This is a genomic window from Pseudoalteromonas sp. MM1, assembly GCF_030296835.1.
Taxonomy (GTDB): domain Bacteria; phylum Pseudomonadota; class Gammaproteobacteria; order Enterobacterales; family Alteromonadaceae; genus Pseudoalteromonas.
Genome location: NZ_AP027922.1, coordinates 2,825,904 through 3,287,276 on the forward strand (window position 1 = coordinate 2,825,904; position 461,373 = coordinate 3,287,276).

395 protein-coding genes, 2 tRNA genes, 1 other RNA gene and 1 pseudogene (2 of these 399 running past the window's edge) are annotated in these 461,373 nt (G+C 40.8%); 172 read left to right on the forward strand and 227 right to left on the reverse strand.

The features are described from left to right. Together argS and prfC are read right to left on the reverse strand one after the other, a co-directional pair. A protein-coding gene (gene argS, locus QUE46_RS12810) for an arginine--tRNA ligase (protein ID WP_286245076.1) crosses the window boundary here: on the reverse strand, positions 1–394 show its start. 1,349 nt of this gene lie to the left of the window's left edge; only the first 394 of its 1,743 coding nucleotides appear in the window; the start codon lies at positions 392–394; the stop codon falls past the left edge of the window. A gap of 62 nt (positions 395–456) precedes the next feature. Continuing rightward, the gene (prfC, locus tag QUE46_RS12815) at positions 457–2,046 is read right to left on the reverse strand and encodes a peptide chain release factor 3 (RefSeq protein ID WP_286245077.1); all 1,590 of its coding nucleotides are present in this window, start codon (positions 2,044–2,046) and stop codon (positions 457–459) included. 507 nt (positions 2,047–2,553) lie between these two features. Between prfC and QUE46_RS12820 the strand changes: the two genes are divergently transcribed. Beyond that, positions 2,554–5,226 (forward strand): ATP-binding protein, encoded by a 2,673-nt coding sequence (locus QUE46_RS12820; RefSeq protein WP_286245078.1) that lies wholly within the window; start codon positions 2,554–2,556, stop codon positions 5,224–5,226. 3 nt (positions 5,227–5,229) lie between these two features. Here the strand turns inward: QUE46_RS12820 and rimI are convergent, their stop codons facing one another. The 3 genes from rimI to QUE46_RS12835 all read right to left on the reverse strand — a co-directional run bounded on the left by rimI (position 5,230) and on the right by QUE46_RS12835 (position 6,130). Next, positions 5,230–5,697, reverse strand: a complete 468-nt coding sequence (rimI, locus tag QUE46_RS12825) for a ribosomal protein S18-alanine N-acetyltransferase (RefSeq protein WP_286245079.1) — start codon at positions 5,695–5,697, stop codon at positions 5,230–5,232. Then, positions 5,684–5,989, reverse strand: a complete 306-nt coding sequence (locus tag QUE46_RS12830; RefSeq protein WP_286245080.1) for a hypothetical protein — start codon at positions 5,987–5,989, stop codon at positions 5,684–5,686. The genes rimI and QUE46_RS12830 overlap by 14 nt, the downstream gene beginning before the upstream one ends. A gap of 64 nt (positions 5,990–6,053) precedes the next feature. After that, positions 6,054–6,130, reverse strand: a tRNA-Trp gene (locus tag QUE46_RS12835). A 448-nt stretch (positions 6,131–6,578) separates the two neighbouring features. On the opposite strand from QUE46_RS12835, the gene QUE46_RS12840 reads away from it, so the two are divergent. After that, the gene (locus tag QUE46_RS12840) at positions 6,579–8,168 is read left to right on the forward strand and encodes a BCCT family transporter (RefSeq protein ID WP_286245081.1); all 1,590 of its coding nucleotides are present in this window, start codon (positions 6,579–6,581) and stop codon (positions 8,166–8,168) included. Positions 8,169–8,271: 103 nt separating this feature from the next. On the opposite strand, the gene guaA is transcribed toward QUE46_RS12840, so the two are convergent. Beyond that, positions 8,272–9,849, reverse strand: coding sequence for a glutamine-hydrolyzing GMP synthase (gene guaA / locus QUE46_RS12845; protein ID WP_286245082.1), 1,578 nt, complete (start codon positions 9,847–9,849; stop codon positions 8,272–8,274). 96 nt (positions 9,850–9,945) lie between these two features. After that, on the reverse strand, positions 9,946–11,415 hold the full coding sequence (gene guaB / locus QUE46_RS12850) for an IMP dehydrogenase (protein ID WP_286245083.1): 1,470 nt from the start codon (positions 11,413–11,415) through the stop codon (positions 9,946–9,948). 146 nt (positions 11,416–11,561) lie between these two features. On the opposite strand from guaB, the gene xseA reads away from it, so the two are divergent. Beyond that, positions 11,562–12,893, forward strand: coding sequence for an exodeoxyribonuclease VII large subunit (xseA, locus tag QUE46_RS12855; RefSeq protein WP_286245084.1), 1,332 nt, complete (start codon positions 11,562–11,564; stop codon positions 12,891–12,893). A 9-nt stretch (positions 12,894–12,902) separates the two neighbouring features. Here the strand turns inward: xseA and QUE46_RS12860 are convergent, their stop codons facing one another. Beyond that, on the reverse strand, positions 12,903–13,580 hold the full coding sequence (locus tag QUE46_RS12860) for a hypothetical protein (RefSeq protein WP_286245085.1): 678 nt from the start codon (positions 13,578–13,580) through the stop codon (positions 12,903–12,905). A gap of 39 nt (positions 13,581–13,619) precedes the next feature. After that, a complete protein-coding gene (gene cysE, locus QUE46_RS12865; protein ID WP_286245086.1) occupies positions 13,620–14,438 on the reverse strand; it encodes a serine O-acetyltransferase in 819 nt (272 codons plus the stop codon). Positions 14,439–14,774: 336 nt separating this feature from the next. On the opposite strand from cysE, the gene QUE46_RS12870 reads away from it, so the two are divergent. Together QUE46_RS12870 and QUE46_RS12875 are read left to right on the forward strand one after the other, a co-directional pair. Next, positions 14,775–15,182, forward strand: a complete 408-nt coding sequence (locus QUE46_RS12870; RefSeq protein ID WP_286245087.1) for a hypothetical protein — start codon at positions 14,775–14,777, stop codon at positions 15,180–15,182. 1 nt (position 15,183) lies between these two features. After that, entirely contained in the window at positions 15,184–15,498 is a 315-nt protein-coding gene (locus tag QUE46_RS12875) for a helix-turn-helix transcriptional regulator (RefSeq protein ID WP_286245088.1), read from the forward strand. Between the two features lie 79 nt (positions 15,499–15,577). Here QUE46_RS12875 and QUE46_RS12880 read toward each other — a convergent pair whose 3' ends face one another. Then, positions 15,578–18,457, reverse strand: coding sequence for a pitrilysin family protein (locus QUE46_RS12880; protein ID WP_286245089.1), 2,880 nt, complete (start codon positions 18,455–18,457; stop codon positions 15,578–15,580). Positions 18,458–18,716: 259 nt separating this feature from the next. Here QUE46_RS12880 and QUE46_RS12885 point away from each other — a divergent pair, with 259 nt between their 5' ends. From QUE46_RS12885 to QUE46_RS12895, 3 genes are all read left to right on the forward strand, one after another. Further along, positions 18,717–19,673 carry a methylenetetrahydrofolate reductase gene (locus tag QUE46_RS12885; RefSeq protein ID WP_286245090.1) on the forward strand — a complete coding sequence of 319 codons (957 nt, stop codon included), beginning with the start codon at positions 18,717–18,719 and terminating at the stop codon, positions 19,671–19,673. Between the two features lie 254 nt (positions 19,674–19,927). Continuing rightward, positions 19,928–20,425: a hypothetical protein gene (locus QUE46_RS12890; RefSeq protein ID WP_286245091.1), complete on the forward strand. Its 498-nt coding sequence runs from the start codon at positions 19,928–19,930 to the stop codon at positions 20,423–20,425. After that, positions 20,422–21,090, forward strand: coding sequence for a hypothetical protein (locus QUE46_RS12895; protein WP_286245092.1), 669 nt, complete (start codon positions 20,422–20,424; stop codon positions 21,088–21,090). Before QUE46_RS12890 ends, QUE46_RS12895 begins: the two co-directional genes overlap by 4 nt. Before the next feature lie 344 nt (positions 21,091–21,434). Here QUE46_RS12895 and QUE46_RS12900 read toward each other — a convergent pair whose 3' ends face one another. The 3 genes from QUE46_RS12900 to QUE46_RS12910 all read right to left on the reverse strand — a co-directional run bounded on the left by QUE46_RS12900 (position 21,435) and on the right by QUE46_RS12910 (position 24,581). Beyond that, entirely contained in the window at positions 21,435–22,418 is a 984-nt protein-coding gene (locus tag QUE46_RS12900; protein ID WP_286245093.1) for a sensor domain-containing diguanylate cyclase, read from the reverse strand. 55 nt (positions 22,419–22,473) lie between these two features. Beyond that, positions 22,474–23,724 (reverse strand): DEAD/DEAH box helicase, encoded by a 1,251-nt coding sequence (locus QUE46_RS12905; RefSeq protein WP_286245094.1) that lies wholly within the window; start codon positions 23,722–23,724, stop codon positions 22,474–22,476. A gap of 155 nt (positions 23,725–23,879) precedes the next feature. Beyond that, positions 23,880–24,581: a DUF3581 domain-containing protein gene (locus QUE46_RS12910; RefSeq protein ID WP_286245095.1), complete on the reverse strand. Its 702-nt coding sequence runs from the start codon at positions 24,579–24,581 to the stop codon at positions 23,880–23,882. Between the two features lie 167 nt (positions 24,582–24,748). Here QUE46_RS12910 and QUE46_RS12915 point away from each other — a divergent pair, with 167 nt between their 5' ends. Next, on the forward strand, positions 24,749–25,144 hold the full coding sequence (locus tag QUE46_RS12915) for a hypothetical protein (RefSeq protein WP_286245096.1): 396 nt from the start codon (positions 24,749–24,751) through the stop codon (positions 25,142–25,144). A gap of 4 nt (positions 25,145–25,148) precedes the next feature. Here QUE46_RS12915 and QUE46_RS12920 read toward each other — a convergent pair whose 3' ends face one another. The 5 genes from QUE46_RS12920 to proB all read right to left on the reverse strand — a co-directional run bounded on the left by QUE46_RS12920 (position 25,149) and on the right by proB (position 29,769). After that, positions 25,149–25,448 carry a 2OG-Fe(II) oxygenase gene (locus QUE46_RS12920; RefSeq protein WP_286245097.1) on the reverse strand — a complete coding sequence of 100 codons (300 nt, stop codon included), beginning with the start codon at positions 25,446–25,448 and terminating at the stop codon, positions 25,149–25,151. Between the two features lie 161 nt (positions 25,449–25,609). Further along, the gene (gene gltX / locus QUE46_RS12925) at positions 25,610–27,094 is read right to left on the reverse strand and encodes a glutamate--tRNA ligase (protein ID WP_286245098.1); all 1,485 of its coding nucleotides are present in this window, start codon (positions 27,092–27,094) and stop codon (positions 25,610–25,612) included. A gap of 45 nt (positions 27,095–27,139) precedes the next feature. Further along, entirely contained in the window at positions 27,140–27,499 is a 360-nt protein-coding gene (locus QUE46_RS12930) for a glutaredoxin domain-containing protein (RefSeq protein WP_004586118.1), read from the reverse strand. 55 nt (positions 27,500–27,554) lie between these two features. Then, positions 27,555–28,529 (reverse strand): GGDEF domain-containing protein, encoded by a 975-nt coding sequence (locus tag QUE46_RS12935; protein WP_286245099.1) that lies wholly within the window; start codon positions 28,527–28,529, stop codon positions 27,555–27,557. A gap of 136 nt (positions 28,530–28,665) precedes the next feature. Then, the gene (proB, locus tag QUE46_RS12940; RefSeq protein ID WP_286245100.1) at positions 28,666–29,769 is read right to left on the reverse strand and encodes a glutamate 5-kinase; all 1,104 of its coding nucleotides are present in this window, start codon (positions 29,767–29,769) and stop codon (positions 28,666–28,668) included. A gap of 117 nt (positions 29,770–29,886) precedes the next feature. Between proB and QUE46_RS12945 the strand changes: the two genes are divergently transcribed. After that, entirely contained in the window at positions 29,887–30,852 is a 966-nt protein-coding gene (locus QUE46_RS12945) for a DMT family transporter (RefSeq protein ID WP_286245101.1), read from the forward strand. Here QUE46_RS12945 and QUE46_RS12950 read toward each other — a convergent pair. From QUE46_RS12950 to pdsO, 3 genes are read right to left on the reverse strand one after another with little or no spacing between them, the layout of a single operon-like run. Then, positions 30,741–31,340: a class GN sortase gene (locus QUE46_RS12950; RefSeq protein WP_286245102.1), complete on the reverse strand. Its 600-nt coding sequence runs from the start codon at positions 31,338–31,340 to the stop codon at positions 30,741–30,743. The two genes, QUE46_RS12945 and QUE46_RS12950, sit on opposite strands and share 112 nt — an antisense overlap. Further along, positions 31,337–33,340, reverse strand: a complete 2,004-nt coding sequence (locus tag QUE46_RS12955; protein ID WP_286245103.1) for a marine proteobacterial sortase target protein — start codon at positions 33,338–33,340, stop codon at positions 31,337–31,339. Before QUE46_RS12955 ends, QUE46_RS12950 begins: the two co-directional genes overlap by 4 nt. Before the next feature lie 46 nt (positions 33,341–33,386). Continuing rightward, on the reverse strand, positions 33,387–34,118 hold the full coding sequence (gene pdsO / locus QUE46_RS12960; RefSeq protein WP_286245104.1) for a sortase-associated OmpA-like protein PdsO: 732 nt from the start codon (positions 34,116–34,118) through the stop codon (positions 33,387–33,389). Positions 34,119–34,318: 200 nt separating this feature from the next. On the opposite strand from pdsO, the gene pdsR reads away from it, so the two are divergent. The 3 genes from pdsR to QUE46_RS12975 all read left to right on the forward strand — a co-directional run bounded on the left by pdsR (position 34,319) and on the right by QUE46_RS12975 (position 37,432). Then, positions 34,319–35,008: a proteobacterial dedicated sortase system response regulator gene (pdsR, locus tag QUE46_RS12965; RefSeq protein WP_286245105.1), complete on the forward strand. Its 690-nt coding sequence runs from the start codon at positions 34,319–34,321 to the stop codon at positions 35,006–35,008. Next, positions 35,008–37,143, forward strand: a complete 2,136-nt coding sequence (pdsS, locus tag QUE46_RS12970; RefSeq protein ID WP_286245106.1) for a proteobacterial dedicated sortase system histidine kinase — start codon at positions 35,008–35,010, stop codon at positions 37,141–37,143. Before pdsR ends, pdsS begins: the two co-directional genes overlap by 1 nt. 124 nt (positions 37,144–37,267) lie before the next feature. Continuing rightward, complete coding sequence (locus QUE46_RS12975; protein ID WP_286245107.1) at positions 37,268–37,432, forward strand: hypothetical protein; 165 nt, start codon at positions 37,268–37,270, stop codon at positions 37,430–37,432. A gap of 8 nt (positions 37,433–37,440) precedes the next feature. Here the strand turns inward: QUE46_RS12975 and QUE46_RS12980 are convergent, their stop codons facing one another. After that, positions 37,441–38,691, reverse strand: a complete 1,251-nt coding sequence (locus tag QUE46_RS12980; protein WP_286245108.1) for a multifunctional CCA addition/repair protein — start codon at positions 38,689–38,691, stop codon at positions 37,441–37,443. 124 nt (positions 38,692–38,815) lie between these two features. On the opposite strand from QUE46_RS12980, the gene QUE46_RS12985 reads away from it, so the two are divergent. Then, positions 38,816–39,043, forward strand: a complete 228-nt coding sequence (locus tag QUE46_RS12985; protein ID WP_286245109.1) for a hypothetical protein — start codon at positions 38,816–38,818, stop codon at positions 39,041–39,043. Here the strand turns inward: QUE46_RS12985 and QUE46_RS12990 are convergent, their stop codons facing one another. From QUE46_RS12990 to QUE46_RS13005, 4 genes are read right to left on the reverse strand one after another with little or no spacing between them, the layout of a single operon-like run. Beyond that, positions 39,044–39,544, reverse strand: a complete 501-nt coding sequence (locus QUE46_RS12990; protein WP_286245110.1) for a DUF1543 domain-containing protein — start codon at positions 39,542–39,544, stop codon at positions 39,044–39,046. 20 nt (positions 39,545–39,564) lie between these two features. After that, positions 39,565–40,914: a sigma 54-interacting transcriptional regulator gene (locus tag QUE46_RS12995; RefSeq protein ID WP_286245111.1), complete on the reverse strand. Its 1,350-nt coding sequence runs from the start codon at positions 40,912–40,914 to the stop codon at positions 39,565–39,567. A 2-nt stretch (positions 40,915–40,916) separates the two neighbouring features. Continuing rightward, the gene (locus tag QUE46_RS13000) at positions 40,917–41,438 is read right to left on the reverse strand and encodes a hypothetical protein (RefSeq protein WP_286245112.1); all 522 of its coding nucleotides are present in this window, start codon (positions 41,436–41,438) and stop codon (positions 40,917–40,919) included. A gap of 4 nt (positions 41,439–41,442) precedes the next feature. Further along, entirely contained in the window at positions 41,443–42,894 is a 1,452-nt protein-coding gene (locus tag QUE46_RS13005) for a HAMP domain-containing sensor histidine kinase (protein WP_286245113.1), read from the reverse strand. 301 nt (positions 42,895–43,195) lie between these two features. Between QUE46_RS13005 and QUE46_RS13010 the strand changes: the two genes are divergently transcribed. The 6 genes from QUE46_RS13010 (at position 43,196) to QUE46_RS13035 (ending at position 46,906) form a co-directional block, all read left to right on the forward strand. After that, the gene (locus QUE46_RS13010) at positions 43,196–43,429 is read left to right on the forward strand and encodes a calcium dependent protein (RefSeq protein ID WP_004586103.1); all 234 of its coding nucleotides are present in this window, start codon (positions 43,196–43,198) and stop codon (positions 43,427–43,429) included. 24 nt (positions 43,430–43,453) lie between these two features. Then, positions 43,454–43,681, forward strand: coding sequence for a hypothetical protein (locus QUE46_RS13015; protein ID WP_286245114.1), 228 nt, complete (start codon positions 43,454–43,456; stop codon positions 43,679–43,681). Positions 43,682–43,838: 157 nt separating this feature from the next. Further along, a complete protein-coding gene (locus QUE46_RS13020) occupies positions 43,839–44,075 on the forward strand; it encodes an EF-hand domain-containing protein (protein ID WP_286245115.1) in 237 nt (78 codons plus the stop codon). An 8-nt stretch (positions 44,076–44,083) separates the two neighbouring features. Further along, positions 44,084–44,320, forward strand: coding sequence for an EF-hand domain-containing protein (locus tag QUE46_RS13025; protein ID WP_286245116.1), 237 nt, complete (start codon positions 44,084–44,086; stop codon positions 44,318–44,320). A gap of 132 nt (positions 44,321–44,452) precedes the next feature. Beyond that, positions 44,453–46,108, forward strand: coding sequence for an amidohydrolase (locus tag QUE46_RS13030; protein WP_286245117.1), 1,656 nt, complete (start codon positions 44,453–44,455; stop codon positions 46,106–46,108). Positions 46,109–46,228: 120 nt separating this feature from the next. Further along, a complete protein-coding gene (locus tag QUE46_RS13035) occupies positions 46,229–46,906 on the forward strand; it encodes a FlgO family outer membrane protein (RefSeq protein ID WP_286245118.1) in 678 nt (225 codons plus the stop codon). 50 nt (positions 46,907–46,956) lie between these two features. On the opposite strand, the gene QUE46_RS13040 is transcribed toward QUE46_RS13035, so the two are convergent. Beyond that, the gene (locus QUE46_RS13040) at positions 46,957–47,187 is read right to left on the reverse strand and encodes a uroporphyrinogen decarboxylase (RefSeq protein WP_286245119.1); all 231 of its coding nucleotides are present in this window, start codon (positions 47,185–47,187) and stop codon (positions 46,957–46,959) included. A gap of 277 nt (positions 47,188–47,464) precedes the next feature. On the opposite strand from QUE46_RS13040, the gene QUE46_RS13045 reads away from it, so the two are divergent. After that, positions 47,465–48,121 carry a Crp/Fnr family transcriptional regulator gene (locus QUE46_RS13045; protein WP_004586096.1) on the forward strand — a complete coding sequence of 219 codons (657 nt, stop codon included), beginning with the start codon at positions 47,465–47,467 and terminating at the stop codon, positions 48,119–48,121. Between the two features lie 150 nt (positions 48,122–48,271). Here the strand turns inward: QUE46_RS13045 and QUE46_RS13050 are convergent, their stop codons facing one another. Next, complete coding sequence (locus tag QUE46_RS13050) at positions 48,272–48,838, reverse strand: phosphoribosyltransferase (RefSeq protein ID WP_004586095.1); 567 nt, start codon at positions 48,836–48,838, stop codon at positions 48,272–48,274. 182 nt (positions 48,839–49,020) lie between these two features. Then, on the reverse strand, positions 49,021–50,316 hold the full coding sequence (pepB, locus tag QUE46_RS13055) for an aminopeptidase PepB (protein ID WP_286245120.1): 1,296 nt from the start codon (positions 50,314–50,316) through the stop codon (positions 49,021–49,023). Between the two features lie 120 nt (positions 50,317–50,436). Here pepB and sfsA point away from each other — a divergent pair, with 120 nt between their 5' ends. From sfsA to QUE46_RS13095, 8 genes are all read left to right on the forward strand, one after another. After that, the gene (sfsA, locus tag QUE46_RS13060) at positions 50,437–51,153 is read left to right on the forward strand and encodes a DNA/RNA nuclease SfsA (RefSeq protein ID WP_286245121.1); all 717 of its coding nucleotides are present in this window, start codon (positions 50,437–50,439) and stop codon (positions 51,151–51,153) included. A 226-nt stretch (positions 51,154–51,379) separates the two neighbouring features. Beyond that, entirely contained in the window at positions 51,380–51,823 is a 444-nt protein-coding gene (gene dksA / locus QUE46_RS13065) for an RNA polymerase-binding protein DksA (protein ID WP_286245122.1), read from the forward strand. A gap of 16 nt (positions 51,824–51,839) precedes the next feature. Beyond that, complete coding sequence (gluQRS, locus tag QUE46_RS13070) at positions 51,840–52,784, forward strand: tRNA glutamyl-Q(34) synthetase GluQRS (RefSeq protein WP_286245123.1); 945 nt, start codon at positions 51,840–51,842, stop codon at positions 52,782–52,784. 234 nt (positions 52,785–53,018) lie between these two features. Further along, positions 53,019–54,350: a polynucleotide adenylyltransferase PcnB gene (pcnB, locus tag QUE46_RS13075; RefSeq protein ID WP_286245124.1), complete on the forward strand. Its 1,332-nt coding sequence runs from the start codon at positions 53,019–53,021 to the stop codon at positions 54,348–54,350. Between the two features lie 4 nt (positions 54,351–54,354). After that, the gene (gene folK / locus QUE46_RS13080; RefSeq protein WP_286245125.1) at positions 54,355–54,840 is read left to right on the forward strand and encodes a 2-amino-4-hydroxy-6-hydroxymethyldihydropteridine diphosphokinase; all 486 of its coding nucleotides are present in this window, start codon (positions 54,355–54,357) and stop codon (positions 54,838–54,840) included. A gap of 30 nt (positions 54,841–54,870) precedes the next feature. Further along, entirely contained in the window at positions 54,871–55,665 is a 795-nt protein-coding gene (gene panB, locus QUE46_RS13085) for a 3-methyl-2-oxobutanoate hydroxymethyltransferase (RefSeq protein ID WP_286245126.1), read from the forward strand. Further along, positions 55,665–56,513, forward strand: a complete 849-nt coding sequence (panC, locus tag QUE46_RS13090) for a pantoate--beta-alanine ligase (RefSeq protein ID WP_286245127.1) — start codon at positions 55,665–55,667, stop codon at positions 56,511–56,513. The genes panB and panC overlap by 1 nt, the downstream gene beginning before the upstream one ends. A gap of 30 nt (positions 56,514–56,543) precedes the next feature. Next, positions 56,544–56,780 (forward strand): hypothetical protein, encoded by a 237-nt coding sequence (locus tag QUE46_RS13095; protein ID WP_024033192.1) that lies wholly within the window; start codon positions 56,544–56,546, stop codon positions 56,778–56,780. Between the two features lie 92 nt (positions 56,781–56,872). On the opposite strand, the gene QUE46_RS13100 is transcribed toward QUE46_RS13095, so the two are convergent. The 6 genes from QUE46_RS13100 to epd form a co-directional block, all read right to left on the reverse strand. Beyond that, the gene (locus tag QUE46_RS13100; RefSeq protein ID WP_286245128.1) at positions 56,873–57,838 is read right to left on the reverse strand and encodes a PstS family phosphate ABC transporter substrate-binding protein; all 966 of its coding nucleotides are present in this window, start codon (positions 57,836–57,838) and stop codon (positions 56,873–56,875) included. Between the two features lie 115 nt (positions 57,839–57,953). After that, positions 57,954–59,261: a phosphate regulon sensor histidine kinase PhoR gene (phoR, locus tag QUE46_RS13105; RefSeq protein ID WP_286245129.1), complete on the reverse strand. Its 1,308-nt coding sequence runs from the start codon at positions 59,259–59,261 to the stop codon at positions 57,954–57,956. A gap of 58 nt (positions 59,262–59,319) precedes the next feature. Next, positions 59,320–60,009: a phosphate regulon transcriptional regulator PhoB gene (gene phoB, locus QUE46_RS13110; protein ID WP_004586083.1), complete on the reverse strand. Its 690-nt coding sequence runs from the start codon at positions 60,007–60,009 to the stop codon at positions 59,320–59,322. 634 nt (positions 60,010–60,643) lie between these two features. Continuing rightward, positions 60,644–61,708, reverse strand: a complete 1,065-nt coding sequence (gene fba, locus QUE46_RS13115) for a class II fructose-bisphosphate aldolase (RefSeq protein ID WP_004586082.1) — start codon at positions 61,706–61,708, stop codon at positions 60,644–60,646. 206 nt (positions 61,709–61,914) lie between these two features. After that, positions 61,915–63,087, reverse strand: coding sequence for a phosphoglycerate kinase (locus QUE46_RS13120; protein ID WP_286245130.1), 1,173 nt, complete (start codon positions 63,085–63,087; stop codon positions 61,915–61,917). 63 nt (positions 63,088–63,150) lie between these two features. Further along, positions 63,151–64,161 (reverse strand): erythrose-4-phosphate dehydrogenase, encoded by a 1,011-nt coding sequence (gene epd / locus QUE46_RS13125; RefSeq protein WP_286245131.1) that lies wholly within the window; start codon positions 64,159–64,161, stop codon positions 63,151–63,153. A 341-nt stretch (positions 64,162–64,502) separates the two neighbouring features. Between epd and QUE46_RS13130 the strand changes: the two genes are divergently transcribed. Next, positions 64,503–65,159: a response regulator transcription factor gene (locus QUE46_RS13130; protein WP_286245132.1), complete on the forward strand. Its 657-nt coding sequence runs from the start codon at positions 64,503–64,505 to the stop codon at positions 65,157–65,159. Here the strand turns inward: QUE46_RS13130 and QUE46_RS13135 are convergent. Beyond that, positions 65,156–68,695, reverse strand: a complete 3,540-nt coding sequence (locus QUE46_RS13135; protein ID WP_286245133.1) for a PAS domain-containing hybrid sensor histidine kinase/response regulator — start codon at positions 68,693–68,695, stop codon at positions 65,156–65,158. The genes QUE46_RS13130 and QUE46_RS13135 overlap by 4 nt on opposite strands. Positions 68,696–68,906: 211 nt before the next feature. Between QUE46_RS13135 and QUE46_RS13140 the strand changes: the two genes are divergently transcribed. From QUE46_RS13140 to QUE46_RS13180, 9 genes are all read left to right on the forward strand, one after another. Then, positions 68,907–69,947: a DcaP family trimeric outer membrane transporter gene (locus tag QUE46_RS13140; protein WP_286245134.1), complete on the forward strand. Its 1,041-nt coding sequence runs from the start codon at positions 68,907–68,909 to the stop codon at positions 69,945–69,947. Positions 69,948–70,071: 124 nt separating this feature from the next. Further along, positions 70,072–70,890 (forward strand): ABC transporter ATP-binding protein, encoded by an 819-nt coding sequence (locus QUE46_RS13145; protein WP_286245135.1) that lies wholly within the window; start codon positions 70,072–70,074, stop codon positions 70,888–70,890. Beyond that, on the forward strand, positions 70,890–72,860 hold the full coding sequence (locus tag QUE46_RS13150; protein ID WP_286245136.1) for a long-chain fatty acid--CoA ligase: 1,971 nt from the start codon (positions 70,890–70,892) through the stop codon (positions 72,858–72,860). Before QUE46_RS13145 ends, QUE46_RS13150 begins: the two co-directional genes overlap by 1 nt. Next, complete coding sequence (locus tag QUE46_RS13155) at positions 72,857–73,750, forward strand: branched-chain amino acid ABC transporter permease (RefSeq protein ID WP_006791860.1); 894 nt, start codon at positions 72,857–72,859, stop codon at positions 73,748–73,750. Before QUE46_RS13150 ends, QUE46_RS13155 begins: the two co-directional genes overlap by 4 nt. Before the next feature lie 78 nt (positions 73,751–73,828). Then, positions 73,829–74,902, forward strand: coding sequence for a branched-chain amino acid ABC transporter permease (locus QUE46_RS13160; RefSeq protein ID WP_089348523.1), 1,074 nt, complete (start codon positions 73,829–73,831; stop codon positions 74,900–74,902). Between the two features lie 62 nt (positions 74,903–74,964). After that, positions 74,965–76,212, forward strand: coding sequence for an ABC transporter substrate-binding protein (locus QUE46_RS13165; protein WP_286245137.1), 1,248 nt, complete (start codon positions 74,965–74,967; stop codon positions 76,210–76,212). A 117-nt stretch (positions 76,213–76,329) separates the two neighbouring features. Further along, the gene (locus tag QUE46_RS13170; RefSeq protein ID WP_033018992.1) at positions 76,330–77,112 is read left to right on the forward strand and encodes an ATP-binding cassette domain-containing protein; all 783 of its coding nucleotides are present in this window, start codon (positions 76,330–76,332) and stop codon (positions 77,110–77,112) included. Positions 77,113–77,162: 50 nt separating this feature from the next. Continuing rightward, positions 77,163–78,410: a phenylacetate--CoA ligase family protein gene (locus QUE46_RS13175; protein WP_286245138.1), complete on the forward strand. Its 1,248-nt coding sequence runs from the start codon at positions 77,163–77,165 to the stop codon at positions 78,408–78,410. Positions 78,411–78,493: 83 nt separating this feature from the next. Next, positions 78,494–78,970 (forward strand): PaaI family thioesterase, encoded by a 477-nt coding sequence (locus QUE46_RS13180; protein ID WP_286245139.1) that lies wholly within the window; start codon positions 78,494–78,496, stop codon positions 78,968–78,970. A gap of 87 nt (positions 78,971–79,057) precedes the next feature. On the opposite strand, the gene QUE46_RS13185 is transcribed toward QUE46_RS13180, so the two are convergent. The 6 genes from QUE46_RS13185 to QUE46_RS13210 form a co-directional block, all read right to left on the reverse strand. Next, on the reverse strand, positions 79,058–79,717 hold the full coding sequence (locus tag QUE46_RS13185) for a peroxiredoxin-like family protein (protein WP_286245140.1): 660 nt from the start codon (positions 79,715–79,717) through the stop codon (positions 79,058–79,060). Positions 79,718–79,795: 78 nt separating this feature from the next. Continuing rightward, positions 79,796–80,524, reverse strand: a complete 729-nt coding sequence (locus QUE46_RS13190) for an SIMPL domain-containing protein (protein ID WP_286245141.1) — start codon at positions 80,522–80,524, stop codon at positions 79,796–79,798. A 138-nt stretch (positions 80,525–80,662) separates the two neighbouring features. After that, positions 80,663–81,286, reverse strand: a complete 624-nt coding sequence (locus QUE46_RS13195; RefSeq protein WP_286245142.1) for a 3'-5' exonuclease — start codon at positions 81,284–81,286, stop codon at positions 80,663–80,665. Positions 81,287–81,301: 15 nt separating this feature from the next. Then, positions 81,302–83,140: a DUF294 nucleotidyltransferase-like domain-containing protein gene (locus QUE46_RS13200; RefSeq protein WP_286245143.1), complete on the reverse strand. Its 1,839-nt coding sequence runs from the start codon at positions 83,138–83,140 to the stop codon at positions 81,302–81,304. Between the two features lie 113 nt (positions 83,141–83,253). After that, a complete protein-coding gene (locus QUE46_RS13205) occupies positions 83,254–84,978 on the reverse strand; it encodes a sodium:solute symporter family protein (RefSeq protein WP_286245144.1) in 1,725 nt (574 codons plus the stop codon). 10 nt (positions 84,979–84,988) lie between these two features. Further along, complete coding sequence (locus QUE46_RS13210) at positions 84,989–85,252, reverse strand: DUF4212 domain-containing protein (protein ID WP_004586074.1); 264 nt, start codon at positions 85,250–85,252, stop codon at positions 84,989–84,991. A 392-nt stretch (positions 85,253–85,644) separates the two neighbouring features. On the opposite strand from QUE46_RS13210, the gene QUE46_RS13215 reads away from it, so the two are divergent. Next, positions 85,645–89,085 carry a PAS-domain containing protein gene (locus tag QUE46_RS13215; RefSeq protein WP_286245145.1) on the forward strand — a complete coding sequence of 1,147 codons (3,441 nt, stop codon included), beginning with the start codon at positions 85,645–85,647 and terminating at the stop codon, positions 89,083–89,085. 59 nt (positions 89,086–89,144) lie between these two features. On the opposite strand, the gene QUE46_RS13220 is transcribed toward QUE46_RS13215, so the two are convergent. The 9 genes from QUE46_RS13220 to QUE46_RS13260 all read right to left on the reverse strand — a co-directional run bounded on the left by QUE46_RS13220 (position 89,145) and on the right by QUE46_RS13260 (position 120,808). Beyond that, a complete protein-coding gene (locus QUE46_RS13220; RefSeq protein WP_286245146.1) occupies positions 89,145–91,841 on the reverse strand; it encodes a DUF2339 domain-containing protein in 2,697 nt (898 codons plus the stop codon). A gap of 129 nt (positions 91,842–91,970) precedes the next feature. Next, on the reverse strand, positions 91,971–93,332 hold the full coding sequence (locus QUE46_RS13225) for a hypothetical protein (protein ID WP_286245147.1): 1,362 nt from the start codon (positions 93,330–93,332) through the stop codon (positions 91,971–91,973). Between the two features lie 143 nt (positions 93,333–93,475). Further along, entirely contained in the window at positions 93,476–94,399 is a 924-nt protein-coding gene (locus QUE46_RS13230; RefSeq protein ID WP_286245148.1) for a GGDEF domain-containing protein, read from the reverse strand. A 222-nt stretch (positions 94,400–94,621) separates the two neighbouring features. Beyond that, positions 94,622–95,206, reverse strand: a complete 585-nt coding sequence (locus tag QUE46_RS13235) for a YqaA family protein (RefSeq protein ID WP_286245149.1) — start codon at positions 95,204–95,206, stop codon at positions 94,622–94,624. Between the two features lie 153 nt (positions 95,207–95,359). Beyond that, complete coding sequence (locus tag QUE46_RS13240) at positions 95,360–95,938, reverse strand: OmpA family protein (RefSeq protein ID WP_286245150.1); 579 nt, start codon at positions 95,936–95,938, stop codon at positions 95,360–95,362. 2 nt (positions 95,939–95,940) lie between these two features. After that, positions 95,941–97,242: a TolC family outer membrane protein gene (locus QUE46_RS13245; RefSeq protein ID WP_286245151.1), complete on the reverse strand. Its 1,302-nt coding sequence runs from the start codon at positions 97,240–97,242 to the stop codon at positions 95,941–95,943. A gap of 12 nt (positions 97,243–97,254) precedes the next feature. Beyond that, positions 97,255–98,562, reverse strand: a complete 1,308-nt coding sequence (locus tag QUE46_RS13250) for an HlyD family type I secretion periplasmic adaptor subunit (RefSeq protein WP_286245152.1) — start codon at positions 98,560–98,562, stop codon at positions 97,255–97,257. After that, on the reverse strand, positions 98,562–100,682 hold the full coding sequence (locus QUE46_RS13255) for an ATP-binding cassette domain-containing protein (protein WP_286245153.1): 2,121 nt from the start codon (positions 100,680–100,682) through the stop codon (positions 98,562–98,564). The genes QUE46_RS13250 and QUE46_RS13255 overlap by 1 nt, the downstream gene beginning before the upstream one ends. After that, positions 100,679–120,808 (reverse strand): Ig-like domain-containing protein, encoded by a 20,130-nt coding sequence (locus QUE46_RS13260; RefSeq protein ID WP_286245154.1) that lies wholly within the window; start codon positions 120,806–120,808, stop codon positions 100,679–100,681. Before QUE46_RS13260 ends, QUE46_RS13255 begins: the two co-directional genes overlap by 4 nt. Positions 120,809–121,152: 344 nt before the next feature. Between QUE46_RS13260 and QUE46_RS13265 the strand changes: the two genes are divergently transcribed. Then, positions 121,153–122,388, forward strand: coding sequence for a TMEM143 family protein (locus QUE46_RS13265; RefSeq protein WP_286245155.1), 1,236 nt, complete (start codon positions 121,153–121,155; stop codon positions 122,386–122,388). Between the two features lie 78 nt (positions 122,389–122,466). Here QUE46_RS13265 and QUE46_RS13270 read toward each other — a convergent pair whose 3' ends face one another. From QUE46_RS13270 to QUE46_RS13290, 5 genes are all read right to left on the reverse strand, one after another. Then, positions 122,467–125,604: an efflux RND transporter permease subunit gene (locus QUE46_RS13270; protein WP_286245156.1), complete on the reverse strand. Its 3,138-nt coding sequence runs from the start codon at positions 125,602–125,604 to the stop codon at positions 122,467–122,469. An 8-nt stretch (positions 125,605–125,612) separates the two neighbouring features. Next, complete coding sequence (locus QUE46_RS13275) at positions 125,613–126,860, reverse strand: efflux RND transporter periplasmic adaptor subunit (RefSeq protein WP_286245157.1); 1,248 nt, start codon at positions 126,858–126,860, stop codon at positions 125,613–125,615. Next, positions 126,857–128,119: a TolC family protein gene (locus QUE46_RS13280; protein WP_286245158.1), complete on the reverse strand. Its 1,263-nt coding sequence runs from the start codon at positions 128,117–128,119 to the stop codon at positions 126,857–126,859. Before QUE46_RS13280 ends, QUE46_RS13275 begins: the two co-directional genes overlap by 4 nt. 147 nt (positions 128,120–128,266) lie before the next feature. Next, entirely contained in the window at positions 128,267–128,575 is a 309-nt protein-coding gene (locus QUE46_RS13285; RefSeq protein ID WP_089348541.1) for a hypothetical protein, read from the reverse strand. 80 nt (positions 128,576–128,655) lie between these two features. After that, positions 128,656–129,474 (reverse strand): AraC family transcriptional regulator, encoded by an 819-nt coding sequence (locus tag QUE46_RS13290; RefSeq protein ID WP_286245159.1) that lies wholly within the window; start codon positions 129,472–129,474, stop codon positions 128,656–128,658. Positions 129,475–129,586: 112 nt separating this feature from the next. Here QUE46_RS13290 and QUE46_RS13295 point away from each other — a divergent pair, with 112 nt between their 5' ends. Next, complete coding sequence (locus QUE46_RS13295) at positions 129,587–132,682, forward strand: beta-galactosidase (RefSeq protein WP_286245160.1); 3,096 nt, start codon at positions 129,587–129,589, stop codon at positions 132,680–132,682. 69 nt (positions 132,683–132,751) lie between these two features. Here QUE46_RS13295 and QUE46_RS13300 read toward each other — a convergent pair whose 3' ends face one another. Next, a complete protein-coding gene (locus QUE46_RS13300; RefSeq protein WP_286245161.1) occupies positions 132,752–133,198 on the reverse strand; it encodes a DoxX family protein in 447 nt (148 codons plus the stop codon). A 280-nt stretch (positions 133,199–133,478) separates the two neighbouring features. On the opposite strand from QUE46_RS13300, the gene QUE46_RS13305 reads away from it, so the two are divergent. Further along, positions 133,479–135,086, forward strand: a complete 1,608-nt coding sequence (locus QUE46_RS13305; protein ID WP_286245162.1) for a diguanylate cyclase — start codon at positions 133,479–133,481, stop codon at positions 135,084–135,086. Between the two features lie 25 nt (positions 135,087–135,111). Here the strand turns inward: QUE46_RS13305 and QUE46_RS13310 are convergent, their stop codons facing one another. Both QUE46_RS13310 and QUE46_RS13315 read right to left on the reverse strand, forming a co-directional pair. Further along, positions 135,112–135,897, reverse strand: a complete 786-nt coding sequence (locus QUE46_RS13310; protein ID WP_286245163.1) for a hypothetical protein — start codon at positions 135,895–135,897, stop codon at positions 135,112–135,114. 153 nt (positions 135,898–136,050) lie between these two features. Beyond that, a complete protein-coding gene (locus tag QUE46_RS13315; protein ID WP_286245164.1) occupies positions 136,051–136,470 on the reverse strand; it encodes a VOC family protein in 420 nt (139 codons plus the stop codon). Positions 136,471–136,707: 237 nt separating this feature from the next. On the opposite strand from QUE46_RS13315, the gene QUE46_RS13320 reads away from it, so the two are divergent. Continuing rightward, positions 136,708–137,013: a hypothetical protein gene (locus QUE46_RS13320; protein ID WP_286247766.1), complete on the forward strand. Its 306-nt coding sequence runs from the start codon at positions 136,708–136,710 to the stop codon at positions 137,011–137,013. Further along, a complete protein-coding gene (locus QUE46_RS13325; protein ID WP_286245165.1) occupies positions 137,010–137,393 on the forward strand; it encodes a hypothetical protein in 384 nt (127 codons plus the stop codon). Before QUE46_RS13320 ends, QUE46_RS13325 begins: the two co-directional genes overlap by 4 nt. Here QUE46_RS13325 and QUE46_RS13330 read toward each other — a convergent pair. Next, positions 137,390–138,208, reverse strand: a complete 819-nt coding sequence (locus tag QUE46_RS13330; protein ID WP_286245166.1) for a sterol desaturase family protein — start codon at positions 138,206–138,208, stop codon at positions 137,390–137,392. The genes QUE46_RS13325 and QUE46_RS13330 overlap by 4 nt on opposite strands. Then, on the reverse strand, positions 138,205–138,651 hold the full coding sequence (locus QUE46_RS13335) for an SRPBCC family protein (protein WP_286245167.1): 447 nt from the start codon (positions 138,649–138,651) through the stop codon (positions 138,205–138,207). Before QUE46_RS13335 ends, QUE46_RS13330 begins: the two co-directional genes overlap by 4 nt. 97 nt (positions 138,652–138,748) lie before the next feature. On the opposite strand from QUE46_RS13335, the gene QUE46_RS13340 reads away from it, so the two are divergent. From QUE46_RS13340 to QUE46_RS13355, 4 genes are all read left to right on the forward strand, one after another. Next, positions 138,749–139,744: an AraC family transcriptional regulator gene (locus QUE46_RS13340; protein ID WP_286245168.1), complete on the forward strand. Its 996-nt coding sequence runs from the start codon at positions 138,749–138,751 to the stop codon at positions 139,742–139,744. A 94-nt stretch (positions 139,745–139,838) separates the two neighbouring features. Further along, positions 139,839–140,609, forward strand: a complete 771-nt coding sequence (locus QUE46_RS13345; RefSeq protein ID WP_286247768.1) for an ABC transporter substrate-binding protein — start codon at positions 139,839–139,841, stop codon at positions 140,607–140,609. 46 nt (positions 140,610–140,655) lie between these two features. Next, positions 140,656–141,624, forward strand: coding sequence for an alpha/beta fold hydrolase (locus QUE46_RS13350; protein ID WP_286245169.1), 969 nt, complete (start codon positions 140,656–140,658; stop codon positions 141,622–141,624). Between the two features lie 110 nt (positions 141,625–141,734). After that, positions 141,735–142,823, forward strand: coding sequence for a polysaccharide lyase family 7 protein (locus QUE46_RS13355; protein WP_286245170.1), 1,089 nt, complete (start codon positions 141,735–141,737; stop codon positions 142,821–142,823). Here QUE46_RS13355 and QUE46_RS13360 read toward each other — a convergent pair. Then, on the reverse strand, positions 142,813–143,217 hold the full coding sequence (locus tag QUE46_RS13360) for an NUDIX hydrolase (RefSeq protein ID WP_286245171.1): 405 nt from the start codon (positions 143,215–143,217) through the stop codon (positions 142,813–142,815). The two genes, QUE46_RS13355 and QUE46_RS13360, sit on opposite strands and share 11 nt — an antisense overlap. A 184-nt stretch (positions 143,218–143,401) precedes the next feature. On the opposite strand from QUE46_RS13360, the gene QUE46_RS13365 reads away from it, so the two are divergent. The 3 genes from QUE46_RS13365 to QUE46_RS13375 all read left to right on the forward strand — a co-directional run bounded on the left by QUE46_RS13365 (position 143,402) and on the right by QUE46_RS13375 (position 147,315). Continuing rightward, positions 143,402–145,285, forward strand: coding sequence for an AMP-binding protein (locus QUE46_RS13365; protein WP_286245172.1), 1,884 nt, complete (start codon positions 143,402–143,404; stop codon positions 145,283–145,285). A gap of 117 nt (positions 145,286–145,402) precedes the next feature. After that, positions 145,403–146,260, forward strand: a complete 858-nt coding sequence (locus QUE46_RS13370) for an MBL fold metallo-hydrolase (protein ID WP_286245173.1) — start codon at positions 145,403–145,405, stop codon at positions 146,258–146,260. Positions 146,261–146,367: 107 nt separating this feature from the next. Next, positions 146,368–147,315 (forward strand): alpha/beta hydrolase, encoded by a 948-nt coding sequence (locus tag QUE46_RS13375; protein ID WP_286245174.1) that lies wholly within the window; start codon positions 146,368–146,370, stop codon positions 147,313–147,315. A 182-nt stretch (positions 147,316–147,497) separates the two neighbouring features. Here the strand turns inward: QUE46_RS13375 and QUE46_RS13380 are convergent, their stop codons facing one another. From QUE46_RS13380 to QUE46_RS13410, 7 genes are all read right to left on the reverse strand, one after another. Beyond that, entirely contained in the window at positions 147,498–147,842 is a 345-nt protein-coding gene (locus QUE46_RS13380; RefSeq protein ID WP_055018436.1) for a PDZ domain-containing protein, read from the reverse strand. A gap of 76 nt (positions 147,843–147,918) precedes the next feature. Then, the gene (locus QUE46_RS13385) at positions 147,919–148,377 is read right to left on the reverse strand and encodes a hypothetical protein (protein WP_286245176.1); all 459 of its coding nucleotides are present in this window, start codon (positions 148,375–148,377) and stop codon (positions 147,919–147,921) included. A gap of 210 nt (positions 148,378–148,587) precedes the next feature. Continuing rightward, entirely contained in the window at positions 148,588–149,874 is a 1,287-nt protein-coding gene (locus tag QUE46_RS13390) for a HAMP domain-containing sensor histidine kinase (RefSeq protein WP_286245177.1), read from the reverse strand. Continuing rightward, a complete protein-coding gene (locus tag QUE46_RS13395; RefSeq protein ID WP_286245178.1) occupies positions 149,871–150,554 on the reverse strand; it encodes a response regulator transcription factor in 684 nt (227 codons plus the stop codon). The genes QUE46_RS13390 and QUE46_RS13395 overlap by 4 nt, the downstream gene beginning before the upstream one ends. After that, positions 150,554–153,739 (reverse strand): efflux RND transporter permease subunit, encoded by a 3,186-nt coding sequence (locus tag QUE46_RS13400; protein ID WP_286245179.1) that lies wholly within the window; start codon positions 153,737–153,739, stop codon positions 150,554–150,556. The genes QUE46_RS13395 and QUE46_RS13400 overlap by 1 nt, the downstream gene beginning before the upstream one ends. After that, positions 153,739–154,884 (reverse strand): efflux RND transporter periplasmic adaptor subunit, encoded by a 1,146-nt coding sequence (locus QUE46_RS13405; RefSeq protein WP_286245180.1) that lies wholly within the window; start codon positions 154,882–154,884, stop codon positions 153,739–153,741. The genes QUE46_RS13400 and QUE46_RS13405 overlap by 1 nt, the downstream gene beginning before the upstream one ends. Next, positions 154,881–156,242: a TolC family protein gene (locus tag QUE46_RS13410; RefSeq protein WP_286245181.1), complete on the reverse strand. Its 1,362-nt coding sequence runs from the start codon at positions 156,240–156,242 to the stop codon at positions 154,881–154,883. The genes QUE46_RS13405 and QUE46_RS13410 overlap by 4 nt, the downstream gene beginning before the upstream one ends. Positions 156,243–156,395: 153 nt before the next feature. Here QUE46_RS13410 and QUE46_RS13415 point away from each other — a divergent pair, with 153 nt between their 5' ends. The 4 genes from QUE46_RS13415 to QUE46_RS13430 all read left to right on the forward strand — a co-directional run bounded on the left by QUE46_RS13415 (position 156,396) and on the right by QUE46_RS13430 (position 163,785). After that, positions 156,396–157,088: a hypothetical protein gene (locus tag QUE46_RS13415; protein ID WP_286245182.1), complete on the forward strand. Its 693-nt coding sequence runs from the start codon at positions 156,396–156,398 to the stop codon at positions 157,086–157,088. A gap of 197 nt (positions 157,089–157,285) precedes the next feature. Then, the gene (locus QUE46_RS13420) at positions 157,286–160,030 is read left to right on the forward strand and encodes a cadherin-like domain-containing protein (protein ID WP_286245183.1); all 2,745 of its coding nucleotides are present in this window, start codon (positions 157,286–157,288) and stop codon (positions 160,028–160,030) included. A 16-nt stretch (positions 160,031–160,046) separates the two neighbouring features. Then, positions 160,047–162,725: a porin gene (locus QUE46_RS13425; RefSeq protein ID WP_286245184.1), complete on the forward strand. Its 2,679-nt coding sequence runs from the start codon at positions 160,047–160,049 to the stop codon at positions 162,723–162,725. After that, positions 162,718–163,785, forward strand: coding sequence for a cytochrome-c peroxidase (locus QUE46_RS13430; RefSeq protein WP_286245185.1), 1,068 nt, complete (start codon positions 162,718–162,720; stop codon positions 163,783–163,785). Before QUE46_RS13425 ends, QUE46_RS13430 begins: the two co-directional genes overlap by 8 nt. Before the next feature lie 16 nt (positions 163,786–163,801). On the opposite strand, the gene QUE46_RS13435 is transcribed toward QUE46_RS13430, so the two are convergent. After that, a complete protein-coding gene (locus QUE46_RS13435; RefSeq protein WP_286245186.1) occupies positions 163,802–164,329 on the reverse strand; it encodes an acyloxyacyl hydrolase in 528 nt (175 codons plus the stop codon). A gap of 167 nt (positions 164,330–164,496) precedes the next feature. Next, a complete protein-coding gene (locus QUE46_RS13440; protein ID WP_286245187.1) occupies positions 164,497–165,834 on the reverse strand; it encodes an MATE family efflux transporter in 1,338 nt (445 codons plus the stop codon). A gap of 172 nt (positions 165,835–166,006) precedes the next feature. Between QUE46_RS13440 and QUE46_RS13445 the strand changes: the two genes are divergently transcribed. After that, complete coding sequence (locus QUE46_RS13445) at positions 166,007–166,903, forward strand: LysR family transcriptional regulator (RefSeq protein ID WP_286245188.1); 897 nt, start codon at positions 166,007–166,009, stop codon at positions 166,901–166,903. Between the two features lie 87 nt (positions 166,904–166,990). Here QUE46_RS13445 and QUE46_RS13450 read toward each other — a convergent pair whose 3' ends face one another. The 4 genes from QUE46_RS13450 to QUE46_RS13465 form a co-directional block, all read right to left on the reverse strand. Beyond that, positions 166,991–167,230: a YdcH family protein gene (locus QUE46_RS13450; protein WP_286245189.1), complete on the reverse strand. Its 240-nt coding sequence runs from the start codon at positions 167,228–167,230 to the stop codon at positions 166,991–166,993. A 136-nt stretch (positions 167,231–167,366) separates the two neighbouring features. Then, positions 167,367–169,214, reverse strand: a complete 1,848-nt coding sequence (locus tag QUE46_RS13455; protein ID WP_286245190.1) for a monovalent cation:proton antiporter-2 (CPA2) family protein — start codon at positions 169,212–169,214, stop codon at positions 167,367–167,369. Positions 169,215–169,216: 2 nt separating this feature from the next. Beyond that, positions 169,217–169,825 (reverse strand): NAD(P)H-dependent oxidoreductase, encoded by a 609-nt coding sequence (locus QUE46_RS13460; protein WP_286245191.1) that lies wholly within the window; start codon positions 169,823–169,825, stop codon positions 169,217–169,219. A gap of 94 nt (positions 169,826–169,919) precedes the next feature. Beyond that, entirely contained in the window at positions 169,920–170,765 is an 846-nt protein-coding gene (locus tag QUE46_RS13465; protein ID WP_286245192.1) for an enoyl-CoA hydratase/isomerase family protein, read from the reverse strand. A gap of 347 nt (positions 170,766–171,112) precedes the next feature. On the opposite strand from QUE46_RS13465, the gene QUE46_RS13470 reads away from it, so the two are divergent. Together QUE46_RS13470 and QUE46_RS13475 are read left to right on the forward strand one after the other, a co-directional pair. Beyond that, positions 171,113–172,411, forward strand: a complete 1,299-nt coding sequence (locus QUE46_RS13470; protein WP_286245193.1) for a YHYH protein — start codon at positions 171,113–171,115, stop codon at positions 172,409–172,411. Between the two features lie 390 nt (positions 172,412–172,801). Continuing rightward, positions 172,802–173,569 (forward strand): DUF6515 family protein, encoded by a 768-nt coding sequence (locus QUE46_RS13475; protein ID WP_286245194.1) that lies wholly within the window; start codon positions 172,802–172,804, stop codon positions 173,567–173,569. A gap of 53 nt (positions 173,570–173,622) precedes the next feature. On the opposite strand, the gene QUE46_RS13480 is transcribed toward QUE46_RS13475, so the two are convergent. Continuing rightward, positions 173,623–174,135, reverse strand: a complete 513-nt coding sequence (locus QUE46_RS13480) for a hypothetical protein (protein WP_286245195.1) — start codon at positions 174,133–174,135, stop codon at positions 173,623–173,625. Between the two features lie 17 nt (positions 174,136–174,152). Beyond that, positions 174,153–176,849 carry a DEAD/DEAH box helicase gene (locus QUE46_RS13485; RefSeq protein ID WP_286245196.1) on the reverse strand — a complete coding sequence of 899 codons (2,697 nt, stop codon included), beginning with the start codon at positions 176,847–176,849 and terminating at the stop codon, positions 174,153–174,155. A gap of 257 nt (positions 176,850–177,106) precedes the next feature. On the opposite strand from QUE46_RS13485, the gene QUE46_RS13490 reads away from it, so the two are divergent. Continuing rightward, positions 177,107–178,117 (forward strand): SMI1/KNR4 family protein, encoded by a 1,011-nt coding sequence (locus QUE46_RS13490; RefSeq protein WP_286245197.1) that lies wholly within the window; start codon positions 177,107–177,109, stop codon positions 178,115–178,117. 103 nt (positions 178,118–178,220) lie between these two features. Here the strand turns inward: QUE46_RS13490 and QUE46_RS13495 are convergent, their stop codons facing one another. Further along, complete coding sequence (locus tag QUE46_RS13495) at positions 178,221–178,919, reverse strand: NUDIX domain-containing protein (RefSeq protein WP_286245198.1); 699 nt, start codon at positions 178,917–178,919, stop codon at positions 178,221–178,223. A gap of 186 nt (positions 178,920–179,105) precedes the next feature. Between QUE46_RS13495 and prs the strand changes: the two genes are divergently transcribed. Both prs and QUE46_RS13505 read left to right on the forward strand, forming a co-directional pair. Continuing rightward, the gene (prs, locus tag QUE46_RS13500; RefSeq protein WP_286245199.1) at positions 179,106–179,960 is read left to right on the forward strand and encodes a ribose-phosphate diphosphokinase; all 855 of its coding nucleotides are present in this window, start codon (positions 179,106–179,108) and stop codon (positions 179,958–179,960) included. A 10-nt stretch (positions 179,961–179,970) separates the two neighbouring features. Further along, entirely contained in the window at positions 179,971–181,566 is a 1,596-nt protein-coding gene (locus QUE46_RS13505) for a nicotinate phosphoribosyltransferase (RefSeq protein WP_286245200.1), read from the forward strand. 42 nt (positions 181,567–181,608) lie between these two features. Here QUE46_RS13505 and QUE46_RS13510 read toward each other — a convergent pair whose 3' ends face one another. Then, a complete protein-coding gene (locus tag QUE46_RS13510) occupies positions 181,609–182,082 on the reverse strand; it encodes a VOC family protein (protein WP_286245201.1) in 474 nt (157 codons plus the stop codon). Positions 182,083–182,255: 173 nt separating this feature from the next. Here QUE46_RS13510 and QUE46_RS13515 point away from each other — a divergent pair, with 173 nt between their 5' ends. Beyond that, positions 182,256–183,272, forward strand: coding sequence for a substrate-binding domain-containing protein (locus QUE46_RS13515; RefSeq protein WP_286245202.1), 1,017 nt, complete (start codon positions 182,256–182,258; stop codon positions 183,270–183,272). Positions 183,273–183,332: 60 nt separating this feature from the next. Here the strand turns inward: QUE46_RS13515 and QUE46_RS13520 are convergent, their stop codons facing one another. From QUE46_RS13520 to QUE46_RS13530, 3 genes are all read right to left on the reverse strand, one after another. Continuing rightward, positions 183,333–183,803: a GFA family protein gene (locus QUE46_RS13520; protein WP_286245203.1), complete on the reverse strand. Its 471-nt coding sequence runs from the start codon at positions 183,801–183,803 to the stop codon at positions 183,333–183,335. 105 nt (positions 183,804–183,908) lie between these two features. Then, complete coding sequence (locus QUE46_RS13525; RefSeq protein WP_286245204.1) at positions 183,909–185,981, reverse strand: catalase; 2,073 nt, start codon at positions 185,979–185,981, stop codon at positions 183,909–183,911. 221 nt (positions 185,982–186,202) lie between these two features. Then, a complete protein-coding gene (locus tag QUE46_RS13530) occupies positions 186,203–187,036 on the reverse strand; it encodes a mechanosensitive ion channel family protein (protein ID WP_286245205.1) in 834 nt (277 codons plus the stop codon). Positions 187,037–187,269: 233 nt separating this feature from the next. Between QUE46_RS13530 and QUE46_RS13535 the strand changes: the two genes are divergently transcribed. Together QUE46_RS13535 and QUE46_RS13540 are read left to right on the forward strand one after the other, a co-directional pair. Then, a complete protein-coding gene (locus QUE46_RS13535; protein ID WP_286245206.1) occupies positions 187,270–187,656 on the forward strand; it encodes a hypothetical protein in 387 nt (128 codons plus the stop codon). Positions 187,657–187,914: 258 nt separating this feature from the next. Then, positions 187,915–188,694, forward strand: coding sequence for a DUF2189 domain-containing protein (locus tag QUE46_RS13540; RefSeq protein WP_286245207.1), 780 nt, complete (start codon positions 187,915–187,917; stop codon positions 188,692–188,694). A 67-nt stretch (positions 188,695–188,761) separates the two neighbouring features. On the opposite strand, the gene QUE46_RS13545 is transcribed toward QUE46_RS13540, so the two are convergent. Continuing rightward, positions 188,762–189,541, reverse strand: a complete 780-nt coding sequence (locus QUE46_RS13545) for a nucleoside-binding protein (protein WP_286245208.1) — start codon at positions 189,539–189,541, stop codon at positions 188,762–188,764. A gap of 612 nt (positions 189,542–190,153) precedes the next feature. On the opposite strand from QUE46_RS13545, the gene dps reads away from it, so the two are divergent. Next, the gene (gene dps / locus QUE46_RS13550; protein ID WP_004587573.1) at positions 190,154–190,669 is read left to right on the forward strand and encodes a DNA starvation/stationary phase protection protein Dps; all 516 of its coding nucleotides are present in this window, start codon (positions 190,154–190,156) and stop codon (positions 190,667–190,669) included. Between the two features lie 249 nt (positions 190,670–190,918). Here dps and QUE46_RS13555 read toward each other — a convergent pair whose 3' ends face one another. Continuing rightward, the gene (locus tag QUE46_RS13555; protein ID WP_286245210.1) at positions 190,919–192,286 is read right to left on the reverse strand and encodes an alkaline phosphatase PhoX; all 1,368 of its coding nucleotides are present in this window, start codon (positions 192,284–192,286) and stop codon (positions 190,919–190,921) included. A gap of 206 nt (positions 192,287–192,492) precedes the next feature. Between QUE46_RS13555 and QUE46_RS13560 the strand changes: the two genes are divergently transcribed. Continuing rightward, the gene (locus QUE46_RS13560) at positions 192,493–193,641 is read left to right on the forward strand and encodes a hypothetical protein (RefSeq protein ID WP_286245211.1); all 1,149 of its coding nucleotides are present in this window, start codon (positions 192,493–192,495) and stop codon (positions 193,639–193,641) included. Positions 193,642–193,704: 63 nt separating this feature from the next. On the opposite strand, the gene QUE46_RS13565 is transcribed toward QUE46_RS13560, so the two are convergent. The 3 genes from QUE46_RS13565 to QUE46_RS13575 all read right to left on the reverse strand — a co-directional run bounded on the left by QUE46_RS13565 (position 193,705) and on the right by QUE46_RS13575 (position 196,456). Beyond that, complete coding sequence (locus QUE46_RS13565; protein ID WP_286245213.1) at positions 193,705–194,382, reverse strand: glutathione S-transferase family protein; 678 nt, start codon at positions 194,380–194,382, stop codon at positions 193,705–193,707. 71 nt (positions 194,383–194,453) lie between these two features. Next, positions 194,454–195,095, reverse strand: coding sequence for a hypothetical protein (locus tag QUE46_RS13570; protein WP_286245214.1), 642 nt, complete (start codon positions 195,093–195,095; stop codon positions 194,454–194,456). 539 nt (positions 195,096–195,634) lie between these two features. Then, positions 195,635–196,456, reverse strand: a complete 822-nt coding sequence (locus QUE46_RS13575) for an AraC family transcriptional regulator (protein ID WP_286245215.1) — start codon at positions 196,454–196,456, stop codon at positions 195,635–195,637. 126 nt (positions 196,457–196,582) lie between these two features. On the opposite strand from QUE46_RS13575, the gene QUE46_RS13580 reads away from it, so the two are divergent. Continuing rightward, positions 196,583–197,053, forward strand: a complete 471-nt coding sequence (locus QUE46_RS13580; protein ID WP_286245216.1) for a YHS domain-containing (seleno)protein — start codon at positions 196,583–196,585, stop codon at positions 197,051–197,053. Between the two features lie 112 nt (positions 197,054–197,165). Here QUE46_RS13580 and QUE46_RS13585 read toward each other — a convergent pair whose 3' ends face one another. Together QUE46_RS13585 and QUE46_RS13590 are read right to left on the reverse strand one after the other, a co-directional pair. After that, positions 197,166–197,507 (reverse strand): YajD family HNH nuclease, encoded by a 342-nt coding sequence (locus QUE46_RS13585; protein WP_286245217.1) that lies wholly within the window; start codon positions 197,505–197,507, stop codon positions 197,166–197,168. Between the two features lie 210 nt (positions 197,508–197,717). Next, positions 197,718–198,317 carry an ACP phosphodiesterase gene (locus QUE46_RS13590; RefSeq protein ID WP_286245218.1) on the reverse strand — a complete coding sequence of 200 codons (600 nt, stop codon included), beginning with the start codon at positions 198,315–198,317 and terminating at the stop codon, positions 197,718–197,720. Positions 198,318–198,577: 260 nt separating this feature from the next. On the opposite strand from QUE46_RS13590, the gene QUE46_RS13595 reads away from it, so the two are divergent. After that, positions 198,578–198,961 (forward strand): hypothetical protein, encoded by a 384-nt coding sequence (locus QUE46_RS13595; RefSeq protein ID WP_286245219.1) that lies wholly within the window; start codon positions 198,578–198,580, stop codon positions 198,959–198,961. 318 nt (positions 198,962–199,279) lie between these two features. On the opposite strand, the gene QUE46_RS13600 is transcribed toward QUE46_RS13595, so the two are convergent. The 3 genes from QUE46_RS13600 to QUE46_RS13610 form a co-directional block, all read right to left on the reverse strand. Further along, the gene (locus QUE46_RS13600; RefSeq protein ID WP_286245220.1) at positions 199,280–200,512 is read right to left on the reverse strand and encodes a cytochrome C; all 1,233 of its coding nucleotides are present in this window, start codon (positions 200,510–200,512) and stop codon (positions 199,280–199,282) included. Between the two features lie 311 nt (positions 200,513–200,823). Next, positions 200,824–201,177: a hypothetical protein gene (locus tag QUE46_RS13605; protein ID WP_286245221.1), complete on the reverse strand. Its 354-nt coding sequence runs from the start codon at positions 201,175–201,177 to the stop codon at positions 200,824–200,826. Then, positions 201,177–201,662, reverse strand: a complete 486-nt coding sequence (locus tag QUE46_RS13610) for a type VI secretion system amidase effector protein Tae4 (protein WP_286245223.1) — start codon at positions 201,660–201,662, stop codon at positions 201,177–201,179. Before QUE46_RS13610 ends, QUE46_RS13605 begins: the two co-directional genes overlap by 1 nt. A 406-nt stretch (positions 201,663–202,068) precedes the next feature. On the opposite strand from QUE46_RS13610, the gene QUE46_RS13615 reads away from it, so the two are divergent. Continuing rightward, on the forward strand, positions 202,069–202,377 hold the full coding sequence (locus QUE46_RS13615; RefSeq protein ID WP_286245224.1) for a hypothetical protein: 309 nt from the start codon (positions 202,069–202,071) through the stop codon (positions 202,375–202,377). 301 nt (positions 202,378–202,678) lie between these two features. Here QUE46_RS13615 and QUE46_RS13620 read toward each other — a convergent pair whose 3' ends face one another. Then, entirely contained in the window at positions 202,679–203,683 is a 1,005-nt protein-coding gene (locus QUE46_RS13620) for an AraC family transcriptional regulator (protein ID WP_286245227.1), read from the reverse strand. Between the two features lie 359 nt (positions 203,684–204,042). Here QUE46_RS13620 and QUE46_RS13625 point away from each other — a divergent pair, with 359 nt between their 5' ends. Further along, a complete protein-coding gene (locus tag QUE46_RS13625; protein ID WP_286245228.1) occupies positions 204,043–204,846 on the forward strand; it encodes a DUF2306 domain-containing protein in 804 nt (267 codons plus the stop codon). Positions 204,847–204,888: 42 nt separating this feature from the next. Here the strand turns inward: QUE46_RS13625 and QUE46_RS13630 are convergent, their stop codons facing one another. Continuing rightward, positions 204,889–205,863, reverse strand: coding sequence for a transposase (locus QUE46_RS13630; RefSeq protein WP_286245229.1), 975 nt, complete (start codon positions 205,861–205,863; stop codon positions 204,889–204,891). A gap of 71 nt (positions 205,864–205,934) precedes the next feature. On the opposite strand from QUE46_RS13630, the pseudogene QUE46_RS13635 reads away from it, so the two are divergent. Beyond that, positions 205,935–206,096 (forward strand): annotated as a pseudogene (locus QUE46_RS13635) (IS481 family transposase); the annotation flags it as partial. Positions 206,097–206,155: 59 nt separating this feature from the next. Here the strand turns inward: QUE46_RS13635 and QUE46_RS13640 are convergent. The 6 genes from QUE46_RS13640 to QUE46_RS13665 form a co-directional block, all read right to left on the reverse strand. Next, a complete protein-coding gene (locus QUE46_RS13640) occupies positions 206,156–207,667 on the reverse strand; it encodes a metallophosphoesterase (protein WP_286245230.1) in 1,512 nt (503 codons plus the stop codon). 2 nt (positions 207,668–207,669) lie between these two features. Beyond that, positions 207,670–212,274 (reverse strand): hypothetical protein, encoded by a 4,605-nt coding sequence (locus QUE46_RS13645; RefSeq protein WP_286245231.1) that lies wholly within the window; start codon positions 212,272–212,274, stop codon positions 207,670–207,672. A gap of 380 nt (positions 212,275–212,654) precedes the next feature. After that, a complete protein-coding gene (gcvP, locus tag QUE46_RS13650; RefSeq protein ID WP_286245232.1) occupies positions 212,655–215,546 on the reverse strand; it encodes an aminomethyl-transferring glycine dehydrogenase in 2,892 nt (963 codons plus the stop codon). A 154-nt stretch (positions 215,547–215,700) separates the two neighbouring features. Beyond that, entirely contained in the window at positions 215,701–216,090 is a 390-nt protein-coding gene (gene gcvH / locus QUE46_RS13655; protein ID WP_055017488.1) for a glycine cleavage system protein GcvH, read from the reverse strand. Positions 216,091–216,295: 205 nt separating this feature from the next. After that, positions 216,296–217,378 (reverse strand): glycine cleavage system aminomethyltransferase GcvT, encoded by a 1,083-nt coding sequence (gene gcvT, locus QUE46_RS13660; protein ID WP_286245233.1) that lies wholly within the window; start codon positions 217,376–217,378, stop codon positions 216,296–216,298. Positions 217,379–217,473: 95 nt separating this feature from the next. After that, on the reverse strand, positions 217,474–218,073 hold the full coding sequence (locus tag QUE46_RS13665) for a hypothetical protein (protein WP_286245234.1): 600 nt from the start codon (positions 218,071–218,073) through the stop codon (positions 217,474–217,476). Between the two features lie 126 nt (positions 218,074–218,199). On the opposite strand from QUE46_RS13665, the gene QUE46_RS13670 reads away from it, so the two are divergent. Beyond that, positions 218,200–219,048, forward strand: coding sequence for a LysR family transcriptional regulator (locus QUE46_RS13670; RefSeq protein ID WP_286245235.1), 849 nt, complete (start codon positions 218,200–218,202; stop codon positions 219,046–219,048). 116 nt (positions 219,049–219,164) lie between these two features. Here the strand turns inward: QUE46_RS13670 and rlmB are convergent, their stop codons facing one another. The 5 genes from rlmB to QUE46_RS13695 form a co-directional block, all read right to left on the reverse strand. Continuing rightward, a complete protein-coding gene (gene rlmB / locus QUE46_RS13675) occupies positions 219,165–219,908 on the reverse strand; it encodes a 23S rRNA (guanosine(2251)-2'-O)-methyltransferase RlmB (protein ID WP_273587177.1) in 744 nt (247 codons plus the stop codon). Further along, on the reverse strand, positions 219,905–222,388 hold the full coding sequence (gene rnr / locus QUE46_RS13680; RefSeq protein ID WP_286245236.1) for a ribonuclease R: 2,484 nt from the start codon (positions 222,386–222,388) through the stop codon (positions 219,905–219,907). The genes rlmB and rnr overlap by 4 nt, the downstream gene beginning before the upstream one ends. Positions 222,389–222,534: 146 nt before the next feature. Further along, positions 222,535–223,149, reverse strand: a complete 615-nt coding sequence (locus QUE46_RS13685; RefSeq protein ID WP_286245237.1) for a DNA-binding response regulator — start codon at positions 223,147–223,149, stop codon at positions 222,535–222,537. A 2-nt stretch (positions 223,150–223,151) separates the two neighbouring features. Beyond that, the gene (locus tag QUE46_RS13690) at positions 223,152–224,249 is read right to left on the reverse strand and encodes a sensor histidine kinase (RefSeq protein WP_286245239.1); all 1,098 of its coding nucleotides are present in this window, start codon (positions 224,247–224,249) and stop codon (positions 223,152–223,154) included. Then, positions 224,246–224,416 (reverse strand): hypothetical protein, encoded by a 171-nt coding sequence (locus QUE46_RS13695; protein WP_286245240.1) that lies wholly within the window; start codon positions 224,414–224,416, stop codon positions 224,246–224,248. Before QUE46_RS13695 ends, QUE46_RS13690 begins: the two co-directional genes overlap by 4 nt. Before the next feature lie 158 nt (positions 224,417–224,574). On the opposite strand from QUE46_RS13695, the gene QUE46_RS13700 reads away from it, so the two are divergent. The 4 genes from QUE46_RS13700 (at position 224,575) to queG (ending at position 228,655) form a co-directional block, all read left to right on the forward strand. Further along, positions 224,575–225,441: a DMT family transporter gene (locus QUE46_RS13700; protein ID WP_286245241.1), complete on the forward strand. Its 867-nt coding sequence runs from the start codon at positions 224,575–224,577 to the stop codon at positions 225,439–225,441. Further along, complete coding sequence (locus QUE46_RS13705) at positions 225,438–226,139, forward strand: glycerophosphodiester phosphodiesterase family protein (RefSeq protein WP_286245242.1); 702 nt, start codon at positions 225,438–225,440, stop codon at positions 226,137–226,139. The genes QUE46_RS13700 and QUE46_RS13705 overlap by 4 nt, the downstream gene beginning before the upstream one ends. A gap of 51 nt (positions 226,140–226,190) precedes the next feature. Further along, a complete protein-coding gene (locus QUE46_RS13710) occupies positions 226,191–227,408 on the forward strand; it encodes a methyl-accepting chemotaxis protein (protein WP_286245243.1) in 1,218 nt (405 codons plus the stop codon). Positions 227,409–227,521: 113 nt separating this feature from the next. Beyond that, entirely contained in the window at positions 227,522–228,655 is a 1,134-nt protein-coding gene (gene queG / locus QUE46_RS13715) for a tRNA epoxyqueuosine(34) reductase QueG (RefSeq protein ID WP_286245244.1), read from the forward strand. Between the two features lie 32 nt (positions 228,656–228,687). Here the strand turns inward: queG and QUE46_RS13720 are convergent, their stop codons facing one another. The 3 genes from QUE46_RS13720 to QUE46_RS13730 form a co-directional block, all read right to left on the reverse strand. Further along, complete coding sequence (locus QUE46_RS13720) at positions 228,688–229,815, reverse strand: PleD family two-component system response regulator (RefSeq protein WP_286245245.1); 1,128 nt, start codon at positions 229,813–229,815, stop codon at positions 228,688–228,690. 48 nt (positions 229,816–229,863) lie between these two features. Continuing rightward, the gene (locus tag QUE46_RS13725; RefSeq protein ID WP_286245246.1) at positions 229,864–231,855 is read right to left on the reverse strand and encodes an ATP-binding protein; all 1,992 of its coding nucleotides are present in this window, start codon (positions 231,853–231,855) and stop codon (positions 229,864–229,866) included. Positions 231,856–231,965: 110 nt separating this feature from the next. After that, the gene (locus tag QUE46_RS13730; RefSeq protein ID WP_286245247.1) at positions 231,966–232,457 is read right to left on the reverse strand and encodes a GNAT family N-acetyltransferase; all 492 of its coding nucleotides are present in this window, start codon (positions 232,455–232,457) and stop codon (positions 231,966–231,968) included. Between the two features lie 82 nt (positions 232,458–232,539). Between QUE46_RS13730 and QUE46_RS13735 the strand changes: the two genes are divergently transcribed. From QUE46_RS13735 to QUE46_RS13760, 6 genes are all read left to right on the forward strand, one after another. After that, positions 232,540–233,112: a glutathione peroxidase gene (locus QUE46_RS13735; protein WP_286245248.1), complete on the forward strand. Its 573-nt coding sequence runs from the start codon at positions 232,540–232,542 to the stop codon at positions 233,110–233,112. 79 nt (positions 233,113–233,191) lie between these two features. Beyond that, a complete protein-coding gene (locus QUE46_RS13740) occupies positions 233,192–233,473 on the forward strand; it encodes a peptidylprolyl isomerase (protein WP_004589432.1) in 282 nt (93 codons plus the stop codon). A 55-nt stretch (positions 233,474–233,528) separates the two neighbouring features. Beyond that, positions 233,529–234,107: a glutathione S-transferase family protein gene (locus QUE46_RS13745; protein ID WP_286245249.1), complete on the forward strand. Its 579-nt coding sequence runs from the start codon at positions 233,529–233,531 to the stop codon at positions 234,105–234,107. 17 nt (positions 234,108–234,124) lie between these two features. After that, on the forward strand, positions 234,125–234,475 hold the full coding sequence (locus QUE46_RS13750) for a DUF2750 domain-containing protein (RefSeq protein WP_004589430.1): 351 nt from the start codon (positions 234,125–234,127) through the stop codon (positions 234,473–234,475). A 153-nt stretch (positions 234,476–234,628) separates the two neighbouring features. After that, positions 234,629–235,309 carry a hypothetical protein gene (locus QUE46_RS13755; RefSeq protein ID WP_286245250.1) on the forward strand — a complete coding sequence of 227 codons (681 nt, stop codon included), beginning with the start codon at positions 234,629–234,631 and terminating at the stop codon, positions 235,307–235,309. 148 nt (positions 235,310–235,457) lie between these two features. Continuing rightward, positions 235,458–238,031 carry a M1 family metallopeptidase gene (locus tag QUE46_RS13760; protein ID WP_286245251.1) on the forward strand — a complete coding sequence of 858 codons (2,574 nt, stop codon included), beginning with the start codon at positions 235,458–235,460 and terminating at the stop codon, positions 238,029–238,031. A 65-nt stretch (positions 238,032–238,096) separates the two neighbouring features. On the opposite strand, the gene QUE46_RS13765 is transcribed toward QUE46_RS13760, so the two are convergent. Beyond that, entirely contained in the window at positions 238,097–238,462 is a 366-nt protein-coding gene (locus tag QUE46_RS13765; protein WP_004589427.1) for a hypothetical protein, read from the reverse strand. A 63-nt stretch (positions 238,463–238,525) separates the two neighbouring features. After that, entirely contained in the window at positions 238,526–239,398 is an 873-nt protein-coding gene (locus QUE46_RS13770) for a hypothetical protein (protein ID WP_286245252.1), read from the reverse strand. Between the two features lie 116 nt (positions 239,399–239,514). Between QUE46_RS13770 and QUE46_RS13775 the strand changes: the two genes are divergently transcribed. The 3 genes from QUE46_RS13775 (at position 239,515) to yjjG (ending at position 241,697) form a co-directional block, all read left to right on the forward strand. Further along, the gene (locus tag QUE46_RS13775; RefSeq protein WP_286245253.1) at positions 239,515–240,414 is read left to right on the forward strand and encodes a phosphoribulokinase; all 900 of its coding nucleotides are present in this window, start codon (positions 239,515–239,517) and stop codon (positions 240,412–240,414) included. A 63-nt stretch (positions 240,415–240,477) separates the two neighbouring features. After that, positions 240,478–241,023, forward strand: coding sequence for an inosine/xanthosine triphosphatase (yjjX, locus tag QUE46_RS13780; RefSeq protein ID WP_286245254.1), 546 nt, complete (start codon positions 240,478–240,480; stop codon positions 241,021–241,023). Then, entirely contained in the window at positions 241,023–241,697 is a 675-nt protein-coding gene (yjjG, locus tag QUE46_RS13785; protein ID WP_286245255.1) for a pyrimidine 5'-nucleotidase, read from the forward strand. The genes yjjX and yjjG overlap by 1 nt, the downstream gene beginning before the upstream one ends. 138 nt (positions 241,698–241,835) lie before the next feature. On the opposite strand, the gene lpxC is transcribed toward yjjG, so the two are convergent. From lpxC to mraZ, 16 genes are all read right to left on the reverse strand, one after another. Beyond that, the gene (lpxC, locus tag QUE46_RS13790; RefSeq protein ID WP_004589422.1) at positions 241,836–242,747 is read right to left on the reverse strand and encodes a UDP-3-O-acyl-N-acetylglucosamine deacetylase; all 912 of its coding nucleotides are present in this window, start codon (positions 242,745–242,747) and stop codon (positions 241,836–241,838) included. A gap of 106 nt (positions 242,748–242,853) precedes the next feature. Beyond that, a complete protein-coding gene (gene ftsZ, locus QUE46_RS13795) occupies positions 242,854–244,101 on the reverse strand; it encodes a cell division protein FtsZ (RefSeq protein WP_089348633.1) in 1,248 nt (415 codons plus the stop codon). A 23-nt stretch (positions 244,102–244,124) separates the two neighbouring features. Continuing rightward, a complete protein-coding gene (gene ftsA, locus QUE46_RS13800; protein ID WP_004589420.1) occupies positions 244,125–245,357 on the reverse strand; it encodes a cell division protein FtsA in 1,233 nt (410 codons plus the stop codon). Then, a complete protein-coding gene (locus tag QUE46_RS13805) occupies positions 245,354–246,139 on the reverse strand; it encodes a cell division protein FtsQ/DivIB (RefSeq protein WP_286245257.1) in 786 nt (261 codons plus the stop codon). The genes ftsA and QUE46_RS13805 overlap by 4 nt, the downstream gene beginning before the upstream one ends. Before the next feature lies 1 nt (position 246,140). Beyond that, positions 246,141–247,061: a D-alanine--D-alanine ligase gene (locus tag QUE46_RS13810; protein WP_286245258.1), complete on the reverse strand. Its 921-nt coding sequence runs from the start codon at positions 247,059–247,061 to the stop codon at positions 246,141–246,143. Further along, complete coding sequence (gene murC / locus QUE46_RS13815; RefSeq protein WP_051063459.1) at positions 247,058–248,467, reverse strand: UDP-N-acetylmuramate--L-alanine ligase; 1,410 nt, start codon at positions 248,465–248,467, stop codon at positions 247,058–247,060. The genes QUE46_RS13810 and murC overlap by 4 nt, the downstream gene beginning before the upstream one ends. 42 nt (positions 248,468–248,509) lie before the next feature. Next, on the reverse strand, positions 248,510–249,586 hold the full coding sequence (gene murG, locus QUE46_RS13820) for an undecaprenyldiphospho-muramoylpentapeptide beta-N-acetylglucosaminyltransferase (protein WP_286245259.1): 1,077 nt from the start codon (positions 249,584–249,586) through the stop codon (positions 248,510–248,512). Beyond that, positions 249,583–250,758, reverse strand: a complete 1,176-nt coding sequence (gene ftsW, locus QUE46_RS13825) for a cell division protein FtsW (protein WP_286245260.1) — start codon at positions 250,756–250,758, stop codon at positions 249,583–249,585. The genes murG and ftsW overlap by 4 nt, the downstream gene beginning before the upstream one ends. Next, the gene (gene murD, locus QUE46_RS13830; RefSeq protein ID WP_286245261.1) at positions 250,755–252,089 is read right to left on the reverse strand and encodes a UDP-N-acetylmuramoyl-L-alanine--D-glutamate ligase; all 1,335 of its coding nucleotides are present in this window, start codon (positions 252,087–252,089) and stop codon (positions 250,755–250,757) included. The genes ftsW and murD overlap by 4 nt, the downstream gene beginning before the upstream one ends. After that, positions 252,090–253,172, reverse strand: coding sequence for a phospho-N-acetylmuramoyl-pentapeptide-transferase (gene mraY / locus QUE46_RS13835; protein ID WP_004589413.1), 1,083 nt, complete (start codon positions 253,170–253,172; stop codon positions 252,090–252,092). Further along, complete coding sequence (gene murF, locus QUE46_RS13840; protein WP_286245262.1) at positions 253,172–254,554, reverse strand: UDP-N-acetylmuramoyl-tripeptide--D-alanyl-D-alanine ligase; 1,383 nt, start codon at positions 254,552–254,554, stop codon at positions 253,172–253,174. Before murF ends, mraY begins: the two co-directional genes overlap by 1 nt. Beyond that, the gene (gene murE, locus QUE46_RS13845) at positions 254,551–256,029 is read right to left on the reverse strand and encodes a UDP-N-acetylmuramoyl-L-alanyl-D-glutamate--2,6-diaminopimelate ligase (RefSeq protein ID WP_286245263.1); all 1,479 of its coding nucleotides are present in this window, start codon (positions 256,027–256,029) and stop codon (positions 254,551–254,553) included. The genes murF and murE overlap by 4 nt, the downstream gene beginning before the upstream one ends. After that, the gene (locus QUE46_RS13850) at positions 256,022–257,839 is read right to left on the reverse strand and encodes a penicillin-binding transpeptidase domain-containing protein (protein ID WP_286245264.1); all 1,818 of its coding nucleotides are present in this window, start codon (positions 257,837–257,839) and stop codon (positions 256,022–256,024) included. The genes murE and QUE46_RS13850 overlap by 8 nt, the downstream gene beginning before the upstream one ends. After that, a complete protein-coding gene (gene ftsL / locus QUE46_RS13855; protein WP_055014177.1) occupies positions 257,836–258,162 on the reverse strand; it encodes a cell division protein FtsL in 327 nt (108 codons plus the stop codon). The genes QUE46_RS13850 and ftsL overlap by 4 nt, the downstream gene beginning before the upstream one ends. Then, positions 258,159–259,097 (reverse strand): 16S rRNA (cytosine(1402)-N(4))-methyltransferase RsmH, encoded by a 939-nt coding sequence (rsmH, locus tag QUE46_RS13860; protein ID WP_004589408.1) that lies wholly within the window; start codon positions 259,095–259,097, stop codon positions 258,159–258,161. The genes ftsL and rsmH overlap by 4 nt, the downstream gene beginning before the upstream one ends. A 28-nt stretch (positions 259,098–259,125) precedes the next feature. Beyond that, the gene (gene mraZ, locus QUE46_RS13865) at positions 259,126–259,584 is read right to left on the reverse strand and encodes a division/cell wall cluster transcriptional repressor MraZ (protein WP_286245265.1); all 459 of its coding nucleotides are present in this window, start codon (positions 259,582–259,584) and stop codon (positions 259,126–259,128) included. A 503-nt stretch (positions 259,585–260,087) separates the two neighbouring features. Between mraZ and QUE46_RS13870 the strand changes: the two genes are divergently transcribed. Genes QUE46_RS13870 through QUE46_RS13880 form a run of 3 tightly spaced genes read left to right on the forward strand, consistent with a single transcriptional unit; the run spans position 260,088 to position 261,132 of the window. After that, on the forward strand, positions 260,088–260,426 hold the full coding sequence (locus tag QUE46_RS13870) for a DUF883 domain-containing protein (protein ID WP_286245266.1): 339 nt from the start codon (positions 260,088–260,090) through the stop codon (positions 260,424–260,426). 6 nt (positions 260,427–260,432) lie between these two features. Further along, complete coding sequence (locus QUE46_RS13875) at positions 260,433–260,879, forward strand: hypothetical protein (RefSeq protein ID WP_286245267.1); 447 nt, start codon at positions 260,433–260,435, stop codon at positions 260,877–260,879. 10 nt (positions 260,880–260,889) lie between these two features. After that, positions 260,890–261,132, forward strand: a complete 243-nt coding sequence (locus tag QUE46_RS13880; RefSeq protein ID WP_286245268.1) for a hypothetical protein — start codon at positions 260,890–260,892, stop codon at positions 261,130–261,132. Positions 261,133–261,200: 68 nt separating this feature from the next. Here QUE46_RS13880 and QUE46_RS13885 read toward each other — a convergent pair whose 3' ends face one another. Next, positions 261,201–262,181 carry a glutathione S-transferase family protein gene (locus QUE46_RS13885; protein ID WP_286245269.1) on the reverse strand — a complete coding sequence of 327 codons (981 nt, stop codon included), beginning with the start codon at positions 262,179–262,181 and terminating at the stop codon, positions 261,201–261,203. 21 nt (positions 262,182–262,202) lie between these two features. Continuing rightward, positions 262,203–263,045 (reverse strand): pirin family protein, encoded by an 843-nt coding sequence (locus QUE46_RS13890; protein ID WP_286245270.1) that lies wholly within the window; start codon positions 263,043–263,045, stop codon positions 262,203–262,205. Positions 263,046–263,315: 270 nt separating this feature from the next. Here QUE46_RS13890 and QUE46_RS13895 point away from each other — a divergent pair, with 270 nt between their 5' ends. Both QUE46_RS13895 and QUE46_RS13900 read left to right on the forward strand, forming a co-directional pair. Beyond that, positions 263,316–266,411 carry an EAL domain-containing protein gene (locus tag QUE46_RS13895; protein ID WP_286247770.1) on the forward strand — a complete coding sequence of 1,032 codons (3,096 nt, stop codon included), beginning with the start codon at positions 263,316–263,318 and terminating at the stop codon, positions 266,409–266,411. Positions 266,412–266,484: 73 nt separating this feature from the next. Further along, on the forward strand, positions 266,485–267,375 hold the full coding sequence (locus QUE46_RS13900; protein ID WP_286245272.1) for a LysR family transcriptional regulator: 891 nt from the start codon (positions 266,485–266,487) through the stop codon (positions 267,373–267,375). Here QUE46_RS13900 and QUE46_RS13905 read toward each other — a convergent pair. Then, positions 267,372–268,334, reverse strand: coding sequence for a YihY/virulence factor BrkB family protein (locus tag QUE46_RS13905; RefSeq protein ID WP_286245273.1), 963 nt, complete (start codon positions 268,332–268,334; stop codon positions 267,372–267,374). The two genes, QUE46_RS13900 and QUE46_RS13905, sit on opposite strands and share 4 nt — an antisense overlap. Before the next feature lie 130 nt (positions 268,335–268,464). Between QUE46_RS13905 and QUE46_RS13910 the strand changes: the two genes are divergently transcribed. The 5 genes from QUE46_RS13910 (at position 268,465) to QUE46_RS13930 (ending at position 275,874) form a co-directional block, all read left to right on the forward strand. After that, a complete protein-coding gene (locus tag QUE46_RS13910) occupies positions 268,465–269,535 on the forward strand; it encodes a mechanosensitive ion channel family protein (protein WP_286247771.1) in 1,071 nt (356 codons plus the stop codon). Between the two features lie 520 nt (positions 269,536–270,055). After that, positions 270,056–271,327, forward strand: coding sequence for a dicarboxylate/amino acid:cation symporter (locus QUE46_RS13915; protein WP_286245274.1), 1,272 nt, complete (start codon positions 270,056–270,058; stop codon positions 271,325–271,327). A 33-nt stretch (positions 271,328–271,360) separates the two neighbouring features. Beyond that, on the forward strand, positions 271,361–272,422 hold the full coding sequence (locus QUE46_RS13920) for a putative porin (RefSeq protein WP_286245275.1): 1,062 nt from the start codon (positions 271,361–271,363) through the stop codon (positions 272,420–272,422). A gap of 336 nt (positions 272,423–272,758) precedes the next feature. Then, positions 272,759–274,465, forward strand: coding sequence for a transporter substrate-binding domain-containing protein (locus QUE46_RS13925; protein ID WP_286245276.1), 1,707 nt, complete (start codon positions 272,759–272,761; stop codon positions 274,463–274,465). Further along, positions 274,462–275,874 carry a sigma-54 dependent transcriptional regulator gene (locus tag QUE46_RS13930; protein ID WP_286245277.1) on the forward strand — a complete coding sequence of 471 codons (1,413 nt, stop codon included), beginning with the start codon at positions 274,462–274,464 and terminating at the stop codon, positions 275,872–275,874. The genes QUE46_RS13925 and QUE46_RS13930 overlap by 4 nt, the downstream gene beginning before the upstream one ends. Before the next feature lie 317 nt (positions 275,875–276,191). Here the strand turns inward: QUE46_RS13930 and QUE46_RS13935 are convergent, their stop codons facing one another. The 7 genes from QUE46_RS13935 to rsmI all read right to left on the reverse strand — a co-directional run bounded on the left by QUE46_RS13935 (position 276,192) and on the right by rsmI (position 282,929). Further along, positions 276,192–276,557, reverse strand: a complete 366-nt coding sequence (locus QUE46_RS13935; RefSeq protein WP_286245278.1) for a hypothetical protein — start codon at positions 276,555–276,557, stop codon at positions 276,192–276,194. Between the two features lie 259 nt (positions 276,558–276,816). Then, the gene (locus tag QUE46_RS13940) at positions 276,817–279,333 is read right to left on the reverse strand and encodes a DEAD/DEAH box helicase (RefSeq protein ID WP_286245279.1); all 2,517 of its coding nucleotides are present in this window, start codon (positions 279,331–279,333) and stop codon (positions 276,817–276,819) included. A gap of 10 nt (positions 279,334–279,343) precedes the next feature. After that, positions 279,344–280,258 carry a DUF1837 domain-containing protein gene (locus QUE46_RS13945; RefSeq protein ID WP_286245280.1) on the reverse strand — a complete coding sequence of 305 codons (915 nt, stop codon included), beginning with the start codon at positions 280,256–280,258 and terminating at the stop codon, positions 279,344–279,346. Next, positions 280,248–280,793: a DUF3223 domain-containing protein gene (locus QUE46_RS13950; protein ID WP_286245281.1), complete on the reverse strand. Its 546-nt coding sequence runs from the start codon at positions 280,791–280,793 to the stop codon at positions 280,248–280,250. Before QUE46_RS13950 ends, QUE46_RS13945 begins: the two co-directional genes overlap by 11 nt. Positions 280,794–280,913: 120 nt before the next feature. Then, the gene (locus QUE46_RS13955; RefSeq protein WP_286245282.1) at positions 280,914–281,453 is read right to left on the reverse strand and encodes a tyrosine-type recombinase/integrase; all 540 of its coding nucleotides are present in this window, start codon (positions 281,451–281,453) and stop codon (positions 280,914–280,916) included. A 196-nt stretch (positions 281,454–281,649) separates the two neighbouring features. Then, an RNA gene (gene rnpB / locus QUE46_RS13960) (RNase P RNA component class A) lies at positions 281,650–282,028 on the reverse strand. Between the two features lie 43 nt (positions 282,029–282,071). Further along, the gene (gene rsmI / locus QUE46_RS13965) at positions 282,072–282,929 is read right to left on the reverse strand and encodes a 16S rRNA (cytidine(1402)-2'-O)-methyltransferase (protein WP_055014190.1); all 858 of its coding nucleotides are present in this window, start codon (positions 282,927–282,929) and stop codon (positions 282,072–282,074) included. A gap of 61 nt (positions 282,930–282,990) precedes the next feature. Here rsmI and QUE46_RS13970 point away from each other — a divergent pair, with 61 nt between their 5' ends. The 4 genes from QUE46_RS13970 (at position 282,991) to dolP (ending at position 286,479) form a co-directional block, all read left to right on the forward strand. After that, entirely contained in the window at positions 282,991–284,874 is a 1,884-nt protein-coding gene (locus QUE46_RS13970) for a penicillin-binding protein activator (RefSeq protein WP_286245283.1), read from the forward strand. Between the two features lie 12 nt (positions 284,875–284,886). Next, a complete protein-coding gene (locus QUE46_RS13975; protein WP_286245284.1) occupies positions 284,887–285,258 on the forward strand; it encodes a YraN family protein in 372 nt (123 codons plus the stop codon). A gap of 68 nt (positions 285,259–285,326) precedes the next feature. Next, the gene (locus tag QUE46_RS13980; RefSeq protein ID WP_286245285.1) at positions 285,327–285,920 is read left to right on the forward strand and encodes an SIS domain-containing protein; all 594 of its coding nucleotides are present in this window, start codon (positions 285,327–285,329) and stop codon (positions 285,918–285,920) included. Continuing rightward, entirely contained in the window at positions 285,913–286,479 is a 567-nt protein-coding gene (dolP, locus tag QUE46_RS13985; RefSeq protein ID WP_004589110.1) for a division/outer membrane stress-associated lipid-binding lipoprotein, read from the forward strand. Before QUE46_RS13980 ends, dolP begins: the two co-directional genes overlap by 8 nt. Positions 286,480–286,551: 72 nt before the next feature. On the opposite strand, the gene QUE46_RS13990 is transcribed toward dolP, so the two are convergent. From QUE46_RS13990 to zapE, 8 genes are all read right to left on the reverse strand, one after another. After that, positions 286,552–286,989, reverse strand: coding sequence for a ClpXP protease specificity-enhancing factor (locus QUE46_RS13990; protein WP_286245287.1), 438 nt, complete (start codon positions 286,987–286,989; stop codon positions 286,552–286,554). After that, entirely contained in the window at positions 286,989–287,615 is a 627-nt protein-coding gene (gene sspA / locus QUE46_RS13995; RefSeq protein ID WP_286245290.1) for a stringent starvation protein SspA, read from the reverse strand. Before sspA ends, QUE46_RS13990 begins: the two co-directional genes overlap by 1 nt. 80 nt (positions 287,616–287,695) lie before the next feature. After that, complete coding sequence (locus QUE46_RS14000; RefSeq protein WP_286245291.1) at positions 287,696–288,445, reverse strand: cytochrome c1; 750 nt, start codon at positions 288,443–288,445, stop codon at positions 287,696–287,698. Continuing rightward, the gene (locus QUE46_RS14005) at positions 288,442–289,707 is read right to left on the reverse strand and encodes a cytochrome b N-terminal domain-containing protein (protein ID WP_286245292.1); all 1,266 of its coding nucleotides are present in this window, start codon (positions 289,705–289,707) and stop codon (positions 288,442–288,444) included. Before QUE46_RS14005 ends, QUE46_RS14000 begins: the two co-directional genes overlap by 4 nt. Then, positions 289,707–290,297 carry a ubiquinol-cytochrome c reductase iron-sulfur subunit gene (gene petA, locus QUE46_RS14010; protein ID WP_286245293.1) on the reverse strand — a complete coding sequence of 197 codons (591 nt, stop codon included), beginning with the start codon at positions 290,295–290,297 and terminating at the stop codon, positions 289,707–289,709. The genes QUE46_RS14005 and petA overlap by 1 nt, the downstream gene beginning before the upstream one ends. 555 nt (positions 290,298–290,852) lie before the next feature. Further along, positions 290,853–291,245 carry a 30S ribosomal protein S9 gene (gene rpsI / locus QUE46_RS14015; protein ID WP_024600778.1) on the reverse strand — a complete coding sequence of 131 codons (393 nt, stop codon included), beginning with the start codon at positions 291,243–291,245 and terminating at the stop codon, positions 290,853–290,855. 8 nt (positions 291,246–291,253) lie between these two features. Continuing rightward, positions 291,254–291,682, reverse strand: a complete 429-nt coding sequence (rplM, locus tag QUE46_RS14020; RefSeq protein WP_004589103.1) for a 50S ribosomal protein L13 — start codon at positions 291,680–291,682, stop codon at positions 291,254–291,256. A 285-nt stretch (positions 291,683–291,967) separates the two neighbouring features. Further along, a complete protein-coding gene (gene zapE / locus QUE46_RS14025; protein ID WP_286245294.1) occupies positions 291,968–293,056 on the reverse strand; it encodes a cell division protein ZapE in 1,089 nt (362 codons plus the stop codon). 135 nt (positions 293,057–293,191) lie between these two features. Between zapE and QUE46_RS14030 the strand changes: the two genes are divergently transcribed. From QUE46_RS14030 to QUE46_RS14040, 3 genes are all read left to right on the forward strand, one after another. Beyond that, positions 293,192–293,635, forward strand: coding sequence for a YhcB family protein (locus QUE46_RS14030; protein ID WP_286245295.1), 444 nt, complete (start codon positions 293,192–293,194; stop codon positions 293,633–293,635). A gap of 149 nt (positions 293,636–293,784) precedes the next feature. Next, positions 293,785–295,137, forward strand: a complete 1,353-nt coding sequence (locus QUE46_RS14035) for a Do family serine endopeptidase (RefSeq protein ID WP_286245296.1) — start codon at positions 293,785–293,787, stop codon at positions 295,135–295,137. Positions 295,138–295,237: 100 nt separating this feature from the next. Further along, positions 295,238–296,320 (forward strand): trypsin-like peptidase domain-containing protein, encoded by a 1,083-nt coding sequence (locus tag QUE46_RS14040; protein WP_286245297.1) that lies wholly within the window; start codon positions 295,238–295,240, stop codon positions 296,318–296,320. A 134-nt stretch (positions 296,321–296,454) separates the two neighbouring features. On the opposite strand, the gene murA is transcribed toward QUE46_RS14040, so the two are convergent. From murA to mlaF, 7 genes are read right to left on the reverse strand one after another with little or no spacing between them, the layout of a single operon-like run. Beyond that, positions 296,455–297,714: a UDP-N-acetylglucosamine 1-carboxyvinyltransferase gene (gene murA / locus QUE46_RS14045; RefSeq protein WP_286245298.1), complete on the reverse strand. Its 1,260-nt coding sequence runs from the start codon at positions 297,712–297,714 to the stop codon at positions 296,455–296,457. A gap of 13 nt (positions 297,715–297,727) precedes the next feature. Further along, positions 297,728–297,985 carry a BolA family protein gene (locus tag QUE46_RS14050; protein WP_286245299.1) on the reverse strand — a complete coding sequence of 86 codons (258 nt, stop codon included), beginning with the start codon at positions 297,983–297,985 and terminating at the stop codon, positions 297,728–297,730. A gap of 5 nt (positions 297,986–297,990) precedes the next feature. Next, positions 297,991–298,284 (reverse strand): lipid asymmetry maintenance protein MlaB, encoded by a 294-nt coding sequence (locus QUE46_RS14055; RefSeq protein WP_286245300.1) that lies wholly within the window; start codon positions 298,282–298,284, stop codon positions 297,991–297,993. Beyond that, positions 298,277–298,957, reverse strand: coding sequence for a phospholipid-binding protein MlaC (locus QUE46_RS14060; protein WP_286245301.1), 681 nt, complete (start codon positions 298,955–298,957; stop codon positions 298,277–298,279). Before QUE46_RS14060 ends, QUE46_RS14055 begins: the two co-directional genes overlap by 8 nt. Positions 298,958–298,962: 5 nt before the next feature. Continuing rightward, a complete protein-coding gene (mlaD, locus tag QUE46_RS14065; protein WP_286245302.1) occupies positions 298,963–299,511 on the reverse strand; it encodes an outer membrane lipid asymmetry maintenance protein MlaD in 549 nt (182 codons plus the stop codon). Positions 299,512–299,524: 13 nt separating this feature from the next. Then, on the reverse strand, positions 299,525–300,304 hold the full coding sequence (mlaE, locus tag QUE46_RS14070) for a lipid asymmetry maintenance ABC transporter permease subunit MlaE (RefSeq protein WP_138611926.1): 780 nt from the start codon (positions 300,302–300,304) through the stop codon (positions 299,525–299,527). Next, entirely contained in the window at positions 300,304–301,107 is an 804-nt protein-coding gene (gene mlaF, locus QUE46_RS14075) for a phospholipid ABC transporter ATP-binding protein MlaF (protein WP_082422676.1), read from the reverse strand. Before mlaF ends, mlaE begins: the two co-directional genes overlap by 1 nt. A gap of 254 nt (positions 301,108–301,361) precedes the next feature. Here mlaF and QUE46_RS14080 point away from each other — a divergent pair, with 254 nt between their 5' ends. The 12 genes from QUE46_RS14080 (at position 301,362) to mgtE (ending at position 310,687) form a co-directional block, all read left to right on the forward strand. Further along, positions 301,362–302,330, forward strand: coding sequence for a calcium/sodium antiporter (locus QUE46_RS14080; RefSeq protein ID WP_286245303.1), 969 nt, complete (start codon positions 301,362–301,364; stop codon positions 302,328–302,330). Positions 302,331–302,332: 2 nt separating this feature from the next. Beyond that, positions 302,333–303,304: a KpsF/GutQ family sugar-phosphate isomerase gene (locus tag QUE46_RS14085; protein ID WP_286245304.1), complete on the forward strand. Its 972-nt coding sequence runs from the start codon at positions 302,333–302,335 to the stop codon at positions 303,302–303,304. After that, complete coding sequence (kdsC, locus tag QUE46_RS14090; protein ID WP_286245305.1) at positions 303,305–303,856, forward strand: 3-deoxy-manno-octulosonate-8-phosphatase KdsC; 552 nt, start codon at positions 303,305–303,307, stop codon at positions 303,854–303,856. Beyond that, a complete protein-coding gene (lptC, locus tag QUE46_RS14095; RefSeq protein WP_286245306.1) occupies positions 303,853–304,407 on the forward strand; it encodes an LPS export ABC transporter periplasmic protein LptC in 555 nt (184 codons plus the stop codon). Before kdsC ends, lptC begins: the two co-directional genes overlap by 4 nt. Next, a complete protein-coding gene (gene lptA, locus QUE46_RS14100; protein WP_286245307.1) occupies positions 304,397–304,945 on the forward strand; it encodes a lipopolysaccharide transport periplasmic protein LptA in 549 nt (182 codons plus the stop codon). The genes lptC and lptA overlap by 11 nt, the downstream gene beginning before the upstream one ends. Beyond that, positions 304,942–305,667 (forward strand): LPS export ABC transporter ATP-binding protein, encoded by a 726-nt coding sequence (lptB, locus tag QUE46_RS14105; protein ID WP_004589086.1) that lies wholly within the window; start codon positions 304,942–304,944, stop codon positions 305,665–305,667. Before lptA ends, lptB begins: the two co-directional genes overlap by 4 nt. A gap of 69 nt (positions 305,668–305,736) precedes the next feature. Next, a complete protein-coding gene (locus tag QUE46_RS14110) occupies positions 305,737–307,236 on the forward strand; it encodes an RNA polymerase factor sigma-54 (protein WP_286245308.1) in 1,500 nt (499 codons plus the stop codon). A gap of 27 nt (positions 307,237–307,263) precedes the next feature. Beyond that, on the forward strand, positions 307,264–307,551 hold the full coding sequence (hpf, locus tag QUE46_RS14115) for a ribosome hibernation promoting factor (RefSeq protein WP_004589084.1): 288 nt from the start codon (positions 307,264–307,266) through the stop codon (positions 307,549–307,551). A 4-nt stretch (positions 307,552–307,555) separates the two neighbouring features. Then, positions 307,556–308,008: a PTS IIA-like nitrogen regulatory protein PtsN gene (ptsN, locus tag QUE46_RS14120; RefSeq protein WP_286245309.1), complete on the forward strand. Its 453-nt coding sequence runs from the start codon at positions 307,556–307,558 to the stop codon at positions 308,006–308,008. 19 nt (positions 308,009–308,027) lie between these two features. After that, positions 308,028–308,873, forward strand: a complete 846-nt coding sequence (gene rapZ / locus QUE46_RS14125) for an RNase adapter RapZ (RefSeq protein ID WP_055014215.1) — start codon at positions 308,028–308,030, stop codon at positions 308,871–308,873. A gap of 40 nt (positions 308,874–308,913) precedes the next feature. After that, a complete protein-coding gene (locus QUE46_RS14130) occupies positions 308,914–309,186 on the forward strand; it encodes an HPr family phosphocarrier protein (protein WP_004589081.1) in 273 nt (90 codons plus the stop codon). A gap of 142 nt (positions 309,187–309,328) precedes the next feature. Continuing rightward, positions 309,329–310,687 (forward strand): magnesium transporter, encoded by a 1,359-nt coding sequence (mgtE, locus tag QUE46_RS14135; protein WP_286245310.1) that lies wholly within the window; start codon positions 309,329–309,331, stop codon positions 310,685–310,687. A gap of 46 nt (positions 310,688–310,733) precedes the next feature. Here the strand turns inward: mgtE and QUE46_RS14140 are convergent, their stop codons facing one another. Then, positions 310,734–313,163 (reverse strand): zinc-dependent metalloprotease, encoded by a 2,430-nt coding sequence (locus tag QUE46_RS14140; protein WP_286245311.1) that lies wholly within the window; start codon positions 313,161–313,163, stop codon positions 310,734–310,736. Between the two features lie 155 nt (positions 313,164–313,318). On the opposite strand from QUE46_RS14140, the gene QUE46_RS14145 reads away from it, so the two are divergent. Next, the gene (locus QUE46_RS14145) at positions 313,319–314,287 is read left to right on the forward strand and encodes a class 1 fructose-bisphosphatase (RefSeq protein ID WP_286245312.1); all 969 of its coding nucleotides are present in this window, start codon (positions 313,319–313,321) and stop codon (positions 314,285–314,287) included. A 112-nt stretch (positions 314,288–314,399) separates the two neighbouring features. Here QUE46_RS14145 and QUE46_RS14150 read toward each other — a convergent pair whose 3' ends face one another. Further along, complete coding sequence (locus QUE46_RS14150; protein ID WP_286245313.1) at positions 314,400–314,726, reverse strand: hypothetical protein; 327 nt, start codon at positions 314,724–314,726, stop codon at positions 314,400–314,402. Positions 314,727–314,769: 43 nt separating this feature from the next. Here QUE46_RS14150 and QUE46_RS14155 point away from each other — a divergent pair, with 43 nt between their 5' ends. Further along, positions 314,770–315,120, forward strand: a complete 351-nt coding sequence (locus QUE46_RS14155) for a cysteine-rich CWC family protein (RefSeq protein ID WP_286245314.1) — start codon at positions 314,770–314,772, stop codon at positions 315,118–315,120. Between the two features lie 29 nt (positions 315,121–315,149). Here QUE46_RS14155 and QUE46_RS14160 read toward each other — a convergent pair whose 3' ends face one another. From QUE46_RS14160 to QUE46_RS14185, 6 genes are all read right to left on the reverse strand, one after another. Next, positions 315,150–316,253 (reverse strand): capsular biosynthesis protein, encoded by a 1,104-nt coding sequence (locus QUE46_RS14160; protein WP_286245315.1) that lies wholly within the window; start codon positions 316,251–316,253, stop codon positions 315,150–315,152. Between the two features lie 176 nt (positions 316,254–316,429). Further along, the gene (locus tag QUE46_RS14165) at positions 316,430–316,849 is read right to left on the reverse strand and encodes a group 1 truncated hemoglobin (protein WP_286245316.1); all 420 of its coding nucleotides are present in this window, start codon (positions 316,847–316,849) and stop codon (positions 316,430–316,432) included. Further along, positions 316,849–317,682, reverse strand: a complete 834-nt coding sequence (locus QUE46_RS14170; RefSeq protein ID WP_286245317.1) for a DUF3034 family protein — start codon at positions 317,680–317,682, stop codon at positions 316,849–316,851. The genes QUE46_RS14165 and QUE46_RS14170 overlap by 1 nt, the downstream gene beginning before the upstream one ends. Continuing rightward, entirely contained in the window at positions 317,669–319,984 is a 2,316-nt protein-coding gene (locus QUE46_RS14175; RefSeq protein ID WP_286245318.1) for an EAL domain-containing protein, read from the reverse strand. Before QUE46_RS14175 ends, QUE46_RS14170 begins: the two co-directional genes overlap by 14 nt. Beyond that, entirely contained in the window at positions 319,977–320,636 is a 660-nt protein-coding gene (locus tag QUE46_RS14180; RefSeq protein ID WP_286245319.1) for a methylamine utilization protein, read from the reverse strand. The genes QUE46_RS14175 and QUE46_RS14180 overlap by 8 nt, the downstream gene beginning before the upstream one ends. Positions 320,637–320,758: 122 nt before the next feature. After that, complete coding sequence (locus tag QUE46_RS14185; protein WP_286245320.1) at positions 320,759–321,862, reverse strand: phosphoribosylaminoimidazolesuccinocarboxamide synthase; 1,104 nt, start codon at positions 321,860–321,862, stop codon at positions 320,759–320,761. A 176-nt stretch (positions 321,863–322,038) separates the two neighbouring features. Here QUE46_RS14185 and QUE46_RS14190 point away from each other — a divergent pair, with 176 nt between their 5' ends. From QUE46_RS14190 to QUE46_RS14205, 4 genes are read left to right on the forward strand one after another with little or no spacing between them, the layout of a single operon-like run. After that, the gene (locus QUE46_RS14190) at positions 322,039–323,109 is read left to right on the forward strand and encodes a CDP-glycerol glycerophosphotransferase family protein (RefSeq protein ID WP_286245321.1); all 1,071 of its coding nucleotides are present in this window, start codon (positions 322,039–322,041) and stop codon (positions 323,107–323,109) included. Positions 323,110–323,111: 2 nt separating this feature from the next. Then, the gene (locus QUE46_RS14195; protein WP_286245322.1) at positions 323,112–323,810 is read left to right on the forward strand and encodes an ABC transporter ATP-binding protein; all 699 of its coding nucleotides are present in this window, start codon (positions 323,112–323,114) and stop codon (positions 323,808–323,810) included. Continuing rightward, on the forward strand, positions 323,807–325,093 hold the full coding sequence (locus QUE46_RS14200; protein WP_286245323.1) for an ABC transporter permease: 1,287 nt from the start codon (positions 323,807–323,809) through the stop codon (positions 325,091–325,093). Before QUE46_RS14195 ends, QUE46_RS14200 begins: the two co-directional genes overlap by 4 nt. Before the next feature lie 13 nt (positions 325,094–325,106). Beyond that, entirely contained in the window at positions 325,107–325,607 is a 501-nt protein-coding gene (locus QUE46_RS14205; protein ID WP_286245324.1) for a DUF3299 domain-containing protein, read from the forward strand. A gap of 5 nt (positions 325,608–325,612) precedes the next feature. Here the strand turns inward: QUE46_RS14205 and mutM are convergent, their stop codons facing one another. Together mutM and QUE46_RS14215 are read right to left on the reverse strand one after the other, a co-directional pair. After that, entirely contained in the window at positions 325,613–326,422 is an 810-nt protein-coding gene (mutM, locus tag QUE46_RS14210; protein WP_286245325.1) for a bifunctional DNA-formamidopyrimidine glycosylase/DNA-(apurinic or apyrimidinic site) lyase, read from the reverse strand. Next, the gene (locus tag QUE46_RS14215; RefSeq protein WP_286245326.1) at positions 326,422–326,937 is read right to left on the reverse strand and encodes a hypothetical protein; all 516 of its coding nucleotides are present in this window, start codon (positions 326,935–326,937) and stop codon (positions 326,422–326,424) included. The genes mutM and QUE46_RS14215 overlap by 1 nt, the downstream gene beginning before the upstream one ends. A 118-nt stretch (positions 326,938–327,055) precedes the next feature. On the opposite strand from QUE46_RS14215, the gene QUE46_RS14220 reads away from it, so the two are divergent. Further along, entirely contained in the window at positions 327,056–327,982 is a 927-nt protein-coding gene (locus tag QUE46_RS14220) for a manganese-dependent inorganic pyrophosphatase (protein WP_286245327.1), read from the forward strand. 201 nt (positions 327,983–328,183) lie between these two features. Here QUE46_RS14220 and rpmG read toward each other — a convergent pair whose 3' ends face one another. From rpmG to radC, 3 genes are all read right to left on the reverse strand, one after another. Continuing rightward, positions 328,184–328,339 carry a 50S ribosomal protein L33 gene (gene rpmG / locus QUE46_RS14225; protein ID WP_004587947.1) on the reverse strand — a complete coding sequence of 52 codons (156 nt, stop codon included), beginning with the start codon at positions 328,337–328,339 and terminating at the stop codon, positions 328,184–328,186. Positions 328,340–328,350: 11 nt separating this feature from the next. Next, complete coding sequence (rpmB, locus tag QUE46_RS14230) at positions 328,351–328,587, reverse strand: 50S ribosomal protein L28 (RefSeq protein ID WP_004587946.1); 237 nt, start codon at positions 328,585–328,587, stop codon at positions 328,351–328,353. A gap of 270 nt (positions 328,588–328,857) precedes the next feature. Beyond that, positions 328,858–329,532, reverse strand: coding sequence for a DNA repair protein RadC (radC, locus tag QUE46_RS14235; RefSeq protein WP_286245331.1), 675 nt, complete (start codon positions 329,530–329,532; stop codon positions 328,858–328,860). A gap of 144 nt (positions 329,533–329,676) precedes the next feature. Between radC and coaBC the strand changes: the two genes are divergently transcribed. The 3 genes from coaBC (at position 329,677) to QUE46_RS14250 (ending at position 334,480) form a co-directional block, all read left to right on the forward strand. Continuing rightward, positions 329,677–330,870 carry a bifunctional phosphopantothenoylcysteine decarboxylase/phosphopantothenate--cysteine ligase CoaBC gene (gene coaBC, locus QUE46_RS14240; protein ID WP_286245332.1) on the forward strand — a complete coding sequence of 398 codons (1,194 nt, stop codon included), beginning with the start codon at positions 329,677–329,679 and terminating at the stop codon, positions 330,868–330,870. A 102-nt stretch (positions 330,871–330,972) separates the two neighbouring features. Then, complete coding sequence (gene slmA, locus QUE46_RS14245) at positions 330,973–331,560, forward strand: nucleoid occlusion factor SlmA (protein ID WP_004587943.1); 588 nt, start codon at positions 330,973–330,975, stop codon at positions 331,558–331,560. 160 nt (positions 331,561–331,720) lie between these two features. Beyond that, positions 331,721–334,480, forward strand: coding sequence for a prolyl oligopeptidase family serine peptidase (locus QUE46_RS14250; protein ID WP_286245333.1), 2,760 nt, complete (start codon positions 331,721–331,723; stop codon positions 334,478–334,480). A 69-nt stretch (positions 334,481–334,549) separates the two neighbouring features. Here QUE46_RS14250 and QUE46_RS14255 read toward each other — a convergent pair whose 3' ends face one another. From QUE46_RS14255 to QUE46_RS14270, 4 genes are all read right to left on the reverse strand, one after another. Then, positions 334,550–335,707 (reverse strand): ROK family transcriptional regulator, encoded by a 1,158-nt coding sequence (locus QUE46_RS14255; RefSeq protein ID WP_286245334.1) that lies wholly within the window; start codon positions 335,705–335,707, stop codon positions 334,550–334,552. Positions 335,708–335,780: 73 nt separating this feature from the next. After that, complete coding sequence (locus QUE46_RS14260; protein ID WP_286245335.1) at positions 335,781–337,022, reverse strand: glycerate kinase; 1,242 nt, start codon at positions 337,020–337,022, stop codon at positions 335,781–335,783. Positions 337,023–337,032: 10 nt separating this feature from the next. Continuing rightward, positions 337,033–338,613: a sodium:solute symporter gene (locus tag QUE46_RS14265; protein ID WP_286245336.1), complete on the reverse strand. Its 1,581-nt coding sequence runs from the start codon at positions 338,611–338,613 to the stop codon at positions 337,033–337,035. A 184-nt stretch (positions 338,614–338,797) separates the two neighbouring features. After that, a complete protein-coding gene (locus tag QUE46_RS14270; RefSeq protein ID WP_286245337.1) occupies positions 338,798–341,239 on the reverse strand; it encodes a TonB-dependent siderophore receptor in 2,442 nt (813 codons plus the stop codon). 197 nt (positions 341,240–341,436) lie between these two features. On the opposite strand from QUE46_RS14270, the gene QUE46_RS14275 reads away from it, so the two are divergent. The 4 genes from QUE46_RS14275 (at position 341,437) to QUE46_RS14290 (ending at position 346,431) form a co-directional block, all read left to right on the forward strand. Further along, positions 341,437–342,738, forward strand: coding sequence for a trehalase family glycosidase (locus QUE46_RS14275; protein WP_286245338.1), 1,302 nt, complete (start codon positions 341,437–341,439; stop codon positions 342,736–342,738). A gap of 16 nt (positions 342,739–342,754) precedes the next feature. Further along, complete coding sequence (locus QUE46_RS14280) at positions 342,755–343,732, forward strand: carbohydrate kinase (protein WP_286245339.1); 978 nt, start codon at positions 342,755–342,757, stop codon at positions 343,730–343,732. Next, entirely contained in the window at positions 343,729–344,928 is a 1,200-nt protein-coding gene (locus tag QUE46_RS14285) for an AGE family epimerase/isomerase (RefSeq protein WP_286245340.1), read from the forward strand. Before QUE46_RS14280 ends, QUE46_RS14285 begins: the two co-directional genes overlap by 4 nt. 228 nt (positions 344,929–345,156) lie before the next feature. Beyond that, positions 345,157–346,431: a cytosine permease gene (locus QUE46_RS14290; RefSeq protein WP_286245341.1), complete on the forward strand. Its 1,275-nt coding sequence runs from the start codon at positions 345,157–345,159 to the stop codon at positions 346,429–346,431. Positions 346,432–346,485: 54 nt separating this feature from the next. On the opposite strand, the gene QUE46_RS14295 is transcribed toward QUE46_RS14290, so the two are convergent. Continuing rightward, the gene (locus QUE46_RS14295) at positions 346,486–347,004 is read right to left on the reverse strand and encodes an Lrp/AsnC family transcriptional regulator (protein WP_286245342.1); all 519 of its coding nucleotides are present in this window, start codon (positions 347,002–347,004) and stop codon (positions 346,486–346,488) included. 196 nt (positions 347,005–347,200) lie between these two features. Between QUE46_RS14295 and QUE46_RS14300 the strand changes: the two genes are divergently transcribed. Together QUE46_RS14300 and QUE46_RS14305 are read left to right on the forward strand one after the other, a co-directional pair. Then, positions 347,201–349,345: a TonB-dependent receptor gene (locus QUE46_RS14300; RefSeq protein ID WP_286245343.1), complete on the forward strand. Its 2,145-nt coding sequence runs from the start codon at positions 347,201–347,203 to the stop codon at positions 349,343–349,345. A gap of 111 nt (positions 349,346–349,456) precedes the next feature. After that, on the forward strand, positions 349,457–350,563 hold the full coding sequence (locus tag QUE46_RS14305; RefSeq protein WP_286245344.1) for a DUF917 domain-containing protein: 1,107 nt from the start codon (positions 349,457–349,459) through the stop codon (positions 350,561–350,563). Here the strand turns inward: QUE46_RS14305 and QUE46_RS14310 are convergent. Continuing rightward, complete coding sequence (locus QUE46_RS14310; protein ID WP_286245345.1) at positions 350,560–351,471, reverse strand: tetratricopeptide repeat protein; 912 nt, start codon at positions 351,469–351,471, stop codon at positions 350,560–350,562. The genes QUE46_RS14305 and QUE46_RS14310 overlap by 4 nt on opposite strands. A gap of 78 nt (positions 351,472–351,549) precedes the next feature. Beyond that, positions 351,550–352,734 carry an NAD(P)/FAD-dependent oxidoreductase gene (locus tag QUE46_RS14315; RefSeq protein WP_286245346.1) on the reverse strand — a complete coding sequence of 395 codons (1,185 nt, stop codon included), beginning with the start codon at positions 352,732–352,734 and terminating at the stop codon, positions 351,550–351,552. Between the two features lie 329 nt (positions 352,735–353,063). On the opposite strand from QUE46_RS14315, the gene QUE46_RS14320 reads away from it, so the two are divergent. Further along, a complete protein-coding gene (locus QUE46_RS14320; RefSeq protein WP_286245347.1) occupies positions 353,064–355,190 on the forward strand; it encodes a S8 family peptidase in 2,127 nt (708 codons plus the stop codon). Between the two features lie 45 nt (positions 355,191–355,235). On the opposite strand, the gene QUE46_RS14325 is transcribed toward QUE46_RS14320, so the two are convergent. The 7 genes from QUE46_RS14325 to rplU form a co-directional block, all read right to left on the reverse strand. Then, a complete protein-coding gene (locus QUE46_RS14325) occupies positions 355,236–355,709 on the reverse strand; it encodes a peroxiredoxin (protein ID WP_286245348.1) in 474 nt (157 codons plus the stop codon). Positions 355,710–355,779: 70 nt separating this feature from the next. Beyond that, a complete protein-coding gene (locus QUE46_RS14330) occupies positions 355,780–357,705 on the reverse strand; it encodes a methyl-accepting chemotaxis protein (protein ID WP_286245349.1) in 1,926 nt (641 codons plus the stop codon). 324 nt (positions 357,706–358,029) lie between these two features. Further along, positions 358,030–358,407, reverse strand: coding sequence for a DUF3718 domain-containing protein (locus QUE46_RS14335; RefSeq protein WP_286245350.1), 378 nt, complete (start codon positions 358,405–358,407; stop codon positions 358,030–358,032). A 78-nt stretch (positions 358,408–358,485) separates the two neighbouring features. Further along, a complete protein-coding gene (folA, locus tag QUE46_RS14340) occupies positions 358,486–358,977 on the reverse strand; it encodes a type 3 dihydrofolate reductase (RefSeq protein ID WP_286245351.1) in 492 nt (163 codons plus the stop codon). 73 nt (positions 358,978–359,050) lie between these two features. Then, positions 359,051–360,202 (reverse strand): Obg family GTPase CgtA, encoded by a 1,152-nt coding sequence (gene cgtA / locus QUE46_RS14345; RefSeq protein ID WP_286245352.1) that lies wholly within the window; start codon positions 360,200–360,202, stop codon positions 359,051–359,053. A 136-nt stretch (positions 360,203–360,338) separates the two neighbouring features. After that, positions 360,339–360,596, reverse strand: coding sequence for a 50S ribosomal protein L27 (rpmA, locus tag QUE46_RS14350; RefSeq protein ID WP_004587922.1), 258 nt, complete (start codon positions 360,594–360,596; stop codon positions 360,339–360,341). Positions 360,597–360,612: 16 nt separating this feature from the next. Continuing rightward, positions 360,613–360,924 carry a 50S ribosomal protein L21 gene (gene rplU / locus QUE46_RS14355; protein WP_004587921.1) on the reverse strand — a complete coding sequence of 104 codons (312 nt, stop codon included), beginning with the start codon at positions 360,922–360,924 and terminating at the stop codon, positions 360,613–360,615. A gap of 421 nt (positions 360,925–361,345) precedes the next feature. Between rplU and ispB the strand changes: the two genes are divergently transcribed. Further along, the gene (ispB, locus tag QUE46_RS14360) at positions 361,346–362,317 is read left to right on the forward strand and encodes an octaprenyl diphosphate synthase (protein ID WP_286245353.1); all 972 of its coding nucleotides are present in this window, start codon (positions 361,346–361,348) and stop codon (positions 362,315–362,317) included. A 95-nt stretch (positions 362,318–362,412) separates the two neighbouring features. On the opposite strand, the gene mdh is transcribed toward ispB, so the two are convergent. Continuing rightward, positions 362,413–363,345, reverse strand: coding sequence for a malate dehydrogenase (gene mdh / locus QUE46_RS14365; RefSeq protein ID WP_286245354.1), 933 nt, complete (start codon positions 363,343–363,345; stop codon positions 362,413–362,415). A 225-nt stretch (positions 363,346–363,570) separates the two neighbouring features. Between mdh and argR the strand changes: the two genes are divergently transcribed. Continuing rightward, positions 363,571–364,038, forward strand: a complete 468-nt coding sequence (gene argR, locus QUE46_RS14370; protein ID WP_004587918.1) for a transcriptional regulator ArgR — start codon at positions 363,571–363,573, stop codon at positions 364,036–364,038. On the opposite strand, the gene QUE46_RS14375 is transcribed toward argR, so the two are convergent. The 11 genes from QUE46_RS14375 to ampD form a co-directional block, all read right to left on the reverse strand. Then, positions 364,035–364,934, reverse strand: a complete 900-nt coding sequence (locus QUE46_RS14375) for a Dyp-type peroxidase (protein WP_286245355.1) — start codon at positions 364,932–364,934, stop codon at positions 364,035–364,037. The genes argR and QUE46_RS14375 overlap by 4 nt on opposite strands. 45 nt (positions 364,935–364,979) lie before the next feature. Then, entirely contained in the window at positions 364,980–366,026 is a 1,047-nt protein-coding gene (locus QUE46_RS14380) for an ABC transporter ATP-binding protein (RefSeq protein ID WP_286245356.1), read from the reverse strand. After that, positions 366,027–367,658: an iron ABC transporter permease gene (locus QUE46_RS14385; protein WP_286245357.1), complete on the reverse strand. Its 1,632-nt coding sequence runs from the start codon at positions 367,656–367,658 to the stop codon at positions 366,027–366,029. Next, positions 367,658–368,662 carry a Fe(3+) ABC transporter substrate-binding protein gene (locus tag QUE46_RS14390; RefSeq protein ID WP_286245358.1) on the reverse strand — a complete coding sequence of 335 codons (1,005 nt, stop codon included), beginning with the start codon at positions 368,660–368,662 and terminating at the stop codon, positions 367,658–367,660. Before QUE46_RS14390 ends, QUE46_RS14385 begins: the two co-directional genes overlap by 1 nt. Before the next feature lie 775 nt (positions 368,663–369,437). Next, positions 369,438–370,124 (reverse strand): tRNA-uridine aminocarboxypropyltransferase, encoded by a 687-nt coding sequence (locus tag QUE46_RS14395; protein ID WP_286245359.1) that lies wholly within the window; start codon positions 370,122–370,124, stop codon positions 369,438–369,440. A gap of 365 nt (positions 370,125–370,489) precedes the next feature. Next, complete coding sequence (lpdA, locus tag QUE46_RS14400; RefSeq protein ID WP_286245360.1) at positions 370,490–371,917, reverse strand: dihydrolipoyl dehydrogenase; 1,428 nt, start codon at positions 371,915–371,917, stop codon at positions 370,490–370,492. A 175-nt stretch (positions 371,918–372,092) separates the two neighbouring features. Continuing rightward, a complete protein-coding gene (gene aceF, locus QUE46_RS14405) occupies positions 372,093–373,964 on the reverse strand; it encodes a pyruvate dehydrogenase complex dihydrolipoyllysine-residue acetyltransferase (RefSeq protein ID WP_286245361.1) in 1,872 nt (623 codons plus the stop codon). Positions 373,965–373,974: 10 nt separating this feature from the next. After that, a complete protein-coding gene (gene aceE / locus QUE46_RS14410; protein WP_286245362.1) occupies positions 373,975–376,641 on the reverse strand; it encodes a pyruvate dehydrogenase (acetyl-transferring), homodimeric type in 2,667 nt (888 codons plus the stop codon). 90 nt (positions 376,642–376,731) lie between these two features. After that, complete coding sequence (gene pdhR / locus QUE46_RS14415) at positions 376,732–377,481, reverse strand: pyruvate dehydrogenase complex transcriptional repressor PdhR (protein WP_089348719.1); 750 nt, start codon at positions 377,479–377,481, stop codon at positions 376,732–376,734. Between the two features lie 602 nt (positions 377,482–378,083). Then, complete coding sequence (ampE, locus tag QUE46_RS14420; RefSeq protein WP_286245363.1) at positions 378,084–378,935, reverse strand: beta-lactamase regulator AmpE; 852 nt, start codon at positions 378,933–378,935, stop codon at positions 378,084–378,086. 13 nt (positions 378,936–378,948) lie between these two features. Continuing rightward, entirely contained in the window at positions 378,949–379,503 is a 555-nt protein-coding gene (gene ampD, locus QUE46_RS14425) for a 1,6-anhydro-N-acetylmuramyl-L-alanine amidase AmpD (protein ID WP_286245364.1), read from the reverse strand. 217 nt (positions 379,504–379,720) lie between these two features. On the opposite strand from ampD, the gene nadC reads away from it, so the two are divergent. From nadC to yacG, 7 genes are all read left to right on the forward strand, one after another. Beyond that, entirely contained in the window at positions 379,721–380,566 is an 846-nt protein-coding gene (gene nadC, locus QUE46_RS14430; RefSeq protein ID WP_286245365.1) for a carboxylating nicotinate-nucleotide diphosphorylase, read from the forward strand. A gap of 470 nt (positions 380,567–381,036) precedes the next feature. Then, the gene (locus tag QUE46_RS14435) at positions 381,037–381,474 is read left to right on the forward strand and encodes a pilin (protein WP_286245366.1); all 438 of its coding nucleotides are present in this window, start codon (positions 381,037–381,039) and stop codon (positions 381,472–381,474) included. 65 nt (positions 381,475–381,539) lie between these two features. Then, positions 381,540–382,769, forward strand: a complete 1,230-nt coding sequence (locus QUE46_RS14440; RefSeq protein WP_286245367.1) for a type II secretion system F family protein — start codon at positions 381,540–381,542, stop codon at positions 382,767–382,769. Between the two features lie 171 nt (positions 382,770–382,940). After that, positions 382,941–383,843, forward strand: a complete 903-nt coding sequence (locus QUE46_RS14445; RefSeq protein ID WP_286245368.1) for an A24 family peptidase — start codon at positions 382,941–382,943, stop codon at positions 383,841–383,843. Position 383,844: 1 nt separating this feature from the next. Continuing rightward, a complete protein-coding gene (gene coaE / locus QUE46_RS14450) occupies positions 383,845–384,465 on the forward strand; it encodes a dephospho-CoA kinase (RefSeq protein ID WP_286245369.1) in 621 nt (206 codons plus the stop codon). Between the two features lie 145 nt (positions 384,466–384,610). Beyond that, positions 384,611–386,287, forward strand: coding sequence for a type IV-A pilus assembly ATPase PilB (gene pilB, locus QUE46_RS14455; protein WP_286245370.1), 1,677 nt, complete (start codon positions 384,611–384,613; stop codon positions 386,285–386,287). Positions 386,288–386,339: 52 nt separating this feature from the next. Further along, complete coding sequence (gene yacG / locus QUE46_RS14460) at positions 386,340–386,570, forward strand: DNA gyrase inhibitor YacG (RefSeq protein ID WP_286245371.1); 231 nt, start codon at positions 386,340–386,342, stop codon at positions 386,568–386,570. Between the two features lie 72 nt (positions 386,571–386,642). On the opposite strand, the gene QUE46_RS14465 is transcribed toward yacG, so the two are convergent. Next, the gene (locus tag QUE46_RS14465) at positions 386,643–387,134 is read right to left on the reverse strand and encodes a Spy/CpxP family protein refolding chaperone (protein WP_286245372.1); all 492 of its coding nucleotides are present in this window, start codon (positions 387,132–387,134) and stop codon (positions 386,643–386,645) included. Between the two features lie 175 nt (positions 387,135–387,309). Here QUE46_RS14465 and QUE46_RS14470 point away from each other — a divergent pair, with 175 nt between their 5' ends. From QUE46_RS14470 to QUE46_RS14480, 3 genes are read left to right on the forward strand one after another with little or no spacing between them, the layout of a single operon-like run. Then, positions 387,310–387,999, forward strand: coding sequence for a response regulator (locus QUE46_RS14470; protein WP_004588608.1), 690 nt, complete (start codon positions 387,310–387,312; stop codon positions 387,997–387,999). Then, complete coding sequence (locus QUE46_RS14475) at positions 387,977–389,392, forward strand: ATP-binding protein (RefSeq protein WP_286245374.1); 1,416 nt, start codon at positions 387,977–387,979, stop codon at positions 389,390–389,392. The genes QUE46_RS14470 and QUE46_RS14475 overlap by 23 nt, the downstream gene beginning before the upstream one ends. A 3-nt stretch (positions 389,393–389,395) precedes the next feature. Continuing rightward, positions 389,396–390,343 (forward strand): alpha/beta fold hydrolase, encoded by a 948-nt coding sequence (locus QUE46_RS14480; protein WP_286245375.1) that lies wholly within the window; start codon positions 389,396–389,398, stop codon positions 390,341–390,343. Here QUE46_RS14480 and QUE46_RS14485 read toward each other — a convergent pair. Then, positions 390,333–391,169, reverse strand: coding sequence for a cation diffusion facilitator family transporter (locus QUE46_RS14485; protein ID WP_286247781.1), 837 nt, complete (start codon positions 391,167–391,169; stop codon positions 390,333–390,335). The genes QUE46_RS14480 and QUE46_RS14485 overlap by 11 nt on opposite strands. A 159-nt stretch (positions 391,170–391,328) precedes the next feature. On the opposite strand from QUE46_RS14485, the gene trmL reads away from it, so the two are divergent. Further along, the gene (gene trmL / locus QUE46_RS14490; RefSeq protein ID WP_286245376.1) at positions 391,329–391,793 is read left to right on the forward strand and encodes a tRNA (uridine(34)/cytosine(34)/5-carboxymethylaminomethyluridine(34)-2'-O)-methyltransferase TrmL; all 465 of its coding nucleotides are present in this window, start codon (positions 391,329–391,331) and stop codon (positions 391,791–391,793) included. A 199-nt stretch (positions 391,794–391,992) separates the two neighbouring features. Here trmL and gpsA read toward each other — a convergent pair whose 3' ends face one another. The 4 genes from gpsA to QUE46_RS14510 are packed head-to-tail and all read right to left on the reverse strand — an operon-like array spanning position 391,993 to position 394,244. Then, positions 391,993–393,000 carry an NAD(P)H-dependent glycerol-3-phosphate dehydrogenase gene (gpsA, locus tag QUE46_RS14495; protein ID WP_286245377.1) on the reverse strand — a complete coding sequence of 336 codons (1,008 nt, stop codon included), beginning with the start codon at positions 392,998–393,000 and terminating at the stop codon, positions 391,993–391,995. Positions 393,001–393,003: 3 nt separating this feature from the next. Continuing rightward, positions 393,004–393,489 (reverse strand): protein-export chaperone SecB, encoded by a 486-nt coding sequence (gene secB, locus QUE46_RS14500; RefSeq protein WP_055014740.1) that lies wholly within the window; start codon positions 393,487–393,489, stop codon positions 393,004–393,006. 34 nt (positions 393,490–393,523) lie between these two features. Then, the gene (gene grxC, locus QUE46_RS14505) at positions 393,524–393,781 is read right to left on the reverse strand and encodes a glutaredoxin 3 (RefSeq protein WP_055014739.1); all 258 of its coding nucleotides are present in this window, start codon (positions 393,779–393,781) and stop codon (positions 393,524–393,526) included. 31 nt (positions 393,782–393,812) lie between these two features. Beyond that, a complete protein-coding gene (locus tag QUE46_RS14510; protein WP_286245378.1) occupies positions 393,813–394,244 on the reverse strand; it encodes a rhodanese-like domain-containing protein in 432 nt (143 codons plus the stop codon). 268 nt (positions 394,245–394,512) lie between these two features. Here QUE46_RS14510 and gpmM point away from each other — a divergent pair, with 268 nt between their 5' ends. From gpmM to QUE46_RS14530, 4 genes are read left to right on the forward strand one after another with little or no spacing between them, the layout of a single operon-like run. Beyond that, on the forward strand, positions 394,513–396,057 hold the full coding sequence (gene gpmM, locus QUE46_RS14515; RefSeq protein WP_286245379.1) for a 2,3-bisphosphoglycerate-independent phosphoglycerate mutase: 1,545 nt from the start codon (positions 394,513–394,515) through the stop codon (positions 396,055–396,057). A 3-nt stretch (positions 396,058–396,060) separates the two neighbouring features. Beyond that, a complete protein-coding gene (locus QUE46_RS14520; protein WP_286245380.1) occupies positions 396,061–397,200 on the forward strand; it encodes a murein hydrolase activator EnvC in 1,140 nt (379 codons plus the stop codon). Positions 397,201–397,236: 36 nt separating this feature from the next. Next, the gene (locus tag QUE46_RS14525; RefSeq protein WP_286245381.1) at positions 397,237–398,502 is read left to right on the forward strand and encodes a S41 family peptidase; all 1,266 of its coding nucleotides are present in this window, start codon (positions 397,237–397,239) and stop codon (positions 398,500–398,502) included. Positions 398,503–398,541: 39 nt separating this feature from the next. Next, on the forward strand, positions 398,542–399,303 hold the full coding sequence (locus tag QUE46_RS14530; RefSeq protein WP_286245382.1) for a divergent polysaccharide deacetylase family protein: 762 nt from the start codon (positions 398,542–398,544) through the stop codon (positions 399,301–399,303). Between the two features lie 141 nt (positions 399,304–399,444). Here QUE46_RS14530 and rpoH read toward each other — a convergent pair whose 3' ends face one another. From rpoH to ftsY, 4 genes are all read right to left on the reverse strand, one after another. Beyond that, positions 399,445–400,308, reverse strand: a complete 864-nt coding sequence (gene rpoH, locus QUE46_RS14535) for an RNA polymerase sigma factor RpoH (RefSeq protein WP_004588621.1) — start codon at positions 400,306–400,308, stop codon at positions 399,445–399,447. Positions 400,309–400,568: 260 nt separating this feature from the next. Continuing rightward, positions 400,569–401,555 (reverse strand): permease-like cell division protein FtsX, encoded by a 987-nt coding sequence (ftsX, locus tag QUE46_RS14540; RefSeq protein WP_286245384.1) that lies wholly within the window; start codon positions 401,553–401,555, stop codon positions 400,569–400,571. Continuing rightward, entirely contained in the window at positions 401,552–402,229 is a 678-nt protein-coding gene (gene ftsE / locus QUE46_RS14545; RefSeq protein ID WP_004588623.1) for a cell division ATP-binding protein FtsE, read from the reverse strand. The genes ftsX and ftsE overlap by 4 nt, the downstream gene beginning before the upstream one ends. Positions 402,230–402,305: 76 nt before the next feature. Further along, the gene (gene ftsY, locus QUE46_RS14550; RefSeq protein WP_286245385.1) at positions 402,306–404,111 is read right to left on the reverse strand and encodes a signal recognition particle-docking protein FtsY; all 1,806 of its coding nucleotides are present in this window, start codon (positions 404,109–404,111) and stop codon (positions 402,306–402,308) included. 207 nt (positions 404,112–404,318) lie between these two features. Between ftsY and rsmD the strand changes: the two genes are divergently transcribed. From rsmD to QUE46_RS14620, 14 genes are all read left to right on the forward strand, one after another. Beyond that, positions 404,319–404,924, forward strand: coding sequence for a 16S rRNA (guanine(966)-N(2))-methyltransferase RsmD (gene rsmD, locus QUE46_RS14555; RefSeq protein ID WP_286245386.1), 606 nt, complete (start codon positions 404,319–404,321; stop codon positions 404,922–404,924). A gap of 145 nt (positions 404,925–405,069) precedes the next feature. Then, complete coding sequence (gene rpsU, locus QUE46_RS14560; protein WP_002957797.1) at positions 405,070–405,285, forward strand: 30S ribosomal protein S21; 216 nt, start codon at positions 405,070–405,072, stop codon at positions 405,283–405,285. Between the two features lie 20 nt (positions 405,286–405,305). After that, positions 405,306–405,752 carry a GatB/YqeY domain-containing protein gene (locus QUE46_RS14565; protein WP_004588626.1) on the forward strand — a complete coding sequence of 149 codons (447 nt, stop codon included), beginning with the start codon at positions 405,306–405,308 and terminating at the stop codon, positions 405,750–405,752. A gap of 212 nt (positions 405,753–405,964) precedes the next feature. Beyond that, the gene (dnaG, locus tag QUE46_RS14570) at positions 405,965–407,716 is read left to right on the forward strand and encodes a DNA primase (RefSeq protein ID WP_286245389.1); all 1,752 of its coding nucleotides are present in this window, start codon (positions 405,965–405,967) and stop codon (positions 407,714–407,716) included. Between the two features lie 124 nt (positions 407,717–407,840). Then, positions 407,841–409,688 carry an RNA polymerase sigma factor RpoD gene (gene rpoD / locus QUE46_RS14575; RefSeq protein WP_286245390.1) on the forward strand — a complete coding sequence of 616 codons (1,848 nt, stop codon included), beginning with the start codon at positions 407,841–407,843 and terminating at the stop codon, positions 409,686–409,688. A gap of 66 nt (positions 409,689–409,754) precedes the next feature. Continuing rightward, complete coding sequence (prmA, locus tag QUE46_RS14580; protein WP_286245391.1) at positions 409,755–410,636, forward strand: 50S ribosomal protein L11 methyltransferase; 882 nt, start codon at positions 409,755–409,757, stop codon at positions 410,634–410,636. Positions 410,637–410,918: 282 nt separating this feature from the next. Next, entirely contained in the window at positions 410,919–411,890 is a 972-nt protein-coding gene (gene dusB, locus QUE46_RS14585; protein ID WP_004588630.1) for a tRNA dihydrouridine synthase DusB, read from the forward strand. A 19-nt stretch (positions 411,891–411,909) separates the two neighbouring features. Continuing rightward, positions 411,910–412,200, forward strand: a complete 291-nt coding sequence (gene fis, locus QUE46_RS14590) for a DNA-binding transcriptional regulator Fis (protein ID WP_002957804.1) — start codon at positions 411,910–411,912, stop codon at positions 412,198–412,200. A gap of 325 nt (positions 412,201–412,525) precedes the next feature. Beyond that, positions 412,526–414,112 (forward strand): bifunctional phosphoribosylaminoimidazolecarboxamide formyltransferase/IMP cyclohydrolase, encoded by a 1,587-nt coding sequence (purH, locus tag QUE46_RS14595; protein WP_286245392.1) that lies wholly within the window; start codon positions 412,526–412,528, stop codon positions 414,110–414,112. Between the two features lie 101 nt (positions 414,113–414,213). After that, on the forward strand, positions 414,214–415,035 hold the full coding sequence (locus QUE46_RS14600) for a class I SAM-dependent methyltransferase (RefSeq protein ID WP_286245393.1): 822 nt from the start codon (positions 414,214–414,216) through the stop codon (positions 415,033–415,035). Between the two features lie 16 nt (positions 415,036–415,051). After that, the gene (purD, locus tag QUE46_RS14605; protein ID WP_286245394.1) at positions 415,052–416,335 is read left to right on the forward strand and encodes a phosphoribosylamine--glycine ligase; all 1,284 of its coding nucleotides are present in this window, start codon (positions 415,052–415,054) and stop codon (positions 416,333–416,335) included. 329 nt (positions 416,336–416,664) lie between these two features. Next, positions 416,665–419,205, forward strand: a complete 2,541-nt coding sequence (locus QUE46_RS14610; RefSeq protein WP_286245395.1) for an EAL domain-containing protein — start codon at positions 416,665–416,667, stop codon at positions 419,203–419,205. A gap of 28 nt (positions 419,206–419,233) precedes the next feature. Further along, complete coding sequence (locus QUE46_RS14615) at positions 419,234–420,043, forward strand: DUF2797 domain-containing protein (protein WP_286245396.1); 810 nt, start codon at positions 419,234–419,236, stop codon at positions 420,041–420,043. A 2-nt stretch (positions 420,044–420,045) separates the two neighbouring features. Then, positions 420,046–420,339 carry a hypothetical protein gene (locus QUE46_RS14620; protein WP_286245397.1) on the forward strand — a complete coding sequence of 98 codons (294 nt, stop codon included), beginning with the start codon at positions 420,046–420,048 and terminating at the stop codon, positions 420,337–420,339. A gap of 54 nt (positions 420,340–420,393) precedes the next feature. Here the strand turns inward: QUE46_RS14620 and QUE46_RS14625 are convergent, their stop codons facing one another. The 6 genes from QUE46_RS14625 to QUE46_RS14650 form a co-directional block, all read right to left on the reverse strand. After that, positions 420,394–421,311, reverse strand: a complete 918-nt coding sequence (locus tag QUE46_RS14625) for a histone deacetylase family protein (protein ID WP_286245398.1) — start codon at positions 421,309–421,311, stop codon at positions 420,394–420,396. 77 nt (positions 421,312–421,388) lie between these two features. Further along, entirely contained in the window at positions 421,389–422,930 is a 1,542-nt protein-coding gene (locus tag QUE46_RS14630; RefSeq protein WP_286245399.1) for a serine hydrolase, read from the reverse strand. Between the two features lie 11 nt (positions 422,931–422,941). After that, positions 422,942–423,436: a gamma-glutamylcyclotransferase family protein gene (locus QUE46_RS14635; RefSeq protein WP_286245400.1), complete on the reverse strand. Its 495-nt coding sequence runs from the start codon at positions 423,434–423,436 to the stop codon at positions 422,942–422,944. 15 nt (positions 423,437–423,451) lie between these two features. Continuing rightward, positions 423,452–424,078, reverse strand: coding sequence for a LysE family translocator (locus tag QUE46_RS14640; protein WP_286245401.1), 627 nt, complete (start codon positions 424,076–424,078; stop codon positions 423,452–423,454). An 11-nt stretch (positions 424,079–424,089) separates the two neighbouring features. Beyond that, on the reverse strand, positions 424,090–424,863 hold the full coding sequence (locus QUE46_RS14645; RefSeq protein WP_286245402.1) for a hypothetical protein: 774 nt from the start codon (positions 424,861–424,863) through the stop codon (positions 424,090–424,092). A 9-nt stretch (positions 424,864–424,872) separates the two neighbouring features. Continuing rightward, entirely contained in the window at positions 424,873–425,355 is a 483-nt protein-coding gene (locus QUE46_RS14650; RefSeq protein WP_286245403.1) for a CreA family protein, read from the reverse strand. A 168-nt stretch (positions 425,356–425,523) separates the two neighbouring features. Between QUE46_RS14650 and QUE46_RS14655 the strand changes: the two genes are divergently transcribed. After that, positions 425,524–425,853 carry a 5-carboxymethyl-2-hydroxymuconate Delta-isomerase gene (locus tag QUE46_RS14655; protein WP_004588643.1) on the forward strand — a complete coding sequence of 110 codons (330 nt, stop codon included), beginning with the start codon at positions 425,524–425,526 and terminating at the stop codon, positions 425,851–425,853. 43 nt (positions 425,854–425,896) lie between these two features. Here the strand turns inward: QUE46_RS14655 and QUE46_RS14660 are convergent, their stop codons facing one another. Then, positions 425,897–426,850: a LysR family transcriptional regulator gene (locus tag QUE46_RS14660; protein ID WP_286245404.1), complete on the reverse strand. Its 954-nt coding sequence runs from the start codon at positions 426,848–426,850 to the stop codon at positions 425,897–425,899. Positions 426,851–426,994: 144 nt separating this feature from the next. Here QUE46_RS14660 and QUE46_RS14665 point away from each other — a divergent pair, with 144 nt between their 5' ends. Beyond that, a complete protein-coding gene (locus tag QUE46_RS14665) occupies positions 426,995–427,816 on the forward strand; it encodes a DUF4437 domain-containing protein (RefSeq protein WP_286245405.1) in 822 nt (273 codons plus the stop codon). A 570-nt stretch (positions 427,817–428,386) separates the two neighbouring features. Here the strand turns inward: QUE46_RS14665 and QUE46_RS14670 are convergent. The 3 genes from QUE46_RS14670 to QUE46_RS14680 form a co-directional block, all read right to left on the reverse strand. Beyond that, positions 428,387–428,463: transfer RNA gene (locus tag QUE46_RS14670), tRNA-Ile, on the reverse strand. A gap of 267 nt (positions 428,464–428,730) precedes the next feature. Continuing rightward, positions 428,731–428,889 (reverse strand): YqaE/Pmp3 family membrane protein, encoded by a 159-nt coding sequence (locus QUE46_RS14675; protein ID WP_004587604.1) that lies wholly within the window; start codon positions 428,887–428,889, stop codon positions 428,731–428,733. Between the two features lie 64 nt (positions 428,890–428,953). Further along, positions 428,954–429,520, reverse strand: coding sequence for a BON domain-containing protein (locus tag QUE46_RS14680; protein WP_286245407.1), 567 nt, complete (start codon positions 429,518–429,520; stop codon positions 428,954–428,956). A 317-nt stretch (positions 429,521–429,837) separates the two neighbouring features. Here QUE46_RS14680 and QUE46_RS14685 point away from each other — a divergent pair, with 317 nt between their 5' ends. Beyond that, a complete protein-coding gene (locus QUE46_RS14685; protein WP_286245408.1) occupies positions 429,838–430,494 on the forward strand; it encodes a LiaF domain-containing protein in 657 nt (218 codons plus the stop codon). A gap of 69 nt (positions 430,495–430,563) precedes the next feature. On the opposite strand, the gene QUE46_RS14690 is transcribed toward QUE46_RS14685, so the two are convergent. Then, positions 430,564–430,980, reverse strand: coding sequence for a VOC family protein (locus QUE46_RS14690; protein ID WP_286245409.1), 417 nt, complete (start codon positions 430,978–430,980; stop codon positions 430,564–430,566). Between the two features lie 385 nt (positions 430,981–431,365). Between QUE46_RS14690 and suhB the strand changes: the two genes are divergently transcribed. Beyond that, the gene (suhB, locus tag QUE46_RS14695) at positions 431,366–432,169 is read left to right on the forward strand and encodes an inositol-1-monophosphatase (protein WP_286245410.1); all 804 of its coding nucleotides are present in this window, start codon (positions 431,366–431,368) and stop codon (positions 432,167–432,169) included. Between the two features lie 54 nt (positions 432,170–432,223). Here suhB and QUE46_RS14700 read toward each other — a convergent pair whose 3' ends face one another. From QUE46_RS14700 to queA, 7 genes are all read right to left on the reverse strand, one after another. Beyond that, positions 432,224–433,033: an ABC transporter substrate-binding protein gene (locus tag QUE46_RS14700; RefSeq protein ID WP_286245411.1), complete on the reverse strand. Its 810-nt coding sequence runs from the start codon at positions 433,031–433,033 to the stop codon at positions 432,224–432,226. 15 nt (positions 433,034–433,048) lie between these two features. Further along, positions 433,049–434,839: a bifunctional diguanylate cyclase/phosphodiesterase gene (locus QUE46_RS14705; RefSeq protein WP_286245412.1), complete on the reverse strand. Its 1,791-nt coding sequence runs from the start codon at positions 434,837–434,839 to the stop codon at positions 433,049–433,051. A 479-nt stretch (positions 434,840–435,318) separates the two neighbouring features. Continuing rightward, the gene (gene secF, locus QUE46_RS14710) at positions 435,319–436,266 is read right to left on the reverse strand and encodes a protein translocase subunit SecF (RefSeq protein ID WP_286245413.1); all 948 of its coding nucleotides are present in this window, start codon (positions 436,264–436,266) and stop codon (positions 435,319–435,321) included. 9 nt (positions 436,267–436,275) lie between these two features. Continuing rightward, positions 436,276–438,135 carry a protein translocase subunit SecD gene (gene secD / locus QUE46_RS14715; protein ID WP_286245414.1) on the reverse strand — a complete coding sequence of 620 codons (1,860 nt, stop codon included), beginning with the start codon at positions 438,133–438,135 and terminating at the stop codon, positions 436,276–436,278. A gap of 19 nt (positions 438,136–438,154) precedes the next feature. Continuing rightward, entirely contained in the window at positions 438,155–438,490 is a 336-nt protein-coding gene (yajC, locus tag QUE46_RS14720; RefSeq protein ID WP_058549351.1) for a preprotein translocase subunit YajC, read from the reverse strand. A 25-nt stretch (positions 438,491–438,515) separates the two neighbouring features. After that, positions 438,516–439,640, reverse strand: coding sequence for a tRNA guanosine(34) transglycosylase Tgt (gene tgt / locus QUE46_RS14725; protein ID WP_286245415.1), 1,125 nt, complete (start codon positions 439,638–439,640; stop codon positions 438,516–438,518). A 183-nt stretch (positions 439,641–439,823) separates the two neighbouring features. Continuing rightward, a complete protein-coding gene (queA, locus tag QUE46_RS14730) occupies positions 439,824–440,855 on the reverse strand; it encodes a tRNA preQ1(34) S-adenosylmethionine ribosyltransferase-isomerase QueA (RefSeq protein WP_286245416.1) in 1,032 nt (343 codons plus the stop codon). A 200-nt stretch (positions 440,856–441,055) separates the two neighbouring features. Here queA and QUE46_RS14735 point away from each other — a divergent pair, with 200 nt between their 5' ends. Beyond that, a complete protein-coding gene (locus QUE46_RS14735) occupies positions 441,056–443,587 on the forward strand; it encodes an EAL domain-containing protein (protein WP_286245417.1) in 2,532 nt (843 codons plus the stop codon). A 187-nt stretch (positions 443,588–443,774) separates the two neighbouring features. Further along, a complete protein-coding gene (locus tag QUE46_RS14740; protein WP_024031438.1) occupies positions 443,775–443,987 on the forward strand; it encodes a hypothetical protein in 213 nt (70 codons plus the stop codon). A 118-nt stretch (positions 443,988–444,105) separates the two neighbouring features. On the opposite strand, the gene QUE46_RS14745 is transcribed toward QUE46_RS14740, so the two are convergent. The 7 genes from QUE46_RS14745 to QUE46_RS14775 form a co-directional block, all read right to left on the reverse strand. After that, complete coding sequence (locus QUE46_RS14745; RefSeq protein ID WP_286245418.1) at positions 444,106–445,026, reverse strand: hydrogen peroxide-inducible genes activator; 921 nt, start codon at positions 445,024–445,026, stop codon at positions 444,106–444,108. An 82-nt stretch (positions 445,027–445,108) separates the two neighbouring features. After that, complete coding sequence (locus tag QUE46_RS14750; RefSeq protein WP_024031439.1) at positions 445,109–446,377, reverse strand: inorganic phosphate transporter; 1,269 nt, start codon at positions 446,375–446,377, stop codon at positions 445,109–445,111. A 39-nt stretch (positions 446,378–446,416) separates the two neighbouring features. Continuing rightward, positions 446,417–447,094 carry a TIGR00153 family protein gene (locus QUE46_RS14755; protein WP_286245419.1) on the reverse strand — a complete coding sequence of 226 codons (678 nt, stop codon included), beginning with the start codon at positions 447,092–447,094 and terminating at the stop codon, positions 446,417–446,419. A gap of 150 nt (positions 447,095–447,244) precedes the next feature. Then, complete coding sequence (phoU, locus tag QUE46_RS14760) at positions 447,245–447,946, reverse strand: phosphate signaling complex protein PhoU (RefSeq protein ID WP_286245420.1); 702 nt, start codon at positions 447,944–447,946, stop codon at positions 447,245–447,247. Positions 447,947–447,991: 45 nt separating this feature from the next. After that, positions 447,992–448,819, reverse strand: coding sequence for a phosphate ABC transporter ATP-binding protein PstB (gene pstB, locus QUE46_RS14765; RefSeq protein ID WP_286245421.1), 828 nt, complete (start codon positions 448,817–448,819; stop codon positions 447,992–447,994). Between the two features lie 26 nt (positions 448,820–448,845). Beyond that, entirely contained in the window at positions 448,846–450,495 is a 1,650-nt protein-coding gene (gene pstA / locus QUE46_RS14770; protein WP_286245422.1) for a phosphate ABC transporter permease PstA, read from the reverse strand. Positions 450,496–450,510: 15 nt separating this feature from the next. Continuing rightward, on the reverse strand, positions 450,511–452,745 hold the full coding sequence (locus tag QUE46_RS14775; protein WP_286245423.1) for an ABC transporter permease subunit: 2,235 nt from the start codon (positions 452,743–452,745) through the stop codon (positions 450,511–450,513). Positions 452,746–453,429: 684 nt separating this feature from the next. Between QUE46_RS14775 and QUE46_RS14780 the strand changes: the two genes are divergently transcribed. The 3 genes from QUE46_RS14780 (at position 453,430) to QUE46_RS14790 (ending at position 457,679) form a co-directional block, all read left to right on the forward strand. Further along, entirely contained in the window at positions 453,430–453,936 is a 507-nt protein-coding gene (locus QUE46_RS14780) for a glycine cleavage system protein R (RefSeq protein WP_286245424.1), read from the forward strand. Positions 453,937–454,111: 175 nt separating this feature from the next. Beyond that, positions 454,112–456,199, forward strand: coding sequence for a polyphosphate kinase 1 (gene ppk1, locus QUE46_RS14785; protein WP_286245425.1), 2,088 nt, complete (start codon positions 454,112–454,114; stop codon positions 456,197–456,199). Next, entirely contained in the window at positions 456,192–457,679 is a 1,488-nt protein-coding gene (locus QUE46_RS14790; RefSeq protein WP_286245426.1) for an exopolyphosphatase, read from the forward strand. The genes ppk1 and QUE46_RS14790 overlap by 8 nt, the downstream gene beginning before the upstream one ends. A 41-nt stretch (positions 457,680–457,720) precedes the next feature. Here QUE46_RS14790 and QUE46_RS14795 read toward each other — a convergent pair whose 3' ends face one another. After that, positions 457,721–458,176, reverse strand: a complete 456-nt coding sequence (locus QUE46_RS14795) for a hypothetical protein (protein WP_286245427.1) — start codon at positions 458,174–458,176, stop codon at positions 457,721–457,723. A gap of 179 nt (positions 458,177–458,355) precedes the next feature. Further along, positions 458,356–461,373: the 3' portion of an efflux RND transporter permease subunit gene (locus tag QUE46_RS14800; RefSeq protein ID WP_286245428.1), read on the reverse strand. 105 nt of this gene lie beyond the right edge of the window; 3,018 of the gene's 3,123 nt are visible here — the last part of the coding sequence; the start codon falls outside the window, past its right edge — the gene reads right to left on this strand; the stop codon is at positions 458,356–458,358.

A 461,373-nucleotide genomic window follows, 5' to 3' on the forward strand; every position in this document is an offset into this window, starting at 1 on the left:
CTACGTGCATTTCTTTTGCAAGGTTAGGCGATGAGTAATCTACCACAACAGTTTGCGGTTCAGCGTGCTCGTTTACAGCCAGTTTTGCATCGCTGTTTGCTGCTTTTACACTGTTGGCCAAAAACTCAGGCTTTAAATGAATATTAATAAAACCTGGGCCGGCAATTTCTGTTTTTTCAGCAATCTCGGTTACATCTAGGTTATCAATAATTTTTTGTGCAAGCTCGCGTGGGTTGCTTTTCATTTTTTTAGCGGCGCCCATTGCACCATTAATTTGGTAATCACCAAATTGTGGACGTGTGCTTTGTGTAACTGCTGGGTTTGTGTCTTCAGGTAAGCCTGCTGCAGTCATGGCGGCAATGGCTTTTTCTACTAAGATAGTACGAATGTTCATTATATTATTTACCTTTGTAAGCCCGCTAAAGCAGGCTTTCAGTTAACTTTAGTCAGTCAATTCTAGTTTTCGCGCGTATGGCTAAATGTTACGTCTGGGTAACGCTCTACCGATAGATTAAGGTTTACACGGCTCGGCGCTATGTAAGTTAAGTTATCGCCACCATCGAGTGCTAGGTTGCTTTCGCACTTGCGTTTAAACTCTTCAAACTTTTTAACATCATCACAGTGTACCCAACGCGCAGTATTTACGTTTACGCCTTCATAAATAGCATCTACGTTGTACTCTGCTTTTAAACGCGCTACCACTACGTCAAACTGAAGCACACCTACCGCGCCCACAATCAAATCGTTATTAATAAGTGGTCTAAATACCTGAACTGCGCCCTCTTCAGATAGCTGTACTAAGCCCTTTAATAACTGCTTTTGTTTAAGCGGATCTTTTAATCGAATACGACGAAATAGCTCAGGGGCAAAGTTAGGAATACCACTAAATTTTAGCTTTTCGCCTTGCGTAAAGGTATCACCAATTTGAATCGTGCCGTGGTTGTGTAAACCAATAATGTCGCCCGCGAATGCATCTGCTGCGCGCTCACGATCGCCTGCCATAAAGGTTACCGCATCAGAAATACTTATTTGTTTACCAATACGCACATGGTTCATTTTCATGCCTTGGCTGTATTTACCCGATACAATACGCATAAAGGCAATACGGTCACGGTGTTTAGGGTCCATATTGGCCTGAATTTTAAACACAAAACCAGTAAAGTTTTCTTCTGTTGCAACAACTTGGCGATCATCTGTTTCGCGTGGCAATGGCGTTGGTGCCCACTGCGTTAAACCATCAAGCACATGGTCTACACCAAAGTTACCAAGGGCTGTACCAAAGTACACGGGCGAAAGCTCACCCGCTAAAAACAGCTCAAGATCAAACTCGTTAGAGGCACCTATTACTAGCTCTAGTTCTTCACGTAATTGTTCAGCGAGCTCTTCACCAATGGCAGTATCAAGCTCTGGGTTGTCAAGGCCTTTAACTGTACGTACTTCTTGAATAGTATGACCTTGTCCTGTTTTATATAAAACCGCCTCGTCATTATGAATGTGGTAAACACCTTTAAACTCTTTACCACAACCAATTGGCCACGTAATAGGCGCACAAGCAATATTTAGCTCTGTTTCTACTTCATCAAGTAGCTCCATTGGGTCACGAATATCACGGTCACACTTATTCATAAAGGTAACAATTGGCGTGGTTCGTAGGCGCGTAACTTCCATTAGTTTACGGGTACGGTCTTCTACACCTTTTGCGGCATCAATAACCATTAAACACGAGTCTACCGCGGTCAATGTACGGTAAGTATCTTCTGAGAAGTCTTCGTGTCCAGGGGTATCAAGTAAATTAACTAGCGCATTGTTATATGGAAACTGCATTACAGAAGTAGTAACCGATATACCACGCTCTTTTTCCATTTCCATCCAATCAGACTTCGCATGCTGATTAGAGCCACGGCCTTTTACAGTACCGGCTTTTTGAATCGCTTGTCCGAACAAAAGTACTTTTTCGGTGATGGTTGTTTTACCAGCATCCGGGTGCGATATAATTGCAAAAGTCCTTCGCTTGCTAATTTCGTTGATAATATTCTGGTCTGCCATTAATAAGTTCTTTTAGTTTGATGCCAAGTTACATGCATAACATTAAGTGTATGCAAGGCAACCCGTTAAGTTGATCGTTATTAACTGGGCCTTGAGCAATTTAGTGTGAATAAATTGACAACAATTAACGCCATATAGCTAATTTTTTAATAGTGGCAATTGTAACAGGAGTCGGTATAAAAGTGTGCTATCTAACTTAAAAATATCTTGGCTCTGTCTATTTACTATTTTAGGGGGCCAGCTAACTCTAATTTAATTGGTAGATACATTAGGTTTTAATAATGATGTTTTCACTTCAAGTACATAAATAGGGTAACTTTTAAACCTTTACAGGTAACTTAAAGTGTCAAGAATATAAAAGCCTCCTTAGCAATAGCTTATTAACACCCCATAGATTTAAATGTCATATTTTCACCCTAAATTAACGCTAATCGGCCTCTGCTTCTTGAGAATTAAATCTGTAACGCATATCATTGATAGATTGCACGGAGGATAAGTAGTTTGGTCATGAAAACCAGTAAGTTAAGCATTCGATTATTATGGTATATAACTCCGCTTGTTATATTGCCTTTGTTGTTTTTAGGTGGTTTTACATTAACTAACGTAACTAACTCAACACAAAAGCAGGCTGATCTTATAATGAGTCGCTTTGTTGAGCAGCAACAGCAAAAGGTTTTCAACTACATAGACTCGTTCCATTCAACAGCAAAACTACTGTCTACCTCGCCTGTTTTAAACGACTTTTTATCTAACGACATTCATGCTGATGGCAGCTATACCCGCCGCTTAGGGGCACTCATGGATGTTTTTGCCAGTTACAGTGAAGCCTACCCAGATATCATTAGTATTAATTTAGTGTCGGCCAGTGGTAAAAGTGACGCGTATTATTCTAATAACTTAACAACCGCACCGCAGTCATACCCCTTTTTTAAGCAAGTACTGCAAAGTAATTTGCGCCAGCAACAATTTATGGTGCAAAACAGCGACGGCACCACCAACTTATTTTTTGTACAACGCGTACAAAGTGTTGATTACTATTTAAAACGCCCACAACAACTTGGCTTTATAGTATTGCAAGTTGAGCCCTCTATATTAAACACCAGTATTTTAGAGGCCCCTTATAACAACACCCTTAATTTACTACTGACTAACGATGGGCAAATTTTATTCAGCTCAGACTACAGCTTACGCGGGCAATATATTACCGAGTACGAGCTTGATCAGGTTCACAACTTGGCAGATGTAGGCACCCTTTCGACTATTGAGCTTTCGAGCATAGACAAAATAGAAAGAATGATATTTGCCGTGCAAATGAGTGGTGGCTATTACTTTGTTTCAACTATTCCAAAAGGCGTGCTTTATCAATCAGGTAAGGCAATTAGCTTAATTACAGGCTTAATTGTGATTATTTCGGTGATCACCCTGCCTATTCTTATTTTTGTGGTTGTGCGTAATTTACTGCTAAACCCCATTGAGCTTTTAGGGGCCGCTAGCCACCGCGTAGGCGATGGTGATTTATCGGTAAATTTACCTGCTCATACCAATGATGAAGTTGGGGTGTTGTTTAACGATTTTAACCACATGATTAACCAAATTAGACATTACCAAGAGCAGCTAGAAGAATATAAACATCACCTAGAAGACAAAGTCGAAAGCCGTACTAAAGCGCTCGAAGCGATGAACAGCCAGCTTGAACTTGCCATAGCTCAAGCAGAGCAAGCCAACCAGCTTAAAAGCCGTTTTTTAGCAAATATGAGTCACGAGATTCGCACCCCACTTACTGCCATTATGGGCTTTACCGAGCAGTTACTAATTAACGATAAAGTGGTTAATGACAAACAGCATTTAAATACCATTTTACGAAACTCTAAACACTTATTAGAGCTAATAAACAACATACTCGATTTATCTAAAATAGAGGCAGAAAAGCTCGCTGTAGAGCAAGCCCCCCTTAATGTAGTGCAGCTGGTTCACGATATAGAATCAATTATTGAACCGCTAGCGCACGAAAAACAACTCGCGTTTAGCATTCATTACGAGCTGCCATTACCGCGCACTATTTATAGTGATATGACGCGCTTAAAACAAATTTTGATAAACATAGCCAGCAATGCTGTCAAATTTACCGAGCAAGGCCAGGTGTCTATTTGTGTACATTATTTGCAAAGTAAGCAGCAGCTTGAATTTGTTGTTAAAGACACCGGGATTGGTATGTCTGAGCACCAAATAGAGCGTATATTTAAACCTTTTGAACAAGCCGATGCCACCACCACGCGCCGCTTTGGGGGCACAGGGTTAGGCTTATGTATTTCTAAAAACTTAGCGCAGTTATTGGGTGGCGATGTTACTTTAAAAAGCGAAATTGGCATAGGCAGTCGCTTTGCTATTACCGTTGATTGCCATATTAACGAGCCTAAACAGTCACTAGAACTTTTAACTGAGCAAACACAGCTTATTCCAGAAAAAGACCCTTTCTTATCGTTTGCCACTTCTAGTTTTGATGCCAACATACTTGTTGCCGAAGATAACCCAGATAACCAGCTACTTATAAAATTGCTTTTACAAACCTGGGGCCTAGAGCCTGATATGGCTAATAATGGTGCACAAGCAGTAGAAATGGCATTAGTTAACGACTACCAGCTCATTATTATGGATATGCAAATGCCAGTAATGGGCGGCCTTGAGGCAACTAAAATGCTACGCCATGCAGCCTACGATGGGCCTATTATTGCGCTTACCGCTAATGTAATGAACCACGATATAGACACCTATATAGAGGCCGGTTGTGATAAAGCACTGGCAAAACCCATTGATAAAGACGCGCTTGAAAACGTACTTGTCAGTTACTTAAATCTTGAAAAAGATAATCAGAATAAGTGGGATAGCTTACTAAAAAGTGAAAAATTTCAGCAAATTAACGATAACTATGTGGCTAATCTGCCAAGTTACCTACAAAAGGTAAACAGCTTAAAAGCCAGTAACGATGCAGAAGCGCTTCGAAGCGTAGCTCATAGCCTAAAAGGCAGCGCGGGGTGCTTCAATTTTGACGATATTTACCACAGTGCCGCTTTATTAGAAGAGAACTTACTCAGTAACGATCAAACACAACGCCCTACTTTGATCATTAATTTAATCAATGCAATAGAGCAAACTATTGCTAAAAGTAAACTGACAGCTTAAAGCTTACAAAAACCCTAAATTAAGTGCCATGCCCATAAGTATGGCATCTTCAAACCCATTTTTAGTTTCATTGTCGCTTGGGTAATAGTTTTTACGCACCGACATTTGCGTAAAGCCAGCGTGTTCGTACAGCTTTATTGCACGCGCGTTTGATTCTCGTACTTCTAAAAAAAGATTTTCAGCATTTTGCTGCTCGCCATACTCAATAAACTGGCTAAGCAACTGCCTTGCAATGCCTTTACCTTGCTCACTGGGCGTTACGCATATATCCATAAGGGTAAAGTCAGGTCCTGCCTTTTCACCTATATAAAAACCCACCAACGTGTTTTCATCAAACGCGGCTAAATTAAAGTAACGGCCGCCCATGCAAGAGCTCATTGTTTTAAGAGTCCAAGGATGAGAGTGGCAGGCAGTTTCTATAGCCATTAATTGTGCTATTGCACTTTCGTTTACAGGTTTAAAATTTATCAAGGCGTGTGCTCATTAAAGCCCATAAAGCGCGCTTATCAGAAGCACTGAGCTGTGAGGTTGGTAGTGTAAGCTTATCGTCAGTTAACTGTATGTCTGCCCCTTTTAAAACATGATTAATTGTTAAAGAAGGTGCACTTAAGCGTATATCACTTAATAACTGCTTGCTCAGCGCTAAAGGCTCAACGGAAGTACTTTGTGAGACAGCTAAAGTAGTCTCAGTATTTTTAGGACGATAGTGCTGATTTAGTTCAAGGTTTTCTATACCAAAAATAGCTGCGTAACGTGGATGCATAACAACTCAGTAGATTAAACACTAGAACAATATATGAAGTAACAAAAACGATGTAAAGAAGAAATGGCAGGGGCGGAGAGATTCGAACTCCCAACCGTCGGTTTTGGAGACCGCTGTTCTACCAATTGGAACTACGCCCCTGCAATGTCGACGAATTATAGAGACCTTTTAGAAAAGGTAAAGTAAAAAATTAACTTTTTAGTTCAACTGCTTTTAAAACATACAAAACGATGAATTAGCATGCTAATTTGCTATTTTTATTCACTTTAAATTGTACTATGTCGTGATTATAACCACGAATTATGCAGGTATTAGTTTTTCATACTTGCTGATTTTTGTAATTTGCAAAACAAAGGCGGCTGTAAAACAACCAATCTTTATTTTTTAACTGGCTATAGTTTTGCGCAGCGCCAAACATAAACAAATCAATAACATTGGCAGCAATTATGATACAATTTTGCGTCTAGGAGATCCGCGCCTTACCACCCAATTGCATATTTCATCATGTATCTTACTTACGCGGATTATTCACAATGCAAATATGGAGGAGCTTTACTATTGGCTTTTGCCAATGGTTCACGCCAGTTATATGAAGTTTAAATCAAAAAAATACAGTATCGACTCAACTGATTACCAAGTAGGCCAAGATAACGTTAGTAAATGGGGTATGGATATACACAGTAACGTATTTTCTGTTTCTGTTGGCTTATCTCTACTTTTTATTATAACGCTACTCGCTTTGTCACCTAGCGAAGCAAAAGAAGCTATTAACTCTATAAAAAATGCTGCACTTACAAACTTTGACTACGTATTTATGTGGGGCGCAAACATATTATTATTATTTGCTATAGGTATAGCAGCCTCACCACTTGGAAAAATTCGCTTAGGGGGCGATAAAGCAACAACCGATTACTCTACCCTCTCTTGGATTTCTATGCTGTTTGCCGCAGGTATGGGTATTGGCCTTATTTTTTGGGGCGTAGCCGAACCTACTGCATTTTATACCGACTGGTTTGGCACCCCGCTTAACGCTGAAGCCTTTACCGAGCAAGGGCGAGAAATGGCCTTAGGGGCAACGGTATTTCACTGGGGTCTGCATGCATGGGCTATTTATGGCATGACCGCATTATGCCTAGCGTACTTTGTATATAACAAGGGATTACCACTTTCAATGCGCTCAGTATTTTATCCCCTATTTGGCGATAGAGTATGGGGCAAGCTAGGTGATGTAATAGATGTAATGGCCGTGTTGGTAACTCTTTTTGGCCTTGCTACATCACTTGGGCTGGGTGGCTCACAAGCAGCCAGTGGTATAAGCCATGTGTTAGGTTTTGAAAACTCACTATTTCTGCAACAAGCTATCATTGTGTTAATTATGGGCTTGGCTATTTTATCTATTGTACGCGGTATGGATGGCGGCGTTAAATTGCTAAGTAATATAAATATGGGCATAGCATTTGTGTTTTTAGCCCTGGTATTTATTTTAAACTTTACCACCGTTCTAGATTCTGCTTACACAGCAGTAATAGGCTATGTTAAAAATATTATTCCACTAAGCTCAAGCACCAGCCGAGAAGACACGCAGTGGCTACACGGCTGGACCGTATTTTACTGGGCTTGGTGGGTAGCGTATGCACCTTGCTTTGGTATGTTTGTAGCGCGTATTTCTAAGGGGCGTACTATTCGCGAATTTTTAGTGTACGTTTTACTTATTCCAACCTTAGTGACCACTGCGTGGATGTCGGTGTTTGGTGGCGTAGCAATTGATCAGGTTATAAATGAAATTGGCGTTCTAGGTACCGATCAAGGAATTACAGATGTATCTCTGAGCTTATTTTATATGCTCGATGCGTACTCTTTTGGCACCGTGCTTTCGCTTTTAGCAGTGGCATTAATTATTATATTTTTTGTAACTACACTCGATTCTGGTTCTATTGTAATTGATAGCCTTACATCAGGCGGAAAGCTAGAAGTACCTATAAAGCAAAAATTAGTATGGGCTAACATTGCCGGTATAATTGCCATGCTAATGCTGTGGATTGGGGGAACTGAGTCTATTCAGGCACTACAGTATATAACCATTATTGCAGCGCTGCCTTTTACGTTTATTTTATTGTTTGGCAGCGTAAGCCTTGTAAAAGGGCTGCTTACTGAGCTAGAGCCAAAAGCTAAACCTTAAAATTAAGAGCTAAAATTAGCACGTAAAAAAGCCCGTTTACAAACGGGCTTTTTAATACGCAATAATAAGCTTAGCTTAACAAAGTAAGCTTATTTGCTTGGGTTTATTCCCACTCAATTGTGGCTGGTGGTTTACCAGAAATATCGTAAACAACACGCGAGATACCGTCAATTTCGTTAATGATACGGTTAGAAACCACACCTAAAAACTCATACGGTAAATGTGACCAGCGCGCCGTCATAAAGTCGATAGTTTCAACACAACGTAGTGACACAACCCAATCATACTTACGAGCATCGCCCATAACCCCTACCGACTTAACAGGTAAGAATACAGTAAACGCTTGGCTTACTTTATGATAAAGCTCAGCTTTGTGTAGCTCTTCAATAAAGATAGCATCAGCACGGCGTAGTAAATCACAGTACTCTTTTTTGATTTCGCCAAGTACACGTACGCCTAAACCAGGACCTGGGAATGGGTGGCGGTAAAGCATGTCGTAAGGTAAACCAAGCTCTAAGCCAATTTTACGTACTTCATCTTTAAATAATTCACGTAATGGCTCAACTAAGCCCATTTTCATGTCATCTGGTAAGCCGCCCACGTTGTGGTGAGATTTAATTACGTGTGCTTTACCTGTGGCTGAAGCAGCTGATTCTATTACGTCTGGGTAAATAGTCCCTTGGCCTAACCACTTCGCATTTTTAAGCTTTTTAGCTTGCTCATCAAATACATTAATAAACGTATGGCCAATGGCTTTGCGTTTTTCTTCTGGATCTGATTTGCCTGCAAGGTCAGCTAAGAATTGATCCTCAGCGTCTACTTTAACAATATTTAAGCCAAATTTATTGCCAAACATGTCCATAACTTGCTGACCTTCGTTTAAACGAAGTAAGCCATTATCAACAAATACACATGTTAGATTATCGCCAATGGCACGGTGAATCAGCATTGCTACAACAGATGAGTCAACCCCACCCGATAAGCCTAAAATAACTTCGTCATCGCCAACAGTCTCTTTAATGCGCTCTATAGCATCATCAATAATTTTGGCAGGTGTCCATAGTTTTTCACAGCCACATATATCAATTGCAAAACGCTCTAATAAACGTTGTCCTTGATGAGTGTGAGTTACTTCTGGGTGAAATTGTACGCCGTAAAAACGTTTTTCTTCGTTAGACATAGCAGCATGCGGACACGTTGGTGTTTTAGCTGTGGTGTTAAAGCTTGCTGGCACTTCCATTACTTTGTCGCCGTGGCTCATCCACACGTCTAAAACGCCGTTGCCGCCATCGGTAATATGATCTTCAATTGCATCGAATAATGCACAGTTACCCACTTTTTCTACTTGTGCATAACCAAACTCTTTTTTATCTGAGCTGTGTACACTGCCGCCAAGTTGAGCTGCCATGGTTTGCATGCCGTAACAAATACCCAGCACTGGCACGCCAGCGTTAAACACGTATTCAGGTGCACGCGGGCTGTTCTCTAGTGTGGTTGACTCAGGGCCACCAGATAAAATAATACCTTGTGGATTAAATTCGCGAATTTGCTCTTCGGTCACATCCCATGCCCACAGCTCACAGTAAACGCCAATTTCGCGGATACGACGCGCGATTAATTGAGTGTATTGCGAACCAAAATCTAAAATTAGAATTCGTGAATCGTGAATATCTTTGCTCATGAAGGATCTCGTAAAGTAGATGCTAGATTCCACTAATTTGCTTAGTGGCTATAAAAGAGGGCTGGTAATTCCAGCCCCGTAATTTAAACGTGTTGTTTAACCTAAGCGGTAGTTAGGCGCTTCTTTGGTAATTTGCACATCGTGAACGTGCGACTCACCCATACCTGCAGATGTAACACGTACAAACTGAGGTTTTGTATTTAGCTCTTCAATGGTGGCACAACCCGTTAATCCCATTGCGCTACGAAGGCCACCCACTTGCTGATGAATAATCGTTGCAATTGGGCCTTTATAAGCGACGCGACCTTCAATACCTTCAGGTACTAATTTGTCAGCTTGGTTAGATTTTTGGAAGTAACGATCCGACGAACCTTCTTTTTGATCCATCGCCCCTAACGAGCCCATACCGCGGTAAGATTTGTAGTAACGACCTTGGTAAAGTTCAACTTCGCCTGGCGCTTCTTCAGTACCAGCAAGCATTGAGCCCACCATTACACACGATGCACCCGCAACTAGTGCTTTAACAATATCGCCAGAAAAACGAATACCGCCATCGGCAATTACTGGAATATCACGCCCTTGTAAGCCATCTACCGCATCAGAAATAGCCGTAATTTGTGGCACGCCACAACCTGTAACAATACGCGTAGTACAAATTGAACCTGGGCCAATACCTACTTTAACCGCATCCACACCTGCATCAGCAAGGGCAATTGCGCCTTCGGCAGTGGCAACGTTACCAGCAATAATTTGTAAATCTGGGTAGTCTTTACGTGTTTGTGAAACACGGTCAATAACACCTTGTGAGTGACCATGCGAAGTATCGATAAGTAAAACATCAACACCCGCCTCTACTAATGCAGCAATTCGCTCATCAGTACCTGCGCCAACACCCACTGCAGCACCTACACGTAAACGACCTAGCTCGTCTTTACATGCATGTGGTTTGTCTTGCGCTTTTTGGTAATCTTTTACGGTGATCATGCCTTTTAGTTTAAATGCATCATCAACCACTAAGATTTTTTCAATGCGGTGTTCGTGCATTAAACCTAAAATTTCTTCGCGCGATGCGCCTTCTTGAACCGTTACCAGTTTGTCTTTTTTAGTCATAACGCTAGAAACAGGCTGTTCAAGCTTAGTTTCAAAACGCATGTCACGACCAGTAACAATACCTAGTAGGTTATTTTCGCTATCAGTAACCGGGAAACCCGAGAACCCTTTCTCTTGCGAAAGAAGCGTCGCATCTGCAATCGTTAAATCGGCAGACACAGTAACAGGGAATGATACAATACCTGCTTCGTAGGTTTTAACTTTACGTACGTTTCTCGCTTGTTCTTCAATGGTCATGTTTTTATGGATAAAACCAAGACCACCTTCCTGCGCGAGGGCAATAGCTAAACGAGCTTCTGTAACAGTATCCATAGATGCTGAAATAAGCGGCAAGTTAAGTTTGATACCACGCGTTAAGCGAGTTGAAATATTTGCCGTGTGAGGCAAAACAGTAGAATGACCAGGTACTAAAAGTACGTCATCAAAGGTAAGAGCTTCTTTAGCGATTCTAAGCATTTTGGCAACTTCTCACATGTGGATCTAAGATAAGGAATTGCGGCCAAATTTTAACAGCGTTGTGGGCATTCGTAAATAATATTTCGCAAATATTTATGATAAACTTGCCTTATAACTTGCATCATAATAGTTTTAGGTTGTTTTTTATGTTTTCGAAGCCTTCGCAAACGGTTTACACCGTATCGCGCCTTAACAAAGAGATCCGTACAGTTCTTGAGCAGGGCTTTGCATCGCTCATTTTAACAGGCGAAATTTCTAACTTTATTACCCCTGCTTCTGGGCACTGGTACTTTTCGTTAAAAGATGAAAAAGCACAAATAAAAGCGGCTATGTGGCGCGGCAATAACCGCAGCCAAACTTATCGCCCCGAAAACGGCGCACAAGTAACAGTAAGGGCACGTGTGTCACTTTACGAACCACGTGGTGATTATCAACTTATTGTTGAACATATGGAACCTGCCGGTGAAGGCCAACTTAAGCAAGAGTTTGATGCATTAAAAATGCGCCTCGCCGCAGAGGGTTTATTTAGTTCAGCCTATAAAAAAGCACTGCCGCAAAATATAAACCGTGTGGGTGTAATAACCTCGGCAACAGGCGCTGCCATAAAAGATATATTAACCGTACTAAAACGCCGCGCACCGCAATTAGAGGTAATTATTTACCCAGCCATGGTGCAAGGTAAAGAAGCCCATGTGCACTTAATTAACCAAATACAATTAGCCAATGCACGCAATGAGGTCGACGTACTTATTTTAGGGCGAGGCGGTGGCTCGTTAGAAGATTTATGGTGCTTTAACCATGAGCAGCTTGCGCGTGCTATTTATCAAAGTGAATTACCTATAGTGAGTGCGGTAGGCCACGAAATAGACACCACCATTAGCGATTACGTTGCCGATGTTCGCGCAGCAACACCTTCAGCAGCTGCTGAGCTTGTTAGCCCTAACACGCAAGAGCTACACAGTAAGGTTGTAGAGCTCATTAACCGATTAAATAATGCCTTTAAACACGATATGGCCGATAAGCGCGCACTCGCCACACAGTTACAGCATAGGCTTAACTTGTGCCATCCGCGCAATCAACTTAATCAAAAAGCACAGCGATTAGATGAGCTAACTATTGCATTACAACAGGGCATGCGTAATCGTCTTTACCAAAAAGAGCGCACACTTAATAATTTAACCCCGCGTTTAATGCGCCAATCGCCTGATAAAAAGTTATCGCAAGCCAGTCATCAGCTTATGCAGATACAAACCAGACTTGAGCAAGCAATGCAGCACAAATTGCAACACGCACAAAATAACTTAGCGCTGCAAGCGAGTAGGCTCGATTCGGTCAGTCCACTCAATGTTTTAGCGCGCGGTTACAGCATAACCAAAACCCAACAAGGTAAAGTAGTAAAATCGGTAGATCACATTAAAACGGGTGATGTACTAATTACAGAGCTGGCCGATGGCGCTATAAAATCAACCGCATTGTAAAGCTCTCTATTAGAGCTCTGTTGTCATTAAAAGAGTTAACTCACTGTCACTCGAGGTAGAAGCGGTTCTTTTGAACTGCCGCCAAAACGCTTGTTTCATTAACTTATCGTTTAGCTCTCGCCATTGGGTATGATCAAACGAGTCGTTATCCGTAGGTGCAGCAAGTTCAAATTTACACACCGTGCTTTTACACGATGCGCTAACAACCTCTGGGGTCGCGTTTAAATCTGCGGTTAGTAAAAAGTCTTGTAGCGCTAATTCGGTTTGATAAGCCCACTCTTCATTGCGTACTTGCTCATCAAATTGCGCTTGTAAAACAGCCTGCGCATCCGAGGGGGCACGCAGCTGCTGCGCCGCGTTTTTCATCAAGGCTTTTTGCGCTGCTAATTGCTGCCTAAGCTGCGACACTTGCTCTTTTAAAGGAAGCTCATCAAGCGGTTGTGGATCTGGATTAGGGGAGTTATCTTGTTGCTCTATACCAGCGCTTTGCTCAGGGGATGCTGATACAACACGCTTTGCTGTTGCTTCACTGCTTTTAGGCGGCTGCACAAAAGGTGCCTGCTTTGTATCAACATGTTGTACCTTTGCAGGTTTTGAGTCACTTGAAGCCACATTAAAGTAGCTCCATGTTAAACCTACACCCGCAATAAAACCTATGCCTAATGTTAATAAGCTATGTTTGCTCATTTTAATTCCTTTTATAATTACTTTTTACTTATGCCTTAGTTACAGCATCGCGCTAGTATGTGATTCGTTTTCAGGCTCTTCGGTCGTTAAAAAGTTTTGGTTCATACTTTGCGCAGGACAGGGACAATCCGGTCTGCCAATAATTTTAGCCGGTACGCCTACAGCGGTAGTATGCGGCGGCACTGCGGTTAAAACGACTGATCCTGCGCCAATACGTGCGCCCTCACCTACTTCAATATTACCCAACACCTTAGCACCTGCACCAATAAGCACACCCGCTCTAATTTTAGGATGGCGGTCGCCTTGCTCGTTACCAGTACCACCAAGCGTTACCGATTGAAGTATTGATACATTATCTTCAATTACCGCGGTTTCACCAATAACAATACCGGTGGCGTGATCAAACATTATCCCTTTACCCACCTGACACGCAGGGTGAATATCAACCCCAAACACTTCTGAGGTGCGGCTTTGAATAAAGCGCGCCAGTTCTTTGCGGTTTTGCTGCCACAAGCAGTTAGCTAAACGATGCGCTTGAATAGCATGAAACCCTTTTAAGTTTAAAATAACTGTAAGGTAGGTTTCGGCTGCTGGGTCTCTGTCCTTAACAGCTTTAATATCTTCGGCCACATAGGTAAGCATACGGTCGCACTTTACAAACGCTTGGTCGAACAACTCACGTATTGTAAAAGCCGATACCACTGCATCTGCCAACTTATTAGCAACAATAAAGCTTAACGCCGAACCTAAACACTCATGATTTAAAATGCATGAATACACATGACTTGCTAAAAGTGGTTCGCGAGTTACAACTTCATTAGCTTCACTACGAAGCTGTTGCCAAATTTCATGACGCATAATACTGCCTTAAATTGATATAAAAAGAGCCTTTTGCTAAGTCTAACGGATTTAACGCCTTATGTGTTAATCCCTTAACTATTTGTTCTGGTTATTAGTTATAACTAGCAATCTCAAATAATATTATAGATGCTTAGCTTTTTTTTAGATTAAGCTATACGACAGTAGCTAAAGCAACCTACACATATAAAAACAAAATAAATTGTTATAAATCAAAAGCTAGCACAGTATGGCAGGTGTGGTGTCATATGCCAAACTAACTACTGACATACTACTGACGGCGTAAAAAATAAAAACAAACGCTAAATTAGCATCATCAACTCAACAAGGATAACGATGATGAAAAACGACATATTAAATACTAAAAAACTCGGCTATAAATTTTACTTTCAGGATGGCGACAACCAAATTGCTTGTTTTGGTAGTTACTTCACTGGTAAAGAAGAAGTGTACATAAATGATGATTTATTCAGTAAAAAGCGCACTATTAATTGTGCAAGCACGCATTCTTTTGATTTTGGGGGCGCACAGTACCAAGTAAAATTTGACATGCTCAACATACTCACTGGGCGCCTAGAATGTACTCTTTATAAAAATAGCAGTGTGATAGCCAAACAAGTTCAAAGTAGCCTTTCGGATGATCCTAAAAAAGCAGCATTTTTTCTTGCTGGCTGTACATTAGGTGGAGCGGTATTTGGCTATACAACAGCCACCATTGTTGAACTATTTGTAGGGAAGCTTTAACGTGCAATTAAATCCTACAACAGTTAAATCGCTTAGAAGTAAGTTAGATTGGACGCAGCAACAGCTTGCAGATGCCTGCGATGTAAGTTTGCGGACCATTCAACGGGTTGAAAAAGAAGGCGCCGCTTCAAAAGAAACCACTATGGCGCTTTGTGCAGTACTTGAAGTACGCCAAGGCGAGCTAATTAAACTTGATGAGCTTAGAAATGATGACGTTAAAAGTACGCCAACTAAAAGCTTTTTAGCGGGAGTTGTTATTAGTTCCTTAATAAGCTTTGCTCTTGGGGCTGGCTCAGTGCTTTTAGCGACTAACTAATACCTTACGCTAATTAAATAAAAATGCCCCAGGCTATAAGCACTGGGGCATTTTTTACACATTGAATAAAGCGCTTAAATTACTGAAACACTTTTTCAACGGCCATTACTTCAATATTTTTAGCTGGGATTGCTAATGTGTAATCGGCAATGACTTTATCCTCAGCAACAAGCGCTGCTGGTTTTTCTGTGTTGTAAACCATTGGCGAGGTTTGCTCTGACACTAAACGTTTTTTCATGTCTTCGCCGTCACCGGTAATAAACACATACTGCACGTTATCTGTTTGCAGGTTATCTTTAATCACGCGATTAACATCAGCAAGCGTTAGCTTTTCAAGTTTACTTGTCACGTATTTTACAAACGACTCTGTGTTGTAAAATTCGCTATCAAGTGCATAACCTAATTGGCGGTTTTGGCTTGCGACAAGCTGCGGTACGTAGTTAATTAAAAAGTTACGTGTTGCTTCAAAGTCTTTTTCGGTTAAGCCATTTTTAATAAGCTTATCCAGCTCATACAATGCGGTACGTGTTGCAAAATGTGCATCGTTATTAGAGCGCAGTGGGCGTAACCAAATTTGGAATATTTGCTCAGAGCGCCCTAAGTTTGCATCAGGCTTAGTTTGAAACATACCACGTGGGAAGTACTCAATATAAGCATAATCGCCGTAGTTCATACCCCGTGTTTGACGAATTCGCTCATACAGGTATGAGTTAGAACTACGGTGCTCACCAAAGTACGAACGCACCAGCCAAAGGGCTGTCCAATCTTCACTACTACGAATAGTATCAATTGGGAAACCAAACGATACCGCAGTTGATTGCGCTGACTTTTCTACAATCGTGGCATGGTGACCTTTAAGCTCTGGCGCATCAGGAATACTTAATCGGCTTTGCTCGCCTTTAGGTAAGGTTGCTAAATCGCTCATCATTTCGGCTTTAAGCGCTTTTGGCACAGCGCCAATTAAACCCAGTGTTAGTTTAGATTGGGTAAGCTCTTTGTTGTAAAATGCTTTTACATCATCAAGCGTTAGTGCTTCTAAATCAGAAATATCACCGTAATTGTAGCTTTCGTATGGGTGGCCTTTGTAAAGTGCACTGTATAGCACTTCTTTACCTAACTCTTCATCGTTAGAGGCTTTTAAGCCCGACTTAATACCGTCGATCATTTCTTTTTTAAGGCGTTTAAAGTCATCGTCTCTAAAGCCTGGGTTAATTAACTGATCGCTTACAAGCGCATACCATGTAGCTGCGTTATCTTTATGAATACGCCCTTGAAATGACAGCATTTCTTTATCTATTTGATAACCAAAGCTGCCAGCAAGCGGATAAAGCGCTTTTTGTATATCTTTGTAACTCGTACTTTGCGAGCCACCTTGAGCAAGCATAGCGGCGGTGAGTGCAGCAACCCCTTTTTTACCTTGCGGATCTGCAGCAGCTCCGGTATTGAATAAAAAGTTTACGTCAATCAGTGGCGAGCTATTGGTTTTATCAAGCACTTTAAATACTGGCGCTTCAGGCGCTTTATCAAGCTTTGCAACTAACGCGTTTAAGCTTGCTTCCTGCTCAAACCCTGGCGCTTTATCAAGTGCCGACATAGTTACGGTTGTACGCGCGCCATCTACAAAATATTTATTAGCCACAGCTTTAATGTCTTGTGCGGTTATGTTGTCGGCCGATTTATAAAGCTGGTTAATTACCTCAGGATCGCGCTCAAAATGCATGTATCTTGCAAGCGTTGAAGCAATGGCTTGCGATGAGTCTAAACCGTTAATAAAGCTGTATTTGAGGTTAGACTTTAAATCACTTAATTTTTGCTCATCAACAAGTTCGGTACGTGCTTTTGCGTAAGTGCGATTGATAGCATCACGTGCTTTTGCTAAATCTTCTTCGTTTTCAACTTTTACAAATACATGCAGTAAACCAGGATCTTTTGTCTCTGGATTGTAGGTAAACATTTGGCTAGCAATTTGTTTATCAACAACCAATTCTTGGTATAAGTCTGAGTTGTTTGAAAAATAAAGCTGTGAGATCAAATCAAGCGCGGCTCTGTCTTTTTTTGCAGGCTCCCAGGCCGCACCTTTGTAAGATACAAGCAACCAATGGCCAGGCAAACCTTCGTTTTTCTCATGTACATATTTAGGCGCTTGTTGTGCAGGCTCAGCTTTTATATCGGCAACGTAATCACCTTTTTTCCAGCCACCCCAATGTTTTTTCACCATAGCCATCGTGGCTTTAGGGTCTACATCGCCGACAATTACTAGCGATACATATTCAGGCTTATAAAACTTATCAAAAAATTCTTTACCGTATGCCATTTGATCTGGCATGGCTTCTATATCTTCAAAAAAGCCCATAGTGGTATGTTTATAGGTATGTTTATCAAAGGCTTCTTCGCGTACAGCGCTTAATAATTTACGAATTGGACTGGCGTTATTTTTTAAATACTCCCCTTTAACCGTAAGCGCTTCGGTTCTAAATTGCTCTTCGGTGTAGGTTAAGTTTTGAAAAATATCGGCTTCAATTTCAAGTACTTTATCAAGATGCTGCTTTGAAAAGTTTAAATGGTAGTTTGTGTAATCGTTAGTGGTGTAAGCACGGTTATCTACCCCTGCATTTTTAAATATGGCAGTGTATTCGTCTTGCGGAAATTTTTTAGAACCTTTAAACATCATGTGCTCAAAAAAGTGAGCAAAACCGGTTTTACCTTCTTTTACTTCATTACGCGAGCCAACCGATACCGGAATTTGCAGCGAGACTACATCGGGGTAATCTGTTTTAACTACCATTACACGTAAGCCGTTATCTAGCTCTTCGATTAAGTACTCTTGCGAAAATACACGTTCCTCAGCGGCTGTTGTTTGCTGTTGTTGTGCCGCTTGGGTGTTTTCGCTTTGCAATGTTGCGCAGCCTGTTAGTGCCAGCGATACCGCCAAGCTTGTTGCTAATAATTTAAATTTCATTGTTGTCCCTTTTTAAATTGAGCAAATTTGTTATTAGATTTAATGCTAATTCATAGTTGATTATGCCCTAAAGCGAATGATTGTAAGAGCTTTGCGACATTTTTAATGTAAACAACTGTGTCAATTCCCTATTTTAAAAACACTTAAGCATGAAAAATGCTCAAGTTAATTGAAAAACTTTCACTAAATAAATCTATCTAGACGTCTAAATGGCTGCTATATTAAATTACATACATTGGACTAAGCTGGAATGAGGATTATGGCTTTATCACTACAAGAAAAAATAGAAGACACCAATCAAGGTGTTTATCTTATTGGTACTACTCCGCCTAAAATTGGTACTGATAAAGCGCAACTAAAAATCATTGCAGAAAAACTACTTGCTCGCTTACACGAAATTGAATACGACGGCGTAATAATTTACGACATTCAAGATGAGAGTAGCCGCACAGATAAAGCACGCCCATTTCCATTTAAACAAACTGTAGACCCTCGTGAATACAGCCATTTATTACGTAATTTATCGGCTCCAGATGTCATTACTTACAAAAGTGTGGCACAACGTGGTGTAGAAGAGTTTAAAGGCTGGTTGGATGAAACCAAAAACGACTACGATTTAAAAAATGTGGTTTTAGTAGGTAGCCCCTCATCGGAAGGTGATATAAAACTAAGCTTGCCCGATGCCTATAAAACGCTTGCAGAGCAAAGTGATGACTTCTTTTTAGGGGGCGTTACCATAGCAGAGCGCCATGCAAGTAAGCGAAATGAGCACGAGCGCCTTATAGAAAAAACAGCACAAGGTTGTCAGTTTTTTATATCGCAAGCGGTTTACGACGCACAAGCAACTATAGAGCTAATCACTAGCTATGCGCGTACCTGTAAAGCACAAGGTATAACACCAAAACGTATTATATTAACGTTTACCCCGTGCGGCGGCGATAAAACCTTAGAGTTTATGCAATGGTTGGGTATCTCAGTGCCAGAGGCCACTAAATGGCGCATGCTTGATGCAGAAAACACATTAAGTGAATCGGTACGTATTTGCCGAGAAAACCTCGACCTAATACTTAAAAGCTGTGCGCATCTTGATGTGCCACTGGGCTTAAATATTGAGAGCTTAACAAACCGTAAAGAAGAAATTGACGCATCAATAAACCTATACCGCTTATTAAAAGCCATTATGGAATTAAACCTAGCTGAAAAACAAATTGCTTAAAAGTTAAATATGAGCCTGCCCATTATTTTTAAGTGAACTGGTATACACTACTTATATTCATGATTGTTGTTTTTTAAGGTAGTTCTGAGTATTCTTGTATGCCAATTAGGTAATTACTATTAATAAAAGGAATTTTAAATGCCATTAAATGAACAGGTGAAATCAGAAGTAATTAAAAACATTATAAAATATGAGAAAAAATTAATCACTTTTATCTAGACTCTCAGGGCTATGTAACCATAGGCGTAGGTCATATGATAAAAAACAAACAAGCTTCAGTCCTGCTCCCAATGAATAAAGTAGTTAACAATCAACCAGGTCCTCCTGCGACTCCTCTAGAAAAACAAAAAGAATTTGAAACAATAGCTAAACAAAAAAGAAACTATAAAGCTGAATGGTATAAACAATTTACTTCACTCACAATTAAAGATGTAGAAATTACACGCCAATTAAACAAACATATGGATTCTTTTTACAAAGAGCTTTCTACTCTATATAAAAAATCTAATGGTTATTACGATGACTTTGATAAATTAAACAAAAATATACAAGTCGCATTATTTGATATGATTTTTAACTTAGGCGCTGTAAAAATTGTCACAAAGTTTACTGAGTTTGATAAAGCAATCAAAGCTGGGGATTGGATTAAAGCCGCTAAAGAAAGTTACCGCCCTCAACTCAGTGCAGAAAGAAATAACTACGTAAGAGCAAAACTATCTGCGGTAAACAACATAAAGGTGATGACACCATGAAAAGCTTATCGTTAGTATTATTGATATTTATCTGTGTTGGCTGCTCAAAATTATCTGCTGATGAAATAAAACCTAAATTATTTGTTAATTATTTTACAGGTTTAGAATCAGAAGTTGTGATGGATTACCGGAGTATTAAATTAAATTATGATTTAACTTTACGTTCAGAGAGAAATGTACACTTTTCTAACTGCAAACAAGTAGAAGAAACCACTTCTCATGATATAGCTGTAAGCGAATTTCATTTGTTACAGATGTTGAAAGCAAACTGCATCGCATTGAAAAAATACTCTCAAGCTAAAAGCTCGAACGTCAGTTATTTACAGGAAATTCTTGATAAAAATGATATTAGCAATCTTCCTGCTACAGCTTACCCTTATGTTAATAAGTATGATAAAAGCCAAAGGCAAGGTAAAACGCTAAGTGAATATCATAAAAAATTTAATACATCGTTAGACATAAGTGGAGCAATAAGAGTTGAGACTGAAACTGAACAAATGTTTTACAACGTTGTTGCCACAGGCGATTTCAATGAAGATAAAGTTCAAGACGCAATAATTCGTATTGACTGGCAGGTAATTGATGCATTTGGTAAAGGGTTTAAGCTTATTATGGTTACGAAGAAATCCGCAGACAAACCATACGAAATTACTACACTAAATTAGTTACATCCTCCGCAAGTTAGTATTTACACTCCTTGGCAGGCCCTATCGCTTGCCTTTTATATTTTGAATGTATTCCAATAAATTAACTTTTTCAGTGTACCAATACTTTATACATATCCGGTCAATACACTTTGTTTTATCTTTGCATTTGAAGTGTATTCATCTAGCAGCTTTTTTATTTTTAAAACTTCAGATTCACTACAGCATGGATCTAGTGTTATTACAACGCTGTCTATTACATCCCCAAGGATCAAGTGTATTGTCTACATTATCCTGGAGGCATTTTAAGAAAAGCTTTAACCGTGTCTCCAAATTTGAGTCAGGCTCAATAAATAATTTATCACTTAAATTTGCTCTTTAATACTCAGCTTATACGCTTGTTTATTTTTATACATGGCTTGGTCTGCGTCATTGAGTAATGCATCAAATGGCTGTTTTTGATTCTCAGTAAAGCTATAACCAATGCTAAGAGATAAATCGCAGACACTTTCTTTTATAAGTGCCTTTGAATACTCAGTGGTAATTTTATCAATAATATAGCTAAGCTTACTTTTATCACTAATTTGCATCACAGCTACAAATTCATCGCCGCCTAAACGCCCTACTATATCAGCCTCTCTTAAATGTGCTTTTAGGGTATTAGCCAAAATAATTAACGCTTTGTCACCTGCTTCGTGTCCGCAGGTGTCGTTTAATTTTTTAAAATCGTTCACATCAATAAACAAGCAACACACATCAAAGCCTAAGCGCAGCGCTAAGTTAAGTTTTTGCTGGGCTAATAAAGTAAGTGCGCGGCGGTTATAAATATTTGTGAGTGGGTCTAGCATTGCTATTTCGCGCATTTGCTCAAAGCTATAAATAAGCGCTAAATCGTCTTCAATTAAATCACGAAGCTGCTCTATTAGCTCAAAATATTCATCGGTGTAACTGGTTTTTTTTGAATCTTTTAAACACAAGGTGCCAAATACTTCACCTTCAGGCCAGTGAATTGGCAAACCAAGGTAGGATTCAACATCATCTTCAATAACCTCCGGCATGGTGCTCCACTGCGCATCATTACTGGCATTATTTACATATAAGGTATTGTTATTTTCGGCTACGTGTTTACAAAATAGCGGTGTTTGCGGAGGGAGTATAGGGTTGGTTTCAAAGTGTGAGCCGCCTTCATTTGCTCTAATAACTACGCGATAGCCTTTGCTAGTAGCCTGAACTATATAACCGGAAGGGGCCGAAAAAAGCCCCGTTATCAAATCAATGGTTTTTTGCCATTTATGTAATGATATTTGGCCATCGATACCAGAAAATGCCCATTTATCTGTTTTAAACATAACTATACCTCAGCTATTTAGTAGCCTCAGTATAGCCAAATAAATATGTCTAAGGCTACTTTCTGCGGCGTTTACTTGGTGCTCTTTGTCCGGTAATGCGCTTTTTATCGCGATCTTTACGGGCTTTATTGGTGTTTTTACGGTTATCTTTTGGTGGCTTGTTTAAATCAGGCTCGTAACCTTCTAGCCATTGTGGTGTTAAACGGGTATCAAGTAGTACTTCAATTTCTTCCAGTAACCATTGCTCGTCAATACTTACCAGCGACATTGCAAGCCCTTGCTCGCCAGCGCGACCTGTACGGCCAATTCGGTGTACGTAATCTTCTGCTATATAAGGTAGTTCAAAATTTATTACGTATTTAAGCGCCGGTATATCTAAACCGCGCGCTGCTACATCGGTGGCAACCAATACCCTCGTTGTGCCTTCTTTAAAGTTTTGTAATGCACGGTCGCGTGCACCTTGCGATTTATCGCCATGGATAGACTCAGTTTTTAAGCCGTCTTTACACATTTCTTTGGCAAGTTTATCAGCCATTTGTTTTGTACGCGTGAATATAAGTACTTGGCGCCAATTTTTCATGCCAATCATGTGTGATACAAGCTCGCGCTTTCTATCTTCATCAACTGCGTAAATAACTTGCTCTACTTCCACGGCAGCTGAGTTACGTTTATCAACTTCAATCAGTTCGGGGTTTTTAAGTAGTTTTTTGCTCAGCTCAAACACGCTGTCATCGAATGTGGCTGAGAACAATAAGGTTTGGCGATCACCTGGAATATGGCGCAAAATACGTTTTATTTCATCAATAAAACCCATGTCGAGCATACGGTCTGCTTCATCAAATACCAACGAATCAACACTTGATAGCACCACACTGCCTTTAATGATGTGATCAAGTAAGCGCCCTGGTGTTGCCACTATCACTTGCGCCGTTTTAAGTGCTTTAATTTGCGGACCAATACTTGCACCACCATACGCTAAAGCGCCTTGAATATTGCTGCCTTGGGCATATTTTTCAAAGCTTGCAAACACTTGCTGAGCAAGCTCACGAGTTGGCGTTAAAATAACCACTCGGGCTATACCTGGCTCATCTTTTTTTGGTGTATTTAAAAGCTTATGTAGTAGTGGTAATACAAAGGCGGCTGTTTTACCTGTGCCTGTTTGCGCGCTGCCCATTACATCGCGGCCCGCTAATATGTGCGGAATAGTTTTAACCTGAATCGCGGTAGGCGTGGTGTAATTATTTAGCTCAATTGCTGTGAGTAATAACGAATCGAGTTTAAGAGATGAGAACGATGTGGCAGACATAGGCTTAGCTTTAAAATAACAAAGAGCGCTATTGTACGCATATTACGGTACTGCGTAAATTAACCAGCTCAGAAAAGTATTGAGCTTAGTGTGTTCCCTGCACCAATAAAAAAGGCGCTAAATAACAAATGTATTTAGCGCCCTTTTCTATCGTTTTAAACCGGTTTTAACGTGGCTTTGCGCTCATTATAAAACGCGATTAAGTCATCAACCGTTGCTTGGCAGTATTCACGAATACCCGACACCACCATGTGCTTTTCACCAAAACCAACTTTTTCGCCGTTTTCTAGTAAATTAAAGCGCAAGGTAATTTTGCCGCGCTTACCCGTGTACTCAAAACTTGGCTCAGCAAACTCAAGCGTTGGCGTTTGAATATTAATGTTATCAAGGTTAATGATCATCGACTCGTAAATAACCATAGGGCGCGCTGGGTTGATCATTACATCTTGCTTACCCATTAGCGGAATAATTACATGCGGAAATGCAGCACCAGAAAACTCAACATAGTTTTTTATTAGGCTATTTGTAAGTGTTGGGCACTTGCTGGTTTGACCTTCGCGTTTTACCTTTAAAATTACTTTGTCGCCGTTGGTTACATCAAACTCGTCATCCCCTTGTGGAAAATTAAGTTTGGTGTTTTCATCAACCATACCGGCAAAGGTAAACTCCATTCGCTCACTTATACCGTAGCGGTCTAACACTAAAGAAAAAAGTAAGTCTCCTGGCGCGCAAAACTTTTTGGCATCTTTGTCATGAAGTGGGTTGTAATCATCGGCAACGCACTTTGCGAAACGACACCCTTGCTCACGAGAGATAGAAACATAATCAGCATGCTGCTGAAAGTAAGGACTTAACATAGATTGTTCACTGCTTAAACTGCTTATAACCTGCCCATACTACCAGAAAAAATTTAAAGAGAGGTCGAATCACTTACAAATTCATACAATTATATTAAGGGTAAATATTGCACATACCTGTTTTAGTTAGTAATTTAGTTACCAAACTAAATAAGGGACTAATTATTATGATGCGAATTATTGCCACAATAAGCGTACTAACTACATTAGCTGGATGCTCGTCTGGCGTGACCTTTCATACCAATATAGATAACGATGTTTTATCTGAGGAAATTGGTACGTACGTTAAAAAACGAGATTTACAACAGTTTTATAGCGACCAAGAAGCTCACGAAAGTGGCGCCACGCTTTTAGGCCGAATTGAAGGCGAAAGCTGCGATGGTGACGGTAGAGGCGTCAATAATATAAGCTACAATCGCTCAAAATCAAATGCTATAGATTTACTTAAAGCGGATGCAATACGCAGAGGTGGTAATGCCTTTACTATTAATTCTTGTAGTGAGATTTCTGTATCGTATTGTGACCTGGCTGTTTTATGCAGCGGACAGGCCTACGACTATTAATAAATTATATATTAAGCGCAAAGCTAAGTAATACACGCTTTCCCGACTCAATTTTAGATACACTGTGCTCGTACTTGTCGGGCCTAAATAAATACACGCGGTTAAACCAATTAATAATGCATTTTGAGCATTTAAAAACCCCACCAGCTTTCGGTTTTACTAGTACAAAATTAAGTTTGTAGTAGCGCCCTTGCTGTACTGGGTCTATATGGTTCATCACACTGTGATGTGTAGGGTAAGTAACTAGGTTTATTGAAAAGACATTACTGCTAAATATAGCTTTGTTTTTTACAGGTGCAATCATACTGCCTCCTTTTAATTTACATGCAGCATTGTAGCATTTACTAAAGCGCCACTGCTTGCGCTAAACAATATCAAAACGCGATGACATATAGCCAAACAGCCTGAAACAAAAAAGCCGAACTTATTTAATAAGCTCGGCTTTTTATAAAGTATGACTAAAGATTATGCACTTGGGTAGGTGCGGTACGCACGCTCAATATTTTTAGCCTGCTTTTTAGAAATGCCTAAATGGGCAAGCGCTACACGTAAACGCGCACGTGATAGGTCTGAGCCTAAAATTTCCATTGCATCAAGTACTGACGTTGAAGACGTTTTACCCGTGATTGCTACAAATATTGGCTCTAAAAAGTCTTTAATTTTAAGCTCGTGGAATGTAGCAACTTCTTTTGCAATGGCAAAAATAGCTGGCTTATCAAAACTACGTAAACCTTCAAGCTGCCATACAAAAAACTGTAGCGCTTGGCGTATTACGTTTTCGTCAGCTTTGCCCGCCGTTAACAGTGCTGGGTCGTAAGTTGGAATGCCGCCTACAAAATGCCCTGCTAAATCAACCATGTCAGAGAGCGTATTAATGCGCGTTTTAGCTTCTGGTAATACTTTAGCTAGCATTTCGCCATTAAACTTCCAATCAACAAAGCGCTGTACAAGCTCTTCATCTGTTAGGTTTTCGCGGATCCACATGCCGTTTAACCAGCTTAATTTGTCTACATCAAATACTGGGCCGCCAAGCGATACACGCTTCATGTCGAAGTGTTCAATCATCTCATTTAGAGTGAATTTTTCACGCTCATCTGGCATTGACCAACCCATACGGCCTAAGTAGTTAAGCACGGCCTCTGGTAGGTAACCCATTTCTTTATAGTAATTAATAGACGTTGGGTTTTTACGCTTAGAAAGCTTTGATTTATCTGGGTTACGCAGTAGTGGTAAATGCCCTAGCACGGGTGCTTCCCATCCTAAATCTTCGTAAAGTTTTAATAGTTTAGGTGCTGAATTAATCCACTCTTCGCCACGGAAAATATGGCTTATTTGCATGTGGTGATCATCCACTACGTTTGCTAAAAAGTACGTAGGGAAACCATCGGCTTTTAATAGCACTTGCATGTCTACGTTTTCCCACGGGATCTCAATTTCGTCGCGTAGGTAGTCGTTAAATTTAAAAGTGCCTTCGCTTGGTATTTTCATACGAATAACGTAAGGCTTGCCTGCGGCTAGGTTTGCTTTAATTTCATCTTCGGTGAGGTTTAAGCCACGGCCGTCGTATTTAGGGCGCAAACCTTGTGCCATTTGCTCTTCGCGCATTTGGTCAAGCTCTTCGCTGGTTGCAAAACAGTAAAATGCTTTACCTTGCTCAACTAATTGGTGCGCGTATTTTTTGTATAAATCGCTACGCTCTGATTGACGGTAAGGGCCAAAATCGCCGCCTACATCAGGGCCATGATCCCACTCAAGACCTAACCAACGCAGGCTATCCATAATCGCTTGTTCTGACTCTGGCGTGCTACGAACTTGGTCTGTATCTTCAATACGAAGCACAAACTCGCCGCCTTGTTGTTTAGCAAAACAGTAGTTAAATAACGCAATATAAGCGGTGCCAAGATGCGGGTCACCTGTTGGAGATGGGGCAACACGAGTACGGATTGTCATGATAATGTCTCTTTTAATAAGTGAGATAAAAATTAAGGGGGTCGTTTAAGCCGCTACTTTGTTTAAGTAAGCAATAATATCGTTAGATTCGTATAGCCACTCTACTTGGCCATTTTTTTCTATACGTAGGCATGGTACTTTAATTTTGCCGCCTTGCTCTAACAGCTCTTGACGAAATTGTTGATTATTTTTTGCATCACGCGTTTCTATTTTTAAGCCTTCGCGCTTAATTGCACGGCGTACTTTTACGCAAAACGGGCATGCTTTAAATTGATAAAGTTTAAATTGTGAGGTTTGCTGATCAAGCTGCGCTTGCACATCGCTTGCACGCTTTTTACTGCGAGGAGTAAATACAAAATTAAAGAATAAAATTATACAACCTAAAAACCAACGAACGAATTTCATGTTTTGTGCCTGCCTACAACAATTTAAGGAGCCAGATTTTAGCACAAATTTACAATCAAAAAAGCTCAATACTATTATCGGGGGTCACTTCTTCATTTACCTCAAGCTCGCTGTAAGCAGTCACTTTATTACGGCCGCTATTTTTAGAATGGTACAGCGCCATATCGGCTTGGTGCACTATGCTAGATACAGTATCAATACTTGCCAGCTCTAAAAAGCCAATGCTAATTGTAAGCTGCCCAACTTGCGGAAAGGGGTACTCAGCAATATTTGAGCGTAAACGGTTAAGTGCTATATGTGCTTGTGCCTCGGTTTTGGTTTGAAATAGTACCGCAAATTCCTCACCACCATACCTAAATACGTAGTCTTCTAACCTAAAGTTATTTTTTAACAGCCGCGCTACAAGTAATATAACCTCATCTCCTATTACATGGCCGTAGTTGTCGTTTACGCGTTTAAAGTGGTCGATATCAGCAATGGCTAAGTACCATCGTCGCTTTTCGTAGTTATCATCTCGGGGCAATAAAAAGCCTTTGCCTGAGACAATTTCAATCACTTTTTTATCAAAGGTTTGCCTATTTAAAAGCTCGGTTAAAGGGTCTAATCGCGATTTATGTAATAGCCCTAGCTGGTTGGCATAAATATTTAAAATATGCACGGCGAGCATTGTGGTGGTTTGCGCTAATTCTTTTGTGGTTTCTATGAGTAATATGCCAATTACTTTACCAAAGTAATACACTGGCACATACGTTGTTACTACACCTAAGGCATGGCTTACTCTTATTTTGTTTTGGGTTACTTTATTAAGCAGCGCTAACGCTTCGTTAGACTCTAATACTTCAAGGCGGGTGTGGGTATTTATAAGCGTAGGCGGTAATTGCGCACTAAAGTGTTTATTAATATAAATAGCAAAATTTTCAACTTCGAGCAGGTCGCCAATAATTTGCACTAACGATGCATCTAAATCACTTTCTTCTTCTTGCTGAGTTAGACTGATTATCCATTCGTGCCCGCAATTGTTTGCCTTCATTAGTTTGCCTAAACTGTTTTAACTTCAATCAGTTTAGACAAAATCATCAACTTTGCTAATTAATTAACCAATACTTTTGAATTAGGGTGCATTCACCCATGTAGATTAAAGTTTGTTTTACTAAGCGCTACAAAAACTAAAGTAAAACTAAGTCGTCTCTGTGTAGCACCACAGCGCCACTATCAAAATCGAGTAACTCGCCTATTTGCTCTGAGTGGGCCCCTTTAATTTTATTTACTTCAACTTGATTAAAACGTGTTAACCCTCGAGCAATAACGTGGTTGTTGTCATCAATTAAATCAATTAAGTCACCTCGCTCAAAACGGCCAAATGCATTGGTTATGCCTTTGGCAAGTAGGCTTGCTCCCTTGCTTTGCAGTGCAGTAATAGCGCCTGCATCAATGACTATTTGTCCCGTGCTTTTAGGCCCAGCCATTAGCCACTTTTTACGACCATCTTTTGGTGCAGTAAGCTTTAAAAACCGCGTACCGGGTAATTGCTCGCTCATACATTTTAAAATAACATTATTGCCAGCGCCTTTTGCAATAATAACCTCTACCCCTGCGCGCCTTGCTACATCGGCGGCTTGTAGTTTTGTGGCCATACCGCCGGTGCCTAAATTTGTACCGCTACCACCCGCTAGTTGGCGTAATTCATCATTTATGTGGGTTACTTCGTCAATTAGTTTTGCGTCGGTATTGGTGCGCGGATCGCTGGTAAATAAGCCTTCTTGGTCGGTAAGCAGTAATAACTTGTTGGCATTAGCTAAAATAGCCACAAGTGCCGATAAATTATCGTTATCGCCTACTTTTATTTCGCTTGTTGCTACTGCATCGTTTTCATTAATAATAGGTACCACATCGTGGCTCAATAACGCATTTAAGGTATCGCGCGCATTTAAATAACGCTCTCGGTCATCTACGTCTGCGCGGGTCAGTAACATTTGCCCTACGTTTATGCCATACAAAGAAAATAAACTTTGCCAAATATGTATAAGTTGGCCTTGTCCTACGGCTGCCAACATTTGTTTATCTATTAGGCCGCGGCCACAGGGTTTAATAAGTTGTTCGCGCCCCGCAGCAACCGCGCCACTCGATACTACTATAACTTGGTGGCCTTGCTTTTTAAGTTCGCTACATTGACGAACCAGCTCAACCATGTGCGCTTTGTCTAATTTATCGGTGCCACCAGTAAGTACACTTGTACCAAGCTTTACAACTATTACCTGTTCCCTTTGCATTATTTTTTACTATTAAAATTTTTAGATAATTTAACTTATACCAGCTCGGTATTTTTGAACAAGTTAAAATTATTCATGCTAGGATCGGCGTTAATTTAATTTGATAAAATTTCATTTATGCCAGCCAGTTTATGCCTAATTATTGCCACCTTTTTATGGGGTAGCTCCTTTATTGCGCTTAAGTATGCAATTGCCGTTTACGACCCTGCATTAGTAATATTTTTACGCATGCTAACCACCTTAGTTTTATCGCTGTGTTTATGGCGTTATGTTATTCGATTTGAGTATTTAAAAGGCGATTGGAAGTACTTATTAGGCATGTCGCTCGCTGAGCCTTGCTTGTACTTCTTGTTTGAAGGCCACGCGATGGAATACACCTCGGCTTCTCAGGCGGGTGTTATTGTTTCGTGCTTGCCTATTATTGTGGCATTGATGGCGTTTTTTATGCTTAAAGAGTACATAAGTAAAGCCATTGTGATTGGATTTACTTTGTGTATTGGCGGCAGTATTTTGCTTACTTTGCTTTCACCAAATACCGATCAGGCCCCTAATCCATTATTAGGTAACTTTTTAGAACTTATGGCGATGGTATGCGCGGCGTTTTACACCATTAGCATTAAGCACCTAGCTAACCGCTACTCCCCACTTACTTTAATTGCTTTGCAAGGCATAAGCGGTAGTTTGTTTTTTGCACCTTTTTTATTTTTTATCGACTTACCAAGCGAAAATCAACATGACCTAACCGCCCTTATGAGCATTTTATATTTAGGCTCGTGTGTCACCCTCGGTGGCTATGGCATGTATAACTATGCAATTGGCAAGGTATCGGTGTTAACGGCCGCAGCGTATTCAAATTTAATACCTATTTTTACGCTTATTTTATCAGCCATTATTTTGGGTGAAGTGCTCGATTTTTGGCAATGGGTGAGTATATTTGTTGTTTTTGCAGGGGTGATGATAAGCCAACGACATCAAGAACTGGTGGTAGATATACCGCTTAATGAAGCTGGCGATGAGTCCATCAGCTCAGCCGATATAAGCCATCTTAAATCAGTACCCGATGCTAACGAGTCAAAAGGGTAACAGGTTAATAAATAAAGCCCTGGCGTTTGTAAAAACGCCTGTTGGGATTGATGAATCACCTCAATCCCCTTCACTTTATAATACTGTATTACGCCACTTTGCAGCTGCAGCGTAAACGTTTCACCCACTTTAGTGTGTTGTAAAAATGCAAAGTGGGTGTCGTTGTGACCCGCTATTAACGCACCGCCATGTTTATCACCCAGCTCTGCCCCTGGTAAAAAGTGGCTTGGTGCAAATGCTAAATTACGACCACTTGCCCCCGCTAAAACGCTAAGCATTTTATTATGCTTAGGCCAGCTAAGCTGTGCTGTCACATAGGTATCGGCGTAAAACCATGGTTTAACGTGAGCGTTTGGCTTAACTAATGCCTCTTGCCAGGCCTGCGCTATCAATATTTGCGCTAACCATGCCTTTGCTTGCATGTATATGCCGTGGCCAAATAGCCCAAGGCCGATGATTAATAAGCCCGCACTTAGCCACTTTTTCATTTAAACGCTCGAGTATATTTTATAGCGGCAAACCCAGCTAATAACATGCATCCAAGCAATATATGCAACCTACTTTGCCCATCGGTTTGCGGTAAGCGCATAGCCAGCCCTTGTGGAGCTGCGTTTTTAGCTAGTGCAGTTTGCTCTGCAGGCTCTTTAACTAGCGCGTGTTCAATAGCTATAAAAGAAGTAAATGGGCTCAGTAGTTGATGTGTAAGCGCTAGCTCCTGCACCTCATTTTTAACTGACTGACGGTCATTATACAAAAGCAACGATTTAATTTTTTGGCGCGCCCACAGCTTATCAATCCCTTTTGCGTTTGCGCTATTTTGTGCGCTTAGTTTTATATTTAAAGGGCCTTGAGCGGTTTGTCCACTAAGCGTAATTTGATTCGTATCATTTAATTTTATAGCCACCATTATTGGCTCGCCAAAATATAAATCGGGCAAGGGTGATGGCCAAAAGTCTAAGCGGTTAGTGCTTTCATCACTTAGCGTTAAATTAGTGATCGCAGGATGCGCAAGCTTATCAAATAACTGCTGCATTTTAGGTTGCACCTCGTGTGTGCTACCAATAAACGTAAATGAACCTTTACCTATATCTGCAGCTCTGCGCATAAAAAAGCTATTAGGTGCACTGCCAATGCCTACAGTAAATAAACGGCTATCGCCCAATTTACGCTGAATATTTTTAAATAAGGCATTTTCGTTACTAACACTGCCATCCGTTAAAAATACCACTTGGCGTACAAAGCCCTCAAAACGGCTGCCATCAAGGACGGCATCAAGCGCACCTTGTATTTCTGTGCCGCCATCGGCCTCTAGGCTGTAAATAAAGCGCTCAGCGCGGCGTAAGTTAAAGTCGCTAGCAATAAGAGGACTATCGCTCATGGGGGTAACCACGTTATCAAAACCAATAATGTTAAAGCTGTCGTCGCTATCGAGTAAAGACAGTGCATAAAACAAGGCCTTTTTTGCTTGCTCCATTGATTGTCCGTGCATAGAGCCAGAGGTATCTACAACAAACACCATTTCACGAGGAAGGCGCTGCGTTTGTGTAAAATGATCTCCTGGTGGCATTAGCATAGCAAGTCCGTATCGGTCGCCATTGTCAAACTGCTGGGTAAAAAATGCCGCCTGAGCGCTTTCTTTTTGCAGCGGTTTAAATTCAAGAACAAAGTCGCGGTTTATGGCATTTTGCTCGTTTAATGCAACGGTGTATTGGCCAAATGCAGGGTTATGAATATCTACGTTATGAAATTTAGAGTTTATATCCACCAGCTCTAAACCAACGTCTATATCTATATTTAAACTAAATTTACTACTAGGTGCGTCGTCATCGTTATACGCCGCGCTTTGTATACTGTAAACAGGGCTTAACCAGCCGCTTGGTGCGGTATTGACGGGAGCTTGGTTTTGCTCATTAAACTCAACTTCACCGCTAATTGCGTGATAACGTGGCGTAATAGTCGTCGGAAAACGAATCGCAAATGTACCACTGCTATAATCAATTATTTCTTGATACTCAAGCTCTATAACTACCTGCTCACCTGGACCAATATTAGCTACATTTGTAATAAACATATTCGCTCGTTGCTGGCGTACGAGTGCTGCTTGTTTGCCTGCTTTTTTAGCTGCTTGGTATTTTTTTTCGGCCTCTACTTTTTTATCAATTTGGCCTTTAATGACTCGCTCACCTATACGCATTGTCATCGCGTGCACGGCGCTTTCATCAGGCAGCGGAAAAACGTAGCGCGCATTAACCGCAAACGGATTATCATTTTGATAAGTTTGCTTAACGACTACATGGTTTATCAGCCCGGTCAGGGTCATATTAGCATCACTTTTTAATATAATAGCCGGTGCTACAGAGGCGCCACTGCTGTCAAAAAGTTCAAGCTTGGGCGACTGTGCATGGCTATTAAAACTAACCAGAAGCACAGCCACTAAAAAAATAAAAATGCTTACTTTAGTAAGCATTTTGGTTGGGTTACTCAACATAAAATCACTCCATCGAACGCTTAACTTTACTCAAATATGAGTGGCTTTAGTTACTTGCCGTCTGGCCATTTACCAGGTTTATTGAGCGGGTCGTAAGTGTTACGCGTCGATCAAAAAAGTTATCTTCAACTGTATTGCTGCGCGCCAATGTTTGCTGCTCGCCAAATGCGTGCGCACTTAAACGTGTATGGCTAATACCGTGCTTTATTAAGTAACTTTGCACTGCGTTTACACGTTTTTTAGACAGTAAAAGATTCGCTTGCTCATCACCGCGCTGATCGGCAAAGCCACTTAAATCTAATGCTAGTTGCGGCTGATTTTTTAACAGCACCACAAGCTGGTCTAACTGCGTAGCAAAGTGCGGGGCAATAGCACTAGAGCCTGTTTTAAATTGCACAGTCATGGCAAGTAAGCTATTTATTTGCGATTGTGTTAGCTGCTCATTTTGATTAGCAAGTACCTCTAACTGCTGCTCTAGCCTATTGTTATGGTTAAGCACGTGCATGTAGTCACTGGTTTTTTGCTGCATCACTGTTATTGCCCTCTGCTGCTGAGCAATTTTGTCATCGGCTACTTTTGAATCACCAATTAAGCCCCCAGCAAATGCGCCAATAAATGCCCCAATCGGCCCGCCAACTACACCACCAATAATGGCGCCTGTACCTAAACCAATCGCAGTTTCTTTATGTGCTTCTTTAGAAGGGGTATTGGTTGCTGCTGCAAATGCAGGTGTACACACACTGGCTACTAGCGTTAATGCGATTAATGTCTTCTTCATGATGTAATCCTTAAACTTGTTTTAATTTGCGATGTTTTGTTTTGATGGTTGTATTAAAACAGCTACAAGTGGCAACAAAGGGGAACAAAAATGGCAAAGTGCTGAGCAATTGTGGCAAAAAAATGGCAATTGCCTTTTTAAGCGTACATAACTGAAAAACTTCGATATAGTGCGTTTTAAAATAAATAAGGGTGTGTAAAATGAAAAAAATAGCCATCATTGAAGATGAAGCCGCCATCCGCGAAAACTATATTGAAATGCTTAGCGCTCAAGGTTATCAAGTAAGTGGCTTTGCAGATCGCCCAAGCGCAGAGATTGCATTTAAAGACGCCCTACCCGATTTAGCCATTGTGGATATTGGTTTAGGCCATGAAATAGACGGCGGTTTTTTACTTTGCCAAACTTTGCGTACGCTTTCTAAAACACTGCCAATTATTTTTTTAACTGCACGCGATAGCGAAATAGATACAGTATGTGGCCTGCGTATGGGCGCCGATGACTACCTAACAAAAGATATTAGCTTAGCCCATTTGGCTGCCAGAATAGGCGCACTATTTAGACGCATGGAAGCACTTGAGCAACCCGCCGATGCCAATGCATTAATTACACGTGGCTCGCTTAAGCTCGACACCCAGCGCATGCAGGTATTTTGGCAGCAACAATTAGTTGATTTAACTGTGACCGAATTTTGGATGTTGCATTCACTTTCGCAGCGCCCAGGCCATGTAAAAAGCCGTAACGATTTAATGAGCGATGCAAAAATTTACGTAGACGACAGCACGATCACCTCGCATGTAAAACGCATTCGTAAAAAGTTTATTGCTCTTGATAACAACTTTGACTGCATAGATACCGTGTACGGTATGGGCTACAGGTGGGAACAACGCTAATGTTACGATTTGGCCTGCGCAGTAAATTTATACTTCTGTCGTGCTTTTTGTTTTTACTGCCGTGGCTTGGTTACGAGTACGTATGGGAAATGGAAAAGTTTTTACGCCAAGGCCAAGAAAAAACCCTCGTAGGCACTACTCGCGCACTTGCCACTGCTTTGCACGAGCGCCCCGCACTTTTTGATGAGCAAACCAACTTTTTAGACCAAGTTGTAAAAGGGCGTGATTTATATGCCTATAATCTAAAAAACCCTATTCAACTTGATGGTAAGCTGAGCGACTGGCAAAGCTATCAACCACTTTTTTGGCATTACGATAAACGTTATTTACAAAAAACAGACCCAGAGCATAAAAGTGACGATTTATCGTTTGATCATATGGTGGGCAAATTTGATAACTATTTATATGCCGTGTTTAAAGTCACCGACGATCATCTTATTTATCGCGCTAAAAATAGTTTAAGTATTACAAATAACGATTATTTAAAAATTGGTATTAAAAGCCCAAACGGCGATTTTAATACATACATTATTGCACCGCGCCAAGACGGCTGGGTTAATGCGTTTGATGCGAATACCAAAATTCCGTTTACAAAAATTCAGGGCTTTTTTATACGCACTGAAACGGGATATAACGCAGAGCTGCGCTTTCCTATAAATATGCTGGGTAACAAGCTTGGCTTTGCCGTGGTCGATATAGACACAACAAAAGCACCGCTTGATTCTAAAATAATGGCAACCTCTAACTTAAATAACCCAAGCGATTTAGGCTCTGTATTGGTGCCCTCACCCGAAATTAACCGAATTTTAAAAGGTATGGGCCACAGCGGTAGCCGTATTTGGGTGGTTGATAACCATCATCGCGTATTAGCACAGTCGGGCACAATTCAAAATGCCGATGGCGTATGGGCCGACGGGCTTAAAAACCAGCCGCCTAAAAATGCCTGGCAGCGCTTTGAACAAACATATTTGCACCCGCTTTATTATAAAATTTTAACTCGCCCCGAAAACGAATTTTTAGATACCCTACACGATGTTGCCTCAATGCAAGGTGCGCATTTAGCTAAAGCACTCAAAGGGCAACCAGCGTCGTCTTGGCGGTTAACCCCCGATAGTAAAGCCGTTATTTTATCGGCGGCTTATCCTATTTGGATTGACGACAAAGTCATTGGCGCAGTCATCGCCGAGGAAACCACTAATGGTGTACGCACACTGCGTAATAAATCGCTCGAAAAGCTCTTTAACGTTATTTTAGCGGTGATGCTAATTGGTACCGTTACGTTGTTCTTTTTTGCTTCGCGTATTTCGAGCCGTATTAGGCGATTACGCGACACCGCAGAGCAAGCCATTGATGCCCAAGGGCGCATTACTGGCAGTATTAATTACAGCGACTCAAACGATGAAATTGGCGACCTTTCACGAAGCTTTGCTAATATTGTTGGCCGATTGGGTGGATACACTAACTATTTAGAAAATATGTCATCGCGGTTATCGCACGAACTGCGCACGCCGGTGGCTGTGGTGCGCTCATCACTTGAAAACTTACAAAGCCTGCCACAAAACGAGCTAAGCCAAAAATACTTAGAGCGCGCCAGTGAAGGGGTTGAACGTTTAGGTAAAATAATTACCACCATGAGCGAGGCCACACGCCTTGAACAAAGTATTCAAAGCAACGAGAGCGAGCCGTTTGACTTACAAAAGGTTATTAATGGCTGCATGCAAGGCTACCAGCTTACTTACCCTGAACAGTTATTTGAGCTTGATGTATGCCAAAACCCTTTACCTATGCAAGGAGCCCCCGAATTTATAGCTCAGCTACTTGATAAACTTATTAATAATGCGCTGGAATTTAGTGAAGCAAATACGGCTATTAATGTAGGTCTTAAGCAGAGCGAAAATAAAGCAATATTAACAGTGAGTAATACTGGCCCCGCCCTGCCTGAAGGGCTAACTGAGCATATTTTTGATTCTATGGTGTCGGTGCGTAGCCAGCAAATGCAGCAACAACCGCACTTAGGGTTAGGGCTTTATATTGTAAGGCTAGTATGTGATTACCATAAAGGCAGTGTCACTGCGCAAAACAACGAGCGCGGTAATGGCGTGGTGTTTAAAGTAACCCTGCCTTTGCAAAGCTAGGCTGTGCTACAAGTGATACTTTTTTTGCACAGTGATTACAATTTACTACAACTTAAAATGTAACTATTCACTTTTAATTCAGTCGAACGGCCATACCCTGAACGCTAATTAAGGAGAATAGATCATGAACAGTCCACTTGAGCGTGAAGAGATCGAATTTATTTTTGATCTATACAGGCCCCAAGAGCAAGCGCCTAGCTTACCTTCAGAGCCTGCCAACTCTACATATAAAAACTTACGACAGCCAGAGCAAGTTAAAAACGAAGGCGTGTCTGAATACCTCAGCTAGGGTATTACCTATTGCGTTGCCTGCTCATTTTGTAAGAACGCTTTAATACAGTTTATTTCTGCCAGCTTAACCTCTTCGCCTATTTCTGGGCCTTTTTTGCCATTTTTAAGTGCAGCTTGCACTACCTGCTTTTTATCTAATTTTTGTAATTCATAAAAAATTGCACGCAGCTTAGCTCCTTGCGGATAGGGCTTATCTACGAGCGTGTCTCCTCGCCCTTGCGCATCACATTGGCATGCTTGGGTAAAAGCAATAAATCGCTCTGGGTGCACTAAAGCATTTAAATTATTGACAATTAATTTATGAATCGTTTGTGGTCTTAATTGCTCCAGCGTATGGCATAAGGTGTGATTATCGCTGGTGAGTACGCCAATATCACGAAAGCGATTAGGCACTTTTAAGCGCTCACAAAACTTTTCTACTACGGCTACCCCTTCGCGCTCATGACCGCGTAAATTACCGCGTTTTTTAAAGCTCAGTGCCTTACCAAAATCATGAGTTAATGCCGCAAACCGTGTTTCTAAATTAAAGTTTAAATCGGCGGCGCGCCTAAGTACCAACATAGTATGAACCAACACATCGCCTTCGGGGTGGTGATTGGCAGGTTGCGGCACACCGTCCATTTGCTCTATTTCAGGGAAAATACCTAAACCATGGAGTGCTTTAAAATAAAGTTCAGGGTGTTTTTCACCCAGTGCTTTTTCGGTTTCAAGCCATACGCGTTCAGGCACTAAATGATCAAGCTCACCTTTATTTTTAAGCTCACGCATTAATGCATACGTACTTGGGTGAATACGCCACTCACTTCCGTAGCGTGCCAAAAAACGCGCTATGCGTAATACCCTTACAGGGTCTTCTACAAAGGCCTCTGTGGTGTGGCGCAATATTTTATTGTGTAAATCACTTTGGCCATCAAAAGGGTCAATAACGGTGCCGTTTTCATCAAGTGCCATTGAGTTTATAGTTAAATCGCGCCTTGCAAGGTCTTCTTCGAGTGTGACATTAGGACTGGCGTCTACCACAAAGCCGGTATAGCCTTTACCGCTTTTTCGCTCAGTGCGTCCCAAGGCGTATTCTTCTTTTGTTTTTGGGTGTAAATAAACCGGAAAATCACTTCCTATAGGCACAAAACCAAGCGATTCCATCGTTTTGGGTGTTTCGCCTATAACAACATAATCGTTATCTTTTGATGCTATATTAAGAAGCTGGTCGCGTACCGCGCCACCAACAAGGTAAACTTGCTTAAGGTTGTGTTTCACTGTTTATCCTAATCACACTGGGTGGTTATTTGATATAGATCATACCATTAAAATAGCCATTGTTTGCCAAGCTTAAGTAAGCTCATTACAATAGCGCTTTATTTTAGCTGCAGCCTCACTCTCAATGAAAAATCATTCATCAAAAAAAGAACTTATGCTACTGCCTATATTACTTGTGGTTATTGTAATGTGCGTGGCGGGACACTTTTTACTACAGGCAAACTTTCAAGATAGCAACATGGTTGAATACATGTTGGCAGCGCTGCCCTTTGCAATGTTTGGCCTAGTTATTGTGGCATTTAAAATGGCGGCTAAAAGCGAAGCCAATGAGCAAAACGAGCAAGACTCTTAATCAAAGAATATAATATCCAAACCAATCGGGCTTAATTGGCTGAGTATGTCCACTAGGCGTAAGCTTAATATTTAGTTGGCTGTCGAGTAAATCTATTGCAAAGCAGTCATCTACATCATGTAAATCATCTTTATGAATATGACTAAGGCCTGCAAGTAAGTCGTTTTTAGCGCGCTGCTTGGCCTCTGTTGCGCTACTGGCAACATATAAGGCAAAGTCGTGTTGCTCAGCCATAGAGTCACTTCTGTAAGCGCCTAAATTAACAAAGTACAGCTGCTTATTTTGCTCAACATAACTATCAACGACCTCTACTTTATAACCGTCGATATGGTTAATTGCCATGTAGCTATCCATATGCACATTGTTTTTATCGCCTACCCATTGGCTTTTTAGCTTTGAATAAGTTTGCTCAATACTTTGCCCTACTACAAAGCGAATATCGTGCATTTCTATGTGGCAGCCTTGAATCCGCCCACCTAGATACACCATAAATAACTGCATTTAATAACCTTGATCGTAAATTACACTAAATTATCGACATCAATATTGTGTTTTTTTATTAGCTTATAAAAATCTGAACGGTTTCGTTTAGCAAGCTTTGCGCCTTCGGCTACATTACCGCCAGCCATTTTGAGGGTATTTATTACATAATCGCGCTCAAACTCTTTTTTGGCATCATTTAAAGAAAGCGGCTCGGCACTGGCTTGGTTTGAGTTAAGTGCATTTAACACTAAATGCGCAGAAATAACCTCGCTGGCACTTAATGCAACCACTTGCTCTACAACATTTTGTAATTGGCGAATATTCCCTGGCCAGTCGTAACGCACCAGTGCATGCATGGCATCGTTTGCAAAACGTTTTTCTTTTTGGTTCATTCGCTTTGCAATACTGGCGCTAAAGTGCTGAGCAAGCAGGCTTATATCTTCGCGGCGCTCACAAAGCGGCGGTAATTTTAAATTTACAACGTTTAGGCGGTAGTATAAATCTTCCCTAAATTGTTGATTGCTAATCGCATCGGGTAAATTTTTATGCGTGGCCGATACAATGCGCACATCAATAGGAATTTCTTCTTGAAAACCCACCGGGCGTATGGTTTTTTCTTGTAGTACACGCAGTAACTTAACTTGTAAATTAAGCGGCATATCGCCAATTTCATCTAAAAATAAGGTGCCACCCTGCGCTTGCTGAAACAAACCTTGGTGATCTTTTACAGCCCCAGTAAATGCCCCCTTTTTATGGCCAAATAATTCTGACTCTAAAAGCTCCCCTGGCACTGCGCCACAGTTAATGGCCACAAAAGGCCCTTCACTTACATGGCTGTGTTGATGAATCGCTTGCGCCAATAACTCTTTACCTGTACCACTGGCGCCTGAAATAAGCACATTTACTTGGGTTGGCCCTAATAATTTTACTTGTTCAAGTAGGTGTAACATAGCGCCACTGCGCGTGACTATATTACTTTTTTGAGGCGTTTCTTCTGCGTTGACGCCATGTATTTCAATGGCTTTGGCTAGGCTGTCAAATAGCTCATCTTTATCTACCGGTTTTGTTATAAACGCAAAAATACCTTGTTTTGTCGCCTCAACCGCATCGGGTATAGAGCCATGCGCTGTCATCATTATTACCGGCAGTGCTGGGTAGCGGCTTTGTAATTGGCGATGTAAGGCCATGCCGTCCATTTCGTCCATACGCAGGTCTGTTATAACTGCATCAAACACGTGGCTTTTAAGAACTTGCAATGCAAGTATGCCGCTTTCACAGGTAGTTACTTCGTACCCTTTAGACTCGATTCTTAGCGCGAGTAATTTAAGTAAACTTGCATCATCATCAACAAGTAATACTTTTGCACCTTGTGCTGTGTGTGTTGCCATGATTACTGCTCCTTAGTGTCTTCGCGTAGTAATAACTGTTGCTCTATTGTGGCTAAAGACGATAACGTTTGCTGCATTTTGTCATTTAACGCCTGCTGCTCTTTTAGCGCATTGATTTGCCGAGTAACATGCTGCTTTTGAAGCCATAAATATTGTTTAATAGGGTCTGGCCAAAAGTAGGCTAAATCGAGTTTTTGCAAGCGCGCCATTACCTCTTCGGGTGCGCTTGAAGTATTAATACACATATATTTAAAAAAGCGTTTTAGCTCTTTTTCACCTAAATAAGTGTGTAGGCTTGGTTTTACTTTAAAACCACCACATTGATTAGCATGCCATGCAACTACACGTGCTGCGCTGGGGTAAACGGGGTCACTTTTAGGACGCTTTTTAGGATTTGGCACCGCATTTTTTGCAGGTGTAGCCTCCTGTGACACAGCTGCTGTTTGTGTGTTATTTATTTCACAGCCAGCTAAAATAACCGCACTACTGAGCACACATAAAATAGCTATTAAACGCGTACGCATGCTATTAAACTCCTTGATTAATTAAAGGTATTTTTATTGTAAATAAGCAGCCTTGAGGCTGGTTATGCTCAACACTGAGCTGACCTTGTAACTGCTCAACCGACTCTTTTACTATGGTTAAACCTAGGCCACTGCCTTGCAGCGTAACATCTTTATTATGCTTACCTTGGTAAAATGCGCTGAATATCTGGTTTTTTTCTTGCTCTTTAATGCCACAGCCTTCATCGCGCACTTGCATTGTTAGTCGCTTTTGCTCAAGCGCTAAGGTTACATCTACGCTTTGCCCTGTATTTGAAAACTTTAACGCATTAGAAATGAGCTGAATAAGGGTCATTTCTATCAGCTCTGCGGGTAATGCAAGTGGCTGTTTTGTTGTGCTGTTATGCCAATTTAAACTTTGCTGCTTAGCCGTTAAACGGTGCTCAAAGTGGCTGTTTATTTTATTTATTAAATTATCAAATTCGACTTCGCTAACGCTGTCTTTACTGGTTCTGATAGCGTTATAACTAAGCAGGCTGTCAATCATAGTGCGCAAACGCACCATAGATTGGCTAATAAGCTCAAGCACAGCTTGCTGCTCTTTTGTAATAGGCCCGACGATTTCATCGCTAAGTAAGTCGGTGCCCTCAACCATTGAAGCCAACGGCGTTTTAAGCTCATGGGTTACATGGCGTAAAAAGGTATCTTTTTGTTGCTCGAGCATATGTAGCTGCTCTTGCACCCATTGTAGTTTTTCGCCCAATTCCACCAGCTCACTTGAACCTTGCACTGCTATTTTTTGCTGCCAATGCCCTTGCCCTAGTTTATCTATTACCGACGTAAGCCCTTTTAAACGTTTACTTATGCGCCATAAAAACCCTCCACCAACAAGTAAAGTAAGCGGTATAAGCGCCACTAACCAGTTAATAAACGAGCTTTGCAAAGTACTTAACTCATTTTGGTTGTTTTGAATTTGCGCTGCATTTGTATCGCGCAACCACACCGTAAGCTCAGCCACTAAATCGCTAATAGGCACAAACAATGCTGCATCTTGTTGGTTATTTTCAATCAAAGCTTGATGAGTGCTACGTAATGTTGTTGCTAAGCGACGCCACTGCATAGTGTATTGCTGTGAGGCACTGGCTTGGCTAAGAGTGTCGATTGTTTGTAATGAGGATTGCCATTTTTCGTTTATTAACGTGTCGAGCGACTCGCTTTTTAAAACCCAGTTTTGACGCGTTGCCCGCTCAAGACTATTAAGCTCTTGCTTTAAAAAGTTAAACGACTTAGTAACCTGGTAATTATTACTGACAATAAGCTGAGTAACAGCGAGCTGCTTATTTAATGCATTTAAAAAAACAATAACCACTAAACTAAGCGGCAGTAACGACAGCAGCATACTTATTATAAACTGACCTATTAAGTTAGGCCGCCAATTAAGCATTGCACGATACTTGTTAGCAAGCGTTACAGGCATTATCATTTCCTTTTATTGTTTTAAGCGCTCTATTTTAGTTACTTACCTTATACTCTCGCTGAATCAACTTCTATATTTAACCCAACATATCCACTTGTTGCTATTTAGCAACACGCTAAGTTATTGATAACTATGCTAAGTATTAATACTGCGTACTGCCTGTTGCAAAATTAACACATATATAAGTAAATATTTCCGATTAGCGCCAAACAATACACGTAAGTCATTGATTTTAATTAATTATATATGTTGGCACTATTTTTGTAATAGTGAGTGCAACTTTAATCAATAAGGAAATTAAATGAACAACCGCTTTTTAGTAATTTTACCCATGCTGGCTTTTGGGTTTATGGGCACAGATGCAATAGCTATGGACGTTCAAGCTACATTTAATGAGCTAGATAAAGACAGTAATGGCACACTTAGCGAATCAGAAGCGGGTGAAGATGCCGTGTTACACGAAAACTTTTCACAAATAGACACTAACCAAGATGGTCAGTTATCGCTAAGTGAATTCAAAAAGTTTATTCAGTAAATTCATTTAATAAGGAACATAATTATGAAACAACTTATCGCAGCATTTGCATTAATGTTTTTAGCAATTAGCGCCACGGCTTTAGCCTCTTCTGTCAACATTCGCTTTGCTCATTTAGACAAAGATATGGATGGCGCTGTGTCGCTTGCAGAAGCAAAGCAAGACAAAGAAGTCATGAGACAATTTGCCGATTTAGATGAAAACGAAGATAAAGAAATCTCAAAAGAAGAGTTTCAAAACTTTAAACCTTAATTAAGTTTTACTTAAGCTTTTACCTAGTAAGCTAGGTATCAAAAGCATTTGCCATAATCCCTGAGGGAATGTGTAAACGGATTTAATGTTGGGAAGTTAAATTATGGCAAGTGCTTTTTTTATTAATCTACAAACACTGTATGTTGGAAGGAAAACCATGAAGTGTGTTTTTTTTAGTGTTATCGCTATTACCATGATCAGCTTTAATGCTGTTGCGTTAGATGTTAAACAACGTTTTGATCACCTTGATGCCAATAAAAACGGCTTCTTAACAGAAGACGAACTAGAGCCACAACCTCAGCTACTCAGCACCTTTACTCGCTGGGATAAAAACCAAGACAAACAAATCTCGCTTCTTGAATTTAAAGACTATTTAACCAATAACCTTTACTGAGTATAAGTATGAAGACTGTAAGCTATTTAGCGCTTATTGCGCTGGGCCTTTTTAGCGATGCAACCCTTGCCCAAAGTACAAAAATTGCCGATAAATTTGAAAAGTTTGACCGTAACCACGATGGTTTTTTAACCCGTTCAGAAACCGCCATTGACCCCGCCCTTTGGTCACGCTTTTCAAGTTATGATAAAGATAAAGACGGCAGACTTACCCTTTCGGAATATGGCATATACGCCAGTAAGTAACTCTTTTTTTATAAGCGTAAGTGCTAAATTTTTAACAGCCCTTACGCTTTTAAGCTATCTACCTCAACATATTGGTATTCTAAAAGTGAGTTTGCTAGGGTTATTTTACTAACAATAAAAAATAACCAACTTATGCAACTCAAAAAACTATTTAACCCACTACTGCTTGCCGGCTTATTTGTAAGCAGTACTGTGATTGCGCAAACGCAGGTCATTTATAACGCTAATGGTTACACCCCCTTATACCAAGGCGGTATACAAACGTTTTCTACTTTAGTGATTAAAAACGGTAAAGTTGTAAAAACTGGAGACGATACGCTTAAAAGCACTTTCCCTGATGCTAAACTCATTGATGCCAAAGGTAATACGTTACTGCCAGGGTTAATTGACGCTCACGGGCATGTGATTGGCCTTGGCGATAACTTATCGCAACTTGATGTACGCGGTGCCAAGTCGGTTGACGAAATAACCACAAAATTAAAAAGCTTTGCTGAAAATAAACAAGGCTGGATTTTAGGCCGAGGCTGGAACCAAGAGCTTTGGAGCAATACACGCTTTCCAACCGCCAAAGACTTAGACAACGTAGTCAATGACCGCCCAGTGGTACTTTCGCGCGTTGATAGTCATGCAATTTGGGTTAACAGCAAAACATTAGAGCTGGCCGGCATTACCGCGGCCACTCAAGCCCCTGAGGGCGGCGAAATTATAAAAGATGAATTTGGTAATCCAACCGGTATTTTTGTTGATAAGGCCGAGTCGTTAATTACCCAGCATATGAGCGCCCCTTCAAAACAAGCTATAAGCGACTCATTAGATGCCGCAGGCGCGCATTTATTAAGCTTAGGGATCACCTCTACTCACGATGCTGGTATTGATAAAACCACTTGGGAAGTTTATAAAGCGCGCAGCGAGCAAGGTGATTTGCCGCTAAGAATAGTCGCCATGCTAAGTGCCGCTAGCCCCGATTTAGAGCACATGCTTAAAGCTGGGCGCTACCAAGATGCAGCATCGTTTATGTCTATCCGCAGTGTAAAAGTGTACGCTGATGGTGCATTAGGCTCGCGCGGGGCTGCACTAATTGATGACTACGCAGATAGAAAAAACCACCATGGCCTAATGCTAGAAACTCAAGCTAAGCTTGAAGAGTTATTTACTTTAAGCTTCAAAAATGGCTTTAGCGCCAACACCCATGCAATTGGCGATAAGGCAAATAAAGTGGTACTTGATGCGTATCAAAACGTGTTTAAGCAAACAGGCGGTATGTTACTGCGTAACCGCATAGAACACGCACAAATTGTTACCCCTGATGACATTCCACGTTTTAAAGCACTTAAAATCATTCCGTCTATGCAGCCAGTGCATGCCACCTCCGATATGCATATGGCTGAGCAGCGCTTAAGTGATAACCAATTACAAGGTGCATATGCATGGCAAACATTTTTACAGCAAGGCTCTGTGATTGCTGCAGGCTCTGACTACCCGGTAGAGCTGGCAAATCCATTTGATGGCTTGTATTCAGCCATTACCCGTATGGATCATAATAAGTTGCCTGAAAACGGTTGGCGCGCAAGCGAAGTACTAAGCCGCGAACAAGCCCTCAGAGCATTTACACTGGGCGGCGCGTATGCAGCGCACCAAGAGTTTAAAATCGGCAGCTTAGAAAACTCAAAGTGGGCAGACTTTATTTTAATAGACAAAGACTACTTTAAAGTCCCTGTGGATGAGATTTATAAAACACAGGTTTTACAGACTTGGATTGCTGGAGAATTACGCTTTGAAAAAGAATAGGTTACAAAACAGACAAACTTAAAAATAAATGAATTTATTATGAATATTTATTAAAGCAATTAAAAAGTATGTCGATAAGTGGGGGTATTTTAAAAACCTCTTATGTTTCAGGAAGAAAACATGTTATCTAAAAAAATATCTCTTACTTTATCGACTCTTTTTACTTTATCGCTTTCTGCATGCTCTACTCACCCAGTTTATAATGGTCATGCTCCCCATAATAATATTGGTCATCATAACGCTCATAGCCGCTACTCAGACATTCACCAACCTCGTGTAAATAATTGGCAATTTCCTGAAAATAACTACCGCCCTATTAACAGTAGTAAGTTGTTAAGTAACTATACAGAGCAATTAGCAATGAAGCTGATTGAAAATATGAACTACATCAACAGTGGAACCCCTGTGGCAATTACTTCGTTTGTGAATTTAGATGACAATTTACAAACCACTAATATATTTGGTAATCACTTAGCTGAAAGCTTTATTACTGAAATGCAGGAATTTGGTTTATCGGTCGTTGATTACAAGCATACAGGTGCTGTACATGTAACCCCGTTAGGTGACTTCTCGTTTAGTCGTAATGGTAAAGAAATTAAAGGTTATCCGCATATCGAATACACTTTATCAGGCACGCTAACTTATACAAATCGCGGTGTTATTGTTAACGCTCGAATTATTGGTGCGAAATCTAAAGTGGTGGTCTCATCTGCAAAAGGGTTTATACCAAGCTTTGTTGTTGAGTCACTTTACCCAACTCGCAGAACTGATGGCATTGTTTTAGACGCGGTGCTTTAAAACAAAAAAGGGTTAACTTAAATGTTAACCCTTTTTTTGAATTTTTAGTTTCACGCTTCTTTTACTTTTGGCTGTCGGTATAGCTTTATAATATGGTACATATTTACTAGCGCCAACAAGCCATTAGTAAACGCAACAGGCACAGCGCCAATAGCCACGCCATATACAGTAAATACTATACAGCCAAACATATTATACCAACGCAGTTTTACTACATCGGTCATAGTTAACGATGCAACCAATAAAGCTGATGCAATATAACCTAAATATTCCCAACTCAATTGTTCTCTCCTACCCTTTAGGTTAGCATTACGCTAATGCTAAGCTGTGGCACTTGTCAGTGTTGCAAAGTATAAAATAAAAAAACTAACTTGCTTAAAAAACCTTAAAAAGTATATTGGTTGTAGCCAATTACTTCCTAAATCATTACACGGGAAATGAAGGTATTGCGTACTTAGCAAGGCTAATTACAGTAGCAAGTTAGTATAAATTCTTAGAACCTTAATAATATCGTCATTAAGGTGTAATAAATAGGACAATTGTCCGAAGAGCATATTGATGTTTCAATACCATTTTTCTAGTTATCTTGTTGAACAGTTACTCACCTTTGCAGGAAGTAGTTATCAACAATCAAAAAAAGAAGTGCTGATCCACCAAGATCAACCACTTAGTAAACTTGTGCTGGTGCGCAGCGGGACTATTTCGTTTAGTTATGATGTAGGTAACGGACGTCGCCTATTATTAGGCCAGTTAGATTGCAACAACACCCTAATTGGTGAAATAGAAGCGCTTAACAATAACCCATGTATTTATACGGTCACTTGTTTTAGTGATGTAACCTACAACTTAATAGAGCTTCGTCACTGGCGAGCATTGCTTTTAGAAAAGCCAGAGCTGAGCTTATACACCGCACAAACCATTGCGGCTAAATTTCAAGAAAACCAAAAAATTAATTTAGATAAATTACTGTTGCCTTTAAGCTACAACATTGCTAAAGACTGCCTATTAAGGGCCGAGAACAATAACCCAACGCTACTGCGTGCATATCCAACGGTTAACGCCGAGGCTGAGCGCTTTGCAACCACTGAGCGAGCATATCGTCGTGTGGTAACTGAGCTTGTTGAAAAAGGCTTAGTGCAGCGCAGCTCTCACGGATTAAAAGCCGTCGATACGCAAAGTTTAAGTGACTATGTAGATAGCTTTGCACAGCTTTAAAGAAGCTAAAAGCGCACACAAAAAAAGGCCGTTATGGCCTTTTTTAGTTTTTATGGTCTTTATTTGCATTGCGCTACAGCAGCAATGTATTTAAACCGAGCAGACTAACAAGCCCTCGTACAAATAAACTCCTACTTAACGCTTTGGCAATTACTTGTCTAATAAAATATCTTGGATATTTACTAAATCAGATTTACCTTCAATAATTTCATCTGGCGTTAAACCCGATAACTCATGCGGGAACACTAACCACTCTTCTGACTCATGAATAAAGTAATCTGGCACCATCTCTACTTTTGAGTTTTTAGGCTTATAGTATGGGCATGCCACACGAATATCGCGTGGTAAGTTTAAACGCATAAGCTCAGAAAGCTTTTCTTTTAGTGCAAATATACTGCGACCAGAATCAAACACATCATCAACAATAAGTAGTGAATCGCCCGCGTTGGCGTTTTCTACAATGTAGTGTAGGCCGTGTACTTTTATTTCTTTAGATTGCTTGCCAATACCGTAATAAGACGACGTACGCACCGCAATGTGATCAGTCTCAATGCCTTTGTAATCGTAGTATTCTTGCACAGCAATACCAATAGGTGCACCACCTCGCCAAATACCAATTATAAAGTCTGGACGAAAGCCATCTTTATAAACTTGTGCCGCTACGCGGAATGAATCTTCAAGTAGCTGTTGAGCTGTGATGTAGCACTTATCTGACATAGTTTAGAACCCCAGTGGTGAGTATAACATTTGAGTGTAGGCGCTTTAGCCAATAATTAAACACCCAAACAGGTATTGGCGAAGGATTTTACCGTAAATAAAAATAAATTGCTTGCCTGCAAATAGCAAAATAGGCACCAATGGGTGCCTATTTTATGTATTAAACGCTTAGTTACGTACTATTAAGCTTTTTCTAACAATGTACGAGCCACTGTGCGCATACCTTGTGTAGTTGCACCAGCAGCCCATTGGCTCGTGCTGCCCATATTAAATGCTGCGGCTAAATCTATGTGTACCCAACCTTTACCATCGTTTGGTACAAAGCGAGATAAAAAGCCAGCCGCATTTGAAGCGCCGCCGTAACCACCGCCTTTTTGAGCACGGCTGTTAGCAGTGTCAGCGTATGGTGATGGGCAGTTTTGCTGGTGCCATTTTTCAAGAGGCAGAGGCCATGCAGCTTCCATTTCTTGCGATGCAAAGTCTTCTACTTCACGAACCAACTCTTTATCAAGGGCAAATAAGGCATTGTACTCTTGACCAACAGCCACTAGTGCAGCTCCGGTAAGTGTTGCCGCATCAATAATAAGTGGAGCGCCAGTCTCACCTGCAGCCATTAGGCCATCGGCAAGCACTAAACGCCCTTCAGCATCGGTATTTACAATCTCTACCGTAGTACCATTTTTGTACGTTAAAATGTCACCTAACTTATAGGCATGACCCGAGATTAAGTTCTCTGCACAGCATAAAAACAGCTTAATGCGTTTTTCAATACCGCGGTTAATAGCCAATGCTAAACCCGCTGTTACCGTTGCCGCGCCACCCATGTCGCACTTCATTCCTAGCATACCTTCGCTAGATTTAATTGAGTAACCGCCTGAGTCAAACGTAATACCTTTACCTACAAGTGCTGCACTTACCGGCGCATTTTCATCGCCTGTTGGGTTGTAATCTAGCTCAAGTAAAACAGGTGGGCGCTCAGAGCCACGGCCCACAGCATGAATGCCAATCCATTGTTGCTCTAATAATGCATCGCCTTTAATAATTTGATAGCTCACGTGTTCAGGCGCTAATGATTGAATAAATTCAGCCGCTTTTTCAGCAAGGCTCTCCGGGTAAATGTCATCGGCTGTGCCGTTTACCATTTCTCGTGCCCACGTAGCTGAGGCTTTTAAATGCGCAAGCTCGTTTAGATCTGATTGTGCGTTATCAACAAATTCAACACCATGTAATGATTTAGGTGTTACAAATCCTTGATAAAAAGCCCATTGGCTTTCTGTGCACCATGTATCGCCCGCAAGCTCAACCTGTTTAACACCTTGGCTTGCAATTGTTCGCGCCGCTTTTTGAACATTTTTTAATGTTTCTTGCTCAGATAAATGCACCGTGGCGCCTTGCTCGTTAAAAGACAACGCCGCGTTTTCGCCCCAATGGCTTGGTGCTGCTTGCTCGCTTAGTTGAACAACAAATTTTTCACTCATGTTAGAATACCCTTACACTTAAATGTGCCACCGAGTTTACTATAGTGAGTACAAGTTCCCAACAGCTTGAGATAAATAACATAAACCAACGCATCAGCCGCGTTTAGCATTGGAATTTAAATGAAATACACCCCAGCTTTACAGCCCGCTACATTATTAAAACGCTATAAACGCTTTTTAGCCGACCTCCAACTTAACGATGGCACTGAATTTACCGCACACTGTGCTAACACAGGTAAAATGACTGGTTGCGCAGAGCCTGGGTTTAGCGCATTTTATTCAACAAGCGATAACAGTAAACGAAAATACCCTCATTCGTTAGAGCTCACCCAAAACAGCCTCTCGCAGCTGATATGTGTAAATACCGCCGTGGCAAATAAAGTAATCGAAGAGGCTATCAACAACCAGCTTATTACAGAGCTTAACGGCTATGAGCAACTTCAAAGTGAAGTAAAATATGGCAGCGAAAACAGCCGTATCGATTTTTTACTCACCAGTGACAACAAACCCGCTTGCTATGTAGAGGTCAAGTCAGTCACCTTGTTAAGCGAAACTGCACCTCAAAGTGGGCAAGGCTACTTCCCTGATGCTCAAACCGTGCGGGGGCAAAAACACATTCGCGAATTAATAGAAATGATCGAACAAGGCCACCGCGCAGTATTACTGTTCGCTGTTTTACACCAAGGTATTAATACCGTGAGTGCAGCAAGCCACATAGATAAAAAATACAGCGATTTGTTAAACCAGGCGATTAAAAAAGGCGTGGAGGTATACGCTTACAAAGCAACTATTTCGCCAAGCGAAGTAACACTGAGTGAAAAAGTGGCCTTTAAATAAAAAAATTAACTTGCTTTTAAACTTTTTGCCCATATAACTAGGCAAGTTTAAATACCGAAATAACGATTAATAAAGCATCAAAATTAAAATATGAGCCTTTTTAGTCAACACACTGGTTGAAGCTAATTCGATTAATTAAAAAATAAATTTGCCTAGGGTATAAGATTCTGCTATTTATACCGCCGGCTAATGCTGAGGCATTAAATTAAGGATTTAGGAGAGAGTTATGCCAGACCAACAAAGACATGGTTTATTGGCTCAAGCCGGTTTAGAACCATACCAAGAAAAGCCGGGCGAAGAGTATATGAATGAAGCACAACGTGCTCATTTTAAAGCGATTTTAGAAGCGTGGCGTAACGACTTACGTAATGAAGTTGACCGCACAAAATCGCATATGCAAGACGAAGCTGCCAACTTTCCTGATCCAGTTGACCGCGCTGCACAAGAAGAAGAGTTCTCTTTAGAACTTCGTACTCGTGACCGCGAACGTAAACTGATCAAAAAAATTGAAAAAACAATCAATTTAATTAAAGAAGATGATTTTGGCTTTTGTGAGTCATGCGGAATCGAAATTGGTATTCGTCGTTTAGAGGCGCGTCCAACAGCAGATTTATGCGTAGACTGTAAAACCCTTGCAGAAATTAAAGAAAAACAAGCTGGGCGCGGTTAATTAAAATTAGTTAACTATGTCTCCTACAGCCGTTACCACGCCAAAGCGTGACTATCGCGGTCGATTTGCACCGTCTCCTTCTGGGCCACTTCATTTTGGCTCACTTGTGGCGGCTGTGGGCAGCTACCTTGATGCTAAAGTAAATCAGGGTAAATGGTTAGTGCGCATTGAAGATATTGACACCACCCGTGTAGTCAAAAATGCCGACTCCGATATTCTAAATACCTTACAAGCCTACGGCCTTTATTGGGACGAACCCGTTGTTTATCAAACTCAGCGACTACCCCTTTATCAGGAAATAACAAACTCCCTGATCCAACAACACTGTGTGTATGGTTGTCGCTGCTCTCGCAAACAAATAAAAGCCATGGGTGGCATTTACCAAGGCCACTGCAAAGCGCTTAACTTATCAACAGAGCAAGGTGCACTTCGTCTTAGCCAACAGCACCCAACCTGCCATTTTAACGATTTGATTCAAGGGAGCATTACCGTAAATAGTGCATTAGCCCATGAAGATTACATAATAAAGCGAAGTGACGGATTATTTGCCTACCAGCTGGTGGTGGTTATTGATGACATTGAGCAAGGCATTAATCGTGTAGTACGCGGCGCCGATTTAATCGAGCCCACAGCACGGCAAATCAGTTTATTTAAACAACTTAATGCGGCCATTCCCCAATACGCACATTTACCCCTTGCGGTTGCAGAGCCTGGCTTTAAACTTTCTAAACAAAATTACGCGCCCGCTATTAGCACAGATAACCCAAAACCTGCACTTATTGATGCATTTGAATTTTTAAACTTACCTGTACATAGTCAATTAAATGATTTATCTGTAGAGCAATTAATGGCGTGGGCCATTAACGAATTTAGCTTAACAGCGGTGCCAAGCATACCTGAAATTCAAATTTCGCAAGGTCAGCATCCAAACAGCACTAAATTTACGCATTTAAGCAAATAAAAAACTTAAAAACGGCTTAATTTCAGTCCATCAACTTAATTTTTATACCGCGCTGGTATATGATAGCCGCCTAAATAGAGGCTATTTACAATAAATTCAAAGCACCGCACTATAATACCTAATTTAGGTGCTTTTTGATTGCGATGACCAGCCAATCATCATTTCTGTAGGAGACAGATTATTATTTCCAAGCTTTTTCAATTTTGCAGGCAAATAATCGGCCCAAATGCCGATGTGCAAAGCACTCAAACAAGTGATGAACCGGTTGTTGTAACACGCGGCGAACATGGTATTTCACGTAAACAATTTAGCCCAAATGCAATCAAAGTACTTTACCGTTTAAAAGACGGTGGTTACGACGCTTACCTAGTAGGTGGTTGTATTCGCGATATATTGTTAGGTCAACAGCCAAAAGACTTTGACGTAGTGACCAATGCCACTCCAGAGCAAGTTAAAAAACTATTTAGAAATTGCCGCCTTATTGGCCGCCGCTTTCGCTTAGCGCATATTGTTTTTGGTCGCGAAATCATAGAAGTAGCCACCATGCGCGGGCACCATGAAGCGCAAGAAGACAAAAACCAAATTAGCCAATCAAGCGAACACGGGCAATTACTGCGCGATAACGTGTATGGTAGCATTGAAGAAGATGCCGAGCGCCGTGACTTTTCTATCAATGCGCTGTACTACTCGATTAACGATTTTTGTATATACGATTACGCCAATGGCTTAGCGGCTATAAAAGCAAAGCAAATTGAGTTAATTGGCGACCCAGAAACGCGCTACCGTGAAGACCCTGTGCGTATGCTGCGTGCGGTACGCTTTGCAACCAAGCTTGATATGAGCATTGCGCCTAAAAGCGAAAAGCCTATTACTGCGCTTGCCAGCCTACTCGATAACATTCCGCCAGCGCGTTTATTTGAAGAAGTGTTAAAGCTGTTTTTAAACGGTAAAGCCGAAGCAAACTATTTAATGCTACGACAATACGGCTTATTTAAATCGTTATTTCCGGTGCTTGATAAAATTTTAGATAAAAACCCTGACGGCTTAGAAGCGGCGTTTATTCAACAAATGTTTCAAAACACCGATAAACGCATTAATGCTGATAAAAAAGTCACGCCTGCATTTATATTTGCCGCTTTACTCTGGTTCCCGCTGCTTGAACGTGCAGATAAAATTAAACAACAAGAACAACTCTCTTACTTTGATGCATTTGCACAAGCAATGAATAAAGTATTAAGTGAAAACGCCCAGCATATAGCCGTACCAAAACGCTTTACCCTAGGCGCTCGCGATATTTGGCATATACAGCAACGTTTAGATAAACGTGCCGGGCAACGTGCTTACAGACTTACCCAGCAACCACGCTTTAAAGCCGCTTACGACTTTTTATTATTACGCGTTGATGCCGGTGAGCAACAACATAGTGAACTTGCTCAGTGGTGGACTCAGTACTTAAGCCAAGATATAAACGGCCAAAAAGACATGGTAAAAAATCTAGGCCATCAAGGTGGGCCTAAACCACGTAAGCGCTCACGCCGCCGCACCACTAAAAAGCCGACTGAGTAATTGTATGCAGTGTGTATATTTGGGTTTAGGTGCCAACCTAAACTCACCCAAAGAGCAGCTTGATAACGCAGTTTATGCGCTTAAAAAGCTGCCGCATAGCGAATTTATAAGTGTATCGCATTACTATGCAAGCAAGCCCATGGGGCCACAAGATCAACCCGACTACGTCAATGCCGTTGCGTGTATTAACACCGCGCTTGAACCTGAGCAATTACTTGATTTAACGCAAGCCATAGAGCTTGAGCATGGGCGAGTAAGAAAAGCCGAGCGCTGGGGGCCGCGTACCCTCGATATAGATACCTTACTGTTTGGGCAGCAAGTTATTAATAACGAACGTTTAACTGTGCCACATTATGGCCTGTGCGAACGTGAGTTTGTAGTTTACCCTTTACTTGAGCTTGCCCCAGAACTGATTTTACCAAGCGGCATTGCATTAAAAACCATTGCGCAAGGCTTACCGCTCAACGACTTACAACAATTACCTCTGTAATTAACCAAGGCTTATGCCTGCGAGGATATTATGTCTAAAATAACCGTTTCTACTTTAAATAAAATGAAAGCAGAAAATAACAAGATCACCGCATTAACCGCATATGATGCCAGTTTTGCTAAGTTATTTCATGATAACGGCGTGGATGTTATTTTAGTTGGCGACTCTTTAGGCATGGTGCTACAAGGCGGCGACGATACCTTAGCAGTTACAAACCAAGATATAGCCTATCATACCCGCTGTGTACGTGGTGGCAGCCGTGAGCTTTTTGTAATAGCCGATATGCCCTTTATGAGCTATTCAAACGTTAGCGACACCTGTAAAAATGCAGCAGAATTAATGCGTGCCGGCGCTAATATGGTAAAACTTGAAGGCGGTGAATGGCTTTACGACAGCATTAAAAGCTTAACGCAGCAAGGTATTCCTGTGTGTGGCCATTTAGGATTAACGCCGCAATCGGTACACGTATTTGGTGGCTTTAAAATTCAAGGACGCGAAGACGACAAAGCGCAAAAAATGATTGACGATGCAAAAGCACTTGAAGATGCAGGCGCCCAATTATTAGTGCTTGAGTGTATCCCAAGTGCGCTTGCTAAACGCATTACCGATGCCGTGACTATTCCTACTATAGGTATTGGCGCAGGCAATGTAACAGATGGCCAAATACTGGTAATGCACGACTTAGTGGGTATTTCTGCAGGATATATTCCTAAATTTTCTAAAAACTTTTTACTAGAAACTGGCAACATGCCAGATGCAGTTAAAAAATATTGTACAGACGTTAAAAGTGGCGCATTTCCAAGCGCCGAACATGAGTTTAAATAATGCAGTCAATTACTGAAATTAAATCGTTACGTAGTCAAGTTAAAGCGTGGCGCCAAGCAGGCTTAAGCGTGGCTTTAGTGCCAACCATGGGCAACTTGCACCAAGGCCATTTTTCGTTAGTCGAAAAGGCTAAAACAATGGCAGACAAAGTGGTTGTGAGCATTTTTGTCAACCCAATGCAATTTGGTGCCAACGAAGATTTAGATAGCTACCCACGTACATTAAATGAAGACAAACAAGGCTTAGCCGACTTAAACACCGATATTGTATTTACCCCAAGCGTAGATACTATTTACCCAAACGGGCTGGGTGAGCAAAGCTTTGTAGATGTACCGGGTGTTTCTATGGGGTATTGCGGCGGCACGCGCCCTGGGCACTTTAGAGGCGTTGCCACGGTAGTAACTAAGTTATTTAATTTAGTACAGCCAGATTATGCATGCTTTGGCGAAAAAGACTTTCAGCAACTACAAGTGATAAAAACCATGGTACGCGATTTATCAATTCCGGTTGAAATTATCGGCGTACCGACCATGCGTGAAGTATCAGGGCTTGCTATGAGCTCGCGAAATGGCTATTTATCTGCAGAGCAAAAAGCCACGGCTACCGCATTATTTAAAACCCTAAACAGTTGCGCTGAGCAGCTCAAAACAGGTAATACCGATTACAAAGCACTTGAGCAAATAGCAAAAAGTAGTTTAGAACAAGCCGGCTTAAAGCCTGACTATTTTGAGATAGCTCAACGAGATACATTAAAAGCTGCTACACTTGATGATACACAACTTGTTATTTTAGCTGCCGCCTTTTTAGGTAATGTTAGATTAATCGACAATTTACAAGTTGAGATTTAACAAAAGCGCAGCTCAACGTTAAGGATAAGCATGCAAACATTTATTAAAACGAGTGCCCTAGCCCTTTCATTTTCATTGTTAGCAGCTTGCCAAAATCAAGTGAAAAACCCTGAGTTAAACCAATGCGCACAACAAAACTATCAGTGCGAAAATAGTTGCGATCAGCAATCGATTGACAAAGGTTTAAAACAGCAAGTGTGCTCTGCCAAATGTGTAGAGAGCTACAATCAGTGTAAAGCACAAGCGCAAAAGCTGACTGATCTGTAATCGCTTTTAGTAAGTTAGTCTGTTTTACGCTTTAAAATTTTACACACAAAAAAACCGCTCATTGAGCGGTTTTTTTATTGGTTGGGTTTAAATTATAAACCTAACTTTTTAAGCTCTGCTTCTGCTAACTTAGCAGATAGTGGTACGTAACCATCTTTTTCAACGATTTTTTGACCGTCTTTAGAAAGTACCATTTTTAAGAACTCAGCTTCAATTGGTGAAAGCGGCTTATTAGGGTGCTTGTTCACGTAAACGTATAAGAAACGAGAAAGTGGGTATTTACCTTTAGCAACATTATCAAGCGTTGCATCTACGTAGTTAGTGCCTTTTTTAGATAAAGGAACCGTACGTACACCCGACGTTTTGTAACCAATGCCTGAGTAACCAATCGCGTTTAATGAAGATGAGATTGACTGTACAACAGAGGCTGAACCTGGTTGCTCATTTACGTTGTTACGGAAGTCACCTTTACACAGTGCTTTCTTTTTAAAGTAACCGTAAGTACCTGATACAGAGTTACGTCCGTATAATTGAATGTCTTTTGCAGCCCAGTCGCCCGTTAGGCCAACATCGCTCCAGCGGTTAACTTGCTCAGACGCACCACATTTACGAGTAGATGAAAAAATAGCATCTACTTGGTCAATACGTAAGCCTTCAATTGGGTTATCTTTGTGTACAAATACCGCTAATGCATCAATCGCTACACGCACTTCTGTAGGCTTGTAACCGTAGCGTTTTTCAAACGCTTCGATTTCTTTTGATTTCATTTTACGGCTCATAGGACCCATGTTAGAGGTGCCTTCAGTAAGCGCTGGTGGAGCAGTAGACGAACCTGCCGCTTGAATTTGAATATTTACATTTGGGTAAATACGTTTGTACTCTTCAGCCCAAAAAGTCATCATGTTAGCTAAAGTATCAGAGCCTACAGATGAAAAGTTACCTGAAACGCCGTTAATTTTTTGATATTCAGGAATTGCGTCGTCAAGAGCAACAGCCTGTGCAGATACTAATGTTGTAACAGCCACACCCATTGCGGCAACTAAGTTTTTAAATTTCATGCGGGGTTCTCCGATTTGTTCGTCCCATTTCCTAACTGTCGTCTACTGTAAAGTGAGTAGATGACAGTTACATTACTCTTAAATGACACTTTTATGACTTTACTTTTTGTTACCGTTAACTTGCTAAGTTAACAAGCTTATCCTTTGAAAAATCGAAAGAAAAACACGAGCCTCTACCAAGCTCACTGGTTATATTTAATTTACTATCGTGACGTGTAAGCACGTGTTTAGTAATTGCTAAGCCTAAACCTGAGCCACCGGTTGTGCGGCTCCTTGCTTTATCTACGCGGTAAAAGCGCTCAGTTAAACGATTTATATGCTCTGGTGCAATACCATCGCCATTATCATTTACACTAAAGTGCGCAAGCCCCTCTTTACGCTGCCAGGTAACAACAATTTTTCCGCCCGCTTTAGTGTAATGTATAGCGTTAAACACTAAATTAGAAAACGCACTGCGTAGCTCATCTTCAGAGCCTTTAATATCAAGCTCATTATCTATATCAAAAATAAGCTCATGGCCTTTATCTTGGTTTATAGACTGCGCTTCGGTTTTAATGTAGTTGAGCATTTGCGGCACATTTATGGCTTTGTCGTTGTCTTGCCTGCGCGCCCCTTCAATACGCGAAAGAGATAAAAGCTGATTAACTAAGCTGTCCATACGCTTACATTGCTCAAGCATGGTATTTTGCGCTTTATTCCACATTGCAGGCGGTGGCATCATATCGCCATCCATCATTTCAAGGTAGCCAGTAACGACCGTAAGCGGCGTACGCAGCTCATGCGATACATTGGCAACAAAGTCTTTGCGCATTTGCTCTAGCTGCTTTAGGCGTGTTACATCACGTACTACCACCATAAGCTGCGTGTTGGCATACGGCATTACCCTAAATTCAAGCACTTGGTCAACAATATGCCCGTTATCAAGCTCTAATGGCTCTTCAAATTCACCGCGCAGCATGTACTTGGCAAATTTAGGTTCGCGTATTAGGTTATCTAGGCGCTGGCCATGATCGGTCGGCCATTGTAGCCCCAATACTTTAAGTGCAAGTTGGTTACACCAAACAATGCTTAAATCACTTTGCAATACCACTACGGCATCGGGTACAGCTTCAGCCCCATCGCGAAAGCGACGAATTAAATCGGCCAGTTCGTTGCGTTTTTTACGATTACGGTGCTGTAAATGATAAATGCCTTCAAATACTTGTTCCCACGCACCCTCGCCCTCTGGTGGGTTAAAGCTACGTTGATTTAAAAGCCAATCGCTTAAGCGATAAAGTTGATGGTAATGCCAGACTAAAAGAGAAGAAGTGCCTAAAAATAAAAGCAAAAATGGTGCACCAATAAGTACACCAACTAATAACAGGGGTAAAAAATAGATAAACAGACGTTTTACTAACGCCTGTTTATTAATAACTCGATACATACACTCACTTTACCTTTGAGTAGTAATTTATGCGTACTCACACCCTAGCTGCGGTACCTTATAATTTACTAGAAAAACGATAACCTGCACCACGTACTGTTTGTACTAAGCGATCATGCCCCAGCGGTGCAATCGCTTTGCGTAAACGTCGTATGTGCACATCAACTGTACGGTCTTCTACGTACACATTAGTTCCCCAAACATGATCAAGCAGTTGCTCACGGCTATAAACACGCTCTGGGTGAGTCATAAAAAAATGTAATAATCTAAATTCGGTTGGGCCCATATCAAGCTCGCTTCCCTCAGAGGTAACGCGGTGCGATATTGGGTCTAAACGCAAGCCATGTACTTCTATGGCTTCTTCTAATGAGGTAGGCGATACACGGCGAATAACCGCTTTAATGCGAGCCATTAACTCTTTAGGAGAAAAAGGTTTAGTAACGTAGTCATCTGCCCCTACTTCTAGGCCGCGTACTTTGTCTTCTTCTTCGCCGCGGGCTGTAAGCATAATAATTGGAATTTGACGTGTGTATTCACTTTGCTTAAATTGCTTAGCTATTTGAATACCGCTACCGCCTGGTAACATCCAATCGAGTAAAACCATATCTGGGTATGGTTCAACCATAGCTGCAATGGCAGAATCGTAATCTTCTGCTTCAATTGCTTGAAATCCATTTTGTTCTAAAACAAAAACTAACATCTCTCTGATAGGAGCTTCATCATCTACGACTAGTACTTTACGTGACATTCCAAATTATCTCTTACGCTATCGAATTAGTTTTCATTATTATGACTAAGTATGACATTTTTATGAAAGTGTAACGTGTAAATTAAAATCCTGGTAAAAAAAACACAAAATAGTGACAAAAAACATCATTAACGTCATATTTTTAAAACTATTTTGCAAATTAAGGTTAATCAAAACATATTTACAAAAAGATGACAGTTCTATTTCTGAGTAGACACTCATAGCGGGATCATTACTTTACTAACACAGTAAAAAAACCAGATACGAAACTGATTTTGCACTGCTAGATGTCATTATGTGGCTAAAAATAGATCTGTTTTTTACTAAGCAGCCTATTAAAAGATCTGGTTTTTACTAAGCTGATCGGGTTTGGGATCACACTTATACTTAGTCAAACAACTAAGCACCTGATCTATTGTACAAATAAAAAACGATCTGATTAATTGAGTGCCTAACTTAGCGTAAAACTATGCGCTAGTTGGTAAATAAATGATCCAAACGCGGCGCGGTTAGTAAATCAGTGATCCCACTTTAGTAAGTTGGTATAACAGTGATCCCAGTACTTTGCGGTATAAAAAAACCAGCTGGATTACGCCAGCTGGTTTTTATAACGGTATTTTTTAATTAAAGATCATTATTTAATTTGTGGGTCTAACTCACCACTTAAATACTTAAGGTGCATATCATCAAGTGAAATTGGCTTAATTTTCCCAGCTTGTCCTGCTGTACCAAACGCGTTGTAGCGGGCAACACAAATCTCTGTCATTGCTTTAGTTGCTTCTGCTAGGTATTTACGCGGATCGAAGTTAGATGGGTTAAGCGCCATATGACGGCGAATAGCACCAGTAGAGGCCAAGCGTAAATCGGTATCAATATTTACTTTACGTACACCGTATTTGATCCCTTCTACAATTTGCTCAACAGGTACGCCGTATGTTTCAGGAATTTCGCCACCGTATTGATTTATGATCTCTAACCACTCTTGGGGTACAGATGATGATCCGTGCATTACTAAGTGTGTGTTCGGGATACGGGCGTGAATTTCTTTAATACGATCAATCGCTAAAATATCATCTGTGGGTGGGCGCGTAAATTTGTAAGCCCCGTGCGATGTACCACACGCTATTGCCAAGGCATCAACGTGAGTTTTATTTACAAAATCGGCGGCTTCTTCTGGATCGGTAAGCATTTGATCGGTAGTAAGCTTTCCTTCTGCGCCTACACCATCTTCTTCGCCCGCTTCTCCGGTTTCAAGTGAGCCAAGTACACCTAGCTCGCCTTCAACCGACACGCCACAGGCGTGCGCCATAGCCACGGTTTCGCGTGTTACTTCTACATTATATTCGTAACTTGATGGGGTTTTTCCGTCAGTCATTAATGAGCCATCCATCATAACTGATGAAAAGCCAAGTTGAATTGAGCGTTGGCAAACACCGGGTGAGGTGCCGTGATCTTGGTGCATTACTACTGGAATGTGCGGCCATTCTTCAACGGCTGCTAAAATCATGTGGCGGATAAATGGAGCACCAGCATAAGCACGTGCGCCTGCTGATCCTTGAACAATTACTGGGCTGTTTGTTTTATCAGCCGCTTCCATTATTGCGCGCATTTGCTCTTGGTTATTCACGTTAAAGGCTGGAACGCCGTAACCGTGTTCAGCTGCATGATCTAAAAGTTGTCGCATACTGATTAAAGCCATTGGGTATTCTCCAATTTATCGACAGCAGTCTCCTGCCATCTAGTTTGAACGGATGTGTTAATTTGACGCAATCACTGCGTCACGAACCATCGCAACTAAAACTGCAAAGTTTCGTCTTAATTAACTATTAAATAAGGGTGAGAGGTATTTAATAATTAATCGTTGGTGAGGGTTCCCCCTCACCTAATGCGGCTAAAAATTTATTATTAAGCGCGCGACTCTAGCATTTCTACTGCTGGAAGTTTTTTGCCTTCTAAAAACTCTAAGAACGCACCACCACCGGTAGAAATGTAAGATACTTTATCGGCAATGCCGTATTTATCAATTGCAGCTAAGGTATCACCGCCACCAGCAATTGAAAACGCATTAGAGTTAGCAATTGCTTGGGCAATAGCACGCGTGCCATTACCAAACTGATCAAATTCAAATACGCCAACAGGGCCATTCCACACTACAGTACCTGCATTTGCTATAATTTTAGCAAGTTGGCTGGCTGTATCAGGGCCAATATCAAAAATCATGTCATCGCTTGTTACTTCGCTTACATCTTTAAGCGTAGCAACTGCTGAGTCTGAAAATTCATTACCTACTACAACATCAGTCGGTACCGGAATTTCACCATTGTTTTGTTTAGCTGCTGCACATAAACGATTTGCTTCATCCATTAAATCAGCTTCGTAAAGTGATTTACCAACCGGATGACCTGCTGCTGCAATAAAGGTATTAGCAATACCGCCACCAGTTACTAGCTGATCAACAATCGTTGAAAGCGAGTCTAAAACAGTTAATTTAGTTGATACTTTAGAACCACCTACAATAGCGACTAATGGGCGAGCTGGGTTATCTAATGCTTTACCTAATGCTTCAAGCTCTGCTGATAATAACGGGCCAGCACAGGCAATATCTGCAAATAAACCAACGCCATGAGTAGACGCTTGTGCGCGGTGAGCGGTGCCAAATGCATCCATTACATACACATCACACAGTGCTGCAAGTTGTTTTGATAACGCTTCGTCGTTTTTCTTCTCACCTTTATTAAAGCGTACGTTTTCAAACACAACCACTTCGTTATCGGCAACTTCAACGCCGTTTAAGTAGTCTTTCTCAAGGCGTACATTTTGCTCAAGTGCATCGTTTAAGTAATCGGCAACAGGAGCAAGTGAAAACTCGTCGTCGTACTCACCTTCTGTTGGGCGGCCAAGATGCGACATAACCATTACCTTAGCGCCTTTTTCAAGCGCTAATTTAATAGTAGGCAGCGCAGCACGAATACGTGCGTCTGACGTCACTTTACCTGCTTTTACTGGCACATTTAAATCTTCACGAATTAATACGCGCTTGCCGTTTAAATCTAAATCTGCCATTTTTATGACCGACATAACATCTCCTTAGTTAACGATACTTGAACCTGAAAAATAAATTTTAAAATTATTATAAAACGCTTACTTAGCCATCATCGCACGTGCTGTATCTAGCATACGATTGGCAAAACCCCATTCGTTATCACACCAAACAAGTAACTTTATCAGGCGTTTGTGACTAACACGTGTCTGCGTGCCATCAATAATACAAGAATGTGGGTCGTGATTAAAATCAACCGATACCAGTGGCTCTTCGGTGTAACTTAAAATGCCTTCTAAGCGATCTTTTGCTTGTGCTTTAAGTGCTGTATTTACCGCGTTTAAATCTACATCGGCATTTACTGTAACACTTAAGTCCATTGCCGTTACGTTAATTGTCGGCACGCGAACCGCAATGGCTTCAAAGCGCCCTTCAAATTTTGGTAAAATGCGGTCTATTCCTCGTGCTAATTTTGTATCAACCGGAATAATAGACTGACTCGCAGCACGGGTACGACGTAAATCATGATGATACGCATCAATCACTTGTTGATCGTTCATCGACGCGTGAATAGTGGTAATAGCACCCGATTCAATGCCAAACGCATCATCTAGTACTTTAATAACAGGCACCACACAGTTTGTAGTACACGAGCCGTTAGATACAATTGAGTGCTCACTTTTTAGCTCATCGTCGTTAATGCCATACACAATGGTGGCATCTACGTCGTTATCAGCTGGGTGCGAAAACAACACCTTTTTAGCGCCCGCGGTAATGTGTAGTTGTGCATGCTCACGCGAGTGATAAACACCGGTACATTCAAGTACTACATCTACATCAAGGGTTTGCCAAGGTAATTCTACTGGGTTTTCTTCACAAAATAGTGCAATGGTATCGCCTGCAACACTAATGGTGTCTTCACCAAGTTTTACAGGAAAAGAAAAACGACCGTGGGATGTGTCGTATTTTAATAAATGAGCAATAGCTTCAGGGTCAGCAAGTTCGTTAATCGCAACAATTTTTATCTCGTCGCTCAAACCTGACTCGTACAACGCGCGGACAATATTTCGACCAATACGACCAAAACCATTAATTGCAAGTTTGATTGCCATGAAATATAAAATCCACTCTCTTTACGTGCAGACAAAGGCATCAATGCCTTTTAGATGGCTGTATTGTAATCGACCTTGAACATTTTTATAAGAGGGAGCGATTAGAAACTTTAAATTAATGAAACTTTTAATATCAAAATTAATAAGCAAAATTAGTTAACAACATTTATATCCTTCCAATTAAACAATAAAAGTCTTAGTCCTTTAGTCTAATTTATAGAATTAACATTGAATTTTAATCTAATCGGGTTATGTTATTAAAATCAAAAAATTTACCTTTTCTTAAAAGTAAATTATCAAAACAAAAGATCATTTATCTAAACTTTAGGTTAGAAAATAAAATGACAATACACACAAAAATTATCATTGCAGATGATCACCCCCTGTTTAGGCAAGCATTGTCGCTAATGCTTACTTCAAGCTTTACTGACTCTTCATTGCTTGAGGCTCAAACTATAGCCGAACTAGAACAAGCACTTATTGATACACCCGACATCGACCTTATTTTATTAGATTTAGATATACCCGGAGCGGAGGGGTTTAATACACTTAATAGCATTCGTCTTAAATACCCACATATCGCGGTAGTAGTTATCTCTGGATTTGAAGAGTCTGAAACCATTAATAAGGCAATAGAATTTGGGGCTGCTGGTTTTATACCTAAATCCACTCCCGTTAACGACATGGTAGCTGCACTTAATAGCATTATTAATGGTGAGCTTTGGGTCCCCGCTTATGCATTAAAACAAGGGGCTCAGCAAGATAAAGAAAGTAAAATTTCAACACTCACTAATCAACAACGAAAAATACTTTTTATGCTGGCTGATGGACTACTCAATAAACAAATTGCGTATGACCTAAACCTGTCTGAATCGACAATAAAAAGTCATGTGAGTACAATTTTTTTAAAGCTGGGTGTTAAAAACCGTACTCAAGCCGTTATTTTGCTAAACCACCATAAGCATGAGCATGACTTTTTTACTCATAACACACCTTAAAGAAATGTATCGGATATATAATTTTTTTCTAATCGCTTAGTTAAAAGAGAGCTCATCAGCGCTCTTAACGCAATAGGTTTAACTATTTTACGCAAATATCCGATATCAGCATTCTGCGCCTGTTTTTGTACTGACTCATCCATAGTGGCTGTAATGAGAATTGCAGGTAATGGATACGGGCTTACTGCACGTATAGCTTTAATCAGCTCAATACCATTGTAATATCGAACGTGAGCAGGGCTGTGTTTTTGGGCCCCGAGTAATCCCGTGCTCGTTTGTGAATCACATGCGGGTATAGCTTCATCTGTTAGCTGATAATCAACCAGTAATATATCAATATCTTCCTCGTGGCTTTTGTAAATAGACATAGCCTGTTGAGCATTTGAGGCTATTAGCACATTACACTTCCATGCTGATAGTAAATCCTTCATACCTGCCGTCACGCTTTCCTCATTGTCTATACACAGCACACACACGCCTTGTAAGTTGTTACTCGCCTGTATAGGTTTAGGGGCTGCAAGCTTAACCTCTGACGCTAAAGGCACTTCTACACTAAATGTACTGCCACAATTTACCTTAGAGAGTAGCCCAAGCTTATGATTGAGTATTTCAGCTAAACTTTTTGCAATATTTAAGCCTAAACCAAGCCCTTTTGGACCCACCAGCTTGGTTGATAATTGTATAAATTGTTCAAACACTTGCTGTTGTTTTTCGTGTGGGATCCCGGGGCCATTATCAATTACTTGTATGCACAGGTTTTGCCCTTTCCTGCGACAACCTAACAATACTTTCCCATCGTGTGCATAACGAAAAGCATTACTTAAAAAGTTCTGTACAATTCGGGCAAGTAAAGTTAAGTCACTTTTTATATACACCTTACTCGAAGCACATCTAAAATCTATCGCGTAATCGTGCGTTAAAGCTGAAAACTCAAGCTTTAACATAGAGAATAGTTTTTCAATTGGAAATACACTGATATCAGGGGTTATATTACCGCTTTCAATACGTGCTATTTCGTTTAAATCGAGTAAAAGATTATTAGCAATCTCTAAAGAGTTATCTATTTGCTTAATTTGCATTCGCTCTTGCGCAGATACCTTGGCGCTTAAACTTACCGCAGATGAAAACAAGCGAGCAGCAGAAAGTGGCTGTAATAAATCGTGGCTACATGCTCTTAAGTATTGGCTTTTTTTAAGGTGGGCTTGCTCTGCTTTTAGTTGTGCTGCTACAAGTTCTTGATTCGCCTTTTCGAGTTCAACATTCGCCTGCTCTAACTCTTTAGTACGTGCTAAAACGCGGCTTTCTAAGTCTGTATTTTCTTCTTTTAGGTATTTTTCGGCTTTTCTAAATTCTGTAATATCTGTAAAAATCATTACAAAGCCCCCGCCTGGGATCGGGTTTCCTTCAATATTAATAATTTTATCATTAAGTAAACGTCGCTCAGACTGATGCCTACTTCCTGCTTTTAAATACCCTAAACGTTTATTTACCTGAGCCTCAATATCACATACATATCGCTTTTGATTTGTAAGGTTGTATCTAATAAGTTCACTGATAGGGCAACCAATATATATAAAATCTTTTGGGTAATTAAAAATATCTAGGTATTGCTTATTCCAAGCCACTAAATTTAAGTCGCCATCAATCACTGAAATACCTTCACTGGTATTTTCAATGGCGCCTTGTAAAACTGAGCGACTAAACTCAAGCTGCTGAGTAGAATTATCTTCCACAATTTTTGCGACCTGGTCAAAAGCCATATCGCGCCCACCTAAACCAAAAGACAATACAAGTTTAGCTGACGCAGCCCCAAGCACAGGTGCCAAAGTATTCTCAGCATGAAATAGTAATGCTTCATTGTAGGTTTTATGCTTTTTATCTTTGTGCAGTATATTAAATTGCGCAAAACACTGTTTTGACTTTTCAAAACCAATAAAGCGGGACAAAAGCAGTTCAAGTTCACTTATATCTACCTTTGGTTGCTTAGGAAAATGCCTATGGTGATTTTTACCTGTACCGTAAAAAAACTTACTTTGCATTTCTTCGCGGATGTTTTGCCGGGTCAGCAATGACACTATAAATAATACGCTTATATTTAGGCTTAACCCTATTAAGGTCATTACCGTGGTTTTAGGCCAAGTCGTGTTACTAAATAAGTGTTCATAAAAACCAAGCTGCGGGAGTAAATTGCCAAATCCCCAAATTAGAAAGCCGCAACTTATCCCCCAAAAAACGCCCTTTTGTGTGGCTCTTGGCCAGAAAAAAGCAGCTATCAATGCAGGTCCAATTTGCGCAATAGCGCCAAAAGCAATTTCACCCAATGATGATAACGCGCCAGGCGGAGAAATAAGCAACATACCAAGGCTTAATGCTATAACAACAACCACTAACGCCTTACGAATAAATAAAAGCCGTGATTGAAAATGCAAATAATCATGGTTTTTCCTAGGTGAAAATTTAAATATAAGCGGGAAGACAATTTCATTGCTCAACATCGTACTCAACGCAATGGTTGATACAATAACCATGGAACTGGCTGCAGAAACAGCTCCTAAAAACGCAAATAACGACAACCACACCTGCCCATAATAGGCGGGTAAAAATAATACATAAGCATCTGCATTTAACGATTCGGCATAGTTTAAAGTGCCCGCTAAACCAATAGGCCCTGCAAAAAATGCAAATACTAAAATGTAAGCAGGTAACAACCAACGCGCTAAGCTACTTGTTTTTCTATCTTTTATTTCAACAAACATGACTTGAAACTGGCGCGGTAAACATAAGCAAGCAGACATAACAATAAATAGTAAACCAAACATACTCACTAAATTACTTGACTCAAATTGCTGCGCTAAAGAAACATGCCCTTTTGACTTTTCTAAAATTTCTAAAGGTGAGTCATAAATTACAAACGATACAAAAAGCCCCACGAGTAAAAATGCAATCAGTTTAACGGCTGACTCAAATGCAATAGCTATCATCACTCCAGGGTGGCGCTCTGTTACATCAATCGTTCTGATACCAAAAATAATTGTAAAGCCAGTTAAAATAACACTAACAATTAAACCAAGCTGCCAAACTGGCAGATCCTGACTTTCTTGCAAGATAATATACGAGTCAATAATTGCTTTAAGTTGTAAGGCTATATAGGGCAAAGTGCCTATTAACGCGACTAGCGTAATAATAAGTGCCAAACTTTGTGACTTGCCAAAACGGGCAGAGAGTAAATCGGCTATTGAGTTTGTTTTTAGTTGCAGGCTCGTTTTTATAATCCGCTGTATAAAAGGCCACGCAAATATAAATAATAAAATAGGGGCTAAATAAACAGGAATATAATTAAAGGAGCCGCTAGCAGCCTGTGCAGATGTACCTAAAAAACCCCAAGATGTACAGTATACACCCAGCGATAGCGCATAAATAATCGCATGCTGCTTAGCAACTAGTTTATGACGATACTTTCCACCTAAAAAAGCAATTAAAAACAGTAAGCTTATATAGCCAATGCTTACACTTATTAGCAACCAGTTAGAAAACATAATGAGCTTCTTGTCCGTGCTTTTTAGCACATTTTTTATTATTAGCAGAAGTGGGAGTTACCCTTTTTACATCCTGAATTTAACCATATAGCACCTAACTAAAGAACTAGACTAAAGGACTAAACGATAGGTGCTAAGTCTTATTACTAATTGTTGCTTTGTTCGGTTTACTTACTATTAGCTGAACAACTAATACAAGGGAATAAGCTAGATGTTCGATTCAAAATATAAAAAACTACTACTGGCCTCTTCGTTACTAACTGCAAGTTCAGCCGCTTTTGCCGGCTACGAAATCAAACTAACAGAAAACGATAAACTCACATTTGGTGGCTATATAAAAATAGACTCTCGGTATGTTGATGGAGATGTAGCTTATCGTGATTTTTGGATTGGGGATGGCACAGCGCTTGAAGAAGATGCCTCTCAGTTTAAAATTTTTGCTAATGAAACCCGTTTCAACACCAAGTATGTCCATGGCGATGTTACCGGCTTTATTGAAATGGATTTTAACGGTGGTGGTGGTAACGAAATAATATCGAACTCTGCAAACCCGCGCATACGTCATGCTTTTATAAACTATCAAGACCTCACTGTTGGCCAAACGTGGTCAACGTTTATGAATACCAGTGCAATTCCAGAAGCAGCCGATTTTGCAGGTGCTACCACAGGGCTGGTGTTTATTCGCCAAGGGCAAGTGCGTTATAACATGGGTAATTTTCAACTGTCGCTAGAAAACCCAGAAACATGGGGCGGCGATACCTCTAACGACAAACTACCCGATTTAGTCGCTCGCTATAACTTTAAAGATGATTGGGGCAACGTATCAGTATCGGCCCTTACGCGTCAGCTTAACACTCTCTCAGGTGAGCAAGAATCTGCTTTTGGTATGTCTGTGGCAGGTTTAGTTAAAACAACTGGCAAAGATGATTTACGTTTTCAATTTCACAAAGGTGAGCTTGGTCGCTATGTCGGCGCTGCTGCTGCAAAAGATGTATACGATAACGAAGTTGAAGATCTCACTTCGGTACTCATAGCATACCGCCACTTTTGGACTGATACACTTCGTTCAAGCGTGCTCTACGGAAAAGTTGAAGGTGATGTGTCTGAGCGCGAACGTACTCAATGGGGCGTTAACGTATTTCAAAATTTAACCAAGGATTTAGTGGTGGGCTTTGAAGTAGGTAACTTCTGTATGGATGAACAAGATAAAGACTCTAACTACGTTCAAGCCACATTGAGATTTGCACTTTAAACCACTTTACCTCTAATGCTTAGCACCGCGTAACACTCCCAACCAATGTTACGTTTGGGAGGAGAATACTCTCCTCCCCTTTTTACATTAGAGACAGTCAATCCGAAAAATTTGGAGAGCAGCTATGACAGCTTTAATACTTAATGTAGAAAACATATCACTTGCTTTTGGTGGGGTTAAAGCCTTAACCGATGTGAGCTTTTCTGTAAAAGAAGGGTCTGTTTTTTCAATTATTGGCCCTAATGGGGCCGGTAAAACCTCAATGTTAAATTGTATTTCAGGGCGCTATACCCCTAATAGCGGTAATATTTTTTTTAATAATAAAAACGTAACTAGTTTGCAGCCAAACGACCGCGCCGATTTAGGCATGGGTCGAACATTTCAAAACCTCGCTTTATTTGGTCATATGTCGGTATTAGACAACATTATGGTTGGCCGTCATCACTTATTAAAAAATAATTGGCTAACGGGTCCATTATATTGGGCATCCGGTGCGCAAAAAGAAGAACTTAAACACAGACGGAAAGTTGAAGAAGTCATCGACTTTTTAGAAATATCCCACATCCGAAAATCCATAGCAGGCACCCTGTCTTATGGCTTACGCAAACGCGTAGAGCTTGCAAGGGCAATGGCCCTCAATCCTAAACTTATTCTACTTGACGAGCCAATGGCAGGCATGAACCTAGAAGAAAAAGAAGATATGGCTAGGTACATTCTTGACCTTAATGAAGAGTTTGGGATCACCGTTGTCATGATTGAACACGACATGGGCGTGGTGATGGATATTTCCCATGAAGTAATGGTTTTAGATTTTGGTAAAAACTTAATTTGTGCCAAACCAGAACAAGTAATGGCAGACCCATACGTAAAACGTGCCTATTTAGGACTCGAAGAAGCCGATAGCGAACCTGAAGAAGTTAACACATTAGAGGAAGTAAGCTAATGACTCACCATGATTCAATTAATGATTTTGAAATGGCCGAACTCAATACCTTTCCTAAAATATTACAGTTTAATGCCCAGCAATGGCCTCATGAAACAGCCATGCGAGAAAAAGAATTTGGTATATGGAATGAATTTACATGGGAAGATTATAACAACCGAGTAAAGTGGCTCACACTTGCATTGCTAGATAAAGGTACAAATAAAGGTGATGCAATTGCCTTGCTTGGCGATAATCGCCCTGAATGGGTGTGGGGAGAAGTAGCTGCACACGCAATGCGATGCCACTCTTTAGGTATTTATCAAGATTCAATGCATGAGGAAGTGGCCTACTTACTCCAAAGTAGTCATGCCACGGTTGTAATAGCTGAAGATGAAGAACAGTGCGATAAATTACTCGAACTTGGCGATGAAATTTCACACGTAAAATTTATTGTTTACTGCGACCCTAGAGGCATGCGCAAATACAACGATGAGCGCTTAATTGACGTAAATTCACTGTATACACTTGGCCAAACCATAGATAACAGTGAACCTAATCGCTACCCACAACTAATTGAAGCAACCTCCCCAGACGACATAGCAATTTACTGCACAACATCAGGCACTACTTCAAAGCCTAAAATAGCACTACTCAACGGTGGTAATTTTGTTAAACATTGCAGCGCTTACTTAAGAGCAGATCCACGCCATCCAGGCGATAACTACGTATCGGTATTACCTCTGCCTTGGATAATGGAGCAAGTTTATGCTGTTGGCCAAGCACTTATTGCACGTCAAATAGTTAACTTTGTTGAAGAGCAACAAACATTAATGTCTGATCTTAGAGAAATAGGCCCAAGCTTCGTATTACTTGCCCCACGAGTATGGGAAGGAATATTAGCAGATGTTCAAGCTCGGATGATGGACTCAACACCATTAAAAAGAAAACTATTTTCTTTTGCCATGAGCATTGCCGAAAAAAGCCAGCTTAAAGGTAAAAAATCGTGGTTTGCAGAGCTTATTTTAATGAGAGCGCTTAGAGACAGACTCGGCTTTTCATATTTAAAATCGGCAGCAACCGGCGGAGCCGCAATGGGCCCAGACACGTTTAGGTTTTTTCAAACCATTGGTGTGCCGTTAAGGCAACTTTATGGGCAAACAGAAATGTGCGGCGCTTATACAATTCATCATCAAAACGATGTTGATTACGATAGCGTTGGCTTTGCGTTTGATAATGCGCAAGTAAAAGTTATTAACGAAGATGAAGCCGGTGTTGGCGAAATTGTTGCAAAAACAGTGGGTATGTTTACCGGCTACCTTAATAATCAAGATGCATACAACGAAGATGTAAAAGATGGATGGATGCAAACAGGCGATGCTGGCTACTTTAAGCCTTCAGGACATTTGGTTGTTATCGATCGAATAAAAGACTTAGCATGTACAAGTAACGGCGTTCAATACTCACCGCAATACATTGAGAATAAATTGAAGTTTTCGTCATTTATTGGCGAAGCCGTCATATTAGGTAAAAACAAACCTTATTTATCAGCCATCATTTGTATTCGTTTTAGTATCGTTGCTAAATGGGCAGAACAACACGGCTACTCATTCACAAATTACACTAACTTATCTACCCACCCTGAAGTTTATAAAAAGCTCAGTGAAGAAATACAACGTGTTAATGAATCGCTTCCTGACGCTCAAAAAATACATAAGTTTTTACTGCTTTATAAAGAACTTGATGCAGATGATGGAGAGCTTACACGTACGCGTAAAGTAAGACGCAGCGTTATTGCCCAAAAGTATGGCGATATCATAGATGCGATATACCAAGATCAAAATATAGTTGATGTTGATACCCTTGTTGTATTTCAAGATGGCACTAAAACACGCATTCAAACGCAACTTAAAATCCAATCTCTTATTAGTACTCCCACAGTCACTCCCGTGGCAAACACTCACACTGAAGCACAACGGAGAGCATCATGAACTTTGAATTACTCATTCAGTTAATCATTAATGGGCTTATTGTCGGCCTGCTGTATGGCGTCGTCGGTATGTGTTTTGTTTTAGTTTATAAGTCGACACAAATTGTAAATTTTGCACAGGGCGAATTTTTACTTGTAGGTGCCTGGGTGTGCTGGAGCGTGCTTATATATTTAGAACTCCCCTTTATTGTTGGCTTTTTGCTCACAATGGCGTTTATGGCAGCCTTTGGTATTTTAATTCAAATGATTGTATTACGCCCTATGATTGGCGAGCCAATTATTTCAGTCATTATGGTCACAATTGGTTTATCTATCTTTTTCCAAGCATTGATGAAATGGATCTTTGGAGTATCAGCGCAAAGTTACCCGCAGGTATTTGATGCGCAAAGCATTCAAATTTTTGGCCTAAATATTGAGTCAGCCTACTTAATGAGTACGGTTATCGCCTTAATTATTATGGTTGCATTTTACCTCTTTTTTAAACATTCAAAATATGGTCTCGCTATGCGAGCCACTGCATTTAATCAGCAAATTGCACAAAGCTTAGGTATTTCCGTTAAACAAGTGTTTGCTATGAGCTGGGGCATTGCGGCAACGGTATCAGCAACAGCCGGTATTGTAATAGGGATGGTTAACGGGGTTTCAAGTTCTCTATCAATGATGGGGATTAAAGTGTTCCCAGCCGTTATTTTAGGTGGCCTCGACTCGATTGTAGGTGCAATTGTGGGTGGCTTAACAATTGGAGTGCTGGAAAACTTAGCTGAGTTTTTTGATAGCCAATACCTTCATGTTGGCAACATGTACGACATAGCGCCGTTTTACGTCCTTCTCATCATACTTTGGTTTAAACCTTACGGTTTATTTGGAACTAAAGATATTGAACGAATTTAAGAGCTTACATTTAGCGATGCGCTGAAAAAATACAGCGCAATGCACTTAAACATAAATTATAAAAACTAGGATTTTATTATGTCTAGCTTAACTATGCGCCCGTGTGGCGACTTTAGAACCAGTTACAAACAAGACAATACCATTTACGAAACTAAAACCATTCGCAACGTAGCTATTATTGCCATTGCACTACTATGCTGCGCACCATTTTTGGTCGATGCATACTTTTTAACGCTGTTTATTCAAATTTCATATTTAGGCATTGCGGCACTGGGCCTTAATATTTTAGTCGGTTATACGGGTCAAATATCATTAGGCCATGGCGCATTTTTTGGCTTTGGTGCGTTTGCCTCAGCTTGGCTGAATATGTCCTTTGGGATCCCTGTTTTATTGTGTATCCCTATCGCAGGCTTTTTAACTATGTTGGTTGGCATGCTATTTGGCCTTCCCGCTTCGCGTATTAAAGGGCTTTATTTAGCAATTGCCACTTTAGCCGCCCAGTTTATTCTCGAAGATTTTTTTGCTCGTGCCCAATGGTTCACTGGTGGCTCAGCTGGCTCATCAGCCGACCCAGTCTCTATTTTTGGCTTTGTGTTTAATACCGACCAAAGCTTTTTTTACATTGCGCTATTTGCCCTTGTTTTTATGTATATCTGGGGCTGTAACCTAATGCGCAGCCGAGAAGGTCGCGCCTTTATTGCAGTAAGAGATCACTACCTATCAGCAGAAATTATGGGAATAAAACTTAACAAGTACCGTTTGCTGTCATTTGGAGTTTCATCTTTCTATGCGGGTATTGGCGGTGCGTTATATGCGCATTACCTAGGCTACGTTTCAGCTGAAGGATTTACATTATTCATGTCGATTCAATTTCTAGCGATGATCATCATTGGTGGCTTAGGCTCTATTAAAGGCACCCTTATGGGTGTTGTATTTATGGTGTTTTTACCTGAAGTGTTAGAAAGCGGCGTTGGGTTAATGAAAATGACGGATTGGGGCAATATTCCTATGGTGGTTGATGGCCTTGCTTACATTAAAGAAATGGCTATTGGCCTCGTCATTATTTTATTTTTAATTTTTGAACCTGAAGGCATGGCGCATCGCTGGGCACAAATTAAAAACTATTGGAAATTTTACCCGTTTTCTTACTAATAAATTACACGACAACAACAAGCTCATTGGCAACACAGCCAAAAAATGAAAAGGAAATTATCATGCACAATAAATTAAAACTTAGTTCTGTATTTGTATGTTGCTCATTAGCCATGAGTAACCATGTTATTGCTCAAGACTCTGTGTTTGTAGGTCACTTAGCTGATATGTCAGGGCCTACCTCATTTGTTGGTAAAAACTATGCTGACGGAGTACGAGACTCACTTGCTTATATTAATGAAAATGGCGGCATTAATGGCACTCGATTAGAGTCTGAAACTATTGATTACGCCTATAAGGTACCACAGGCCATTGCATCTTATAAAAAATGGTATTCGCGTAAAAAAATGGTCGCAATGCAAGGCTGGGGTACCGCAGATACAGAAGCGCTAATTTCGTTTGTAGCCAGAGACGAAGTCCCCGTATTCTCAGCGTCTTACTCTGGACATTTAACCGACCCGACAGGCAAAAACCCACACACTAAAAAACCAGCGCCTTATAACTTTTTTTATGGCGCTTCATACTCAGACTCTTGCCGTGGACTTGTTCAATGGGCAGCTGAAGATTGGAAGAATAAAGGCGGTAAAGGTAAACCTAAATTTACTCACCTCGGCGCAAATCATCCATTTCCTAATGCACCTAAAGAAGCCTGTGCAGAATACGCAACTGAGCTCGGTTTTGATGTACAACCTGCAATCGTGATTTCAATGAAACCAGGCGATTTTAAAGCGCAATGTTTAAGTTTAAAAAGTTCAGGTTCTAATTACGGCTACATTGGTAACTTAGGTGGCTCTGTACTTTCGTTGGTTAAATCGTGTAATACCGTGGGAACCGATATTCAATTCATGTCGAATATTTGGGGAGGAGACAAAAAAATATTCAATGCAGCGGGTGAAGGCATTAAAGATTATATTTTCCCTACTATGACCCCTTTTTGGGAAGATGAAACACCTGGCATGAAGTTGGTGAGAGAAATATCAAAACAATCCGATCCATCAGGAAAAGAGCAGCGCGTTCACCATTATGTGCGCGGTGTTTGTTCAACGTTTTACATGAAAGAAGCAATGGAATGGGCAAAAGAAAACGGCGGTATAACCGGTGAAAACATTAAAAAAGGCATGTACGTTAAAAAGAACTGGGTCCCTAAAGGGCTTGAAGGTGTGTGCTTAGCTGCCAACTGGAGTAAAGACGATCACCGTGGCGTAAACCAAGTAAACATATACAAAGGCAATTACAACAAAGGCAATGTAACTGCTGAAAAAGTATCGGTAGTAACACTTGAACGCCGTGACGATTGGTTAGGCTACTAATAAATACAAAAATTGGTTGCAAAGACCCCAAAGGTTTTTTGCAACCAACCTACAAAACTAAATAATTACGGAGCGTGTATGTCATCAGCAGCAAAAAAATTAGAGCCCGCCTCACCCATTTTAACCGTAAATAATATAGAAGTTGTATACGATGAAGTTATTCAGGTACTCAGAGGCGTTAGCTTAGATGTACCAGAGGGAGAGATTGTTACTTTATTAGGCCCAAATGGAGCCGGTAAATCAACAACACTTAAAGCTATTTCTGGATTACTTAAAACCGAAAACGGTGAAGTAACTAAAGGTGACATTACTTTTATGGGCGAGCGCATAGATTCTAAAAATGCAGAAGATGTAGTGCGCAGCGGTTTATTTCAAGTAATGGAGGGGCGTCGTATTATTGAAGATATGACATCTTTAGAAAACTTAAAGCTAGGTGCATTTACTAGAAGAGACTCGCAAATAAACCAAGATATTGACATGGTTTATCACTACTTTCCGCGTTTGAAAGAGCGCACAGGTTTAGCCGGCTATTTATCTGGCGGTGAACAGCAAATGCTAGCAATAGGCCGGGCATTAATGGCTAGGCCAAAAATGATTTGCCTAGATGAGCCATCAATGGGGCTATCCCCTCTACTTGTTAAAGAAGTATTCGCGATAATAAAAAAAATAAATGAAGAGCAAGGCATCACTATGTTTTTAGTGGAGCAAAACGCTAATTACGCGCTGCGTGCTGCTAATTATGGCTATATTATGGAGTCTGGAAAAGTGGTATTAGACGGAACACAAGAGCAGCTCATGAATAACGAGGATGTTAAAGAGTTTTACTTAGGAGGTGGAAACGAAGACCGTAAAAGCTTTAAAGATTTAAAGTCTTATAAACGCAGAAAGCGCTGGCTGTAATAAAAACAATTTAAATAAATTTACTTTTTAGCATGACTTCGGAGCCCCTTATGACTAACTTATTTAATCCAAAAGAAAGCCAATCGCATATAAGCCGAGAACACGATTTATTCACAAAATTGCCTAGCTTTATTTCATATGCAAAACAAAACAGTCCCTATTACAAAAATATATTAGCCAATATTACTGCGGATAAAATAACTAATCGGGAACAATTGGCCACACTGCCCATTACCAGAAAATCATCACTCATTAGCTTACAAAAAACAGCATCGCCGTTAGCGGGGTTAAACTCAGAACAAGGGCATATTAGTCGGCTGTTTCAATCGCCCGGCCCTATTAACGACCCCGAAAACTGTGAAAATGACTGGTGGAGAATGGGCCAAGCATTTTACGCAGCTGGTTTTAGAGAGCACGATAAGGTGCAAAACTGCTTGTCGTACCATTTAACGCCTGGTGGGTTCATACTAGATTCGGGAGCTCGCGCCTGTGGCTGTATTGTAATACCCGCAGGGCCTGGGCAAACCGAACAACAACTCGACACCATTGAAGGACTAAAACCTCAAGGCTACTGCGGCACTCCCTCTTTTTTAAAAATTTTATTAAACAAAGCTCAGCAGCAAAAGCGCGATATAAGCAGTATTACTAAAGCATTAGTCACCGGTGAGGCTTTACCTAAAACACTTCGTGATGAGTTTACAGCAGCAGGTATTAATACATTACAAGCTTATGCCAGCGCAGATGTAGGCTTAATTGCTTACGAAAGCATTGCAGATGATGGTTTAATTATTGCTGAAGACCTTATCGTAGAAATTGTTCGCCCTGGCAGTCTAGAGCCAGTAGCCGATGGCGAGGTGGGTGAGGTCGTTGTAACCAGCTTCAACCATGACTACCCTTTAATTCGCTTCGCTACAGGTGACTTATCTGCTATTAAATCAGGGCAAAGTACATGTGGGCGTACAAATTTACGCATAAAAGGCTGGATGGGACGAGCAGATCAGACAACCAAAATTAAAGGTATGTTTGTCCATCCCGAGCAAGTGGAGCGCGTTAGGTTAAGTGTTAGCGGCATTGCTAAAGTCAGGCTTAATGTTACAAGTGAAAGCCATAACGATCAAATGCACCTTTTATGTGAGCTAAGTACAAGCGCCAATGATATAGACACAAAAACACTGCAAAACACACTAACAGAAAACCTAAAGCTATATACAAAGTTAAATGGCAGTGTTGAACTTGTGAGCCCCGGCACTTTAAACGATGACGGCAAAGTGATCGACGACCTAAGAGCTACTTGTTAGTTTTACTTTCAACAAGGCTTTGAGTTTGCTAATAAAATACCTACCTCAGCAATTTAAAGCCTTTATCTCTAAAAGAGCAATATATGAGTAAAATCGCTTTTCAAGACTGCTACATACAAAGCTTAAGCCATTGTTATGGGTGCGGTAAAAACAACCCCGAAGGGCATCAGCTTAAAAGCTACTGGTTAGATAACTTTGAGGGAAGTAAAACAATAGCTCACTTTACGCCTAAGCCTTACCACACCGCTATTCCTAGGTTTGTGTATGGTGGCTTATTGGCCTCTCTTATTGATTGCCATGGCACAGGGAGCGCAGCAGCCGTTGTCCATTATAAAAATAACTTAACTATTGGCAGCGACCCTACCATTCGCTTTGTTACAGCGGCCTTAAATATTAATTATTTAGCGCCAACACCTATAGATAAACGACTAGAGCTCGTAGGCGAGTTTAGCCAAGTAAAAGATAACAAAGTAATTGTTGATATTACTTTATCTACACATAACGTTATTTGCGTAAAAGGTGAAGTAGTCGCTGTTAAAATGCCAGCCACGTTTAAATAAGCAGTATTTAAAGCTTTTAAATTAACCCAAAAGTAGCTAATTACCTTGGCTACTTTTGGGTATAAAGCAAGCTTACTCTATTGCTTACTACAGTGCTTTTAAAGCATTAACTATATCTTGTGGCTCTGAGCGTGTACGGTAATCAACATCAACATAACGCCACGTTACCCTGCCTTCACTATTTAAAACAAAGGTTGCAGGAATAGGTAAAATACTGCCATTGCCGTTATTAAGTGACTCTAAATCAAGGCCGCGGTCTACACGCATATGCTCTAGTAAAAATGCAGGAACTTTCCACGCTACGCCATAGCTTGCTGCTACATCTGCATTTTGGTCACTCAGCACGATAAAATCCATGTTACTTATTTCGCTTTCGCTCATTGAGCCATCGGGCACTTGCGGGCTAATAGCCACCAGCTGTGCGCCTAATGCGTGAATTTCAGGTAAGCGTGATTGAAGCGCTTTTAGCTGTAAATTACAGTATGGACACCAACTACCACGATAAAAAGTAATAACCACAGGCCCTTTTTTAAGTAGCTCGTCTAATAAAACTTGCTCACCGAGCTGGTTAGGCAGTTCAAAGCGTGGGGCATTTTGCTCTAAATTAAGTGCGTTTTCCCCTTCTTGAAACGCTTTTGCCTGCGCAATGGTTTCATCAACGCCTTTCATAAAATCAGGATTACCTTTTCGCCCTGCTGCTACTTTTGCCTCTGTTTGTACTTTTAATGTGTTGCTTTCATTGCTCATAGTATTACTACCTCAAATTAATCAAAAACGTAAAGCTAGCTTACAGTACGAAAATGTATTTGGAATGAAAATTTTAATTTAATCAGTTATTTCTAAATCAAACACTACGTTTATGGATGATTTAAAGCTTATTGTTGCATGTAAATCATTACTACGTATTTGAGGAAAAGAGTTATTATCTTGCTGCGACCTGTGCATTTTGGTTATGGCTGTACTAAAACCACTGTCATAGCTGTTTTTAGTTGAGCTAATAGTGCGTACTTCACCTACTTTTGCGTTGAATGAATCAGCAAGTAAATCCGCTTTTATTTTTGCATCTTCAATTGCTAGCTGTGTGGCTTGCGCTTGTAGTTGCTCAAATTTTGAAGATAAGAACGCAATATTTTGAATGGCATTTACTTCTTGGTTCAATAAAAAATCTGTTAAGTCACTCACACGCTCAATACTGTTTAGCGTTACTTCAAACGTTCTTATCGCTGCGTATTCGCTAAGGGCCTGATCCCCTGTTTCAATATAGTCCATCCCTGTTTTTTCAATTTTTACATTTGAGGCAACTACGTCATCGGCGCTTATTTCAAATTGATTAAGCCCATCTATTAATAACTTCACTTTATTCTCAAGCGCATTATTGGCAGCTTTCGGCTCATTTTTAACGCTATTCACCTTAAATAGTATTTTAGCCATATCAGGCTCAACTAATACCTCTCCAGTGCCTTGCACTGAGATATGACGATTGGCTGGTAAGCTCGAATTAGCAAAAGTGATAAGTGGCACAAAGAATAAAACAATAGCGGTAATGAGTTTCATGCCGTTCCTTGAGGTGATTAGTTAAATAAAGACTTTATAGTTGTACCTATAGTCATACGGATAACAATAAAAGTAAACAGCTCTTTATTGTAGGCGGGAGTTTACCTCGCGCGTCATAAAGTCGCGCCTGCAGCCAACCTAGGTTAACTCACCTACTTTGACCTCTTTACCACGATTTATTTGATGGCATTGTGCGAGTAGTAATTCGGCGGTGGCTTGTGCGTCTGTTAGTGCGTTATGGCAATGATAACTTGGTAACTCATAACGTGTGCGACACGCACTTAGGGTTAAATCATCTTGTTTTATTTCTGCGCCTTGGCAAGTAAGGCGCTTTTTTTCTATGTGGAGGGTGTCGAGTATTAGCTTTGGTTGCGCACTTATATTGGCGTTTTTAAGGGCAGCTTTTAAAAAGCCCCAATCCAGAATGGCGTTATGAAAAACCAAAATATGGTCATTAAAATCACGGCTTAGCTGCGTTAATATAGAGTGCAAGCTTTGCCCTTTAGCAACGGTATCTTCAACAATGCCATGAAAAACAGGGCTTTGCTCTAGGCTTTTTACATCTTTATTTATTAAATGCTGCGACTCACTTATTTTTATACATTGGTTATCTATTTTTACCCAAGCTATCGAGACAATTTCATGCTGGTTTACATCAAGGCCGGTAAGCTCTAAATCAATCACTAAATAGCGCTGTGTTAGTGCATTTTGGCTTAATAAATTTCGCCTTTTTAAGTATTGGCTAAGTAGTTTTTTTACCATACATCTTCCCCCTAATTACAAGCTGCCGCGGGCAAATTTAAATGCGGCGGCTTGCTGGGCTTGTTTGACTAAATAAAAAGCCTCTTTAAGCTGATGACGCTCTAATGAACTTAATTTATCGGGGTTTATGCAGTTACTTGGTAAACCTTCTTCGTTTATTTGTGTACTAAAACGCAATTGAGTTAAAAATCGCCAACAATCTTTTAAATTATAAATATCGTCTTTATTTAGTAGTGTATGCTTAAGTAAAGCATCTAAACGCTCTTGGGTATTGGCGCGTTTTATGCCAGCTTTTAACGCATATAAACGGACTATGTCGTTAATGATCACCACACCACGTTTTTTTAAATCAATGTACTTATGGTTGTTGTCGCTTTTTTGCGTTTTAAGTTTATTAAATAAGCCAATAGGCACTGAACTGGCTCTTATGTCGGTTGCCATAGCAGCATAAAATAATTCATCGCGCGATATTCTGTTTAACTGCTCGCAAAAGCCGCTGTATAACGCATTGGAGCCTTCTATAAAGCGCAAATCAAAAAATATTTTGCAGTTAAGCATGGCGTTAGGCGTTGGACTTTTTATCCATTTAAAAAAGCGCTCGCACCACTTACTCACGCTCATTCTGCACTCATCACTGCTGGCCATAATATTACCGGGGCAACGCCTAATGCCACACTCTACTAGCTGCTCGCATACAAACTCCCCCATGTGTTTAAAGTAAGCTTGGTGCTGCTCGCTTAAATCATCTGGGAGTAATAGCCCGTTGTCTTGATCTGAATGTAGGGTTTGCTCCTCCCGTGCTTGCGAGCCAAAACATATAAAGCAAAAGCTGGTCGGTGCTGCGCCATTTTCTTCTTGAAATAAATGAATAAGGCGCGAGGTGAGCGCATCGGTTAAGCCGCTGAGCAATTTACCAATTAGCGATATGTCTTCTATGTTGTACGAAAAACTACGCAGTAACTCAGGGATTTCGCCTGCATAACGTTTTAAATCGGCAATGCTGTGGGCTTTATAAATACGGCCAATAAGCTGCACGGGGTCGCTTTTTTGCTGGCGCAGTAAATCGGTACTGGTAAGCATACCCAGTGGTTTATGGTTTTCGTCGAGCACGGGTAAATGATGAATATTGTATTTAAGCATTAAATGCAAAGCAGAAAATACCCGATTGTTTTCGAATATAAACTTAGGCTTTACACTCATTATAGTGCTAACCGCATTTTGTGGGTTTACTTCATCAGCCAGTACGCGGTTACGCAAATCTCGGTCGGTCACAACACCAACCAGAATGGCGTGTTCGGTGATCATAATTGATGATACACCGTGTTTTTTCATTTTTTTAGCGGTTTGTCTAATGCTTGCATCGGGCGCAAGGGTAATTGCAGTGCGGGTCATGAGCTCTGATATTCTGCGCTCAGACCAGCTATCATTTTTACTTTTATAGTGCGATGAAAGTAAACGATTGGCGTGCGCGCGTACAAAATATTGCTCAAACGGTTTATATTCGCGGCGTAAAAAGTCAAAGTGCTCTTGGGAGAGCATATACACTATGCCCTCTTTTTGTACCTGCAGCCTGTTTTGAATCGCCTCTCCTGTTAACAAAGAAGGGTAACCAAAGTAATCACCTTGGGCTAAACGTTTTACTACGTCACCTTTTGCATCCACTAGGTCATATAAACCTGAGCGAATTAAAAATAGCTTAGGGGATTGCGTTTGCAGCCATTGCGTTTGGTTTTCTCGGGTTAAATAAACACTATCAATATGACTTACAAAATACTCACATGCACTGTCGTGTAGCATGCTAAATGGTGCCTGCATACACACAAACTGGGCAACTTCCTGCTGCTCTACATTCATTGCTGTACTCTTAAAAAGTATACACGAAATCTAATGTACTCATTATTTGAACAAATAAAAAGCCCGACTAAAGTCGGGCTTTTGTTACTTTATTTTTAGGTAGGCTTAGCGCATTAGTGAGCGTGGGCTTCACCTGACCCTTTAGGATTACGAATACCTTCTACCATTTGTTGTATTTCAAGCGGAGTCGATTTTGTTAATTTAAGTACAAGTGCTGCAACCACAAAGTTGATGACCATACCTACTAAACCAATTCCCTCTGGTGAAATACCTAAGAACCAATTTTCTGGGCTATTGAGCTCAGGGCTTACAAACTTAAAGAAGATAATATACGCGGCGGTAAAACCAATACCCGTTACCATGCCAGCAATTGCACCTTCTTTATTCATTGTTTTAGAGAATATCCCCATAATAATTGCTGGGAAGAAACTCGCTGCCGCTAAACCAAAGGCAAAGGCAACCACCGATGCAACAAACCCAGGCGGGTTAATTCCAAAGTAAGCCGATATAACAATAGCTATCATGGCGGCTAACCTTGCAGCCAATAGCTCTTGTTTATCGCTTATATCAGGCTTAAGTGTTCGCTTGAGTAAATCGTGCGATACAGAGGTTGAAATAACCAGCAATAAACCTGCAGTAGTCGAAAGCGCAGCTGCAATACCGCCCGCTGCAACTAATGCAATTACCCATGCTGGTAAGTCGGCAATTTCAGGGTTAGCCAGTACCATAATATCGCGGTCTACTTTTACTTCGTTTGCGCTATTTGGATCTTCTACTTTACCGGCCGTATAAAACATTTTGCCGTCGCCATTTTTATCATTAAAGGTAATTAGGCCTGTACGTTCCCAGTTTTTGATCCACGCTGGAGCTTGTGCGTATTCTGTACCGCTACCGTCTTTACCGTTAATGGTGTCGATCATATTTACGCGAGCAAACGAGGCAACCGCTGGGGCTGTGGTGTAAACAATGGCAATAAATACCAGTGTCCACGCTGCTGAAATACGAGTATCTTTAACGCGAGGTACAGTGAAAAAGCGAACAATTACATGCGGTAAACCCGCAGTACCGACCATTAAAGCGCCGGTAATAGCAAATACATCAATCATGCTTTTAGAGCCTTCGGTGTATTGTGCAAAGCCTAGCTCTGCGCTTAAACCGTCTAGCTTATCAAGTACATACATGCCCGAGCCATCACTTAATGTGGCACCAAAACCGGTTTGCGGAAAGAAGTGGCCGGTCATCATCATTGAAATAAAGATAGCGGGCACAAGGTAGGCAAATACAAGCACACAGTACTGCGCTACTTGCGTATAGGTAATGCCTTTCATGCCGCCAAGTACCGCATAAAAGAATACAATCACCATTCCAATGTAAACACCAGTTTCAATTTCTACTTCTAAAAAGCGCGAAAATACCACACCTACGCCACGCATTTGTCCAGCAATGTAAGTAAAGCAAATAAAAATGGCACACAAAATAGCCACAACGCGTGCTGTTTGTGAGTAATAACGATCACCTATAAAGTCAGGTACAGTGAATTTGCCAAATTTACGTAAATAAGGCGCTAAACACATAGCGAGTAATACATAGCCGCCAGTCCACCCCATTAAGTAAACACCGCCATCGTAACCTGCAAACGAAATAATACCCGCCATTGAAATAAACGACGCTGCGCTCATCCAATCGGCTGCGGTCGCCATACCATTGGCCAGCGGAGGTACGCCGCCACCTGCCACGTAAAACTCATTTGTTGAGCCTGCACGTGCCCAAATTGCAATGCCGATATAAAGCGCAAAACTTAAACCAACAATTATAAATGTGAGTGTTTGAACATCCATTACCTAGCTCCTATTCGTCTACGCCGTATTTTTTATCTAACGTGTTCATTTTGAAAACGTAAACAAAAATCAAAGCTACAAAGGTGTAAATAGCGCCCTGTTGTGAAAACCAGAAGCCAAGTTTAAACCCAAAAAAACGTACTTCATTCAGTACATCTACCAGTAATATGCCAAAGCCAAACGAGACCACAAACCACACTGCTAGTAACTTAAACAGTAGTGAAATGTTTTCTGCCCAATAAGCTTTTGCTTGTTCTTCATCTTTAAAAGCCATTTTTATTTTCCCCTTTAAGCATTGCATAATTGCAATGAGTGGTTTTTTTATAGTCGGTTATTAATTTAGCAACGCGGCGGGAAGAGTGAAGTGAGACCATAGTCGTAACAGCCTGTTAACGTTTACGTAAACTGCAGATGCAGCACCACCGAAAACACAAATAACACTTTCTTTTCAATTACTTAAATTTTAACAAAGGCCAATAACGACAAAGCTTAAGTATATTTGTGCAAAAATGCGACATTAGTCTAACAAACCACCAATAATAAAAATAACCTATTAAAATCAGCACTTTAAAAATAACGTTAAAAGTTTGCATAAAATTGTGCACGCACACTTAAAGTTATCTCTGGTATTGTGTGTGGGTGTAAATAATAAGGTTTAATAACAACATGACTGCTGTACTGATTTTTGTAGCACTGGGCTATATTGGGGTGCTGTTTTGGCTTGCTAATTGGGGCGATAAAACAACACCTCTTGCTAAACGGATTAGCCATCATCCTTTTGTGTATTCGCTATCGTTAGGGATTTATTGTACCTCGTGGACGTACTATGGGTCGGTTGGTACCGCAGCCACCAGTAGTTGGAGCTATTTACCCATTTTGCTCGGGCCTTCATTGTTATTTTTGTTTGGCCAAGGCTTTTTACGCAAACTGGTATTGGTCAGTAAAAAACAAAACATTACCACCATTGCCGATTTTATTTCTGCCCGTTACGGTAAGCGCCAAACCAGTGCCATATTAGTCACCGTTATTGCACTGCTTGCGACAATTCCCTACATTGCACTGCAGTTAAAAGCACTGAGTACCAGCTTTTTGCTTTTGCAAAACAGCAATCAAATATCTGGCGAAATGCTCACTCTAACCGCCACATTAATAATGGCGCTATTTGCTATATTTTTTGGTACCCGTAAGGTAGATGTTACTGAATATCGCTCAGGGCTTATGCTAGCAGTTGCCTTTGAGTCTATGATCAAGCTTATTGCGCTTATTGCCGTAGCTGGCTTAGCGTTATACACCTTATTTAATTTACCTACCCTTAGCGGCAATAAAGTCACAGAGTCGATTTGGCAACACTGGGGCAACTTTAACTTTTTTAGTTTTAATTTTATTGGTCAGTCACTTATGGCTGCCGCAGCAATAATTTGTTTACCACGACAATTTCATGTCACCGTGGTAGATAACCAAGACAAACGCCATTTATTTACTGCTCGCTGGGCTTTCCCGCTGTATTTATTACTCACCGCCGCAATGATAATCCCTATTGCGACTGCCGCCATTCACCCAAGTATAGGTAGCAGTTTTTCACCCGACAGCTTTGTACTAGCGCTACCGCTTATTCATGACCAAGCTTTTTTAAGTACCTTTGTATTTATTGGTGGGCTTTCTGCTGCAACCGCCATGATAGTGGTGGCTACACTTACGCTGAGCACCATGATCTCTAACGATGTAGTACTGCCGCTTATGCTACGCCGTAAATTTAAGCGCAACTTAATTACCAGCAGTTATAAGTCGCAAATATTATTAGTCAGGCGCTTTACCATTGCTGGCATACTTATATTGGCTTATTTTTATCAGCAATGGTTTGGCCATGGTAGTGCACTGGCCAGTATGGGGCTGGTGGCTTTTTCGTTAGTAACGCAGTTGCTCCCCGCTATTGTAGGCGGACTTTACTGGCGTAAAGGCCATGCTTATGGTGTATATGCAGGGCTATTGGCGGGTTTTATTTGTTGGGTATTATTTTTAATGATGCCAATTTTAGATGCTGGCAGCGCACTTGATAGCGAGCTTCAGCAAACACTTATTACACGCGGCACTCTGATTGCCTTATTTGCTAACATTGGTTGTTATATTAGCTTTTCGTTAGGGGCAGAAGAGCGCTTGATAGATAAAATTCAGGCCGCTGCATTTGTTAACCCTAAAGACCAGGCTATTTTATCGCGCCGCTTAAACAAAAATGTTAAAGCCACGGTTTACGACTTTAAAATTTTACTGCAAACCTTTTTAGGTATTCAGCGCAGCCAACAAGTACTGGCGCACTTTTCACTTTCGCATCAGCTAAGTGACAATAATGCCCACCCCGAACCCGAATTTATAGCCTACTGCGAACGTGCGTTAACTGGGGTGTTAGGGGCGTCGTCGGCGCAGGCGCTAATACGTACGGTTTCATCGGGTAAGCGTATGGCGTTTGAGGAGGTAGTTAACTTTTTTGACGAAACCACACAAGCGCTGCAGTTTAACCAAAATCTGTTGTATACCTCGCTCGAAAATTTAAGCCATGGTATTTCGGTGGTCGATAAAGATTTAAAGTTAGTGGCATGGAATAAGCGCTACAGCCAAATGTTTGGCTACCCTGACGGCTTTTTAGAAGTGGGCCAACCAATAGAAGATATTATAAGGTACAACGCCGTACGCGGTGAATGTGGCCCCGGCGAAATAGAGCGCCAAGTAGAAAAGCGCGTTCAGCATTTAAAAAATGGCAGCTCGCATCACTTTATTCGCCACCGTCGTAATGGCCAAGTGTACGAAATGATAGGTAACCCCCTACCCGATGGCGGCTTTGTAACGAGTTTTTCAGATATTACAAACCATATAAGCACACAAAATGCGCTTGAAGAGATCAATATGGATCTTGAAAACCGCATTGAAGCGCGCACCCTAGAAGTACAAACTATTAATAAAGACTTACAAGCACAAATAGATAGCCGAGTAAAAACAGAGCAAGCACTTACCTTAGCCAAGCGCGAAGCAGAACAAGCCAACGATAGTAAAACGCGATTTTTAGCACTGGCAAGCCACGATATTTTACAACCCCTTAACGCAGCGCGTTTGTACCTTGCAGCCATAGATGAAAAGCAGCTCGATACAACTAACCAAAATAGCTTTAATAAGCTTGGTCACAGTTTAGATTCAACCGTACATTTAATGTCAGCTTTACTAGAAATTGCTAAGTTAGAGCAAGGCGCAATGACCCCAACCCCGCGGCATTTTTGCATAAACGATATACTTATGCCGCTGCAAAGCGAGTACGCTATTTTATCAAGCGATAAAGGTTTAAAACTCACGGTTCGCTCAAAGGCGCAAATTGTTCATAGCGACATTACCTATTTGCGCCGAATTATACAAAACTTGGTGTCTAATGCGGTTAAATACACCGAAACAGGACGAGTATTAATAGCGTGCAGAAACCGTAAACATAATTTACGCATAGAAGTATGGGACACAGGCCCAGGTATTAGCGAAATAGAACAAGCTAAAATATTTAACGATTTTTACCGAATTGAGGCCGGCGATAACAAAGGCGTAGGTTTAGGACTTGGCGTTGTAAAGCGCATGGCTGATTTACTAAGCTTAGAGCTTGATGTGCACTCAGAGCCTGGGAAAGGGAGCCGCTTTAGTATTGAAGTACCTTATGGTGATACGCAGTTTGTACAACAAAAAGTAAAAGCCAACAGCTTAGTAGAAAACCGCGCTACAATTAATATAGTAGCGGTAGATGATGACCCTGAAAACTTAGCCGCAATGGCCAGTTTACTTAAAAAATGGCAAGCAAATTACACCTTGTTTGACAATGTTGATAACGTACTTGAGCATGCCAAGCAGCATGCAGCACCCGATGTTATTTTAATGGATTACCAATTAGGCAATGATTACGATGGTATTACGCTGATAAAAACACTGCGTGATACATGGCAATGCGAAGTACCTGCCATATTAATTACTGCTGTGCGCGACACAGAGCTAAAACAAGAAACCAAAGCCGCTAATATTCATTACTTAAGTAAACCTATTAAGCCTGGTAAATTAAAAGCACTGCTTAATCACAGTACTTAAGTTTAGCTAAAACAAAGCCCAGTAAATTACTGGGCTTTTGTTTATAACTAAACGCTACTTTAAGCTTGGTTTGCGTGGCTTCTGAGCTTTTGAAATAACCAGCTCAGCCCCACTAACGAAAGCCCTAAACCAATAAACGAGAGCGCTTTTAAAAGCCCTGTTAAATTTGCCATATCCACTAAAAATACTTTAACAATAACAGCTGCGAGTATCCCTAAGCCTATTTTTTGAATGAGTAACTGCTTTTTAAGGTGCCCCAATATAACTGTCCCTGCACCGAGTAGAAGCCAAATAATTGAATAACTATAAAGCTCTGCATTACTTACCCCTTTTGATAAGTAAATATAAGGCCCCAGCCAAAATTGACGAATAAAGCCATTAATTGCAAACACACTCAACACACCCGCTACGGTGAGTATAAATGGCGCTGCTTTTGTATACAGCGGTTTAATTAAAGTATAAAGCCAAAGTACTAGACCTGCAGGGACTAACCAAAGCAAAAATAGCCAATTAAAGACGCTATATTCACCAATATAAATAGAGTTTAAAAATGGGTTGGCATTGAGTAAGGTGCTCAAAGTAGTAATACCCGCAGCACTAGCTAATGCTATGCCCGCAACTTGGTATAACTTGGCTAAGCTACCGGCAATACGAGCACGGTGTAAATATACACAGCCAAGCGCAAGCCAATTACACGTTAGTAAAGCTTGTTCGTAAAAGCTCAATGAGCCAAAATCTGGATAGTGCCCTACCAGTTGATAACTGGTTTCGGTGGTAATAAATAGCGCCAAGCAATGCAGTGCGGCACCTTCTAACCATATTTTTAATTGTGATGTTTGAAAGCATTTAGCAGCAGCTAAAAACAATGCAGTACACAATGGATAAACAATAATACTCCAATGAAGATTAAATATAGTTAGGGCGTCGTAACTTGGTGTCCATGGTGCAAGTGTTAAGCGCAGTAATAAAGCAGCCACTAACGCTTTAATTGGCCAATGTGGCATTGGCACTCGATAGCGCTTTATTAACACACTAATAAGTAAAACTTGTATAGCCAATGCAATGGTCAGCCCGCTGTCATTAAATAGCATAGTGATAGCAAGCGTAATGTTAGCATTTGCCCCCACCCAATAAGTAAAGCGTTGAAAAAGAGTGGCACCGCTCATTGCGCACTTAATTAAAATGGCGCTACTTATAAGTAATATTACTGCCCACAATGGATAGGCCGTGGTCAAAGCATGGTTTGGGATGATAGCGTACAAAGTAGCAATGATTATAAATATGCTAAACGAGGCCGTAATATGAAAAGCCAAGCGTTTAGGTGCCCACTTAATACCAAAATAAAGCCCATAAGCACTGAGCGCTAAACCTAAGAATAGAGCGCCACCATATGGGTGTTTAAATATAAATAGTGAGTCTGAAAAATCAATGTAATAGGACGGCGTGCTTAGTAGTATTAGTGCAGCAGCAATTAACGCTGCCCCCTGCCATAAATCCCAACGGCTATTTTTAAGCACTAAAAACAGCAAGGTTAATATGCTTAATGCATTTATTATTTGCCATTGTAGATAGTTATCACTATCAAAAAGCATAGCCAGTAACAAAGGGGTAATACAGGCAAGCATTAAAGGGTGACTGGGGAGTACGTTTATCAAACGCTTTAAACTATGTGGGCGCGTTTCAACCATCGCAAGCTTTAACCCTAAGCGTGGCACGGCAATTAAACCAATAACACTTAATAACCCATATGTGCCCATAAGCCAAATGGTGCTGCTGTTAGCTATGGTAAAGCCAACGATATACCAGCCTAAATGCCCCGCCCACAGTAGATACCACAACCATGCACGCTGTACTTTATGCGCCACCAACGCAGCTGATAAGCTAATAAAACCAATGTACATATAAAGTGCAAATAAATTATTGCTGCCAGTATTAACCAGCACGGGGACACAATAAGCACCAATAATGCCTAGTACAGCTAATACCGGGCCAAGCATTATTGCCATAGCGCTCGCACTTATGGCAATAATTCCAAGTACAACAAAGGCTGTTAAGGGGCTGATCATGCTATAGCTGCTATACGCTAATAAGGTCAGTGCAAAGCACGTAATAAAACCGCCACTGGCAAGCGCTGCAGGTATATAGTTATTAAACCCTTCGAATACACTATTTTTGTAATGCATGTAAGCCGCGGTTGCAATTAAGCCGCCACCAAATAATCCGCCTAGGGTTAAGCGCATCGCAACAGAGAGCAAGCCCGCCTCTAAACTGTACTTTGCTAAAAATATGCCGCCTAATGCCAATGCGACTGCGCCTATCCAGGTCATCCAGTTATGTTCAAAGTCACTGCGCAGCTTTTTAAAAAGGGAAGTAACAAGTGTGGGTTTGAGATTTTTACTGCTTTGCTTATGTTTACTAACAGAAACACTAGCGGAAGACTTTATTGCTGAAGTTGCCGTTTTTTCCTGCCCATGAGGTTGATTAGGCTGATTAAGACTAACTTGATTAAAAGTCGCCTTATTGCTATTTGCTTGAGCCGTGTCCGCATGTTGAGCTGTAGAGCAATCGGTGCTTTTATCGGCCCCTTCATTGTGGCTTTGTGCGTTGTTAGCTAATTCTAAACTGAGTATTTTTGCTTTTAATTGAGCAATTTCTTGTTTTAAATTACTAAGTTGTGCGATTGCTATAATACCGCAAAGTGCACCAGCCATTATTGCAAATGCAAATAAACCTACTATTCCTAAAAACTCATCCATGGCACGCTCTTTTTATTTATTTTGTAATGAGTGTACCTAAAATTTATTAAGTTTATGTAAGTTTTGTGCAAAAAAGCCCTAAACAATAATGCTTAGGGCTTTTACTTTCTAGAACGTGTTATATATCAATTAGTCTACACTGTCTGTAATTGTGCGCGTTACACTCATTTTAAAGCCGGAGCTAGTTGTTTCATCATGCTCTAAAATCAAGATGTAATTACCTTCTTCGGTAAAATCTATATCGCTTTGTTGAATTAGCACTATTTGTTGGCCGTTATCCTCAAATACGGCATACACAGTGTAAGCTTCATTATCTACATCAATTTCTTCTTGATCGTATCTATCTAAGCCATCGATTACATTAGTGGCGTCATCAACAGTTTCACCATTTAAGGTAAAGTACACGTCAACTTCGCTTACTGTTTGCCCAGCGTAGCTTTCTATTAGGTTAACAACCGAAATAGTATGGCTGTAGCTGCTCGGTGTTAGGTTTTCCTCAACACTCATCATGCGTAAACCATTATCTACATCGTTGTAAAAAACACCTACGGCACTTTGCTCACGTTCAAGGGTCATTAAAAAGTTATCGGCAAGCTTGGTGCCCTCTTCGTCGTACATTGCAACGCTGTAACTATTTGGCGAAAGCTCTACGTAATCGGTGTAGGTGTCACTTGCTACTGTATTTGTTTCATTAACGGTAGTACCGCGCGTAGCGCTAAAGCTAACTGGCGAGTAATCGTCAACGGTATTTATAAAGCGCAATTGACCTAACGCTGATTGGTGCTTTAGCGCTGTAACGTAGTTATTATCGGTCACTATATCAAGGGTTATACCGTTTTCTTCTGTTGCATAGCTTGGGCGGATCATTGCTACATAGCTTTCTTCATCGTAAAAATAAACTGACTCAGATTCATATATCACATCTGTACTACCTGCCTCAGTGATATAAATTGTGTAGTAGCCCTCATCAAGGGTTTGTAAATCTAGCTCACTTAAGTACTGTGTTGATGTAAATAGCTCAGCACTTTCAAATACACCATCATCGGTTGCTAGGTAAACATCGTAGCTGGTCTCTTCGCTGGTAATATTATAAAAACCTAAGTTAAACTCATCTGTATCGCTTGAAATTGGCACACTTAGTTCTGTGAATGTCGGCTCATCAAAGTTGCCACTCATTACAATAAGTTCGGTCTTATCACCTTTAATTGATACTTCTTGTTCGCTAATTGTAATGTAGCTGTCGTTTGCATCTAAGTATTCAAAACTTAAATCGTAAGTACCGGTGCTGTAGTTATGACGCGTGGTTACATCAGCAAAGTCGGTGCCTGAGCGTTCAGTTTCATCTACAAATAAACGCGTATATGGGCTGTTATAAGAGCCATTATATAATTGCACGTAGCCTGTATCACTTGAGCCGTCGCTGCCGCCACAACCAACTAAAATAGACATTAAACTTAGAGGTAAAGCAGCTTTCAACAGAGAGTTGGTCATTAAAGTTTCCTTATTATTAAAATCACTATTATGACGCTTTTGCTGCATTTTAATTTCATAGTTTACAAAGTATTACCCTCGCTGACAGTTCTTTACGAAAACGTTAAAAACTGTTTTAAATGTGCAAATAATAAGGATGTTTTTCAAAAAGACGATATAGGAGTTGGGGCAATTTCTAATCTGTCTCGGCCATTATTTTTAGCAAGATATAAAGCCATATCGGCACGCTTCATTACTTTATCTAGGGGCTCGTTGGGGGTTTGCAGCGCCATGCCAATACTTACTGTGAGGTGCTTAGCCTGCTTAACATGAATACTGTGCGCAATATTTATTAATTGCTGACAAAATTCAGCTGCTTGGCTTATATTACGACTAGGCAAATAACCGCCAAACTCCTCACCACCAAGACGAGCAAATTTAGCGTCATTGATAAACACCTGATTATACTTAGTCGCTAACTGCTTGAGTATTGAGTCTCCTTCATCATGTCCAAATTCATCATTAATTGCCTTAAAATGATCAATATCGATAATTAAAATAACATAAGGCGAGGTTGACGCTGTTCTAATATGCCGATAAAAATAACGCCTATTATGTACTTGTGTTAAGTCATCAATAATTAACTCACGCGCTAAACGGTTATGAATGCTTTGTACAAAACGCATAGTTTTAAATAAACCATAGGCGGTAAAAAGCATGCCTATGGTTCTGCATAAGTCTTCAAAATAAACACTCATCCAATAGGGCTGTACAACTAATTCATCTATTACATCGGCCGTTGTGCCCATACTCCATAGCAACAAACCCAATGTAGAGTAAACATACGCTTGTTTTGAAAGCTCAGAGCATTGCACTATCCAAAATAGGAATACAAGTACAATAAGATTGCAAAAATCGGTCGTAAAACCATATACGTTATTTTGTACCTTTAAAGGTGGGAAAGTATTTAAAGCATAAAGTGAGAAAACAATTATGTAGAGCAGTAACGCTATACTTACCGTTTTATTTACCCAACTCATTTTATAAAAGTTAGACAGCCGAACGGTAAGTTTTACAGTTTCAATCATAAGATGGCGCTTTTTAGTGCGTTATTAACAAACTATAGCACACGAAAAAAAACGCTATAAAGCGATACCTTACAAAGTGCTTGCTTTAGTGCATTTAGCATAAAAATTACCTGAGATTAAAGCCAAGCAATGTAAACAAAATACAAAACTCAACTATAGAAATGCAGCTTTGGTATCAAGCTGCTGTTATGGCGTGGCGTAGTTAACTTTAGAATTTAAACGCTATATTAGGGTGCTTATACCCCACAATGCCAATACTAAAATAGTAATAGCAATCATTGCTTTAGTTTTATGTTTACTGATTATTTGCTCAGCTTTATTACCTGCGTAATACACAACAATAGCTAAACCAAAGTAGCGAATTGAACGAGCAATACCAGAGGCTAATAAAAACAAAGCAATAGAGTACTTTGTAGCGCCTGCTGCGAGCATCGCAATTTGAAACGGAATAGGCACTATTCCTAATGTCATTACAAACCAAAACCCTTGATTTTGCATTTGCTGCTTAACATTTTCAAATTGCTCTTGGCTTGAGAACATGTCAATAACCCAGTCACCAATCGCATCAAATAGGTAAAAACCCAGCGCGTAGCCAAATAAAGCGCCAATTATACACCCTACCGTGGCCATTAGAGCGATTAGCCAAAGCTTTTCACGGCGTGCTTGCATAAGCGGTACAAGCACGGCTTCAAGCGGAATGGGGACAATCGTAGACTCTAAAAACGACGCCACGGTAATACCCGTTAACATATGTTTTGAGTCAATAAAGTGCCGTGTTTTTTCTTTTATTTTTTTTTGAATAGCCATGTTAATCCCTTAATAATTTGCCATTATATGCATCATTGTATGCATCATTGTATGCATCATTGTATGCATCATTGTATAGCAAAAGTATTAAGGTACGCTTAAGCATAAAAAAGCCCGTTTTATAACGGGCTATTATAAATTGCAGTAAGCTATTTAAATGGTTGAGTTGTATACGTCAAACTGCATTTGCATAACACTAGACTGTTCACCCTCAACTAATGCTATAACACGGGTTTCTCGCCCTTGAAGCTCAGTCGGGATTTTTTTAGTTTCAATAAACGTTTGTTGTGAAATTTGATCTTCGCTCACATTAAGCGCAAGCAGTGCTGACTTGACTGTTTCAATACGTTTTAACGCTAACTTTCGGTTGTATTCAAGTGATCCCTTTTTACTAGTATCACCAATCAAAATAACACTCAATAATGGTGAGTTTTCAATAGAGCGAGCAAACTCAGCTACTTTTTGCTTTGCATCAGTAGTAAGTACATGCTTATCAAATTCAAAGTTAATCACCACACCACGTGTTGTGCTTATGTTTTTTTCAAACGGGCAACCATCGTTATCTGTTACCGCTTTAAGGGGCGTATCTGCACACTTATCGCGCTCGTTAATAACCCCATCTTGGTCTTGATCAAGCAAATCATTAGACTGTAACTTTTGCTCGTACGGGCCTGGCTCTGTCGCACAGGCGGTTAAAAGTAAAGCGGCACTTAATAAAGCTATATTTTTCATTATTATCTATCTCCAAGCTGCCAAGCATCTGGCTTATCTACTTTTAAGGCGCTCACTAAACGACCCGTTGCATTGATCAATCTGTAACTAGCAATGCGTTGATCATATGCAGATTCAATATAGTTTCTTCTTGCCGTGAATAATTCAATTTGTGAATCAAGTACATCTAATAACGAGCGACGCCCTAACCCAAACTGTCTTTCGTAGCCTTTTTGCGCAACTTCTGCGTACCCTACATTTTCTTGGTAAAACTTCTTCTGCTCATCTAAAAATACATAAGCATTCCAAGCAAAGCTTGTTGCCTCTTTAACTTGCCTATGAGTTGAATCTTTTACCGCTACAGCTTCTTGATAGCGCCATTTAGCAGCGTCAGTATCAGCATTTGTTTTACCCCCACTGTATAAATCGTAACTCATTGTTAGCATTATACGGCCATTATCATCTCGCCCTGGTGATCCTGATATATCTCGATTATCTGCAACATCGAGTTCTAAGCTCACTTTAGGCCAATAGCCACTTTTTTCTCGTTGTATTTGTTTATCTGCTGCTTGAATATCATAAATGGCAGCAGCTATTTCAGGATGTGAACTTTTTGCAATTTTCATTGCCTCTTCTAACGAATCAGGCAAAAAATGTGAATCTGCTTTAGGGATAACAAGATCCTCAGGATACTTACCAACTAAATCATAGTAATTTGCTTGTATGTCTAGCAGATTATTTTTAGCCGCTAAATAGCCAGACTGCGATGTTGCTAAGCGCGATTGCACTTGAGCTACATCAGCATCACTTGACAAGCCTCGTTGATGACGTTGCTCAATATCGTTTAAAATATTTTTATGTATTTCTATATTTTTTTCAGATAGTTCAATCAGTTCTATTGCTTTTAATAGATCTAAATACACTTGCACGACTTCAAGGCTGATGTTTTCTGCCTCAGAGATCAAACCAAGCTGATCGGCGCGCGCTTCATTATCTAATCGAGCCACCTCTGAAGAAGTACTAAAACCATCAAACAGCATTTGCGTTATTTTTAGACCTAATTCACGGCGATCTAATTCTGTGTCAAATTCACTGCCCGATTTATAATTAACATGCTCATAGCCATAGGCCGCATATAAACGTATTTGCGGTAAATATTCACTAAATGCACTGCGCTTATCACGATACTTAGCTTCAAAGCTCGCATATTTTTGCATTAAGCGAGGGTTTGTATTTAATGTTTCTGCTACCGACTGCTCCAACGTCAGAGCACTTACATACCCCGGTGTTAAAGCTAAAACAGAGAGTAATCCTATAATTCGCATTTAATATTCCTATTATGGTTCACGCATGGCATTGGCCTTTGCTCTTAACAAAGGTTTTAACCAGTAATCTAAAACAGTTTTTTTTCCAGTAATTATATCTACCTGAGTTTGCATCCCCGGTATGATAGGTTGCTGAGCAATCTGACTTACAGTGGTTTTTATAAAAGCTTGATAATACGCCGTGCCGTCTTCTAAATATTGAGCATCTGCACTAATGTAAGTTACTTCCCCTTCCAATCCTCCATATATAACAAAGTCATATGCAGTAAATTTTACTTTGGCTGGCATACCAACTCTAATAAAACCTATATCTTTTGGTTGTACTTTAGTATCTATTAAAAGCTGATCATTTTGCGGGACTATTTCCATCATCACTTCGCCAGGATCGATTACGCTTCCAATTGAGCGAGACACAATATTTTTTACAGTCCCTCGTACTGGCGCTCTTACCTGTGCTTTTAATAATCTGTCTTCAAGCGCTTTACTACTTTGTGAGATTTTAGCGAGCTCATTACTTACTTCATCTAGCTGGTTTTGTGTATCAGCTAAATAATCAAATACAATCGCTTTACGCTCTTCAAGCACTTGGCTTTTGGCAGCAATAAGCTGCTGTAGTAATGCGCTGGCTTGGTTTAGCTCACCTTTCATTGCAATTTCATCGCGCTGTAATTTAACAAGCTCCATTTCAGCTACAGCTCCAGCATCTACCGCACTTTGTGTTAACTCGACCTCTCTGCTGGTTAGTTTTAAGCTTTGCTTTAACGCTGAAATATTTGCTAGTTGCTCGTTACTTGCCTGCTCTTGTTGCAACAAACTTTGGGTTCGTTGTTGTAATTGCGACTCAAGCTGAGTTAAACGCGATGTGTAAGTGTTATATGCTTGCCTGTATACTTCTGGCGATACGCCCTTACGTGGAATCTCTAAGCGCTGAATTGTCGCACCAAAACTGCTTTGCTCGTCAAGTTTTACACTTTTAAGCTCTGTTAACAGGCGGTTATGTCTAGCAAGTAAAGACTCTCGCTCTTGGCTTGATTCAGCAAAAGCGGCTGCAAAGCGGGTTTCATCGATTAAAAGTAATGGATCGCCTACTTCAACTAACTGACCTTCTTGCACGAGCACCTCTTTTAATATGCCACCGTCAAGATTCTCAATAGTTTGCACACGCTGAACAGGAATAACAGTACCTTGCCCTATAATTACCTCTTCTAGCTTAGCAAATTTTGCCCATAAAACGACTGAAAAAAGCAAAATAAAAACAATAATAACCAACCGCTTAGCTTGCTTTGCAGCTTGCAGCTGCCCCATATATAAATCAGCCATTATTTAGACCCGCTCCCACTATTGGTATTACTTACTCGAGTCACTTTTTTACTCACCAGTTTTACACCGCCCGATACTTTTTCACTAAATAATGATTTAGGGGTTTCAATACTTTTTAATCGGCCATGATCTATAACAAATATTCTGTCGCAAATTGAGAGCATTTCTTTGCGGTGGCTAGAAATAACTACCGTTTCGGTACGCTCTTTAAGGGATTTTATTAATAGTTTTTCATGCCCTTCGTCCATTGCTGACGAAGGCTCATCTAACAAAAGTAAAGCATTATTACTTTGCAATAGCGCGCGTGCAATGCATACAGCTTGTCGTTGGCCACCCGATAAAAATCGGCCAAATTCGCCTACTTGTGTTTCAAGCCCGGACTCTAAACGGTCAATAAATCGGCTCACGCCTGATTGCACAAGCGCATTAGTGAGATCGGTAGGGTTGATGTTTTGTGCACCTAAGGTGATATTTTCAAGTACTGAGCCATAAAACAAGCTAGGGCTTTGTGCGACCCAGCCACTTTGCCTGCGCAATGCACTTAAAGACCAATGTTTTATATCTATGTCGTCTATTAAAAGCTGCCCAGAGGTTGCTCTGTATTGACCTGCAATTATAGCTAGTAGTGTTGATTTACCCGACCCTGCGCGGCCGTACAACCCTATTTTTTCACCTTTTTTGATATCAAAGTTAATGTTATGAATAGCTTCTAGTTCTTGCTCATGGTACTGAAAGCTTAAATAACGAGCCGTAATATTGCCATTTAAAGAAGCATCAATTGTACTTTCGCCGCTTTGCTGTTCTTGCTCTAATGCCATTATATTTTTAACTGACTCAATAGCTGTTTGCGTTTGTTTGTACTTTAAAACAAGCCCAGCCAACGAAGATATAGACCCCGATGCTCGACCACTTAACATAACAATAGCAATCAGTGCGCCCATACTAATGTCACCATTGCTTATTAAATACACGCCAAATACGATTAACCCAATACTGGTAAATTGACTGAGGCTAGCCACAGTATGTGTAAGTGTTGTTGCACTGTGGCGTGACTTATTTTGCCAATCAACCATTTGTGCGAGAGTTTGCTCAAGCTTTTGCTGCGCACTTGCTTGACCATTCATCTGCTTTAACTCAACAAGCTGATTTAAGTTTTCAATTAAGTACGCTTGACGTTGAGTAGATAACTTAGATGCTTGCTCTACGCTTTCATTTAATTTAGCTTGTAATACAATACTTGTAATAATAACAATACTCAGCACAGCAACAGGAATAAGTACAATTAATCCCCCAAGCCAAAATATTAACGCTAAAAACAATAAGGTAAAGGGCAAGTCAATAACTGAAACCAGTGTTGCAGAGGTAATAAATTCCCTAACACTATCAAAATCTTGAACTTGTTTTGCATAAGCCCCCGCAGAGGCTGGGCGCTGCTCAAGCCTCATACCTAATACTTTAGCGTATAACATACTACTTATACGTAAATCTATTTGTCTACCTGCGGCATCAGTTAAATGCCCACGAGATTGCTTTAACAACCAATCGAATACAATGGCTATTGTTGCACCTGTTGCCAACACCCATAAGGTATCTAGTGCTGCATTGGGCACTACACGGTCATAGACATTCATAGTAAATAGCGGAACGACTAAAGCGAGTAAATTTACCGTTAGTGACGCCAATAATAGTGAATTATAAAAGGGTTTTACCTGCTCCCAAGCAGGCCTTAACCAACTGGGAATACGGGTATGGAGTTTTTCGGAGCGATCATCGGTGACATTTTCGTGCGACAAATACCAAATCAACTCTTTATCAATATCAGTTAACTGCTTTGGTTCTGCTCCATCTTGCGAGCTAAATGTACTTTCTCCCTTACTCTCAAAAAACCAAAAGTAGCCATCTTTATCGAGTACCAAGGCTGGGTAAGCATAATGTTTAGGCGCAGTTTGTTGCTGGGCACTCACATTAATATTACTCAATGCTTGTTCTAAATGATGAGCCGAAAACTCATTACTTGGCAAACCAAGTAACAAGTTATCGCTTTGATGGCGCAAATGCAGGGCATCAGCAATGTGCTTGCCAAGTGCCTGCATTTGTTCTCGTTTTAAACTTAACTTCATACGTTTTGATCGCCGTCTAAGCTTTCATTCATACTTTGAGCGAAAGCAGTGTCACCACCACTTGAGTCCTCACTAAATGATTGAGCTTGTGCGCCGCTTGAGCTTGAAGTGTTACTTGCTGAAGCTGAAATAGTCACATCTACCTCTTCGGTAGGTGCTTGTTGAGTCTCACCGTTAAGTGTAGAAAACGCATTTAGTGTTAGCGTGAAACTATCACCTGCGTCGGCATCAACAATTTCTAAGGCTTCAATATCAGTAATATCAACAGTCCATGTATCACCGACCTTTTCACCAACGTTAAAGTTGTATCCATCTGGTAAGCCTGTAATTTCAATATAGCCCGTTTCATCTGCTGCTGGATTTTGTAAATCAACATCAAGGTTTAGGGCGATATTGTTAGTTGAATTACTTGTAACATCATTTGCAGCAGTCCACACAGGCGCATCAGCTTGAGGTTCTAACTCAATAATAAATTCTGATGATTGTGTCTCACCCACACTTGTTACCGTTTCACCATTAATTTGTGCGCTATCAACAGTTGCAACATCAACACTCATGTTTAATGTGCCAAACGCAAGGCCACCGGCATTAAAGTCAAAGTTTTCAATTGAGTTACTGTCACTGGTAATTGTCGCACTAAAGCCGCCATTACCATCGCTAGTAAAGAATACAGTTTCAGTACCGACAGTAATAGACGCTTTGCCGTCAATATACTCAAGTGCACTACTGTCCGAGTCGGCGGCTATATTAACCGTTAATTGAATTGTCTCCGTGCCATCCGCCTCTTCACTAAAGGCCTCTAAGTCAATAGTCAAGGTGTCATCTTCTTGCCCATCGTAGCTTTCAAATGGCTTTTTAGAAAAATCCAGTGCATCGGCTTCTGGGTTTACAACAACCATAAACGAGGCTGAGGTCTGTACTATTTCACCTGGTGATTCATCCTGAGTTAGCGCATTTAGGGTTAATTCAAACTCACCACTAAAATCAAGCGGCGGTACAATAATCAAACCAGCTAATTGCTCTGCAGTAACAGTCCAGCTTGTGGTGTCTTCACCATTAAAGGTGCCACCATCTTTACCATTATTAACAAGCAAATTACCATCAGCATCTTTTAGTACGGCATCTTTTGGCACGCCCGAGATAGTAATTGAAATAGTTTCAGAGCCGTCATCATCTTTTAGCAGCGCACTTAAGCCTGTTAATGCTATATCGGCATCTTCGCTACCTTGTGCATCTGCTACTGTTAATACTGCTTCGTCAGTTACCGCCTCTACAGCAATACTAATTGTATTAGTAACTTGTGTTGTATCAGTGGCAGTACCTGTACTTAATTGTGCGGTATCAACAATGGTTGCTGTTATCTGAATATCTATGTCAGTACCTGATTGGTCTTCAATTGGCTCAACCCCAATACTTGCTAGTGCAGTAGCAAACTCTGCCTCTGTACCGTTATATGTATATGTGTTATCACCGTTGTCGGTAAACATATTATTAGGGTCATACAATCCAACGCCATCCGGTAAGGTAATAATAATTGGCTGAGAAAAATCAACTTCTTCAACCCCGCCATTTTGCTCAGGGTTTGCCTCATCATCTACTTGGTTTAAATCGGTTAAAGCTAATGTTAAGCCTAGTGCTGTGGTGCGGTTGTCTTCCTTAATTTTGTTAATAGCTGCGCTAAACTCACCACCGTCAGCGACTGGAGTTATATCTATTTCTAAAGATTGCGTGTCATCAATATATTCATCGCCACTATCATTATCTACCGCAATGATCGTTACCGGAATAATTAATTGCCCTGAATAGTCATCACCTGCACTGGTAAAGCTTAAATTACCAAGTGATTCTTCAGGAATAATATATTCAGCAACTTCGCCGTCATCACCTGGAATTGCGATAACCCCATCACCTTCAATAATAAGGCCTTCAGGTAGGCTATCAGCGTTTATGTAAACAGTAACGGTATCGTTCTCATCGTCAGTTAAACTGGTATTAATATGCCCTGTAAAATCAACTGCTTCATCTTCTACTGCATCTACCACCGAAATTTGTAACTGCCCTACTTCAGAAGCCTCTGACGTACTTCCGTCTCCTTCAACAGTAAAGTTAACGGTAAAATTGTCACTTAGTAATACCGCATGGCTGCCATCAGCTACACGGGCTTTAACAGTAACATCTATATCACCTGTAGAATTTTGTGCTTCTAAGGTTACATCAGCGAGTAAGTCATTAATTACGTCTGTTACTGAGTCACTTGTGCCTGCATCAATAGGTATAATCCAACGACCGGAGCCATCTGGGTATGCACCATTTGGATGGAGTACCTCTATATTTACGTCATCAGGGAGTATTATTTCTATATGAGTAATAACCTCAGAGCCATCAACATCCTCTTCTGTAAAGCTAACAGCCCCCGATAGGCTCAGTGTTCTGCTTGAGCTCGTGATTGTTTCATCCGTTGCTTCAAGACGGGTAACAGCACCACTATTATCGCGCTCGGCACTACTTTGCGTATCAACCTGTCCATTAACAGTGACTGTAACTTGACTACTAATATCCTCGCTCACACTGCCCACATTTGACGTATCGGTTACGGTATAAAGTACATCAACAGTAAGCGTGCCAGAGAAATCCTCATCAGGCAGCAAGCGCACTCTATCACTGGCTAAAACATCCTCAAGCGTGGGGTACTCGGCATTAATTAAATCTGCTAAATCAAACCCACTACCTACGTTCACTACCTCACCATCAACATACAGAGTAGTGTTTGCTGGTATGGCTGTAATTACAGCACCTGTTATTGTTTCTGACCCATCACTGTCGATTAAATCTGGGTTAAAATTAAGTGCTATACGTGTATCTTCATTGCCCTCAGACGTTGTTGATAGGCTTTGCGTATTATTGTCAATTGTTGGGTTAAAGTTTGTAGTTACAGCAATGTTGTAATCAGCAGTATCACCATCAGCCTCTGTCGGGACTACTTTAATATTAAAGTTAACTTCACCACTAAAGTCATCAACAGGCGCTAAATAGTAATTTTCCATCTCTGCGGCCGTTAAGCTGTACATTGGCTTGCCATTAGCATCAGTACCAACAATTGATAAATTAGCAGGGTCGCCGTTTACATCTACTAGCATTACCGAGTCTGGTAAGTCAGAAATAACTAAACTAATTGCTTCTGACTGATCCACATCAGAGGTCACAATTAAAAAGTCTAAACGTAGGTTAGTATCTTCCGTACCTTGGGTATTTTTAAGCGTAAAGTTGTTTTCATCTACTGTCGTAAATGTCCAGTTATCATTGCTGTTTTCTTCATCAAGCTCTGGTGGATCTATTTTACCTATAACAGTAAGTTGTAAAGTATCTGGCTCTGTACGTGCTTCTTCACCGGTGCTGGTTTCTGTTGCTATGGCTGTAACCGTAATGTCAAATGTAGCGTCGGTTGCACGGCTGGCATCTTCTTTTTGTTTTAAGAATATGTTCCCTGCTTGCAGCTCTACATCACTTACAAGCCAATTGCCATCTGCATCTTGAGTTAACACATCTCCATTTTCGTCTACCAGCTCAAAACCTTCTGGCAATATAACTTCAAAACTAAGCGTTTCGGAGCCGTCTTGGTCAACCAGTAAACCACTGAATAAGTCTATCGCAGGGGTGAGCGCATCTTCATCTACGGTTTGGTTACGCACAAATAAGCGAGGCTCATCAGCAACAGGGGTTATTTCAACCGTTACCGTTTGCGTACTTGATGATGCACTATCGTTGTTTTCAGCTTCTGTTGCTATAGCAGTAATATCAAAAGTAAACGTGCCCGCTACATGCTCTTCGCCAACTACAGTTAAGCTTTGTGCCTCTGCTGCGGTTATTTCATCACCGTTTGATAGCGTACGGCCATTGGCTGTAACGATTAAGCCCTCTTGTATATTATTGATTATATAAGTGAGTGTTTCTGAGCCATCTGTATCTTGCAGTGTAGCGCCAATATTAATAGCAGCTTCGGTATCTTCTGCAGTTGTGTAACTGTAATCGTTTGTGTTATCCCAATCAGGGGTGTCGGCCTCTGATATAACACTTACTGCTTGAGTGGCGTTGTATTCACGATTGCCATTATCAGTCGTTACTGTTGCATCAATAGTCAGGTTTACCGTTTGAGTTTGGTTTGAGCTATCGCCAAGCGGTTCAAATGTTAAAGCGCCGTTTATAGTTGCTACGCCATTAGCATCAATACTTAACTGGCTGCCACTTAGTACATAATAACCATCAGTAGCTGTTAGCTCACTGCCATTTAACAATAACTTTCCACCTTGTAAAGAGCTTTCTTCAATACGTATTTGAGTAACCGTTTCATTTTGGTCAATATCGCCTGGGTTTACGGTAACAGTAATTGTAGAAGAGCCGTCTTCATTGGCATCTGTTGCAGTCGTAGTCATCTCACCAATGTCATCACTTGTAGTCAATGATAAATCTGCTGTCGCTGTATCACCGTCAGCATCTGTTACAACATAAGTAATTGTGTCGACAAAATCATTTGCTGATGAACCAAATGTAGTGGTAGTAATTGTTACGCTACCATCTGAATTAATTGTGGCTGTACCGTAATCTTCATCACCATCATTTAAAGCGAATGTATCGCCCACATTTCTAACCACATTGTTATAAGTGATGCTTGTTACCGTCGCTCCGTCAGCTCCCCCTTCAAGGTTAGCTAATAAATCGATTGTAACGGTTTCACCTTCAATCAATGCTTTACTTGCACCAGGCAAGCTAGGGATATCATCGGTTACTGTGGCAATAACAACACTTTGTGAATTTGATATATCCCCATCTGCATCTACCGCAACTAAATCGATTGTTACATCAAGTGTGTTTTCTCCATTACCCGCTTCGTGGTCTAAGGCTTTGAACTGCTCGTATTCAAAGGTTCCATCAGCATTAAACTTAACGCGGAAAATTGTTTCAGCTGCCCCGTTTTCGCCTGTTGGTGCTGTTGCTAAATACCAGCCATCATCGTCAGCTGTATTTGACAGCGTAACGTCTTCACCTGAAGAGGTGTAACCAGAAAAGCTAAAGCCGTCAGCTAGTTTCACTTCAACAACTTCATCTGAGCCTGATGTAACGCTAATATTGCCCTCGGTTTTAATTGAGTCGTTATTACGTAAGCCTTCTTCGTCAACCGCTGGAGCGCTATCGCCTGAAGTTGTGACACTAGGTGACTGACCATCTTCTACGTTTACTGCTAATACACTTTGTTCTCTAGTGCCATCGGCATCGGTTGAAACAAGAGGTACGTTAATAGCAAGCGTTGCTTCTTGTGAATCTAAATGATCAATAGCCCCTGCGATTTCAAAGGCAATGTTGTAACTTTCAGAGGTGCCTGCTGCTACATCCACATCAGTTGGAAGAGTTACCGTAAATACAGTAACGCCATTAACTACACCGTTTGCGGTACCATCCTCATTAACTCGCCATGTAATCGGCTCACCGTTTTGGGTAAGAGCATTGCCATTGCTATCAAGCACGGCGTCACCTGAAGCTACATTCATACTAAGTGATTTAACAGCCTCACCGCCAGCCGTAATAGTAATGCTCTGTGTATCTGATTGACCAGTACTGCCTGTTTCTGGGCTTTCTGCGACATTGAACGTAGGTGAGGTTTGCGTTGCATTAGCACTATCTGTAACGTTTACAGTAATATTTTCCTCATCAATATCGCCATCTTGATCTTGCAATTCAATTGCCAGGTTAAAGCTACTATTGCCGTTATTATCAATAGGGCGAATAAGCTCAATGGTATATTGTAAGTTTTCTTGGCTGCTTGTGCTGTTTGTGATCTCAGGTAAAGTTGCAATAAATACAGGGTTATTTATATCACCTGTATGTGCTGTAAGCGTTAAGCCATCTTCACTTAAAGTATATTGAATATCCTCACCACCAGAGGTTAGTGCAGGTTGCGAGCCAGTTACAGCAAAGGTTAACGACGAAAAGCTATCACTGCCAATAACAGTATCTAATGTACCGTTAAATGTATCTGAGCCGGACGCTAAACCTGACTCATCAAGGTTTGCAGAGTCTATATTGGCAAGCTGTGGTCCTGTGCCATCTTTAACGGTTATGGTTACATTACCCGCACCGCTGATTGCTGTACCATCACTATCCTCACCATTAACAGAAAGCGCAAAGTCTATATTTTCTCCATCAGGGTTATCAAGCGGTAAGCTTACTGTTGTTTGAACCCTAGCATCTAAATCTTTACCATTGGCATCTTGCGTTGCACTTACGCTAAAGCGGATAACTTCGTTACCATTTGCAGAACCCGTAATTGTTTTTCCGTCTTCGCTTAATGCAAAGGTAATAGCTACACCAGCACTTGTTAAGTTTAACGCATTTAAGTTTGCGATAGTGTCATCAAAGGTGATTGAATCAGCAACTAGTGCATCAGAGCCTGCCACAACAGCAAAGGATTTATTATTTGTTGTTGTAACGCCATAATCACTTTCTGTATAAGTAGCAGCTTGCTCTGTAAAGCTGCCCGCACTGCCATCTTGTACTGTAAATGTGGCTGTACTTGATGAACTACCAACACCGTCGCGATCTTCTATTGTGTATTCAATCGTAAACTGTGGTGAAGGAGTTGAGTCTCGATTATCAAGCGCGTTAAAGCTCCATGTGCCATCGCTGTTAACCGTTAATGTACCTTCATCGGTTACTATCGTGGCTGGTGTACTTGTTGTTACATCATAATCAGTGCCATTAAATGTTACACTTGTAACGGTTGGTGCGCCCTCTACTACACTGTCGTTTGTGACTAAGCTACCTGTTGATACTCTACCCGCATCGGTGTCGGCTTCTGTAACTGTAAAGCTGTCGTCACTACTTTGTGGGGCAGAGTCGGTAATAGTAACGGCTGTTGGTACAACGACTAATTCGGTTGTGCCATCGGCATCTGTTTGTAGTGCATCAACAAAAATATCAGTAAGTAAGCTTTCACTTTCGTGATCAATAGGTGCATGTAGCGTAGTAGTAAGTTCTCCACCTACAAGCGACACACTTAGCACTAAGTTACCTTGCGAGTCTTTTACCTCTAAAGATAAACCATCATTTGCTAAGGTAACCGAAACAGGGCTGCCGTCTACCGTTAAGCCTTCAAGACCAGATTGGTTTGTACTTAATGTAAGGTCAGCGTTATCTATTTCTATTGAACTAGTCGCTGAGCTTGTGCCGCCATTTGCTGTATTACTTTCATTTAATGTTTGGCTATCAAGCGCATCGAGTGTTGGTGCGACATCTTGCGCTGCGTTTCCTGCAGAATCAGTAACAGTTGCCGTAATAGTCCACTGCTGTGTATCATCAAGCTCAGATATATCTATACCGTTAACGTTCCAAGTTCCACCATTTGCGACTGCTGCAGTCACTACTTCACTAGTAGTGCCATCAAAAATTGTAAGTGTAACGGTAGAACCTGGTTCAGCATCGGTTGTACCGTTTAGCGTGGTTACTTCACCCGCTTTAAAGGCTCTACTGTTAATGCCGTTTTCACCAGTATCAATATCAATATTAATGGTGGTGTCTTTAGTAAAGGTGGTTTCGTTTGTGGCTAAATTACCCTCAACGTCTAATGCGCTAACACTTGCTGTAATTTCACCATCAGCAAGGCCTGAAATATTCGTGGCATTAATTGCCCACTCACCTTCGCTATTAATCGAGACGTTTTCAACCGTGACTTTATCTCCGTTCACATCGGTAAATACCACAGTGGCTCTTTGGTTAGCATCAGCCTCTTCTATTACGCCACTTACAACTACATTATTTTGCTCTGCAGTATTAATAACGGCGTCATCGCCTGTTGCAACATCAATGCTGGTTAGGGCTGTTTTATCGTGAATGGCGGTGTCTGTATCAGTTGCTGTATTACCTGCTACATCACTGACTGTGGCTGTGGCGGTTAATGTGCCATCGTTTAAGCCTGATAAATCTGCACCTGTAATCGTGTAGGTATTATTAGTAACTGTGGCTTCAAAGCTGCGCTCATTACCGGCTTCATCTGTTACTACCACTGTTACCGTTTGATTGTCTTCAACACCTGTTGTGGTCCCTGTAATTTCAACACTTACGTTTTCACCATTACCGTTAATTACGCCATCGTTTGTATCGTTAATATCAACGGTTACAGTAGCTGCGGTGTCTTTAGTAAAGGTGGTTTCGTTTGTGGCTAAATTACCCTCAACGTCTAATGCGCTAACACTTGCTGTAATTTCACCATCAGCAAGGCCTGAAATATTCGTGGCATTAATTGCCCACTCACCTTCGCTATTAATCGAGACGTTTTCAACCGTGACTTTATCTCCGTTCACATCGGTAAATACCACAGTGGCTCTTTGGTTAGCATCAGCCTCTTCTATTACGCCACTTACAACTACATTATTTTGCTCTGCAGTATTAATAACGGCGTCATCGCCTGTTGCAACATCAATGCTGGTTAGGGCTGTTTTATCGTGAATGGCGGTGTCTGTATCAGTTGCTGTATTACCTGCTACATCACTGACTGTGGCTGTGGCGGTTAATGTACCATCGTTAAGCTCTGATACGTCTGCACCTGTGATTGTATACGCTTCATCAGTAACGAGTGCGGTGAACGTTTTAGTATTTGTGCCATCAGTTACTGTTACGGTAACCGTTTGGCCATCTTCAACACCTACAGCTGTACCGTTTATGGTTACATTTGTATTTTCACCATTACCATTTATTACGCTATCGTCTGTATCAACAATATCAACTGTGACATTAGCAACCGTATCTTTTGTTAGGTTAGCGGTATTAACCGCTTCATTACCTGCGTTATCAAATACGCTAACACTTACGGTTATGTCGCCATCGGCAAGCGAGCTTATATCTTCGTTATTTACTTCCCAGCTGCCATCGTCATTTATGGTTACATTATCAACGATTACTTTTGTGCCGTCTTTGTCTGTAAAGGTAACAGTTATGCTATTCGTTGACTCTACATCATCAACCACACCGCTTACGCTAACAGCCTCGTCCTCGGCTGCGTTTATTACAGTATCATCTAGCACTAAAGTGGTGCTTGCTTGGGTGTCTTTTGTGAAATCTAGCGTGCTTGTTGCTACGTTACCCGCTATATCTTGTGTGCTTACATCTACTGTGTAGTCGCCATCTGATAGGGCATTTAAAATACTGCTATCTAATTCCCAGTTGCCAGCGTTATCTACACTTGCAGTGCCATTAAATACAGTACTGCCGTCACTGTCTTTAATGATAATTGCTACGCTTTGGTTAGCTTCTACATCAGTTACTGTGCCTGCTACTTTAGCAGTGCTTTGCTCAGCATTGTTAATAACAGCATCGTCGCCCACATTTACCGTAACAGCGCTTTGTGTATCTTTAACAATGTTAAGATCTGCATTGGCAGTGTTGCCTGCGGTATCAGCGGTTGTTGCTGTAACAGTCAATGCCCCTTCATTAAGGGATGTCAAATCGAGTGAGTTACTTTGCCACGTTCCATCAGCTAAAATAGTCGCTTGCCCTGTTACCGAAGCACTACCATCAGAAACAGTAATATTGACGATTTTACCTTCTTCAATATTGGCACTTTGACCATTAATAACTACAGCCGATTTTTCTGCATTATTGATCAATAAATCGTTATTTTCACTTGGTATAGAAATGGAAGCTTGGGTATCTTTTTCAAAGGTTGTGCTATTTGTGGCTTGGTTACCCGCATTATCAAGTACACTAACAGTCGCAGTAATAGTGCCATCGGCAAGGGTATTAATATCTGCACTATTAACCTCCCAACTGCCGTCATTATTAATCGTAACATTGTTTATAGTCACGAGTTCGCCACTTTCATCAGTAAAAGTAACTGTTGCTGTATTCGTCGGCTCTATATCAGTAACCTGACCACTCACAACAACATTTGTTTGCTCGCTTGCATTTACTACGTCATCACCCGCTGCCATTGCAATGGTAGTAGCTGCTGTTTTGTCGTGTATGGCTGTATCTGTATTAGTGGCTATGTTACCGGCTACATCACTTACGGTGGCTGTGGCGGTTAATGTGCCATCGTTTAAGCCTGATAAATCTGCACCTGTAATCGTGTAGGTATTATTAGTAACTGTGGCTTCAAAGCTGCGCTCATTACCGGCTTCATCTGTTACTACCACTGTTACCGTTTGATTGTCTTCAACACCTGTTGTGGTCCCTGTAATTTCAACACTTTCGTTTTCACCATTACCGTTAATTACGCCATCGTTTGTATCGTTAATATCAACGGTTACAGTAGCTGCGGTGTCTTTAGTAAAGGTGGTTTCGTTTGTGGCTAAATTACCCTCAACGTCTAATGCGCTAACACTTGCTGTAATTTCACCATCAGCAAGGCCTGAAATATTCGTGGCATTAATTGCCCACTCACCTTCGCTATTAATCGAGACGTTTTCAACCGTGACTTTATCTCCGTTCACATCGGTAAATACCACAGTGGCTCTTTGGTTAGCATCAGCCTCTTCTATTACGCCACTTACAACTACATTATTTTGCTCTGCAGTATTAATAACGGCGTCATCGCCTGTTGCAACATCAATGCTGGTTAGGGCTGTTTTATCGTGAATGGCGGTGTCTGTATCAGTTGCTGTATTACCTGCTACATCACTGACTGTGGCTGTGGCGGTTAATGTGCCATCGTTTAAGCCTGATAAATCTGCACCTGTAATCGTGTAGGTATTATTAGTAACTGTGGCTTCAAAGCTGCGCTCATTACCGGCTTCATCTGTTACTACCACTGTTACCGTTTGATTGTCTTCAACACCTGTTGTGGTCCCTGTAATTTCAACACTTTCGTTTTCACCATTACCGTTAATTACGCCATCGTTTGTATCGTTAATATCAACGGTTACAGTAGCTGCGGTGTCTTTAGTAAAGGTGGTTTCGTTTGTGGCTAAATTACCCTCAACGTCTAATGCGCTAACACTTGCTGTAATTTCACCATCAGCAAGGCCTGAAATATTCGTGGCATTAATTGCCCACTCACCTTCGCTATTAATCGAGACGTTTTCAACCGTGACTTTATCTCCGTTCACATCGGTAAATACCACAGTGGCTCTTTGGTTAGCATCAGCCTCTTCTATTACGCCACTTACAACTACATTATTTTGCTCTGCAGTATTAATAACGGCGTCATCGCCTGTTGCAACATCAATGCTGGTTAGGGCTGTTTTATCGTGAATGGCGGTGTCTGTATCAGTTGCTGTATTACCTGCTACATCACTGACTGTGGCTGTGGCGGTTAATGTGCCATCGTTTAAGCCTGATAAATCTGCACCTGTAATCGTGTAGGTATTATTAGTAACTGTGGCTTCAAAGCTGCGCTCATTACCGGCTTCATCTGTTACTACCACTGTTACCGTTTGATTGTCTTCAACACCTGTTGTGGTCCCTGTAATTTCAACACTTACGTTTTCACCATTACCGTTAATTACGCCATCGTTTGTATCGTTAATATCAACGGTTACAGTAGCTGCGGTGTCTTTAGTAAAGGTGGTTTCGTTTGTGGCTAAATTACCCTCAACGTCTAATGCGCTAACACTTGCTGTAATTTCACCATCAGCAAGGCCTGAAATATTCGTGGCATTAATTGCCCACTCACCTTCGCTATTAATCGAGACGTTTTCAACCGTGACTTTATCTCCGTTCACATCGGTAAATACCACAGTGGCTCTTTGGTTAGCATCAGCCTCTTCTATTACGCCACTTACAACTACATTATTTTGCTCTGCAGTATTAATAACGGCGTCATCGCCTGTTGCAACATCAATGCTGGTTAGGGCTGTTTTATCGTGAATGGCGGTGTCTGTATCAGTTGCTGTATTACCTGCTACATCACTGACTGTGGCTGTGGCGGTTAATGTACCATCGTTAAGCTCTGATACGTCTGCACCTGTGATTGTATACGCTTCATCAGTAACGAGTGCGGTGAACGTTTTAGTATTTGTGCCATCAGTTACTGTTACGGTAACCGTTTGGCCATCTTCAACACCTACAGCTGTACCGTTTATGGTTACATTTGTATTTTCACCATTACCATTTATTACGCTATCGTCTGTATCAACAATATCAACTGTGACATTAGCAACCGTATCTTTTGTTAGGTTAGCGGTATTAACCGCTTCATTACCTGCGTTATCAAATACGCTAACACTTACGGTTATGTCGCCATCGGCAAGCGAGCTTATATCTTCGTTATTTACTTCCCAGCTGCCATCGTCATTTATGGTTACATTATCAACGATTACTTTTGTGCCGTCTTTGTCTGTAAAGGTAACAGTTATGCTATTCGTTGACTCTACATCATCAACCACACCGCTTACGCTAACAGCCTCGTCCTCGGCTGCGTTTATTACAGTATCATCTAGCACTAAAGTGGTGCTTGCTTGGGTGTCTTTTGTGAAATCTAGCGTGCTTGTTGCTACGTTACCCGCTATATCTTGTGTGCTTACATCTACTGTGTAGTCGCCATCTGATAAAAAACGTAGAATAGAGCTATTAAGCTCCCAATTACCTTGCTCATCTACAGTGGCTGTAGCTGAAAGTAACTCTTCACCATTGCTGTCTTTTAATACAACATCAACGTCTTGCCCAGGCTCAACATCACTAATAGTTCCCGCTATTTTAGCGCTCGCTTGTTCTTGTGCATTAATAAAAGCATCGTTGCCAACATTAACGTTGATTGTTGCTTGGGTATCTTTTTCAAAGGTTACGCTGTTTACAGCTTCATTACCTGCGTTATCAAATACACTAACGCTTGCAGTAATTTCACCATCGGCAAGCTCGCTAATATCACCAGCAGGAACTTGCCAATTACCTTCGCTATCTAGGGTTATATTATTTATTGTTGCCGAAGTACCATTAATATCAGTAAAGGTTACAGTCAGCTGATTTGTAGACTCTACGTCATCAACTTTACCACTTAGTGCAACGGCTTCATCTTCGCCAGCGTTAATGAGCGTATCAGCAAGCTCTAATGTAGTTGTTGCTTGAGTGTCTTTTGTAAATGACGCACTATTAACAGCTTCGTTGCCTGCATTATCAAATACACTAACGCTTGCGATGATTTCACCATCGGCAAGTTCACTAATATCAGCAGCCGCTACAGACCAGTTACCATCAATATCTAGGGTGATATTTTCAATTGCTGTAGTTTTACCGTTTTGATCGGTAAAGGTTACCGTTACATTATTTGTAGATTCTACGTCATCCACTTTTCCGTTAAGTGCTACAGCTTCGTCTTCTGCAGCATTAATTACGTTATCGGCAAGTTCTAATGTCGTACTTGCTTGCGTGTCTTTATTAAAGGTGGTGCTATTTACAGCTTCATTGCCTGCGTTATCAAAAACACTAACACTTACAGTAATTTCGCCATCGGTAAGTGTGCTTATATCACTTGGGGTTATTTCCCAGTTACCGCTGCTGTCTACATCAACCGTAGCTGTAACTAAATTACTACCGTCGGAGAATGTAACGGTTACTTCTCGTGTGGCTTCTATGTCGGTTACTGTGCCGCTTATAATTACATTGCTTTGCTCAGCTGCATTCACTACATCATCGTTTTCAGCGACCACTATTGTGGTGCTGGCTAACTTATCGTGCTCAGCAACATCGCTACTTGTAGCTGTATTACCCGCAACATCGGTTACTGTAGCTGTTGCTGTTAATGTTCCATCATTTAGCGATGACACATCAGCATTTGTGATAGTGTAAGCGCCGTTAATTACTTCAGCAGTAAATGTTTCAGTATTTGTGCCATCGCTCACAACTACTGAAACAATTTGACCATTTTCAATGTTAGATACATCACCTGTGATGCTAACGACTGTATTTTCTGAATTGCCATTAATAACGCCATCATCAGTGTCGTCGATATTTACAGTTACACTTGCGAGCTGATCTAGAATAACACTATCGTTTGCTGTCGCAGTATTGCCCGCTAAGTCTAAAACAGTGGCCGTAGCTGTAATTGTGCCGTTATTCAAGCTCGATATATCTACATTTTCAAAACTATACTGACCATCAACTACTGTGCCATTGAGCTCAATATCCGGGTTAACCCCATCCGACACGAGTACGCTAATAGCTTGACCGTTTTCAATATTCTCTACATCACCTGTAATGGTTATTTGCGAGTTTTCGGTACTGCCATTAATTACGCCATCGTCTGTTTGTGCAATATTTAAAGTTACGCTGCTTAGTGTATCTTTTGTAAAAGTAAGCTCTGAATTTGCAGGGTTCCCAGCTGAATCAGTAACGGCTACAACAGCGTTAATTTGACCTTCGGCTAAATCAGCAATTTGGTCGGTAGTGACTTCCCATGCACCATCATCGCCAACGGCTACTGTTATCACTTTAGACACATTATTGCTGTCGGTAAGCGTTAGTGTAACGTCCTGCCCCTGTTCTACATCAGTTGTGCTACCTGCTATTACAACGCTATTTTGCTCTAAATTATTTATTACTTGATCTGAATCAATTAATGACACGTCGATAGAGGCTATGTTATCTAAATCAACTGTATCTGAAGTTGTTACGGGGTTACCTGCTATATCTGACACGCTAGCTGTGGCAGTAAGTGTGCCATCATTTAAAGCGCTTGCATCAATTGGGCCTGTGACGTACTCGCCATTTTGTACAAGGGCCGTTGTTTCAACTTGGTTTGTGCCATCGCTGATAATGACCACCACTGTTTGGCCGTCTTCTACATCGGTTACTGTACCGCGCACAAGGATTGCAGCACTTTCACCGTTGCCATTTATAACGCCGTCGGCTGTTTTATCAATACTGGTTGTAATTGCTGCGGTGTTATCAAGTTCTACGCTATCTTGCGCGTTAACAGGGTTACCCGCTAAATCTGATACGCTTGCTGTAGCAGTTAATGTGCCGTCGTTTAATGCGCTTGCATCAATTGGGGCTGTAACGTATTCGCCATTTTGTACAAGCGCCGTTGTTTCAACTTGGTTTGTACCATCGCTGATAATAACAGTAACAGTTTGACCGTCTTCAACATCGGTTACTGTACCGCGTACAACTAAGGCTTCGCTTTCACCGTTGCCGTTAATAACTGAATCGGCAGTTTTATCAATGCTGGTTGTAATTGCTGCGGTGTTATCGAGCTCTACAGTATCTTGTGCACTTAGCGGGTTACCGGCTTTATCTGACACATTAGCTGTTGCTGTTAATATGCCATCGTTTAGTGCACTTGCATCAATAGGTGCTGTAACATATTCGCCATTTGTAACAGTTGCAAAAACTTCTACAGGTTCGTTAACACCATCACTAATTGTTATGGTAACAACTTGCCCATCTTCAACATCGTCAACTAAACCACTCACCACTATTGCGGCACTTTCACCATTTCCATTAATAACACCATCTTCGGTTTTATCAATATTAATAGAAAGTGAAGTTGTATTATCGAGCTCAACTGAATCTTGTGCGCTTACAGGGTTACCTGCTAAATCTGATACGCTTGCTGTAGCAGTTAATGTGCCGTCGTTTAATGCGCTTGCATCAACCGGATCTGTGACGTATTCACCATTTTGTACAAGCGCCGTTGTTTCAACTTGGTTTACGCCATCGCTGATAACAACAGTTACTGTTTGGCCGTCTTCAACATCGATTACTGTACCGCGTACCACGATGGCTGCACTTTCGCCGTTGCCATTTATAACGCCGTCTGCTGTTTTATCAATGCTGGTTGTAATTGCTGCGGTGTTATCAAGTTCTACGATATCTTGCGCACTTACAGGGTTACCCGCTAAATCTGATGCGCTTGCTGTTGCGGTGAGTGTGCCGTCGTTTAATGCGCTTGCATCAATTGGGGCTGTAACGTATTCGCCATTTTGAACAAGCGCCGTTGTTTCAACTTGGTTTGTGCCATCGCTGATAATAACAGTTACAGTTTGGCCGTCTTCAACATCGGTTACTGTACCGCGCACAACGATTGCTGCACTTTCGCCGTTGCCATTTATAACGCCGTCGGCTGTTTTATCAATGCTGGTTGTAATTGCTGCTGTGTTATCGAGCTCAACTGAATCTTGCGCCGTAACTGGGTTGCCTGCTAAATCAGATACGCTTGCTGTAGCAGTTAATGTGCCGTCGTTTAATGCGCTTGCATCAATCGGATCTGTAACGTATTCGCCATTTTGTACAAGCGCCGTTGTTTCAACTTGGTTTGTGCCATCGCTGATAACAACAGTAACAGTTTGGCCGTCTTCAACATCGGTTACTGTACCGCGTACCACGATGGCTGCACTTTCGCCGTTGCCATTGATAACGCCATCTGCTGTTTTATCAATGCTGGTTGTAATTGCTGCGGTGTTATCAAGTTCTACGCTATCTTGCGCGCTTACAGGGTTACCCGCTAAATCTGATGCGCTTGCTGTAGCGGTTAACGTGCCGTCACTTAGTGCGCTTGCATCAATCGGATCGGTAACATACTCACCGTTTTGCACAAGCGCCGTTGTTTCAACTTGGTTTGTACCATCGCTGATAATAACAGTTACAGTTTGGCCGTCTTCAACATCGGTAACAGTACCGCGTACCACGATTGCAGCACTTTCGCCGTTGCCATTTATAGCGCCATCTGCAGTTTTATCAATGCTGGTAGTAATCGCTGCGTTGTTATCAAGCTCAACTGTATCCTCAGCTGTAACAGGGTTACCCGCCACATCGGATACGCTGGCGGTGGCGGTGAGCGTGCCGTCGTTTAATGCGCTTGCATCAATCGGATCTGTAACGTATTCGCCATTTTGTACAAGCGCCGTGGTTTCAACTTGGTTTGTGCCATCGCTGATAATAACAGTTACAGTTTGGCCGTCTTCAACATCGGTAACAGTACCGCGTACCACGATTGCAGCACTTTCGCCGTTGCCATTTATAACGCCGTCGGCTGTTTTATCAATGCTGGTTGTAATTGCTGCGGTGTTATCAAGTTCTACGCTATCTTGCGCGCTTACAGGGTTGCCTGCTAAATCTGATACGCTTGCTGTAGCGGTTAACGTGCCGTCATTTAATGCGCTTGCATCAATGGGATCTGTGACGTACTCGCCATTACTTACCAAGGCTTGCACCTCAATTGGTGTGTTTACGCCATCGCTGATAATAACCGTCACGGTTTGGCCGTCTTCAACATCGGTGACTGTTCCGCGTACCACGATGGCTGCACTTTCGCCATTACCGTTAATAACTGAATCGGCTGTTTTATCAATGCTGGTTGTGATCGCTGCGGTGTTATCGAGCTCAACGGAATCTTGCACCGTAACTGGGTTGCCTGCTAAATCAGATACGCTTGCTGTAGCAGTTAATGTGCCGTCGTTTAATGCGCTTGCATCAATTGGGCCTGTAACATATTCGCCATTTTGTACAAGCGCCGTTGTTTCAACTTGGTTTGTGCCATCGCTAATAATAACAGTAACAGTTTGGCCGTCTTCAACATCGGCGACTGTTCCACGTACCACGATTGCTGCACTTTCGCCGCTACCATTTATAACGTCATCGGCTGTTTTATCAATGCTAGTTGTAATCGCTGCGGTGTTATCAAGTTCTACGCTATCTTGCGCGCTTACAGGGTTACCCGCTAAATCTGATACGCTTGCTGTAGCGGTTAACGTGCCGTCGTTTAATGCGCTTGCATCAATTGGTGCTGTAACATACTCACCATTTTGTACAATGGCTTCTACTTCAACGGGTGGGTTTACGCCATCACTAATAGTTACAGTAATGGTTTGACCATCTTCAACGTCGGTTACTGTGCCGCGTACAACGATAGCAGCGCTTTCGCCGTCACCATTAATAACGCCATCATCGGTTTTCTCTATATCAACTGTTAATTGTGCAGTTTTATCTTGAACCAAAGAGTCAGTAACTTGGGCTAAATTGCCTGCATCATCAATAACACTTGCTGCGGCAGTAATTTCACCATCTGCTAATGTTGAAATATCGACACCTGATAGCTCATAGTTCCCATTTTCAACAATTGCGGTAACAACCACTTCATTGCCTAATGAGTCTGTAAATACGATGGTAACTTCTTGGCCATCCTCTACACCATTTACTAAGCCGCTGAGCGAAATGTCGGTATTTTCAGAGCTGCCATTTATAATGCCATCTTCGGTTTTGTCGATACTAAGGGTTAACGTGCTTTGTGTGTCTTTTGAAAAAGTAACCTCTTGAGTGGCCTCATTGCCAGCGGCATCAAAAATGCTTATTTGCGCTGAAATTTCGCCATCTGCTAACGATTCAATATCGCCGCTAATTTGCCAGTTGCCATCAGCATCAACCTCTGTTGTTACAACTACTTGCTGATTATTACTATCCGTAAAAGTAACAGTAACTAATTGGCCTGGCTCAATATCTGTAACCGAACCACTAAGTTGTACATTACTTTGCTCGGCGCTATTAATAACCCCGTCAATATCTTGTGTTACTAAGCTTGCAGCAACTGAGCTGTCATATTGTGCTTCATCACTAGCGCTTGCTGGGTTTCCTGAAATATCTTGAGCAGTTGCATTTGCGCTAATAGTGCCATCATTTAAAGATGAAATATCAACGCCGGTTATTTCGTAACTTCCATTAACAACAATTGCCGTTAATGTAATTGGAGGGTTAATACCGTCGCTTAATACAACAGTAACTGTTTGGCCATCTTCAATACCGGTTACTGCACCTCGAACCGTCACGTTACTTTGTTCTTCACTGTTTATAACACCATCTTGTGTTGAGTCTATCTCGACGGTGAGCTGTGCGGTTTTATCATGTGAAATTACTTGGGAAGCCGTATTCTCATTACCTAATAAGTCTTGTGCTTGTGCTGTTGCTGTGATCTCCCCATCACTTAACGAAGAAATATCAACTTCTAGTTGGTACTGGCCATTTTCAACAACAGCCTCAACTGTCACTTCATTGCCATCAACATCTGTTAGGGTAACTGAAACTGTCTGACCGTCTTCAATACCTTCAACTGTTCCGCTTACCTGCACTATGTTTTCTGAACTATTAATTACACCGTCTTCGGTTTCATTTACTTCAATTGTTATTATTGCAGTTGTATCTTTAGAGAAAGACTTTTGCGTTTGAGTATCATTACCCGCAATATCAATAGTGCTAACTTGTATAGTGTAATTTCCATCGGGTAAGTCAGCAAAAGGTTCAGGGCCAATACTCCACTGACCATTAGTAACCGTAGCCTCATACGTTGCAATGGGGTTACCTTGCGCATCAAAAATGGTTACTGTTACCAGCTGCCCATCTTGCACATCTACCACTTCACCCTCAAAATCAATAGGTTGATTTGTATTTAAGCCATCTTCAAAATCAATAAAAATATCTGCTTGAGTATCTTTTACTTTAGTTTCACTGGCTGCGTCATCTTCGTTACCACCAACAAGCGATACTGTTGCAGTAACTTCACCATCATTTAATGCCGTAATATCGATATTTATTACCGACCAAACACCATCTTGAACTTCAGTTGTTACTATAATTTCATTGCCATCAGAGTCACTTAAAATTATTTGTACTATTGAACCATTAGGGACATTTTCAACGGTTCCAGAAAACTCCAAAGCCACGGCGTCATATTTATTGATAAAGATACCGTCACCACCAAGCTGGCCTACGGTGAAAATAGGATCAGGCGTAAACTCAAGGAAATCAGGGTCTTCTTCCGCGGCATCTGCAACAGGAGTGGTTTCGTATCCAGATTCAGGAACAAGCTCTTGCCCTTGGCGAGCAATAAGTTGATAAGCCATTTGTGCATCATTGCCATCGTTTGATGATAAAGAAGCAATGCTACTCGTATTACTGCGAGCATCAAATGTACTATTTTGGCTTAAATCGGATACAAGTTGTGAAATAATATCTTGCGGAACAACAAGCTCTTTACTTGAATCAGCAAAAACCAACTCATCTCCCTCTAGGGAAATATCACTACTGTTTAATACAGGTAGATCAGTGAATTGCTCTGGTATAGAGTCTACCTTGACCCAATCTCCATTATCCATAACAACCCATACATCACTTAGTAGTTCGACAATAACAACAGCTTTACTTATATTTTCCAAAGTGAATTTCCTAAATAGTTAATGAGAGTAAATAGCGGCTTAGCCAAAAGGTAGTTCTAATTGTTACAAAACCCAGTCAATGATACAAAAAAATAACATCTATCAGTACCTTTTTATTGGATTTTGTCATATTTAATTTCATAATGTAGTTCTTATTTATAATATAATAGCAATCTTTCAATACAAAACAACTAGGTAAATGTAACTAATATATATTACGTAATACGTGAGGGATTGGATTCAATTCAATAAATTTTTTTAATTGTAAATTTATATGTTCGCAATTTTCTTGGGAATAAATTAACATCCATAAAGGTAGTTTCATATCAAAATTAGTCAAGAAAATGCAAAGTGCACGTTTTATTCCCTTTAGAAAACAAGATATTATTAATATGTGCAGCGCTGAGCTCACTAATAGCTCAGAGCAAACATCGTTTATACAATTTTGTGATTTATTAGCAAGCCTTATCCATTACGATTACCACGCAACACTTGAATCGCTTAAAAATAACTACGCCCCCTTTGATCCTAATAGCGATACGCGCTCTTTAGCGCCGGTTTCAAATGTTCAAAAAGCGCAGTGCCAACGTGATTTTGCAAAAGATTTTGCTAAGGTTTTAAACGCCGCTAACTTTGAAGTAATAACCAATCAAGACTTACAAGATGCACTAAACGAAGAGTCACTTTTTAAAGTACGCCTTGAGGTAGAGTTTGATGACTTTGAAGAAGTGGTTTTTTATCGCCGTGGCGAGTCGCAGCTCACTGAAACCATAACCAGCTTTTGGGGGCTTCGTAAAAAGCCACTGCACTTTACAAATTACGACCGCGTTGCGGTGTTTATTCGTTTTAAAGACAAAGCCCACTTTGACGCTAAAAATAAAACACCTTTAGGGTTTGAGCCAAGCTCGACCATAGTTAAGCTGTTTCAAAATGTACCCAAAGCCGACCTTGAAATGCTATTTCCTAATAGCGAAGTACGTATGCGCCCTATTGATAAAGTGATTATTGGCTCATCCGCTTTAATTGGCGGCGCCGTGGTTTTAATTACAAAGCTTGGCGCATCAATTTTATTATTATTTGCTTTGTTTGCCTTTTGGGGTGGCTTTAGAAGTGAAGCCGTAGAAATGACCCAGCAACACTTTATTACCTTTGCTATTGGCATGGGAGTATTTGGCAGCTTTATTTTTAAAGAGTGGAGTAAATTTAAAAACCGTAAAATTAAATTTATGAAAGCGCTAAGCGATAACCTTTACTTTAAAAACCTTGATAACAATGCGGGTGTTTTTCATACCCTTATAGATGCCGCCGAAGAAGAAGACATAAAAGAAGCCCTGCTTGCCTATACGTTTTTACTAAAATCTAAAAATGGCCTAAGCGCACAAATGCTTGATGAACAAATAGAGGCGTGGTTTAAAACAAAGTATAAATGCGAACTCGACTTTGAAATTAGCGATGCACTTGAAAAACTCTCTCGGATGAATTTAGTAACCTGCACTAACGATGTGTATAGCGCAATAGACTTAGATCAGGCAAAAACTATTTTGGATGAGCGCTGGGATAACCTGTTTCAATATTATTAATGTGCAAAGTTTACTTAACAACAAAAAAGCAGCTGTAATTACAGCTGCTTTTTACGTTACTTAACAAAGTACAATTAGCTAAGCTGCTTGATGCCTAGTAAATTTTGCATGCACTAATTTATAAAGTGCAGGTAATATTAATAGCGTAAGCAGAGTTGATGAAATAATCCCACCAACCACAACCGTTGCCAGCGGCCTTTGTAGCTCAGCGCCAGTGCCTGTATTTAGCGCCATAGGAATAAACCCTAAACTCGCCACTAAAGCCGTCATTAGTACTGGGCGCAGGCGCGAAAGCGCACCGGTTTGTATTGCATCTATTAAACTAAGCCCATCAGCTCTTAACTGTTTAATAAACGACAGCATAACCACACCATTTAATACCGCTACACCACTTAGCGCGATAAACCCCACACCTGCCGATATTGATAACGGCATATCGCGTAGCAGTAACGCAAGCACGCCACCACTAAGCGCAAGTGGCACGCCGCTAAATATAATTAACGAATCACGCAGAGAATTAAACGCGCTATAAAGCAGTCCAAATATAAGTAATAAAGTAACCGGCACCACCAGCGATAGCCGCTTACTTGCTGATTCTAGCTGTTCAAACGTGCCGCCATATTCAATCCAATAACCACTTGGTAAATTAAGGTCTGAATTTAAAGCAATTTGCGCATCGCTTACAAAGCTTGCTAAATCGCGCCCTTCTACGTTTGCAGTTACTACAACATTACGCTTACCGCTTTCGCGGTTTATTTGATTAGGCCCTTTATCAATACTAATATTTGCCACTTCGCCAAGCGGTACAAACGCAAGGTCGGGGTTAGCACTTTTTGGCACCGCTACTGGCAAACGCGCAAGCTGTGTTATATCGCTAGACCAACGCTCATCTAAACGCACTAATAACGAAAAGCGCTTATCGCCTTCATAAATAAGCCCGGTTTGCACACCGCCTACCGCAGCGCTTACACTTTGCTGTATATCGGTTACTGTTAAACCTAACAGCGCCATGTGGTCGCGAAGCGGCGTAACCGAAAGCGTAGGCAGGCCTTCCATTTGCTCAAGGCGTACATCAGTTGCACCCGTAATGCTTCGCAAAAGCGCCGTAGCTTTTTCGCCGTACTGTTTTAATGTTGATAAGTCATCACCATAAATACGTACTGCTACATCGGCCCGCACGCCTGCTATTAGCTCGTTAAAGCGCATTTCTATTGGTTGCGTAAACTCATAGTTATTACCAGGTACTTCATTTACTAAATGGCGAATTTGCTTAACCAGTTCTTCTTTGCTTAAAGCGGGGTTAGGCCATTGCTCGCGCGGTTTTAACATTAAAAAGGTGTCGGCAACGTTAGGTGGCATAGGATCGTTTGCTACATCGGGCGTGCCAATTTTTGAAAATACATTAGCCACCTCAGGCTTAGCTAAAATGGCTTGCTCTAGCTCTTTTTGCATTTTTACCGATTGCTCGATACCGGTGCCGGTAATACGCAGTGCGTGCATGGCTATATCGCCTTCATCAAGCTGCGGTAAAAACTCAGCCCCCATATTTTTAACTTTAAAGCCAAGCGCAATTACAAGCACAACCGCAATACTAACCATAACCCACGGTAGTTTTAGCGATAAACCAAGTAGCGGTTTATAACCTTTTTTAATGCCGCGCATAACCGCATTTTCGCTCTCGCTCACCTTACCGCGTACAAATACCGCAATAGCAGCAGGTACAAAGGTTACTGCAAAAATAAGTGCACCCACTAATGCAGCAACAACGGTAAATGCCATTGGCTGAAACATTTTGCCTTCCACGCCGCTTAATGCAAACAGCGGTAAATACACCAGCATAATAATTAAAATGCCAAATACCGCAGGGCTGAACACTTCTTTAGTGGCGGCGGTTACAACACGTAAACGCTCGTTTAAAGTAAGCAACCTGCCATGCTTATGTTGCGCAAGGCCAAGTTGCCTTAAACAGTTTTCAACAACAATTACTGCGCCATCAACAATTAAACCAAAATCGATTGCGCCTAGGCTCATTAAGTTACCCGACACTCTATTACCTACCATACCGGTAATGGCAAATAACATACTAAGCGGAATAACCATGGCCGTAATAAGCGCACCGGTTACATTACCTAATAACAGCAGTAAAATAACAATAACTAGCACTGCCCCTTCAAACAGGTTGGTTTTTACAGTGTCTATGGTTTTATCAACAAGGGTTGTACGGTCATATACAGGCTCAACTACTACACCTACTGGTAGGCTAAGTTGTACATCTTTAAGTTTTTCAGCCATGGTTTTTGCCACTACGCGGCTGTTTTCGCCAATTAGCATCATGGCGGTGCCGAGCACGGTTTCTTTACCGTTATAAGTAGCAGCGCCAGTTCTGAGCTCTTTACCTAAGCGCACATTTGCTACATCTTTAATGCGTACTGGTGCATCATCGCGCTTAGCAACTACGGTATTGGCTATATCATCAATGGTTTTTAATTGCCCTGGTGATCGCACTAAATATTGCCCGTCAAAACGCTCTATAAATCCTGCGCCTTGGTTACTGTTATTTAATTTAAGCGCGGTAATAACATCACTTAGTGTGAGCTTATAAGCCAATAGTTTTTCAGGCATGGGCGCTACTTGATATTGGCGCTCAAAACCCCCTTGGCTGTTTATTTCGGTAACCCCTTTTACTTTTAATAGCTGCGGGCGAATAACCCAATCTTGCAGGGTACGTAAATCTTCTGCGTTATATGGCGTGCCATCATCTTTTAATGCACCGTTATTTGCATGCACAGAATAAGTAAAAATCTCCCCTAGCCCGCTGGCAATTGGCCCTAAGTTTGGTTCAATATTGGCTGGTAAATCTGATCGAATACTTTGAATGCGCTCTGATATTTGCTGGCGCGCCCAGTAAATATCGGTGCCTTCGTTAAAAATAACGGTAACTTGCGAAAGTCCATAACGCGAAATTGAGCGAGTGTAATCAAGCTTAGGAATACCCGCCATTGCGGTTTCAATTAAATACGTAATGCGCTGCTCGGCTTCAAGCGGGGTAAAACCCGGCGCTTTGGTATTTATTTGCACTTGTACATTAGTTATATCGGGTACGGCATCAACGGCTAAATTTTGCGTGTTGTATACACCAAAGCCTGCAAATAAAAGCGTGAGTGCAAGCACCATCATGCGGCGTTTAACCGCAAACGAAACTATCCAGTTAATCATGCTGCCTCCTAGTGAGAGTGACTTGCGCCGCTTTTTAAAATATCGGCTTTAATTACATAACTGTTTTGCGTTACGTACTCACTGTTTGGCGAAAGCCCCTGAAGTACTTCTACCCACTCGCTGTTTTTAGCACCGAGTTTTACAGGGCGCACTTCAAACACATTGCCGCTTTTAATAAACACGCTAGGTTTGCCGTTAAATTCCTGAATAGCAATCGCTTTGACGCGTACAGCCGCATCTACTTTTGCAGTACTAATATCGCTATTAACATGCATGCCTGGTCGCCAATGCCCATCAGAGTTTTTAAGCTCGATTCGCGCACGTGCAATGTGCCCGCCACTCATCATTGGGGCTATGTAAAACACCTCACCTTGCGCATTTAAATGATGATGTAAGTCGTACACTGTAGCGCTTTGCCCTATGGCAAGCTTTTCAATGTTATCTGGAAAGGCCGACAGCTCAACCCATACGGTTTCAAGGTTTACTATTTGCATTAAAGCGCTACTGGCAAGCTCGCCGCGCTTTAAATATTGCTCACTAATAACGCCTGTAATTGGGCTTTTTATGGTGTAATTTTGTAAGGTTTCGCGGTTGGTTATACTGGCAAGTTTGTCGCCTTTTTTAACGTTTTGACCAATGCTTACAAAAATATCGTTAACTAAGCCGGTATAAGGCGCCATTACTTCAACGGTGCCGTGCGCGGTGGGCGCTATAACACCAAATAAAGTATCGGTTAGCTCAACGCTGCCTGCTTTTGCAATCTCGGTTTTAATCCCTGCGCGCTCAATTGCTTTCTCGCTTAGCGTTGTGCGCCCTTCTTCTTGCTCATAATGATAATTTATTTCAGTGCCTTTATAGCGTGCCATTACATCAAGCTTAAAAGAATGCGGCTCGTTTACGCTCACGGTACTTACTAAATAGTCACCTTCAGCTTTAAAGCGAATTAGCTGTGGCGCTTCGCTTAAACGCTGCACGTCTACGGTTACGTCTAACTGATTTATATCAACAGCTTTATTGTTATTAAACCCATATATTCGCAGCTCAGTATTACCGGCAAACTGGGTTAATTTAAGCTCTAAATCAAGGGCGTTATTGGTTAGTAAAAATCCGCCGTGTGGGCCTTTTTGAGTGTGTTCATCTTCATGGCCTTCTTCGTGACCTTCTGCGTGATGATTAGCCGATGCCATAGCCGTGCTACTTAATAATGGGAGTGTAAATAATTGCGTAATTAATAATGCGATAAGAGTTTTATTCATGATTGATGAGTCTCAATTAAAGGTTGGCCGGTTAAACGTTCAAGGGTAAGCAGCACTTGGTATAGCTCGCTATGGGTGTTGATAAGTGCGCGTTTAGAATCAAATAAAGCTTGCTGTGCATCGAGTAATTGCAATACCGATATTTGCCCTTGTTGGTAGCTTTTTAAACTTTGTTTTATAAGCGTTTGCGCTTGTGGAATAACGCGCTGTGTTAAAAGCTGTGCCTGCGTGGTTTTACCTTGGTAATACGCATACAGCGTGCGTATTTGTTTACGTAACTGAATACGCAATTGCCCTTGTTGCTCATTAAGTAGGGTAAGTTGATGCTGCGCCGCCTCAATATTACCACCATTAGCATTACTTAATTGCAGCGGCATTGAAAACGAAAACACAAATGAGCTGGCATCAGTTTGCTGGTTATATCGCACGCCACCACCCAAGGTTAAATCGCTTTGACCGTTTGAGCGTTGCAGCGCTAAATTAGCCGTTTGTTGGATATATTGCTGCTGTAAAAGTGCAAACTCAGGCGCTGTATTTACCGCATCAAGTAACTCATTTTCACTTTTAATAGCAGCTATTTGTGATAAATCGCCCGCATAGTAATCACTTACTTGCACCTCTTGCCAAAGCTCATTAAGCGCTAAGCGAGAGCGCTCAAATTCACTTTGTAGCATGGCCGTATTTAAATCTACTTGGCTTAATGCATAGCGCATGCGGGTTACATCGGCACTTGAGACCGCACCCGCTTCAGCGCGTTTTTCAATTGCGTTAAGTGCCTGCTTAACAGTGTTTTTACGCTCACTATTTAACGCAATTAACGCCTGAAACTTTAGTACTTGGTAGTAACGCTCAGCGGTGGTTGCTAAAAGTGCTAAGCGGGTATTTTTATACTCAATTGTTTGCGCTTTTATATTGGCAGTAGCGTAATTAATACGGTTTTGACGTTTATCGCCCAGCTCTATTAATTGGCTTAAAGCCAGCGTGTACTGCGCCCCCGAAAACGCATGAGAGCCATGAGTTCCTAAAAAGTTTTCAGCTTCAAAACTCAGCTCAGGGTTAGGTGAAAGCATGGCTTGGCTTTTAAGCGCCGTTAATATTTTTTGATGATACGGGTAGCGCTTAAGCTGTAAGTTTTGCTGCTCGGTATTTTTAAGCGCCTGCTTTAGCGTTAATACGTTTTGAGGCTCGCTTTTTGCCAAAGCGCTCAGTGTGGGTAATGCACACAGTAGCGCCACCAGCATAAGTGGTTTTTTGTTCATATAGCATGTCCGTTTTAACAAACAGAGTTGGCTTAATCACTATGCCTGTTTTAAAACAAGCGCGATTAAGCTACCTAAATATGTACATAACTAGCCTAATAGCGCATAAGCGCAGGCAGTTATATACAAAGTGTTTAAAATTAAAAACTAGCTATAAAAATTGGGTGGCGGAACATCTGGCGGATAATTTAAACCACTATAGCAAGCGGGCTGCGTTGCTTGGCTTTGCTCTGGGCTTATAGGATGATTTAGCGAACTGTAATAACCACAGTGGCAATGCTGATGGGCATGAATTTCGGTAGGTGATTGCGCATCTTCATCGTTTGTATCGGCTAAAGAATGAATGTGTGAGGCATGATCAACTTCTTCTTGTAAATGATACGCAGCAGCATCACAGCTAATAAAGCTGTGTACAAGCACCAAAAGTATCACGACTAAAAAGTAGTTTGAGCGCATTACCTACCTAAAACTGTAAAATGCAATTAAAGAAACCGCACAATACCTTAAATTTATACAAATGTAGAGAGCCACTCACGTTATTTTCTAAACTCAGTGGGTGACACGCCCACTGATTTTTTAAACCGTTTTGAAAAATTAAATATATTAGGGTACCCCACGTAAGCGGCAATATGGGCAACTGGCCAGCGGGTATTTAAAAGCAAATTTTTAGCCCGTTTAATACGTAAATAAATAAGCTGCTGCATAGGGCTTTTACCAAATTGTGCCTGGCATAATCTGTGTAAATGCGGTGCTGAGTAATGTACTTGTTCGCACATAGCCTCTATTGTCCAATCAAATTGCAGGCGCTCTTCTACCTCTAAAAATAAGCTGGTTAATCTATTTTGCCCACCTATTTGCGGCTCACTTTGCAGCGTAGTATTTAAGTAGTGGCTTAAAATAGGCATAACGCCTTCGCGCAAAGTAGCGTTACTTTCGCTGTATAAAAGTTCCATCGCTAAATGTAATGGCGCTAGCTGCTGATTAGTTAATACCTTAGCGTGCGCTAAATTTAAATGTTGCCAACGCTTGGTATTTGCAAGGTTTAGCCAAATCACATCCCACTTTTCGCTTGCTATTTCAACCTCAAAGCTTTGCCGTGCTGGCAATATAGCTAAGCTATTTTCGACTAGTGGATATTGGTTATTAATGGTTTTAAGCGTGCCCTGACCTCCCAAAGTATAAAAAAGCGTGTGTTCAAGTGGGTTCGTACGCGCAACACAATAATCACCCAGTAAATTTGAGCAACCTGCTAGCTCTATTTCAAGGCTTGGCATTTGCGAAAGCGTGTTTAAATCAATAAACCGCTCTGTACACTCTGGGCCAATATCGAGTACATCTTTAATGGTGTTACGCATAATTTAAAATGATAGTTTTGGATAAATAAAAGAGAGCTTTAAGCATAACCCCAACGCATTATTTTAGCTATATTTAAGCCACTATAATTGCCACACATGCAATAGGACACAAATGAACTCACTACAGCACATAATTACCCGCCGCGATTGGGAAAACCCAATTTCGGTGCAAATTAATCAAGTAAAAGCGCACAGCCCACTTAATGGTTTTAAAAGCGTTGACCATGCCCGTACAAACACGCAATCACAAAAACAAAGTTTAAACGGCCAGTGGGATTTTAAATTATTTGATAAACCCGAAGCGGTTGATGAGTCATTACTAAGTGAAGCACTCGCCAGCGATTGGCAAAGTATTCCAGTGCCTTCTAACTGGCAATTACACGGCTTTGATAAACCTATTTATTGTAATGTTAAATACCCCTTTGCCGTAAACCCGCCATTTGTACCAAGCGATAACCCAACAGGTTGCTACCGCACTGAGTTTACTATTACGGCGGAGCAATTAGCGCAGCGAAACCATATTATTTTTGAAGGCGTAAACTCGGCGTTTCACCTTTGGTGTAACGGTCAATGGGTGGGCTACTCGCAAGATAGCCGCTTACCAAGCGAATTTGATTTAAGCGAGCTGTTAGTGACTGGCACCAACCGCATTGCGGTTATGGTTATTCGCTGGAGCGATGGCAGTTACCTAGAAGATCAAGACATGTGGTGGCTAAGCGGTATATTCCGCGATGTTAATTTACTTACTAAACCACAGCACCAAATACGCGATGTATTTATAACCCCAGATTTAGACGCCTGCTACCGCGATGCGACTTTGCATATAAAAACCGCAATAGATGCGCCAAATAACTACCAAGTAGCAGTACAGGTTTTTGATGGTGAACAAGCACTGTGTGAGCCACAAATACAAAGCACTAACAATAAACGCGTTGATGAAAAAGGCGGCTGGAGCGATGTCGTATTTCAAACAATTGATATACAAAGCCCTAAAAAGTGGACCGCTGAAACCCCATACTTATACCGCTGTGTTGTAAGCTTATTAGATGAGCAAGGCAACACCGTAGACGCAGAAGCCTACAACATTGGCTTTAGAAAAGTAGAAATACTTAATGGGCAGCTTTGCTTAAACGGCAAGCCGCTACTAATTCGCGGTGTTAACCGCCACGAACATCACCCTGAAAACGGCCACGCAGTGAGCACCGCCGACATGATTGAAGATATTAAGCTGATGAAGCAAAATAACTTTAATGCTGTACGTACTGCTCACTACCCAAACCACCCGCGTTTTTACGAGCTGTGTGACGAGCTAGGTTTATACGTGGTGGACGAAGCGAATATAGAAACCCATGGAATGTTTCCTATGGGTAGGCTTGCAAGCGATCCGCAGTGGGCTGGTGCATTTATGTCGCGCTATACACAAATGGTTGAGCGCGATAAAAACCACGCCTCTATTATTATTTGGTCACTGGGTAACGAATGCGGACACGGTGCCAACCACGATGCAATGTACGGGTGGTCAAAAAGCTTTGACCCTTCTCGCCCAGTACAATACGAAGGTGGCGGCGCAAATACCACCGCAACCGACATTATTTGCCCTATGTATGCCCGTGTAGATACCCATGTTGCCGATGACGCAGTACCTAAATACTCTATTAAAAAATGGCTAAGCCTACCGGGTGAAACTCGCCCACTCATTTTATGTGAGTACGCCCATGCAATGGGTAACAGCCTAGGTAGCTTTGACGATTACTGGCAAGCATTTAGAGAGTACCCGCGCTTACAAGGTGGCTTTATATGGGATTGGGTAGACCAAGGTTTATCTAAAACTGATGAAAACGGTAAGCATTATTGGGCTTATGGTGGCGATTTTGGTGATGAATTAAACGACCGCCAATTTTGTATTAACGGCTTATTATTCCCTGACCGCACGCCGCACCCTAGCCTGTTTGAAGCTAAATACAGCCAACAGCATTTACAATTTACGCTGCGCGAGCAAACTCAAAACCACTATACCGTTGATGTATTTAGCGATTATGTATTTAGGGCAACCGATAACGAAAAGCTCGTTTGGCAGTTAATAGAAAATGGCCAATGTGTAGAGCAAGGCGAGCAAGTTATTAATATTGCCCCGCAAAGCACTCAAACGCTAACTGTTAATACAAAAACGGTGTTTAAAGCCGGTGCGCAATATCATCTTAATTTAGATGTAGCACTGATTAACGACTGCACCTTTGCAAATGCCGAGCATGTATTAAACACCGAGCAATTTAAGCTTATAAATAGCCAAAGTTTAAACGCTGATACATTTACCTCCACTCTAAACGCCTCAGCACATGGCACACTAAACATTAGTGAAACCGACACGCTGCTAAGTATTGAAGGCGATACCTTTAAACTTGTGTTTAATAGCCAATCTGGCCTTATTGAGCAATGGCTACACAATCAAACCCATGTTATTAAAAGCCCATTAGTTGATAATTTTTACCGCGCCCCGCTTGATAACGACATAGGCGTAAGCGAAGTAGACAACTTAGATCCTAACGCATGGGAAGCGCGCTGGCTAAGAGCGGGTATTGGCAAGTGGCAGCGTACATGCCGCTCGTTTGAAGTAGTGCAATCAAAAGTAGATATACGTATTACCTGTGTATTTAGTTATGAATTTAATGGCGCAGTACAAGCAAAAACAACATGGCTTTATACGCTTAATAATACAGGTGCAATTAACTTAAATGTTGATGTGCAACTAAACGAGGCTTTGCCACCCATGCCACGCATAGGGTTAAGCACAACGCTTAATAAACAAAGCGATACGCAAGTAAATTGGCTAGGTTTAGGCCCATTTGAAAACTACCCAGATCGCAAAGCGGCTGCGCGTTTAGGTTATTACAGCTTGAGCTTAAATGAGCTACATACACCGTATATATTCCCAACCGATAACGGCGTGCGTAGTGATTGCCAATTACTGAGTATTAATAACTTAACTGTAAGCGGTGCGTTTTTATTTGCCGCCAATGAATACTCTCAAAGCATGCTTACGCAAGCAAAGCATACTAATGAGCTAGTAGCTGATGATTGCTTACATGTACATATTGACCATCAACATATGGGTGTTGGCGGTGATGATTCGTGGAGCCCAAGTACCCATAAAGAATATTTACTTGAGCAAACGCAGTACAACTACTCTTTAACTTTTTTGACTAAATAATATAGCCCTCAACTCAAACAAAAATAGCGGCTAAATTAGCCGCTATTTTTTAACTATAAATTCCTAGAGTTATTTATCAGCTAGCTTTTTAGCAATAACACTATCAACCGAAAAGCTACCAGCACCTTGAATAGCAAGCGCTGCAGTTGCAACTAATAAAGTAAGTGCGTATTCGTAACCGTTGTTAGCCATAAATAAACCATTGTTAATATGGACACTAAAAATTGCAATCAACATTGTAAACGCCGTAACTACGGCTGCTGGGCGTGTTAATAAACCAAGTGCTAATGCAATACCACCAAAAAATTCAGCGCTGCCTGCCATTAAAGCCAACCAATAACCTGGCTCTAAGCCAATAGTTGTCATCCACTGCCCTGTGCCTTCAAGGCCGTAACCACCAAACCAAGCAAATAATTTTTGCGCGCCATGCGCTGCTAAAATTAAACCAACTGGTACACGTAAAATAAGTGCTGCTGCGCCAGCTTTAGAGTTTAATATTTTTTGTAGTAGTGTCATGAGTTTTTATCCTGTGTAAATTTATAAGGTGTTAGTTTTACTAACCGATGAACACAGTTTACTATCATCATTTTAAAACATTAATACCGATATTATTGGTTAATTATAAATACTATGTTTTTAATTGAGTTGCACAGTGAATGTAATTTTGAAGATAGAGCACTTAAATATACAGAAGTGATTTTAATCGTGCAGTTTTAAACCTTATTAAACAGTAAACTAATAGCTAATTAATTCGGCTCTGCTAGTATAAAAAAAGTAGTGAAAATTGGATGCGCTTATGAGCTATAAAAGTAATAGATTGACTTTTTTCCCACCTAAAAATAAAGGGGCGTTCTTTTTTGTTGTAATTTCTTTGCTCGCATTATTTATTACTTTTGATTCTTATGCTGCCGATACATGTAAAATAAAGCACTTAAATTCACCCACGCCTGCCGCTTTGCTAAAGGTAAATACTCCTTCTGAACTCACAGCTCAACGCGGTATTAATCAATATCAAATAAGTTGCTCTGTTAAAAATGGTGGCGTACTCAGCTTTTTACGCCCGGGGCTAGATAGCTTTACTTGGCTACAAAACAATACGGTAAAAACCCCATTAAAAGCGGGACAAGTAGCCTATTTAATGGACTCAGGTACTTTTACAGCCACAATAACATTAAAATCAAAGCTTAATTACACACCCCGGTTTAAATGGCAGCCAACCCACACTTATTTTAAAAAAGCGCAGCAACATTCGCTGATTATGGGCTCATTTTATGGCTTGTGCATTACGCTTATTTTTTATGTATTAATAATGGGGCACAGGCTTAACGAAAGTATATTTAAGCTCTACAGCATTTACATTTTTTGTATTGGCAGCTTTATTTTACTTCAAGAAGGGCAAGTGTATTTATTTGTAACGCAGCATGTGTCTAGCGTTATTTTTAACTTATATCTACTTAGTATCGGTTTAACCGTACTAAGTGCCACGTGGTTTATGCTCACGTTATTAGAGACAAATAAACGTTGGCCTATATTAACTAAATTACTCAAAGCACTCGCATGCATTGTAATGCTTTGTGCCGTGCTTAAAATGCTAGTTACTGACCTATTATTTTGGACAGTAGTAGGCCATGTAATGGCTTACTCAACGTTGTTTATTGTGGCTGTTATTTTTACTTTAGCTGCAATGCAAGCTCGTAAAGGTGTACGCGAGGCAACACTCGTATTTGTAGCGCTTAGCTTTGTATTAGTAAGTATGATTTTTAGGGTGCTGCTTATTAACCAAAGCCCGTTTATGCAGCGCTATGGTTTTATATTGGCGTTTGCAGTTGAATCATTTTTATTAGCTGTTGCCGTATCAAGGCGCATAAGCCGAATGCGAATAGCACAAAAACGAGCCGAAACTGAAGCCGACTTTGACCACTTGTGTGGTATTTTAAACCGCAGAGGATGGGCTAAAAAATCATCTGAACTTATAGATACCCACGCCAAAAAAGGCGGTGTATTGTGTTTGATGTATATAGATTTAGATGACTTTAAGCAAATAAACGACACCTTTGGCCATGCTGTAGGCGATGACGCTTTATACCATGTTGCCAGTTGCTTAAAAAGCAGTTTACGCAGCAACGATGCTGTAGGGCGTTTGGGCGGTGATGAATTTGTAGTGCTAGCGCACTTTTATACGGATGCGCAGGTAAATCCTAAAACTCACCATTTAAAAACCGCCTTAAATAGGCTCACAATAAATCACAACAACAACCCTATAGCCATTAAAGCAAGTATGGGTACTACCGTATTTAGTGAACCGCCCCACTCGATTGATGAAATTTTAAAAGCTGGCGACACTGCCATGTACCATGAAAAGTTACAACGTAAAGTAAAACCACTCACGTTAGTAGATGGCTAAATTTAAGTGATGCTGCTTATTGCTATTAAACCGTAACCGGTTGAGCAAACTGTTTACGGTTTACATAGTGACTTGTAATAATGGTAAATAAAGTTGAACATATTGCCGCAACTGCATATACCTGCCAAATATCAAAATTAAACTTAAGCGCCAGTGCAATTACAGCAAAAAATACGCAACCACCTAACGAGCCAATAATGCCACCGTTAAGTACTTTATACGCCGAGTATTTTTTATCACTTGCATGCGCAATACTGCCCATTACTGCCAATATTACCGGAAAGGTAGATAGTAACCCGCTCCACATAGCGCCAATATTTGCCGATATAAACGTAACTAACATAATAAAGCAGCTGACCAGCAACATTTTTAGCGGCAGCTCCCACGCAGCGGTAAAAGGTTTGGCATCAGGTTTAAATTTTAACTTACTTGATGCCAGCGCCAAAACAGCTAAAACGCTAAGCGAAATAACACATGCTAGTGCAATATTTATAGGTAACAACAAGGTAAATACACTAAAAGCGCACCATAATGTTAATGCAGAAAACAGCGCTTTAACCACCCCATATTTTGCAAGCATGGCAGCATAACAAAAACAAAATAAGCCTATACCGCTCATGCCATACAAAGATGCAACCGCTGAATTACTGGCAAATAACTTACCTTGCTCAAGCGCAATAAAATACGAAATAGGGCCCGATGTAATAGGCAAGCCTGGGATAATACCGCTCACAAAACTGCCAAAGCGTTTTTGAGCATAGTGAATAAATAATAAAAGTAATGGCGCAATGGTGAGTTTTAACAGCAACATAAGCAACTATAAAGTATGAGAGTTGCGCGTTAGTCTACGTTTAAAATTCTGTACTGTAGAGTGAATAAATATCACTCATATGGTGTAATTTTTTTCACCTATAGGTACAAAAAAGGCCACTATAAAAGTGACCTAATCCTTAATAAATATTGCTTACGCTTTTTTAAATAAAACCCCTGGGTTTACCATGGTTTTCATTTCAAGCACGTTACCGTTTGGATCTTCAATAAAAAAAGTTTCCTGTTCAAACTCATCACCTACAAAGCGGCGATACGGTTTATCAAGGTACTCAAGCCCTGCTGCTTCAATACGTTTTTTTAAACCGTTAAATTCATCTTCAGATAAATGAATACCAAAATGAGGCACAGCCACAGCGCCCATATCTACATCATGGCGCACGGTTGGTAAGCGCTCTACACTTTGATGCAGGGTTAACTCGTTACCCCAAAAGTCTATGTCTACCCAGCGGCCTTCTTCGCTGTTACCTGTTTTACAGCCCAATACGTCGCAATAAAACGTTTTAGCTACTTTTAAATCGCCAGCCGGAATAGCCAAATGCAAACAGTTAGACATAAATTACCTTTAATCTTATATTTTTGTATATTAATAACCTCTATTATACATAAAATATAATTTATGAAACATTAACAACCAAATTTAAGCATAGTTAATACACCTTCATTTAATAATTTATATTTGAGTGGGGATCTATCAAAGCTAAAAGGGTTACTTTAAAATACCCGCGCTATGATTAAATTCTTATTTTTAAAGTTCATCACCTTCTTTTTAGGCTTTGTGGCCTGCTTTGCCATGCACACTACGTTTGCATTGCCTTTAGTTATTTCTGCCGCACTAACAGGCCTTATTGGCTCGTTTATTCCTTTTCCTGCGCGTTATAAAAACCACCCCTATGCAGCAATTTACGCTGGCAGCTTTGCTGGTATGTGCTCCACGCAATTAATTACAAGTTATTGGGAAATAGCCATAATTTCAGTTATTGGGGCCAGTTTATACGTGCTTACCATCAATATGTTTACCGGATTTGGTGGCAAACTTGGCAGCGTAGCCTTTGCAAGCGTGGCTTTATTTATGTTGGCCAAAGGAATGGTTTTATGAATTTAGAATATCCAGTTATTGCTTTACTCGGCGCTTTTTTAACGTTTTATTTAGCTAAACATAATCGGTTTGATGGCATACGCGCCTCTGCTTCGCTTTCTATTATTGCCTATTTAATTTTAAGCGCCTTAAACCTAAACCCCGACTTATACTCAGTCGTATTTTTTGGCGGTACGTTTATAGGCATGAGCGCCCCACATAGGTTTGGTATTTACACGGTTGCTAGTTCATCTATTTTGTTTTCGTTTTTATTTGAGTACCTAGTACCAAAACTTGATGGCTATGGCGGTGCATTAGGCATAAGTGCATTTTTGTCGGTGTGTATTTGCCACATGTGTATTTTACTTGGAGCGCCTAGGAGTAAAAAGCCGATAGGCTAATCTTTAACGCTACTGGTTGGATAGCCAAAAAGTACCTTACATTTAGCTTTTAAACCTTTTGCCTTATAAGCACTTTTAAATAAATGAGCCCACTGATGAAACGTTATCAGCAGTGGGTTATTACTATTTAGCTGCCCTACTATGCCGTATTTGCATGGCTGATTTTTGTCTTCCTCTACAAAGGTACCAAACAGCTTATCCCAAATAATAAGTACGCCACCAAAGTTTTTATCAAGGTAGCTTTTATTAATTGCATGATGCACCCTATGGTGCGACGGCGTATTAAATACGCTTTCAAACCAGCCTAACTTGCCTACTATTTGCGTATGTACAAAAAATTGATACGCCAAATTAAGTGCCACTACGCTAAATACGGTTAAGGGGTCAAAGCCTAGCAGTACCATTGGCAGCCAAAATACCCACATGCCGGCTACTGGGTACATTATGCTTTGCCTAAACGCAGTGGTAAAATTCATTTTAGTGGAGCTGTGGTGCACCACATGCGCAGCCCACAACCAATGAATATGATGCGACGCGCGATGAAACCAATAGTACAAAAAATCTTGCAGCAAAAATGCAAAAGCAACGCTAACTACACTTAGCTTTATATCAAATAAGCGGTACTCGTAAAGCATGTAAAAAAATGGCATAAGTAGCAGCAGTGCAATTGCATCTGCGCCTTGATGCAGCAAGGCTAAAACGGTGTTTGCTAGGCTATCTTTTATATTGTAATAGCGCTTAAATTTTATAAATTCAAAGCATACAAACGCTAAAAACACAGGGCTTAGGGAAAGTAAAATAATTTCTGAGTTCATACTTTGCCCGCCATAAAGTAATGCTGCAGTTTATTTAATGCCTGGGTTATATCTTTACTAATTAGGTGCTTTAGCAAAGCATTTGGCAGCCACCACGGCGCTTTGCAGCGTATACAATAATTAAGCTCGGTAGTAATACTTTTAGCGCCTGTATTAGCAACTAAATAAATATCACCTTGATGATTTGCCACAGGCTTATTACCTACTATTTGGTAGCAAATGTGGCCAAGGTTAGCCATTATTATACGCTCATTAAACGTGGCATTTGCCATTTTTACTTGCCTTATTGCGCCTTTACCACCTTTTAGCTCACCGCTATTTGCTGTTTTTATTAGCTCAAACTTGGCATTAAAAAAACGATCTAACTGCTGATGATCTAACAAGGTGGTTATTATTTGCAAAGGATCTGCATTAAGCGTTTGTTTTATTGATATAAAGATCATTGTTTACAGCTAAGATAATTGTTCATGTAACTAGCATATAAAAATTGAACATGGCAAGCTTGCTCATACACGACCATTTTTTAGCTTTAGACGACAAATGCATACACTGGCTGATCATTACTTTTCGAGCATTTTAGATTACTTGCAAACCCAAGGTATTGATTCTAAAACAGCTCTTCAGGCTATCGGGTTTACTGAGTTTAGTCGCCGACATAATCAGCAATTAGCACCTCGTATTAGTTTACAAAGTTACAATGCGCTGCTTGTGTATGGCCAAAAAGCGCTAAACGATCCGCTGTTTGGTTTTACTTTAGGTATGCACATTCGCCCCGCAGATTACGGTATATTGGGCTATTTAATTGAATCGAGCGATACCCTAAGTAGCGCTATAAAGGCACTGTTAAATTACGACAGCTTAGTGGCAGATATTGGTAAAGCGCAGTTTTTGCAAACTGCAGACGAAGCTGCGGTGCGCTGGCATGCTCATCCTCATTGTAATGAACAAGTTGTATTACGAAACATGAGTGCTTGGGTAAGCGTTATTCGCCAGTTAATAAACGCATCGCTTTGTCCAAGCAGTATCAGCTTTATACATAATTGGCCTAAAAGGCACACACAACAGTTAGAAGAATGGTTTAAATGCCCCGTTATAAGCGGTGAAGCGCACAATCAAATAAATTTTCCGAGCAATTATTTAAAGCTTGCCTTTAAAACTGACAACGCCATTGTAAATGCTACATTTAAGCAGCTTTCACAACAACAGCTATCGCATTTTAAAAGCCAGCAGTGCTTAACAGAAAAAGTTAAACAGCTGCTTATTGCAAAAACAACATTACAAAATTGCCAGCTTATTGCAGTTGCAAGTGCATTAAACGTAACACCGCGCACGCTACAGCGACATTTAAAAAAGCAACATGTAACTTTTGCGCAATTACTCGAACAAGAAAGAAAAAACCGCTCCCACACGTTAATTGGCATACTCCCGCTTAGCGAACTAGCTAACCTGTTAGGCTTTAAAGATCAGAGCTCGTTTAATCGCGCTTTTTTACGATGGCACAATTGCACACCCACACAATTTTTAAAACGAAAATAATCAGCAGTATTATTCACATTAAATAAACATTTATGGTATACCTTTTAATCAACACTCTTTAAACTAGAGCGTATAATAATTAAAAATACGGGTTATATTTGTGCGTGTAATATTAAGTATCTGTGTGTTTATGCTTTATAGCGCCATATGCAAAGCACAAACCATTACCTTTGTAGCTGAAGATCTACCGCCTTATCATTTTATAAATCAAAACAATGAACCCGATGGCGCATTAATTGATTTAGCCAAAGCCACCATTAAGCACACAAAGCTAACCGCCAAATTTGAAATAATGCCTATGGCGCGAATTTTTTACGCCCTCGAGCATAACCCGAATGCAGTAACCCTTTCGTTGTTAAAAACCCCAATAAGAGAAAAGCAACTTACCTGGTTAGGCGAATCTTACTTTGCTGATGCCTACCTAGTCAGTTTAAAAAGCCACACTGACGAGGTAAGCCACCTCAACCACGCAAAATTTTACCAAGTAGCTACAATACGCGGCTACTCAAGTGCCACATATTTAAAAAATGCCGGTTTTGTAGAAGGCGAAAACCTAGTTCTTGTAAGTTACTATCAACAATTATGGCAAATGCTCTATAAAAAACGCATAGACTTTGTACTTACTAACACCCTTACTTTAGAAAACGAATTAAAGCGCTCAGGCCTAAATCCAAACTTAATAATTAAGCGAATTCATTTAACCGACTACCCTTCAAAATTATATTTTAGTGCCAACAAAACCCTAGATAAACACACCGCAAGCGCTATTAGCCATGCACTTAACACGCTAAAAGAAAACGGCGAATACCAAGCTATTTTAACCAAGTGGCAGCTACCGCTTCCTGCTACTGCCAACAAGTTGTAATAAACAGGGTCTATAATTTTAGCAACGCAAACACTGCTAGTTGGCTATGCGAACAATTAAAACACCTCAGGGTATAAAACTCAGTTACCAAGACGAAGGCGATAAAAAAGCTCCTGCAATCATACTTATTATGGGTTTAGGCGCACAAATGACCGTGTGGCCCGACTCGCTTTACTACACCTTAGTAAAAAAAGGCTTTAGGGTTATACGCTTTGATAACCGCGACACGGGCCTATCTACCCATTTAGAGCATCACCCTAGCCCGAGTTTATTTAAATCGTGGCTAAGTAAACGCCTGCCCATTCGTACGCAAACGCCCTATTTACTTGATGATATGGCAAACGATGTATTGGCGCTTATGGCGGCCCTAAAAATAAAAAAAGCACATTTTGTTGGTGCTTCTATGGGCGGTATGATTGCTCAGCTAATTGCAGCTCAGCATAAAAAAAAGGTGCTAAGCTTAACCACTATTATGTCAAGCTCAAGCTTGCCCCGCCTTAGCGCAAAAAGCATTGGCGTATTTATAAAGCTTGCCAAATTAAAGCCCAAAACATCCAGCCGTGATGAGGCAATAAACTACAACATTAAACTTAATCAACTTATTGGCAGCCCCGCTTACCCGCAATCAGAAGACGCACTTCGCCATCATGCAACACAAATTGTAGAGCGCTCATATAATCCTAATGGCTACAAACGCCAACTTATTGCTATGGCCGCAAGTAAAGACAGGCAACATTTAATTCGTAAAATTAAAACGCCCACTTTAGTAATTCATGGCAGCGATGATGTGGTAATACCCGTAAGTGCAGGCAAAAAAACGGCAAGCCTTATAAAAAAAGCCAAGTTAAGAGTAGTCCCGGGGATGGGCCATAACTTTGCGCCAGAGCTTATGCCCCTTATGACAAAGTGGATAGTTAAGCATGTAAAAAAAGCGCAGCGCAAACACCTAAATAAAAAACGTAAAAAAACAACAGCAACAAAAAACCACATTGGTATAACCAAAAAAGCACTATAAAAATAACATAAACAAAAAATTGGTAATGTTGATATTTTAAATTGGTATGTTAGATTAAAGTTAAGCGACGTTAATATCGTTTATTTTAAAATCATCACACAGAGACAATAATGAAAAATCTAACATCTACTTTTAAACTCACAGCACTGGCTGCTGTTACCCCCTTGTTATTTATGGGCTGTGCGAGTACAAACACACCTGTTGATAGTAATGTCGCAGTACCTGCGTCAAAATTTGATTTATCGCAATGGAAAATAAACGTACCTGTAGATCTCAATAACGATGGAAAAATAGATACAATTGACGTTGAAGAAATTCAAACCTACGCACACCCTGATTTTTTCTACCTTGATGATCAAGGCTATATGGTATTTACCTCGCCAAATAAAGCACTTACTAGCGCCAACTCAACCAATACCCGCAGTGAGTTAAGACAAATGATCCGCGGCACAAATACCAAAATAAAAACTAAAAATTCAAAAAATAATTTTTCCTTAGCTGTGCACCCGCTATCGGAGCGTTTTGGCTCGGTAGGCGGAAAAATGGAAGCCACCCTAAAAGTAGATCATGTTGCACTGCGCGCTAACGATCCTAATAAAAAAGCCGCGTACTCTGTGGTGGTAGGGCAAATTCACGCAGGTAAAGATCAAGCCTTAATCGACACAAAACTAGGTTTTGGCTGGGGTAACGAACCGCTTAAAATTTATTATAAAAAATGGCCTGGCCATAAAACCGGATCTGTTTTTTGGAACTACGAGCGTAACTTACCAAAAAAAGATCCTAACCGTACCGACATTACATATCCTGTTTGGGGTAACACCTGGGAAAATCCGAATGATCCCGGTGTGGCGGGCATAGCGCTTGGCGAAGACTTTAGCTACACAGTAAACGTGTATAAAAACATGATGTACTTAACCTTTAGCGCACAAGGCAAAAAAGACGTTAACTACGCAATTAACTTAGGCAATAACGTAGATGCCTATGGCAAAGTAGATGAAAAAGATCACCCTAATGGCTATGCTGCCGATTGGCATTACTTTAAAGCGGGTGCTTATAACCAATGTAGCACTAAGAGCGCTAAAGGTATTTGGTACCCTGGTTGTTTAGGCACTGGCGATTGGGCAACCGACAAACAAAATGGTGATTACGCCCAAGTGAGCTTTAAAAAATTAGTATTAAGCCCGTCAACTAAGCCGTAAGCGTTGTTGTAGTTAAGTAGTTTTTAAGTGATGTAAACAGTGGCGATGGTAAATTATTAATATCGCACCAACGCCACTGTATACATTTATTTGGCTCGTTTAGCACAGGCTCGCCGCCTTCGTAATCGGCTTTTACGTATAAAGTAATGTAGTGTTTATTCTCAGCACTAAAAATATCGTTAGTAAAATCAAGCTTAGTAATTTTACTCACATTTAGCCCTGTTTCCTCACATACCTCGCGTATTGCACACTGCTCAACGCTTTCGCCAAACTCTAAATGCCCGCCAGGCGTTGCCCATGTATTTGCACCATGCGCACCTATTCGCTCACCTAATAAAATAGTATTTTGGCGCATTATAATAACCGCCACGCCTACTCGTACTGTGTTACTCATAAATTGTTTTCACTCATTTTAATTGCTCGCCATGCTGAGCCACACGCTTTGTATTGTCAATTTTGTATTTTAAAACTCAAAATGTTGATTAACTTTTAGCCGACCATAGTCGAATACCTATCGGTTAAAAAAAAGCCTACCTTTTGTATGGTCTCTCACACACATTTAGTATTAGGAGCCCATAATGTTAGGCCCATATAAACAACAATACGACAGCTTTAAACAAAATCCTGCACAATTTTGGCTTGAACAAGCAAAGCGCTTACCTTGGTATAAAAAGCCTGAACACGCCTACACACAAGACACTGACGGCCTTTACCATTGGTTTGATGACGGCCAACTAAATACCTGTTTTTTAGCGCTCGACCAGCATGTAATTGCCGGCTTTGGCGAGCAAACCGCGCTTATTTACGACTCCCCCGTTACCAACACACAGCAAACGTATAGCTACTACCAGCTACAGCAAGAGGTAGCTAAATTTGCCGGCGTAATGCAATCGTTAGGCGTTAGTAAAGGCGACCGCGTTGTTATTTATATGCCCATGATCCCCCAAGCTGTAATTGGCATGCTGGCCTGCGCCCGGTTAGGCGCTATACACTCAGTGGTATTTGGTGGCTTTGCAGCACATGAACTTGCCATACGCATTGACGATGCAAAGCCTAAACTCATACTGAGCGCTTCGTGCGGTGTAGAGGTAGATAGCGTAATAGAATATAAACCGCTGGTTGATCACGCCATAGATCTTGCCAATCATAAAATAGACCACTGTGTTATTTACCAGCGCGAACATATAGCCGCCACGCTTACTCCCTCAAGAGATATTAACTGGGATGAAGCAATGCAAACAGCCACTGCAGTAGAGCCAGTACCGGTGAATGGCAGTGATCCACTTTATATTTTGTATACCTCTGGCACCACAGGCACACCTAAAGGCGTAGTGCGCGAAAACGGCGGCCATGGCGTTGCTATGCACTACAGTATGGAAACCGTTTACGGCATGCAGCCGGGCGATGTATTTTGGGCAGCCTCAGACATAGGCTGGGTAGTTGGGCATTCATACATAGTGTATGCCCCGCTAATTTATCGTTGTACCACCATTTTATTTGAAGGCAAACCAGTTCGCACACCTGACGCCAGTGCATTTTGGCGTGTAGTAGAGCAGTACCAAGTAAATGCATTATTTAGCGCGCCCACCGCATTTAGAGCCATCAAAAAAGAAGACCCAAATGCAGAGGGCTTTAAGCAATACAACACCCGTAGTTTAAAACGCATATTTTTAGCTGGCGAGCGACTCGACCCACCCACGTACAACTGGCTAAAAGACAAAACTAATCTGCCAATACTCGATCATTGGTGGCAAACCGAAACCGGCTGGGCCATAGCCTGTAACCCAGTAGGCATAGAAGAATTAGTAACAAAACCTGGCAGCTCAACCGTGCCAACCCCGGGATTTGATGTGCAAATTTTGAATATGCAAGGCAAGCAATGTACCCCTAACGAGCAAGGCGTGGTGGCTATAAAATTGCCGCTGCCACCGGGCTGCTTACCAACCATTTGGCAAAATACACCGCGCTTTAAAACAGGTTACCTAGCGGAGTACCCGGGTTATTACCTTTCGGGCGATGGTGGCTACATGGATGACGATGGCTACTTATTTATAATGGGCCGCACAGACGATGTTATAAATGTAGCTGGCCATAGGCTTTCAACCGGCGAAATGGAAGAAATAGTAGCAGCGCACCCAGCCGTTGCTGAGTGTGCCGTGTTTGGAATTACCGATACACTAAAGGGCCAATTACCGATGGCCATGATCGTACTTAAAAACGACTTTACCGGCTCCCCTACCGATGTAGAGCAAGCGCTTGTGCAAACAGTGCGCAACCAAATAGGCGCTATAGCCTGCCTTAAAACAATAGTAAGCGTAGAGCGATTACCAAAAACACGTTCAGGTAAAATACTACGAAAAAATTTGCGCCAATTAGTTGATGGCGACGAACTACAAATACCATCAACCATAGACGATGCCGGTATTTTTGACGAAATAAATCAACAACTCACCCAGCGTTAAATCCAACCTAATAAAGCCATTTTATATTTATATATCAAATGGCTTTTACTTTTGCTGAAATTTATTCCTTACTTGTACTTTCTTACTTAATACTAAGAACATTAAACAGGAATGTGTATGCCTCGCTTATTACAAATACTACTTGCCACCAGCCTACTACTTACAGGTTTTATGGCACAAAGTTACGAAATTGAAGATTTAGGCGATGGCCTCCACCGCTTTATTGACGACAGACACCGCTCGGTATTTTTAATCACTTCACAAGGCGCAATAGTTACCGACCCACTTAATAAAAAAGCCGCCACTTGGTTAAAGGAGCAAATTAAAACTCGCTATAACGTACCGATAAAATATGTTGTATACAGCCATAATCACAGCGACCATATTTACGGTGCAGAGGTATTTAAAAGCCCGCACACCACCTTTGTAGCACACAAACTTACCGCGCAAGATATTAAAAACACACAAATAAAAACGGTTATGCCTAACCTTACTTTTGATGACGAGCTAATACTTTCCCTTGGCGGTTCAACCTTAAAACTTAACTACCATGGCCCTAACGATGGCCGAGGCTCGGTAAGTATGCTGTTCGAAAAGCAAAAAACATTATTTGTGGTCGACTGGATCGTTATTGGCAGAATGCCATGGCAAAAACTGTGGAGCTACGATATTCAAGGCATGATTAATTCAACCCAAGCGGTTTTAAATTACGACTTTAATACCTTTGTGGGCGGCCATGCCGATATGGGTAATAAAGCCGATGTAGCACGTTACTTAAGCTATATAGAGCAGCTTTATGGCCAAGTAACCAAGGCTGCGCTTGCAGGGCAAAGCCTAGAGCAAATAAAACAAAACGTTAAGCTCGATGAATTTTCAGATTTAAAACAATACCAAGCCTGGCTGCCACTTAATATTGAAGGGGTATACGAGCGCCTTATGGAAGAGTCAGGCATGGGCTGGCGCAGCGATTTATAAATTGTATGCGTGTGCATTTGTTGCTTAAATACAAGTGCATACGTATTCACATTGAATTAACAACGCAAGCTTGTGATAGTGCACTTTTTGTATGCTAAGGCGCCATCATGAAATTAGTTGCTTTACTGTTTAGCTTATCAATACTTGTAGTGCATACCAGCTATGCAAACACGGCCACCGTGCAAGTAAGCAAAGGCCAAATTGAGATAATCGACAATATAGAATCACAGTTTGTAAAAAACCGCTTTTTAAATGTTTGGCTACCGCCAGGTTACAACAAAAACACCACCTACGACGTGCTCTACATGCACGATGGCCGCATGCTATTTGATGCCAACAGCACATGGAACAAGCAAGAATGGCGCGTAGATGAAGTAGCCGGCACACTAATAGAGCAAGGTAAAGTACGCCCATTTATTGTGGTCGGCATTCCTAACGCCGTAGAAAACCGCCACAGCGAATACTACCCACAAAAACCGTTTGAGGCCCTAAGCAAGCAAAAGCAAAACGCCCTTTACCAGTTAGAAAAATACCCAGGCCATAAATTATTTGCCTCTAAGGTTTACTCAGATAACTACTCACGCTTTTTAGTTAAAGAAGTTATTCCTTACATTGAATCTAACTACAACGTAAACAAAGGCGCGCAGCACCGTTATATTGGTGGCTCTAGCATGGGCGGGCTTATATCGTGGTATACACTACTTAATTACCCTCACGAATTTGCCGGCGCTATTTGTATGTCGACCCACTGGCCAGGTATTTTTAGCCACGACGACGAGGTATTTGCCGAGTTTAAAAATTACATTGCCAACAACATCGCAAAGCTAAGTAACCAAAAAGTGTATTTTGATTACGGCGACAGCACCTTAGATGCCATGTACCCTAAGTTACAAGCACAAATTGATGCACTATTTATGGAGCATAAGTACCCAGCAAAACTTTGGCAAAGCCAGTACTTCCCGGGTGAAGATCACACCGAAAATGCATGGGCAAAACGCCTACATATTCCCCTTGAGTTTATGTTTAGAAAAACCAAACAAGCTTCAGCCGAGTAATCATTTACAGGTATTATCCTATCAGTAATCACAAAAAAGCGGCTTAACGTTCATTGCGTTAAGCCGCTTTTTTAAAACACTTTTAAACCGTTTAAAACGTAGGTCGGATAAGCGCAGCGCCATCCGACAACTAACGGCGTTTTATAACTAATTATGGTTTAATACTTTAAAGTTCAATAGGCTTACCAAGCATTCATAGGAACTTCTAAAGGAACTTGGCTACCATCCTCATTTTCTAAAACTAACTGTAAGATATCTCCTGACTCCTTGCGCATTAATTTTTTTGCTTTACTGGCAGGGCAGCCCGGAATTTTACAGCCTTCTATAGAAATAATTTTTTGCCCTGCAATAATCCCTGCTTTTTCAGCGGGAGAACTAGGCTTTACTTCTTCAATAATAAATGACATTACTTTTGGGCTAAAAAAGCCATCCGCCCCAACGTTCCCTACAACTCCAAGCTTCACTTCTTCTGCTGCCAAGGCATTAAAAGAAATAATTGATATTAAAATAATTATAATTTTGAACATAAAATAAACACTCCCTGTTAGCCAACACTAAATATGTTGGTATCGTTTTTTGTATTGTTTGCTAAATATATGACTATTAATCATTCTCTGGGTCGCCGCGTTTATTATATCGCTCTTTGAATGACTCATAGTCTTCGCTTTCAAGTAATAAAACATTTTGTAAAGTATAACTAGCTGCACCGTATATAAAATTAGCTGAAACAGAAACACTTTCCCCTATTTCAAAATCAGAACGATTAAACCCGCTAATTTCAGACTTGTTTATAGCAGCACACAACGAAGCTAAATTCTTTGGACCACTATTAATACTTATGCATAACTCTGATATTAGTTGACCTTGCTGATCAACTTCTGGATACATTAGTATTATCCAGCTATCGTCCAAATTTTCACTATTTCCATCAACTAGTCGATGAATGTGTAATTTGTTTGCTTCATCTGAGCTCAGTACATTTTCAGAAATAATAAGCGATGTGTTTTCAGCACTACATACCCAAAATGGGCAAAGTAATACAAAAACTAAAAATATCTGCATACATTTCCTAAAATAAAACATTCAATAATCGCAACTAGTTTGTACTGGATTGCCCTGATTGCTATAGAGCAATTTCCCATACCGAGTTTTACACTCTACTATCGCATACTATTTAATCAAATGTTTAATTTCACATAAAAAACCGCGCTAACCCTTTATAAAAAAGCTTTAGCGCGGTTATCAATACTTGAAACCTAATTAACCAAGTAACTAACTAAAATCGACCACCACTTCGTAGCGCCCTGGCATGTCATTTACTTCGTATACCCAGCCGTGGCGTTTAATTATTTTTTCACTTAATTGCAGGCCTAGTCCGTACCCTATGCTGGCGGGTTTTGCTGAAGGCTCGCTCGCTTTAGGGGCATCGTCTTGCTTACTACAATTAACAATAGTGACTTTACTGCCTTGCTGCGTAATGTGTACTTGGCCAAGTTGGGTATGTTGGTAGGCATTACGAATTAAGTTAGTCAGTACAATGTGACACGCAGTAGCGTCGGTTGTAATCACGCTCTCTTGCTGGGTGTTTAAAACCACCTCAACGTGCTTAGCATTAAGCAGGTAATTAAGCTCATTACTTAGGGTCGTTATTTTATCACTCAGGTTTACAGGTTCTGGATTACTTTGCTGATCTTCGTTGCGGCTTAGCCATAATAGCGTATCGGTTAAATCGCTCATGGTTAAACCAGCGCGCTCTATACGCTCAAGTGTGAGCTGTTGTTTATCACTTAACGGGGCTTTTTCGCTTAAGCGGTTAAGTAGCTCAACGTTACTGCGAATAACCGATATTGGCGTTCGCAGCTCGTGGCTGGCATAGCTTAAAAAGCGCTGCTCGCGCTCTACGCTTTCATTCGCCGAAAGTAAGCTGCTGCGTATTAATGTGGCTAAAGTGTTTAGCTCGTTATAGGTAAAATCGGGCGGTGTTTGCTGCAGGTTAGTTTGGTTTAACGATTTGGCCCAGCCCCTTAACGACTCCACTGGCTTGGCTATTTTTTTCATTACCATAAACAAAAAAAACGCAAATAACACAATGGCAGCAATGCCTGTAATGGCAATCCATAGCATGCGTTGTTCGGGCTCTATATGGGCAATGACCGTGGGGCGGTCTTTTTCGAGCATAATACGCGATATATAACGTGGTTCGCCCAATTCATTTGGATAATACACAACAAAAAAAAGATTCTCGGGCATTGTAAACATCGACGACTGATCTTTTCTTTTGTGCAGTAAGCCTATTTCTGTAGGCTTTGAAAACCGCTGTTTAATTATGCTTGGCATATCTTCCCAGCGGCTTGCGATAGTAAAACCTATTATGTCTTTTGGCTCCCCTGCTTTTACCTGCGTTGTTTGCGTAAGCTTTAGCATTATCCCGTTTAAGCCTTTATCAAGGCCATCAACAAAGTAATTGACACTTAAAAACGAAAAGCCAATGGCCATAGCAGAGCTAAGCACCACCATACTGGCAAAAAAGTAGAGCCTTAAACTAGGCCTTATTTTCATTTTGGTTGCCCTTCATTTGCTGTTATTGCAAAGCCCACACTAGGAATGGTTTCAAGTGTAACTTGGTGTGTAGTTGCTTCTAATTGCTTACGTAAATGATGCACATGCACTTTTAAACTGTTGCTGTCGGGTTGCTCTTCACCCCATATAGCTTGCATAATGGCACTGCGCGTAACAGGCTGCGGCGCATTGCGTACTAGGGTTTCGAGCAGTTTAAATGCAATCGGAGAGAGCTTTAATATTTGCCCCTCTACATCGGCACTGCGTTTTGCTAAATCTAAATTTAAGTTAGCTAAAGTGAGGCGTTTTGCCTCGCCGCTTTTGCGCTTTGCCAGCACTTGTACCCGCGCTACTAGCTCTTTCATGGCAAAAGGTTTTACTAAATAGTCGTCGCTACCGGCAGCAAAACCCTCGAGTTTGTTATCGAGGCTATCGCGTGCGGTCAACATTAATACCGGAATATCTTTACCTTGTTCACGCAATGTTTTGCACATTGTTAAGCCGTCCATTTTGGGCATGTTTACATCTAAAATAATCATTTGGTACTGATTACTTTGAATTAAATTTAGACCCATAATCCCGTTGCTTGCATGGTCACACTCAATGTCTTCTATATCGAGGTAATCTACAATTGTTGTTGCAAGGTCGATATCGTCCTCAACCAGTAGTACGCTTATCATTAAGAGGCAGCTCCTTGAGTGCGTTTACCACTTAAAAAGTCTACCACATTAGCAATTAAGCGCTTAATGTCTATTTGAATCATTAATAATGCCGGTATTAGTATTAATGTAATTACGGTTGCAAATAAAATACCGTAACCAAGCGATGCCGCAGCGGGGATTAAAAACTGTGCTTGCAATGATGTTTCACTTAATAACGGCACTAAGCCCGCATACGTTGTAATAGAGGTAAGCATTACTGCACGCAAACGGCTAGTACACGACTCTACAATAGCATCGTGCGTATTCATGCCCTCATCTTTTACCAGTTCGTTAAAGCGTGAAACAAGTAATAAACTGTCGTTTACCACTACCCCGCTTAGCGCCAAAATACCATTTAACGAGAGTATGCTTATAGTTAAGTCGTTCCACCAGTGGCCTAAAATAGCCCCCACTATACCAAACGGAATCGCCACCATAATCAACATAGGTTGAATGTAAGATTTAAGCGGAATGGCCAGCAATACGTAAATAACTAATAACGCCGCTATAAACATAGTGCCCATTGAGCCGGTGGTTTCGTCTTGCTCTTCAGCTTCACCAGCAAAGTGAATACTTAAGTTAGGGAACTGCTTAGTAAGCTCAGGTACTAAATCGCGGCTTAAATTATCAACCAACTCATTAGAGGCCACTACGTTTTTATCAACTTGCGCACTTAAGTAAATTGCACGTAGGCCATCAATACGCGTTATTTCATCTTGCTGGTATTCGCTGCTTATATTGGCTACGTTAACTAAAGGTACAACAGTGCCATCGGGTAATCTAATACGCGATTGCATGATATCGGCTGGTGTTTTACGGGCGTTTTCTGGGTAGCGTACGCGCACTTTTACTTCGTCTTTGTCACGTTGGTAACGCTGTACAATTGCACCACCAAACGCTTGCAAAACCTGATTAGATAACGTTGCGGTATCCATACCTAATGCGCGACCTTGTGCGTTTAAGGTAAATTTAAGCTGGGGTAAACCAGGATTTAAGTTGTCGTCTATGCCATTAACACCAGCAGTATTTTGTAAGCGCTCTTTAAACAGTGCGCCTGCGGCCATAACGGTTTCATCATCCCAGGCTTTTAGCTCTACTTTAAAATTATCCACCATTTTACGTGTAGCCAATACTTGTAGCTTTTTACTGCCCTCTGGCGTGCCAGCTAAACGTTGCCATTCTTGTGCAAACTCGCTTGCTGTAAAAGCACCTTCGTTAAGCAACTCAATCGTAACCGTACCACTCGTATCACTGCTGCTAACAAGTTGTAAGCTGGTTATTTCGCTCTCTTGCGAGTCGTACTTATCCATTAAGTTTTGCTGTGCTTGCAGTGCACTTTGTTCAAGCGCTAACAAGTTTTTATTTGTTTGCCCATACGCTGCATCGTTTTGCATAACAAGCTCAGCGCTCACGGTATCACCGGTAATACTTGGGAAAAAACCTACTTTTACCGCACCTGTCATAGGCATACCAATAACCAATATAAAAAAGGCTACAAATGCGGCAACAACGGCGTATCTAAAACGTAATGAGTACTCTATTACACGGCTATAAATATTTAAGCTAAACCAATTTAGGCCGCTGTCGGCACCGTGCTGCACTTTTGACCACAAGCCGCTAATGCCCGATTTCAACTGGCGTTTAGTGCTTATGTGTGCCAAATGAGATGGTAAAATAAGTTTTGATTCAACAACAGAAAGCAATAAACAAATAGTAACAACCGTTGCGAACTGGGCGTAAATTTTACCTAGGTTACCTGATACATTCGAAAGCGCCATAAACGCAGCAACAGTAGTTAACACGCCAAATATAGTGGGTACAGCCACCTTCATAGTGCCTAAAATAGTGTTATTAAGGGTATCGCCATGTTTTTTGCGGGTAGTATATATACTCTCCCCCACTACTACGGCATCGTCGACTACTATGCCTAGTGCCATAATAAAACCAAAGGTGGTCATTTCGTTTATGGTCAGCGCGGTGTAACTGTCGGTCATAAAATACAGCGTGCCAAAAAATACAAATGGAAGGCCACCAGCAACCCATAGTGCTACGCGTACATTTAAAAATATGGCTAAAATAACAAACACCATAATAATACCAGTAACCGCGTTTGTAGTAAGAAGCGACAGGCGCTCGGTAATTAATGTACTTTTATCGTACCAGCTCTCAAGCTCTACATTTTGAGGGAGTAAACCACGCTCATGCCAATTATCGATTACAGCTTTTGCTTGTTTAACCACCGTGGTTATATCGCTGTTTTCATCCATTAAAATTTCAATGCCTACCGCGCTTTGTTGGTTATAACGGCTTAATGAATTGGTATCTTCAGCGAACGTGTCGGTAACGTTTGCTACATCACCTAGTTTAATTTGCGTACCGGTGTTCGTGGTTAAAAGCACAATATTTGCAAAGTCACGCTGCCAATAAGCTTGGTCGGCTGCTTTTAAACGAATAACCTTATTGCTATCGCGTAAGCTTGATGAAAGTGGGCTTGATGATTCGTTGTTAATCACCTCACTTACATCACTTAATGTTAAGCCGTAAGCTTGTAATTTCCCTTCATCGATTTCTATCGACATCATAGGATCTAATACGCCTGACTGCTCAACATCACTAATACCTGACTGTGCGAGTAAATCGGCTTTTAATCTTTCCCCTAAATTTTGCAACGTATGACGATCGGCATCACCAAATAGTTGCAAGGTTAATGCATGGTCTTGCCTGCGGGCTTTGTCGATCACTGGCTCTTCGGCATCCGCCGGAAAGTTGTTTATGGCATCTACTTGGTTTTTTACATCGGTCAGTAGCTCATCAAGCGAGTAATCGGTTTTTTTCTCAATGCTTACATGGCTGCCGCTGGCATCTGATGTAGAGGTAATACGCTTAATTCCGGGAACGGTTTCAAGAGCTTCTTCTATTTTTAGGGCAATGCCTTCCTCAGCTTGCAGGGCATCGCCACTGTCGTAAACCACCGATACTGAAATAGTATCAGGCTCAAGGCTCGGAAATGCCTCTTTACGCAAGGTAGAAAGCGACATTATACCCATTACTATTACGCTAATTAGTAACAAATTAGCGGCTACAGAGTTATTAGCAAACCAGCTAATAATACCGTGCAAAGGGTTAGTATTATTAGGTAATTGCGGTGCTTGATGCGGACTCATTATGGCATCTCCTCAACAATTGGGTTTACTAGCATTTCGTTTAGGTAGCTCACTAGCGGGCGTGCAACAACGCGTAAATTAGCTTGCCCTTCAATAGGTGAGATATAAACGTAATCACCACGCTCAAATAACTTTTGCGCTTTAACGCTCATTAACGTGTTTTGCTCGTTCACGTACCAAATTAGTCCCTCTTGCGATACCGCAGAAGCTGGTAATTTAATTACGTTATTAAGCGCTTTACCGGCAATTTGTACCGCTAAAAAAGCACCTGGTAATAACGGTGTAGCTTGCTCAAAGGGTTTGTCTAGCGCAACCACTACACTGCGCTGACGCGAGCTGTCGTCAAGGTGTTGCTCAAAACGAGCAATGTAACCTTGCCACTGATTTTGGGTTGTTACATCACTTAAAATAACTTCACCCGACTTATCGCTTGCTAAGTTTTGCCACTGATTTAATGAAAGCGGTACAGTAATTTCTACTTTGTCGGTGCTGTTTAATGTAGCGAGCGTGTCGCCAATACTTACGTACGTACCTAGGTCTATATCGCGCGATAAAATAACCGCATCAAACGGCGCACTAAGGCGCGTATTTTTTTCATCACGTTGCGCTGTTTGCAATGCGTATTGAGCATTATCGGCCGTCGCTTGTGCGGCTTCTAACTGTAGCGTTCTAAATACTAATGGTGAGCTTGGCGCTTGGGTAACGCCCGAGCGCTGCCATTCGCGTTTAGCTTGGCCTCCTAAGTCTTGCTCTTCTTGTAATGCAAGCTTGGCATCGGCAAGGGTGGCTTTAGCACTTGCGACTGCTTGTAGGTATTCGGTGTTATCTATTTGTGCAAGTACTTGGTCTTTTTTAACTAAATTACCTGTGGCAAATTGCTCACTCATCTTCGTTATTTCGCCCTTAACTTGCGCTTTTAAGGTAAGTGCCCAATGTGCTTTGGCTTCACCGTGGCCGCTAACATATGCTTGATATGTACTTGGTACAGCATTAATTACCGTTACATTTGGCGCTATAGATTCAGTTGGCGCTGGCTTTGGACCATTTGCTTGCTGCGCCATTTTTTGGCCGTTATATGAAATAGCAAGCCCTATGCAAACAATGGCAACTAGGGTTACAACAACAGGTGCTGGCGAAATTTTCATGACGATACTCCAAGGCCCAAGGCAAGGCCTAAATCTATACGGTTAGTTAAAAGGGTGTAATTTATTTGGCTAAGCTGAGCTTGTAGGTCGTATACCTGTTGCTGCACGGTTAGTAGGTCTAAAATATCAACCAACCCTTGCTGGTATTTGCTTTGATAGTTGCTAAAACTGCGCTTAGCACTGGCAAGCGCTTTGCTAATTTGTAGCTGCTGCTGGGTTAATGATTGCTCTTGGCCTAGCGCATTCTCTACTTCGTTTACGGCGCTTAATAAGGTGTCTTGATATTCCCAAAACGCTTGTTCGGCATTTAATTTTGCAATATCAACTTGTGCACGCAATGCTCCACCTTGAAACAATGGCGCACTTAAGCTTCCTAATAAGTTCCAAACTGGGCTGGTTAATAACGCTTGGCTTGGTGTCGTTGCTAAATCACTAAGCGATGCCGAAAGCGTAATGCTTGGCAGTAAATCTTTGTAAGCTACATCAACTAAATAACGTTTAGATTGAATATTGTAATAGGCACTTTGTAGGTCTGGGCGACGCGCTAAATCTTGCTCTGGTAATGCGCTTAATGGCTCAACAACCTCGGGGAAAACAGAGGTAGTAGGTAAGTTTTCAAGCTTATCAACGCCCACTAATAATACTAAAGCACGTTTAGCTTGTGCTATTTGCTCTTGGTAATCGGCAATAGTGGCACGGGTCGATAACGTATCGGTGCGGGCGGTATCAAGGGCTTCTAAATCGCCTAAGCCGTATTGGTAACGCTCAACAATACTTTGCTCGTTATTTTCTAAAACCGTTAAACGCTGCTGCTCTATGTTAAGCAAATCTTGCTGTAAAATAATGTTTAAATACGTGCGTATCACGCTGGCTACTAAGGTGTCTTTAGCGCTTTGGTAAGTGGCTTGATTACTAGCTATGATCATGTCTTGCGCGGCAACGTTATCAGCAATTTTTTGCCATACGTCGGCTTCCCAGCTAACCCCTAGTGATGAGCTGTACTGTGTGCCGGTTGTTTCGTTACGCTGAGCGTCAAAATCGGCATCTACACTAAACCACTGGCTTGCTGCGGTAACATCGCGCTGCGCATAAGCAAGTTTTAGCGCTACATGCACTTGGTTAAATGAAGGGTTATTTGCAACGGCTTGCTCAATAAGCGAATCAAGTCCCGCTATATTCACTAAATCAGTGATATAACTTACCTCGGTTGCATCATCTTGTGTGTATTGCCAATTTGCATGCTGCTTTAGCGATTGCTCGGTGCTATTACCTGTATAGCTTGGCTGGCTACTACACGCAGCAAGCGTACAGCTAAGTGCAAGCAATAAAACCGTTGAGCGCTTTTTAAAATAAACCATTTAACTGTGCCTAATTTACATCATTACACATAGTTTATTAGGGCAAGGGTTAAGAGTGGGTTAAAAGGGGTTAACTTACTTTAGATAAATTAGTATTTGCCTCGCTTAGCCAAATTACGTAGCCTTTGGCAAAAATACTCATTCAAAATCCACATGCAAAAATTAATTTTTACTCTTTTTTTATTATTCCCAGCTTTATTACAGGCTAAAGTCACTTTAAGTGATAAAACGATTATTTATAGTGGTCAAATCAACAAACAAAATAACAATACGGCAGCTGAGCTGTTAAAAAACAATCCCACAATTAATAACTTTACTATTACCAGCGGCGGCGGAAACATAGATTTAGGAATGGATTTAGCCGAGCTAATTTTGGCGCATAAATTAACCGTAAATATAAAGCAGTTTTGTTTTTCATCGTGTGCTAATTATGTGTTGCTTGCTGGGCACCCTACTACAATAGAACCTAATGCAATTATCGGCTGGCATGGCGATGCAGCCTCAGCAAAATGGTTAGACAGGGATATTGATGCCATGGTAAAGCATTTAAAGGAGCCGCAAAAAAGCCAAAAGTGGAAAGAATTACGTGCTCATTACGATGAGGTAATTAATAAAGCAAGCCTGCGCGAAAAAGCCTTTTATAAAAAGCTAAATGTAAATCACGACCTACTAACGGTAGGGCTTGGCGCAAGTTTACGCAGCGCAGCTATAAAGCAACGTGCCCGTGGCTGGACGTATTCACCTAAAATGCTTAACTATTTTGGAATTGCCAATATTAGCTATAATAATTGGCAACCTCGCTCAGCTAAAAACTTCCCCCTTCTTATTATTAGCGATCTTAACTAGGGTTACATCTCCCTTATTTTAACAACACAGTCTTATTTGCAAGATAAACCCTGTTAAGCGCAGGGTTTTGCTTTTTAGGGACATTTTCAACCTCAATTGAATACTCACTATTTATAATACAAATACAGATTAAACTTTCAAATCTAATTGATATAAGTTATCATTCGCAACATCATTAACTTTCTATATTAACAATAATGAACAAGCTAATTAAGTTTACCCCAATATTATGCGCCCTTGCTTTAGCTGGCTGTGGTGGAGGCTCTGGCAACACAGCTCCGCAGTTTGCACAACCTAATTTAAGCTTTACTGTAAACGAAGACACTTCATTTACTGCTCAAGTAACAGCCACCGACGACGATGTACTTAGCTACACATTAGCTAATGCACCCAGTAACGGCACTATAGCAGTAGAAGCAAATGGAGCGTTTACGTATACGCCTTTTAGTAATTACTATGGCGAAGATACCGCGACCATTAGCGCAAGCGATGGCAACTTAACAGCAAATGTTGTGGTACGCTTTAGCGTAGAAAATGTTAATGATGCCCCGCAGTTACTAACCACTAACGTGTTTGTTACCTCTTCAACCACCACGCAAGGGATTATTACTACGCAAGATTTAGATGGTGACACCGTAACTATTAGCTTAATTACACCACCGAGTAATGGCGTAATGAGCATAAATAGCACCACGGGTGAATTTACCTATGAAGCGCAAACTTTAAGCAGCATTGATGAGCAATTTGAAATTAGTTACACAGATGGTCTAATTAGCGAGCCATTAACTGCAATTATTTCGTTAAGCCCTTCTTATGTAACTAACGAAGACAAACTTAATTATTACTACAGTTCTAGCCTATCTCATCTAAAACAAGCAGATGAGCTAAGCGCAAATATTGCTGACGAACTGTCTCGTTACGATATATACGCAACCCAAGCTGCGGCCTATGCGCGTGCAGGATTTTTAGATACTGCTAACGACTATTTAGCGCTTATAAACGAGCAAACGGCGCGTTCTTCAGCACTAAAAGATGTGGCACAAGCACTTGATGAAATAGGCCAAACAGAGCAAGCAAACGATTACCGCGTCCAAGCGGTAGCGGCCTACAACCAATACTTAGCTGATAAAGGTTTCGATAACATTGCCTCATCAGACGCATCAGCACTTTACTCTTTAGTAAAAAGCTACCTAGACGCCGATCAAGTCTCGCAAGCAAGTAATTTGTTGAATACAATTTCGTTATACGCTGAGCAAGTACGCGAAGACGAATACACATCAAGCTATGGCTACTTTTTAAATAGCGTACGCTTATCAATAGATGATGCCCTACAAAGCTATGCACAAAGCTTAGATGAAAGCGATTTAACTCAAGCCAAATTACTTGCCAATAACTATGCGCAACTTGCACTAAAAACGGGTTACAGACTAGTACGTAGCGGCGAATACGAAGGCCAACCATACGAGCAATACAAAACGTTGCACGGGGCTTGGGCTGCGCAATACCTTTATAGAGCTGGCGAATTTGAAGCATCAAAAGATTACACTAACCAAGTCCTTGCTATGTATGGCTCTACCGGCTTCGATAGTAACTACGCCTACTCAGCGTCGCCATACAGCGCCGCTACATTAGATAACTACACTTACCCTATTCAATTTTTAGCAGGCTTAATTGAAGGCTTATACCAAAGCGACGAAAACCCAGCAATAACGCTGTCAGACAGCGAAACCGATATAAACAACGCGCAAGAGCAAGTATATGGATTTAATATAGCTAACCGCCTACTTGCCGGTGAAGATATAACAAGTGCCGCTGCACAAGCTCGCAGCTTTTTTACTGAAAATGGCGATTACAACGAATTTTTTAGAGCACTTACCGAACTTGATAACGTCCCAGGCACAGGTCTAATTTTAAGTGAAGCCGGCAGAAACGACTTAGCACAGCAAGTATTTACCTATGCGGGCGACTTTTTAGCCTCTGATGAATACATTAGCAAAGAGTCATCAACCACGTTTTTAACGGGTTTTAAAGGCTGTAAGTCATTAGTAAGCTTAACAGCGCGAGTTGGTGGCGATACAGCAAATGCAGCAAATAAATGTTTAACCATACTGAATACGCTTAATGATGGCGACATACGCACGCTAAGTAATAGCTCATCAATTACGGCGCATAATCAAGTAATAGTATCGCTTATTGAAGGCGGCTTAGCGGAGCAAGTAGCCGGTGTACACAATCAACTACTTAGCTATATTGCACTAGATGAAGATACCGAAGACAGATTTGAAGCGCGCCTAGAAACCTTAGGTTACTTAGTTAATGCAAACCAAGCATCGCTTGCAAGCACCACTTTAAATAATGCGATTACAGAAATAACACCGGTGTTAAATGAGTTAACAAGCGATCAGTTAGAAACTATTTTAGCCGCTGTTAAAGCCGAAGTAATTGGTTTAGAAGAAGCTCAAACAGGTGAATTTTTACGTTATTCTATGCTTTCAAGTATGGGGTCAAACGCAGCGAACATTAGCGACTTCTCAGCAAATTATAGTAATGCAAAAACGCAAGCTAGCACGCTTTTAAATACGCTTGAGCCACTTATTTTGGGCTTTGCCGATACAATTATTGCCGACAACATGGAAGACTTAGTTAACAGTTTTACGTTAATTAACGATATTAGCAAAGCACAAAGCTTAATTAGTAACGGGGTTAATGGCGAGGCTGATCAGCTTGAGCTTTACATAGGTATGACCAACTTAGTCGCCTCTCGCGATGACTTTAGAGGCATAGCGATAGCAAGCGTAGATACCGACCACGACGGCCTACCTAACTTCTTTTTACCTAACACCAGCGATGAAGACATAGCCTTAGCAGGATTAATTGCCGACCAAGATGCCGATAACGATGGCGTCATTGATAGCGAAGACACTACCCCACTAGGTATTTAAATAAGAGCCGTAATAAATGCAGACACCGACTACCCTCGCGTGTCTGCTTTTGCTTTCTCAGGGTGTATACGCCGCAGAGCAGCAACAGCAGACCGAACCAAAGCCACAGCCATGTAACGAACTTAAAGATGAGCAAAAAGAGCGCTGTGAAGCACTTGAGCACATTGAAGTAAAAGGCCAGTACATAGGCATAGAAGTACCCGAAGTTATTGGGCGTTCTTATTTAAACCGTGATTTTATAAACGCCACACCTAAAGGCAATGGCGATATAAATGAGCTAATTGCATTGCTCCCTGGCGTGCAGCTAAGTAACGAAGCGTACTCTATTGGTAGCTTAGCTGAGATCAGCGCGCCAGAAATATCAATCTCAGGGGCGCAGCCTTGGCAAACAGGGTTTTCGTTAGATGGGTTAAATTACAATAACCGCATAGATCCAGCAAGCAGCAGCCGATTAAGCTCTTCATCAGACGATGTGTCGGGTGGCGTACAAAGTATGAACGTAAACTCCGATGTAGTTGAATCTATTACTGTTTATGATCATAACATACCGGCTGAATTTGGTGGTTTTTCGGGTGGTATTGTTGATAGTAAAACCAAAAGCGTATTTGCAAACGACAGCTTTAGTTTTGGCGTGCGGGGAAATCAAAGTAGCTGGGGGAGTTATCATTTTATAGAGGCTGATCAAGACAGTTCACAGCAAAATGTTGACCAAAGCACGCTTGAAGAGCCTAAATACGAAAAAATTAGCTATAACCTGCGTGCTAATAAACAAATTAATGAGCGCCATGGCTTAATGATGAGCGTTAATTACTTAACCAGCGACATCAGCGATTTATCGCTAGGGGAAGTAAAAACCCAAAGCAGAACAAACATAAATGCGATTGTGAAGTATGGCTACCGAAATGGCTGGGTAGATGCACTAGATTTAACACTAATGTACTCTCCATACGAAGTTGATAATTTTATAACGGATGCCAAAGACAGTGACTTTCATTTAGAAGGCGGTGCTATTGGCGCCGTTGCGGCATTAACCGAGCATTTTGACTTTGCATCGTGGCACAGTAATCTTAATTTTAGTATGAGTGACAGCAGCCGAGAAGGCCCAGCTCACTTTTATAGCTGGCTACAAGCCAAAGGGAAAGATTGGGGGCAATACGCCGACCAAGGCGATGCGCAAACACGTTACTCTCGCCAAGGGGGGTATGGCGCCCTAGATAATACCCAATACACCACCAGCTGGAAAAACACCCTTGATTTTAAAACGCTGGAGTTTGCAGACACTGAGCACCGCATTAAGGCCGGTATTGAACTTATTCGCCAAGAAGTAGAACGCGAACGTATACAAAATAGCTACAGCTACGACTCCCCTATTATATGGTCTAGCGCGAGTACGCCACTTAACTGCAGCGGTTACACACTTGATTGCCAAGCACTTCAAACCACTATTTCTATTGATGAGTTAGCAGCGCAACTTGGTGGCGAAATTGATTTTAATAATCAAGCGCACATTACTGCCTATACAAATAATGTAACCGCTACAGCGCAGTATTTTAATGGCCGTTTAGTCACCCCAGCCGAATACATTAACGTAACACTTAATCGTGCCTCGTTTTATGTAACCGATAGCATCACATTAGGGCAGCTAAACCTAAACTTAGGTATGCGCTACGAATATGATGACTTTTTAGCCAATCATAATATCGCACCACGTATATCGCTCGGTTACGACGTATTTAACGACAACCGCACTATTATTAGCGCAGGCGTTAACCGCTATTACGACTCTGCCATTATTGGTTATAAAGTCAAAGAGCAGCAGCGTTTTTCATATCGAGAGTACCGCCCTATTGAAAACGGTTACCTGCAAGGGTGGCTACCTTCTAACTATACTGGCGCATTTAAGTACCGCTTTGATGATGTAAACACCCCGTACGATGATGAACTCGCATTAGGTATTGCACATTCATTTGAAAAAGCAGGTAACGTATCGATTAAATATGTAAAACGTAAAAAGCATCAGCAATTTTCTCAGGTTACCGATGAAGAAGCAGGTAGCGATGGCTATAAATATATTCGTATGACCAACGAAGGTGATGGTAGCTCAGAGCGCTATTCTATTTCCTGGAGCGCGCAGTTTGGTAGCCATTCATTATGGGCTAACGCCTCCTACGCTGAAAACAAAGTCTCTAACGATGACTACAATGCCACTGCTGAAAATACCCCCCTTGACGAACTCGTTTACTACGTAAATGCAAGTGGCAGCGGCGAGCTTGTAACGCTTGGACAACTTGATCAAATTCGTACAAACTTTGGCACTCCGATAACCGGTGCGCTAGGTTGGAATGTTGATTGGAGCAATTCATTAAGCACAGGGCTTAACGTAACCTTTAGTGATAGCTACACCAGTGCTGTTAGTACCGGCGCAAGCGAAAGCATAGGCCTTGAACAGAGCTGTGCAAATTGTCCTGCAGAATCAACACTTGTTGATGTATACGAAGAACAAGAAATTCGTGCCAGAACCATGCTAGGCCTTAGCCTGCGCTATAGCCACAACCTAACAAAAACCCAGTCAGTTGAAATAAGAGCAGATATTTCTAACTTGTTGAATGCACGTACTTACACAGTAAACGAAGGCGCATCGGGTATTGAGCCTGGGCGTATGTTTTGGCTAGGAGTTAGCTATAACTATGATTAGGTTATTAAGCATTTTTTTTCTGTGCTCATTTAGCTTAAACGCCACACCAACAAGTAGCCACGATTTACGCTCACTGTATAGCAAAGGCCAAGCAAACTGGCCTGCTATTCAAACCAGTGATGGCAGAAGCGTTGAGCCCATGTCGCTTTTGCCTGTAGCCTCGCCAAAACCTGAGCATGTTGCTTTAGGTGACAAGCTCTTTCATGATGTGCAGCTCTCGCGTAATAATACCGTTAGCTGCGCAACCTGCCATGAGCGCGACAAAGGCTTTCATGATGGCCGCACAACCGCAGTGGGAATTGATGGGCAAATAGGCACGCGTAACACCCCTGCTATTTTTGGTATTGATCAGTGGCAAAGTTTTTTTTGGGACGGCCGCGCAAGCACCCCAGAGCAACAAGCGCTAATGCCCATAGCAAACCCAATTGAAATGGACTTAGACCCTGAGATAGCCTTAGCGCGGGTAAATAAAGATAAAAGCTACCGTGTATTTAATCAAAGCGCTTTTAATAGTAATACCCTCACTTCAGAGCAAATGGCAAAAGCCTTAGTTGCGTTTGAGCGCACATTAGCCGCGCCAAATAGCCGCTATAAAACGTTTTTAACGCAGCTTAATAAAAACCCACAACAAGCAGTGAGTAGTCTAAGTGATAGTGAGTTAAATGGCCTGCACCTATTCAGAACTAAAGCCAAATGCATGACCTGTCATAATGGTGCACTGCTCAGTGACAATCAATTTCATGGCACTGGGCTACATTATTATGGCCGCCGTTTTGAAGATAAAGGCCGCTTTGACGCAACCCAAGACCCAGAACATATTGGCCAATTTAGAACGCCATCGCTTTTAGGTTTAATGCAAACATTTCCGTGGATGCATAACGGCTTATTTGATGATTTAGCCGGTATTGTCGCCTTATACAACCATGGTGGAGTAAGACCAAGACCACGAAAAAACCAACTAAACGACCCACATTTCCCTAAAACCACCGACCTGCTTATAAAGCTTAATTTAACCAAGCAAGAGCAAGCAGACCTAGTGGCATTTTTACGTATATTATAAGCGCTGAGTTACTCACTTAAAGTGCGCGTGAGTAGCTTAGCGATATAAAATCAAGGCCTGGGTTAGGCTTTTTGATACCTGCGTTTGAATAATTAAAATACTTGAGCGACACACTGTGTTGCTCAGCCTCACCAAATTTCATGGCAATGCCTAGGCGATCTTCAAACTGGTAATGGGTGCTTATGTTTTTACCTGCAAATTTGGTGTCGTCTAATAGGCTTAAACCAATACCAAACTCGGCAAAAATGCGGTTCCCAGCAATACTGCCAATAGGATAAAAAATAACTGGCGAGAGCGATAAACCTAAATTAGCGTCGTAGCGTTTTGGGTCATCGTATTCAAAAAAGTTGGCATTGGCTTCTAGGTAAATCTCTAGCTCTTCAAAGCCCTCTATTTGGTAATCTAAGGCATATTGATAAGCCACCTTAACCCCTCGCACGTCTCCTTCACCTTGGATGTAGCTCATCGAAAAGTAATCTTGCGCAGCCGTTGCAGCGCCTGCGTATAACGTTATTGCTATTAAAAATAGTTTATAAAGTTTCATGTTATTCACCTCAAGCAGCTCAATTTTTATTGCAATTGCTTGACCTAAACACAGCAAATTTAGCTGCTATAGATTAAGCAATGATTCAATGAGGTGTATAATAATTGCATGCAACTATTTTGATAATTGCAATTATAGTAGAATAACTTTCTTCAATATATTGATAATTAAACAGTGATGGAGCCCACGCTAACGTGTGTTGTTAACCGCTTATATTGCTGCTTAAAAAGCTGCCAACCCACAATACCCGATAAGGTATTACCGCATGCCATACCAATAAACAGCCCTGTTAAACCGTAAAAATACGAGCCTAACCAAAGTAGTGGTAAGTAACATAAAAATAGCCGCAATATAGAGATAAATAAGGCCGTGGTCGCAAAGCCCAGCGCGTTACATACCGATACCGTGATCATACAAACACCCAAAGCCGCGTAACTCAAGGGCACAAGTACAAAGTAATCTGCCAGATTAGCAACAATTTCACTATTATTGCTAAGCGCATTCGCGAGCGGGTTAGCCACACCTAGCATAATAACCGCTAATAAAATTTGTATGCCAATAACAAAACCACACGCAAGTTTTACTACGTTTAATATTTGCCTAAACTCGCCCCGTCCTTTTAAATTTCCAATAATGGGGGGCAGCGCCATGGTAAGCGCTAAAATTAAAATAATTGCTATATATTCAATACGGTTTGCAAGCCCCCAAGCTGCTACAGCAAACCCACCATACGCGGCAATCAGTGCCGTTACTATCATGGCTGAAATAGGCGGAATAAACTGTGAAAGTAAAGCCGGTGCCATCATTTTTGCAATGGCTTTTATTGCCTGCTCGGTGCGGTTTTTTAAAACATCAAAGGTTACAAGTTCTCGTTTAATAAGCGTGTAAAACACCACGACTAAGCCTATTGCAAAAGCAACACAGCTTGCCCATGCAGCCCCCGCTAACCCCATATTAAAGGTAAACATAAACAATGGATCGAGCGCTATATTTAACACGCTGGTTAGCACCATAATTCGCCCAGGCAATAAGGTTTCGTTATGGGCACGGCAAATGCTGTAACCAAAATAAAGAAGCGCTCCAAGCCAGCCGCTTATTAGCCAAGGCAACCAGTAAAGCTCGGTTAAATTAAATAACGAAGGCGTTGCACCCAGCGCTAAAATGATAGGTTGCTGAAAAAACCACAACGCCAAGCACAACAGCGTTACTATTGCGGTGCCAATAAGTACGATTAAGCTACCTAAGTAGCGTGCGTAGTTAACTTTGTTTTCCCCAAGTGCAGTAGAAATGGTCGCGGTTGCAGCAATACCTAAGCCTACTTGTACTCCCACAATTACCTGAAAAATAGCAATACTAAAGGCAACTACAGCGAGCGGATCAGCGCCTAACTTAGCAATAAAAATACTATCAACCAGCTGGCTTCCCATAATAGAAAACAAGCCAACCAACATAGGCCAAGTTTGCTTGAATAAATACTTTAGAAGTAATGATGTATTACGGCTCATAAGGCAGGATCACTCTAAACTTAAAAATTTAAACGAGAAAAATACCAAAAAAAAAGGCGCTTATAGTAAGCGCGACAGGAAAAGTCACAATGAATAAGCTGTTAGTATATTTACACAACTAAGTATTGATAATATAGTTGTTTAAATAATCAGTTTATTGAAAAATTTGATAATGAACATTGCCCATTTAAATCTGTTTGTCAGAATCGCAACAACACACAATATTAGCTTAGCTGGCAAGGAGTTAGGTTTGTCGGCTGCGGTTTCTAGTGCCCAAATGAATAAGCTTGAAGAAACGCTCGGCGTTAAACTTATTCATCGTACAACCCGAAAAGTATCGCTAACCGAAGAGGGCCAAGCTTTTTTACCCCACGCTGAGGAAGTTCTTGCTAATGTTGAAATGGCACGCGCTTCGGTAGGTATTGGCAGCGTAACGCCACAAGGTAAATTACGCATTACCGCCCCTGCTTCGTTCGGGCGTATGCATATTATCCCTGCATTGGCTGGATTTATTGAGCAATACCCCGACCTGACGATTGATTTACGCTTGAGCGATAGCATTATTGATATGGTAGGCGGTGGTTTTGATATAGCAATACGCGATGCAGCCCTAAACGACTCAACCCTAATTGCTCGAAAAATTGCCCGCGATAAACGCTTAATTTGCGCATCGCCTAATTACCTTGCAAAACACGGCACCCCAACAACACCGCAAGATTTAAAAAATCATACTTGCGTTAATTTACATGGTTTAACTACGTGGTCGTTTATTACACCCGAGGGCACACAAAACATTAAAACCAACAACGTATTACAAGCCGACAACGGTGAAGCGGTGCGCGATGCGTGCGTGCAAGGCCTAGGTATTACCTTAATGTCGAGCTGGTGTGCCTATAAAAAACTACAAAGCGGCGAGCTGGTGCAAATTTTACAAGACTACCCACTGGCATCCGACACCGCTATTTGGAGTGTTTACCCAAGTTCGCGTTTATTAGCACCAAAAGTAAGGGCCTTCATAGACTACTTTAGCGGCTACTTTGGTGACGAACCCTACTGGGAAAAAATATAATTATTTAACCGTAACATACAAAAGCACAAACCTAGGTTTGTGCTTTTTGCGTTTTTAGTTTTAATCTTCAAGTTTTAAACAAAACGATTATTTATTGGTTAAACGCTTATAGATGATGTCTTTTAGTACTGCGCGATCATGCTTTAACTGATGCATTGCTTCGTCATCAATTGGCGCATTTTCAAGTTCTAACTCGCGAATTTGTGTATCCAGTGCGTTGTATTTTTCAACTTGCTGTGCAAATTCTGCATCACTTTTAATAAGCGATGTGAGTGTGTCTGTGTGCTGTGGAAATTCGTTCGCTACTGAGTGGTTTTCGCCTAACATAATTGTTCTCCGTTGTTTTAATAGGTAGCCCCTTGGGCATATAAAAATAGTAGCAACCAACCTTTATTTTTATAATGCCCATTTTAGCAGAGTCACTTTATTGAATAATTTGATAATAGCTTGATATAAACTAACGCTACGTTGGGTTTTTAGCTTTCCAGGCGTTATCGGTCGCTCTTAGGTTTTCGCTATCTATACTCATTACTTGCTCAAGATGCTGATGATGCTGCTTATACGCCGATATATAATTTTCTTGCTCGTTGCGATTTTTATAAAGCTCAGGCATTACATGAGCATCTTTTTGTTTAAATAAACGTTGTAACCGGTAAGCCTCATAGGGCTCTACTCCTAACGCTTCTAAAGCGGCTTGCCCCATTTCTAGTGCACTACCAAATGTTTCTCGATGAATGCTATTAAGGCCGCTATCCATGAGGTTAAACTCGGCTTCGCGGTTGTATGCACTAATTACTATTTTAAGCCACGGAAAATGCTTTTTAGCCAGCTCAGCCAAATGTTTGGCTCGTTCGGTATTGCTCATGGTAATGACCAGTAGTTCTGCCGATGCTGCTCCTGCTGCATGAAGTAAATCTAAACGCGTGGCATCGCCATAATACACTTCAAAGCCGAGTTTTCTCAGTAGGTTAACGTTGTTAGCATCGTTATCTAAAATAACGGGTTTAATACCTGAAGATATTAAAAAGCGGCCAAGGTCTGTGCCTAAGCGGCCAAATCCTGCCAAAATAACACGATGATTTTGCTGTGCTATGGTATCGGGCTCTGAGCTTTGTGCCGGTATTGCTTGGTTTTGTGCTAAAAACTTATCATGAAAAATAAATAACAACGGCGCTAAAAACATTGAAATAGCCACCGCCGATATAAGCGGATCAATCACGTTATTGGCTAATACACCGTTATTTTTTGCAAACTGAAATAACACAAACGCAAACTCTCCACCTTGCGCTAAGGCAATGGCAAATAACGAGCGCGCTCCCGAGCTAATTTTAAATAACTTGCCAACAATTACTAATACCAACCACTTTATGGCAATCAAGCCTGTTGTTAAGCCAAGAATTAGTAATAGGTTATCGCCAATTAACGTAAAGTTTAAACTCGCCCCAATGGAGATAAAAAATATCCCCAGCAGCAAGCCTTTAAAGGGCTCTATGTCGCTTTCAAGCTCGTGTCTAAATTCGCTGTCGGCAAGTACCACACCAGCTAAAAATGCCCCAAGCGCCGGCGATAGCCCTACCGCAAGCATTAACAAAGAGGTACCAATAACCAAAGCAAGCGCAGCAGCAACAAACACTTCGCGAATACCGGTTTTTGCTACGGCTCTAAATATAGGCTGGCTGGCAAATTTACCAATTAAAAATACCGCAAAAATAGCCGCGAGAGTCAGTATCACTCGCAAGTAATTAGGCAGTGTTGTTATATCAAAAAGCACAGAGCTGTGGTGCGAGCGGCCCGCTATAGCAAGTGTTGCCAGTAACGGCAGTGCTGCAAGCATAGGAATAACCGCTAAATCTTGAAATAACAATACAGCAAACACACTGCGCCCTGCCTCTGTGTTCATTTGGCCTTTTTCTTGAAGGGTTTGTAGCACAATAGCCGTAGACGATAACGACACGATTAAACCAACCGCCAATGCTTGCTGCCACGGTAAAAATATTAGTGCAATAGCAGTAATAATAATGCTTGTAGCAATTACCTGCGAACCACCAATACCTAGAATAGGCAGCTTTAACTGCCACAGTAAAGACGGTTTAAGTTCAAGCCCAACTAAAAATAGCATCATCACTACGCCAAATTCAGTAAAGTGCATAATGGCTTCTACATCACCAATTAACGAGGCGCCAAAAGGCCCAATAATAATACCGGCAATTAAATAACCCAGCACTGAGCCTAAGCCTAATTTTTTTGCTATGGGTACCGCAATGGCCGCAGCGGCTAAAAATATAAATACTTGAAGTAAAAAACCTTCCATAGCTAGTCCCTCCTAATAAGTTTATTTAAATCAGAGTTTAAAAATTCACTGTGCGCCAACTGCGCTGCATCTAGCTTGCTATCTCGCAGTGCTAAAATAGCCCGGCGATATTGCTGAGCATAATTATGTACCTGCTCTGGTGCTAAACCACGGTGCACACCACTAATTACAAATGGTGGTAAGCACTGCATTTTGCATAAATTAACAGTGGCTTTAAAAGGTGAAGTGAGTTGATCTATGGTGAATTTATTTATGCCCGTAGGCGTATAGGTATCGGCATCGCCGCCAGTTGTAATGGCCTGTAGCGCCAATTTATTTTTTAATGCATCACCTTTTGAGCCGTACGCCCAATCGTGCTCAAGTACTAGGTCAAACCACTGTTTAATAATGGCTGGGCTTGAGTACCAGTAAAAAGGATGCTGAAAAACAATAATGTCGTGTGCTTCGCACAACGCTTGCTCGCGCTGCACATCAATCATCAGATCGGGGTAATGTGCGTATAAGTCATTAACAGTAACGCCTTCAAGGTCTTCTACTGCGCTGCGTAACCCTTTATTTATATTTGAGCGTGCAGCTGCTGGGTGAGCAAAAATAATGAGTATTTTTTTCATGGTTTATCGCCTATTGCGCTGTAAAAGCAAAGCCTACAGCTGAAGTTAAATAAAATAAGGCGCGCTGCTATGCACTGCGCCTTAGTTAAAACCGTTATTTAACGTCTTGAATTGAAACCACCATGTCGGGCCAATTACGTTGGTTTTCCATGCTGTACTCTGCACCTTGCTCATCGGCGTATTTAAAACGTCTTAACGCAGGTGTTTGGCTTGTCGCTTGATATAACCAATAAGCTTCAGCGCGTAGCGCTTCTTGAATAGGTAAGTCGATTGACTCATACACTGCTTGTTTGGTCGCATTAATCGATTCGCTTGGCCAAAGCGCAATGCGTTTTGCAAGCTTATCAACGTATGGGCCTATTTCGTCTGGGTTTAGTGCGCGGTTAACGGTGCCGTAAAATTCGGCTTGGTCTGCGTCAAAATCATCGGCGCTCAGTACTATTTCAAGCGCTCGGCCTAAGCCTGTTTGACGCGCCATGCGCGATGCACCACCGCCACAAGGTAAAATACCCATGCCCACTTCCATTTGCATAAACTTAGCTTTACCGCGTGCAGCAAAGCGCATATCGCATGCGAGCGCAAACTCATGGCCGCCGCCTCGGGCAAAGCCTTCTATTTTTGCAATGGTTGCTTGCGGTAATCTACTAATGCGCTCTAGCACAACTTGAAGGTCGAGCAGTTTTACTTCATTTCGTGGAACAGCCTTATCAGACATATCCTTTAAAAAATCGGTATCGGCATGCGAAACAAATATTTCTGGGTGAGCCGATTGAAATACCACCACTTTAATTTGTTTATCGGCTTCTAACTTTTGTGCCAACATTGTTAAATCTGCAAGCATTGGTAAACCTTGAACATTTACCGGCGCGTAGTCAAAAGCAACCGTTAAAATTCCACTATCTGCAATGGTATTGAATGTAGTAAACCCTTCGTATTTCATAGCGTTATCCTTTGTTATTTTAAATAAATCAATAAACGTTAAATGTTGTTAGCAACAATCAACTGAACGATTTACATTCTAGTAACTAAAGATAAATTTGATAATATTGATATTAAACGAATTAGTTTACTGTTATTTTTGATAATAATTGGTATTACTACCATCTCATTAGTAATTAGCCCTGTATGATTTTTAAACCATTACTTTTTTACGAACTGATTTAAACCATTAAATAATACCAATCCGTATTAATACTTAATTATGCGGATTGGTATAAAACTTTCATTTTATTTGCACAATTTATTGCCATACTAAAACCTGCGTATATAAATCGTTTTGGGGTAAATATGAAATCAATTAAGCGAGGTCGCTTAAAAGCGCCTAGTGGTAATACTAAAAAGGGCAAGCTCGCATTTTGTCTGCTTAGTGCCACGCTACTTTTATCTGCATGTGGTGAACATGCCAAAAACGACAATACACCAGCAACCTCTCAAGAAAAAACGGCCAAAAACACGCTTATTAATACCGATGCATTTAATATTAAAGCCATGGTAAAGCTGCCACAAACTGTAGAGTGCACACTTGAAAACGGCATACAAACCCAGTGTGCTCAAGTGGTTTTAAAATATCAGCCCGACAACATTGAAGTAGGTCCTTTTTGCCCAGAAACGCTCGACGACGTTGGTGGAATTTGGGATTGGGATGGCACCGATGCAGGCCTATATAGATTAGATAAAGCGTTTTTAACCATGCTTAACGAGCAAGGTTATACCTTTTACGATGAAGACGGCAACGTACATATTGTGGATAACGCGACCATTCGCCCTACCGTTGATCATGCATGTATTAATGTATCGGTAGATAAAAGCGTAGAAATTACCGCCCTTTTACCACTGCACCCTGTTATGTCTGAGCAATCAACAGCGTTGGGCACAGTATCTAAAGTAGGTATAGCGCTTGCGGGTGTGCCTATTTTTTCGGATGCGCCAAGCGTGCAGCATACAGGGCATTTACCAGCGCTAGATACGTGCGCAGGCCATATTGATCCAGGTGGTTGGTACCATTACCACGGTACCGCCAGTGATATAGACAGCGTATATAAACACGAACATGTAAACGCTAACTGTAATAACTTGACGCAAAAGCCAAGCGCCCTATTTGGTTATGCCTTTGATGGCTACCCAATTTACGGAAGCCAAGAAGTTGATGGTACAACCCCCGCCGAGCTTGATAGCTGTAATGGCCACACAGGCCCTACGGGTGAAAACGGCACAGTTACTTACCACTATCATGCCAGTAATACGTTCCCTAATTTACCAAAGTGCTTAAAAGGCGTGGTTGCACAAAACAACTTTACGACCACAGCACAAGCGGGTGTAGGTGCTAAACCGCCCGAAGGTACAAAAATAACTCGCCATGAACCACCTGGTGGCGGTGGCCCAAAAGCAGGTGGCCCTAATGGTGGTGGCATGTCACCACCTGGGTTTGCTGAGGCAGCTAACAAACTAGGCGTTAGCGAAAACGCACTTATGCAAGCAATGCAAAATGCCGGCGGCCCTAATGCCGATTTAGCAGTGGTAGCAAAAGCACTTAACGTGACACCGGAGCAATTAAAAGCCGCCTTACCCGAAAAACCAAAACGCTAATTAATCTAAACTCTGGCTAAGAGATTTACTAACATATTGAACCATGGTGATATTTAAGTTTATTTTCTAGCCAGAGACTTTTTGTAAATTCAACGCAATTAGCGCTGAAAATAGCTGCTCGAGATAAATTTATTATCTAAAGTTCAGGTTAAATACAAATTACGGCAAGTGTTAAAAGCACTTGCCGTAACAATTAGTTACGCTACTTAAAGCCTATAAAAGTTCCTAAAATCGTCAAAAATGTGAGAAAACGTTGGCTTGTGTCAAGAACAGTAAACGTTAGTAAAAAGCTGTAAACACAGCCGTGTTATCGGTTACATGTCAGTTACCATTCAGTTTAAAGCGCTAGTATTGAACCTAGTTATGTAACAACATACACGAGGCAATAGTATGAAACTGACTCAATTACTCCCTGCTCTACTTGCCATAAGTGCAGTATCTAACGCTGCATATGCAGCGCCCAATGAGCGAGAAAACACAAAAAGTTTTAATAATGAGCGCGCAAAACGCATCGAATACAAACGAGATGAGCGCCGCGATGATAAAAAACAGCGGATAGAATATAAAAAAAACAAAAGAGAAGATCGCAAACAAGCCAAACGCGAGCACCGCAAAGAGCAAAAGCGCAAAGTTGCCCATTACAAACAACAGCAACGCACACGTAATTATTTTAAACACAATCGCCACAAGGTAGTTACCTACAGACCTGGGCGCTACTTTAACCATTTACCGCGCAATAGTGCATCTATCAGATTTAATGGCATTACGTTTACATTTAGTGATGGTATTTACTACAGAAAAGCGAAAAGAGGCTACCATGTTGTTAAGCCACCAAGAGGTCTAAGAATACGCTCATTACCTAGGCACTACTCGCATTTTAAGCGTCATAATACCACTTACTATACTTACCAAAATGTATATTACGTGGCAGACAATAATGGCTACAGAGTAGTTGATGAGCCTAAAATAGTGGTTAATCAGGCTATAAAGGTAGGCAGTGCTAAAAATTATGATTTAGGCCAAACCTACGACACCCTCCCTATTTCGGCAGAAGCTGTCACGATTAATGATCAACAATATTTTAAGTACCAAGATATTTATTTTCTACCGCAAATAAATGGTGACGAAATAAAATATTTAGCTATAAATTTAGGGTAATAATATTAAAAAGACTCTGTAGGATTACTGAGTCTTTTTTTAAAGGTTTTTAATTATACATTATCGATTAGCAACCTGACCGAGACAACTACTATACTTGCTAACAAAGAAATTATTAATGGTATCACCAGCGGAAGTAACATCATCCCCCCATCCCCTTTTATAAAAGTTGTTAACAGAGAAATATAAAGACTCCAAATAGCAAGGTAGGCTATACAATGATAGATATAATGATCAGCAAAAATTAAAATGACGGGGCAATACCCAGCTAATAAAAAAGGGGAAACAACTAAAAAGACACTAAAGATAAATGTAAAATGCTCATACACAGAAACCTGAAACTTTTTTATAATACTTCGTTTAGCTATTTCTTCCTGATATTTATCGGCCATAATCCCTGCAAACTCTTTTGAAGACATATTCATACTTTTAGCTTCATCAGAAAATTCTTTCGACCGCGCTTTATGCTTTTTAGCTTTGTGTGAACCAATTAAAAAGCTAAATAAAGTTAACAAGATCATTGCAAACAATGCGTAATAACCATACTCAGGCTTAAACAAAGACATAAACATTTTAATTCCTTTTACATTATCGAGTACGTTTCACACACCCTAAGCTTACTAATAATGTGTTGTACACACGTACTTTTATCTACAACCCATAATCCATAACTTATTGGCAGTATATCAATGTTAGCGCGGCTAAATAATTTATAGGTATCGAGCTCAAAAAAATCAGCCCATGGCCCAGGAAAGCCAATTAAATTAATCGCAAGATATCGACCATTATACCGACAAAGAATATCAACATCCGTTCCGGCTATCGTGTAACCAGCCCACGTTTCTATTTTTAAACTAGTTAATTCACAGATAACACTTTGCTGAAATTTATCAATATCAGAGGTTACATTGTGAGTTGCTTCAAACTGCGTTATTGAACTTATATAACATCTTAGTAAATAATGCTCTGGCAATTGCGTTTCATCTATTGATAAAAATACACATTGTTTTTGCCTCGCTCGTGTAATACACACATTAAATACATCTGCTTTATTAATATAAGCCGCAGCTCTTTTAGCATTATTATCTAGCGCAAAAGAGATAAGCATAATGTCTCGCTCCTCGCCTTGAAAACCGAATGGAGTGGCAGATCTCAGTTTATACTTTATTATCTCAGCTTCATTAAAGTGAGTTTCTATCTCTTTGGTAATATAATCAGCTTGGTTTCTAAAAGGCGAAACAACCCCAATGCTATGGCTGATCCCTGCGCTTTTATCATCATCAATTTGTTGCTTAATCGTGTTTATAATACTATCCGCCTCAAGATGATTAATACCTGAACTATCTCGAGTTCCATTAACGCGTTGTACCAATAAGTTACCCGTACTTGTACAAGGTCTGTGCTGCATTATTTTTAACTTTGATTGATAAAAATGTTCGTTACTAAAATTAATTAACTCAGGCTTGCTTCTAAAATGTTCATCTAAAAATGCCAGTTGTTTATTATCGTTTAATGCATTTAAGGTCAGATCTAGAATAGAGTTATCACGATAGCTCATAACGCCTTTATCGCTAAAGCTCACATTATTCTTAGACATAAGCTGGGCTTCTTTGTTTTTTGCCAAAAAAGAGTAATGTTTTAACTGTTTAGTATCACCGACAATAATCGCTCTCTTTGCGCGATAAAGTGCAGGTAAACAACTACTGATGTTACATTGTGTCGCTTCGTCAATAATAACTAAGTCGAACATTTCGGTTTTTAACGGTAGAACTCTATACAAGGTATTTAAACTTACGAGCCACACCGGAAAAGCCGATAATAAAGCCTCGTATTCTATATTATCAAAAAGCTCAAACTGCCTTTTAGATGTGCGACTACGAATAGCTTGGTTAAATGCGTTTAACGATTTACGCTGAGTATCAATTAGCGCTTTAAGGTTTTTATTTTTTAACGCGCTTAAATAATTACTCGCCAGTTTTTCTCTTTTAAGTTGTTGGGTATTTATTTGCTCTAACGAAGACCACTGCTTTGCTAATTGCTTAATACCACGACGAGCAAATTTAATGTATAAATTGCTAAGCCATTCGATATTCTTATCTTCAAGATTTTTGAGTCTTTTACCTCTAATTATGGCTCGGTGGCAAAACTGACTAAAGCGCAGTTCTAATTCATTTAATGAGGTATTTAGCTTGTTTAGTTCAGACTCAATAAGCGCGGGGTTATCTTGTTCATCCGCTAAGTACCCTGCTAATAAATCGGCAATATAATCTTTTAATTTTTTTAAAAATTCTTTTTGTCCGGCGCGTATGGATACATCGCTTAGCCCAAAGTTTTCATCAAGTTTATCGGCTATTACATCCAGTGCGGGATTATTGTTTGCTACAATAAGCACCGATTCTCCTCGCGCCATATGCTCAGCTGCAATCGCTGCAATGGTGTAGCTTTTCCCCGTGCCTGGCGGTCCAGAAACACAGCCTAAATTAATATTTGCGGCAATTGAGATAACTTTCTTTTGCGAAGCTGATAATAGCCCAGGCAAATAATCGTACTTCAGGTTTTTATTTTTAATTGAAGGCTTCAAAGTGTCAATTAAACCGTTAATAGGCGGTGATAGTTCATCTGATTCAATGATTTCTTCTAGCTCATGTAGAACACCTCGGCTACTATTTGAGCGCTCAGCAAAAACCAGCATAGAAGCAGGTAAAAGTGTTGGGGTTTTACTTTTTAAGGCTTTTTTTATTTCTTCAGAATCAGCAAGTTCAGGGTAGTTTAAAAGCTCAAATAGGTTCAGCGCTATCGGGCTTTTTTTTAATAATGAGGTCCAAAAATAAGCTGACTCAATATCAGCTGTTTCATCAATACTTGTAAGCTTGTTACCCTGTGGTATTAATAGTTGAGTTAATGATTCATTTATGTCCGGTTGAGCATCAGTAAGAGAAAAGTAATAGTCATCCTGTTCTTTTTCTATAACAGCTTCATTAAATAAGATAGGCGAAACAACCTGTTTCAACTCCCCCCTAACCTCAAGATTACCAACTAATATAAAGCGTGTATAAAGTAGTACCCGCTCTCGCTGATAGATCTCTACACGCTTCATCATTTGCTTAGCAAAATCTGCAGGAATTGGAAGACGCGGTAAAAACCCAGAACCTAAATCATCTCGGCCTTGAAGAACAAAGCGATCCTCTTTTTTTAGTTTATTTAAATTCCATAAATTTAAATCTGCGCTATCTTCTCTATAGCAATCTCGATAATAAGAAAGTACATTTTTACTGCTCAAAATTAAAACGCCTTATTAACATAGTGTATTTACTTATTATGACCTTTAAGCGCCCCTGTAATTAAAATAACAAGCTCACGCTAATAAGCATATTATACTTTTCTAAAATAAAAAATAAGGCAAATAATTACTATCAAACTATTACACCTTTAAATAAATTTAAATTAAACAGTGTGTTACATATTTATTCTCATAAAGTATAATAAAATGATAAGCTACAAAAAATGAGCGTAATGGATTACATAAAAAGAGGAAAAATGAAAAGCATAATAACTTACAATGAAGATTTAAAAGAAAATAAGTGGGATGATTTTCACTTTGATTTAATCAAAATAAATACACTGCCAGTGTTTGAAAATTTAGATAGCTTTGATGCTATGGATATTTTTAGCGAGTCTATTTTTAAAGAAATACAAAATTTAACAGCTAAGAGTACGTTAAAGTTGCTCATTATTACCCCAGATACAACGTCTGAAAAAGTGTATGGTATTGCTTTTTTACAGGACAAAGAAATTTTAACAATGGAAGTAGAAGCAACGCCTCTATTTAACCAGTGGTTTAACTTAGTTAATGACGATTCCTCAACCCCAAAAATATACTCATTCACGAGTAACAGTAGTTCAGAACGACCCTTATTTGGTAATGAAAACGACTATATATTTAAAGAAACTGGTAAATTTATTTGCAGCCAAGTTCCAAACAGCTTTGTTGCTGAAAAGTTAAGCAAAGAAAAAGCGGACTTTTTAACGCCATTTATTGAGCTTAATGCATGCGATGACTTTAAATTGATAGAACAACATTTTAAAGCGTTGGTAAAACAAAATAGCCTCAATGTTATTGAGCCCAAAGACAACGATGCTATTTATGCTGAGTTTAAAAACGAAGCTGGCTTTGCATTTCCTGCTATACTAAAATCGTTTTTAACACTACATAATGGTGTCGAAAATACAGCATTTATGGATGCCCAACGCATTTTAAAAGAATGGCGAGATTGGCAATCTATTTATAATGAATGGACTCAAGAAGAGCTATTCGACACCGATAATGAAAGCAATGTAAAAACCTTACCTATGTATGTTACTCCTTATTGGGTGCCATTTTTTAATCTAGGAGGTGGGAATTTTATAGCATTGGATTTTGCGCCAAATACCAAAGGCACACCTGGTCAAGTAATATCATTTGGCGCAGATGAACAAAGTGCCATTTACGAGGCTAATAGGTTAAGTGAGTTCCTAAAGAGCTTTATTACTGCAGATAGCTCTGAATAATTCAAATAGCTAAATAGCTCTAATAATTAAAGTATTTACCATATAGCACCTCCCGCTTAAATAAACGCTCTTATAGTTACTTTAAGTGCGTTTACTTAATTTATTAGACACTTAAATTACGTTCGAAATTTACAATATCAACGCCGACTTTTACTTTGTATAACTGTGCTAAGCGACCGCCAGATTTAACTTTTTCATCTAGTGTTTCAAACATACCAGCAGCTTCAATGCGCCTTATTATACTTTTACGCTGAACAGGTTTACCTATAATGGTTTCAATGACTGACTTAAACTGCCCTACGGTAAAATGCTCTGGCAAACAATAAACCGGCGCCATTGAGTACAATGCTTTTTGTTTTAAACGCGCTTTAGCTTGCTCAATAATATACTTGTGATCAAAAGCCACTGGCAAATTATTTACTTCATCTATATCTATCCACTTTGCATCATCAACCGTTTCTATATGGGTTGATACTTGCGCCTCTGCAATTAAAGCAAAATAAACTAAAGTGACACTAAACCCTCTAGGATCTCGATTAATACCTGAGTATGTTTGCAACTGCTCTAAATATTGAGGCGCCACACTGGTTTTTTCTTTGAGCTTTCTAAGCGCCGTCATACTTACGCTATCGTCAATATCTACGTCAACAAACCCACCTGGCAGCCCCCACCGACCTGCAAATGGCTCGCTCGCACGCTTAACCATCAGTACTTTTAGGGCACCGTTTTTAACAGTAAATAACACACTGTCGACTGTAAATAATGGATTTTTGTATTCAGTAATATCGTAATGATTAGTCATTGCATGCCCATGCAAAGTTAATGTCTTAGTGACACAATAAATTAAACACACCTCAATTTCAACCTACCGTTAAACTACAGACATATTATTGATTCAGTGATTTAGTTTAAAAAACAGCTTGATTACTATAGGTACATTTGATAATTTAATTGTGTCGCTAGGACACAAACATTAAAAGGACAAAAAATGAAAATATTTAGCTATAACTCAACAGGAAGTAAATCGTTAGTTGATTATGATCACTTTACTTTTTCAGGTGGTGAAGAGCATGTCAGATTCAACACTGCTAATTTTTCAGACTCTATAAAAATAGAGATTTTTGAACGACTAACCAACTCTTCAAAAATGGTTAGATTAATGATTGCTGTTGATGCGTTAAAAAGATTAACAAATGAAAGCACGCCTATCGAACTTGTTATTCCTTATTTTCCTTATGCACGCCAAGACCGAGTATGCGTTGAAGGAGAAGCGCTAGGCGCTGCTGTTATGGCAAATTTTATTAATAGCTTAAATTTTTCAAAGGTTACTATTTGGGATGCGCATAGCGATGTATCCCCTGCTTTAATTAATAGAGTAACTAATGTTGAGCAAATTTCGTTACTTGGACGCTGTGAAGAGCTTAGCCAACGTTTAGCAAAAGGCGAACTAACGCTTATTTCTCCTGACGCTGGAGCAAGTAAAAAAACGATTAAAATTTCAGAAAAATTCAATGGCGTACCCGAGGTTATTCAAGCTCAAAAAGTAAGAAACTTAAAAACAGGCGAAATAATAAAAACAGAAATTATTGGTGATGTTAAAGGTAAAAACGTACTTATTGCTGATGACATTTGTGATGGCGGCAGAACGTTTATTGAACTTGCAAAGGTACTAAAAAGCAATGGTGCTGCTGAAGTTTCTCTTTTTATAACTCACGGTATTTTTTCAAAGGGGCTTGATGTTTTTGAAGGCCTAATAGAGCGCATTTATACAACTGATTCGTTTAAACCGGCTAATGAGTTTAAAAATAGTAACACCATTAGTTTACAAATAATTGAGATGTAAGGAAAACACCATGACTATTACAGCTGCAAGTATGCAAAAAGATGTTTATAAAGAATTTCATAGCCGTGCTTATCACCCAGATGTAAGTGAAGTATATGCAAACTTTACATCAAGAAGCGGAAAGCTTAGCAACATAGAAAATAACGATAAAGTTGCGTTTGTTGGTCTTCAATACTTTATTAAAAGTTATCTTTTAGAAGAATGGAATGAGTTTTTTAAACTAGATAAAGCAACTGCCGTTGCTAACCATAAACGTATAATGAGCTCAATGCTTGGCTATACAGTTGATGTAAAATACTTAGAAGACTTACATGACTTAGGTTACTTACCATTAAAAATTAAAGCCTTACCAGAGGGAACATTGGTACCTTACTTAGTACCACCCATAACTATTGTAAACACCAAAGCGGGTTTTCAATGGTTAACAAATATGATTGAAACCGTATTAAGCTGTGAGAACTGGCCTATACAAACCAGTACAACAACCTCTGTTGCCTACTTAAAAGTGTTTAAAGAGTTTGCACAAAAAACAGGAATGCCTATGGAGTTTGTGCCGTTTCAAGGGCATGACTTTAGCTTTAGAGGAATGTTTGGAAAACACGCAGCAGCAATGAGTGGGTTTGGTCACTTAGCATCTGGGCTTGTAGGGACTGACACTATTCCGGCGGTCTTATTTGCAGAAAAATACTATGGTGCAAATGTTGATAAAGAACTCGTGGGCTGCTCTGTAGATGCAACTGAACATTCGGTTACCTGTTCATGGATTATGGAAGGTGAAATAGAGTTTTTTAAGTACTTAATGAAAGAGCAATCACCAAAAGGGATTTTAAGTGTTGTATCTGACACATGGGACTTTTGGACACTTGTTACTGACTACTTGCCTCAGCTGAAAAGCGAAATAATGGCGCGCGATGGCACCTTAGTCATACGCCCCGACTCAGGCGATCCTGTTAAAGTATTAACAGGTTACAAAGTTTCACCAGTATCTGATTACAAAGAGTTATTTGAAACACAAAAAGAAGCTGAAGCTAACGTTATTAATAAAGGCTATGAAGCGTATCGCTTTAATGGTCAATATTATGGATTTGAAGGTAGCAATACTATTGAGCTGATGGAATGTGAAGTTAAAGGGCTTATAGAGTGTCTATGGGATATATTTGGCGGTACAACAACTTCAAAAGGCTATAAATTGCTCGATGACCACATTGGCGCTATTTACGGCGATGCTATTACTCTTGCACGTCAGCGCCACATACTACAACGCCTAATGGATAAAGGGTTTGCTTCAAAGGTCGTACTTGGTATTGGCTCATACAGCTACCAATACGTAACACGTGATACACATGGCTCTGCGGTAAAAGCAACGAGTGTAGTTAAAGCAGGTGAACGTTTAGCTATTTTTAAAGACCCAAAAACTGACTCAAAGAAAAAATCGGCTAAAGGGCTCTTAAAAATAGACAGAGTAAATGGCGAACTCACTTTATTTGATGACGTAACCGAGCAAGAAGAAGCGAAAGGCCTACTAGAGGTTGTTTTTGAAGATGGTAAAATAGTTAAAGAAACTACACTAAGTGAAATTAGAGCTTTAATAGATACACAAATTTAATTGTTAAAATATTCTATTCTAACCTCCAAAGAGCAAGTTACTTTATGCATCTTGCTCTTTTGACATTAAGTCGGCCATTCTCTTGTTAATTTCTTGCTCGCTTAAATCTTCTTTATGGGTGCCTATGGTCCAAATATGCCCGAATGGGTCTTCTAGGGTGCCGGCTCTATCACCATAAAATTGGTCGTGTACTGGGCGCACTTCTGTGGCGCCAAGTTCAATTGCCTTTTTGAATACGCTGTCTACATCTTCTACATAAAGCATTAAACTTACCGGTGTGCCACCAAGTGCATTGGGGCTTTTAAATGACTCATCTGGGCATGAGTCCGAAATCATAATATGGGAGTCACCAATTATAATTTCAGCATGGGCTATACCGCCCTCTGGTAGCGGCATTTGCATGACTAACTGCGCATTAAATGCATCACGATAAAAGCAAATAGCTTGCTGAGCACCTTCTATAATTAGGTACGGTGTTACTGAACTAAACCCCTTAGGAATTGCTGAAACGGCCATGCCTATCTCCATAATTTTATTGTGGGTGTAAATTTAGCGTATAGGTTAAAAACACTTCTTTCAATGTGTTATGGCATGCAAATTAGCATAATTCAACTAGCCGATTTAAGGTTAATAACTATACTGACCATAATATATATCTTACGAATAAAAAATTAATTAGGACTTTTATAATGTTAGCAAATTTAAAATTAGCTCTTCAAAAGTTTAAAAGTCTTAAATTTTTAACCTTGAGTACATTGCTTTTATTTACTCACCAAAGTGCAGCCAATGTGGTTATAGCAATTGTAGGTAAAACAAAAAATGACTCTTTTTATCAGCAAGCTTTTAAAGGGTGTTTAAAGTTTGCAAGTGAACATCCAGAAATAATATGTAAATACGATGGCCCAAAAGACTTTCAGGATATCCGCAGCCAATCTATGGTTATTAATAATTTAGTACAACAAGGAATTGATGGACTTATTGTTGCCACCACCGATTCTCAGCATTTAGTGACCCGCTCACTTATGGCGCTAAAAAGTAAAAACATTCCGGTCATTACCTTTGACTCAGACCTACTAGAAAAACATCAGCATCATCGACTCGCATACGTAGGCAGTAACAACTTCGACTTTGGTGTTGCCCTAGGCGAGCAAGTAAAAAAACTGACCAACAAAGCAAATAATACGCTTTGCATGCAGTCGGGGCACCATACAACCCCAAACTTAAATAAACGTATTGCAGGTGTGAGGTATGCACTTTCTAAGCAATCAACTGAGCATTTATCTGGTCAAAATGGTTGGCGCGAACACAGCCGTTGCCCATTATTTAGTTTAGGTAAGCGCGAAGAGTCACTAAAGCAGTTAATGCATTTATTAAAAATGGAGAATCCCCCCATTTTTTTAGCTGTAGCGGGGTTTGCACAGTTTAACCCTAATTATGTAACCGCCTTAGCGCCTTTTAAACAACGCATTGCTGATAAAGGCATTATTATTGTTTCTGCCGATACAGAAGAAATACAGCTAAATGTGTTAAGTAAGGGGTTGTCTTCGGCTAACATAGGGCAAAATCCATTTGAAATGGGCCGCTTGAGCACCAAGCTAATGCATGACTACATTTTACATAATAAAAAGCCTGCTCAATCTCACTATTACACCGACTTTCACTACTGTACAAAAAGTAACGCCTCACATTGCACTGTAAATCATTAAAATTTTACCCAATTGAGGGGATGCCTTTTAAGTACAATACAATGCATTATAGTAAGCGTATTATTGCTCTAAATTTAAACGTTGATGCCACGCTGCAATACTTTCATCCGGATACTCTTCAAATTGCTTATCACCTTTATTTATGGGTGCATTTACCCAATTTGCTTTACTACCAAGCATTAAATGAGTGCGCTCTGGCGGTATGGGTAGTTCGCTGTCTATTGAACCGGCAAAGGGGTGAACTTGCTCAGGCCAACGTGCATCGTATAACCACAAGTTAGCGCTACAATGTTTACAAAAATGGCGTTCAGCGGGGCTGGTTTTATCACCAATTTTGGCATGATAAACAGTTATGTGTTCACGCCCTTGCACTTCAAGCGTTTTATACTCTGCGCTTAAATTAATAACAAACCCACCACTGCCAGCGGTTTTACGACAAATAGAGCAGTAACATAAGTTATAAGGATAAGGGTGCTTTGAGTTAACCGTAAATTTCACTTTGCCACAGTGGCATGAGCCATTGAGCCTCATAATAAATCCAATTGTTTATTTTGTGAGTTAATACCATAACCATTAAGCCATAAAAAAACCACACCCTTTACAGGTGTGGCTTTTATGAACTAAATGGGTCGTTTATTAACGTTGCCAAAACCTTAAATTGCGTAGCACTTCAATAAACTCACCGGCTGAATGTGCTTCTAAATCTACCCAACCATCGTCGGCTTTACCATCAAGCCCTGCGGCTTCAAATAAAGGCATTGCCTCTTGCGTGTAGCCAATGTATTTCATATGAGCAAACGCATCGTTTACAAAGTCTTTAGCCTCAGGAATGCCGGCAAGTTTTTCAGCGCCCTCTTGAGTCGCCAGTATGATTACCGCATCGTACAATACCGAAGGGCCACCATTAATTACTTGGTCCGCGGCAATATGTTTGCCTTTACTACAACATGCACCACCCACTTGAGCGGCCACAATTTCGTAGTTAGCGCCTTCAGCTTCTAAAGCATTTGTAACCGAATTGAAAATTTCAGCGTCAAAGCCATCGCTTACTAAAATACCTAACTTTCGGCCTTTAAAGGTATTAGGCGCATTTTTTAAAATACTAAGCGCATCTGAAGTAGGTAAATCGTCACGCGTTGGTATTGCAGCTTCTGCCGGCTCTGGCATTTCTTGCAAGCGCAAGCCTTTGGCAACCTCTTGCGCTAACGTGTTGTCTATATTAAGTAAGTGCGAAACCACACGCTCACGTATTGGTAAATGCTCAACTTTAGAAAGCTCAAATACCAGTGCGTATTGAATATGCGCTTGCTCAACGTCTGTTTGGCTTAAATAAAATTGGCGTGCTTGGCTGTAATGATCGCTGAATGTTTCAGAGCGATAACGTAATTTATCACCGCCACTTACTTCAGGCTCGCTTGAGCTTTTAAAGCCATGCACAGGGCATTCACGAGGGTTATTTTCACCACTGCTCCACGAGTTTGGTTCGTAATTTACACGTCCTTTTGGATTGTGCATTGCCATATGGCCATCTTGCTGAAAATGACGCATTGGGCATTTAGGCGCATTAACCGGAATGTGCGTAAAGTTAGGCCCACCTAAACGCTTAGTTTGCGTATCTAAGTACGAAAAGTTACGACCTTGCAGTAGCGGGTCGGGTGTAAAGTCGAGCCCTGGTACAATATTTTGAGTACAAAAGGCAACTTGTTCTGTTTCTGCAAAAAAGTTTTCTACAACGCTCTCAAGCACCATACGGCCAACAATTTGTACTGGCACTTGCTCTTCAGGAATAAGTTTAGTGGCATCAAAAACATCAAATTCAAATTCATCAGCAAATTGCTGATCAAACACTTGCACACCTAACTCCCACTCTGGGAAGTCGCCGTTGCTAATAGATTCCCACATATCTCTGCGATGAAAATCAGGATCGGCGCCATTAAGCTTAAGTGCTTCGTTCCATACTACCGATTGCATACCTGCTTTTGGTTTCCAGTGAAATTTAACAAATTTTTCATCGCCCTTAGCATTAATAAATTTAAAGGTATGAACGCCAAAGCCTTCCATAAAGCGTAAAGAGCGCGGAATAGCTCTATCAGACATTGCCCACATCACCATGTGCATTGACTCAGGTGACAAGCTCACAAAATCCCAAAAGTTATCATGCGCTGTTTGTGCCTGCGGAAAACCACGATCAGGCTCGGCTTTAGCGCTATGAATTAAATCAGGAAACTTCATTGCATCCTGAATAAAAAATACAGGTATGTTGTTACCCACTAAATCCCAGTTTCCTTCTTGGGTGTAAAACTTAACCGCAAAACCGCGTACATCACGTGCTAAATCTGGCGATCCTTTATTCCCTGCAACCGTAGAAAAGCGAGTAAATACAGGCGTTTTTTCACCTTTGCGCTGAAAAATATCTGCACAGGTTAAGTCTTCAAGCGTATCGTAAGTTTCAAAATATCCGTGTGCGCCATAGCCTCTGGCATGTACCACACGCTCAGGAATACGCTCGTGATCAAAGTGAAAGATCTTTTCACGCATTACATGATCTTCTAATAAACCTGGACCGCGCTTGCCCGCACGTAATGAGTTTTGATCGTCGCTTACAGGGCAGCCCTGTGCGGTGGTCATGGTAGGATGTTCATCTGATGCCTTTTGATGCAATTCGCCACCATGCCCTTTATTACCTGAGTATTTAAATGATTCAGCCATGTTTAGTCCTTCATACAATTTGATTAATGGGTCGATAGTTTTTATGAACTTTAAAACTAAAAGCGACTATGCAAATGCAAAATAAAGACCAGCCACGTAATAAGGGGGGTTAGCGCAAAAGAAGCTACATAACAGGGTTTACACAATGAAAATTTTACAAACCCATGTAAGTTTGCAATATAAATGGGGGCATCATTGCAATGCCCCGCTTTAACGTAAATTTAAGCGTTATTCTCGTTAACTAAAATTACTTTACGATGTGGAAATGGAATTTCGATATTGTTTTCATCAAGGGCTTTTTTGATAAGCTCTGGCACCGTGTATAAAATTTCGAAGTAGTGCTCGCCTTTACAAAATGGCCTCACTAAAAAATCTACCGAGCTATTGTTTAATGTTTCTACTTCTACAAAGGGGGCTGGGTCTTTCAAAATATGTGGGTGAGCCTCAAGCACGCTATCAATAACTTTACGAACAGCGTCGGTGTTTTCATCGTATGCCACACCAAAGTGCATATCTACGCCGCGAATAGGATGATGCGAATGATTAATAATCTGTGCTCCCCAAATTTGGCTATTTGGGATAATAACTTGCTGATTATCGAACGTTTGCAAAATTGTAGTAAACATATCAACCTCGGTAACTTTACCAAAGCGCCCAGCGGCTTCAATAAAGTCGTTTACTTTATAAGGTCTAAATATCAGTAACATTACACCTGCAGCTAAGTTAGACATAGCACCTTGCAGCGCTAAACCAATTGCTAAACCCGCTGCACCTAATAGCGCAATAATTGAAGCCGTTTGAACACCAAAGCGGTTTAACACGGCAATAAATACAAACGCTAGAATAACATAGCGCGCCATACTGCCTAAAAAGCGAAACAGTGTGTCATCAAAGTGAGTGTATTTATGGCATAAACTAATAATCATATTACGCACTTTTCCCGCAAGCCATAAACCAATTAGTAATATAACAATTGCCATTAGAATATTTGTTGCCCACATGATTGCTGCCGGCAAATACTGATTTACATCAATATTATTAATTATCTCGTCCATTTTATTGTTCCTGTTAGACTGGTAAATACAAAACAATATTAACATTACATTAACCTAAGTGGGAGTTTTAGATTGTGTTTATTATATAAAGAAGCCTTATAGCGCGTTCGATTTAAAGTAGTCCTTTAATACAAATACCTCTGGTTTTAAAAAGTAAAATTACCGATAATTGCACCTGATAACGTCATGTGAGCAGTTAGATTACTGCTCGCTAAATTTTAAAAAGGACTATTATGAAAAAACATTCTCTTTTGCTTGTCGCTTCAGCACTTACCTTCTTTGTTGGCTGTACGACGACTGTCCCAATTAAAGATTTTGAGGGCCACCCAATACCGCAACTTTCTTCAGCTAATAACGATCTACAAAAAATTGAAAAAGGAATTGTTAAAGCCTGTATAAAACTTGGATGGGAGTGTACGGCTCAATCAGCAGGTATAATTAAAGGTGTTCTAAACATTCGAACCCACCAACTAACAGTTGCAATTAAATTCGACGAAACGGCTTATAGTGTTAATTACGTTAACTCTAAAAACCTTAAATACAATGGTAAAAAAATTCACCGCCAGTATGTAAATTGGGTTACAAATTTAATACGTCACATCGATGCAGAGATGATCTAAATTATCACTGTCACTGTTGTAGCCTATCTATTTGGGCTACAAAATTATTGTATGTACACATAGCTAAAGCAAATTGACTACATACAAGCAATTCAAACTCATACCTATTATGGGGCCTACAAGCAAAACACTTAAAATATTGATAAAAAATAATTCATCTCAACTTATTCAATTCCCAAGTTTACTCACCCCTAATATTTGTAAATAAAGCCAATGTGTTCTAAACCTTTAAGTGACACCTTGTTAAGGAGCGTTGTTATGCCAACAACAAATACGATTAATAAACACTCTGAATTTGCCCGCTGCATTGAATGCAATAAGGTAAACACATTTGCGGCTTTTCACTGGCTAGCATTGGCACTTAAAGACATGACCCGTGCGCCCATACTAAGCCTAATTTACGGGGTAATTTTTACCCTTATTCCTGTTGCTATTGTCTATTGGGCAATGTTTACGGGTACATATTTAGTGATACTACCTGCAACCGTAGCGTTTGCATTAATAGGTCCAGCCTTTGCGGCAGGGCTATACGATGTAGCATGGGAGCTCGAAAAAGGTCATAAACCCACACTTAGTCACTCTATAAAGTCGATGTTTAGAAACCCGGTAGGCGAATGGGGCTTTGCAATTATGCTAATGGTTATCATGATTGCTTGGATGCGTTTAGCTGCGCTTGTGCATGCTTTATATCCTAGCCATGCCAATCCCACCTTTGAAGAGTTATCGGCGTTTTTAACGTTAGGCAGCTTGATTGGAGGTGTACTACTGGTGACTGTATTTGCACTTTCTGCTTTTGCTCCACAAATAATGATGGAGCGCCGAGTAGATATTATGACCGCTGTAATAAGCTCTATGAATGCTGTAAAAACTAACTTTGCCGCTATGGTGGTATGGTCAATTTGTATATTTATACTGGTAGCTGTTGGTTTTGCTACTGGCGCTACAGGCTTTATTGTAATCATGCCATTACTTAGCTATGCCAGTTGGCATGCTTATATAGCCGTTATTAAAACCAAAAAACCTCGTGGCTACGAGTAATAACTGAGAATTTATAGTTCCAACCACACTGACTAAAAATAGCGCCAAATGGCGCTATTTTTTTAACTTAAAAAACCCAAATTGCATGTAAAAAGGGCTGGTTTTCAATTTTATTAGTACCTAGTTTGTTGTACCAATAACGCCACTCAACCCCAACCATTAATTGCTTGGCCTCTAAATTAAAGTTTTGACCAACATCCCAATGCACTGCGGGCTGTGCAAGTAGCCACTCATTAACTTTATTGCCTTGTTCGTCGTCACGCCCTGAAATATATTCGACGTGGCCGGTAAAATAAAATGCTTGGCTCGCTAATTTAAAAGGTGCACCCCATGCAAGGTCTATAAAAATACTGTCATCTTGCTTCGCTAGCTGATCTTTTTTAATCCCACCGTTAGCATCAATGTAACCTGCAAAAGTGGTAGTTAAAAAATCAAACCCAGGCGCATCCCAACTCAATTTTACACCGGGGGTGTATTTCATTAACCCCTCTTCACCGGCGTTTATACCAAACACTAAACCCGTATCTTTTATTGCACCATAACGCACAGGAATGTCAAAAGCCTTTGATAAGCTAAGTGTTGTGTACCACTCGCCATAAATTCCCGTATCTTGAAAACCATCACTAAGGCTGTCGTTTAAAAAATCGATAAAAAAGTAGTTATCACCTAAATCGTGCTCTGATGCATGCTCTATGGTGTAGGTGCGTGTAAATGACGACTCCCCAGTAAAGGGATTTAAGGCATCGCCAAAATTTGTGTGAAGCTGTGTGACGCTCCAATTTTCTGCTAGTGCTGAGTGAGACAAAAGCAGTATAGATGTTGTAAACAGTGTTTTTAAAAAATTCATGATTTATTTACATAACCCCAATTAAAATGCGGCGGGAGTATATCAGTGAGCATTCACCAACTAAAGAGGTTAAATAAGTACAAATACTGATTTTTTGAAATCTAAGTAGTAAAGCCCAGTAGCACCGTATTAAAAGAGCGGCATGAGGCCTTTATAAAACACCTAAATTGATTATTACGTAGGTAATAAATAAGCACCTTTATATTTTAAATGCCCTTGCTTAGCTTATTTACTGTGTTTTATTTAGAGGTTGTAGCGCATGCAGGCTTAAGCTGAGCTTTTAAAAGTAATATAATAACGGCGTTAATTGTATGGCTAAGCACATTAGGTAGCTGTATTACACAAGCTATGCCTTACTAAAACATAAACAAATTTGAGTTTTGCCGATAAACAGCCACAGCTTTTTACTACTGTGCACAATTTACAAAAATAAGTGCATAAAATTCATATTCTACATCTCTCTTTTTTTACTCTACGTACCCAAACAAAAATAAAACATTAAATATCAAACACTTAAATAAATAAGCTTGGTAGGCATAGGCTTTGCTTCATGTATTACAAGTTAAATGGTAGCAATAGCTACATACAACAAATTACACAACGGGAGACATTATGAGTAACTCACAACACCCAATTGAATTTACAGCCCCAGGTATGGATAACGAATCAGCAAAAAAAACAATTGAAACACTCGATAACCGACTCGTAGCGCTTTTAGACTTACAACTTACTTTAAAGCATATTCACTGGAATGTAGTAGGCCCAAGCTTTATTGGTGTGCATGAAATGTTAGACCCACAAGTCGATGCTATTCGCGAAATGACCGACACCATCGCAGAGCGTATTGCCACATTAGGCGGTACGCCACAAGGTACACCTAAGTCAATTGTAGATCGCCGCACATGGGAAGAATACTCATTAGGTAAAGCCTTTGTAGTAGAGCATTTAGGTGCATTAGACAAAGTATACAGTGGCGTAAACGCCGACCACCGCAAAGCCATCGGAACGCTGTCTGAATTAGACCCAGTATCTGAGGATATGATCACCAGCCAGCTTGGCGACTTAGAGCAATTTCAGTGGTTTGTACGTGCACACATTGAATCATCTGCAGGTAAACTAAATCATTAATTTATTACCTACCTTGCCATACAAGGAATGTTAATAAGCGTTAAAGGACTAATAATCTTACAAGGATACGTTAAATAAGTAGGTACAGGATGAAGTGCAAACTACAAGGACCCGTTACTTATTACATTAAGGATGTAGTAAATGCACCAAGGATGATTAAAGCTTGCTACGGATTTGGTAAATCTACAAGGATTGTTAAAATACAAACGCCTAGCATAGCCATGCTAAGCGTTTGTGTTTTTTACCATTTTAAAGCTTAAAACTATCCCAAGGGCCAGTTATGGCAAGCGTTTTAGTTGGCATATATACGTTTACAAACAAAGTTTGCCCATCAGGTGAAAAACACGCCCCAGCGAGCTCGGTTTGTGCGTTTAGTTTAGCAAAGTTATACACCTCTCCTTTAGGTGTTACCCCGCGTAAATGGTTATTCACCGTGTCTGTGTATTGATCCTCACATACAATTAAATGCCCGTTAGGCGCTACCGTTAAATTATCACCAAAGTTGTATAACGACTCGTTTGTACTTTCTACAAATAGTTGTATTTTTCCAGGCTCATTTTGTTCTAACTCAGTGCCTTCGTTTTTTGAAGGTGTGTACTTCATTACCTGACCTAGCTGCTTTTTGCCCCCATTAGTACAGCAAAAATAAAGCTCATTTTTACCCCAATGTATTCCCTCTCCTCGTGCAAATAAGGCTGCACCTTTTTTATAACCTTGCTTACGTAGGTCATCATTTGGGCTTTTAGGGTCTGTGAGCGTTATCCATTCAACTAAAAGGTCGCTGTGTAGTGGCATGGACGATGAGTCCCAATTGCGGCTATCAAACTGTGGTTGGTTTTTAATTACCATAGCCTGAAGCTTGCCGCCCTGGTTTAATTTACCACGCTGATTAGGAATAAATCGATAAAATAAACTATCGCCTCTATCCTCAGTTAAATAAACAATACCCGTTCTTGGGTCTATTGCTGCAGCTTCATGGTTAAAACGGCCCATCTCATATAATGGCTCTGGCTTAATTAAGCCTTTGGCGCTGGCAGGTACTTCAAAAATGTAACCGTGAGATTGCGACAACCCATCGCTTTTATCCATAACGGTTTCTTCGCAGGTTAGCCAACTGCCCCACGGCGTTACACCACCTGAGCAGTTTCTTATTGTGCCACACAGCGATAAATACTCTTGCTCGCGTTTTTGCTCTTTTAAGTTATAAATTATATGGCTAGTGCCTCCAGGCAAAGCTACACCATTTTCAAGCGAATCATAGGCTAAAGAGGTTTTGTGGTTACTAATTAAATCAGACGCGGTATCAATGTGTTTAGGTTGTAACTCATGGTTACGTATAAGGGCTACGCGTTCGTTATCTAATGCAATACAGCCCATGCCATCGGCTCTGTCGGGTACATCTAGGCCATCATCCATTTTATCGCCAAGCTTAGATATCACCTGATATGTAAACCCTTCTGGTAAATCAAGTAATGCATCAGTATCGGCAAGTAATGGGCCGTAAGCAGGTAGTTTGGCTGTTACGTTTGGCAGTGCTACTTTACCCATTGCACTTCGCGATAAACCTAAAAATGCCAACGTACCCGCACTGAGTAAAAACTCTCTTCTAGAAACCATTATTTTATTCCCGTGTTTTTTATTAAATCTATAGTAATGGAAATAGCCCGCTAGAAGTACGGCGCTTTGCTAAATTCATCAAAGTGTAATAATGTAACATTCCATCCGTACCAAATATCAATTAATTCAACTTTAAATAATTGCCCTCACTGTTTAATCGTAGGATAGTAAGTTACTCAAACAACAACGGCTTAATTAGGAGTATCATGATCAAAATATTACTAGCAACCAGCTTAATTGCCTCTTCATTCGCAGCTTTAAGTAATCCACTCACCGTTGAAGAACAACGCATCAGCAAAGCACAAACAGCTATGCCCACAGTGTTAAACGCCTTTAATAAAGAAGTAACCACCTTTGAGCAACAGTTTAAAACACTTTCAAGTTTTAAAGAGGCTAAAAACTTAGTGCAAACCTATAGTTTTGAGCTGTGGGAAAGTGCTAAACAGCGTATTGCAAAAACTAAAAACTACGACGACCGAGCACTTTATTGGGCGCGCTTGCTTTCAAGCAAAGTAATACGTACAACCACAGCTAACGTTAAGCTATCTGACGCACAAATAAATACGCTGCTAAGCATGCTTGAAGAAGGCAGCCGAGGCCGCACCGATTTAGCTTTTTCATCAGGCAGTGATAAAAAAATTATTCTAACCGGGTTTGACCCATTTTTACTCGACAAAAATATCAACCAAAGTAATCCATCTGGTGTTGCCGCATTATTACTCGACGGCCAAGTTATTAATTACAATGGCGTTAGCGCCGAAATTAACACGGTTATGGTACCAGTACGCTACGAAGACTTTGATCAAGGCATAATAGAATCCCTCCTTGCTCCCTACTATGCACTGAATAACGTGGACATGGTGGTAACCGTAAGCATGGGCAGAACCGAGTTTGATTTAGAGCACTTTCCAGGTAAACGCCGCAGCGTAACCGCGCCAGATAACGCCAATATTGTCTACGGCGGTACGCAAACAAGCCCTGTTATACCCAAGTTAAATGGCCGCCCACTGCCTGGTAATGAATTTGTAAAATTTAGCCTACCAGTAAGCGCCATGCAAAACGCCAAAGGCCCATATAAAGTGATCGACAACCGAGAAGTCACCACGCTAGATCAAACCTTTAAAGCGCCTTCGTACGGCGCGCTAAGAAATAGTGTTGCAGTAAATGGCGGCGGGGGTGGTTATTTATCTAACGAAATATCGTATCGCAGCATACGCCTACGCGATGAGCTTAACTCAAGTATACCTACGGGTCATATACATACCCCGCGTATACAACAGTTTGAACCAGAAACAGAAGCTAAAATAGTAAAACAAATTCAATCAATGCTAGAGCATAGCCTAGTTGCGCTGTAGCAAAGCTAAGTAAGATACATAAAATAAGGGCAAAATTAATTGCCCTTTTTTACTTTTTAAGCGTTAGATTTTAGGGTAGTTAGATGGGAAAAACGCGCGTTTTGCTTCTTCATCAAACTCTTTTTTAAAGGCAATATCGCTGCCAATTTTACGTGCACGAGCAACCGCTGGGCGGCTATCAATACTTTCAAACCAACGTTTTAAATTAGGATATGGCGCTAAGCCCTCTTCACCAAGCACTACTGGTGCTTTATCAATCCAGCCCCAAGCAGATACATCAGCAATGGTATATTCATCACCCACAATGTAGTCGCGACCTTCAAGATGTGTATCAAGCACTTCGTAGTGGCGCTGTGCCTCACGCAGATAGCGGTTAACTGCGTAATCAAGCCCTTCTGGTGCCATGTGTCTAAAGTGTACACTTTGCCCTGAATACGGCCCAAGGCCCGATGCAATAAACATTAACCACGAGAGCATTTCGGCGCGATTCTCTACCTTACCTGCTAACTTGCCGTGTTTTTCACTTAGGTACATTAATATAGCATTCGAATCAAACACACGGGTTTCACCATCAACAATGGCAGGTGCTTTAGCATTAGGATTAATGGCTTTAAACTCAGGTGTATGTTGCTCACCTTTTAAGGTATCAAGTGGCACAAGTTCGAACGGTAAGCCTGTTTCTTCTAAAAACAAAGCAACCTTCATTGGGTTAGGTGTATGGTGAAAATAAAATTTGATCATAAAACGCTCCTAAAAGTAGTAGCTACAATTAAACCACAACTTGAGCGGTCGTTAAAATAACAAAAAAGTAGTTAGCTAAAGTACTTAACTAAACAACTCACCTGCATTAATCCAGCGCCAATATAAATAAATGTAACGCGCGCCTCTTCTTGCTCCTTTTTAATAAGCGCTACCAAAAAAGTAACTACAATAATAATTACACTTAATGCCAAGCCATATAAAAAAGAGCCACAAAAATGAGGTAAAGCAGCAAGTAAGCCCGCAATAATTACTACGCCGTTATGAGCTACAGGCATACGAACATTAAACAATATCCCAAGCAATGCAGCTGTAAACGCAGACGCATATAAAATTACAATGTGCCTAGGCCATTCATAACTGAGTGGGGCTTTAAAACTAAAATTAGCAGTACTAACACTGGTAACAGCAGACGACGTAGCGTGTATAAAAATACTAACTAATAAAGCACCAATAAAAAATGCAGCAAATGCCGAGACTGCACCACCGCCTCTATATCCTGCTTTCTCTTTTTCTATCACTATAACTACAACACTCAGTGCCACACTAAGCTGAAACCATTGCCAGTAATCGTTACTAAAAAGAGGGATTGCAGCAAAGCCAATTACGGGGACTAATATTTTGGCTTCTTCGTTTTTGTGTAATAAATAAAAAGCCATAATAGCTATATAAAACAGTGCCGTTATATCGGGCATATAAATAACTTCCTTGTAAACATTTTATAAAAATAAATTTTAACTATTGCGCTTACTAATCAGTATTAGGCCTTAATAAATTCTTTAACTGCGCTTACTTTTTTACCGTGCAATATCAACTCACTATTAACCACAAGGTTCGCGCAGGCTTGCAAACATTGCACTTAACAAGCAAAGCGTTTTTCGTTTGGGCCTATTTCAAAAATAAGTTACTGCCGCGGCAATTATAATACTACTAGCGCAAGGTAAACTATCATCAAATGATGTCGACTTATGTGATAACAAAATACAAGTACCCACCAGCGTTGACAATACGCTTGCGTGTTTTGCCAAGTACATTATGGAATAAAAATACAATAAAACAATAACTTATACCAACTCACTTAATTGAGTGAGCTATTTTTAGGATGGAAAACATGCTGATAGCTAGGTAAAAAACGTTGCACATAGCGCAGCCTGTTATAAGAAAACAACCAAGGGCAATAATGATGAAATATTTTAGTGGGTTATCAATATCTCCCACTGAGGCGACTAAAAGTTTACTGCTGGCTCAATAGCCACTCCTTTGGCGCTTGTCCTGTTTTTTTTCTAAATACACGGGCAAGTGCTGAGCCGTTTTCGTATCCAACCTGATTAGCTACTAAGTCCATATTTTGATTTTTTAAAATAAGCTTTTTAGCAACAGATAAGCGCCAATCAGTCAAATAATCAGCTGGTGTTTGATCTATTACTCGCTTAAACGTATCTGCAAATTTTGAACGTGACATACCACACGCCTCAGCCATAGTATTAAGTGACCAACTTTGATCTGGTGCTTGATGTATTTTTATTAAAACTTTAGCCAACTGGGGATGACTAAGCCCTGCCATCATACCGCTTTTAATTGCGCCCTCTTTTAATACTTTACGCAAAACACTAATTAAAAATACATCGCATAAACGCTCTATAATTAAATCCTTACCGTTGATGTCTTTAAATGCTTCTTCAAAAATCCAAAAAGCGCTCTGCGCTAATAGGCCATCACCGGCTAATTCGTAATTTAAGCAAAAAGGCATCGCTTGTAATAAAGGGCTATGCCCACCGCTTTGATAACTAATTTGTGCACACACTAGATCGGCACCATCGCCATTATCCGAAAGCAAACAATGTCCTGTAGAGTGAGGAAAAAAGATAACCGAAGGTGTAGATAAAACCACTTCAAAACCACTATTACTACGCACTCTTAAGGTACCTGAGCGTAATAAATGTAAATGCCCAACACCTTGATTGTCACTAAAGTCACTAGTACCGCACATATTCCCAGTGAAAAACACGTTGGCATTGAGTGAAAAATGACTCAGTACGCTCGAAAGTACGTCCACATACACCTCTTTGGATTATTGGTATGAAAGAATAGACTAATAGACGCATATTAACCAAACAATAACGATAAAGTACAGTTGAGTTTAAAATAAACACACTAATTAAATTACCCTTTGGAGATACTCATGAAATTTTCGACACTTACTAAATCAACTTTTTTTGCAGCATCGGTACTTATAAGCTCACTAAGCTTTGCAGCAGATATAGACGCAAATGCCGATGTAAACGACATTGCAATTAGTGGTTATGATACCGTTGCTTACTTTACCCAGCACAAAGCGGTCGTAGGTAGTTTTGAATATACCGCAACACATAAAAATGCCATTTATAAGTTTAGTTCAGCTAAGCATCGCGATTTATTTAGAGCTAACCCAGAAAAGTATGCACCGCAATTTGGTGGCTTTTGTGCCTTTGGTGTATCAATGGAGAAAAAATTTGACGTAGATCCTGAAGCGTTCAAAATTGTTGAAAATAAACTTTATTTAAATCTTGATAAATCGGTTCAAAAACAATGGCTAAAAGACGTACCAGGCTTTATTAGTTCAGCCAATTCAAACTGGCTTGACATAAAAGACAAAACAGCAAAAGAACTTTAATAAAACCAATTTCAAGTTAATTTTTGAGGTTGCTTCGGTTTATAACCGTTCACCCTCAAAATGCCATTTAAATTAATAGCGTTTTAGGTTTAAGCTCTTAATTTAACTAATATTACTTTGATTTATTTAACAACGACTTTAAGTCTGCAAACGGAGAATGTGTTGCAGCCTCTATTTTTGGCTCTGTAGTCGATTCGCCATACATAATATATTCGTGGTATTTATTATGCTCATTGTCATGGCAATAAATACACAATAACTCCCAATTACTGCCATCTTCTGGATTATTATTGTGGTTATGATCTATATGGTGCACCGTTAACTCACGTAAATTTGAGTGCTCAAATTCACGGGCACAACGCCCACATATCCAAGGGTACAATCTTAAGGCCTTTATTCTATAACCTTCCTCTTGCTTCTCATAAGCTTGAGGTACATGGCTAATCTTACTCATAGTATTTCTGTTAAATTGGTTATCACGGAGATAAATACTGAAAAATGCCATTACAGACAAGTCATCAAAAAGTATTTATATGTCAGCCTGTTTGTACCCAAGCGCGAAGTAAGGCCATAAGTTTTAAATTGCAGAAAGCCCAAACTTGGCTTGTAGACAAACAACAAAACCAAAAAATCAATACCTTAGTAAAGTGTTAAATAATTCGCTTTATGCCATTTTTTGGAGTGTTTCAAGGCTATGTTCATTTACATGCTCAATCAGTTCAGGAAAAAATGCAAAAAAAATAGCCTCCAATTCATGGTAGTTACGTGCTATATCCTCAGCAGATCCTGCAAAGTTATTAGTAAAACGAATACGTTTGGCTATGTTATCAAGCGCAAGCCCTACTCCATTAATTGTTTCGTACTCTTTAAACCAATCGTTTTTGGTCATACTGGTTACAACCTGTTGCATGCGCGGCGGCATAACCGCTATGCGCTCATTTAAAAGTGCGTAGCTGCTGCGTTTAAAATCATGTAAAGGGTGTTTGCTAAATTGCTGCCAGTGCCTAATTAAAAAGTGATCAAACACCACATCAATCGCTACGCCTGCAAAGCGTTTTCGCTCGGATGAAAAGTACTGTTTGGCTTCTTTTACTAACGAGTGAGAGTCGGTAAATTTATCGACTAAGTAATGGTTGTTTAGCGCGTTTTTAACTGTGTTTGGCAATTGCTCTACATGCCTTTTGCCACCAAAGTCACCCAGCAAGTTTCCAAAGTGTGAGTCGGCTGTAGGCTTTGCAAAGTAAAGATGAGCTAAGTAATTCACAAGTCCTCGGCTTCAGTAGTTTATACATTTTGATAGTAACTTAAATCTACATAAAATTCAGATGTCAGCTCTTAAATTAAAGCAATAAAAACAGCAAGCTCTAACAATACTTGGCCAATTACAATTGTATTTTATTAATTCAGTAAAGGGTCAGCCTTATTTTGTTATCACTATTGCTTATTTTTGGTGCACATAAATTGTAAAACACTTTGCTGATTTCCTTTTTATATTCCCCTGCTATTTGCAGTTATAGGCCTTACATGGATTACGAAAACACCTTTTTAAATCAATCACAACAAACTGCACTGCAACAAGCACTAGTTAATAGCAAGCTTTTAAGCTGTCTTTCAGTAAAGAGTGAAGATGTGCCTTCGCTTGAGCAACAAGCTTATGGGGTTATCGCAGTTATGCTTTATCGCTTTAATTTACAAAAAATAAAATGGTCGTCATTTTTAAAAACAGCAATAAATTTAGCCACCAATACCTGCCAATGGTTAACCACCGAACTAGCAAGATGCCAGCAAGAATACAAAGCCCAAACAAACGACGCTGTAATAGTTGAACAAAGTGCATTTTTTAACGGCGTTTTTAGTGAAGAACTCACTTATATTAATGCATTACTAAGTACTGACACGCAAACTTAATATTATTGCAAAGCATAAGTAAAATAACTTTTTAGTTAATAGCTGTGCTTATTATCCTCAAACGTCTATCGGTACGTAAATTGCTGTTATTAATATTCTTATTTTAATAGAGAATACCTCATAGCTATGCCGCTATTAAATAAAAGGAGAACATAATGAGTAATAAACAGCTAGTAACGACACTAGGTATTGGAGCGGGCGCTGCAAGAATGGCCGTACGTTACGTACTAGACAAGCGCAAGTCAAAGTGAGTCAACATTTAGCCTAGTGCATTTAAACACACTAGGCACGGCAACTCAATATAACTTGCAAAAACAGTTACTTATACCAAGTAATTTCGGCTAATTGATTGGTCGCTGTTTGATGAATAATGAGGCCGTTATTACCCATACGCATGTGCCTAATTAGGCCAGAGTAAACGCCTTCTTTACTGGGGATTTGCCAGCTCTGCATGGTTTCGGTATTAAGATCAAACCTTACAAGCGTTTCAGGGCGCTTGGCCGACTCATTAAACCAAATAGCGTTATCGGCATATTCAATGGCATACGGGTGGCTGTTTTTACCACTTGGGTTATCCCACTGTGTTATTTTACCGTTTTTGGGGTTATAGCGGCCAAGTTTACCCATGCCAGAGTTTACATAAAACACCATATCATCAGGTGTAATAGCAAGGCGCCTAGTGTGGGTTTTAGCACCTGGGAGTTTTATTTCGCTAAGCGCCATGGTGTTTTTATCAACTTTAACCAAACAATTGCTACCATTACACGACACCCACGGCGTCCCGTTTGAATCAAGCTTTATACCATAGGGCCGTGAGCCTTTAGTGGGTAAAGTAGCCAGTTTAATATCACCACTTTTTGGGTCTAACTTGCCAACCATGTTGCTGTGCTGCAGGGTAAACCAAAAAATACCTGCGTTATCAAACACGCCAGTATGCGGGTCTCGGGCGTTTTTATCAGGCATTTTATACACTTTAAATTTTTCGGTTGTTAAATCTAAATACCCAACCGTGCCATTTTTATTACCTAAAAACCAAGGGGTTTGGTTTTTATCAAGCGATACACTGTGTGCATACGTACCACTTGGCAACGTGTACTCTTTCATCTCACCGGTTTTAGGGTTTAACCTGCCTAAAATATTGCCCCACTGGCCAACCCACCAAATAAGCCCGTTTTTACCTTGCACAGGATCGCGAGCGCGCTGCCCAAGCGTAGGCACTTGCCAGTATTTAAAGCTAAGTTTTAAATCGCCTTTAACCACCGTTGACTCGCGCTTAGTGTTAACAGGGTAATGCTTTGCCAAATACGTGCTTATATCTTTACTAAGGGCCGTGCCTTCCCCTGTATCAACCATATAGCCTATGAGTGTTTGCCAATCCGCTTGGCTATAACCCGCACTGCGCTCTAGGTTATTTAAACTATGGCAACTGGCACAAAGCTGCTCAACTAATACCCCTGGCTCATTACTCAATACAGGCAGCGGGGCAGCTAAAGCCCCTAGCGTAGCCATTACAGCAACGTGTTTATTAAATAAAAATCGATTTTTACGCATAACCTCCTCCCTTTTTTAATATTAAAGCATAGGGCGAAAGTGTTTACTATGTGAGCGATTAGGGAGTTTCTTAACTCAGACTGAGTGTTTGAGTTATTCTCTATGTAGTACATAAATAAATTGTTATTTAGTAAAGTGAGAGCGTACAGAGAAATTGAAATTAGCTCTATGTATATAAAGTAATGAGGCAGGCTTAAAAGCTAGGATTTGTTCAGGCTAATTATATAGCCTGAAGCTAAGTACAAAGTCAGCTAATTTCAGAAACTATTAAAGTCAAAGTATGATTATACAAATAGAAATTATGTTATTTTTTACGATTCAATAATTTTTTGAATTTGCTTTATAAAGCTGGGATCTTTCTCAAGAAAAAAACATTTTGCTAACTGTAAATCTACCTTTTGCTTAGTTTTTATTTGTGGAGAGTAACTCTTTACTAAGAGTGCAACTCGTTGAAATTTATCTGCTGAATAACTGCTCATTTCAACAATACCACCAGTTATTTTACTTATATCACTTGTAGGAATATCATTTTCTTTAAAATACCAAAAAAAACAATTCGCACTAGCAAATTCCATAAGCGGCTGATTATTTTCTTCAGCCGAAGCTGTACATGAGAAATTAGCGAATGATAAAAGAGCGAGGCCAAAAACTCTAAATTTTAGCATTATGTTGCTTCCCAAAATAAAACTTTATTCGATTGACTACCATAACCTTGATAGACACATTGACTCCCATCCCATAAGTCCGCGTGACCAGTAGCATCAGACCAGCCATTTACTTCATAGATAATAATCCCTTTACGGCCACTCATTTCATGTTCATATATCGCGGGCGTGAATACCTCTGGCTTTCCATACTTCTCAGTTAAATATTTAATTAGCACCTTAACTCGAAAAATATACCAATTTTTATTCTTACCAGAAGATACTTGCCCTTCAAATTTACCATTTGGGCCAATAGACTTGTAGTAAGGGATTTTATGTGTAGAGCCAGCACTGTTTAACGCTAAAGAAATACGTGTAGCGCATGCATTATTAAAAACCCCGATGTCGTGATTGAGTTCAACTTTACCACCTATTTTTTTAAAAACAGCTGGCGCAGGGAGGGCTGGATAATTGTTTTTGAGGGTATTCCAATTAGGTAAATTCATAATAGTTAATTCCTTTTTAAGCTCTATTAATTTAGTACCCAATTTAAACAATTTGGATTGAAAAGTAAACTAACAACTTTAACTAAACGACTATTAGACTTAGAAATAATTAGGTAAGTGTAATAAGAATCAAAGTCCCCCATTAAGCTTAATTCTTAAAGCAGCTTTGGGGTTTATTGGTGGTAGAGGCGTATGTAGAGCATTTTTGTAAAACTTTTAGCTATTACCCAACACGCCAGCAAGCTAAGCGCCTACAGGTAATTGCATCTATATTTATTATGGTTATTACATTGGCTTTGCGTTGGATTTCGCTTCACTCAAACCTACGGTTGTTGCCTGCCTACAAGCTTGCGTATAATGCCCGCATTCTGGCTGTATGTATTAGCCGCTAATTTGGATTTTAATAATGAAAAAACTCTCTGCAGTGCAAGTAAAACAACAAGCACTTGTGCTTAATGTGGCCGATAAACTCGAAGCACAAGGCCGCGAAGAAATCCCTGGTATGTTGCAGTGCTGGTTTGATGTGGAATATCACTTATTTCCAAGTTCACTACTGCTTTGTTTTCAGTTTGAAAACGAGCAAACATTAGCAGCCGCAGAACCTGATTTATTAAAATGGCAAAAGCGTTTAAGCGGCGCAATGCTTAAAAAAGGCGTAATTTTAAAAGATATGCGTAAACACTTAGTGTTTACCTTAAAAGGGCCTGATGATTAATAAGAGGTTTTTTAAAGGGTATAAAGCATTACGCTCGTATTACCGAAGCGCATAAAACCATAATGGAAAGCAGTTGCATTACTGCAACTGCTTTTTATTAAAACTTAAAGTAGAACCCATAGAGGTCAAATTCGTCTTTTTTTATCAGCAAGTAATTGATCATTGAGCAATACGAATGTACTTCAATATTAAAACGAAGGCTTGCTTCAATGCAGTATAAAAAACACTTCAAACCCTCATCATTCAAAAAGGTGTTTTCACGCCCTTCTCAACGTTTCATTACACAGTTAAACGTAGCTGGCTAATCAACAAGCTCCCGTATACCTTCATTATAGTAGTCAATGTTTTGTTTTCGATACTCATTAGGAATGTCGCCCACAATACTTTTAAACACGCGGTTAAAAGTGGCAAGAGAAGAAAAGCCACTCTCAAGTGCTATGCTTAAAATACTCCACTCTTTGGCCTGATCGTTTATTAATAACTTTTTTGCATATTCAACGCGGTATTGGTTAATAAATAAATTAAAGTTAGCCGCTTTATAGTGATAGCGGATTGCTCGACTAACTTTGTACTCAGGCACCATTAACGCTTGTGCAAAATCTGAAATTTTGAGGTTAGCTTGTAAGTAAAGCTGCTGCTCATTGATAAGCTTTGTAATACCAACTATCAATTCAGGCTCTACATCTTGATTGCTGTTTTCATTTAGATTACTCGTGTCATTGTTAATAGTGCCCATATCATCTTCTTGCTTAAGCGCTTGGTTATTTATCACTCTTGCTTGAAGGGCTATGACTACTTGCATCGCTAATGTAATTAAAAGTGCAGATGAAGTTATGATTATGGGGTTATACAGCTCTATTTCAGCCGCACTAAAAATAAATTTAGGAAAAATACTTGCATTAAACACAGCTAAAACCCAAGCGCTCCCAAAGATGACTGATTGCATTTTTTGTGACTGTGTTTTTTTACTATAACCTCTAAACGCCTCCCAAAAAGAAAGCGCAAGGATACTTGATGAGAGCAATATGGTGACCTCATTCACCCCTTGCTTTAAGCGCCACATTATATCACTGGTAGGTAAAGGCTGAGGATCAAGGCTCACTAAGTAGTGCCATGTTTGATTAAACATGATCAAGCCGGCAATGGTTGCAGCAAAAGTCACATGCCTGCGGGAAATTGGCGCATGCTCACGAAATAACGTTCTTGCAATCAGCCATGAAACATTACATGTTGCGCAAGTGAACAACCCAATTAGATATTGATACGCGCCAATACTTTGCGCACTGAGCTTTTGTGCTGCCACCATACAAAGGGAGCCACAAAATATCACAAATAAATAATGAACCTGCTGCTTATCTTTTTTCAGCGTATTTAAAAACATTAACCCCATACAAACAAAAAGAAGAAGATAATAAGGGGAATAATTTTGCATAATAGCGTGCTCTAAAAATGACGTTTTAACCAACAACGTGGCCTGAATTACATGGTACAAATTAACATGCATGTTGGCAAAAAAACTTTGTTAGTGAATGTGTCTATACCGCCCTAGCTAATTAAAAAAAATTATCAATATATCGTTGCTCAAATTCCGAATTTGAGAAGCAATCACCATGAAAGTCTTTATATTTGGGCTATTGAAAATACTTTTTGGAAAAGCACATGTTAATGCAAACAATAAAAAAAACGCCCAATGAGCTACTTGAGATGAGCAAAAAAATGTGGTTCACGTGCCTGTTGATGGCACAAATCTGCTTTGTTATTTACCTCGCCTTGGGATACGGGCTGACGGGGGTCACTACGGGAATATCTGGCTGGGGTCGTCTAAATAGCACCGCCTATGTTGCCAGCGATCCCACTGGTAATTCAATGTACGCGCTGCATGTGTTACTCGCCATCGTGATGATAATTGGTGGTAGCTTACAGCTAATACCTGCAATAAGAGCAAAGTATACTAAGTTTCACCGCTACAATGGTCGCGTGTTCGTAATGTTAGCCTGTACCATCTCTTTAGCAGGTATGTACCTTATGATAGCCAGAGGAACCGTTGGCAACACCTCGATGCATGCGTTGACTATGCTTGGTGGTTGCGTGGTTATTTTAGCGAGTATATTAACCATACAAACAGCCAGAAAGCGGAATATCACTAAACATAAAATTTGGGCGATACGTTTATACCTTGCAGCAAACGGCGTTTTATTTTTTAGGCTGATGATTTTTGCCTGGTTTTTAATATTCGGCTCACTAGGAATTGATACTGCAACGTTTACAGGTCCAACCGTGCTAACTATTAGCGTATGTTCTTATATTGTGCCGCTACTTATAGCTGAGTTAGTCAGGTATGCAGGTAAAACGTCTAATAGAGTAATAATAATCCTCACCGCTGCTTTAATGATGTTGATATCCATTGTATTTTTAGTCGGCTTATTTGGTGTAGTGTTTGCAAGTTGGTACCCAGCGATAGTTAGCTAACGTACTTAAAGAACATAAATGGGGTCAAGAACATAAATGGGGTCAAATCTTGACTTCAGACATCAAACAATCTCGAAGTTTTTCCAATTGTAATTTAACCTTTTCATCTTCAACCATTAATTTATTCAACCTACCTACAGCTTTCGATATCGCCGAATAATGCTCAACATTAAAAACAGCTGCTAATGCCTGCAAATTTAACCCCGTTAAATCTTGGCATAATTTAATAGCAAACCAGCGTGGTAAATTTTTCTCTTTTCGCCCTTTTTTAACCGTTATAATCTCATTAACCTCAACATTAAAGTATTGAGCTAAGTAAGCTATAACTTCATCTGCTGAGCGATTTTTACTAACAAGCTTTCTTTCGCTATCAGGCTTGGCAATGTAGTCTTTTATATTTTCAATAAAGTCCTCACAACCTAAAACCGACAATAACTTTTTAGCACTATAAAAAGCGCTTATTTCTTTATTATTTTCATATTCAACAAACTGTTTGTACGCAGCATATTTACGCTTTTTTCCTTGAAGCGAAAATATAAAGTCTCGAACTAACCATTTCGGTGTCGCCGCTTTTTTGATGAAGGCTGAGTAGCTAGACCATTTATAGTCAATGAGTTCATCGACTAGCGGTGTACTTGCTTCTATAGGGTTACGATGTATATAACGGCTAACATGGAGTAAGTAATTATCAGCATCCACCAACACCGCTTTGTAGCGACCTCTAAACAGTGCACCATCTGTATTATGGGTTCGGTTAAAGTATTGAGTATAAAGGCCATTAATATGCTTCATGGCTCGGCCTAAATTTGCATCAGGGGTTTTGATTAGCAGGTGGTAATGATTGGTCATTAAACAATAAGAATGCACTTCAATATTAAAGCGAAGGCTTGCTTGCTCAATACAATATAAAAAGTACTTAAAGTCGTCATCGCTCAAAAAGGTATTTTCACGCCCTCTTCCCCGATTCATTACATGATAAAACGCATTCTCATACTCTATTCGCAGCGGCCTAGACATAGTAATTCACTCAATGAGTAGTAATCTATAAATCTAGACCTTTGAAGTCTGAAGTCAAGATTTGACCCCAATGGTCCCCATTAGAGGAATTGCAAGAGGATCTGGACGAATGGATGATTTATTATAATAATGACCGAACTCATCAAGGAAAAATATGCTGTGGCAGAACGCCATTAGAAACTTTAATAGATGGAAAATTGATCTGGGCTGAGAAAAATTTAGCTCAAATCTAAACTGACAGTCACCGATTAAAAAACGGGTAACTGTCAGATCAAGTCTGAGCTAGTACACATCAGTTGTATCTTGAACCATTTCTTCTAGTCACTACTTGTGCTGTTTTATCAGGCACTTCTTTAATTCCTTCATCAGTAACTTCAAAGTGTATAATTTCAATTTTATTGATAGTCCCATCGTCCAACCTTTTGAGTTTTACTATATTAAAACCTCGCCTTTCTCCCACTGCTCTTTTTGTCGAGTTAAGGTGACTAGATGGCGCCATGACACGTACTACTTCATTCGTTTGAAGCCTATGAGGGCGGTTATTTTCTTCGGATAGGTCTTTACTTTCACTTGGCTTCCCTAGCAAGGACTGTACTAATGTTAGTCGAGCATGTCCATGTCCATGCAACCACATTTGAACTCGTCCAGCTTTGAATAACTGACTAACCCTTGACCAGTCTTCACTAAGATGATCTCCATTAGCATAGTCTTTTTCGGCAGGGCCATGATGAGAAACAGCTATTGTGAAAAAGTTATTATCTTTTCTCAACTCATCTGATATCTGATTAGTAGTTATAGTATCAAGTGAAGGCACGTTGATATTACTGGTTGATATTTGATCAGCTGTATTTAGATGAATAAAACGAAGACCAATATGGCTAAGCTTGTCATTCACCCAAGATAGATTCTCTGAGAGAATCCACTTAGGATCCGTTGTTAATTCGTAGGCAAACTTCCTAAAAAGTGCCATACCAAATACACTATTTCCACCATGAATATAGCTATTTTGAGTTACTTGGACAGAATTGTTTGTTTTATCAAATGAACTATCTAGACTTGGAACGGATGACATTCTAAAATCAACATCGTGATTCCCAGGAACCAACACTAAAGAGTTTAAGTTGTTTTGAAGTGATGTAGCCTCTAAAAGTTTTCTTAACTCAACTTTGGCTATTTCATACTCTTCTTTCTTCCCGCTAAATGCTATGTCTCCACTGATGACCATTATATCAGGGTCATATAGATTTTCCTTTAGGTAGTCTCCAATTTGCTGCTCTAATAAAATTGACCAATCATCAGTTCCTGGATCTCCGTACTGTGGGTCTGAAATATGTAGCAAGGTTATTTCTTTGTTATTTGCCTTATCTAATAACTCTTTTGGTTGAATTAAAGCTCGCAATATTTCTGAAAAAGTATTGGCTGAAGATTTATTTATCTCCCCTTTATCTACACCAATTGTAAGTAATCGCATATCAAAAACTTGAATAATTTTACTTTCTGGATGCGACCAGCGTCCTTCTTGCAGCTTTTTAGTTGTAAAGGATTCTTTGAAAGCAGTAGAAGTTAGAGCAATTGGCGCGCTCTCACCAATTATTTGTAGAGCTTTCTCGTAGGTAAGCTTCCATAGATCTAAGTTTATATCTAATAAAACTACGTCATAAGACTCTATAGCCGCGTTTACAAAGTCATCTGCCGTGAAACAATATTTTACTGAGAAATCAGGTGCGTTCAAAAACGAATCAAACAGCTCCTTGTGCGCTTTAAGGTGATCATCGACAACAAGCACTTTTATTTGAGGTGACATACTTATATTCCTTCTAATCCGTGTACTAATCTTAATTTGATAATTACATTAAAACATTTGCTATCACATTCTATAAATGCTTCACCGCCTATATCCCTTATTGTGCTTAATGTTCGCTGAAACTTTGACTTATCCGACGTCGCAGATTCTACATCACTCACCGCATTTACAACACTAATCTGGTATGTGCCGTCTTCTGGTATGATTTTATGCTCACAAAGAAAATGAACTTCATCCAATTTGGGATCAGATAACTCAAAGTCATCTTTATTGAGATATTCATTTACGCAAAGAAGCTTACCTCGCGCATGCTTAGTGATATTTCCAAAAATGGCTTTAAGAATAAATAGAACGTTTACATCGTAATAACAATAAAGCTCTTGATATTCATTAGATATGCACCACTTATCAACTTGCGTTAAGTTGGATTTATTAATCGCCTGTTGAAACTTTATCTCTTGCCCAAAGCTACCTTTCATATCAGAAAAAGTTTGTTTGAAATAATCTCGAGTAGTATTTAATAGTCCTTTTTCAAAAAGCATTTTAGAATCAAGTGGTATTTTCACGAAGCAAACTTTGTGGAGTTCAAATAATTTAGTTTGTAACTCACCTAAAAAACACACTAGCTCACCAATTTTCGGCCTTTGACCAAATGAGCGTGACTTCAATACTTTACTTTGAAGATGGTGTAATTGTGTACACTTAATAAGTAGTTTTTCAGCTTCTTTACTTATCTCAATATACTTTTCTCTATCAATAACCAGCGACTCAATTATTCTTTCCCTCAGGAAGCAATCTAAAAAACTCAAAGATATATCTAACTCGTCGATTAAATTTTTGTAAGTGACAGGTTGATTTACTATTTGAGCTATAATTGATGTATGGTGCTTGCCTCTTTCGTCCATTGATTCATTATGAAATCTCCAAAGCCAACTCATAAGGTTTTCAGGGCGATAGAGAGAACTTACAGCACGATTCAACTCATTAGCATAACTCCACTCACTTGGGTTAAAGCCGAGCCTGTTAGCATAAGCGAGTAAAATTTTTAAGTCTCTTGTTGCCCAGCTAAATATCTGTCCGTTATTAATAGTTTTGAGCCACTGTGATAAAACTTCAAACAACTCATCTTTTGAAAGAAGTAATAGGCATAAGACAGATAGTGATGTGTATTCATCCTCTCGATTTAGACTGTGGCAACTTTCCAAAAGAGCTACAGCATATTTTATTGAAGTGTAACTCTCGAATTCACCATAAAAATAAAATAATTGACTGGTTAAAAGCTGAATCTTTACCTTATCTGTTAGTGTTTCCTCAGAAATGACTTTCAGGGCTAGATCTTCTCTTCCTGTTATAGAATGAAGCTCTGTTATCCAACTAATTAAGCCTAAGGTATTAGTAATTTTTATAGAGTTGTTTTCTGGACACTTTCCCAACTGTTCACCTGTTACAGGGTCTATGGAAAACCTTTGTATATTTTCTGTTAACTCAACGAAAAGAGGCTCAATTTCTGCATCTCCCCACTCCTTTTGTATATCCTTAACAGACCAGCTAGAAAGCCAATCCTCAACTCTTGCAACAAACTCAGGTACAGAAATATAATTTTTAATCCTCTCAGCAACCGCAAGTACTTTGCAGAAAGAGCATGAATCTTTTTGACCTAGTATTGGTATGTCAAGTCGAGTAAAGGTCGTTGATTTTTTCAAATTTCTTGATTGTGAAAGTCTACTTCTGTTTACTAGCCAAAATGGGAGAATCCTATTGATTCCAACACCTCGCAGTGCATATTTAATATTGTTATATGTCCTTGAGGTTATGATTGCATCATCAAATATAACAGCGGTTATCTTTGAGCTATCTAAGGTATCATGTAAACTAATGAACCTCTCATGAGTAATTCCAGAAAGTTGAAATGCTGAATTATTTATGTTCTTTTTTGTTTTCACTACAGGGAAAATGAATTTTTGCAAATGCGCAACAAGCTCTAACGAATCAATTAAATTAAGCACGTAATTAATCATATATTGAGTATTAGAATGTTGCGGATATACCAAGATTGGGGAATTACCAACCGGTATTTTAATTAAATGATCGTTAAAACCTTCACTCTCCTTGCCTTTTCTAAAAACAGATTTCCCATCCTCATTGAGATCTCGTAAAGTTAATTTAAAAAGCTTAAATATCGTATAACAGAAGTATGTAGCGAGATTGCTGTCATGATTAAAACCTATGTGATCTGAACCAAAGTCGAATGACTTTATTAAATTTAATCCAATAAAGTCATGGTTGCTTCCATATTTCCAGTGCCCCAGTTTAGCAATCGGTCTTGCATAATTCTGCAGTTCCAAATATTGCTTAGCTGAATTCTGAACATATACATTCTCACCATCTTCCGTATATCTTGGGACTATAAAAGATTTCCAACCATGTCTTGCGATATGCGGCGTATTTCCTATTCTATAGAAAGAAACGTTTTCGTCTTGTGATGTTACACTCCACTCCCATGTGAACAAATGAGGTTTATTTTGTCCACTAGAGGGATGAATAAAGAAATAAATAGCTTCATCACCTTTTGATTTGCTTTTTATCTTCGCTGTTTTACCAGAGACTAACACACTACCTAGATTTATCTTTATTGATTTATCTTGGCTATTAAATGAATCTTCATTACTTACATTTAAATCAAGTGACTCGACAAGGCTATCCATGGGGATGAATGTAATATTTTTTTTAAACCCATAAGCGAATCTCATTAATGACGCTCGCAAAACTAAATCACATTCTTTCTTACTAAAAACATCTGAGAAATTAAGAAAGCCAACAATAGTTTTGAATTCTGACCATTTAATCTTATCGTTAATCATTAAACAATCATTAGGATGAGAGTTAACATATTCATTTAAAAATATGGAATCTATTATTCTCAACCTTCTAAGGTAATCATTTATTTCAATATCTTTTTTTGCGTTTGTGAAAATTCCGTCGGTATCAGCACTAAAAGAAATAGTATGTAAGGAGTTGGTTACAAGTGTTATTTGTGTAACAGAGGACTTAATTTTAAGTTGATTAACAGCTTCTTGATAAAATATATGTTCGTGTGTAGCAATATCTGAAATTACAATTTCCTTTGTGCTTTTTGGAAGAATAGATATTGCTGACTTTACTAACTTTATAATCGAACTTCTATCTAAACTACTAGATAGAAGCAGGTAAGATTTAACTGCGTTTTCTAAAATACTCTCTCTTTTAAAAGTGGTTCTGTAATCTAAGTAACTATAAATATCTTTAGTAATTTTAGAATGTTCATCTTGATAAACAGAGTTTATATTTACATTTGCGGCTAGAGCACTCCAATTTTTATTAAGCTCGTTGATGAATTGATTTTTGTCAGTCCATGTATATCTATAATGAACCGCATACCCAAGGGCTCTTGCATCGTTTTCGTTTATAAAAACATTTTGCTCAGCTGTTTTAGTTTTCCAAGCTGGGCTATTTAGAGGTAGATAAGAACCCCACCATTCCCCACGATCAATAACCCTAACAAAATCACGATTGTTTGAAGCTAATTGGGCTATTAAATTCATCCCACCGTTTTTGTTCTTCCTTATAACTTTCCTACTTGCACCATCATGGAATGTATCATACATCACACTATTTAAAGTCTTTCTTTCTTTTCCATAACACAAAGAGTTTACAACTCCCTGTCCATTATCCAAAACAAACAGCTCAAAAAACCCTGGGTTGTCTAATATGATTTTCTTACAAAGTTTTGGAAGAGGAGCGTTTCCCTCAAGATCTTCCCTTTCAGCCTCTCTTTCAATTCTTTCTCTACTTTCAGTATCGCTACCAACTAGACCATTTCTGTATCTAATATAAAAGGAAACTAAACCATTATTAGGAATACTACTATCATTTTCGGAATTGGGCAGAGAAAACCCGTGCTCAATAGAGTTGTGTAAACTCTCTCTTAATGCTGTCCTCAACTTATAAGTGACCATTGGTTGGAATTCAGAAGGAACTTCTGAATGTATGGCTCTCGATAGAATGTTTGATACGAATCTATCAATTATTGCGTCGATATTTTCCAAGACGTTTTCATGAACTTCAGTACCTAATGATTCATATTTTATTGGTTTAATTAAATGTGTATAAGGTTTGAATTTATATGAAGTTGTATAAAGCACTTTTTTTATATTTTGAATATATTCTTCTATGCTTACTTTTCTATTCTTTACAGTCAAAAAAAGCTCACCATCAGTCGCTTTTTCACAAGTTTCAATAAAAAACTCTAAAATTCCCTCACTCACAAGGTAATTACCAAAAGAGTTGATACCATAAGATTGACTCTTTGATAAATCAGGCAAACTCAGTTCAATTGAACATTTGTTATCAATAAGTTTAAAAAGCAAATGATTTAAAGAAAGAATTGGTAAAGGATCAATGTACTCTACCCCTACAAAGCTTATACTCCCATACCCTAACTCTTTAAACTGTTCAAATATGCTAGAAAGTTGATAAGCTCCATCTCTCCAATCTCTATCAAACACCTCTCTCTGAATTTGTGCACGATCCCTTTTCCCTGTTTTTTCATTTCTTTCTAAAACGAACACATTCTTTCCCTGTTAACTTTACGTTAAATCTAATTTTTTCCAGTCTATCAACACTCTTGATCTGATCCAATAGTTTTAGACATGTCTTACTTTTTAACTTTACTCTAACAAACTTGCGCGAAAAAAATTTTACGCCTAGGGTATCGGGGTTAGCAGTAGTAATGTACGGGACTCTAACTTAAAACTTATAGCTTAAAGCTCATTTTTATTCTGACAGCTGAAAGCTGATGGCACCTTTACTCTTCCCTTTGCAACTAGCTAACTTTCTTCAAAACACAAAAAAGCCGTTGCATTGCTGCAACGGCTTTTTAAATTTTGATAAATTCCCAAACTTTAATGGGATTTACTACCCATTAAAGTTCAAATATTAGTCTCTGCTCTTAGTCGCGGTAAGTCTCTACCGCTGGGCATGAACATACTAAGTTACGGTCGCCGTATACATCGTCTATACGTGTAACGGTTGGCCAGAACTTGTCTTTAGCTACCGAAGGCACTGGGAAGGCTGCGTAAAAACGGTCGTATGCGCGATCCCATTCGTTACCTAATACATCAGCTTGTGTATGCGGTGCAAAAACAAGTGGGTTGTTTTCGATTGACCATTCGCCTGAGATTACTTTGTCGATTTCGCCTTTGATTGACACCATTGCTTCGATAAAGCGGTCTATCTCGCCTTTTGACTCAGACTCAGTTGGCTCAATCATCAATGTGCCCGCTACTGGGAACGACATAGTGGGTGAATGGAAGCCGTAATCTTGTAGGCGCTTAGCTACGTCCATTTCAGTAATGCCTGACGCTTCTTTTAATGGGCGTAAGTCAACAATACATTCGTGCGCAACGCGGTTGTTGCGGCCACGGTATAAAATTGGGAAGTGCTGGCTTAACTCGTGTGTTAAGTAGTTAGCGTTCACAATGGCCATTTCGGTGGCTTGTTTTAAGCCCTCTGAGCCCATCATGGTAATGTAAGCCCATGAAATAGGTAAAATAGCCGCTGAGCCGTAAGGCGCTGCCGATACTGCACCGTTGTTAATGTTTGTACCTGGTACGTTAATTACGCTGTGGTTTGGCATAAATGGCGCAAGGTGCGATTTAACACCAATTGGGCCTACACCAGGGCCGCCGCCGCCGTGTGGAATACAAAACGTTTTATGCAAGTTTAAGTGCGATACGTCTGAGCCAATAAAGCCTGGGCTTGTTACGCCCACTTGTGCGTTCATGTTTGCGCCGTCCATGTAAACTTGGCCGCCGTGCTCATGAATAATGTCACAAATTTCGCGAATGGTTTCTTCGTAAACACCGTGTGTAGATGGGTATGTAATCATAATACACGATAAGTTTTCAGACACTTCTTCAGCTTTCGCTTTAAGATCGGCCATGTCTACGTTACCGTTTTTGTCGCAGTTAACTACCACAATTTTCATGCTGGCCATTTGCGCAGATGCAGGGTTAGTACCATGCGCTGAGCTTGGAATTAAACATACGTTACGGTGCGCATCGCCACGTGACTCGTGGTATTTACGAATCGCGATTAAGCCTGCGTATTCACCTTGTGCGCCAGAGTTTGGCTGTAGTGAAACCGCATCGTAACCGGTAATGTTAACTAGCCAGTCGTGTAGCTCGTTAATCATTATTTGGTAACCTTCTGCTTGGTCCAGCGGGCAGAATGGGTGAAGGTTTGCGAATTCAGGCCATGTAATTGGGATCATCTCAGCGGTCGCATTTAGTTTCATAGTACATGAACCTAACGAGATCATTGAGTGGTTAAGCGCTAAATCTTTGTTTTCAAGGCGCTTAATGTAGCGAAGCATGTCTGTTTCGCTGTGGTAGCTGTTAAAGTTTGGATGCGTTAATACTTCGTCATCGCGTACTAAACTCGCAGGAATAGAGTCGCTGCCGTTTGCTTCAATATCGGCTGCAAGGCTGTCTACGCTAAGGCCGTGGCCTTCGCCTAGTACAATATCAAATAACTGCGCTACGTCTTCACGTGTTGTGGTTTCTGAAACTGAAATTGAGTATTCGCCATCGTGGTTTGTAGCAAAGTTAACGCCTTGTGCAATGGCACGTGCTATTACGTCGGCTTTACTGTCGCCAACGATTGTTAGCGTATCAAACCATGTGCTGTGCTTAAGTGCGATACCTTTAGCTTTTAGGCCTGTTGCTAAAATATCAGCAAAGCGATGTATACGCTGCGCGATAGTTTTTAAGCCTTGTGGGCCGTGGTAAACCGCGTAAAACGCGGCCATGTTGGCAAGTAGTACCTGCGCTGTACAAATGTTTGAGTTGGCTTTGTCGCGGCGAATGTGTTGTTCGCGTGTTTGCATTGCCATACGTAGTGCGTCGTTACCTAAGCGGTCTTTAGATACACCAATAATACGCCCTGGTAATGAACGTTTGTAAGCGTCACGTGTTGCAAAAAATGCAGCATGTGGGCCGCCGTAACCCATAGGTACACCAAAACGCTGAGCCGAACCAAGTACTACGTCGGCACCTAATTTACCCGGTGCTTTTAATAGTAATAAACTCATAATGTCGGCAGCAACACAGGCAATGGCCTTTTTGCTTTGTACGCCAGCAATTAGGTCGGTTACATCAACTACTTCACCCGATGTAGATGGGTATTGGAAAAGCGCACCAAAAATGTCGTGGTTAACGGCATCTGCTGCTTTACCAACAATTATTTCAAAACCAAACTGCTCAGCACGGGTGCTTACTACGTCAATAGTTTGTGTGTGTACGTCGTCGGCGATAAAAAAGGCATTGGCTTTTTTAGCTTTAGATACGCGTTTTGCAAGGCCCATTGCCTCTGCAGCAGCGGTTGATTCGTCAAGTAACGAGGCACTTGCTAAATCAAGGCCTGTTAAATCTAGGGTCATAGTTTGAAAATTTAATAACGACTCTAAACGCCCTTGCGCAATTTCCGGCTGGTACGGTGTGTACGCTGTATACCAACCTGGGTTTTCTAGTACGTTACGTAAAATTACGTGCGGTACGTGCGTTGGGTGGTAGCCTTGGCCAATGTACGATTTGAAAACTTTATTTTTGCTTGCTACCGATTTTAAGTAGCTTAGTGTTTCAACTTCAGTACGGCTTTCGCCAACTGTTAATGGCTGCTCTAAGCGAATGCTTGCAGGTACAGTTTGGTCGATCAGCTCTTGCACACTTGATACTTCTAAAGCACTTAGCATATCGCTTACTTGTGCTGGGCTAGGCCCAATATGGCGGCGAATAAAATCTTGCTTTTGCTCTAATTGTTCAAGAGATTTGGCGTTTGACATGAGTCTAGATTCCTATGATCCTAAATACTAACGGGTAATTAGTATTGATTAAAATATGTGATGATTTAATTACGTACTGTGTATGGGGAGTAGGCCGTTAAATCATAAAAGCCCCAAAAACAGTGAATGGGGCTTTTGTCATCTACTTAGAGTATTACTCTTCGTCGATTGTGTTAGCGTAGTCTTCTGCGCTAAGTAGGTTTTCAAGCTCTGACTCGTCAGTTGCTTTAATGCGGAATAACCAGCCGTCACCGTATGGGTCGTTGTTAACCGTTTCTGGTGCGTCTTCTAGCTCTTCGTTAATCGCTACAATTTCGCCGCCAATTGGGGCATAAATGTCTGATGCAGCTTTAACCGACTCTGCTACTGCACAGTCTTCGCCTGCATCTACTTCGTCGCCTACTTCAGGTAGCTCTACAAATACCATGTCGCCAAGCAGCTCTTGTGCATGCTCAGAAATACCCACAGTAAATGTACCGTCACCTTCGTTGCGAACCCACTCGTGAGAAGAGGCGTATTTTAAATCGCTAGGGATATTGCTCATTATTTTGTTCCTTTGGTTATGATACCAATCAAGTTAAATATTTAACCACTTAGCGGTCTAAATAAAGCGCTAACATCGTTATTAATTTCTCAGGTAGAACAACTACATCTCAAAATTAATGCCTTGTTATCACTGTATTTATCCGTCGCTGTAAGTGGTTAATAAATCTACATGATTGGTATTATTGGGTGATAACACCAAATTTTTAAATGATTGATTTGCCGTTACGTACAAAGCTAGGCTTTACTACTTTAACGCTAACTAATTTTTTGCGCATTTCTACTTGGGCTGTATCCCCTGTTGAACGCGGTACACGTGCAAGGGCTACACTAAAACCAAGCGTTGGTGAGAAAGTACCTGAGGTAATAACCCCTTCTCCACCTTCAACAATTACTTTTGAGCCGCTACGCAATACGCCTTTTTCTTCAAGCACTAAACCAACAAGTTTGTGTGTGCTTTTTTCGGCGCGTTGCTTAACAAGTACGTCACGACCAATAAAGTCACGATCTTCAGGTTCCCATGCAATGGTCCATGCCATGTTAGCTGCAAGTGGCGATACGCTCTCGTCCATATCTAGGCCGTAAAGGTTCATACCTGCTTCTAAACGTAGCGTGTCGCGTGCACCTAAACCTGCAGGCGCTACACCTGCATCTAGCAGTTGTTGCCATAAATCGGCTGCTTGCTCGTTCGGTACTACAATTTCGTAACCGTCTTCGCCAGTATAACCCGTTGTGGCAATAAATAAATCACCCACTTGAACGCCAAAAAATGGCTTCATACCTTCAACGGCTGCTTGTTGCTCGGCATTTAAAAGTGTGGCTGTTTTTGCTTTTGCGTTAGGGCCTTGCACAGCAATCATTGCAAACTCAGGGCGCTCAGTAACGGTTACTGTAAAGTCGGCTGATACCTTAGCTAAGTGTGCTAAATCTTTTTCGCGGGTGGCAGAATTTACCACTAAGCGGTAAAACGTTTCGCTAAAGTAGTAAATAATTAAGTCGTCGATTACGCCGCCTTGCTCGTTAAGCATGCCAGTGTAAAGCGCTTTACCAGGGACTGTTAATTTTGCTACGTCGTTTGCTACTAACTTACGTAAAAATGCTTTTGCTTGTTCGCCTTCAATATCAACAATAGTCATGTGTGATACGTCAAACATACCTGCATCGGTACGCACGGCATTGTGTTCTTCTATTTGTGAGCCGTAGTTGATTGGCATTTCCCAGCCATGAAAATCAACCATTTTTGCGCCTGCTTCAAGGTGCTTAGCATGTAGTACAGTTTTAGAAGTCATAACATTCCTTCACTTTTAAATTAACCCTGTGCGGGCGTGGCTTAAATAGATTAAAAACGGGTAAACGTTATTACATTCACCCGTTGTATTATTTATTAGGCAGCTTGGTTTTGCATTAGTGCAAAACCTTGTGCTTGTAAGTGCTGTTGCCATTTTAGTAGTTCTTGTTGTTTGGCTACTAACACAAAGTGCTGTTCGTCGTTTTTATCTATGGCGGTAATAAATACTTCGCCGCTTTGCGCACCATAACAAAGTTGTGGGTTTGATAAACGCAGCCCTGGCGTTAATTTAAACGCGCTAATTAAGGTATCAAAGGCGTTTTCTCCACACAGCGCTAGAGTGGCAAGGTCACTACGTAGTACATAGTCAATATCAAAACGAAGTTGCTGCTCATTTATAAGTGCTTGTAATTGCAAGCTTGCGCTGTGCGGTAATACAAATCTAAATGCGGTTTCGCTAAAGTAATAAACAGCAAAGCTGTAGTCAGAATTTAAATCGCCATCAAGTGTGCCTTTTAGGCCTAAGCCGCTGGCTGTAAGCTTAGTAAGATCCAACCCTAAAATAGTGCTTAAAAATACACTGGTTTCACTGCCGCTAAAATCCATTACAACCAGGTTGTTATTAGCTTGCACGGCATTAGTAACTGCACTTGCAGCATTGCTGTGGCGGGCAAACATTATTGGGTTAAAAGTCATAACAAACACCTGTGTATTTTTGATATCAAAAGTATATTGCGCCACTGTGACAACAACAAATTGTAATTATTAATCAATTGATAAATAATACTTATATATATGGCTATATAAATTGTAATTTTAAATATGAAAAACATATCAACCGACAGTTTGCGTACCTTTGTAATGGTTGTTGAGGTAGGAGGATTTGCAAAAGCGGGCGACCTACTAGGGTTATCGCAGCCTGCGGTAAGCTTGCAAATTAAACGCCTTGAAGATTTACTCGGTTATAAATTATTTAAAAAACAAGGCCAGCGCCAGGTGCTTAATCAGTACGGTGAGTTACTTTTGCCTATGGCAAAACAAATGATGCAGTATAACGATGCTATTTTGCAGCAATTCACCTCAGAGAGCATAACCGGTAAAGTGCGCTTGGGGATTCCTAGCGAATTTGCTGCGCGCATTTTGCCCTCTATTATTGGCGACTTTGTTTCGCTTTATCCTGAGGTGTCGCTGGAAGTTAAATCACGCTTGAGTAAACATTTGCTGTCGGCTTCAAGGCAAGATCAATTTGATCTTGTTTTAGCGCTTAACGAGCGCCTTAATTCAGACAAGTTTCCTATTTTTATGCAAGATGAGCTGGTTTGGGTGGGCGACCTAGCACAAGCAAAAAATGAGGTAGTCACTTTAGTAACCGCGCCTGAGGGCTGTATTTATAGGCGCCGCGCTACCGATGCACTTAAAAGTGCAGGTATAAAATACCGTATTGTATACAGTAATGCCGACTTAACCGGGTTAATAGCCGCCATAAAAGAGGGGTTAGGTATTACTATGCTGGCTAAAAGTACGGTACCAAGCGATCTTAATTTTCAGGCGCAAAGTAAACATTTACCTGCTCTTGGTAGTATAGGTATTAGCTTAATAAAAAGCGGGGGGGAGTCGGAGCACGCCGTAGATAAACTTGCTGAGTTTATTGCCCTACGCTTAGGCTATTAATCTACGTTTAATACCAATTTAACAGCCTAAAAATAAAAACACCGAGATTAAATAAACCTCGGCGTTTTTCTCATTTTGCGTTAGGTTTTTACCAATACGCAATATAATACAGCAACTTAGTTATTTGCGTTACGTTGGCGTAATACTTCAAATAAACAAATACCCGTTGCTACCGATACGTTTAAGCTAGACACAGTGCCAGCCATCGGAATTTTAACTAACACATCGCAATGCTCACGCGTTAAACGGCGCATGCCCTCACCTTCTGCGCCCATTACAATGGCCATTGGCCCAGTCAGGTTTGCATCAAACACGTGGGTATCTGTTTCGCCCGCAGTGCCCACAACCCATACGCCTGCATCTTTAATTTCACGCAAGGTACGTGCAAGGTTTGTTACCTGAATAAGCGGTACGGTTTCGGCTGCGCCACAGGCTACTTTACGTGCTGTGCCGTTAAGCTTGGCCGACTTATCTTTAGGTACAATAATCGCGTGTACGCCTGCCGCATCTGCGCTACGCAGGCAAGCTCCTAAATTATGCGGATCAGTTATGCCATCTAGCACCAATAAAAACGGCGTGTCTTCGCGGGCAATGATCTCATCTAAATCTTTTTCGTTGTAAACACGCGCTGCTTTTACATTAGCAATAATGCCTTGATGCTGCTCATCGTTTGCTTTGTTATCTAGCGCTTTTCGCTGCATAAATTGTACAGAAATACCAAATTTACGTGCTTCATTAATAATCGGGGTTAAACGCTTATCATCACGGCCTTTAAGGGCATAAATTTCTAAAAAACGCTCTGGCTCTTTTGCTAAAATTGCTTCAACAGAGTGAAAGCCAAAAATTAATTCATTACTCACGTATTGTTTGCTCCTGAGCTATTACGTTTGCGGGCATTTTTGCCAGGTCTTTTAGGCTTTTTAACTGCCTTTTTTTTCGATTTTTTCTTGGTGGTGGCTTCAGCGGCTTTTTTACCGGCAGGCTTTGCACCAGACTTACCCTTACGCGCTGGCTTTTTACCACCCTTTGATTTTTCATCACTTGATGGAGATTTGCCAGGGATTTTACCCGCTTTAAGCTGCGCTCTTACACTTGCTGGTGCATGGCTTGATTTACCGCGCCCTGCTCCTTTAGCTGTACCACGGCGACGCGCATATCTATCTTGAGCTACATCACCACTGAGCGTTAAATTAATACGGCGCTCATCTAAACTCACCGAAGCAACTTGTACCGTTACTTTGTCACCAAGGCGGTAAACGGTATGAGTATGCTCGCCAATTAGGGTGTGTTTTGCACCATCATGTTGGAAGTATTCATCACCTAAATTAGTAACATGAATCAGCCCATCAATTTGTAAATCGTCTAGGCGTATAAATAAACCAAAGTTAGTAACCGATGAAATTACCCCGTTAAACTCATCACCCACGTGGTCTTGCATAAACTCACATTTAAGCCAGTCGGCAACTTCACGCGTTGCGTCGTCTGCGCGGCGCTCGGTAGTTGAACACTGCTCGCCTAGTTGGTCTACTTCGTCGTCGGTATACGCGTATGCGCCCGATGTTTGCTGACCTTGTGCTTTTATTACCGCTTTAATTGCACGGTGCACCACTAAATCAGGGTAACGGCGAATGGGTGAAGTAAAGTGTGCGTACGCAGGCAGCGCTAAACCAAAGTGGCCTATGTTGTCTGGTTGATAAACCGCTTGCTTCATTGAGCGAAGTAGCATGGTTTGAATAAGCTCGGCCTCTGGACGATCGCCTAAACGGGCTAACACCTGGGTAATTTCTTTCGGTGTTGGCTCATCACTTAATGTGCTTTGAATACCAAGCTCACCTAAAAACTGCGTAAAGTTACCTAGTTTTTCTTGATCTGGCTCATCGTGCACACGGTACAAGGCGCTGGCTTCGTGTTTTTCTAATAATTTAGCCGCCGATACGTTGGCTAAAATCATACATTCTTCAATTAGCTTATGCGCGTCGTTACGAACAACGGGCACAATTGATTCTATTTTTCGGTGTGCGTTAAATACAAAACGCGTTTCGAGCGTTTCAAATTCAATAGCACCACGGGTTTGGCGCGCCGATTTAAGCGCCATATACATTTGCTGTAAATCAGTTAAATGTGGCACAACGGGTGCGTATTCTTCGCGTAGTTTTTCATCGCCTTGTAAAATGGCATTTACTTTGGTGTAGGTTAAACGCGCATGCGAGTTCATCACCGCTTCGTAAAACTTATAACCCGAAAGCTTGCCAGCCTCTGATACCGTCATTTCGGCCACCATACAAAGGCGATCTACTTTAGGGTTAAGCGAACATAAACCGTTCGACAACACTTTTGGCAGCATTGGGATTACTTGCTCAGGAAAATACACTGAGTTACCGCGAGCAATCGCTTCTTTATTAAGCGGCGTGTTCATACCTACATAATGCGATACATCGGCAATGGCTACCCATAAGCGCCAGCCGCCAGACTTTTTACGCTCACAATATACGGCATCATCAAAGTCGCGAGCGTCTTCTCCATCTATTGTAACCAGTGGCAGGTCGCGTAAATCTACACGGCCTTGTTTGTCGGCTTCTTCAACAAACTCACCTAAATGTGCAACTTGCTCTTCTACTTCTTCTGGCCACACATGAGGAATATCATGATTGCGCAGTGCCACTTCTATTTCCATACCTGGCGCTAAATGCTCGCCCAGTACGTCAATAATTTTGCCTACCGCGTTCATGTTACGGCTAGGATTTTGCGTGATTTGCACTTGCACCATTTGGTTATGGCGCGCGCCATTTTCACTGCCTGGCAGAATAATAATATCTTGGGTAATACGTGGGTCTTCGGCTACAACAACTGCAATACCATGCTCAACAAAGTAACGCCCTACAATAGGGGCGCGCTCGTTGGTAAGTACTTTAATTATGCGGGCATCACATTTTGAGCCTGAACCACGTTTTGTGCCTTTAGCAAGTACTATGTCGCCGTGCAGCACCATGTTCATTTGATGCTTGGCTATAAACCAATCTTTGCTCTCGCCTTCAACTTCTAAAAAGCCAAAACCGTCTCTGTGGCCAATTACTTTGCCTTTGGTTAAACCGGCTTCGTCAATTAGGGCGTAACATTTAAACTTATTAAAATACAATTGACCATCGCGCTCCATGGCACGAAGGCGGCGCTTAAATGCAATTTGGCGTTCAGTATCGTTAACAGCTAATTCATCACAAAGTTGCGTAAAATTAGCTGGTTTTGAACGCTCTTGAAGGTGAGTAAGTATAAACTCACGACTAGGGACTGGGTTTTCGTACTTTTCTTGTTCTCGGCTGAGATTTGGATCTTGGTTTGACATTCACTATCTTGTTAATTGGTTATGTAGGTATTTTAACCCATATACATAAAATGAGACAGGTAAAAGCGTATGAAACTTTTAATAAACCGTATTAATTGTTAAAACATACGCTTAATGGCCTTAATAATCACTTAATATAAGCGAGATTATAACCAGCCTTTTTGCTTTGCTATACGCGCTGCATCTACGCGGTTAGTGGCATTGAGTTTTGCGATAGCATCGGATAAATAATTACGAGTTGTTCCTTCGCTTATAAACAGCTGTTTAGCTATGTCGCTTGTTTTTAAGCCATCGCTTGCAAGCTTAAGTGCTTTGCGCTCTTTATCAGTGAGCGGGTCGGCATCATCTAGGGCGTTAATGGCAAGTTCTGGGTCTATCACCTTTTGCCCTTGCATTACTTTTTTAAGCGCATTGATAAGCTCATCACTTGGCGCTTCTTTTAAAATGAAACCTTTAACGCCTAGGGCAAGCGAGCGCCTAATATAACCAGCTCGCGAAAACGTGGTCATAATAACCATTTTAATGGACGGGAACGTGGCCGCTATTTGCTCACTTAGCTCTATACCGCTCATGTGTGGCATTTCAATATCGGTTAAAATTATGTCTGGTAATGCCTCCTCAGACATTGCTTTTATTGCATTTAGGGCATCTTGGCCGTTACTGGCTTGGCCTATCACTTCAATATTAAAATCAAGGCTTAACAATGCCCCTACTGCGTCGCGCACTAGTGCTTGATCTTCCACTAAATATACTTTGATCATTGTTAATCCTTAGCTGAAATTGGCAGCATTACGTTTAAAGTAAACTTATCTCCACAGGTAAACGTGGCATGGCCATTAAGTTGCTCTGCGCGCTCTTTAATACCATTTAAACCGTTACCTGCATTTAATGTGCTGCAAGGTGCGTTATCAACCACACTTATATGTAGCTGATGCTGTGTTTGCTCTATGCGTATCTCACAGTTTTTATTACTGCTATGGCGTAATAAATTAGTGACCGCTTCTTTAATTATAAGCCCTGCAATCCCTTCTACTTTGGGAGGTAAAGTATCTAATACAACATTAAAGTTAACGTTAAAGTCTTGCTCTATTAGTCTTTGTTTTAGTTGTGCTATTTGGCTTATTAAATTCAGTTGTTTTAAATCGCTTACTGCGTTTCTTACATCGCTTAACAGCTGCCTGGCCAGCTCTGCTACCTGCGCTATTTCGTTGTTAGCTTGTTCGTAACGCTCGCCTTGGTTTAGCTTATTAGCAAGCTCAGCTTTTAAAGCAATAGATGAAAGCGAGTGGCCTAAAATATCGTGCAGATCGCGCGCTATTCTCTCGCGCTCCGCTATGGCGGCTAGCTGCTCAAGTTGGTTAGCACTTTCTTGCTCACGCATTTTATGCAGGCGCTCTTTTTGGGTTGCAATCCCAAAGGCCAACAGCGCTCCTGAAATTAATAAAGTGCCGGCTAAAAAGTATTTTATGTTTTCTATATCAGCTAAATAAGCGCTCAATGCCACTGTAAAAACAAGGCTAAAAACAGCATATAATCTGCTTTTTTTAACATACGATTCACCCGCTATAAACGCGATAAAACCAAATAATGTAGAGGTACCTGTGGTATAAAATGTGGCGCTAAAACATACCACTAACATAACAACAAACAGCGTTGTTATACGCTTTGTTTCACAGTGCATGGCTTTTATGTAAAGCAAAATAAATACAATATAAAACGCCACGCTCATTACAATGGTATTGACTGGCAAGTTAGATAAGTTAAAAAGCGTGGGAAGCAAATAAAACCCAGTAAAAATTAAAGGTGCGTATTCCCAAAACTTTTTATTACTGGGCTTTAAAAGCGTATTTGTTGTACTCATGCCAGTGCCCCTAGTTCCTTGTTATTGCTTATAACATTATTTTTATTAATAAATATAAATAACACAAAAATACTAATGAGTATAAAGTAATCATTTATTGAAACACTAAAGCTAAGTGATTCTAAAAACTCGCTAATAGCGAGACTTATTAAAATTAACGTATTCATAGCCACCTCCCATTAAGATAAGTTAACTATGCCAAAGCCAAAAAATAATAAGAGTGTGAAATGTCATTAACTTTGCTGACATTTGTCATGTTTTAAAAATTTCATCCTGTGAGTTCGCCCCCAGTGATAAGATAATAAAAAAAGGAGTTCTCATTTAAATGCAGCCACAACAGCAAAGCCTGATTTACTTACATATTGCCGTGTTACTTTTTGGGGGCACCGCCCTTTTTGCAAAGTTAATAGGGTTAAATGCAATTGATATTACGGTGTATCGTACCGCTATTGCTGGCATGGCAATTTTGGCTATGCTGTATTTTCAAAAAAAACAAATTAAGTTAAACAAACCAAAAGACTACCTTATTGCGTTATTTTTAGGTGTGGCAGTAGGCATGCATTGGGTTACTTACTTTGCAGGCATGCAAATGGCGGGCGTCACTGTGGGTATGCTGGCTTTTTTTAGCTACCCAGTAATAACGGTATTTTTAGAGCCCTTGTTTAATAAAAGCAGGCCCCAAGCAAAAGATATTATAAGCGCAGCTGTGGTTGTATTAGGTATATATTTACTCGTACCCAGCGCAAATTTAGGCGACGATGTCACCTTAGGGGTTATTATGGGTGTGGTTTCGGCGTTGTTTTTTTCGATTAGAAATATTACCCATAAGCGCTTTTTTAGCCAGTATGGCGGCCCACAAACCATGTTTTATCAAACCTTAGTGGCAAGTGTTATGCTTTGCGCATTTATTAAGGTCCCTGTATATGAGGTAAGTAACCACGACCTTATTTTAATTGCTGTGGCGGGTATTATTTTTACCGCTACACCGCACTCGCTATTTGCAGCGAGTTTAAAGCATTTGTCGGCAGCTACTGCGGGGTTAATTGCGTGTTTACAACCGCTTTACGGCACTTTGCTGGCTATTGTTATTATTCATGAGCGACCAACACTACTAACACTTATTGGCGGTGCACTTATAGTCAGTGCAGCTTGTTTTGAAACGTGGTCTATTACTCAAAAGGCTAGAAAATGAAAATATTTGCGCACCGAGGGGCAAGCGGCAATTACCCTGAGAACACTAAAAGTGCTATTTTAGAAGCGTTAAATGTAGGGGTAGATGGCATTGAAGTTGATATTCAAAGTGCGCTTGATGACTATATGCTCATACACGACTCGTGGCTAGATAGAACCACCAGCGGGCACGGTAAAGTAAGCGACTTTACCGCGCAACAACTTAGTCTGTTGGATGCCGGTAACGGCGAGCAAATCCCCACTCTACAGCAATTACTTGATTGGAATAACAATAAAACATTACTCAATATAGAGCTTAAACATACCTTTGAGCTTGAAAAATTTGCCACTATTTTAAACAACAATATTGCTAAAGGCGTTATTACTAAAGGTAAAATTTTAGTATCGTCGTTTGATCACCATCAAATTCATTGGCTTAAAAATAGGTTACCGTGGTTACACATTGGCGCGTTAACCTCATCAATTCCATTAAATTATGCACAGTTTGCTCAAGAGCTAAATGCGTATAGTGTTCATGTAGACAAAAGCTTTGTAAATAAAGCCTTTGTAGATGATGCCATAGCACGAGGCCTGCAAGTTTACGCCTACACCGTAGATAGGCCAGAAGACATAGACTTGATGCTAGAGATTGGGGTGCATGGAATTTTTACTAACTACCCTGCTCGTTCTAAAACATATTTAGCAAACATTATTACTTGAGTTAACGATAACTTAGCCGATAATCTAGCTATGAAATTGGGTAAGCAATAAATGAGTGGTGTAATGCAAATTTATAATTATATTGAGCAAACATTTTTTTATACGCTTACGCGTAAAATTGTGGGCAACCTAAGCTTTGTATTTTTGTTTCAGGCCATTACGTTATTTTGGTTATATCAAAGCTTAAGTGAGCAGCATAGCACTAGCGCATTTTGGTTGTTAACTTTGGTTATTGTAGCGGGCTTTGCCTTTACTATTTTTTATATGCGCTATTTAATAGTTCGCCCTGTAAAAGCTATGTGCGACACTTTAGTAAACATTAACCAACAAGAAGCTAATTTAGCCGCCAACTTACCGCAATTTTCGTTCGATGAATTTAAAGAGCTAAGTACACAATATAATCTATTTACCAACCACTTAAGTGATTTACTAAGTACAACTCACGCCAGCGCTAAAGCTAGCGAGCAAAGCAATGTTGATGTAAATACTGCTATGCAAAATACGCAGCAGTTAAGTGAGCAGCAAACTCAGCTAAGCCACACTATTATCAATGCGAGTAACCAAATAGTGCAAAGCTTAGAAGGTATAGTGAGTAATACCGACAGCGTGCATAGCGTGAACAGTGAGCACTTAGGTTTTGTTAAGCTCTCGTCGCAAGAGCTTGCAAGCTTAGTCGATAAGGTATCGCTTATTGGTACCTCACTGCACAGGTTTTCTAAAACGGTGTCGGGCCTTAAAGAAAACAGCGAAAACATTCGCAGCATTTTAAAAATGGTTGAGGAGTTTTCGGATCAAACTAATTTACTGGCACTAAACGCTGCCATTGAAGCGGCACGCGCTGGCGAAGCTGGCAGAGGATTTGCTGTTGTTGCTGATGAAGTACGTACATTATCGGTAAAAGTAAGTGGCGCAACCCGACAAATAAGCGACTTTATTAACCAAATGAATGAGCTGGTTAACGAAACCAATCAAGAAAGTGAGCAGTTAATTAGCCACTCAAGTACCGCACAAAGCGCGATTAGTAACACCTCTGAAGGGTTTAAAACAATGCTAAGTGAGTTTGAACAAAACCAACAGCAGCTACAGCAAATAGCCGATGCGGTGCACACGCTAGAGCAAGCGCAGCAACACACTCACCAATCAGTAGAGCAAATTGTTTCCTTGGGCGAGCAAGCTAAAAGCGCCATTGATCATGCGCTAAGTAATAGCCAGCAATCACATGCACTTAGCCAACAAACGCAACAGCAATTAAAGCGCTTTGTGCAATAGCGACTACAAAACAATGCTGAGCTGTGAATTAACTACTATTTTAAAGGCAACATTCAACAGCGCTTTATAAATATGGTAAATTACGCAGCTAATTATTTAAGTGTGTAATATGTGTGAGTAACTCAACCCCAAACTACCAACAGTTAGCCAAAAATATTAAAGCCTGGGGCCAAGAACTCGGCTTTAGTGAGGTCGGTATTACCGATATTGACCTATCTAAACACGAAGCACAATTACAGCGCTGGCTAGATGCGGGCTACCATGGCTCTATGGAATATATGGCAGCTCACGGCATGAAGCGCGCTCGCCCTGCTGAACTAGTGCCCGGCACCCAGCGGGTTATTTCGCTAAAAATGAACTACCTGCCCCCTGATGCTAGTTTTGCCAAAACACTAAAAAACACCGAAAAGGCCTACATTAGCCGCTATGCATTAGGGCGTGACTATCACAAATTAATGCGCAACCGACTAAAAAAGCTCGGCCAAAAAATAGAACAAGAAATTGGCGATTACGGTTTTAGGCCATTTGTAGACTCTGCGCCGGTGCTTGAGCGCCAACTGGCCGAAAAAGCGGGATTGGGTTGGCGAGGTAAACACTCTTTATTAATAAACCAAGAAGCTGGGTCGTGGTTTTTTTTAGGTGAGCTTTTTGTTGATTTACCACTGCCAATTGATAATGAAAACACGTTTGAAGGCTGCGGTAAATGCGTTGCTTGCATTACGCTGTGCCCAACAGGCGCAATAGTAGAGCCGTATGTGGTAGATGCGCGTAAATGTATTTCGTACTTAACCATTGAGCACCAAGGGCCTATACCTGAGCAATACCGTGCATTATTGGGAAATCGAATTTATGGCTGTGACGACTGCCAATTAGTTTGCCCATGGAACCGTTATGGTCAAATTACCGATGAGCAAGACTTTCATCCCCGTACGCAACTAAAAAATAAAGACTTACTTGAGCTATTTGCGTGGGATGAAGCTACATTTTTAAAAAATACCGAAGGCAGCCCTATTCGCCGTATTGGCCACGAACGTTGGTTGCGTAATTTAGCGGTGGGTTTAGGCAATGCCGATTTTAGCCCTAGCATTATTAACGCTTTAGAAAGCAAACATGAGTCTAGCTCGCAGCTAGTAAAAGAGCATATAGAGTGGGCGCTTAAGCAACAAAATAATAAACAACGAGAGCAGCTTCGTAAAACACAGCGCCTAATAAGAATTGTCGAAAAAGGCTTACCTCGTGATGCGTAAATCACTCATGTGAGCCTTATTGTCTGAGAGGTTTATTTTTTAAGTAACAAAGATAAATCTTGTTCAATTTCAGCAAAGGCGGTTTTAACTTGCTTCACCGACTCTTCTCTGGCAATTGAATTTTGAATAGTTTCGTCTACTTTTTTGTAAATAAATATCTCTTGGTCTTCATCTAACCCCATTGTGGGTATGCGTATTTCAAGCTCTTCTTGTAATTGCTTGAACACTTTTTCGTTACTTTCTCGGTTTTCGTTTAGCAGCCCAATCAGGCCATGAAACTTGCTATGCACTGTGCTGGCTACATCATTGAGTTTTTGCTGCTGTGACTCAAGCATTTGCTTGGTCATAATTGCACGTAACTGCTGCTCAGTCACACTCACAATAAAGCAAACGTGGTCACGAATACGCCCGTGTTTGTCTGGATCGTGATCTGGCATATTAAGAATTAACAAGCTTATCATCTCGTAATTAACTAATATACGATGAGAAAACTCATGTAAGCGACCTTTGTTTTTAAGCATATCAAACAGCTCAATTACAATAGGCGAGCACACTCCATTTAGGGCAAAGTGCTCTATTGTATCGCCATGTCTAAATTCAACATTACTTTGTAGGTCAAACGTTTGTAAGCAGTCTATTAAGGCTTTACCTAAATCTTGCGGGTTATTAATAAAACCAATGTTTTCGATGTAGTTAACTATTTGCCCCATTTCGCTACTGTTTGCCATAGCGTTAAATGCCGTAGATGTTGCAGCTTCTACTTGTTTTTCAAGGCTTTGCTTTTCTATTAATACTTGATTTAAGTTTTTAAGTTTTGATTTAAGTTCATCATGCCCAAACGGTTTTACAATGTAATCCTCAGCACCAACTGAGTAGCCCTCCATGCGCTCTTCAACCGTTCCCCTAGCTGAAACAAACATAACAATTATATGCGCGGTATTCGGATTCGCCTTTAATGCTTTACACACTTCGTAGCCATTCATTTGCGGCATACTTACATCAAGTAAAATAACTTGGGGCATGTAGCCCTCAACCATGGCTAAACACTCGGGGCCGCTTGTGGCAACTTGTAATTCGAAATCAAGATCTTCTAAAATTTCTTCAATAATTTCAAGGTTGAAAGGTTCATCATCTACAGCAAGAATTTTAGTTAAGGCCATATTTTCATCATCCAATTAAATATTATTTAACATTAATTACACATAAACTTAGCTATCTTGTACTGCTAGCTTGTCATCGGCTAAATGCTCATCTAAATCTATTTCTAGGGGTACCTGAATCCTAATTGTTGCACCACCACAGCTGTTATTACTTGCCGTAATTTCGCCTTGATGAAGCGATACAAACTCTCTACAAAGCGCAAGCCCTAAACCAGTACCGCCAGCGCCACTATTCGTTTTGCTACTTTGTACAAATTTAGTAAATACGTGCTCTAATTCGTCCTCAGGTATACCTATTCCATTGTCTATCACATCAATAATGGCGCTGTTTTGATCAGCCATTAAATTCACTTGAATACGACTTTTAGGCTCACTAAATTTAAGTGCGTTACCTAAAACATTACGCAATAATTGATTAATCTGTTCTTCATCACACTGCACAACCACTGGCCCTGGTTTTGAAAAAATAATTTCAATTTCTTTTTCCATCGCCGTGCCCGATACATCATCAATACTGGTTTTAATAATATTTTCTATGTTGTATGGACGTGGATTAAAAGGAAATTTCCCCACATCCAATTTAGATAGATCAAGTAAGTTGTTTAGTAACGACAGTAAGCGCTCGCCACTGCTTTCAATGCGTGATAAGTATTTTAATAATTTATCTTGAGCAAAATCGCCGGCTTCTAACTTACTCAAACCAAATCGTGAAAAACTCAATATAGAGTGCATGGGGGTGCGTAACTCGTGCGACATGTTAGCCAAAAATTCTGATTTACTTAAATTCGCGGCTTCGGCTACATTTTTGGCGTGCTCTAACTGCGAGGTACGCGCTCGCACTTGCTCTTCTAGAAGGTCTTTGGCTTCAAGGAGCAATTCTTCTTTTTGTTTTAAGTGAGTTACATTTTTAAATATTACCGCCAACGCAATTTCACCATGGTGGTCTATTTCGTTAAATGAGCCAACCAGTGGAATATACCCGCCATCTGTTTTTTGCAAACGTAGGTCGCTGCTAAACTGGCGATTACTGTTTAATGTTGTGATCTTATTTTTTATTTCAGCACTTGATTCCTCATCTAAAAATTCAAATACAGAAAAACCCGCGAGTTTGTCAAAGGGCAGCCTAAACAGCCTTAAGCAGGCATCGTTTGCTTCAATTACTTTGCCGTTGCGCTCAAATAGCATAATGGCGTCAGGCGTATTTTTATAAATAACTTGTAGTAGGCTGTCTTTTTCGATTAATGCATCAACGGTGTCTTGTAAACGCTCAACTAGTTCAGCATTACGGCGTTTTAAAAGCTCAGTTTGCCACAATTTATGTACCGATTGCAGCAGTACGCTATCGGTGAGGGGCTTTATTAAAACATCTTCAACCCCTTTACGAATTGCCTCTATCATTGAGACTTGCTCAGGGCGCGAAGTAAACAGTAGGCATCGGCAATCTGGTTGAGACATTTTAATAGCAGAAAAAATATTTAAACCAGTACCATCTTCAAAACTAAAATCGCTAATCAAAATATCTATACTATTTTCATTAGCCACTGCCACCGCTTGGGTAGCACTGGTTGCGGTTAGCGTTTTTATATGTGCCCCGACTAAATTACTTTTCATTTTTTCAAGGCGCTCAGGCATATGATCAACAAGTAAAATAGTAGGTAGTTTTAAAACGTGGCTAGAGCCAAGCTCTAAGAGATTTTCGAGTAGTGTGGTAATTTCTTTATTTGAAAAAAACGGATAAATAACCGTTGCATCTGGAACGAGTTTATTAAGCTCGCTAAAGGCAGTGAGTTGCTCACCGCTTTCGGCTTTAGGAGCAAGTAGTACACAGCGGTCTTGTGAGATTTTTTGAGCTAACGACTTTACTACTTCACACGGTACTCCGTAAGCACCAATTACCAAGTCATACTGGCTGGTGTTAGAGTATAAATCAATCATAGAGTAATGAACGAGCTCAGCCTCACAGCCTATTAATTCTAGTAAAACTTTCACTCTCATTGCGATAACACTGCTGCTATCTACAATTAAAATTTTTCGACTCATTAAGCCACACTATCGTAAACACTTTATATGTTAATAGCGTAGCCTATAATTTCTTAGTTGGTATAGGTTGTTAGACTTAATTTTGATTTTTTTACCGATAAGCTCCACAACTATTTTGGTAGATGTTTACCAAAAATTGTTAAACTGAAGCGTTTATTGTCCATTACCGCGATATTAGGCAGCTCACCCCATACGCTAAAACCAAAGTGCTTGAATAACTTAATACTTGGTAAGTTATGGCTAAATATAAAACCAAGTAATACATCAATTTTTAGCTGTTTAGCTTTTATTTGGGCAAATTCCATCAGCTTTTTGCCAAGCCCTTTGCCTTGCGCCGCTTTAGTAATATAAATGCTCATCTCTACGGTGCCATCGTATGCAGGGCGCCCATAAAATGATTTATAACTTAGCCAAGCAAGTACTTGCTCATTTTCGCAATAAACATAAATGGGCCGCTTATCGGTGTGGCTATTAAACCACTCATGTTTGCTTTGTACCGATACTTCTTCGGTATCGGCGGTCACCATACGCGAGGCGATCGTTTCATTGTATATTGCGACAATGGCAGGTAAATCTTCTATAGTGGCTATACGTGTAGTCATAAGCGCTTAATTTTGTTGATCACTTTTGTGCATATTAGCGTAAGATAGACTCGTCAAACAATTATAATTTTAGGCGTTGAGTATGTTAAAAAAAACGATACTAGGGCTCAGTATTTTTATTACGAGCTTAGCAGCCCAAGCAAATGACACGTTACCTAGCAAACAACAGCAGCAACAATGTGAAGACTTTACAAATGTAGAAATACGTAAGCTGCGCTCAAAAGAATTCTTAAACTTATGCCAATTTAAAAACCGCCCTTTGCTCATTGTAAATACAGCAAGCAATTGTGGTTTTACATCTCAATTTGAAGGCCTTGAAAAAGTACACCAACAATATAAAGACAAAGGTTTAGTGGTATTAGGTTTTCCATCAGATGATTTTTTTCAAGAAGAAAACGATGAAAAAGACATAGCAAAAGTGTGTTTTATTAATTACGGCGTTACTTTTACTATGTTTACTACCAGCGAAGTTCGCGGCAGTGATGCAAATCCAATATTTAAACACTTAAACGCGCAAACCAGTTCCCCTAACTGGAACTTTTATAAATATTTAGTTTCAGCTGATCGTAAAACAATTAAACGCTTTAACAGTAAAGTAGCCCCTAATTCAAAAGAATTAATTGATGCAATTGAAAATACGCTACTCATCAATTAAGTTTATACTGGTACTGCGAGTTAAAACTAACTAGACTGGCTTTAATGGTTAAATACACCAACTTTAAACAGGAGATTTTATGGCAGTGGCAAGTGCAAGGCACATTTTAGTAGACAGCGAAGCAGAGTGCTTAGATTTAAAAGCTAAGATTGAACAAGGCGAAGACTTTGCAGAGCTTGCAAAAACATATTCAAACTGTCCTTCTGGTCAAGACGGCGGTGCACTTGGTGAGTTTGGTCCGGGTATGATGGTACCTGAGTTTGATAAAGTTGTATTTTCAGCGCCAATTAACCAAGTACAAGGCCCTGTACAAACACAGTTTGGCTATCACTTACTTGAAGTGACAAGCCGCTCAGAATAACGTTGATTTATCGCAACACAAAAAGCCGCTTATGCGGCTTTTTTTAGGAGCAATTATGAAACTTATAGGATCTAACCCTTCTCCATTTGCGCGCAGAGTAAGAATGTGGGCAGCACAAAACAATGTTGACTTAGCGCTAGTAAACCTAGATATTTTTTCTGAGCAAGACCGCCCTACCTTAGCCAGTAACAACCCGGTAAGAAAAATACCGGTTTTAATTGATGGCGATTTAACGCTAAGCGATTCAACCACTATTTTACGCTACCTTATCGCCAAGGCTGGTAAAACACCACTAAGCTGGTCGCAAGAGCACCTACTTAATATTATCAACGCCTGTAACGACTCGTTAGTAGAATTAGCACTTTGCAGACGCTCAGGATTTGATACTAGCGACGATAAATTATTTTTTAATCTGCAAAACGAGCGAATTGCACAAACATTAAGCTATTTAAATAGTCATTTAAACGATGATGAATTTAAAGGCTGTGAATGCCTTAACATCAGTTTATACTGCCTACTAGATTGGATTTGCTTTCGTGATTTAACAGACTTTAGTCAACACGCTGCTTTAGTCAGTTTTTATAACGACTATGGCACGCGTCAAGCTGCAGTAAGCACCGATCCTAGACTCTAAACAAATAAGGTAAACACATGAGCGATATTGAAATTGAATCACAACTAGTTAGCTTTGTAGAAAAAGTACGTTTAAGCGAGCAAGTGTGGGCGTTAGGAGGCGACGACGGCGGCTTTGTAGTGTGCGAATCTAACCAGTTTGCCGAAACGGATGTACTGCTTTTATGGGAAAGCGAAGACGCAGCAAAAGCCCAATGTAAAGAAGAGTGGCAAGAATTTACGCCTGTAGAAATTAATCTAGATGAATTTTTAGATGAGTGGGTAGAAGACTTAAACGAAGACAGCGCATTAGTTGGTTTAAATTGGAATGACGACCAAGTGTGTGTAGAAATAGAGCCTGTTGGCTTAGCACGCGCACTTAGCGAATAACTATCACTATAAATTAAATAGTGAATACAACACCTGCTTTTTAAGTGGGTGTTTTTGTTTTGTAGCTAAAAACATAAATACTAAAATCGATACTCGCATGTTTATCTGTTTTAAGTATAAAATATAACATGTCATTAATTTCAAGGGATTACGTTGAAAACCCATCTTGGCCGCCGCCCTTTTTCAGCAATGGAGCTGCATACGCTTTATAACGGCTATATTTATGGCGACTTTAAAGTAGCAAGAGAGCAAGCAAAGCATTGGCATTTTTGGTTGCCATTAATTGCCTATTACAGTGGCGCATATAGCGATGAAATAGGCTGCTTAACGCTTGACGATCTTAAGCTTAAAAATGGCATTTTATGTTTTAATTTTCATACTAATGGAAAAATAAAAGCGCGCTTGGTTCCGGTGCATCAAGCCTTAGTTGATGCTGGACTTAACGACTTTATTGCCTTTGTTAAAGCACATAATCACACACGTTTAATGTTTGATTTACCGGCTAAGTCTGGCCGTTACAGCGAAAAAGTACGCATTTGGTTTACCGGTGAAGGTGAGCGTGCGGGTTATTTACAAAAATGTGCCATTCCTACTGTTGATCAGCTCGGTATGAAAACCGCCATAAGTAGCCTACGACTTAATTTTGAGCAACAAATACGTATTTACGCACTACAGGCGGGCTCAAAAGATGCCTTTAATTATTTAATGGGGTTTAACGAATACCCCAATGATAAATTTGACGATACCGCCATACTAAACAACGTAATACAGCAAATTAGGATCATTAACCCACAGCTGCATTGGCAGCGCTTTACCTTGCGCCAAAGCCACTGACACTATTTGTTACTATTTTAAATCCAAGTAGCCACTTTATTAAATTACTCTCATAAAAAAAACTGCTAGGATATCTAAATCTCAATTTTTAAGGGCATAGAAATGCCTGTTTGAGTCAGTTTCTAACAACAACAATCTAGGGATCACTATGTTTTTAAAAAGCCTATTAACAGTAAGTGTTGCTTTAGCAATGACTACTGCCAACGCTAACGAGTTCGTTATCGAAAAGCTTGCTAAACCAAGTTCACAAAAGGTGTCGTTAACACTCGACCCAAGCCAAGACACCTTTACAGGGATGACAGAAATAGCCCTAGAAGTGTTAAAACCCACTCACTACATTGAACTTAACGGCGTGGCTTACGCAGTTAAAATGGCGCAGCTATTAGGCGATAAAAACTGCGACTTAAATAACGAAATGCTAAAAACAGAAAAAGTGAAATTTAGCTGTGATGAGAAAATTCAACCAGGAAAATACACCTTAAAAATCGATTTTTCAGCGCCTTATAATCGCCAAAGTGTAGGCTTATATAAAACGTTAGACCAAGGCACGCCATACTTATTTACTCAATTTGAAATGAGCGATGCGCGTCGTGCATTTCCGGTATTTGATGAACCAAGTTATAAAATTCCATTTCAGTTAACCATTACCGCACCCACATCGCAAAAAGTCTATGCCAATACGCCAGAGCTAAAAACAGCTGTTAATGGCGATATGACCACTCACTTTTTTGATAAAACACCGCCAATTCCTTCTTATTTAGTTGCAATGGCTGTGGGTCCGTTTGAGGAACTTGAAATAAAAGATATGCCAATCCCAGGGCGTGTTATTACCCCGCAGGGTAAAATTCATTTAGCTGATTACGCAAAAGAAAACATGCCTAAAGTGCTTGCTGCACTTGAAGAATACTTTGGTATTCCATACGTTTATAAAAAATTAGACTCTGTTGCTGTGCCAGAATTTCCATTTGGTGCAATGGAAAATTCAGGCCTAGTAACCTACCGCGAAGATATATTACTGGTTGATTTAGCCGCTGCTACACGTAGTAAAAAACAGCGTAATGTGTCGATTATTGCTCACGAGCTTGCCCATCAATGGTACGGTAACTTAGTTACCATGAAGTGGTGGAACGACTTATGGTTAAACGAAGCATTTGCCAGCTGGATGGCGGCAAAAATTACTAAGCAGCTTAATCCAGAATTTGAATCTCACCTTGATTTACCACAAAACAACGTAATGGCACTGGATGCGCGCTTAAGCACTAAACCTATTCGTAAGCCAATTAAAACCGAAGCCGATATAATGGATGGTTTAGGGCTAGCCTACAGTAAAGGCAGCGCTGTGCTTGCTATGGTTGAAAACTGGATTGGTGAACAGGCATTCCAAAAAGGGATACAGAGTTACTTAAAAAAATTCTCATATAAAAACGCCGAAGCAGCCGATTTATGGGAAGCACTAGGTAAAGCTTCTAATAAAGATGTTGCCAGTGTTTTAAAATCATTTATTGAACAGTCTTCTTTTCCGCTTGTAGATGTAAAACAAGATGGTAAAAAAATTACTATATCGCAAAGTCGCTTTGCTAATGCCGGTGTAGATGCACCTGCACAGCTTTGGAATGTCCCTGTTGGGATAAAATATGGCGCTGGCGATAAAGTAAAAACAGCCAGTATTTTACTTAATAAACAAAGCCAAACTTTAACGCTTGATTTTGAGCCAGAGTGGATTTACCCCGATGAAGGCGCACTCGGTTATTACCGCTGGGTAATGGACGATGCGCAGTTTGACTCACTGATAAAACATGCGCCGCAAGCACTTAATGATCGTGAGCGTTTAGCGCTGCTTTCTGCAACTGATGCACTACTTGATGCAGGTGTGATATCGGCCGCTAAGTTAATGCAAACCTTAGAAGTATTTGTAAGCGATGATCACCCTCGCGTTGCAAATACAGCGTTGGGCTATTTAGTATCGCAAAAAAATACCTTTAAAGATGAAAGTAACGAAGCGTTATGGCCTGAGTTTATTCGCAGTGCAGTAATGCCTGCAGCTAAAAAATACTCACTTGAAGCACAAGCTGGCGAAGACGGTGCAGTTTCGCAGCTACGTGCAGGTGTTGTGTCCTTGCTAGGTTTTGATGGCGAAGATCAACGTGTGATCAGCAAAGCAAAAGAGCAAACGCAAGTGTACTTAAACGATCCGCAAAAAGTGGATCCGTATTTAGCAGCTACCTACCTAAAACTTGCCGCCTATAATGGAGATAAAGCCTTACTTGATCAATTTATGGCAACCTTTAAAACCACTAAAGATCCACAAGTACGCACAAACATGCTGGCAGCAATGGGCTTTATGGGTAAAGCGCAGTTACAAAAGCAAGTGTTAGCCTATACCTTAACCGACGAAGTAACCGCCTCTGATATGCGCACTATTTTAGCGGGTCAAAGTTATAGCGAGTCGCGCCAAGCACTATTTATTGAATGGATATACAACAATTACGACAAGGTAACACAAAGCTTACCGCCGTTTTTTGTGCCTAACTTACCGTACTTTACGACCGCGCGTTGTGATGAACAAAGTTTAGCAACCACGCAAACTTTCTTTAAAGATAAAATTGAAGAAACACCAGGCTATGCGCGTACCTTAAGCAAACTTGAAGAAAGTACCCATGACTGTATTGCGCTTAAAGAGCGTGAACTGGCATCAGTTAATGACTTTTTAAAAAGCAAATAAGCTTAATTAAAAAGTGAAATAAGCATAATTAAAAGCCGCTGAGTTAGCTACTCAGCGGCTTTTAATTACCCGTTAATAATCTGCGTTAGCTTGGCAATAAAGTCTTTTGCTGCTTGCTCTGAGTTAATTTTAAAGGCCACCCCATAGTGAATCGGCTGCGCACTTTTATGAATACGAGTAGGAAACCGCGTCATCTCGCTACTATGAAAATATCCTTGTACTCGTGTTACCTCATCAATTGTTGCAAAATCATCACTAAACACCTCAAAGGCAGGACGAATAATTATTTTACCTTTACCCGCTTCGCTGTGGGTATAAATTGCCTCTTTAGAATTTGCTAACATGTATTCAGCAATGTTTTTAATTTTAAAGTTGCTTCTGCACTTTAACTGAATGAGCTGCTCTGTTAACTCATCTGCACTATAAGCCACGTGGTGATCCCTTTACTGTTTAATTGTGCATTACATTAGCCTATACGCGCTGCAAAGTCCGAATTATTTTACATCGCATACAAAGGCAAGTTTGTCGTTTTTATAACTCATTCGCGTTATGTTTGTCTCACAATATGGGCTTAAGTTAAGCCATTGAGAAATCTCATCGGTGCCGCTTAAATTACGCATATATACACGGTTTTTAACCGCATAAGCCACTGTATTAGCATCTTTTAGAATAAAGTCTTGTACTTGCTCTGGCAACCTTAGTAAATCTTCTACCTGTTTAGATTGTGGGTTAAAGCGTGCTAAAACATGCTGTTCATTTTTTGTGTAGCTAAATAAAAATGTTGCGGTTTTACTGTTATAAATAAGCGTACGCCCTATGTTACTTGCTACCACTTCGCCTTTTGCCGCAGCAACCGAAGTATATTGCAATGTATGTGGCTCACCTAAAATAAACATAACTAAATCGTTTTGAGCGCCCCATGCGTGGTAGCCAACAGGTTCAATCCAATCAAAAATACGGCTCGGTGCTTGCTCTGTATCGAGTGGGTATTGCCACAACTTTTGTTTAGTATCTTGCTCTACCACAATGGCCGATAAACTTTGTTTTGAGGGCATAATAGTGGGCGAATATTCGCTCACCGGCGTATTTGTTATATTGCTTACTTGCTTGGTTGCAAAATCATAATAGGCAATATCGGTTTGACTTTGCTCGCTTGAAATAACTTCATGCGTGAAATAAATACCTTGGTTTGTTAAATAAGGTTGGTTGTTATAGCTGTTTTTGTCGCTCACTATACTTACTTGCATACCGTAAGGGGTATTTAAATCAGCAAGTAATATTTGGCTCTTAGGCATGCTAGCCTGCGCTGTAGCAAGGCTTAGCGCCGCTAAAGAGACTAGCCCAAGCAATGGTTTAATAAGTTTCATGCTTTCTCTCGTTTTAATTTTAAGCACCTCATGATAACGTTATTTGCCGATGGCGTCACTTGACCTAAGTCAGTCAACTCTTTATAACTGTCTTGGTCCTAAAAAAGAGAAAATACATGTCAGCTAAACATCCTATCATTGCTATTACAGGTTCGTCGGGTGCGGGAACTACCACGACCACCAATGCAATTAAACATATTTTTCGTAGCCTCAACATTGATGCGGCTTTTATCGAAGGAGATAGCTTTCATCGTTACACGCGCCCAGAAATGGATAAAAAAATACGCGAAGCACAACAAGAAGGTAAACACATAAGTTACTTTGGCCGTGAAGCCAATGACTTTGGCGCATTAGAAACCTTATTTGGTACCTACGGGGAAACAGGCCAAGGCAAGTTACGCCGATACTTACACACCTTTGATGAAGCAGTGCCATATAATCAATTGCCCGGCACTTTTACCCCTTGGCAAGATCTTGAAACAAACACTGATTTAATGTTTTACGAAGGCTTGCACGGTGGCGTGGTAGATCAGGATCATGATGTAGCTAAGCACGTAGACTTGCTAATAGGCATGGTGCCTATTATTAACCTTGAATGGATCCAAAAATTGATCCGCGATACGCAAGACCGCGGCCACTCTCGCGAAAAAGTAATGGATTCAATCGTACGCAGTATGGACGACTACATTAACCATATTACGCCGCAATTCTCGCGCACCCATATTAACTTTCAGCGCGTACCAACCGTTGATACATCAAACCCTTTTAGCGCAAAAGATATTCCATCTCTCGATGAAAGCTTTGTTGTTATTCGCTTTAGAGGAATTGATGACGTTGATTTTCCGTATTATTTACAAATGATTGAAGGCAGCTTTATGTCGCGTATAAATACCCTTGTGGTGCCAGGCGGTAAAATGGGTTTAGCAATGGAGCTGGTACTTACCCCGCTTATTAAAGACATTATTGTTAAAAAGCGTGCTCTTGAAAACCTAGCCCCTTTAGATATACCTATTTAGCCCCTCTTTTATGATTTACACTTCTAACGTACACTGCTGCTTTTGCTAACAGTGAGGGAAAACGTGTCGCACTCATTAAAAATTATTGTGGGCTCTAAAAACCCAGTAAAAATTAACGCTGCAAAACATATTTTTGCAATGTACTTTCCTGATTGTGAAATTGATTGCCAAGGCGTTAATGCTCCGTCTAATGTGCCCGATCAACCTATTGGCGAGGAACAAACCCGCGTAGGTGCACAAAACCGAGTTACCCACTGCAAAAACATGTACCAAGCCGATTACTACTGTGCAATGGAAGGTGGTGCAGAGCAATTTAGCTATGGTGCTGCAACCTTTGCCTATGTTGTTATTAATAATGGCTCTGAGCAAGCGATAGGACGCAGTAGTAACCTGCCGTTACCACAAGTGTTATATAACGCGCTATTAAACGGTGAAGAACTTGGCAATGTAATGGATAAAGCCTTTAATACCCACAACATTAAGCAAAAAGGTGGAGCAATTGGCCTACTTACAAATAATCACGCAACCCGTGAAAGCACATACACCCAAGCACTTACTTTAGCTATGGCGCCTTTTATACACCCTAGCCTTTATCATCAGGAAGTTTAATGAAATACAGTTATGTACTGTTTGATGCAGACGAAACACTATTCAGATTTGATATTTTAGCGGGTATGACCCGCATGTTTAAAACGTACGATGTACAATTTACCCAAGCCGATTACCTCCATTATCAAAAAACCAATAAGCAGCTGTGGTTAGATTATCAAGATGGAAAAATTAGCGCCGATTACTTACAAGTAACTCGCTTTAATGAATGGGCTGCAAAATTAAATGTACCAGCAAAAGAATTAAACGATGCATTTTTAGATGCTATGGCGCAAATTTGCGAGCCTTTACCCGGCGCCGTAGAGCTGTTAAATAAACTAAAGCCACATGCTAAATTAGGTATCATAACTAACGGATTTGCCCGCTTACAAACGGTGCGCTTAGAACACACAGGTCTAAAAGATATGTTTGATTGGCTGGTAATATCAGAGCTGGTAGGCATAGCAAAACCTAATAAAGCTATTTTTGAGCACACATTTGAGCTAATGGGCAATCCAGAGAAAAGCCAAATACTTATGGTGGGCGACACTGCAACTAGCGATATTTTAGGAGGCAATAATGCCGGTATTGATACCTGTTGGTTACAACACCCAGGGGAGCAGTTACCTGAAGGCATAACTCCGACTTACACAATAGCTACCTTAGATCAATTGCAGTCCATTCTTAAGATTTAGCTAAGGCGTGTTGATTATTGCGGATTAAAATTCAACCATCAAAGCTCAACACGCCCTAAATTAAAAGCAAAAAAAATGACGCTGTTAGCGTCATTTTTTATAACTGTTTGTGAGCGTGTATTTTTTAAAAATACTAAATTAGGCAGTCGCTAATTCAAGGCCGGGTGCAGGCATCGTAACAGGCGTTTCAAATGTTGCCCACTCCCATGCTGACTCAGTTGCCATAATTTTGCGAAGTAACTTGTTATTTAAATCGTGACCCGATTTATAAGCTGTTACTTTACCTAGTAGGTTATGACCTGTCATAAACATGTCGCCCACACAGTCTAATATTTTGTGTTTTACAAATTCATCGCTGTAGCGCAAACCATTTGGGTTTAGTACTTTAAAGTCATCAAGTACTACTGCACTGTCCATGCTGCCACCTAGTGCTAGGTTATTTGCATGCATGTATTCAATGTCTTTCATAAAACCAAATGTACGTGCACGGCTAATTTCTTCAGTAAAGCTTTGCGCCGTAATATCTAAACCAATGCGCTGGCGGCTTTCGTTAATGGCCGGGTGATCAAAAGCAATTTCAAAGTCGATATGAAAACCATCATACGGTTCTACTTCGGCCCATTTATCGCCTTCTTCAATACGTACTTTTTCTTTTATACGAATAAAGCGTTTAGCAACATTTTGCTCTTCAATGCCGCCTTTTTGTAACAAGTAAATAAATGGTAATGCACTACCATCCATTATTGGCACTTCTGAGCTATCTAGTTCAACAATTAGATTATCAATACCCATTGCAGCAACTGCTGCAATTAGGTGCTCAGTCGTAGATAAGCGAACGCCATCTTTGTTAATCAAACAGGTACACAGCTGCGTATCACCAACGGCTTCAGGTGTTGTTTCAAAATCAACAACCGGATCAAGGTCGACACGACGAAATACAATCCCGGTATTTGCGCTCGCAGGTCGGAGAGTTATTGTGACCTTCTCACCTTTATGAAGTCCAATTCCTATGGCTTTGACTACTTGTGCAATCGTACGCTGTTTAATCATAGGTTCGCTCACTTTTAAATCAGTTACAGTTAGACGGCGGAGTTTAACATAAATCCTTTTGCCTTTCAATATTTGTACATATTTCAAACAAAAGCATTAGTAAATGTTAATCAGCCTGCTTACGTAAAAAAGCCGGAATATCAAAATAATCTCCGCCTTCTGATTTATCCGCTTTTTTACTATTTTGCGCTGACGAACTTGCCGTATTGCTTGAGCTTGTAGATGGCGCTTGTTCTTTGCTTTCTACTTGCGTGCTTGGCGCAGTTTCTTCAGTGCTTGTGCCTTGGCTTGCAAAGCTTGGTACGTACATGCTGCTCGATTGGTTTGATGAACTAGCTACATCAGAGCCTGATGCCTTTTTAAAGCCGTTATCAACAATACCAAACTGCGGACGACGATCGCCGCCTAAACCCGTAGCAACAACAGTTACACGTAACTCGTCGCTCATTTCTGGGTCAATAACCGCACCTACAACAACCGTTGCATTTTCAGACGCTAGCGCTTTAACGTGGTTCCCCACAATTTCAAATTCTTCAATCGCAATGTCCATACCCGCGGTAATGTTAACCAAAATACCTTTGGCACCGGTTAAATCAACGTCTTCTAGTAATGGGCTTGAGATAGCGGCTTCTGCAGCTTCTTGAGCACGATCTGGGCCTGATGCAGAGGCTGTACCCATCATCGCAGTACCCATTGCTGACATTACGGTACGTACGTCGGCGAAATCCACGTTAATTAAACCAGAGCGTGTAATTAGCTCCGCAATACCTTGAACCGCACCAAAAAGTACGTCGTTTGCTTTAGCGAAGGCATCTAATAGTGTAGTCCCTTTGCCTAAAACTTTAAGCAATTTATTGTTCGGAATTGTAATAAGTGAGTCTACAATTTCTGACAATTCGTTAATGCCTTGTTCAGCCGCTGCGGCGCGCTTTTTACCTTCAAAGTCAAAAGGACGCGTTACTACAGCAACCGTTAAAATACCTAATTCTTTAGCAATTTTAGCAACCACAGGTGCAGCACCGGTACCTGTACCACCACCCATGCCGGCAGCAATAAATACCATATCTGCGCCTTCAAGGCTGGCACGAATGGTTTCTGCATCTTCTTCAGCCGACTCACGGCCTACTTCAGGGTTTGCACCTGCACCTAACCCTGAGGTTATTTGCGTGCCTAGTTGTACGGTAATATCGGCAGCGGAATTACGTAATGCTTGCGCATCCGTATTTGCAGCTATAAAGCGCACGCCTTCTATTTGTTGTTTTACCATGTGCTCAACAGCGTTACCGCCGCCACCGCCCACGCCTATTACCTTAATTACAGCTTCTTCGCTGTGTTGTTCCATCATATCAAACATGTTTACTCTCCGACTTGAGTACTTTAAAACTCGCCTTGGAACCATTTAGTAATGCGGTTCCACCAATTATTATTATCCTCTGCTTTCGACTTTTGTGCATTCATCGATTGCATAGTGCGCCCGTATTGTAACAAACCTACAGCGGTTGCGTACGAAGGATCGTCTACGTAGTCTGTCAAACCAACTATCCCGATTGGTTTGCCTATTCTCACTGGCATTTGGAAAATGTCTTCAGCCACTTCCATTGCGCCAGTCATTTTAGCAGTCCCGCCTGTAATAACGAGGCCTGCCGCAATTTGGTCTTCTAAACCTGAGCGACGAATTTCTTCCATCGCTAGTTCAAATAATTCTCTAAAACGAGGCTCTACCACTTCAGATAAAGTATGGCGCGACATTAAACGTGCTGGTCGCCCGCCTACACTGGGTACTTCTATGGTGTCTTCGTTGCTTGCCATTTGGCTACTTGCACATGCATATTGTACTTTGAGTGACTCAGCATGTGATATAGGTGTACGAAATATTTTTGCAATATCACCGGTTACTTGATTACCCGCCACCGGAATCACCGAAGAATGACGCAATGCACCGTTAATATAAATAGTGATATCCATTGTACCACCACCAATATCAAGCACCGCTACGCCAAGCTCTTTTTCGTCATCAGTTAATACTGAGTAACACGATGCAAGCGCGGTAAATATAAGCTGATCGACCTCTAAACCACAGCGCTCAACACATTTTTCAATGTTTTTAGCCATGTCGTTTGAGCAGGTTATAATGTGTGCTCGTGCTTCCATACGCACACCGCTCATACCAAGGGGGTTTTTAATGCCCTCTTGCATATCAATGCTGTATTCTTGCGGTAATGCATGCAGCATTTTACGCTCGGCCGAAATAGGCACAGAGCGCGCTATATGAATTACATTTTCAATGTCTTCATCGGTTACTTCGGTATTATTGATAGCAACCACGCCGCTTTCGTTTTGACATTGTATGTGCTTACCAGAAATCCCTAAGTACACTGAGCTAATACGACAATCAGCCATTAACTCTGCTTCATCTATTGCTCGGCGAATCGACTCAGACACTAAGTTTAAATCGTTAACGCCGCCTTTATCCATACCATGAGATACTTGGCTGCCCACACCAACAATACTGAGCTTGTTATCTGCGGTGATTTCACCTACCGTGGCCACCACTTTTGAGGTGCCAACGTCTAATCCAATCACTAGGTTTCTTTCTGCTGACTTAGTCATGCCTTACTCTTATTTTGTAATTGCTGTTCTTGCACAGGCTTATAGCTAACTGCAAGGCCGGTATCATAGCGTAAATCTATTGCATCTATTTGTGCATCTGCACGCTTTTCCATGCGCGGGTACACATCTATAAACCGCTGTACTCGCTTTGCTTTGTCTTTGCGCCCTAAATTTAAGCGCACGCCATTATCTAACCATAACTGCCACGAAAAACGCTCCGAAAGGGCTAAGCTTTTTAACGTTAATGCATTTACCTTTAGCATTTCGTCAAACTGCTTAAACGCAATCCACGCTTCTTTTTCACTGCCTTCGGGGCCGTAAAGTTGCGGTAAATCATTGGCGAGTTTATCGCTGCTTGCTTCAAAGGCATCGCCACTTTGGTTTAGCAATAAATCGCTATTCCAATGGGCTACGGCTTCGTGTTCAACTACGTACACTTGTACTGTATCGGGCCATTGCTTGCGTACCGATACGGTTGCAACCCAGGGTAAATCTTTTACTAGTTGCTGTACGCGTTTTACATCTAGCTCAAAAAAACTGCTTAAATCGGCCTTTTTTATTGCTTTAATTATGGCCTTTTCGTCAGTGTATTTGGGCTTACCTAGCACTGTTAAGTGCTTTATTTGTGCATCTTTGTTCTCTACTAGCCAATCAGATACACCGGTCGTTATTTGCACAAGGCCAATCACTACCACCAGAAAAAAGCTCACTCCAAAAATCAGCGACCAATTAAAGTTAAGTTGCTGTTTTAACTGTTGAGCTTTTTCTAAAAGGGGGTGCATATTAAAGCGTTTGCCCCAAAATGCGAACAACTAATTGCTCAAATGTTGCCCCGTTTGCTTTTGCCGCCATGGGCACCAGCGATTTTTCGGTCATGCCAGGGACTGTATTTACCTCTAATAAGTAAAAATTTCCTTGCTCATCTTGCATGGCATCTACACGTCCCCAGCCACTTGCACCCACTAAATCAAACGCCTCTAACGACATTGTCTGTAAGTGCTGAGTATCTTGCGCCGATAAATCGGCAGGGCAATGATACTGCGTTGTGTTTGATTGATACTTAGCTTGGTAATCGTAAAAGCCATTTGGCGTTGTCATTTCAATAACTGGCTGTACTTCATCGCCTAATACAGTAACGGTAAATTCGCGTCCGGTTATCCACTGCTCTACTAACACTTGGCTATCAAACTTAAAAGCGTGTGTAAGGGCATCTTCAAGCTCTTGAGCGTTACTTGCTTGCGCCATGCCTATGCTTGAGCCTTCGTGTGATGGCTTAACCATTACTTTTTTAAACTCATCCATAATGGCTTTTGCATCAAAGCCTTTTTTAGCATCCACAACGGCATAAGGCGCTGTGCTTAGCCCTGCAGATTTAAATAAATGCTTACAACGTACTTTATCCATTGCCAAGGCTGAACCCAATACATTACTACCCGTGTACGGCAAATTCATAAATTCAAGCGCGCCTTGTACTGTACCATCTTCGCCACCACGGCCATGCAAAGCAATAAAAACACGATCAACCTTTAATTCTTTTAGCTCCCACAAAGAGCGATTTTGCGGGTCAAAAGCAATGGCATCAACACCGGCATTTTGTAGTGCATTAAGCACCGCTTGCCCTGAACGTAGTGACACTTCGCGCTCTGCTGAGTTACCCCCTAGCAGTACTGCTACTTTACCAAATTGCGCGTTTTGTTGCGTCATACTTCACCTTGCTTTAATTTTTCCACCGACATACCTGTTGCCGCTAATGTTTTAACCAATTGCCCTATATTACCAGCGCCTTGCGTTAAAACTAAGTCGTTATTTTGTAAGTTATCTGCCAATACACCAGCAAGCTCTGCGCTCGTTGCTACATGTAGAGGCTCTTTTCCGCGCTGGCGTAAGCTGCGGCACAGGCTTTTACTGTCTGCGCCAACAATAGGCTCTTCGCCGGCACTGTACACATCAAGTAATAAAAGTTGATCGACATCTGCCAATACTTTTACAAAGTCTTCGTATAAATCGCGTGTACGGGTAAACCTGTGCGGTTGATAAACCATAACTAAACGTTTTTCTGGCCAGCCTTCGCGTACAGCAGCAATTGTGGCTGCCACTTCTGATGGGTGATGTCCGTAATCATCCACCAGCATGACATTGCCGCGCTCGTTTTCAAAATTGCCATAATGCTGGAAGCGTCGTCCTATGCCTTCAAATTTTTGCAGCGCCTCTAAAATTGCGTGGTTAGCAATGTTTTGATCTTTAGCCACTGCAATTGCCGCCGTGGCATTAAGTGCGTTGTGCTTACCTGGCATATTAAGCGTGGCACTTAAGCTTTCACCGCTTTTATGTGTCACTGTAAAAGTACAAGTACTTGCTGATTGGCTAAAATCGCTCATGCGGTAGTCGGCATCTTTTGACTCGCCATACGTGATCACAGGGCGACCAAAACGCGGGATCAGCTCACTTGCTACCTGCGAGTCTATACACACTACGGCTAAGCCATAAAATGGCAGGTTATGAATAAAATCCACATAAGTGTCTTTCATTTTCTCAAGGCTGCCGCCATAGGTTTCCATGTGATCTTCTTCAATATTGGTGATCACCGACACCATAGGCTGTAAATGTAAAAACGATGCATCGCTTTCATCTGCCTCAGCAATTAAAAAGTCGCTCTTGCCCACTTTTGCGTTACTGCCCGCGCTATTTAATAAGCCGCCAATAATAAAAGTAGGATCAAGCCCTGCCTGAGCATAAATACTGGCAATTAAACTGGTTGTTGTGGTTTTACCATGTGTGCCCGCAATGGCAATGCCATGGCGAAAACGCATTAATTCGGCAAGCATTTCTGCACGGCGAACTACTGGTATACGCGCCGCTTTAGCTGCAATAATTTCAGGATTTGTTTCGTCAATAGCACTTGAAACAACAACTACGTTGGCATCTTTTACATTGTTTTCGTGATGGCCTATAAATACTTCTGCACCGGCTTTAATTAAGCGTTCGGTCATTGCGCTGTGCGCTATATCAGAGCCTGTAATACGGTAGCCTTCAAAAGCCAGTACCTCGGCAATGCCGCCCATACCCGCACCACCAATACCAATAAAGTGGATGGTTTCTATTCGACGCATAGCAGGTCGAGTTTGTTGTTCTTGTATTGACTTATCTTTCACTTATTTTCTCTTATTTGTTACTTGCTCACAGTGCGAGGCAACGCTTGCTGTGGCATCTAGAATGGCTTGCTGCTTAGCATTACTGGCCATTTGTTTGATTAATATAGGCTTTGCCAAATACGGGTTTAATAGCTCAACTATTGAATCTTTATTAAACTGCGGCTGAGGCATTAAAAGCGCGCCATTTGCGGTTACTAAATACTTTGCGTTGGCGGTTTGATGATCGTCTACCGCATGTGGAAACGGCACAAACACAGCCATTTTACCCGCGGCGGCGATTTCACTAACAGTCAGTGCACCTGCACGGCAAATAACAATATCGGCCCACGCGTAGGCGGCGTCCATATCATCTATAAATTCAGCAACTTTTAGGTCTTCATCTGCAATGTTGTTTTGCGCATACGCGCTTTGTACACCCTCAATATGGCCTTTGCCTGTTTGGTGCCACACTTTAATTGGCGCTGTTTTAGCAAGTAAATTAAACGCCTCTGGCAGTGTTTGGTTAAGCACTTGTGCGCCTAATGAGCCACCCACCACTAAAATATTAATAGGGCTTGAAACATCACGTTTAGCTACATTAGCAACGCTTGCACGTACTGGGTTTCCGACTAATTCGGCTTGCCCTGGTGCAAACGCGCTTGGAAATGCAGCAAGTACTCTATTAGCAAATTTTGCCAACCACTTGTTGCTCATTCCTGCCACTGCATTTTGCTCATGAATCACCAGTGGAATGCCTAAACTTTTAGCGGCAATGCCGGTTGGTCCGGTTACATAGCCGCCCATAGCAAGCACTACATCAGGTTGCTGAGATTTCAATACCTTACGCGCCTGCAATATTGCATTAATTACCATGAATGGGGCTTTAATAAGACGCTTAAAGCCATTACCGCGTACGCCCTTTACATTAATAAAATCAATCTCAATATTATGCTTTGGTACAACATCCGCTTCCATTCTGTCTGGCGTGCCTATCCAGCTTACTTGCCAGCCTTGCTCTTTTAAATAATCGGCTACAGCAATACCTGGGAATATATGCCCGCCTGTACCACCGGCCACAACTACTAATTTTTTACTCATCGCTTACCTCCGCGTGAGGTGGCTTGTTTGGTTGCCATTTTAGTTTCAAAATCAACACGCAATAAAATACCGGTGGCAATCGTCATTATTAACAAACTTGAGCCACCATACGAAATAAACGGCAAGGTTAACCCTTTAGTTGGTAATAACCCCGCACTGGCGCCTACATTAACCATGGTTTGAAACGCAAACCAAATGCCAATAGCAAACGCAAAATAGCCTTCGTATTCTTTGCCACATTTTAAAGCTTGCTGGCCTATTAAAAGCGCCCTAAATACAAACACAGCCAATACACATAAAATACTTGCTACACCTACAAGGCCAAGCTCTTCACCTATAACGGCAAAAATAAAATCGTTATGTGCCTCGGGTAAATACTGTAACTTTTGCACACTGTTACCTAACCCTTGGCCAAACCAGCCGCCTTGGCTGTAGGCCATAAGCGACTGTACTAACTGATACCCTTTACCAAATGGGTCTTCCCAAGGGTCTAAAAAGCCCACCACTCGCGCCATTCTGTATGGCTCTACAATAATCAGTAATACAACAAGCCCTACGCCCGTTAAAATAAGTACAAAAAACTGCCACAGTTTTGCGCCAGCCAAAAATAACAGCCCCACAGTTGTTACAAACATAACCACCACGGTTCCTAAATCTGGCTGTAGCAAAATAAGCAAGGCATACACTGCAAATACAGCAATGGGCTTAGCAAAGCCTTTAATATTTTCTTGTACTTCTTCGCGCTTTCTTACCAAGTAGCCTGCTATATAACTGAAAAAGTATAATTTAGCGGCTTCGGCCACCTGAAAACCAACAGGTCCAATGGGAATCCAACGCTTAGCACCGTTGACTTCGCGACCTATTATTAACACCGCAATAAGCAGCACCATACCAAGCAGTAACAAATAAGGGTTTGAGCGTTTCCACCAATCCATAGGGACACTGGCGGCAATCCAAAACAAAATAAATGCCATTGCTAAAAACATGCTGTGGCGAATGGTAATATGGTATGAGTTATCAAACAGCCTTTCGGCTGTAGGCATTGAGGCACTAGTCACCATTACAAAACCCACACCTATAAGCATTAACATGCAATAAAGCAGTGGCACATCGTAAAGCTGTGCGGAGGGTTTTGGGGTGAGTGTTTCTTTTAAATCGGCAAAGGCAATCATAGCTGCCCTTCCATTACACATTGCACAAAATCATCACCGCGTTGCATGTAGTTGTTGTACATATCAATGCTGGCACAGGCAGGCGCAAGTAATACAATGTCACCGCGTTTACTAAGTACTTTTGCAAGTGCCACGGCCTCTTGCATATTATTTACTAAGTGCGATTTACTGGTAAGTGCAGCAAGTTTATCTGCATCTTTACCAAAGCATACAAATGCTTTTACATGGCTTTTTATATATGGCTTTAACGCACTTATATCAGCGCCTTTAGCATCACCACCGGCTATTACAATCAGGTTTTCTTGATCTGAGGCCAAACTATCTATTGCCGCTATAGTCGCGCCCACATTAGTGGCTTTAGAGTCGTTAAAGTATTGAACACCATTTTGCTCATCTACAAACTGACAACGGTGGGCTAAACCATTAAATTGGCTAAGCGCCGCTGTGTACTGTTCTTTACTAATATCAAACGGGCTTAATAACGCCATAACCGCCAGTGTATTTAAGTGATTGTGCTTGCCAACTACCGCAAGCGTGCTAACAGGTAAATATGCCTCGCCTTTTACTATAAAATGCAGCTCATTATTGCGCTCAGCTAAGTGGTAATCACCTTGGTCGGTGCCAAAGCTCATTTGCGGCGCTAAAGAGCGACTAATAGGTTTAGTTTGAATGTCATCTGCGTTGGTTACTAAAAGCTCAGCATTGTTATATATGCTTAATTTTGAGTCGATATAGGCTTGGTAGCTGTCGTAACGATCTAAATGATCTTCAGATATATTTAATACAGTGGCGCTAATTGGTTTTAAGCTTGAGCTGGTATCGAGTTGAAAGCTTGAAAGTTCCAGCACAAACACATCAAAATCATCGCTTAATAGATCAAGTACCGCAGTGCCAATATTGCCACCTAATGCCACTTTGTAACCTGCAGCTTTTAGTACCTCGTAAGCTAAGGTAACAACCGTTGATTTACCGTTAGATCCAGTGACAGCAACAACCGGTTTTGTATTTATACGAGCAAACAGCTCAACATCACCAATTACTTCAACGCCTGACTCTATTGCTTGAGCAATTGCAGGAATTTTTAAACTAAGCCCGGGGCTTATGATGATCATGTCGGTTTTACAAAGTGCGGCGCTACCTAAGTCACCAAAATGCGTATTAAGATCAGGAGCATGCTCTTTTAGCCAATCCATACCTGGTGGCGCAACACGGCTATCAACGACCTTTGGTACAAAACCATGAGATAATAAAAAACGCACAATGCCCAGACCGGTTACACCGAGTCCGAGCACTGTTATATGTTTGTTTTTTATCTCGTTTAAATACTGCATTTATCGAATCTTTAATGTCGCAAGGCCAGCAAGTACTAGCACAATTGAAATTATCCAAAAGCGCACAATAACACGTGGCTCTGGCCAACCTTTTAGCTCGTAATGATGATGAATCGGCGCCATTCTAAAAATGCGCTGTCCGCGTAGCTTGTATGAGCCAACCTGTAAAATTACCGATAAAGCTTCCATTACAAACACACCACCCATAATAATAAGCAGTAGCTCTTGGCGTACTAAAATAGCAATAATGCCCAGCGCACCGCCAAGTGCTAGCGAGCCTACATCGCCCATAAATACTTGGGCTGGGTAAGTGTTAAACCATAAAAAACCTAACCCTGCGCCAACAATAGCGGTACACACAACCACTAACTCACTAGCCAGCGGTAAATGCGGGATATGTAAGTAAGCTGAAAAGTTAATATTACCGGTTAAATAAGCAATTATGGCCAGTGCAGCAGCCACTAAAATAGTCGGCACAATCGCCAAGCCATCTAAACCATCAGTCAGATTTACCGCGTTTGAAGTTCCCACTAATGCAAAGTAAGTAATTACAATGTAAAACAAGCCCAATTGTGGCAATACATCTTTAAAAAATGGCACCACGAGTGAGGTTTCTGACGCTTGCGTACTCGTAGCATACAGTGCAGTTGCAACCACTAGAGCAATAACCGATTGCCAAAAATACTTCCATTTAGCGATTAACCCTTTAGGGTCTTTGCGTATTACTTTGCGGTAGTCATCTATAAAGCCCACTAAACCTAGCGAGCCAATTACAAATAAGGTTGCCCATACGTATTTATTTGATAAATCAGCCCATAATAAAGTGCTGGTAAATATAGCGCCTAAAATAAGTAAGCCTCCCATAGTAGGAGTACCTTTTTTAGATAAGTGAGATTCTGGGCCATCATCGCGCACTACTTGGCCAATTTGCATTTTTTGTAACGATCGAATGAGCTTAGGGCCAAAATAAAGCGACATCATTAGCGCTGTTAATATGCCTAAAATGGCACGTAAGGTTAAATACGAAAATACATTAAAGCCACTGTAATATTGGGTTAAATACTCTGCCAGCCAAACTAACATTATGATACTCCATTGATGGCTTGTTGCTGGCCATTTACTAAATCGGTTACTAATAATTCCATGCGAGAACTGCGCGATCCTTTTACCACAAGTGTGGTTTTACTATTTGTATTATTAAGACTGGTTTGAATTTGCTTGAGCATCTCTTCACGGTTAGAAAAATGACGGTTTGGCTTATCAAAAACATCGCTTGCGTATTTACTTAACACGCCGAGTGTAAATAGCTCATCTATACCTTGCTGTTTTGCGTATTCACCTACTTCTTGATGGTAACTTCTGGCATCTTCGCCAAGCTCTCCCATATCCCCCAGTGCTAAAATACGGTGGCCTTGAATATCACTTAATAAATCAATGGCAGCTTTTACCGACTTAACATTAGCGTTGTAGGTATCATCAATAACAGTTAGCGAGTCGCTCACTTTAATTAAATTTACTCGCCCTTTAACATCGCCCATGGTGGCAAGTGCAGTGGCTATTTCTTCAAGCGATACATCAAACTCACTGGTTAAAGCCGCGGCAATAAGCGCGTTGCTCACGTTGTGCTTACCTGGAAGTGCAAGTTTAACGGGTACTTTTTGATCTTGTGTACACAATAAAAAGCTCGCACGAGCGTTTTCGTCTAGGTTGATGTTTTCAGCCCAAATATCAAGCTTTTCAGTACTTGAAAAACACTTAACAGTGCGCCCTTTTAACTTATCAAGCCAGTATTGGCTAAATTCGCTATCACAGTTAACAATGGCGACACCCTCGTCTTTTAGGCCATCAAAAATCTCACCTTTTGCTTTAGCAACGCCCATTAAGCTACCAAAGCCTTCTAAATGAGCAGCGGCAACATTGCACACCACAGCCACATCGGGTTTAGCCATGGCGGTTGTATAAGCAATTTCGCCTAAATGGTTGGCGCCAAGCTCTATAACAGCAAAACGGTGCTGCGGCTCTAAACGTAATAGCGTAAGCGGCACGCCAATATCGTTATTAAAATTACCTTTTGTGGCGAGCACATCTCCGTGCACCGATAAAATAGCGGCGCACATTTCTTTTACCGTTGTTTTACCCACACTGCCTGTAATGGCAATAGTTTTAGGGTTAACCTGCGCCATAACTGCTGCACCTATATTGCCTAATGCAATACGGGTGTCGTTAACAACAAACTGCGGTATATCTACATCAACTTTGTGCTGAACAATAACGCCTATAGCGCCTTTTTGTTTTGCGTCAGCAATAAATTTATGGCCATCAAAATTAGGCCCTTTTAACGCTAAAAACACCTCACCTTTGCAAATACTGCGGGTATCGGTATTAATATTTACTACATTAAGATTATCACCTAGATAATCGGTTGCTAGCACATTAGCCAGCCAATCAAAGTCCATTGGGATCATTGAGTTATCCCTCTTACTGCTTTTTTTAGTTGTTCTTTTACATAACTGCGATCGCAAAAGTCGATACGTTGATCGCCAATAATTTGGTAATCCTCGTGGCCTTTGCCGGCAATTAAAATAACGTCATCCGCATTTGCATTCTCTATTGCATAGCGAATGGCTTTTGCTCTGTCTGCCTCTAAATGAGCTTTTTCAGGCTGCGATAAACCCGCTGCCACATCTGCTAAAATAGCATCTGGATTTTCTGAACGCGGATTGTCGCTGGTAACAATCACCTTATCTGCATTTTGTTCTGCCGCTTGCGCCATTAAAGCACGCTTGCCTTTATCTCTGTCGCCGCCACAGCCAAAAACACAGCTAACCCCACCAGGCACATGCTTTTGTAATGCTTGTAAAGCCAGAGCAAGTGCATCTGGAGTATGGGCGTAATCAACAACGCACGTTGGTAAATTCGCTTCGCTAAACGCTTGCATACGCCCCGCAACGGGGTGTAAATGTGCGCATCCAGCAGCTAATTGCTCAAGCGGGTAACCAAGCCCTAGCAATGTTGCCAGTGCTGCGGTTAAATTATATAAGTTAAACTCACCAAATAGAGGCGATGTTACGCTAATATCACCCCAACTTGTGTTCAATTGCGCCGAAATACCACTTTTAGAATATTCCACATCAGAAAAATACACATAACGCGCATCTTGCGGCGCTAAATTTTTCCGGCCATAGCAAATTAGGTTATTAAAATTGTATTTTTCTAGCCATTGCTCTGCTTGGCCATCGTCTTGATTTAATACCACAAGTTCTGGCTCAAAATCGCGAAACAGCATTAGCTTAGCGTCGCCATAACTTGCCATATCACCATGGTAATCAAGGTGATCACGCGATAAATTAGTAAACACCGCTGCTTTAAATTGGCATTGAGCCACACGCTGCTGCACTAATCCGTGCGATGAGACCTCCATCGCTACAAGCTTTTTTTGCTGCTGCTTTAAGTCATGCAATATGTGCTGCAAGTCAACAGCCGAAGGCGTGGTATTAATAAGTGGCGTTAGTGTATCTGGGTGGCCATAGCCTAATGTGCCTATAATGGCCGAAGGAGTACTACAAAACTGCGCTAAATGCGCCATCATGGCTGTTGTTGTTGATTTACCATTAGTGCCCGTTACACCAATTAAATCGAGAGATTGGCTTGGGTTTTCATAAAATTGGCTTGCCAGCTCTGGGAGTTTTTTATCAAGCTCAGTTACTAGATAAAGAGGCTCAAATTCAACGTCAAATTCGCACAGTCTATCGGCAATAATGGCTGTAGCGCCATTTTCAATTGCTTTGGCAATAAACTGTCCGCCATCAAGTGCATGGCCTTTTATCGCCACAAAAACATCACCGGGCGTTACCTCACGGCTATCAAGGCGCAAATCTTTAACTAGCTGCGAAGGTGCATCTATGTCGATATATTTTAAAATAGCCTTTAAATCACGCATCGTTATCTTTACCTTTTACGTAGGCCACTTCTTCCTTATCAGGGGCTACGTTTAATATTCTTAATGCGTTAGAGACGATTTCTGCAAATGCAGGGCCTGCGGTGGCACCTCCATAGTACACATCGCCACCGGGCTCATTTATCATCACTACCACAGCCAAGCGTGGGTTACTTGCCGGCGCTACACCTGCAAAATAACCTACGTATTCATCACCGTAACCACCAGCAACTGCTTTTTTAGATGTACCAGTTTTACCAGCTGCGCGGTAGCCATCAACTTTAACGTTTCGGGCTGTACCGTCTTTTTCAAACACGCTTTCCATCATGTGAACAACGGCTTCTACGTCTTTTTGTTTAAAAATACGTTCGCCTTCTGGCACACCGTCTTGCTTTAAAATTGTAAGTGGACGGTTAATTCCACCGGCACCTAACATGGTGTAAAAACGGGCCATTTGCGCCGTACTTACCGAAATAGCATAGCCAAACGATAACGTAGCAATTTCAAAATCAGACCAGCGGCGGTTTGGGTAAAATAAGCCGCTGCTTTCGCCAACCATACCTGTGCCCGTATCGCTACCAAACCCCACTTTTTGATATAAACCAACTAAGTAATCTTTAGGTACTTGTTGCGTTACTTTAGCCACGCCCATGTTTGATGAGTACTTTAAAATTTCGCGAAGCGTCATTTCACCGTGGTTACGGGTATCTTTTACTAAACTGCCGCCTAAACGCATCCAACCTGGGTAGGTATCAATGGTGTCGTCGGCTTTAATTGCGCCGTAGTCTAGCCCAGCTAAAATGGCTAGTGGCTTAACGGTTGAGCCTGGTTCAAACAAATCGGTAATTGCGCGATTGCGGCGTTTATGTGGTTGTGCATCGTTCAAATTATTTGGATTAAATGATGGGCTATTTACCATGGCTAATACTTCACCGGTTTTAACATCCACCACCATGGCTGACCCCGAGGTCGCTTTATACGTTAGTACGGCAGATTTTACTGCTTTATAAGCAATCGCTTGAATACGTTGGTCAATACTTAGCTGAATGTTTTCAGGCTCTACACGCTCACGCTCATCTAATACTTCAACTTCGCGACCTTGGGCATCTTTACGAATAGTGCGGCGACCTTCTTCGCCTGTAAGGGCATTTTCGTAAAGTTTTTCAATACCTTCTATGCCTTTTCCATCAATGTTTGTAAAACCTATGATGTGCGCGGTTACCTCACCCGCTGGGTAATAACGTTTAGACTCATCTAACAAGTGAATACCCGGTAAGCGTAATTGGCTAATGTAGTTGGCAACAGCAGGGGTTACTTGGCGCTTTAAATACACAAAACGACGGGTGGGATCGTTTAATAAACGCGAATTTACTTTTTTAGGATCGATACGCAATACATCTGCCAGCTCACGCCAACGCAGGTCATTTGCATAATAAACAGAGGTACGCTTATCAAGCTCAGCGGCATTTTCAGCAAGCGTTTTATGATCTTCACCGTTTTTACGCGCCTGTTTTATAACTTTAGCAACAAGTGACTTATGCAATGCTTTAGGATCGGCATACACACTGACTACAGGCACACTTACAGCAAGCTCTTTACCTTGACGATCGAAGATCATACCGCGTTGCACATGTAGTTTTTCAACTCGTACGGTGCGTTTATCGCTTTCTGAACGGGCTTTATCTGGCTCAATAACTTGTAAATAGGCAGCACGCGACACCAGTGTTACAAACACTAAAAACACCACAGTGCACACCAACATAAAGCGCCATGTGATTAAGTTATTGACCTGTTTTTTGCCGCGATTTCTCATTGTATTATTATTACCTGTTCGTCCTGACTGGTAGGGCGCTTCATTTCAAGCTGTGTAGTAGCCACTTCTTCAATGCGCGCATGCTGCGAATAGAACTCTTCTTCTACAAGTAAATAGCGCCACTCTAAATCAAGTTCATCACGCTCTTGTAACAGCGTGTCTTGTTTAATTAGCTGCGCACGGGCAGAGTGTGTAACCTGTACTACCGCTAGGCTTGAAGCGAATATCACAACCAACAAGGCCGAGGTTAGCTTATTAGCTCCTAGGCCTTTTAATATTTCTAAAAATAAATTGGGTTGGCGATTATTCGCTTTAGTGTTCATCCAAGCCTCTGTGCAATCCTAAGTACTGAGCTGCGAGAGCGTGGATTACGCTCAATTTCTTCAGCACTTGGTTTAATAGCTTTACCCACTGCTTTTAACGTCAGGTTTTTATTTATTTGTGCGTCGGTTAAAGGCAGACCTCTGGGTATCGCTTCTCCCTTACTCTGTTTTCTAATAAATTGCTTCACAATTCTGTCTTCAAGTGAATGAAACGAAATAACCACTAAACGTCCACCTGGCTTTAATACTTTTACAGCAGCTTGCAGTGCGGTTTGGATTTCTTCTAACTCACTGTTTATGTAAATTCTGATTGCCTGAAATGTACGTGTGGCTGGGTGTTTAAATTTATCTTTAACGGGCACCGCTTCATCGACTAAATCGGCAAGTTGCTTAGTTGTGGTAATAGGCGTGTGCTCTCTTACCTCAAGTACTTTGTGGGCAATACGCTTACCAAACTTTTCTTCACCGTAGGTTTTAATTACATGGGTAATGTCTTCAAGCTCAGCTTCGGCTAGCCACTGCGCTGCGCTGCGCCCACTTGTTGGGTCCATGCGCATATCAAGCGGGCCATCTTTCATAAAGCTAAAGCCACGCTCTGCGTCATCAAGCTGGGGGGAGGACACGCCAATATCTAATAAAATGCCATCAACTTTACCTAACAGATCGTTTTGCTCTGCAACATCGTATAAGTTAGAAAAGCGAGTGTGAGCTATAGCAAAGCGAGCATCATCGGCAAATTTTTCAGCCGATTTTATTGCTTGTGGGTCTTGATCAATGGCCTGTAAACGTCCTTGCTCACCAAGTCGAGCAAGTATTTGACCTGAGTGTCCGCCACGTCCAAAAGTCCCATCCATGTATATGCCGTCTGGCTTAATTGCAAGAGCATCGATGGTTTCGTCCATTAATACGGATACGTGTTCAAATTGCGCAGTCATTAGCTTGTGTTTGCCTTTTTTAGTGCCGTTAGAGTGTGAAATTATCTAAATCTTGGTTTGCTTCAAAATCGCCGAGCCTTTCCAGCTCAGTGTCTTGGCGCATTTGTTCGTGCCAACGCGCTTCATCCCAAATTTCAAATTTATTCATTAAACCAACTAGCATGATCTTTTTGCCAAGTTCTGCGTGGCTACGCAATGAAGGCGCCAGCAAAATTCGACCATTTTTATCAAGTTGATACTCTGTGGCATTACCTAACAACATACGTTGCATTCGGCGAGCGCGTGGATTCATATTAGAGATTTTAGACAAGCGGCTTTCTATTTCTTGCCACTGTGCAAGAGGATACAACCATAAACACGGTTCGTTTAGCGCAATGGTACATATAACCGTTCCTTGATCTTCAGACAGCAGTTCGTCTCGGTACTTAGTCGGTACCGCAAAACGTCCTTTATCATCCAAGCTCAGTGAACTAGCGCCACGAAACATAAAAAGCCTACTTTTAAATTGTGTAATCGAGTTTCGATTAATTTGATCCAGTTAGATCCACTAAAAACCACTTTTTACCACAGTGCTCCAGTTTAGGGCTTGACAAGCCTTTTTGTCAAGTAAGCTGACCAGCTTTAACGTCTCGCTAAGCTAGAAAAAATAAGGCTTTACGCAAAGCGATTGAATTACGTGGGAAAAAGTGGAGGTAGCAGATAAAATTTTTTTAAAGCGTTACTAATAACGTTTGGTTTACATAATTTGCTTACTGAATAATCAATGAATAATTACAAAAAAAAGTATGTAATTTATAGCCATGTAAAATTTACTTAGCGCAGCAGCAATACTTACTTCATGCTGCTTTTTATTTAACCTACCGCATCCTACAAAAAACAAATAAAATCAACTAAATCAGCCTATTAACCCACTTCTTAATAATTGGTTTAATCGTTGCATCTGCTATAGCACCAGTTAAATTTTTTTATTTTATTTATTAAGGATTGATTATGGCTACTGCAACAAATACAAAACCGAATACTGAAACAAACATGAAATCTGATCTTAAACAAAAAGAGAGTGAGGCACCGTTGACTGAAAAAGCAACGTCTGTAGCACACGATGCAGTAGATGCACTTTCAAGCAAGGCATCGGTTGCTGAGTCAAGCGTACGTAAAGGCGCTTCAAGCTCTGCAGAAGCATTAAGCGAAAAACAACTTATTGCTCGTGAAAAACTATCTGAGTGCAGCGCAAAAACGCGTGCTTTTGCCTCAGAAAATCCGCTAGCAACAGCGGGGATTGCTTTTGCAGCGGGTATGCTTGTAACGTCATTATTTCGTCGTAAGTAATAGATAATGAGTAGCTCACAAACAACAGCAACCACGGATGGTAATGCTCAAAATCAAACAACCGATGACCCTACCCAAAAGGATGATTGGCAGGATCATATAGCAAAGATCATTGAATATTCTGACCAGCTCAAGGAGGATTATAAAACGCAAGGAAAGCTTACGCACCAACTTGCAAAGGCTGAGTGGAAGCTGTCGTTACGATCAATGGCGTTGATCACTATATTTTTAGGATGTTTTGCCAGTGGTTTGATTTTGTTGTGGGCCGGCTTACTAGGTGCAATTGGCTACGGTGTATATGATTTATTTGGCTCGGTTTGGCTTAGCTTCGCTATTGCTGCACTCGCGCAAATACTTTGTTTAATTTGGCTTTGGCGAAATACCGTATACCTAAGTAATAAAATTGGTTTTAGTAAAACGATTAAAAGTGTGAAGCAACTTTTAAATTTATAAGGAAATAATCATGCTCGTTAATTTTCTAATTAAAGAACCCAATGAGAACGTTGACACGTTAAATACGCAAATGGATTTACAGCAAGCATTAAAGCGCCAGCACCATGCGGCAATAAAGTATCGCTTTAAGCGCTTTGCAGCCACCAAGGTAGGATTGGCATCAGCCTTTTTAGCCGGAGCAACAGTTCAAGCTGGCAAAAGCGAAACCAGCTTTGTGCGTAAATACGGCTGGCTGGTAAAATTATTTGCATAGCAGCAATTGCATTTATAAAAGTTTTTAAAAGTGCAATTGCTACTTACTATAATGCCTTCTAATACCTCTTAGCCCAACTCGAATCTATTATGGTTTTGGCTAAAGTTTAATGCCGGCCCTTTTGGAATTATTTGCGTTGGGTTGATCATTGTGTGGCTAAAATAGTAATGTCGCTTAATATGATCAAAGTTAACCGTACTGGCTACTCCCTCTATTTGGTATAATTCACGTACATAGTTACTAAGCGCTGGGTAGCTTTCAATAGTGCGTAAATTACACTTAAAATGCCCTACATACACGCTATCGAACCGGATAAGTGTTGTAAATAAACGCCAATCTGCCTCGGTTAATGTGCCCCCCATCAGGTAACGATTTTTACTTAGTATGTCCTCTACTTTATCAAGTGCTTTAAATAACGCAGTAAATGCATCATCGTATGCTGTTTGTGTGGTTGCAAAACCCGCTTTATATACCCCGTTATTAATATTGGTATAAACAAGGTCGTTAATTTCGTTAATATCTGCTTGTAATGACTGTGGGTAATAGTCATCCGTATTATTAGTAATTTCGTTAAATGCGGTATTAAACATACGAATAATATCTGCAGATTCATTGCTAACAATTTTATTTTGCTGCTTATCCCAAAGCACAGGTACAGTTACTCGCCCACTGTAATTTGCATCGTGCTTAGTATAAATTTGATGCAAGTATTCACTATTAAGTAAATCATCGCCGCTACTTAGGTTACCTATATCAAAGCTCCAGCCATTATCTAGCATATCTGGGCTAACTACCGATACGCTAATAATATCGCTTAGACCTTTTAGCTGTCTAAATATAAGTGTGCGATGCGCCCACGGGCACGCTAAGGCAACATATAAATGGTAGCGATTTGCTTGCGCTTTAAAACCGCCGCTTCCTGTAGGCCCTGGGCTACCATCTTTTGTGATCCAATTCCGAAGCTTTGCTGCCTCGCGTTTAAATTTACCATTATTCGAGTCAGTGTCGTACCATTTATCTTGCCATTGGCCATCAACTAATAAACCCATAATAACCTCCTCAATTAACGATTAAATGTTGCCAAATTCACCGTTTTGATAATCACGCACCGCTTGTTTAATTTCCTCTTGCGTGGTCATTACAAACGGGCCCATATGTGCAATAGGCTGATTAAGCGGGTTACCAGCTAAAATAAGTATTCCCGCACCCTTTTCTGAAGATACGTCAATGTCACTGTTTTCACTTAGTATAAGTAACTTGCCAGCATTAAAGGTTTGCCCATCACCCGAAATAAGCTCACCTGTATGAACATAAATCATTACTTTACGCTGTTTAAGCCCTGCTAACTGCATGCGTGTATTAACAGGGAGAGTAACATTGGCCAGTGCAGCATTGGCCGCTAAGCTCTGCAAACTCGACGTTAGCGTGTAATTGTCAAACTGCCAATTCCCCGCAAGTGCAGTAAAGATAACGCCTTGCTTGTTAGTTACTTCAGGTGCTGGATTTAGTGTCGTGTCTTGATAGCGTGGCGCACGCATTTTTTCGCCGCTGGGCATATTGATCCAAATTTGAAAGCCATGCAGCCCTTCTTTTGTATCTGCCAATGGCATTTCACTGTGCATAACGCCTCTACCTGTGCTCATCCATTGTACATCACCAGAGCGGATCGCTTTTTTGTTGCCCATTTGATCTTGGTGCTCAAAGCCACCTTTAATAATGTAGGTAAAAGTTTCTATGCCACGATGAGGGTGCGGTGGAAAGCCACCAATATAGTCACTTTCATTGTTAGACTTTAGCTCATCAATCATTAAAAAGGGGTCGAGATATTTGCCATCAAAACCAGGTATTCGGCTAATGTTTACACCATCACCATCTTGTGTTCGATAAGCTGTTAACAATTTTGCTATATTCATATTTAAAATACTGTAGTAGATTAATTAATAAGCTTATTAAAGCATTCATAAAGCAATACAACTATGTCTTTAAATCGAGCAAAACGTTCTATTTTTTAGAAAAAAGAGTGTCTACATCGATAATTCGCTTATTTGGCATAATAAGCTTCATGATTAAAAGCACAGATTTAAACTGATTTATAATAACTTTTTAATACAACCCTATATTTTGTATGGTTATTTTCAGCTTTTATGTCTACAATCACTTTTTAGGGACGCAGAGCTTAAGGAATACTTATTTTTACTTCATCACTTAAAAGTCAGCTGTATAGGTTACTCATCCTACTTAGCATTCCAGGTGCCGCAGTAGCGGTATTTACGCTATGGTATGAGCGTGATGCTGCTATAGAAAAAAGTGAAGAAAGAATAGTAAACATAGCTAAGCACCTGACACAACATCAAAAAATCATGGTTGATGATGTTAAACGCATTACTATTTATTTAGCCGATAAAACTGCAAATAATCAAACGCTCCCCACAACTTGCCCTAACTATTTTTATGAAATAAAAGCCCTTCATCAGAATATTGCAAATATAGGTATTGTTGATAAAAACGGCGACTTACAGTGTGTAACCAATGGCCGTAGTAAAAATATTAATATTAGCGATCGTACTTATTTTCAAAATGCCATTAGTAATAAAAGTTTCTCGGTGGGGTATTTTCAATACGACCGAAGTATTCAAGCGCAAAGTGTCAATTTTGCCTACCCAATTATAGATAGTAATAACCAACTTAAAGGCGCACTAGTTACCGTTATTGCGCTGAATTGGTGGAATATAGCCCTAAGTGAAGCTAAATTACCTAATAATGCTAAAGCTGTTATTGCCGACTCTAATGGCTTAATACTTGCCAATTACCCTAATCAACCACGTGATTTAGGCCAAAAAATTACCGACATAGATTTACTGCATGAAAAAAGCTCGTTAACCGTATTTAAGAATGCTGAAGGCGAAAACCAGGTTTTTCATCGCTCAGTTATATACGAAGACGACCATGATAATAATTTAGATATTTATATAGCCGTTTCGGTTGAAGACTTTATTAATACAGTTAATAAAAACTTTGCTAAAACTATTTTTGCGTTTTTATCGGCTATTGCTCTGTTGGTATTGCTAGCTAGGCGCCTAATAAAACAAAGTATATTTAAGCCTATCGCTAATTTAACCAAAGCCACAGATGAACTAGCAGATGGCGCTATGCCTAAACATATTAAAAAGCCCAACAGCCCAGAGCTGCGTGCCCTTTATGACCGTTTTGCTGTTATGGCGCAAACCCGGCTATCTGCAGAGGCAAAATTAAAAAATAAGCACAACGAATTAATGAGCTTATTAAATGCTTTACCCGATACCTACATACGTATAAATGCCCAAGGTAAAGTACTGTATGTTGGCGGGCATATTAGCCCTTTGCTAAGCATTGAAACTGACAAAGCTTTAAAATTAACCGATGTACTCCCTAAGGCCAACGCCGAGTTATTACTTTCTCATTTAGGTGCTTTAGAGGGCTCACAAACCGTTGAGTTTACATTGCTTAAAAAATCTAAAGAGCACTATTTTGAAGCAAGAATAAATACGCTTAGTCATAATGAATACATTATTGTTCTAAGAGATATAAGCCAAAAAAAGGTCAACGAAAAAGCGCTTCATTTAGCGTCGCTTGTATACAGTAATAGCAGTGAAGGGATGATGATTACAGACCCTGATGGCGTTATTTATGACGTAAACCCTGCGTTTTGCGAAACAACTCAATACAGCAAAGAAGAAGCGATAGGTAAAACCAGTCGTATTTTAGCGTCTGGTAAACATTCAAAAGCATTTTATGAAAAAATGTGGGGTGAGCTCAGGGAAACAGGCCGTTGGCAGGGTGAGATAATTAATCGTAAAAAGAATGGCGACACCTATACCGAATTCCTGATCATAGATACCGTTTACGACGATAAAAACATGCCTACTCGCCGGGTGGCTATATTTACCGACCTAACAGAAAAAAAACAAGCCGATGAAACCATATGGCGAAAAACTCACTTTGATCACTTAACCGACCTACCAAATAGGTTAGAGCTTAAAGAGCGTTTAAATAAACGCTTTGAAGATGTAACTGATGAAAAGTGCGAACTTGTTGTGATGTTGCTCGATATTGATCACTTTAAAGATATCAACGACACATTAGGCCATCATTATGGTGATAACCTACTTAAATTAGTTTCTCAGCGAATAATTCAAGCAGCGGTAAACGCCAGTTTTGTCGCGCGTATTGGCGGAGATGAATTTGTGATTGTATACAACCATGTTAAAAGTGCTCGCCATATAAACCAAATTGCCAGTAATGTATTGCAAAGTCTTTCATCAAGTATACAGCTTGAAGACGAAGAGCTGTTTATTAGCGCCAGTATGGGCATTGCATGTGCACCTAACGATGGCCAAAGCACAGAGCTGCTATTAAAAGCTGCCGACCAAGCCATGTATAAAGCTAAAAATAACGGCCGTAATGGGTTTGAGTTTTTTTCAAAAGATATGCGTATTCATGCACAGGCGCGCATGCAGTTACTAAAAGATTTACGCACCGCTATAGAGCTTGAACAATTTGAGTTATTTTATCAGCCTATTGTGGCCTTAAACGATTTACACATTCACAAAGCCGAAGGGCTTATTCGCTGGCATCATCCTAAAAAAGGGTTAGTCTCGCCGACGACGTTTATACCGCTTGCTGAGGAAACTAGGCAAATAAATGCGCTGGGTCAATTTGTATTTACTCAAGCCGTACACACCCTAAAAGAAATAAACACCACCATGGGAGAGCAATTTCAAATTAGTATCAATGTCTCGCCCGTTCAGCTATCTACAACCGACAGTGGAATTGATGACTGGTGTGAGATTTTAAAAGCAGCCAAACTCCCTGCCACCTCAATTGTTGCCGAGATCACAGAAGGCCTGATGGTCAACCCAGAGCCACTCACACAAAGCCGCTTAAAAACATTAGTGCAATCGGGAATGCAATTAGCACTGGATGATTTTGGCACCGGCTATTCATCGCTCGCTTACTTGCAAGAAATGGACACCGATTACTTAAAAATAGATAAGCGCTTTATTGATAACATTAAAGCTGGGAGCCAAGAGCTTGCCTTATGCGAAGCCATTATTGTAATGGCCCACCAGCTTGGGCTCAAAGTTATTGCCGAAGGAATTGAAACGCAGCAACAAATGCAGCTACTACTAAAAGCGGGATGCGACTACGGGCAAGGTTATTTGTTTTCAAAGCCGGTGCCTAAAAAAGAGTTTATGACGTTGCTAAGCAGCAAAAAAATGGTGATTGCCAATAATAAATAAGTTGTTACGCAATAAATAAAGTGTCTACACGGTCAGGTAATGTAATCAATAGTAAGTAGTAACAAGGTTTAAAATGGCAAAGGCAACACTCGAGCAATGGAGAATGTTTAAAGCTGTTGTAGAGCATGGTGGATTTGCCGGTGCGAGTAGCGCGGTATTTAAAAGCCAATCAACCGTGCACCATGCAGTGCAAAAGTTAGAGTCGGCACTGCAAGTAAAATTGCTTGAAGTAAAAGGCCGTAAAGCGTATTTAACCGATAACGGTAAGCTTATATTACGCCGCGCCGAATTTTTAATAGATGAAGCCAGCAAAATAGAATCGGTTGCCGCAACCTTAAGCGAAGGTATAGAAAGCACATTAAAAATAGCGGTAGATGAAGTGTTTCCACAACATTTATTGTACCAAGCGCTAAGCCATATTAATGAGCAATACCCGCTGGTAAAAATAGAACTGATAGAAAGCGTACTTAACGGCGCAAACGAATTACTTACCAATGCAGTGGTTGATTTAGCCATTACCTCTATTGCGCTTTATGGCATTAACTGCCATAGCTTGTGCGATATAGAATTTATTGCCGTTGCGCACCCTGATCACCCCTTACATCAGCGCACTGAACCACTAACCTACAGAGAGCTTAAATTACATAGGCAAATAGTTGTCCGTGACTCAGCAACGCACACTAGCCATGACGATGGCTGGCTTGGCGCTGATATGCGCTGGACAGTAAGCCACTTACGTAACTCTATTGATATGGTTAGCCAAAACTTTGGTTATGCGTGGTTGCCTAGCGCGCAGATTCAACCCCACCTTAAAAACAATACACTTAAGCCCCTTAATTTAGAGCAAGGAACAACCCGCTCCCTAAAGCTCTATTTAATGTGCACCGACAATGATCGATTAGGCCCTGTTGGTCAAACATTTACTCAGCATTTAATAAACTTGTGTAATAACAAACACAACTAAGAGTTTGTTGGTTCATCTACATCAAGGTGATCAGCTACATAGGCTCCGCGTTTACCGCGCTCTTTAGCGGGGCCTTTGGTACTATCTTTCGCTGTTTGTTGTTCGGTCGCCGCATTTATTACCGCCCCAAGCGTAATAATATAGGCACTTATATAAAGCCACATTAGCATAATCACTACCCCACCCAACGAACCATAGGTTTCGTTGTAGCTTGCAAAGTGAGAAACATAAAACGAAAAACCAATTGAGGCTAAAATCCATAATACAGTCGCAATACAAGAGCCAAGTGTGATCCAACGCCATTTAGCGGGTTTTCTGTGTGGTGCATAGCGATACAAAAGCACCAATGCAAAATTAAACATAAAGGCGAGTAATGGCCACGATATTAACTTTATTAGTAAGTCTATACTTTCTTTTAAGCCCACTAAATTAAGTACTATGGGTAAAATACCTATAATTAGCAAAGCAAAAATGGCCACTAAAATAGCCCCTACCGAAAATAAAAAACGCACCAACTGAGCATGAAAAAATGAGCGTTTTTCGTATTCGTGGTAACTAATATTACAAGCTGTAATAAGTGCCTGGCTGCCTTTAGAGCTACTCCAAATAGTAAGAATAAGTGTGCCAATTGCGCTTAAGCTTAAACTGGCGTTAGAGGTTTGAGCCAAGCTCGAAACCTGAGATAAGATTAAATCACTGGTACTTTGCGGTAATAAGGTAACTATTTTACTCAGATGCTCACTAATATCGGTGGGCGATGAAAAATACGCATACACAGAAACCATGGCAGCAATAGCAGGAAAAATAGCAAGTAAAGCATAAAACGCAACGCCCGCTGCAACCAAGGATAAATTATCTTGGCTCATTTGCTTAAAAATACGTTTGGCTATATCCCACCAACCAATAACCGGAATATGTACTGGCTGCTCGGCATGCTGCCCTCGTTTAGGATTGCTCATTGTTTGCTCCTTTTTATCTTATATTGAGCAAAAAGTTTGCCAAGCTGCATTTATAGCATTGGTATTAAACTTGCTGTTTACTAGATTATTTAAAATACCAAGGTAATACGCCATGAACAGCCTTATAACTATGCTAATTGCAGTGAACACCACGGCTGTGAATGCCTTAAACACCCCACAAAGCGTGCTCAGTTGGCAGTATTTATACGCCCAAAGTGTGCAATTACTTCACGCCACAGCGCAAATATTACCCACTCTTTTATTAGGTTTAATCCTTTTAACTATTAGCTACTTTGTCGCCAGTCCTTTGTCTAAGCTGTTAGTAAAACCGCTCATTTATATGACCGACAGTAAACTTGTGCACTTAGTGGCCAAGCGCGGGATTAGCATTTTAATTTTATTGTTGGGCGTGTATTTATTTTTACGTTTAGCAGGACTTACCGAATTTGCTATTGCCATTATGAGCGGTACCGGATTAATAGGTTTAATATTAGGTTTTGCTTTTAGAGACATAGCAGAGAACTTTATTGCTAGTTTGCTATTGAGTGTGCAACGACCATTTAGAATAGACGATGTAATAGAGGTAGATGGCCGCTTAGGTGTGGTTAAAAAGGTCACTGCTCGCGCAACCACCTTAGTTGATTACGATGGCAACCATATACAAATACCCAACGCCACGGTTTACAAAAATACCATTAAAAATCTAACCGCAAACCCAAAAATGCGTGCCAAGGTGGTGATTGGCATAGGATACGATAACGATATTCGTTACTGCCAAACGCTCGCCCTTAAAATTGCTAATAAGCAAACTGGCGTTATTACTGAGCCACCTGCACAAGTGCTGATTAATAACTTAGGCAGCTCAACAATTAACTTTAATCTGTTTTTTTGGGTCAATAGCGAACAACACAGTCCGTTAAAAGTGGCCTCGCAGTTAATGAGAGAGCTAGTAACCGAATTTACTACTCAAAACATCAGTATGCCAGACGATGCGCGCGAGCGTATTTTAATCAGCACACCTGATGAGAATAATACACAAAAGCCCACCAGCAACACTGAGCAGCCTTTAACTGCTCAGCAAACCAATAAGCAGCTGCAGCAACAAAATGAAACCGTTGACGATGTAAGCAGTGATACCGACGAAATTCGTGATCAAGCAGAAAAATCACGCGATCCTGAGCAGGGTAAAAATATTATTTAAGTTCAAGTTATAAGAGAAAATAAAACCATATACAGCCAATTTACAACTTAATAATGTTTTAAACCTTAAAAAATCAAAAAATATGATTAATTAATGCATTAAATATAACTTTTGTTATATCAATAATAAAAGTTATACATATGGCAACCTATTGATTTTATATGAGTTATTAAACGCCCATCGATTAAACTGCCTTTTGCGCACCTTTCATTATTAATAATTATTCAAAAAGTTATATTAACAAACCACCAATCAAAAACAATAAAACCAATAATATTCAATATGTTATTAACAAAATCTCGCTTGGCATTATTAATGCAATAACAATAATCTAACAACTTTAGAGCTTAATTATGCACGTGTACAAACAACCCCTATCTAAAAAGGCTAACAAGAGCTTGCCCATATCCTTGCAAGCCCCTTTTACGGCCTGTGCACGTGCCAGTGCGATATACGCGTTAACGTCCTAAGCAAAAGTTAAATAGCTCCCACTAAAATTATAAATAATTGGAATAACATTATGACCAGTACAACAAGTATTAATAACAACGAGCCTAAAAAAATGGCGCTCTGGCTAAAAATACTCATAGGTATGATAGCGGGTATTTTTGCCGGCATGCTGCTTGGCAATAATGCTGAATATATAAAACCCCTTGGCCAGCTCTTTATTAGCGCCATTAAAATGTTAATTGTACCGCTTATATTTTGCTCATTAATTGTTGGCGTTACCTCAATGAAAGACACCACCAAAATGGGCCGTATTGGTGTTAAGTCAATCGTATTTTATTTAGCCACCACCGCAGTAGCTATTTCCATTGGTTTAGGCCTTGGACTGTTGTTTGAACCTGGTGCAGGCTTAAATATGGTTGCAACCACAGTGGCGGATGCAAAACCTAGCCCTACTCTAGTAGACACCATTGTAGGTTTAGTACCCAAAAACCCTGTAGGCTCACTAGCCTCAGGTAATATTTTACAAATTATTGTGTTTGCGTTGAGCTTAGGCATTGCTTTAAACCTAATTGGTGAAAAAGGCGAACCCGCTAGCAAAATGTTTGAAAGCCTAGCCGATGCAATGTACAAATTAACTGAGCTTGTAATGAAGCTTGCACCATACGGTGTATTTGCATTAATGGCGTGGGTGTCAGGCAAGTACGGACTGGATGTATTACTACCACTTATAAAGGTAATTGGCTTAGTGTACCTAGGCTGTATTATTCACGTTTTAGTGCTGGGTGGCGGCTTTGTAGGCCTACTAGGCAAGCTTAACCCACAACGTTTTTATAAAGGTATTATTGAAGCGCAAATTATTGCTTTTACCACCACAAGTAGCTCTGGCACCTTACCTGCCAGCATAAAATGCGCGACCCAAAACTTAGGGGTATCGCGTACGGTATCAAGCTTTGTACTGCCAGTAGGTGCCACTATTAACATGGATGGCACTGCTTTATACCAAGGCGTATTAGCGCTGTTTATTGCCCAAGCCTTTGGTATTGACCTCACCACAACAGATTACTTAACCATTATTGCTACAGCTACTTTAGCCTCTGTAGGCACCGCAGGTGTACCTGGAGCTGGCCTTATTATGCTTTCGCTAGTACTGACCACCGTTGGCTTACCACTAGAAGGCATTGCAATAGTTGCCGGTATTGACCGAATTCTAGATATGGCGCGCACTACCATAAATGTAACTGGCGATTTAATGGTTACTTTATTAATTGGCAAAAGCGAAGGCGAGCTTGACGAAACCCTTTACAACCAAAACAACACAGCGGCTCAACCCGCTAAGCAATAGCCTGCGTTTTAGTAATTTGATAGAGAACAAACCATGACTAGTAAACTGATATATTTACCCGTTGCATTAGGTGTTATTGCCTTAGCTAAACCTGCCCACGCAGATATTACAATTGAAGGTTTAAATGGCCTTGAAGCCGTTAAGCTATTTGGCGATATGCGTATGCGTTTTGAGCGCACCGAAGGCGATACAATTGACTCAACAAGCCGCGCTCGTTTGCGTGCTCGTTTTGGCATTAAATACGCGGCGACCGAAAACTGGTCAGCACAAATGCGCTTTAGAACAACCTCAAGCCAGCACGATTCAACCCACCAAACCTTTGGCATCACCGATACCAGCGATAACGATGACTTTGGGTTAGATCGCGCCTTTATGAAATACACAGGGCTTAGTAACACCCAAGTATATATTGGTAAAGCGGCCCCCGTTTATATGCATTCATCAGAGCTGCTTTTTCGTGACGATATAGCGCTCGAAGGTGTACAAGCAAATTGGAGTAACAACGCGTTTAGTGTTAATGCAGGGCACATCATCCTTGAAGAAAATGTTGATAATGGCGAAGGCAAACGCGATGCCAGCTGGCAACAGCTGCAAGGTGTATACGCTACTGAATTTAATAACGTAAAAGTCAAAGCAGGTATTGGCGGCATTTTTGTAAGTGCCTCCGATACGGCGTACGCCAGTGCTGAGTCAGGGCTTGATGATGACCAAGCGGGTAACGTAATGACCTACAACCTTGATGTACGCTATGGTCCAGTGCGCTTTGCAGCCGATTACTACACCAGTGAAGCCGACACTGAAAACACCGCCTATACCGTACATGCACGCTATCAAATTAATAAAGAGTTTGGCCTGCGTTTTTACGTGCTGCGTACCGAAGCTTATGCACTACCTATGAACGGCGCGTTTACGCAAACTAATACACCGGGTTCATACACCAATATTAAAGGTACGCGTGTACAACTAGATTATAAAATTGCAGATAACTTAAATGCCGATTTAAGGTGGTACAGCGTGGATAATATTAATAATGATATACCCACTAACAACAATGGCCGCGATCGCATTCAAGTAAATCTAAACATGAAGTTTTAAGCGCACTCCCCCAACCAAATAAAAGCGATTTAATAGCTGTTATTAAATCGCTTTTATTTTTAGCAGTAAAAAGACATAACCTACCTAGTTAGTATCAAAACTCATGGATAACTTATTTTTAGTTACCTTATAATGCAAATAAATAAGACCTAAAATCATGCCAAATTCGTTAGTACCTAATTTATATAAAATTAAAATACAGACTATAGTCCCCTTCCGCCAACTAAAAATAACCATTTTGCAGCTGTAAAAGGAATATAAACGCCATTTTATTTGTATTGCTTACACAATTAACTAACGGACTAACTCAAACTAAAAATGCAGAGGTTTACACACTTGTTCAATAAACAAAACGCTTGGTTTTATGTACTAAAAATAGCGCTACTATGCCTAATGGCGATCAATAGCCTAAACAGCTTAGCGCAGGCTAATTTAACTGAGCCTAAACAAATAATAGTGGGCGGCGATTTTAACTATCCACCCTATGAGTTTATTAACGAAGATGGCGAGCTTACAGGCTATAACGTAGAGCTTAGCCAAGAAATAGCGGCGGTAATGGGGCTTAATATAAAAATAAAGCTGATGCCTTGGGCCGAAATAAGAGCCGAGTTTGACCGCGGAAATGTAGATATTTTACAAGGTATGGCCGCCACACCCGAGCGCACCGACCTATATAAATTTAGCCCGCATACGTTTGTAAACCACTCTATTTTTGCGCGTGACAATAGCCCTAAAATTACCAACTACACAGAGCTTGAGGGTTTTCGTGTGATTGTTCAAAATAACGGCTCAGCCTTTGATATGTTAAAAGACTCTGGCTTAAAAATAACACTCATACCCGTTGAAACGCACGCCGATGCTCTGCGCCTGCTCGCCTCTGGGCGCTATGACTTTGCTGTAGTTTCAAACTTACCTGGCTTGTATTTAAGTAAAAAACTAGGGCTATCAAACATTACTGCTATTTCTAGCCTAGAAAGAAACAGGCTTTATGGTTATGCCACTAAAACCGCAGATGAAGCACTGTTATCGCAATTTACTCAAGGTTTAGCTATTTTAAAAAACACTGGTCGCCAGCAAGAAATTTACGACAAATGGTTTGGCCCGTTAAACGTATCGCCATGGTCAAAAGCTGGGGTAATCGCGGGTATATGTGTAGTGGTGCTGCTACTAATTAGTACCGTAGTGATAATATGGAACAAAGCCCTGCGTAAAAAAGTAGAAAGCCGCACCAAAGCGCTACAAGCGCAGCAGTTACAGCTACTTCATGCTGATAAAATGGCCTCTTTGGGGGTGTTGGTTTCGGGAGTGGCCCACGAAATTAATAACCCATGTAGCATTTTAACTTTGAATTTTCCGTTTATAAAAGAAGCCTTTGAAGATGCAACAGACATACTCGATGAGCACCAAGCACGCCATGGCGACTTTCTTATTGCGGGTGTAAGCTACCAACGCTTCAAACAAATGTTGCCAGAAATTTTAGACGATATGCACATCGCCAGTAACAAAGTAAAAGGCATAGTAGAAGATTTAAAAAACTTTGCGGTAAAAGGTGAAACATCGCACGAAAAAACAGAGCAATTAGATTTAAACTTACTAACAAACCGCTCTATTCGCTTAGTCACAAACCAAATTAAAAACGCTACAGACCACTTAGAGGTTAACTTAGCCAATTCGCTACCTTTGTTTAAAGGCAGCGGCAGCCGCATCGAGCAGGTAATCGTTAATCTAATTTTAAATGCTTGCCAAGCGCTTGAAGACAAATCGCAAAAAATCATTATCACCAGCTATTTCCATACTAAACACAATCAGGTTGTGCTGAGCATTGAAGATCAAGGCGTAGGCATTGATCAACAGCACTTAATTAAGCTTACCGACCCGTTTTATACCACCAAACGGCAATCGGGTGGCACCGGTTTAGGGCTTTCTGTATCAGCAGGGATCGTGGCAGATCACCAAGGCCAACTCACCTTCAAATCAACACTCGGTAAAGGCACAAAAGTAAAGCTTTCACTACCCTTATTACAACACGAGAGTGAACTATGAATACTAATTTATACCCTAGTTTTGAGGTCCTCATTTGTGATGACGACAACAGCTTTTTACGAAGCATATCGTTTGCAATAGAGCGCTACTGCGGCATTAACAACATTGTACAATGTAACGATAGCCGCGATGTAATAGCTAAACTAAACCAAGGAAATATTCGTGTTGTATTGCTTGATTTAAACATGCCACATATCAGTGGTGATGAACTTATTGCGCAAATTACCGAGCTTTTTCCGCACATTTCGGTGGTGATCATCAGCGGCATTAACCAAGTTGAAGCCGCTGTAAAATGTATAAAATTAGGTGCTTATGGTTATCATGTAAAAACAGAAGATCCCGAACGCCTAAGTAACAGCATAATGCAGGTGGTGCGTTTTCAAGAGCTAAACTTAGAAAACCAAGCCATGCGCGGCTACCTACTAGAAAATCAAACAAGCCTGCATTCTGCGTTTTCTAAAATTATTAGTGTGGATCATCAAATGCATTCGGTGTTTAATTACATCGAATCTATATCAAACAGCCAGCAACCTATTTTAATTACCGGGGAAAGTGGCGTAGGCAAAGAACTTATAGCCAGAGCCATTCACGAAACCAGCGGTTGCAGTGGTGAGCTTGTGTGTGTAAACGTAGCCGGCCTTGATGATAACTTATTTTCGGATACCTTGTTTGGCCATAAAAAAGGCGCGTTTACGGGCGCAGAGCAAGCCCGTAAAGGTATGATAGAGCGTGCATCAGGCGGAATATTATTTCTTGATGAAATTGGCGATTTAAACCTCGCCTCACAAGTAAAGTTATTAAGGCTTTTGCAAGAAGGCGAGTATTACCCAGTAGGCAGCGACACCCCAAAACGCATCAATGCGCGCATTATTGCAGCCACTCACCAAAACTTACTCACTAAAAAAGAAAATGGCGAATTTAGAAATGACTTATACTACCGTTTAAAAATTCATCATGTGAATATTCCACCACTTAGGGAGCGCAAACAAGACATCCCTTTACTGCTAGAGCACTTTTTAACGCTTGCCGCACAAGAATTTAATAAACCGATGGCAAGTATTCCAAAAGAGCTATTAATTTTACTCGAAAACTATACATTCCCTGGCAATATCAGAGAGCTGCGCGCCATGGCCTTTGATGCAATGAGCACCCACCAAAGCGGCGCACTATCTATGAAAGCGTTTGAAAGCGTACGCAGCGCCGTGCCCACAATAGATATGCATGCCCAGCTTTCAAAACCACTGTTTGAGTCGTCATCCACTTTGCCTACACTAAAACAAGCGGCAGAGTTATTAGTCGCCGAGGCAATGAAGCGTGCCAATTCAAATCAATCATTAGCTGCACAGTTACTTGGTATATCGCAACCAGCATTAAGTAAGCGACTTAAAAAAGGCCAGCTAGAACCTTAAAAACAACAAAGATTTAATCAAATTTTAGGCACAAAAAAGCCCGCAGCATTAACTGCGGGCTTTTTTGTTGAATGAGTGAGTTAGCCATGTAAGTCAACAGGGAAAATAATATAAAAAACTAAAAATCAATATGTTATAGTTTTTAGTAAGGGAAAATATACAGACTTTGGCACAGTATTTATGCACGTTTATAGATTAAACTTAGGTGTGTGCTCCATAGAAAGCTTTGATTTACCATTACTAACTAACGTTAATATGTATTAACGTTAGTTGGTTACGGTGACTTATAATACTTGTGATAATTAACTTATACTATTCTAAGTTTTCTTTTTAAAAAGGTTGGTAATACCTGCACCACCACCAACAGCAAGGGTTGAAGCTAAAATAATTTTAACTAAATCAAATTGTTTCAATAGCATTGCGGTCATCACTAAAACAAAAACCAGTAATACAACACCAAATAAAACAAAGACTGATCTTCTATGTTGTTTATCACTTAACTCTGCATCCAACTGCTCTTGTTCGGCTTTATTATCGATGTATTTTTCTGCGGCCGTAAAACCCTTTTCAGCAATCATTTCTACTGTTTGAGCTATCTGTTCAATATGTTTCATTCTCACATTCAGCTGCTCAATATTTGCAGGTAAATCTTTCTCTATTTTTATCTGGCTATCGTCTTTCACCGTACATCCTTTTACTAAAAATGGAACCAGCCGCGACGAGTTTATGTACTCGACTGACCGGTGTTGTTAAAGCTTTCTTATATCTTTGAGCGAGGGGAGTCAAATCAAATGATGAATACCTCTATTTTGTTTTGACTAGTTATGTAGAGTAGAAAAATCCCTTAAAATACACAAACTTATCATTTCCATTGCCGTATTCAAAATCTTCTTCTCACGCTCATTAAGAACAAGTTCAGCTAATATACAACAACTAAGTTTCTTAAATAAATTTGATAAGCTCATTTGCACATAGCTTTGGGATATTTAAAGAAGATATATCTACTTTTTTTATCTGGTTAATATAGTTTTCAGGCTCATCATGCTCATTAAATTTGAAAACACGATCTAAGTGCAAAGCTGTAAAACGTGATAAACCTACAGACATAAGATTCAAAATGCTTTTTTTACATGAACCAAATTCTAAATATATATGGTAAGCCTCAATTTCTTCATTTGTCGATAACTTTCTTTCTTCAGCTACATACCTAATAATTTCAATGTAAGCAGAAAAGTACTTTACCATCTTAAACCTGACATCAGTTTCTAATGACTTTAAACAATTACGAATCTCTGTCGAGGGGTTTACATCTCTCTTCCCTTTTTTCTCTTCTAAATAAGTAATTCGCCCACTTAATATTTGACCAATAGGCTTACCCCAAACCCATTGATATGAAAGAAAGCTAAGCCAAGGTACATAACTCTCATGAATATCCCAGTCAAAGCAATGCATTAACACTTTTATAATCTCTTCAACTCTAGCTTTCGCGCCTTGTGTATAAGGATAAATTGGGTAGAAATTTTCTAAAATATTTTGTGAAGATAGGTATAAATAAAGCCTTTCGAGATAATCAGGTCGAATACTTTGATGATTTTTGACTATTTCAGGTGGAAGCGTAACTTGAATAGACTCAATTAAGTGTTTAGTTAAATCTATTGAATCTGAATTATTCTCTGATCGGTATTGTTCAAGAAATAAAGAATCTTTGGCATCTAAATAATCATTATAAAGCTTCCCTACGGCAATATTCGCTTCGTCAGAACTTTTATCATCGAGATGATCAGTATAATTACCCGATAGTACCCTTTGAATCTCAGTTCCACCATCAATCATCAAGTTATTTATCGCTGATGAAATAGTTTGTAACTTATCACCTTTGTAACATTCACTATCCCAATCTTGAGGACGGATACACCAAACATTTCCATGAAATTCATGTAATAACCTACCAGATCGTCCTGCTAAATTTAAAAAATCAGAACGAGACATAGGATTTTCCCCTGACTTCGGGTTTTCTATCACAATATGTTTAGCTGGTAAATTAACACCTTGAAGAAGCGTACTAGTACAAAAAATAGTGGTGATACTTCCTTGCTTATATAATTCCTCTACACCACTTCTTAAAAGTGATGGCATATTTCCGTAATGAAAAGCTATCCCTTTCTTTAAACAATAAAGTAAAGAATACTCAGGATGTATTTCACTAGAAACAAAATTAACAAACACTTCTAACTCAGGTGAGATATCAATTTTTGGTGCTATTTTAGACGCCGCAATAGCTCTATTTTCTGCGCTTATAGGAGTGTTTGAAAACGAAATAACAGCACTATCTCCGCCAGATAGTGACAGAGCAAAATTAGCAATCTGATCCGCAATACTTTTCCTTAATACAAAAGGGATATCAAACTCTCCAATCTGAATATTTTCTCGCTCACCGACAAGCGTTACAGATAAGCGCTTTGTTTTTTTTGGAACTTGATTAACTAGAAGTATATTTTGAGCAACGGGTGAAACTACCTCAGTAAAAAACTTCCCATTATCTGTACGATTAAATAGAGATAAAAAGTACTCTGGATTATTTATTAGCGGACTAGCGAAAAGTAACTTCACATTTTTAAATTTATTTAGTGCAAGGTCTACAGCAGCCTGTAATATAATCCCGCGCTTACCTTTTTGAATTTCATGGGCCTCATCTATGATAAGAGTATCAATATGTGGCAATATATCTTTAGAGCTCAAGAAACTAAATAATCTCTCTTGAGTAAAAATATAAACAACATTAGATTTTACTTTTTCACGATTAATAGGAAAAGGAGCAGTACGAATTATAGCTTTATCTGAACCAATATTTTTTATTGCGCTTCGAACCCTTCCTGAAACCTCTGAAATTAGTGCTCGAGTAGGAACTACATAAACAATGCTCTCCCCATTACCGTCCCTAATTTGCTCTGACAATGACAAGTTCAAAACAAAAGACTTACCAGCTGATGTTGGAGCTGAAATACTTAGGTTTCGCTCCACTTTTAAAGAGTTAAACAGCTGTAACTGAAAGTCTGTTAACTGGATTTCTTGGTCATCACAATAAATTGTATTTTCACTTTCCCTTGCTATTATTTCTAAGCGAAGTGGCGCTGATATACTGTTACCCAAACCATGCCTTTCTTCGAGCAACTTTTTACCAGGGAAGTTACCAATTCTAGACAAAATTACTTCTGCAGCAGATTTAACCAACGTGTTTTCACTATTATGCTCTAACAAACGCGTTATAATCTCATAAGACTTATTAATGTCTTCACCTACCCCAAGGGATAAAATTGAAGAGTAACTTACTAGTGCAGATACTTGCTTGTCGGTTATTTCTACAGAATCTGTTTGTACAAAACTCTTGGGTAATTGTTTTATAACACTTGCCTTGGTTAACTCCCTTAACAACCGAGGCATATCCTTTTTGCTATTCATAAGATCCCTATTAGTCCAAGGCTTTATTAAAGGCATTCCTAAATTCATCTACTGAAGGAAAAGGTAAAAAAAACACTTCGAATGAAAGCTGTTTACACTTCATATTATCAACTTTAGAAAATAATGATTTTGTCAATCGTTCAGAATCACTTAAAAATTTGCTTATAAAATCTGCTGTCATTTCCTTTGGCGTTGACCCATCTAAAGAAGTAAAGTCTTTAAAGTTATAACCAATAAGGCATGCATGGTTAAGCCTCACATTCGGACCAGCCTCTCCACTTATGATCAAAGATGAAATGGATTTTTTAGTTTCATCATTTGAGTACTTAAAATGCTTTGTAACCATCGTAAATTCATGCTCTAGCATATCGACGCTGTGAAAGTCATCGATGCTTTTCAAAGCTGCTGTGATGGCAGAGATAGGGTCTATATAGAGCTTTGCTTCTCCGAAGAAAAAGTCGACCATATCGTCTTGTTCACTATATCTTGCATGTATCCCATCGGATCCTTTCACCTCATCTCGATGATTTGTTTTTAATTCCATTTTTGACACAATTTGAGGGGCACCTAATACAGCTTCAACAAGGAAAAAAAGTAGTAATTCGCCAGCCTCTCCCGTTCTATCAGGATTGTTCTCTCCAATTTCAGGGTGCCTAAAGAGTTTTCGTGCTTCTTTAGTTAATCTAGTTGAATCTCTGGCTGTTAAAACGTCAGGGCGGTTCGCAGAAGATATGCAATAGTCAATAATGTATTCGTATAACAGATTGGCTAGAGCCTTAACCATTGGTTCGCCATTCCCATTTAATTTTAGGTAATGAAGTCTAACTTTGGTATTGAGTTCATTAATATCATATTCGTGCTCAATAGAACCTATACATGAATCAAAGGTCTTTTTATCAACTGATGCGTAATGATTAATTTTCATATTTTTTATACCAATCAATGAATTTACCAGAAATTGTTTTAGTAAGACTTGATCGATATTGAAGTTTATCGGGTTTAGATATCCAGCTAGAAGGAAAGTTATCGACCTTATAATCAAAGCCTTCAATGAACTTTTCACATTTGTAAGTGAAATCTTTATCTCTAAATTTATACTCACTAGATTCTAATAGGCTTCTAGCCGCATCAGTAAAACATTGAAAGTTAGTTTTTTCTTTAGCCGTTATAGCTGATTTATAGCTCCAATCAGCATCTGTTGAATCATCAAAGTGAATTGCGTGAAAGCATTTAGTATTAAACTGTCCAGTATTCTTTATACAAAACATGTTTATGTTATCTTCAGAGCCCGACTTCCATGTAAATTCGTGATGGCGGAGGTAAAGTGCAAGTACATTAGCAAATTCAGGGTGAGACCTAGAAATAACTGTTTCGGTGTTCAGTATTTTTTTAAAGTACTCAATTGCTTGAGATTGAGTTTGAAAACTAATTCCACTTTGAAGTTGAATAGGCTTTGCCATAAAAGTCCTTGTAATAATCGGAAACAACCCAATTTTGATATTAACATTTTAAAAACAAAAGTCATCGAAAACTAATTTGGGTCACTCAGGCAGACTACTCAAGTAAAAATTATACAATGTCTATTTGGTAATGTGATAAGAATTAACTACTTCGTTAAGTCGATATATACTAGCACCACCATGCGTGTATTTATAAGTTATACCACCTTTAGAAAGTTCATGCCCAACAACCTGTTGTATCAATGAAAGAACAAACGAATGATTATTACGTATATTACTTATGAAAGTATGTCTGAAGCTGTGATAACTGCGTAGTTCATCTAATTCATTCACACTCGGTATTTCCAGCTCCACAACTAAACGACCAAACCAACTAGTGATACTCTCAGCTGAAGTTATTTCATAGAGAATACGCTCTTGCGCCCGCTCTACATACTCTAAAAAACCAAGTTTGATTAAGCGTTTATGGATAGGAATTTTACGTTTAGCGTTATTCGCTTTGAGGCATTGTGATTCGTATTCATCAGTAACCAATATATAGTTAATATCATCTTCAATACGAATATTAGGCTTTCTCAACTGATAAATTTCTGTACTCCTTGAGCCTGTATACTTGGCTAATAATAGTGACCACTTTTGCCACGCATGTTTTGTTTTCATTGCGAAGGCTTCAAACTTTTTAGGTTCTTCACTATTAAAAGCACCACGTATACGCTGCTCAAAGTCTCATTTTATAGTACATGGTGAAGCTGAAATACTAATGAGTGCAGCTAACAAATAGAAGAAAATTAGTAACTTATCTTAATTTTAGGCACAAAAAAGCCCGCAGCATTAACTGCGGGCTTTTTTGTTGAATGAGTGAGTTAGCCATGTAAGCCGGGTTCTGTCCTTTCCGAAGAAAGTGATAATCATTCGTCTAGGCCATAAATCGCTCTATGGCTCAAGCAACCTACCCGGTTCTCACGTGGGCCACGCGTTCATTATTTAAAATGATAGAACCCTATTTGGTCTTGCTCCGAGTGGAGTTTACCTTGCAACCGACTATTACTAGCGGCCCGGTGCGCTCTTACCGCACCCTTTCACCCTTACCAACCCGAAAGTTGGCGGTCTCCTCTCTGCTGCACTTGTCGTGGACTCACGCCCCCCAGCCGTTAGCTGGCACTCTGCCCTGTGGAGCCCGGACTTTCCTCCCCCTGATCATTTTCGTCACAGGCAGCGATTATCTTGGCTAACTCGGCGCGCAGTATACATGAGCTGTGCCTTGTACGCAGTAAAGATTTACGCTTTTTCGTCAATAATTGTTTTATACAGGGCGTTTTTCTTCATTCCAAAGTATTCTGCAACAATTCCACAGGCTTTTTTCATCGGCATTTCGCTTTCAAGTAACGCCAGCATTTTACGCGCCTCGGGTGGAATATCGTCCACAAGTTTTGGTTTACCTGGCAACATTAAAACAATTTCGCCACGTTGCTTCGTTGGATCATCAGTTAAAAACTGCTTGAGCTCACTCACTGTGCCATTAAAAAAGGTTTCAAAGGTTTTGGTTAGCTCTTTTGCAAATACCACTTGCTGCTCATTTCCAAGTGCCGCTTCTAAATCATCTAGGCTTGCCATAATACGGTGCGTACTTTCGTACATAATGCTGGTAATGCCTGAATTAACAGCCTCAATAAAAAAGTCTTGCCTTGCTTTACTTTTAGCCGGTGTAAAGCCAATAAACTGAAAACGATCTGTTGGCAGGCCCGAGCAACATACCGCAGTAATTGCAGCACACGCACCAGGCACTGGCGTTACATGCGCGCCTTGCTCGCGACATAAATTAACCACCGCGTAACCTGGGTCGCTTATTAGCGGTGTGCCAGCATCTGATACCAACGCGATATTTTTGCCTTCGTTTAGCCAATCAATAATCTGCTGCGCTTTTTGCTTTTCGTTATGGTCATGTAATGCAAAGGTTTTAGCCTTTATACCAAAGTGGCTTAGTAGCTTGCCAGTGTGGCGCGTGTCTTCAGCAGCGATTAAGTCAACCTGCGATAATGTCGCGATGGCACGCTGACTTAAGTCGTCATAATTGCCAATTGGGGTGGCAACAATGTAAAGAGTGCCAATTTTCTGTGAATTCTCCTCATTTAACATTGAGGTCTCCTGCGTCAGTCAGTAATATAAGCAAATCGCGTTAACGTATTGGGAAATCATTGTGCGACTTAAACTTGTTAGTCTATTAATTATATTGTCAGGGTTATCGGCCTGTAGCACAACCGAAAAACCAACTAAAAATAGCGATAGTACTAATGCCAGTGCGAATGCGCTGCAAAATCAAGCAACCAGTGCTAATGCTATTTATAAATTAGCGTTAAACCGCACCGGTGCCGATAAAATTCAATTACTTTACAGTGCTCGTGATGCGGCTATTTCGGAGCAAAGCTGGCCGTTACTTGAAAATATTTGTAATGAGCTTGAGCAAACCCCAAGTGTTGATAAAATTCAAAATCGCTTATACATTGCTTATGCGCAAAAGCAGCAAAATAAAAACGACCAAGCACTTGTTATTTTGCAATCGCTCGATGGCCAACTTAAACAGCCTGAACACTTTGCATGGCATCAATATTTAACTGCCAGCATTTATGCATCACAAAACTTTCCTAAGCGTGCTGCACCTTACTTTTTTAGAGCCTCAGAAACAGCGAATAAAAATAATATTGAGATCCCTGCTCTGCAACAAGCCCTTTGGGATAATTTAACCAAGCTGTCTTCTTATGCGCTGGAACGCTTTAATCGTGGCTCTGTTATTCAACAAGGTTGGACTAATTTAGCTTTGTACCACCAGGTATATGCAAATAGCGGTGTCGAGCTTGATCAAGCCATTAATAATTGGCGCCGTCGTTACCCTGGGCACCCTGGCGTTGCTATTTTACCTGAGCAAGATGAAGCCCTAGCCGACTTAGCCCCAGTAAATATTGAGCGCTTAGCTGTACTTTTACCGCAATCAGGCGCTAATGAGCGTTTAGGTGACGCCCTTAAAGCGGGCATTTTGGCTGGGCTTGATAAGCAAACTATTAACGATACCGTTTTTATTGATGAAAACCTTTCAACTCAAGCCTTAAGCGAGCAACTAAGTCAACTTAATCCAGACTTTGTAATTGGGCCATTATTAAAAGCGAATATTGATAAACTTGCGCAAGCTAAAACACTTATTGATACGCCAACATTACACTTAAATACGTTTGAGGGTGAGCGACTCTCGCTGCAACACTACTTTTTTGCTTTAAATCCTGAGCATGAAGTACAGCAAGCGCTGGAGCACTTTTTAGCTAAAGGTTATCAAAAGCCTATGTTATTAGCACCTAACAATACCAACGGCCAACGCTTAGTTGATTACTTTAACATTCAGTGGCAGCGCTATAGCGAAACCAAACCACAAATTGGTTTTTATAACGATAACAAAGACATGCCAAACACAATCTCCAACTTGTTAGAAGTTGATAAATCTAAGCAGCGCATTAAAACGGTGAAGTCTTTATTTAAACAAGAAGTAGAAAGTGAAACCCGCTCACGTAGCGATATCGATGCTATTTACATTTTAGGTGATGCCACAGAAACACGCCTGATCAAACCTTATTTAGATGTAAATGTAAGTACTTTTGCAGAGCGTATTCCATTGTACGCCAGCTCAAAAAGCCACAGTAAACAAATAGATCGCACCGACAAAGGTGATTTAGAAGGGCTTTACTTTACAGAGCTGCCATGGATGCTTAATTCAACAGTTAAACAACATAATTTACGCAACCAATACAACACGCTGTGGCCTGAAAATGCCGACATAAGCCAGCGTTTATTTGCTATGGCTTACGATGCTGTGTCGGTGCTAAGCGATATTAGGCAGCTGAGTATAATGCCCGGCAATAAGTTTACAGGTTTAAGTGGAAAGCTTTCGGTAAACACCAGCGGGCACATTGAGCGCACACTTGATTGGGCACAATACACAAATAGACGCATTAAAGCTGTACAGCTAGAAACAAAGCAACCCGTGCCTTTATTTATGCAATCAGCCAACGAAAGCACTTCGCTGACGTTTGATTAATCTGGAGCGGCTATGTCGTGGTTTAAAGCGCTGTGGCAAAATAGCCGAGAAAAAGGCCAGTACTATGAACGCCAAGCAGAAAAATACTTAACCCGTGAGGGGCTTACGCCTGTTGAGCGTAATTATTATTGCCCCTTTGGTGAGCTTGACGTGATTATGAAACAGGGTGACACACTGGTATTTGTGGAAGTTAAGTTTCGTAAAAACAATGCCAGAGGCGGCGCAAATTATGCCCTTGGTGCACAAAAACAAGCACGATTAAAACGTACTATTTATCACTACTTGGCAGCAAAAAGCTTAACTAATCAGCCTATCAGAGTCGACTATGTAGCCATTACAGGTGAAGGGGCTGGCAATATAAACTGGATAAAAAACGTACTTTAGAATCATTCACAAACAAATTAAAAACGTCCAGCAACAAACAAAAATGACGAGTAAATTATTGGTAGTCTATGCAAGATACAATTAAAGAAATTTTCACAGAGAGCATTCAAGTACAAATAGCGGCAGGCGAAGTACTGCCAAGTGCACTAGAGTCTGCAGCATTTACCATTGCACAAAGTTTAATTAATGGTAATAAACTTCTTTGCTGCGGTACGGCAAACTGTCATATGCTAGCGCAGCACATGGCCGGCGTATTAGTTAATCACTACGAAACTGAGCGCCCCTGTTTACCTGCTATTGCGCTATCTCAAGAAAACATTAATTTAGGGCAAAATAGCCAAGTAGATGAGCATGATACCTTTGCTCGCCAAGTGCGCGCCTTTGCACAACAAGGCGACCTACTGCTTGCGTTAGCGATTAATGGTAACGAAAAACATATTATTTCTGCTGTAGAGGCTGCACTTACTAAAGATATGAAGGTCATAGTGATGGTAGGTGATGACGGTGGAGAACTCGTTGGCTTATTAGGCCCTAATGATGTAGAGATTCGTACCCCCTCTAAGCGCCCTAGCCGTATTATTGAATCTCACCTAGTTAACTTACATTGCTTAAGTGAACTGGTTGATTTAACTCTTTTCCCGCAGGATGAAAATTATGTTTAAACGCTCTCTTATTGTTTTAGGTACTGTTGTTTTACTGCAAGGCTGTGCAGCCGCAGTGGTTGCAGGAACAGCTGGTGCAGTAACAGCAGCAAATGACCGCCGCACAATCGGCTCTCAAATAGATGATAATAATATAGAAATTAAAGCCAGTATTGCGCTAAGTGAAGTTGAGCGACTAGAAAAGTTTGCCAATGTAGACGCTATAAGCGTAAATGGCATTGTTTTACTAGTAGGGCAAGTTGCCAATCAAGAAATGAAGAACCAAGCTCAGCAAAGCATTGAGGGGCTTTCAGGTATACGTAAAATACACAATCAAATTAGGATCGGTTCTAATATTGGTATAACCACACAAACGCACGACTCATGGCTAACTTCTAAAGTAAAAGCACAGCTTTTAACTGCTAAAGATATACCGAGTAATAATATTAAAGTGGTAACTGAAAACGCTGAAGTATTTTTAATGGGCTTAGTATCTGAGTCTGAGTCTAACCAAGCGGTTAACATTGCACGCAATGTATCGGGTGTAGAACGTGTTATTAAAGTGTTCGAATATTTATAAAAACACATAAAAAACCGCTTATAAAGCACATAAAAAAACCGCTAAATTAGCGGTTTTTTTTGTATTTAAGCGTTACTTGATAACACGTAAATGTGAGCCTTTTTTCTTTTCTGGCTTTTCTGGCGGGGTCTCATCAATAAACTCATCTGATGTCTCTACACTTTCAAGCTCAGGTGCAAAATCGTCTTCGTCCTCTAAAAACTCTTCTGCGGTAAAGACTGTTCCTTCGCCATTTTCACGCGCATAAATAGCAAGTACTGCACCTAAAGGCACATATACCTGCATTGGCTGTCCGCCAAAGCGCGCATTAAAGCTTAGCTGTTCCATATCTAACGAAAACCCAGTTACGGCTGAAGGACCAATATTAAGTACTATTTGGCCATCTTGTACAAACTGCGTAGGCACTTGCACTGCTGGGTAATCTGCATCCACCACTAAATGTGGTGTGCAGTCGTTATCTACAATCCAATCAAAAAAAGCACGTAGTAAATAAGGACGATTAGGCGTCATTATAAACGGATCTCACGCTCTGCTTCAGTTAAAGAAGCTTGGAATGATTCACGCTCGAATAAACGGATCATGTACTCTTTAAGCTCTTTAGCGCCAGAGCCATTAAGCTCAATACCAAGCTCTGGTAAACGCCATAATAGCGGTGCTAAGTAACAATCTACTAAGCTAAACTCTTCACTCATAAAGTAAGGCGCTTCGTTAAAGATTGGTGCAATTGCAAGTAATGCTTCTGTCAGCTCTTTACGAGCTTGTGCAGCATCTGCAGTATTGTTATTGATTTTTTCAGCTAGGCTGTACCAATCTGTATCAATACGGTGCATCATTAAACGGCTACGACCACGCATTACCGGATAAACAGGCATTAGTGGAGGATGAGGGAAACGCTCATCAAGGTATTCCATGATGATGTTTGCCTGATATAAGCCAAGCTCACGGTCAATCAGTGTCGGTACTGTACCATAAGGGTTAATTTCGTGAAGTGCCTCTGGCAAGTTATCCTTTTCAGCCAAATGAATATCTACACTTACACCTTTTTCTGCAAGTACAATACGTACTTGGTGGCTATACATACAGTTAGCACCAGAAAAAAGGGTCATTACAGGGCGCTTATTGGCAGCTACGGCCATGCCTATACCTCCATTAAATAACTAAAACAGCAATAGGGGCTTAAGCCCCTATTGCAAAATTACCTTGTAAAACGCTCAAATTAATGAACATCTCTCCAGTATTCTTTCTTAAGCATAAATGCCAAGATAAATAGGATAACTAAAAATCCAATTACCTTAATACCTAACGCTTCTGACTCAAGGCGTGTAGGTTCACCTACATACTCTAAGAAATTCGTTAAATCACGAACCGCATGATCGTATTCGTCTACGCTTAATTCGCCCTTACCATCTGTTTCAGTACCAACAACCTTAGCCACTGTTTGACCATGTTGTTCAACTTCTTCAATGATAGGTGTTGGTAAACCTTGTAGTTCTTGAAGAACATGTGGCATACCCACCGATGGGAATAACGTATTGTTTACGCCAAAAGGACGTGACTCGTCTTTATAAAACGATTTTAAATAAGTGTAAATCCAATCACTACCACGCACACGTGCAACATTTGTTAAGTCCGGCGGAGCCGCACCAAACCATTTTGCAGCATCGTCTTTTGCGATAGCGTTAAGCATATGGCCACCCACTTTTGAACCATCAAAAATCAGTTGCTCTTTACCTAGCTCTGTTGGAATACCAATATCACGGAACGTACGTTCGTAACGTTGGTACTGCATTTGGTGACAACCAAGGCAGTAGTTCATGAACAACTTTGCGCCACGCTGTAAAGAAGGCTGATCAGATATATCGTTACCTGCTTCCATAAGAGGAACCGAAGGTCCAGCAGCCATAACCATATTAGGCAGCAAGTTTACTGATAAAGCAAATACACCAATAAGTAGCTTTTTCATCATTTCGTTAACCTCTCAGGCAATGGCTTAGTTTTTTCATTCTTACTGTATATAAACAACAGTACGAAGAACATAAAGTAAGTCACAGTACAGATTTGAGAAATTATCGTTTTCATATCAGTTTGTGGAGTCGCACCCACCCAACCTAAAAGAACGAAAGTTACAACAAAACCTGCAATGTTCCATTTGTGGAAACCACAACGGTAACGAACCGATTTAACACGACCACGGTCAATCCATGGTAACAATGCTAGAACGACAATTGATGCACCCATTGCTGCAACACCAATAAGCTTATCAGGGATTGCACGCAAGATTGCATAGAATGGCGTAAAGTACCAAACTGGGAATATATGTTCTGGCGTTTTAAGTGGGTTTGCTGCTTCAAAGTTTGGCGCTTCAAGGAAGAAACCATTCATCGCAGGCATAAAGAATACAACCCAACAGAACAAAATTAAGAAACCAACCACACCCACAATATCTTTTACTGTGTAGTACGGGTGGAAAGGTATTGCATCAACAATATCTTTTTTGTTGGTGTAATACTCATGGAATTTAAATTTAGGCTTATCTTCTTCCGCCACAGTGCCTTTTTTACGTTTTATTTCAACACCGTCAGGGTTGTTAGAACCCACTTCGTGAAGGGCAACAATGTGCAAGAACACTAAAATAACAATAACCAATGGTAGTGCAATAACGTGTAATGCGAAGAAGCGGTTAAGCGTTGCACCCGATATTACATAGTCACCACGGATCCAAAGTGTTAAGTCATCACCAATAACCGGAATAGCCCCGAATAATGAAATGATTACCTGCGCACCCCAAAACGACATTTGACCCCATGGTAGTAAGTAACCCATGAAGGCTTCAGCCATTAATGCTAAGAAAATAAACATACCGAATAACCACAACAATTCACGTGGTTTTTGGTAAGAACCGTAGATCATGCCACGGAACATATGCATATAAACAACGATGAAAAACGCAGATGCACCCGTTGAGTGTAAATAACGTAATAACCAACCGTATTCTACATCACGCATGATGTACTCTACTGATGCGAAAGCGCCTTCAGAAGAGGGAACAAAGTTCATCGTTAACCAAATACCAGTAAGAATTTGGTTTACCAGTACTAACATGGCTAACGAGCCAAAAAAGTACCAGAAGTTAAAGTTTTTAGGTGCTGGATACTGTGCAATGTGCATGTTCCAAACACGTGTCATTGGGATACGTTCGTCTATCCAACTAACAATTTTACCAAACATTAGGCTACCCCTTTTTCTTCGCCCACTAAAATAGTGGTGTCATCAAGAAAAGTATAAGGTGGTACTTCTAAGTTCAATGGCGCAGGAACAGATTGAAATACTCGCCCAGCCATATCAAATTTAGAACCGTGACATGGACAGTAAAAACCATCATCAGTTCCTTCAACTTTTTCACCAAAGTTACCTTGGAAAAAGCCTGGAGAACACCCTAAATGCGTACAAATACCAACAGCGACAAAAATCTCTGGGCGTAATGAACGGTAATCATTTGTTGATGATTCTAGTTGTTGTGGCTCTTGCGATTGCGGATCACGAAGTTGACCTTCATGTTCTTTCATCTGCTCAAGCATTTTAGGGGTACGTGATACAACCCATACAGGTTTACCACGCCACTCGACACGTATTAATTGTCCTGGCTCAAGTTTGCTGATATCTACTTCTACAGGCGCACCCGCAGATTTAGCTCGCTCACTTGGATTCCAAGACGCAATAAAAGGAACAGCAGCCCCAGCCGCACCAACACCACCTACAACAGAGGTAGCTATGGTTAAAAAGCGACGTCGGCCATTGTCTACAGGCGCATTGCTCATCCACTTATCTCCACTATGATTCTCAACACTTGCTATATTGAGAACATCAGTTACAGCAGGTTAATTTTTCGAAATTTTTAAAATAGAAGCGATCATAATTAAAACCCTTGATTAAAACAAGGTTATTCACAGCCTCACGCTCGAATAACCCGACTTGATCAACAGTTTGATAAAGTAAGCTCGAGAATAAAGCCGAATGACTATAATAGCGCTTCTGTAAAAACAATATACTGACCAAGATCAACCCCACAACGAGGAAACAGATAAACTGTACATGGTGATGTTGAACTTGCTCATACTACTTGCCAGCCAATTGTAGCAAAAAATTCCACCAATTAACTGATGGATTTACACTAATTGCGATAATTATTTAACTTTTTTGCAGCTATCTGGGTATTTTTTAACTTTCGTACAGTAAATACGCAGTATTTATAAAATATGATCAGCGCCTAGCCTTAAAAAAGCGGGCTTGAGGTAGGTAAGTACTTAAATTTAAATGCCAAAAACAAAAAACCCAGCATAAGCTGGGTTTTTGAATTCTTGATAACGTAAAAATTAACGTTTTGAGAACTGTGGACGCTTACGCGCTTTCTTAAGACCCACTTTCTTACGTTCAACTTTACGTGCATCACGTGTAACAAAACCTGCTTTACGAAGTTGTGGACGTAATGACTCGTCAAACTCCATAAGTGCACGAGTGATACCGTGACGGATAGCACCAGCTTGACCAGTTGTACCACCACCGGCAACGGTGATGTGAAGGTCAAATTTTTCAGTCATGTCAACAAGCTCAAGAGCTTGACGAACAACCATGCGTGCTGTTTCGCGACCAAAGTACTCTTCTAAAGAGCGCTTGTTGATTACGATGTTACCAGTGCCTGGGCGTAAGAATACGCGAGCACTTGAACTTTTACGACGACCTGTACCGTAGTATTGATTTGCCATGATAGTGCTCCTTAAATGTCTAGAACCTGAGGCTGTTGTGCAGCATGGTTGTGCTCAGTACCTGCGTAAACTTTAAGTTTACGGTACATAGCGCGGCCTAAAGGACCACGTGGCAACATGCCTTTAACAGCTTTTTCGATGATCATTTCAGGCTTTGCAGCTTGAAGTTTATCAAAAGTAGTAGACTTAAGACCACCTGGGAAACCAGTATGAGCGTAGTACACTTTATCTTTGAATTTGTTACCAGTTACAGTAACTTTCTCAGCGTTGATAACGATGATGTAATCACCAGTATCTACGTGTGGAGTGTATTCAGCTTTATGCTTACCGCGTAGGCGATGAGCGATTTCAGTAGCGATGCGACCTAAAGTTTTACCTTCAGCGTCAACTACGTACCAGTCACGTTTTACTGTTTCTGGTTTAGCAACAAACGTTTTCATTTATAAAAATCCAATGTTTTTCAATTAAAACCACAGGCAGTTATTATTAACTACCGCTCTAAGTATGCTACAACCCCTTCGAGTTTTAGACTTTAGCGCCGCTCACAAGTGGCTAAACTATATGAGGACATAGAACGCAACGTGGCAGACGCGGGAGTATACCAGCACTTAAAACACATTGCTACCGAGCGGTTGTTTTTTCCACAAGAAAATTACAAAAATTTATGCATTTATATAAAAACAGCAATTAGGCTACTTTAAACAGTCGATACGCTCTTATTACTGCTAGGCTAAATGCTCTTTTGCTAAATACTCTAAAGACTGCATTTCTTGCAAGCGGCTAATGCAGCGTTTAAATTCAAAGTTAAGGTTACCTTGTGTATAAAGCTCAGTGATCGGTTTTTCAGCTGAAATGATTAATGTCACATGCCGCTCGTAAAATTCATCCACTAAGGCGATAAAGCGTCTAGCTGCGTCATCATTATTTTGCCCAAGCTGTTTTACATTAGAAAGTATAACGGTGTTGTATAAACGGCTAATTTCCATGTAATCAACTTGGCTTCGTGCGGTTTCGCACAATTCGCTAAATTCAAACATTACTACGCATTTAGCTACTTTGCGTGTGTTGATTAATCGCCCTTCTATTTCTATCGGTTGATCAAGCTCTCCTGCCTCTGGCGAGAGCTTATCAAAATATTCAAATAAGTTTTTATCGGCTTGCTCATCTAACGGGCTATGAAATATTTCGGCTTGCTCAAGGGTACGCAGGCGATAATCAATGCCTGAGTCTACATTGACTATTTCTGTGTTTGCTTTTACCAATTCAATAGCTGGAATAAAACGCGCACGTTGCAGGCCATTTTTATATAAATCATCAGGCACTATATTCGAAGTAGCAACTAATACTATGTTGCGCGCAAACAATGCCTGCATTAAGCCGCCGAGTAACATGGCATCGGTAATATCTTGAACAAAAAATTCATCAAAACAAATGATATCGGTTTCGGCTTTAAATATGTCGGCAATAATTTCTAGCGGGTTACTTTTATTATTTAGCTTTTTTAGTTCGTCGTGAACTCGGTGCATAAAGCGATGAAAATGCACGCGCATTTTACGCTCACCTGGCAGTGCCTCGTAAAAGGTATCTACTAAATAGGTTTTACCACGCCCTACACCACCCCAAAAATAAAGCCCTTTAATTGGTTCAGGCTCATTTTTATTAAACAACTTTGCAAAAAAACCTTGTTGCTGCGGTTTTTTATTTGTCAGGTCATCGTATAAACGTTGTAAATGGCGCACTGCATTTTCTTGTGCTTGGTCATGTACAAAGTCATCGCGCTTAAGATCTTGCTGGTAAGTTTGCCAAGGAGTCATATCTAATTACATTTTAAACACAGTTTAATTTGCACAACATATTAACACGCATCTTAACTCGGGGTATATTACCCACAGGATGATTTATATTTGAATCAGGCATTATTAGATATTTTTTCCCAAAGGGGTAAAGTTATGGGCACAGTTACGTGGGTAGGTTTAATTGTTATTACTGCTGTAGTGGCATTTTTTGTTGGTGCATTCGTTACTAAAAAGCAATTTAAGCAAGATGAATTAAAAGAACAAGCCGAGCAAGCACAAAACGCGCTTGAGCAATATCGCCAAGATGTGGCCGATCATTTAGCAAGCACTGGTAAGCTTGTGAATAAAATGAAAGAAAACTACGACCAACTTCTCAACCATGTTGAACAAACTAATCAACTATTACTTGATGATAAAAGCAAAACGCCTAGTGAGCCGTTTTTCTCTAAAGAAACAACAGAGCAATTACAAGCGTCTTTAAAAGAGCGTGAAATTGACCGCTCATCTGCGCAAGCACAACCTGCCGATTACGTATCAGGCGAGTCGGGATTATTTGCAGGGCAAAATGGCGATACAAAAACAGCTAAAGCCTCTTAATATACGATGCACGCTAAAATATGAGCGTTATCTTGAGGAACTTTTTTTTGACCCCATAGTCTTTAAATGTAACAGCTTTATATTTAAATTCGAAAAGGCTGCTTATGCAGCCTTTTTGCTTTTCCTGTGATGTGGAGTACACCCTGACTATGAAAATGAAATTATCACTTATTAGTGCTGCAATCTTATCTACAAGCTTATTACTAAGCCCTATGGCCTCTTATGCAAAACTGCCTATTGCAGTTAACGGCCAACAATTACCTACACTGGCGCCTATGCTTGAGCAAATTACTCCTGGCGTTGTGAGCATTCAGGTTTCTGGGTCAAAAGAAGTGCGTCGTCGTGCAGACCCGCTTGAATACTTTTTTGGTAACCCTCAACCACGTAGCCAAAAGCGCCAATTTAGCGGTTTAGGCTCAGGGGTTATTATTGATGCCGATGAAGGCTATGTAGTAACGAATAACCACGTAATTCAAGATGCCGAAAAAATGGTGGTAACGCTAGAAGATGGCCGTGAGTTTGAAGCCACTAAAATTGGTACCGATAAAGAGTCTGATATTGCATTATTACAAATAGATGCAGATGATTTAACCGCGGTTAAACTCGCTAATTCAGATAAATTGCGTGTCGGCGACTTTGCTGTCGCAATTGGTAACCCATTTGGATTAAGCCATACAGTAACCTCAGGCATTGTAAGTGCATTAGGGCGTAGCGGTTTAAATATAGAAGGCTATGAAGACTTTATTCAAACCGATGCAGCTATTAACCAAGGTAACTCGGGCGGCGCATTAGTTAACTTAAATGGTGAGCTCATTGGCATTAACACTGCTATTTTAGGTGCCTCGGGTGGAAACGTCGGTATTGGTTTTGCTATTCCATCAAATATGATGAAAAACTTAGTCGACCAAATTATCGAACATGGTGAAGTACGCCGCGGTTCATTAGGAATTTCAGGGCGCCCACTTGATGCAGGCCTTGCAAAAGCACAGCAACTTGACGTTAAACAAGGTGCTTATGTGATGCAAGTAATGGATGATACCGCCGCAAGCAAAGCAGGTATTAAAGCTGGCGATGTTATTATTAGTATAAATGGTAGCGATATAAGTGGCTTCCATGAGCTGCGTAGTAAAATAGCAACATTAGGTGAAGGCCGCGAAGTTAAGTTAGGCATTTATCGCGATGGTAAGGTTAAAACTGTAAACGTGACTCTTGATGGCGCATCTGGTGTAACAGCTGCAGGCGACGAGCTACATCCTGCTTTCCAAGGTGCAGAACTTGAAAATGTGCAAAAAAATGGCAACAAAGGGATTGAAGTAACCACCGTTGACCCACGCTCTCCTTCTGCACGCGTTGGCCTTGAAGAAGGTGATGTTATTGTTCAAGTGAACCGCCAACGTGTAGAAAATATTCGACAAATGAATAAAATCATTGAAGATACCCAAGGTAATATTGTGTTAGGCGTTAAACGTGGCAGAGAGTCTATCTTTGTACTAATTCAATAAGTAACACGTTATAAATAAGCAATAAAAATAACAGCAGCACTTGCCGCTGTTATTTTTTTTGTGCCATCATAAAGAATTGCTCACTAACAATAAGAATCTCGTGCTGAAATTACTAAAATTTGTACTTCCCCCTTTATTTGTCGGTTTAGGTATCGCTTTTTTAGTGGTTTTTTTCAGCCCTAATATGCGCGCCTCTTTACTTCCTAATGTTCCCCTGCCCAGTGCTATGAGTTCAAATCATCTTAGTTTTGCTGACGCGGTTAAACGTGCAGCCCCTTCGGTGGTCACTATTTTTTCTGAAAGCATTTCTAAAGAGCCGCGTTACAAACAGCAAAACACCGTTCAAGAGCTTGGCTCTGGCGTAATTATGGCGCAAGATGGCTACATATTAACTAACTATCATGTAATAAATAATGCAGATCAAATCTTGGTTATATTAACCGATGGCCGACGCTTTTTTGATGTGCAGTTAATTGGCTTTGACACTATTACCGACTTAGCCTTATTAAAAATTAATGCCGATCACCTGCCTGTGATCCCCGTGAACGACAATTACACCACAAGCGTGGGTGATGTAGTTTTAGCGATTGGTAATCCACTCAATTTAGGGCAAACCATCACCCAAGGTATAATTAGTGCTACCGGTAAACAAAAAATTACCGATAGCCCTTATAACAACTTATTGCAAATGGATGCCGCTATAAATGTAGGTAACTCTGGCGGTGCTTTGGTTAACTCAAATGGTGATTTAGTGGGTATTACATCAGCGCAGTTTAAGACCCGTGAAAACTTAAATATTCAAGGGATATTTTTTGCTGTACCTTATTCGCTTGCTAAAGAAGTGATGGCAAAGCTAATACGCCATGGCCGTGTAGTACGTGGTTATTTAGGCTTTGAAGGCACCGCAGTAGATAGCACAGGTAAAGAGGTAAACGACAGTCTAACTCCTGTAGCAGGCATGCGTATTACCAATTTAGACCCACTAGGCCCTGCATGGCAAGCTGGCATTGAAGAGCAAGACATCGTTATTAAAATTGCAGGGTTAAGTGTCGCCAACCCGCAAAAAGTACTCGAAAAAATAGGCAATACACAGCCCGGTAAAGAAATAGAATTTGAGCTGTACCGAAACGGTAAAGTAGAAAAAATAATGGTTAGAGTTGCAGAGCTCGAAACTAAACTCTAAACCACAATAAAAAGGTCGGATAGCAATACGCATATCCGACCTTTTTTATGTCTAAAGTAAACGGTGTTTAATCCAGCGTGCTTAATTAAGCGAGTGATTTTCCACCCACCTCAAAGCGATTAAATATTACTGCATTAACTACTTCTGCGCTTAATATTGGCACCTAACCCGCTTAGCTTATCTTCTATGCGTTGATAGCCTCTATCAACGTGATAAATACGATCAACTACCGTTTCACCTTGGGCAACAATCCCCGTTAAAATTAAGCTTGCTGAGGCGCGTAAATCGGTTGCCATTACTTGTGCACCACTTAGACTTTGCGTTTCTCCACAAATAGCAGTGTGCCCTTCTAAACGAATATTAGCACCCATGCGCTGTAACTCTGGTACGTGCATAAAACGGTTTTCAAAAATGGTTTCGGTAATTGTTGCACTGCCATTGGCCACTACATTTAACGCGGTAAACTGCGCTTGCATGTCGGTTGGAAAACCAGGGTGAGGCATGGTTTTAATATTTACGGCTTTAAGCTCACGATTACGCATATCTAAATAAATGCTGTCATCGTTTACTTCAACAAATGCATTCGCAGCACGTAATTTTTCAATTACAGGCTCAAGCGAATGAAAGTCTGTTTTTTTACACAATACTTCGCCTGCAGCCATCGCAGCTGCAACTAAAAAAGTGCCCGTTTCAATGCGGTCAGGTAAAATGCTGTGCTCACAGCCGCCTAAACGCTCTACGCCTTCAATTTCTATACGGCTTGTACCTGCACCCGTAATGTTTGCACCCATCGCAATTAAGCAATTAGCTAGGTCGATAATTTCAGGCTCACGTGCTGCGTTTTCAAGTACCGTTTTACCATCGGCAAGTGCTGCCGCCATAAGTAAGTTTTCGGTTGCGCCAACACTCACCATCTCCATGAAAATTTCAGCGCCTTTAAGACGACCATCTACTTTTGCATTGATATAACCGTTTTCAACGTTTATTTGTGCGCCCATACGCTCTAAACCTTGAATATGTATATCAACCGGACGGGCACCTATAGCACAGCCGCCAGGTAGCGATACCTGCGCCTCTCCAAAACGTGCTACCAAAGGCCCAAGCGCTAAAACAGAGGCTCGCATTTGCTTAACTAAATCGTAAGGTGCAAGTGTTTTATTAACGGTTGCGCCATCGATATACAGTGTGTCGCCTTGCCAATTTACCGTTGCGCCTAAGGTGCTTAAAAGCGCCTCAGTGGTAACAATATCGCGAAGACGAGGTACATTTGTAAATGTACTTTTACCATCGGCAAGTAATGCAGCGAACAAAATTGGTAACGCGGCATTTTTAGCGCCTGAAATAGTTACTTCACCAGCAAGCGAAGTGCCACCTTGAATTACAAACTGATCCATTAAGAGGCCTTAACTATTGAGGTAAAATAAATTTTTGTTCACGCTTCCACTCTGTTGGCGTAAATGCACGAATTGATACAGCGTGAATTGTACCGTCTGAAATAGTATTCATTAATGGGCCATAAACTAGCTGTTGCTTTTTAACGCGGCTTAAACCGTCAAAGCACTCACCTACTGCAATTACTTCATAATGGCTACCATTGGCTTTTACTTTTACTTCAGCTAATTGAAGTTCGTCGCGTAATAATGTTTCGACTTGGCTAGTTTCCATAACTCTCACTCAAATAAAGTTGTTACCTGACCTAACTGCATTAAATTTTGCAATTGCTCAGGTGGATTTTGCAATTCAAGGCGTGTGCCTTGTTGCTTAAATTCAGCAAAAGAGTGAATTAACCAAGCTAAGCCCGCTGTGTCAACCCTCATGACCTCACAAAGGTCAAAATAGATGGTTTTATGCTGACTTAATGACTTGATGTTCAGAAGCTGTTCATTGCCAATGGAGCTTCGGGTAAGTTCACCACTTACCCTGTAGCGCTGCTCATCAACTTGGCTAATTGCCAATTTAGTCATTGCTGTTGCTGCCTCTAAACTGTACAGGTAGCTGGCTCTTTTGCTCTAGTAATTTGCTTACATGTGCAATACCTTGCTGGCGTAAAATACCTTGAAGCTCACTTTGTTTTGCATCAAGTAAGCTAATTCCTTCTGCAATCATATCGTATGCGCGCCACTCGCCACTGCGATCTTCGCGCACTTTAAAATCAATTTTTATGTCAGGCTTGCCATCTTCGGTAATTTTAGTTTTTACTACAACTACGTCTTTTCCTTTAAAAGGCTGCTCTGCACCAAATTCGACATGTTGGTCGGTATATTGAGTAAATACACCCGCGTAAGTAGCGACTAAATAACTTCTAAATGCGCCAATAAACTCTTGAATTTCTTCAATTGCTTTAGCTTTTTCAGCCTCATCGGTAATTGCACGTACTTTAGATACTTCACTACCCAACACACGAAGTGCGGCATATTTGTAGTCTATGTAAGGCATTAACTCTTCTTCTACAATAACACGAAGGTGCTCTTTATCTTTAGTGATAAGCGGTTGATCCTTTTTTATACGCTCAAATGTGTGCTCTGATACCTGACGCACCATTTTATTAGGATCTGTAAGTTTAATTTCGGCTGCACTAACACTTTGCACAGCAAGGGTTGCACCAAGTGCAATAACGGCTAAAAACTGTTTCAACATAATAATTACTCACTACCTTGGTTGAATAAAAACTGCCCAATTAACTCTTCTAAAACAAGTGCAGACTTAGTATCTGTGATTGAATCACCATCACCTAGCGCTTTGCTTTCTACGCCAAATAACTCATCGATTTCTTGATCTTGCGCGTTTTCGGTCACAGTTTCACCTAAACAGCGCTGCTCGGCTGCATTAGGTGAAATAACAGGGTGAATACCTAAGTACTGCTCCCCTAAAATTCCCGATGTTAAAATTGAGATTGAGCTCGTGTCTGAAAAACGACATAAATACTGTGCATCGATAGTCATATTGACCACAGGCAAAAACTCCTGCGGATGCACATAAATAGATTCAACACGCCCTATTACTACGCCACCTACTTTTACCGGTGCGCGCGCTTTAAGTGAGCCAATATTTTCAAACTTTGCATTTAGCGTGTAGGTTTCGCCCGACCCGCTAATACCCGAATTAGCCACTTTAAGTGCTAACATTGCAAACGCTAAAATGCCTAATGCGACAAAAAAGCCAACTAAAATCTCTAATTTCCGTGAATTCATTATCTATACCCTATTAGCTGGTAAACATTACCGCTGTCAAAATAAAGTCAAACCCTAATACTGCCAGTGATGAGTGAACAACTGTTTCTGTTGTTGCTTTACTGATCCCTTCTGAGGTTGGGATACAGTCGTAGCCCTTATAAAGCGCAATCCAGGTCACTACCATGGCAAATACAAAACTTTTAATCATGCCGTTTAATACATCTTCTTGAAACGATACTTGCGATTGCATTATCGACCAAAAGCTGCCAGTATCTACGCCTAACCAATCAACCCCAACTAAATGAGCACCGATAATCGCAACCGCAGAAAAAATAAGTGCAAGCAATGGCATACTAATAAAACCAGCCCAAAAACGCGGAGCAATAATGCGCTTGAGAGGGTCAATTGCCATCATTTCTAGTGAAGAGAGTTGTTCGGTGGCTTTCATTAAGCCAATTTCTGCAGTGAGTGCACTGCCGGCCCGCCCTGCGAATAATAGCGCAGTTACCACAGGACCTAATTCACGTAACAAACTAAGTGCAACTAATGGACCTAGGCTGTCTTCGGCGCCATAGCCTACTAATACGGTATAACCTTGCAGCGCAAGCACCATACCAATAAACAAACCCGACACCATAATAATTAATAATGACTGCGAACCAACCATATAAAGTTGGCGCACTAACAGCGGTGTGCCTTTTTTAAAGTTAGGTACATTCCACAGTGCATTAAAAAGCATGGTGGCAGAGCGCCCTAATGCTGCAAAACGTCCTAGCGTTTTATGACCTAACTTTTGAAATAAATCCAACATTAAGTGTTTTCTCCTAACAGCTCATCAGCATACGTTTGTGCTGGGTAATGAAATGGCACAGGCCCATCCGATAACCCTTTTAAAAACTGCTGTACTAATGGAGATTCATGATTTCGCATTTCATCCGGTGTCCCTGCCCCTATTACGCCTTGGTCGGCAATAATAATAACGTGATCGGCAATACTCATTACCTCCGTCACATCGTGGGTTACAATAAGGGATGATAAACCTAGCACTTCATTTAACGACTTAATAAGCTTTACCAATACGCCCATAGATATTGGGTCTTGGCCGGCAAAAGGCTCATCATACATAATGAGTTCTGGATCCAGTGCAATAGCACGTGCAAGTGCTGCTCGTCTGGCCATACCGCCAGAAAGCTCAGAAGGCATTAAATCTTTAGCACCGCGTAAACCCACTGCTTGCAGTTTCATTAATACGACTAGTTTTATTAACGCTTCACTTAACTTGGTGTGCTCTCGCAGAGGAAATGCAATGTTGTCAAATACTGACATATCAGTAAATAACGCACCGCTTTGAAACAGCATGCTCATTTTGGTTCGTGCCGCATATAACTCTTTGCGCGACATTTTAGGAATACTGCCACCTTCGAATAAAATATCGCCGGCGTCAGGCTTAAGCTGCCCACCAATTAAGCGTAGCATTGTGGTTTTGCCAATTCCGCTTGGCCCCATAATCGCTGTTATCTTACCTTTAGGAACACTAAAACTCATATTTTTATATATGGTTCTATCGCCTCGCGAAAAGCTAACATCCTTGACTTCTACTATTGATTGCGACAAGTCGCTCTCCGTAACAATGTTCACTCGTGCTCCTATTTTAAGGGTTTTTTAGCCAAGATGGAAAAAACAATTCGTAAGATTTTGTAATACGCCTACAAAAAGCGCCCTAAGGCTGAAGTAAATTGCCTTAACCTTTGCTTAAGCGCATAAAATTCACACATTGCTATAGTGGACCCAACTCTTTTGCTTATACTTTCATGTTGGCTTTTGTTACTATTCGCGCCATCTGTATTTTGAACATCTGGCTTAACATAATGGTTACCTCGTTTGTTATTTTAATTCTTGGTTTTGCTGCACTTGTGTGGAGCGCCGACCGATTTGTATACGGTGCGGCAGCGCTTGCTAAAAACTTTGGAGTACCTACTTTAATAGTTGGCTTAACGGTTGTTGCTATGGGCTCATCAGCGCCTGAAATGATGGTGTCGGCCTCGGCAGCTTTGGCCAATAAAACCGACACAGCGGTAGGTAATGCGGTCGGTTCAAATATAACAAATATATTACTTGTGTTAGGTATTACTGCGCTGCTGCGCCCGCTGAGTGTTTCATCTAGTACTTTAAAACGCGAAATGCCGCTCGTACTGTTGGTATCATTGGCTACGTGGTATGTATTTTCAGATAACTACTTCTCACAGACCGAAGGTATCGCCTTATTAGTCGCCTTTATTGTGTTTATTGCTGGTTTAATCATTGTCTCTCTTCGAGCAAAAAACCAAGATGACCCATTTGTTTCAGAAGCATGTGATGAGGTTCCTAACAATGTACCCACTAAAAATGCCGTATTTTGGCTCATTGTGGGCATGGTTTTATTACCTGTAAGCTCTCATTTTCTAGTTGGTTCGGCTGTTGATATAGCAAAATACTTTGGCTTAAGTGACTTAGTTATTGGCTTAACTATTATTGCCATTGGTACAAGTCTGCCTGAACTTGCAGCTTCTGTAGCAGGCGTTCTTAAAAACGAAGATGATTTAGCCCTAGGGAATATTGTGGGCTCAAATATATTTAATATTTTAGCAGTATTGCCACTTGCGGGTATTATTAATCCATCAATGGTAGACCCGTCACTTGCAAACCGCGACATACTTATTATGTTAGGTGCTACACTTGCGCTTATTATTATGTCATTGAACTTTAGAGGTTCTCAGCGTATCAATAGAGTAGAAGGTGGCCTATTACTCATCGCATTTTTGGCGTACCAAGGTTATATTTTTAGTCAAGTAGGGTAACAATGGCACAACTAAATTTTATAGAGCAAGGTTTACGTGTATTAAACATTGAACGCCAAGCGCTTTCTGATATTACACAATACGTTGATGAAAACTTTAATAATGCGTGTCAGCTCATGTTTGATTGCCAAGGCCGCATTATTGTTATTGGCATGGGTAAATCAGGCCATATTGGTAATAAAATTGCTGCTACTCTTGCAAGTACAGGCAGCCCTGCTTTTTTTGTTCATCCAGGCGAAGCAAGCCATGGCGATTTAGGCATGATAACCAAAAATGACGTGGTTATGCTTATATCAAACTCGGGCGAAACCAGTGAAGTATTGAATATTATTCCTGTACTTAAACGCCTTGGCGCAAAAATAATATCGATGACGGGCAACCCGCTTTCTACTATGGCAACACTGGCAGATACGCACGTATGCATAAAAGTAGAACAAGAAGCGTGTTTATTAGGTTTAGCACCTACAGCAAGCACCACCGCTACGTTAGCAATGGGAGATGCTATGGCGGTTGCGCTTTTAGAAGCACGCGGCTTTACCGCCGATGACTTTGCACTCTCTCACCCTGGCGGCAGTTTAGGTAAGCGATTATTGCTCACTTTAAAAGACGTAATGCACAGCGGCACAAACACCCCTATTATAAGGGTAACGCAAACAATCAAAGACGCGTTAATTGAAATGTCAGCCAAAGGGCTAGGCATGACCGCTATTGTAGATAACAATCAACAACTTGCTGGCCTTTTTACCGACGGAGACTTACGCCGAATTTTAGAGCAAAAAGTCGATATACATAACACCGCTATTAGCCAAGTTATGACTAAGTCATGCACCACCGCCACGGCCGATATGCTCGCAGCAGAAGCACTAAATATAATGGAAAATAAGCGGATTAATGGTTTAATCATAGTTAATGAGCAAAACCAGCCTGTTGGCGCCTTAAATATGCAAGACCTCTTAAAAGCAGGAGTATTATAAATGCAATTTGAAGATCTCTATCAACCGCTAAGCGATGATGCCAGAGCACGCGCCAAAAAAGTAAAACTACTCATATGCGATATTGATGGTGTATTTTCTGATGGCCGAATTTACCTCGGTAACCAAGGCGAAGAATTAAAAGCATTTAATACAAAAGATGGTTTTGGCATTAAAGCACTGATCAATAGCGGTTTTGAAGTTGCGGTTATTACGGGGCGTCACTCAAAAATAGTGCAAACTCGCATGAGCAGCTTAACCGTGCAACACATTTATCAAGGCCAAGAAGACAAACTTATTGCTTATCAAGAACTCAAAAACACTTTAAAGTTAACTGATGAACAAATAGCGTATATTGGCGACGATGGCCCTGACATGCCAGTAATGGAGCGCGTTGGCTTTGCCGTTGCAGTAAACGATGCGCACCCACTTATTAAGCGCTTATCACATTACACCACGCAAATGCCTGGCGGCTTTGGGGCAGTGAGAGAGCTTACTGACTTATTAATGCTCGAAAACGGTATAGCGCTTACTACACAAGGCACAAGTTCATGAATGCAGCACGCGTTATACTCAGTGCGTTATTCATCGGCTGTATGGTCTGGCTTTGGTACCCTTATTTTACGCAAAGCAATGTAGCGCCAGATCAAGAACCAGAAGTCATTGCAAAGCCTGATTACACCGCGATAGAGCTTAAGCAAACAGCCTATGACGAGCAAGGTAAAATAAGCCATAAAGTTACAGCGGCTAAAATGGAGCTGTACCAACAACTTGGTTTTACATTTTTTGAAAAGCCTATTTTTACTTTATATAACGAAAAACAAACTTGGCGAATAAATGCTGACGAAGCAACGCTTTACGAAGATAAACAACTTATTTTAGAAGGCAACGTGGTTGCCAAAAATTTAGTTGATAACGCCATGATAGATAACATCAGTGCCGACAACATCGAAGTCGACATTAAAGCGCTAACAATGCGCTCTGAACAGCCAGTGGTTGTCACTGGGCCAAATTTAAAAATTGTCGGTAAAGGCCTTGAAGCCGATTTAAAAACCGAAGTAATAAAACTAATTAACCATACGCGAACAATATATTATGACCAATAAACTCACTAAAATACTTATTATCCCATCGCTGATGCTTGCATTTAGCGCTTCTGCTGCTGAGCCGGCTGCTCAACCGCCAGCAAACCAAATTTCTATTAGTGCAGACCGTCAAGAAGGTCAACTTAAAGAAAACGTAGGTATTTTTGAAAAAAACGTCGAAATTGTGCATGGTAATCGCAAAATTACAGCCGACCGACTCGAAGTACACAAACGTGAAAACTTAGGAGATAACAAACAACTCCTTATCGCCACTGGCAGCCCTGCCTACTTCGAAGAAAAACAAGATGATGGTACAGTAATGAGTGCCAGTGCAAACGAAGTACGTTACGACGTAGCAAAGCGTTTTTTAACACTTGTTGGGGATGCCGAAGTTGCGCAGGCCGGTCAAAAAATTAATGCTAAAAGTATTACCTACGATATGCAGCAGCAGCTTATTAGCGCAGAAAAAGACGAAAACTCAACGGATCGTGTCCACACAATATTAGTGCCAGTAGAAGCAAAAATTAAAGAAAAAACAGGTAACGAAGGTCAACCATGAGCACCTTAAAAGCAGAACTATTAGCAAAAAGCTATAAAGGCCGCCAAGTTGTAAAAAATGTAGGCCTTGAGGTAGAAGCCGGTAGCATTGTTGGCTTATTGGGGCCTAATGGCGCAGGTAAAACCACTACCTTTTACATGATTGTAGGGTTAGTACCAAGCGACAAAGGTAAAATATCTATTGATGATAACGATATTACGTTATTGCCTATGCATAGCCGTGCTCGCTTAGGCATAGGCTATTTACCACAAGAGTCATCAATATTTAGAAAGCTAACAGTTTATCAAAACCTAATGGCTATTTTAGAAACGCGTAAAGAGCTAAATAAAGCCGCGCGAGAAGAAACGCTCAATAACTTACTTGATGAATTTAGTATTCAGCACATTCGTGATAGCCAAGGTATGGCGCTTTCTGGCGGCGAACGCCGCCGTGTAGAGATTGCCAGAGCACTGGCTGCAAACCCAAAATTTATTTTATTGGATGAGCCTTTTGCTGGTGTTGATCCGATTTCAGTGTTAGATATAAAGAAAATAATTGAACATCTTAAAAACCGTGGCATTGGCGTATTAATTACCGATCACAATGTAAGAGAAACCCTTGATGTTTGTGAAAAAGCCTACATTGTTTCTCATGGGGAGCTAATTGCATCTGGCACTCCAGAACACGTATTAAATGACAAAACTGTACGCGATGTTTATTTAGGCGAGCAATTTAGGCTGTAACATTTAAGCCACACCTACAAGCATCTGCTAATATTAATTATAACAACATAAAAGGATTGTTAGAGATACATGAGGCAATCATTACAGCTGCGCATGGGCCAGCAACTTACAATGACTCCACAATTGCAACAAGCGATTCGCTTGCTGCAGCTCAGTACATTGGATCTCCAGCAAGAAATACAAGAAGCACTTGATAGCAACCCGCTATTGGAAGTAGAAGAACAGGATTACACGGAAGAGTCGGCTGGAAAAAATGAGCAAAAAGCTGATGCGGATGATATAACCGTAAGCGCATCTTCTGACGATACAACCAGCGAGTACGAGCAAGACAGTGGCGAAGCTTTAAATAAAGACACCGTTAGCGATGATATGGCAATGGATGTAACTTGGGATGAGTACATGAGCGCAGCCCCAGCTGCATCCTCAGGCCCAATGCCAGAAGATGAGTCTATTTATCAGGGCGCCTCTACTGAAACACTACATGAGTATTTAATGTGGCAGCTTCAGCTTACTCCTTTTAGCCCAACTGACGAAGCAATTGCTATAGCCATTGTAGAAGCTGTCGATGACTCGGGTATTTTAACGCTAAGTTGCGAAGAAATTTTAGAAAGCTTCAACCAAGAAAACGATGACGAAGTTGAAGTTGAACTTGATGAAATAGAAGCCGTTTTAAAGCGTATTCAGTTATTTGACCCTGTCGGTATAGCCGCGCGCAGTTTGCAAGAGTGCTTGTGTATTCAGCTAAACCAGTTTGATAAAGACACCCCTTTTATAGAACAAACTAAAATGATCTTAACCGATCACATTGATCTATTAGCGGCACGCGACTATCGTACATTAATGAAAAAGACTAAGCTTAAAGAAGACGAGCTTAAAGAGGTTATGACCCTCATACATACCCTCAACCCAAAACCTGCAGACACAATAGTAAGGGAAGAGTCTGAGTATGTAATACCGGATGTGTCGGTAAAAAAAATAAAAGGCCGCTGGGTGGTAGAACTAAACCCAGATAGCATGCCAAAAATACGCGTGAATAGTCAGTACGCGGCTATGTCACGTACCGTAAAATCAAGCGGTGATAGCCAATTTATTCGCTCTCACTTACAAGAAGCTAAATGGTTTATTAAAAGCCTTGAAAGCAGAAACGACACGCTGCTAAAAGTAACTAATTGTATTGTAAAACAGCAACAAGCATTTTTTGAACATGGCCCTGAAGCCATGAAGCCGATGGTTTTAAACGATGTTGCTGAAATGGTAGAAATGCATGAATCGACAATTTCGCGTGTAACTACGCAAAAATATATGCATACGCCACGTGGTATTTTTGAGCTTAAGTATTTTTTCTCAAGCCACGTAAGCACTGAAAATGGCGGCGAGTGTTCGTCAACCGCAATACGTGCCCTAATTAAAAAGCTAATTGCCGCGGAAAACTCTGCTAAACCATTGAGTGATAGTAAAATTGCGGATATATTAGCAGAGCAAGGAATTAAAGTAGCTAGACGCACAATAGCAAAATACCGTGAATCGCTAGCTATTCCACCGTCAAATCAGAGAAAGAGTTTGATATAAGACGTAAAAAACAAAGAGGAAATGCTTATGCAACTAAACCTAACTGGTCGTCACGTAGAAGTAACTGATTCACTTAGAGACTATGTAAATAATAAATTTGCAAAGCTAGAAAGGCACTCAGATCATATTAGTAATGTGCATGTCATTCTCGATGTAGAAAAACTCAACCAAAAAGCAGAAGCGACTATTCATGTAAGTGGCGCAGATTTATTTGCCTCAACAGAGCACCAAGATATGTATGCCGCTATAGACTCGTTGATTGACAAGCTCGATCGTCAAGTCATAAAACATAAAGAGAAGCTTGCTAGACACTAATATTATGAAATTAAGTACATTAGTATGCCAGGACTGCAGCAAAGCTGCGGTCCTTTTTAGTAGTAAAAAAAGAATTTTAGAGTTTATCAGTGAGCTGGCTCATGAAAAGCTTCCTTATTTACCACAACAAGATATTCTTAATGCACTGGCAAGCAGAGAAAAACTAGGCAGTACGGGCATAGGCCGAGGTATCGCCATTCCGCACGGTAGAATGGCTGGGGTTGAAGAGCCGCTGGCTTTAGTACTTGTTAGCGACACACCTGTTAACTTTGATGCTATTGATAACTGCCCTGTTGATATTTTTGTTGCACTCATCGTACCAGATGGTGATAACCAACAGCATCTAAAGACTCTGGCAACCATAGCTGATAAACTGAACAATAAAGAATTTTGTAAACAGCTGCGTAGTGCTAAAACCGATGCAGAGCTGTATCAAGTTATTGTTGATCAATCATAGTAAATACTAAGGGCTATAAATGGAGTTAATTATCATAAGCGGCCGCTCTGGTTCGGGTAAATCGGTTGCTTTACGCGTGGTTGAAGATTTAGGTTATTATTGCGTCGATAATATTCCGGTCAACTTACTGCCTTCCTTAGTACGTAGTGTTTCAGATAACTATGACAAAATAGCCGTTAGTATAGATGTTCGTAATATCCCAAAAGAACAAGACGAATTTAACGATATTCTTGAGTATCTTCCTGACTTTGCTAAACCTACATTATTTTATTTAGATAGTGATGATCAAACACTGATCAAACGCTTTTCAGAAACACGCAGATTACACCCTTTATCTATCGATTCATTACCGCTTGATTTAGCAATAAAAAAAGAAAAAGAACTGCTTGATGTACTCGTAACTCGCGCAGATTTTATGCTTGATACGACTGATTTAAGTGTCCACCAATTAGCTGAGTCAATTCGCGAAAAAATACTCGGTAAAAAAGATAAACAACTTATTGTAACGTTTGAATCGTTTGGCTTTAAACACGGCATACCTAAAGAGGCTGATTATGTGTTTGATGCTCGCTTTTTACCAAACCCGCACTGGGAGCCTGAATTAAAACCGCTTACAGGTCTTGATCAACCAGTAAAAGATTTTTTGGCAAATCACAGCATAGTGCAAAAATTCACTTGGCAAATTCAAACCTTTGTGCAAACTTGGTTACCACATTTAGAACGTAATAACCGCAGCTACCTCACTATTGCTATAGGTTGTACTGGTGGGCAACACCGCTCGGTTTATTTAGCCCAAACTATAGGTGAGAGCTTTGCCATGACACACCCGAATGTCAAAATTCGCCATCGTGAGCAAGAAAAGTAACCTTAAAATAATAACCTGTTCAGTTTAGGTATAGTAATTTATGCGCTGTGAAGACACGTTTTTAATAAAAAATAAATTAGGCTTACACGCCAGAGCGGCAACGGTACTTGCGCAATTAGCTGTGCAGTTTGATGCTAAAATTACCTTACATCAAGATGATAAAGAAGCCGCGGGTGATAGCGTATTAGCCTTAATGCTACTCGAAAGTAGTAAAGGTAAAGAAGTTAAAGTTGTATGTGAAGGCCCAGACTCAGAACAAGCTCTCCACGCTGTTGGGCAACTAATCGCACAGCGATTTAACGAACAAGAATAAACGTTTAATTACTAAGCTTACTCATACATTTTGCTTTACGCCTTGATTAGTTTGTGTAGCTTGCTAAGCGAATAGTGTTTAATTAGATTAACCGCAATGCGGTTAATCGTCTCCCCCTTGTATATAAAAAATTAGGATGCCAATGCCAGAAGCGTTTGAACAAGACTACCCACTGCGACAACTAAAACAGGTGACTAAATCACTTAATAGTGGGCAATTTGTTCAAGTAAGACGCATGCTAGCAAAAACGGCTCCATGTGATACTGCCCTTTTACTTGAATCCTCTCCGCATAAAATTAGACGCATGCTTTGGCAGCTGGTTGACCCAGATGTACAAGGAGATGTACTAGAAGAGCTCTCTGAAGATGTACGTTTAGGTATCATTGCACAAATGGAACCTGAGCATATTGCCGCCGCCACTGAGGATATGGGCCACGATGATTTAGGTGAAGTACTTAGAAGCTTACCTGACACTGTGTACAAAGATGTGGTTAGTGCGATGGATACGCAAGACCGTGAACGAGCTACACAGGCTTTATCTTACCAAGAGCGCTCAGCTGGCGCGTTAATGAACACCGATACGGTGACCATTCGCCCAGACGTTACGCTGGATGTTGTACTGCGTTATATTAGGCTACGAGGTGAACTACCAGAAGGCACTGATGATTTATACGTTGTTGATAAGCATAACTGTTTTTTAGGTGCGTTATCACTTAGTACGCTTTTAACTAATCCGCCTGAAAAGATAGTACGGGATTTAATGGATGAAGACTGTGAGTCTATCCCTATCTCGATGGATGAAAGTGAAGTCGCTCAATTATTCGAACGCCATAACTGGATATCGGCACCAGTAGTCGATGATAACGCACACTTGCTTGGACGTGTCACCATTGACGATATTGTTGATGTTATTCGTGAAGATGCAGAGCACAGCTTATTGAGTCTTGCTGGTCTTGATGATGAGGAAGACACCTTTGCACCGGTTTTAAAAAGCTCAAAGAAACGCTCAGTATGGCTAGGTGTTAATTTACTTACCGCTTTGGCTGCTGCCTTTGTGGCCAGCTTTTTTGAAAGCACCCTAGATATTTTACCTATTTTAGCCGTACTTAATGGCATTGTGCCCTCAATGGGTGGTGTAGCAGGTAGTCAGTCATTAACACTGGTTATTCGCGGTATTGCCGTGGGCCATATAAATCAAACCAACCAACGCTTTTTAATGGCTAAAGAGCTGGCTATAGGTGCATTAAACGGGATTATTTGGTCATTACTCATTGCAGGTGTAATTGCACTTTGGCAGTGGGATTTTATGCTTGGTGGCGTGCTCGCATTTGCAATGTTTATGAACCTTGTAGTGGCGGGTGTCGCTGGCGCATGTATTCCTATTTTATTGAAAAAAATGAATATAGACCCTGCACTTGCCGGCAGCGTTGTACTAACAACAGTGACTGATATTGTCGGTATTTTTGCCTTTTTAGGCACCGCAACGTGGCTACTTATTTAACAACCTGAACTCAGGTTAAGTAGCCACTACACACTAAAACATACAACTATATTGGTGAGCCCGGTGGCATTGGTAAATTAGTAAAGTTTTCAGGCCACTTGCCTACTTTTAAAAACTGTTTAATCTGCTCTGCTAAATACTGTTTAAACGCACTCTCTCCTACGCTGGTATTGCTTAACATTGAGTTTTGATTGTAATCATTACTTAGTTTTACCAAGTAGTAGCGTAACTGCGCCTGTACCTCTGGGCTTACTTTGTCGCTAGAGACCAAATCAGCCATATTTTTTGCAGTTATAAACTGCACCCGTTGGGTGATTTTTCCTTTCATCGTATTAGGTGATGACACTTTAAAAACGTGACGGTAAAGCTGCTCAAGCAACTCATCTAAGCTATAAAAATTATAATTACGTACTTGTTGTTGAGCTAAACGATTTAAACGCTGCGGGTTTAACAATAACGATAAGCTATGCTGTACAGCTACTTCTGGTAAAGCCATTGCGTCAAGTGTCAAACCTGTACGCCCTGTTATGCTTTCACGCGATTTAGACTCACCATACGCTTTTGGCGGAATAAGCGCTAACACCGACTCTGGCAACATTAAATTAGCAGGTTTTAATGTCGTTAAAATAGCACTGAGTGCCTCTTGCTGTTGCGCTTTTGCAACCACTTGCGCGCCCTTAGCAGGTGAGTTGTTGCGTGTTTCGTATTCGTAGTTAACCCCCGCAATGAGTTTAACTGCAGCCTCTACTTGATAGCGATGAAATAAATAAAGCGGCACAAGTTTTTCTTCTAACTGCGAAAGTGCATCACCTGTTTTAATGTTGTGAATGCCAAATTGAGAAAGCGCCTTTTTACGCACATCAAGTACTCTAAGTAGCTCTTGCGCTGGGTTAGTACCGTTATCCCATAAATGTGCTGTAGGGTGTGCACCGCCCTTTGCGCGTGCGTCGCTGTCAGATATAAACTCAAGGCCCTTCGTTTTGTTCTCTTTTAATATTGCTGCAAGCTCAGCGCTTTCGTCTTGGTTGGTAAAGTCACTGTAACCATACTTAATAACTTGGGTATCCCATACGCCCATACCGCTTGCATAGCCACGGGTTACATCAAGCTCGCCTTGCTCGTTAAAGCTAAGTAGCGGGTGTGGGTAATCCATAACCGACGCTCTATCACCCACCGAAGCTGCAAAGTTATGTGCAATACCCAGCGTATGACCAATTTCGTGAGCACTTAACTGGCGAATCCTATCAAGTGCCATTGCTTGTAAGTTTTTAGCCAGCTCGTTACCTTTTAAATAAGGCGCACCAAGGGCTTCTGCAATTAAAATATCTTGGCGTACACGCAATGAGCCTAGTGTTACATGCCCTTTGAGTATTTCACCTGTACGGGGGTCTATAACAGAGCTTCCGTAAGACCATCCGCGTGTAGCACGATGTACCCACTGAATAACGTTATAGCGAATATCCATAGGATCAGCATTACTTGGCAATACTTTGACTATAAATGCGTTTTTATAGCCTGCTGCGCTAAATGCATCATTCCACCATTTACCACCTTCTAATAAAGCGCTTTTAACCGGCTCAGGTACACCTGGGTCAAGGTAATAAACTATCGGTTTAATAGGCTCACTAATTGGCAAGTTAGGATCTTTTTTAGCAAGACGATGGCGCGGTATGTAGCGTACATACATAGATTCACCCAGTGAGGCTGCGTAGTCTTTATGCTCAATACTCCAATACCCTGATTGCGGGTCAAATTTGCGTGGCGTGTAGTTATCATCGGGTAATTTAATAAGAGAGTGATGCATATGTACAGTAAGTGCATATGCATCGGCACTTACTTGGCGTACAAATTTACCTGGGTTAGTACCTTTAAACGTTAGCACGGCTTCAAGCTCGGTATTTTTTACAAATGCCTTCGAGCGACTCATAAAAACAGCGCTGCGTGATTCATCAAGGCTGAAGCTACCTTGTTCTCGAGCCGCTAATTTACGGCTAACACCGTGTACATCGCTTAATAAATAAGGTGTGTAATCAATAAGTACTGTTTTCCCGTTTTGCGCTACCACTTTAAAGCCCGCTAAAATACTCGATGCAAAGGCCTCTTTAATACTTTGCTGCTCTGCTTTGTTAGTAGTATTAGCGCGATAATATGTATTTAGCGCGCGCAACATTACTTTATCGCCAAAACGCTCGAACTGAACTAAATGCGTATTACCAAGTTGACCTCTATCAAGCCCTATATCGTTAGATCCAACACCATAAGGTAAACTTTGCTGAAGCAAAAATTGCTGCTCTAATTTATCTACTTTTAAAAACACTTTGCCGTTTTGCGTATCGTAATAAAACGAAAAGTACCCAGGAAAGTGATTCATTTGCGCAGTAAATTCATCTATAGGCTTAATTGCTGCGTGCGCTTGAGTTATCATAGAGCACAGCACAGTAAAGAATATGTAACTTATTAGTGGTATTTTTTTCATAATCTTATCTTTGTTATTGGCGTTTTAAGTACGATTAGGTGGCACCATTATTACAGTGCTATTTAAACAATACAGGTATTTAAGACGAAATTCAGCGCACTAAGTTAATCTCTCTCACATTTAGATTAGCTAGTACACGTTATCAGGAAAATAGAATGCGTAGACTCCCACCAGTATTACTAGAAGACGGTTGCCCTAGAGAACTTTTATCGTTAATTAGAACCATTTTAGCAGCATGTAAAGAAATTTCGTTTCGTGTTGGCCAAGGGGCGCTTTCTGGCGTATTAGGCTCAACGCTTGATGAAAACATTCAAGGCGAAACCCAAAAAAAGCTCGATGTATTATCTAACCAGCTTTTAAAAGATATTTTACTGGAGTCTGGGACGGTTAAAGCCATCGCCTCTGAGGAAGAAGATTACACCGTTGCTGGTAACCAAGACGCTAAATACATTGTGGCGTTTGACCCCCTCGATGGCTCATCAAATACCGATATTAACTCACTAGTGGGTACTATATTTTCAATTATGGAAGCCCCAGAAGGCTCAGATGCCGCCGATCAAAGTATATTTATGCAGCCAGGCCACAAACAAGTAGCAGCAGGTTACGTGCTTTACGGCCCATCAACTATGCTTGCACTTACTACAGGTAAAGGCACGCGCATGTTTACGCTAGATAAAACCCAAGGTAGCTTTTTACTAACACAAGACTTTGCCACCATTCCTGCTGATACCAACGAATTTGCTATTAATGCGTCAAACCAGCGTCATTGGCAGGGCGCAATGCAAAACTATATTAATGACTTACTCGCTGGCGATACTGGTCCTCGCGCTAAAAACTTCAACATGCGTTGGATTGCCGCTATGGTTGGCGATGTGCACCGTGTACTTAGCCGCGGAGGGATATTTACTTACCCTACAGATACTAAAGATGCAAACAAACCCAATAAATTGCGCTTACTTTATGAAGCCAACCCCATGGCTATGCTAGTTGAGCAAGCAGGTGGTGTAGCCTCAACGGGCACTGAACGCATTATGGATATTCAGCCCGATGCAATCCACCAGCGTGTGGCGGTAATATTAGGCTCTAAGAACGAAGTAGAAACGTGCTTGGGATACCACAAATAAACAAGTTGTCAAAAAATACTAAGCCGCATTTAATTTAAATGCGGCTTTTTTATTTATTCGTTACATATAACCGCAATAAGTTGGCATCTTAAATAAGAGTCAGCCTAACTATCTATTCCTTTAATAATGCCAGTAATTGTTCGAGCTTTTTATGACTAAGCTCTCCCATTTGCTCGCCATTACTGAGCGCAAAAATAACCCCCTCGCATTCGGCGCAGCCTATATCAGAGCGAGAATCAATCACATTTGCCCATAACTCTAAATCATCTATCTCTATTTCGTGGTTTATACAACGTGTTAGCACGTCAATCAATACTGGCTTTGTAAGTGTATAAACGGGAGCACTTTCCTCTGCCGGGGTAGAAATAATCATGCTAATAGCATCATCTCTATGCTCACCAAAGGTAATAAATTCGGCCAATGCTTTTTGTATATTCATAATATTTGTTATTCTTGCTGCTCTACTGCTGATAAGAATTAAAATGACGAGATTAAACTGCTCACAATGCCACACTGCGTTTAGTTGTAATGTAAATGATATAAACGCATGTTGGTGTAACCAATTACCTGCTATTTTACCGCTTGAAGAATCAGCAACAAGCTGTTTATGCCCGCAATGTACACTTAATAAAATAAACGCTTACTTAGCGCATATTTATACGCAGCCAATAAAAGTACAAATTGAGTTTGCTAAAAAATTTAGAGGGAATGACCATTTAACAGAAGGCCTAGACTACACCATGCAAAATGGCTACATGGTGTTTAGTAAGTGGTTTTTTTTAAAGCGAGGAACATGCTGTAAAAATGGCTGTAAAAATTGCCCTTACAGTTAAATTAAAGCATGTTGCTAAACTGTACGCTGTTAAATAAGTTCATTTGGCACATGGTTACTGTATTGTGCAAATTTATCCGCCCCTTTAAAACGTAACTCAATTGCTTTGATATGCTCTTCTTCTGCGTATTTCCAAACGCCCGGCACACTATAAACATGCTTTAAATAGCAAAAAAACTTATCGCGTAGCTGCGGATCAAACTGCCATCCTTGAGCTACATCTGCTACTTGAGCAGCTAAGCCCTCACGAGTTTCAGCATGCTTAACTAAGCCTTCTATATTATAACAAGCCTGCCCTACAGTAATGACACGCTTATTTAGTAACAGCGCTTCTAAACCAACCGTAGAATTGATAGTGACCACAGCTTCTGCGCATTCAATCAGTTCGCAGGTTTTATTGCCATTTGCAAATAGTGCAATCGGGTCTTTATCGTATAAATGGGTGTAATGCTTGTGCCACGACGGATGCTCTTTAAAAACGACCTTTAAACTAGAGTCGTTCAACGCTTTTACTGCGCTAACAACTTCATCGTATAGCATTTCCATTGAGTCAATCCATGGCGAAAAGCTCGCTAATTGCGTATCGTGAGGCACCTGAAAAGGCACAAATATGTAGCGTTCAGGTATATTCTCAGCTGCAAAATCACAGCGCTTTTTATGGTTTTCCCGTGGCACAAGCGCCGGGGCATCAAAGTTTAAGACATTACTTGCATTAAAATTTAAATAAAAATCAGGGTCACGGCTCAGCGATGCATTAAAGTTAATCCCTTGAGGGTCTAAACTGGTGGTTCCCGGAAGCAAACCATTTTCATAATAAAATTGCTTAATACCCAGTGCCTTGGCAGCCATAGCAACAGTAGTATTCGGTAGTTTATTACCATTCCATATTACCAGTACTTCAGGGTTAACTTCAGTTAATAAAGCTAAATATTTTGCGTAACGTAAACGCTCAAAAAAGCGCAGCCCCACTTTGTAAACCGCCGATATTAAAGCATTGTTCCAAAGGTTATTACGGGCGCGCTTACGTTTTAGTTGTGCATTAATAACATCGTTAAAATCAACTTTAAACGCGTTGCTTAAATAGTGTATAGCTGAAAGCTTTGGCGCCCCCATAACATGCAGTTGGCAATCCATACTCAGCTTTTTAATTATTTTTTTATAGTACTTTGCGTGTACATTTTTGCGGGATATAAAGAGGTAAGACATACAAGCTGTGCGCGCCAATTATTGTTTATAGGGAAATAATACTAAGTGGACACTATTACAAAAGTAAGGTTCACTGCTACGGGTAAATAATTTACAGATGTTACCTAAATTTTTATTATTTTACTACGCAGCGGTGCCATCCTAGATAAAATCTCGTTTTGTACACTATGGCTAATATTTTGCTCTTCCATCGCATTTACGAGCAGATCCACCACATGGTTAAAGTCTTTCTCAGTTATATGCATCCCAGTATGAATATCTACCATAGAATCACCTTTGTACTTGCATGGGCCATCAACGAGTGCACACATGTGCACGATAAAACCTTCTCTGAAGTGGTCAATATTGCTGTGTTCAAAATAATGCAATACTTGATCGTCATTACCTATTTGGTAAATAAAACTATCAACAATACGCGCAAGCCCCGCACGGCCATCAAGCTGTTGATAAAGAGATAAATTAGCTGAGCTTGCGCACCCTGTCAGCGCAGCTAAACACAGCCATAATATAACGACGTTTTTCATTACCAATACCCTGTTACTGATAAGTACCACCCTGTTTGATCGCTCGCACCTGCAATGCTACCTAAATCTAAATATGCGGCGGTTACACTCACGTGCTTGTTTGGCATCCAAGCAACAAATAAATCTTTCCAGTCTTGCTCGCCTAAATTTAAGTTATTAGATTTTTGCCTATATTCAATACCAACAGCAACACTACGACTTAAAAACAAAGCAGTGCTGCCTTCAAATAAAATTTCGGCATCGTTACCTGCCCCACCATAACCAAGCAACCCGAGTTGATTAGCCTCACTGTAGCGAGTTGTGACGTTCCAAAACCAGTTAAGCCCCCCTACAGCCCCTAAGTGGAGTTTACTAGCTGCGAGAAAATAATCTGTCCCGCTAGTATCCTTTGCCCCTACAAATGTCGCAACAGCGCCATCATCAAGAGATTTATGCTGAACCCCTAAGCTCAATTGCGGCCATTTGCTATAAACTATATCGCCGTATAAACGAATTTTAGCGCCCGTGATAGATTGCTCTATTTCGGTATCTAGGGCAGGCACGTCAAAGCGCTGTTGTGCATAGCTAAGTTCTACTCGATTAAATAGATTAACTTGTGCGCCACACACATCTAAAGTGTAGTCTGTGACATCTGCACGGCTACAAAAGCCATTTACAGAGAACTCGTCTTCACTGGCATAGCCTGCAAGTTGTGCCCATGGCACAATACCGCCGCCTCCACTGCCTTCTATTTGCGAGACCCCAGGGGTTGCTAATAATTTACCATCGCTTGCTAAACTAGAAAAACTAGAACTAAGTAATAACCCTAGCAATAAACACTTAACTTTTTTCATAATATTCCTTTAGCCACTGTTCTAATAAGTCTGCTTTTAAAGGCCTACTTAGGTAATAACCCTGAGCATGGTCACAATGCATAAGTTTAAGTAAGTCTAACGAATCTCTGTTTTCAACACCTTCTGCAACAACGCTAAAGCCTAGTTGATGCCCCAAGGTAATGGACGACTGCACTATGTATTGATCCTTGCGCGACTCATCTAACTTTAAAATAAAGCACTTATCTAACTTTAGCTCATCAATAGGCAACATTTTTAATCTCCCCAGTGATGTTTGCCCTACGCCATAATCATCCAATGAAATTTTTACACCAATGGCTTTTAAGTTTTGTAACGCTTTTATACCTTTTTCTTCGTTTTCAATCATGTCGCGCTCAGTTAATTCAACAGTGATGAGGGTTGGATCAACCTTGTGTTTTTTTAGTGTACGCACAAGCGCAGAATGAAAACTCGGTGAGGCAATATCTTGTGCTGATACATTAATTGCAGCCTGCATTTCAATACCTTTAGCCTGCCAATCAGCCACCTGTGAAACTACAGTGTTAACAACCCATGAGGTAAGCTCCACAATAAGCCCAGACTGCTCGGCTAAATCAATAAATAGCTCTGGATTTACCCAGCTGCCATCCTTACGCTGCCAGCGTATTAGAGATTCTACTTTATTTATTTTTTGTGTATGTAAATGCAACTTGGGCTGATAGGTCATAAATAATTGCCCATCATCATCGCTAATAGCTTGTTTAAGTTCATCCAACATTTTTAGACGCTCTAAATGCGCTTCGTCTTCACCATTTTGGTAATAATGAATACTTTCGGGGCTATCTGTTGCATTGTCTACGGCTATAAGCACGCGGCGCATTAAATCATCGCTGGCAAGGCCTTGCATAGGGTACTCGACAACCCCTGCGCTGAAGCGTAAGTTAATTTTTAACGTTTTAATGGTATAGCACGCTAAAAGCTGTGCCATTAAGCCAACTATACCGCTTTTTTTCTCTCTGGCAGCGGCGCTTGGAAACACAGTTAAAAACTCATCGCCACCAATACGCGCATGAAAGCCGCCAAGCTCGTCCGAAAAGCCACTAATTCGATTGGCGACCGCTTTTAAACATTCATCGCCTACACGCGGGCCGAGTTTATCGTTTATATGCCGTAAACCTTTTATATCAATTGCTACTAAGGTGTATTGTGTAGAGGGGGTAAGCTCATCATCAAGCACCTCAAGCATCGCCGAGCGGTTATAAAACCCTGTTAGCGAATCATGGCGTGCCTGAAAACTAATTTTTTGTTCACGCTCGTTAATATCGTTACCCATATTATCAAAGGCGTTAGCAAGGGTTGCTATTTCAGTACTTTGTTTAGATGCATTAAATTCAAACGTGTAATTACCTTGGGCAAACTGCCTTGCAATAACTGCAAGCTGCGATAATGGCGTTGTTAAGTTATTTGCCAGTAAGCTACTGGTAATAACCCCCACCAGCATCGTTAAAATAGCCATAATAATTAGCGTAAATAATAAGTTTTCAAAATCGTTATAGCTTTGTGTTAAATCAGCACTGAGTAAAATGGTTACCGCATCTCCTTGTAAGGAGGGCAGCGTAATGTCTCGGTTTTTATATACAGGATAATCACCAAACAAACGCGTTGTAGAGGTGGTATTAAAGTAGTTTTTAGGTGCAAAAACATCTGGTCGCTTAAGCAAAGAACTCCTTACAAAGTTGTCTTGCTCAGCAATAAAGCTGACATCCATTCCTGTTAGGTTTTTAAGCTCTAGGGCGACTTCGTCATCAATTTTAAAGCCCACTAAGCTGTATGCAACAGTTCTAGGCGCTCTAACGGGTAATAAGATAACTTGATATAGCTGCTTGTTAAGCACTACAAAGCTCGATTGCTCTGGCGAAGTTAATAATTCCTCCAGTAGCGGCTTTAAATTTTGCGGGTATAAATCTGCATTAGTATTGGCTGAAATTAATTTACCTGATAAATCAATCAGTAGCATAAGCTCTGCATCAATACGCTGACTGTGATTAAACAGCACACTACTTATGGTGGCTGCATCGCGAGTGGCAACCGCTTGCTTAAAGCCAAAGTCGGCAGTGAGTACTTTAGCAGCAGTAAGCAGTAGGTTTTCTTTCGCGCTCAAATACTGCTTATAAACATTTTGCGCTACGCTAATATCTTGATTTACTTTTTCTTCTTGAAATTTACTTGTAGACCACCAAAAGCTAACGACACTCACCAAGGTAGTCAGCAACACTAAGCCTACACATAAAACAATAATGCGGTTTTTTAAACTGTTAGCCATTACCGCCCTTAAACTTACTACCAAAAGTATTTCGCGGTGCTGGGGTGGAGGTATTAATTTTAACTAGTAACTCATTGTTATTATTTATTGTTATCATTTTTTTATTTTCCAACGGTGCAGTTTGTAGCGCATGCCACACACTCAGCGTAGTCGGTAAAGAGGTTATGTCTAAGGTTAACATACCCGTATTGTTGGTTTTATAAACGTGTTCACTATTGGCTACATAAATATAGCCCACCATAGAGTCATGAATATTACAGCCTAGTACAACAACGCCTTGTTGATCAAAAGTCACAGGCTCTTTAGGTTGACCTGAATAGAGTTTTAGCTGAAATGGCTTGGTCTGAGAAAAAGAGTAAACATGATGGCGAATATTATCGCTGTTAGGAAAGTTAACCTGCTGACCTTTTTGCACTACCAGCAAATCAGGCAAAAACGCTTTATGTACTTGGTCCATTACCGCAACGGGTAACGTGGTGCGCTCTAGCTTTGCCGCCTTATAAAGCTCAACGACTGCGTCTTTTAGTGGCTGACCATGCTGATCTTGAATTACTAAATTAATAGTTTCACCCAGTACGCCTTGGCTAAAAAATAAAGTAGCGGCGAGTAAATAACTTCTTTTATTAAAAACTTGCTGCACTTGCCTAAACATATCAACACCTAAAAATTAATCTTAGGTTAAGTTAATTAGAGACTGACACTAATTGCAAGGAATATAGCCCAGTAACTAAAAATAAAGACTGGGCTTGGTTTTTTTTACATACTTTAGTTGTATTATTTTACAATAAGGCCGTAATCAGTATCTAAAATATTAATGACTTCTTGGCGAGGATCTTCTGGAATTACAATCTCTTTGCCAATAATTTTACTGGCAATGCCTACATAAGTGTTAGACACTTCAAGCATCACAGATTCTGGTAAAATAAAATCTTTAGCAAGCTGCTCACGCTCATCCATTCGGTCTTTATTTAACAGTACATCACTTTCTGGCACATTAGAAATTAACAACTGACGAAACCCTTCTTTAGAGTTTTCGATTATTTTACCATCGCGGTAAGCCGCGCCATCCCATATGCGCGAAGAATCTGGGGTGCCTACTTCATCAATATAAATAAGCTGTTGGTTACCGTCTAAATCCTCTACATAACCAAACTCAAACTTTGTATCTACAAATATTTGTTCAAGCTTTGCTAGCTCTTCACTAATTAACTTAAAGCCCTCAACCAATAGCTTTTCGTATTTAGTCACATCCTCTGCCGATTTAAAATTAAATACATCTAAATTATCAGTGATGTTAGCGCGCGTAATATTCACATCATCAACAGGTGGAATATCAGCCACGCCTTCGATAATACCTTTTGTAGAAGGGGTTATTAGTACGTTTTCAAGCTTTTGGTTTGCCGTTAAGCCCTCAGGTAAATCTATGCCACAAAAGTTGCGAACCCCTTTACTGTAATCGCGCCACATGCTGCCAGTTATATATTGGCGCGCAATGGCTTCTACTTTTACGGTACTTGCTTTGCGCACAATCCATACATAAGGATGTGGAATATCAACAATGTGATTACCCGCAAGGCCCGCTTTATCAAATAACTTAAACCAATGAGATGCAACAGAGTTGAGCGCAATACCTTTTCCTGGCACGCCGTTTAAGCCATTTTCGCCTTGCCAAATACAGTCAAATGCAGAAATACGGTCTGAAATAACCATAATTGCCAGCTCAGTTCCTTGCGGAACTTTATAGTTTTTTTCTTTAATGAGGCGTGCGCTGTCTTCATCTGTTAGCCAATAAACCGAACGAACTTTACCGCTGTGTACGGCACCTTTAGTGCGAATGGGTAAGTCATCGTTTACGTCTAAAACTTTATAGCTAGTCATGCTATCTCCGGGGTTAGGGATGCTCATAGAGCAAAGTATGGTATGGGGTTATAAGCGCTATATAATAAATCAGCCTACCCTAAAGCTCAATCAGCACTGAAAACTAAATAACCACGCAATATTTATATGGCTGTAATAATGCGGTAAACTTAGCGTGCTAACTAGAGGAGTACCGCTTGAACTACCTAACTGCCACCGCAAATAAAAAATACCTAATGTATATTTCGCAAAATTATTCATACGCTATTTTAAGGCCACTACAAGCACAAATTTTAGCGCATGGTGGTGAGGTACGTTGGTTTTTAGCTGGCAGTGAAGTTAACCCTAATTTTTTAAATGATGACGAGCAGCGATTACATACAATCACTGATGTAAGGAACTGGAAGCCCGATATTACATATATTCCGGGCAATATTGTTCCAAGTTTTATTCCTGGTAAAAAAGTAGCTGTTTTTCATGGGTTTAATTCTGAAAAGCGAAGTTCTGAAGGGAACAGAGGCCATTTTGCCATTAGGGGCTGTTACGATTTATATTGCACTCAAGGCCCTAATACTACTGAGCGCTTTAAAGAGCTTGCACAACAACATGGTTTTTTTAAAGTAACAGAAACAGGTTGGCCTACTCTTGACCCTTTGTTTAACGAATCACAAAGCAATCCATACCAAAGTAACGACCCACGCCCTACTTTACTTATTTGTTCAACCTTCTCTCGTAAGTTGTCACTAGCCCCCAAATTATATGAACAAATAAAGCGTTTTAGTGAACAAGGCAAATGGCGAATCCTAATGCAGTTTCATCCTAAAATGCCAACCGAGTGGGTAAACAAGTACAAAGCACTAAGCAATAATAATTTAACCTTTATTGAAACCGATAACGTGTTACCTCTACTCAAAGCAGCTGATGTAATGCTCTGTGATACCTCATCGGTGTTACTGATGTTTTTGTTACTTCGCAAACCTGTAGTTACCTTTTGTAATCAAAAGCCTATGCCCCATTTACTTGACGTTACCAACGCAAATGAAGTTGAGCCAGCAATTGAGCGTGCATTAACGAAGCCTAATGACTTAATGCAATATATTGAAGACTATTGCCAAGAGCTACACCCATATACGGATGGAAAATCTAGCCAACGTGTGCTTAATGCTGCAAATGAATTTTTGCATAAAAACGAAAAGCTAAAACCTAAACCTCTCAACCTATTTCGAAATCTTAAAATGCGTAAAGAATTCAACTTTTGGGGTTGGTAAAAATGATAAGCCTAAAAAACGTTACCTTTAAATGGCATAAAAAAGATGCCAAGCCCACGCTTAATATCCCAACCCTTAGTATTAATAAAGGCGAGCATATTTTTTTACACGGCCCTAGTGGCGCCGGTAAGTCAACCTTACTTGCGTTATTAGCAGGTATAAACACACCAAGTAGTGGCAACATACGTATTTTAAATCGCGATTTAAATACACTTAGCAATACGCAAAGAGATGTATTTAGAGCGGAGAATATTGGCTATATTTTTCAAAACTTTAATTTATTACCGTATTTAACACCCATTGAGAATGTCACACTTGGCTGTGAATTTTCAAAAAGCAGAAAACAAAAAGCCTTACAGCAAACAACAGAGCCTAAGCCCAGCTTACAAAAAGAAGCGATACGTTTATTAACAGCATTAGGCTTAAGTGAGTCTTATCATAGTAAAGATGTTGCTTCGCTCAGCATTGGCCAGCAACAACGGGTTGCCGCTGCTCGCGCATTTATTGGCAGCCCAGAGCTAATAATTGCTGATGAGCCTACCTCGGCACTCGATACCGCAAATAGAGAAAGCTTTATAAAGCTGTTATTCGAACAGGCTAAGCGTGCCAACAGTACGCTCGTTTTTGTAAGCCATGACGAAACATTAAAACCGCTATTTAATCGTGCAATTAGCCTAGTTAACTTACAGGAGCCGTTATGATCCTGACTAAGTTAGCTTATAAAAGTTTGCTAAATCGCCGAGCAAGTGTACTGCTCACATTGTTTACCATTGCCATTAGCGTGATGCTTTTACTCAGTATTGAGCGAATTCGCGTGGATGCGAAAACCAGTTTTAGTAATACCATCTCCGGTACAGACCTAATTGTAGGCGCCCGCACCGGCGACATACAGCTGTTGCTTTCATCCGTATTCAGAATAGGCCATGCCAATAATGGGGTGAGTTGGCAAAGTTATCAGTACATCATAGCTCAACGTGGTGTTAAATGGAGCATTCCTATTAGTTTAGGCGACAGCCACAAAGGCCAAGCTGTACTAGGTACAAGCCGCGATTACTTTACCCACTATCGTTTTGGTAAAAAGCAAACGTTGAGTTTTCAACAAGGCCACGCTTTTGAGCATTTAAACCAGGTGGTACTTGGCAGCGATGTAGCGAGCCGTTTAGGGTATACACTAGGTGATAACATAGTAATCTCACACGGCATGGGTAATACGAGTTTTCACCATCATAAAGACAACCCGTTTACTGTTATCGGTATTTTAAACGCCACCGGCACGCCAGTAGATAAAACCTTACACATACCTCTAGCTGCTATTGATTTAATACATGGTGGTTCACACTCTGCGAATGATGAGCACGATGAGCACGATGAGCACGATGAGCACGATGAGCACGATGAGCACGATGAGCATCACAACCTAATCGGTGAGCCAAGTCAAATTACTGCATTTTTAATGGGCTTCGACTCGCCTTTATATACATTGCAAATTAGGCGCAATATCAATCAATACAAAAAAGAGCCACTTCTGGCTATTATGCCCACAGTGACCCTAAAAGAGCTGTGGCAAATGCTCGCCATTGTTGAAAAAGTTTTGTTACTGTTTTCAGCCGTTGTAGTACTGGTGAGCCTGCTAGGCATGCTGACAACACTACTTGCTAATTTAAACCAGCGCCGCCGTGAACTTGCTATTTTACGCTCAGTGGGCGCAAGGCCGTGGCAACTATTTACACTAATAAGCATGGAGTCGTTATTTACAACATTATTAGGCTGCCTAGTTGGCTGTGGTTTGTATTATAGCGTTATGCTTATTGGTAGCAGCTATTTACAAAGCCACGCAGGCATAAGCGTTAATATTGCCATGCTCTCTTACTATGAACTCACTTTAATAGGCGTTATTATGGCTGCTGGGTTTATAATTGGCTTAATACCTGCCACCCGCGCTTATTTTTATTCGCTCAGCGATGGCATGAGTATAAAAACTTAACTTTAGGAATTTCATGATATTTTTAAAATCAGCACTTTATAACAGCGCACTAATAAGTTGCCTGCTTATTAGCTTTTTTAGCAGTGCAAACCCGCCAAAAGAAATTTTTTGGGAAGATTTAATCCCACAAGGGCATGTGCAAATAGATACTCAAGCGCAGGCTAACCACGAAGGTAGTGAACAAAATTGGGTGCAACCAGAGCTAGATGCTCCCGTGGTTGAAGCATTAAATGGCCAATCAGTGAGCTTACCGGGGTTTGTTGTCCCACTTGAGGGTGACAGTGAAGTCATTACTGAGTTTTTACTTGTGCCATACTTTGGCGCGTGTATTCACGTACCGCCCCCGCCACCAAATCAAATCGTTCATGTGACGGTAAAAGGCGGTGTCCCCATAGAGAGCCTTTATGATGCGATTGTTGTTACCGGTGTTATCAGTACCGAAACCTGGTCTGGTGAAATAGCCCAAGTGGGCTATAAAATGAAAGCCGTCGGTGTCGCACCATTTGAGCTATAAAATGGCTATTTTTGGCAGTGCTTACAAAACACCGTACTGCGCTGCCCTAGCCTAATTTCTTCAAGTGGCGTTTTACACGTTACGCACTCCTCTCCTTTTCGCCCATATACTAACAACTGCTGCGCAAAATAACCTGGTTTGCCATCACTTTGGGCAAAGTCTTTTAAGGTTGTACCACCTTGTGTTATTGCCGCTGCTAGGGTGTCTTTAATAATAGGGATCAGGGTTTGATAACGCTTTAGCGATACTTTGCCTGCTTCGCGTTTGGGGTGTATCCCCGCTTTAAATAACGACTCATTGGCATAAATATTACCTACGCCCACGACCACCGCGTTATCCATAATAAATTGCTTCACGGGGACTTTTTTATTTCGCGACTGCTCGTATACACGCTTTGCAAAAAAATCATCCGTAAGCGGCTCAGGGCCAAGCTTTGAAAGCAACTTATGAACATCCCCCGGTGCTTGCCATAAACAGCAACCAAACCGGCGAGGGTCGTTTAATCGCAGTGCTTTGTCATTACTAAGTATAAACTCAACATGATCATGCTTTTTAAGTGGCTCGCGTTTATCCACAACGCGCAAATTACCCGACATTCCCAAATGTAAAATAGCACTCCCTAATTCGCAGTGCAGCAATAAATACTTTGCACGGCGCTCAATTCGCTCTACCCTCAACCCTTCTAACTGATAAACATCATCTGGCACAGGCCATCGCATGCTGGCATTATAAATATTTACCTTCGTCACCACTTGGTTTTCTACATGCGGGGTGATCCCCAGTCTACTTACTTCTACCTCTGGTAATTCAGGCATTAATGCAACTCACTTTTTGAAAAATCAACACTTGGAAATAACTGCTTTGCAGTCGCTAAATCAAGCCCCATCACACGCTGGCTATTTTTTTCCAACAAATAGTACTTACCGTTACCTTTGTACAGTAAATAAACCCAAGGTAGGCTCTCACCTGCTAATTCAAAGGTTGCAACATAGAGTGGTGAATTAGGATTAAATACCACCGACTCATTTACCTGCATCAACGCAGCCGTTTGCCAATGGTTAATTAGCTCAGCTAATTGCTGCTGTGATGCGTCCCACCTCACTGGCGCATTTTCTTGTAATGCGGTTGTACGCCAACTTGTACCAATACGTTCAATTTTCTGATCAACAAAGCTCAGTGTTAGCACAAAACTTTGTAATGGCAGTACCGGTTGCAACGTAGGCTCGTCTTCGCCCCCTAAAAGCTGCTTATGCCAGCCATTTAAAAAGAAGATCATAATCAACATCGAAAAAATAATAACGTTGTTCCAACCTTTACGGCCCAGTCGCATATTTATACACCCAGTAAATTCAAGATTTTAAAGTGTAACTAAAACTTAATTGCACTGTCTATATGTTAAAGAGCACAGACTTTGGTAGAATATCGGCAAATTTAAAGGAGTTCCGTCAATGTCTATGTATGTAGTGGGCCATAAAATCCCAGATTCAGATTCTATTTGTGGTGCAATTGCACTGGCTTATTTAAAAAACCAAATCGATGAGCCAGCAATTCCAACACGCCTTGGTGAAGTATCACCAGAAACACAATTTATCCTAGATAAATTTGGCTTCGAAGCACCTGAGCTTAAATTAAGCTACGCGGGCGAAGATGTATATATTGTTGATCATACCGAAAAAACACAAGCGCCAGATGATATCGACCAAGCACGTGTTGTTGGTGTAGTCGATCACCATAAACTAGGCGACTTAACGTCATCTACACCGCTTGAGTGTTGGATTCGCCCAGTTGGCTGTTCAAACACCATTATTAAAATGATGTATGACTTCTACAACGTAGAAATCCCAAAAGATATTGCTGGTATCATGCTATGTGCAATTTTAAGCGACACCGTTATTTTTAAATCGCCTACTTGCACAACAGCCGATATAAAATGCGTAGAAGCGCTAGCAGAAATTGCCGGTATTGAAGACTTTAAAGAGCTAGGCATGGACATGTTCCGAGTTAAATCAGCAGTAGAAGACACGCCTGTACGTGACCTAGTAATGCGTGACTTTAAAGATTTCAACATGAACGGCAACCTAGTGGGCATAGGCCAGCTAGAGGTTATTGACCTTGCAGTGTTTGACGAAATCAAAGCTGACCTTGAAGCAGACATCGCAAAACTAAAAGCGGAAGGCAACCGCCATTCAGTATTTTTACTACTTACCGATATTATGAAAGAAGGTTCACAAATGTTAATCGCATCAGATGATGCAACACTTGTAGAGCAAGCTTATGGTGAAAAACCAAGCGCAGGTAAAGTATGGCTAGACGGTGTATTAAGCCGTAAAAAGCAAGTAGTGCCGCCACTACAAGACGTGTTTGCCAAGCTGTAAGCTGTAAGCTGTAAGCTGTAAGCTGTAAGCTGTAAGCTGTAAGCTGTAAGCTGTAGAATAATGACCTTGTGGGTTTTGATCTGCAAGGTTTTTTTATGCCTAAATTTTGAGCAAGTTGGCGTATACATTACGAATATGTGATTTTAAAAAACAAAAAACCCAGCATAAGCTGGGTTTTTACAATTCTGAAAGAAAACTAAATTACTTAATTTTAGCTTCTTTGAAAATCACGTGTTTACGAGCCTTAGGATCGAACTTTTTGATTTCCATCTTTTCAGGCATGTTACGCTTGTTTTTGTCGGTAGTGTAGAAAAAACCAGTACCAGCAGTTGAAACTAAACGGATTTTATCGCGCATGATTCAGTTCCTTAAACTTTTTCGCCGCGAGCACGGATATCTGTAAGTACCGCGTCGATGCCTTTTTTATCGATAATACGCATACCTTTAGTAGTAGTGCGTAGTGTTACAAAACGTTTTTCACTTTCAACCCAAAAACGGTGTGTTTGTAGGTTAGGTAGGAAACGACGTCTAGTCGCGTTTCTCGCGTGTGAACGGTGGTTACCAACCGTTGGACGCTTACCTGTAACTTGACATACTTTAGACATGTCTATATATCTCCAATAACTTCGCTCGAGCTTAATTTAACCTAAGGCCATGTATTTGTGCCCTAGATAAATCGAAGGGCGCTCTTTATACAGCTTTTACAGGCAAAGATCAAATACTGATCTATCCAACCAGCTCATATGTAAATTTGATAGCGGCTAATTATAAAGATCGAATGCCCTTAGGGAAAGTAAAAACTGCATTTAAATTAAACTAATTTGCCAAAACGCCTCAAACCGCTCATTTTTAACACACTTATTCACCAAGCAAAGTTAAATCAAGCCCCGCTGTGCAAAAGAAACACATGTTTCTCCTCCAACAATGATGTGATCAAGCACATTTATATCTACCAATTGCAGCGCTTGTTGTAACTTATTGGTGATAAGTTTGTCTGCTTGGCTTGGTTCGGCAATACCGCTTGGGTGGTTGTGTGCCAAAATAATGGCCGCAGCATTATTTTTTAAGGCCGCTTTTAATACTTCTCTGGGGTAAACGCTGGCGGAGTTTATTGTGCCATAAAACAAAATTTCGTCTTTTACTAAACGGTTTTGACTATCAAGATAGAGCACCATAAACACTTCTTGCTGCAACCCGCGCATTTGCAGTGTTAAATATTCATACACCGCATTTGGCGAATTAAACACCGCATCGCGCTGGCAGCGCTCCTGCATGTAACGTTGACTCAGCTCAAGCACCGCTTGCAATTGCACATATTTTGCCATCCCTAAGCCTTTTTGTGCGCAAAACTCATCTTGGCTGGCGTTAAATAAATTATGCAGTGTTTTATTTTCGTTAAGCAGGTGTTGGGCCAGCTCTATCACATTCATTCCTGGTAACCCAGTACGCAAAAAAATTGCTAATAACTCAGCATCACTCAGTGCTTTAGGGCCTTTAGCAATGAGCTTTTCACGGGGGCGAAGTGAATTAGGTAACGAAGATAATTGCATTATTCATCCTTGATGATTAAAAAACAGTCATATAACTGTAATGCAAATTTCAAAATTAGCCTGATTATTTAATCTTAAAAACTTAGCTCAAAGCACAAAGATTTGTTATTTTAGCCTGCATATACACTCAAGCAAAAAAAACTCATGACTAACTTAACAAACAAAAAAATTGTACTTGGCATAACTGGCGGTATTGCAGCCTATAAATGTGCAGAGCTCGTTAGGCGTTTAAAAGATGCAGGTTGCGAAGTAAAAGTAGTTATGAGCGAGTCAGCTAAACACTTTATAACCCCCTTAACCATGCAAGCGGTTAGTGGCGAAATGGTATCTGACTCATTACTTGACCCCTCAGCTGAGGCGGCAATGGGCCATATAGAATTTGCAAAATGGGCTGATTTAATTTTAGTTGCACCTGCAACCAGTAATACGATTGCTAAAATGGCTGCAGGCATAGCCGATGATTTACTCACCACACTGCTATTGGCAACTCCAGCAAAAGTGGCAATAGCCCCAGCAATGAACCAGCAAATGTATGCACACCCTGCTACACAAGCTAATTTAGCAACACTTAAATCTCGCAATGTACTAATTTGGGGCCCAGGTAAAGGCGAGCAAGCCTGTGGCGATGTAGGCGCTGGGCGCATGCTAGAGCCGCATGAGCTTGTGGCTTTGTGCACTGCTACAGAGCAGCCGCAATTATTAGCAGGTAAAACGATTACCATTACCGCAGGCCCGACCCGCGAACCACTTGACCCTGTGCGTTTTATATCAAACCACAGTTCAGGAAAAATGGGCTATGCTCTTGCACAAGCCGCATTAGAGCTTGGTGCTAAGGTTAATTTAATTTCAGGCCCGGTGACTATTAAAGCCCCTACTGGTGCTAATTTGATTAACATAGAAAGTGCTGAACAGCTTTTAAATGAGTCATTAACCTATGCCGTACATTCTGACGCTTTTATTGGTTGCGCCGCCGTAGCTGATTACAGAGCAGCGAATGTCGCTACTCAAAAAATGAAAAAACAAGGCGATGAGCTTACCCTTACACTTGTTAAAAACCCCGATGTAATAGCCGCCGTTGCAAGCTTAGAGCAAGGCCGCCCTTACACAGTAGGTTTTGCAGCCGAAACACAAAATGTAGAGAGCTATGCAAAGGGTAAACTTAAAAATAAAAACTTAGATATGATTTGTGCAAATGATGTATCAAAAAGTGGCTTAGGCTTTAACTCTGATCATAATGCTTTAACACTTTATTGGCATAATCAAAGCGTAGAATTACCAGCAACAAGTAAAACAGAAATTGCGCATCAAGTGATCGAACAGCTCGCTAAACATCTATAAAAATGCTGGAAACAAACTGAATAAAACATTAACATAAGCCACTCATTTGAACAGAAAATGACTAGCCCCAGCTAAAAATAACAAATAAAAAAAGGAAGGTTCATGCCTGCGACAAAAAGAAGTAATCGCAAAGAGCAGATACTGCAAGCACTCGCACAAATGTTAGAAACCAGCCCAGGACAACGAATTACCACAGCGAAGCTTGCTGCTGAAGTGGGTGTTTCTGAAGCTGCGCTTTACCGTCATTTTCCTAGCAAAGCACGTATGTTTGAAGGCCTAATTGAGTTTATTGAAGACACGCTTTTGTCGCGTATTAACCTTATTTTAGAAAACGAAAAAGAAAGCCAAACACGCGTTTACAATATTTTATTATTGCTACTCACCTTTGCAGAAAAAAACCCTGGTATTACACGCATACTTACCGGCGACGCCCTGCAAGGTGAACAAGAGCGATTACGCGAGCGTGTACAAGGGCTATTTGAAAAACTAGAAACACAATTCAAACAAGTACTTCGCGAGCGAAAGCTCCGTGAAGGTAAAACTTTTCAAAGCGATGAGCTCACCCTAGCTAACTTTTTACTTGCTTACGTAGAAGGCAAAATGAACCAGTTTGTGCGCAGCGACTTTAAAGTAAAGCCAAGCTCGCAGTTTGAAAAACAATGGCCTGAACTACAAAAAATTTGGCTATAACACAAATTGACTCATTTCATTTAAGCGCGGTACCTAATCGCGCTTAGCTTTCCCCTTTCATCCCTTTTCTTATACCGCTTATCTGATCCGCTCGAAATATAAACCAAACTCGTTACAATACTTATTACCCTAAAGGCACTGTAAAAAACGAGAATCAATAATGAAAACAACGCTCACCTTTTTAAGCTCAGCACTGATTGCAAGCTTAGCAAGCCCGGCTGCTTGGGCTCAAAAGCCGTTAGAATTTAAAGACGTATTCGGTTTTAAGTACGCAAAGAGCACACAACTTTCAGATGATGGTAAAATCCTCAGCTTTAGCGCCAAACCATATCGCGGTAACGCCAGTGGCCAAGTTTATGACTTAACAACAAACACCCTATTAAGTACTGTAGATCGCGGCACTAAGCCCGTTATTAACAAAGCAGCTAATTGGGTGGCCTTTACACAAGTTCCTACGCTTTTAGAGCAAGAAACTACTAAAAAGAAAGCTGAGCTTAAAAACAACCTCATTTTAGTCAACACTCAAACCGGCGAAAAACACCAATTTGCCGACGTTAAAGATTATGTATTAGCTGATAATGGACAGTGGCTTGCTTACAGAGTTGATCAAAAAGCTGAAAAAGACGAAACCAGCGACGATAAAACCGAAGAAAAAAGCGAAATCACACCAGACAAAAAAGACAAAAGCTTTGAGCTGATAATTGTCGATTTAAAAAACAATACAACACATAGTGTAAATAATGTATTTAGTTACGCCATAAGCCACAATGGCGCTCAGCTACTTGCCAGCCAAAGCTTTAGCGATGGCAATAATAATCAAATTGTACTGCTTGAACTAAATAACAACTTTACGCAAAGTGTACTAATTGACGAGCCAGGTGTTATTGCGCAAACAATTGTGTGGCATCCAAGTAGAGATATTGCAGCATTTAGCCTTGGTAACTACGTAAACAATGATGAGCGCCGCAGGCAATATAAACTAAATCTTTGGCAAAATAATACCCTTAGTACCATCGACTCCCCTAATAAAGAGTGGGTCATAGGTAAAACAGCAAAAATTACATTCTCCGAAGATGGCGAGCGTTTATATTTTGAAAACCACCCTAAGCTTGCCGCAAAAGTAAAAGCAAAAGAGTACACCGACGAAGCGTCACTGTATGACTTTGACACGATTCGTGAGCATAAAGGGCTGAACGTTTGGCACAATAACGACGCTCAAATAAAACCACGCGAAGAACAACAGTGGAATAAGGTAAATAAAAACCGTCATTACAGCGCTGTTTTTCATTTAGAAAGTCAAAAAACAGTACAGCTAAGCAATGAAAAAGTGAGCGATTTAGCGCTTAACACTGAGCGAAACCAAAGCGTATTAGGCTACTCAAACCAAGCTCATCTTGAAAAAATAATGTACGGCGGCTTTTTTGCCGACTACTACAGCATAAATGTAAATACCGGTGAGCAAACAACAATTGTTAAAAACTCTCCGTTTACACCAAGCCTTGCGCCAAATGGTCAGTACGCCGCTTATTTTGCTAATAGCCAAGTTCAGCTTAAAGATTTAAAAAATAATAAAGTAACTGCGCTTAGCAAAGCTATAAATGCCACTTTTGCAGATGATAAGCACGACTACCCATCAGAGCAGCCTGGCTATGGGTTTGCCGGTTGGTTAAATAACAGCAGCCAAGTATTAGTGTATAGCAAATACGATATTTGGGCGTTTGATGTAAATTCCCAACAAGCAACCCAACTTACAAACGGTAAAAATACACGCACCCAATACCGCGTAATTCAGCTAGATAAAAACCTAGTTGGCTTTAATAAAGACGACACTTTGCTACTATCGGCTGTGAACTTACAATCAAAACAGCGTGAAGTTGCAAAGCTCAACTTAGCCTCAAACACAGTCACTAAAGTACTTAGCGGTAATAAGCGCTTTGATGTAGTTAAAAAAGCAAAAAATGCCGATAAATACCTGTTTACCGAGCAAACTTACCAACAATTTCCTGATTACTATCAAACTGATTTTAGCTTTTCAGCGCCTAAAAAAGTGACTCATATAAACCCACAAATTGCTGATTTTGCCTGGGGCGAAAAGCCAGAGCTAATAAGCTACAAAGGCTTTGATGGCGAAGATTTACAAGGGATATTAATCAAACCTGCAGGCTACAAAAAAGGCGATAAAGTACCGGTTGTTGTGTACTTTTACCGCTACATGAGCCAGCGTATGTATGATTTTCCTAAAATGGAGCTAAATCATCGCCCTAACTTCCCTATGTTTACCTCAAACGGTTACGCTGTATTTTTACCTGATATTCGCTTTGAAATAGGCCACCCGGGTAAATCATCAACGCAAACTATGATAAACGCCACTCAAAAATTAATAGATTTAGGTATAGCTGACCCAGATAAAATAGGCCTACAAGGGCACTCATGGGCGGGTTATCAAAGTGCATTTATGATCACCCAAACAGATATGTTTAAAGCGGTTGTATCCGGCGCGCCAGTATCAAACATGACCAGTGCATACAGTGGCATACGTTTAAAGTCGGGCCTTGCGCGTCAATTTCAATACGAAACAGGGCAAAGCCGTATAGGTAAAAACTTATTTGAAGCACCCGAGCTCTATATAGAAAACTCACCGGTGTTTTTTGCAGATAAAGTAAATACCCCTATTTTAATTATGTTTGGCGATAAAGACGACGCAGTGCCGTGGCACGAAGGCGTGCAGTACTACCTTGCACTGCGCAGAGCAGGTAAAGATGCGACCTTTTTACAATACGAAGGCGAACCGCATCATTTGAAAAAGTTTCCTAATCAGGTCGATTTTTCAGTACGTATGATGCAGTACTTTGATCATTACTTAAAAGGCAAACCAGCTGCAAAGTGGATGACAGAAGGTGAGGCATTCGTTGAAGAGTAAATAACCCACATAAAAAAGCCGATATTGCATAAACAATATCGGCTTTTTTGTTTTTAGGTTTCTCTTAAACTACAAACACAGCTCTCTAAATGGCAAGGTGGCTGCGCCTATCGACACCGGGAAGTTATCAATATTAGACACCACCAGCTTAGGCATTGGGCGTTTGGCCCCGCGTCTAAATTGCGCGTACACCTCTGTGCGGGCGATTACTTTTTCAGCCAGCTCTTTAGGTATATGGCCGCCAATAATAATGGCTTCAGCATCTAATAGCGCTGAGCAACAAGTTGCCACTAAATCAAACGAGTCTTGAACTTTAAATAGCCACTCTTCAACGCCTGGCCATTCTGGGTCAAAGTTATCGTGTAAATCGTAAATTGAATTAACCGCAACGCCATTTTTTTTCAAAATACGTTTTAGTAACTCTAAATTAGGATGAGCATATAGCTTAGGCGGTAGCATATCGCCAAGCTCGCCAGCGTTACCGTAAGTACCACGCAGTACGTCGCTATTATTAACTATACCGCCACCAAATGCGGCCGATACAAACATATATACAAAGTTTTTGTATTCACGGCCAATACCTGCAACGCCCTCGCCAGCGGCTGCGCCTGTGGCGTCGTTCACCACCCAAGTAGGTAACTGAAAGTGCTGCGATACAATATCGATAATATCAACTTGCGACCACTCTTCTAGCATATGGTGGGTATTCATTTTACCGTCCATAGAACTAAAAAAGCCTGAAATACCCACACCCATGCCCAGTATTTTATCGCTTGGAATATCGCGTTCTGCGCTTATATCATCCACCAGTTTTTGCGCGCATTTAAGCACGTTATTAATGCTCATATCTGACATTAACTGCATGTGGGTGTAAACCACTTTGCCAGTAAAATCCATAACCGCAAGTGAAATGGCATCAAGTAAAATAGCCAAACCAAAGGTAAACCCGTAATCAGGGTTTAGCGCAATGCCAAAACCAGGTTTGCCTTTTTTATTAGGAATGAGTGTATCGGTTTGCACTATTACGCCGTGCTGGGTTAACGACTTAAGTAAACGCGAGACAGTTTGTTGCGGAATTCGGGTGGCGCTCACAATATGGCTTTGTGTTACGCATTGCTCCCAAAACACCACTTTAATAATATCACGCTCAATGTCTTGAAAAAGCTTATCGCCTTTTCCAAGCTCAAAACCTGAGCGTAATAAGTTACTGTTATTTAGCGAAAACATAGCTATTAACCCTAATAAAATTGGAGCACAAGATTACGTTAAACCATTATAAAGAACAAGTACGGCGCAGTGCCTATTCAATCACAATGACTCTAAAATCGTTAACGTTAGTGTTTGTTGGCCCCGTAATAATTAAATCATCAATGGCTTTAAAAAACTGATGGCTATTATGACCTTGTAACTGCGCTTGTAAGTTCTCGCCGGCGGCCTCTGCACGAGCAATCGTACTGCTATCTATATACGCGCCAGCAACATCTTTACTACCGTCAACGCCGTCAGTATCGCACGCTATTGCGTAAATACCCGCTTCGCCGTTTAGCGCATCAGCCAGTGCCATTAAATACTCTTGATTAGGACCGCCATCGCCGTATACATCGGCAACGGTTACTGTAAGCTCGCCACCTGAGAACAACATAACGCGCTTGCCTTTTGCTTTTTCCTCAAGGGCAATTTTAGCGTGTACGCGGGCAACCTCTTTTGCCTCACCTTGAATATCGTATCCAAGTACTTGCGTATCCCAACCTTGATGCTGTGCTACATCAATAGCACTATCAATCGCATGCTGCGCATTAGCTACAATAAAGTGCTCTCCCACTGTATCGGCTGCACGCGCTTGCTCAGGTTTTAGTAAATGGGCTTCAATCTCACTTATAACTGGCCAATTATACTTTTGTAAAATAGCCAGCGCATCAGCTTTAGTACTGCCATCGCTAATAGTGGGGCCAGATGCAATATCGCTTGGCTTATCGCCTACTACATCAGAAATAATCAGCGTTACATAATCCGATTTAGCCGCTTGCGCTAACTTGCCCCCTTTAACAAGCGAGAGTTGTTTGCGCACAACATTAATTTCATCAACACTTGCACCACTTTTAAGTAAAAACTGATTAAGTGCCTGCTTTTGCGCAAACGGTACATCATCAACAGGCAGGCACATCAATGACGAGCCACCACCTGATATAATAAACAAAATAGGAATATCGGCAGGGTTATTTATTACAAGCTCTAACAGTGCTTTACCTGCAGCTAAGCTGTTATCATCTGGCGTTGGGTGGTTAGCGCTCAGTACTTTTATGCGCCCAATATCGCCAGCACTTTCGTAGCCATAACGCGTCACTACAGCGCCAAAGCATTTATCACCATAAAAGCGATTAATCTCAGCGGCCATTTCTGCGGCTGCTTTACCGGCACCTACCACACATAAGCCATTGCTGGCATCTATATTTTTTAAATACTTGCTCATGCAAGCACTTGGTTTACAGGCATTTACCGCAGTGGTAAATAAATCGATTAAAAACGACTTGTTAGCATCCATTAGTCAAAGCTCACGAAAAAATTGAAGGAATAGCAAGGCAAATTAATACCATCACAACAAACATGCTCAGCAGCATAACGATATCTTTACCGGTTAAAATAGAGTTTGAGGTTGTCTCAGCGTTTTGCGCTTTAGCGACTTCGTTTACGTCACGAGGAATAACGCGGCTGGTTACATAAATAATAATTGCAGTGCATACAAATCCAATAAAGTTCCACCAAAACCAAAATACATCGGGCGCAAATATCGACACCAGTAAGTTAATTAGTACACCACTAATTAAACCTATATTTGCATGTAGGGCTGCACTTCGTTTACTTAACACTGCGATTAAAAATACTGCGAGTATTGGGCCATAAAATAGTGAGCCTACTTTGTTAATGGCTTCAATAATAGTGGGCGCTATGTCACCCGCAAAAAGTGATAACACAAGCGTAATTGCGCCCCATGCTAAGCCTAAGTACTTAGCCAGTTTTAAATACGTTGGTTGGTCTAGCTCTTTATTAGAAATACGGCTGTAATCTTCAATGCTGACCGCCGAAAGCGAGTTAATAGCTGAGCTAAGTGACGACATAGCCGCAGATAAAATAGCCACAACTAATAAACCAATTAGGCCATGCGGCAAGTAATCTAAAATAAATATTGGCATCATCCAATCTGGATTATCGGTAGGAATTTTTGCTAAAAAATCAGAATTAGTCATAGCCAGTGTGCCTACAATTAAACCCGACACACAATATAAAATAGTAATAGGAAAACGCACGACCCCGTTGGCTAAAATCATGTAGCGCAAGTTTTTAGGATCTTTTGCACTAAGCGCACGCTGTGCTTGCGTTTGGTCACACCCGTAGTACGAAGCGTAAAGCACCACACCACCAAAAATCATAGGTAAAAAGCCAAAGCCGTCACCACTAAAGCCAAACGAATCAAGCTTTATAGCTTCTAATCGGCTCGAATCAACATTAGCAATAAAGGTATCAACACCACCTAAGTGATAAAGCCCAAAGCCAATACAGGCAATGGTACCCAGTACAATGATGATCATTTGAATGGCATCACCATATACCACGGCTTTCATGCCGCCTTGCAGTGAATATAGCACAGTGATAACGCCGGTTAGTACAATAGCCTGCCACGCTTCTATGCCCATGGTGCCTTGTAAAATAAGCGATACGGCATAAATCATAATACCGGTGGCAAATGCGCGGCTAAACTGAAATACCACACTAATAAGCACACGGGTTGAGCGGCCAAAACGCATTTCTAAGTAATCGTAAATACTAACAACGCCGCTTTTATAAAGCTTAGGTAAAATAGTCGCTAAAATTAAAATCATCGCCAGCGGTACACCTAACTCATACGAGAGCCATTGCATACCACCGCCTTCACGCAAACCAACAAATGCAGGAGCCGAAATAAAACTAATAGCCGAAAGCTGAGTGGCCATTACCGACAAAGCCAGCGGTTTCCACCCTAAGCTTTTACCCCCTAAAAAGTAATCACTTTTATTGGTTTGTTCGCGTAGCATAAACCCCATCACCAATAAGGCACCAAGGTAGAGAGCAACTATTGAAAAATCTAATATATTCATAATTATTTCGCGTATTCAAAATAAGAAAACACAGCGCCTTCTCAAAAATAAAAACCAAGTTTGTTATTTGCTTACTTCTAAACAGTACCTAAAAATAAACCTATCACTAACTTAGCTGAAAAATGCATCACAATGCAAAAAGCCTATTAACCCCAAAGTAGGTTAATAGGCATAAAGCATTTATTTAAAAGTCGTATTTAACTCTTAATGTGACGCGTCGTGGGAGAATTGGGCGACCTACAAAGTAAGGGTTGTCTGACGTTTGGCTATTACCTAAACGCGGCGAGCCTTCGGTTACACCATCAGAGTCAAACAAGTTAAATACCCCTACGCTTAGACGTACTGTTTGCTCCGGTGCAATTTGCCAGTTATAACCTGCATCAAATCTAAATAAGTGAAATGAATCAAGCTCTACCGAGTTTGCATCGTTGGCATAGTTTTTACCGGTAAAGTTATGATACAAAGCAGCATCCCAGCTATCTGCGGTGTAACTAATGGATGAGTTAAATAATATTTTTGGTTTACGGCGTAACTCATTACCAATAATAGAAGGGTCTGAGTCAAACTCAGTAAATTCGTGGTCGGTGTAAGTCATGTTGGCATCAACAGCCCACTCGTCGGTAATATCGTAACGACCAGTAAGCTCCACGCCTGTTGCTTTGGTCGATTGCATAACTGGCAGCTCTAATACGCCCCCGTTACCATCGTTTACAAAGTCTACGCTGCGCCTGTCTTTTAAGTCAGTTCTAAATAACGCGATGCTACCGCTAAAGTCGTTATCAAAAAATTTAACACCTAGTTCGCCTTGCTCAACAATTTCGGCTTCGTAGCTGGCAGGCTCGCCTAAATCGTTAAACTGAATACCTCTAATTTCTGGGAAGAAAAACCCGCGTGATGCATTGGCATATACATTTAAATTATCAGTTAAGCGATATAACGCCGCACCTGATACCGCAAATTCAGAGGTGTCGACTTCACCGTAAGTCATTACACCACTGCCCGTAGTGTTAACTTGTAAATTAGGGGCAAGCGTTGGGTCATCAGAAATCTGAACGACTTGGCTGCCTTCACGGCTAATTTTGCCGTCTATTTCTTCATAGCGTACACCAAAGTCGATAATCCAATCATCGCTTTCCATTTGATCCGCTATGTAAAGTGCACGGCGCGTGGCGCTAATTGTTTGGTTAGTGTATGAAATACCAGGCCCACTAATGCCATTTTGTGTGTACTGAACAACATCGCCATCGGCATTGGTGTACGTTAAATCCACCAGCTCAGGGTTATTGTTAAACTCACCTAAGTAAGTCGTAATAACATTATCGTCATCAGCTTCACTGTGTGAAAAAAACGTACCTAGCGTAATATCGTGGCTAAAATCGCCAACAAAAATACTTTTAATAACATTAAACTCGGCAGAAAAATCTTCAGCTGGGCGATCGCGGTCTAAAATACGGTTAGCAAATAGCAAGTCATCACTTGCAAGTGCCTGCCCCGATGCGGTGTAAGTAAACGCTGCACCACTTGCATCACCTAAACCACGGTTAGCCAAAAAGTCTTCTTGGCTCTCAGGGACGTTAATAATACCGTCGCCGTCTAAAAATAGGTTAAATTCGTGCTGGTACTTTGCGTATTTGCTGCGCATGTTAATAGCAAAGTCGTTGGCTAGCTCTTTTTCAAACACCACTGAAATAGAGCCGCCTTTAGTAACCACACCATCGCTAATTGGCGATTCATAACGACCATTTGCAGTATCATAGGTAAGGTTAGATACATTAGCAGTTTGTAGTGACTCCACTTCGCTGCCATCGTTACCAATTAAACGCTCACGGCTGCCGCCATCAAGCGGAATAGGAAGGTAAAACTGCGCTTGATCGTCAATGTATTGGCCATAAACCGTAAATGAGCCTGAGCCGTCATCAAATTCTTTACGAATATTACCGCGAAGCTGGGTACCTTTCGTCTCAAGTCCTGTATCTAACGGGCCCTCGTCGTAACGGTAAAAACCCGATAGCGCATAGTAAAGGCCCTCTTCGTTAAGCGGCCCGCTTGTAGCAAAATCTAAGCGAGTACGACCCTGATCAGATAGCTCCATTTGCACGGTACTTTGCGGATCATCACTGCCTGTTTTAGAAATGTAGTTAATAATACCCGCTACAGAACCTTGGCCAAATAAGTTAGATACACCGCCACGTACAAACTCTACACGCTCAATACCTAAGTCATTACGGTAATAAACATCAAATGCCGACGAGTTTAAGCCAAAAACACTCAAACTAGGTGAACCATCATACGATAAAGGCGTAAACTGAAACTGTCCCGACGAAGGCAAGCCCCTTACTTGTAGGTTTGTTGCAACCTCACCACCGCCCCCTTCTACTTTAATACCAGGGATGTAACGGAGTACATCTGCTTGGCTGCTTGATGAAAGCTTTACTAATTCGTCTTCGCTAATTGAGGTTACAGATTGTGGAGTATCTGAAATTACACGTCCTTTACTGGTACCAGAGACGATAATACGCTCAACGTTATTAGCTTTTTTTGCTGTATCTGGCGCAGACTCTTCTGCGGCAAACGCGCCCTGTGTGAGGCATAAAGATACAATAGAGGCGATCGTTGTTTTATTCACGGGTATTCTCCAATTGTGCTAGTTGTCTGTGTGTATTTACTTAGAGTGTGGCTAAGTAAAGTAGAAATAATCAAGATATACATGTTAGTTTTTTGTTACTTCGAACAGGATTTAAGCACAGAAAAAAAACATTTACAACCCATAATGAGTGCTTTAATATTATCCAAATCGAAAAAAACACACAAAGAGCACCCAATATGACTACTATAAACAGCAGTAAAATTGATGCAGTCACTGCTTCATCACTTGCAGAGCTTGCTACTAAAACACTTATAGCAAACGATTTAGGTGGCTATACAGTACCAACCCATGGCCTTTACCCGTTTCAATGGAACTGGGATTCAGCTATAACTGCGCTAGGTTGGATGAAGTCTGATGAGGGGCGTGCGTGGCAAGAAATTGATGTGTTATTTTCAGGTCAGTGGGATGACGGCATGGTGCCACATATCTTATTTCATAAAGATGCCGACACGTATTTCCCAGGTCCGGATGTGTGGGGATCAGACAAAAAAATTAAAAGTACGTCTATTTCGCAGCCACCCGTTGTGGCCACAGTAATGAAAGAAATGCTTGCAAGCGCACAAGATAAAACCCTTGCAGAGCAAAAGGTTAAGGCGCTATTTTCAAAGGTTGTTGATTACCATTTATGGTGGTACAACGACCGCGATCCTGAAAATACAGGTTTAGTAGTGACTTACCATCCGTGGGAGTCGGGCATGGATAACAGCCCATCATGGGATGACGCACTCCAAGCTGTGCCATGTGTTGACTGGGAGTACACTCGTCGCGATACAAGCCATGTAGATTCGTCGCAGCGCCCACATAAAAGTGAGTACGACCGCTTTTTATACCTAGTAGACTTTTTTAAACGTAACAATTTTGATAGCAAAGTAATTTACGAAACCTGCCCGTACAAAATGAACGACCTAGGTATTATTGCTATTTTGCATCGTGCCACAAAAGATTTACTCGAAATGGGTGAACAACTTGGTTTAAACGATGCACGTACCGATTATTTAGCCCAACGTGCTGAGCTTACACAACAATCTATTAACACCCTGTGGTGTGATAAAAGCAAATACTTTTACTGTAAAGACGTGCTAACAAATAGCCTAGCTAAAGTTAAAACCTCAGCAGCACTATTAACTGTTTATGCTGGTTTAACATCTAACGAGCAAGCCCAGATAATTAATACCGCAACTGAAGACTTTATTGAGTCGAGCCAATTTAGTGTGGCATCTACCCACCCTAAAGAAGAAAAGTACGAACCACAGCGTTACTGGCGCGGCCCTATTTGGTTACACATTAACTGGATGATAGCCACAGGCCTAAAAGAAGCAGGCTTTGTGACAACTGCTGAAAAAATTCAGGATGACACCCGCGGCTTAGTGCTTAAATCGGGTTACTACGAATACTTTAACCCAGAGACTGGCGCAGGCTGTGGAGGTAAAGATTTCTCATGGACAGCAGCAATTGCACTGCATTGGCTACTTGATTAATAACTAAGGCAGCATCATGAAACACACAATATGTTTTGGTGAAGTACTGGTTGATTTACTCTCAGATAAATTAAGTCAAAACAACAGCGAGCACGAAGCATTTACTAAGTTTGCAGGTGGTGCACCTGCAAACGTAAGCGTAGCCATTGCAAAGCTAGGTGGTAACGCTTACTTTGCGGGCATGCTGAGCACCGACAGTTTTGGCAGTTTTTTACATAACGCCTTAAAAGAGCAAGGTGTAAAAACCGACTTTATGCGCTTTACAAGCCAAGCTAAAACTGCCCTTGCGTTTGTATCGCTTGATGACGACGGCGACCGTACGTTTGAGTTTTATCGCGATAACACCGCCGACTTACGCTTTAATAATGATGACTTTAGGAGTGAATGGTTTGAGCAATGCGACATATTTCATATTTGCTCAAACACCTTAACCGACGAGCGCATACGTAAAACAACTGCTTACGGTGTTGAATTTGCTAAACAAAATAATGCGATTGTCAGTTTTGACATTAACTTACGCCTTAACTTATGGCCAAGTAATGCCAATCCGCGTGAGCATATTTTACCCTTACTAAAACACTGCTCTATTATTAAAGCCTCAAAAGAAGAGCTTGAATACTTAGCGGGTGAACAAACGGGTGAAGAATTTATTGCTCATACGCTTAATAATGGCTGTGAGTTATTTGTGGTTACCGATGCAGGCAACCCAATGCATTGGTACACAAAAAATGCCAAGCAAACGCTTATCCCAAAAAAAGTGACTATGGTTGATGCCACCGCCGCAGGTGATGCATTTGTAGGTGGGTTGCTGTATCAGCTAGGCTTACAAAATCTGACACCTAGCTCTTTTAGTAAGCTTTGCGACAGCCCCGAAACACTCACAACTATTTTTGAATTTGCTTCGTTATGTGGTGCCCATGCCGCATCTTACAAAGGGGCATTTACGTCTTTGCCTAACGAAAAATCACTAAATGATTTTAGGAGCACACTATGAGCCACACACCTGATAACTTTAAAAGCCGCGAATTTTTAACGCAGCACATTGCCGATACACTGGCATTTTATGAGCCTAACATTGACGATGAGCATGGCGGTTTTTACCAAAACTTTTCAGATAATGGTGAGGTATTTGATAAGCAAACTCGCCACCTAGTAAGCTCTACTCGGTTTGTATTTAACTATGCACGTGCGTACCAAACCTTTAATGACGAAAAGTACCTAAACCGTGTTAAATCGGGTATTGAGTTTATTCGTAAACACCATTTTGTTGAGCAAACCGGTGGCTACAATTGGCTATTGAGTGTTGATAAAGGTAACGCCACTGTACTTGATGATACCAACCACTGTTATGGCTTTGCGTTCGTGATTTTAGCCTACAGCTGGGCATACCGTGTAGGTGTTACACAGGCGCGCGAATACCTAAACGATACATTTCAAACAATGGAAACACATTTTTGGGACACAAGAGCAGGTTTATATAAAGATCAGCACAACAGTGACTTTACTAAGTGCGATCCGTATCGCGGCCAAAACGCCAACATGCACACCTGCGAAGCACTTATTGCCGCGTATGAAGCAACTCAAGATGAGCTATTTTTAAATCGTGCGCTTACACTTGCCGATAACATGGTTAATCGCCAAGCTAATTTAATGGGTGGGCTTATTTGGGAGCACTACGATATAAATTGGCAGGTTGATTTAGAATACAACAAAGACGATCCAAAAAATTTGTTTCGCCCGTGGGGTTTCCAGCCAGGTCATCAAACTGAGTGGTCAAAACTATTAATGTTTTTAAATAAGCATAAGCCACAAGCTTGGCTTGTAGAACGTGCTCAAGCGTTATTTGATGAGTCAATAAACGTTGCCTGGGATAAACAACACGGCGGTATTTGTTACGGATTTGCGCCAGATAAAAGCATATGCGATGACGACAAGTACTTTTGGGTGCAAGCCGAAACACTCTGTTGTGCAGCCTACCTTTATGAAACCACAGAGGATGAAAAATACCAGCAGTGGTATGACAAAATTTGGCAGTACTCATGGCAGCACTTAGTTGATCATCAATACGGTGCGTGGTTTAGAATTTTAACCGTAGATAACAAAAAAATAGATACCGAAAAAAGCCCTATTGGTAAAACTGATTACCATACTATGGGTGCCTGCTTTGATGTGTTGGCGTTATTAAAATAACAAAAAATAGTTATATTTTGTTGTGTAGACCTTTTAACCGCCATTTTGGCGGTTTTTTTTTGCCTAGTTTATAGCGCTTTTCAAATACATAATAATCACCACAAAATATAATTTTGTACACGCCCTGCTTTTAAAACCGCATATTTTGAATAAACACCTAATAGTAAAAAATTTTGCACGCCAGCGGCGTATAGTAATATAAAAGATAATAAAAAAGAGAAACAGGCAATGCCAAACGGGAACGACCCCCACAGTATTAATACCAGCGAACTTGTTGCTTGGCCGCGCATTGCAGCCATAGCCGCAATGCTCAGCTTTTCACTACCCACTTTTATCACCGGCCTAGAAATATATCAAAGTTCAAGTGTGAGTAACACGCTTTGGGCATTAGTTATTGGCTCACTTATTTTAACCATTATTGGTGGCGCCATGGGCACCATAGGTGTAAAAAGCCGCTTAAGCTCTTATCTATTGGTAAAAATAGCGTTTGGTAATGCTGGTGCGGGCATCGTTAATATTGCCTTTGCTTTATCGTTAATTGGCTGGTTTGGCGTAAATATTGATTTGTTTTCTAATGCCGTGGTGCGCTTACTCAGTGCAGAATTTAATATTATTATGCCCGAATGGCCTATCGATATAGTCGCAGGTTGCGCCATGCTTATAACCACATTGTATGGGTTTAAAGCAATTAACGTACTGGCCTCTATCATGATCCCTATTTTGGCTGCAGTCACCGCTATGATGCTTTTTGGCGCACTCGATACTATGCCATTGGTTAATTTTATTAATTTAGAAAAATCAGCAGCGCTTTCGCTTGAAGATGGTGTAGCTGCCATTGTTGGCGGCGTTATTATTGGCGCAATAATATTGCCCGATATAACTCGCTTTTCTAAGCAAAAGCGTGGCGGCGTGTATACCTCATTTATTGCATATATGGTTATTGAGCTGTTGGTTATTTTTGTTGCTGTGTTTGCCGCTGCCGCCATGCAAGAAACCGAAATATTAAGCTTAATGCTTGCGCTCAATTTGGGATTTTCGGCGTTTTTTATTGTGATAGCAGGCAGCTGGATTTTAAATTCGTTAAATCTTTATAGTACCGCACTTAGCGTGGAGGCTACCTTCCCGCATTGGCATAAAAAGTGGGTTATTGTGTTATTAGGTTTGGTGGGAATTGGCGCCGCCTTTATTAATATTTTAGATATGTTTATAAGCTTTTTAGCGTTTTTGTCTGATATTTTTATACCAGTAGCGGGCGTAATTATTGTTGATGCACTGTTTATTAAACCCCAAGCTTATAGCGCAGCTGCTTTAGCAAATAACGCTAACTTTTCACTCCCCGCGTTTAGCGCATGGTTTGTAGGCGCAGCCTATGCGGTGTGTAATGGCGCTTTATTTAACGTATCAATGAGTGGCATTACCGTGATTGATGCCATTATATTAACGGCCATTATTTATACCCTGTTTGCAAAAGCCATTGCGCCCAAACCGGTTATTCAGCAATAGTTTTAAACAATAAAAGGCGCGTGATGCGCCTTTTTATTTATCTAAATTAGGGAGCTACTCTTCATCGCCTACTTTCATTTCGTCTCGCCATTTTAGTTTTTCAAGCGGGTAGCCTAAAAAGAACTTAGCGCGCTCAAGCACTATGCGTGTAGTCAGCTTTTTAATTGTATACTGTGAGCTGCCGGTTAGCCTGTCGCACATTGCATTAAGTGCTTGAATATCTGCAAAGCAACAAAAAGAAATATAATCAATATCGCCACTTAGTTGCATGCAATCCATTATTTCGGGGATGTTGTGTATGTCAGCTAAAAACTTACGACGTGCTGCTAGGTTATTGTCCTCTAGCGTAAATTCCATGTAGGCAAACACGTGCTCACAAATTTGCTCTAAATTAATATCCGCATGAAAGGTTCTAAAGTACCCTGCCTCTTTTAGCGCTTTTACTCGCTGAAAACATGCACTGGGCGATAAGTTAACTTGCTCAGCTAATTCAACATTTGTTAGGTCTGCAGTAAGGTGCAAAATTGCCAGTATTTTTTGATTGTACCTGTCTATTTTTATCGTTTTTTTCATAACCGGTTTCACATTTAATAATAATTAATTTTGTAAATTTAAGGTCAACAAATACATAAAATTACGCGCTTAAGCGTTATTTTCAGCAATTTGTGTGTGCTGTATTAAGGGTTTACAAAATATTATTTTGTCTGAAAAAGCGACAATGTTTATCACTAAGTAACATCACCATGATAGTCACATTAGGACATAGAACATGAGCAGATACAACAAAATACGCTTTCGTAAAACACTATTAGCATCGGCAGTTACTCTGTCGTGCATAAACTATGTGCATGCGCAAGAACAACAACAAACAGTAACTGACACCATAGAAAAAATTTCGGTGATATCGCGCGGGCGTGTTGAGTCGATACAAAATGTGCCCGACTCTGTTACCGCATTTAGCGCCGAGACAATCGAAAAATCACGTATTACTAACTTTCGTGATGTTGCTAATTTAACTCCCAACCTATCACAGCTCGATAATTTTAGGCCTGGCCTAGCCCGTATTACTATTCGTGGCTTAATTACACCGCAGGTGGGCGATCCGCCATTAGCGTTTGTAGTTGATGGTGTTACCGCCCCCGATTTAGAGTTTATAAACCAAGACCTAGTTGATATTGAACGTATTGAAGTTATGCGTGGTGCACAAGGCGCACTGTATGGCCGCGGCGCCATTGGTGGTGCGGTTATTGTGACAACTAAAAAACCCATTGAGGACTTTGAAGGTAAAATTAAAGGCTCAATAGGTAATGGCAACACGTATAATTTGAATGCTGTTGTATCGGGTTCGCTTAACGACGAAAACACCGCATATTTTAGAGCTGGTGGTTACATTAAAGATAGTGACGGGCTAATTAAAAATACCTACACAGACGATTACGCCGACCCATTAAAAGAGCAATCGGTTTTCTCTCAGTTAGAGTTTGAGCTAAGCGAAGACACCTCAATAAATCTTAAAGGTAAATACACCTCGAGCAAAGCCGGATTTGCTTACTACCAAGGGGTGAGCGATGACACCATTGAAGACTTTTCAATTAATACCTCACAAAATATTATTAACCAAGATGAGCGTGATGTGTATGAGCTAAGCGCCAAACTAACCCAACATTATGATTTAGGTAAGTTTGAGTTTGTAACCGCGTACAGCAATTCTCAAAACGAGCACTTTTACGATGGCGACTACTCTGCCGATGCCACCTTTATTGACGAAGATGGCTTTTTTAGAGCCCCATTTGGCACTGAAGGGTTATACGATATTGAATCGTTAACGGTAGAGTCGCGGTTTACATCCCAGTCTGATCAGGCATTTAGATGGTCAGTGTCGGCGTTTTATCAACAGCGCGACCGCGATACTGCCGTATTATTTTATGATGATTTTACCGATGCCGAAATTTTAACGCGTGCAGATTTTGCCAACGACGAGCCCTATCTTTCCATTATCGATAACAACAGCAGCGATGCATGGGCACTTGCTGGGCAATTTAACTACGATATAAACGAGCAGTTAGAGCTAACCGGTGCAATGCGCTACGATCACGATACTCGCGAGTCGTTCGACCCAACCAATAAAGACGCCACTTACGCTAAAAAATCGTTTAGCCAATTACAGCCTAAAGTTACCTTAGCGTACCAAATGAATGACGACCTACTGCTTTACACCGGCTACTCCCGTGGTTTTAGAAGCGGTGGCTTTAACGAGCCGGCCGACGGCATTAGCCGCACCTTTGATAAAGAGATTTCTGACAGCTACGAAGTAGGTTTTAAAACTGCTTTGTTTAATAACAAAGTTACCCTTAATGGTGCCGCGTTTATTATTGAGCAAGATGATGCGCAATTTACCCAATTTAATATAGATACCTTCACCCTTGAAAACCTCTCTATTGACGAAGTACAAACCAAAGGCTTAGAGCTTGAAGCCGCCTTTGCTGCCACCAGCAATTTAAGTATTAACCTCAGTGCAGGTATTGTTGATTCTGAAATTAAACGCTTTGCACTGCGCCCCGAACTTGCTGGCAGGTCACAATTTTGGGTGCCTGAATATAACTACGGGCTTTCGGCAAATCATAACTTAGCACTTAACGCCGAATGGGCATTGTTCTCGCGCGCAGAGCTTTTAATTGAAGGCCCTAAAACATTCAGTATTGATATTCCTGAGGTTGAGTCGTCGCGTTATACCTACCTAAATGCCGGCGTAGGCCTTAAGTCTGATCAATGGAGCGTTCAAGTTTACGTAGACAACCTTACGGATGAACGTGCTATTGAAGATATTTTTCTACTGGCAGATGGGGTTACAGATCTAGTACGCCAACCTAATAAGCCTCGTAGCTACGGTATAGAGCTCAGTTACCAGTTTTAATTTTTCACCTTTACAGCAGGTGTTTTTTAGGCCTGCTGTTTTTATACCAATCTGCTTAATTAGATGATCTATTTTGAGGATGGGTATTAGTTAACTAATAGCGATACACACATGCAAATTCTTAATCGTGACCAACTTATTGATATTTTATACGGCTGCGCCATTTTAGGCACTGGCGGCGGCGGTGAATTAAGTGAAGGCATTGCCTATATTGACGAAGCACTCGCACAGGGTAAAACCTTTAAACTAATTAGTGCCGATGAAGTCCCCGCGGGCGAGCTTGTTTGTACGCCTTACATGTTAGGGGCAATTTCTGCTTTAAGTGAACAAGAAGAACGCGCTTATGCAAACCTGCCCCGCAGCACCAAGCACGCTATTTTAGCCGCTTATGAGCGCGCACTACAATACACAGGTAATGATGCTATTTATGGCACTATTTGCTGTGAGCTTGGCGGCTCTAATACCGCAGTATCGTTTTACTTAGCAGCAATGTTTGACGGCTATATTATTGATGCCGACCCCGCTGGGCGCGCAGTACCAGAGATCACCCACTCAACCTATTATCTAAATAACTTACCCGCAGCACCTATTATTACCGCTAATGAATTTGGTGAGTGCTTTATTTGTGAAAATGTAATGGACGACTTACGCGCCGAAACAGTCGTGCGAGCACTGGCTAAAATTAGCCGTAATGACATAGCTGCTATTGACCATATTTTACCTATTGAGCAAATGAAAAACGCGGTTATTCACGGCACAATTAGTAAAGCGCTAAAACTCGGTAAAGCAATGCGTGAAGCCAACGCACAGCACGCTAACACCGCACACATAATTGCCAAGCACGGAGGCGGTTTTGTTGCCTTTGAAGGCCAAGTAAGCGCATTTAAATTTAACACCGTAGAAGGTTTTACGCTTGGGGAAGTAACACTTAAAGGGTTAGGTGAGTTTGTAAATAACAGCTACAAAATAACGGTTAAAAACGAAAACATGGCCGCGTTTTTAAATGACGAAGTACACGTAACCATACCCGATTTAATATGCTGTATTAACAGCCAAACAGGCACACCCATTACTAATCCTAATTACGAGGTAGGCATGTATGTAGCGGTTGTAATTTTACCAGCGCCAAAAGAGTTCACCAGCGCTAAAGGGCTAAGTATATTTGGCCCGCAATACGCTGGCATAAGCGCCCCTTATAAAGCAGCTGTTGTAAGCTAATTTTTAGTAAGGGCTTGTTGCAGCTTGCTATACAATGCAGCATGCCCTTTACCAAACATAGTGGCGTTTCTATCAATTTTACTAAGCCATTCTTTCGCTTGTGCTTTTTTACCTATTTGTAAATATACCTGCGCTAAGCGCAAGCTATAAATAGCGTGGTAAATGCTTTGTGGCTCGGTGTAGTCGAACGCATTTTTATAATAGCTAATAGCCTCTTTATAATTTTTATTTTGGTGATAACTGTAAGCCAAATTACCACTCGCAAGCACTATTTTAGCTACATGATTAGTGCTTTTTATGGCGTTATAGGCCATTAAATTACTACGTATAGCTTGCTTGTATTGCTGCCACTTTAAGTAAATATGTGCTTTGTTTACATGCAGTTCTAAGTGAAAAATAGGATCGTTGTTTTTTGCAAAACGTTGCTCTGCATCTATTAGCAAACGCATGGCGACTTTTTTACTTCCAAATACATAGTGTAGATTAGCCAACTCCACCAGCCGCAGCGGGTCGCCAAACGCATTATAAATCCCGTCTAACTGGGTAAACGCTTTAGCGGCATACGCTTTAGCCTCTGCTTTTTTACCAATATAATTAAGTGCTTTCGCGTAATAAAAATACATTTGTAGCTTAAATACATCGGGCAGCTTATCTTGCTGTAAAAAAGGAGTAATAGCGTTGAGTAAGTTTTCGAACTGTTGGTAGTCGTAGTAGTAATCAAATTGGTAGGTTTTTATTTTATACCACTGTGCAGGGTTACCTTTGGCTTCATTAAGGCGCGTTTCAATATAAGCTAAGCATTGTGTTTGGGGCTGTTGCAAGCAAAACACTTCATGATCGCTGTAGTTTTCTGATGCTAATGCATTAAAACTTGTAGCAGCAATACTTAACAGCAAAAATATACGCACTAATATTACACTCTTTAAAGTTACCTTTAATTAAGAGTGTAATATTTTTATCTCGCCTATCACAATACGCTGAAATACTTATGCATATTGCCCACATGCAAACCCACAACTCCACGCATACTGGAAGTTATAGCCCCCAAGCCAGCCTGTTACATCGGTTACTTCGCCTATAAAATACAAGCCTTTGGCTTTTTTAGCTTCAAAGGTTTTAGAACTTAACTCATCGGTATCGACGCCGCCTAACGTTACCTCAGCGGTACGATAGCCCTCTGTACCATTAGGTTTTATTTGCCACGCATGAATATAGTTTGCTAAATCATCTATTTGAGCATGAGTAAGCTGATTAATATTACAATCAGGAATGGCTTTACTGTCGTGTAGTATTTCTATAAAGCGTTTGGGTAAAATAGTTGCAAGGCTATTTTTTAATGACTTTTGAGATTGTGTTTCTCGCCAATCTGCTAGTTGCTGTTTTAAATCGAGCTCAGGGAGTAAGTTTATCGTTACTGCCTGCCCCGCTCGCCAAAATGAGCTAATTTGTAATATGGCAGGCCCTGATAATCCTCGGTGAGTAAACAAAATATTTTCTTTAAATATTGTACCGTCTTCGCTAGACACTTCGCACGGTATACTAATACCTGAAAGCCCCTCAAAGCGCTCTTTATCGTGTTGATGCAAAGTAAATGGCACAAGCGCCGCCATGGTAGGTAGTACGTTTAAACCAAACTGCTCTGCAATTTTATAGCCTACAGGAGTGGCGCCTAGTTTGGGCATTGTTAAACCGCCCGATGCGATAACGAGCGATTCACAAGTAAGTGTTTCTTGCTCAGTGGTAACACGGTAACCAATGTCGGTTTTAGCCACATTTAGTACTTCGCTGCGCAATTTAATAGTAACACCTGCCCACTCGCACTCAGTAAGTAGTATATCGACTATATCTTGCGCGCTGTTATCGCAAAACAGCTGACCTAAGGTTTTATGATGGTATGCCAAGCCATGGCGGTCCACCAGCTCAATAAAATCGTGTTGCGTGTAACGGCTTAAGCACGATTTAACAAAATGGGGGTTACTGCATAAGTAGTTTTCTGGGCTGGCATTTTCATTGGTAAAATTACAACGCCCACCGCCACTGATTAAGATTTTTCGGCCTGGTTTTTTACCCATATCAAGCACTGTAACGCTACGCCCGCGATAACCTGCTTGTGCAGCACTCATTAATCCGGCTGCACCTGCGCCAATCACAATTACATCTACTTGATTCATTACTTCGCCCTACTCAAAAATTTGCCCGATTATAGCAAAGTTTACCTCAACACTCTGAATAGAATTTATTATTAGATTTATAGCAACAAATGTAACTGAGAGTATTTTTCGGCTTTTCTAAACAACTTAAAAATAACAATACTTTATACTTATTTTTATTTTATATGATAAATACTAAACAACGACAAAGTCACCATACACCTAGGTTATAACTAAAAGAAATAGGTACATAAGCAATTATTCTTTTAAAGAAATTAACAGATCATTTACCTTTGTTTCTGTTTCGTAATTTAATATTACGAACTAACTAATAACAACTAGGGATAATTATGACAACAAGTAAATCATTTAAGCGTTGCGCTATCGCGCTTACTATTAGTACGGTATTTGCAGCATCTGCAAGTGTTGCTCAAGATGTTTCAACCTCAATGGCGGAAACCTCAGCTAAACTACAAACCCAGTCGGGATTTGAAACACAGTTTATTATTAAATACAAAAATAGCGCGAACGATATGTTAAGCATTTCGTCTGCTGACGCGAGCCCCGCAAATATGAAAAAGCGTGCTCAACGCTTTGTAAAAAATTTCGCTTCTAAAAAAGGTAAAGTGAAAGCGAAATATATTCGTGCAATGGCACTTAATAACCACCACGTTATGCGCGCAGATAAAAAACTGAGCGCTGCAGAAGCACAAGAGTTTATGCAAGAAATGGTTGATTCTGGCAATGTTGAATACATTGAAGTGGATCAAATGTTAAAACCATTTGCAACCCCTAACGATCCTCGTTACGGCGATCAATGGCACTACTACGAGCAAGCTGGCGGCCTAAACTTACCAACCGCATGGGATACTGCAACAGGCAGTGGCGTAGTGGTTGCGGTACTTGATACTGGCTACCGCCCACATGTTGATTTAAATGCTAATATTTTACCGGGTTACGATATGATCTCTAACCTATCGGTAGCAAACGATGGCGGCGGTCGCGACAGTGATGCACGCGATCCGGGTGATGCTGTAGCTGCTGGCGAATGTGGAAATAACGGCGCACAAGGCTCAAGCTGGCACGGTACGCATGTAGCAGGTACAGTTGCGGCTGTTACTAATAACGGTGAAGGTGTTGCCGGTGTAGCCTATGGCGCTAAAGTTGTGCCTGTACGTGTACTTGGTAAATGTGGTGGTTTAACGTCAGACATTGCTGATGGCATTATTTGGGCATCAGGCGGAAGTGTATCGGGCATTCCTGCCAACTCAAACCCTGCTGATGTAATTAACATGAGCTTAGGTGGCAGCGGTTCGTGTAGCTCTACCACACAAAATGCCATTAACACGGCACGTAGCAATGGTGCAGTTGTGGTTATTGCTGCCGGTAATGATAACGATAACTCAGCAAACTATAACCCGGGTAACTGTAGCGGCGTTGTAAACGTTGCCTCTGTAGGACGTAACGGCGGACGAGCGTATTATTCAAACTACGGTAGCAATATTGATGTTGCAGCTCCAGGTGGTGCCCAAAGCTTTGCAAACGATTCTGAAGGGGTTTTATCAACCTATAACTCAGGATCATCTACACCATCAAGCGATAGCTATGCGTTCTCTCAAGGTACATCAATGGCGGCGCCTCATGTTGCCGGTGTTGCAGCCCTGATAAAACAAGCTAAACCAAATGCGACCCCAGATGAAATAGAAAGCATTTTAAAATCAACCACCCGCTCATTCCCTGCAACGTGTACAAGTTGTGGTACGGGTATTGTTGATGCAGCCGCCGCAGTAGCTGCTGCAAGTGGTGGTACAACACCGCCTACAGGTGGCGATAGCGAACTGACAGATGGCGAAGCTAAAACAGGCTTAAGCGGCGCTGCAAGTTCACAAGCGTATTACACAATGACCGTACCAAGTGGCGCAACGAATGTGACATTTACTATGAGTGGCGGTAGCGGCGATGCAGATTTATACGTGCGCGCTGGCAGCCAACCAACGACATCAAGCTACGATTGTCGTCCGTACAAAGGCGGTAATAGCGAAGAATGCTCTATTGATAACCCAACCGCTGGTACATACCATGTAATGCTGCGTGGCTACTCTGCATACTCTGGTGTTAGTTTAGTGGGTAATATTACAGGTGGTTCTACGGGTGGCGGTTCAACTACACCAGAAGCCGGTGGCGGCACAGTGAGCGATGTAACGGCTACAACAGGTAATTGGAAGCACTACACTTTAGATGTGCCAGCAGGAATGAGTACATTTACAGTTACCACTTCAGGTGGTACAGGTGATGCTGATTTATTTGTTAAGTTTGGCAGCCAACCTACCGCATCTAGCTACGATTGTCGTCCTTATAAAAACGGCAACGCAGAAACATGTACGTTTAGTAATCCGCAGGCGGGTACATGGCATTTAAGCGTTAACGCTTACAGAACCTTTTCAGGTTTAACTTTAAGTGGCCAATACCAGCCATAATTAAAATGGCCCTAAGTGCATGCACTTAGGGCCTTTATAAAGTGATTATAGTTTTTCTAACACAGACTCAGCACGGCTCACTAAAAACTCTTTGTCTTTTTCAACAAACAGGCCTGTTACTACATTATCATCGACTACCATTGCATAGCGCGTAGAGCGTGTTCCACCAAAACTGCCGGTGTCTTTATCAAGCCCTAACGCTTTAGTAAAACTGCCATCGCCATCTGCAAGCATGTCGATTTCTTGTGCATTTTGAGATTCCCCCCATGCTTTCATTACAAACGCATCGTTAACCGATACACAGTAAATTGCCGCAATACCTTTTGCTTTAATTTTATCACTAAGGGTTATAAATTCAGGTAAATGCGCATTTGAACAGGTAGGCGTAAATGCACCGGGTACAGCAAAAAGCACAACCTTTTTACCGTTAAAAAGCTCAGCGTTAGTGTGAGTTTGCATACCTTCGTCTGTTAGCTGCGTTAATGTAACTGCGGGTAACGTTTGACCTTGTTCAATCATGATAAATCCTTAAAGCATTTGATTAATGGGCCTACAGTATAACGCTAATCACCTCTGTTTTAGCAGGTATTTATAAGCCAAGGTTTACTTTTATAGTTTGCATTTGCTGTTGTAGCTGGCTGCGAATATCGTCAACCAGCAGGCTTGATTCGCTTACTTGACCTTTCATACTTTGCATTGAATGACTAAAGTTATCGAGTAAGTTACTTTGCTGCTTAGCAAGCTCCATGGCCTCAAAGGCCACTTTGTTGGCTTGCTGGGCGTTATCGGCAACGCCTTCTGAATTTACTTTTAGCTCTTGTGCATTTTGTGTTTGCGACTGAGCGCCATCTGCCAAGGCCGCTATTTGTGTAGATACTGTACTTGATTTTTCACTCAGCAAAGTTAGCTGTTCATTAATATCACTCAATGATCCCTGAGTTTGTCGGGCCAGCTGACGTACTTCATCAGCTACAACAGCAAAACCTCGGCCATGCTCGCCAGCGCGTGCCGATTCTATTGCTGCATTTAACGCGAGTAAGTTTGTTTGATCGGCAATATTGCGGATCACTTCAATAATTTGCCCAACACCTTCAACCCCTGCAAGTAGCTCTTGTAGGTTTTGCATACTTTGCTCAACCCGTGTTTGCGTATCGGAGCTGGCACTTAGCATGCTTTGTGCAAAGCCTAAGCTATGCTCCATTGCACTAAATGTGTGTTGGGCGTTATCAGCCACTTGGGCGTTAATATTATTTACCTGTTCGCCTATTTGTTGAATATCGGCAAGTAAATGTTGGTTTTGATCCACTTGCCCATGGCTTATGGATGCTTTATGACTAATAGTTTGCAAATGCTCACTCATTTGCTGCATAAAATCATTTACCACTTTTAGCATTTGGGCACGCTCTTGTGCTTCTTTGCGCTGTCGCTCAATTAATAAATTAAAGTAACTGGCTATTTCGCCAACCTCTGTTTTTGGGTTATTACTTTTAATATTTTTAAGCTCGTTACTTTCAATTAAAAAGGCAAACCCGTCTCTTAGTTGCCTTAGTGGGTTGAGCACTTGGTTACGCTGCACAATATAAACACCCGCGGCTAGCATTACCAAAGCGCCAATAGCAAAACAAAATACCCAAAAGACGTTTTCTTTAAGCACCCCTTGTGCGTGTTTTAGTTGCTGCTCTGCATTAATAACGGTTTTAGAGAGTAAGTTAATTTGCTTACGTAATTGATTGGTGCCCGCCTCACGCTGTTGTGCTTGAGCTAATGTATTGGCTAAATCGCGAGGGTAGCGGTTAGGCCAGCTGGTAATTTCAGATTTTATTTCATCGGCCAAATCTTCAGCTTCTTCGTCAAAAAATAAAGCATCTTCGTCAACTTCGCTCATAACACCTAAATTAGGGAGTTTCTCTATTTTGGCTGCTAACGCATTTAAATTAGCAATACTTTGCTGCAAACTTTGTTCAGTATTGCTGTCGTAGCTTACGACTAGTTGGTAAGTAAATAAGGCAAGGTTGGTCACCTCGTTATAATAATCAGCGCCAAGTGTGTAATAAGATTGCGCATCGCTATTTTGATTAGAGGATTTTTTTGCATAACCAATCAGTGACGACGCTGAGCCAGCCATTTGGCGAATTGCATTATCAAGTAACGCCGTTTCGTTGCCCGACAATTTTCCCAGCGCTCTGTACTTACCTTTAATATCGGTATCTAACGTACTTAGCTGCTCGTTTAACTGCTCAGCAAGTACCGAGGGGAGCACAGTGAGTTGCTGTGTTTTTACTTGCTCAATTAAAGCAGAGGATTGATTTAAATATTGGCTATCACCTTGTTCTAAATAACTGCCTAAGTCACCGGCTAAATCCACTAAAATCGTGTTTTTTAATTTACTGTATGCGCTGTCTTGTTGCTCAAGTTTAAGTAACGTTTGGCTTGCCCAAAATAGTGTGATGGCTAATAAAATACTGGCTAGAGTTAGCAAAATAGCTAATAACCGAGTAAAAGAAGAAACACGCATAAATAACTACCCCTTATGTTTATGCGCGTAGAGTATTAACTATTTATGACAATTTTATGTAACTCAGGGGAAATACGTATAGTTGCGGAAAATATACGAGTAAAGACTTAGCAATTACAGCCCCTTGATTAAACCAACCGACTTACTTTATATACTATTAAAGATAAGAAACGCGGGTTAATTACAAGATGAGAGTTTTATCACTTGGGTGGGTAAATTAAAATAGGCTTAATACAGCTATCACCATTATTAAAGCGCGGTGTATTAGCTAACGCCAGGCACAAAAAAACCGCGACCAGCGCGGTTTTTATTTTATTGTGTTAATTAAAGGCCAGCACGGTCTTTAATTACAGCAATTAACGGTGAACCACCGTGGCCATTACCTTCAGCCCACGCAATGTCTGCGCCGTCTGATAATGAGCTTTTTGATAAGTTTTTAACTATATACTCGCCCGAGTCAACAGCGTTACTAGCTACAGCATGGCGAAGTAAGTTATTACCATTACATTGAATAGCATCATAAATATTGCGAATTTTTACACGTGAGCTTTTTAGTTTACTGCGTAAACGGTTTTTATCATCAGCTGCGATATATTCACAAATAGATACTGCTAATTGATCATTGGCTTTAGCAGGCACGGTATACATTAACGAACCAGCAGCAACGGCTGTAATTACAATTAGCTTTGACAATTTAAACATGAAACACCCTTTATGGTACTTTTTACCTATGTTGATTGTTTAATATTGTACCAACCTGCTGTAAGTTTCGCAATAATGTTAATCTTTTTTATAGAAAGTTACGAATTTATAACTATATTGGTTCTTTTCGTCGGGCTTATTTGACTGTTCGTCGACGTTTTCCCATGTTGCTACCGCTTGGTAATCTGGAAACTGCGTATCCCCTTCAACCTCTAAATCTATAAAGGTTAAATATAAACGATCGGCACTTGGTAAAAACTGCTGATAAATATTACCACCGCCAATTATCATCACCTCTTCTTCGGCTTTAACCAGCTCTAGCGCAGCCTCTGGCGTAGTGACTGTCTCAATACCTTGAGCGCTATATTGACTGTTACGGGTAATAATTATATTACGACGACCAGGTAAAGGGCGGCCTATCGATTCAAATGTTTTACGCCCCATAACGACAGGTTTGCCTGTTGTTACCTTTTTAAAATGCTGTAGATCAGCGGGTAAATGCCATGGCATTTTATTATCAAGACCAATTACACGGTTATTTGCCATTGCGGCGATCATTGAAATTATCACACTAAATACCTAATACTTTACTCTTAAAAAAATAAAAAAGGAGCTTAAGCTCCTTTTTAAAATATGTTTTTTATTAACGCTCGTAGACCACTTCTACATCGTAGTCGTCTTCATCCCAGTCGTCCCAATCATCATCGTCATTCTTAGTTGCTTTTTGATGGTAAGTATCCCACTTGAACTCAACTTCTTCGTCTTCAATTTCAACGAACTTCTCTTTAGGCATGCTATCAAGTAGTGCCATAATATCGTGAATTAGTGGTTGAGTATTAAGCTTGTTGACTGCTGAAATACGGTAAACGTTTTCTTCTTCACCTAACTCTTGCGCAATTTGCTCACACAAGGCTTGCGCTTCATCTTCTGGTAATAAGTCTATTTTATTAAACACTAACCAGCGTGGCTTTTCTGCAAGCTTAGGGCTGTATTGGTGTAACTCGTTAATAATGGCAAATGCATTATCAACAGGGTTTGAACCATCAACAGGCATAACGTCAATCACGTGCAACAAAACACGACAACGCTCTAAATGCTTTAAAAAGCGAATACCTAGGCCTGCACCATCTGAGGCACCTTCAATTAAGCCCGGAATATCGGCTATTACAAACGATTTGTTAGCCTCTGGGCGCACAACTCCTAAATTAGGAATAAGCGTAGTAAACGGGTAATCAGCTACTTTTGGCTTTGCTGCCGATACACTGCGAATAAACGTTGATTTACCTGCATTTGGCAAGCCTAATAGGCCCACATCGGCAAGGAGCATAAGCTCTAATTTAAGGTTACGAACTTCACCTGGCGTACCTAGCGTTTTTTGACGTGGGGCACGGTTAGTACTTGATTTAAAACGTGCATTCCCCAAGCCATGGAAACCACCTTTTGCAACCACAATTTTTTGGCCATGCTGCGTTAAGTCACCTAACGCCTCTTGGGTATCAACATCGGTAATACGTGTACCCACCGGTACTTTTACTACCAAGTCTTCACCTTTTTTACCTGTACAGTTACGGCTTTGACCATTAGTACCACGCTCTGCACGGTGAAAACGCTCAAACTGGTAATCAATTAGGGTATTTAAGTTTTCATCAGCTTGTAGATAAACACTACCACCGTCTCCACCGTCACCGCCGTCCGGGCCACCGTCTGGTACATATTTTTCTCGACGGAAAGACACGACACCGCTGCCGCCGTCACCAGCTTCTGCGCGAATTTCTACTTCATCTACAAACTTCATGATTACTCACTTTAGGGATTGGCTTTAATTTAACTATTATATACCCAAGCCAACGTAAATGCAGGCTTGGGTATATATTTGATGTGTCTGAAAACAAAAAACCCCGCAAAGGCGGGGTTTTTTACTACCTTACTGATTACTCAGCTACGATAGTTACGTATTTGCGGTTTAAAGGACCTTTTTGTTCAAATTGAACTTTACCATCTGCTTTTGCGAAGATAGTGTGGTCTTTACCGATACCTACGTTTGCGCCAGCGTGGAAACGAGTACCACGTTGACGAACAATGATGCTACCCGCTAGAACTGATTCGCCACCAAAACGCTTAACACCTAGGCGTTTGCTTTCTGAATCGCGACCGTTACGAGTACTACCAGCTGCTTTTTTATGTGCCATTTCTAAGTACCTCTAATTAAGCGCTAATGCCAGTGATTTTAACTTCAGTGAACCATTGACGATGGCCCATTTGCTTACGAGAATGCTTACGGCGTCTAAATTTAACAACCTTAATCTTCTCACCGCGACCATGTGAAACAACCTCAGCTGTTACTTTACCACCGTTTACGAACGGTACACCGATCTCGATTTTCTCACCATCAGCAACTAAAAGTACTGAATCAAATTCAACTGCTGCACCAGTTTCAACGTCTAATTTTTCAAGACGAATCGTTTGACCTTCAGTCACACGATGCTGTTTACCACCACTTTGGAAAACCGCGTACATAATTAACTCCGTCTGTGCGCCCTCAAATCGACGCAACTAAAATATTCTTCGATAGGGCGCGAAGTTTACGCTAATGCATAAAAACTAGCAAGCCTATTTTGTAATTAAAATGAATAAAAAGTAGCTGCATTGAGAGCAATTCAATATTTCCCCCATTTTATATTAAATTGCCCTGTTGCCAAGCGCTTTTTAACGCAAAGATAAAATAAATTTGTACGGTGCTACGCCCACTCCCGAAGTTATTTACTGCACATTAAATACGCACAACCTGACTGTAAAACAAACAATTAAATTAGCTAATTAAGCCTCAATTAAGCTTTTTAACTCGGTTTTTTTAATGAATCACCACAAAATATCGAGCTAGTGCATTTTTTGTTGTACAATCGGCGCCGTTCACACATAAAAATTGGCTCGGAGATCAATGGATATAAAAGCTATCCAGGCGTTAATCGAAAGCGATATGAATGACGTCAATCAACTTATACACGCGCAAATGCGCTCAGATGTGGCGTTAGTTAATCAACTTGGTTTGTACATCGTTAACAGCGGCGGCAAACGCGTACGCCCTATGCTTGCTCTATTGGCAGCAAGAGCTTTGGGTTACCAAGGTAAAGATCATATTACTTTGGCAACGATTGTTGAATTTATTCATACTGCAACGCTATTACATGATGATGTTGTTGATGAATCTAACCTGCGCCGCGGTACACCAACTGCAAATGCTGAGTTTGGTAATGCTGCCAGCGTGCTGGTTGGGGATTTTATTTACACACGCTCGTTTCAGCTTATGGTGGGGCTTGGTAAAATGCAAATTATGCAAATTCTTGCTGATGCTACCAACGTTATTGCTGAGGGCGAAGTATTGCAGCTTATGAATTGCAATGACCCTAACACCACCGAAGCAAGCTATATGCAAGTTATTTACTCTAAAACGGCTAAGTTATTTGAAGCCGCTACGGGGCTTGCAGCAATCATAACCGAGCAAGATAACAGTGTGTTAGATGCGCTTAACTTATACGGTATGCATTTAGGTACTGCTTTTCAGTTAGTTGATGACGTGCTTGATTACAACGCAGACGCTGACCAATTAGGTAAAAATATTGGTGATGATTTAGCAGAAGGTAAACCAACTTTACCGTTAATATACGCTATGAAGCACGGTAGTGATGAGCAAAAAAACCTTATTCGTGATGCCATTGAGCATTGCAATGGTATGGATAACCTTGAAGCTATTTTAACGGCACTTAAACAAACCAACGCACTTGAATTTACAATGCAAAAGGCACAGCAAGAGGCTGATAAAGCCATTGCCTGTTTAGACTTTTTAGCAGAGTCGCAGTACAAACAAGCGTTAATTAGCTTAGCACGTATAGCTGTAGAGCGAGATCACTAGTTTTGCAGCCACCCTTAATTAGTATGTAAGGGTTTATAATTTTCGAGCAATAAAAAAGCCTGCATAAGCAGGCTTTTTTGTGCATAACTTGGCTATTACGCCATGAAATCAACACCTTCTTTGATGTCTTTTTTCAGGGTTTCAAGCATGTCGTTTTTAGCTTTTTCTTCAAATGCGCTTAGCTCGCCGTAAGAAAGAATTTCTTCTACGCCGTTTTTACCTAAACGTACTGGATGTGCAAAGTACTCCGCATCGCCATTTTCAACAGCAACGTATGCGTAATCAACTACGTCTTCACCTTGTAGGCCTTTAACTAAAGACATACAAAAACGTGCAGCAGCAGCACCCATAGATAGTGTAGCTGAACCACCGCCCGCTTTAGCATTTACTACTTCAGTACCTGCATTTTGGATACGTGGAGTAAGAGCAGCCACTTCTTCTTCAGTGAAGCTTACGCCTTCAACTTGAGAAAGTAGAGGAAGAATTGTTGTGCCAGAGTGGCCACCGATTACTGGTACTTTAACTGTTGCTACATCTACACCTTTAAGCTCAGCAACAAATGCTTCTGAACGAATTACGTCAAGTGTAGTAATACCAAATACGCGGCTTGCATCATAAGTGCCTGCTTTTTTAAATACTTCAGCAACAATTGGCACTGTGCCATTTACTGGGTTAGTGATAACACCCACTAATGCTTTAGGACAGCTAGCAACAATGCCTTCTGCTAATGTTTTGATAATACCAGCATTTACGTTGAATAAATCCGCACGGTCCATACCTGGTTTACGTGGCATACCCGCAGGGATAAGGACGATATCACACCCTTCAAGCGCTTTGTTTAAATCGTCAGCGCCAAAGCCTGCTACTTTAACATCTGTAGGGATGTGAGATAGGTCAACCGCAACACCTGGTACAACTGGTGCAACATCGTAAAGTGATAATTCAGAACCAGCTGGTAAGCCTGTTTTTAATAATAAAGACAACGCTTGACCGATACCGCCTGCAGCACCTAATACAGCAACTTTCATTGGAATTCTCCGTAATTTGAGGTAGGAAATATTTGTGGCTCTTAAGATAATGAAATTAGCGACTAAAAACAAATTTATCCTGCTTATTTCAGGTATATTTTCGACCATAGTTGTAAACTTTGTTGGTTTATCGCAGCAAACTGGCAAGTTAACTAAACAACTGCTGCATAATTATTCATTATTGTGTAGAATTTGCTATATAAATAACAAAAACGAATAAAGACTATGCAACCACAAGACAAACAAGAAGCACTGGTAAAAGCGTTTAAAGCACTTTTAAAAGAAGAAAACTTTGGCTCGCAAGGCGAAATAGTCGAAGCACTAAAAGAACAAGGCTTTGACAACATAAGCCAAAGTAAAGTGTCGCGCATGCTTAGTAAGTTTGGTGCTGTGCGCACTCGTAATGCTAAACAAGAAATGGTTTATTGCTTACCTGCAGAAATGGGCGTACCAACGGCTAAAAGCCCACTGCGCCAGCTTGTTATTGATATTATGCATAACGAAATGATGATTATTATTACCACCAGCCCAGGTGCTGCGCAGTTAATTGCCCGCTTATTAGACTCACTAGGCAAAGCTGATGGTGTATTGGGTACTATTGCCGGGGATGACACTATTTTTATTGCGCCAGCAAAAATATCTGAAATAGACATTACACTAGAGCGCGTACGTATTTTATTTGATACGGTTTAAAGCTGTTTTAAAAAACTAACTGACGGCGCAAAAAACGCTGAGCCCATATCGGCTTGAGTAAAATCAAGCCAGTGGTCGTAACACTCCCCTTTTCCTATACGGCTGTTAAGTACCTTTTCAAACGCACTTCCCGATGCTGAACATGTAATGCTTAACATGCCTTGCTCGTAAACATCGCCATACGGCATGCTTTGGTTAAGCAGTATTGCTTGGCCGCTCTCATCTTTTAGCTCACTTCTAGTCGCGTGGCTAGTATCCGCTTTAGGCTCAATTAAAGTGTTATCTAAACGCGTGCGCCCCATAATATGCTCTTGCTCGCTTAATGATAAATGCTGCCATACGCTCAGGTCATGCTTATAGCGCTGTACATGAATATAGCTGCCTTGGTGTTCAAAGCTGTCGGGCTTATTAACCAGTGCCGTGATTCGTTTTTGCCGGCCATGCGGGGTGTCGCCTGCGTAAATAAAGCCGTTAAAGTCTCGCCCATCTAAAAACCTAAAATTACGAATTTGTTCAACCAGCTCTACATCGGGCGAAAACAACTTTAAAATTTGCAATGCAAAAAGGTGATTAACATCTTCTCGGTCTGAGCGAATTTGGATAAATAAATCACACGGCTGTACGCGCATAACAAAATCACTGTGATTTATATTTGGAAAGCTTTGCAGCTCACATGGGATATATTCGGGGAGTATATGCGGCCAATACTGCGCGCCAATGGCCACCATGCAAGAAAGCATAGCCTCGGAAAACTGATCACTAAACTCGTCTTCAATTGCGCTTACACGTTTAAGCTTTGCGCGCAATGACTCGTCTTGACCATCAAATACATTAAAAAATAAATGCAAACCGTGTAAGTTTGCTTCAGCACAAATCCCAGATTGCGCTTGCGCCATTGTTATTCCTTAGCTTTTTATATAACACAGCGAATAACACATTGATTATGATTCGAAAAAATTCACCGTGTGAGGTTTTATTTTTATTATAACCTGCTCATTTATTTCAAATGACTGGCCATATTGTGCGGCAACTTCAATCTCTTGCTCTGCAATTACAACAGTATAAACATAAGCTGAGCCTATAAACCGACGGCTTAAAATGCGCACACTCTGAGGGTTATCGGCCTGCGTATTTTGCACAAGCTCAATATGGTGCGGACGAATATACACCTGTCCTTTTATTGCACTGTGCGTATGTTCATGCTGCGATTGCACAACACCATAAGTGGTTGCGTATTCAGTTGCCGTTAACACTTCTACGCCTAAGTATATGCCCTGACCCAGAAACTCTGCAACCTCCTTTGTCTTTGGCATGGCAAAAAGCTGCTCTGGCGTTCCTTGTTGGGCTATTTTTCCTTGGTGCATAATGGCTAAAGTGTCTGAAAACGCAAAGGCTTCTTCTTTTGAGTGGCTAACAAACACCGCAGAAACCTGCTGCGCTTTAATAATGCGCCTAATATCAGCAATTAACTCAAAACGCACTTGTGTATCTATGTTCGAAAAAGGCTCATCAAGGAGCAATAAGCTGGGTTTATAAGCCAGTGCCCGCGCAATAGCTACACGCTGTTGTTGCCCCCCCGAAAGCTGATGAGGATAGCGGTTTGCACAGCCAGTTAAATGCACTAACTCAAGCATCTCGTCTACGCGCTGTAGTTTTTGAGCTTTACTTATTTTACTTAGTCCAAATGCAATATTGTCGGCCACTGTAAGGTGCGGAAACAGGGCATAATCTTGAAACATCATCCCTATATTACGATGCTCTGGTGATACAAAAGTGTGCTTGTCGCTTACACATTTACCATCTATTAATACGCTACCCTGCTTTATTTCAATAAGACCGGCAATGGCTTTTAAGGTGGTTGTTTTACCGCAGCCACTGGCCCCAAGCAAACACACAATTTCGTCTTGTCCTACCGTTAAATCTAAGCTCTGTAGCACGCGCGTGCCACTGTAGTGATAACCCACACCTTGTAAATTTAAACGACTCATTTAACTGCGCTGCTCCATAGAACGATTAATAAAATACAAGGGGATCAGCCCAACCACGACAATAAATAAAGCGGAAATAGAAGCAAGCTCAAGTTGCTCATCGCTCACATATTGAAATACATGTGTGGCTAAGCTTTCAAAATCAAAAGGCCTTAATAGTAATGCGGCTGGCAGCTCTTTCATACATTCAATAAATACAAGTAATGCTGCCGTTAAAAGCCCTCGTCGCAATAAAGGAAGATGAACTAGACGCAGTGTTTGCCCTTGGCTTTTACCCATAGATTGGCTAGCCATATCTAGTGATGGGCTAATACGCACAAAGCTCGATTCTATAGCACCATGCGCAATGGCATAAAAACGTACAATGTAAGCCAGTATAATAGTAATAATGCTGCCAGTGAGTAATAAACCAATATCTAGGTTGTAGCTCTCAAGGGCTGTGTTTATTGAGTTCTCTAATACGCTAAGCGGTAATAACACAGCAATAGCCAGTACCGTACCTGGCAGTGCATAGCCGGTGCTCGCTAAGCGACCAGGTAGTAAAGAATAGCTTTGCTTTGCCACACGCTGATAAAAAACGATTAGTGTAGCGAGTATTATGCTGGCCACACTTACAATAATAGCCACTTTTAAACTTTGCCACGCGTAACTAAAAAATGCGGTATTCCACGCTTTATCAAAGTATGTAATTGCATAATTTAGCAATACCAACATAGGTATAATAAAAGCAATAAGCAAAATAACACTACAAAATGACGTAGCCAGCCATGCATGTTTGCCTTTAAGTTTGTACAACGACTCACTATTAACGCCCGATTGGCGCTCAAATACGGCCTGGTTACGCCGACTAAAACGCTCAGCCATTAAAGCTAAAAACAGCAATAACAACATAACGCCCGATATTTTTGCTGCAGCCGTGAGTGAGTAATAACCAAACCATGTATCGTACACTGCGGTAGTTAACGTGCTCACAGCAAAGTAACTGACCGTTGCATAGTCGGCCATGGTTTCCATGCTAATAAGCGCAAGGGCAGCCACAATTGAGCCACGAGAAAGCACTATGCTTACCTTAAAAAAGCTTTGCCAAGGCGACAAGCCCATTAATTGACTCGCTTGCACTAACTTAAATGACTGCTCTCGCAGTGCGGTTTTAAATATTAAAAATAAATACGGATACAGCACAAGTGCAATCATCACGATAGCACCGGGTAAAGTGCGAATATCAAAAAACCAATAATCCGTTGGCGAGTGCCAATCAAACCAGTCTCGTAGGGCTATTTGCACAGGGCCTGCGTAATCTAGCAAATCGGTATACACATAGGCTATTAAATAGGTAGGCATTGCAAGGGGCAGCATAAGCGCCCATTCAAATTGCTTTTTCCCGGGGAAAGCGCAATACGCACTGAGCCAACCAAGTGGGAGGGCAATTGCACAGCTAAGCAGGCATACGCCAAAAATAAGCAGTACAGTATTAGTAATATAATCCCACAGCACGGTATCCCACAGATGAGAAAATACCTCTGAGTCGCCTTGTAAAGATTCATAAATCAGAAAAAACAGCGGGGCCGACAATAAAAGCCCTGTCGACCAGGCAAAGAGCTGCCATTTAGACAGCTTAAATTGAGAGTTCATTAAAGGTCGAACTTCACCTCATCTATTAGCTTAAGGGCTAACGGACGATATTTGCTGATCTCATCAAGCGCCAAGCCATCTTCTTTAAAGCTCCCCCAAGAAGCAACTAAGCTTGATAGCTCAACGCCTTGCTTAACCGGATACTCCATATTTACAGAAGCATACATATTTTGTGCTTTGGTTTCGCTCATAAACTCAATAAGCTTAAGTGCATTATCAGGATTTTTTGCATACTTAGTAATAACAGCACCCGATACATTTATGTGTGAGCCGCGGTTTTGCTGATTAGGAAAATTAATATAAACAGACTCAGCCCACGCTTTTTGCTCATCGTCTTGAAGCATTTTGCCAAGGTAGTAACTATTACCTAAAGCAAGATTACACAAGCCTTCTTTTACTGCTTTTACTTGCGCACGATCATTACCTTGTGGCTTACGTGCTAAATTAGCTTTAACACCTTCTAACCATGTTTTAGTTTTTGCCTCGCCGTGATGGGCAATCATCGAAGCAACTAAGCCAAGGTTATAAGGGTGCTTACCAGAGCGAGTACAAATTTGCCCTTTGTACTGCGGGTTAGCCAAATCTTCGTAGGTGAGTTCAGGTAATGCACCTAGGCGCTCTTTTGATGAGTACACATTACGAACCCGCTTAGTTAATGCCACCCACTGCCCGTCGCTATCTCTATACGACGCAGGAATATTGTTTTTAATGCGCTCGCTTTTAATACTTTGCGTTAAATTTAGATCTTCTAGCTGAATAAGTGCACTAAAGTTAGATGTTAATACTAAATCGGCTTTACTGTGTTTTCCTTCACGCTTAACACGCTCTATTAACCCTTTTTTTGCAAAAACCACATTCGTTTTAATGCCCGTTTGCTTAGTAAAGTCAGTTAAAATAGGTTGAATTAAAAACGGTTGACGAAAAGAGTAAATATTAACAACGTCGCTTGCAAACGCAGGCGAAGCGCTAAAAATACAGGTGAGTATAGCCAGTGCAGTTCTCATATCAATTTACCTAAATAGTCATTATTTACAGGGAATTTTATCGCGATAAGTGAAAATATACACTCTTTACATAAATGTAAATAAGTAATTAATGACCAAAAGAGAAATACCGCGTAAGACATCTCTTACAGAGCTGACAGCTAATGAGTAAAAAATTCTATAGCGACACCACAAAACAAGCGTAAACAACTGTTTTAATTGAATTTTATTAAAATCTTCATTTTTTACAAGTAAATCTATAGCCGTTTTAACCTATTTTAGTTGCACCAGCACGCTACAATTACTACATCAACCAAGCAGTGATGCTTACCGAGTAAAAGGAAATGGATTGCTTACTCGAACAACCAATGATTAGGTTACTACGGACAACACGGAAATGAGGACAGGCTCAGGATGAGTATCGCAATGGACTGTTGCACAAAGGAACGTATCAGGACGATACAATAAGGATAACAACAGCGGATAGTTGTTTAACAGGATGTGATAGGAATTAAATGGACAGGCCCTTGAGGCAACACAATGGAATTGTAAATTAATGGACTGCACTAGGATGTGCCAAAAGGAATAGGTAATAGTTTTTACCACTACAGGATGTACAGGGATTTAAAGGAGATAGGCCCGGATAGCCTAAATTACATAGAACTAAAAAGTAATATCGTAATCACATGGATAAGTAAAAATTGGAGTTGATTAAGTTCAATTGCAGGATGCAAAATTAGAAGATTCCGCAAGCGCGCCTAGAGATAGAGCGCGCTTTTCTTTGTCTAAAATAAAATTACTGTGGTCTGCCCTTGTTTCGCTTACCAAGTAAATACGCATCACGAAACTTTATAAAGTGTTGCTCAAGCTTTAAGGCAGCATCTTGCTCACCTGCGAGCGCTAAGACCATAATACCTACCTCAGCAGTGCCTAACTGATATGCGTGAGGCGCAACACGTAAACGATAATCTGACAATTTATCGGCCGTGATCGACAGCACCGGTAAATTATCTAGGTACGGGCTTTTGCGGATCATTTTTTTAGCTTCGCGCCAGGTGCCATCTAAAAATATAAATAATGGCTTTTTGCCAGGCGCAATGTTTACTTCGGTGGTTGCCCTGCCAGGCTCTACATCTTCAGCAGGAAATATCACCATAGGTTGATAATCAGCGTTATTTAATAATGCTAATAGCTCAGCGCTTGGCTCTGTTCTATCCCATCTAAATGCATAGTTATCAGGAACTATTTCAGCAATTAAACGCCCTGTGTTTGACGGTTTAAAGCTTTCATTGTGATACATTAATAAACACACAGCAGCATCACACTGCGCTTGTTCTACACCCTCACATATACAGTAATGCTTAGCAATTAAACATTGCTCACAGCGATCCATTTTGCCCCCGCGGGCATTAAATTCACGGCGCGATTCACTAATTTGCTGAGCTCGCAAAACTAATACTGAGTTATGTTGGGGATTTTTCAAAGGAGCTATTACCTAAAATTTATTCGGCGCGTATTGTAGCTAAAATAAAAGGGAATAGATATCAGCTATCAGCTATCAGCTATCAGCTATCAGCTATCAGCTATCAGCTATCAGCTATCAGCTATCAGCTATCAGCTATCAGCTATCAGCTATCAGCTATCAGCTATCAGCTATCAGCTATCAGCTATCAGCTATCAGCTATCAGCTATCAGCTATCAGCTATCAGCTATCAGCTATCAGCTATCAGCTCAGAATAAAAAACCAAACTAACTGACGCTAGTTTTATTTTATCTACTTTTAATGGCTGCTATAAAAACAAAAACCCAGCAAAAGCTGGGTTTTAAAAACTAAATCAAAAAGTTAAATTACTTCTTCTTTTTAACCGCTTTTTTGTTTGGTAAATCAGTGATTGAACCTTCAAATACTTCAGCAGCAAGGCCGATTGACTCGTTCAATGTTGGGTGAGCATGAATTGTTAATGCGATATCTTCGCCGTCAGCACCCATTTCAATACCTAGGCCGATTTCGCCAAGCATTTCGCCTGCGTTAATACCAACCATAGCACCACCAATGATACGACCACTGTCTTTATCAAAGATTAGTTTAGTTTGACCTTCTGTACGAGCAGATGCAATTGCACGACCTGAAGCAGCCCACGGGAATACCGCAGTTTCAATGCTTAAGCCTTGCTCTTTTGCTTCTTTCTCAGTAACACCTACCCATGCGATTTCTGGGTCAGTGTACGCAATTGAAGGGATACATTTAGGGTCGAAGAAGTGCTTCTGACCAGAGATAACCTCTGCAGCAACATGGCCTTCGTGAACCGCTTTATGTGCAAGCATAGGTTGACCAACTAAGTCACCAATTGCAAAGATGTGGTTTACGTTAGTACGTAATTGCTTATCAACATTAATAAAGCCACGCTCATCAACGTTTACGCCTGCTTTATCTGCATCTAAAAGCTTACCATTTGGCGTACGGCCAACAGCTACAAGTACTTTGTCATAACGTACGGCATCAGCTGGTGCGTTTTTGCCTTCAAATGATACGTATAAGCCATCGTCTTTCGCTTCAACGCCAACAACTTTAGTTGAAAGCATCACGTTAAATTTGTCTTTAACGTAGCGAGAGTAAATTTTAATTACGTCTTTATCAGCAGCAGGTACTAGTTGGTCTGCAAATTCTACAACATCTACTGTAGAACCTAATGAGCGGTAAACTGTGCCCATTTCAAGACCGATAATACCACCACCTAGTACAAGTAGTTTTTCTGGTACGTCTTTCAGCTCTAGTGCGCCAGTTGAATCAATCACACGGCCATCTTCTGGGATGAAAGGTAAGTTAACTGGTTGAGAACCTGCAGCAATAATTGCGTTTTCAAAAGTAATAGTCGTTGAACCTTCGCCGCCTTCAACAGCTAAAGTGTTGCTACCTGTAAATTTACCGTAGCCATTTACTACTTTTACTTTACGCATTTTAGCCATTCCGTCGATACCGCCAGTAAGCTTGCTTACTACAGAATCTTTCCAAGAACGGATTTTGTCTAAATCAATTTGCGGAGCGCCAAAAGTAACACCGTGAGATGACATTTCTGCTGCGTCATCAATCACTTTAGCTACGTGTAAAAGTGCTTTTGAAGGAATACAACCAACATTAAGACATACGCCGCCTAATGTTTCACGCGATTCTACCAATGTAACTTCTAAGCCCAAGTCAGCAGCACGGAAAGCCGCAGAGTAACCACCAGGACCACCGCCTAGTACAACAACTTGAGTTTTTAATTCGTTGCTCATGCTATTACCTTAATTGTTTGAACGGGACACTGCCCTAAAATTTAACTGCCATGTTTCTGCATGGGCAGAAAATCAGAGCAATTCACAAATAGTGCAAAGATTGTATCATTGCATATAGTAAAAATCCCAGCTAAAAACAACCGGCTGGGATTTGATTTTGTTCATGTTACAGCGATTACATCACTAATTGACGTATGTCGCTCATGTAGCTAGCAAGCGTTGCAGTAAAGCGTGCTGCTAGTGCACCGTCAATCACACGGTGATCGTAAGACATAGATAGCGGAACCATTAGTTTAGGTTCAAAGTCTTTACCATTCCACTTAGGTTTCATTTCAGATTTAGATACACCTAAAATAGCCACCTCTGGTGCATTAACAATCGGCGTGAATGCCGTACCGCCAATGCCGCCTAGGCTTGAAATAGTAAAACAGCCGCCTTGCATGTCAGATGACGTTAACTTACCTTCACGCGCCTTTTTAGAAATATCCATAAGTTCGCGAGATAATTCAATAATGCCTTTTTTGTCCACATCTTTAAATACTGGAACAACTAAGCCATTTGGTGTATCTACTGCAACACCAATATTGATGTATTTCTTAAGAATTAAGCTTTCGCCATCCTCAGACAGTGACGAGTTAAATGTTGGGAATTCAGCAAGCACTTTTGCTACCGCTTTCATCACAAACACAAGTGGTGTGATTTTAACACCTAGCTTTTTCTTCTCGCTTAACACGTTTTGTTCTTTACGGAATACTTCAAGGCTTGTGATATCCGCTTCGTCAAACTGTGTAACATGTGGGATTTGCACCCAGTTACGGTGTAAGTTTTTACCCGATAGCTTTTGAATGCGAGATAGTTTTTTCTCTTCAATTTCGCCAAATTTAGCAAAATCTACTTTAGGCCACGGAATTAAACCAAGCTCACCACCGCCCGCATTGCCTTTACCAGCTGGTAATTGGCCTGATTCAACTTGCTTAACTAAGTTTTTAACATAGTTTTGCACGTCTTCTTTTACTACGCGGTTTTTACGACCTGAGCCTTTAACGTTTGCTAGGTTAATACCAAACTCACGCGCTAAGCGGCGAACAACTGGCGATGCATGTGCATATGCGCTGTTGTTTTCAAAGCTTTCGTTGCTTGCTTTAGCCGCAGGTGCTGCTGGCTTTTGCTCAGCCGGGGCTGCTGCTTTTGCTGGCGCACTACCTGCTACTTCAAAAACAAACACAAGTGAGCCAGTTTTTACTTTATCGCCAGCGGCCACTTTAATTTCTTTTACTGTACCGGCAAAAGGTGCTGGTACTTCCATTGCCGCTTTGTCGCCTTCAACGTTTAAGATTGATTGCTCTTCTTCAACCGTATCGCCAACAGCAACCATGATTTCAGTTACTTCAACTTCATCATCGCCAATATCAGGCACGTTTACTTCTTTTGTGCTTGGCTCGGCGCTTTGAGCAGGCTCTGCTGGTGCAGACTCTTGCTTTGGTGCATCTGATGCAGGTGCACTTGAACCGGCAACTTCAAAAACAAACACTAAAGAGCCTGTTTTTACTTTATCGCCTTCGGCCACTTTAATTTCTTTTACTGTACCGGCAAAAGGTGCTGGTACTTCCATAGATGCTTTATCGCCTTCAACACTTAAAATTGACTGCTCTTCATCTACGCTGTCACCAACGGCAACCATGATTTCTGTTACTTCAACTTCGTCGTCACCAATATCTGGTACGGTTACTTCTTGAGTATCAGAACCTGAAGCTTCTGCAGGTGCAGATGCTTCAGTTTTAGCCGGCGCTTCAGGCTCACTTTGTGAACCAGTTTCTTCGCCTTCAAAAATCATGATTAATGAACCGGTTGTTACCGTGTCGCCTTCGCTTACTTTAATTTCTTTTACTGTACCTGCTTGCGCAGCAGGTACTTCCATTGATGCTTTGTCGCCTTCAACGGTTAGTAGCGATTGTTCAACATCTACTTTGTCGCCAACGCTTACTAGGATTTCGGTTACTTCTACGTCATCGCCACCGATATCTGGTACTTTAATTTCAATACTCATTGCAAACCTCTTATGCGTACAGTGGATTTAGTTTGTTTGTGTCAATGTCGAACTTTTTAATTGCTTCAACAACCACTGACTTTTCAACATCACCACGTTTAGCAAGTTCAGATAACGTAGCAACAACCACGTAGCTTGCATTAACCTCAAAGTGACGACGTAAGTTTTCACGGCTATCAGAGCGTCCGTAACCATCTGTACCAAGCACTTTATAGTTGCTGCTTGGAATAAATGAGCGCGCTTGCTCTGCGTAGTTTTTCATGTAATCAGTTGCGGCAACAGTTACTGAGTCGTTTAATACGCTCGTAATGTAAGCTGTTTTTTGCTCGCTTTCTGGGTTAAGCATGTTGAAACGCTCAACATCTTGACCATCACGGGTAAGCTCATTGAATGAGGTTACTGAGTAAACATCCGAGGCAATACCGTAATCTTCGCTTAAAATGGCCGCCGCTTTACGCACTTCAGTCATAATAGTACCTGAGCTTAATAGCTGTACGTTGGCTTTTTTACCTTCGTAGCTTTCAAGCTTGTAAATACCTTTACGAATACCTTCTTCAGCGCCTTCTGGCATTGCCGGCTGATGGTAGTTTTCGTTCATAAGCGTTAGGTAGTAGTAAATGTTTTCTTGGTTTTCACCGTACATACGACGAATGCCATCTTGAATAATTACCGCTACTTCAAATGCATACGTTGGGTCGTAAGAAATACAGTTAGGAACCGTATTTGCAAGAATGTGGCTGTGACCATCTTCGTGCTGCAGACCTTCACCATTAAGCGTTGTACGGCCAGCCGTAGCACCTAATAAGAAACCACGTGCTTGTTGGTCACCCGCCATCCACGCCATGTCGCCAACACGTTGGAAACCAAACATAGAGTAGTAGATGTAGAATGGGATCATAGGTAAATCGTTGGTGCTGTAAGATGTTGCAGCAGCTACCCATGACGACATTGCACCTAGCTCATTAATACCTTCTTGAAGTACTTGGCCTGATGTTGCTTCTTTGTAGTAAGAAACAATATCACGGTCTTGTGGGGTGTAGTTTTGGCCGTGTGGATTGTAAATACCGATTTGACGGAATAAACCTTCCATACCAAATGTACGGGCTTCATCAGCAATAATTGGTACAATATTTTTGCCAATGCCTTTGTCTTTTAGTAACACGTTAAGTGCACGAACAAAGCCCATTGTGGTAGAAATATCACGCTTTTGCTCTTCAAGTAGCGGCTTAAATGCATCTACTTCTGGCAGTTTTAGCGCTTCGCTAAAGTTAGGAATACGTGTAGGTGTGTAACCTTTAAGTGCATCACGGCGTGCGTGTAAGTACTTGTATTCTTCTGAGCCTTCTTCAAGCGTTAAGTATGGAAGATCTTTAATTTGCTCTTCTGATACTAAATCTTGTAGGCCTAAACGATCACGTAAGTGTTCAACATGGCTCATGTCCATTTTTTTCACTTGGTGCGCAATGTTTTTACCTTCAGCCGCTTCACCCATGCCGTAACCTTTTACAGTTTTAGCAAGAATTACAGTAGGACGGTCGTTTGTTTGCTCAGCCTTTTTAAATGCAGCATAAAGTTTTGATGGCTCATGACCACCACGCTTAAGCGCAAAAATTTCGTCATCAGTCATATCTGCAACAAGTGCAGCTGTTTCTGGGTAACGGCCAAAGAAATGCTCACGTACGTACGCGCCATCTTTTGCTTTATATGTTTGGTAGTCACCATCAATTGTTTCGTTCATCAATTGTAGTAATTTACCTGATGTATCTTTAGCTAGCAGAATATCCCATCCGCTGCCCCATACAACTTTAATTACGTTCCAACCAGCGCCTTTAAATAGACCTTCTAGTTCTTGAATAATTTTACCGTTACCCATAACTGGGCCATCTAAACGCTGTAAGTTACAGTTAATTAAGTAACATAGGTTGTCTAGCTTTTCACGTGCAGCAAAAGAAATTGCGCCGCGTGATTCAGGCTCATCCATTTCACCATCGCCTAAAAACGCGTATACACGTTGGTTTTTAGTGTCTTTTAAGCCACGGCCGTCTAGGTATTTTAAAAAGCGTGCTTGGTAAATAGACGCAATTGGACCTAAGCCCATAGATACCGTTGGGAACTGCCAAAATTCAGGCATTAATTTAGGATGCGGGTAAGAAGGTAGGCCTTTACCATCAACTTCTTGACGGAAGTTATCTAGTTGCTCAGCCGTAAGACGACCTTCAACAAATGCACGTGCATAAATACCCGGAGAAATATGGCCTTGGTAGTAAACTAAGTCACCGCCGTCTACCTCATTTGGCGCTTTGAAAAAGTGGTTAAAACACACTTCATAAAACGCAGCTGATGATTGGTAAGACGCCATATGGCCGCCTAAGTCGAGATCTTTTTTCGATGCACGTAATACAATCATGATTGCATTCCAACGAATAATCGAACGAATACGACGCTCAAGGTTTACATCCCCTGGGTAAGCCGGTTCTTGATCTACTGGAATAGTATTAACGTAGTTAGTTGTTGTGCCAGTTGGCATATCAACGCCGTCTAAACGGGCTTGCTCTAACACTTGCTCAAGTAAATACTGAGCTCGTTCAACACCTTCTTCGCGCACAACTGATTCAAGAGCTTGTAACCACTCTTGTGTTTCTAGCGCGTCTACGTCAATTTTATTGACTTCAGACATATGGAGGTTTCCTTATGTTTAAAATACGAATGTTGTTAATTTAATACCACGTATACCTAATTTAGTGTGTTCTAAGTACAGCGTATTAGCTTAATTTTGTTTTGTGCGTCTTAAACTACGTTCAATTCGCGAATGCTCTTTACCCGCTTCAAGTAATGCTTCTTCAATAAAGGCTAAATGGGCATTACTTGCTAAACGGGCTTGTTCTGGATTGCCATCTATCACGGCATCCATTAATAAGCGCCTGTGCTGAGCTAATTGATTGCTAATATCTGGTTTTTTTAATAAAACCGTTAAGTTTTGCAATACATTTTGCTCCAGTAGCGCTTGCATGCCTCGCACTAAGTGAAGTAAAACCACGTTGTGTGAGGCTTCGGCTACACTAAAGTGAAACGCATTAATTGCTTTGGCTTTTAGTTGTAAATCGTTATTAACTTGAGCAATTTTATCAAAGCTTTGTTTAACCTTGGTAAAATCGGTGCTGGTACCACGAAGCGCCGCATAATATGCAGCAATCCCTTCAAGTGCATGACGAAATTCAAGTAAATCAAACTGTGATTCAGGGTGTTTACTGATCAAATCAAACAGTGGATCAGTGAGTCCTTCTTCAAGCTGATTTTTTACAAACGTGCCACCGCCTTGCCTGCGAGTAACCAATCCTTTTGCTTCTAGCTTTTGGATAGCTTCACGCAGTGAGGGGCGAGACACCTCAAACTGTTTTGCTAATTCGCGCTCTGGCGGCAGTTTTTCACCTGGCGCTAATGAGCCCTCAAGAATCATGTTCTCAAGTTGCTGTAAAATAACATCAGATAATTTTGCTGCTTTAATCTTTAAAGACATTAATCAACGTCCACGTTGCATAAATACTAAAAAGCCTAATTTTTAAGGCCTAGAGCTTGACGATTTACCCAAAAGGTAAATTGGTCATACCAAAAATTTTCAATAAGGTATCAAAAAGGCAAATAACTGTCAATTTACGGGTTATTTGAGCAATTAGAGTAGCGTAACGCATTTTGAACGAAGTTCAAACAGTACACAATTGAGGTTGTTTTGTTCAAACGTTAACAAGATGAAAACAAATGGTCTGACCAGAGTGAATTAGAATATTCGCTCTAGTTGAATTTATTGAAGAAATTAATTTTGAATTAGAAAAGGCCGTAGCAGCGGGTTTATCCCGCGACTAATTACTTAAGCTCTGGAGCGCAATCTAAGCATGGATCAAATTGCGCGATGTGAAATCGCGACTACGCAGAATCGTAGCAGCGGGTTTATCCCGCGACTAATTACTTCAGCTCTGGAGCGCAATCTAAGCATGGAGTAAATTACGCGATGTAAAATCGCGACTACGCAGAACCGTAGCAGCGGGTTTACCCCGCGACTAATTACTGTAGCTCTGATTCGAAACCTAAATGTGGAGTAAATTGCGCGATGTAAAATCGCGACTACGATAAACCGCCAAATAAAGTAAGTAGCGCAATAAGTACTAAATAAAAGAGTACGTTACGTTTAACTAGCTTAATCATACAGGTAGCTTCAACGGTACAACCATAATAACGCTGCTCGACTTGCTCAGCCGCAAGTGCGGTACACGTAACCACTTTACGATTTGGCGTTTTAAAATCCAGTACATAATGCAGCCAACAGCTTGTACCTTTATTAAAGTTACCAATAACTAAATAGCCAAAACTTGCAACACGCGCTGGTAGCCAATCTAGCCAAAATAATAATTTATGCAGCAGCTTAAAGCGGTTTGCAAACACCACTTTATGGTTTTCTCTTACTAAATCGGCAAGCGTACGCACTATTGCATACAGCACGGCACCGGGAGCGCCAAGCACAACAAACCAAAAAATAACGGCGCAATAAAATCTAAAGTTAATCCATGCTAATGTTTGCCCAAATGTTTCTCCGCCTTCTTCATCCTCTAGGCGTTTTTGCCCCATTTGTAGTGCGTATAATGAGGCCGCGGTTTTATCATCACGCGTTAGTGCATTTAAATAAGACTTATATAAAACACGGTGCTTAGCACAACCAAAACACACCAATAAAACGGCAATATTTATAGCTAATTGCCACAGTACAAAGTCAGAAAGAACATATATAAGCGCAACAGCCACTACCGGTAAAACTAACCAAATTAAAAAGCCAATTGCCGAGCTAAATAATCCGTTTTCATTTAGTAATTTACCCGAGCGGTTTAAATAACCATTCGCGTAATAACTTATTTGCCAATACTGTGAGCGCGCACCTAAACGCTCAAGTATTAGTGCAATAATGATAGAAACTAAAATCATGATAACGACTCACTTAATTTGTTTGTTCTAGCCTGCTTATATAAGCAGGCCAATTAAAACTTTTCCCAGGGTCGGTTTTTCGCCCAGGTGCTATATCGCAATGCCCTACTACTCGCTTAGTGGTGATAAGCGGGTAACGGGTCATAATTGCTTTTGTAAGATTATGTAAGCTTGTGTACTGTACCTGAGTATAAGGTGTGGTATCTGTACCCTCTAGCTCAATCCCTATACTAAAGTTATTACATGCGCTTTGCCCTGCAAATTCAGATTGCCCAGCATGCCAAGCGCGTTTATTAAATGGCACATATTGAACAATCTCGCCAGTGCGTTTTATAAAGCAGTGCGCCGACACTCTAAGCCCTTTTAAATCACAAAAACTAGGGTGCGCATTACAGTTAATTTCCCCCATAAACAGGGCATCAACGTGCTCGGTGCCAAATTGTCCTGCCGGTAAAGAAATATTATGAATGACCAACAACGAAATATCGGTATTTTCTGGGCGCTCATCAAAATGTGTACAGGGCCGCTGTGCTATATTAGCAACAACCCCCTTTGAATCTATCTGCATTATTTTAATACCACGGTATACATAAAGTTGATGCTAAAGGATTTATTTAAAGAATGATAGCCATTGCGCTTAGCTAACATAAAAGCGCTTAGTACTATTACTTTTAGCCGCAGTGCTTATATATACGGTGTAATTACCCTCTCATTTAAAAGCACTTCTCTTAACTATTTAAACATAGTAAAATTTGCTTAATTTATTAACACTTATGAGCCTTCATATGTCAATTTCGCACACGCTTATTACTCAACTTGTCACTCTCGCTTTAGATGAAGATCTAAATTATCAATCAGCACAAGACGGCGATATTACCGCACAGCTTATTCCACACAATGAGACCGCAAATGCCAAAGTGATTACCCGTGAAGATTGCGTTTTTTGCGGTAAAGACATCATTATAGAAGTGTTTAAACAAGTAGATCCAAGCGTTGAAGTAAACGTATTAGTCAATGATGGTGACTTTGTGCCAGCAAATAGCGCCTTATTTACCGCTAAAGGCTCTGCCCGCGCTATTTTAACCGGCGAGCGTACCGCGCTTAACTTTGTACAAACGCTTTCAGGTACCGCAACCACAACAGCTAATTATGTAAAAGAGCTAAGCGGCACTAGTACACAACTACTCGATACCCGTAAAACAATACCCGGCCTCAGGCTACTTCAAAAATATGCAGTTAAATGCGGCGGCGGTGCAAACCACCGTATAGGCCTATATGATGCGTTTTTAATTAAAGAAAACCACATAGCAGCGTGTGGCGGAATTGATAAAGCAGTCGCACAAGCCAAGCAAAACCACCCTACAAAGCCTGTTGAAGTAGAGGTTGAGTCATTAAATGAACTTGAGCAAGCCATTAATGCAGGCGCCGATATAATCATGCTCGATAATTTTAGCGTTGAACAAATAAAGCAAGCTGTGGTCATTACTAATAAGCGCGCTAAATTAGAGGTTTCTGGCAATATGACACTAGAAACGCTTAAAACTTACTCGCAGGCGGGTGTAGATTTTATATCAAGCGGCGCACTTACAAAAAATTTACAATCAATCGATTTATCGATGCGTTTTGTATAAAAGTATGGCAACTATTTAGTTTTACTGATGCTAATTAATTGACAAAACGTATGAAAAGACTTTTAATAATCCAAAAGACTTACTTTGTAACAATTTGTTAAATAAAGTATCCTTTTTAGAAAATTTTGTGTGCTTTAAGCATATAAAAAGTGTTAGACTAACCCTGTTGTATTACTTTCTTGAAAAATATAGTAATAAGTGACTACTTTTTGTTTTAATCTTAAAAAAATACCTAAAAGATTAAAGCAAACCGCCAGTATGTTTCCTATATTTAGTCTACTTTGTGTTATAGGTAGCCAATGCAAGTTGCAACATAATGAACTCACATTTAGCTTTTGTGTTTCATACCTAAGGCTAAAAGTACGTGAAAATTTATTTTTAAGTAAATCTGTAAAGTTAATCAGTTAAACTAAAGCTGGCATGTTTGCCACTAAGCTAATTAACTCACATTATCCTTTAGGAGAGGAAACATGAAAACAATGACTCAAAAACAACAGGGTTTCACCCTAATCGAATTAATGATTGTTGTAGCAATCATCGGTATTCTTGCTGCGGTGGCTTTGCCTGCTTACCAAGATTACACGATTAGAGCAAAGGTAACTGAAGGTTTATCGTTAGCTTCTGCAGCAAAAACTACTGTTACTGAAAATGCTATGAATGGTAATGCTCTTGACCAAGCATGGGTGGCACCAACAGCCACAGACAACGTAACCTCAGTAGGAATTAACGGTACTACAGGGGTAGTAACCGTTACTTACACAGCATCTGCAGGTAATGGAACATTAACTTTAACACCTACCTCTGGTGGTGCAGCTTTAGCATCTGGAACAGTTCCAACAGGCTCGGTAACTTGGACTTGTGCCGCTGGTACTATTTCAACAAATTACCTTCCTTCGAGCTGCAGATAATTACACATAGCAAGTAGCCGAGTTAACCTTATCTCGGCTACAAAATCCTACAATCTAAGATTTATATGGCTAAAAATAACGATGGAAAAAGTCTAGATACTTTTATTTGGGTAGGTGTGAGCGCTCGTGGTAAACGTATGGAAGGTGAGCTTACTGGTTCGACCATTGCCTTAGTGAAAGCTCAGCTTAGAAAACAAGGTATCACCCCTTCAAAAGTTAAACGCAAACCTAAACCGTTATTTGGTATAAAAAGCGTTCAAAAAATTGCGCCTAAAGATATTGCTTTAGTTACACGCCAAATAGCCACCATGTTAATGGCCGGCGTCCCCTTAATTCAAGCCATTGAAATGATAGGTACAGGTTCTACTAACAAAAGTGTTGGTAAGTTGATGGAGACCATTGGTGATGAAGTTAAAGCAGGCCAACCTCTCTCACAGGCACTTAGAAAACACCCTCGCTATTTTGATGATTTGTATTGTGATTTAGTGGCATCGGGCGAGCAATCGGGTGCGCTTGATAAAATATTTGACCGGGTAGCTTTATATAAAGAAAAATCTGAAGCGCTTAAGTCAAAAATTAAAAAGGCGATGTTTTATCCTATTGCGGTTTTAATTGTTGCATTAATAGTTACCTCCATATTATTAATTTTTGTGGTACCTCAGTTTCAGGATATTTTTAGTGGCTTTGGTGCAGAGCTACCTGCCTTTACCTTGTTTGTAATAGCCATCTCTGAGTTTATGCAGGAATACTGGTGGGTTGCGCTAATTATAATTGTTGGTAGTGGCTGGGTTTATAAAGAAGCACTCCTTAGAAGTTTAAAACTTAGAGATACAACCGATCGCGCTATATTAAAACTCCCTGTAATTGGCATGATTTTAAATAAAGCGGCTGTTGCCCGTTACGCCCGTACACTTTCGACCACTTTTGCAGCAGGTGTACCACTGGTTGATGCACTCGACTCAGCTGCAGGGGCATCCGGCAATGCCGTTTATCGCTATGCTATTTTAGATATTAAAGCAGAAGTGAGCTCGGGTAATCAAATGAACTGGGCGATGCGTAACTCTAAAATATTCCCCGATATGGTTATTCAAATGGTAGCCATTGGTGAAGAGTCTGGCTCGCTTGATGGCATGCTTGCCAAAGTAGCGACTATTTACGAGCAAGAGGTGGATGATGCCGTTGATGGCTTATCTAGCTTGTTAGAGCCGCTTATCATGGCAGTGCTGGGTGTGCTCGTCGGTGGCTTAATTGTGGCTATGTACTTGCCAATTTTCCAGTTAGGCTCTGTAATTTAAAACATAGCTGTAAGCTGTAAGCTGTAAGCTGTAAGCTGTAAGCTGTAAGCTGTAAGCTGTAAGCAAAGTTTTAAACGCTAATTAATAGCTTGCAAGATAAAGGGAATTATAAGAGCTTTTCAACACGGGACATACAATTGGCCTACAAATGGCCTGAAGTTAGGTATTTCAATGGAAAATTTTTTTCTTGATATAACGACTGCGATGCAAAGTCAGCAGTGGTTATATTTTTTGACTGTGGGCTTAGTAAGCCTGTGTATTGGTAGTTTTTTAAATGTTGTGATTTACCGATTGCCACTGATGATGCAGCGAGAATGGCAAAGTGAATGCAGATTATTATTAGAAGATGAACTCACAGCTAAACCTTCAAATGCTAGCTCTAACGAGCCATTTAATTTAGGAAAGCCTAATTCTACCTGCCCTAAATGCAAAACGGCGATTAAGCCTTGGCAAAATATTCCAATTATTAGTTGGATTGTGCTTAAAGGTAAATGCGCTAATTGCAGTAACCCAATATCAGCGCGCTACCCAATAGTTGAAGCCATTACCGCACTATTAAGTTTAGTTGTTGCCTACCGCTTTGGTGCTACAGAGCAGGCTCTTTTATATATTTTTGTTACTTGGATTTTAGTCGCGCTCACCTTTATTGATATTGACCACATGTTACTGCCTGATCAGCTTACTTTACCGCTAGTATGGCTTGCGCTTATAGCCGCTGTAATTGGCGTAACAATAAGCCCGAGTGATGCGATAATCGGAGCCGCCTGCGGCTATTTAAGCCTGTGGAGTGTGTTTTGGTTGTTTAAGCTATTAACCGGCAAGGAAGGCATGGGCTATGGCGATTTTAAGTTACTAGCTGTGTTTGGTGCTCTACTTGGGTGGCAATCGCTATTAACCATTATTTTGCTTTCAAGTGTGGTTGGCGCCATTATTGGTATTGCCCTTTTAAGCATTCAAGGTAAAGACAAAGCAACCCCTATCCCATTTGGCCCCTACTTAGCTATAGCAGGTTGGATAACACTTTTGTGGGGCGCTCAAATTCAAGCTACCTATTTTAATTTAATTGGTTACTAGCATGAGTGAACACACAATTAAAATAAATAACTGGGTATTGGGCTTAACAGGCGGTATTGGCTGCGGTAAAACGGCTGTTAGTAATATGTTTGAAAAGCTGGGTATATGCGTTGTTGATGCCGATATTATTGCCCGCCAAGTGGTAGCGCCTAATAGCGCAGGGCTAAATGCAATTATTGAACACTTTGGCGAGGGTATTTTACTACCCGATGGCACATTAAATAGGGCAACCCTGCGCACTAAAATATTTACCAACAATGATGAAAAAGAGTGGCTAAACGCTCTATTGCACCCGCTTATACGGGAAAAAATACTCACCGATTTAAATAATGCAAGCAGTGCTTATGTTGTATTGGTTGCACCATTATTGTTTGAAAATAAGCTGAATGAATACTGCAACCGCACTTTATTGATTGATGTACCACAGCCTGTGCAAATTGAACGTACACTAAAACGCGACAATATTAGCCTTGAGCAGGTAAATAGCATCATAGCATCGCAAATGTCACGTGAAGAAAAGCAACAAAAAGCCGATGATATTCTAAATAATGACCGCGATTTATCACTCGTTCATGCAGAACTTGCTGTTCTTCATAAAAATTACCTACAATATGCAGTATAAAATACAACTAATGCCCCTTAATGCGGTCATAACAATATAAACTCGTAATTTGGTTAACAAAAAAGTGTTGATAAGCACAACGAATGTAATTACCTGCTTTTTTCTGATAAATTGTTAACTATTGAAGGACTAAAATAGGTGCGCAATGAATATTAACTCACCGTTATTGAGAAAATTTATAACGCTTGGCCGCATTGATGCCGATACCGTAAAAGCAAAACAGCAAGAGTTTGCCTCGACCGCCGAGCTTATATCTAAATGTGGAAAAATTGACAGCAACGACCTAGCTGAGCAATGCATAGACTTATTTCGCGTACCGTATTTTGATTTAAAAGACTTCGACCCTGCACAAATCCCCGAAGACTTAGTTAAAGAAAAACTAATACGTAAACACCACATTTTACCGCTTGTTCAAAAAGGCAGAAAAGTATACATAGCCGCCTCAGATCCAACCGATTACGGTGCCTTTGAAAACTTTGAATTTAGCACCGGTTTATCGTGCGAAATAGTCGTGGTTGACTACATTCAGCTGGATAATAAAATTGAGCAACTACTTGATGCTGCAGGCAGCTTAGATTTAAGCGCCGATGAATTTAAAGAGTTTGCCGACTTAGATACTGAAGGCCCTAAAGAAACCACACCTAAAGATGACGATAAAGACGATGCGCCCATCATTGTTTATATCAATAAAATTTTAATGGATGCCATTAAAAAAGGCGCCTCTGATTTACACTTTGAACCTTACGAACATAAATACCGTATTCGCTTTCGTATTGATGGGATTTTGCACGAAGTTGCAAATCCACCCAACACCTTAGCAAGCAAGCTATCGGCACGTATAAAAGTAATGTCACGCCTTGATATTGCAGAAAAACGTAAACCACAAGATGGCCGTATTAAACTAAAAATGACCGAGCGTAAAAGCATCGACTTTCGTGTAAGTACCATGCCTACGTTATGGGGCGAAAAAATAGTAATGCGTATTCTTGATTCATCAAGCGCTATGCTAGGTATTGACGTATTAGGTTACGAAGAGGATCAGAAAAAGCTCTATATGGATGCGCTTGGGCAACCACAAGGTATGATACTTGTAACCGGCCCTACCGGGTCGGGTAAAACAGTATCGCTTTATACCGGTTTAAATATACTTAACCAACCAGAGCGAAACATTAGTACCGCCGAGGATCCGGTAGAAATAAACCTTGAAGGGGTTAACCAAGTACAAATAAACCCTAAAGCCGAGATGACCTTTGCCAACGCCCTGCGTGCCTTTTTACGTCAAGATCCTGATGTAGTGATGGTTGGTGAAATACGAGATCTAGAAACCGCAGAAATTTCAATTAAAGCGGCGCAAACAGGTCACTTAGTGTTATCAACACTACATACCAACTCAGCCCCCGAAACCATAACGCGTTTATTAAATATGGGCGTGCCTGCGTATAACGTAGCAAGCTCTATAAGTTTGATTATTGCCCAGCGCTTAGCTAGGCGTTTATGCCCTAAATGTAAAACCCCAGAAACACTGCCTGCAGAAGAATTAGCTCGCCAAGGTTTTAGCACCGCGCAAATTGAAGACATGACTCTATACGCGCCCAAAGGCTGCGAAAATTGCACCGATGGTTACAAAGGCCGTGTAGGTATTTACGAAGTAATGCAAATTACCCCTGAAATTGCACAAATTATTATGCGCGGTGGTAATTCACTCGAAATAGCAGAGGTATCACTGCAAGCTGGGTTTAATAACTTACGATTATCGGGTTTACGCAAAGCCGCAGATGGTTTAACGTCTTTGGCTGAAATAAACCGCGTTACAAATATGTAGAGTTAGTAGCGTTAAGTACATGTGCTTAACGCGTAATTGTAGAGAGTAAAGTATGCCAACAATTGTTAACTGCCCAACCTGTCAAAATAAAGTTGAGTGGTCAGAGCAAAGCCCCCATCGTCCTTTTTGTTCTAAACGCTGTCAGCTTATTGACTTAGGTGAATGGTCGTTTGAGAACAATAAAATATCAACCCCTATTATCTCGGCGAACGAAATTAGCCAAGATATGATTGAAGATATTGAAGAAATGATGGCTAAAAACGATGATGACTTTTTTAAATAAGCGTTTTTCACCCTCTAAAATGATAAAAGCCAGCATAAAGCTGGCTTTTTGATGTATAGAATAAAGGCTATATTAGTCTTTTTGCTTACGGTGCTTTTTACCCATACGCTTTTGCATTTTAGCAAATTTTTCTTGCTGCTCAGCGTTAAGCACCTGCATTACTTGATGTTGAGTTTTAAGTTTAATTAAACCAATTTCAGTGCCTTTTTCGTGGCGTGCATTTAATAGCTCTTTTGCCGCGTTCTCGTCAAACGTTGGAGCGCTAAGTAGTGCATCCATTTTTGCTTTATGCGCTTCGCGCTCAGCTTTACGTGCTTCTTTATCGCCGCCACGTAGCGCTTTCATTTGCGTTTTTTGCGCTTCAAAAATAGCTTCAAGCTTAGTTTGCTGCTCGTCGGTTAAATCAAGCTTGTCGGCGCCGCGCTCAGATAATAAAAAACGCGCTTGAGAATGCCCTTGCTTATCATGCATGCCGCCTTTTGCTAATACGCTACCGGCACCAAGTGTAGCCGTTGCTAGACCACAAATAAGTACTAATTTTGAAAGTGTATTTACTTTAGTCATAATCATCACCTTAATATTGGATGGATTGAATTTGGTTGTGGCTGCTTAGCCAGTGAGTTAACTATACCGCTTGCAACGCAAAGTAACGCAAAGCAGTGTAAAGGTTGTGTAAAGATTCACTTTTGCACAATTTAAGAAGTAAAATAACCATATAGAAATTGCCTAAGGGTTTGAAATGAAGCTATTAATGATTGATGACGACACAGGTTTGTGCGAACTACTCACTGAATATTTAGCCGCGCAAGGCTTTGACGTACAAAGCGTTCACGATGGCGAGCAAGGCTTAAAGCTTGCTTTGTCAAATGACTACGCGCTGATATTGCTTGATGTAATGCTCCCAACCCTTGATGGCTTTGAAGTACTTAAACAACTTAGGCAAACAAAGTTAACTCCGGTCATTATGCTCACTGCAAAAGGCGAAGACTTTGACCGCATTTTTGGCCTAGAGCTTGGCGCAGACGATTACATACCAAAACCCTTTAATCACCGCGAGTTGCTTGCCCGTGTAAAAGCCATTACCCGCCGCATAGAGCACATAAATAGTCTAAACGTTGCAACGCCTAGCAAAATGAATATAAATGGCATTACAGTTAATTTGGCAGCCCGAGAGGCCGCTATTAACGAGCACACCCTCACACTGACAGGCACAGAGTACGAAGTACTGGTGTTATTGATTAAAAATGCCGGCGAAGTTGTCAGTAAAGAGCAAATAAGTGAAGAAGTGCTCGGTAGGCGCTTAGCTTCGTTTGACCGCTCAATTGATATGCATGTTAGCAATATTCGTAAAAAAATAGCCGAGCACATTCAAGGTGAGCGAATAAAAACTATGCGAGGTACAGGTTATGTCTTCATCCAAGGTGAGTAATAAACATTACTTTGCATGGCTAAAGCACCCTCGGCATTATTTATTTTTTAAAATATTTATTTGGTTTTGGCTAACGATAACAGGGACTGTGGCAGCGCTTATATTTTTAAGCAACATTACTGCAATTAATGCCGTTAGCAACGAGCCTTTGCATGGGCCAATGAAAAAAAACCTAATTTATACTGCTAAAAGCATTGAACGAAGCGCCACTAAACATAAACGCACCCTTGCTGATGTTTTATCGCACCCTAGGCTTTCAAAACGAAAAATTTTATTTTTGGGTGCGGCACAGCCCGAAGATGCATTAAGCAGTAAAGAGATACCCGCCGAAATAGATTTAAATTTACTTAGCTTTAGTCAAAATTTGGCGCCACAGGTTATTTTTACCGAAAAATACCAAGCATTCGGTCCTGTTAATATTAACGTGCCAGAGGGACAGTTTTACCTTTACGAAATAGACATTAATCACCAACCGCCTTTGCTCATGCGCTTTAAGTTAATGCCCAATTGGATGAAGGTACTGGTGGCTATTTTTGCCTCTTTAATACTAAGCTTTATTTTTAGCCGTAACTTAATCGCACCTATTAACAGCCTTAAAAAAGCAGCTATTAAGCTTTCATCGGGAGACTTGTCAGCGCGTGTAACAATACCAGCAAGCAGAAAAGATGAGCTAGGAGTGCTGGGGCGCGACTTTAACAGCATGGCTAATCAGCTTGAGCAGCTTATTAGCGCCCAAAAGCGTTTGCTTGCTGATATATCTCACGAGTTACGCTCCCCGCTTACGCGCTTAAAAATGGCAACAGGGCTTGCACAAATGCAAGCCAACGAGGCAAGTCAATCGTATTTATTACGCATAGAAAAAGAAGCTAACCAACTTGATAAAATGATTGCTGATGTACTGCAAGTGTCACGTTTAGAAGCGCAAAGCCAAACACTGTCACTGCAAAAGCAATCGTTAAAAGATATAGTAGAGCACGTATTAAACGATGCACAGTTTGAAGCCAAGCAAAACACTAAAACGCTTACATTTAGTGGCAATGCCGATGTAATGCTAAGCTGCGATGAATCTTTAATTGCCAGCGCGCTCGAAAACCTATTACGTAACGCAATAAAATACGCGCACAGCAACATTAGCTTTGACGTACACTACGTTAACCAAATTTTTATAGAAATTTGCGACGATGGCCCAGGCGTTCCAAATGAGCAGCTAAGTAAACTGTGTGAGCCTTTTTTTAGACAATCTGATGCCCGCGACAGAGTAAGTGGAGGCACGGGCCTTGGCTTAGCTATCGCTAAAAATGCTATTATTGCTCATGGTGGTAGTTTAGTGTTATCAAATAAAGAAAATGGCGGCTTGTGTGCGAATATAACCTTGCCAATAATTAAAGAGTAATTCATGTTTTATAGCAGTGAAAGCGAGCTTGAAAGTAACCAATCTGCAATTGAAGATTTTTTTGAAAATACACTGGTTAAATCTAACTTAAAAACATTGCATGGCACATTATTTTACACCTATGCAAAACCCATTAATGCAAAAATGGCGTTAGTTATTAGCTCTGGCAGAGTCGAAGGGGCTGATAAATATAAAGAGCTGCTGTGGGAGTTTTATAACAATGGGTATGCCGTTTTTATAATAGACCATCAAGGTCAAGGTCGCTCTTATCGGCATTTGAAGAACAAGCACAAAGGTTATGTTCAAAACTTTCAAGATTATAGCGCAGATCTAAACCAGTTTACCGAAGAGGTAGTCAATACTCACTGGCAAGGTAATAAAGCGTTAATTGCGCATTCGATGGGAGGAGCCATTGCGCTGCATTATTTAGCAACCTATAAGCATGATTACAAGGGGGTATTTTTGTCAGCTCCCATGTTAAATATTTTTACTAAAAAGGTGCCTCGCTTTTCTACCACTTTGGCTGTCAACATAGCTAAAATGCTGGGTTTTCAATACAGCTATGCATTTGGGCAAAAAAACTATACTCCCCCTAGTTTCGACCTAAACGTGCTAACCAGTAGTACAGTACGTTACAAACAATTTAGGCAAACCTATCACGCTACGCCAGCCTTACAACTCGGCGGAGTAACTTATGGATGGTTACACGCGGTCATTAAATTTTTGCCATCAGTAGATAAGTTAAATATCACTATTCCCATGTATATTGCTAAAGCCGAAAACGATGAAGTGGTAAATAACTCCGCCCTTGATAAGCTAGCTAATAGCCATGCAAATGCATCAATTGAAAGCTTTAAAGGTGCAAAACATGAGCTCTTTTTTGAACGTGACGAAATTCGTAAGCCAGCACTAAAAAGCATGTACACATTTTGTGAATCTATTAATGTTTAACAACGACAGATAATGGGTCGAGGTGGATAAGTATATCAACCTCAGACTCAAAGCAATCGGCTATCATTTTTTCCACTTCATCGGCTACATTGTGGGCACGAATTAGCGATAAATCGTCATCTAATTCTAGGTGCATTTGTATAAACTTAATTTTTCCACCTTGTCGCGTGCGAATACCATGCACCCCGTGTACATCAGCATGTTTTTTTGCTATGTCAAAAATACTTTGTTTTTCTTCGTCCGGCAGTTCTTTATCCATTAAATGATCAGCACTGTCGCGTGCTATATCCCAGCTGTTATAAAGTAAATAGCCTGCTACACCAATAGCAAATAGCGGATCGGCATATAAAACGCCATAATACGAAAGCAAAATAGCAAGTAAAACCGCGGCATTTAAAATTAAATCGCCTTTGTAATGTACCGAGTCTGCTTTAATAGCAATAGATTCGGTATGCTTTACCACTTTAATTTGAAAAAACACAATCACTAACGTACATGCAATAGCAAATAGGCTCACCCACACACCAAACAATGAATGACTAAGCACGATTGGATTAAATAAGCGCTCAATACCATGAAACGCCAATAAACAACCGGACCCTGCTATAAACGCAGCTTGACCAAGTCCTGCAAGCGCTTCTGCCTTACCGTGACCAAAACGGTGGTCGTCATCAGCTGGGCGCAACGCATAGCCAAGCACCAAAAAGCTCATGGCAGTGGCGGTAATATCCATTAATGAGTCAGTTAAAGAGCCAAGCATAGAGGCCGAACCCGACGCCAACCACGCCCAGGTTTTAGCGGCTATCATTAAGCTCACCATTACCATGGTCACTATGCTTGACGTTTTAACCCAAAATTCGTAACTGCGATGATGCACGTTAATATTCACTACTTACGGTATTCAATGGCGCGAGTATATCATTTTTTTTACCGGTTTCGTGTATACTGCCACTCGACAAATTATAGATTATTAGAAAGGCGCAATATGCTGGATATCGTTTTATATCAACCTGAAATCCCACCCAATACAGGAAATATCATACGCTTGTGTGCAAACACAGGTTACTCATTACATTTAATTGAACCGTTAGGTTTTGAGTGGGACGATAAGCGAGTAAAACGTGCCGGGCTTGATTACCACGAATTTAGTAATGTTCAGCGCCACGCCTCGTTTGAAGCATACCTTGAAAAATGCCAACCTAAAAAAGTGTATGCATGCACCACTAAAGGCAGCCAACTTCATCACGAAGCGAGTTATGAAGCCGGTGATTGCTTAGTGTTTGGACCCGAAACTCGCGGCCTTCCTGACGATATGATTCAAGCGCTACCTAAAGAACAACGTGTGCGTATTCCTATGCAGGCCAATAGCCGTAGTATGAACCTATCAAATTCGGTTGCTGTATTTATTTACGAATCGTGGCGACAATTAGGGTTTGTTGGAGGCAAGTAATACCATTTTGATTAATTGTTCTATTTTAAGGTTGGAAAAACGTGTTGATAGCCAGGCAAAAACTGGCTATTAAGTTGTTATAAATGAAAATTTTTAACAACGGCAACAACACGTTTAGCCCCGCAAAATGAAATAAGTATTATTGCACATTGCTATAATGCTAGGCTCAACAAATTAAAGCCTAGCAATAAGGCTCGGATTATTCAGCCTTTTGTTCACGACCTAATAGAGCCATAGCAGCTTTTTTCATATCTTTATTTTCATAAAGTACTTGATATATTTGCTCAGTAATGGGCATTTCAACACCGGCGCGTTGTGCTAATAAATATACTTCTTTAGTATTTCTAAAGCCTTCAACAACTTGCCCGATAGACTCAATAGCAGCGTCTACCCCTTCCCCTTTACCCAATGCCAAACCAAAGCGGCGATTGCGAGATTGGTTGTCGGTACAGGTTAATATTAAATCGCCAAGTCCGGCCATCCCCATAAAGGTTTCTTGCTTAGCCCCTAAAGCACAGCCTAAGCGTGTTAGCTCGGCCAAACCACGAGTAATAAGTGCAGTACGGGCATTAGCACCAAACCCCACCCCATCAGACATACCAGCACCAATGGCTATTACATTTTTAACGGCACCACCTAACTGAATACCAATAAAGTCATCGTTGTTGTATACGCGGAACGAGCGCCCACAATGGAGTAAATCTGCAAGTTGCTGTGCAAACTCCGTTGAGGTAGAAGACACGGATATAGCGGTGGGTAAACCCATTGCCATTTCTTTTGCAAAGGTTGGGCCTGATAAAACCGCAAGCGGTATCTCATCACCCAGTTCTTGCAGTGCAACCTCTTGCAGCAAGCGCCCCGTATTTGGCTCAAGCCCTTTTGTTGCCCACGCCACTTGTGCACCTTCAACCAGCGCTGGTTTAATTTGCTGCAATGTATCGGCAAAGGCATGGCTTGGCACAACCACAAGTACAATAGCACTGCTGGCTACGGCTTGTTGTAAATCGGCTTGTAATAATAGAGTGTCAGGGAATGGTACATCAGGAAGGTAACGTTGATTTTTCCGCTCAGCTGCAAGCGTGGCAACGTCGTCGCTATTGCGACCCCAAAGTGTCACTTGGTGACCATTTCGGGCTAAGCAAATAGCAAGAGCGGTGCCATAAGACCCCGCTCCTAATACAGTAACAGCTGAAGTTGCTGTACTCATAAGTTATGCGTCTGCTGAAACCTGCTCAGCTTGCGCAGTACGTTGTTGCATGTATTGTGCAAATAACGCATCAAAGTTCACTGGCGCAAGGTTAAGCTGTGGGAAAGTACCACGGTTAACAAGATTAGATACGGCTTCACGCGCATATGGGAATAACACGTTAGGGCAGTATGCACCTAGCATATGTGCTAGTTGTACTTCTTCAAGCTCGCCAACAGTAAAAATACCGGCTTGTTGAATTTCGCATAAAAACGCAGTTTCTTCACCTATAGAGGCTGTAACAGTTAATGCTAAAACAACTTCAAATACACCTTCGTCGAGCTTATTAGAGCGTGTGTCTAGGTCTAGTTTAACTTCTGGCGTCCATTCTTTTTGAAAAATCGCAGGCGAGTTAGGTGTTTCAAACGATACATCTTTAGTGTAAATACGTTGAATGGCAAATTGTGCGCCACCTTCTTGTGCTGCTGCGTTTTGATTTTCTTCGTTCATTGTGCTTCCTACGTGTTAGTTTTTATAATTAAAATTAAGCATTTAGCTTAGCGTCAAGTTTACCTTGCGCTTCAATAGCCATCATGTCGTCGCAGCCACCGATATGTTCATCATTAATAAAAATTTGCGGTACTGTGCTTGCGCCACCTGCTTTAGTAATCATTTCGTCGCGAAGCTCGGGTTGTACACCAATATCAATATTTGTGTACTCAACGCCTTTGCTGTTTAAAAGTGCAAGAGCACGTTGGCAAAATGGACAATACGCTTTGGTGTATAAAACAACATTACTCATAATAAATCCTCTATCGGTTCTACTAAACTGATTAGCGACCTGTTGTAGTTGGAAGGCTGGCAGATTGCCACGACCCCATACCACCTGATAATACATAAACCGATTCAAAGCCTGCTTTATGCATTGCATTAGCAGTACCTTGTGCAGTCATGCCTGTGGCACATACTAGTATAATGGGTTTACTCTTGTGCTTTTCAAGGCTTGAAAAGTCAGATTGTTTTGCTTTTTCAGGGCTTAAGTGTTCAGCACCGGCAATACGCCCTGCGTTAAATTCTTTTTGAGCACGAATATCAACTACTTTGCCATCTTCACGGTTAATGAGAAGTGTTAATTGCTGTGGGTTTATTTCTCTCACTGCTGAAAACTTACTCTTTATCCAGCCGCTTACAATAAGAAATACAAGACCAACCCAAGCAAGGCTTAAAATAGGATGATTTGTAATAAATTCAATATATTGATCCATTCTACTTCCACTATGAAATTATGTTCTAAACCTAATATTCTAGGTATTTTGTACTTTAGCCACGCAAGTATACCCAAACCAAGTTAAATTGCGAGTTTGCTGCGGTTTAAAAACACATAAAGCGCCCCATATTATAAAAGTAAGAGAAAAATTTAATATCTTGTTTTCAATGCTGATCCTGGCGTTAAAACACGGTATGCTAAAACTAACCAGATAACCTTTTCGGTGCACAGTGCCCATCAACAGGTGCTAATTTTCAGGAGCTATTATGACAGAGCATAAAAAACCACTGGTATTAATGATTTTAGACGGTTGGGGATACCGCGAAGATGAGCAAAGCAATGCAATTCTTGCTGCCAACACTCCCGTTTTAGATAACCTATGGGCAACCCGCCCACGCACATTAATTTCAGGCTCAGGTTTAGATGTGGGCTTACCTGAAGGGCAAATGGGTAACTCAGAAGTAGGCCATGTAAATTTAGGGGCCGGCCGAATTGTTTATCAAGACTTTACTCGCATTACTAAAGCAATTAACGATGGCGAATTTGACTCAACCCCTGCACTTGTTGAAAACATCGATAAAGCAGTAGCAGCAGGTAAGGCTGTGCATATTATGGGTTTATTAAGCCCAGGCGGTGTTCACAGCCATGAAGATCATATTGTTGCAAGTATTCAATTGGCTGCTAAGCGCGGTGCAAAAGAAGTGTATTTTCATGGCTTTTTAGATGGCCGCGATACACCACCGCGCAGTGCTAAAGCATCAATAGAGCGTATAGAAGCCTTATTTGCTGAGCTAAATTGTGGTCGCTTAGCGTCACTTGTAGGCCGTTATTACGCCATGGACAGAGACAATCGTTGGAACCGTGTAGAAAAAGCCTACAATGTAATGACGCTAGGTGAAGGCGAGTTTAACTATGCTGATGGCGTATCGGCATTAGAAGCCGCTTATGAGCGCGACGAAAACGATGAGTTTGTAGCACCAACCACAATCACACCACAAGGTACTGAAGCTGCACAAATTAATGACGGTGACACCGTTATTTTTGCTAACTTTAGAGCCGACCGTGCCCGTGAAATAACCCGCGCCTTTGTAGAGCCAGAGTTTGATGGTTTCACCAAGAAAAAATCACCTCAGCTAAGCGCATTTGTAATGATGACAGAATATGCAGCTGATATTGATGCCCCAGTCGCATTTGGCCCTACCCCACTGGTGAACGTATTAGGTGAATGGCTTGAAAAGAACGGCAAAACACAACTGCGTATTTCTGAAACAGAAAAATACGCCCATGTTACGTTTTTCTTTAGTGGCGGACGCGAAGATGAATTTGAAGGTGAATCTCGTGAGTTAATTCCTTCGCCACAGGTTGCAACTTACGACTTACAACCAGAAATGAATTCAGAAATGCTGACCGATAAACTTATTGAAGCTATTAAAAGCGGTAAGTTTGATGCCATTATTTGTAATTACCCAAATGGTGACATGGTAGGTCACTCTGGTGTATTTGAAGCTGCAGTTAAAGCTTGTGAAGCTGTTGATGCGTGTATAGGTCGAGTAGTAGAAGCGCTAGCTGAGTATGGCGGTGAAGCGCTTATCACAGCCGATCACGGGAATGCAGAGCAAATGGCCAATGCCACTACAGGTCAAGCACATACAGCTCACACCAGCGAGCCAGTGCCATTTATTTATGTAGGGCGCGATGCAACTCCGAGCGAAGGTAAAGCACTAAGTGATGTAGCGCCTACAATGTTACACCTTATGGGCATGGAGCAACCAAGCGAAATGACCGGCACGCCAATCATGACGTTGAAATAACACATGAGCAAACCAGTAAATTGGTTTAGTGTTTATACATTGGTATTGGCTTCGTTAGTGGTTGCACCTGCAACCGCTAACGAAAACCGCACTAAAAAAGACCTATCAGAAGTGCAATCTGCATTAGAGCAAAGCCAAGCAGAGTACAACGCACAACGAAAAAAAATTGCCGCACTGCAAAAAAACTTAAAAAAACACGAGCTAGAAATAGCTAAAAATGCCAAAGCCCTCAATATGGCTGAGCAATCAGTAACAGAAACCGAGCAAAAACAACAAGCACAACAACAAAAAGCACAGCAATTAAAAGCGCAACATGCAAAATTTCAAGCTGTTTTAGCGGCCCAGCTAAAAAGTGCTTACATGGCTGGGGGCGACGACTACCCCAAAATGTTGTTAAACCAGCAAGACACGGCTAAATTTGAGCGTACACTAAGCTATTACAACTATTTAAATAAAGCACGCATAGAGCAAATTGAAGAACTTAAAGTACTGCAGCAGCAAATTGCAGATAACCAAGTCGCACTTGCCAAAACCAAACAAAAATTAGCCGCTTTATTCGAAGAACAAAAAAGACGCCAAAACGCGCTAGTAAATGCACAAAGTGAGCGCCAAACTAATCTTAAAAACTTACAAGCGCAGCTTAATAGTACTAAAAGCTCGATTAACTACTTAAAAGACAACGAGCAAACATTAATCACCACCATTGAAGAACTTGAACAAGAAAAAACTCAAAAAATTGAATTACTCGGTCTTAATAAAAGTAAAGGCAAGCTTAATTGGCCCAGCAAAGGCAAGCTAAAACACACATTTGGTCAACGCAAACATGGCGGCATAGACTGGAAAGGCGTGTTAATTGGTGCTAAAGAAGGCACTAATGTGAACAGTATTAATAATGGCCAAGTTGTATTTGCAGATTGGCTTAAAGGCTTTGGCTGGGTTATTGTAGTTGATCATGGTGAGGGCTTTATGAGCCTGTATGGGCATGCACAAACGCTATTAAAAGATGTGGGTGACATGGTTCGAGAAGGCGAAACGTTGGCATTAGTAGGTCAAAGCGGCGGGCAGTCGAGTTCTGGTCTATACTTTGAAATACGCCACAAAGGACGCGCAGTAAATCCTGTTAAATGGTGCAGACGTATTTAAGTGAATAAAACAGCTGCACCGCATTAGGAGCAGCTGATGACTCAAAAAATACCACAAACACGCTCATTTCCCTCTTCTCGTACGCGCTATTCGTTTTTTTTGTGCGCACTTGTATGTATTGCTGCTTTTAGTTTTAGTAACTCGTTACTTGCCAGCTCAATTAAAGATCTTAAAAGTCAGCAGATATCTGAAATACTTTTTAATATTCAAGCCTATTATGTTGATGACTTATCAGTTACTAAAAATGCACAAAGTACCTTTAACAATCAGCAGGTAGAAATTTTACTCGACCAGCTCGACCCCTACTCGAAATACCTCAACGAAGATGAACTAGACGCCCTATTTAATAACACTAATGGTCATTACACTGGTGTGGGTATTGAAGTGAAAGACATTGAGAGCGAGATAACTATTATTGGTGTAGTTAAAAACTCCCCAGCACAAAAGGCTGGTATTTTAGCGGGTGATATTATTGTTAGTGTTAATAATACAAACACGCAAACACATAGCTTAGAGCAAGTAGCCGCGTTGATAAAAGATACCCGCTTTAACACAGTACAGCTAACAATAAAGCGCATAGGGCAGCAGCAACCACTTAGCTTTTTGGTAAATCGCAAAGAAATAAATTTAGAAAGCGCCACAAGCCAATTACTCGACTCAGGCATGGGGTATTTAGCCATTAATACTTTTTCTAATCACACCCTACATGAAGTGGCGCTGCAGGTAGCTGCACTTAAAAATGATTATCGCATGCCACTTAAAGGGTTAGTGATTGATTTACGTGACAACCCCGGTGGTACTTTACAAAGCGCAGTGGCGGTAGCGGATCTATTTTTACAAAGTGGCACTATAGTAACCACTAAAGGGCGCTACTACGACGCTAATCAAGCCTACTACGCTAAACGAGGCGACATACTCAAAGGCATACCTATTGTGGTACTTATTAATGAAAATTCAGCCTCTGCGGCTGAAATACTCGCAGCCGCTTTAAAAGACAATAAGCGCGCCACTGTGGTTGGTAACCAGTCTTATGGTAAAGGCTCGGTGCAATCTTTGATCCCACTTGGTGATGGTAATACAGCGCTAAAATTAACAACTGCTAAGTACTTTACACCAGCAGGCGTATCGATTGAAGGCGTAGGAGTTACCCCTGATGTAGCAATTGCACAAGCAACCCTTCCACAATCAAATAAAGCCGTTATAATAAAAAATGAACAGAACAAAAATGCACCACAATTTGAACATGAAATACTAGGCGACTTGCAGTTAGTAAAAGCTAAGCAATTACTTAGCATGCAATAGTAAATCTCAATAAATAAAAAGATAATAAAAACTATAAACGTGAAAATAACAAAATGGCTGTTGTTGGTTATTTGCTTTGTATCTAGCACTGCTTGGGCAAAGCAAATAGCCATCGTAATTGATGATATTGGCTATCATCAGCGAGATTTAGAATTTCTTACTTTACCAGGGCAATTGTCGTATTCAATTTTGCCCCACACACCCTACTCTCAAATTTTTGCCACGCTTGCCAGCCAAGCAAATAAAGAGCTTTTATTGCATGTGCCAATGCAGGCCTTAAACGGCAAAGCACTCGGGCCTGGTGGGCTTACTGTTGATATGGACAAAGAACAACTGCAAAAAACTTTAGGTACTGCACTGGCAAGTTTACCGCAAGTAAAAGGGGTTAATAACCACATGGGGTCGGCACTCACCCAGCAAAGCCAAGCTATGAAGTGGACTATGGAAGTACTGAAAAAACGTAACTTATTTTTTTTAGATAGCCGGACTACCGACTTAAGCCAAGCGCAAAATGCGGCAAATTTTATCGGGGTTGAAAATATTGGCCGCCATGTGTTTTTAGACAACATAACCACACATGAGCAGCTGCAGCAAAGGCTGGAGGAGCTAAAATATAAAGCGACTAAGCATCACTTTGCCATTGCGATTGCCCACCCCTACCCAGAAACCATCGACTTTTTACGCCAGGCACTGCCTAAGCTCACCGAGCAAGGTTTTGAATTAGTCCCGGTATCGCAATTAGTACATAAAAAGTATATACAATTAGCACAGGCGCAAGGAAAAGGGATCAACGCTAGGTAGCTACGGGTGGCCTTTTAAGCGCATTTAAGTCATACAAGTAAGCTCGCAAAAGAAAAAACGTCGATCAAAATACTTACAGCCACAAAGCAAAAGCCCCGCATATTTATGCAGGGCTTTTAAAGTTTCAAATTTTTTGCGCTATTAGCTCATAGCACTTTGCAGCTTTTTCATCGCTGTTTTTTCTAGCTGGCGAACACGCTCAGCAGATACACTGTACTTTTCTGCAAGCTCTTGAAGTGTTGCTTTGTCATCAGACAACCAGCGCGCACTTACAATGTCTTGCGAGCGTTCATCTAGCGTTTTAAGTGCGCTAAATAAACGAGTATGTGACTGCTCTTGCCATTGTTGCTGCTCAATATCGTCAGCTAAATCGGCAGAGCCATCTGTTAAATATTGTACTGGTGAATACGTACTTGTTGGCGCGTCGTCGTTATCGTCGCCCGTTAAGTCAAAGCCCATGTCTTGGCCGCTCATGCGCGATTCCATTTCACGAACTTCTTTTTCACTCACACCTAGCTCATTCGCTACAGTGCTCACTTCTGCTTGGTTAAACCAACCTAAACGTTTTTTGTTTTTACGAAGATTAAAAAACAATTTACGTTGCGCTTTAGTGGTCGCAACTTTTACGATGCGCCAGTTTTTAAGCACAAACTCATGAATTTCTGCTTTAATCCAATGAACAGCAAACGATACTAAGCGTACACCCACACTTGGGTCAAAGCGCTTAACGGCTTTCATCAGGCCTATATTGCCCTCTTGGATTAAATCGGCTTGTGGCAAACCATACCCCGAGTAGCTTTTAGCAATATGTGCTACAAAGCGTAAATGCGACATAATGAGTTGCTTTGCAGCACTAAGATCGCCTTCTTCTTGAAGTCGTGTTGCTAGCTCTTTCTCTTGTTCAGCTTTAAGCATAGGAATTGTGCTAACCGCTTGAAGGTAGCCGTCCATGCTTGCGCTTTGTTGCCCAACTGTAAGTGCCATTGCGTATAAATCTTTACTCATTTTTCACCTCGGTGATAAACATTTGAAACCATCTTAGCACTCTTTCTCTAAGAGTGCTAACCCCAATTTAAAACTTTTTTTAAGAGTAAATCAAGTGGTTTTTTAGCGTATGTTAAGTCTACTACATACGGCTGAATAAGTGATGAACTAAGGGATTGCTAGAGATTAGCGTAAGCGTAACAGTGCATTTACAACTAATCTCATTTGAGGATAATAATATACAAACATGACATTTTTGAGTCAGTCATTAGCAGGCATATTTACACTTTGTCTGGCTCAATTTCTTTAATATATCGGTTAACCGATAAGTAAGAACCAATAAAGCCTAAGCTAGTTGCAAGTAAAACTAATGCCCCAAACTCATTAAGCGTTAAACCAATTAACGAAAAGCTTGTTTGATACACGCCCGCAACGCTGCTTACTGCACTAGTTAACCACCACATCATTAAGGCAATACAAATAAATGCAAACAAGCCCCCTATAACGCCATACCAAATGCCGGTCCACAAAAATGGAGCGTGTATAAACGTATTAGTAGCTCCCACTAGCTTCATTACTTGTATTTCTTCTTTTTTATCCATAATCGATAAACGAATTGTATTACCAATAATAAGTGTAACGGATGTAAGAAGTAATAAAGCAATTGTGATAACGCTTTCTTTTAATAAATCTAATAATGCATTTAGGCGCTCAAGCCAGGCAATATCAAGCTTACCAAAGTCTACTTCGCGCTCGCTTTCAAGTTTAGTAAGCAGTGCTTTAGCTGCATTGGGCTGGCGATGTCGTTTAGTAGGTGTCACTAATACAACATCGGGTAGCGGGTTGCTATCTAGGTATTCTAAAGCTTGTCCAAACCCCGACACATCTTTAAATTCAGTTAGTGCTTGCTGCTTAGAAATAAATTCAACACTGTCTACCTCGGCGTAAAGTGCTAAACGCTTTACTAAGGTTTGTGTTTCTTGCTCGCTCATACTTTCTTTTACAAAAAGCGATATTTCACTGGCTTCTTCAAACCCGCTACTAACTTGTTGTACATTTTTTACGACTAAATACAGCGTAGCAGGTAATGTTAAACTTAGGCCAAGTACAGCAATTGTCATTAATGAAGCAAGTGGCGTACGCCACATTTCACCTAAGCTGTGCACCCCTTGGCGAAAAATATTAATAATAAAAAAATAACCACCCGCTATGGCTGATTTTTTTTGTTTATCGTTTGAGTTTTGGCGCCCTTTAAATAACAAACTCACAGTGTCCCCTCCGCAAGTGGGTCTTCAAGCATACGGCCATCTTTTAAAGTCAGGCTACGGTATTTTAAACGCGACACTAAACCAAGGTCGTGCGTTGCTATAAGTACTGTCGTACCGTGTTTATTAAAATCTTCAAATAGCCTTAATATTTCCATAGAGAGCTCAGGGTCAAGGTTACCCGTTGGTTCATCGGCCAATAAAATAGGCGGAGAATTTACAATTGCTCTGGCAATGCCTACGCGTTGCTGCTCACCACCAGAGAGTGTAGAAGGATGGCATTTAACTTTATCTAGCAACCCTACTTTATCTAGCGCACCATGAACTCGTTTAGCTATTTGCTTATGATGGGTGCCTTCAATAATCAACGGCAGTGCCACGTTATCAAACACAGTGTAGCGCTCTAACAAACGATGATTTTGAAAAATAATACCAATATCGCGTCGCGCATAAGGAATTTGCCGAGAATTAACTTTATTTAAATCAACTCCATTAATTAACACGTTTCCTGCAGAGGGGCGCTCCATTAAGCTAATGAGCTTTAATAAGGTACTTTTACCTGCACCACTGTGACCGGTTAAAAAAGCCAACTCGCCAGGCTTAATATGAAATGTAACTTTTTCGAGAGCGCGATGCCCACCCGGATAGGTTTTACTTACTTGCTGAAAATTTATCATTATTTATTGTGCCAGCCCCAAAATAGTAAATTGGAATTCCTTGCAATTAAAAAGGGAGCAAGCTCCCTTTTATAAATTATACATCACCCTCGTCTTGGCTAAATAACGCATCAATAAAGTCGTCGCTCTTAAACGCACGCAAGTCATCAATACCTTCTCCTACACCAATGTAACGAATAGGAATATTAAATTTATCTGCAACCGCAAATATAACCCCACCTTTAGCCGTACCATCAAGTTTTGAAAGAGTAATACCAGTTAAACCAACACACTGGTTAAATAAGTTTACTTGGCTAATTGCATTTTGACCTGTACCAGCATCAATGGTTAGCATAACTTCATGCGGTGCATCGGGGTCAATTTTCTTCATTACACGCGCTATTTTTTCAAGCTCTTGCATTAAGTTGTCTTTATTTTGCAAGCGCCCTGCTGTATCGGCAATTAATACATCTACATTACGCGCTTTAGCGGCTTGAAACGCATCAAATACAACCGATGCGCTATCTGCACCTGTGTGCTGAGCAATAACCGGAATACTATTACGCTCACCCCAAACCTGAAGTTGCTCAACAGCAGCAGCACGGAATGTGTCACCTGCGGCTAACATAACCGACTTACCTTCATTCTGAAATTGTTTAGCAAGCTTACCTATGGTGGTTGTTTTACCAACACCGTTTACGCCTACCATTAAAATAACAAATGGTTTTTTATCTGCGTTTATCTCTAGTGGTTGCTCTGCCGTTTTAAGCATAGCGGCCATTTCTTGTTTCATTAACTCATAAAGTGCATCACCATCTTTTAGCTGCTTACGATCAGCGGCATCAGTCAGGCTATCAATTAGCTTCATGGTGGTATCAACACCTAAATCGGCGGTGAGAAGCTGAGTTTCAAGATCTTCAAAAAGATCATCGTCTATTTTTTTACCGCTAAAAATAGAGGCAAAGCCCGAACCTATGTTTACGCGGGTTTTTAATAAGCCCTTTTTAAGACGGGAGAAAAAGCCTTCTTTTTTAGGCTTTTCGGTAAGTTTAGCTTCTTCTTTTGCCAGTTCGGCCGTTAGGCGCTCTTGCTCTAATCGCTCAGCCTCTGCTTGTTCTGCTGCAATGCGCTGCTGCTCTAAACGTTCAGCTTCTGCTTGCTCTGCTGCAATACGCTGTTGCTCTAAACGCTCAGCTTCTGCTTGTTCTGCTGCAATACGCTGTTGCTCTAAACGCTCAGCTTCTGCTTGCTCTGCTGCAATACGTTCTTGCTCTAAACGCTCAGCTTCTGCCTGTTCTGCTGCAATACGCTGTTGCTCTAAACGCTCAGCTTCTGCTTGCTCTGCTGCAATACTTTCTTGCTCTAGACGCTCAGCTTCAGCTTGTTCTGCTGCAATACGTTCTTGCTCTAAACGCATTTGCGCTTCTTGCTCTGCCAAACGAGCGGCTTGTGCTTGTTGTTGCGCCTGTGCTTCAGCTTGGTCTTTTGCAAGTAACTCAGCGTTGGCTTTTTCAATTGCTAATTTTTCATCTTGCTCAGCTTGCTCGCGCTCTGTGTCTAAACGTTGTTGCTCAGCTCGCTGTGCAGCCATGCGCTCTTGCTCTAAACGCATTTGCGCTTCTTGCTCAGCTAAACGCGCAGCTTGTGCTTGTTGCTGCGCCTGTGCTTCGGCTTGCTCTTTTGCAAGCAACTCTGCATTAGCCTTTTCAATTGCTAAACGCTCTTCTTGTGCTTTTTCAGCAGCAATACGTGCTTGTTCTTCACGCTCTGCTTCGGCCTTTTCTGCCGCTAAGCGCTCAGATTCTTGTTGCTGAGCTAATGCCTGTTGTTTATCAGCTTCTGCTTGTTTTTTATCTGACTTACCAAAACCGAGCCAAGACATGAATTTACTTTTTTTTGCCATACTTGCTAATAACCACTTATAAAAATCTGATAAACTAAAAATTGAAATAGCTTGGTGTGGCTCAGCAATGCGTGCTGGCCAAACAACCGTTCAAAACGTAAGTGCTAAATAGTAACACTTTTAATGCGGTTGAAAAATGAAGCTAAACGTAAACTACGCACAATATTATCTGAGCTAGATCCCTTATACCATTTTTTAGTGACCTAAATGAGAAAAAAAACAACGAAAAATAAAGCAATTAGCAAACCTAAAGACGGCTTTATTAGAGTAATAAGTGGGCAATTTCGTGGCCGTAAACTGCCAGTAAAAAATGTAGCAGGGCTACGCCCAACAACAGACCGCATTAAAGAAACCGTGTTTAATTGGTTAATGCAAGACACGCGCGATGCAACCGTACTAGATTGCTTTGCAGGCTCTGGCGGGCTTGGCTTTGAAGCGCTTTCTCGGTTTGCTAAAAGTACAACATTTATCGAGTTAGATTTATCAGCTGCGAAGCAAATCGAACAAAACATTAGCACTTTAAAGCTAGAAAATGCACAGGTTAAACACACAAACTCTTTAACTTTTTTAGAGCAAAAAAATGTAAATGAACCTTTTGATTTAGTTTTTGTTGACCCCCCTTTTCGTAAAAATTTAGCGCAAAGTAGCTGTAATTTATTAGAAAATAACCAGTGGCTTAGCGAAGATGCACTCATTTATGTTGAAGTTGAAACCGAGTTAACTGAGTTTTCACCACCAAGTAACTGGCTGTTAATTAAAGAAAAAAAGGCAGGCCAAGTGTTTTGTAGATTGTATCAACGCCAAGTAAATTAGCACTATTTTAGCTGCTGCATTTCTGTTAATATTATCCTTTACATGTGGTGTTGCTTCGGATTACAATACCGCACCATTTTTGAACCACTTGATCAATGTTTGATCAACTTGAGCAACGCTCATAATTTAGGTAGGTGAATTTTTAATGCCAGTAATTAAAGTAAGAGAGAACGAACCGTTTGACGTAGCACTTCGTCGCTTCAAGCGTTCATGTGAAAAAGCAGGTATCCTTTCAGAAGTTCGTCGTCGCGAGCACTATGAAAAGCCAACAGCTGAGCGTAAGCGTAAAAAAGCTGCAGCGGTTAAGCGTCACATGAAGAAGCTTTCTCGCGATAACGCACGTCGCGTTAAATTATACTAATAGTATTAGGTCTTGTATAAATGAGCCTTTTAATAACGCTAAAAGATGCGCAAAAAGATGCGATGAGAGCAAAAGACAAACAACGTCTTAACCCTATTCGCATGGTGCTTGCCGCAATTAAGCAACGTGAGATTGACGAGCAAATAACACTAGACGACGCAGGTATTACCTCCGTTATAGTAAAGCTTGTTAAACAACGTCGTGATTCTTACACTCAGTACAAAGATGCTGGGCGTGAAGATTTAGCCGAAATTGAAGCCAATGAGATCGCAGCACTAGAAACTTTTTTACCTCAACAATTGAGTGAAGAAGAAATAGTTGCCCTTATTGATGCGGCTATTGCTGATACTAATGCAGCAGGTATGCAAGACATGGGTAAAGTAATGGGCATAATCAAAAGCAAAGCCGAAGGACGTGCCGATATGGGCAAGCTTTCTGGTTTAATTAAGCAACGATTAACAGCCTAATACTCCCACATACACAAAGTATGATTAAAGCAAACCGAGCCTAGTGCTCGGTTTCTTCGTTTAAGTATACAAACAAAACGTTTTAAATAATGCTCATGCATGTAATAGCAATTCGCAATAATGTAGCTTTTTAGCTTACCGTTACCCCTTTTATAAATGCGCGCATTGTGTTGAAATTACACCTCACCAATTGTTAGGACTACTTACAAAACATGGCTGGAAAGATCCCACGAAATTTTATTGACGATTTACTCGCCAGAACAGATATTGTAGAGCTAATAGACTCTAAAGTTGGTCTTAAAAAAGCAGGCAAAGACTACCAAGCTTGCTGCCCTTTTCACAACGAAAAATCCCCCTCGTTTACTGTTTCTCAAGATAAACAGTTTTACCACTGCTTTGGCTGTGGTGCTAATGGCAATGCTATTTCGTTTGTTATGGAATACGACAAGCTTGAATTTGTTGATGCCATAGAAGAGCTCGCAAGCCTTTTAAATTTAGACGTTCCTCGCGAGAAAGGCACTAGCTCAGCACCTGAACGAACGGCTGCACAAAAGCGCTCAGATTACGACTTAATGCTACACACAGCACGCTTTTACCAGCATCAATTAAAGCACCATAGTAACTCTGCTGCGGTAATTGATTATGTAAAAGGGCGTGGTTTAAGTGGTGAAACCGTTAAAAAATTTATGATAGGTTATGCACCTAGCGAATGGGAAGCGCTGTGCCAACAGCTTGGCCGAACAAAAGAGCAAAAAGAACAACTGGTAGAGCTCAAGCTTGCCTCGGAAAAAACACCAGGCAGACAGTTTGATTTTTTCCGCGATCGGTTAATGTTCCCTATTCGTGATAAACGTGGCCGTGTTATCGCCTTTGGTGGGCGTGTAATGCAAGCCGACCAAGGGCCAAAATACCTAAACTCACCAGAGACCCGTATTTTTCATAAAGGTTTTGAACTCTATGGCCTTTACGAAGCAAAACAAGCGCATAAAAAGCTCGAACATGTACTTATTGTAGAAGGTTACATGGACGTGGTTGCACTTGCAGAGCAAGGTATTGAATATGCCGTAGCCGCGCTTGGCACCGCTACAACAAGCGAGCATATGCATACGCTATTTAGAACCACCGACAAAGTTATTTGCTGTTACGATGGCGACAGAGCTGGCCGCGACGCTGCATGGCGAGCACTAGAAAATGCCCTGCCCTACTTGAACGATGGCAAAGCATTACACTTTGTATTTTTACCTGACGGCGAAGACCCTGATTCACTGGTTCAGCAAGAAGGTAAAACGCAATTTGAGCAGCGCTTAAACCAAGCTGATGATTTTACCAAAGTGTTATTTAATAAGCTTAGCCAAGAAGTAGACCTAACACTCGACTCAGGCAAAGCTAAGCTGTTAAGTGCCGCTTTGCCGTTAATTGAAAAAATTCCGAGTGAATTTTATCAAGAAAATATTTTAGAGCAGCTAGGGCGTTTGATTGGTCGAACTCGTGAGCAACTTAATAGTCGCTTAAAAACACCAAAGCAACAACACGCTGTTGAGCGAAAATTTAAAATTACCCCAATGCGCCAAGCCATTGGTATTTTAATTCAGCACCCGCAATTAGCTAAAAGCGTGCCCTATTTGCCAGAATTAGCGCAAATGAACATCGCAGGTATTGGTTTACTACTGCGTTTACAAGAGCGTGCATTGCAAAAAGACAATGCTAACACCGCGGTTTTACTCGAATCATTTAGGGATTCAGAAGATTACGAACCGCTAGTAAAGCTTGCTACATGGCAGCACCAAATTAGTGATGAGCGTTTAGAGACTGTTTTTCAAAATACTTTTAAATTTATTGAAGATCAGTGTTTAAATTATCGACTAGAGACCCTATTAATAAAGGACAAGACACAGGGCTTATCAAGTGATGAAAAACTAGAATGTCATTTACTTATGACGGCGCTAAAAGCGAGTAACAGCTAGTCAGACTTGATTTAAACTGTTATACTGTGCTATTCACTGCGTCACATTATTAAAGTTAGTTAAAAGGCTAACTCTATGATGACGCCTGTTGTATCAACTTATCAGAGTGGAAGAAACAATCTCTATGGATCCAACTCCTCAGTCACAATTAAAACTTCTGATTCAAAAAGGTAAAGAGCAAGGCTATTTAACTTTTGCTGAAGTAAATGATCACCTTCCACAAGACATCATCGACTCAGATCAAGTAGAAGATATCATTAGCATGATTAATGACATGGGTATCAAGGTTAGCGAAAATGCGCCTGATGCTGATGAATTAATGATGCAAGAAACCACGACAGACGAAGACGCAGCAGAAGCTGCTGCTGCAGCCCTTGCAACTGTAGAAAAAGAAATTGGCCGTACAACTGACCCTGTCCGCATGTACATGCGTGAGATGGGTACTGTTGAACTTCTTACACGTGAAGGCGAAATTGTAATCGCTAAGCGCATTGAAGAAGGTATCAACCAGGTACAAATTTCTGTTGCCGAATACCCTGAAGCGATTACTTACCTACTTGAACAGTGGGATAAGTTTGAAGCAGAAGAAATGCGCTTAAGCGACATTATTTCAGGCTTTTTCGATCCTAACGAAGACGAAGCGCAAATCTCAGCAACGCACATTGGCTCTGAATTAAGTGAAGAACAACTTGATGAAGACGATGATGACGATGACAAAGACAGCGATGACGATGAAGACGAAGAAGAAGTAGATACAGGCCCAGATCCTGAAGAAGCCCGTATTCACTTTGAAAACTTGCGTGATTTATACATTAAAGCGCGCACTACCTTTGACGAAAAAGGGCGTTCGCATCCAGATTCTCAAGCCGCTATTTTTGAAATCGGCGAGCTTTTTAGAACGTTTAAATTAGTACCAAAACAGTTTGATCGCATGGTTAACAACATGCGTGAAATGATGGACAGAGTTCGTGTGCAAGAACGTCTCATCATGAAGCAAGCGGTACAAATTGCTAAGCTACCTAAGAAAACGTTTATTAAGCATTTTGCTAATAACGAAACTGACACAGCGTGGCTAGACCTAGAAATTAATGCTAACGAAAAGCACTCAGCTAAACTTGAAGAAGTGAAGCCTGAAATTATTCGTTGCATCCAAAAGCTATGTGTAATTGAAGAAAGCACAGGCTTAAGCATTGAACGTATTAAAGACATTAACCGTCGTATGAGCATTGGTGAAGCAAAAGCGCGCCGTGCGAAAAAAGAAATGGTTGAAGCTAACTTACGTCTTGTAATCTCAATTGCTAAAAAATACACAAACCGTGGTTTACAGTTCTTAGATTTAATCCAAGAAGGTAACATTGGCTTGATGAAAGCGGTAGATAAGTTTGAATACCGCCGTGGTTATAAGTTTTCTACTTATGCTACGTGGTGGATTCGCCAAGCGATTACCCGCTCAATTGCTGACCAAGCAAGAACAATCCGTATTCCGGTACATATGATAGAAACGATTAATAAACTTAACCGTATTTCTCGTCAAATGTTACAAGAAATGGGTCGTGAGCCAAATCCTGAAGAATTAGCTGAGCGCATGATGATGCCTGAGGATAAAATCCGTAAGGTACTTAAAATTGCCAAAGAGCCAATTTCGATGGAAACACCAATCGGTGATGATGAAGATTCGCACTTAGGTGACTTTATCGAAGATACCACTATTGATTCGCCAATCGACTCGGCAACAATGGAATCGCTTCGTGGCGCAACAAACGATGTACTCGCAGGCCTTACAGCCCGTGAAGCCAAAGTACTACGTATGCGTTTTGGTATTGATATGAATACCGACCACACCTTAGAAGAAGTTGGTAAACAGTTTGACGTAACACGTGAGCGTATTCGTCAAATAGAAGCGAAAGCACTGCGTAAATTACGCCACCCTTCTCGCTCTGACTTACTAAAAAGCTTTTTAGACGCTAAATAATTTAGCGCTTTATATAAACTAAAAAGGCCGCTGTAGCGGCCTTTTTTCTATTTAAAGGAAACAACCATGGCTTGGATCCAAATCCGTATTAATGCTAATGCTGCTACCGCAGATGCAGTAAGTGACTTATTAATGGAAGCAGGCAGCGCCTCTGTTACTTTTATTGACGCAAAAGATACACCTATTTATGAGCCTAAAATTGGCACCGTTGAGTTTTGGGCCGATACCACCGTAATTGGTCTATTTGAAGCCAGTCACGATATGAATGCGGTCATTGCATTGCTTAAGCGCCATGATGAAATTAAAGACTCATTAGTATATAAAATTGAGCAACTCGAAGATAAAGACTGGGAACGAGAGTGGATGGATAACTTTCACCCAATCCAGTTCGGCGAAAAACTGTGGATATGCCCAAGCTGGCGTGACATTCCAGACCCTGATGCAGTTAATGTATTGCTCGACCCTGGCCTTGCATTTGGTACGGGGACCCATGCAACAACAGCACTGTGCCTTAAATGGCTAGAAAGCCAAGATTTACGGGGTAAAACCGTAGTGGATTTTGGTTGTGGATCGGGCATTTTAGGCATTGCAGCCATTAAACTGGGTGCAGAGCGCATGATTGGCATTGATATTGACCCGCAAGCGCTTGAAGCAAGCTTAGATAACGCACAGCGTAATGGCGTAGCCGATAAGCTTGAGGTATACCTACCTGAAAACCAACCTGAGTTTAGTGCTGATATTGTAGTGGCGAATATTTTAGCGCAACCGCTACGTGAGCTTCACAATGTAATTTTGGGATTGCTTAAGCCTGGTGGCAAAATTGCTATGTCGGGCATATTAGAAGAGCAAGCCCAATCGGTTGCCGATATTTACGCACCGTTTATTGAACTTGACGATATTGCCCTAGAGGGTGATTGGACCCGTGTAAGCGGTACAAAAAATAGCTAGCCACGTACATTTATAAATTTAGAGTTTTAACTCAAAACTTGCATGTAAAGCCTGTATTTAACAGGCTTTACTATTTTTTTACAGTTAGAAGATTAGCACACATAATTTGACAAAAATATTTTTTGTTTAAATTTCAAACAAATCGACCCGCTTGTCATGCGGTTATCAAAAGTCAATACGAAAAGGGCAAAAAAAAGTCACTTTTGTTCAATTTATAGCCTTTGATTTTTCCTAAAAAAACCGTAAACTTAGCGCCCCTTGAAAAGAGGCCTATTGAATACAGTGCGTATCGGTTCATACCAACTTGAGAATAATGTAATAGTCGCGCCAATGGCAGGTATTACAGACAGACCATTTAGACAACTTTGCCGCCGCTTAGGCGCAGGCTTGGCTGTGTCTGAAATGTTATCGTCAAACCCGAAGGTTTGGAAAACTGAAAAATCGATGAACCGTATGGATCACAGCGGTGAGTCGGGTATACGCGCGGTGCAAATTGCAGGAGCTGATCCTGAGCTTATGGCGCAGGCCGCACAATTCAATGTTGCAAATGGTGCACAGATCATAGATATCAATATGGGGTGCCCAGCAAAAAAAGTGAACAAGAAACTCGCAGGCTCTGCATTATTACAGTTTCCTGAACTTGTGGAAGAGATAGTTGATGCAGTGGTTAACGCTGTTGATATCCCGGTCACACTTAAAATCCGTACAGGATGGGATCAGGATAACCGTAATGGTGTAGAGATTGCGAGAATAGCTGAGCGTTATGGCATTGCATCACTTGCCGTACATGGGCGTACACGCGCATGTATGTACAAGGGTGAAGCAGAATATGCCACGATTAGGGATATAAAACGCTCAGTGTCGATACCTGTGGTTGCTAATGGTGATATTACATCACCAGAAAAAGCAAAGCAGGTTTTGGACTATACGGGTGCAGATGCCATCATGATTGGCCGAGCCGCCCAAGGTCGCCCTTGGATATTTAGGGAGATAGACCACTATTTGCGAACTGGAGAACACTTACCACCACCTGCTATTTCAGAGGTGCGAAGTATTTTAATGGAGCATTTAGATAACCTCCATGCGTTTTACGGTGAGCCAATGGGAGCGCGAATCGCTCGCAAACATGTATCTTGGTATTTGCAAACCCATGACAGTGACGGTCAGTTTAGGCGAGTATTTAATGCGCTCGACAACCCACAAGCACAGGTTGACGCATTAACGCAATACTTTAAAACACTAGCAGCTAACTAAGAAAGAAAGAGATTAAATAATGTTCGAACAAAACGTGACTTCTCCATTTATCACAAACCCTCATGTTCAGTCACACGAGAAACCGCAGCCATTGCGTGATGCAGTAAAAAAAGCTGTTCACCACTATTTAAAACAGCTTAACGGTCAAGATGTGCAAGACGTTTACGACCTTGTTCTTTCAGAGCTAGAAGCGCCATTACTTGAAGAAGTAATGACATACACACGTGGTAACCAAACTCGTGCGGCAATTTTACTAGGTATCAACCGTGGTACTTTACGTAAAAAGCTAAAAAAATACGGCATGAACTAATACCAAATATATTGAAAGCGTGAGCATTCTAACGCGCTAAACAAGCCCATAACGGCGTTAAAAATTTCTTATGTAGAATAACTACACTGTAAAATTTTTGCCTTGTTATAGACTTGTTTTTCTATCGTTATAACTGCTTAGTAATCCAATACAATTGGTATAATGCAAAAAAAGCACCTTAGGGTGCTTTTTTTATGCGCACAATTTAATAGAGATGTTGCAAAATGCTCACGCTTATTGGCGCTTTATAAGTCGTTTTTTGAGTAGTAATCAGTTAAAATGCCCGCTTCTAAGCTAGCTCATTAACTGAGGAAATCAAACTACAATGGATACTCATCGTCCCATTCGTCGCGCACTTTTAAGTGTGTCTGATAAAACCGGTATTGTTGAATTTGCCCGCGCACTAGAAGCGCAAGGTGTAGATATTTTATCAACTGGCGGTACATGTAAACTCCTTGCTGATAACGGCATAAAAGTGACTGAAGTTTCAGATCACACAGGTCATCCTGAAATAATGGATGGTCGCGTAAAAACCCTTCACCCTAAAATTCACGGCGGCATTTTAGCGCGTCGCGGACAAGATGAAGGCGTAATGGCAAATAACAACATTTCTGCTATCGACATAGTTGTAGTTAACTTATACCCCTTTGCGAATACTGTCGCTCAAGAAAACTGCAGCCTTGAAGATGCTATTGAAAATATTGATATTGGCGGCCCTACCATGGTTCGCGCAGCCGCTAAAAACCACAAAGATGTAACGATTGTGGTAAACGCAAGCGATTACGACCGCGTAATTAGCGAAATGCAAAACAACAATGGCTCAACAACGTACAAAACACGCTTTGATTTAGCTATTGCCGCGTATGAGCATACTGCTCAATACGATGGTATGATTGCTAACTACTTTGGTAAAATGGTACCTGACTACACTGAAGAAGCCGTTGAAGACACTAAATTCCCACGTACTATCAATATGCAGTTCACTAAAAAGCAAGATATGCGTTACGGTGAAAACTCACACCAAGATGCTGCTTTTTATGTTGAAAACAACGTAAGCGAAGCCTCTGTTGCAACAGCTACTCAGCTACAAGGTAAAGCTCTGTCGTTTAATAACATTGCAGATACAGATGCCGCACTTGAGTGTGTTAAAGAATTTGATGTACCTGCATGTGTTATTGTTAAACACGCTAATCCGTGTGGTGTGTCAATTGGCGAAGATATTCTTAGCGCTTACGACCGCGCCTTTAAAACAGATCCAACCTCAGCGTTTGGTGGCATTATTGCCTTTAACCGCGAGCTTGACGCTGCAACAGCACAAGCCATTGTTGAGCGCCAATTTGTTGAAGTGATCATTGCCCCTAGCGTTTCAAGTGAAGCGGCAAAAATTGTAGAAGCTAAAAAGAACGTACGTTTATTGGCATGCGGACAATGGAGCGGCAAAGCAACTGGCCACGATATTAAACGCGTAAACGGTGGTGTTTTAGTACAAGATCGTGACCTAGGTATGGTTACCCAAGGCGACTTAAAAGTCGTATCTAAGCGCCAGCCTTCTGAGCAAGAACTTAAAGATTTACTATTTTGCTGGAAAGTCGCTAAGTTTGTTAAATCAAACGCAATTGTCTATGCCCGTGACGGTATGACTATTGGTGTAGGCGCAGGCCAAATGAGCCGTGTTTACTCAGCTAAAATAGCCGGTATTAAAGCCGCTGATGAAAACCTAGAAGTACCTGGTTCTGTAATGGCATCGGATGCGTTTTTCCCATTCCGTGATGGTATTGATGCTGCCGCTGCCGCTGGTATTACCGCGGTTATTCAACCTGGTGGCTCAATGCGCGATGAAGAAGTTATCGCCGCCGCTGACGAAGCAGGCATGGCTATGGTGTTTACTGGCATGCGCCATTTCCGCCACTAATCACACAAAGGGTTAAACACAGCGTTTAGCCCTTTTTGTTTGCAATCAATTCACGTATTCTGGTTAATCTAACACCTAATTTTTATGTTAAGGAACAAACGATGAAATTTGCACTAAAGTCACTACTTGTAGCCTCGCTTGCGCTTACATCAACTATGGCGCTTAGCCATAACCATGAGTCAAGCCTTAGCCATGCTATTCAATCAAGCGAGCGTAGCGCTAAAAATAGCGCCCGCGATGAGTATCGTCACCCTGAGCAAACACTGGCATTTTTTGGTTTTAAGCCAACAATGACTGTGGTTGAAATTGCCCCTGGTGGAGGTTGGTACAGCGAAATTTTAGCCCCAGCCCTTAAAGAGCAAGGCTTATATTACGCAGCGCATTTTCCGAGTGATTCATCGGTAGGTTACTACCAGCGCTCTTTAGCGGCCTTTAAACAAAAAGTGGCCGAAGATGAGCGTTTTAGCAAAGTAAAAATTTCTGAATTTGCTCCCTTAACGCACACAGATATTGCCCCTGCCGGTACTGCCGACATGGTTTTAACCTTTCGTAATGTACATAACTGGTACATGGGTAAAGACACTGAAGGTGCATTGAGTGCATTTAAGTCTTTTTATAAAGCGTTAAAACCAGGTGGCGTATTAGGTGTAGTAGAACATCGCCTAGATGAAAGCCGTGCTGATGAGGATCAAAAATCAACAGGCTACATGAAGCAAAGCTACGTGGTCGATTTAGCTAAAAAAGCTGGATTTGAATTAGTTGCAACAAGTGAGATTAACGCCAATCCAAAAGATACAGCCGATCACCCTAAAGGTGTATGGACGCTACCACCAAGCTTACGCCTTGGCGAACAAGACGCCGACAAATACAAAGCTATTGGTGAAAGCGACCGTATGACGCTGAAATTTAAAAAACCGCTTTAAATAGGAATATTTCGCCATGAATGTATTAGTCATTGGCAGCGGCGGCCGCGAACACGCACTTGCGTTTAAGGCCGCTCAAAACACGAAAGTAAACACTGTATTTGTAGCACCGGGTAATGCCGGTACTGCACTAGAGCCAAAACTAGAAAACGTTGCAATTAACGTTGAAGACCTAGATGGCCTACTAAGCTTTGCACAACAAAACAATGTAGAACTTACTATTGTTGGCCCTGAAGTGCCGCTTGTATTAGGCGTAGTAGATAAGTTCCGTGAACACGGTCTCGCTATTTTTGGCCCAACAGCCGGCGCAGCACAGCTAGAAGGCTCTAAGTCGTTTACTAAAGACTTTTTAGCTCGCCATGCAATCCCAACCGCTGATTACCAAACGTTTGAACAAATTGACCCTGCCCTTGCTTATTTAAAAGAAAAAGGCGCGCCAATTGTAATAAAAGCAGATGGCCTAGCGGCTGGTAAAGGCGTGATTGTAGCAATGAACGAGCGTGAAGCTGAAGACGCTATTCGCGATATGCTTGCCGGTAATGCTTTTGGTGACGCTGGCAGCCGTGTCGTGATCGAAGAGTTTTTAGAAGGTGAAGAAGCCTCTTTTATTGTTATGGTTGATGGTAAAAACATTTTGCCATTTGCAACAAGCCAAGATCATAAGCGTGCATACAATGGCGATGAAGGTCCAAATACTGGCGGCATGGGCGCGTATTCACCAGCACCTGTAGTAACTGACGAAATCCACCAGCGTATTATGGACGAAGTAATCGTTCCTACCGTTGAAGGTATGGCAAGCGAAGGTCATCCTTACACAGGCTTTTTATACGCAGGTTTAATGATTGACGCTCAGGGCACACCTAAAGTGATTGAGTACAACTGTCGTTTTGGTGACCCTGAAACGCAACCTATGATGCTTCGTCTTAAATCAGACTTAGTTGAACTAGTTGAAGCGGCTAACCGCGAAGAACTTGATAAAACAACCATTGAGTTTGACCCGCGCGCAGCCGTAGGTGTTGTACTTGCCGCTAAAGGCTACCCAGGTGATTACCCTAAAGGTGACGCAATATCAGGCCTTAAAGTTAGCTACCCTGCTGATGAAAAAGTATTTCATGCCGGTACTAAGCAAGATGGCGAAAACGTTGTCACCGCAGGTGGACGTGTATTGTGTGCCACTGCACTTGGTAATACCGTTACCGAGGCACAGCAACGTGCATACGAGCTGGTCAAACAAATTAGCTGGGAAGGTATGGAGTACCGCACCGATATTGCTTACAGAGCGATTGCTCGCGAGCAGTAACCTGTAAACTAAATTATTGGTTTAACTTAGCTTCTAGGTTAAATTTACAGCTGTATGTTTGGTATTTAGGCAAGGCAGCGCCTATGTAATATGGTTATTCCCCATAAATAGACGATAACGAGGAATAAATGCCAAACATGCGCTGCCCAAAGGGTTTTGACTTAATCCACTAGGTTACAAACCTCACACCGCGATTGAATTATCTCTAGGATAAACAAATTTTAATCCTGAAAGGTCAGCAGACCCTAAAAATTTAACTAAAAAAGCGCAGTTTATATGCGCTTTTTTAGTGCTACACTAATTAAAAGAGTTATTACAAGTATACAACGTTGGAAACGAAAACTTTACGTTATCATGCCGCGGCCGTAGCCATACTGATTTTCATATTTTATATTATTAGCACACTGGCTTCTAACCTAGTTGTGCCGACTCGTTATACCATCGACAAAACCACGCCTGTATATTTAGACTTTGCCTACTATATAGATGAAAGTAAATCTCGCACACTCAACGATATTATTTTAAACCCTGATTTACTCACCCACCAGCCGTTAAACAGTATTCCGTGGAGCTTTAAGCAGCAAAACTACTGGCTATTTATAGACCTAGAAAATAAAAGTTTAGATGCTCAAGACATTGTTGCCCATTTTGATAACCCGATGGTTGATCGCCTAAGCGTATATCGCTTAAATAATAAAAATGAGCTCATAGAAAGTTATAAACTAGGCGATAAAGTAAAGTCTCTCACGCTTTTTCAATATAGCGTACCGCATATGCGTTTTGCACTTGAAAGCAAATCTACAGAGCGCTTAGCCATAAAAATAGATACGACGGGGATCAGCAAAACCCCTGTTAATTTGTATCGCCATAAAGAATTTGTTGATTTAGTTCGTTCGCAAACCGGCATTTGGGGCATATTTGCCGGCGTGTTATTAATGGCTGCCCTGTATAATTTAGTGCTTTATTTTGGCATTAAAGACCGCGTTTATTTAGTTTATATAGGCTATATAGTTAGCGCGCTGTGTTTAATGGGCATAGTAATGGGCTTTGGCTTTTACTTATGGCCCCTAGAGTGGCAATTGTATTTGCACGAAAAAGTGATTTTTTCAAACTACGCAATGGCTTTTTTTACGCTCGCCTTTTGCACCATGTTTTTGCGCTACCATAAAGATAAGTGCTGGCGCTATAAGCTGAGTAAAGCGCTGCTTACTTTAATATTTTTATTATCAACCACCACTTTTTTCATACCTGAATACATCGCAGCGCCTATCTTTTTTTGTGTATTAAGCCTGTTGTACATTATGTGTGTTATTTTAATTTACAATAAACTGCGCACAGGGTTTAGATGGGCGAAGTTTTACGTTTTTTCGTGGGTTCCACTCATTGTTGGCGCAGCAATACAACCATTAGAATTAACTGGCTTTTTAGATTATAGCTTTGCGATTCGTCATGCGTTTTTAGTGGCTATTTTGTGTGAAGTTATTTTAATGGCTATGGCACTTGCCGATAGAGTGCGCTACCAGCGTGAGCGTGCGCTCTATCATGCGACGCACACTCAGCAAACAAAGCTACTTAACAGTGCTAAATTAAAACAAGCGTTTATGAACTTACAAGCACAAGGAAGAAATACCACCTTGTGTTTGATTAAAATTCGCCATTTTAACTCGCTCAATACCATTATTACCCCATCGCAGGGTTATACCTTAATAAAGCACGTAGCTAAGCAGGTGGAGCTTGAGCTAAGCCATGAGCGGGAATTTACTAATCTCGATATAGATTTTAATAATAGCCCGCGCTTGGCCGATTTAGGCAGTGGAGTATTTGCTTGTATTTCTACTAGAAACCAAAATCAACACACCTTAGAAGATGCACTAGTTAAAGTTATTAATAGCCTACCAAAACAATATGAAATACAGGGCCTAAACCTACAACTTACTTATAATATTGGTATAAGTAGTGCGGGCCATCGCGACGATTTTGAATATTGGCTAAAACGCGGTTATTTAGCGCTTAAAAAAGCTAAAACGAATAATGACTTGGTGGTTAGTACAACCAACGGCAGTAATATTTTAATGGATGTAACGCTTGCTGCCAAATTACAAAACGCGATTAAAACAGATCAATTAGCATTATATTACCAACCGCAAATAGGATTGAACTTCAGCCAAGTTAATAGCGCTGAGGCACTCTTACGCTGGCCAGACCCAGCATTTAACGGCGTATCGATAGAAGAGCTGATAATACTTGCTGAGCACACAGGTATTATTAACGAGCTTACCTTGTGGGTTATTGAGCAAGCCTGTAAAGATATCGTCAAACTAACCGAGCAAGGCTATAACGATCACCCTATTAGCGTTAATTTAAGTGCTAAAAACTTGTCGATTAAAAACCTCGCCGAAAAAGTCGAAAACATCCTTATAAAATACCAAATTCCGGCACAGCTTCTTAAGTTTGAATTAACTGAGTCAGCATTAGTTGAAAGCCACGAAGCGCTTATTTCATTGGTTAATGAGCTTTCTGATTTAGGGGTGCGAGTGGTGCTTGATGACTTTGGCACTGGCTATTCATCGCTAAGTTATTTGGTTAATTACCGCTTTACTGAGCTTAAAGTAGATAAATCGTTTGTATTTGATTTAACCAATAACACCGCCAATAAAGTGATTGTGCAAACCGCTATAGATATGGCACATAACCTAGGGTTATCTATAACCATAGAAGGCATAGAAACCCAAGATGTGCACCACTTATTAAAAGAAATGGGCGCCGACCGAGCACAGGGCTACTTATATGCAAAACCCCTCCCCTATGATGACTATTTACACTTCTTAAAAAGCCAATACAGTTTAAAGATGTTAAACTCCACGTTTTAATATCAACATCTTTAGGGGCCAAGTAAAGATGCAAGGCACTTTGCGTAAATTAAAATCGAGCTTAACAGAGCCCGTTCAATACCACCTACCTGTTGGCGATAATCTAGTAGATTTAAATGCCTATATAGGTAAAGAACTAACGCTTACTTTTAGCGGTACCATTTTATGCTCAAACTGTGGTAAAAAAACCAAAAAGAGTTACTCTCAAGGGCATTGTTTTGTATGTATGCGTAAGCTTGCTAGCTGCGATATGTGCATTATGAAACCAGAAACCTGCCATTACGATCAAGGTACCTGTCGCGAGCCACAATGGGGCGAAGAAAACTGTATGATCCCGCATTATGTGTATTTAGCCAATACGTCTGGGCTTAAAGTAGGTATTACTCGCCATACGCAAATACCAACACGTTGGGTTGACCAGGGCGCTACCCAAGCGCTGCCTATTTTTAAAGTACAAACACGTTTGCAATCAGGTTTAGTTGAGGTGGCATTGGCCGAGTTTATTGCCGATAAAACTAATTGGCGTAACATGCTTAAAGGCCAAAACGACGCAATAGACTTAAAAGCCGCCGCAGCAGAGCTCATCCCACAAATTAGCGATAAACTAAACGAGCTAAGTGAGCTATTTGGTGCAACGGCCATAGAGCAGCTAGATGAAGATGTGGTTGATTTAAACTTTCCGGTAACAGAGTACCCTACTAAAATTAGCTCGTTTAATTTTGATAAAAACCCAGTAGTAAGCGGCGTGCTACAAGGTATAAAAGGTCAGTACTTAATTTTTGATACCGGCGTAATTAATATACGTAAATTTACCTCTTACGAGGTGACAGTAGGGTAATTATGCTAAACAGCTTTCCACAGTTATTAATTGTTTATAATGAGCTTGAAATAGCGCACGATAAACAAGAACAACAAGCGTGTTTGCACAGCGTTGCGCAAAGTGAGCTTAGTAATGTGCGCGTGTTGAACAAACAAGGAGAGTACGTTGATCTACACGGCGCTGTATACCCCCCTCTTTCACAGGAGCAGCTAGCGCAACTGGTAACCACTTATTTGTTGAATGAAGGGCAATGCTGTCTTGGCAAAATTAAAACCCTTAATACCAAGCAGGCGTTTGATTTACTAGGTTTATAACCCTCAGTCTTTGTTATACCAATTCGCTTAATTAATAATTATTGCAAATTGCTATTAGTACTCACTAAGCACTTTTATATGCGCTACAGCACTTCTTCCTAATGCTGATAGCGCATAGCCCCCTTCAAGGTAAGATATAACACCTTTACAGCCACTCTCTTTTGCAACGTTGCATAACTGCTCTGTAAGCCAGCTGTAGTCATCTTCTACAAACTTTAAACTTGCCATGTCATCTTCTAGGTGGGCATCAAACCCTGCACTTATAAATAGCAGCTCTGGCTTAAAGGCTGTTAATTTAGGTAACCACTGAGTATTAAACACTTCTTTTAAGTCGTCGCCATTACTGGCTATGGGCAAAGGCGAATTAACAATATGATTATTATTTTTTACGGCTGTGTTTGGGTAAAATGGGTATTGAAATAAGGAGCAAAGTAATACGTTTTCATCGTTTATAAATATGTCTTGGGTGCCATTGCCATGGTGTACATCAAAATCAGCAATTGCTATACGTTTAACGCCTTTGCTTTGAGCATACTTAACAGCAATGGCTAAGTTATTAAATACACAAAATCCAGATGAAGCATGTGCATTGGCATGGTGCCCTGGCGGGCGTACAGCGCAAAAAGCAGCATCGAGTTTATCTGCGAGTATTTCATCTACAGCCAACAGCCCTGCCCCTACGGCGCGCTCAATTGCTTTAAATGAATCAGGACAAAGCCAGGTGTCGCCATCAAGGTTATGTAGCCCTTGCTGAGGGACTAAGCGCTCCACAAGGTTAACTAACGACTCATCGTGGGCTAATAAGTAATCCTCACGCTTTGCTTTAGGCGCTTGTAGATGCGTTAAGCCAATATCTACCCCACTTGCCAAAAGTCTATCGGCAATGGCGTCAAGGCGCTCTGGGCACTCGGGATGATCGTCAATCATTTTATGTTTACGGCAATGAGGATGTGAAATAACTGCAGTACGCATAAACGCTCCTTTAATATGAGTGCTTAATATAACAAAGCCACCTTACGGTGGCTTTGCGACTTTGGTGTATAGCATCACTACTTAGCTTTTAAATTTAGGTTTCTAAAATCAAAACTAAAGTCGGTCACCGCTGTTGATACCGCGCGCATTTTGGCGCTATTTACACGATTACTTTCGCCCATATCAAAACGAATAAATGCATCGGCCTCAAGTAGTTTTTCATCCCATTTAACAATAAACGTATTACCCGTGTAATGCTCAAGCGTGCCTTTTAAGCGTTTGGTATGGGTAAAATCAATACGTAGTTTGCCATCTAGCTGCTCAATAATTACATCCCCGTACCAATCATCATGTAACGTGCCGGTGTAATTAATATTAGGTAACTGTGGCTGATAATCTGCTGGAGTGTCGGGTTTTGCACTTGCGTAGGCTGTTTGTTTACCTGCAAAATGTTTTTTAGCTAACTCTTCAACCCAGTCTTTATCTTCAAGTTTTAAAGCATCTTCAAGTACTTCATGAGTAACCGCCGAAAGCGCACTAAATGCTTGCTGATTAGATAAAATAACAATGCCAAGCTTTTTCTCTGGCAGCAATGTAACTTGCGACACCATACCTAAAATGCCCCCACCGTGGCCTAGCTTTTTAAAGCCGTGATAATCTTCAATGCTCCAACCTAACCCATAGCCTCTAAATTGCTGATGATAGGCCTCATACGCACTTTTAGACGCCATAGAGGTAATATGCGGGTGCCACATTTGCGCTTGCTGTTTTTCACTAAATAGCTGCTCACCGCTTGGCATTTTTCCAGCAGCTAACTGCGTAAGTAACCATTGGCTCATATCACTTACGCTCGATGCAATAGCCCCTGCACCTCTAAAGTCTTCTAGGTAGTTAACAAAAAAAGGATTGAGCTTGCCATCCATTGGTATGTGGCCAATTGCCCAATTTTTATTGCTTTTTGGAATACGCGAAAAGCCCGCGCGCGAGTTATCCATGTGCAAAGGCTGTAATATATTTTTTTCGATATAATCGTTCCAGCTCATACCTGATACACGTGCCACCACTTCGCCTGCGGTCACAAACATTAAGTTGTTATAGGCATACTGGCTTCGAAAGCTGCTGGCTGGCTTTAAATATTGTAGGCCGGCTAAAATAGCCGCTATAGATTTATCAGTACTTGGCCAAATCATTAAATCGCCTTGGCCAAGCCCTAAACCACTGCGGTGGCTTAATAAATCACGAATGCGCATTTCGCGAGTAACGTAGGAGTCGTACAACCTAAACTCAGGTAAGTGATCAATTACTCTGTCATCCCAACTTAACTTACCTTCATCAACCAACTTAGCCAGCGCTGCACTGGTAAACGCTTTTGTGTTTGAGGCAATACCAAAAAGTGTGTCTTTGTTCACTTTTGCATTTGTATTGAGATTACTTATCCCAAACCCTTTAGCAAATACAACTTTATCGTCTTGCACAACTGCTACCGCCATACCCGGTACGTCAAAGCGTGCCATTGAGGTGTTAATCACCTCCTCTAAGTGCGTGGTATTAATTTGTGCCCAACTATTAAAAGTGGCACTGGCAAGCAAAGCTAAACTGGCTAATTTGGTAAGTTTCATGATTATCCTTATTATTTTTGGTGCACTGCAAATTCAATATCAGCACGCGCTTTATTTGTATCGGGTTTATGCGGCCGATTAAGTATTGCATCACTGTATTCTTTTGGAACGCCCGCCTCAAGCGCGCCGCGATGAACGTGCTGAATATACCAGTCGTATGGCAGTACATCGTTATCGTGGGTGTTTGCAATATAGCAATGAGCCTCTATTTGCTCACCATCTAACAAAGTGGGCTTAATAGCCACGCAATCGTACCCAGGACCCTCTATGGTGTCTAAAATTGCTTTTTCGGCTTCATCAAGTTCATACACCACGCCATATACCAAGGCGTTTTTATCATCACTCTTTTGAATACTGCACTTACCCGAGCCATCTTTAAATAGCATATTAAACGTAAGCTCGTAGCCTTTTAGTACAGCCGTGCCAACTCGCTTTGCTTTTGGTAAACGCGCAAGCAAGCGATTAGAGGACATATTCGATCCAAACGAAAAATTATAAATAGGCATCACTTCTCCCTAGGGTTAAATTACAACACGAATGGCTAAAGCAATTAAAATAACACCTATACCCCGGTCAAACCAATAGCCGCTTTTTTGAAAAAACGCCCGTACACTGGGTTTTGACAGCACCAAAGAAAGCATAGAAAACCACAGCCATGTTGCCAAAGCCATATAAACCCCATACACAATTTGCACGCTAGTTGGTGTAGTTACACTAATAACTAAAGTAAATAGCGACATAAAAAAGAGAGTTGCTTTAGGGTTAAGCGCGTTGGTTAAAAAGCCACGCCTAAATGCATGCCATGCGCTTTCTTGTGGGGTTGCTTTGTTTTCTATGTTGTCTGTTTTATTTACCGGTGGTTTGGCAGCCCTTAATGCTTGTACGCCTAAATAGGCTAAATAAGCGCCCGCAACATACTTTAGTGCCATAAATAAATTAGGCGATTGCGTTAAAATTAGCGCAACCCCTAATACGCAGTATCCTACGTGTAATAAAATAGCAGCGCCCACGCCAGCGCTTGTCCATAGGGCGTTACGCCTGCCCTGCTGTATACTTTGTTTGAGCACCACGGCAAAATCGGGGCCTGGGCTGGCTACTGCAAAAAAGTGGGCGATGGCGATCAGTAAAAATTCGTCTAAATAGTTCACAAGTATCCACTTTAAGTTGGTGCATAGGCAAGCAATAGCGGATTAGCAGAGCTATCAACTAATGCTTTGATCTCTTTTTGGGCTTTTTTAAACTGGCTGCGCAAATGTGGCTTTAAATGCTTTTTAGAGACACTGTCGTTTTTAAAATAACTAATCAGCGCGTGCATGAATACGGTATGGGCTTCGCTTAACTTAGCTTCACGATTAGCATAAGGGTTATAGCACGAGCCACACCCGCCTTTAAATTGATACACAGTGTTGCTCATCATTACCCCAAACCCTAAAAAACAGGCCAGCGCATCTGCCGCTTGTGGCAAGTAGTCTTTACCGCCTGGCGGTAACACCCCAACATGATGAATTAATACAGTAGCCAGCGTGCCGGCAAAGCTTGCTACTAAATCTTGCGGCTGATTAATTTGATTAGGATTAAACGAGACATTAATCGCATGGCTTGGCGGTACTATAAGCTGGCTTTGCTCTCCACGTAAATATTCAGCAAATTCAAAATGCGGAAATACTTGCGGCTGTAACTGCTGTGGCGCAACTAATTGTATTGGCCATGCACTCATACCTGCATAATCGCGTACTCGTACAAATACCTTGGTGGCCATTTCCTCAATACTCGATACCGAATCAGGAAAATGTGCCACCGTTGGCAATATTATTTGCGTGTGCTTGGTAAAAAATTCGGCATCAAAGTGCTCTACTGCCCAAATAAAGGTATCAATTAGCCACTGCTGTTCGGCTTGTTCTAGCAGCGGCTTTGATTTAAATAACGCTAACATAATGTGCTCTTACTCTTGTTCAAGTGCCCAGTTCCAAGCTTGTGTATTATATAAAGGCACGGTTGAAAGTGCATGGTGGTGGCTGCCGCTCGACTCTTTAGTCGAGTACGATAAGTATAATAATGTGCGGTTTTGTGCATCGTAAATACGACGCACTTTTAGCGATTTAAATAAAATACTTTTTGATGACTTAAACACCACCTCGCCTGACTTACTACGGTCTATTGCTTGTAGCATATCGGCTGTAATTGGCCCAGTTTGACGGCACGCAATAGACATATCAGAGGGATCTGAAAAATCTAAGTCGGCCTCAATATGGCTAATATGACACGTAACCCCTTTTACTAGCGGGTCTTGCTGCGAATTTACCACTACATCTTTAGTAGTAAATAGCCCTAAACTCACTGATGCAACATCATCTGAGCAAGCGCTTAATGTAACCACTGCGCTTAATAGCACAGCTAAACGTTTAAAGCGGTGTGGTAATTTCATCTTAATCCTTAATTTGGCTTTATAAGCGAAGGTTCACGTGATTGTTTTTATACTAACATCAAAAATTAATACAACTAAATTTAGACGATTCAGGGGTTAGCGCGCAGTTCAGGCTTTGGTACAATTATGCGTACGCCCACGTAGTAACTCATAATAGGAAACGCGCAAATGCCGCACATTATTATTGAACACTCTGAAGATCTTCCTGTATTACCGCAAGTGCTTGTTGAAAAAGTCCATAACGCGACTTTTCAAAGTGGTTTGTTTGACTTAGAAACCATTAAAACCCGTGCTATTGCTTATCAGCAATACCAGCTAGGTGAAGGAAAAGAAGGGTTTATTCACATTGCGGCGCATATTATGGCCGGGCGCTCTATTGAACAAAAACAAATGTTAAGCGAGAGCTTGCTTGAATGCTTAAAAACATATTGCCGAGATTCTGACAGCTTAAGCGTTAATATTTACGATATTCAACACGAAATTTACCGTAAAAATTAAACGTCATAAATACGCGTTGATAAAACAATCAATATAGGGGGTGTTAGAATGTTTCAGGCCACTCTTGCTCGTTAATAATCTCTTGCTCAATAAGTTTTTTCCTTAATTGGTTAATAGTGAGCTTTAGCTCATCACGAATAAGCCTTATGGCAGGCGTTATAAGCTGGCGACTTGGTAATACTAACCACATTTCGGTCAGGGGGATTTTGTAATCGGGCATTAACCTTTTTAATCTACCCGCGAGTAAATCTTCAGCTACATCAATGGCCGACTTTTTGGCAACCCCGGTACCATCAATACACCAACGCCTGACTATATCACCATCGTTAACAGCTCGGTCGCTATTCATTTTAACTTTGTATTTTTGGTTATCGTTATACAGCTCCCACCCATCATGCACTACCTCGTAAAGCTTATATAAAAGCGCATTATGATTAAGTAAGTCATCTGGTGTTAACGGCTCACCGTGCTTTTTAATGTACTCAGGCGAGGCGCATAGCACGTGTGCAATGTTGCAAATTTTAAAGCCGTATAAGTTTAGCTCCTGTGCGGCCTCTTTTGTTAAGGCGCGCAGCGCAACATCAATTCCATCACGGTAAAAATCAGCGCGACTGTCGCTTGCTTGTAAGCGCAGCGTCACTTCGCTGTGTTTATCCATAATATTATTCAGTAACACCCGCATAAGGTTGCGCCCCATTTCGGATGACACGGCTATTCGCACTTCACCACTAATAGATTGCTGCTCTTCATGAATAAGCACCTGCCCTTGTTGCAATAAATCGAGCGCCTGCTGACATAGGGGTAAATAGCGTTCTCCTTCGGGCGTGAGGCGTATTTGCCTTGTTGTGCGCACAAATATTTGTGCACCAAGCGCCTGCTCTATTCGCTTTAACGAGACACTAGCAGCCGATGAGCTCATATCTAATTGATTTGCAGCAGCAGTAATTGATTGCAGCTCAGCCACTTTAAGCAATACTTGTAAATCAGCTATTTTCATCAAACCCTCTTATTGCATAAACCAGCATGCGTAACTATATCGTTATTATCCACGTTTTTGCGAAAGTGTATTTAACTTATGCCCATTTATTGGCCGAATTTTAAGCCGTATTATAAGCGTTATACCAACTTAACGGAGCTTTAAATGAAATTATTACTAAAGGCATCAACACTCGCACTGGTTGCCACACTCATATCAACGCCAGCCTCTGCAGAGCAAAGCGCATCAAAAGTTGTTGCTGCCAGCAATATTGACTGGGGCTACTTAAACCCGCTACGTGGTGATAAAAGCCCTGGCGCTGCAGATTTGTGGGGAGATCGCACAACCGACACTGCAACAGGCATGCTCGTACGCTTTAAAAAAGGCTTTGAATCTCCGCCGCACATTCACAATATTACCTACCGCGGTATCGTTATTGAAGGCCAAATGCACAATGACGACCCAACAGCTGAAAAAATGTGGATGCCAGCGGGTTCGTTTTGGACACAACCTGCAGGTGAAAACCACACCACAGCAGCAAATGGTAAAACTAACTTAATTTATCTAGAAATCGACTCAGGACCATACTTAGTTAAACCGACTAATGCCCAGTTTGATAATGGCGAGCGCCCGCTAAACCTACATGCAGACAACATGGTATGGTTAAACAGCAGCGATTTAAACGACATAAACGCCAAAGGCGTGCAAACAACCTACCTTTGGGGAAGCACAGCCGATATGAACGGCTCAATGATTAAACTTCCTGCCGGCTTTAAAGGTGAAATAAAAACAAAAGCAAGCGAATTTCGTGCTGTTGTTATAGCCGGCGCAGTTGAGTACAACTCAAGCGAGCAAGATAAAACGCAAAACCTAAGCGCAGGCAGCTATGTAGAATCAAGCGGTAACTTTACCCACACGATTGAGAACACAAGCGACAAAGCAACCACTATTTACATTCGTACTAATAGTAAGTACCAAGTAAACTAGGTAGTTAAAGCCCCTAGCAAGCCATTGCTGGGGGCTAAATTTAAAAGCTAGCCACATTTTATTCCGCGTAAATACCAAACGACTAAAATATTCAATCACTCTATCGTGCTAAATAAAGCGCTAACAGCGTTACAAGTTTCTTATGTAAAACAATAACATGCTGGCATGAACACCTTGTTATCCCGCTATTTATCTGTCGCTATAAATGCCAAATACCAATCCGCTTAGTTAAGTAAATCTATTTTGAGGATAGATAAGCGTGTTGATAGCTAGGCAACAAATTCGTTATTTAGTTGCTCTCGGCAATTGCTCCTGCATTGCTCTACCCTCTGCATCCATGCAGTCGTAAATGAGCATTTTTTAATGCAGATAGCGACACGTTTAGCCCCTAAAAATGATTAAGTATTATTGCAGGTTGGTATAACAACTTAACACGATTGGTATAGTAAGCTCAGTACATCATTATTCTACGCAGACTTATTACGCTAAAAATTCGCACGAATAAAAGAATTTAATTAACTTAAGTATAAAAAATAAAAACTTTTGAACTTGAAGAAGATAGTGTAAAAGTGGTGGCCCCTCCCAGACTCGAACTGGGGACCTAACGATTATGAGTCGTGTGCTCTAACCAACTGAGCTAAGGGGCCAACTTTGTATAACTACGAAGTAGTTAATTTTTGAAGCGTTTAGCCACTGAGCGACTAAAGCGGGTTGCAGTATAAAAAGTTTTTTAAGGCTTGTCACTAGCAAAAACCTTTATTTTAACAATCAGTAAGCTGACTGCTTAAATAGTAATCTTTTTGCATGCAAATAGGCAGGAAATAGCGGGAAAATAAACGCAGAAGTATGCAAGCCGCTTTTTTAAATTTAATAATTACAAAAAAGTGGCCGGCTCAAATTAGCCACGCCAAACATTATTTTTTAGCAATAATGTAAATAGCATGAATTAAACCGGGGAAGTAACCCAGTAAAGTTAGTAAAATATTTAGCCAAAAGTGCATACCTAAACCAACTTGCAAAAACACGCCTAGTGGTGGCAGTAAAATCGACAATATAATACGAATAATATCCATGATGTAACTCCTTTAAAATAACAAGCAAAAAGCCCAGCTAGGCTGGGCTTTTTAGTATAGTGTATTATTCGGCAACGATAGTTAGTTCATCTACCACGTCACGAACATCTTCAGCATTTTTAGCAATTTTTACTGCTAACTGCTTTTCGGCTTCTGTTTCAACAGAACCTTTAAGTTTTACTATACCGTTGTCGGTATCAACGTCGATATCTGTACCGTCAACTTCTGAGTCAAATAAGAAACGTGTTGTAATTACCGTGGTGATTTTAGCGTCAGTTAAGTCGTTATCGTCATCACCCATAGTGTCACGATCTTTGTCGTCCATATCCATGTTTTTCACAACCGTTAGGTTGTTTTCTACATCAGATACGCCATCTAGACTAATTACAAGTTCTTCAGCTAGCTCTTTATCAAGGTCGCTGTTTACTTTACCTGTAAGTACTACCTTGCCATTTTTTACATCAGTGTTAATGTCAAAGTTGTTTAGATTAGTGTTCATAAGAAGCACTGTTTCTGCCTTACCATCAATCCAAGCATCTTTACTTTCATTTTCCCACGTGCCCGCTTGAGCACCCATAGCTGTAGTACCTAGAACTAAAGCCGCAATCATAGATTTGTTGAATGTTTTCATAATCTTTCTCCTTTTGATTAAAGACATTTTTATATATGCGAGCTTCAGGCCAACTTTATTTACACTTTAAATTCATGAAGTTAGCTATTTTGTTAGGTGTAAATAAAAATACCTTCGAGTAAACATTTACCGGCTATTAGGTAAAACTTTCTTAAGTGGTGAAAATAACGATTATATTGCTGTTTTGGTTAATCTATCGTTAATATAATAAACTAAACATTATCATGAAAATAATAAGCCATTGATATATAAGATTTTAATTTTTGGTACACCGCTTGCTTTACACAGCAGTAACTCATATTAAAAGGATTATTCCCATGCCTGTAAAAATTGAAGACCGCCCAATAGAGCAAGTTCGCGAGCAAGTGATAGATCAACTTATTTATAACTACAGCCATGGCGTTATCTCAGCCGAGGCCTTTGAAAGGCGCTTAGACAGTGCCATGGAAGCAACCGATAACACCGCGTTACTTAATTTAATAGAGGATTTAACCCTTACTACTGATACCCAGTACACTGCCCAAAAGCAAACTCAGTTTGCCCCAAATTACAGTGCCCAACAAGCGGATGAAGAAAGCTTAACACTACGAAGTATTTTAGGCTCGAGCGAGCGTAGCGGCCAATGGGTGGTCCCTAAAGATATTTACATTCAAAACTATATGGGATCAATTGTGCTTGATTTTACCGATGCTATATTTACCCATCAACATGTCACTATTCACGTTAGCTGTTATTTAGGTAGCGAAGAAATTTATGTACCAGAACACGTTAATGTAGTGTCTAAAATGTTTTGCATAATGGGCAGCTTTGAAAATAAAACAGTGTCGCTCAATAAGCGCCAAGGCCCTACAATCAGCCTTGAGGGTAAAACTGTTTTAGGTTCGGTGGAAGTAAAAGTTAAACGTACCATTAAAGAAAAATTTGTCAGTTTTGCTAATGATTTAAAGGCCCAGTTTGGGGTAAATAATAAGTAATATGCGTAAAACATAATGTGTAGAAAAACTATATTGTTTGCTTTTCTACACATATGTTTAACGGCTACTTTATAAATCGTTATTACGCTCGCTAGGAATGTCACTCATATACTGCACAAACTCAACTTCGAACCCTGCTGGGTCTAAGTAATATACATTTTTTCTAAACGGGTTTTCTGCGCCCTCTTTATCAACGTTAAACCCTGCGTGCTTTAAGCGCTTTACAACCGCATCTAGGTTATTTGTTACGTAAGCAAAATGCGCAAGCCCTACTTGGTGCCCTGTCAAATCTCTGTTTTTATGCTCACCATTATCACTTATTGCAATATAGTGGTTATCGTCGCCAAAATGTACCCAGCGCTTAGGTTTGCCATACCAAGTATTGTTTCCTTGACTTCTAATTGACCAGTAAGGGAAGGCAGCTTGATAAAATGTAAGCATGGTATCTATGTCGTTTACTACCAAATGTACGTGTTCTAATTTCATTATTAATTACCTTAGTTGATTGCTTAAAAACAAGATAAAACCTCAAGCTAACTTTAGGTAAAGGATTTTTTTTATTTAACCTGAACTCTGGTTAAGAGACTTACTAACATAATGAATTATTGTGATATTTAAATTTACTTTCTCTAGCCAGAAATTTTCAATGAAAACAAGGCGAATTTAAATGCCAATAACTGCGAGAGATAGGTTTATTATCCAGATTTCAGGTTATTTATAAGTTATCAAAGAAACAAATATATAAGCGTTTCAATGCAGTACAAAAAACACACAAAAGTATTTGGGGTTTATTGTTTACTTTATGGCAAAAGTCGCTAAAATACGCCGGCTTAAATATATAAACGTTCTTTTACAACCCAAAGGTAATACCATGCATCCAATGTTAAACATTGCGGTTCGCGCTGCGCGCAACGCAGGCAAAATTTTACTTCGCGCAAGTGAAGATTTATCAAAAGTTGAAATTCAACAAAAAGGCACTAACGACTTAGTGACCAACATTGATAAAGAAGCCGAAGCCGTAATTCGTGATACAATTTTAAAATCTTACCCTGATCACTGCATTGTTGGTGAAGAACTAGGTGAGCACAAAGGCAAAGATGCAGATTACCAATGGATTGTTGACCCGCTTGATGGCACAACTAACTTCATCAAGGGTATCCCTCATTTCGCGGTTTCTATCGCACTTAAAGTAAAAGGTCGTTTAGACCAAGCTGTCATTTACGATCCAATTCGTGGCGAGCTTTTCACTGCTTCTCGCGGTCAAGGCGCACAACTAAACAGCAAGCGTTTACGTGTAACTAAAACGGTTGAGCTTGCAGGTTCAATTTTAGCTACTGGCTTCCCTTTTAAACAAAAGCACCACTTAGACGCATACTCAGACGCGTTTAAAGCCTTATTTGTACAAACTGCTGATATTCGTCGTGCAGGTTCTGCAGCGCTAGATATGGCGTATGTAGCTGCGGGCCGTGTTGATGGCTTTTTTGAAATTGGCTTAAAGCCGTGGGACACAGCAGCAGGCGAGTTACTTGTAAAAGAAGCTGGCGGCATGGTCGTTGATTTTGCAGGTGGCGTTAATTACAACAATAGCGGTAACATTATTTGTGGCGCGCCTAAGCTTACTCAAGCAATTATTCGTGAAATTCGCCCAGTATTACCTGAAGCGTTACTTCGCTAATAAAGTGCATGTAACCCTATTATAAAAAAGGAGCCTATGGCTCCTTTTTTGTTTTTAAAAGTAAGGGTTATCGAGCTTTAGCTCTGTAGTGTGCCCCTTGGTAAAAGGAAGTGAATTTATGTCTTTTGCAAAATACTCATCAAATAACGTGTCAAACTCTCCGCTGTTTTGCATTTTTTTTAGCCCCAGCTCTATGGCCTGTGCTAGAGCTGGCTTACTACTCACAACAAAGTAATAAATACCGGTGGGATAACTAATAAATAAATTAGGCACAATAACTAAGTTACTCTGCGCATTGGCAACAAGCTCAGAATTAACTTCGATAAATGAACGTGGAAAGTAATCGATTCTGCCCCGGCTAGTAAGTGTAAACATAGCTTGATAGTTACTCAGTGGCCTTACATGTAAGCCGTTATAGGCCATTATTTTTGTATCTGGCCAATCATGCCCTTGTACCGCCGAAAGCTCACTTAATTGCGCTAAAGTGGTAATGCCTTCAAATTTTCCGACATTTTTTTTACTGGTTAGTAAAACACGCTTGCCTATAAAGCCTTTAAAAAGAGGTACTTTAACCGCTATTGCCCGTGTTTCTCGTTCTGGGCTGCTCATGCTCCAATAAATGTCCAGCTCTGTTTTATCTAACTCAATAAGATCACGTTGTTGTTGTAAACTCACTGACTGCATTTTTATAACTACAGGGTAATTAGCCCGCTCTAGGGCTCGTGTTAATAGTTCACTTAGGTATTCTTCGCGGGCATTTTGCACACTTTGCTTTTGAGCAACATTAACAATTTCGGCCCCTTGCACAAAAAAACTAATTGCAAGTAAAGCAAACCCAGCTACAACTTTTTTTAATGGCAACATAATAATTACCTATTTTTATACCACGTGTTTGTTATCTGTCGCCAAGTGCACTACGGCAGGCGCTGGCTTTCTGCGCTTACAAATAAACAAATAACTATGGCGATACCGCTTAGCCTCTTTTTTAGCATCTGTTGCCAGTGCTGCAACTTGATGGCTGTTTTTACATTCTTGTAAATCGGGAGTCACAAGGCCAATTGATAACGTAAGTAAAGGTACAAATTGCTTTTCTCCCTCACGATTTGTAGCCCAATAACCTTTGCTCTTAATGTGCTCAGGCGTAAAAAAGATGCGTGATTGCAGTTCAAACTGCTCAATTATGGTATTACAAATATGCACAGCATTTGATTGGTCAAACACAACCATAAAGTCATCGCCACCTATATGTCCTACAAAGTTAGCACTGTTTTCGCACGCTTGCACGGTTACATTGGCCAACAATTTAATCACACTATCACCACTGGCATAACCGTATAAATCATTGAACTGCTTAAAGTGATTAAGATCTATATAAGCAAGCGAAAACATACTTTTTGAGCGTAGCCTTTGCTCTATTGCCTCATTAATCGCTACATTACCAGGAAGCATAGTGAGTGGGTTAGCATGCTTGGCGTGACGTATTTTTTCTTCTGTTATATGTTTTAAAATATCACGTAAAGGGGCAAGCCCTAAGTAACGACCATGACGCGTGATCACAATATGACGGCGAATATCAAAGTCTTGCTCTGTAATTTGCTGACTCACAGTATCAAGAAGCTGGTTTTCATCCACCACTAAAGGTTGTTTATCCATAAAATCGGTTACGGGGCACTTGTCGTAAAGAGCATGGCCATAAGGCGCTGCAAACACTTCTGTGAGCTGATCTTTATGCAGTAGCCCAACCGGCTGACCTGCTTTATTTAAAACCGCAAGGCTTATAACGGCCTTGTCTTTTTCAAATAGTTTGTGGGCATCTTTACTGCGAGTTTCGCTGTCTATTGCCTCTTGTGTTACAGCAAGCCAGCCAATGGCCATAGATTGATCAAACGTGTTGTTTGGCTGTTTAAAACTCAATCCTTGTAATTGTTCTGAGCTGTAATCAAGACTTGGATTTGAGTTCGGTTTTTCCAATAAAAAACCTTGTACGTTTGCTATTCCTAAGCTTTCAACATAAGCGAGCTCTTGTGCTCTTTCTATACCCTCGGCTATTACTGCGGTGTTTGTTGCTTTTGCTAATACCGTAATCGATTTTAAAAACTCTTTTTTAACTTCGCTTTCATCGCAATGATCAATAAAATAGCGATCTATTTTTACAAAGTCAGGGCATAGTTCAGACCACTGCTTTAACCCCGAGTAACCAGCACCAAAATCGTCAATGGCAATAATAAAACCCAATTCGCGATAATGCGCAATTGTTTTTAATAACAAAAAGCCATCATCGACCTTTTCTTGTTCTGTTACTTCAATCACCACGCGGTTTGCCACTAAGCCAAACTGCTCTATTAAGTGCAGGGTTTCACCTTTTGGGTGGCAAGGGTCAAGCAAAGTTTTGGGGCTTACATTTAAAAACAATTTACCGTTTAGGTTCAGCTTTACAAAGTTTTCAATTGCTTTTGAGCGGCATAATAGCTCAAGTTCTGAAATTAAGGCGTGCTCACTTGCCGCTTCAAACAATCGGGTTGGCATTTCTAGAGGGCTGTTTTTGGGCCCTCGACTTAGCGCTTCGTAACCTATAATTGTTTGATTAGCTATATCAAAAATAGGTTGAAATAACGTGGTTATTTCACCGTTACTTAAAATATAGTCTAGTAACTTGCGCTGCATCGTCACTGCAAAACCTGATTGTAGTTTAATAGGGGCATTAAAGTAGCAAGCCTGTATGACAATTTTATGGCATTAGATGCTATTAACCATTCAGGATTAAATTTGCTCTATTTAGAGCAATACCATCTCAGCCCTCAGTTTATACCTACTACACTGCTAACTATTCAGACGTTATTGTAATGGCTTAATTATATAATCGGCTCAAGGCTTTATACCAATCCGCATAATTAAGTGACCTATTTTGAGGATGGGTAAACGTGTTGATAACAAGGCAAAAAAATTCGCTATTTAGTTGTTCTAAATGAGAATTTTTTAACGCAGATAGCGACACATTTAGCCCCTGAAAATGATTAAGTATTATTTCGGATTGGTATAAGTTCAGCCTAAAGAGCGTGTACGTTTACCCTTAAAGGCAACCCGGCTCTATAAAACAGCGCGCAATAAAAAACCGCTCAATTGAGCGGTTTTATTTAGCGTTAACTCTATTACGGCAATGCGTCTAGGTCTGCGCCTTCTTTTTCGATGACTTCTGGTATTAAATCTTCTTTACTTACGCCCATGCTAATAGCTACCGAGCTTGCAACGTAAACTGAAGAATAAGTACCAATGAACACACCAAATAACAGGGCAGTAGCAAAGCCGTGAATGGTTTGTCCGCCCCACACAAATAGCGCAATCAATACCAAAATAGTGGTGATTGACGTTACAAGTGTACGGTTGAGTGTTTGCGTTAACGACATGTCGATAATTTCAATCGTGTCGTCGATGCGTACTTTTCGGAAGTTTTCACGAATACGGTCAGATACAACAATAGTATCGTTAAGTGAGTAACCTATTACCGCCAATATGGCCGCTAGAATAGTTAAGTCAAACTCTAATCCTAATACAGAAAACAAGCCAACTGTAATAATTACATCGTGTAGTAGTGCACCTACCGCGCCCACAGCAAAACGCCACTCAAAGCGAAATGCCACGTAAATCAAAATACAAATAAGCGCAGTTAACATGGCTAAGCCACCCTGCTCTTTTAAGTCTTCCCCTACGCTTGGACCTACAAACTCAATGCGGCGCATTACTACGCTCTCATCAGCTTGCTTTAAGGCAGTAATCACTTGGTTACCAATCACCTCGGCTTTTACTTCACTGCCGCGCGGCGCTAAGCGAACCAAAATATCTTGGCTAGAACCAAACAGCTGCACTGAGGCATCAGCAAAACCGTTTTCAGCTAATACTGAGCGTACTTTTTTTAAATCAGCAGGTTGCGAAAAACCAACTTCTACCGCGGTACCGCCAGTAAAATCTAAACCAAAGTTTAAACCTTTGATAAAAATTGAGGCAAACGACGCTAAAATTAATAGCGTAGAAAAACCCATTGCCACTTTACGAAGTGACATGAAACGTAGGGTTTTACCACCCAAACTTAAAATTTGCATGTCCGCTCCTTAAATTGAAAGTTTATCAATGCGCTTACCACCAATAAATAAGTTAATTACCGCACGGGTACCAACTATGGCTGTAAACATTGAAGTTAAAATACCAATTGCCAGCGTTACGGCAAAACCTGCAATAGGGCCGGTGCCCACTGCAAATAAAATAACCGCAGCAATTAAAGTGGTAATATTGGCATCAAAAATAGTACTAAATGCGCTATCGTAACCAAAATGAACGGCTTGTTGAGGGCTGCGGCCATCGGCCAGTTCTTCACGAATACGCTCAAAAATAAGAACGTTAGCATCAACCGCCATACCTACTGTTAATACAATACCGGCAATACCTGGCAGCGTTAAAGTTGCCCCTGGTATTAACGACATTACACCTACAATAAGCACTAAGTTAGCAGCTAGTGCAACGTTGGCAACTAAACCAAACCCTTTGTAGTAAATAAGCATAAAGGCAAGTACAAACGCAAAGCCTAGGGCTACAGCGGTCATACCGGCTTCAATGTTTTCTTGACCTAGGCTTGGGCCTACTGTGCGCTCTTCAACAATTTGAATTGGCGCAACTAATGCACCGGCGCGTAATAGCAAGCTTAAGTTATGGGCTTCGGCTGGGTTATCAATACCTGTAATACGGAATGAGCGATCAAGACGAGCTTGAATAGTCGCAACGTTAATGACCTCTTCTACCTTAATAGGTGGAAGTGCTTTACCGTCTGCATCTTTTTTACCCGATGGCTTATATTCAATAAATACCGTTGCCATACGCTTACCAATAGCGCGTTTGGTAAAGGCATTCATTTTTGCCCCACCTTTGCTATCTAAAGTAATGCTTACCTGAGGGCGCTGGTATTCATCGTTTCCTGATTGCGCTCCAGTGATATGGCTACCTTCAAGAATGACACGTTTTTTTAGTACCACAGGGTAGCCATCGCGGCTCATGATCATTTCTGTGCCTGCAGGAATGCGCCCTTGAGCAGCCGCACTTGGATCTGCATTTTCGTCTACTTCACGAAATTCTAGCGTGGCCGTTGCACCTAAAATTTCTTTGGCGCGTGCTGTATCTTGTACACCAGGTAGTTGCACAATAATGCGCTCAGCACCTTGGCGCTGTACGTTAGGCTCTGCAACACCAATTTGGTTAATACGGTTACGAATAATGGTTTCGTTTTGCTTTATAGCGTAGTCACGTATTTCTTTAAGCTTTTGCTCACTCATAGTGGCAAAAAATGCGCGGTCGTTGCTGCTATCATCTATGTATACGTTTAGTGGGTAGCGCGATGCTAAAAAACGCTCAGCGGCGTCTTTGTCTTCTTCGGTACGCATTTCGACACGCATACGCTCAGAGCCCGCTACACGGCGAACACTACGGTAACGAAGTTTTTCTTCGCGTAAATCGCTTCTAAAGTCTTGCTCCATTTGCTCTAGCTGATTATCTACCGCGGTTGCCATGTCGATTTCCATGGTGAAGTGAACACCACCACTTAAATCAAGACCTAGCTTCATCGGGTTACCACCCAATGATTTTAACCATGCAGGTTGCGCGGGTGCCATATTAATAGCAGAGATATAATCGTCGCTAAGAGAGTTACGCAGTAAGTCTTGCGCTTTTAGCTGTTCTTCAACATTTTTAAAACGTACTAATACTTGGCCGCCTTCAAGCACGGTAGACTTAGCTGTTACATTATGTTGTTTGAGGGTTGCGTTTACTTTGTCTACTACACTGAGATCGACATCTGCGCCTTTAGCCCCCGAAACCTGAATGGCCGGATCGCGGCCATACAAGTTTGGAGAAGCATATAAAAGGCCAATGGCTACCACAGCTAAAACAAGTAAATACTTCCAAATTGGAAACTTGTTTAACACAGGCATGTCCTTTTTATTTTTATAGTGACTTCATTGTGCCTTTAGGCAATACAGCAGATACTGCCGATTTTTGTACTGTTACTTCAGCTTGCTCATTTAAAGAAATCACGATGAAATCTTTATCTTCAGTAATTTTAACAATTTTACCTACTAAGCCACCTTGAGTAAGTACTTCATCACCTTTAGCCATCGCACTCATTAAGCTTTTGTGCTCTTTAACGCGCTTAGCTTGCGGGCGGTAAATTAAAAAGTAAAAAACTAAACCGAAAATAGCTAACATAATTAGCATTTCCCAACCACCACCTGCAGCAGGTTGACCAGCAGCGGCGTGTGCGTTTGAAATAAATAAACTCATAATACTTCCTCTATATTTTTAAATTTTAATTTATATCTGCAAGCTCTGGCACATCTTGGCCACGGCGAGCATAAAAATCACTAACAAATTCTTCTAGTTTACCTTCGCTAATTGCATTGCGTAGGCCTTCCATAACACGCTGATAGTATCGTAAGTTATGAATTGTGTTTAGTCGTGCACCTAAAATTTCGTTACATTTATCAAGGTGATGCAAATAAGCGCGCGAGTAGTTTTTACAGGTATGGCAATCACACTCAGAATCGAGTGGGCCAGTATCTGTTTTGTGTACTGCGTTGCGAATTTTAATTGTACCTGTGGTAATAAATAAATGACCATTACGTGCATTACGGGTAGGCATTACACAGTCAAACATATCAATACCACGGCGTACAGACTCAACTAAGTCTTCAGGTTTACCTACACCCATTAAGTAGCGCGGTTTGTCTTCTGGCATTTTGTACGCACAATGATCAAGAATATTCATCATTTCGTTTTTAGGCTCACCAACCGATAGGCCGCCTAGTGCGTAACCATCAAAGCCAATTTCTTCTAGGCCTTTTTGTGATTGTGCACGTAACTCTGGGTACATACCACCTTGAATAATACCAAATAAGGCTGATGGGTTATCGCCGTGGCCTTCTTTAGAGCGCTTAGCCCAACGAAGCGATAGCTCCATTGAGTCTTTAGCTTCTTTTTCGGTAGCAGGATATGGCGTACATTCGTCAAAAATCATTACGATGTCTGAGCCTAAATCACGCTGTACTTCCATTGATTTTTCAGGCGACATCATAATTTGGTCACCATTTACAGGCGATTGGAACAACACGCCTTCTTCGGTAATTTTACGCATAGCGCCAAGGCTAAATACTTGGAAACCACCTGAGTCGGTTAAAATTGGAAAGTCCCAATTCATAAAGTCGTGTAAATCACCATGTTGTTTAATGATTTCAGTACCTGGGCGTAGCATTAAATGAAAGGTGTTACCCAAACAAATTTGCGCCCCTGTGGCTTTAACTTCATCTGGGGTCATGCCCTTAACAGTACCGTAAGTACCAACTGGCATAAATGCAGGCGTTTCTATTACACCACGGTCAAAAATCAAGCGGCCGCGGCGCGCTTTTCCGTCGGTGCGGTCTAATTCAAATTTCATATCATCCTCAATGTCGGAAAAACAGTCCAACAAGCTATAATTTAACCGCCCGATTCTACCCTTTTTGCCCCGCTATTACTATTAGCTGCGGTAAATTCAGTTATGCCAATTGCCACAAACAAAAACCCCAGCAACTAAGCTGGGGTTTTTGATAGATTCGACTGACTATTAAACAATAACTTGTTACTTGCGTGTTAAAAACATCGCATCACCGTAGCTAAAAAAGCGGTACTTTTGTTCTATAGCCGTGTTGTACGCGCCCATAATGTTATCTTGCCCGCTAAAGGCACTGACTAGCATTATGAGGGTTGATTCTGGCAAGTGAAAATTCGTCACCATGGCATCAACTACATTAAACTGATAACCCGGAAAAATAAAAATATCGGTATCGCCAAAATAGCTCTCTAATTTACCGCCGTGTACTTTTGCTGCCGACTCAAGTGAACGCACAGAAGTAGTACCTACCGCAATAATGCGCCCGCCACTGGCTTTAGTTTGTGCAACAGCTTGTACCACGTCGTCAGGCACTTCAATGTACTCAGAGTGCATTACATGCTCATCTACGCTTTCTACACGCACCGGCTGAAACGTACCTGCGCCAACATGTAGCGTAACAAAGGCCATGTTTACGCCTTTTTGTTTTAATGCCGCCATTAGCTTATCGTCAAAATGCAGCCCTGCTGTAGGCGCTGCTACTGCGCCCGGCTTTTCGCCATATACTGTTTGATAACGCTCGCGGTCAGCTTCGGTGTCTGGGCGGTCAATGTAAGGAGGTAAAGGCATGTGGCCAATATCGTTTAGAATATCGAGTACATTTTGGCTGCGATCAAATTCAAGCTCAAATAATGTATCGTGTCGCGCAATCATTGTCGCTTTTGCTTTGCCTTCTAAAATAACTTCGTTACCAGGCTTTAACGACTTACTTGCTCTTACATGGGCAAGTACTCGGTGCTCATCAACTACACGCTCTACAAGCACTTCTACTTTACCGCCTGATGCTTTTTGGCCAAACATACGTGCAGGAATAACGCGGGTGTTATTAAATACCAATAAGTCACCTTCGTTAACTAAATCAAGTAAGTCACTAAACACTTTGTGTTCAACGTTGCCAGTTGGGCCATCCAAGGTTAGTAAACGGCTGCTGGTTCTGTCTTGTTTAGGAAAACGAGCAATTAATTCATCAGGTAAGTCAAAGCTAAAGTCAGCCACGCGCATAGTCGGTATTCCACATCATTAAAATCGCGCCAAGTGTATATCTATCCTCGGCTAAGCTCAAGATATCTACCACAGTTGAGAGGATTCACCCTATTTTAGATACATTTGAGTAACTACTTTAAATAATCTTGTTCTTATTGGTAAATATCATTATTCTTACTGCCTTTGATATTGATGGCTTTGTTTTGGGGTTATAAAAAGTGGCAGATAAGCTGAAATTGCTCATTCTAAACGCAAGTAGCGAAGAACGCCGCACTATACGCGCCACGTTAGAGTACTTAAACGTATTTGAATTTATTGAAGCCGCAGATAGCCTAGATGCACTTACCCTTTTGAAAAAGCAGCCAGTAAACATGATTATTACAGGCCTAAGCGTGGGGAAAATAGATGGCTGGCGTTTTTCTCGGATGATCCGCTCAGGTTTACTTAACACCCCAAAAAACACCCCTATTTTACTTATTCCGCCTATTTATTGTGAGCGTATAGCAGAAACCACCGCTCGCAGTTATGGCATAGATGCTGTATTGCCCTTTGAGCACCAAGACATGTTGCCGCAGGTGCTGGCCAATGTTCTGTCTACGCATTTAGAAAAAAGTAGTCGCCTTAATTTACTCTTGCTTGAGCCTATTGCGCAAAAAGCCGATGAAATAACAGAGCAACTAAAGCTCAACTTTGCTATTACCCATGTCACCACAAAGCAAAATGCCCTCAGCGCCTATAACCAACAAAAGTTTGCTATTGTGCTGCTTGATGCAACCGCGTCGCACGCTGAAACTTCCAGCGTTTTAGTCGAAGAAATACTGCAACATAACCCTAAACAAGCCATCGTAACTATTATTGATAATAACGATGCAGACTATGCAGAGCAGCTGCTACTCTCCGGTGTTACCGATTTTATAAGAGCACCGTACGACCCATCGTTTTTAAATAAAGTATGTGACCATGCAGCGCGACGTGAAGACTTTATGGTGAGCTATGCAGAGTTTGCTCAAAAGGTTGAGCAGCTAAGTCTTAGCGAAGTACGCTATAAAGAGCTATTTTCGGCGCACCAGCGTATTTTGCTGCATTTAAATACGGTGGTTTTAGAGCTCGACCAACAAGGCAAAATTCGCTTTATCAATCCTGCTTGGGAAACACTCAGTGGCTTTGGGGTTAAATCGTCTTTGCAAAAATCATTGACCGATTATTGCTCTGATGAATGCCAAATAAAACTAAATACGACCATTAACGATATTCTTAATGGCGGCACACACCAGCAGCAAGTTGAGATTCAACTTAATCATAAAAATGGCAATCAAATTTGGGTTGAATGCCGATTACAGCTGATAAAAAACAGCCGTAATAATGCCACCATTACTGCCACAATCGACAACATACACGAGCGTAAGCAGGCTGAGTTAAAGCTACGCCACTTAGCCCTACACGATACGCTAACAGGCTTACATAATCGTTATTACTTTGATCAACAACTCAACAAAATATGCCAAAACAATCACACCTATGGTGATGTAGAGCACGCGCTTATTTATATCGATTTAGATCATTTTAAAATAATTAACGACAGCAAAGGCCACCAACAAGGCGACATTGTACTAAAAGATGTAGCCCAATTATTTGAAGCAAACATTAGCGCAAAACATTTAGTATGCAGAATAGGCGGTGACGAATTTGCTGTTATTTTAAAAAACACGCAACTGCTTGACGCTCACCTAATTGCAGAGAGTATTTGTAGTGCGATTGAACAGCACGAGTTTAAATCTGAAGACCAAGTGTATTCTATTAGCTGCTCTATTGGTTTAACCCAAATAACGGCTAAAAATTGCGATCCGAGTGAGTGCCTCAAGCAAGCCGATATCGCCTTATATATTGCTAAAAGTTTAGGGCGTAACCTAGTGCACTGCTACTCAAAAGAAGATGCGCAAAATAACACTTTGCAAACCGGACTTGAGTGGGGGCATGAGATTCGACAAGCACTTCAGCAAGATAACGTAGAGCTGCATTACCAGCCAATATGGGACTTTAAAGCCAATAAAGTGGCTTATTTTGAAGCCTTGTTACGTTTAAAAATAGACAATAAACTTATTTTTCCTAACCAGTTTATTCCCTCTTTGGAGTTGCTAAACGATACCTTTTTGATGGACCAATGCGTTATTCGCAATGCTATTGCCAGCGTGGCTGAGCACCCAGATTTGAATCAAGTGGCGATCAACCTTTCTGCCCAATCGTTTTTAGATGAGCGTTTACTGCCACATATAGAGTCGAGCCTTGAAAAATACCACGTGCCGCCTTCGCGTATTATTTTTGAGATTACCGAATCGGCCTCTGTTAACAATTTAAAAGCCACTCGCAAAATGATAGAAAAGCTAAACAGCTTAGGTTGTCACTTTTCTATTGATGACTTTGGCACAGGCTTTAGCACATTTAACTATTTAAAACAGTTGCCTGCACAACATGTAAAAATAGATGGCTCATTTGTACGCGACATGATTAACGATCCTATTGACCTAGCACTGGTCAAAGCCATAAACGATATAAGCCGCTCCCTTGATAAGCGCTCTGTGGCAGAATACGTAGAAAGCGAAGAGATATTTTTTGCACTTAAAGAGATTGGTGTTGACTACGGACAAGGCTACTTTATTGCTCGCCCAGTGCCTGTAGAAAAAGTGCAATCGACACTTAAAATTATTTACCAGAAGAAACCTTTTATCCAACAACCGCCTAGCGCTAGCTAAACATTTTTAAACAGTTTTAAGCATTTTATTACTATCATTATTGCACTTATTGCCTATACTTTACGTACCACTTAGTAAATGTCTTGTTATTTTGATGATTTAACAATAAAAACATGACATTACCTATAAACATACATGGCTAGCAATTAAATAGAGGTTTAAGCTTGTCAGGTTTAAGGAGAAAGGTATGGCGCAGTTGATAATTTTACTTCTCGTAATACATTGTGTAATTGCGTATCAGTGCTACCGGTACGCGCAGCTAAAGGGTTACCCTGTAGGCGTATTTGCTACTTTAGGCCTGCTCCCATATTTTAATGTAGTCGTATGGATTTACCTGCTTTTTCTACCCGAACTAGAACCCTTTGAAAGCCAAACACATAGCAAACAGCAGCCCTTGTAGGCTGCTGTTTTGTTTATGCTACGCTAGTGCTTAATAGTGGCCAATAACCACACTGCACAAACCCTGTTTACCTAAAACAACATATTACTGCTGCACTTTAACCTTAAGGTAAATAGGCTTAATTCTCAAAGTCTAAGCTACATTGGTGAGCCAAAAACACTTCCAACTGTTGACTGAATAACTTAAAGTCGCGAATTCTTCCTGTGGTTTTACGCCACAGTATGCCTATATCTCTGTAGGCATCCCCTTGCGATGGAGTTGCTATCATATTTTTATCTTTAAGAATGCCCGCATTAATTGCCATTTGCGGTAAAAATGTAACCCCTAATTGATGCTCTACCATGCTTAATAAAGTGTGTAAGCTTGCAGCTTCAAACGGATTAATACAGCTTGAGCGGTTTAAGTGACACGCACTCAATGCATGCCCCGTCATACAATGCTCTCGCTCTAATAAAAATACACTCGCATCGGGTAGCAAATTAAAGTCTTCGACCCCTTTAGCAGGGCTGTAATCTTTATGGTGCACTAAACTAAAGTGATCTTTAGCCAATACTTGAGTATGAAACTTCTCCGTTTGGTACGGTAAAGCTAATAAGGCTAAATCAATATGGCCATGTTCAAGCTTATCTAATAACTTGTCGCTAGTATCTTCAACGAGTACCAACTCTAGATCACAAAAGGTTTGCTTACAAAAGTGATACAAAGGCGCTGCTATGAAGCTGGCGATAGTGGGTATAACGCCTACCACTAACTTACCACTGAGTGGTGTTAAAAAGCTTTTGGTTAGCTCTTTTAAACTAATTGTATCGTTAATAATTTTACGAGAGCGTTCAACAACCTCTTCACCAATACTGGTAAACATAAGGCTACGATTTTCTCGCTCAATTAGTTGACAACCGAGTGTTTCCTCAAGGTTTTGAATTGCACTGCTTAAAGTAGATTGTCCTATAAAGCAGGCACTTGCTGCACGGCCAAAATGCTGGTGTTGATGCACAGCTAATAAATATTGCAGCTGCTTAATACTTGGAAGATTGGTCATTTTTTCTTTCCACAAATAAAAAGACCCCAACACCTAGGGCGTTGAGATCTTTTCAAGCTAAAAGTCTTTGAGTACTTTTTTGTTAAACCCCAAACGCGGTTCTTAGTACGTAGAAAATAACAATAGCAAGGGCAGCGCCAACTGGCAATGTAATTACCCAAGAAACTACAATGTTTCTGATAACGCCCATGTTAAGTGCAGCAATACCTCGTGCCATACCTACACCTAATACCGCACCAACTAAGGTTTGTGTAGTAGAAATTGGCATGCCTGTACCTGATGCAATAACAACGGTAGACGCAGCCGCTAGTTCAGCAGCAAAACCACGGCTAGGTGTTAAGTGAGTAATGCCTTCACCTATGGTTTTAATTACCTTTTTACCTAAAATAGCAAGACCGGCAACAATACCAAAGCCACCTAGTGGTAAAATCCACCATGCAATAGCTGCTTTTTTAGCGATTTCACCATTGCTTTCAACAATGTTCACAACCGCAGCAAGCGGACCAATTGCATTCGCTACATCGTTAGAGCCATGCGCAAACGCCATACAACACGCTGTTAATACCATTAATACCGCAAATACTTTTTCTACGTTATTAAATTGCATTTGTTTATCGGCCTTAGGGTCGATATTTAAACGTGAAATCGCAATTTTACCAATAATCGCTACAATCACTGCGATCGCAATAGCAATTAAATAGCCTTCTGTAGCGCCTAGGTTAATACCTATATGCTTTAAGCCTTTTTTAATTGTTACTAGTGCCATAATAAAGCCCGCTAAACCCATGTACAGAGGTACAAAGCGTTTTGCGTTTTTAAGAGGTGCATCAGTATCAAAAATCAGCTTTTGCGCACTCATAAAGATTAAGTAAGCAATGAAGCCAGATATAGCAGGCGTAATAATCCAGCTACCGACAATACCACCTACTTTATTCCATTGAATAGCCTCTGTACCCACTGCAACTAATGCAAAACCAATAATTGCACCAATAATTGAGTGAGTGGTTGAAACAGGCCAGCCTAAAAATGAAGCAATTAATAGCCAAGTACCCGCTGCAAAAAGCGCAGAGATCATACCTAAAACCATTAAATCAGGGAGCGCAGCAAAAGGCGCTGCATCAATAATCCCTTTGCGAATTGTTGATGTAACCTCACCACCTGCTAAATAAGCACCAGCAAATTCAAAAATCATAGCAATAATAATTGCTTGTTTTATTGTTAACGCTTTTGAACCTACCGAAGTACCCATCGCATTAGCAACGTCGTTCGCGCCAATACCATAAGCCATAAAAAAGCCGACTGCTGCGGCAATTAAAACTAATACCGTGCCGTAAGATGCAATGATATCCATTGTGTAACCTTAATCTTTCGTTTTTGAACTGATTTTAAATTAACGAGCTAGCATCAGCTCAAGACGTGATCCTACGCGCTCTGCAATATCTGCAAGCTCGCCAACCCATTCAATGATTTTGTATAAAAACATAACATCAATAGGGTTTAGCTCGCTTTCTACATCGCGTAGTTGGCGGCGTACTTTAATTTGCATATCATCCGTGTCTTGTTCTATGGCATCCAATTCTACGAGCATTTTTTCTACTAAGGTAACCTCGCGACCTTTAAAACCTGTTTCTAATAACTCTTCTAACTCATTAATTGCTTTTGATGCTTGTTTAGTCGCATCAACACAACGAGTTAAATAAGCTAAAAAGTCTGCTTGCATAGCACTAGGAATTGTCATTTCACGGCCAATTACGCGCCCTGCAATGTCTTTAGCCTTATTTGCTATTTTATCTTGTTGAGTTACGAGTTCGAGCAGATCAGTACGCTCTACCGGCATAAATAAACCGCGCGGTAATTGTAAGCGTATATCTCTTTTCATATCATCAGCTTCACGCTCTAAATTACGAATAGTTAAACGAAGCTCTTCTGCTTGCTCCCACTCTTCTTTAAATACGTGATTAAAAAAAGGTATCAAGGCTTTACTTGCTTGATGAACCTTCTTGATGTGTTCTTCCATTGGTTTGATAGGAGATTTTGCAAATACTCCTAAAAACGCGTTTGTAGGCATAACTGACCCTTTAATCAAATTGATATGCTTTGCAGCATGAATTTTACAGTATTAGCGGCGATTGTGAACGCTTTTTATTATTTCATCACTGCTAATAATGCATAAAGCGGCACTAAGCCGCTTTAATAAAAAAGAATGATAGATAAAAACCTATAACGATTTTTCTATATCTTCTTGAGATGTATGACGAATATCTTTGCCGTTAACAAAATAAATAATGTATTCTGCAATATTTTGGCAACGGTCGCCAATACGCTCTAATGAACGTACAGACCATACTAAATCCATAATCTTAGGAATTGAACGTGGATCTTCCATCATGTAAGTCATAATTTGACGCGTGATTGCTTCATATTCGCGGTCAACTTTTGAATCTTCTTTATGTACTTCAAAGGCGCGTTGTACATCCATACGTGCAAATGCATCAAGCACATCGTGTAGCATTTTTAAAACTTGGCGACCCATGTTTTCGATATTCACTAATAAATCTTGCTGATCTTTAGTAAATGAATCCAAGGCAACTTTAGCAATGCGCTCTGCTTCATCGCCAATGCGTTCTAAATCGGCAATCGTTTTTGCAATGGCTATTACTAAGCGTAAATCGCTCGCTGCAGGCTGGCGACGCGCAATGATGCGTGTACACTCATCATCAATACTCACTTCCATCGCATTTACTTTGTAATCGTTCTGGCGTACTTTTTGTGCCAGTTCAGCATCATTACGGCTTACTGCATCTAATGCACTGCTTAGCTGCTGCTCAACTAGTCCACCCATGTTAAGTACATGGTTACGAACATTTTCTAGCTCTTGGTTAAAGCGCCCAGAAATATGCTTATTTATATTATGTTCCATAATTACCTTCTCTTAAATTCGTTTACAACACTAAAACGTATACAACTAGCCGTAACGGCCTGTAATGTAATCTTCCGTTTTCTTTTTGCTTGGCGTTGTAAATAAGGTATTTGTGTCTGAGTATTCAATCAACTCACCCATGTACATAAAGGCAGTTTGATCAGATACACGCGCTGCTTGTTGCATGTTATGTGTCACAATAACAACGGTAAATTTATTCTTTAACTCGTTAATTAGCTCTTCAATAACCAAAGTAGAAATTGGGTCAAGTGCCGATGTTGGTTCATCAAGTAATAGCACTTCAGGTTCAATTGCAATTGAACGGGCAATAACTAAACGTTGTTGCTGACCACCCGATAGACCAAATGCACTATCGTGTAATCTATCTTTTACTTCATCCCATAAAGCCGCGCCGCGAAGTGACTGCTCTACCACTTCATCTAGCTTACGCTTTTCTTTAATACCTTGTAAGCGTAGGCCATAAACCACATTTTCATAAATTGATTTAGGAAATGGGTTAGGACGCTGAAACACCATACCCACGTTACGACGAAGCGCCGCTACATCTACATTTTTATCGTAAATGTTTTGGCCGTGAAGCAATATTTCACCTTCAATGCGACACACATCAACTAAATCGTTCATGCGGTTAATACAACGTAATAGCGTTGATTTACCACAACCCGAAGGGCCGATAAACGCCGTTACTTGGCCCTTTGGAATATTCATATTTACTTTGCTAAGCGCTTGCTTTTCACCATAGTAAAGATCAAGGTTCTTAATCTCTAACGCTTTTTGGTCATCAGTTAAGTTTTCTAAGTCTAACTTCAAGCTTTTATTAGCTTGGTTTACTTGTGGAGCGACTGTAATCATGTTTGTTACCTATAATTCTTTACTAATTAGTGTTCAAGCGATCTGAATTTTTCACGTAAATGGTTACGTATGCCTATCGCTGTTATGTTGAGGGTAATAATCACCGACACTAATAAGAAGGCCGTTGCGTATACCAGCGGGCGCGCCGCTTCAACATTAGGGCTTTGAAAACCCACATCATAAATATGAAAGCCTAAGTGCATGAACTTTCTATCTAAGTGAAAATAAGGGAAGTTGCCATCAAGTGGTAACGTAGGGGCCATTTTTACCACACCTACCAACATTAACGGCGCAACCTCACCGGCCGCTCGAGCAACAGCAAGTATCAAACCTGTCATAATTGCTGGGCTTGCCATAGGAATAATAATACGCCATAAGGTTTCAACCTTGGTTGCACCAAGCGCTAATGAACCATCACGCACTGTACTAGGAATACGCGATAAACCTTCCTCGGTTGACACAATTACAACCGGTAGTGTAAGAATCGCTAATGTAAGCGCAGACCACATAACACCTGGCGTACCAAATACTGGCGTTGGCGCGGCTTCTGGGTAAAATAGTTGGTCAAGGCTACCACCTAACATGTATACAAAAAAGCCTAAACCAAATACACCATAAACAATAGACGGTACACCCGCAAGGTTAATTACCGCAATACGAATCATCTTAGTTACTGCATTTTTAGCTGCGTATTCGTGTAAGTAAATTGCAGCAACAACACCAAATGGGGTCACAATAACAGCCATCAGCATAACCATAAATACGGTACCAAATATAGCAGGGAATACGCCGCCTTCGGTGTTTGCCTCACGTGGGTCGTCTGATACAAATTTACCCAGTTGTACAAAGTAATGGCCTAATTTTGAGAAAAAGCCCATGTCGTTCGGCAACCAAACATCAAGTACTTGATACAGTGGAATAGTAACTACTTCACCGCGCATATCCTTAACTAATACTTGGTCACGCTTAGCTTTTTTACGCAGTGCAAATAACTCTTTTTCAAGTACGGCGTATTCGTTACGTAACTCAGCACGTGCCTTGGCAAGCTCAGCAACACGCTCATCGGTTAGTTCATCATCAAGCAAGTATGCTTTTTCTTGCAAGCGAAGACGTTCTAATTCGTAGTTGATATGACCGATGTCGCCATTTTGTAAATCAAGTGCTTCGTCGTTTAAATCAACTGCACGCTCGACTAACTCATGTAAGACTTCGATTTTATCGCCAGAAACTGGCTCTCCATCTTTAATTACACCTTCTATGTAGCCATAAAAGTTACCGTTTTTACTGCGTTCAAATACAGCAAGCGTAGCCGGTGTACTTTGCTCAGTAATGTCAGTTTCTAATATCCAACGAAAGTCTAAGTCTACATATTCGCGGTTACCTGTTTTTATCAGTAAACGCTCAACTTCGTCTTTATTAAAATCTGAAACATCAATACCTGTTGCAGCTAAACGCGCTGTAGGTACTAGCTCCCGGTCGTAAACTTCACCAATTATGGTTTGTTTTGAAATAGACCCTTCTAGCTCAAATTGAACTACTTCTGATGGCCAGAAAAAACTTAATCCCTTCCAAGCTATCATTGCTAATAAACCGAGAACTGAAATTAAGCTGATGCTTACTGCACCACCTGTCATCCAAATCCAAGGAGAACCAGACTTAAACCACTGCTTTACCATGTCGTGTCTCTCCACTTACATTGAGCTGTATTTTTCACGCAGTTGCTGACGAACAAACTCAGCCACTGTGTTGAAAACAAACGTGAATATGAATAGTACAAATGCTGCCAAGAACAAGATTCTATAGTGCGAGCTGCCTACTTCTGATTCAGGCATTTCTACCGCAATATTTGCAGCCAAAGTACGCATACCTTGGAAAATACTCCAATCCATAATTGGCGTATTACCTGTAGCCATTAATACAATCATGGTTTCGCCCACTGCACGGCCAAGCCCCATCATTACGGCAGAGAAAATACCTGGGCTTGCTGTTAGTAGCACCACACGAACTAGTGTTTGCCACTGCGTAGCACCAAGTGCAAGTGAGCCATTTGATAAGTGTTTAGGCACACTAAATACAGCATCTTCGGCAATCGAAAATATAGTAGGAATAACCGCAAAGCCCATCGCAATACCCACAACTAATGAGTTACGTTGGTCAAACGTCATACCAAGCTCGTTTGTTAGGTACTGACGCACATTACCGTCAAACATCCAAAGCTCTACTGTTTCGCTCATTGCAAACGATAGCCAGCCAATAAATAATACAACCGGTATAAGTAAAATAGAGTGTGACCCTTCAGGGATTTTATGGCGAATACTCGCTGGTAACTTAGTCCAACCAAGTGCTGTAGCTAATACCCCTAAAGGTAATAAAATCAGTAAGCCAACAATAGCAGGTAGGTGCTCTTCTATAAGTGGCGCTAACCACAGGCCTGCTAAAAAGCCTAATATTACTGTTGGCAGAGCTTCCATAATTTCTACGGTTGGCTTTACCACTCTACGTAATTCACTCGACATAAAGTAAGCGGTGTAAATAGCGGCTGAAAGCGCAATAGGTACTGCAAATAGCATGGCGTAAAGCGCTGCTTTTAAGGTACCAAACGAAATAGGAACCAAAGAAAATTTAGACTCAAAGTCATCACTTGCTGATGTAGATTGCCAAATGTAAGCAGGCTCTGGGTAACCTTCGTACCATACTTCCTGCCAAAGGGCAGACCATGTAACCTCTGGGTGTTCATTATGAACGTCTAATACAGTTAGTTGGTTATCGGCTAAAATAAGGGCTGCATTTGAGCGCGGAGCTATAGCAAAGTTTTTAATCTCACCCTCGCTGACTTTACCTTGCCAAAGTTTTGCCTCACTTGTGGTGTAATACACACCTAACTCACCGTTACTGCTTGTTGTGAAAAAAGTACGACGATAAAACTCAGTAAAAATATTCAGCTTGCTTTGTTTCGTTGTTTCAAACGAGCGAATTTTTTGATACTCGCGGCCGCTGTCTGTATTTACTTCAAACCACTGTGATACTTCGCCGTTATCGTTTGCCAGCATTAGTGAGTTAGCGCCAGCAAGTAGCTGCGCAGACACTAAGTTAGCACTTTCTTCGTTAGCCGAAAGCAGCTGAATTTGCTCTACTTCGCTTGGGTAGCGTGTATCGTAAACATAAATTTGATTGGCAGAGCGCACAAACGTACGCGTGGTGTCTGGCGAGATTAACAACTCATCAACACGGCCTTCAATATTAAGCTCAGTGCGCTCAACAACCCACTCCACTTCACCGGTAAACATGTTTTCTTCAGCAACAAAACTGCTGAATAAAACGCGCTTATCTTCAGTTAATGCAACAACGGCTGTTTTATCTTCATAGTGGCTAAACGCAAAACGCTTAATAGCGGCACCTTGTTCATCAACTTCAAGAGCCATTTCGCCAAGGGGGTAATCTAACCGTGGTGTTAACTTTCTTTGATTATTAGGAAAAGTAACTAAAAACTTAGGTGCAACAACAACCACTGAGCCATTTTCTAAACCAAACGCATAGTGCCCCTGAAACGGCGCACTGTTTGCAAAGCTTGATGCATCGCTAGGTAGATTAGCGCTTAATGTCTCGAGCTTTTTACCAAAGCTGCCATCTTGCACACTATAAAAGTCTACCTCGCCTTGCTGAGAGAGTAAAAATGCAACCTCAGTTTGCTCCTCAACACCTAAGCCCACAATTTGTTCAGCATTAGCAACGTTAAAACTGTTACGTTTCTCTACTTTTGCAGATTCAAAAATTGGTTGTACTACATAAAGAAGGTAAAAGAATATTAATAACAATGCTATTAATACCATTACTCCGCCTGCGGAAATACCCCACTTTGCAAACCGGTCTTTAAATAGACGGCTTCGATCCGTATTTAAAGTCGGCTTATTCGGATTGGAAGTCATCAAAACACCCTTTAATTCTGTCGTTGCATAAATTATATTTCATCAAGATGACAGTAATGTTACAGATGTAATAAATACCCGCCTAAATACTTTAAAATCAGTCCTTTTTTCTAATGATATCCCTTGTGTAATTGTTACTCACTGATATGCCACAATATAAGTTGATATAAAAAATAAAGGGCTTTAGGGCTAACTTTTAAGAAAAGTACCTATTTAAGTTTTTCAAACTCCTTTTCTCGGCGTCGGAGTTGACTAAGTTCACACATTTATAAAGCACTCCCTGCTAGCACTTTAATGGTTAAGTACAGTCGACAACGCCCAAAGCACAAAGCACAAAGCACAAAGCACAAAGCACAAAGCACAAAGCACAAAAACACTAAATATTATTGATCAAAAAGTGCAATACAATCGCACTTACCACCTAGAGTGCTATAAAATTGTTAATAAATTCAGTAAGCACAAATGGTTTTAAGGGAACTAATTTGTGCTTTTATTGGACAAACAATTTAACGCAGACAATACTAAATCTATGAGTAACGAACTAAGACTAAAACAATAAAGAGTCAAACAAGTAACAATAAAACAACTAGTTTTTATGGGTTTATATTACCCAGCACAATGATAAAACGTTATAAACACATAATGCCTATGCATTTACATTTTCAGGCTTAGAGAGAACTATTTATGAAGCAGTTGGTGATTACCATTTTAGGGCAAGACCGGCCCGGATTAGTAGAAAGCATTTCATCGGTTATCTTGCAAAATAAGGGTAACTGGCTGAGCAGTAATTTAAGCCATTTGCTTGGTCACTTTGCCGGTATTATTCAAGTTGAAGTGGGACATGAGCACTTTGAAGCATTACAAAACGCATTAAATGCCTTGCCTAAACTCGACGTGCGTATTGAAACTGGCAACACAGAAGTAGAGCCAAGCAACAAAGAACAAATAAACTTTGTCATTACTGGTAATGACCGCCCTGGTATTGTTCAAGAGCTGGCAAGTGTAATACGTCACAAAGGTGCTAGCATTACTCACTTAAACTCAAGGCAACAAAGCGCACCAAATTGGGGAGTGCCTATTTTTAGTGCCGTAGCTACTGTTACATTACCCAGTGGTATGAATAAAGAAGAAGTTATTGATGCGCTTGAATCAATTACCAGTGATTTAATTGTAGATATTGAAGAGGCATAACCCAAACGCCGTTGACATAAAAATGACATGGTAGTCATTTTTATGTCATCTAACTGGCGTATGTTTAACTAAAAAGGGCTGATTATTACTTTTATCGCTTTTTACATTGTAAACCTCATAAGCGCACGCATAGCCCCACATTAAATTTAAAGCATATCCTAATAACGGAATAGATATGAATGCACATATAAACCCTCCAAAAACGACTGAATATTTTGCTAAAGAATTAAGTTGGCTGTCATTCAACGAGCGTGTACTGCAAGAGGCAAAAGATAAAAATAACCCAATTATTGAGCGCATGCGGTTTTTAGGTATTTTCTCTAACAATTTAGACGAATTTTTTAGAGTGCGTGTTGCTGATGTGAAGCGCCGAATTTTATTAAATAAACTCCCCGATGCTAACTTTGAAGAAGATGAGATACTGCTTAGCGAAATACAAAAAAAAGTACTGCAGTTAGGAAAAAAATTTAACCACATACATCAGCAGGTACTTACCGACCTAAATCATCATAATATTCATGTTAGCCGCCCTGATGAGTTAAGTGAATTTCATTTAGACTGGTTAAAAAACTACTTTAATGAGCACGTTCTGCAACATACCTCTCCTATTTTACTAAACGAGAACAAAGACTACTCTGACTATATAAACGATACTATGACCTACTTATTCGTAGAAATGAGTGATGAAAAGAGTTATTACGCCATGCTGGAGGTTCCAACCGACAGGGTTGATCGCTTTATAAACCTCCCCCCAGAAAAAACCCGCCGCCATAAAACTATTGTGATGCTCGATGATGTGATCACTTACTTTTTAAACGATGTATTTAGCAGCTTTTTTTCCTATAACAGCATTGCAGGTTATGCAATAAAGCTAACCCGTGATGCTGAGTACAATTTAGATGATGAACTAGAAGCCGGTTTGCTTGATAAAATGTCTAAAGGGTTAAAACAACGTGTTTATGCTGAGCCAGTAAGGTTGGTTTACGATAATGCCATGCCTGAAAACATGCTAAAAGTGATGAAAAAGCGCCTTGGGGTCACACATCATGATGCGTTAATCCCTGGGGGGCGTTATCGTAACTTTAGAGACTTTATAGCGTTTCCTAATGTAGGACGGCAATATTTAGAAAACAAACCCCTCCCAGCATTGCAAAGTAGTGCATTTAGAAAACATGCCAGTGTATTTGACGCCATTAGCGAGCAAGATATTTTACTTTACTACCCTTATCATACTTTTAATCATGTACTTGAGTATGTGCGCCAAGCGGCCTTCGACCCTAAGGTTACGCAAATAAAGGTTAATATTTACCGTGTAGCAAGTAAATCTAGGCTGATTTCATCGTTAATTAATGCTGCTAAAAACGGTAAATTAGTAACCGTTATGGTTGAGTTAAAAGCGCGTTTTGACGAGCAAAATAATATTGAATGGGCAAAAGTGCTAAGCAGTGCAGGCATTAAAGTAATTTTTGGTATTCCAGCACTAAAAGTGCACAGTAAATTATGTGTGGTGCATCGTAAAGAAAAAGGTCAAATAGTAAAGTACGCTCATATTGGCACAGGTAATTTCCATGAAAAAACAGCCAAAATTTACACAGACTTTAGCCTATTTACTCGCCACACTGGTATTTGTGAAGAAAGCGACAGCGTATTCAGATTTATAGAAAGCAGTTATAAACCGTTCAAATTTGACTACTTAATGCTTTCGCCAATTAACGCCCGAGAAACGCTGCTTAATTTAATAGATAGTGAAATTGAGCATGTTAAAAATAATAAGCTAGGCAAAATTACTGTAAAAATAAATAACCTCGTTGATAAAGAGCTGGTAGACCGGCTTTATCTAGCTGGTCAAATGGGCGTTAAAATTAGAATTATTGTACGTGGCATGTGCTCGCTCATCCCTAGCGTGCCCAAACTTAGCGATAATATTAAGGTAATTAGTATTGTTGATCGCTTTTTAGAGCACCCTCGTGTCATGGTATTTAGTAACAATGGCGATGAAAAAATATTTATCTCCTCTGCTGATTGGATGACACGCAACCTAGATCATCGTGTTGAAGTAGGCGTTCCTATTTTGGATGTTAAGTTAAAACGCCTTATAGTTGATATTTTAGAGCTGCAATTTAAAGACCGTACTAAAGCACGCATTATAGATAGCGAACAAAAAAACGCATATGTAAGACGGGGTAACCGTAAAAAAATACGCTCTCAGATAGCAATTTACGACTACCTAAAAAAATGGGAACACACATATTATAATGAATGATCACCCTTCAATAGCCGCAGTTGATTTAGGCTCCAACAGCTTTCATTTAGTGGTTGCCCGAGAAGTAAACGGCACTTTGCAAATTTTGCATAAAGAAAAGCAACGCGTTTATTTAGCCGATGGCTTAGATGATAAATTTCGCCTAAGCCAAGCAGCAATAGACCGTGCTCTTGTTGTATTAAAGCAATTTGCTAAAACCTTACATGATTTCCCCGCAAGTAATGTAAAGGTAGCTGCCACATACACTTTTAGGCGCGCTAAAAATATTAACGCTTTTTTAGCCCAAGCTAGCGCTGTGTTTCCTTTTCATATTGATGTAATTGCAGGCCAAGAAGAAGCACGCTTAATTTATCAGGGCGTTGCACATTATGTTCATAATGAAGAAAACCGCTTAGTGATAGATATTGGCGGTGGCAGTACCGAGCTTATAATAGGTAAACATTTTAAGCATAAGCTTTTATCTAGTCGTAATATGGGCTGCGTTAGCTTTACAAAGCAGTTTTTTAGCGATGGAAAAATAACGGCCAAACGCTTTAACAAAGCGCAAATAAGAGCCGAGCAAGAACTTGAAGCGATTTTTTCTAACTATGTAAGCGAAAATTGGCAAACGGTTATTGGCACTTCAGGCACGATAAAGTCAATTTTAGCGATGATAAGCGCTGCAAATCCGCAACAGCCAAATATTACTTACGATGATTTGCTCACGTTAAAGCAGCAATTTATTAGCGCTAAACATATTGATAACTTAGTTATTGCAGGGCTTACACCTGAGCGCCAACAAAGTATATGTGGCGGTTTGGCTATTTTAATTGCGATATTCACTGAGTTTGCCATTAAAGAGCTTACCTACAGCGATTTTTCATTACGTGAAGGGTTGCTGCATGAAATGCAGCAAAAGCTGGCTGATAAAGACATTCGTTCAAACACAATAAATAATTTAAGTGAACGTTATACCGCCGATAAAGCACATGCAGTACGCGTTGCTGATACGGCTATTTGGTTGTATAAACAGTTAAAAAATGTATGGCATTTAGACAATAACGACGATATTGCTTTACTAACGTGGGCTGCAAAATTACACGAAATTGGTTTATCAATAAACTCATCAGGAATTAATAAACATAGCGCTTATATAGTTGCAAATAGTCAATTACCCGGTTTTACTCAGCAAGAGCAACTTATACTAAGCTCACTTATACGCTTTTACCGTAAAAAGATTAAACTTGCAGAGCTGCCAGAGTTTTTAACTATTTCGCAAAAGCATGTACTCAAACTGATTGTTATTTTGCGCTTAGCCATTTTATTTAATCAAAAGCGCCAAGTGAGCTTAAAGCCAGATATGGAAATAAGCGCCAGCAACTTAGGATTATTTATTAAGTTTGCTAATAGCTATTTGCAAGAACATACATTATTACAAGCAGATTTGGAGCAAGAACAGCTCTACCTAAAAAAAGCAGGTATTGAGTTTGAATGCGTTTAGCAGCAAAAAGCTCGCATAAAGCGAGCTTTTATTTGTTAGGCTTACATATCCATATGGCGGTTTGAGCTTTGCATCATTTGCTTAATACCCTGATTTTCAAGTTCTAAAATTTGCTCAAGCTTTTCTTTTCCATTTTCTGTCTCAGCGCGCTCTAATAAGTACTCGTAAAGTTCGATTACTTTTTTGTGCTGCTCAGAGAGGTAGTTTTGAATTACCTTTTCATCGAATTCTTGGTCTTTGCTAATATCATTAAATGTAATTAACTCGGGGTTGTCTGCAAAGTATTCGTAGCTGTATGTATCTAAGGTGTTGATTTCTGTGATTGCTTTAAAGCCAACTAAGTCTTCAGCTAACTTTTTTTCATAATTTAAATAATAGTCCACTAGCATCGCGTTACGTTCATCAAGTAACTCCTTAACGCTGTAAAAATTTGCCGCCATTTGTGTGTGAAATAAAACGGTCCAATCGTACACTTCTTTAATTGTTTTAACTTGCATGTGCATTCCTTACTAAGTTGACTGTATAAAGCATGGGTTGCGTAAACCGTGCCAATATAAACTCAATTAAAAACAATGCATTAAAAATAATAAAATAGGAGCTAGGCGGGTTATTTGGTACAAGTTACAAAATACGGGTAATTTTTATAGGGCAATACAAACTTGTATTGCCCCTAGCCCTATTGTGCAATATGCTGCTTTTTCCACAGTAAATACACCGCAGGTATAACCAACAACGTGAGTATAACTGCGCTTAGCATCCCGCCTACCATTGGCGCTGCTATTCTGCTCATCACTTCGCTACCGGTGCCGGTGCCGTATAAAACCGGTAATAAGCCAGCAATAATGGTGGCTACCGTCATCATCACAGGGCGTACTCTTAGCCCTGCACCTTGCATAATCGCGTGTTGTAGCGCTTGTAAGTTAAAAGCAGCCCCCGTTTGCTCGCACTGTTGGCGTTGCTCTGTATAAGCTTGGTTTAAATATACAAGCATTATGACACCTATTTCTACGGCAACACCGGCCAATGCAATAAACCCTACACCCACTGCCACCGAAAAGTTAAACGCTTCAAAGTACATTAGCCAAATGCCGCCAACCATAGCCAGAGGCAAGGTAGCAATAATAATAAGTACTTCACTTAGGCATTTAAAGTTAAGATATAACAGTATTACAATAATCGCGAGCGTAAGCGGGATCACATAAGTAAGCTTTGCTTTTGCGCGTTGCATGTATTCGTATTGCCCCGCCCAAGTAATTGAATATCCAGTAGGTAATTTTAGGTTATCGCCAAGCACTTGCTGAGCTTGTGCTACATAACTGCCAATATCAGTGTCTTTAATATCAATTAAGCTCCACCCATTTAAGCGCGCGTTTTCACTTTTAATACCGGTAGGGCCATCTTCAATAAATACTTTAGCAACATCACCAAGTGCAATATGCTGCCCTAGTGGCGTAATAATGGGTAATAATTTTAAATCTTCAGGCGAAGCACGAAAACTCTGCGGGTAGCGTAAATTTACCGGGTAGCGCTGTTGCCCTTCGATTGTTTCAGTCACGTTTGATCCACCAATTGCAGTGGCTACAACCTGTTGTATGTCGGCTATATTTAAATTGTACCGTGCTGCTTTTTCGCGGTTTATGTCCACCTTAATATAACGCCCTGTGGCTACACGCTCTGAATACACTGATGCTGTACCAGGCACATCCTTTAACAATTGCTCTATTTGCTGCCCGATGTTTTGAATTTCTAACAAGCTTGGGCCCCCAATTTTAATACCCACAGGCGTTTTAATGCCGGTGGCTAGCATGTCGATACGTGTTTTTATTGGCATAACCCACGCATTTGTAAGGCCCGGTAAGGCAACTAAGCTTTCTAATTCTGCTTTTATCTTCTGCTTAGTCATACCCTCTCGCCACTGAGATTTGGGTTTAAACTGAATAAAAGTTTCAATCATTGTCAGTGGTGCGGGGTCGGTAGCGGTATCAGCTCGCCCGATTTTACCAAATACAGTTTTTACTTCTGGCACTGAGGCTATGAGCTTGTCTGTTTGTTGCAAAATTTTTCGTGCTTCACCAATAGAAAGCCCTGGGTAAGTTGTTGGCATATACATTAAGTCGCCTTCATCCAATAAAGGAATAAACTCACTACCTATTTTGTTTACCGGATAAAAGCCAATAACCGTTACTATTAATGCAACGAACAACGTACTTTTTGGAAATTTAAGCACCGTGGCTAACAGCGGTTTATACCCTGCAACCAAAGCCCTATTTACAGGGTTTTTATGCTCAGAAATGACCTTCCCCCGAATAAAGTAACCCATTAACACGGGTACTAAGGTTATCGCTAAGCCGGCAGAGGCTGCCATTGCATACGTTTTTGTATAAGCAAGCGGGGAAAACATGCGCCCTTCTTGCGCCTCTAAAATAAATACAGGCATAAAACTTACGGTAATAATGAGTAAACTAAAAAATAACGCAGGGCCGACCTCCGTGGCCGATTTAGTCACTATTTGCCAACGGTTTTGCTTGGTTAGTGGCGTTTTTTCCATATGTTTATGCATGTTTTCTATCATTACGATAGCACCATCTGTCATTGCGCCAATGGCAATAGCAATCCCGCCTAACGACATAATATTCGCGTTTACACCTTGCCAATACATCACAATAAAAGCCATTAATATACCCATAGGCAAGGTTATAATAGCCACCAGCGATGAGCGCACATGAAATAAAAATACCACACACACTAAGGCAACAATAACGAGCTCTTCAATCAACTTTTTGCTCAGGTTATCAACCGCGCTTTTTATTAACGTGGAACGATCATAAACAGGAATTATCTCAACCCCTTCAGGTAGCCCTTGTTTTAATGACTCAAGCTTTGCTTTTACCCGAGAAATCGTTTCTTGGGCGTTTTCGCCATAACGCATAACCACAATGCCACCCGCAACCTCGCCTTCGCCATTTAGCTCTGCAATGCCGCGTCGCATTTGTGGGCCTAAACGTACATCCGCTACATCTCGTAATTGTAATGCACTTCCTTGGGCGTTAATTCCCAATGGAATGGCCTCTAAATCGGCGACACTTTTAATATAACCTGTGCTGGTTACCATGTATTCGGCTTCTGCCATTTCGATTACTGAAGCACCTGTTTCTTGATTACCTTGGCTAATTGCAGCTTGTATCAAACTAAGAGGAAGGCCATAAGCGCGTAACTTAATGGGGTCTACAACTACTTGGTACTGCTTTATCATGCCACCTACAGCGGCCACCTCAGATACACCTTCAACGCTTTGTAGTTCAAATTTTAAAAACCAATCTTGCAAGCTACGAAGCTGGCTTATATTGAGCTGGTTTGTTTTATCGACTAACGCATATAAATAAACCCAGCCCACCCCTGTAGCATCGGGCCCAAGTTGTGCCTTTGCACTTGCCGGCAAGCTGCTTTCAACCTGACTTAAATACTCTTGTACACGGCTTCGGGCCCAGTAAATATCGGTATTTTCATCAAAAATAATATACACATACGAGTCGCCAAAAAACGAAAAACCACGCACAGTTTTAGCGCCAGGCACAGACAGCATGGCCGTAGTAAGCGGGAAAGTAACTTGGTCTTGTACCACTTGGGGCGCTTGGCCTGGGTAGCTGGTTTTAACAATGACCTGTACATCTGATAAATCAGGAAGCGCATCAAC

Bases quoted from the DNA above. Each gene is read 5' to 3' on its own strand.
- QUE46_RS14285 (WP_286245340.1), top strand. From the start codon at position 343,729: ATGAGCCACACACCTGATAACTTTAAAAGCCGCGAATTTTTAACGCAG.
- guaB (WP_286245083.1), bottom strand. From the start codon at position 11,415: ATGCTTAGAATCGCTAAAGAAGCTCTTACCTTTGATGACGTACTTTTA.
- QUE46_RS13420 (WP_286245183.1), top strand. From the start codon at position 157,286: ATGAACAAGCTAATTAAGTTTACCCCAATATTATGCGCCCTTGCTTTA.
- QUE46_RS12975 (WP_286245107.1), top strand. From the start codon at position 37,268: ATGAACAGTCCACTTGAGCGTGAAGAGATCGAATTTATTTTTGATCTA.
- QUE46_RS13640 (WP_286245230.1), bottom strand. From the start codon at position 207,667: ATGTCACCTCAAATAAAAGTGCTTGTTGTCGATGATCACCTTAAAGCG.
- mraY (WP_004589413.1), bottom strand. From the start codon at position 253,172: ATGTTAGTTTGGCTGGCAGAGTATTTAACCCAATATTACAGTGGCTTT.
- gcvH (WP_055017488.1), bottom strand. From the start codon at position 216,090: ATGAGCAATATCCCTAGCGATTTAAAATACGCCTCTTCTCACGAGTGG.
- pstA (WP_286245422.1), bottom strand. From the start codon at position 450,495: ATGGTAAAGCAGTGGTTTAAGTCTGGTTCTCCTTGGATTTGGATGACA.
- QUE46_RS13580 (WP_286245216.1), top strand. From the start codon at position 196,583: ATGAAATTTTCGACACTTACTAAATCAACTTTTTTTGCAGCATCGGTA.
- QUE46_RS13905 (WP_286245273.1), bottom strand. From the start codon at position 268,334: ATGAGCAATCCTAAACGAGGGCAGCATGCCGAGCAGCCAGTACATATT.
- QUE46_RS13435 (WP_286245186.1), bottom strand. From the start codon at position 164,329: ATGAAACTTTATAAACTATTTTTAATAGCAATAACGTTATACGCAGGC.
- dps (WP_004587573.1), top strand. From the start codon at position 190,154: ATGAGTAACTCACAACACCCAATTGAATTTACAGCCCCAGGTATGGAT.
- murA (WP_286245298.1), bottom strand. From the start codon at position 297,714: ATGGATCAGTTTGTAATTCAAGGTGGCACTTCGCTTGCTGGTGAAGTA.
- mutM (WP_286245325.1), bottom strand. From the start codon at position 326,422: ATGCCTGAATTACCAGAGGTAGAAGTAAGTAGACTGGGGATCACCCCG.
- gltX (WP_286245098.1), bottom strand. From the start codon at position 27,094: ATGACAATCCGTACTCGTGTTGCCCCATCTCCAACAGGTGACCCGCAT.
- QUE46_RS13980 (WP_286245285.1), top strand. From the start codon at position 285,327: ATGCAAGATACAATTAAAGAAATTTTCACAGAGAGCATTCAAGTACAA.
- mraZ (WP_286245265.1), bottom strand. From the start codon at position 259,584: ATGTTTCGTGGCGCTAGTTCACTGAGCTTGGATGATAAAGGACGTTTT.
- QUE46_RS14660 (WP_286245404.1), bottom strand. From the start codon at position 426,850: ATGAAAATAGCTGATTTACAAGTATTGCTTAAAGTGGCTGAGCTGCAA.
- QUE46_RS14795 (WP_286245427.1), bottom strand. From the start codon at position 458,176: ATGCAAGTTAAAACAATTAAAGAAGTGTACGATTGGACCGTTTTATTT.
- QUE46_RS14255 (WP_286245334.1), bottom strand. From the start codon at position 335,707: ATGTTTTCGCTAAATAACAGTAACTTATTACGCTCAGGTTTTGAGCTT.
- ampD (WP_286245364.1), bottom strand. From the start codon at position 379,503: ATGCAGATAGATTCAAAGGGGGTTGTTGCTAATATAGCACAGCGGCCC.
- QUE46_RS12990 (WP_286245110.1), bottom strand. From the start codon at position 39,544: ATGCAGTTATTTATGGTGTATCTAGGTGGGCGGATTCAAGGCTGCCAC.
- QUE46_RS12880 (WP_286245089.1), bottom strand. From the start codon at position 18,457: ATGAAATTTAAATTATTAGCAACAAGCTTGGCGGTATCGCTGGCACTA.
- QUE46_RS12920 (WP_286245097.1), bottom strand. From the start codon at position 25,448: ATGATTGCACCTGTAAAAAACAAAGCTATATTTAGCAGTAATGTCTTT.
- coaE (WP_286245369.1), top strand. From the start codon at position 383,845: ATGAGTGAACACACAATTAAAATAAATAACTGGGTATTGGGCTTAACA.
- QUE46_RS14390 (WP_286245358.1), bottom strand. From the start codon at position 368,662: ATGAGAACTGCACTGGCTATACTCACCTGTATTTTTAGCGCTTCGCCT.
- yajC (WP_058549351.1), bottom strand. From the start codon at position 438,490: ATGAGTTTATTTATTTCAAACGCACACGCCGCTGCTGGTCAACCTGCT.
- QUE46_RS13270 (WP_286245156.1), bottom strand. From the start codon at position 125,604: ATGATTAACTGGATAGTTTCGTTTGCGGTTAAACGCCGCATGATGGTG.
- QUE46_RS14780 (WP_286245424.1), top strand. From the start codon at position 453,430: ATGAAGCAGTTGGTGATTACCATTTTAGGGCAAGACCGGCCCGGATTA.
- QUE46_RS13015 (WP_286245114.1), top strand. From the start codon at position 43,454: ATGAAACAACTTATCGCAGCATTTGCATTAATGTTTTTAGCAATTAGC.
- yacG (WP_286245371.1), top strand. From the start codon at position 386,340: ATGCCAACAATTGTTAACTGCCCAACCTGTCAAAATAAAGTTGAGTGG.
- QUE46_RS13230 (WP_286245148.1), bottom strand. From the start codon at position 94,399: ATGATTGAAACTGTAAAACTTACCGTTCGGCTGTCTAACTTTTATAAA.
- QUE46_RS14030 (WP_286245295.1), top strand. From the start codon at position 293,192: ATGGGCACAGTTACGTGGGTAGGTTTAATTGTTATTACTGCTGTAGTG.
- QUE46_RS13665 (WP_286245234.1), bottom strand. From the start codon at position 218,073: ATGACTTTTAACCCAATAATGTTTGCCCGCCACAGCAATGCTGCAAGT.
- pstB (WP_286245421.1), bottom strand. From the start codon at position 448,819: ATGATTACAGTCGCTCCACAAGTAAACCAAGCTAATAAAAGCTTGAAG.
- coaBC (WP_286245332.1), top strand. From the start codon at position 329,677: ATGACTAACTTAACAAACAAAAAAATTGTACTTGGCATAACTGGCGGT.
- cysE (WP_286245086.1), bottom strand. From the start codon at position 14,438: ATGCGTCATGAAATTTGGCAACAGCTTCGTAGTGAAGCTAATGAAGTT.
- QUE46_RS13175 (WP_286245138.1), top strand. From the start codon at position 77,163: ATGACTAACTTATTTAATCCAAAAGAAAGCCAATCGCATATAAGCCGA.
- QUE46_RS13030 (WP_286245117.1), top strand. From the start codon at position 44,453: ATGCAACTCAAAAAACTATTTAACCCACTACTGCTTGCCGGCTTATTT.
- QUE46_RS14260 (WP_286245335.1), bottom strand. From the start codon at position 337,022: ATGGATGCTAACAAGTCGTTTTTAATCGATTTATTTACCACTGCGGTA.
- QUE46_RS13190 (WP_286245141.1), bottom strand. From the start codon at position 80,524: ATGAAACTCATTACCGCTATTGTTTTATTCTTTGTGCCACTTATCACT.
- QUE46_RS13605 (WP_286245221.1), bottom strand. From the start codon at position 201,177: ATGCTAAAATTTAGAGTTTTTGGCCTCGCTCTTTTATCATTCGCTAAT.
- QUE46_RS14445 (WP_286245368.1), top strand. From the start codon at position 382,941: ATGGAAAATTTTTTTCTTGATATAACGACTGCGATGCAAAGTCAGCAG.
- QUE46_RS13385 (WP_286245176.1), bottom strand. From the start codon at position 148,377: ATGCAGATATTTTTAGTTTTTGTATTACTTTGCCCATTTTGGGTATGT.
- QUE46_RS14315 (WP_286245346.1), bottom strand. From the start codon at position 352,734: ATGAATCAAGTAGATGTAATTGTGATTGGCGCAGGTGCAGCCGGATTA.
- QUE46_RS14520 (WP_286245380.1), top strand. From the start codon at position 396,061: ATGAGCAAACCAGTAAATTGGTTTAGTGTTTATACATTGGTATTGGCT.
- QUE46_RS12890 (WP_286245091.1), top strand. From the start codon at position 19,928: ATGATAAAAAACAAACAAGCTTCAGTCCTGCTCCCAATGAATAAAGTA.
- QUE46_RS13375 (WP_286245174.1), top strand. From the start codon at position 146,368: ATGAAATTAGTTGCTTTACTGTTTAGCTTATCAATACTTGTAGTGCAT.
- prfC (WP_286245077.1), bottom strand. From the start codon at position 2,046: ATGGCAGACCAGAATATTATCAACGAAATTAGCAAGCGAAGGACTTTT.
- phoU (WP_286245420.1), bottom strand. From the start codon at position 447,946: ATGGAACATAATATAAATAAGCATATTTCTGGGCGCTTTAACCAAGAG.
- proB (WP_286245100.1), bottom strand. From the start codon at position 29,769: ATGCAAAGGGAACAGGTAATAGTTGTAAAGCTTGGTACAAGTGTACTT.
- QUE46_RS13235 (WP_286245149.1), bottom strand. From the start codon at position 95,206: ATGGCTATTCAAAAAAAAATAAAAGAAAAAACACGGCACTTTATTGAC.
- QUE46_RS13585 (WP_286245217.1), bottom strand. From the start codon at position 197,507: ATGAGTAAGATTAGCCATGTACCTCAAGCTTATGAGAAGCAAGAGGAA.
- QUE46_RS13220 (WP_286245146.1), bottom strand. From the start codon at position 91,841: ATGGATGAGTTTTTAGGAATAGTAGGTTTATTTGCATTTGCAATAATG.
- QUE46_RS14680 (WP_286245407.1), bottom strand. From the start codon at position 429,520: ATGAAAACATTCAACAAATCTATGATTGCGGCTTTAGTTCTAGGTACT.
- QUE46_RS14295 (WP_286245342.1), bottom strand. From the start codon at position 347,004: ATGAAAAAAACGATAAAAATAGACAGGTACAATCAAAAAATACTGGCA.
- prs (WP_286245199.1), top strand. From the start codon at position 179,106: ATGAAAATATTTAGCTATAACTCAACAGGAAGTAAATCGTTAGTTGAT.
- QUE46_RS13200 (WP_286245143.1), bottom strand. From the start codon at position 83,140: ATGAATGTAGAGCAGCAGGAAGTTGCCCAGTTTGTGTGTATGCAGGCA.
- QUE46_RS13560 (WP_286245211.1), top strand. From the start codon at position 192,493: ATGATCAAAATATTACTAGCAACCAGCTTAATTGCCTCTTCATTCGCA.
- QUE46_RS14165 (WP_286245316.1), bottom strand. From the start codon at position 316,849: ATGAAAAACGTCGTTATATTATGGCTGTGTTTAGCTGCGCTGACAGGG.
- QUE46_RS14280 (WP_286245339.1), top strand. From the start codon at position 342,755: ATGAAACACACAATATGTTTTGGTGAAGTACTGGTTGATTTACTCTCA.
- QUE46_RS12870 (WP_286245087.1), top strand. From the start codon at position 14,775: ATGATGAAAAACGACATATTAAATACTAAAAAACTCGGCTATAAATTT.
- QUE46_RS13290 (WP_286245159.1), bottom strand. From the start codon at position 129,474: ATGCGTAACACCATTAAAGATGTACTCGATATTGGCCCAGAGTGTACA.
- grxC (WP_055014739.1), bottom strand. From the start codon at position 393,781: ATGAGTAATGTTGTTTTATACACCAAAGCGTATTGTCCATTTTGCCAA.
- QUE46_RS14110 (WP_286245308.1), top strand. From the start codon at position 305,737: ATGAGGCAATCATTACAGCTGCGCATGGGCCAGCAACTTACAATGACT.
- QUE46_RS14305 (WP_286245344.1), top strand. From the start codon at position 349,457: ATGCAAATTCTTAATCGTGACCAACTTATTGATATTTTATACGGCTGC.
- ftsE (WP_004588623.1), bottom strand. From the start codon at position 402,229: ATGATAAATTTTCAGCAAGTAAGTAAAACCTATCCGGGTGGGCATCGC.
- suhB (WP_286245410.1), top strand. From the start codon at position 431,366: ATGCATCCAATGTTAAACATTGCGGTTCGCGCTGCGCGCAACGCAGGC.
- QUE46_RS12930 (WP_004586118.1), bottom strand. From the start codon at position 27,499: ATGAAATTCGTTCGTTGGTTTTTAGGTTGTATAATTTTATTCTTTAAT.
- QUE46_RS13430 (WP_286245185.1), top strand. From the start codon at position 162,718: ATGATTAGGTTATTAAGCATTTTTTTTCTGTGCTCATTTAGCTTAAAC.
- pdsS (WP_286245106.1), top strand. From the start codon at position 35,008: ATGTTACGATTTGGCCTGCGCAGTAAATTTATACTTCTGTCGTGCTTT.
- QUE46_RS13140 (WP_286245134.1), top strand. From the start codon at position 68,907: ATGTTCGATTCAAAATATAAAAAACTACTACTGGCCTCTTCGTTACTA.
- QUE46_RS13285 (WP_089348541.1), bottom strand. From the start codon at position 128,575: ATGCGCTCAAACTACTTTTTAGTCGTGATACTTTTGGTGCTTGTACAC.
- QUE46_RS14600 (WP_286245393.1), top strand. From the start codon at position 414,214: ATGAAATTTGCACTAAAGTCACTACTTGTAGCCTCGCTTGCGCTTACA.
- QUE46_RS13425 (WP_286245184.1), top strand. From the start codon at position 160,047: ATGCAGACACCGACTACCCTCGCGTGTCTGCTTTTGCTTTCTCAGGGT.
- QUE46_RS13930 (WP_286245277.1), top strand. From the start codon at position 274,462: ATGAATACTAATTTATACCCTAGTTTTGAGGTCCTCATTTGTGATGAC.
- QUE46_RS13920 (WP_286245275.1), top strand. From the start codon at position 271,361: ATGACTAGTAAACTGATATATTTACCCGTTGCATTAGGTGTTATTGCC.
- QUE46_RS12945 (WP_286245101.1), top strand. From the start codon at position 29,887: ATGCCAGCCAGTTTATGCCTAATTATTGCCACCTTTTTATGGGGTAGC.
- slmA (WP_004587943.1), top strand. From the start codon at position 330,973: ATGCCTGCGACAAAAAGAAGTAATCGCAAAGAGCAGATACTGCAAGCA.
- QUE46_RS13495 (WP_286245198.1), bottom strand. From the start codon at position 178,919: ATGACTAATCATTACGATATTACTGAATACAAAAATCCATTATTTACA.
- QUE46_RS13000 (WP_286245112.1), bottom strand. From the start codon at position 41,438: ATGCGTACGCGTTTAATAGCTATTTTATGTGTGCTCAGTAGTGCGGTT.
- secB (WP_055014740.1), bottom strand. From the start codon at position 393,489: ATGAACGAAGAAAATCAAAACGCAGCAGCACAAGAAGGTGGCGCACAA.
- QUE46_RS13750 (WP_004589430.1), top strand. From the start codon at position 234,125: ATGAGCGATATTGAAATTGAATCACAACTAGTTAGCTTTGTAGAAAAA.
- QUE46_RS14080 (WP_286245303.1), top strand. From the start codon at position 301,362: ATGGTTACCTCGTTTGTTATTTTAATTCTTGGTTTTGCTGCACTTGTG.
- secF (WP_286245413.1), bottom strand. From the start codon at position 436,266: ATGCAAATTTTAAGTTTGGGTGGTAAAACCCTACGTTTCATGTCACTT.
- QUE46_RS14475 (WP_286245374.1), top strand. From the start codon at position 387,977: ATGTCTTCATCCAAGGTGAGTAATAAACATTACTTTGCATGGCTAAAG.
- QUE46_RS14175 (WP_286245318.1), bottom strand. From the start codon at position 319,984: ATGGCTAACAGTTTAAAAAACCGCATTATTGTTTTATGTGTAGGCTTA.
- QUE46_RS13330 (WP_286245166.1), bottom strand. From the start codon at position 138,208: ATGAACTCAGAAATTATTTTACTTTCCCTAAGCCCTGTGTTTTTAGCG.
- QUE46_RS13940 (WP_286245279.1), bottom strand. From the start codon at position 279,333: ATGAATAGCAAAAAGGATATGCCTCGGTTGTTAAGGGAGTTAACCAAG.
- QUE46_RS14620 (WP_286245397.1), top strand. From the start codon at position 420,046: ATGCTAAACAGCTTTCCACAGTTATTAATTGTTTATAATGAGCTTGAA.
- QUE46_RS13480 (WP_286245195.1), bottom strand. From the start codon at position 174,135: ATGTCTTTGTTTAAGCCTGAGTATGGTTATTACGCATTGTTTGCAATG.
- QUE46_RS14145 (WP_286245312.1), top strand. From the start codon at position 313,319: ATGCGTAGACTCCCACCAGTATTACTAGAAGACGGTTGCCCTAGAGAA.
- hpf (WP_004589084.1), top strand. From the start codon at position 307,264: ATGCAACTAAACCTAACTGGTCGTCACGTAGAAGTAACTGATTCACTT.
- ftsZ (WP_089348633.1), bottom strand. From the start codon at position 244,101: ATGTTTGATATGATGGAACAACACAGCGAAGAAGCTGTAATTAAGGTA.
- QUE46_RS12840 (WP_286245081.1), top strand. From the start codon at position 6,579: ATGAAGTTTAAATCAAAAAAATACAGTATCGACTCAACTGATTACCAA.
- QUE46_RS13035 (WP_286245118.1), top strand. From the start codon at position 46,229: ATGTTATCTAAAAAAATATCTCTTACTTTATCGACTCTTTTTACTTTA.
- ispB (WP_286245353.1), top strand. From the start codon at position 361,346: ATGGATATAAAAGCTATCCAGGCGTTAATCGAAAGCGATATGAATGAC.
- QUE46_RS13405 (WP_286245180.1), bottom strand. From the start codon at position 154,884: ATGAAAATTTCGCCAGCACCTGTTGTTGTAACCCTAGTTGCCATTGTT.
- QUE46_RS13875 (WP_286245267.1), top strand. From the start codon at position 260,433: ATGAGTAGCTCACAAACAACAGCAACCACGGATGGTAATGCTCAAAAT.
- QUE46_RS14755 (WP_286245419.1), bottom strand. From the start codon at position 447,094: ATGCCTACAAACGCGTTTTTAGGAGTATTTGCAAAATCTCCTATCAAA.
- QUE46_RS13600 (WP_286245220.1), bottom strand. From the start codon at position 200,512: ATGCGTAAAAATCGATTTTTATTTAATAAACACGTTGCTGTAATGGCT.
- QUE46_RS14615 (WP_286245396.1), top strand. From the start codon at position 419,234: ATGCAAGGCACTTTGCGTAAATTAAAATCGAGCTTAACAGAGCCCGTT.
- QUE46_RS14160 (WP_286245315.1), bottom strand. From the start codon at position 316,253: ATGGATTGCCAACTGCATGTTATGGGGGCGCCAAAGCTTTCAGCTATA.
- QUE46_RS14435 (WP_286245366.1), top strand. From the start codon at position 381,037: ATGAAAACAATGACTCAAAAACAACAGGGTTTCACCCTAATCGAATTA.
- QUE46_RS14470 (WP_004588608.1), top strand. From the start codon at position 387,310: ATGAAGCTATTAATGATTGATGACGACACAGGTTTGTGCGAACTACTC.
- QUE46_RS13610 (WP_286245223.1), bottom strand. From the start codon at position 201,662: ATGAATTTACCTAATTGGAATACCCTCAAAAACAATTATCCAGCCCTC.
- QUE46_RS14465 (WP_286245372.1), bottom strand. From the start codon at position 387,134: ATGACTAAAGTAAATACACTTTCAAAATTAGTACTTATTTGTGGTCTA.
- ftsW (WP_286245260.1), bottom strand. From the start codon at position 250,758: ATGATTGCCTTTGCCGATTTAAAAGAAACACTCACCCCAAAACCCTCC.
- nadC (WP_286245365.1), top strand. From the start codon at position 379,721: ATGTCAATTTCGCACACGCTTATTACTCAACTTGTCACTCTCGCTTTA.
- QUE46_RS14665 (WP_286245405.1), top strand. From the start codon at position 426,995: ATGAAATTATTACTAAAGGCATCAACACTCGCACTGGTTGCCACACTC.
- QUE46_RS13020 (WP_286245115.1), top strand. From the start codon at position 43,839: ATGAAGTGTGTTTTTTTTAGTGTTATCGCTATTACCATGATCAGCTTT.
- QUE46_RS12985 (WP_286245109.1), top strand. From the start codon at position 38,816: ATGAAAAATCATTCATCAAAAAAAGAACTTATGCTACTGCCTATATTA.
- QUE46_RS13025 (WP_286245116.1), top strand. From the start codon at position 44,084: ATGAAGACTGTAAGCTATTTAGCGCTTATTGCGCTGGGCCTTTTTAGC.
- QUE46_RS13470 (WP_286245193.1), top strand. From the start codon at position 171,113: ATGAAATCAATTAAGCGAGGTCGCTTAAAAGCGCCTAGTGGTAATACT.
- QUE46_RS14565 (WP_004588626.1), top strand. From the start codon at position 405,306: ATGAGCCTTTTAATAACGCTAAAAGATGCGCAAAAAGATGCGATGAGA.
- panC (WP_286245127.1), top strand. From the start codon at position 55,665: ATGCAGTCAATTACTGAAATTAAATCGTTACGTAGTCAAGTTAAAGCG.
- QUE46_RS14630 (WP_286245399.1), bottom strand. From the start codon at position 422,930: ATGAAACTTACCAAATTAGCCAGTTTAGCTTTGCTTGCCAGTGCCACT.
- QUE46_RS14300 (WP_286245343.1), top strand. From the start codon at position 347,201: ATGAGCAGATACAACAAAATACGCTTTCGTAAAACACTATTAGCATCG.
- QUE46_RS13710 (WP_286245243.1), top strand. From the start codon at position 226,191: ATGAGTGGTGTAATGCAAATTTATAATTATATTGAGCAAACATTTTTT.
- QUE46_RS13525 (WP_286245204.1), bottom strand. From the start codon at position 185,981: ATGGCTGAATCATTTAAATACTCAGGTAATAAAGGGCATGGTGGCGAA.
- QUE46_RS14510 (WP_286245378.1), bottom strand. From the start codon at position 394,244: ATGGATCAATATATTGAATTTATTACAAATCATCCTATTTTAAGCCTT.
- QUE46_RS13810 (WP_286245258.1), bottom strand. From the start codon at position 247,061: ATGACGCAACAAAACGCGCAATTTGGTAAAGTAGCAGTACTGCTAGGG.
- QUE46_RS13205 (WP_286245144.1), bottom strand. From the start codon at position 84,978: ATGGATGTTCAAACACTCACATTTATAATTGTTGGTTTAAGTTTTGCG.
- QUE46_RS14000 (WP_286245291.1), bottom strand. From the start codon at position 288,445: ATGATGAAAAAGCTACTTATTGGTGTATTTGCTTTATCAGTAAACTTG.
- QUE46_RS14220 (WP_286245327.1), top strand. From the start codon at position 327,056: ATGTCTATGTATGTAGTGGGCCATAAAATCCCAGATTCAGATTCTATT.
- QUE46_RS13415 (WP_286245182.1), top strand. From the start codon at position 156,396: ATGCAAAAATTAATTTTTACTCTTTTTTTATTATTCCCAGCTTTATTA.
- QUE46_RS14775 (WP_286245423.1), bottom strand. From the start codon at position 452,745: ATGACTTCCAATCCGAATAAGCCGACTTTAAATACGGATCGAAGCCGT.
- QUE46_RS13735 (WP_286245248.1), top strand. From the start codon at position 232,540: ATGTTAAAAAAAACGATACTAGGGCTCAGTATTTTTATTACGAGCTTA.
- QUE46_RS12955 (WP_286245103.1), bottom strand. From the start codon at position 33,340: ATGTTGAGTAACCCAACCAAAATGCTTACTAAAGTAAGCATTTTTATT.
- QUE46_RS13245 (WP_286245151.1), bottom strand. From the start codon at position 97,242: ATGCGAATTATAGGATTACTCTCTGTTTTAGCTTTAACACCGGGGTAT.
- lpdA (WP_286245360.1), bottom strand. From the start codon at position 371,917: ATGAGCAACGAATTAAAAACTCAAGTTGTTGTACTAGGCGGTGGTCCT.
- QUE46_RS14035 (WP_286245296.1), top strand. From the start codon at position 293,785: ATGAAAATGAAATTATCACTTATTAGTGCTGCAATCTTATCTACAAGC.
- QUE46_RS13050 (WP_004586095.1), bottom strand. From the start codon at position 48,838: ATGTCAGATAAGTGCTACATCACAGCTCAACAGCTACTTGAAGATTCA.
- QUE46_RS13225 (WP_286245147.1), bottom strand. From the start codon at position 93,332: ATGACCAACTCTCTGTTGAAAGCTGCTTTACCTCTAAGTTTAATGTCT.
- QUE46_RS13280 (WP_286245158.1), bottom strand. From the start codon at position 128,119: ATGAACAAAAAACCACTTATGCTGGTGGCGCTACTGTGTGCATTACCC.
- QUE46_RS13275 (WP_286245157.1), bottom strand. From the start codon at position 126,860: ATGAATAAAACTCTTATCGCATTATTAATTACGCAATTATTTACACTC.
- ptsN (WP_286245309.1), top strand. From the start codon at position 307,556: ATGAAATTAAGTACATTAGTATGCCAGGACTGCAGCAAAGCTGCGGTC.
- fis (WP_002957804.1), top strand. From the start codon at position 411,910: ATGTTCGAACAAAACGTGACTTCTCCATTTATCACAAACCCTCATGTT.
- QUE46_RS14200 (WP_286245323.1), top strand. From the start codon at position 323,807: ATGATCCTGACTAAGTTAGCTTATAAAAGTTTGCTAAATCGCCGAGCA.
- QUE46_RS13730 (WP_286245247.1), bottom strand. From the start codon at position 232,457: ATGACTACACGTATAGCCACTATAGAAGATTTACCTGCCATTGTCGCA.
- QUE46_RS13990 (WP_286245287.1), bottom strand. From the start codon at position 286,989: ATGACGCCTAATCGTCCTTATTTACTACGTGCTTTTTTTGATTGGATT.
- QUE46_RS13340 (WP_286245168.1), top strand. From the start codon at position 138,749: ATGCATACACTGGCTGATCATTACTTTTCGAGCATTTTAGATTACTTG.
- QUE46_RS13365 (WP_286245172.1), top strand. From the start codon at position 143,402: ATGTTAGGCCCATATAAACAACAATACGACAGCTTTAAACAAAATCCT.
- QUE46_RS14290 (WP_286245341.1), top strand. From the start codon at position 345,157: ATGCCAAACGGGAACGACCCCCACAGTATTAATACCAGCGAACTTGTT.
- kdsC (WP_286245305.1), top strand. From the start codon at position 303,305: ATGCAATTTGAAGATCTCTATCAACCGCTAAGCGATGATGCCAGAGCA.
- QUE46_RS14060 (WP_286245301.1), bottom strand. From the start codon at position 298,957: ATGTTGAAACAGTTTTTAGCCGTTATTGCACTTGGTGCAACCCTTGCT.
- purH (WP_286245392.1), top strand. From the start codon at position 412,526: ATGGATACTCATCGTCCCATTCGTCGCGCACTTTTAAGTGTGTCTGAT.
- mgtE (WP_286245310.1), top strand. From the start codon at position 309,329: ATGCCAGAAGCGTTTGAACAAGACTACCCACTGCGACAACTAAAACAG.
- ftsA (WP_004589420.1), bottom strand. From the start codon at position 245,357: ATGACTAAGTCAGCAGAAAGAAACCTAGTGATTGGATTAGACGTTGGC.
- sspA (WP_286245290.1), bottom strand. From the start codon at position 287,615: ATGGCCGTAGCTGCCAATAAGCGCCCTGTAATGACCCTTTTTTCTGGT.
- QUE46_RS14170 (WP_286245317.1), bottom strand. From the start codon at position 317,682: ATGAAAAAAGTTAAGTGTTTATTGCTAGGGTTATTACTTAGTTCTAGT.
- QUE46_RS14675 (WP_004587604.1), bottom strand. From the start codon at position 428,889: ATGGATATTATTCGTATTATATTGTCGATTTTACTGCCACCACTAGGC.
- QUE46_RS13210 (WP_004586074.1), bottom strand. From the start codon at position 85,252: ATGGCTTTTAAAGATGAAGAACAAGCAAAAGCTTATTGGGCAGAAAAC.
- gcvT (WP_286245233.1), bottom strand. From the start codon at position 217,378: ATGACTTCTAAAACTGTACTACATGCTAAGCACCTTGAAGCAGGCGCA.
- mlaE (WP_138611926.1), bottom strand. From the start codon at position 300,304: ATGTTGGATTTATTTCAAAAGTTAGGTCATAAAACGCTAGGACGTTTT.
- QUE46_RS13265 (WP_286245155.1), top strand. From the start codon at position 121,153: ATGCAAAGTGCACGTTTTATTCCCTTTAGAAAACAAGATATTATTAAT.
- QUE46_RS13135 (WP_286245133.1), bottom strand. From the start codon at position 68,695: ATGTTTTCTAACTGGTTGCTAATAAGTGTAAGCATTGGCTATATAAGC.
- aceE (WP_286245362.1), bottom strand. From the start codon at position 376,641: ATGTCTGAAGTCAATAAAATTGACGTAGACGCGCTAGAAACACAAGAG.
- QUE46_RS13620 (WP_286245227.1), bottom strand. From the start codon at position 203,683: ATGGTGGCAGCACAAAAGCTCAGTGCGCAAAGTATTGGCGCGTATCAA.
- QUE46_RS13465 (WP_286245192.1), bottom strand. From the start codon at position 170,765: ATGAAATACGAAGGGTTTACTACATTCAATACCATTGCAGATAGTGGA.
- ftsY (WP_286245385.1), bottom strand. From the start codon at position 404,111: ATGGCAAAAAAAAGTAAATTCATGTCTTGGCTCGGTTTTGGTAAGTCA.
- QUE46_RS13760 (WP_286245251.1), top strand. From the start codon at position 235,458: ATGTTTTTAAAAAGCCTATTAACAGTAAGTGTTGCTTTAGCAATGACT.
- QUE46_RS14690 (WP_286245409.1), bottom strand. From the start codon at position 430,980: ATGAAATTAGAACACGTACATTTGGTAGTAAACGACATAGATACCATG.
- QUE46_RS13310 (WP_286245163.1), bottom strand. From the start codon at position 135,897: ATGTTGCTGTTAAAACTCACCATTGCGCCATTACTTTTATTATTTATT.
- QUE46_RS13700 (WP_286245241.1), top strand. From the start codon at position 224,575: ATGCAGCCACAACAGCAAAGCCTGATTTACTTACATATTGCCGTGTTA.
- QUE46_RS13885 (WP_286245269.1), bottom strand. From the start codon at position 262,181: ATGGGTTTATTAGTTGATGGCCAATGGCAAGATAAATGGTACGACACT.
- QUE46_RS12895 (WP_286245092.1), top strand. From the start codon at position 20,422: ATGAAAAGCTTATCGTTAGTATTATTGATATTTATCTGTGTTGGCTGC.
- rpoH (WP_004588621.1), bottom strand. From the start codon at position 400,308: ATGAGTAAAGATTTATACGCAATGGCACTTACAGTTGGGCAACAAAGC.
- rsmI (WP_055014190.1), bottom strand. From the start codon at position 282,929: ATGTTAAATGAGGAGAATTCACAGAAAATTGGCACTCTTTACATTGTT.
- QUE46_RS13045 (WP_004586096.1), top strand. From the start codon at position 47,465: ATGTTTCAATACCATTTTTCTAGTTATCTTGTTGAACAGTTACTCACC.
- QUE46_RS13740 (WP_004589432.1), top strand. From the start codon at position 233,192: ATGGCAGTGGCAAGTGCAAGGCACATTTTAGTAGACAGCGAAGCAGAG.
- QUE46_RS14645 (WP_286245402.1), bottom strand. From the start codon at position 424,863: ATGTTAGCGTTATTTAAATCAAAGCCGCTGCTAGAACAAGCCGAACAG.
- dksA (WP_286245122.1), top strand. From the start codon at position 51,380: ATGCCAGACCAACAAAGACATGGTTTATTGGCTCAAGCCGGTTTAGAA.
- QUE46_RS13355 (WP_286245170.1), top strand. From the start codon at position 141,735: ATGAAAAATCTAACATCTACTTTTAAACTCACAGCACTGGCTGCTGTT.
- rpmA (WP_004587922.1), bottom strand. From the start codon at position 360,596: ATGGCACATAAAAAAGCAGCTGGTAGTACTCGTAACGGTCGCGATTCA.
- QUE46_RS13145 (WP_286245135.1), top strand. From the start codon at position 70,072: ATGACAGCTTTAATACTTAATGTAGAAAACATATCACTTGCTTTTGGT.
- QUE46_RS13455 (WP_286245190.1), bottom strand. From the start codon at position 169,214: ATGGAAGGTTTTTTACTTCAAGTATTTATATTTTTAGCCGCTGCGGCC.
- rnr (WP_286245236.1), bottom strand. From the start codon at position 222,388: ATGTCAAACCAAGATCCAAATCTCAGCCGAGAACAAGAAAAGTACGAA.
- QUE46_RS13850 (WP_286245264.1), bottom strand. From the start codon at position 257,839: ATGAGAAATCGCGGCAAAAAACAGGTCAATAACTTAATCACATGGCGC.
- panB (WP_286245126.1), top strand. From the start codon at position 54,871: ATGTCTAAAATAACCGTTTCTACTTTAAATAAAATGAAAGCAGAAAAT.
- QUE46_RS14380 (WP_286245356.1), bottom strand. From the start codon at position 366,026: ATGAGTCGTTTAAATTTACAAGGTGTGGGTTATCACTACAGTGGCACG.
- QUE46_RS13630 (WP_286245229.1), bottom strand. From the start codon at position 205,863: ATGTCTAGGCCGCTGCGAATAGAGTATGAGAATGCGTTTTATCATGTA.
- QUE46_RS13445 (WP_286245188.1), top strand. From the start codon at position 166,007: ATGAACATTGCCCATTTAAATCTGTTTGTCAGAATCGCAACAACACAC.
- QUE46_RS14375 (WP_286245355.1), bottom strand. From the start codon at position 364,934: ATGGCGCAAGCGCAATCTGGGATTTGTGCTGAAGCAAACTTACACGGT.
- QUE46_RS13010 (WP_004586103.1), top strand. From the start codon at position 43,196: ATGAACAACCGCTTTTTAGTAATTTTACCCATGCTGGCTTTTGGGTTT.
- QUE46_RS13570 (WP_286245214.1), bottom strand. From the start codon at position 195,095: ATGCCCGATATAACGGCACTGTTTTATATAGCTATTATGGCTTTTTAT.
- lpxC (WP_004589422.1), bottom strand. From the start codon at position 242,747: ATGATTAAACAGCGTACGATTGCACAAGTAGTCAAAGCCATAGGAATT.
- QUE46_RS13720 (WP_286245245.1), bottom strand. From the start codon at position 229,815: ATGGCCTTAACTAAAATTCTTGCTGTAGATGATGAACCTTTCAACCTT.
- radC (WP_286245331.1), bottom strand. From the start codon at position 329,532: ATGCAATTATCTTCGTTACCTAATTCACTTCGCCCCCGTGAAAAGCTC.
- lptC (WP_286245306.1), top strand. From the start codon at position 303,853: ATGAATGCAGCACGCGTTATACTCAGTGCGTTATTCATCGGCTGTATG.
- QUE46_RS13380 (WP_055018436.1), bottom strand. From the start codon at position 147,842: ATGTTCAAAATTATAATTATTTTAATATCAATTATTTCTTTTAATGCC.
- petA (WP_286245293.1), bottom strand. From the start codon at position 290,297: ATGAGCAATGCGCCTGTAGACAATGGCCGACGTCGCTTTTTAACCATA.
- murF (WP_286245262.1), bottom strand. From the start codon at position 254,554: ATGATCCCAATGGACTTTGATTGGCTGGCTAATGTGCTAGCAACCGAT.
- QUE46_RS13120 (WP_286245130.1), bottom strand. From the start codon at position 63,087: ATGTCGGTCATAAAAATGGCAGATTTAGATTTAAACGGCAAGCGCGTA.
- QUE46_RS13615 (WP_286245224.1), top strand. From the start codon at position 202,069: ATGAAAAAACTCTCTGCAGTGCAAGTAAAACAACAAGCACTTGTGCTT.
- QUE46_RS13410 (WP_286245181.1), bottom strand. From the start codon at position 156,242: ATGGTTTATTTTAAAAAGCGCTCAACGGTTTTATTGCTTGCACTTAGC.
- phoR (WP_286245129.1), bottom strand. From the start codon at position 59,261: ATGTATCGAGTTATTAATAAACAGGCGTTAGTAAAACGTCTGTTTATC.
- gcvP (WP_286245232.1), bottom strand. From the start codon at position 215,546: ATGTCAAACGCCAAATCTCTTGAACAATTAGAGCAAAAGCAAGATTTT.
- QUE46_RS13745 (WP_286245249.1), top strand. From the start codon at position 233,529: ATGAAACTTATAGGATCTAACCCTTCTCCATTTGCGCGCAGAGTAAGA.
- QUE46_RS13305 (WP_286245162.1), top strand. From the start codon at position 133,479: ATGAGCTATAAAAGTAATAGATTGACTTTTTTCCCACCTAAAAATAAA.
- QUE46_RS12905 (WP_286245094.1), bottom strand. From the start codon at position 23,724: ATGTCTGCCACATCGTTCTCATCTCTTAAACTCGATTCGTTATTACTC.
- QUE46_RS13520 (WP_286245203.1), bottom strand. From the start codon at position 183,803: ATGAGGCTCAATGGCTCATGCCACTGTGGCAAAGTGAAATTTACGGTT.
- QUE46_RS14635 (WP_286245400.1), bottom strand. From the start codon at position 423,436: ATGCCTATTTATAATTTTTCGTTTGGATCGAATATGTCCTCTAATCGC.
- QUE46_RS13095 (WP_024033192.1), top strand. From the start codon at position 56,544: ATGCAAACATTTATTAAAACGAGTGCCCTAGCCCTTTCATTTTCATTG.
- QUE46_RS13335 (WP_286245167.1), bottom strand. From the start codon at position 138,651: ATGATCTTTATATCAATAAAACAAACGCTTAATGCAGATCCTTTGCAA.
- QUE46_RS14185 (WP_286245320.1), bottom strand. From the start codon at position 321,862: ATGACTAGCTATAAAGTTTTAGACGTAAACGATGACTTACCCATTCGC.
- argR (WP_004587918.1), top strand. From the start codon at position 363,571: ATGCAACCACAAGACAAACAAGAAGCACTGGTAAAAGCGTTTAAAGCA.
- QUE46_RS13510 (WP_286245201.1), bottom strand. From the start codon at position 182,082: ATGGCCGTTTCAGCAATTCCTAAGGGGTTTAGTTCAGTAACACCGTAC.
- QUE46_RS14320 (WP_286245347.1), top strand. From the start codon at position 353,064: ATGACAACAAGTAAATCATTTAAGCGTTGCGCTATCGCGCTTACTATT.
- QUE46_RS13315 (WP_286245164.1), bottom strand. From the start codon at position 136,470: ATGTCTAACTGTTTGCATTTGGCTATTCCGGCTGGCGATTTAAAAGTA.
- QUE46_RS14055 (WP_286245300.1), bottom strand. From the start codon at position 298,284: ATGACTAAATTGGCAATTAGCCAAGTTGATGAGCAGCGCTACAGGGTA.
- QUE46_RS13400 (WP_286245179.1), bottom strand. From the start codon at position 153,739: ATGAGTCCGCATCAAGCACCGCAATTACCTAATAATACTAACCCTTTG.
- QUE46_RS13670 (WP_286245235.1), top strand. From the start codon at position 218,200: ATGAAAAACATATCAACCGACAGTTTGCGTACCTTTGTAATGGTTGTT.
- QUE46_RS13695 (WP_286245240.1), bottom strand. From the start codon at position 224,416: ATGAATACGTTAATTTTAATAAGTCTCGCTATTAGCGAGTTTTTAGAA.
- QUE46_RS13390 (WP_286245177.1), bottom strand. From the start codon at position 149,874: ATGAAAATAAGGCCTAGTTTAAGGCTCTACTTTTTTGCCAGTATGGTG.
- QUE46_RS13490 (WP_286245197.1), top strand. From the start codon at position 177,107: ATGAAAAGCATAATAACTTACAATGAAGATTTAAAAGAAAATAAGTGG.
- sfsA (WP_286245121.1), top strand. From the start codon at position 50,437: ATGAAATACACCCCAGCTTTACAGCCCGCTACATTATTAAAACGCTAT.
- QUE46_RS12820 (WP_286245078.1), top strand. From the start codon at position 2,554: ATGAAAACCAGTAAGTTAAGCATTCGATTATTATGGTATATAACTCCG.
- pdhR (WP_089348719.1), bottom strand. From the start codon at position 377,481: ATGTCTTTAAAGATTAAAGCAGCAAAATTATCTGATGTTATTTTACAG.
- epd (WP_286245131.1), bottom strand. From the start codon at position 64,161: ATGGCAATCAAACTTGCAATTAATGGTTTTGGTCGTATTGGTCGAAAT.
- QUE46_RS14385 (WP_286245357.1), bottom strand. From the start codon at position 367,658: ATGAACTCTCAATTTAAGCTGTCTAAATGGCAGCTCTTTGCCTGGTCG.
- QUE46_RS13535 (WP_286245206.1), top strand. From the start codon at position 187,270: ATGAAAAAACATTCTCTTTTGCTTGTCGCTTCAGCACTTACCTTCTTT.
- QUE46_RS14265 (WP_286245336.1), bottom strand. From the start codon at position 338,613: ATGAATATATTAGATTTTTCAATAGTTGCTCTCTACCTTGGTGCCTTA.
- QUE46_RS13150 (WP_286245136.1), top strand. From the start codon at position 70,890: ATGACTCACCATGATTCAATTAATGATTTTGAAATGGCCGAACTCAAT.
- rpsU (WP_002957797.1), top strand. From the start codon at position 405,070: ATGCCAGTAATTAAAGTAAGAGAGAACGAACCGTTTGACGTAGCACTT.
- cgtA (WP_286245352.1), bottom strand. From the start codon at position 360,202: ATGAAGTTTGTAGATGAAGTAGAAATTCGCGCAGAAGCTGGTGACGGC.
- QUE46_RS14085 (WP_286245304.1), top strand. From the start codon at position 302,333: ATGGCACAACTAAATTTTATAGAGCAAGGTTTACGTGTATTAAACATT.
- QUE46_RS14685 (WP_286245408.1), top strand. From the start codon at position 429,838: ATGCCTGTAAAAATTGAAGACCGCCCAATAGAGCAAGTTCGCGAGCAA.
- QUE46_RS14700 (WP_286245411.1), bottom strand. From the start codon at position 433,033: ATGTTGCCATTAAAAAAAGTTGTAGCTGGGTTTGCTTTACTTGCAATT.
- zapE (WP_286245294.1), bottom strand. From the start codon at position 293,056: ATGACTCCTTGGCAAACTTACCAGCAAGATCTTAAGCGCGATGACTTT.
- QUE46_RS13595 (WP_286245219.1), top strand. From the start codon at position 198,578: ATGGATTACGAAAACACCTTTTTAAATCAATCACAACAAACTGCACTG.
- QUE46_RS13300 (WP_286245161.1), bottom strand. From the start codon at position 133,198: ATGACACTACTACAAAAAATATTAAACTCTAAAGCTGGCGCAGCAGCA.
- QUE46_RS14750 (WP_024031439.1), bottom strand. From the start codon at position 446,377: ATGGATATCATTGCATCTTACGGCACGGTATTAGTTTTAATTGCCGCA.
- QUE46_RS14330 (WP_286245349.1), bottom strand. From the start codon at position 357,705: ATGCGTGTTTCTTCTTTTACTCGGTTATTAGCTATTTTGCTAACTCTA.
- QUE46_RS12900 (WP_286245093.1), bottom strand. From the start codon at position 22,418: ATGTTTAAAACAGATAAATGGGCATTTTCTGGTATCGATGGCCAAATA.
- QUE46_RS14650 (WP_286245403.1), bottom strand. From the start codon at position 425,355: ATGAAATTACCACACCGCTTTAAACGTTTAGCTGTGCTATTAAGCGCA.
- QUE46_RS14150 (WP_286245313.1), bottom strand. From the start codon at position 314,726: ATGAATATACAAAAAGCATTGGCCGAATTTATTACCTTTGGTGAGCAT.
- QUE46_RS13255 (WP_286245153.1), bottom strand. From the start codon at position 100,682: ATGAAGTTAAGTTTAAAACGAGAACAAATGCAGGCACTTGGCAAGCAC.
- QUE46_RS13690 (WP_286245239.1), bottom strand. From the start codon at position 224,249: ATGAGTACAACAAATACGCTTTTAAAGCCCAGTAATAAAAAGTTTTGG.
- mlaD (WP_286245302.1), bottom strand. From the start codon at position 299,511: ATGAATTCACGGAAATTAGAGATTTTAGTTGGCTTTTTTGTCGCATTA.
- pdsO (WP_286245104.1), bottom strand. From the start codon at position 34,118: ATGAAGAAGACATTAATCGCATTAACGCTAGTAGCCAGTGTGTGTACA.
- murC (WP_051063459.1), bottom strand. From the start codon at position 248,467: ATGCGTCGAATAGAAACCATCCACTTTATTGGTATTGGTGGTGCGGGT.
- QUE46_RS13165 (WP_286245137.1), top strand. From the start codon at position 74,965: ATGCACAATAAATTAAAACTTAGTTCTGTATTTGTATGTTGCTCATTA.
- QUE46_RS13185 (WP_286245140.1), bottom strand. From the start codon at position 79,717: ATGAGCAATGAAAGCAACACATTAAAAGTACAAACAGAGGCAAAAGTA.
- QUE46_RS13350 (WP_286245169.1), top strand. From the start codon at position 140,656: ATGCGAACAATTAAAACACCTCAGGGTATAAAACTCAGTTACCAAGAC.
- QUE46_RS13770 (WP_286245252.1), bottom strand. From the start codon at position 239,398: ATGAAACTTATTAAACCATTGCTTGGGCTAGTCTCTTTAGCGGCGCTA.
- QUE46_RS14525 (WP_286245381.1), top strand. From the start codon at position 397,237: ATGACTCAAAAAATACCACAAACACGCTCATTTCCCTCTTCTCGTACG.
- gpsA (WP_286245377.1), bottom strand. From the start codon at position 393,000: ATGAGTACAGCAACTTCAGCTGTTACTGTATTAGGAGCGGGGTCTTAT.
- QUE46_RS13450 (WP_286245189.1), bottom strand. From the start codon at position 167,230: ATGTTAGGCGAAAACCACTCAGTAGCGAACGAATTTCCACAGCACACA.
- QUE46_RS13915 (WP_286245274.1), top strand. From the start codon at position 270,056: ATGACCAGTACAACAAGTATTAATAACAACGAGCCTAAAAAAATGGCG.
- guaA (WP_286245082.1), bottom strand. From the start codon at position 9,849: ATGAGCAAAGATATTCACGATTCACGAATTCTAATTTTAGATTTTGGT.
- QUE46_RS13475 (WP_286245194.1), top strand. From the start codon at position 172,802: ATGAAACTGACTCAATTACTCCCTGCTCTACTTGCCATAAGTGCAGTA.
- ftsL (WP_055014177.1), bottom strand. From the start codon at position 258,162: ATGAACACTAAAGCGAATAATCGCCAACCCAATTTATTTTTAGAAATA.
- QUE46_RS13625 (WP_286245228.1), top strand. From the start codon at position 204,043: ATGCAAACAATAAAAAAAACGCCCAATGAGCTACTTGAGATGAGCAAA.
- QUE46_RS14275 (WP_286245338.1), top strand. From the start codon at position 341,437: ATGACTACTATAAACAGCAGTAAAATTGATGCAGTCACTGCTTCATCA.
- pilB (WP_286245370.1), top strand. From the start codon at position 384,611: ATGAATATTAACTCACCGTTATTGAGAAAATTTATAACGCTTGGCCGC.
- QUE46_RS13725 (WP_286245246.1), bottom strand. From the start codon at position 231,855: ATGAGTCGAAAAATTTTAATTGTAGATAGCAGCAGTGTTATCGCAATG.
- QUE46_RS14140 (WP_286245311.1), bottom strand. From the start codon at position 313,163: ATGAAAAAAATACCACTAATAAGTTACATATTCTTTACTGTGCTGTGC.
- QUE46_RS14335 (WP_286245350.1), bottom strand. From the start codon at position 358,407: ATGTTTAAATTGTCAAAGCTAATTGTAATTACAGCCGTTGCTGCTGGT.
- QUE46_RS13320 (WP_286247766.1), top strand. From the start codon at position 136,708: ATGCACACTACGTTTGCATTGCCTTTAGTTATTTCTGCCGCACTAACA.
- rsmH (WP_004589408.1), bottom strand. From the start codon at position 259,097: ATGACTGCGCAATTTGAACACGTATCCGTATTAATGGACGAAACCATC.
- QUE46_RS14130 (WP_004589081.1), top strand. From the start codon at position 308,914: ATGCGCTGTGAAGACACGTTTTTAATAAAAAATAAATTAGGCTTACAC.
- aceF (WP_286245361.1), bottom strand. From the start codon at position 373,964: ATGAGTATTGAAATTAAAGTACCAGATATCGGTGGCGATGACGTAGAA.
- QUE46_RS14195 (WP_286245322.1), top strand. From the start codon at position 323,112: ATGATAAGCCTAAAAAACGTTACCTTTAAATGGCATAAAAAAGATGCC.
- rpmB (WP_004587946.1), bottom strand. From the start codon at position 328,587: ATGTCTAAAGTATGTCAAGTTACAGGTAAGCGTCCAACGGTTGGTAAC.
- QUE46_RS14745 (WP_286245418.1), bottom strand. From the start codon at position 445,026: ATGACCAATCTTCCAAGTATTAAGCAGCTGCAATATTTATTAGCTGTG.
- ampE (WP_286245363.1), bottom strand. From the start codon at position 378,935: ATGATTTTAGTTTCTATCATTATTGCACTAATACTTGAGCGTTTAGGT.
- QUE46_RS14155 (WP_286245314.1), top strand. From the start codon at position 314,770: ATGACGAGATTAAACTGCTCACAATGCCACACTGCGTTTAGTTGTAAT.
- rplU (WP_004587921.1), bottom strand. From the start codon at position 360,924: ATGTACGCGGTTTTCCAAAGTGGTGGTAAACAGCATCGTGTGACTGAA.
- QUE46_RS14215 (WP_286245326.1), bottom strand. From the start codon at position 326,937: ATGCGACTGGGCCGTAAAGGTTGGAACAACGTTATTATTTTTTCGATG.
- QUE46_RS13775 (WP_286245253.1), top strand. From the start codon at position 239,515: ATGTCAGCTAAACATCCTATCATTGCTATTACAGGTTCGTCGGGTGCG.
- QUE46_RS12910 (WP_286245095.1), bottom strand. From the start codon at position 24,581: ATGTTAAGTCCTTACTTTCAGCAGCATGCTGATTATGTTTCTATCTCT.
- QUE46_RS13240 (WP_286245150.1), bottom strand. From the start codon at position 95,938: ATGAAAAATATAGCTTTATTAAGTGCCGCTTTACTTTTAACCGCCTGT.
- QUE46_RS12995 (WP_286245111.1), bottom strand. From the start codon at position 40,914: ATGGCAACACACACAGCACAAGGTGCAAAAGTATTACTTGTTGATGAT.
- dnaG (WP_286245389.1), top strand. From the start codon at position 405,965: ATGGCTGGAAAGATCCCACGAAATTTTATTGACGATTTACTCGCCAGA.
- QUE46_RS13975 (WP_286245284.1), top strand. From the start codon at position 284,887: ATGTCGTGGTTTAAAGCGCTGTGGCAAAATAGCCGAGAAAAAGGCCAG.
- QUE46_RS13545 (WP_286245208.1), bottom strand. From the start codon at position 189,541: ATGAATTTTTTAAAAACACTGTTTACAACATCTATACTGCTTTTGTCT.
- dolP (WP_004589110.1), top strand. From the start codon at position 285,913: ATGTTTAAACGCTCTCTTATTGTTTTAGGTACTGTTGTTTTACTGCAA.
- pepB (WP_286245120.1), bottom strand. From the start codon at position 50,316: ATGAGTGAAAAATTTGTTGTTCAACTAAGCGAGCAAGCAGCACCAAGC.
- QUE46_RS13805 (WP_286245257.1), bottom strand. From the start codon at position 246,139: ATGCACCCCCTTTTAGAAAAAGCTCAACAGTTAAAACAGCAACTTAAC.
- QUE46_RS14205 (WP_286245324.1), top strand. From the start codon at position 325,107: ATGATATTTTTAAAATCAGCACTTTATAACAGCGCACTAATAAGTTGC.
- fba (WP_004586082.1), bottom strand. From the start codon at position 61,708: ATGGCTTTAATCAGTATGCGACAACTTTTAGATCATGCAGCTGAACAC.
- QUE46_RS14485 (WP_286247781.1), bottom strand. From the start codon at position 391,169: ATGGTAATGGTGAGCTTAATGATAGCCGCTAAAACCTGGGCGTGGTTG.
- QUE46_RS13880 (WP_286245268.1), top strand. From the start codon at position 260,890: ATGCTCGTTAATTTTCTAATTAAAGAACCCAATGAGAACGTTGACACG.
- QUE46_RS13945 (WP_286245280.1), bottom strand. From the start codon at position 280,258: ATGAAAATTAATCATTACGCATCAGTTGATAAAAAGACCTTTGATTCA.
- QUE46_RS13555 (WP_286245210.1), bottom strand. From the start codon at position 192,286: ATGGTTTCTAGAAGAGAGTTTTTACTCAGTGCGGGTACGTTGGCATTT.
- mdh (WP_286245354.1), bottom strand. From the start codon at position 363,345: ATGAAAGTTGCTGTATTAGGTGCTGCAGGCGGTATCGGTCAAGCGTTG.
- phoB (WP_004586083.1), bottom strand. From the start codon at position 60,009: ATGTCACGTAAAGTACTAGTCGTAGATGATGAAGCTCCTATCAGAGAG.
- QUE46_RS13565 (WP_286245213.1), bottom strand. From the start codon at position 194,382: ATGATCAAATTTTATTTTCACCATACACCTAACCCAATGAAGGTTGCT.
- QUE46_RS14005 (WP_286245292.1), bottom strand. From the start codon at position 289,707: ATGTTTGGTAAAATTGTTAGTTGGATAGACGAACGTATCCCAATGACA.
- QUE46_RS13890 (WP_286245270.1), bottom strand. From the start codon at position 263,045: ATGAATATAGCAAAATTGTTAACAGCTTATCGAACACAAGATGGTGAT.
- trmL (WP_286245376.1), top strand. From the start codon at position 391,329: ATGCTGGATATCGTTTTATATCAACCTGAAATCCCACCCAATACAGGA.
- QUE46_RS14740 (WP_024031438.1), top strand. From the start codon at position 443,775: ATGGCGCAGTTGATAATTTTACTTCTCGTAATACATTGTGTAATTGCG.
- QUE46_RS14480 (WP_286245375.1), top strand. From the start codon at position 389,396: ATGTTTTATAGCAGTGAAAGCGAGCTTGAAAGTAACCAATCTGCAATT.
- prmA (WP_286245391.1), top strand. From the start codon at position 409,755: ATGGCTTGGATCCAAATCCGTATTAATGCTAATGCTGCTACCGCAGAT.
- QUE46_RS13685 (WP_286245237.1), bottom strand. From the start codon at position 223,149: ATGATCAAAGTATATTTAGTGGAAGATCAAGCACTAGTGCGCGACGCA.
- pdsR (WP_286245105.1), top strand. From the start codon at position 34,319: ATGAAAAAAATAGCCATCATTGAAGATGAAGCCGCCATCCGCGAAAAC.
- QUE46_RS12830 (WP_286245080.1), bottom strand. From the start codon at position 5,989: ATGCATCCACGTTACGCAGCTATTTTTGGTATAGAAAACCTTGAACTA.
- QUE46_RS12885 (WP_286245090.1), top strand. From the start codon at position 18,717: ATGGCTTTATCACTACAAGAAAAAATAGAAGACACCAATCAAGGTGTT.
- QUE46_RS13505 (WP_286245200.1), top strand. From the start codon at position 179,971: ATGACTATTACAGCTGCAAGTATGCAAAAAGATGTTTATAAAGAATTT.
- QUE46_RS14440 (WP_286245367.1), top strand. From the start codon at position 381,540: ATGGCTAAAAATAACGATGGAAAAAGTCTAGATACTTTTATTTGGGTA.
- rsmD (WP_286245386.1), top strand. From the start codon at position 404,319: ATGAGAAAAAAAACAACGAAAAATAAAGCAATTAGCAAACCTAAAGAC.
- murD (WP_286245261.1), bottom strand. From the start codon at position 252,089: ATGCAGTATTTAAACGAGATAAAAAACAAACATATAACAGTGCTCGGA.
- QUE46_RS13910 (WP_286247771.1), top strand. From the start codon at position 268,465: ATGCTAATTGCAGTGAACACCACGGCTGTGAATGCCTTAAACACCCCA.
- QUE46_RS13215 (WP_286245145.1), top strand. From the start codon at position 85,645: ATGACTGCTGTACTGATTTTTGTAGCACTGGGCTATATTGGGGTGCTG.
- QUE46_RS13870 (WP_286245266.1), top strand. From the start codon at position 260,088: ATGGCTACTGCAACAAATACAAAACCGAATACTGAAACAAACATGAAA.
- QUE46_RS13360 (WP_286245171.1), bottom strand. From the start codon at position 143,217: ATGAGTAACACAGTACGAGTAGGCGTGGCGGTTATTATAATGCGCCAA.
- QUE46_RS13180 (WP_286245139.1), top strand. From the start codon at position 78,494: ATGAGTAAAATCGCTTTTCAAGACTGCTACATACAAAGCTTAAGCCAT.
- queA (WP_286245416.1), bottom strand. From the start codon at position 440,855: ATGCGCGTGGCTGACTTTAGCTTTGACTTACCTGATGAATTAATTGCT.
- rpoD (WP_286245390.1), top strand. From the start codon at position 407,841: ATGGATCCAACTCCTCAGTCACAATTAAAACTTCTGATTCAAAAAGGT.
- QUE46_RS14625 (WP_286245398.1), bottom strand. From the start codon at position 421,311: ATGCGTACTGCAGTTATTTCACATCCTCATTGCCGTAAACATAAAATG.
- rapZ (WP_055014215.1), top strand. From the start codon at position 308,028: ATGGAGTTAATTATCATAAGCGGCCGCTCTGGTTCGGGTAAATCGGTT.
- QUE46_RS14790 (WP_286245426.1), top strand. From the start codon at position 456,192: ATGAATGATCACCCTTCAATAGCCGCAGTTGATTTAGGCTCCAACAGC.
- QUE46_RS13195 (WP_286245142.1), bottom strand. From the start codon at position 81,286: ATGGTAAAAAAACTACTTAGCCAATACTTAAAAAGGCGAAATTTATTA.
- QUE46_RS13160 (WP_089348523.1), top strand. From the start codon at position 73,829: ATGTCTAGCTTAACTATGCGCCCGTGTGGCGACTTTAGAACCAGTTAC.
- QUE46_RS12935 (WP_286245099.1), bottom strand. From the start codon at position 28,529: ATGAAGGCAAACAATTGCGGGCACGAATGGATAATCAGTCTAACTCAG.
- QUE46_RS14325 (WP_286245348.1), bottom strand. From the start codon at position 355,709: ATGATTGAACAAGGTCAAACGTTACCCGCAGTTACATTAACGCAGCTA.
- QUE46_RS13250 (WP_286245152.1), bottom strand. From the start codon at position 98,562: ATGGCTGATTTATATATGGGGCAGCTGCAAGCTGCAAAGCAAGCTAAG.
- QUE46_RS14050 (WP_286245299.1), bottom strand. From the start codon at position 297,985: ATGGAAACTAGCCAAGTCGAAACATTATTACGCGACGAACTTCAATTA.
- lptB (WP_004589086.1), top strand. From the start codon at position 304,942: ATGAGCACCTTAAAAGCAGAACTATTAGCAAAAAGCTATAAAGGCCGC.
- rplM (WP_004589103.1), bottom strand. From the start codon at position 291,682: ATGAAAACGTTTGTTGCTAAACCAGAAACAGTAAAACGTGACTGGTAC.
- QUE46_RS13100 (WP_286245128.1), bottom strand. From the start codon at position 57,838: ATGAAATTTAAAAACTTAGTTGCCGCAATGGGTGTGGCTGTTACAACA.
- xseA (WP_286245084.1), top strand. From the start codon at position 11,562: ATGTTTTCGAAGCCTTCGCAAACGGTTTACACCGTATCGCGCCTTAAC.
- ppk1 (WP_286245425.1), top strand. From the start codon at position 454,112: ATGAATGCACATATAAACCCTCCAAAAACGACTGAATATTTTGCTAAA.
- QUE46_RS13530 (WP_286245205.1), bottom strand. From the start codon at position 187,036: ATGGACGAGATAATTAATAATATTGATGTAAATCAGTATTTGCCGGCA.
- QUE46_RS12860 (WP_286245085.1), bottom strand. From the start codon at position 13,580: ATGAGCAAACATAGCTTATTAACATTAGGCATAGGTTTTATTGCGGGT.
- rpmG (WP_004587947.1), bottom strand. From the start codon at position 328,339: ATGCGCGATAAAATCCGTTTAGTTTCAACTGCTGGTACTGGTTTTTTC.
- folK (WP_286245125.1), top strand. From the start codon at position 54,355: ATGCAGTGTGTATATTTGGGTTTAGGTGCCAACCTAAACTCACCCAAA.
- QUE46_RS12950 (WP_286245102.1), bottom strand. From the start codon at position 31,340: ATGAAAAAGTGGCTAAGTGCGGGCTTATTAATCATCGGCCTTGGGCTA.
- QUE46_RS13440 (WP_286245187.1), bottom strand. From the start codon at position 165,834: ATGAGCCGTAATACATCATTACTTCTAAAGTATTTATTCAAGCAAACT.
- gpmM (WP_286245379.1), top strand. From the start codon at position 394,513: ATGACAGAGCATAAAAAACCACTGGTATTAATGATTTTAGACGGTTGG.
- QUE46_RS13130 (WP_286245132.1), top strand. From the start codon at position 64,503: ATGACAATACACACAAAAATTATCATTGCAGATGATCACCCCCTGTTT.
- QUE46_RS13005 (WP_286245113.1), bottom strand. From the start codon at position 42,894: ATGCCTGTAACGCTTGCTAACAAGTATCGTGCAATGCTTAATTGGCGG.
- tgt (WP_286245415.1), bottom strand. From the start codon at position 439,640: ATGAAATTTGAATTAGACCGCACCGACGGAAAAGCGCGCCGCGGCCGC.
- QUE46_RS14250 (WP_286245333.1), top strand. From the start codon at position 331,721: ATGAAAACAACGCTCACCTTTTTAAGCTCAGCACTGATTGCAAGCTTA.
- QUE46_RS13950 (WP_286245281.1), bottom strand. From the start codon at position 280,793: ATGGCAAAGCCTATTCAACTTCAAAGTGGAATTAGTTTTCAAACTCAA.
- lptA (WP_286245307.1), top strand. From the start codon at position 304,397: ATGACCAATAAACTCACTAAAATACTTATTATCCCATCGCTGATGCTT.
- murE (WP_286245263.1), bottom strand. From the start codon at position 256,029: ATGCGTGATTTAAAGGCTATTTTAAAATATATCGACATAGATGCACCT.
- QUE46_RS13540 (WP_286245207.1), top strand. From the start codon at position 187,915: ATGCCAACAACAAATACGATTAATAAACACTCTGAATTTGCCCGCTGC.
- QUE46_RS13295 (WP_286245160.1), top strand. From the start codon at position 129,587: ATGAACTCACTACAGCACATAATTACCCGCCGCGATTGGGAAAACCCA.
- QUE46_RS14180 (WP_286245319.1), bottom strand. From the start codon at position 320,636: ATGTTTAGGCAAGTGCAGCAAGTTTTTAATAAAAGAAGTTATTTACTC.
- QUE46_RS13460 (WP_286245191.1), bottom strand. From the start codon at position 169,825: ATGAAAAAAATACTCATTATTTTTGCTCACCCAGCAGCTGCACGCTCA.
- QUE46_RS14655 (WP_004588643.1), top strand. From the start codon at position 425,524: ATGCCGCACATTATTATTGAACACTCTGAAGATCTTCCTGTATTACCG.
- QUE46_RS13155 (WP_006791860.1), top strand. From the start codon at position 72,857: ATGAACTTTGAATTACTCATTCAGTTAATCATTAATGGGCTTATTGTC.
- QUE46_RS13395 (WP_286245178.1), bottom strand. From the start codon at position 150,554: ATGATAAGCGTACTACTGGTTGAGGACGATATCGACCTTGCAACAACA.
- murG (WP_286245259.1), bottom strand. From the start codon at position 249,586: ATGAGTAAAAAATTAGTAGTTGTGGCCGGTGGTACAGGCGGGCATATA.
- QUE46_RS13900 (WP_286245272.1), top strand. From the start codon at position 266,485: ATGGCAAAGGCAACACTCGAGCAATGGAGAATGTTTAAAGCTGTTGTA.
- QUE46_RS13515 (WP_286245202.1), top strand. From the start codon at position 182,256: ATGTTAGCAAATTTAAAATTAGCTCTTCAAAAGTTTAAAAGTCTTAAA.
- QUE46_RS13370 (WP_286245173.1), top strand. From the start codon at position 145,403: ATGCCTCGCTTATTACAAATACTACTTGCCACCAGCCTACTACTTACA.
- QUE46_RS13955 (WP_286245282.1), bottom strand. From the start codon at position 281,453: ATGAAAACAAAACATGCGTGGCAAAAGTGGTCACTATTATTAGCCAAG.
- QUE46_RS12915 (WP_286245096.1), top strand. From the start codon at position 24,749: ATGATGCGAATTATTGCCACAATAAGCGTACTAACTACATTAGCTGGA.
- QUE46_RS13705 (WP_286245242.1), top strand. From the start codon at position 225,438: ATGAAAATATTTGCGCACCGAGGGGCAAGCGGCAATTACCCTGAGAAC.
- gluQRS (WP_286245123.1), top strand. From the start codon at position 51,840: ATGTCTCCTACAGCCGTTACCACGCCAAAGCGTGACTATCGCGGTCGA.
- purD (WP_286245394.1), top strand. From the start codon at position 415,052: ATGAATGTATTAGTCATTGGCAGCGGCGGCCGCGAACACGCACTTGCG.
- QUE46_RS13325 (WP_286245165.1), top strand. From the start codon at position 137,010: ATGAATTTAGAATATCCAGTTATTGCTTTACTCGGCGCTTTTTTAACG.
- yjjG (WP_286245255.1), top strand. From the start codon at position 241,023: ATGAAATACAGTTATGTACTGTTTGATGCAGACGAAACACTATTCAGA.